This window comes from Micromonospora sp. NPDC049497, from assembly GCF_044465805.1.
Lineage (GTDB): Bacteria > Actinomycetota > Actinomycetes > Mycobacteriales > Micromonosporaceae > Micromonospora.
The window spans coordinates 326,108-688,197 of record NZ_JBITMC010000001.1 but is presented as its reverse complement, the minus strand read 5'-3'; the positions used below and the strand labels follow the sequence as shown (position 1 = coordinate 688,197).

Below are 362,090 nucleotides of genomic sequence, written 5' to 3'. Positions count from 1 at the left end.
CTGGGCCATGATCCACGTCATGGCCACCCGCCTAGCCCGACACACGAATCCGGCCCAGGCAACCAACACCTGAGCCGAATTCTCAAACACTCACTTAACGCATTCTGCATAGGAGAGGTCCCCTCTTAACTCTGACGGTCGAGAGTCCGGCGGTGCCGGCCGGCGGTCAGGGTCGGCGCCACCGGGCGGCCCGGCGTGGCGCTCGGCCGCTCCGGCCCCTTCTTCGCGCCCGGCGGAGTGAGCCGGAAGGCGGCCGGTACGCGGGCCACGCCGACCACGATCGGCGGGGCGAGCAGGTCCGCCATGTCCGCGGGGAGGTCGGGGCGCACCGCCGGCCAGCGGGAGTCGTCGACCGACCAGTACGCGGCGTCGGGGCTGTCCGTCACCCCCTCCTCGCGGATCGGGTCGTCGCCGGACACACGGTGCTTGGCCATCGGGAATGCCTCCACGAAGCTGCGGGGTACGGCCCTGCGGGGTCGCTGCGGCGGACATGGAGGCCAACGAATCCCCCCGCCACCCGGTGACGGGGGCGGCGCGCGGTGGGGCGGTTGTTAAGAAGGGCCCCCTCTACAACGCCAGGCGTTAAGAGGGGGCCCTTCCTTACACCTCAGTCGAAGATGGGGCCGAGCTCGCGGGAGCGCTTCAGCTCGTAGAAGCCGGGCGTGCCGGCCACGAGCAGCACGCCGTCCCACAGCCGACCCGCCGCCTCGCCCTTGGGAGCGGGGGTGATGACCGGGCCGAAGAACGCCACCGGGGTGCCGTCCGGACCCGGAGCGTGGATGACCGGCGTGCCGACGTCGGTGCCGACCGGGCGCATGCCGGCCTCGTGGCTGGCGCGCAGCGCCTCGTCGTAACCGGCGCCCTCGGCCGCGTCGGCCAGCGCCGGGTCCAGCCCCACGTCGGTCAGCGCGGCGGCGAACAGCTCCGGTGACAGCTTCTCCTGCCCGAGGTGGATACGGGTGCCGAGCGCGGTGTAGAGCTTCCGGACCGCGTCCGAGCCGTACCGCTGCTCGACGGCGATGCAGACGCGGACCGGTCCCCACCCGGTGCGCATCAGTTCCTGGTACTGCTCGGGGAGGTCCCGGCCCTCGTTGAGCACCGACAGGCTCATCACGTGGAAACGGATCTCCACGTCCCGGACCTGTTCGACCTCCAGCAGCCAGCGAGAGGTGATCCACGCCCAGGGGCAGATCGGGTCGAACCACATGTCCACGGCGACACGCTCGCTCACGGTGGGGTCCCTTCACGACGGGTGGCGCCGGCTCTTCGGCGCCTGCACCGATCTTCACCCCGCCGGCGGCCGAGGGGTACCGGAATGAGAGCGTGACCTGGCCCACCGCGGTACCCCGGTGCATGGAAGACTCGGATCGCACCGGTCGTCACGAGCGGTCGGGGACGGCGCCGCGGCGGCGTACGGCGAGAATGGGATGGAGACGAACAGTGCCGGGAGTGCGCAACCTGACACAGGTCGAGGCGACCGAACGGGCCCGCCTCCTCGATGTGACCGGATACGACATCAGTCTGGACCTGTCCAGCGCCGTCCAGGCGGCCACGGGTCGCACCTTCCGGTCGACCACCGAGGTCCGCTTCCGGTGCACCGAGCCCGGCGCCACCACCTTCATCGAGGTGGCGGCCGACTCGGTGCGGTCGGCGACGCTCAACGGCACCGCGCTGGACCTCAGCGACTGGTCGGCGGCGAAGGGCCTCGTCCTGCCCGGCCTGGCCGGCGAGAACACGCTGGTGGTGGACGCGGACTTCGCGTACTCGAACAGCGGGCAGGGCCTGCACCGCACGGTGGACCCGGTCGACGGCGAGACGTACCTCTACAGCCAGTTCGAGACGGCCGACGCGCAGCGGGTGTTCGCCGCCTTCGACCAGCCCGACCTCAAGAGCGTCTACACCTGGCACGCCACCGTGCCGGCGCACTGGACGGTCGTCTCCAACATGCCGGCGGAGCGCGAGGAAGCGGCGGGCGAGGACCTCAAGACCGTCCACTTCGCCGAGTCCGCCCGGATGAGCACCTACATCACCGCGCTCTGCGCCGGGCCGTACCACCAGGTGCGGGACAGCCACGACGGCATCGACCTGGGCGTGTTCTGCCGGGCCTCGATGGCGCAGCACCTGGACTCCGACGACCTGTTCCTGATCACCAAGCAGGGCTTCGACTTCTTCCACGAGAAGTTCGGCGTGCGCTACCCGCTGCCGAAGTACGACCAGCTCTGGGTGCCCGACTTCAACGCCGGCGCGATGGAGAACTTCGGCTGCGTCACGCACGCCGAGTCGCACTACATCTTCCGCTCCCAGGTCACCGACTTCGAGTACGAGCAGCGGGCCAACACGATCCTGCACGAGCTGGCGCACATGTGGTTCGGTGACCTGGTCACCATGCGCTGGTGGAACGACCTGTGGCTGAACGAGTCGTTCGCCGAGTGGGCCAGCCACTGGTGCAACACCCACGCCACCCGGTTCGGCGACGCGTGGACGACCTTCCTGTCGATCCGGAAGAACTGGGGCTACCGGCAGGACCAGCTCTCCTCCACCCACCCGGTGTACTGCGAGATGCCGGACCTGGAGGCGGTCGAGGTCAACTTCGACGGCATCACCTACGCCAAGGGCGCGAGCGTGCTCAAGCAGCTCGTCGCGTACGTGGGCGAGGAGCCGTTCCTGGCCGGGCTGCGGGCGTACTTCGGCAAGCACGCCTGGGGCAACGCCACCTTCGACGACCTGCTCTCCGAGCTGGAGGCCGCCTCCGGCCGGGAGCTGCGCAAGTTCGCCGCCCAGTGGCTGGAGACCGCGCAGGTCAACACGCTGCGCCCGGAGGTGACGATCGGCGCGGACGGCACCTACGAGCACGTGGTGGTCCGGCAGGACGCGTCGGCCGGGCACCCGACGCTGCGGACGCACCGCATCGGCGTGGGCCTGTACGACCTGACCGACGGCCGGCTGGTCCGCCGGGAGCGGCACGAGGTCGACGTGGCCGGCGAGCGGACCGAGCTGGCCGAGCTGACCGGGGTAAGGGCGGCCGACGTGCTGCTGCTCAACGACGACGACCTCACGTACGCCAAGCTGCGCCTGGACGAGCGGTCGATGGCCACGGTGGTGCAGCACATCGCCGGTCTCGAGTCGTCGCTCGCCCGGGCGCTGTGCTGGACCGCCGCCTGGGACATGATCCGCGACGCCGAGCTGGCCGCGCGGGACTACGTGGCGCTGGTGCTGGCCGGGCTGCCCGCCGAGACCGACATCAACCTGGTCACCGCCACCCTGCGGCAGGCGACCAGCACGCTCGTCTTCTACGCCGACCCGGCCTGGGCGCCGACCGGCTGGGCGGAGCTGGCCCGCACCGCGAAGACCGCGCTGGCCGCCGCCGAGCCGGGCAGCGGCTTCCAGATCGCCTGGGCCCGCGCGTACGCCTCGGCGGCCCGCTCGCCGGAGGACCTGGCGGTCCTGCGCGGTTGGCTGAGCGGCGGCGAGGTGCCGGCGGGGCTGACCGTCGACACCGAACTGCGCTGGACGGTCCTCCAGTCGCTGGTCGCCAACGGTGCGGCCGGTCCGGCCGACATCGAGGCGGAGCTGGCCGGTGACCGTACGGCCAGCGGCGAGCGGGAGGCCGCGTACGCCCACGCGCTGGTGCCGACGCCGGAGAACAAGGCCGCGGTCTGGGCCGAGCTGACCGGGCCGGACGCGCTGCCGAACTGGCGGCACCGGGCGCTGCTCCAGGGCTTCGCCCACCCGGCCCAGGTCGCGCTGGTCGCCCCCTACCGGGACCGGTACTTCGCCACCGTCGCCCAGGTCTGGGCCAGCCGGGACAGCGAGCCGGCGCAGGAGTTCACCCAGCTGGCGTACCCGGCGTACCTGGTGGACGACGAGACGGTGGCGGCGACCGACGCGTGGCTGGCCGGCGAGGGCCACCCGGCGCCGCTGCGCCGGCTGGTCGCCGAGGGCCGCGACGGCGTCGTCCGCGCCCTCGCCGCCCGCGCGAAGGACACGCAGAGCGCCTGAGCAGAAGTACGCGGCCGGGGCCGGTGTGGGCACGTCCCACATCCGGCCCCGGGCGAGATCGGGGTCCGAGTGCCGGCCGGCAAGCTCTTCCCGGACGTCACGGTCCGCAAGCCAGGTGCTCCCCGGGGCCGGATGTGGGCGACTCCGCCGGACGTCGCGCTGGTCGTCGAGGTGGACCCGAGCGCCTGGCCCCGCTGAGAGCAGACCACGGACGTACCGAAGCCCGGCCCGCGATCACGCGGGCCGGGCTTCGTCGTAGGTAGGGCGCGCTCAGCCCTTACCGGCGTGGCTGGCGAGCTGGTCGAGGCCGTTGATGATGCCCCCGGCCAGGTCGCCACCGCCGAAGGCCGCCACCATGGAGAGCGCGGCGAGCCGGGCGTACGTGTCGGGAATGCGCTTGCGCGCGTGCCGGCCGGTGACGATCTCCAGCTGACGCTGGTTGGGCGACACGGCGATCAGGACGGACTTGTCGGGCTCGGCGAGCTGGCGGTGCAGCCGCTCGGCGTGCTCCCGGACCGGCTCGTCGAGGCCGCCGACGAAGACCGAGAAGACCAGCCCGGTGCCCTGGTCGGCCTGACGCAGAGCTTCGTCGATGCGCAGCAGCTGGCGGGTCGAGAACGGCCCGTCCAGCACGTCGGGCGGGGTGTCCGTCCCCGACTGGGGCCGCATCTCACCAACGGTCACTTGCGCCTCCGGTTCCACCGGCCGGCGCCTGGACGCCGGCCTGCTCCTGCTTGCGGCTGGTCAGCGCCGGCGCCTGCGCGCCCGCGGCCAGCGCGGTGCCGGCCGAGTCGGCCAGCTGCTCCGGCCGGCCCAGGAACCAGACCGGAGTGAAGTCGAAGGGCCGGCCCGGGCGGTAGCGCTTGGCGCCGCCACCACCACCGCCGCGGCTACCGGCGTACGCCAGGCCGGCGATCACCAGCACCGCGGCCGCCGGGATGCCGACGAAGACCAGCAACGTCTCGGTTACAGACAATCCCAACGCCCCCAGGCGGAAGAAGAGATTTTCGGCGAGCGGGCCGGGTGGACGCTCATCGCTCCGACCTCCCGACTCCGCTGCCATTCACGTTAGCGGAGCCGACGGCCCGCCAGATTGCGGGGTGGCGATCCCATCCGCCACTGGCGTACTCCAGTTGCGCAGCGGTGGCGACCAACCTCGCGTCGTCGCCGTACCGGCCGCTGAGCAACACTCCCACGGGCAGACCCTCGGCGGTGACACCGACCGGCAGGGAAACGGACGGATCGCCCGTCACGTTGAAGATGGCACAGTACGGAGAGAAGCGCCGCTGCCGGTCGAAATCCTCCGCCGGGTCGCCACCGGAGGTGAACCAGCCGACGGGTGCCTGCGGCGCGGCCAGGGTGGGGCAGAGCAGCAGGTCGCAGTCGGCGGTACGGCGGGCGCCGAGGCGTACCTGCGCCTGGAGTTCGCCCAGGGTGGCGGTGAGGGTGCCGGCGGAGATCTCCGCACCCCGGGCCCGCAGGTACCGCGTCAGCGGCAGCAGGTCGCTTTCCCGCTCCAGCGGCACGGGGGCGAGCGCCAGCACGTACCAGACGAGCTCGAACAGCGGCCACGACGCCGGCCCGAGCGGCGACGCCACCTCGACCACCTCGTGGCCGGCGGCGGTGAGCAGCGCCGCGGCCCGGTCCACGGCGGCGACGCAGTCGGGGTGCACCGGCTCGTCGGCGAGCATCGGCGTGGTGAAGCGGCCGACGCGCAGCCGGCCCGGCTCGGCGGCCCGGGCGACACCGAGCCAACCCCCGGCGGGTTGGGCCGGCGGCAGGTACGGCTCCCCCGCCACCGGGTGGGACAGCACGTCGAGCAGCGCCGCCACGTCGGCGACGGTTCGCCCGATCGGCCCGTTGGTCGGCAGCCCGTACGCGCCGAAGCCGAGCGGTCCGCCGGAGACCAGCCCCCGGCTGGGCTTGTAGCCGACCAGCCCGCACATCGACGCGGGGATGCGCAGCGAGCCACCGCCGTCGGAGCCCTGCGCGACGGGCACCAGCCCGGCCGCCACGGCCGCCGCCGCGCCGCCGCTGGAGCCCCCGGCGGTGTACGCGAGGTCCCACGGGTTGCGGGCCGGCGGGGCGACCAGCCCCTCGGAGTAGAGCGAGCAGCCCAGCTCCGAGGTGGTGGTCTTGCCGAGGCTGATCAGGCCGGCGGCCTTCATGAAGCGGACCACGTCGGCGTCGACCGGCGGCACGAAGTCGGCGAAGGCGGCGGAGCCGAAGGTGGTGCGGACCCCGGCGGTGAGGGTGAGGTCCTTGACCGCCGTCGGTACGCCGTGCAGCGGGCCACGGTCCACGGGCGGAACGGTGTCGGCGGCGTCGGCCGCGGCGAGGGCCGCCTGGGCGGTGACGGTGACGAACGCACCCACCGTGTCGCCGAGCGCGGCGACCCGCTCCAGGTGGTGCGCAACCAGTTCGCGGCTGGACAGCTCGCCGCGCCTGATCGCGGCGGCCTGCTCCAGCGCCGTCAGGTCGTGCGGCTCGGCCATCCCCTCATCCTGCCCGGTGGGACGCCGACGGCGGGGGCGACACGACCGACCGCCGGGCGGCGAGGACGCCGGATGCCGCATATCGCGGTGACAGGGGCCGCCCGGGATTGGCGGCCGGCGACACGGCGACGGACGATGACGTATCGATGAACATGCATCGATCGGTTCCCGACCGCCCACCACCATCGGCACCGGAACCGGACCCTCCGCACCCCACAGGGAGCGACCACATGCCATCCGCAGCCCCCACCGTCCCCCGGCACGGTCCCCGTCCCGGACCGGCCCCCCGCTGGGCCACCGCCACCGTCCGGGCGGTGCTGACCCTGCTCCTGGTCGGCGCCGGCCTGACCGCCGCCCCGCCCGCCCAGGCCGCCGCGAGCCCCTACCAGCGCGGCCCCGATCCCAGCGTGGCGAGCATCGAGGCGAGCCGCGGCCCGTTCGCCATCGCCCAGACCACCATCGCCGCCTCCAGCGTCAGCGGCTTCCGCGGCGGCACCGTCTACTACCCCACCAGCACCGCCGAGGGCACCTTCGGCGCGGTGGCGATCTCCCCCGGCTACACCGCGACCCAGTCCAGCGTGGCCTGGCTCGGCCCCCGGCTGGCCTCGCAGGGCTTCGTCGTCGTCACCATCGACACCCTGTCCCGCTACGACCAGCCGGCCAGCCGTGGAACCCAACTGCTCGCCGCCCTCGACCACCTCACCAACACCAGTACGGTGCGGACCCGGATCGACCGGAACCGGCTCGCCGTGATGGGCCACTCGATGGGCGGCGGCGGCAGCCTGTCCGCGGCGAACGCCCGGCCGGCGTTGCAGGCCGCGATCCCGCTGACCGGCTGGCACACCGTCAAGAACTGGTCCGGGGTACGCGTCCCGACGCTGGTCGTGGGTGCGGAGAACGACTCCATCGCCTCGGTGACCTCGCACTCGGAGCCGTTCTACACCAGCCTGCCGTCCACCCTGGACAAGGCGTACCTCGAACTCAACGCCGCCAGCCACTCGGCGCCCACGTCACCGAACGTGACCATCGCCAAGTACAGCATCTCCTGGCTGAAGCGGTTCGTGGACGACGACACCCGCTATGAACAGTTCCTCTGCCCGGCGCCACGCGGCACGGCGATCCAGGAGTACCGGGACACCTGCCCCCACTCCTGACCCCTGCTGCCAGCGGTGGACGCGCCACTTCCCGGGAAGCGCAGCGCGTCCACCGAGGCGCCCGGGACCCCGGATCGCACGGTCGATCAGGCGACCTGCCGGTCCATGCCGAGAAAGCGCAGGGCGTTGCCGCCGAGGATCCGGGCGCGCTGCGCGTCGGTGAGGAAGTCCGACCGGTGCACCACCGCGCCGACCGGGCGCTCCCCCAGCGGGTACGGGTAGTCGCTGCCGAGCAGCACCCGCTCGGCGCCCATCGTGTCGACCAGCAGCCGCAGGGCGGCCGGCTCGAAGACCACGGAGTCCACGCTGAACCGGTCGACGTAACGGCTCGGCGGCATCGTGGAGGCGCCGCGTACCAGGTCGTTGCGGCGGTGCCAGGCGTTGTCGGCGCGGCCCAGCCAGAACGGGAAGCTGCCGCCGCCGTGCGCGAAGCAGATCCGCAGCGTCCCGGGCACCCGGTCGAAGACGCCGCCGAGGATCAGCGCCAGCACCGACAGGTGCGTCTCGGCGGGCATGCCGGTGAGCCAGCGGGCCATCCAGCGATCCAGTCGGGGACCACCGGGCATGTCCCAGGGATGCACGAAGACCGGCGCGCCGACCTCGGCACAGTGGGTCAGGAACTGCACGATCCCCGCGTCGTCCAGGTCGCGGTCGCCGACGTGGTTGCCGATCTCCACACCCACGTGGCCCGACGCCAGGCAGCGGTCCAGCTCCGCGCAGGCCGCGTCCGGGTCCTGCAGCGGCACCTGGCAGAACGGCACGAGCCGGTCGCCCCCGGCCGCGGTGACCTCCAGGGTCAGGTCGTTGAAGATCCGGGCGACCTTGACGGCCTGGTCCGCCGGGCGGTCGTAGGAGAAGAACACCGGGGTCGGCGAGACGACATGCACGTCCACGCCGTCGGCGTCCATGTCGGCCAGCCGGGTCGGCGCGTCCCAGCACGCCGCGCCGACCGGCCGGAACTCCGTCCCGCCCACCATGATCATGGCGGCGCGCTCGGAGTCGATCCGCAGCCAGGGCCAGCCGGACCCGCCGCACGCCGCGGCGAGGTCCGGCCACCCCTTCGGTACGAGGTGCGTGTGGACGTCGACGACAGGTGGCCGCATCAGCCCTTGCCCGGGTGCAGCGTGCCGCAGTTGTCGCAGGTGCGGGCCTTCTCGTCGGTGTAGAACGCCTGGAACACCGGGGGCAGGTCGGCGGCGATGTCGCGGACCTGCAACTCCACCTCGTGCACCTTGTGCCCGCACTCCGGGCAGTACCACTGGAACCTCTCCAGCGTGCCCTCCTCACGGACGCGTTCGACCACCACACCGATCGAGCCGGCCTCCGGCCGCTGCGGCGAGTGCGGGGTGTCGCGCGGCAGCATCCACATCTGCCCCTCGCGCACGTGCACCGTACGCGGCCCCTCCGGGAGCATCAGGTTGATGTGCATGTTGCCCTTGACCTGGTAGAAGAACTCCTCGTACGGGTCGACGTGGAAGTCCGTGCGCTGGTTGGGGCCGCCCACCACCATGACGATGAAGTCGTCCCCGCCCGGGAACATCTCCCTGTTGCCCACCGGCGGCTTCAGCAGGTGCTGGTTCTCGGCGATCCAACCGGGGAAGCTGAACGGCTCCGCGATCTCACTCACGACGACTGACCTCCTTGTGTGGGGAGCAGGGCGACGGCCTGCATCTCGATCAGCAGGTGCGGATGGGGTAGCTGGTGGACCGCGACGGTCGTCCGGGTGGGGCCGGTGGCGTCGAAGAACTCCGCCCACACCTCGTTGTAGCCGCCGAAGTCGTTCATGTTCACCAGGTAGCTGGTGACCTGGACGAGGTCGCCGAGGTCGGCACCGACCGAGCGCAGCAGGTCGCGGATGTTGCCGATCACGGCCCGGGTCTGCTCCCGGACGTCCAGGTTCGTCGTGCCGAACTCGTCCACCTCGACACCGGCGAAGCTGTTGTCCGGCCGCCGGGACGACGTACCGGAGACGAAGACGAAGCCGCCCGCGACCTTGACGTGCGGAAACGCGCCCCGCGGGACGGCCTTGCCGGCCACCACCCGGGCCGTCATGCCGACGCCCGCAACGACGCCGTGCCCAACTTCTCCACCACGGCCCGGACGTGGGTGCCGGGGCGCAGCGGCACGGCGGCCGTCGCGGCGCCGGCCAGGAAGACCCAACCCTCCTCCAGGCGTACGCCGTGCCGGCCGGCCAACCGGACACCCTCGTCGAGGGCCCGGCGCGGGTCACCGAGGATCGCCGCCGTCGAGCCGACCTGGGCGACCCGCCCGTCAATCTCCAGCAGCACACCGAGGTTGTCCAGCCCGTCCGGCACCGGGCTCCACGGTCCGACCACGAAGGCGGCGGCCGAGGTGTTGTCCGCGACGACGTCGGGCAGCGAGAAGGTGAAGTTGGCGTAGCGGGAGTCGATCAGCTCGATCGCCGGTGCCACCGCGCGCACCGCGTCGGTGAAGGAGCCCAGCGGCTCGCCCGGCTCGGGCAGGCGGTCCAGCAGGAACGCGACCTCCGGCTCGACCCGGGGGTGGATGAAGGCACCGTGGTCGACCGTGCCGCCGTCGGGGACCCGCATCGCGTCGGTGAGCCGCCCCCAGATGACCTCGTCGACGTTGACCTGCGCCATCTTGGCCCTGCTGGTCAGGCCCATCTTCAGGCCCACCAGCCGCTCGCCCCGCTCGATGCGACGCTGGACCAGCGCGGTCTGCACCGCGTACGCGGCGTCGACGTCCAGGCCGGTGTCGGCGGCCAACTGGGCGATGGCGGTGGCGTTGTCCGCGGCGCCGCCCAACTTCTCGGCGATCCCCGCGATGTCCGGCCCGATCATGCGGTCTCCTCCTGCTCGCGGCGGCCGGCGAGGTCCAGCGCCACGTCCACGATCATGTCCTCCTGGCCGCCGACCATCCGGCGCCGGCCCAGTTCGACGAGGATCGAACGGACGTCCACGCCGTACTTCTCCGAGGCACGTTCGGCGTGCCGGAGGAAGCTGGAGTAGACGCCCGCGTACCCGAGGGAGAGCGTCTCCCGGTCCACCTGGACCGGTCGGTCCTGCAACGGGCGGACGACGTCGTCGGCGGCGTCCATCAGCGCGAACACGTCGCAGCCGTGCTTCCAGCCGTGCAGCTCGGCGACCGCGACGAACACCTCCAGCGGTGCGTTGCCGGCGCCCGCGCCCATCCCGGCCAGCGACGCGTCCACCCGGACGGTCCGGCCGTGCGCGGCGTCCGCACCGGCCGGGGTGGCGCCGAGGATCCGCCCGTGCTCGACCGCGACCACACTGTTGGCCACGCCCAGGGAGAGGTTGTGGTGGGCGTGGATGCCGATCTGCGTCTCCGGCTCCAGCACCTGCCGGTACGCGTCGACCCGCTGGGCCACGTCCGACATCAGCAGCCGCCCGCCGGAGTCGGTGACGTAGACGCAGTGCGCACCGTACGACTCCATCAGCTTCGCCTGCGCGGCCAGCGCGGCCGGGTCGGCCATGTGCGACATCATCAGGAACCCGGAGACGTCCATGCCGTTCTCCCGGGCCCACGAGATGTGCTGGGCGGAGATGTCGGCCTCGGTGCAGTGGGTGGCGATCCGGACGCTGGCCACGCCGAGCGCCTTGGCCGCCCGCAGGTCGGCGATGGTGCCGATGCCGGGCAGGAGCAGGGTGGTCAGCTTCGCGGTGGTCAGCACCTCGGCGGCGGCGGAGATCCAGTCGGCGTCGCTTGCCGCGCCGTGCCCGTAGTTGACGCTGGACCCGGCCAGCCCGTCGCCGTGCGCGACCTCGATGGCGGCCACCCCGGCCACGTCCAGCGCCGCCGCGATGGTCCGCACCTGGTCCACGGTGTACCGGTGGGCGATGGCGTGCATGCCGTCGCGCAGGGTCACGTCCTGGATGTACAGGTCCGTCATGCGGTCACCGTCCTGCGAAGGGCGACCAGGCGCTCCGCGGTGCGCAGCGCGGCCGAGGTCATGATGTCCAGGTTTCCGGCGTACGCGGGCAGGTAGTGACCCGCGCCGGAGACCTCCAGGAAGACCGACACCTGGAGCCCGGTGAGGTGCCGCCCGAGCGACGGCACGTAGCTGTCGACCCGGTCGAACTGCACGTCCTGCTTCAGCCGGTAGCCCGGGACGTACTCCTGCACGGTCGCCACCATGTCCGCCACCGAGGCGGCGATCGCCGACCGGTCGGCGTCGGCGTCCGGGCAGAGACAGTAGACGGTGTCCCGCATGAGCAGCGGCGGCTCGGCCGGGTTCAGCACGATGATCGCCTTGCCGCGCTCGGCGCCGCCGACCACCTCGATCGCCCGCGCGGTGGTCTCGGTGAACTCGTCGATGTTGGCCCGGGTGCCCGGCCCCGCCGACCGCGAGGCGATCGAGGCGACGATCTCGCCGTACGCGACCGGGGTGACCCGGCCGACGGCGGCGACGATCGGCACGGTCGCCTGACCGCCGCAGGTCACCATGTTGACGTTCGTCTCGTGCAGGTGCTCGTCGAGGTTGACCGGCGGCACCACGTACGGGCCGACGGCCGCCGGGGTCAGGTCGACGACCGTCCGGCCGTGCGCGCGCAGCACCGCGTCGTTGTGCCGGTGCGCCCCGGCCGAGGTGGCGTCGAAGACCAGTTCGACGTCGGCGAACCCGGGCAGCGCGACGAGCCCGTCCACGCCCCCGGCGGTGGTCGCGACGCCCAGCCGCCGGGCCCGGGCCAGGCCGTCGGAGTCCGGGTCGATGCCGGCCATCGCCACCATGCGCAGGCTGTCACTGAGCCGCAGCACCTTGATCATCAGGTCGGTCCCGATGTTGCCGGACCCGATCACCGCCACACCCGTGCTCACTGGTCACCGCCCTTCGAGAAACACGTCCGGACCGAACCGAGGCCGGAGATCCGGGCCTCGTACGCCGCGCCGGGGGTCACCGGCACCATCGGGCCGAGCGCTCCGGAGAGCACCACGTCGCCGGCCCGCAGCGGGTCGCCGGAGCGGGCCATCGTGCCGGCCAGCCACTCCAACGCGTGCAGCGGGTTGCCGAGGCAGGCCGCGCCGGCACCGACCGAGACCGGCTCCCCGGCGTGCTCCAGGACCATCCCGCACAGCCGCAGGTCCACGTCGGCGAGCCGGCGCGGGGTGGTACCGAGGACGAACAGGCCGCTGGAGGCGTTGTCGGCGACGGTGTCCACGATGGAGATGTCCCAGCCGGCGATCCGCGAGTCGACGATCTCGATGGCCGGCAGCACGTGGTCCACGGCGCGCAGCAGGTCGGCGGTGGTGATCCGCCCGTCGGGCAGGTCGGCGCCGAGGACGAAGGCGACCTCGGCCTCGACGCGGGGCTGGAGCAGGCGGTCGATGCCCACCTCGGCGCCGTCCGGCACGGCCATGGCGTCGGTCAGGACGCCGAAGTCGGGCTGGTAGACGCCGAAGCTCTCCTGCACGACGGGGTTGGTCAGCCCGATCTTCGCGCCGACCCGCCGGTGGCCGTGCCGCAGCCACTCGCGGACCTGCACCTGCTGGACGAGGTACGCCGACGCGACGTCCCCCTCGCTCAGCAGCCGGCCGCGCAGCGGCGGGCAGGGCTTGCCGCTCTCCCGGGCCTCGGCCAGTTCCCGGGCGGCGGCTTCCAGATCAGAGGTCATGTGAGGTCCACGCAGACGTTGGTGAGTTCGGAGTAGAAGTCCAGCGAGTGCACGCCACCCTCGCGGCCGATGCCGGACGCCTTCACCCCGCCGAACGGGGTGCGCAGGTCGCGCAGGAACCAGGTGTTGACCCAGACGATGCCGGCGTCCAGCCGCGCCCCGGCCCGGTGCGCCCGGCCCACGTCCCGCGTCCAGACCGTCGCCGCCAGGCCGTACCGGGTGCCGTTGGCCAGGGCGTACGCCTCGTCCTCGTCGTCGAAGGGCGCGACGTGCACGACCGGGCCGAAGATCTCCTCGGTGTTGGTCCGGGCGTCCGGGCCCAGCCCGGTGAGCACCGTCGGCTGCACGTACGCCCCGCCGTCGCGGGCGTCGCCGAAGCGCGGCGTCCCGCCCCCGGTGAGCACGTCGGCGCCCTCGGCGCGGGCCAGGTCGTAGTGGCCGAGCACCTTCTCCCGGTGCTGGTGCGAGATCAGCGGCATGTTCGCGGTCGCCTCGTCGGCCGGCCACCCGTACGCCAGGTCGGCGGCCCGCTTCGCCAGGCGCGCGGTGAACTCCTCGTAGACCGGGCGCTGCACGTAGATCCGTTCGGTGCACAGGCAGACCTGCCCACCGTTGGTGAAGCTGGACCGCACCGACCCGGCGACCGCCGCGTCCAGGTCCGCGTCGGCGAAGACCAGCCCGGCGTTCTTGCCGCCCAGCTCGAAGCTCACCGCCTTCACCCCGTCGGCCGCCGCGCGCATGATCGCCCCGCCGGTGGACGACTCGCCGGTGAAGGTGATCGCGTCGACGTCCGGGTGCCGGGTGAGGAACTCCCCGGCCGAGTCCGGCCCGAAGCCGTGCACCAGGTTGAACACCCCGGCCGGCACGCCGGCCGCCGCCATCACCTCGGCGAGCAGCGTCGCCGAGGCGGGCGTCTCCTCGCTCGGCTTCACCACCACCGCGTTGCCGCAGGCCAGCGCGGGAGCGACCTTCCAGGTGAGCAGGAGCAGCGGCAGGTTCCAGGGCACGATGACGGCGACCACGCCGACCGGCTTGCGGACCGCGTAGTTGAGCGCCCGGCCACCGGTCGGGGTGACCGTGGTGAACGACTCGGTGGGCGCGGTCGCCACGATCTCGGCGAAGGCCCGGAAGTTCGCCGCGCCGCGCGGAACGTCGAGCGTACGGGCCTGGGAGATGGCCTTGCCGGTGTCGGCGACCTCGGCGGTGACCAGGTCGTCGAAGCGGCGTTCCAGCTCGTCGGCGACCCGGCGCAGCACCTCCGCCCGCTCCCGCTCCCCCATCCGGCCCCACGGGCCGCGCAGCGCCGCACGCGCCGCCGCGACCGCGTCGTCCACGGTGGAGCCGCTCGCCTCGGCGACCTCGAAGACCGGCTCGCCGGTCACCGGGCTGCGCTTGGTGAACCGGCGTCCCGCCTCGACGAACTCGCCGCCCACGAAGTTGCGCAGCAGGCCCGGCCCGTCGGGCGACCGACCGGCCGTCAACCGGGGATCCCAGACGGTCATCGACGCCTCCCTCGTTGCGTGCCGGCGGCCGGGCCACCGGACGTCCGACCGACCAGGGCCCCGACCGCACCGGCCACCAGCAGCGCCGCTCCGGCGGCGACGGCACCGAGCACGCGGTGCTGCCGGCGGACCCGGCGGCGCACCTCGTCGTACGGGGTGGTCGAGAAGGACACCAGCTCGTACTGCGAAACGTACCGGCCGGGAAGGGCCCGTTCCAGCGCGTGTTCCACCCGGCGGCCCAGCCGGAACAGCGGCGAGGCGACCTTGTCCCGCATCTCCACGAAGTTGGTCAACGCCATCCGCGCGATGGCCTCGGCGTTGACCTGCCGGCGGTGCTGGAACAGCGGCAGCGCCGCCGACCAGTCGTCGGCGCACTCGTCCAGGCACCGGTCCAGCTCGACGACGTCCTCGAACGCGGCGTTGGCGCCCTGGCCGTAGAACGGCACGATGGCGTGGGCCGCGTCGCCCAGCAGAGCGACCCTCCCGTCGACCTGCCACGGGTCGCAGCGGACGGTGCCGAGCACGCCCACCGGGTTGTGCTGGTAGTCGTCCACCAGGTTCGGGGCCAGCGGCGGCAGGTCCGGGTAGTGCGTGGCGAAGTGCCGCTCGATCGCCGCCGGGCTGCCGAGCGAGGCGAAACTCGCGGTGCCGTGGGTGGGCCAGAACAGCGTGCAGGTGAACGAGCGGTCCGGGTTGGGCAGCGCGATCATCATCGAGGTGCCGCGCGGCCAGATGTGCAGGGCCTCCGGGTCCAGGGCGAAGTCGCCGTCGACCGGCGGGATCGTCAGCTCCTTGTAGCCGTAGTCGAGGAAGTCCAGGCTCTCGGTCAGCAGCCCGTACCGCAGCAGTTGTCCCCGCACGGCGGAGCCGGCACCGTCGGTGCCCAGGACGACCGACGCGCTGGCCGCGACCGTGCCCTGCGGAGTCTCGAAGGTCATGTCGCCGCTGGCGGGGTCGAGCCCGACCAGCCGGTGGTCGAAGGCGACCCGCACGCCGGGCAGCGCGGTGGCGGCGTCCAGCAGCGCGTTGTTGAGCGCGCCCCGGCTGATCGAGTTGATCGCCCGGTCACCGGAGACGCTGTACGACTGGAAGTGCGACTCTCCCGAGACCGGATGGATCATCCGGCCGCGCATCGGCAGGGCGTCCGCCATCACCTGCTTGTCCAGTTCGATCCGGCGCAGCGCGTCGAGACCCCGCTCGGACAGCGCCAGGTTGATCGAGCGTCCCCGCTCGACCGTGCCGGTGCGGGGGTCCGGCCGCCGCTCGTAGATCGCCACCGGGTAGCCCCGGCGGGCCAGGAAGCAGGCCAGCAGGCAACCCGCCAGCCCGGCACCGACCACCGCGATCTCGTCCCGCCGGGTCATGACCGTCCCTCCACCGTCGCGGCCAGCGCCTCGGCGACGCGCCAGCAGTCGTGGTACGTCGAGTAGAGCGGCACCGGGGCGAACCGGATGATGTCCGGCTCCCGGGCGTCGGCGATCACGCCGTGCTCGTACCGCAGCCGCTTGGCCAGCCCGGCGGCGCTGCCGGCGCCGATCCGCACGGAGAGTTGGCAGCCCCGGCGCGCAGGGTCGCGCGGGGTGACCACGGTCAGCGGCCGGTCGGCGGTCACCTCGTCGAGCAGCCGTTCCAGCCAGCCGGTGAGCCGCAGGCTGCGCTCCCGCAGCGCCGGCATGCCGACGGAGTCGAAGATCTCCAGCGAGGTGCGGACCGGGCCCATCGCCAGGATGGGCGGGTTGGAGATCTGCCAGGCCTCCACGGTGGCCGGCGGCCGGGACACCGGGGTCATCTCGAAGCGGGTGGCCGACTCGGTGCTCCACCAGCCCTCGAAGCGGGGCAGGTCGGGATCGCCCAGGTGCCGCTCGTGGACGAAGACGCCGGCCAGCGCACCGGGCCCGGAGTTCAGGTACTTGTAGGAGCACCAGGCGGCGAAGTCGACGTCCCAGTCGTGCAGGGCCAGCGGGACGTTCCCGGCCGCGTGCGCCAGGTCCCAGCCGACGACGGCACCGGCGGCGCGGCCGGCCGCGGTGACCGCCGGGATGTCGAGCAGCTCGCCGGTCAGGTAGTTGACCCCGCCCAGCAGCACCAGCGCGACCGTGTCGCCCTCGGCGGCGAGGAAGTCGCAGACGTCGGAGGTGCGCAGGGTGTCCTCACCGGCCCGCGGCGTCAGCCGGACCACCGCGGTGTCCGGGTCCAGGCCGTGGAACCGGGCCTGGCTGCGGACGGCGTAGCTGTCCGAGGGAAAGGCGGTGTCCTCGATGACGATCCGGGTGCGACGGCCCGCCGGCCGGTAGAAGCTGACCATCAGCAGGTGCAGGTCGACGGTGAGGGAGTTCATCACCACGACCTCCGCCGGGCGGGCGCCGACCAGTCGCGCGGCGGGCCCGGTGAGCAGCTCGTGGTACGGCAGCCACGGCCGGTTCGCCTCCAGGTGCCCCTCGACGCCCAGCCGCGCCCAGGCGTCCAGGTCGGCGAGGAGGTCGTCCCGGGTCGCCCGGGGTTGCAGGCCGAGCGAGTTGCCGGCCAGGTACGCGGTCTCGGGGTAGCGGCCCCCGTCGGCCGGCGGCACGTGGAACAGGTGCCGGTGGCCTCGGTCGGCCGCGTCGAGGCGATGGGCCTCGTGTTCCAGGGTGTGCATCTCGTGTTCTCCGGTCACATCGCGGTTCGGGCCGACCACAGCTCCGGGAAGACCACCCGGGCCATGCTGCGCTGCAACCACGCCAGGCCGGCCGAACCACCGCTGCCGACCTTGGCGCCCATCGTGCGTTGCACCGCCTTGACGTGGTTCCACCGCCAGTCGCCGAACTGCTCGGCCACCTCGGCCAGGGCCTCGCCGAGCAGGCGCAGGTGGTTGTCCGCTCCCTCGTCGTCGTAGATCCGCACCCAGGCCGCCTCGACGGCCGCGTGCGGCTCGTGCTCCCCGGCGACGTCCCGCTCCAGCAGCTCGGCCGGGAGGTCGTGGCCGTGCCGGGCGAGCAGCGCGACGACCTCGTCCCACACGCTGGGGGCGGCGAGGGTGGCCGTCAGGTCCGCGTACACGTCGGTCTGGCGGCGGAACGGCCGGATCAGCGCCGGGTCCCGGAGCCCGAGCAGGAACTCCAGGTGGCGGTACATCGCGGACTGGAAGCCGGATCCCTCGCCGAGCAGGTTGCGGAACCGGTTGAAGTCGGCCGGGGTCATCCAGCGCAGCCCCTTCCAGGCCGCGTTGAGCCCCTCCAGGTGCAGGGCGGCGCGACGCAGCGGGGCCAGGGCGTCCCAGACCCGGTCCTCCCGCAGCAGGCGGGACGTCTCGCGCAGCTCGTGGCAGGTCAGCCCGAAGTACAGCTCCATGATCTGGCTGACCATCAGGAACGACATCTCGCCCGGGTCGTCGCTCAACGGCGTCTGCAACCGGTGCAGCGTGCTGGCCTGCACGTACGCGTCGTACGGCACGCGCTCGGTGAACTCCAGGGTGGGCTCGCCGCCGTTGCGGGCCGCCCGGGCGGCACGTTGACGCGGGGTGACCGGCCGCACCGCCGCCCGGTTGGCCGCTCTCGGGTCCGTCCGTTCCACGTTCCGCTCCCTCCGCTCGCACCGTTCCACCGGCGACACACCGGTGAACGTCATGATCTCGCGGTGGGAACCGCCGACGGAATGCCGAAGCAACGGCGCTGGTCAGGTGGGACCTCTGAGATGAAAGGCGATAGGCGGCATCGGGTTGGAGAACGTAAGGTCGGAGCGTGGACGAGATGGACTGGGCGCTGCTGCGCGAGCTTCAAGCCGACGCACGGCTGTCCTTCAGTGAGCTGTCGCGCCGTGTGCACCTCTCCCCGCCGGCCGTCGCCGAGCGGGTGCGGCGGCTGGAGGAGTCGGGCGTGATCACCGGCTACCACGCGCACGTCGACCTGGCCCGCGCCGGTCGCACCGTGGTCGCGCTGATCCGGATGTCCTGCTACGGGTCGCGCTGCATCCTCAACGACCCGGAGGTGGCGGGCTGGCCGGAGATCATGGAGATCCACCGGATCACCGGCGACGCGTGCAGCGTGCTCAAGGTCGCCGCCGGCTCGATCGGCGAGTTCGAGGGGGTCATCGACCGGCTCGCCCCGTACGGCCAACCGTCCAGCACCATGGTCCTCTCCACCCCGCTGGAGTGGCACCCGGTCGCTCCGCTGGGCGGAAAGGAAGGGCCCCCCGTTAACGCCTCCGGTAGAGGAAGGGCCCCCGCTTAACACGCCGTCCCTCCGTGTGCCTGGCCGACCAGCGGGAAAGCACCGCGCGTCGCCCCAGCAGGACCGGTGCACCGGTGCCGGGAGGGAGGATCATGCGGGGTCTGCGACCGTACCCGAGTGTGTTCAAGGCCTCGGGAGTCATCGTCCGACTGCTCGGGGCGCTCGTCCTGATCGGGGCGTTCGCCCTGGTCGGAGCCGCGCCGGCCCGGGCGGAGGAGAACACCTTCGTGGAGGTGACGCCCAACCCCGCCCAGGCGGGCACACGGGTGAGCATCCGCGCCAGCTGCGACAACGCCAACAACGAGCAGGCCACCGTGCACTCGGACGCGTTCGACCGGGTCGTGCTGCGACCGGACAACGGGTTCCTCACCGGACAGGTCACCGTGCCGGGCAGCAAGGAACCCGGTGACTACCCGGTCGACCTGCGCTGCGACAACGGCAGGACCGCGACGTCCACGTTCACCGTGCTGGACATGGCGCAGCCCACCAAGGGACCGGCGACCGGGGGCGGCGGCACGGCCGGCGACACCGGTCCGGGTTCCCTGCTGCTGATCGGGGGCTTCGCCGCGGTGGCGCTCGCGGTGGGGTTCGGCTTCTTCGGGGGCCGCCGTCGTACCACCGGGGCCGGTTCCTGACCCGCCGTCGCCATGGCCGGCTCACACAGGCGTAGCAGAGAACCGGGGCGCGTCGGCGCCGCCACCCGGCGGGCGCTGCGCGCGTCCGGCCGGGTGGCCGCCGTGACCGCACGACGGTTGCGCCGGGTGGCCGGGGAGGCCGGCGTGGCGAGCGTCCCGACCACGGACCCGGCAGCCGGGCCGCTGCCCGTGCGTCAGCGACAGCGCCGGGTGGCCGCCGGGCGGCGGTGGCTGGCACCCGGACGGCACCCGGGGTTCCCGATCCTCGTGATCGGTACGCTGATGGCGCTGATCGTGACGATGCTCGGGGTGGAGCGCATCACCGGCTACCGCGTCCTGCCGGACCGGTTCATCGCCGGACTGCGGCCACCGCCGAAGAAGTTCCCCGTCCTGCCGGCGAGCCCGCCGGTCGGCCTCGAGATCGACACGCTCGACCTCGAGGCGCCCGTGCACAGCGTCGGGCTCGCCTCCGACGGCGCCATCGCCGCACCGGACTCCACCCGCGCGCAGGAGGCCGGCTGGTACGACCAGGGCCCGACCCCGGGTCAGTACGGGCCGGCGGTGATCGTCGGGCACGTCGACACCAACTCCGGACCGGCCGTCTTCCACGAGTTGCGGCAGCTCGGCGAGGGCGACCGCATCGAGGTGACCCGCACCGACCGCACGGTGGCGGTCTTCGAGGTGAACGAGGTGGAGCGGTTCGACAAGGAGCGCTTCCCCACCGACGAGGTCTTCGGCGACTTCAGCCGCCCCAATCTGCGGCTGGTCACGTGCGGCGGCCGGTGGGTGGGCGGCGGGACCGGCTACGCCGACAACGTGGTGGTGTTCGCGTCCCTCGTCCAGGCCCGCGAGAACTGACGGGCCGGCGGCTCAGGCGGCCTCGGGCTCGCGGAGGTCCAGCCAGTCGGCCCAGCGCGGATCCGGAGCCCGGTGCCCGAGCACCCGCCAGGCGGTGCCCTTCGGTGCCGCCGGCAACGCGTGCAGCCGCCATCCGAGCTCGGCCGGGGTCTTGTCGCCCTTGGTGTGGTTGCAGCGGGCGCAGGCCGCGACCACGTTCTCCCAGGCGTGCCGGCCGCCCCGGCTGCGGGGGAAGACGTGGTCGATGGTCTCGGCCGGCCCCCGGCAGTACGCGCAGCGCCAACCGTCCCGGGCGAAGATCGCCCGGCGGGAGAGCCCGACGTGGGTGCGGTACGGCACCCGGACGAAACGGGTCAGACGGACGACCGACGGCACCGGGAGAGCGTTGCGGGCGCTGTGCAGCACCCCTTCGCCGTCGGCGACGCAGACCGCCTTGGCGGACAGCACGAGAATGGCAGCACGACGCACCGACACGACACACAGCGGCTCGTAGGTGGCGTTGAGAACCAGCGCGCCGGAGCCCACCGTGGGTCGTATGTCAGGCATCGCGCTCACCCTCCCGGTTCAGCGGCCCCATGCGTGCCACCGCCGACCGGGGAATTGGGCGCAGCGACCCACCACGGCCGACGCCGGCCGGATCACCGACGTCCGTGCGCCAATAGTCCCTGATAAGACCCCGGATTGCACGTACTAATCCGGGGTCCCCCACCGAAGCGTTCCCCGACCCGCGTCGCCGGTGACCGGTTCGCCCCCGTACGACCGGCCGTCACCATCCGGAGGGTCGGTGCGGCGGGGCGCCGGCGGGTGCGGTACGAAAACACGGTGACCTCTGTCAGCCTGCCGCCGCTCACCCTGCCCGCCGTCGAGGCGCCGGCACCGGACCCGTCGCCCACCTGCCTGAACGACTCCCTCTGCAAGGGCGTCTACGACCTGACCGGCTCGGTCTGGTTCGCCGAGGGCAGCTACTGGATCCTGCTCAAGCCGGTCCGCATCGGCCTGATCCTGCTGCTGGCGGTGGTCGCGCGCTGGCTGGTGCACCGCATGATCAGCCGGCTCGTGCGGACCACCACCGACGCGGGTGTCCCGACCATGCTGCGGCCGCTGCGCGAGCGGATCCCCAGCGCGGCCACCGAGCCGGGTGAGTTCGTGCCCGAGCGGCGGCGCCAGCGGGCCGAGGCGATCGGGTCGGTGCTGCGCAGCCTCACCACCGCCTTCATCATGGGCATCGCCCTGCTGATGGTGCTCAAGGAGTTCAGCTTCGACCTGGCGCCACTGCTGGCCAGCGCCGGGATCGCCGGCGTGGCCCTCGGCTTCGGCGCGCAGAGCCTGGTGAAGGACCTGATCGCGGGCCTATTCATGCTGATCGAGGACCAGTACGGCGTCGGGGACACCGTGGACCTGGGTGAGGCCACCGGCGTGGTGGAGTCGGTGGGGCTGCGCGTCACCACGGTCCGGGACGGCCGGGGTGTGCTCTGGTACATCCGCAACGGCGAGATCGTCCGGGTGGGCAACAAGAGCCAGGGCTGGGCGCTGGTCGTGGTCGACCTGCCGATCGGTTTCGCCGGCACGGAGGAGGCCAACGCGGTGCTGCGTACCGCGGCGGCCTCCGTCGCCCTGGACCCCGAACTGGCGCCGGAGATCGTGGAGCCGCCCGAGGTGCTGGGCGTGGAGCAGATGACCGTCGACGGGGCGGTGATCCGTACGGTCGTGAAGACGACCGCCGACGGGCAGTTCGCGGTCGGCCGGGAACTGCGCCGGCGACTGGCCGAGGCGCTGGAGAACTCGGGCATCACCGCGAAGATCGCGGCGGCCCGGCTCTACCCGGGCATGCCGGGAGCGGCGTCCGGCGTACCGGGGTTCCCGGGGGGCACCGCACCGGGTGCGCCACCGGCGCCGGGGGCCACCACCCCGGGTGGAACCGTGTGACCGTACGAAGACGGTGATGCCCGGACAGCGGGGGTCGCGAGCCGGGGAGCCCCTCGGGTATCGTCCGTTCGTTCAGTCGGTGATGCGACGTTCAACCCGTTCACCCTAGCCAGTTGTCGGACGATCGGGCAGAATCCGGGACACGCGCTTCCGCCGGAGCGTGGTCACGTCCTCGCTGATCCGTAGATCTGACGACGGTTCCCGGGCCCACCATCACGAGTGACCGGCCCATCGGAACGATGGAGGCGACGGTGCCCGACGAGCGACCTTCCCCGGAAGGCCCGGCCACCTTCCGCGAGGTCTTCGCCCAGCGTGAGTACCGGTTCGTCCTCACGGCGAGCACTCTGTCGTGGGTCGGCGACTACATCGCCAAGGCGGCCGTGACGCTCCTGGTCTACCAGGAGACGGAGTCGGTGGCGCTCTCCGCCACCGCGTTCGCGGTCAGCTACCTTCCCTGGCTGGTCGGCGGGCCGTTCCTCGCCACGCTCGCCGAGCGGTACCGCTACCGGAACGTCATGGTCGCCTGCGACCTCATCCGGATGGCCCTGATGGTGCTCATCGCCATCCCCGAGGCGCCGGTCGGGCTCACCCTGGCCCTGCTCTTCGCCACCACCCTGGCCAATCCGCCGAGCCAGGCCGCCCGGTCCGCGCTGATGCCGCTGATGCTGACCGGCGACCGCCTGGTGCTGGGGCTGTCCATCAGCGGCAGCGTCGGGCAGGCCGCGCAGGTGGGCGGCTACCTGGCGGGTGCCGCCATCGCCGCGTTCAGCCCGACGGTTGCGCTGCTGGCCAACGCGGTGACCTTCGCCCTGTCCGCCGCGCTGGTGCACTTCGGGGTCGCCGACCGACCGTCCGCGATGACCGCCGCGCACCGCAGCCACCTCCTGCGGGAGACCGGTGACGGCTTCCGGATCGTCTTCGGCACCCCGGTCCTGCGGGCCATCGCCGTGCTGGTGTTCAGCGCCATGCTCTTCTCGATCGTGCCGGAGGGGCTGGCAGCGGCCTGGGCCTCCGAGCACTCGGGCGGCATGAACGCCGGCGCCGCGCAGGCCGTCATCATGGCCGCGAACCCGATCGGCTTCATCCTGGGCGGGCTGCTCATCGGGCGGGCGGTCGCGCCGGCCCGGCGCCTGGCCCTGATGCGTCCCCTGGCGGTGCTTGCCCCGCTGGTGCTCGTACCCTCCCTGCTCGACCCGCCGCCGGTCGTGGTGGCACTGCTCGCGGCGGCCTGCGGGTTCGCCGTCGCCGGCCTGCTGCCGGTGGCCAACGGCCTGTTCGTCCAGGCACTGCCGAACGGGTTCCGGGCTCGCGCGTTCGGCGTGATGGCCACCGGGGTGCAGGTGATCCAGGGGATGGCGGTGCTGGTCACCGGCCTGCTGGCCGAGCGGTTCTCGATCCCGCTGGTGGTGGGGTTGTGGAGCGCGGCGGGCGTGGTGCTGATGACGGTCACCGCACTGTCCTGGCCGAGCCGGGCGACGATCGACGCCACCGTCGACGCGGCGCGGTTCGAGCGCCGGGACGACGCGCCGGACGCGGCCGGAACGGCGACGGTGGGCACCTCGTCCGCACGTACGGGCAGCGAATGCCTCCGCCCCACCGCCGACGACCCGGTGGGGCGGCCGGGTGAGCCGGGCCGTCACCGGCACGCGGTGACCTGACGCACAACGGGCACCCCGGACGCTCCCGCAGCCACCTGGCAGGATGGAGCGGTGACTGCCGCAGGTGCATCGGACCGTCCGGGCGCGTCGACGACCCTCTTCGAGGCGATCGGCGGCGAACCCACCTTCCGCAAGCTGGTCGACGAGTTCTACGCCGGTGTCGCCATGGATCCCCTGCTCCGCCCGATGTACCCCGAGGAGGACCTGGGCCCGGCGGCCGACCGGCTGACCCTCTTCCTCATCCAGTACTGGGGCGGCCCGAACACCTACTCCTCCCAGCGCGGTCATCCCCGCCTGCGGATGCGGCACGCGCCCTTCCGGATCGGCGCCGCCGAGCGGGACGCGTGGCTGCTGCACATGCGCCGGGCCGTCGACCGGCTCGACCTGCCGCCGCAGCTGGCCACCGCCCTCTGGGACTATCTGGAGCGGGCCGCGTACTTCATGGTCAACGTGATGGAGGACCCGGCCGGACCGGCCTGACGGCCCCGCGCCGGGCGGAGGCCGCCGTGGGCCGGCCGCCGCGACGGGCGCACCGGCCGGCGGTCAGAGGAGCGCGCCCTCGTCGTGCAGCCAGTCGACGAAGCTGGTGGCCACCGCCGCGCCGCAGTCGAGCATCTCGACCAGGAGCGCGTCGTGCGCCCCCGCGCCGAACGGCACCTGGAGCTCCGCGTAGATGGGCAGTTGCCCGCGCTCGGTCGGGTCGCCGATGTAGGCCTTGCAGAAGCGGCGGGTGTGGTTCCACTCGTTGACCACGCGGTACGCGCGGTCCTCCCAGTCCGGCGGCACCGTCGCGTGCGGGCGGGCCCGCATGACCAGGATTTCGTCCTCCGGGCCTTCGAGGGCCACCAGGACCGCGTGCCGTTCCCACATGGCCAGCAGGTTCCCGTCACCGTCGGCCAGGTAACGCACGTCCAGCAGGTCGAGCGCGTCGCACACCCGGCTCAGCGTCACCGGCTCGACGGTGGCCGGCATCGAGGCGATCGCCGGCCGGTCGACACCCGGGCAGTTGTCGCCCGGCTGCCGGGGGGCCGGTGGTCCGACCCGGACGGTGCCTTCCACTGTGATCCCGCTCCGACCTTCCGGCTCACCGCCGCCGTTGGCGGGACCGGGGCGCCATGACCACCACGGCATCGCTCGCGCACCTCACTCCCCAGCGGATCCAGCCGCCTACGGTGCGTTGGATCCGAGGATGGACGGTACCCGGACAGCCGGGTTGAAGCATCCCCCCAACGGCAGCCCCGGGCCAGAAGAATGAACCTGGGTCATCCGAAGGTATGAGTTGTGACGACTCGGACAGCAAGATCTGTAGCCTTTTGCGACCATGCCGCTCCGTACGGCCCCACAAGACCGACCCATCGGGCGGCCACCCGCACCTGAACGTCGCCGCCGTCCGGCGTCGTCCCGACGGTGCCGAGGAAGCCCATCCGGACCAGTCCCTGCACCAGCCGCTGGGGCACCTCCACCGGATCACCCGGCGCGTCGTCCGGAGTGACCACCACCGGCACGTGGTCGAGCAGGGCGTCGCGTACCGCCCGCTGTCCGACCGCCCGGCCGGCCACCCCGTGCGCCGTGGCGTCGCGCAGCGCGCCCGCCGCCGCGTCCGCGATCCGGCGCAGCTGCGCGACCGGCAGGCTCTCCACCGGACGACTCGCAGCCGGGGGCAGTGGCCAGCGCCACTGCGCGTCGTGGCGCGGAGGCAGCCCCGGACCACCGGCCGCCAGTTCGGCGAGCAGGTCACCCGCCGCCACCGTCGCGTCGCCCGGACCTTCGCCGGCCACCGTCCGGACCACCAGCACGCCCCACGGCAGTCGGGCCCAGAGGGCCGTACGCCCCGGTGTGGCGCCCGGCCGGAGCCGCACCACGGCGGCCCGGTCCAGCCGGACCAGGCGGGCCAGGAAGGCGCCGGCGTCGGCGACGCCCACGAGCCCGTGGCCCGCCGGCGCCGCCACCGGTCCGGCCGGTTCCGGCCCCGCGGCCGGGTGCGACCCGGTCACGCCCCCGCTCCGCCCGGCGCGTACGAGAGCAGGAACTCCCGCTCCTCCGGGGAGATCCGCCGGGGCGCCTGCCGGGTCAGGTCGAACGGCACCAGCACCGACCGGGCCCGACTGGCCAGCACGTCGCCGTCGAACAGCTCGTACGCGACGGTGAACGAGGCGGCCCGGATCTCCTCCACCCACAGCTCGATCCGCACCGTCGGGGCGGCCTCCGCCGTGGCCCGACCGAGCGCGTAGTCGACCGGACGCAGGTAGTCGACCTCGTGCCGGCGGATGACCACCCCGTCGGCGAACGAGCCCACCCCCCACGCCCGGCCACCGGCGAACATCAACGCCACCCGCGCCTCCTCGTACAGGGTGAGGAAGCGCGAGTTGTTGACGTGGCCGTACGCGTCCAGGTCGGACCAGCGCAGGGTGCAGTGATAGACGAACCGGTCAGACAAGGGTCAGCACCCGTCAGTCACGGGTGAGCTTGCGGTAGGTCACCCGGTGCGGTCGGGCCGCCTCCGCGCCCAGCCGATCGATCTTGTTCTTCTCGTACGCCTCGAAGTTGCCCTCGAACCAGAACCACTTCGCCGGGTCCTGGTCGTCGCCCTCCCAGGCCAGGATGTGCGTGGCGACCCGGTCGAGGAACATCCGGTCGTGGGAGATGACCACGGCGCAGCCGGGGAACTCCAGCAGCGCGTTCTCGAGGCTGGAGAGCGTCTCCACGTCCAGGTCGTTCGTCGGCTCGTCGAGCAGGATCACGTTGCCGCCGATCTTCAGCGTCAGCGCGAGGTTCAGCCGGTTGCGCTCGCCGCCGGAGAGGACCTTCGTCGGCTTCTGCTGGTCCGGTCCCTTGAAGCCGAACGCCGCGATGTACGCCCGGGACGGCATCTCGACCTTGCCCACCATCAGGTAGTCGAGGCCGTCGGACACGACCTCCCAGACCGTCTTGTCGCCGTCCAGGCCCTGCCGGTTCTGGTCGACGTACGACAGGGAGACCGTCTCGCCGACCCGGACCTGGCCGGCGGTGGGCTGCTCCAGCCCGACGATGGTCTTGAACAGGGTGGTCTTGCCGACGCCGTTCGGGCCGATGATGCCGACGATGCCGTTGCGCGGCAGCGAGAACGACAGGTTGTCGATCAGGAGCCGGTCGCCGAAGCCCTTGCTCAGGTCCTGCGCCTCGATGACCGTGCTGCCCAGGCGCGGGCCCGGCGGGATCTGGATCTCCTCGAAGTCCAGCTTCCGGGTCTTCTCCGCCTCGGTGGCCATCTCGTCGTACCGGTCGAGCCGGGCCTTGGACTTGGTCTGGCGGGCCTTGGCGTTGGAGCGGACCCACTCCAGCTCCTCGGTGAGCCGCTTCTTCATCTTGGCGTCGCGGCGGCCCTCGACGGCCAGGCGGGCGGCCTTCTTCTCCAGGTAGGTGGAGTAGTTGCCCTCGTACGGGTACGTCCGGCCACGGTCCAGCTCGAGGATCCAGTTGGCCACGTTGTCGAGGAAGTACCGGTCGTGGGTGATCGCCATGACGGTGCCGGCGTACTTGGCCAGGTGCTGCTCCAGCCACTGCACGCTCTCCGCGTCCAGGTGGTTGGTGGGCTCGTCGAGCAGCAGCAGGTCGGGCGCCTCCAGCAGCAGCTTGCACAGCGCGACGCGCCGGCGCTCACCACCGGAGAGCTGGGTGACGTCGGCGTCCGGCGGCGGGCAGCGCAGGGCGTCCATCGCCAGTTCGAGCTTGGAGTCGACGTCCCAGGCGTCGAGGTGGTCGAGCTCCTCCTGGAGCTTGCCCATCTCCTCCATCAGCTCGTCGGAGTAGTCCGTCGCCATCTGCTCGGCGATCTTGTTGAACCGCTCCAGCTTGGCCTTGGTCTCGGCCACCGCCTCCTCGACGTTGCCGAGGACGGTCTTGGCGTCGTTGAGCGGGGGCTCCTGGGCGAGCATGCCGACGGTGTAGCCGGGCATGAGCCGGGCCTCGCCGTTGCTCGGCCGGTCCCAGCCTGCCATGATCTTGAGGAGGCTGGACTTACCGGCGCCGTTCGGACCGACCACACCGATCTTGGCCCCCGGCAGGAAGTTCAGCGTCACGTTGTCGAGCACGACCTTGTCGCCGTGCGCCTTGCGCGCCTTTTCCAGGACGTAGATGAACTGGGCCACGGTGCGGGCTACCTCCGTAGATTGCGACTGGGGCCGGCGGGCACGGGCACGGGCTGCGAGGTCCGCCCGCCGCCGCCGGCCGGGAGCCGGCCGCGCGCACGCCGTCGACAATCCTGACAGGTACGCGGCGCCGCGCCCACATCACCCCGCCCGAGCTGTACGGGACGGCACGTTGTCGACAAGATCACGTCCAAGATTCGGCGGACGTGGGAAGGGTAGGTAACTCCGTCACGGGGCCCCAGACGCCGCAGCTACGCTCAGTACGCTCATTCGCGGTTGACCCGTCAGCACCCGGAGGTGGCCGAACGTGACCGTCCGCAGCTCCTTTGTCGTAGTGGCGAACCGACTGCCTGTCGACGAGGTGAGCGCACCCGAGGGACGGCAGTGGCGACGCAGCCCTGGCGGGCTGGTCACCGCGCTGCACCCCGTCCTCGCCGAGCACCAGGGCACCTGGGTCGGCTGGGCCGGCGGCACGGGCGCCGCTCCCGAGCCGTTCGACCTGGAGGGCATCCGGCTGCACCCGGTGCCGTTGAGCGCCGAGGAGTTGGAGCGCTACTACGAGGGCCAGTCCAACGCGACGATCTGGCCGCTCTACCACGACGCGGTGGAGACCCCGGCCTACAAACGCCGCTGGCGTGAGGCGTACCGACTGGTGAACGCCCGCTTCGCGGAGGCCGCGGCGGAGGTCGCGGCCGAGGGCGCGACGGTCTGGGTCCAGGACTACCAGCTCCAGCTCGTGCCGGCGATGCTGCGTGAGCTACGGCCGGACCTGCGGATCGGCTTCTTCCTGCACATCCCGTTCCCGCCGATCGAGCTGTTCATGCAGATGCCGTTCCGCACCGAGATCCTGCGCGGTCTGCTCGGCGCCGACCTGGTCGGGTTCCAGCAGCGGCTGGCCGCGCAGAACTTCGTCCGGCTGGCCCGGCACCTGCTCGGGCTCCGCTACGAGGGGCAGATGATCCAGGTCGACGGGCGGCAGGTGAAGGCGGGGGCCTTCCCGATCTCCATCGACACGCAGGAGATGGAGCGGCTGGCCGCGGACCCCGGGATCCAGGCTCGCGCGAAGGAGATCCGCGAGGAGCTGGGCAACCCGAAGACGATCATCCTGGGCGTCGACCGGCTCGACTACACCAAGGGCATCGAGTTGCGCCTCAAGGCCTTCCGCGAGCTCCTGGCTGACGGAAAGTTGACAGTTCCGGACGCGGTTATGGTGCAGGTGGCGACGCCCAGCCGGGAGCGGGTGGAGCACTACCAGGCGCTTCGCGTCAAGGTGGAGCGCGAAGTTGGTCGGATTAATGGCGAATTCGGCAGGGTCGGCGTGCCGGCGGTGCATTATCTGCATCAGTCGTACAGTCGCACTGAGCTTGCCGCGATGTACGCCGCTGCCGACGTGATGATGGTGACGCCGCTCCGGGACGGAATGAATCTCGTGGCCAAGGAGTACGTCGCATCACGCGCCGACCAGGGCGGCGCGCTCGTGCTCAGCGAGTTCGCCGGCGCCGCAACCGAGCTGCGCCAGGCGTTCCTATGCAACCCGCACGACCCCGACGCGGTGAAGGACGCCCTGCTGCGGGCCGTGCACGTGGAGAAGCCGGAGGCCCGCCGCCGCATGCGGACAATGCAACGCCATCTACGCACCCACGATGTGGGGCACTGGGCGAAGTCCTTCCTCACCGAGCTCGGTGTACGCGACTCGGAGGACGCGTGAACGCCCCCACCAACGACATCGTCGTTCCCGCCGCCGGCTCGATGGACCGGGAACTGCTCTCCGCCATCGGCCGCATCGCCCGGGTGCCCCAGCTCCTGATCGCGTGCGACTACGACGGCACCCTGGCGCCGATCGTCGAGGACCCGAGCAAGGCCGTACCGCTGCCGGAGTCGGTGGCGGCGGTCCGCGCACTGGCCGCGCTGCCACAGACCACCGTGGCGGTGGTCTCCGGCCGGGCACTGCGCGACCTGGCCGCGCTCTCCCGGCTGCCCAGCGAGGTCCACCTCGTCGGCAGCCACGGCTCCGAGTTCGACATCGGCTTCGTCGAGCGGCTCACCCCCGAGCTGATCGCCGTGCGTACCCGGCTGCGCGACGCGCTGCGGGAGATCGCCGCCGCGCACCCCGGCGTCCGGCTGGAGCGCAAGCCGGCCAGCGTCGCGGTGCACACCCGCGGAGTCGATCCGCAGGTCGCCGCCGCCGCCATCGACGCGGTGCGCAGCGGCCCCGCCACCTGGGAGGACGTCACCGTCACCCAGGGCAAGGAGGTCATCGAGCTGTCCGTGGTGGCCACCCACAAGGGCACCGCGGTCGACCAGCTCCGCACCCAGCTGTCCGCCAGCGCGGTGCTGTTCATCGGTGACGACGTCACCGACGAGAACGCCTTCGGCAACCTGCACGGGCCGGACGTCGGCATCAAGATCGGGCCGGGTGACACGAAAGCCGGCTACCGGGTGGCCGAACCGATCGAGGCCGCCCGCGCCCTCGGCCTGCTGCTGGAGACACGCCGGCACTGGCTCTTCGGCGAGCGTGCGGTCCCGATCGAGCGACACTCGATGCTGTCCAACGGCCGCACCATGGCGCTGCTCACGCCCGAGGCCAAGGTGACCTGGCTCTGCCACCCCAAGCCGGACTCGGCGGCGATCTTCGCCGACCTCGTCGGCGGCAGCCCCGCGGGCCACTTCAGCGTCTCTCCCCAGCGGGGCGGCATCCCGCTCGGCCAGCGCTACCGCTCCGGCACCATGACCGTGGAGACCCGCTGGTCCGGGCTCACCGTGACCGACTGGCTGGACAAGCCGGCCAAGGAGACCACGCCGGACGGCCCCGCCGTCATCACCGGGGACTCGACCCTGATCCGGGTGATCACCGGCTCCGTCCGGGCCCGCCTGGAGTTCGCGCCCCGGCCGGAGTTCGGTCAGGTCGCGGTGCAGCTCCAGCCGCTCGGCGACGGTCTGCTGGTGCTCGGCTCGAACGAGCCCGTCGCGCTCTACTCCCCCGGCGTCGTGTGGGAGGTCGTCAGCGACGGCGTGAACGAGACCGCGAAGGCCGTCGTGGACCTCGCCGCCGCCGGTGGCCAGATCCTGCTGGAGCTGCGTTTCGGTACGCACAGCCTGGAGCACCACCGGCTGCCGATCCACGAACGGCAGGCCGCGGCCGAGCAGCCGTGGAAGGACTGGGTCGCCTCGCTCCGGCTGCCCAGCACCGCGCGGGACCTGGTCGCCCGCAGCGCGCTGACCCTGCGCGGGCTCTGCCACGAGGCCACCGGCTCGATCCTGGCCGCCGCCACCACCTCGCTGCCGGAGGAGCTGGGCGGCGTCCGCAACTGGGACTACCGCTACTGCTGGCTGCGGGACGCGGCGATGACCGCCCGGGCGCTGGTCGACCTCGGCTCGACCGAGGAGGCCGAGGGGCTGCTGCGCTGGATCGACGGCGTCGTGGAACGCACCGGTGGCCACCCGGAGCGCCTGCACCCGCTCTACACGGTGGACGGCTTCGAGCTGGGCGCCGAGGCGGTCATCGACACGCTGCCGGGCTACGCCGGCTCCCGTCCGGTGCGGGTCGGCAACCTCGCCAACCACCAGCTCCAGCTGGACGTCTTCGGCCCGGTCGCGGACCTGATCGCCGCCGTGGCCGACGCCCGCGGCTCGGTACGCGACGACGAGTGGCGCGTGCTGGAGAACATGGTCGAGGCGGTCCGCCGCCGCTGGCACGAGCCCGACCACGGCATCTGGGAGGCACGGCTCCCACCCCGGCACCACGTCTTCTCCAAGGTCATGTTGTGGATGACCGTGGACCGCGCGCTGCACGTCGTGCGCCAGCACGGCGGCGAGGACCGGCCCGACTGGGTGGAACTGCGCGACCGGATCGCCGCCAACGTGCTGGAGTACGGCTGGCACGAGCACGCCGAGGCGTACAGCGTGGCGTACGGGCACGAGGACATGGACGCCTCCTCGCTCTGGATCGGCCTGTCCGGGCTGCTCCCGGGCGACGACCCGCGCTTCCTCTCCACCGTGCTCAAGATCGAGGCGGATCTGCGCAGCGGCCCGGTCGTCTACCGCTACCACTGGGACGACGGTCTGCCGGGGCGCGAGGGCGGCTTCCACATCTGCACGGCGTGGCTGATCGAGGCGTACCTGCGCACCGGCCGCCGCACCGACGCCGAGGAGCTGTTCGCGCAGATGATCCTCACCGCGGGGCCGACCGGCCTGCTCCCCGAGCAGTACGACCCGCTCGCCGAGCGCGGGCTGGGCAACCACCCGCAGGCCTACAGCCACCTCGGCCTGATCCGCTGTGCCCTGCTGCTGGACAACATGCTCAAGCAGTGACCTGACCAGCGCCGACGGCGGCCCCGGGACCCACGGTCCCGGGGCCGCCGCGTGCCGATACCCGGCACCCCGCACCCGGCACCCGGCGCGGCGGCCGGCGGGCGGGGCCGCAGCGGCAGCGGCACATGGTCGTTCGGCTCCTGTCGAGCTGATGTCGTAGATGAATCACGGCCCACCGATCCACGACCTCACGGCGCAGCGGCTCCACGGCCCACCGCCCACGGCCCACGGCCCACCGCCCACGGCCCACGGCCCACGGCCCACCGCCCACCGCCCACGGCCCTCGCGCACGGCTCACCGACCCCCACGGCCTTACGGCGATGAGTCATCTGTGACATCAGCTCGACAGCGCAGGACCGGGGGAAGGCGGCCGCGCTGGACGTGTGGTCCCGAGGCCGCCCGCCCCGCCGGGGCCGAGGGAGGAAGGCGGCCGCGTTGAACGTGTGGTCCCGAGGGCGACCCGAGCCTCCGCCGGGGCCGAGGACCAGGACTGTGACGGCCGCAGACAGAGGAGCCCGAGTCAGCGACAGCAGGTGGGCGGCATGCAGGCCGGACAGCGCGCTCGGCACCTGACACCCGGCGGGTCGGACCGCACCCGCGCCGAGGGTCAGGTGCGGAGGGCGTCGACCACGTCGCCGACCACCACCACGGCCGGGGGACGCAGCTCCGCCTCGACCACATCGGCGGCCACCGCGCCGAGCGTGGACCGGAGCACCCGCTGCGCGCCGGTCGTCGCCTCCTGCACGACCGCGGCAGGCGTGTCCGCCGGCCGGCCGTGCGCGACCAGTGTCGCCGTGATGGCGGCGAGGTTCTTCAGGCCCATCAGGATCACCAGGGTGCCGCGCAGCCCGGCCAGCGCCTCCCAGCGCACCAGCGAAGCCGGCGAGTCCGGCGCGACGTGCCCGGAGACCACCGTGAACTCGTGCGCCACCGCCCGGTGGGTGACCGGGATGCCGGCCACCGCCGGAGCCGCGATCGAGCTGGTCACGCCCGGCACCACGGTCACCGGCACGCCGGCCTCCGCGCAGGCGAGCAGTTCCTCGCCGCCCCGGCCGAAGACGTACGGGTCGCCGCCCTTGAGCCGGACCACCACCTTCCCGGCCAGCGCCCGGTCGACGAGGATCCGGTTGATCTCCTCCTGCGTCTTCGACGGCCCGTAGGGGATCTTCGAGGCGTCGACCAGCTCGACGTCGGGACGCAACTCGTCCAGGAGCAGGCCGGGCACCAGGCGGTCGGCGACCACCACGTCCGCCTCGGTGAGCAGCCGCCACCCCTTGACGGTGATCAGCTCCGGGTCGCCCGGCCCGGCGCCGACCAGAGCGACCCGGCCGCCCGAGGTGTTAACAGGGGACCCTTGCTCTACCTGAGGCGTTAAGAGGGGGCCCTTCCTTGCACCCAGGAGGTCGCGGATCGCGTCGCGGACGGTCATCGCCCGGCGGGGGTCGCCACCGCCGAGCACCGCCACGGTGACCGGACCGTGGCGGGTCACCGCGGGGGTCCAGGCGGTCGCGGCGGCGCGGTCGTCGGCGCGTACGCAGAAGACGCGGCGCTCGGCGGCGGCCGCGCTGACCGAGGCGGCGGCCACCGGATCGTCGACGGCGACCTGGACCAACCAGGCGCCGTCCAGGTCGTCGGGGGCGAACCGGCGCGGCGCCCAGTGCAGGCGACCGGCGTCGACGTGCGCCTGGAGCGCCGGCGTCAGCTCGGGCGCGACCAGGAAGACGTTCGCGCCGGCGTCGAGCAGGGCCGGTACCCGCCGGGTCGCGACCGCTCCCCCGCCCACCACGACCACGCGTCGACCGGCGAGGCGCAGACCGAGAGGGTACGGGTTTCCGCTCACTTCTCGGCCACTCCGGCCGAGTCGAACGTGGCGACCTCGTGCAGCACCCGGACCGCGCCGGTGACGACCGGCAGGGCGAGCAGCGCGCCGGTGCCCTCGCCGAGGCGCAGGCCGAGGTCGACCAGCGGCTCCAGACCCAGGTGGCGCAACGCCACCGTCGCACCGGGCTCGGCCGAGCGGTGGCCGGCGACCATCGTACCGGTGGCGTCCGGCGCGAATGCGGCGGCGGCCAGCGCGGCGGAGACCGCGATCACCCCGTCCAGCAGCACCGGCACGCGGCGGGCGGCGGCTCCCAGGATCAGCCCGGCCAGGGCGGCGTGCTCCAGGCCGCCGACAGCGGCCAGCACGCCCAGCGGATCGGCCGGGTCGGGCTGGTGCCGGCGCAGGGCGTCGCGCACCACGGCCACCTTGCGGGCGTACGTGGGGTCGTCCACCCCGGTGCCGCGCCCGGTCGTCTCCGCCGGGTCGGTGCCGGTGAACGCGGCCACGAGAGCGGCGGCCGGCGTGGTGTTGCCGATGCCCATGTCCCCGGTGAGCAGGATGCCCGCGCCGCCGTCGATCAGGTCGTGCGCGATCCGGATGCCGGTCTCCACCGCCGTACGGGCCTCGTCCCGGGTCAGCGCGGCGGTGACCGCGAGGTCCCGGGTGCCGGCGCGGACGTTCGCGGCGACCAGCCGGGGGGCTCCGGCGGTCGCCGGGGCGCTCGCGGTCGCCGCGTCCGGTACCGGCGGCAGGGGCGTGGCGACGCCGACGTCGACCACGGTGACCGAGGCACCGGCCTGCCGGGCGAACGCGTTGACGACCGCACCGCCGGCCAGGAAGTTGGCGATCATCTGGGCGGTGACCTCCTGCGGCCAGGGTGTCACGCCCTGGGCGTGCACACCGTGGTCACCGGCGAAGATCGCCACTGCGGCCGGCTCGGGCAGCGGTGGCGGGCAGGACCCGGCCAGGCCGGCGAGGCGTACCGAGAGGTCCTCCAGGGCGCCGAGGGATCCGGCGGGCTTGGTGAGCCGGCCCTGGAGGTCCCGGGCGGCGGCCATCGCCGAGAAGTCGAGCGGCCCGATCGCCGCGATGGTGCGCTCCAGCATCATGCCTCCAGGATCTTCGCCAGTACCTCGATGAACGCGTCGGTGGTCGCCGGGTCGCGGACCGCGATCCGGAGCCAGTCCGGCCCGAGCCCGGGGAAGGTGTCGCCCCGGCGCACCGCCCAGCCACGCTCCCGCAGGGCCTCGCGTACGCCGGCCGCACCGGGCAGGTGGATGAGGACGAAGGCGCTCGCGGGCGGGCCGGCGACGCGTACGCCCGGCAGGGCCGCGAGTCGCGCGACCAGGTGGTCGCGGTCGGCGGCGAGACCGGCGGCGATGGCGCGCTCGGCCTCGACCGCCTCGGGGCCGGCGCAGGCCGCGGCGGCCGCCAGGGCCGGGGTGGAGACGGCCCAGAGCGGCTGTGCGGCGGCCAGCCGCTTCAGCAGCGCGGGCTCGCCGAGGAGGTAGCCGACGCGCAGGCCGGCCAGCCCCCAGGTCTTGGTGAGGCTGCGGACGACCAGCAGGCCGGGCAGGTCCCGCCGGGCGGCGAGGGACTCCGGCTCGCCGGGCACACCGGGGGCGGTGGTGGTGTCGGCGAACGCCTCGTCGACCACGAGCACCCGGCCCGGCCGGGCCAGCGCGGCCAGGGTGTCGGCGGGATGCAGCACGGACGTCGGGTTGGTCGGGTTGCCGACCATGACGAGGTCCGCGTCGTCGGGCACCCGGGCCGGGTCGAGCCGGAATCCGTCGGCCGGGTCGAGCAGCACCCGCTCGACCGCGTGGCCGGCGGCACGCAGCGCCGCCTCCGGCTCGGTGAACTGCGGGTGGACGACGACGGGACGGCGTACGCCGCGCAGCGCCTGGGCGATGAGGACGAAGCCCTCGGCGGCGCCGGCGGTCAGCAGCACCTCGGCCGGCGGGCGGCCGTGCCGGGCGGCGACGGCGGCGCGGGCCGGGCCGGGGTCGGGGTACGCGGCGAGGTCGCCGAGCGCGGCCGTGACCGGGTCGGCCAACCAGTCGGGCATAGGGGCACGCCGGACGTTCACCGCAAGGTCGACCAGTCCGTCACCCACCTCGGCGTCACCGTGATGGGTGAGGTCCGGCTCGGAGGAGCCGCTGGCGCCCGGGGGCACCGCGATCGTCTGACCACGCATGTCCGCGATCCTGCCGGGAAGGCGGCGTACGGGACAGCGGATCGCGGCGTGGGCCACGTCACCACTCTCGGTGTTCATGAATATTTCTCAAGTAAGAATCGGAAATGTCATAACTTGGGCGTGTGAGCAATCGACCCCTTGCCTCCGCCGGTCGTCTCGTTCCCCTCCTCCGCGCCGGCCTGATCGCCGGCATCGTGGTCGCCGCCGTGGCGTACCCCGTCGCCGCCGCCACCGGCATCGGCGCGAAGGTCACCGCCCACGCGCTGGAGCACAAGACCAAGATCCTCACGACCGCTCTGCCCGCCGAGACGTCGTACCTGTACGCGCCGGACGGGAAGACGGTGCTGACGATGTTCTACGAGGAGTACCGGCAGTACACCAAGATCGCGGACATCTCGCCGAACATGCAGCAGGCGATCGTGGCCGCCGAGGACAACCGCTTCTACCAGCACCGGGGTGTCGACCCGAAGGGCGTCGCCCGCGCCTTCGTCGCCAACGCGCAGGCCAGTGGCGTCTCGCAGGGCGCGTCCACCCTGACCATGCAGTACGTGCGGATGGCCCTGCGGGACAGCGCCACGACGCCGAAGGAGGTGCAGGAGGCCACCCAGCAGACCAGCCTGCGCAAGGTCCGGGAGATGCGGATGGCACTCGACCTGGAGAAGGAGCTGAGCAAGGAGCAGATCCTGGAGCGCTACCTCAACTCCGCGTACTTCGGGCACCGCGCGTACGGCATCTACGCGGCCAGTGAGATCTTCTTCTCCAAGACGCCCAAGGACCTCAACCCCGTCGAGGCGGCCACCCTCGCCGGCCTGGTCAAGTCCCCGTCGGAGTACGACCCGGCAACCTCCGACCAGAAGGACGCCACCGGCCGACGCAACTACGTCCTGGACCGGATGGCCCAGCTCGGCTATCTCTCCCCGGACGCGGTGGCGCAGGCGAAGAGCGAGCGGATCAAACTCACCCTCAGCTATCCGTCCAACGACTGCGCCGCCGTGCCCGACAAGTGGAACAGCTGGGGCTTCGCCTGCGACTACGTGAAGAACTGGTGGAGCGCCCAGCCCGCCTTCGGCGAGAACCGGCTGGAACGGATGGACAAGCTGCGCCGCGGCGGCTACCGGATCGTGCTGAGCCTGGACCCGAAGATCCAGGCGGCGGCCGAGAAGAACGTCGGCACCAAGGAGAACACCGGCAGCCCGTTCGCCAACGGCATCGTGGTCTCCGAGCCGGGCACCGGCCGGGTGAAGGCGATGGCGGTGAACCGCACGTACTCCCTGGACCTCAGCGAGAACGGGCAGAGCTCCAACCCCGAGGCCGGACCGAACGTGAAGGCCAACTACCCGAACACGGTGGCGCCCCTGCTCGGCGGCGGCAGCCTCCCCGGCTACCAGGCCGGGTCGACGTTCAAGATGTTCCCGATGCTCGCCGCACTCAACGCCGGCAAGCCCCTGTCAACCTCGTTCAACGCGCCCTACCGCTACCGGTCCGAGGTCTACAACGGCTGGGCGCCGACGAACGCCAGCGGCGCGATGAGCGGCCAGCAGACCATGTGGTCCGCCTTCGGTAAGTCGGTCAACACCTACTGGGTCTGGCTGGAGGAGCAGATCGGCGCGGACAAGGGCGTCCGGCTCGCCGAACAGCTCGGTCTGCGCTGGCGTACCGATGTCGACCGGGAACATGCGGCACCAGGCCGGGCGAGCACGTGGGGCGCGTTCACCCTGGGCGTCTCCGACGCCACCCCGCTGGAGATGGCCAACGCGTACGCCGCCATCGCCGCCGACGGCCGGTACTGCGAGGCGATCCCGGTGCAGGCGATCTACAACCGGGACGGCACGCCGACCATGTTCCGGACCGCCTCCGGCATCGAACGGGAGGTCGCCAAGCCGCGCTGCCGGCAGGTGGTCAACGCCGACGCCGCCCGGGCGGCCACCGACGCCGCCCGCTGCCCGACCGGCGACACCCCGGCCCGGGGAAGCTGCGGCGGCTGGTCGACGGCGGACAGCGTCCGGGGCACGGTGGGCCGGCCGGTCGCCGGCAAGACCGGTACCACGGACAGCACCCGGTCGGCCTGGTTCGTCGGCTACACCCCGGAACTGGCGGCGGCCAGCTTCATCTCCGACCCGGACAACCCGTTCAACGCGGTCGGCGACGGGCAGTCCCAGATCCCGATCAAGGCGGTCTCGGAGACCCTCCGCGACGCCCTCAAGGGCACACCGCCACGCCAGTTCACCCCACCGTCGGACACCATGGTGGGCTGAGCGGACCCGCACCGACGCGCCGTCTCCGGATGGGGACGGCGCGTCAGTGCAGGTCGGCGGAGACCAGGGACCAGAGTTCGAGGTCGACGCGGGCACCACGCACGTAGCCCGCGTTGCGCAACAGGCCCTCGTAGGTGAAGCCGGCCTTCTCCGCCACCCGTCGGGAGGCGACGTTGCCGGGGGCGACCCGCAGCTCGACACGCTGGAACCCGTGCTCCAGGAGCAGCGCGATGGCGAGCGCGTCCACCGCCTCGGCGGCCAGGCCGAACCCCCGGGCGTGCGGGGCCATCGCGTACGAGACCTCCGTGCACAGCGCACCCCAGTCGGTGCGCCGGGCCCACAGGCAGCCGACCACCCGGTCGTCCTCCCGCCGCAGCACCGCGTAGTGGTCGCCGTCGCCACTGTCCCGGCGCTGCCGGGCCAGGTCGGTGCACCACGCGTACCCGTCGATCTGCCCGGACTCGTCGGCCAGCGGCAGCCAGCGCTGCGTCTGCCGGTCGGCGAAGACCTCGTCGGCGGCCTTGGCGTCGGCCGCCCCCAGCGGCCGGACCTCCGTACGCGGGGTCGAGACGGTCAGCGCCGGGAACCGGCGGACCGCCACCTGACCGATCACGCCGGGACCCCGCCGGGATCCGCGACCGCCGCCGGGTCGACCACCGACCGCGCCGCCGCCTCGACCAGACGGACGGCCATCCCGGGGTACGCGGCCCAGTGCGGCACCAACTGCGAGGCGTGCACGCCCCGCCACACGAAGCCCTCCGGCGCGCCGCCGTCCCAGCTCCACGCCGCCCGTTGCCCGGCCCGCGGGGACAGCACCGCCCGATGGTCCTTGTGCCCGGTCACCACCGTGCCGGTCGCGGCGACCACGCTGTCGGTCAGCGCGGTCGCGGTGCGGTAGCCGACGACAAGGCCCTCCCGGCTGCTGCCCACCGCGTCCAGCACCCCGCACATCGGCAGGCCGTCGACCTCCCGGGCCAGCCACAGCAGGCCGGCGCCCTCGGCGACCACCGGCCGGCCGGTACGGGCCAGCTCGGCGACCGCGATGCAGAGCCGCCGGTTGGCGGAGAGCTGCGCCGTGTACGACTCCGGCAGGCCGCCACCGACCACCAGCGCCCGCACCCCGGCGGGCAGCGCCTCGTCGTGCAGCGGGTCGACCGTCACCACCTCGGCACCGGCCGCCCGCAGCAGCTCGGTGGTCTCCACGTGGCCGTAGGTGCCGCCCGCGCCACCGGCCACCGCCACCAGCGGCCGTTCACCGGTCGACGGGCCACCGGCGGCAGCGACCTCGGCCTCGGGCGACCAGGCCGGCGCGGGCAGCGCCGGGGCGGAGCGGGCCAGCCCGAGCAGGCGCTCCAGGTCGACGGTCGCGGCGACCGCCTCGCCGAGCCGCCGGACCGCTCGGGTCGCCTCGCCGCTGCCGGTGAGCACCGGCACCACGCCGTGCCGGCGGGCCGGCAGCACCGGCGGCAGGTCCTGCCGGCGCAGCGCGCCGTAGACCGGCACCCCGACGTCGTCGAGCGCCTCACGCAGCAACGCCTCGTGCCGCGTGGACGCCACCCGGTTGAGGATCACGCCGCCGAGCCAGAGTTGCTCGTCGTACGCCCGGAAGCCGTGCACGAGGGCGGCCACCGACTGGCCCATCGCGCCGACGTCGACCACCATGACGACGGGGCTGCGCAGCGCGGTGGCGATGGCGGCCGTCGACTCCGTCTCCGGGCGGCCGGCGAGGGAGTCGTACAGGCCCATGCTGCCCTGCACCACCGCGAGCCCGGCGCCCTCGGCGCCGTGGGCGAAGAGCGGGACGACCCGGTCGGCCCCGGTCAGCCGCGGGTCGATGGTGCGCCCGGGGCGGCCGGCGGCGAGCCCGAGGTAGCCGGCGTCGATCTGGTCCGGGCCGACCTTGAAACCGGCGACGTCGAGCCCCCGGTCGGCGAGAGCCGCGAGCAGCCCGATCGCCAGCGCGTTCGTGCCGTGCCCGGAGGACGGCGCGCTGAGCACCAGGCGCGGCACGACGGTCATCATCGACTCCTCGCGGACGGTGGCGGCGCGGCGGGCCGCCCGGCGCGGTCCGCCCGCGTGACGATAGCGGACCGGGCCGACGGCGGAAGCCACCGGACAGGAAGATCGTCGATGAGGTGGTGTGTCCGCGTCGGCGCCGGGCGCGCGGACCGGGGTCGTCCCGGCGGGTGGCCCGGGCCACAGGGGTAACCTCGTCGTCGTGTACCGGTTCCTGCTGACCCCGCGCTGGCTGGGCATTCTCGCGCTGACCCTGGTCGCCGCGGTGGCGATGGTGCTGCTGGGCAACTGGCAGCTGGACCGCTACCACGGCCGGACCGAGATCAACGAGCGGATCGACGCGGGCCAGCGGATGGACCCGGTGCCGCTGCGCGACGCGCTGGCCGCGCCGGCCGGCGGCCCCGGCACCCTCGGGCCCGCCCCGACCGAGGAGAAGACCTGGACCAAGGTCAGCGCCACCGGCCGCTACGACGCCACGAACGTAGTCCTGGTCCGGAGCCGCTCGGTGGAGCAGAGGGTCGGGTTCGAGGTGCTGACCCCGCTGGTGCTCGCCGACGGCACCGCCGTGCTGGTGAACCAGGGCTGGATCCCGCCGGTGCCAGGTGCCGCCGCCACCGCCCAACCGACGGTGCCCCCGGTCCCCGCCGGCGAGGTGACCGTGGCCGGCCGGGTACGCACCGGCGAGCCGGGCAAGGGCGCCGTCACCCGGCGCGACGGCCGGCTGGAGACGCGACGCATCGACCTGCCCCGGCTGGCCCGTGAGCTGCCCTACCCGGTGCACGGCGGGTACCTGCTGCTGGACGAGCAGAGCCCGGCGGCCGACCCGACGTTCGTCGCCGTCCCTGTGGGGCACGCCAACAACTGGCAGAACCTCGGCTATGTCGTGCAGTGGTGGATCTTCGCGGTGATGGCGCTGCTCGGCTACGGCTGGGTCGCCCGCCGGGAGGCCCACCGTCGGGCCGGCCTCCTGAATGAGCGGTCCGCCGCCCCTGTCGACCGCGCCGCCGAACCCGTCCAGCCGATCAGCCCGTGACGCGGCCGGCGTGGATGGCCCGGACGGCATCGATGGTGTCGGCCTCGGCGGCGCTCTTGTCGTCGCGGTAGCGCACCACCCGGGCGAAGCGCAGCGCCATCCCACCCGGGTAGCGGGAACTCGTCTGCACCCCGTCGAACGCGATCTCGACGACCTGCTCCGGGCGCACCCGGACCACCCAGTCGCCGCGCTCCACGGCGAGGCCGAGGAACCGCGCAGTCTGCCAGCGCAGCACCTCGTCGGTGAGCCCCTTGAACGTCTTGCCGAGCATCACGAAGTCGCCGGTGCGCGGATCACGGGCACCCAGGTGCAGGTTGGAGAGCCAGCCCTGCCGCCGGCCGCTGCCCCATTCCACGGCGAGCACCACCAGGTCCAGGGTGTGGCGGGGCTTCACCTTCACCCACGCGGCACCGCGCCGGCCCGCGTCGTACGGCGCGTCGGGCGCCTTGACGACCACGCCCTCCTGCCCGGCGTCGACCGCCGCCGCGAAGGCCGCGCCGGCCCGCTCCGGGCCGTCGACCTCCATCCGGCCGACCAGCATCGACGGGTCGACCGCACCGGCCAGCGCCGCCCAGCGCTCCCGGCCCGGCCGGTCGATGAGGTCCTCGCCGTCGAGGTGCAGCAGGTCGAAGAAGTACGGGGTCAGGACCGGCTCGCCGGTGGTCTCGGCGGCGGCGAGCACCGCCGGGGCGACCGGCGTGCCACCGGTGGTGCTGGGCGTGGTGCGGCGGGCCGCCCGGCTCGACGTCTGTTGGAACGGCAGCGGCCGACCGGTCGCGTCCAGGCCGATCGCCTCGCCGTCGAGCACCAGCTCCCGGGCCGGCAGCGACCGCACGGCGGCGACCACCTCGGGCACGCGGGTGGTGATCTCGTCCAGACTCCGGGTGAAGACGGCGATGTCCCGGCCGGAGCGGTGCACCTGGATCCGGATGCCGTCGAGCTTCACGTCGACCACGGCCGGCGTGCCGGTGGCCGCCAGCGCCTCGTCCACCGACGGTGCGCTCTGCGCGAGCATCGGCGCCAACGGCCGGCCGACCTGGAGACCGAAGGCGGCCAGCGCCGCCGCGCCGCCGTCGAGCGCGGCCACCGCGACCGCCCGCAGGTCACCGGCGAGCAGGAGCGCCCGGCGTACGGCCGCGACCGGAACCTCGGCCGCCCGCGCCACCGCGTCGGCGAGCAGGCCCGCCTGGGCACCCTGGCGCAACTCCCCGCTGAACAGCCCGGTCAACAGCCGCTGCTCGTCGGCGGTCGCCGCACTGTAGAGCGCGTGCAGCAGCGCACGCCGACGGGCCTGCGAGCCGGCACCGCTCACCGCCGCGATCTCGTCGATCGCCGCGTCCACGGCGGCCACCGTCAGCGTGGGAACGTCGGCCGGCGGGGGAAGGCCACGAAGGCCGGCCCAGCCCACCCCGGTCTGCCGCTGTCGCAGCTCGCCCGCGAGATAGCCGGAACCCGCCGCGACCTCGTCCGGCGCGAGCCGGCGCAACGCGTCGGCGAGCAGCTCCACCTTCGCGCGCCGGCCGCTGGTCGCGCCGACGGCGGCGGAGGTGGCTGCCAGATCCAGGAACCGCACGGGCACCATCCTGCCAGCCACCCCCGACACCACCCGGGCATTGCCGTGCCCGGGTAGCCCAAGACCACGCGGACCGGCCCCGGCGAGGCCGGGGCCGGTCAGGCGGAGACGGGCTCCTCGATGCGCAGGCCGCGGGCGCGAACCTCGTCGGCGACCCGGGACAGCAGCGTGTCCAGCGCGACCAGGGCGGCGGAGAGCTCACCGAGCTGTTCCTTCAGCGTGTCCTCGGACCACGCGGAGACGTCGACGTCTCCCAGAGCGCTGACCGCGGCTTCCAGCCGGGACATGACCTCGTTCGTACTCATGTTCGAAAGGCTATAACAGCCCTGCGCCCGACACACCGCAAACTCCCAGATGGACCGGGAAGTTACGGTTCCGACACCTGGCCGCCTGGCGCGCCTGGCACCGCCCGGCGTGGCCACTACTTCGGGGAAATAGTGGCCTCGCGCCGGCAAATGACCACTATTTCCCCGAAGTTGCGCGGGCCTGCGGGCGCGCGGGCGCGCGGGCGCGCGGGTGCGCGGGCGTGCGGGCGTGCGGGCGTGCCCGCGGCGCGCGGGCGGCGACGCGCAGCGCGGCCCTAGCCTCCGTTCGTGCCCGCCCGGGCCACGTTCGCCAGCAGCAGCGCCTCGGCCAGGCAGACCCGGGCGAACTCGCCGAGGTGCAGGCTCTCGTTCGGCCCGTGCGCCCGCGCGTGCGGGTCCTCCACGCCGGTCACCAGGATCGCGGCCCGCGGGAACATCTCCTGGAAGGTGGCGATGAACGGGATCGAGCCGCCGATGCCGATGTCCACCGGGGCGGTGCCGTCCCAGGCGCTTCGGAAGGCCGAGCGGGCCGCGTCGAACATCGGGCCGGACGCGTCGATGACGCACGGGTCGCCGTCGTGCTCCAGGGTCACGGTCACCTGCGCGCCCCACGGCGCGTGCTTCTCCAGGTGGGCGCGCACGGTCGCGTACGCGCGCTTCGGGTCGTCACCCGGCGCGAGCCGTACGCTCAGCTTCGCCTTCGCGGCCGGGACCAGGGCGTTCGGTGCCTCGCCGGTGGCCGGCGCGTCGATGCCGAGCACCGCGACCGCCGGCTTCGTCCAGATCCGGTCGGTGATCCGGCCGGTGCCGATGAACTGCACCCCCTCGGCCAGCCCGGCCTCGACCCGGATCCGGTCCTCGGGGTAGTCGACGCTCGCGCCCTCCCGGGCGACCAGGCCGTCCACCGCCACGTCACCCGCGTCGTCGTGCAGGGTGGCGAGCAGCCGCACCAGCGCGGTGAGGGCGTCCGGCACCGCACCGCCGAACATGCCGCTGTGCACGGCGTGGTCGAGCGTACGGACCTCGACGAAGCAGTTGATGATGCCGCGCAGCGAGGTGGTCAACGCCGGTACGCCGATGTCCCAGTTGCCGGAGTCGGCGATCACGATGACGTCCGAGGCGATCTCGTCACGGTGCTCGTCGAGCAGCCGCTCCAGCGAGTCGGAGCCGTACTCCTCCTCGCCCTCGATGAAGAGCACCACGCCGACCGGGAGCGCGTCGCCGAACGCCCGCAGCGCCGCGACGTGCGCCATGATGCCGGCCTTGTCGTCGGCGGCGCCCCGGGCGTAGAGGCGGCCGTCCCGCTCGACCGGCTCGAACGGGTCGGACTCCCACAGCGACCGGTCACCGACCGGCTGGACGTCGTGGTGGGCGTAGAGCAGCACCGTCGGCGCGCCGGGCGGGGCCGCCTTCTTCCCGATGACGGCCGGCTGGCCGCCGGAGCGCACGATCCGCACGTCGAGGTCGCAGCCGCGCAGCAGCTCCGCCACCGCCTCGGCGGAGCGCTCCACGTGCGAGTGGTCGAAGCCGTCGAACGCGATGCCCGGGATGCGGACGAGGCGTTCCAGGTCGGCGCGGACGCCGGGCATCTCCCGCTCGACGGCGGCCCGCAGGTCGGACTCGGACATGATCGGTGTGGTCATGACCGGCATCGTATGCCGGCCTTACCGGGTCACACCGACCGAGCCGTCCCGAGCCGGCCGGGCCCGCGCGGTCACCGGCGGCGGACGTAGTACCGGGTGGGGTCGTGCGGCAGGGTGGGCGCACCGTCGACCACCAGGTCCGCCCGCGCCTCGGTGCCGTCCGCCGCGAAGTGCGCCCGCTCGCCGGTGTGCCAGCGCCGCAACTCCGGCAGGATCCCGGGGCCGTCGCGCTCCACCGCCCGGGTGAGCCGCAGCGGCGCCGGCGCGGTGACGAAGACCGCGAGGGACAGGTCCGGACCCGCCGCCGCCCGCGCCGTGCTCACCCCCTCCACGATCAGCACCGGCGCGACCGGCACCGGCACCGGCCGGGGCAGGAAGCGGCGCCGCACCCAGCTGTACCGCCGGTAGGACCCCGGCCGGCCCGCGCGCAGCGGCGCGAGCACCCACTCCTCCAGGCGGGGCCAGAAGGTGAGCTGGTCGTCCCAGCCGTCGAGCAGGTCGTCGGTGTGCACCACCGGCGGTCGCGCGCCGCCACTCACCGCCGGCAGGGCGTCCGCGAGCCGCGACGCGAACACGCTCTTCCCCGCGCCGCTCGGCCCGTCGACGGCCACCAGCCGGGTACGCCCCAACCGCGCCGGCCCGGCCCACACCCGGCGGGCGAGTTGCGCGTACGCCTCCATCACCGCGACCGTCACTCCGCCGACGGTAACCGGCGGCCCGGACCACGACGGCGCGGCGTCGCCCGTTCGGGCGGTCGTGGGCGGGACCCGGCCGTTGGGCGGGCGAACCGGCCGGCGGGGCGGCAGGATCGGTTCGTGTCCCACAGCGTGATGAGTCCGGGCGTCGACGCCCTGTTGGAGCAGGCCCGCGCCGGGGTACGCCGGCTGACCCCGGAGCAGACCGTCGAGGCGGTCCGTGCCGGGGCGTTGCTGATCGACACCCGCACCGATTCCCAGCGGCAGGAGCAGGGCGACCTGCCCGGCGCCATCGTCGTGGACCGGACGGTGCTGGAGTGGCGGCTGGACCCGGCGAGCGCCTGGCGGATCCCCGAGGCGACCGGGTACGACCTGGAGATCGTGGTGGCGTGCCGGCAGGGCTACAGCTCCAGCCTGGCGGTGGCCAGCCTGCGGGCCCTGGGCCTGCACCGGGCCACGGACATCATCGGGGGCGTGGAGGCGTGGCAGTCGGCGGGGCTGCCGATGTCCGACCGCCCGGCCGACGTGCGCCTCTGAGGTCTAGCCCACCGGTGTCGGTGCGCCGGGTGGGATGAACGGCAGGCCGGCGGGCGGACCGGCCTCGACGAGGCGCCACAGCGCGTCGGTGTCCAGGTGCTCCTCGACGAGGTCACCGAGCAGGTCCAGGGACCGCTCGCGGGCGGCGGCGAAGGACGTGTCCGGTGCCACCCGGAACCCGGTGCGGCCGGCCAGCCGGGCCGCCTCGGTGAGGAAGCGACGGCGGAACTCGTCGGACTCGAAGGCGCCGTGCCAGTGCGTGCCGCGCACCGCGCCGGCCACCGCCCCCTCGCCCGTCCCGTCGGCGCAGGTCAGCTGCGGGGTCAGGGTCGGGTCGGCGGACGAGACGTAGCCGTGGTGGATCTCGTAGCCGCGCACCGGGACGTCACCGTCGACCGTGCCGACCGACTGCCGGACGGTCTTGCGCGGGTCGAAGGTGATCTCGATCGGCAACAACCCCAGCCCGGGCACGCTCCCCCGCCGGCTCTCCACCGGGTCGTGGATCGCGCGGGCCAGCATCTGGAACCCTCCGCAGATGCCGAGCAGGGGCTTGCCGGCGGCGGCGTGCGCCACCACGGCGTCGGCCAGGCCGGTCTCCCGCAGCCAGGCCAGGTCGGCCACGGTCGACTTCGAGCCGGGAAGGACGACCAGGTCGGCGGCGGCCAGTTCGGCCGGCTCGACGGTGAGCCGCACACGGACACCGGGCTCGGTGGCGAGCGCCTCCACGTCGGTGGCGTTGCTGATCCGGGGCAGCCGGACCACCGCGACGTCCAGCCAGTCGGTGCCGCGCGGGGCCGCCGGCCGGCCCAGCACCCGCCCGTACGCCAGCGAGTCCTCCGCGTCCAGCCACAGGTCGAGCGACCAGGGCAGCACCCCGTACGTGGGGCGGCCGGTCACCTGGCGCAGCATGTCCAGGCCCGGCTGGAGCAGCCCGAGATCACCCCGGAACTTGTTGATCACGAAGCCGGCGACGAGGGCCTGGTCGGCCGGGTCCAGCAGCGCGACGGTGCCGAACATGGAGGCGAACACACCACCCCGGTCGATGTCACCGACCACGATGGTGGGCAGCCCGGCGTGCCGGGCGAGCCCCATGTTCACGTAGTCCCCGGCGCGCAGGTTGATCTCCGCCGGGCTGCCCGCCCCCTCGCAGATCACCACGTCGTACGCGGCCCGCAGCTCGGCCAGCGCCGCGTACGCGGTCTCCGCCAGCCGGGGCCGCAACGCCCGGAAGGTGCCGGCGGTGATCGTGTCGACGGCCTCGCCGAGCAGCACCACCTGGCTGGCCAGGTCGCTGCCCGGCTTGAGCAGCACCGGGTTGAATCGCAGGTCGGGGGCGATCCCGCAGGCGGCGGCCTGCATCGCCTGGGCCCGGCCGATCTCCCCGCCACGCCCGTCCGGCCCGACCACGACCGCCGAGTTGTTGGACATGTTCTGCGCCTTGAACGGCGCCACCTTCACGCCCCGCCGGTGCAGCCAGCGGCAGATGCCGGCGGTGAGCACGCTCTTGCCGGCGTCGGAGGTGGTGCCGGCGACCAGCAGCCCCCCGCTCACCGTCCGGTCCCCCGGCTCGCGCCGCGCACGCGGCGACCGGCGGCGCCGACCAGCCGGCCGACCGTCAGCGGGTACGCGGCGGCCAGCCCGAGGGCGGCCAACCCCACCGCGCCGGAGATCGTGGCGGCCCGCTTCAGGTGCCGCGCCTCGGGGCGGGGGCCGTCGCCCAGGTACGGGCGCACCTCCGACCGCCCGAAGTACACGTTGCGCCCCCCGAGACGTACGCCCAGCGCCCCGGCCATCGCCGCCTCGCACTGGCCGGCGTTGGGGCTCGGGTGGTCGTTGCGGTCCCGGCGCCACACCCGCCAGGCCCGCTCGCGGTCCCCGTTCGCGACCGGCGCGACCGCGATCGTGAGCAGGCCGGTCACCCGGGCGGGTACCAGGTTGAGCAGGTCGTCGAGGCGGGCCGCCGGGGTGCCGAACCGGGCGTACCGCGCCGACCGGTGTCCGACCATCGCGTCGAGGGTGTTCGCGGCGCGGTACCCGAGCAGGCCGGGCAGCCCGGCGACCGCCCCCCAGAGCAGGGGGGCCACGACCGCGTCGGAGGTGTTCTCGGCGACCGACTCGACGGTGGCACGGGCCAGCTCGGGCTCGTCCAGGGCGGACGGGTCCCGGCCGCAGAGGTGACCGAGCCGCTGCCGCGCGGCGGGCAGGTCGCCGCCGCGCAGTGCCCGCCCCATCACGGTGGCCTCGTGCCGCAGGGTGCGCCCGCCGAGGACCGTCCAGGTGGCGGCGGCGACCAGCACCGCCCGGGCCACCGGCCGGTGTCGCGTGGCGGCCGTGGCCGCCGCGCCGAGCAGCACCGGCACCCCGATCGCCGCGGCGGTGTACGCGGCACCGGCCGCGCGGTCCGGCCGGTAGAGACGTCGTTCCAGGGCGGAGGCGGCCCGACCGAACCCGGCCACGGGGTGCCCGCGACGCGGGTCGCCGAGCAGCGCGTCCAGGGCGTACCCCGCGACGAGCCCCACCGTGGTCGCCACCGGCGTCGCGTGCCGCACCGGCCATCACCTCCGGCCGGCCAGCCTAGCCGAGCACCACGGTCGGTCCCCTGCCCGACCGACACCGGCGATCCCCCGCCCGGCCACCCCCGCGGTTACCGCGTCGCCGGACGGGAACAAGCGTCCACATTCCGGGACCTTCGTGGGGCCGCTCCCGGCTTCACTGAAGGCGCGGTGTCCCCCCTTCCGGATGCCCCGCCTTCACTGACGTCGTGTCGATCTTGTCGAAGCTCGGACGGACCCGGCCGGGCCAGACTCCGGCGGAACCCGGCACGGGGTGGCGGCGGCTCGTACCGCCGCCACCCCGCCCCCGTTCCCCGCGCCCACCGGGCGGCCTCATCAAACCGGCCGCGCCGGATCACCCCGCCGGACCGGCCCACCGGGCCGGCGGGGTCAGGCCAGCCCGTCGCACCGGCCCGGTCAGGCCGGCTGCGGCACGCGTCCCCGGCTCCGTCGACCCCGCCCGGTCGACGAGCTGGCGGCACCGCTGTCCGGCACCGGCTCCAGGTCGTCGCCGGGCCCGTCGGACCCGCCGGCACCCCCCGAACCGTCGCCCTCGACCGGACCGTCGCCCTCGACCGGACCGTCGCCCTCGACCGACCCATCGCCCTCGACCGGACCGTCAGGTCGGCCAGGGGCTCCCGAGGCGTCCGTGCCGTCCCACAGCAGTTCGGCTGCACCGGACCCGTGGTCCAGCCCGTCCGCGTCCTCGTCGAACGGATCGGTGGTGTCGGCGAAGGGGGACACCGCACGCCGGCCCCGCACCGGGAACCCGGACAGCTCGAAGTCCTCGTCCAGCGGCCCGTCGTCGAGCACGGCCGGGGCGTCGCCGTCCGGCACCGGCTCGGTCGGTTCGCCGTGCACCCGCTGCTCGGCCTCGGCGTCCTGCACCGTGCTGGTGGACATGGTCGGCCGGTTGCGCAGGAAGCGACCCCGCCCACGGGACAGGTCGTGCCCCACCGCGACCGCCTCCAGCTCGTAGAGGGTGCGGTGGTTCCCCGCGTCGTCGGTCCAGTCGCGCGTGTAGAGCCGACCGCAGACGACCACCGGGTCGCCCACCATGATCGAAGCGGCCACACCCTCGGCGAGCTTGCGCCAGCAGTTCACGCGGACGCGAAGACTGTTGCCGTCGACCCACCGGCCGCTGTCGCGGTCGAGCCGGCGGGCGGTGGAGGCGACCTTGAAGTTGGCCACCAGCGTGTTGCTCTGGGTGGTGCGGCGCCACTCCGGGGCCGTGAGCACGTTGCCCACGACCGTGACGTAGGTGTCGAACATCGTCCCTCCAGGGGGAGATCGGGCTTGCCATCGCGAGTCGACTCGACGCCGAGCCTGCGTCGGGAAGGCGGCCGACGCGAGCACCGACGGCCCTCCTGTGGACAACCGGAGCGGCTGTGGACAACGACCTGATCAAGGTCCCGGTGTGCTACGGCCGATCGGCCCTGGAGCGCCCGGTGCGGGCCGCTGCATGATCGGTCACGTTCCGGACCGCGGTCGGCTGGGTATGGATTTGATCAACCGCACCGCGGACAGCACCACGAACGAAAGGTCAGCGATCATGAAGATGACCACCATCGGCACCGGCCGGGTGCAGCGATGAGCGCCGTCACCAACCCGGCGACCGTGGCGGAGTGCCTGCGGGTCGGCGCCGGGTTCTCGCAGGGCGACCGGAACTGGATCGCCGAGCAGTTCGGCACGCTGGACGCCCGGCTCGCCGGTTTCCACGCCGACGCCACCGAGCTTGAGGTGACGGTGAAGGATCGCGAGGCCAAGGGCCAGAAGGTCACCCTGGAGTGCTGGATCGCCGGCCGGCAGAAGATCGTCACCACCTCCTCGGAGGAGGACCTGCACGCCGCGCTGAACGACGTCCGGGACGACCTGCGGCGCAAGCTCAACGACGCGAAGACGCGGCAGGAGCCCCGGCACAACAAGCACCTGCGCGACGTTTCCGCGCAGGCGGGTGCCCCGGCCGAGGAGGACACCGAGCCGGTCCGCGCCGACGCCGAGACCGCCTGAGGCGTACGCCCGAAGCCCCCGCCCGCCGGTGCGGCCGGGCGGGGGCGGGTACGCCCGGGGGCTACCGCCCGGTAGCAAGCGGGCGTACCGTCGCGTTCGTGGAACCGGACGTGCTGGGCCCGCCCTACGAGCGGCAGACGATCGACCTGGGCACCGACGACGAGGGACCGGTGGTCGCCACCCTGGTCCGCCGTCGGGCCGACCGACCCACCGGGCGGGCCGTGCTCTACGTGCACGGCTTCGTCGACTACTTCTTCCAGACCCACCTCGCCGACTTCTTCGCCGAGCGGGGCTGGGACTTCTACGCGCTCGACCTGCGCAAGTACGGCCGTAGCCTGCTGCCGCACCAGACCCCGAACTTCTGCACGGACCTGGCCGAGTACTTCCCCGAGCTGGACGCCGCCGCGAAGATCATCCGTGAGGACGACGGCCACGACATCCTGCTCGGGATGGGCCACTCCACCGGTGGCCTGATCGTCTCCCTCTGGGCGCACGCCCGCCGCGAGGCCGGCGTCGTCGACGGGCTGTTCCTCAACAGCCCGTTCTTCGACCTCAACCTCCCCTGGGTGCTGCGCCGGCCCGGCGCGGCCGCCGTCGCGCGCCTGGCCCGCAGCGCGCCGAAGCGCGTCATCCGCCCCGGCCTCGGCACGGTGTACGGCCAGAGCATCCACGCCCAGCACCGCGGCGAGTGGACCTTCGACCTGGAGTGGAAGCCGCTCGCCGGGTTCCCCGTCCGGGCCGGCTGGCTGGCCGCGGTCCGGCAGGGCCAGCAGCAGCTCCGGGCCGGCCTGGACATCCGCGTGCCGGTCCTGCTGGCCTGCTCGACCCGCAGTTTCAAGGGCATGAAGTGGCACGAGTCGGCGACGCTCGCCGACGCGGTGCTCGACGTCGAGCACATGGTCCGCTGGGCACCCCGCCTCGGCCGGCACGTCACCCTCGCCCGCTTCGACGGCGGGATGCACGACCTCACGCTCTCCGGCCCGGACGTACGCCAGAAGGTGTTCGACGAGGTCGGCCGCTGGGCCGACGCCTTCCTCGGCGCCGGGCCCACGGCCCCCGCCGGCCAGCCCGTGCCTCCGGCAAGCCGGCAACCGGCCGAAGCGGCGGACGCAACCGGCGTCTGACGCCCGCCCGCCGCGCCCGCCCGCCGCGCCCACCGGGCCGCTGCCCGCCCGCCGATCTTGGAAGATTTCGGCCCCTCCGGGGGCCGTTCCTTCCAAGATCTCCCGTGGTCCCCTCGGCGTCCGCGTCAGGTAACTGTGGGGAGGTCTGCGAGGGCGGCGCGGATGCGGTCGAACGTGGCGATCGGGTGCCCGCCGTCGAGCACGGGCAGCACCAGCCCCAGGCACCGCAGTCCGATCTCGCCGTCGTCGTCCTGCACGCCGAAGACCGGCGCGCCCAGATAGCCGTCCGGCAGCTCCGCGTCGACACGGACGGTGGCGCCGTGACGGGCGACGCGTTCGATCGCCACCTCCAGCGGCCGCGAGCCGTCCGCGCCGACCCCGAGCGCGAGGACTATCGCCGAGCCGGGCTCCGCGCCGATCCGGGCGATCGCGTCCGCGTCGGCCGCGAGGGCGTCCGGCACCGCCTGCGTACGCCAGTGCCAGCCCTGCCCCGCCGCCTCCTCGTGCAGGCCGGCGCTGGGGAGGACGGCCACCCCCACGCCGGCCGGTCTGACCCATGCCCCGCCGTTCGCCTCGACGGAGTCGCCCGCGACACCGGCCGGCTCGGTGACGCTGGGCCGCAGACCCAACGCCACCCGGGGTACGCCGGTCAGAGTGGCGGCGGTGAGCAGGTACTCGTCGCGCCCCGGCCCGGCGCAGAAGAACGCGGTGCCGAAGTGGTCCTCCCCCGCGTCGCTCGCGCGGACCGGCAGGATGGCGCGGCCGAGGAGCTGACACAACTCGGACGCGACGTCACTCTCGGTCTCCTGATCAAGCAGCACCAGCCGAGGGTACGGCGTGCCGGACCCCGGGCCGACGGGACCGCGGAACCCGGGTGACCTCGGCCGCCGGTCCGTGCGACCCTGATGGACGACGTGGGCGCGTCCACCCGTTCACCCACCGGATCAGCGGGCGGCGGTACCCTCTTGGCGCGACACCCACGGCACGCGCCCGTAGCTCAGCGGATAGAGCAGGGGACTTCTAATCCCAAGGCCGCAGGTTCGAATCCTGCCGGGCGCGCCCTTCCTAGCAGCAGAAAGTTGACCGAGGCTGACCTTCGGTCGGCACCGGACGCACCTCGTCCCCACGCATCACCCGTGCTCAGCAGTACGCCGACCAGGCGTCGACCGGCGCTGCGGGGTGGCCGGCACCCCCAGCGGGGCGGCGATCTTGGTGCACGTTCGGGACGACAGCCGGCCGCGTCGGCCTGCGGAGCCTGGGCGCAGGGGCGGCACGCTGCACCCGCACTCCGGCCCGCTGCACGTACACCTCTCGCTTGTCGACGGCCAGGCCCTTGTCGTTCAGCACGTAGCCAGTCAGCCAGACCCACCCGTGGTACGTCGAACGTGGGTCCACGCTCACCAGCCGCAGGCGTAGCGCCCGGTCACCGGCGAATTGGACCGAACACGCCTCGCCGATCAGCAGCACGTCTCCCGGCTTGAAGGCGCTCATGCAGGCCAGTGCCCACGGTTGATCGGGATGCGGTGGTGGGTGTGGCAGCGCAGCTCCGCGCCGCAGCGGCACACCCTCCGCCAGTGCGTCCAGCTCCAGACCGGCCGATGTCGGCGGGCCAGTGTCAGCGCGGCGGCTAGCAGGTAGTCGTCATAGCGGATCCGGTCCATCGTCGCTCCCGGCGGTCAGGCCACAGTGGTGCCGTCAGGGCGACGGGATCCGCGCCGCCCTGACGGGGCTGGCCTTCGTTTGCCGAACCAAGGGCAGCCACAGAGCAACCTACGTCACTATCTGACGTAGGTAAAGCCACGGCGCGTGATTGTCTTGCGTCACTTGCTGACGATGGTTGGCGCGTGTTCAGATGGCAGGGCCGAACCAAGGGAATCGAAGCCATGCCCTCTGCACCTGCTGAATATCGACGTATTGCCGACGAACTGACGACGAAGATTAAGAATGGCGAACTTGCGCCAGGGACGAAGTTGCCCAGCACGAGCGAGCTTGCCGACCAGTTCGCCGTCAGCGTGGCCACCGCGTACCGTGCCGTCTCGCTCCTGCATGACCGGGACCTGGTCGTGGGGCAGCCTGGGCGCGGGGTCTACGTCGCAGGGGAGAAGTAGGCTCGCGCCCATGCGCCCTGCTGCTGCCATCGAGGAATTGACGAAGCTCAAGGCGGAGGCCGAAGCCGCTGACCTCTTCCGCCAGTCGTCCGAACTGGAGTCGTGGAGGCCCCGGGTTCGGATGATCTTCGTTCGGGCCCTCGGCGCAGACAACCACGTCGTGGCTAGCTTCGACAAGATCACGTACTCGCCCAGCGTGATGTGGGGCGGTATGCCTGACTCGGCCTTTGAGAACGCCCGTCGGAGTGGCGTTCGCAAGGTGGTCGGGCTTATCGATGCGGCCATCTACGAGCTAGGTCTGGTGGGCGGAGATGAGCCGGTGGACGAGCACGCGTACGACCCGGACCTTTGGGCGCACGTTAAGGGGCTGGTCGAAGACGAGCAGTGGGGCATGGTGGCCAGCCAGACGGCGATCTTTGTAGAAAGCCATGTCCGGGGCTGGACAGGCAACCCTCAAGATCGCAGCGGCAACAACCTCGTCGGGAAGAGCCTCTACACGGAAGTGCTCGGCGATGCCAGCGACTACCGGCTCGGCCGGCAGGCCAGCGAGCGCGAGGGGTGGAGGGCGCTCGGCGTGGGCTTCGCCCAGGCGCTGAGCAACGTTGACCGGCATCGGATCCAGACGCGGGACGACGCCAAGCGGTACGCCCTCGGCGTGCTCGGCCTGGGGAGCCTGCTGCTGACGCAGCTTCGGTACGAGCACGGGGATATCCTCAAGGCAGCGGAGTAGCCGGCCAGCACTCGGGGTCGTCCACCCACGGGTGACGGCCCCGTACCGCCGCCGGCTGCGGCGTCGAGGGGACCGGGACATCCGCCTTCAGTCCGATCGAGCCTCACGCCGGGCACGGCGGACCCGTTCGACCTGAGCTCCGGCGAGGAACCCGAGTCCCAGACCGAAGTCGAGCCAGAGCTTCCAGGCCGGCGCGAACACGCGGGCGTCCCTGGTCCAGTTCCGCTCCTCGACGTGGACGACCTCGATCGTCGTGCCGGGTGCCGGAGTTCCTGTCCACGCCCAGAGATTCGTCTCCCGTCCCGATGCGAGCCGGACGCGTACGAAGGCGGTGCGCCCGCCCGTCGACGCCACCACCTCGGCCCGACCGGTGACTCCGTGGGCGTCGATATAGGTCGCCTTGCCGAGGGTGAACAGGCCAAGACCCACGAGCAGGGCACCGGCCAGCGCGAAAAGCCACACACGCCAACTCCCAGGGGCGGCGGGTGGCGCCATGAGCGGCTCGTAACGGGAGTGCGACGGGGTCATGTGACAACCATCGTCGAGTCACGCAAGTCGCCGGCACGGCACGGGTCGAGGTCGGTCCGGCGCTCGTGGATGATGGCGTGATGGCGACCCGGCTGATCTTCGTACGCCACGGCGAATCGGTACACCACGTCGACGGCACCGTGGGCGGCCCACGGGGCTGCCGAGGGCTGACCGACACCGGGCACCGGCAGGTGCAACGCCTTGCTGACGCACTCGGTGACGACCTCGCCGGCACCGGCCCCGTCGCGGTCTACTCCTCGACGCTGCGCCGCGCCGTGGAGACCGCGCACCTCATCGCCGCGACGCTGGGCGTCCAACCGGTGGAGCACTGCGGACTGTGTGCCTGGCACGTCCCGCCGGACGCCGACGGGCTGCCCACGAGCCGGTTCCAGCGCGACCAGGCGGTGCACGGCGGTGGGGTGTTCCGGCCGTTCGAGGAGGGCAACGAGAGCTGGTCGGAGCTGGTGGTCCGCACCGGTCGCGCGATCATGGACATCGCGCACCGGCACCGGGGCGGCACGGTGGTGCTGGTCGGGCACAGCGAGACGGTCGAGAGCTCGTTCCACGCCCTGGCCGCGCAGCCGCTGTTCCGGGCGTTCGACCTGGCAGTCGCACCCGCCTCGGTCACCGAGTGGACCACCGAGGGCGATCCGACCGGGTGGCCGCCGCCGCGCTGGACACTGCGACGTTTCGGTGAGGTCGGCTGACCACGCGACGGCAGGCGATCGCACGTCGGCGGCACCCGCAACCGGAAGGGGCGAGCCCTACCGAGCGGTGGTGAGGGCCAGCCGAACGCCCAGGCCGATGAGGACGGTCCCGGTCAGCGCGTCGACGGCACGTCGTAGGGCTGGTCGGGCCAGCACCCGCCGGAACGCCGCCACCAGGTTCGCCACGGCGACGAACCAGGCGGCGGTGACGACAACCGCCACGGCCGACAGGGCGAGGCTGTCGGTCAGACCGGCGTCGGCCGGGAAGAACTGCGGGAGCAGTGCGACGAAGAAGACCGCCACCTTGGGGTTCAGCACGTTGCACAGCAGGCCCTCACGGAAGGGGACCCACAGCCGGTCGGCACGGCCGGCACCCGGGAGTGGCAGGGCCTCCGGACCACCCGGACGTCGGGCCGCGCGCAACGCGCCCACGCCGAGGAAGACCAGATAGCCGGCGCCGACCACCTTGACCACGGTGAACGCTACGGGAGCCACCTCGAACAGGGCCGCGACGCCGAGGGCCGCCGCGAGCGCCCAGGCGGACACTCCGGCGGCGATCCCGGCCGCCGCGGCCATCCCGTGCGTACGGCCCGAGATCGCGGAGCGCCGGACCACCATCGCGAAGTCCGGTCCCGGCGACATCGCGCCGAGCAGGATGAGGCCGGCGAAGGCCAGCAGGTGGGACACCGAGGTCATGACGCCGAGGCTAGCCGCGCACCGAGGAGGATGACAGACCGGAAGTGAGAGAGTACTTTCGAAAGATGTCTCTCACTAATCCGTACGGGGACTTCGAGATCACCGATCCCCAGGCCCTCCGGGCCCTCGCCCATCCGGTGCGACTGGCGATCCTGGAGCACCTCCAACGGCACGGTCCGGCCACCGCGACCCAGCTCTCCCCGCACGTGGGTGCCACGCCGTCGGTGCTGAGCTGGCACCTGCGGCACCTGGCGTCGTTCGGCCTGGTCAAGGACTGGGACGGAGCGACCAGCAAGCGGGAGCGCTGGTGGCAGGCGGCGGCGCGCGGTTTCCGCTTCAACCTGCCGGACGACCCCGAGGGGCAGAGCGCGGCCCGGCAGTTGGGCGGGGAGATGCTCGCCCGATACGCCGAGCTGCCCCAGCGGTGGCTGATGGACGACGAGCCCCGCCTGGACACCGGGTGGCGACGGCTCGCCCGGACGACGAACACCCGCGTCAGGGTGTCCGCCGACGAGCTGCGGGAGATCGAGGACGCGGTCGAGAAGATCCTCGCCCCGTACGTCCGACGGACGGAACGGGACGCGCCGGCGGACGCCCGTGGCGTACGGATCCTCCGCTACGTCCTGCCCGAGGCGGACGGGACCGACGGGACCGACAAGCCGGCAGAGGCATGAGCGCCACCACCGCCACGACCGCCACCGTCGCGGCGCCGGCCGAGGGGCTCCGGGGCAACCGGCGCTTCCGGACGTTCTGGATCGCCGAGTCGATCTCGCAGGTCGGCGACCGCGTCACCGAGCTGGCCCTGCCGCTGATCGCGGTCACCGTGCTGGCGGCGACGCCCCGGCAGGTGAGCGTGCTGACCGCGCTGATCTGGGCGCCGTACCTGCTCGGGATGGTCGTCGGCGCGTGGGTGGACCGCCGTACCCACAAGCGCCGCCTGCTCGTCGTCGCCGACCTGGTCCGGGCCGGCGTGCTGCTCAGCCTGCCGGTGGCGTACCTGCTCGACGCCGTCACCCTGACCCACCTCTGGGTCGTCGCGCTCCTCACCGGGGCCGGTGCGGTGCTGGCCGGCCTGGCGCACCCGTCGTTCTTCGTGGCCCTCGTGCCGCCGTCGGCCTACCTGGCCGCGACGAGCCGGTTGAGCCTGAGCCGGGCCGGCTCGTCCGTCGCCGGTCCCGCCGTCGGCGGCGCGCTCGTGCAGGCGCTGACCGCCCCGGTGGCGGTCCTCGTCGACGCGGTGTCGTTCCTGGTGTCCGCGCTGCTCGTAGGGCGGATCCGGGTCACCGAGGTCGCGCCGCCGCCGACCCGGTCGTCCACTCTGGCCCTGGTGCGCGACGGATTCCGGCTCGTCCTGCGGCACCCGGTGCTGCGTGCGGCGCTCGGCTGCACCACCACCGTCAACTTCTTCACGATGATGGCCAGCGCGCTGTCGGTCCTGTACGCGAGCCGCGAGCTGCGCCTGTCCGCCGGCACCATCGGTTTCGTCCTCGGCATCGGTGCGGCCGGGGCGCTGGCGGGCGCGGCGCTGGCGCCCCGGGTCTCCCGCGCGATCGGTGTGGGCCGTACCGCGATCGTCGGAGCGGCCCTGTTCCCCGCGCCAATGGCGCTGACGGCCCTGGCCGCGGGCCCGACCTGGGCGAAGGTGACGCTGCTGGCGGGCGCGGGGCTGCTCTCGGGCATCGGTGTGATGCTCATGGACGTCAACCTCAACGCCCTCCTCGCCCGGGTCACCCCGGACGACGCCCGGGGCCGGCGGGCCGGCGCGTACGCCGCGATCAACTACGGCGTACGCCCGGTGGGCGCGCTGGTCGGCGGCGCGCTCGGCACGGTCCTCGGGCTGCGGCCCACCCTGGTCGTGGCCGGCGTGGGCGGGATGCTGGCCGCGCTGTGGCTGGTCGCCTCCCCGGTGCGGCACGTCGCCACGATCGACGACGCGGCACCCGATCAGCCCCCGGCCGAGCGGAGCAGCGCGCGCAGACCGTGACCGTCCTCGACGACCACGTCGGGTGCCAGCGCGGGGTGGGCCGGCTCCCGGTCGGTGCGGGGCGACCGCATGAGGACCACCACGGCGGCACCGGCCCGGCGGGCGCAGGCGACGTCACGGTGCACGCTGTCGCCGACGAACCAGCACTCACCGACCGGCACGCCGACTGCCTCGGCGGCGCGGAGCGCCAGCTCCGGGTTCGGCTTCCGGACGCCGGCCTCGTCGCTGTAGAACTGGGCGGCGAACAGGTCGCCGAGGCCGGCGCCGGCGAGGAAGTCGCGGTGGGCGGCGCCGCACAGCGTGTTGCTGACCACCGCCATCGGCAGGCCTGCGTCGGCGGCGGACCGCAACGCCTCCGGGATGCCGGGTCGCACGGCCCACTCCTCGCGCCACGTCCACGCGTACGCCAGCGGGGTCGCCTCCCGCTCGACGGCGGCCCGCGCGGCCGGCGGCCAGGCCCCGGTCACGAAGTCCGCCCACACCTGGCCGTGGCGCAGCTCGACCGGGTCGCCGGTCCTCCCGACGTCGTCCCGCCACAGGGCGTACGCCCGCGCGCCCTCAGTGAGGTCCCGGGCGATCCGCTCGGGAGGCACCGCGCCCTCGACCAGCCGGGACAGGCGGTCGACCAGCTCAGGCGGTGCGGGCGGCTGCGCGGGCGCGTCCGCCAGGACACCGCCGAAGTCCAGCAGGAGGGCACGGGGTGGGGTCAGCATGCCCCCATCGTCGCTCAACCGTCGGCCAGCAACCGCTCGCCGACGATCTGGCCGTCGCTGTCGCCCCGGCGGGCCAGGAGGGTGGCGGACTGGTGCCGCTGCCCCGGATCGGGCTCCTCGAACCTACCGCAGCCGTCTAGGGGTTCCGGACCGACCTTGATCCACTCGGCTTCACTGAAGTCGGGTTGTCGGAGCGCTCGGGATACCCCGACTTCAATGAAACCGAGCCGACCTTGGCCGCCGCGACCGCCCTCACGTCCGCGACCTCTGCATCGTCCAACGGGGCGGGCGGCACCAGGTACCCGCCAGGACGGGCACAATGGCCGGGTGGCACATCTGGGACTGGTCGCACTGGTGGTGCGCGACTACGACGAGGCGATCTCCTTCTACGTCGACCGGGTCGGCTTCGACCTGATGGAGGACACGCCCCGACCGGACGGTTCGCGCTGGGTGGTGGTCCGGCCCGCCGGTGCTAGGGAGACGGCGTTGCTGCTCGCCCGCGCGTCCACCCCGGAGCAGCACGAACGTGTCGGCGACCAGACCGGTGGCCGGGTCGGCCTGTTCCTGAACACCGACGACTTCGCCCGTGACCACGCACGGATGAGCGCGGCCGGGGTGCGGTTCGTCGAGGAGCCACGCCACGAGGCGTACGGGTCGGTAGCGGTCTTCGAGGACCTGTACGGCAACCGGTGGGACCTGATCCAGCCCCGGGGCTGACCGACGGCGTGGCACCTGACGGATCGGCGACAACGCACGCACCGTACGTGATCATCCTGCACTGCTCGTGTTATTCTCCGGCGTCGATTTGCCGCGTGGACCCCCGAGCGGGTCGTTTCGCCTAAGGACGTCCCCTTCGATGCCGGCCGTTTCCGCCTCCATCCCGGCGCACGCCACGTTGGACACCCCGGCGGGCGGTGCCTTCACCCTCATCTTCACCACGCTGCCGGCGCTGCTCCGGCTCTCCTGCGGGCTGGTCGGTGCGGTGGTGGCCCTGTCGGTGTGGACGCCACCGGTCGCGCCGGCGGTGCTGGTGCCGGCCGTCACGGCGTTGACCGTCTGGTCGGTCTGGTACGCGGCCCGCGCCCTCCGGCACGGCATCTCCGGTCCGCTGGCAGCCGGTGACGTCGTCCTCACCACCGTCACGTGCCTGGCGATCCCGGTGCTGGTGGCGCCCGAGGTGCTGCCCGGCGAGGGGAGCTGGGTCGCCGTCCTGGCCAGCACCACGGTGATCAACGCGCAGGCCACCACGCCCGTACGCTGGTCGGTGCCGGCGGGCCTGCTGGTCACCGGCGCGTACGCCGTCGGTGCGGGGGCCGCCGGCGCCCGGGGCGAGGCGACCGCGCACGCCGCGACGCTGCTGGTGCAGGTGGTCTGCACGGCGGTGATGACCGGGGTGATGCGTCGTCGGATCGCCCGCGCCGACCGCGCCTTCGCCGCCCACCAGCGGCTCACCCGCGAGACGCTGGTCGCCCGCACCGCGCGCGAGGCCGAACGGCAGCAGAACCGGGACCTGCACGACACCGTCCTGGCCACCCTCACCATGGTCGGGTTGGGCGCGGTGAGCGGCCCGTCGGCGGCGCTGCGGGAGCGGTGCGCCGCGGACCTGCGCGCTCTGGGCACGCTGGCGGACGCCCGGTCGACTCCGGAGGGGCCGACGTCGCTGGACGAGCGGATGCGGGCGGTGCTCGCGCGCCTGCCCGAGCTACCGGTCACCGCCGAGCTGGCCCCCTGCGCGGTGCCGGCACCGGTGGCCGACGCCATCGCCGAGAGCGCCCACGCCGCCCTGTCCAACGTGGTCCGGCACGCGCCGGGCGCGACGGCCGCACTGCGTCTGGGCCGGGTCGCCGACACCGTCGTGGTCGAGGTCGCCGACGACGGTCCCGGCTTCGACCCGGCCACCGTCCCGGCCCACCGGTACGGACTGCGCGAGTCGGTACGCGGCCGGATGGCGAGTGTCGGGGGCCGGGCCGACGTCGAGTCCCGACCCGGCGCCGGGACCCGGATCCGGCTGGAGTGGTCCGATGTCGACTGAGACCGACCCGACGACGGCGGGGACCAGGGTCCTGGGCGACGCCGCACCCGTCTCGTACTCCGAGGGCGCGACGGCGGCGCTGGCGGCGCGTACACCCGGGGAGGGCGCGGCCGGGGCGGACGTCGGGGCGGCCGTGGCGAGCGCGTCCGACCGGGGCGCGCGGGTCGTCGCGGTGGTCATCGCCCTGGCCTGGCACACGGCGATCGGCCTGCCGGCGGTGCTGGCCGCCCGCGCGGACCTGGCCGGGCCGACGCTGGTGCTCGCCTGCTGGACTCTGGTGGCGGTGACCGGCGCGATCGCCGGGCTCCGGCTGCTGCGCGGCGAACCGCTGCCCGCGTGGCCGCTGGCCGTACTGCTGCTGGTGGTCGACGCGCTGGTGTTCGCGGCGGCCGGCGACGGTCAGCTGTTCACCGCCGCGAACTGGGTGTGGGGCACACTCGGCTGGTTCTTCGTGCTGGTGCTGTGGGGGCGCCGGGTGACCGGCCTGCTGGTGCTGCTCGCCGCGCACTCGGTGATCGCGCTGGTGGCGGTGCTCGTCCACGGCGCGACCGCGCCCGCCGACCTGGTGCGCTACACGATGTACGTCTACGGCACCTCGTCGCTGCCGGTCGCGGTCTTCGCCGGCAGCGCCGCGATCGCCGCGCTGGCCCGCAACCGGGCCGGCGCGGCCGCGGCGGCGTACGCGCTGGTCGCCGAGCGGGACGCGGCCGAACAGGCCCGGCAGGAGCGTCGGGAACGGCTCGCGCTGGTCAGCGGCACCGCCGAGGAGGTGCTGGCGGAACTGGCCGACGGACGGGCCGACCCGACCGACCCGGCGGTCCGGCGGCGCTGCGTGCTGGCCGCCGCCCGGCTGCGCCGCCTGATCGCCGAGTCCGACGACGTACCGGACCCGCTGCTGCACGAGCTGCGGGCGGCCGCCGACCTGGCCGAGCGCAAGGGCGTCCCGATCGACCTGGTGACGATCGGCACGCCCCCGCCCCTGCCGGTGGAGGTACGCCGCGCGCTGGCCGAACCGCTCACCGCGACGCTGGCCGACGCCCGGGACCGGGCCCGGCTGACCGTCGTCGCCGACGCGGACGAGGTGGTGGTCAGCCTCGTCGTCCCGGACTCCGACGACGACCCGACCGCCGGGCCGGGCACCGACGGGGACCCACGGGTGGAGCACCTCCAGGAGCGGGACGGGGAGATCCGATGGACGCAGACGCGGTGGCGGCGGTGACCGGGGGGCGGTCCATCGGCGTGGCGATCGTGGACGACCACCCGGTGGTCGTCGAGGGCGTCCGCGCCTGGCTGGCCACCGAGCCGCAGCTGACCGTGCTGGCCACCGGCGACGACCCGGACGAGGTGCTGCGGGCCGCTCCGCACGCCGACGTGGTCCTGCTCGACCTGCGCCTGCACGGGCGGATGGTGCTGGACAAGCTCGCCGAGCTGAGTGCCGCGGGGCGCCGGGTGGTGGTCTACTCCGAACACACCGACCCGGCGACGATGCTCGCCGCGCTGGACGCCGGCGCGGTGGCCTTCCTCGCCAAGCACGAGGGACGCGAGCACTGCGTGGCGACCGTGCTGGCCGCCGCCAGCGACCGCCCGTACGTGCCGCCGGCCCTGGCCGGTGCCATCGTCGGTGATCCCCGGCCGGACCGGCCCGCCCTGTCCGACAAGGAGCGGGAGGCGCTGCTGCTGTGGTTCCAGTCCATGTCGAAGGCGTCGGTGGCCCGACGGATGCGGATCAGCGAGCACACCGTCAAGCAGTACGTCGACCGGGCGCGGATCAAGTACACCCGGGCGGGGCGACCGGCTGCCACGAAGGCGGCGCTGCTCGCCCGGGCGATCGAGGACGGCCTAGTCCGGCCGGAGGAGATCGGCACCTACCGGTCGCAGGCGTGGTACGACCGGCCGACCCCCTAACGGCCGTCATGACAGCCAGGCCGGGGTGGGCGAGGCTCGACGGGTAAGGGGCTGAGGGGTGCCCGGGGCCGAGTCCCGGCGCGGGACGTGGTTCCGCCGGCCTCCGCAGAGGTGTCCACACCGGAGGTCGTGACGATGCACGATGACGCGTCCCCCTTCTTCATCGCACCGCACCGCTTCGACGCGCCGGACGACGACGTCGGTCCCGTCCTCGACCGGCGCCACGAGCTGGCCCTGGCGTCGGGCGAGCGGACGATCGGTCGGTACCGGCTGCACGCCGAGGGTCACCTGCTCGACCCCACCGAGGGGTGGCGGTGCTGGAGCCTGCCCGAGCCGGTGGCGGTGAGCGTCACCGACCGGCGGATCGGGTACGCCGGCACCGGCTCGCAGCTGTCCGTGGTCGGCGCGGCCTCCGATCCCCGGCACCGCCGCGCCGTCCGGCTTCCCGGGCTGGTCAGCGGCCAGGTCCGCTGGCAGTGGCCGTCCCGGTTGGAGCTGTCGATGCCCACACCCGACGGCACCGCGCGGCTGCTGGTCGTCTGCGACGCGCTGCGTACCATCCGGCAGCCGGCGCTCGCCCTGACCGGCCCGGCGGACGCGGTCACCGAGCTGGCCCGCCAGGTACGCCGGGCGGTGGCCACCTTCCGGCTCGCCCACCCCGAGCTGGTGGACCTCTCCCCGCCGGAGCGGGACGTCCTGGCGCTGCGTGCCCGGCCGGCGCTCCCCGAGGGTGCCGGCCGGGTCACCCTGCCGGGGTCGCTACCGGTGGAGTTCCGCTCGCGGGACGACTACTACCGGCGGGACCGGATCGAGCGGGCGTGGCCCGGGCCCGAAGCCGGCGCAGCATCCGGGCATCGGTGAACCCGACGGTGCGGGCGGCGGACTCGACCGTCGTCCCGTGCCCGATCAGGTGCTCGGCCCTCTCCACCCGCAACAGCTGCTGGTAGCCGAGCGGCGTCAGGCCGGTGGCCTGGCGGAACAGGCGCGTCAGCGTCCGCTCGGCGACTCCGCCGGCGGCGGCCAGCTCGGCCAGCGGCAGCGGCTCGGCGTACCGGCCGTCGATGAGGTCCTGCACCCGGTGCACCACGTCGGACAGGTGCGAGCGGTGCCGCATCATCGCGCTGGTCTGCTGCTCGTGGCCGTTGCGGCGGGCGTACACCACCAGGGTGCGGGCGATCCGCGCGGCCGTTCCCGGGCCGTGCCGGGTCGCCACCAGGTGCAGCGCCACGTCGATGCCGCTGGCGATGCCCGCCGAGGTGACCACCCGGTCGTCGACCACGTACAGCACGTCCCGGACCACCCGCGCCGCCGGGTGCCGGCGGGCCAGGTCGTCCTGCACGTCGTGGTGCGTCGTGCAGCGCCGGCCGTCGAGCAGTCCGGCCCCGCCGAGGGCGTACGCCCCGGCGCACACGCTCGCGACGGTTCCGCCGGCCGCGTGGTGGGCGGCCAGCCGCCGCAGGTCCTCGGGGCCGACCGGCCCCTGCGGCCCGTGCGCCCGAGGTCGCCATCCGGGTACGACGAGGAGGTCGTCGGGGCTCAGCTCGGGCCACCGGAGGTCGGCCACCACCGGCACGCCCTGCACGGTCGGCACCACCGCACGGTCGGCGACGTAGTGCAGCCGGTAGTCGTACCCGAGGTCGGCGGCGGTGGAGAAGACCTGGGCCGGGCCGGCGAGGTCCAGCAGGTGCAACTGCGGGACCAGCAGGAAGACGACCCGGGCCACGGTCGTCAGACTCCGGCCGGTACCGCGCCGGTCACCTCGGCGACCGTGCGGACGGTGGCGAAGCGGCCGGCGAGGGCGTACTCGGTGCGGGCGATCATGTCCTCCGCCGACAGGGTGCGGGGGTCGGCGAGCATCTCGGCCAGCGTGGCGGTCTCCGGCATGCTCCGGTGCGGCGTCGGGAAGGTCACCGTCGCGTCGGTCACGAACGTCATCTCGTAGCCGAGGTCGCAGCCGACCCGGGTGGTGGTCTCGACGCACTGCTCGGTCCGGATGCCGCAGACTGTCACCTCGCGGATGCCGGCCAGGGTGAGCACCTGCTGGAGGTTGGTGGTGGTGAAGGCGTTGTGCGACGTCTTCACCAGCGTCGGTTCCCCGTCGGCCGGGGCGAGTCCGTCGATGAGGCGCACGTGCCCACCAGCCGGGTCGAAGACGCCTCCGGTGCCCGGCTCGGCGTGCAGGACCCAGACGACCAGGTCACCACGCCCCCGGGCGTACGCCACCAGCCGGTTCACCTGCCCGACGATGTCCGGATGCGAGGCGTGGGCCCAGATCGGGCGCTGCCGGAAGGACTCCTGGACGTCGATCACGACGAGTGCTGCTCTGCTCATGACCGAAATCCTGACCGGACGGCGACCGCCGGACCAGGCACCATCCTGCCGGGATGCGGAACGATCCGGTCACCGGCCGGGTCAGGCCCAGGGGTCCTTGGCGGCGGCACGGCGGCGGACCTCCAACTCGGCGGCCTCCTCCAGGGTGGGCGCGGTGCCGCCGAGGTGGCGCGGCTGCCACCACGCGTCGTCCGGGCCGGCCGGCGAGTCCGGGTACTCCCGCTGGGCCCGGTCGACCAGGGCGGTCAGCCGGGTCTTCAGGTCCGCGGTCATCACGTTCGGGTCCTCGTACGCCGTCGGGTCCATCGGCTCACCGATGATGATGGTGATCGGCACGTGCCGGCGGGTGAGGGTGCGGGGGCGGCCCTTCGTCCACAGCCGCTGCCCACCCCAGAGCGCCACCGGCAGCACCGGCACACCGGCCTGGCTCGCCATCCGGGTCGCGCCGCTCTTCAACTCCTTGACCTGGAACGACCGGCTGATCGTCGCCTCCGGGAAGACACCGACCACCTCGCCGCTCCGCAGCGCGCTGACCGCGGAGGCGAACGACCCCGCGCCGGCCCGCCGGTCCACCGGGATGTGTCGCATGCCCCGCATCAGCGGGCCGGACACCTTGTGCGTGAACACCGACTGCTTCGCCATGAAGCGCACCAGCCGCTTCGACTCCTGCGCGCCCAGCCCGCAGAAGATGAAGTCCAGGTAGCTGACGTGGTTGCTGGCCATGACGGCCCCGCCGGTACGCGGGACGTGGTGGGCGCCCTCGACGGTGATCTTCAGGTCGAGGACCCGGAACATCGCCTTGGCGGCGGCGACGACGGGCGGGTACACGAGTTCCGGCATCCGGCAACTTTACCCCGGGTAAGTTACGGGACCGTAGGGCGAGGCCCTGCCTCGGCGTCACCGACCGCCGGCCGCCCTGGACGGGGACGGCCGGCGGTCGTCGGGCTCAGCCGGCGTGGTTGTGCAGGTTGAGCCGGCCGCGGGCGAACGCGTCCACCCGGCCCCACCGGCCCGGGATGTCCAGGACCTCGATGCGGCCCATGCCGACGGGCAGGCAGGGCGCCACCGCGAGGTGTCCCTCGTGCGGCTCCAGGCCGAGCATCGTCCGCAGCAGCAGCAGCGGGGTGCCGGTGGACCAGGCCTGCGGACTGCACGCCGTCGGGTACTCCACCGGGAACTTGGTCAGCTCCCGCTGGTAGCCGCCGAACGCCTCCGGCAGCCGCCCGTTGAAGAACGTGGCGGCGTCCAGGATGCCGTTAGCGAGGGTGGCGGCCTCCTCACCGAAGCCGTACCGGCGCAGGCCCCAGGCGATGAACGAGTTCTCGAACGGCCAGATCGTGCCGTTGTGGTAGCCGACCGGGTTGTAGCGCACCTCCCCCTCGGCCAGCGTCCGCACGCCCCAACCGGAGAAGAGCCGCGGCCCCACCAGGTGCTGCGCGATCTTCTCGGCGCGATCGTGGTCGACGATGCCGCTCCAGAGCAGGTGCCCGACGTTGGAACTGAGCACGTCGCACTGCCGGCCGTCCGGGTCCAGCGCGAGGGCGTAGTACCCGCCGTCGTCGACCCACCAGTCCCGATTGAACCGCTCCTTGAGCTCCGCCGCCTCCCGCTCCAACTGGTCGGCCAGGGCCGGATCGCCCCAGCACTCCCGAGCCAGCCGGGCCGCACGGACCTTCGCGTCGTATGCGTACCCCTGCACCTCGCAGGTGGCCCGGGGAAACGGCGGCAGCGTGCCGTCCCGGTACGAGATGGAGTCCCAGGAGTCCTTCCAGCACTGGTTCTCCAGGCCGGTGTCGCTGTTGCGCCGCTCGTACCAGATGTAGCCGGTGCCGCCCACCAGGTCGGCGTAGTCGTCGATCCACTTGAGGGCTCGGCGGCACTCCGGCTCCAACTCCTTGGCCAGGGCGATGTCCCCGGTCCACTGCTCGTACTCGTCGAGCAGCACCAGGAACAGCGGCGTGGCGTCCACCGACCCGTAGTACGGCGAGTGCGGCTGCTCCTCGAAGGCGGCCGACTCGCCGTAGCGCATCTCGTGCAGGATCCGGCCCGGGTCCTCGTCCCGGAAGTCGTCGAACCGGGTGCCCTGCAACGCGGCCAGGATCCGCAGCGTCGTCTTCGACAACTCCGGGGTGAACGGCAGCGTCTGGAGGCAGGTGAAGATGCTGTCCCGGCCGAACATGGTCATGAACCAGGGCAGTCCGGCCGCCGGCAGGGTCGCGCCGCCGAGCGAGAGCGGCGAGAAACGCAGCGCCGCCAGGTCGACGAGGCTGCGGCGGTACGTCCTGGCCAACTCCTCGTGCTCGGTGTTGACCTTGGGCGCGGCGGCGAGCCACTCCTCCAGATCCTGCTGGAGGGCGAGTCGTTCGGTGCCGTGCGCGCGCACCCCCATCCGCAGGTCCCGGCCGCCCGGGCCCAGGGCGAAGGTCTGCACGTCGATCTGGGCGTCCCACCGTTCGTTCGGCTCGAGGTGGACGGTGTACGCGAGACCGCGATTGTCGTACCGGGCCGGCTCCTGGGAGGAGATGACGGTCTCCCGCTTGAAGTTGCCCCGGCGGTAGCCCAGACGAAGCCGGTCCGGCTCGACCTCGGTGTAGGTCTCGCCCTTCTTGTTGAGGATCTCGTCCTTCACCTCGAACAGGTCGGCGAAGTCCGCGGCCGCCTCCATCCGGATCTCCAGGTCGACGGGCTTCTCGTCGTGGTTGAGGATGGTCAGCTGCTCGCGGAAGCTTCCCCCCACCGCCCGTTCCCGGATGATCGACACCTTGGCGTCGACGTAGTGGGTCGCCATCCCCGGTACCAGGAAGAAGCGTGCCTCGTAGTACTGCAGGTCGTCGTAGGAGAGCGGAGTGAGGCGCTCCCCGTTGACCGTGAGCACCCAGGTCGAGAGGAAGCGCGTGTCGAGCGAGAAGAGCCCGCTCGGTTCGATCGGCGTCGCCTCGATGTCCCCGGTCTCCTCGGAGACCACGAACGTGCTGCCGTCCAGGATCCGGACGTTGTTCTTCCCGGCCATCAGCCGTCCTCCCTGTCGCCGAATCGCCGGCGGGGGCCTCGGGCCTCCGGGTGACCGGGGAACAGCCGCTCCACCTGTATCAGCAACTGCGCGTCGCCGGAGATCGTCATGTCGCCGCGCAGGATGGCCGCGAGTCCGTGCTCCCGGCCGGCGGCGAGGTCCTCGAACAGGACGGGGCTGGTCCCGACCACCGTGTCCGCCTCCCGGTCCTCCTGGCTCACCTGGAGCCGGCCACGGTCGACGTTCAGCAGCCAGTGCACCGTGCGCGCCCCCTCGTGCAGGTCGAAGCGCAACGTTCCCGAGGACTTCGCCAGCAGAGGCTCAAAGCCCCGCCGGTCCAGGTCCTCGAAGAACCGCATGGTCGCGTCCACCATCGGGTCCCCTCCTCCCGTCGGTCCCGTCCCACCCACCGGTCGTCGTCACACCGCGTGTCGACGTCCGAGCACGGGTCCCCGTCCGGTGCCGGGTCAACCTCGCCCGGATCGGGTGAGTCGCCTCCGCGGAGGTGTCGGTGCAGGGCGGTAGCGTCCGTGAGGAACGTCGACGGTGGGGGTGAGGATGGCCGGGAACGTGCCGGAGGCGGGCCGCACGGGGGTGCTCGCCTACCGGGCTGCCGCACAGGAGTTGCACCGACCGCCCGTGCGCCGGCCCGGTGACCTCGCGGTGCTGGCGCTGGGCGTGCAGGACACGCCGTACGGCTCGGCCCGGCTGGCGCTCGCCGCCCGGGGGGTCACCGACGACGACCGGCTGGAGCTGGTCTGGTCCATGCGCGGCGCCCCGCACCTGCACCGTCGCGCCGGGCTGCCGGCACTCGCCGCCGCCCTGTGGCCGTTCGACGACGCCGACGCCGCGCGTCGCATCAGCGGCCAGATCGGCACCGGGGCCGCACTGGGGCTGGGCGCGTTCGAGGCGGCGGCGCGGGCGTTCGCGCAGGTAGTCACCGGCCCCATGGCCAAGGGCGAGGTGAGCCGCGCGGTCAGCGACCGGGTGCCCGCCGCGCTGACCTACGACTGCGGCCCGTGTCAGGCACGGCACATCTCCGGGTCACTGTTCCAGCAGGCCGGGCTCGCCGGCGGCGTACGCCTGGAGGTGTCCGGCCGCACCACGACGCTCGCGCCGCTGGCCGGCTGGCCGGGGCCGCCCGAAGCGGCGACGGGCACGACGGCGCTCGCGCGGACGGTGCTGCGGCTGCTCGGGCCGGCCACACCGGGCGACGTCGCCGCCTTCCTCGGCACCTCCCCCACCGCGCTCCGGCCGGTCTGGCCGGAGGACCTGGCGGAGGTGCGTGTCGACGGCCGGCGCGCGTGGCTCCCGGCCGAGCAACTGCCGGCGTTGCGGGCCGCCGAGGCACCGGCCGGGGTCCGGCTGCTGCCGCCCGGCGACCCGTTCCTCCAGGCGCGGGACCGGGAGGTGCTGGTGCCGGAGAAGGCTCGACGGTCACAGCTGTGGCGGATGATCGGCAGTCCCGGCGCGGTGCTGGTGGACGGTGACGTCGCCGGCACCTGGCGAGCGAAGCAGGCCGGCCGGGGCGTCCTCGACCTGACGGTCAGCCCGTTCGGCCGGCTACCGGCCCGGGCCCGCCGCCACCTCGACGAGGAGGCCGCGGTGGTGGCGGCAGCGCGCGGCGCCACCGAGACGCGCGTCCACGTCGACGGCCCGTGACCGACGGAAGCCGGCCCTCCGCGTCGGAGAGCCGGCCCCGTCCGCGTCGGACGGTCAGTTGTTCGGCTCGTTGGCGCTGATGTCGGCGAGCACCGACTGCGGTTCGCGCTCGACCGCCAGGTCACCCATGGAGACCAGACCCACCAGGCGCCCGTCGTCGATGACCGGCAACCGGCGTACGGCGTAGGTCCGCATCAGGTCCGCGGCGGCGACCGCGTCGTCGTACTGACTGACCGTGATCACGTCCTTGCTCGTGATCTCGTTCAGCATGGTGGAGTTCGGGTCCATGTTCTCTGCCACGCCCCGGACCGTGATGTCCCGGTCCGTCACGATCCCGACCACGTTGTCGCCGTCGGTCACCACCACGTCGCCGATGGCACTGTCGCGCATCTCCTGGGCCGCGGCGGTCAGCGTGTCGTTGCCGTCCATCGTCACCAACCGGGTCGTCATGAACTCTCCGACCGTTGTCATGGTGCTCCCCTCTCGGTGTCGGCACCGCGGTCTACCCGTCGCCCCGCCGCAGGTAACGCCGACTTCCGGAGCCCGGCGAGGTCAGCCGCGCGGGGCCACGCCGTAGATCCGCTCGACGTGCAGGCGCAGCACCAGGCGCCGCTCGGCGACCATGGCGGCCCGGAACTCGTCCCAGTTCGGGTGCTCCCCCTGGACCGCCCGGTAGAGCCCGACAAGTTCGCCCACGGTCGGGTCGTCCGGCCGCTCGGCCACCGGGGTCAACTCGGCACGGGCCTCCGCCACCGCGTACGCCCAGCCGTCGTCGCTACTGACCTGGAAGCTGGCGCGGGGGTCCCGGCGCAGGTTCGCGGTCTTGGCCCGGCCGTCGGTGACCGACACCCGAATCAGTCCCTCCTCCCGGTCGAAGGTGTAGACCACGTTGGACAGCTGGGGACGGCCGTCCCGCTTGATGGTGACCAGCACGCCCAGCCACCGACCGGCGATGAGGTCGGTCAGGGCCTGCTGGGTCTTCTCGTCCGCCATCACGTCCTCCGCGTCGAATGCCCGGGTCAGCGGCGCTCGGCCGCGACCAGTTCGGCGAGCTGCACCGCGTTGAGCGCGGCGCCCTTGCGCAGGTTGTCGTTCGAGCAGAAAAGGGCCAGACCGTGCTCGACGGTCTCGTCGGCGCGGATCCGGCCCACGTAGGTCGGGTCCTGACCGGCGGCCTGGAGCGGGGTCGGCACGTCGCTCAGCGCCACGCCGGGCGCGCCGTCGAGCAGCTCGCGGGCCCGCTGGGGGGTGATCGGCCGGGCGAACCGGGCGTTGATCTGGAGCGAGTGACCGGTGAAGACGGGCACCCGGACGCAGGTGCCGGAGACCTTCAGCCCGGGGATCTCCAGGATCTTGCGGCTCTCGTTGCGGAGCTTCTGCTCCTCGTCGGTCTCGGCGGAGCCGTCGTCGACGATCGAGCCGGCCAGCGGCAGCACGTTGAACGCGATCGGCCGGGCGAACGAGCGGGGCGTGGGGAACTCCACCGCCGCGCCGTCGAAGGCGAGCCCGGTGGCGTGCTCGGCGACCTTGCGGACCTGCTCGTCCAACTCCGCCACGCCGGCCAGGCCGGCACCGGAGACCGCCTGGTACGTCGACACGACCAGGCTGACCAGTTCCGCCTCGTCGTGCAGCGGGCGCAGCACCGGCATCGCGGCCATCGTGGTGCAGTTCGGGTTGGCGATGATGCCCTTCGGGCGGTTCGCCACCGCGTGCGGGTTGACCTCGGCGACGACCAGCGGCACCTCCGGGTCCATCCGGAAGGCCGACGAGTTGTCGATCACGACCGCGCCGGCCTCGGCGACCCGGGACGCCAGCTCCTTCGCGGTGCCCTTGCCCGCCGAGAAGAGCACGATGTCGAGCCCGGAGTAGTCGGCCGTGGCCGCGTCCTCCACGGTGACCTCGCCGTCCCGCCAGGGCAGGGTGCGCCCGGCCGACCGCGCCGAGGCGAACAACCGCACCTGCTCCGCCGGGAACTCCCGCTCCGCCAGCACCTGCCGCATCACGCCACCGACCTGGCCGGTGGCCCCCACAATGCCGATCCTCATGACCGCGAGGCTACCCAGCCGGGCGGCACAACCGGGAACGCTTTCCCACCGCCCGGACCACCGTCACACCGCCGGCGGCGACCCCGCTGGCCGCCCGGCTGGGCCGGCGAACCGCAACGACACCGCCGATCAGCCCCGCGGACCGGAAGATCCCGAGCAGGCGGTCCAACCGACCGCAGCATCCGCCGGCCACGCCACCTCGCCACGCCACCTCGCCACGCCCCGTCTCCAACCCTCTCCGACCGCCGCCACGCGACCCACGTCACACCCCCCACCCCACCCCACCCCGCCGGTTACCGGCACTTTCACGGAAAGAGTGGCCTCCGGGCGCGGAATGAGCACTGTTACCGTGAAAGTGGGCGGATCTTGGGCGCGCGGGGCGCGCGGGGGGCGCGGCGCGCGCGGCTCAGCCCGTCTGGTCGACGATGTCGCCGAGGCCGGTCGCGGCCAGTTCGTCCCGGATCAGGGTCGCGTCGCCCTCCACCACCAGGGTGAGCGATCCCGGCCTCAGGTGCGTGGCGGCCGCCGCGGACACCTGCTCCACCTCGGCGGCGAGCAGGGACTCCCGCAGCCGGGCGTGGTAGTCGTCCGGCAGGTCGTGGACGACGAGCGTGGTCAGCGCCGCGGCGATCGCCCGGGGGCTCTGCAACTCCACCGAGAGCTGACCCGCCCGCCAGGACCGCGCCACCGCCAGCTCGTCCTCCGTCACCCCGGTCTCCTGCGTACGGGTGATCTCGCCGACCGCCTCCACCAGCGCGGGGGCGGTGACGGCGGTCTGCACGCCGGAGCTGACGGCGAACCGCCCGAACCGGCGGGACGTGCCGAAGTCACCCCGGATGCCGTACGTGTAGCCACGAACCTCGCGGATCAGGTGGTTCAGTCGCGAGGTGAACGCGCCGCCGAGCACGGTGCCGGCGAGCGTCATCGGCACGTGGTCCGGGTGCGCCCGGTGCGGTGCCGGGTGCCCCAGCCGCAGCGTGGACTGCACCGAGCCGGGCCGGTCCACGAGGATGATCCGCCGTCGGTCGCGCGGCGTCACCGCGATCGGGCCGCCCCGCTCGACGGGCCCGCCGCCGGTGCCGGCGAAGGCCACCGCGCCGAGCGCGTCCAGGTCGATCCGGTCCAGGTCGCCGGCGACGACGAGGGTGCCGGGCCGGATGAACCACTCGGAGTGGAAGACCGTGACGTCCTCGACGTCCAGGGCGGCCACCGAGTCCGGGTCCCCGTACATCGGGCGGCCCCACCGGTTCTCCGCGCCGAACAGGTCGGCGCGCAGCGCCGCGTCGGCCCGGGGACCCGGGTTGGCCCAGTCCATCCGCAGCGCGGTCGCCTCGTCGTCGCGGACCCGCCGGACGTCCTCCGGGTCCAGCTTCGGCGTACGCACGGCCTCGGCCAGCAGCTCCACGGCCGCGGCCAGCCGGTCCACCGGCACCTGCACACTGACCTGGAACGAGTCCCAGTCCAGGCCGGTGACCAGCTCGGTGCCGAGCGCCTCGATCGCGAGCGCGTACGCCGTCGCGTCCCGCTGCGCGGTCCCCTCCTCCAGGGCCTTGGCCAGCACCGCGCCCAGGCCCTCCTTGCCGGTCGGCTCCCGTTCCGCGCCCGCGTCGAGCAGCAGCAGGGCGACGGCGAGGTTCTGCCCGGGCAGGTGCGCGGCGACGACCTGCCCGCCGGCCACCGTCCGGCGCACGACCTGCGGGAACCGGTACGGGCGGGACGTGCCCGGGCCGGGACGGTCGACGATCAGGGTCATGAGGTCTCCTCGGGCAGGTAGGTCAGGGTCACCCGGTCGGCGGCGGCCAGCACCTCGGCGGCCACCTCGGCGATCTGCTCCGCGGTCACCGCGAGCCAGGCCGGCAGCCGTTCGGCCGCCTTCGCCGGGTCGCCGAACTGGGTGGCGTACCGGCCCAGCGTGTCGGCGCGTCCGTCCACCGTGGACATCTGGCGCCACCACGCGGTGCTCAGCAGCGCCTTCGCCCGGTCCAGCTCGGCGGCGGTGACCGGCACGGTGGCCAGCTCGTCCACGACCTCGGCCAGCCCGGTGGACAGGCGCTCGGCGGTCACCCCGGGACGGGCCGTGGCGGTGACGATCAGCGGCGCGGGGGCGTGCGCGAGGTCCACCCCGTACGCCCCCACCAGGTCCGGCTGCGCGAGCCGTTCGCCGTCGGCGAGCCGCTGGTAGAGGCGGCTGCCCCGGCCGCTGCCCAGGACGGTCGCGAGCACGGTGACCACGTCGTACCCGCCGCTGCCGAAGGCGTGCGTGCGGTGGGCGATGTAGACGCGGGGCGCGGGGACGTCCGCGGTGACCGTCTCCACGGCGGGCTGCCCGCCGGCCGGGACGACCGAGCCGTCCGGCGCGGAGGGGATCTCCGGGCGGGCGGGGATGGCGCCGAAGTACTTGTCGGCGAGCGCGAAGACCTCGGCGGCCGAGGCGTCCCCGACCACGGTCAGCACCGCGTTGTTCGGCGCGTAGTGGGTGGTGTGGAAGGCCTGGAAGGTGGCCAGGTCGGCGGCGTTCAGGTCCTCCATCGACCCGATCGTGGCGTGGTGGTACGGGTGCCCCGGCGGGTAGAGCAGCGGCAGCAGCCGCAGCCACGCGTCGCCGTAGGGGACGTTCTCGTACCGCTGGCGGCGCTCGTTCTTCACCACGTCGCGCTGGTTGTCCAGCGTCTCCTGGGTCAGCGCGGGCACCAGGCCGCCCATCCGGTCGGCCTCCAGCCAGAGCGCCAGCTCCAGATGCTCGGCCGGGACCGTCTCGAAGTAGTTCGTCCGGTCCGGGTTGGTGGTGGCGTTGAGCGAGCCACCGGCGCCCTGCACCAGCTTCATGTGCTCGGTCTTGGCCACGTTGAGCGAGCCCTCGAACATGAGGTGCTCGAACAGGTGGGCGAAGCCGGTCTGGCCCTGCGGCTCGTGCCGGGAACCGACGTCGTACCAGAGGTTCACGGCGACGGCCGGGGCCGTGCGGTCCTCGCTCACCACCACGCGCAGGCCGTTGTCCAGTCGGGTCGTCTCGATGGGCCAGGGGTAACCGCTGTCGGGCATGGCACGACGCTATCCGATCATCGGACGGAAAGGGGACACGCCGGACGCGCCGCGTGCCGCACCGGCAGGCTTCGACACCCGGCACCCGGGTACCGGGAGGGCATGCCGATCGCCGCCGGAACCCGTACGACCACCGACCGGGCGGCCACCGCCGTCGAACGCGCGACCGCCGCCCTGACCCGCTTGCGTCATGGGCGGCTGCTGCACCCGGCCGGCCGCTCCTTCACCGGGGAGGTCGTCGTGTGGGGCCGGTCCGGGCCGCCGACCGGGGTCCTGCTGATCGACCGACCGGGGCGGTACGCGGCGACGGTCCGGCTGTCCAAGGGGGTGCCCACGCCGGGGAGCTGGCCCGACGTGCTGGGGCTCGCGGTCCGGCTGCACCGGGATCCGGAGCGCCCGTACGACCTGCTGGTCAGCTCCAGCGCCGCCGCACCGGTGCTGCGTCACCTGCCGCTGCCCCGGCGTCGGTTCGCCGGGACGTACAGCTCGATCATGTCCTTCCGGGCGGGGCGGCGGCGCCTGTTCCTGGCGGCGCTGGCCGACCCGGACTCGGCCGACCCGGACTCGGCCGACCCGGACTCGGCCGACCCGGGCCGGAACCTCGACGAGGTGACCGCCTCGGCCCGCGCGGACGGCCCGAGCCTGATCCTCGCCGTGGCGTCCGCCGTGGGGCCGTGGCGGCCGTTCGGGCAGGTCCGCGTCGGTACCCCGCTCGACGCCCGCGCGGACGCCGCGTTGGCCTTCGACCCGATCGGCAACCTGCCGCCCGGGTTGCGGGCGGCAGGACCGATCGCCTGGCTGCGGGAGCACACCTACCGCGCCTCCCGCCGTGCGCGGGGGGCGGAGGTTCAGTCGGGGGGTTCGGAGGCGGTCACCGTCTGATCGGAGGTACGCCGTTCCAGAACGGTGTCCGGTGCGACGTTCTGGTCCGCCTCCCGGATGTCCGACTCGGCGAGGATGGCCTCCGCCTGGGTCTCCGGGTCGTCGCTGCCGACCGACGCCTCCTCGGGCAGCAGGTGCGCGCGGGACTCGACCCGTTCCTGGTCGCTCTGCTCGTGACTCATGTCCGCCCCATACCCCGCGCCCGCCCGCCGCACGCGTGAAAGGAAGGGCCCCCCGTTAACGCCTCGCGTTGTACAGGGGACCCCTCTTAACACCGACACCCGGTCAGGAGCGGAACGGGCCGCGTACCTCGTAGGTGATGCCGCCGGAGGACGAGCCGGACGTGCCCCGCTGCGAGGAGAAGTAGAACCGGGTGCCGTCGGGCGAGAACGCCGGCCCGCAGATCTCCGACGAGGACTGCCCCGTGATCCTGAGGAAAGGCGCGACAACGGCGTCCGGAGTGATCAGAACGATCTCCATGTTGCCGCCGTCCTCGGCGACGAACAGGTCGCCGGAGCGGGCGCCGGTGATGTTGTCCACCCCGGTCAGCGGGGCCGTCCCGGAGACCAGCGAGTCGTCGTACGCGAGGTCGATCCGCTGGTTGACCGCGTCGTACGCCCAGACCCGGTTGTCGCCCTTGGTGGTGAACCAGCAGGTGCCGTCGGCGTACCAGCAGCCCTCCCCGCCGTTGAACTTCTTCGCACCCGAGACCTGGCTGCGGGTGGCGGTGGGGTAGCCGTCCGGGTCGCCGACCCGCGTCCAGGTGACCGGGCCGCTGGTGGCCGTGCCGGCGACCAGTACCTCCAGGGTGCCGGAGGAGAGGTCGCCCCAGGTGGTCGGCCGGAACCGGTAGAAGCAGCCGCTCGACTCGTCCTCGGTCAGGTAGATCACCTTGCGGTCCGGATCGCAGGCCGCCGCCTCGTGGGTGAACCGTCCCATCGCCGCCCGCCGGACGCCGGCCTTGCCGCCCTGCGGGTACGTCTCGTAGACGTACCCGCGACTGACCTCCTCGCCGGAGAGCCAGGTCCCCCACGGCGTCGCGCCGCCCGCACAGTTACGGTTGGTGTTCGACAGGATCCGGTACGCCGAGGCGATGCTCCCGTCGGCGTTGAACCGCACCGCCGACACCCCGCCGGAGCCGGAGATCTCGGAGTTCGAGACGTAGATCCAGCCGGTGCCGGCGACGAAGCAGGCGCCGCCGTCGGGCGCGTCGTGCCAGGTGTACGAGGTGCCGGCCACCGTCTGCCGGGACCGGGCGATGATCCGGCTGGTGAACCCGGCGGGGAGTTGGATGCCCCGCGCGTCGGCCGGCTGGAGCGGCCCGTAGGGGCTGCTGCCGGGCTGGGCGGGGGCGGCGAGGGCGGCGCCGGCCCAGAGACTGCCGGAGAAGGCGGCGGCGCCACCGGCGACGGTGGCGCGCAGGACGGTACGACGGTCCATCGGGAAACCTCCGGGATACAGCGTTCGGTGGCGCTGAAACTACCCGCGGTCGCATCGACGGAGGTGAACGTGAGGCGAGGCTTTGCGGACGACCCGGTGATGCCTACGCCTCGAATCGGGTACGCTGGCCGACGTGACGCGCTCGTATCGATGGTTTAGGCAGCCGGCTCGCCCGGTGACTTCACCATGATCTGACGTCACCGCACGACGAGCCGGCCGGGCAGGAGCTTTCGTTCCTGCCCTTTTGCGTACGAGCAGCCGGCTCGTACCCGGGCGCCGGCCCCGGGCACGGTCGGCGGAAGGAACCCCGCCGTGACGACCCCGGAGACCGACCGGGTCAGCGATCAGCGCATCGACCGCGTCGTGCCGCTGACCACCCCGGCCCTGCTCCACCACGACCTGCCCCTGGGCGACTCGCTCGCCTCGGCCGTCCTCGCCGACCGGCGTGCCGTCGGCCGGGTCCTGGACCGCGTCGACGACCGTCTCCTGGTGGTGGTGGGCCCGTGCTCCGTGCACGACCCGGCCGCCGCGCTCGAGTACGCGCACCTGCTGCGGGAGGCCGCCGACCGGCACGCCGACGACCTGCTGGTGGTGATGCGGGTCTACTTCGAGAAGCCGCGTTCCACGGTGGGCTGGAAGGGTCTGATCAACGACCCGGGGCTGGACGGCTCCGGTGACGTCAACACCGGCCTGCGCACGGCACGGGCGCTCCTGATCGACGTGCTGCGCCTGGGGCTCCCGGTGGGTTGCGAGTTCCTCGACCCGATCACCCCGCAGTACATCGCCGACACGGTCGGGTGGGGCGCGATCGGCGCCCGTACGGTCGAGAGCCAGGTGCACCGCCAGCTGGCCTCCGGTCTGTCCATGCCGATCGGCATGAAGAACCGCCCCGACGGCAGCATCGCCACGGCGGTGGACGCGATCCGGGCGGCCGGCGTCCCGCACGTCTTCCCGGGCATCGATTTCTCCGGAACCCCGGCGATCATGCACACCCGGGGCAACACGGACGGGCACCTGGTGCTGCGCGGCGGCAACGACGGCCCGAACTACGACGCGGAGTCCGTGGCCGGCGCGCTGGACCTGCTGCGGGCGGCCGGGCTGCCGGAGCGGCTGGTCGTCGACGCCAGCCACGCCAACAGCGGCAAGGACCACCGCAACCAACCGGCGGTGGCGGCGGACGTGGCGGCGCAGCTCGCCGCCGGCCAGCGCGGCATCGTCGGCATCATGCTGGAGAGCTTCCTGCTTCCCGGCCGCCAGGACCTCGACCCCACCCGCGAGCTGACCTACGGCCAGTCGGTGACCGACGCCTGCATCGGCTGGGACACCACGGCCGAGGTCCTCAACCACCTCGCCCAGTCAGTCCGAACCCGCCGAGCCACCCTCCCCACCCCCGCCTAACCCCCACCCCCACCACCCCCCCCACCCCCCCCCCCCCCCCCCCTCCCCCCCTCACCCGGCGGGTTGATCAAGGGGTTTGCGTCACGAACACCCGGCCCGTTGACGCAAACCCCTTGATCAACCCGGGAAGGGGTGGGGCGGGGGGGGCGGAGCGGGGCGGGGGGCGGGGGGTGCGGAGTTTGGGGGGAATCGGGGCGGGTAGCTGGATCGGGTGACCGACGACGCGCCCGTGACCGAGCGACCCGTGACCGACGTGCCCCTGACCGACGAGTCGGACGTACGGCGCCTCGACGACCTGCTCGAGGACCTGTACCACGGTCAGGAGCGGATCAGCCAGGGGGACATCTACCGCCGTGCCGTCGCGGCCGAACTTCCGGCCGAGCTGCTCACCCGGATCGCCGCCCTGCCCGAGGGCCAGTACGCGGTGGACGAGGCGGCCGACCTGCTCGGCGGGTCGGTCACCTGACGGGGCGACGACAAGGAGAAGAGATGTCCCACCACCAGGAGCACCACGAGAAGATCGCCGCCCTGGGCCAGCCGCCCGAGGGCACGGACACGTTGCCCGAGCCGGACTTCGCCAACGAGCACGACCGTACGGCGGTGGACCGGGACATCGTCACCGGCGCCGACGCTGACGAGCGCGAGGAGGAGTCTCCGCGCGGCTGGTCCGGCGAGGAGAGCTGACGGTACGACCCGACGCGACGAAAGGGGCCGGCGAACCGCCGGCCCCTTTCGCTCGTGTCCCGGGGATCAGTCCCCGTCGTCGTCGCCCTCGGCGGCCTGCTGCGCCACCGCGTACGCCATCTGGAGGAAGTCCGACGCGGCGACCGCGGTCATCGCGGTGGCCACGAGGCGGGTCAGCCGCGGTGCCAGCACGAGGCCGCCGGTGAGGCCGGTGGCCACCCAGACCGCGAGGCAGAACGGGCAGCTCAGCAGCTCGCCGATCGCGTGCCGGGCGGAGCTGCCGGAGTCGCGGACCTCCTCCATCACCTCGCCGCTGCCGATCGGCTTCTCGTAGCGGGTGAAGGGGGCTCGCAGCGGGCTGGTCACCGCGTCCTTGGTGAGCAGCCGGCTCAGTTTGTGCGTGGCGATGGAGAGCAGCACCACGTCGGCCGGCGCGGGACGCTCGGGCACCGGCCGTCCGGTGGCCCTGACCACACCGGCGATGGTGGCGGTCACGCCGGCGTAGGTGCCCATCGCCACCAGGTAGCTGCCGATCGGGCGGTGCTCGTGCGGTGCGTAGGCCCGGCGCAGGCGCGCCACCTTCTCCTTGACGTCGGTCACCGGTCTCCTCGTTCTCGTTGATCAGCGCACCGGCTCAGCCGGCCTGGAGGTTGTCGGCCACCTCGCGGGCGAGGTTGTCCAGCGCCTCGCCGGCGAGGTGGTCGGCGTCGGGGCCGCCGGTCAGATCGAGCCGGACCCGGGCGCCGCCCGCGTCGGCCTGGTCGATCCGGATCTCGGCGCTCCAGTCCCCGGCAGCGCGCCAGCGGGCCTCCAGCTCCTCCGCGCTGACGTGCTCGGCCGGGGTACCGTCGGCCCGCAGCGGTTCGGGCAGCCACGCCGACGCGCGGGCCGGGTCGGTGGCCGTGTTGAAGACCACCTCCGGCGGCGCCGACAGGCCGCGCTCGGCCGACGCCATCAGGCGTCCCGGAGCCGGCTCGGGTCCACCTCGCGCCCCGGGTGCCGAGCCAGGTACTCGGTTTCCAGCTCGGCCGTCCGGCGCAGGTGGTTGGCGAGCGCGGAGTCCGCGGCGTGCCGCAGCGTGTCCAGCCGGGTGCGGTGCAGGCTGTGCATCTCGCGGATCAGGTCGTCGTCGCCCAGCTCGGCGGGGTCGACGCCGAGCAGTTCGCCGTCGAGGTCCGCGCCGCCCGAGGGCGTGTCGTGCACCTGGTCACCGCCCCATTCGGGCACGCGCTGCTCCGGGCTTGAGAAATCGTCCTGCCGTAGGGATCCGGTCATCATGCCCCCCTGGTCTGTTTTGGGCTGGCGTCTAGACGGATGCCCACACCCGGCGGCACCAAACCATCCGGCGTACTACGACACCGTGTCGGAGGTCGCGGCGGCCCCCGGTACCCTCGTGGGCATGAAGCGGCTGTGGACCCCGGGGTGGATCGTGCGCCACGTGGCCATGGTCGTGCTGGTGGGGGCGTTCCTGGCGCTCGGCTGGTGGCAGGTCAGCCGGGCCGCGGCCGGCAACGCGATCAGCTGGGGCTACGCGATCGAGTGGCCGGTCTTCGCCGGCTTCGTGGTCTTCGTCTGGTGGCGCGAGGTGCGGCACGCGCTGCGCGCGTCGTCGACCGACGAGCCGCCGGCCGCCGCGGGGCCACGGCCGGCCGCGTCCGACGCGGGCGCCGCGACGCGTCCGGAGGTACGCCGACCCGTGCGCGTCCCCCGCGTACCGGCGGCGACGGCCGGCCCGGACGACCCGGACCTGGACGAGTACAACCGCTACCTGCGATGGCTCAACGACAATCCGGGCGCCCGGCCCGGCGACTATCCCGGCTGACGAATGGGCCGGGTGCGGAAGGACGGACGACGGTGGGCGCAGCCCTGACCCGGTACCGCGTGATCGCCTGGATCGTCGGCGTCGCGCTGATCCTGCTCGTGGTGATCGGCATGCCGCTGAAGTACGGGTTCGACAACCCGGTCGTGGTGGAGACCGTGGGCCAGGTGCACGGCTTCCTCTACATGCTCTACCTGGTGGCAGCCTTCGACCTGGCCCGTCGCGCGGGGTGGCCGCTGAAGCGGATGATCCTGGTGATGCTGGCCGGCACGGTGCCGTTCGTCTCGTTCTACGCCGAGCGCCGCGTCAGCGCCTGGGTCACCGCCCGGCCCGAGCGGGCCCCCGAGCCGGTCGCCGGCTGACGTCCACCGTCGGGACACCGACCGCCGGCCGGCCCGATCAGCGGGTCGGCCGCCACGGGTCCACGAGGGTGGGCGAGTCCTCCCAGCCGCCGTACCGGTGCATTTCCCGGGCTCGGCGCAGCGCCCGGGTGACCTGCCCGAACTGCCGCTCGTCGTCGCTGCTGAACAGCAGGACGTCCTCGGATCGGCGGCGGCCCCACAGCTCGTACGCCGGCGGCCGCCAGCGGTCCCCGGCCAGCGCGAGCAGCACGGGCACCAGGAACACCCCGCCCAGGATCAGGTACGCGCCGGCGGTGAGCCGGTGCAGGCCGCCGGTGAACCCGAGCAGGAGCCCGACTCCCCCGACCATCGTGGCGGTCACGACGACGGCGCGGACCGCGACCCGGTCGTGGGGTCCACGCCCGGTCCGCAGGTGGGTCAGCTCGGCCACCCGCCAGCTGGTGCGGCCGACGGTGAACCGCTCGACGGTGACGATGATCCCCGGCCGGGCGTAGAGCAGCGTGTCGGTGGTTCCGCCCGGCCCACGCGGGGCGCGGTGCGGTCGTGTCGTGGCGCCCCGAGATGTCATGGCTCTCCTCCCGCAGCTGTGGTGCGGGGTCGGCTGCCCACCGGCACCTGCGCGGCGGTGGGACTCCCGGCTCCGGGACCCATTGTGTTGGCCGCCCGCCAGCCGGAGTGCCGCTTTACCGGTGTGACGGGCGCCGGCCACGCCTCCCCACTGCCAGGAAAAGACATCCATGTCGGTCTTATCGGTTATAGCCCGCACCGAACCGGCGGCATACGCCGGGAACGACGAATCGGGCCCACCACCCGTACTGCTACAAGTGGTACGCGTGCCCGCTCCTGGCGACCACGCCGAGACCACGCACCGTCACCCGCCTCTGCCGCAATTTCCGCCACTTCGCCAACATTCGCCCCTGCTTTCTCTGCGGGTCACTCGGGCACCGGGTTACCGTGTCCGGGCCGGCCCGGTCGACCGCCGTCCATCCGGACAGCACCGGCCCGGTGCCGTCGAGGAGCCCCAGCAGCCCCGGCGGCCGGTGGGAGAGGAGCACCAACGCTCTTGTCGTCCCTCAGGAAGACGCTGCGCGCCCTCGCGGTCGCCGTGGTGTCGGCCGCGCTGGTCGCACCGGCGGTGCCCGCCCGGGCCGAACCGTCACCCGCCGAGTTGACCCGGCGGATCGAGAAGTCCTCGGCGGAGCTGGAGCGCGTGGTCGAGGCGTACAACGAGCTCCGCGAGAAGATCAAGGCCAACAAGGCCGACGCGGACCGATTACAGGCCCGGCTGGGTCCGCTGGAGCAACAGGCGGAACAGAGTCGTGCGGATGTCAGCGAGCTGGCCGTCACCGCGTACAAGACCGGGAACCTGAGCACCGCCGCGGCGCTGCTGCGCGCCGAGGACTCGACCGCACTGCTCGACCGGATCAGCACCATCGACCAGTTGACCCGCCAGCGGCAGGAACGGATCGCCACGTTCACCGGCGACCAGCGTCGCCTGCTGGCGGAGAAGACCCGCCTGGACGTCACCCTGGAGCGGCAGGCGGCCCAGGCGCGGCAGTTGACCACCGCGAAGACGCGCATCGAACGGGACCTGGCGAAGCTCTACGAGCTGCGCCGCCAGGCGTACGGCCGGGCCACCGAACAGCCCGCGTCCCGCTCGGACAGCGCCAGGGACGCGCCCTCCGTCGCCGGCTCGGCCGGAGTGGCGGTGCGGTACGCGTACGGCGCGCTCGGCAAGCCGTACGTGTGGGGAGCGGACGGGCCGAACGGCTACGACTGCTCCGGGCTGACCTCCGCCGCGTGGCGGGCGGCCGGCAAGTCCCTGCCGCACAACACCCGCATGCAGTGGGGCGTGGTGGCCCACATCAGCCGCAGCGAACTGCGTCCGGGTGATCTCGTCTTCTACAGCAACCTCGGGCACATGGCCATCTACGTGGGCTCGGGCCAGGTGATCCACGCGCCCACCTTCGGCCGGAACGTGGAGAAGCGGAGCATCGACCTGCTGACCCCGTACGGCTACGGCCGGGTCCGCTGACCGGAGGCCGACACGGGAAACGGCCGGCGTCCCCCTATCGGACGCCGGCCGTTCTCCGTCATTACTACCAGCTCAGGCCGCCTGCAGCCCCTCGGCGCGGGCCAGCTCACGGAGCCGGCCGAGGGCCTGGATCTCCAGCTGGCGGATCCGCTCACGGGACAGCGAGAACCGCGAGGCGACCTCGGTGAGCGAGTGCTCCCGGCCGTCCTCCAGCCCGTAGCGGGCCCGCATGATGCCGGCCGAGCGGTCGTCGAGGTGGTTGAGCAGGCCCTCGATCCGCTGCCGCTCCAGGCCGGTCAGGACGATCTCCTCCGGCGAGGGGGCGTCGCTGTCGGCGACCAGGTCACCGAGTTTGGTGTCACCGTCGTCGCCGACCGGGGTGTCCAGCGACACGGTGTCCTGCGACCAGCGGACCAGCTCGTTGACCCGCTCGACGGTGACGCCGAGCGACGCCGCGATCTGCTCCGGCTCCGGGTCGCCGCCCAGCTCACGGGTGAGCTGACGCGCGACGTTGCGCATCCGGTTGACGTCCTCGACCAGGTGCACGGGCAGCCGCACCGTACGCTCCTGCTGCGCGATCGCCCGGCTGATCGCCTGACGGATCCACCAGGTGGCGTAGGTGGAGAACTTGTAGCCCCGCTCGTAGTCGAACTTCTCGACCGCCCGCACCAGGCCGGTGTTGCCCTCCTGGATCAGGTCGAGCATGGGCATGCCCGAGCGGACGTACCGCCGCGCGATCGACACGACCAGGCGCAGGTTGGCCCGGATGAACAGGTCCTTGGCCCGCTCGCCCTCGACGACCAGGCGCTCCAGGTCCTCCCGGTCGACACCCTCGGGAACGCGCTCGGAGCCGAGCAGGTGCTCGGCGTAGAGGCCGGCCTCGATCGCCTTGGAGAGGTCGACCTCCTTGGCGGCGTCCAGCAGTGGCGTCCGGGAGATCTCGTGAAGGTAGACGCCGACCAGGTCACGCTCCTCGGCGACCTCGTCGGTCCGCATGCCGATGTTCTTGTCCACGTTGCTCACGGTCCCCTCGCTCGCGCCGGTTGCCCGGTTCCTTGCCATCCCCACGTCCGTCAGCTCCCTCCCCGTAACTTCCGCTGTGCCCACCGGTGCTGACACCTACACAACAGATGAGACGTGTCGGGGATTCCATGTCGTGAGTCGAAAGTGTCACGAATGCCTGATAATCAGCTGAGAGCACGGTCCATGTTTGCTGTCAGCACCCCATGTGGCCGCGCCCTGTCGGGCACCACGTACGGGCTGGTCGATCGACGGATCCCTGTCCGCCCCGACCATGGCAACACCGCCGGACCGGGTGGCACAGCGACCCGGGTCACCAGCGAGCTGCGATCCTGGTCACTGGCAGATACGCACCGCCGGACCGGTCGGTTCATCCACGCCCGTGGTAATACCCCACCCCCCGGTGAACAATCCGGAGCGCGATTCCATGCCCGTGCCCGCGGAAGGGGTGGTGCGAGCGCCGGTCCGGCACCGGATGTCCGAATCGCGAGGGCGGGGCGAGGGTCAGGAGGCGAGGAGGGCGATTGCGCCGCGCACCTGGTGGGAGGAGCGGGCGAGGGCGGCGCGCGCGGCGGGAACCCCGGCACCGGAGACGAGCGACACCAGGGCGGTCTTGAGGTCGCCGTCGGCCTCGTGCAGGGCGCGTCGGCAGATCTCCTCGCTGCAGCCGGTGGCCTCCATCAGGATCGAGATCATCCGTCCGCGGAGCTTCGCGTTGGTGGCCACCATGTCGATCATCAGGTTCGAGTAGACCCGTCCCAGGCGCACCATCACGGCGGTGGAGAACGTGTTGAGCACCAGCTTCTGCGCGGTGCCCGCCTTCATCCGGGTCGACCCGGTCACCACCTCGGGGCCGGTGTCCACCCCGATGAAGACGTCCACCGACCCGGCGGCCTCCGCCTCCGGGTTCGCGCAGAGCAGCACCGTCGCGGCGCCCCTGGCCCGGGACGCGGCAAGCGCACCCAGGACGTACGGCGTACGCCCGCTGGCGGCGAGACCGACCACGACGTCCCCCGTGCGCACGCATTCGGCGGCCTCGGCCGCGCCGGCCCGGGCGTCGTCCTCGGCGTTCTCGACCGCGCGCCACATGGCGTCCGCTCCGCCGGCCAGGTGGGCGCAGAACCAGTCCCGCGGGGAGTTGAAGGTGGGGGCCAGCTCGGCCACGTCGAGGACGCCGAGGCGGCCGGACGTGCCGGCGCCGAAGTAGTGCACGCGGCGGCCCCCGCGCAGGGCGGTCACCGCCAGGTCGACCGTGGTGGCGATCTGGTCGAGGACGGCGGCGACGGCCGCGGGGACCCGCCGGTCGGCGTCGTTGATCACCGAGAGCACGTCCCGGGTGGACATCAGGTCGAGGTCGACGCTGAGCGGATTACGCCGCTCCGTCGGTGCGCCGACCCGGATCACCGGGCGGCCGGCCACCTCCTGCGGCTCGACCTTGCCGGTCGTCATGCCCGCCTCCGTCCGGGACCCACGCGGCGCGACCGGACCGCCTCGGCGGTCGCCTCGAGCGCCTTGCGGGCCCGGGCCCGGTTGCGCGCCGCCACCCCGACGAAGAGGCAGTCGACGACGGTGAGCTGCGCCAGGCGACTGGCCATCGCCCCGGAGCGGTAGGTGGTCTCCCGGGCGGCCGTGGTGAGGACGAAGTCGGCCACCTCGGTGATCGGCGACCGGGGGAAGTTGGTCAGCGCGACGGTCGCCGCCCCCCGGGACCGTGCCTGCTCCAGCACCTCGATGACGTCCGAGGTGGTGCCGGTGTGGGAGATGCCGATCGCGACGTCGCCCTTGCCGAGCAGGGCGGCCGAGGTGAGCGCGGTGTGCACGTCCGGGAAGTAGAACGCGGTGCGGCCGATCCGGTGCAGCTTCTGCTGGAAGTCCGAGGCGACGAAGCCGCTGGCACCGGCGCCGTACACGTCGATGCGGCCGGCGCCGACGATGGCCTCGACCACCTGCTCGCAGACGGCCGGGTCGAGCTGCTCGGCCGTCTCCTCGACGGCCCGGGCGTCGTTGAAGGCGATCGTGGCGATGATCTGTGCGAGGTCGGCGCCGGGAGGGATGTCGCCACCGACGACCCGCGCGTCCGGCGGCTCGACCCGGCGGGCGGCCTCGGCGGCGAGCCGGATCCGCAGCTGGGGGTAACCGTCCATGCCGACCGAGCGGCAGAACCGGATCACCGTCGCCTCGGAGGTCTCGGCTGCGGTGGCGAGATCCGTGATCGTCCGGCGCGCGGCGTCGGCCGGGTCGGCCACCACCAGTCGCGCGACCCGTTGTTCGGCCGGCGACAGCGACGGGAGGAGACCGCTGATGTGGACGATCAGCCCACCGGACTCGTGACTCGCAGAAACCTTCGGACTCTTCGCCACGGATGAAACTTACTTTCATGAAGCGTGAGCGTCAACCATCACCGTACGTGTTGGGGAAAGTACCGCAATCCGGGAGCCACCGCTCCCGCTCAGCGTGCCATCACGGGCCGGACACCGCCTCCCCCGGGCGGGCGGCTCCGGCGGCCGGACGGTCGCCGGGGCACGTGACGCCGACGGTCTCCCCCGTCGGTGACCGCGCCGCACCGCGCACTAGCGTGGAGCCATGGCGGATCGCAGTGTGCTGGTCACCGGAGGCACGGGCGGGCTGGGCGGCGCGGTCACCGCGGCCTTCGTCGAGGCGGGCTGGCGGGTGGTCGTACCGGAGCGACCAGGCCGTGGCGCGGCGGACCCGGCGGCCGGCGGACCGGTCCGGCCCGTCGCGGACCTGACCGTGCCGGCCGACGTGGAGCGGGTCGTCGCGACCGCCGCCGGTGAGCCGGCGGCGCCGTTGCGGGCGGTGGTGAACCTGGTCGGCGGATACGCGAGCGGCGGTCTGGTGCACGAGACGCCGATCGACGAACTCGACCGGATGCTGGCGATGAACCTGCGCCCGACCTGGCTGGTGACCCGTGCGGCGCTCCCGCACCTGGTGGCCGCCGGCGGCGGCGCCGTGGTCTGCGTGTCCGCGCGGGCCGCCGTCGCGCCCTTCCCCCGCGCGGCGGCCTACGCGACGTCGAAGGCGGCGGTGCTGGCCTTCGCGAACGCGGTGGCGGTGGAGTACCGGCCGGCCGGTGTGCGCTGCAACACGGTGCTCCCCAGCGTCATCGACACCCCCACCAACCGGGCGGCGATGCCCGACGCCGACCACTCGCGCTGGGTCGCCCCGGCCGAGATCGCCCCGGTGATCCGCTTCCTCGCCTCGGACGAGTCGGCACCGACCAGCGGCGCCACCGTCCCGGTCTACGGGCGGGCCTGACCGCCCCGGCGGCGGACACCGCGGCACCCACCTGTCAGAGGTGCACCTCGACCGGTACCGGGTCCACCTCCGGCCGGGCGCCCCGGACGGGAGCGGACCGGGGCGACGGGTCGGACGCGGCCAGCCAGGCAGCCAGGTGGTCCTGGATCTGCCGCGCCACCTCGTCCGGCGGGCGATCGGCGTCGACGAGCACGAAGGTCGGGTACTCCGGCAGCGTCCGGTAGGCGGTGGCCGTCGCGGTCAGGTAGCCCATGGACTCGTGGTCGGTCCCGCGCTGTTCGATCCGCCGGTACGCCTCGGCCGGATCGACCGCGAGCAGGAACGTCACCTGCGGCGGCGGGAAGATCCGGTAGCCGAGGCGGGCGAGGCGTTCCCAGCGCCTGCTGCCGCCGTGGGAACGGATGCTGGCGTACTGGCAGACGGAGTAGCGGTCCATCACCGCGATCCGTCCGGTCAGCAGGCGGCTGAGCAGAGCGGCGGCGATAGCGAGCCACCGCAGCACGGACTCCACCGCCAGCATCCCGTTGCGTCCCACGAGGCGCTGGGCGTCCGGACGGCCGAGCCGGTGCGCGACGCGGCCGAGCCAGCGCCGTCCGCCGGCGTTGCGGTGGTAGGTGGCGGGGTGTCCCGCCAGGGTGAGCGCCTCGGCGAGCCGGTGCGCCTGGGTCGTCTTGCCCGAGCCGTCGATGCCGATCAGGGCGACGGCGCGCAATCGGGCCCTGCCGCGCCGCGCCCGCGATGATCTGGACACCTTCCCGAGACTACGCGACGGGCGCTCGCACCCTGGGTGTTTGATCCTCTTCCGTCCTGGTTGCCACCTACCCGCGCCCATGCCAGGTGTGGGCCACGGGGATGCCGGGTACCCGACTTGAACACCATCCCCCTGACCACCACGACGGGAGATCCACATGGCCGAGCGCGGGGACGAGAGCCTGGTCCACACCCTGAAGAAGGTCGCCGCCGTGCTCAAGCAGGAAGAGATCCCGTTCGCGCTGGGCGGCAGCTTCGCCGTGTACGCGCACGGCGGGCACTCCAGCGAACACGACGTCGACTTCCTGATCCGGGAGACCGACGTCGAACGTGCCCTGGAGGCCCTGGTGGCGGCCGGCTTCATCGCCGAGCGCCCGCCGGAGGACTGGCTGGTCAAGGTCTTCGACGACGGGCGGATGGTCGACCTGATCCACCGGCCCATCGAGACCCCGGTCACCGAGGAGACCTTCGCCGACACCGTGGTCCGACCGGTCGACGCCATCCACATGCCGGTGCTCTCGGCGACCCAGCTGATGGTGCACAAGCTGCTCAGCTTCTCCCAGCACTACTGCGACTTCGCCCGGGGCCTGCCGCTGGCCCGATCACTGCGCGAGCAGATCGACTGGGAACGGGTACGCAAGGAGACGCAGCACTCGCCGTACGCGGAGGCGTTCCTGGTGCTGCTGGACCGGCTGGACGTGGTGCCGTACGCCGACACCACGGGAGGAAAGGGGACACCGTGACCGAGCACCGCGACGTCGCCACGGGACCGCCGGACGAGTACGTCGAGGCGGAGGTCCACCGGCTGCTGACCGAGGACCCGGCCGTGGCCGAACAGGGCATCACCGTTGCCCGCAGGGAGCGCGGCCTCGTGCTGCAGGGCGAGGTGGAGAGCGCGCACCGGCGCGAGGAGATCCTGCGCCGGGTGGCCGAGCGCTTCCCGGACGTGCCGGTCACCAGCGACATCGGCGTGATCCGTACGTCCGCGCCCACGGAGATCGAGCAACTGCCCTGAGGGAGGGTTCATGGTGATCCGCATCGCCGCCGTGGGCGACGTGCATCTGGACGAGGACGTGGTCGGCCGCTTCCGGCCGGCCCTGGAGGAACTGCCCGACTGCGCCGACGTGCTGCTGCTCGCCGGTGACCTGACCCGGCACGGCACCGAGGCCGAGGCGCGCTGCGTGGCGGAGGAGTTCGGTGGGTTGGGCGTGCCGGTGGTGACCGTCCTCGGCAACCACGACCACCAGTGCGACCAGGTTCCGCAGGTGGTGAAGGTGCTGGAGGGCGCCGGGATCACCGTGCTGGAGGGCAACAGTGTGGTGCTGGACTGCGCCGGCGGCCGGCTCGGCATCGCCGGGGTGAAGGGGTTCGGCGGCGGTTTCGCCGGGCGCTGCGCCAGCGACTTCGGCGAGCCGGAGATGAAGGCGTTCGTCCGGACGACGACCGACAGCGCGGACGCCCTGGGGGCGGCGCTGCGCGGGCTGGACTGCGACGTGCGGGTGGCGCTCACCCACTACTCGCCGGTGCCGGACACACTCGCCGGTGAGCCGCTGGAGATCTACCCGTTCCTCGGGTCGTACCAGCTCGGTCAGGCCATCGACTCGGCGCCGACCGCGCTGGCCCTGCACGGGCACGCGCACGCGGGCACGGAGAAGGGCACGACGCCGGGCGGCGTACGGGTGCGGAACGTGGCCCACCCGGTGATCCGGCAGGCGTACAGCATCTACCACCTGGGAGATCATCTCGACTCGGGCGAGGTTTCCCGCACGGTCAGTTCGGGTATCCAGCGAACATGGAGCTGATTCTCTGGATTCTCGCAGTCGTACTGGTGGTCGCCGGCATCCTCGCGCTGTTCCGTCGGCAGATCCTGTGGGGCGTCGTCCTCATCGTGGTCGGTCTTCTGGTCGGCCCGGGTGGTGTCAGCATCTTCAATTGACGAGGCGGCCAGCGGCCGCCGCACCGGACCCGCCGGGGTCGTCGTGACCGGAACTCCGTCCTCCCGACAGGAGCGACCGGCCAGGACGACCCCGGCGTCGTGCTGTCCCGGGACGGGACAGCGAGGTTTGCCGACCTGACGGCGGGGAGATATCTCGACCATGGAGATAACCGGGAGCGTCGGACGTACCGACGGCACGCGACGGTGGTGGGCCCTGCTCGGCTTCGGCGCGGCGGTGTTCGTCGCGGCAGCCGTCGGCGGGCTCGGCGTCCAGGGCACCTCGGCGGAGTACGCGAGCCTCGAACAACCCTCCTGGGCGCCACCGTCCTGGCTCTTCGGACCGGTCTGGACCGTGCTCTACGCGATGATCGCGGTGGCCGGCTGGCTGGTCTGGCGACGGGTCGGCTTCGGTCCCGCCGTATGGGCCTGGGTCACGCAACTGGTCCTCAACGCGATCTGGACGCCGCTCTTCTTCGGTGCCGGCCGCTACGGCCTGGCGTTCGCCGAGATCCTGCTGATGTGGCTGGCGATCGCCGTGACGGTGGTCCTGTTCCGGCGGATCTCCCGCCCGGCGGCGCTGCTGATGCTCCCCTACTGGGCCTGGGTCACCTTCGCCAGCGCGCTCAACTTCGCCATCTGGCAGCTCAACAGCTGACCGGCCGGCCCCGCCGCGGGTTCCGCGGCGGGGCCGACGCATGCCCGCTCAGCAGCGGGGCACGTTCGGGATGTATCCGTCGTGCCCGGTGTACACGTAGGCGTCGGCGATGTAGCGGCCGGTGCCGATCCGGTCCCAGATCGAGCTGGTGCCGTAGGTGCCGGTGACGCTGGTGCCGCTGGTCTGGCAGTAGATCGTGACGCGGGTGCCGTCGGCCACCGTGCCGACCGCGTCGTAGCCGGTTCCGGGGCCGGACCGCACGGTCAGCGCGGTGCCGCTGGTGTTCACCGTGCCGCTGCCGGTGCTCGAGGAGCAGCCGTTGCCGCTGGTGTAGGACTTCGTGCCCCAGTAGAGGGCCAGCGAGCCGTTGAACCGCACCTGGATGTCGTTGCCGTTCAGGCGCTGCTCGTAGTGCAGGTGGGGACCGGTCGAGCCGCCGGTGCTACCGACCCACCCGATGACCTTGCCGTACCCGACGCTCTGCCCGACGGAGACGTTGAACCCGTTGAGGTGGGCGTAGTAGGTCGTGTAGCCGCCACCGTGGTCGATGCGCACGTACTTGCCGTAACTGGTGCCACCGAGGTCGGTGACCCGGTCGACGGTGCCCGGCGCGCTCGCCACCACCGGGTCGCCGAGGTCGTTGGTGCGGTTGAAGTCGACCGCGTACGCGGGGCTGTGGTCGGTCCGGGTCTGGCCGGACCAGGTCTGGCCGCACGGGAACGGGACCTTGAACGTCGGGGCGGCCGCCGCCGGCGACGCCGGGAGCAGAACGCTCGCGACCAGCAGAGCGACCGTGAGCAGGCTGTACCACCGCTTGGCCATCCAGCACCTCCGATGTTGAAATCCTTCGATCTACTTTATTCAGAGTGACAGATATTGCCGTCGATCGAAAGAGTCCGGCATCTGGGCCGGGAGCGGTCCCACGAGTCGGTGCACGGTTTCCGGATTGTTACTCGCTCGTGTCCGGCAAGGGGTGGACCCGGTCGGATGCAAGCGCTTACATGTGAGCACGACCATCGGACCGGCGCCCGGTCATCGAGCACGACCCGCGCCGGCAAGGAAGGAGGACGGCATGGCGGTCTTCACCAGACCACGCCAGGCCTTCGTGATCGCCGGCGCACTCGGGCTGGCGCTCAGCGCCACCGCCTGCGGCACCGGCGGCAACGACGACACCAATGACAACGCGGGCTCCGCCGAGTGCTCCGCGTACGAGAAGTACGAGGGTCACGACGGCAAGAAGGTCTCGATCTACTCGTCCATTCGCGAGATCGAGGCCGACCGGCTGGAGCAGTCGTGGGAGCAGTTCTCCAAGTGCACCGGCATCGAGATCGACCACGAGGGCAGCGGTGAGTTCGAGGCGCAGCTCGGGGTCCGGGTCGACGGCGGCAACGCCCCCGACATCGCCTTCATCCCGCAGCCCGGCCTGCTCAAGCGCTTCGCCGACGGCGGCAAGCTGAAGGCCGCCAGCGCCGACACCAAGGCGATGGCCGAGGCCAACTACCCGGCCGACTGGCTGAAGTACAGCACCGTCAACGGCACCTTCTACGGCGCCCCGCTCGGCTCGAACGTCAAGTCCTTCGTCTGGTACTCCCCGAAGACGTTCAAGGAGAAGGGCTGGACCGTCCCGCAGTCCTGGGACGACCTGATCAAGCTCAGCGACACCATCGCGGCCAGCGGCACCAAGCCGTGGTGCGCCGGCATCGAGTCCGGTGACGCCACCGGCTGGCCGGCCACCGACTGGATCGAAGACCTGATGCTGCGGACGCAGACCCCCGAGGTCTACGACCAGTGGACCAGCCACGGCATCCCGTTCAACGACCCGAAGGTCGCCGAGGCCCTCGACCGGGCCGGCACCATCCTCAAGAACGAGAAGTACGTCAACGGCGGCTTCGGCGGCGTGAAGAGCATCGCCACCACCTCCTTCCAGGAGGCCGGCGTGCCGATCACCACCGGCAAGTGCGCACTGCACCGGCAGGCGTCGTTCTACGCCAACCAGTGGCCCGAGGGCACCAAGGTGGCCGAGGACGGCGACGTGTTCGCGTTCTACTTCCCGGCCATCGACCCGGCCAAGGGCAAGCCGGTGCTGGGCGGCGGCGAGTTCGTCGCGGCCTTCGCCGACCGGCCCGAGGTGCAGGCGGTGCAGACCTACCTCGCCTCCGGCGAGCACGCCAACAGCCGCGCCAAGATCGGCGACTGGGTGTCGGCGAACAACAAGCTCGACCTGGCCAACGTGGCGAACCCGATCGACAAGCTCTCCGTCCAGATCCTCCAGGACAAGAGCTCGGTCTTCCGCTTCGACGGTTCCGACCTGATGCCGGCCGCGGTCGGCGCCGGAACCTTCTGGAAGGGCATGGTCGACTGGGTCAACGGCAAGGACACGGCGACGGTGCTCCAGGGCATCGAGAGCAGCTGGCCGAAGTGATCTCCTGACGACGGGCCGGTCCGCACCGCGGACCGGCCCGTCGTCCGACCTGAGCCCCCGAGGGAGGGTTGATGAACTTCGACTTCGCTGACGAACAGCCGAAGCTCCTCATGCTGATGTACGGGCTGGTCGCGTTCGTCGCGGTGGTGGGGGGCCTGCTCCTCCTGCTCGACGTCGTACCCGCCTGGTTCGCCCGGCGCCGGGAGGCGCAGCTGGTGGCGGCGTCGGTGGGCGGCGGACCGCTCCCCCGGCGGCCGAAGCAGCGGGAGGGGCTCTTCGCGCTCTTCTTCCTGCTGCCCACCGTCCTGCTGCTCCTGGTCGGGCTGGTGGTGCCGGCCATCCGGACCGTGCTGCTGTCCTTCATGGACCGCACCAGCACCGACTGGGTCGGCCTGCGCAACTACGGGTGGATGTTCAGCGAGGACGCGATCGTCCGGGTGCTGACCAACACCCTCCTCTGGGTCATCCTGGTGCCGCTGGTGGCCACCGCGTTCGGCCTGCTCTACGCGATCATGGTGGACCGGGCCCGGTTCGAGGCGGTCGCCAAGTCGCTGATCTTCCTGCCGATGGCGATCTCGATGGTCGGCGCCACGATCATCTGGCGCTTCATCTACGCCTACCGGGGCGAGGGCGAGCAACAGATCGGCCTGCTGAACCAGATCGTGGTGAGCGTGGGCGGCACGCCACAGTCGTGGCTGCAGGAGTCACCGCTCAACACGTTCCTGCTGATCATCATCATGATCTGGATCCAGGCCGGCTTCGCCATGGTGGTGCTGTCCGCCGCGATCAAGGCGATCCCGGCCGACATCGTCGAGGCCGCCCGCCTGGACGGGGTCACCCCCTGGCAGATGTTCTGGCAGATCACCATGCCGAGCATCCGCCCGGCGCTCATCGTCGTGGTGGTGACGCTGTCGATCGCCACGCTCAAGGTCTTCGACATCGTGCGCACCGCGACCAACGGCAACTACGAGACCAGCGTGATCGCCAACGAGATGTACAACCAGGCGTTCCGGTACGGCGAGAACGGCCAGGGCTCGGCGCTGGCGGTCTTCCTGTTCGTCCTGGTCGTGCCCATCGTGCTGTACCAGATCCGTAACCTGCGCCAGCAGCGGGAGGGCTGAGATGACCACCGCCACGCCCACCGTCGCCGTCGGCACCCAGAAGGTCGACCCCACCCCGGGTCGGGCCGCCCGGGTGCGCAAGCGGCTGAACACCCGTACCGCGACGCTGATCTCGGTCGTCATCGCGGTGCTCTGGACGATCCCGACCTTCGGCCTGCTGATCTCCTCGGTCAGGCCGGAGGACGAGATCAAGTCCACCGGCTGGTGGAGGTTCTTCACCAACCCGCAGTTCACCCTGGAGAACTACCAGGAGGTGCTGTTCGGCCGGTCGTCGTCGTCCGGGCAGCTCGCCAGCTACTTCATCAACTCGCTGGCCATCACCATCCCCTCGGTGCTGTTCCCGCTCGCCTTCGCGGCGCTGGCCGCGTACGCGCTGGCCTGGATCAACTTCCGCGGGCGGGACTGGATGTACATCGCGATCTTCGCGTTGCAGATCGTGCCCCTGCAGATGGCGCTGGTGCCCCTGCTCAAGTTCTTCTCCACCGGTGTCACCCTGGCCGGCGTCACCCTGCTGCCGGCCTGGGACCTCGACGGCTCGCAGAAGTTCGCGCAGGTGTGGTTCGCGCACACCTGCTTTGCGCTCCCGTTCGCCGTCTTCCTGCTGCACAACTTCATCTCGCAACTGCCCAAGGATCTGATGGAGGCGGCCCGCGTCGACGGCGCCACCCACCCGAAGATCTTCCGCACCATCGTCCTGCCCCTGATCGTCCCCGCGCTCGCCGCGTTCGGCATCTTTCAGTTCCTCTGGGTCTGGAACGACCTGCTGGTCGCGTTGATCTTCGCGGGGGGCAGTGACGAGACCGCCCCGCTCACCGTCCGGCTCGCCGAGATGGCCGGTACGCGGGGCAACGAGTGGCAGCGGCTGACCGCCGGCGCGTTCGTGTCGATGGTCGTACCGCTGATCGTGTTCCTGTCCCTCCAGCGCTACTTCGTACGCGGCCTGCTCGCCGGCAGCGTCAAGGGCTGACCCGAACTCCGCCGCCGCCGGATCCGGCGGCGGCGGAGTTCGGCGCGGAGCGGGGGTGCCGTGACAAAGATCGACGACGTCGCGCGGTTGGCCGGCGTCTCCACCGCCACCGTCTCGCGGGCGCTGCGTGGCCTGCCGACGGTGTCCGCGTCCACCCGCCGCCGCGTGCTCGCAGCCGCCGAGCAGCTCGACTACCGCGTCTCGCCGAGCGCGTCGCGGCTGGCCGGCGGCCGGACCGGCACGATCGCCGTGGTGGTCCCGCGGATCACCCGCTGGTTCTTCGGGACGGTGGTGGAAGCGGTCGAGGAGTTCCTCTACCAGAGCGGCTACGACCTGCTGCTCTACAACCTCGGTGGGCGGGAACAGATCCGGCAGCGGGTGCTGAGCACCGCCAACCTGCACAAGCGGGTGGACGGCATCATGCTGGTCGCCACCCCGCTGCACCGCACCGACCTGCCCGCCCTCACCGCTTTGGACCTGCCGGGGGTGACGGTCAGCTCCGGTACGGCGGTGCCGGGCTGGCCCTGCGTACGCGTCGACGACGTGGCGGCCGCGCGGGCCGCCACCCGGCACCTGCTCGACCTCGGTCACCGGCGGATCGCGCACATCTCCGGCGACCCCGACGACGAACTGGCCTTCACCACCCACCTGGACCGCCGACGCGGCTACCTGGCGGCGCTGCGGGCCGCCGGCATCACCCCGGACCCCAGCCTGGACGTCGAGTCGCAGTTCACCATCGACGGCGGTACCCGGGCCGCCGAGGAGCTGCTGCGCCGGGGGGACCCACCCACGGCGATCTTCGCCGCCTGCGACGAGATGGCGATGGGGGCGATGACCGCGCTGCGCGACGCCGGGCTGCGGGTGCCGCAGGACGTCAGCGTCATCGGCATCGACGACCACGACCTCGCCGGCGTGCTGGGGCTGAGCACGATCGCCCAGCCGGCCGCCGCGCAGGGCCTGCTGGCCGCCCGGATCCTGCTGGACCCGCTGGTCGGCCACAGCCTGGACCCGCCCGCCGACCCGCCCGGGTCGCCGGTGATCCTGCCCACTCGGCTGGTGGTCCGTGAATCGACCGCCCCTCCCCGGGCAGACTGAACGACAGCCATCCGTGGGCACGCCCCTCGACATCGCACGGCTCGACACACGGGAGAAGGCCCTGAACAGCAACCCGACGCACCAGGACACGTCCGCCGACGCGGCCACCGGCTGGTGGACCGAGGCCGTCATCTACCAGATCTACCCGCGCTCGTTCGCCGACTCCGACGGCGACGGGATCGGCGACCTGCCGGGGATCACCGCGCGCCTCGACCACCTCGCCGAGCTGGGCGTGGACGCGGTCTGGCTCTCGCCGTTCTACCCGTCACCGCAGGCCGACGCCGGGTACGACGTGGCCGACTACCGGGACGTCGACCCGCTCTTCGGCACCCTCGCCGACGCGGACAAGATGATCGCCGAGGCCCGCGCACGTGGCCTGAAGGTCATCGTCGACCTGGTGCCCAACCACACCTCGTCGGCGCACCGGTGGTTCCGGGCGGCGCTGCCGGCCGCACCGGGCAGCCCCGAGCGCGACCGGTACGTCTTCCGCGACGGCAAGGGTCCGGACGGCGCGCAGCCGCCGAACGACTGGCAGAGCGTCTTCGGCGGCCCCGCCTGGACCCGGGTCACCGAGGCCGACGGGCGGCCCGGCCAGTGGTACCTGCACCTGTTCGACACCGGACAGCCCGACCTCAACTGGGACAACCCGGAGGTACGGGCGGAGTTCCTGGACGTGCTCCGGTTCTGGCTGGACCGGGGCGTCGACGGCTTCCGTGTGGACGTGGCCCACGGCCTGATCAAGCAGGCCGACCTGGCCGACTGGGAGGAGCCGCAGGAGATCCTCTCCGGGCAGGAGGTCGACAAGCCCCGCCCGCCGATGTGGGACCAGGACGGCGTGCACGACATCTACCGGGAGTGGCGGGCCCTGCTGGACAGCTACCCGGGCGAGCGCGTTCTGGTCGCCGAGGCGTGGGTCGAGCCGGCCGAGCGGCTGGTCCGGTACGTGCGGCCGGACGAGATGCACCAGGCGTTCAACTTCGAGTACCTGCTCGCCTCCTGGACGGCGCCGGCCCAGTACGCGGTGGTGACCCGCTCGCTGGAGGCCACCGACGCCGTCGGCGCCCCGACCACCTGGGTGCTCTCCAACCACGACGTGGTGCGGCACGCCTCCCGGCTGGGCCTGGACACCAGCGGCGGCCGGCCGAACGGCATCGGCATCGGCGACCCGCAGCCGGACGCCGCGCTCGGGCTGCGCCGGGCCCGGGCGGCCTCGCTGCTGATGCTCGCCCTGCCCGGCTCGGCGTACCTCTACCAGGGCGAGGAGCTGGGGCTTCCCGAGCACACCACGATGCCCGACGAGGCCCGGCAGGACCCGACCTGGCTGCGCAGCGGGCACACCCAGCGCGGCCGGGACGGCTGCCGGGTGCCGATCCCGTGGGAGGCCGACGCGCCGTCGTACGGGTTCGGACCGACCGACGCGAGCTGGCTGCCGCAGCCGCCGATGTGGGCGGAGTACGCGCTGGACCGGCAGCGTGACGTCCCCGGCTCGACGTACGAGCTGTACCGGACCGCGCTGCGGCTGCGCCGCGAGCACGGGCTCGGCCGGGGCACCCTGCGGTGGCGCGAGTCCGGCGACGAGGTGCTGGCGTTCGACAACGCCGGCCTGACCGTGCTGACCAACTTCGGCGCCGCCGCCGTACCGCCGCCGGCGGGCGAGCTGGTGGCCGCGAGCGGCCCGCTGGACGCCGACGGCCGGGTCCCGACCGACGTGACGGTCTGGGTGCGGTCCGCCTGACGGATCAGGGGGAGGGCAGCCCCGCGGGCGGTCCTCCCCCAGGGCGCGTTTCATAAGGGCGGTCGAGCCGAGGCGGAGTCCAGGCGGCGGTCCGGCCAGTTCTTATGAAACGCCTCCTAAAGCTTCTCGGCGCGGGCCTGGAGCACCTCGTGGACGGCGGCGATGTCGTCGGGCGAACTGCGCGACGCCAGCCAGTACATGATCCCGGTGGGGATGAAGAAGAGCTGAAAGGCGGCCAGGCCGACCGCGTAGTTCAACGGCGGCGGGAAGGCCGCCCGCAGGCCGTGGAAGGCCACGCCGACCAGACCGTTGCCGGCCGCCCGGCCGACACCGTTGACCAGGTTGCCGAGGCTGTAGACGGTGCCCCGGTGCTCCGGCGGGTTGACGTCGGCGATGAGCGCGAACCAGTTCGGCGAGTTGGCCGAGGTCAGCGCCAGCGCCACCACGGCGGTCAGCAGGCTCAGCCCGACCGTCGGCTCGCTGACCACGCTGGCCAGCACCGCCGCGACCACCGCCCCGGAGCCGCCGCCGTCGGGCACGTCGATGCGGATCGGCACGAAGAACAACACCAGGTAGAACGGCAACGCCGCGAGGACCCCGACCGCCGCGACCCGGGCCCGGCCCGAGGGCGTACGCCGTTGCAGCGCGTCCCCGGCCAACCCGCCGAAGATCGAGAAGACCCCGCCCAGCTGGAACAGGGTGGCGAAGACGCTCCCCACCACCACGGCTGTGGCCGGCGAGTACCCCTGGTCCTTCGCCCGCTCCGCGAACAGGACCGGCAACCACACCAGCGAGCCGAAGGCGGCCTGCGCGGTGAGGCCCTGGAGGATCAGCCACCGGTTCGTCCGCCGGCCGAGGATCCGCGGCAGGTCGGCCCGGGTGATCCGGTAGTCGTACTCGGCGCCGCCGGCCAGCACGTCGGCCAGCTCCGGTTCGCTCTCGCCCCGCCGGATGTCGAAGGTGAACAGGTACGCGACGGTGGCGGCCAGCCCGACGACGGTCAGCAGCAGGAAGGGCCGCCGCCAGTCGGCGGCGCCGAGCAGCCCGCCGACCAGCGTCCCGGCCAGCGTGCCGACGCCCTGGGACAGGCCCCAGAAGCTCATGACGAGGCCCCGGCGGCGGGGCGAGATCAGGTCGGTCACCACGGAGAACCCGACCGAGCCGACCGCGCCGAGCCCGACCGCCGCTACCAGTTGGGCGGCGAGGAACGCCGGATAGGCGGTCGCTACCGCGCTCCCCCCGGTGCCGACCGCCCAGATCACCGTGCCGACCATCAGCAGCGGCTTGCGGTTCGTCCGGTCGCCGACGTACGCCCAGCCGACCGCGGCGACCGCGCTGACCAGGAAGCTGACGGCGGTGACCAGGCCGAGCAGGCGCTGCGGGACGTCGAACGTGTCGGCGATCGGCCCGTAGAGGGGTGGCACCAGGCCGATCGCCACGTTGTCCAGCGAAGCGAGCAGCACGAAGACCACCACGCTGTAGAGCCGGTGCCCCGCGCCGCCACCCCACGACCGCGACGTCGCGCCCCTCACCAAGGTCATGTCACCCAGCCAATCAGGAACAGATCACGACGGGGTGACCATGTCCGCTGATCAGCCGTCGGTGCGGAGTGCCGCGACCGGCTCCACCCGGGACGCCCGCCAGGCCGGATAGATGCCGGCCAGCACCCCGACCAGAGCGCCCAGCAGCGCGCCGCCCGGTGCCAGCCACGGTTCCATCACCGGCGTCCACTGCCGGAGGTAGCCGACTCCCACCACGATGAGTACGCCGGCGGACGCCCCGAGGACTCCGCCGAAGAGCCCCACGAGCACCGACTCAAGCATGAAGAGCACGGCGACCGACGCTCGGGTGGCCCCGAGGCTGCGCCGCAGGCCGATCTCCCCGACCCGCTGCAACACCGAGACCAGCATGGTGTTCGCGATACCGACCGCGCCGATGGCGAGGGTGACCAGTGCCAGCGTCAGCAGGAGCGCCTGCGTGTCGGCGGCGATCTTCGCTCTGGTCGCCACAGGTTCCGCCGGTCGCTGCACCGTCAGTGCATCGGGTTGCTGCGGCGCCAGCGCGAGCGGCGCCTGGGACGCGACGAGCTCGGCCGCGCCGACTCGGGTCTGCACCATCAGGGACAGCGGCGCGGTGAGCCCGAAGCGGCCGCGGGCCACGCCGTCCGGCATGATCACCGCCTCCAGGAGGCTCGGTGAGCCCACTGCGGTGCCGAGCACGCCGATGACCGTGAAGGCCCGACCATCGACGAACACGGCCGGCGCCTGACTCACGTCCGCCAGGTGCAGGCGTGACGCCAGCCGGCCACCGAGCACGACGACCGCGTCTCGCCGGTCGTCGTGCCCCTGGTCGTACCAGCGGCCCGAGGTCAACGATCCGCGGACAGCCTCAAGGAGCCCCGGGGAGGCGGCGACAAGGGGCGGCCGCGCGTCGTCGTTCGAGAGCGGATCCACCACGGCGGTCGCCCGAACCGGCGTGCCGGGCAGGTCGAGCGTACTCATCGTGCCGGCGGCGACCACACCGTTGAGCCGGCCCACGCGCTGCGCCGCGTCCCACGGGAGGGCGCTGTCGGACCGCTGTGGACCGCCGCCCTGGGCCGGGAGGACGGTCACCGAGGTGGCGGCGAGCTCGTCGAAGTGCGACACGATCCGGGCGCCAGCGGTGGCGGCGAGGCCCAGGGTGGCGACCAGGGCCGCGATACCGACCACGACGCCCAGCGCGGTGAGCATCGTGCGCTGCACCCGCGCGGTGATACCGGCCAGTGCCTCGGCAACGAGGTCACGCACGGTGGGTCACCTCGCTGACCACTCCGTCCACGATGTCCAGGCGGCGACCCGCCCGAGCTGCCACGTCCCGGTCGTGCGTCACCATCAACACCGTCTGCCCTTCGCCGTTGAGCCGGGCGAAGAGCGACAGCACCTCCTCCGCGGTCTGCGAGTCGAGGTTCCCGGTCGGCTCGTCCGCGAGCAGCAGACCCGGCCGGATGGAGAGTGCGCGGGCGACCGCGACCCGCTGCCGCTCGCCGCCGGACATCGTGGTGGGCAGTGCGAGCGCCCGGTCGGCCAGGCCCACCCGCTCCAACGCCTCGGCTGCGCGCTCCGGCCGGGTCCGCCTGGGACAGCCGTGGTACAGCAGAGCGACCATGACGTTCTCCAGGGCGGAACGGTGGGCCATCAGGTGGAAGCTCTGAAACACGAAGCCGATCCGGGAGGCACGCAGCCTCGTGCGGTCCCGATCGGACAGGTCCGCGACGTCGTCACCGTCCAGCAGATACGAACCCGATGTCGGACGATCGAGCAGGCCGAGGATCTGCAGCAGCGTCGACTTGCCAGACCCGGACCGACCGGTGATCGCCAGCCAGTCGCCGGGCCGGACGACGAGGTCCGTCGGGCGCAACGCGGTCACCGGCCGCACGGCGGGGTAGACACGGCTTATCCCCCGCAGCTCGACCAGCGGCGTCACGACCGCTCGCCGACAACGACCAGATCTCCCTCGGCAAGCGCGGCCTCCGCGGCACGCACCTCGGCGAAGCCCCCCGACGACAGCCCCACGACCACCGGCACGTCCCGTCCACCACCGGCATCCACGACACGTACCCGCGCGGCACCGGAGGCGTCGGTGATCAGCGCGGCGAGCGGCACGGCGAGCACCGCGCCCTCGGTGCTGGAGATGGGAATCCGGATGCGGAGGTCACGCCCGTGCAACTCGGCCGGCACCGTACCGAGGGGTTGCAGGCGTACCTCGTACTGGCCCTCGACGGCACCGCCCGTCCCGGGCTTGTCGGCAACGTGGGAGACCTCGCCGGAGACGGTGGTCACCCCGTCGCCCTCGTCCAGCTGGGCCCGCTGCCCCACCTTGAGCAGCCCGTGCTCCTCCGCCGACACCGAGGTGGTCACCTCCAGCGCCGCTGCGGTCAGGCTCAGCACCTTGCCGTTCACCTCCCGCCCGAGCGCTGTGTCCACCCGGTCCACTCGGCGCGGCAACGCTGAAACGAACGCCACTTCGCCCCGCGGGAGCCGAACCCCGACCGCGTCGCGGAGGCGACCCAGGGCGACACGAGCCTCCGTGAGTCGCTTGGCGGCCACGGTGACGGCCGCCTCTGCGGCCCGGACGTCCGCACCGGCGGTCAGCTCCGCCAGGTCGGCGCGGGCCACCTCCACAGCGACCAGCGCCGCCTCCACCTCGGCGGTCAGGCGGCTGATCGTCGCGGCCGGAGCTCCCGCGGCGATCGCGGCGTCCCGTTCCTGCACGGCGGCGTCGTGGGCGGCCCCGGCGCTGCGCACCTGTGCCCGCGCCACCGAGAGCTGCTCGTCAGAAGGGCCCCTGCGCACGGCGGCCAACGCGGCACGGGCCCGGTCAAGGTCCGTGCCGGCCGCGCTGACCCGCTCCCGGCCCGCGGAGAGCTGCTGCTCCTGCTCCACGGACGGCCCGACGGGCGCGTAGCCCACCGCCCGGTAGAGTCGTTCCACCGCCGCCGACGTCCGTGAGTCGTACGTGTCGTCCGGAACCCCGCTGAAGTGGCCGAGACGCACCAGGGCACCCTCCAACTGGCGTACGTCAGGACCGGTGCTGCCCGGACTCAGGGCACGGTACATCGGGATGACGCCGTTCAACACGATCACCGGACGCCCCGACACCTGCAACGCGACGTCGCCCTCGTCCAGCATGGCCCCGGGCCTGGGGACTCTCCCGGTCACCACCAGCTTGCCGACCTCGCCGTCCCCCAGGTCGGCATCGACGGTCAGGGCCTGTGGCTCCGCGAAGCCCATCGCGCCGCGGACGACCACGGCCGTAGCGATCTCCCGCCGTTCGACCGGCACGGTGACCGCGCCGGCCGCCGGAGCGGCGGCGTGCCGGGCCGCCTCCGCCGGGGACTGGATGGAGCGGCCGGCCCACCAACCCACCGCGGCCGCCAGTACGGCGACGGCGACCAGGGTCGTCAGCGGGCCGGGACGTCGGGAGACGACTCTCCCGGGCCGCGGCAGACGCCAGCCCCGTCGCCGCCACCTGATGTGCGGCCCGGTCACAGCTCACCGGCCAGCGCCTTGTCGAGGTACTCCTTGTAGATCTGCTTGTACAGGTCGTCGTACGGCCACTGGCAGGGCTCCGTCTGCCGAGCCTCCGCGACCTCCCGCTGCTGCAGCCGCTCCAGCTCAGTCAACTCGGCTGCGGTGAACACGTCGGCGAGCCGGAGCGCGGAGCTGTCCCGCCCCTCCTTGTCGGCCTCGTCGACGGCGCGTTCGAAGTCCTCCCGGAAACGATCGGCCGCCTTGGAGAGCACCAGCGACCCACTGTCCCGGCTGTCGAAGCCCTTGTTCTCCAGACAGCTGCGGCGGGCGGCGAGGGCGTTCACCATCCGTGGATCGGCATCCACCGCCGAGTAGATCTTGTCACTACGCCCGGACTCCTCCGGCGACAGCGTCAGGTTCGCGACGTTGGGAGCCGGTCCGAACCGCTTGTCGGCGTCCTTTCGGCAGCTCGCGAGTCGCCGGTGCCACCCGCGAGCCCGATCCGGCGGCATCGACCGAAGCGTCTCCAGGTTCGGGTCGGTACGACGGGTGCCCGGTGGGACGTAGTCGATCAGCGTCGTCAGCCCGTAGCCGTACCGTTGGACGAACTGCTCCCGGCTCAGGCCGAGTGATGTCCGGCGATCCACCGCGGACTGGTCCACATAGGCGACGTAGTCGTAGCCCTCGGCCTTCATGCAACCGGTGAGGGACTCGTTCACCTGGCTCCAGTAGGCGAGCACCTCGTCCCGGCCGGCGTCTCCCCGCTCAAGCACCTGAGCCATCATCTCCTCCACGCGGGGGGACGGAGACGGGTCACCGGAGCCGTCGTTCGAGCACCCGGCCAACAGGACGGCAGCCAGGGAGATGGCTGCCCACTTCGTCACCCGCATGTCGATCCTCGTCTACTCGTGCGCCTGGGGCCGGGCCACATGGGGCCGGCCCGACCACAGGCGGAAGCGGTCAGTAGGCTCCGAATCCCTGCTTGTTGCTGACCGTCCCGAACGCCGTCAACCGGCCCCGGAACCAGGCTTCGGTGTCGCCGGTCTGGTCCCAGAAGGTGAAGTTGTAGCCGGCGGAGTCGCAGCTCGTGCCCTGCGTACCCACGAAGACGGTCTCGGGGTCGAAGAACTGGATCGACAGGCACGAGCCGTCCGTGTAGGTGTCCGCGATCTTGCCGTAGTAGACGCCGTTGCGGTTGCAGGTCTCCGTCGACCGGGTGCTCTCCACCCCGCGCCTGACTCCACCGATGTAGATGTTGACGTTCATGTCATATCCCGTCTCGAAGCAGGCCGCCTGAGCCGGCGCCGAGACGGCACCGACCACGACGAGCGATCCGACGAGCATGACGAGGGACGCAAGAGCGGCCCGCAGCTTGGTTACGGCCTGACGCTTCACATCGACCCCTTCCGTTGGGTGCCCAGACGGTATTGGATCGACAGTCACGCCACCGCCCCGTTCTGCCGTCCTGTGTGGACAGCACCAACGGGTGGCTACGGCAAGTGATCGAGCACTCGATCCGGCCACGGCAGGTCCGGCCGGTCGACGCACCCGAGCTGCACGGAACGCCAGGGCGGAGCCCGGAAGGCCGTGACGGAGGCGACCGTAAGTAGTTGTTGCGAAAAGGTAACGAAGGTTTATCGATCAATAATGTGGTTACGGGCGCTCGCGTACCGCTCGCGGATGGCGCGGACGGGCTCCGCCCCGTACGTCTCGGTGCCGGCGAGGGGCCAGTGCGGTGGCGCCGCGCCGCCCAGGGCGACCCAGGCGGCCTGGCGGGCGGCGCCGTCGGCGACGTACTCGCCGGGTGGCGGGACGACCACCGGGCAGCCGAAGACCTGCGGAGCGATCCGGCGCACCGCCGCGGAGCGGGCGCCGCCGCCGACCAGGATCACCCGCCGCACCGTCGCGCCCTGGGCGGTGAGCGCGTCGAGGCCGTCGGCCAGCGCGCAGAGCATCCCCTCCACGGCGGCCCGGGCCAGGTGCGCGGGGGTCGAGGTGCGCAGCGTCAGCCCGTGCACCGCGCCGGTGGCGTCCGGCCGGTTCGGGGTCCGCTCCCCTTCCAGGTACGGCACCAGGACCAGGCCGTCCGCGCCGGGCGGTGCGGCGAGCGCCAGGTCGGCAAGCTCGTCGAGGCTGACGCCGAGCAGCCTCGCGGCGGCGTCGAGCACCCGAGCGGCATTGAGCGTGCAGACCAGCGGCAGGAAGCGGCCGGTGAGGTCGGCGAAGCCGGCCACGATGCCCTCCGGGTCCGCCGCCGGGGCGTCCGCGACGCTGAACACGGTGCCGGAGGTGCCGATGGAGACGACCACGTCGCCGGGGCCCGCGCCGACACCGAAGGCGGCGGCGGCGTTGTCGCCCGCCCCCGGGCCGAGCCGGGCCACTGCGGCGGGACCGCCGAGCGCGGACGGGTCGAGCTGGCCGGCGACCTCGGCCGGACCGAGCACCCGGGGCACGGTCACGACCCGGCCGAGCGCCCGTTCCAGCAGGTCAAGCCGGTACTCGCCGGTTGCCGGGGACCAGTAGCCGGTGCCGCTGGCGTCGCTGCGGTCGGTACGCAGCGCGTCCAGGCCGGTAGCGCCCGCCAGCCGCCAGGTCAGCCAGTCGTGCGGCAGACAGACGGCCGCCACCCGGGCGGCGTTCGCCGGCTCCTGCCGGGCCAACCAGCGGAGCTTGGTGACGGTGAAGCTGGCCACCGGCACGGAGCCCACCGCGTCCGCCCAGAAGCGCCGGCCGGTCTCGTCACCGCCCGCCTCCGCGATCAGGTCCGCGGCGGCACCCGCCGACCGCGTGTCGTTCCACAGCAGCGCCGGGCGGACCACCGCGCCGGTCCCGTCCAGACAGACCATGCCGTGCTGCTGCCCGGCCACGGAGACGGCGGCCACGTCGGCCAGGCCGCCCGCGGCGTCCACGGCGGCCCGCAGGGCGGCCCACCAGGCCTCCGGAGCGACCTCGGTGCCGTCCGGGTGCGGTGCCCGGCCCTCCCGGACCAGGGCACCGGTCTCCGCGTCGCGGACGACGACCTTGCAGGACTGCGTCGACGAGTCGACCCCGGCGACGAGCGGCACGGCCGGCCCCTCAGCGGGCGCCGAGCAGGTGCTCGACGGCGAGCTGGTTGAGCCGGACGAAGCCGAATCCCTTCGCCGCGGCCGCGTCGACGTCGAACCGCTCGAACGCGGAGGTGTCCGCGAGCAGCTCGGCGTAGCCCTCCCCGGGGGCGAGGGTCGCCGTGGCCAGCTCGGCGACGCGGCTCGCGGCGAGGGCCCCGGTCACCTCCGGGTCCGCCCGGAAGGCCGCGGCCCGCTCCTTGAGCAGCAGGTACGTGCGCATGTTCGCCTCGGCCGACGCCCAGACGCCGGTCATGTCCTCGGTGCGGGAGGGCTTGTAGTCGAAGTGGCGTGGCCCCTCGTACGCGGGACCGCCGGCCGGGCCGCCGTGCTCCAGCAGGTCGACCAGGGCGAACGCGTTGAGCAGGTCACCGTGGCCGAAGACCAGGTCCTGGTCGTACTTGATGCCGCGCTGGCCGTTGAGGTCGATGTGGAACAGCTTGCCCTGCCAGAGCGCCTGGGCGATGCCGTGGGCGAAGTTGAGCCCGGCCATCTGCTCGTGGCCGACCTCCGGGTTGAGGCCGACCAGCTCCGGGTGGGCCAGGGTGGAGATGAACGCCAGCGCGTGCCCGACGGTCGGCAGCAGGATGTCGCCGCGCGGCTCGTTCGGCTTGGGCTCCAGGGCGAAGCGCAGGTCGTAGCCGCGGTCGACGACGTACTGGCAGAGCAGGTCGACGCCCTCCCGGTAGCGGTCCAGCGCCGCCTGCACGTCCTTGGCGACGTCGTACTCGGAGCCCTCCCGGCCGCCCCACATGACGAAGGTGCGGGCACCCAGCTCGGCGGCGAGGTCGACGTTGCGCAGCACCTTGCGCAGCGCGTACCGCCGTACGTCGCGGTCGTTGCTGGTGAAGCCGCCGTCCTTGAAGACCGGGTGGGTGAAGAGGTTGGTGGTGACCATCGGCACCACCAGGCCGGTCTCGTCGAGGGCCTTGCGGAACCGGGCGATGTGCTGGTCACGGGTGGCGGCGTCGGCACCGAACGGGATCAGGTCGTCGTCGTGGAACGTGATCCCGTACGCGCCGAGCTCGGCGAGCCGGTGCACCGCCTCGACCGCGTCCAGCTCCGGCCGGGTGGCGTCGCCGAAGGGATCGCGGGCCTGCCAGCCCACCGTCCAGAGACCGAAGGAGAACTTGTCGGCGGGGGTGGGACGGGGTGCCATGGCAGACCTCCGGGGTGTCGTCCGCTATTTGTTCAGTGGTTGAATTATTTGACCGGCGTGTGACAGTGTCAAGGGGTGAGCCGACCCGACTCCCCCGCCGGCGCGGTGCGGCAGGCCAGCCTGCGCGAACTCAACCTCGCCCTGGTGCTCGGCCGGATCGCCGCCGCCGACCGGCCGCCGTCCCGCGCCGACCTGGCCGCCGAGACCGGCCTGACCCGGGCCACCGTCTCCGCCGTCGTGGAGGACCTGCTCGCCGGCCGGCTGGTGAGCGAGGCGGACCCGACGCCCCGCAACGGAGCCGGCCGACCCGCCCGGGGCCTGGTGCCGGCCGGCGACGGCCCGGCCGGCCTGGGCCTGGAGGCGAACGTCGACTACCTCGCCGCCTGCGTCGTGGACCTCGCCGGCCGGGTCCGGCACCACACGGTGCACCGCGCCGACCTGCGCCCCCTCTCCCCCGCCGGCGCCCTCGCCCGACTGGCCGAACTGGCCGCCGCGGCCCGCGCCGACGCCGCCGAGCAGGGCCTCACCCTGGCCGGGGCGGCGCTGGCGGTGCCCGGCCTGGTGGACGACGCCGGGCTGGTCCGCCTCGCCCCGAACCTCGGCTGGCGGGACGTGGACGTGCCGGCCCTGCTCGCCGGGCACCCGCCGCTGACCGACCGGGTCGAGGGCGTACCGCCGCTGGTGGTCGACAACGAGGCCAACCTGGCCGCCCTCGGTGAGCTGCACGCCGGTCCGGCCGGGCCGACCAGCTTCCTGCACATCTCCGGCGAGGTCGGCATCGGCGCCGGCATCATGCTCGACGGCACACTCTTCCGTGGCGCCCGCGGCTGGAGCGGCGAGATCGGTCACATCCCGGTCGACCCCGAGGGCCACCCCTGCCGGTGCGGCGGGCGGGGCTGCCTGGAGCGGTACGCCGGGCAGGAGGCCGTCCTCGCCGCCGCCGGGCTGGCCGGCGCGGACCTGCCGGCGGACACCGCCTCGGCCCGGCTCACCGAGCTGGCCGGGGCCGGCGACCCGGCCACGCTGCACGCGCTGGCCGAGGCCGGCACGGCCCTCGGGGTGGCCGTCGCCGGCGTGGTGAACCTGCTGGACCTCGACACCGTGGTCCTCGGCGGCGGATACGCCCGACTGACCCCCTGGCTCCGGCCACCGGTGCTCGCGGAGATCTCCCGCCGCGTCCTCACCGCCGCCTGGTCACCGGTCACCGTCCGGCCGGCCGTGCTCGGCTCCGAGGCCGCGGTGGTCGGCGCTGCCGGCTCGGTGGTCCGCCGGATCCTCGCCCGACCCGCCGGCTGGCTGGCCCACCCCCGCTGAGCAGCCTCTTCCGCTGAGCCGCCTCTTCCTCGTGGGCGACCGGCCGGGTGTCTCGGTACCCTTGCTCGGAGGCAATCACCACCGACCCGAGGAGTGCACGACCAGCATGCGCAGAGGTCGACAGGCCGACGCGCCCGGCGACCGGCGGTGACCACCACCCCACGCGACGGTGTCACCGGGCCGGTCAGCGGCGGCGGGCGGGCCGTCCGGTCCAGTTCCCGGCGAACGCCTGCCACCCCGCTGCCGGCGGACTCCCGGCTCGTCCGCGAACTGCTGGACGGCCTCGCCGAGGCCGTGGTGACGACCGACGCCGGCGGGACGGTGACCCTGGTCAACGCGATGGCGAGCGCGCTCCTGCCGGAGGTCGTCCCGGGCACCGCCCTGGTCGGCTGCACACTCCCCGCACTCGCCGACGCGGTTCGCGACGGCGCGGAGGGCTTCGAGACCGACCACTGCGGCCGGCGGCTGCGCGGGGTCCGGCGTGACCTCGCCGACGGCCGGTACGCCTGGTACCTGCGGGACGTCACCGAGGAGCGCGCCCGCACCGACTCCCTGCTTGCCGAGCGTGCCCGCACCGCGTTCCTCGCTGAGGCCGGCAGCCGCCTCGGGATGTCCCTGCACCGCGAGCAGACCCTGCGTACGACGGCCACGCTCGGTGTCCCCTACCTCGCCGACCTGGCCGTGGTGGTGCACCGCGCGCCCTCGCCGGCCGAGGACCCGCCGCACTGGGTGCGGTACGCCCAGGGTGACCCGGCACCGGTCACCGGAGTCGCCCCGGCGACCCTCACCGATACGGTGCCGGGGCTGGCCGAGGCGCTCGACGGCGACGTCACGGACCCCAGCCCCTGGCTGGACGCGCAGCTCGCCGACCTGGCAGCGCTGCTCCCCGAGGGCTTCGGGCGCCCCGGCACGGTGCTGGTCAGCCCGATGCTCAGCGCGGGACGCCCGGCCGGCGCCCTGGTGCTGGTCCGCACCGCCGGACGTGCCGGTTTCGACGAGCGCGACACCGAGCTGGCCCGGGAGTTCGCCGCCCGCGCCGGGGCCGCCCTCGGCACCGCCGAGCTGTACGGCGAACAGGCACACCTCGCCCGCGTACTGCAGAACAGCCTGCTCCCGCCCGAACTGCCCGCCGTGACGGGCGTGGCCCTGGCCGGGGGCTACCGCGCCGCCGGGGACAGCCTGCGCATCGGTGGGGACTTCTACGACGTCTTCCCGACCGCGAGGGGCGCGATGTTCGCCCTCGGCGACGTCTGCGGCAAGGGCGTCGGCGCGGCCGTGCTCACCGGCCGGGTCCGCCAGTCCCTCCAGACGTTGCGGCTGGTCGAGCAACGGCCGCTGGAACTGGTGCGGCTGCTCAACCGCGCGCTCTTCGACACCCCGGACGCGGTGCGCCGCAGCCAGTTCACCACCCTCCTGCTGGGCAGCCTGGAACGCGAGGCCGACGGCGCCGTACGGGCCCGGATCGCCGGCGGCGGGCACCCGTCCCCGTTGGTCGTCCGCCACGACGGCACGGTCAGCCCGGTCGCGGTGGGTGGGATGCCGGTCGGTGCGCTGACCTCCGCCCGATTCGCCCAGGCCGACGTCCGGCTCGCACCGGGCGAGCTGCTGCTCGCGTACACCGACGGGGTGACCGAGGCCCGGGGTGGGCCGCGCGAGATGGAGATGTTCGGCGAGCGGCGGCTGCACCGGGCGCTGGCCTCGGCCGCCGGGCTGCCCCCGGCGGCGCTGGTCGACCGGCTCCTGCAACTCGTCGACGAGTGGCTGGACGGGCAGGGCCACGACGACATCGCGATGCTCGCCATCTGCCCGACGGGGCCGGCGTGACCGGAGCCCGGACCGACGGCGCGGACGCGCGTCACGGGGTTCCACCGGCGCGGACGGGGCCGGACTCAGGCCGTCCTGACCGCCGGCGGCTCGTCGGCCCGCCACTCCGGGCCCGCGATCGTCCGCTCCGGGCCGCCGGCGCCGTCGGCCGTCCACGGCTCGACGTACGTCAGCGCGGCGTCCTGGCGGCGCGCCGCGTCGTCGAACTCGCACAGACCCGTCAGCAGCGCCTGGACGCCCTCCGGCGACATGTCCGCGAGGATCGCGGCGAGCTGCTGTCTGCGGTGGTGCCGCAACTCGGCGAGGAGCTGGCGGGACTCCCCGGTGAGGTGCAGCGAGATCTCCCGGCGGTCGAGCCGGCCGGGCTCACGCTCCAGCATGCCGGCGGCCACCAGGCGGTCGCAGAGCCGGCTGGCGGAGGAGAGGAGCATGCCCAGCCGGTTGGCGAGCCGGCGCAGGTTGATCCCGTCGTGCTGCTCCACGACCATGATCACCCGTAGTTGGGCGCCGGAGACGCGGCTGGTCGTGCTCTCGCGCGCCGCCTCCCAGACGGCCACGAGGGCACCCGCCGCGGCGTCGAGCTCAGCAGCCATACTCGTCTGGGGTCCCGGTGGACCGTGTACTTCCGCCATGGTGTGCCCGAGAGTACTCCGAATTCAGCGAACGCTGGGCTTGTGATCAAGGAGCAGGTATGAGTGAACCGGTCAACTGGGCACGACGAGTGCTCAACGAGGCGCCGGCCGACCTCCTGCTCGATCGGATCTCCTCGATCCTGACGACGTCGTACCGGGCCGAGCGGGTGGAACTGCTCCAGGTCGACTACCGGTTGTCGGTGCTGCTGCCGCTGGGTGAGGGCGACCCGGTCAGCGGCCCGGGGCACCCGGCGTGGCGGTGTTTCGACCACCAGACGCCGATCGTCGCCGACGCGGACGTGTACCTCCCGGTGTCGGTGCGCGGGGAACGGCGCGGCGTGCTCCGCGTCGGGCCGGTGCCGGACGACGAGGCGGTGATCGGTGAGCTGGCGGAGATCGCCACCGCCCTGGCACACGAGATCGAGGCGGCCACCGCCGGCACCGACGTCTACCGGGCCGCCCGGCGTACCCGCCGGCTGACCCTCGCCGCCGAGATGCAGTGGGAGATGCTCCCCGGGCGCAGCCGGGTCCGCCCGTCGTTCAGCCTGGCGGGCCAGCTGGAGCCGGCGTACGCGGTGCGCGGCGACAGCTTCGACTGGTCCGACGACGGCGACCGGGTGTGGCTGGCGACGATCAACGGCATGGGCGAGGGAGTGGCCGCCTCCATGCTCACCGCGCTGGCCACGCACGCCCTGCGCAACGCCCGGCGCGCGGGTCTCAGCCTCGCCGACCAGGCGGCGCTGGCCGATCAGGCGGTCTACGACCTGCACCGGGGCGGCCAGCACATCTCGGCGCTGCTGCTGGAGCTGGACCTGCGCAGCGGGATGATGACCGCGGTGGACGCCGGGTCCCCCCGACTGATGATGCTGCGCGACGGTGACGTCCGGGAGTTGCCGCTGGAGGCGCAGTTCCCGCTCGGCATGTTCGAGGCGACCGACTACCGGGAGCAGCAGTTCGCGCTGCACCGGAACGACCGGCTCTTCGTGGTCAGCGACGGGGTCATCGACGCGACGGGCCAGGACGTCCGGTACGGCGAGACGGCGCTGGAGCGTTTCCTGCGCCGCACCGGCCCGATGGAGCCGTTGGAGGCGGTGCGCTCACTCCTCGGCGACCTGCGCGCCTTCGTCGCCGGTGACCTGGTCGACGACGCGGTGGTGGTCTGCCTGGACTGGACCGGTCCGCAGCCCTGACCGGCCGCCTCCCCCACCCCGGCACGGGCCACTCCCGCTGTGGTCAGTACGCCCCGCGGCTGTTGAGCACCGCGCCGAAGGTCTTCCAGAGGATGGTGAGGTCGGCGGCGAGGGACCAGTTCTCCACGTAGTAGAGGTCCAGCCGGATGCCGTCCTCCCAGCTCAGGTCCGACCGGCCGCTGACCTGCCAGAGGCCGGTCATGCCGGGCTTGACCAGCAGTCGGCGGGCGACGTCGCCGTCGTAGCGGGCGACCTCGGACGGCAGCGGCGGTCGCGGGCCCACCAGGCTCATCTGCCCGCACACGACGTTGACCAGCTGCGGCAGCTCGTCCAGCGACCACTTGCGCAGCAGCCGGCCCACCCGCGTCACCCGAGGGTCGTCGCGCATCTTGAACATGAGGCCGTCGGTCTCGTTGCGGGCGGACAGCTCGGCCAGCAGCGCGTCGGCGTTGACGACCATCGTGCGGAACTTCCAGACGCCGAACTCCCGGCCGCCCTGCCCGACGCGGGTCTGCCGGAACAGCACCGGCCCCCGGCTGTCGACCTTGATGGCCAGCGCGATCACCATCAGCAGCGGCGCCAGCAGGGCCAGCGCCAGCGAGGAGGCGGCCCGGTCGACGAAACCCTTGACCAGCTTGCGGGCACCACGGAACTCCGGTGCCTCCACGTGGATCAGGGGCAGGCCGGCGACCGGACGGGTGTGGATGCGCGGGCCCGCCACGTCGGTCAGCGCCGGGGCCACCACGAGGTCCACCCCGGTGCCCTCCAGCTGCCAGCCGAGCCGGCGCAGCCGGGTGGCGGTCAGCTCACCGGAGGCGGTGACCGCCACCGTGTCCGCCCCGATCGCCGTGGCGGCCTCCGGGATCCCCCGGAACGAACCGACCACCGGCACGTCACCCAGCCGCTGCGGCACCGGCGCGAGCAGCGCGTCCGGGATGCATGCACCGACCACCTGGTAGCCGGCGTACGGCTCGCGGCGCAGCGTGTGCACCAGCTCCAGCACGTGCGCGGTGTCGCCGACCACCAGCACCTTGCGCGACCAGCCGGCGCCCCGGGAGCGGGCCCGGTGCAGCCGCTTGCGCGCCGCGAACCGTGCCACCTCCAGGCCGACCGTGCCGACGGCGAAGGAGATGGCCAGGAAGCCCCGGGAGACACCCATGTCGAAGATGTAGCCGGCGATCGCGACGCCGCCGGCGAGACGCAGGCCGGCCGAGTAGACCCGCCGGTACTCGTCGGCGCCGTAGCCGAGCACCTGGTCGTCGTAGCAGCCCAGCGCCTTGAGCGAGATCAGCCACACCAGCACCAGGCCGGGGGCCACGATGACGTACGGGATGTCGGAGCCGGTCGGATCGTCGGTACGGCCGAAGCGGGCGAGGTAACCGACGAGCACGGCGAGGACCAGCACGGCGGTGTCCAGCACCACCAGGGACCGGACGTAGGTCCGCTCGTCCGAGCGGGACAGCCGACCGGCCGGCGGGTCGCCGGGACCCGACGTCCTGGTGGGGGTCAACAGCGTCGACGACGTCACCGGACCTCCCCACATCGATCGCGGACCGCCCCGGTCCACCGGCCCGGCTCACAGGTGAGCGGCCGTGCCGGAGCAGTACCACATCCTGCATCGACAACTATGCGTACCGATTGCTTCCGACGTATTGCCGTCAGTTTGCCAAATCCGAGCGTTGCTCGGATCGAGCCCGTCGTGGGATCCGCACCCACGACGGGCTCGCCACTCCGTTCCCGGTCTCAGGTACCGGACTTCCGCAGCGCGATCGCCTTCAGGAAGATCGAGCCGATGCTGTTCGGGTCCTCGGTGACGAAGGGCCCGCCGCCGGTGATGTCGGTGATCGCCTTCAGCTCGGCCATGTTGACCTCGCTGCCGATGCCGATGAGGACGACCTGCACCGGACGCTGCGGGTCCCTGATCGCCTTCAGCTGGGCCAGCAGGTCCGCCTGGCTGATGCCGTTGTCGTCGTCGTTCTTGCCGTCGGTGAAGAGCACGATCGAGTTGACCTGCGCCGGGTCCCAGTTGTCCTGGACCGCCTTGTACGCCGCGAGCACCGTGTCGTAGAGCCCGGTGTCACCCTTCGAGGACTTGACGCCCGCCAGCGCCTGCTCCAGCTGGCCCCGCTGCCTCGACAGCGGCCCGATGCCGACCAGCTCCTGGTAGTCCTTGTCGCCGTCGAGCTTCGTGGAGAACGTCCAGAGGCCGATCTGCCAGGAGTCGTCGAACAGGTTCAGGCCACGCTGGGCCGCCGCCACGGTGACCTGCTGCCGGGTGGCGTTGTTGGCGGTCGGCACCTTCGCCGTCATGGAGCCGGAGACATCGATGATGCAGAGCAGCCGGCCGGACTGGGTGGCGATGGACCAGCTCGAGACGGCCCGTTCGATCGCGCCCGGGTCCAGGGCACCGGCCGCCCCGCCGCCGTTCGACGGGGGGTTCGCCGTACCACCGGCCGGACTCGGCGCGCCGGGCGGCGCGGTGAAGCCATCGCCCCAGTTGCCGTCCGGCCCGCGCAGCGACTGCGCGGCCAGCCGGTTACGGAAGGACGGGTGGGTCAGCACCTCGAACAGCACCCGGGCGGCGGACGCCTTCGCCGGCTCGATGCCGGGCAGCACCGCGTACGGGTAGTCCAGCGGAATGGATGCCGGCTCCAGGTAGAGCGCCGCCAGCGGCACCGGCGGCTTCTTGCTGTTGTACTCGATCACGTCCTCTTCGGAGAGGGCCGCCGCACCGAGGGAACGGGCGATCGTGGTCGGGTCCTCGGCGGTCGGGAACTTCGCCACCAGGTCCTGCCGGATGTTGGAACGACCGGTGGCCAGCGCCCGCAGCGCCCCGACCGTGTCCTTCTGGGGGTCCTTGCCGGCGCTGGCGGCGGCCGTGGTCAGCGAGAGCAACCCGGAGAGGCCGGCCGCGTCCCGGGTGGGGTCGACGATGCCGGTCTTCAGCGGCTTGCTGCTGTTGACCCGCTGGACCAGGCTCACCCAGCTCAGCTTCTTCTCCGGCCAGCCCAACTGGGAGGCGATCGGCTGCGGCATCGCCACGACCACCGGGCTGCGCGCGATGGACGATCCGTTGCCCGGGTCGAAGGCGGTCGCGCCGCCGGTCTTCAGCCGCAGCAGCCAGGTGGAGGAATCCGGTACCCATACGTCCGGGCTGACCGCCGTGCCGCTGGCCTGCCCCACACCGGCGAGGGTCGCGCCGTGCTTCGCGGCGACGGTGGCCGCCACCTCGACCGGTTCGGAGGCGGAGATCGTCACGTCGATGCACGTTCCACCGACCGCGGCTCCGTCCTGCTCCCACTGTGTGGCGGCAGCGTCGACGGCCGGGGCGAGCTCGGTCGCCACAGCGACGGCGAGGTCGATCTTCCCGGAGCAGTCGGACTGCGCCAGCTGCTGGTAGCCGAAGTAGCCGCCGGCGGTGACGGCGAGTACGCCGACCGCTGCGGCAGCTCCGGCGGCGTGGATATTGGAACGCATGCGATGGCGGCCTGCTGACACGCTGACCATCTTGCGGACCCATTGCGACAACTACCACAACCGTTCGGACGAAAGTTACGCAGGAGAAACAGTTGATCGCCGTTTCGTGACTGCGGGTAACCAGCCGGCCGCAAGACGTTGCGAAATGCGCAAAGGATTCACGGGAGCACGCAGGTCGGGCTCGGCACCGGCACCGGCTCCCCGACGGCGGTCGGCACACCGCTCGCCGGATCGACCCGGAACACCCGGACCATGTCGGCCCGCTCGTCCGCGACGTACAGGTGGGATCCGGTCAGCGCGAAGTGCCGCGGCCACTCCCCGTCCGTCTCCACCTCGGCCACCAGCTCTGGCAGGGAACCGTCGAGTGCGAAGACCGCCACCGTGCCGATGCCCCGGTTCGCCACGTACAGGAAACGACCGTCCGGCCCGACCGCGATCTCGGACGGCTGGACGTGACCGGCCCGGCCGCTCGCCTCCACACGCCCACGCTCGTGCAGCGCGCCGTCGTCGGTCAGCTCGTACGCCCCCACCGACCCGTCCAGCTCCCCCACCAGCCAGCAGCGACGACCGTCGGGGTGCCGGGCGAGGTGCCGGGGGCCCGTCCCGGCCGCCGTCCGCACCCGCGGCCCCCGGGGCACCAGCCGGCCGGAGCCGGCGTCGAGGTCGTACCGGTAGAGCGAGTCGGTGCCCAGGTCCACCGCGAGCAGCGGCCCGCGCCCGGGCGCCGGGCTCACCATGTGGGCGTGGGCGTGCTCCTGGCGTTCGGGGTCGGGACCGTGCCCCTCGTGCCGCACCCGGTCGCTGCGCTCACCCGGCGCCCCCCGCTCGTCGAGCGGGAGCACCGTCACGCTGCCGTCGCCGTAGTTCGCCACGAACAGGTGCCCACCGTCCGGCGCGACCGCCAGGTGACAGGGCGCGGCGCCGCCGGTCAGCCGGACGCCGAGCAGGTCGAGGTCGCCGTCCGCACCCACCCGGAACGCACTGACCTCACCGGTGGGCAGCTCGTTGACCGCGTACAGCACGGGCAGGCGGGGATGCCGGACGAGGAACGACGGTGACGGGGTGGCCGCGACGGTGCCCAGGGGCGTCAGCGCACCGGACTCCGGATCCCGGCGCGCCGCGACGATGCCCGTGCCCCGCCCGCCGCCCTCTGCCGTGTAGCAGCCGATGTGGACGATCGCACCCTGACCTGTCACCGGACCCGCCCTCCGCCGAACTCCTCCGTCGATCCAACCAGAGGCTTCCCGGTCCGCCGGTCCCCCACACGGAAATCCGCGGCATTTCCGGGCACGGACCGGCCCGCGGGGTCAGATCGCCGACACGGGCTCGCCGCGCTGTCGTGCCACGTGCTCCACCAGCGCGATCAGCACCTCCTTGCCGGACTGCCGGTGCCGGGCGTCGCAGAGGACCAGCGGCACGTCGGGGTCGAGGTCCAGGGCCTGGCGTACGGTCTCCAGGCTGAACCGGCGAGAACCGTCGAAGCAGTTCACGCCGACCACGAACGGGATCCCCCGCTCCTCGAAGTAGTCGATCGACGGGAAGCAGTCGGCCAGTCGCCGGGTGTCCGCCAGCACCACCGCGCCGAGCGCCCCGAAGGCCAACTCGTCCCAGAGGAACCAGAAGCGGTCCTGGCCGGGCGTGCCGAAGAGATAGACCTGCAGGTCCTCGTTGATCGTGATCCGCCCGAAATCCATCGCCACCGTGGTGGTCGACTTCGTCTCCACACCGGAGGTGTCGTCGGTGCCGATACCGGCTCCGGTCAGCACCTCCTCGGTCTGCAGCGGCCGGACCTCGCTCAACGCGCTGACCAGAGTCGTCTTCCCGGCGCCGAAGCCACCGGCGACCAGGATCTTCAGCGCGAGCGGGATCCGCCTGTCGGGCCCGTCAGAGCGCACGGAGTCCATCGACCACCGCCTTGAGGATGTCGTTGTCGGGCAGGTTCGCGGCCGGCGGCTGGTGCACCGTGATCAGGCCCCGGGCCAGCAGGTCGCCCAGGAGCACCCGGACCACACCCACCGCGAGGTCGAGGTCCGATGCCAGCTCGGCCACCGGGACGGGCCGGGAGGCCAGCGCCACCAGCCGCCGGTGCTCCGGCTGGAGGTCCGGGTGACCGGCCGGGTCGGCGCCGGGCTCGGCGAGCACGTACGCGACCAGGTCGAAGCGGTGCGAGGACCGGACCCGGCCGCCGGTGAGCGTGTAGGGACGCACGACCGGGCCGGCGTCGTCGTCCAGCCACTGGTGCTGCGTCCCGGGCGACTCAGCCCGCATCGGCGGCCTCCGCCGTCGACCGGGCCGGTGCGCTCAGGTTCTCCCCCACCCGGGTCACCAGCATGGCCATCTCGTACGCCACCAGGCCGATGTCCGCGTCGGCCTCGCTCACCACCGCCAGGCAGGCGCCCTGGCCGGCGGCGGTGACGAAGAGGTACGCCGACTCCATCTCCACCACGGTCTGGCGCACCGGTCCGCCCGCGACGTGCCGGCTGGCGCCGCGGGCCAGGCTCGCGAAACCGGAGGCCAGGGCGCACAGGTGCTCCGCGTCGGACCGGTCCTGGCCGGCGGACGCGCCGAGCAGCAGCCCGTCCGCGGACAGCACGACCGCCTGCCGCGCGGGCGGCACCCGTTCCACCAGCTCGTCGAGCAACCAGTCCAGGTCGGCGCTCTGCTTCGTCGGATGCCGCATCAGGCGTCCCTCTCAGTCGTGGTGGGGGCTTCGGTCTGGGTCCCGGACCCGGCGGCGGAGGGAGCGCCACCGGCGGCCAGCCGACCGCGCGCGGTGCCGGCCTGGAGCGCGGCCATGAAGCGCCGCGCCTCGTCCGGGGAACGTGGCGTGGCCGTCCCGACAGCCGGCTGCCGTACCGTCGGCCCGTCGACCCCGGACGCCGGCGCCGGAGTGCGGTCGGCCGCCGGGCGCCCGCCCGGCGCCGTGACCCCCGGGGAGGCGGCACGGCGTACCCGTCGGGGCAGGCCGTCGATCTCGCCGACCACCTCGGCCGGCGCCGGGACGGCGGGGGTCGCGCCCGGTGCGGCGGCGGCCGGGGCCGGCGGCGCCGTCACCGGGGGCCGAGCGGCACGCGGCCGCGGCACCGTCTTCCTCCGGACCGGGGTGACGGCGGTGCCCGCGTCCTGGTCGACGGGGAGCGCCGGCTCCTCGGTGACCAGGTCCGGGGGGATGAGCACCACCGCGGTCAGCCCGGAGGTGTCCGACGGGCGCAGCCGCACCCGGACCCCGTGCCGGGCGGCGAGCCTCGCCACCACGAACAGACCGAGCCGGGCCGTCTCGGTCGGGTCGAACTCCGGGGACCGGGCCAGCCGCCGGTTGGCGTCCTCCAACGCGGCCGGGGACATGCCGAGACCGCGGTCGCTGACCTCCACCGCGTACCCGTTGGCGACGTGGTGCCCGGAGACCTCCACCCGGGTGTCCGGTGGGGAGAAGGCGGTGGCGTTCTCGATCAGCTCGGCGAGCAGGTGCATCACGTCGCCGACGGCCCGCCCCGACGTCCCGGCGGGCGCCACCGTGGCGATGTCCACCCGGTCGTACGACTCGACCTCGCTGATCGCGCCGCGGATCAGGTCGACCACCGCGACCGGCTGCCGCCACCCGCGGCCCGGCGCGGAGCCGGCCAGGATCACCAGGCCCTCGGCGTGCCGCCGCAGCCGGGTGGCGAGATGGTCGACGCGGAACAGCTCGGCCAGCTCGTCCGGATCCTCGGTGCGCCGCTCCATCCGGTCCAGCAGGGCGAGCTGCCGGTGCACCAGCCCCTGACTGCGTCGGGCGATGTTGAGGAAGACCTCGTTGAGCCCGCGCCGCAGGGTGACCTCGTCGACCGCCGCCTGCACCGCCGTCCGCTGCACCTCGGTGAAGGCGCGTCCCACCTGGCCGATCTCGTCCGCGCCGTACTCCAGCGGGGGTGCCTCGCGGGCGACGTCGACCTGCTCACCGCGGCGCAGGCGGGCCACCACGTCGGGCAGCCGGCGGTCGGCCGTCTCCAGCGCGGCCGTGCGTACCTCGGTGAGCCGGTGCGCGAGGGACCGGCCGACCCGCAACGCCACGACGACCGCGACCACGACGGCGACGAGGCCCAGCAGCCCGGCGGCGGCGAGCCGCACGAGGATGCGGACCGCGGTCGGCACCGAGCGGTCGGCCAACCCGTCGGCCTGGTTCAGCTCGTACTCCCGCATCGCCTGCTGGACACGGTCGTAGCTGGCCACCCAGGTCTCGGGGGCGACCGTCGGCCGGGACCGCCCGGACGCGGCGACGGCCGTGTCCAGCAGGGTACGCAGCCGGCCGAACGCCTCCTGCTCGGTCAGCCGCTGGTACGCCGCCCGCTCCGCCGGGGGCAGGTCGGCGACCGCCGACTCCACGAGGTAGCGGTGGTTCGCGACGGCCTGGACGAACTGGCCGTGCTCGCCCTCGGCGAACCGGCCCGAGACGAAGGCGCCGGCCAGCAGGGCGTCGGCCTGCCCGAGCAACTCGCGGGAGCGACCGAGGGCGGTCACCGCCAGCGCCTGCCGGTTGAGTTCCGGGTCGGGCAGGGCCGCCATCGCCGCGAACGCCTGGAAGGCGCTGGTGATCATTCCGCTGTAGAGGCCGACCGCGCCGGCCCGGTCGACCTGCCGCCGGTCGATGAAACCCCGGCCCGCGGGCAACGCGTCCAGGGCCACCACGAGCTGGTCGAGCCGGGTGTCGAGGAGGTCGCCGGCGGCGTCCCGCAGGTCGTCGCCGGCGATCCGGCGCAACAGCTCGGCCACTGCCCGGTCGGTCCGCTGCCGCTGCTCGGCGAGGCCGGGCAGCTCCGCCGTGCCGGACAGCTGGATGGCCGACAGCCGTCGTTCCCGTTGCAGCTCGGCGACCACCGTCTCGCCGGGACGGCCGAGGTCGTACAGCAGGGTGCGGGCGGCGAGCAGGTCGAGGGCCGGGCCGAAGGTGAGCGTCGTGGCGAAGATCCACAGCGCGAGGAGCGCGGTCACCGGGACGACGACCAGCGCGGTCAGCTTGGAGCGGATCGGCCAGTCGCGTGTGTTCAATCAGACCTCGCCCGGAAGGTGTGGCTGCGGGGGCGCCGGCACCGGCCGGGCTGCGTCCGGTCGGACCGCGTCCGGCATGTCAGCCGGACGCCACCGGCGGACGCCTTGGGCAGGATACGTAATCGCTGCCCGATTGCACTACCGTCCGTCGCGTCACGATGCCCGGGCGGAGCCACCCGACGAGGAACGCCCGCCCTGGCTCGCTTCCTGGAACCGTTCAAGTCAAGGGCGCCTGCTCTGGCCATCCGAGCCACTCCGGGACCACGAGGTTTACCCGTCGGACAGGAAAGTGCCCCGGATCGGGATTGGCGATCAGTCGACGGAGGGAATACCGGGGGGCGAAGGAGGAGCCATGTCGCCCACACAGGTAATCGTCATAGTTCTCGTCGTACTGGTGATCGCGGCGCTCGTCGTGGCGGGCCGGGCGTACGCGCGCCGCCGGGCGCTGCGGTCCCGGTTCGGCCCGGAGTACGACCACGTCGTCGCCGAACAGGACAACCGTTCCGCCGCCGAGCGGGAGCTGCGGGACCGGGAACGCCGGCACGCCGAGCTCACGCTCACCCCGCTCAGCCCCGAGGGCCGGGCCCGGTACGCCGCCGCCTGGGAGGAACTCCAGGTCCGATTCATCGACTCGCCGGCCGACACCGTGGGTGACGCGGACGAACTGGTCACCCGGCTCATCGCCGAACGCGGCTACCCGACCGGTGACTTCTCCGACCAGATCGCCCACCTCTCCGTGGATCACGCCCGGACGCTGACCCACTACCGGGACGCCCACGAGATCCACCTGCGTAACTCCCGGGGAGAGGCGAGCACCGAGGAACTGCGCCAGGCGGTCGTGCACTACCGCGCCCTCTTCGCCGACCTGCTCGGCGAGGAGCCGGTGGGCAACCGGCCGCCCGAGCAGCGCCACCCGGACACGTCCCACGATGCCACAAGCCGCTGAGGAGCCCGCGATGCGCCAGGACGAGCAGGTCACCAACGAGCACCCCGAAGCCGTACGCTCCGCGCCGGTCGCGGTGCCGCCGCCCGGCGACCGGGCCGCCCGCACCGAGGTCCCCGAGGACGCGCTCGACGACCGGGGCACCTTCGACGACCCGGCGGTCGCCGGCGAACGGGACGGACGGGACGACACGGACCCGGACCGCACCCGTGCCCACGACGTACGGGCCGATGACGGCGAGCGTCCCGAGTTCCACGAGCCGGGTCCGGTGCCGACGGCGTTCGGTGCCACCACGGTCGGCGGCGCGGTGGCCGCGTCCGCGCTGGCCGGGCCCCGCCCGCAGGACGAGCCGGACCCGCGGCTGGAGGCGACCGCCCGCCCCGGCGACGGCGCCGTGGACGGCGAGCGGGAGGGGCGGCGGGCCGACCCGACCGCCGAGTTCCACCACCGGACCCAGGACGCCGACCGCGGCGGTTACGTCGACGACGCCGACCGGGACGACCGCCGGGACCGGCGGGACGACACCTCCGACGCGGTCGCGCTGCCGGCGGACGCCACGGACGGGCGTCCCGAGCGACGCGGCGACCTGACCTCGTGGGCCGGTGACCCGGACGCCGTCCGGTCGGGCGCGGCCGGCTACGGCAGCGCCACTCCCGCCATGGTCGACCCGGACTCGACGTCCCCGGACGCCGATCCGGCGCTGGCCGGCGCGGCCGGCGCGGCCGGCGCCCAGGCGCTCGCGTCCGCCGGCACCGCCCGGCCCGCCGGTTCCGCCGTCGCGGCCGAGCCGGCGACGCTGTTCGACCCGCAGACCGCCCAGGGCTTCCGGGACCGGTGGCGGGACGTCCAGTTGCGGTTCGTGGACGACCCGCGGGCGGCGGCCGGTGAGGCCCAGTCGCTGGTCGACGAGGCCATCCAGGCGCTCGCCTCGGCCCTGTCCGCGCAGAAGTCCAAGCTGGGCACGTGGCAGGACGCCGGCTCGGCCGACACCGAGCAGCTGCGGATGGCGGTACGCCAGTACCGCGACTTCCTGGACCGGGTCCTCGGCCGCTGAGCCGTACGCACGGGTGCCCCGGCGGGCGTGCCCGCCGGGGCACCGTCATGTTCCGGTGGGCGGCGCATGGCGGTGTCCGCAGGGGGTACGTGAGAAGGAAGCGAACCCGGTGCGGACAGGAGGGCGGCGCCATGACGGATCGTGACCGGAACCGACCGCTGGAGGAGAGCCCCGAGGTGGCCGCGGCGGTGGAGGACGACACGGGCGTACCCCAGCTGATGACCGGGGGCGGCGCCGACCGGGACAACCCGTCGTTCACCGAGCCCGGCGGCCGACCGGACCGGGACGCGGCGACCGAGGACATCCTCGGTGACCCGTACGCCGCCGGTACCGGCGCGACCGGCACCGGCACCGGAGCCGGCGGGGACAACATCCGTACCGGGGCGGAGCAGCCCTGGGAGGCGGAGGACCTGGTGAAGGCCCGCGGCCAGGACATGACGCCGGAGAACCTGGAGCGCGCCCGCCGCGACCTGGCCGAGATGGGCCAGGCGGCCATCGAGCGCACCGTGCCCTGATCGGCAGGGGGCCCCTGGCCCGACCACCGGAGCGGTCGGACCAGGGGCCCGGGGAACCTGCCGCTGGAAGCGCCTCACCTACTGCCAGCGGCGGGTAGGCGTGCCGGTTCTCAGAGCGCCGGGTAGGCGTTCTTCATCAGCTCGGCGAACTGGGCCGGGAACCACGCGCCGGAGATCGGCGCGTTCGGCAGTGCGCCGCTCATGCTGTTGCCGTTGCGCGCGTTGCCGGTGTACGTCGGGTCGCACATCCGGTCGAAGCCCTTGCCCTCGTTGTTCGGGATGGCGGTGCTGGAGCCGTCCGACTCACCCGGGGGCTTCACCCAGACGTACGCGTCGATGCCCGGCTCCGGCGCGGCCTTCGGGCGCTCGCCCAGACCGGCTCCGGCCTGGTTGCACCAGTTCCCGAGGTGGATCCGGCGGTCGACGCGACCACCGTTGACGTACGTGTCCACGCTGGTCGTCGCACCCGGGCCGGTGGGCCGGGCGGTGCCGCCCCAGCCGTTGCGGGAGGTGTCGATCAGCATGCCGATGTTGCTGTTGAAGCCCTTGGAGACCAGCTCCTGCCGGAACGCCTGGGCGAAGGAGAGCTCGTCGACGTAGAAGTTCCAGTCGATCCACTTGGACTGGCGGACCGTCTGACCGTTCACCGTGTCAGTGATCTTGATGTACGGCTCCTTCAGAGCCGAGTAGTTGGCCGTGTTGACGATGAAGCCGTGCACGTTGTTGACCGTGCTGCCGGAGGCGACCGAAGCGTCCTTCAGGATCTGCGCGGTCGGGCCGAAGTTGCTGTCCCAGCCGATCCAGCCGTGGTGCGCGGCGTCGATGTAGTTGTAGACGTTGCCGATCGCGCCCAGCTTCGCCAGGGCGTAGCCGACACCGTTGACGTACGCGCCGTTGGCCTTCACCGTGTCGCACATGACCGTGCCACCCGGGTTGCCGGAGGTGTTGGTCACCAGGTTCGGCAGCGAGTCGATCTCGATGATGTTGATGATCCGCAGGCTCGCGTACTTCGGGTCGGCCTGGATCGCCGCGATCGGGTCGATGTACTCGGCCTTGTACCGGGGCAGCTCGTCCGGACCCAGCTCACCGTTGGAGGCGAGCGCGGCGCAGTCCCGGCCGGGCAGGTTGTAGATCACGAACTGGATGTAGCCGGCACCCTGCCGCAGCGCCTCGTCCAGGTGGTTGCGCACGCCGAACGCGCCGTTCGAACTGCTGTCCGGGGTGCCGTTGATGGCGGCGATCCGGTCCAGCCACACGGCGGTCGGGTTGTTCGACACCCGGCTGCCGCCGGCGACCGACTCGGCCTTGGCCTTCCACTCCGGATTCACGTAACCCTTGGCGCCCACGTAGGGGTTGTCGACCTTCGGGCCGTTGGTCGGCGGAGGCGTGGTGGGGGGCGGGGTCGTCGGCGGAGGTGTCGTGGGCGGCGGGGTCGTCGGCGGCGGCGTCGTGGGCGGCGGGGTCGTCGGCGTGGTGCCACCGTTGCAGGTCACCCCGTTGAGGGTGAACGAGGTCGGCTTCGGGTTGCTGCCGCTCCAGGCGCCGTTGAACCCGATGCTGACGGTCGCGCCACTGGCGACCGACCCGTTGTAGGACTCGTTCTGCGCGGTGACGGTCCGTCCGGACTGCGACCAGCGGGCCGACCAGCCCTGCTGCACCCTCTGGTTGGCGTCGGGGAAGGTGAAGCCCAGCGTCCACCCGTTCAGGGCGTCGCCGATGTTCTTGATGTTCACGGTGGCGGTGAACCCGCCTGGCCAGTCGTTGGTCGTGTACGACACGTCGCACTGTGTCGCCGCGTGCGCGACGGTGACCGGGAGGGTCACCAGTCCGCCCGCGACCAGGGCACCCGCGCCGGTCAACGCGAGGGCCCGGCGGGGGCCGGACAGCCTTCTCCACACATTCATGCCACTGATCTCCTTGGGCGAGTCCGGGCGCGGGTACGGCCCGGCGGAACGGCCCGATGGGCGTCCTGTGCGGACGACCGCCGGCGCCGACGGGAATGTCTTCCGGTTTGCCCGACCCGGACGGGCGGTGGTGGTGGTGCCGACCGGCTCGCGAAAGGACCGGTCGTCGGCGGGAGGCCGTCCGGTGTGACCGGTGCCCTCGACTTCCCTGCCCTGCGCGGTGTGGCTCCTGCAACCGCGTGCGCCGATTCTTGCATGGGAGCGCTTCCATGGCAATGCCTCGATGTCGTGCCGATGATGCCCGACCGGACCGCTCCGGCGCGCGACGGCGGCAAGGGTGCGCGGCGACACGAGCGGACGAGACATGCCGTGAAAGGGGATGTAGCACCTCTAAGCCGCTTACCTCCAATGCAGGTCAAAACGCGAATCTTTCCCTTCATAAGTCGTGAAACGGTCTAACGTCGGTCGTAGCTCGGTTGTCGCCGAGCTCAGGACAACAGGGATGGAGTGACGCAGGTCATGGCAAACAAGATGCTCGGGAAGGTCGTTGCGGGCGCTGCCCTCGGTGGCGCTTCCCTGCTCGTGTTCACGCCGGGGATCGCGTTCGCGGACGGTCACCACCACGACGAAGAGGGCAAGGTCTACGCCAAGCCGCACGTGGTCAAGGCCGGCGACGAGGTCAAGCTCCTGGAAATCTGCGAGGAGCCGCAGGAGCACGCGTACGTCTGGTCGAAGGTCACCGGCAAGGTCAAGCTCAAGCCAGCCCACGACCGGGAGGAGCGCGGCGGCGACCGTGGCGACCGCGATCACGGCAAGGACGACTGGAAGGGCCGCGACGACCACAAGGACAAGGGCCGGGACGACAAGGGCCACGACGGCAAGGACAAGCCGAAGCCGCAGCCGACCGGCACCGCCACCACCAAGCCGGGCACGCCGCCCGCGCAGCCGCCGGCGAACGGCCAGGGCGGGGGCGCCGACGCCGCCGGGGCCGAGGAGTCGCGCGACTACAACGGCTACGAGCACGGTCAGGACGCCGAGGGCCGCGACAAGGGCCACGACTACGACCGCGAGGGCGGCGAGGGTCGCGACTGGAACGGCCACGAGGAGTACGACCGCGGGGGCCGCGACGACAAGGGCCACGAGTACGACCGCGAGGGCGGCGAGAGCCGCGACAGCAAGGGCCACGGCGAGTACGGCTCGGACAAGGGCGGCGAGAGCCGCGACTGGAAGGGCCACGAGGAGTACGGGTCGGACGAGGAGTCCGAGGGCTACGGCAAGGACAAGGACCGCTGGGAGCACAAGCGGGACTACGTCTACTACGGCGAGGCCACGGTCTCCGCGGACGCCGAGCCGGGCCGCTACAAGCTCAAGGGTTCGTGCGGCGAGGGCGAGCTGGTCGTGCTGCCGAACGGTGGGGTCGACGGTGGTGACGGCGGCGTCGGCGCCGGCACCGACCGGGGCCTGGCCGCCGGTGGGGCGAGCCTGATCGGCGCGGCAGCCCTGGGCGGCATCGTGCTGATGCGCCGGCGTCGGACCGATGAGTCCTTCGTCTGAGTTGGCGACGACACGGGCCGGCGGCCGTCACGGGAAACCGTGGCGCGCCGCCGGCGCGGCCGTCGTCGTCCTGCTCGCCATGGTGGGCGCCGGCCTGGTCGGTGCCTCGTTGAAGACCGCGCCCGCTCCCCGACCTCCGCAACCGCTCGCCCAGGCCGAACCGGACGTGACCGGCCCGGCGGTGGCCGACACGGACCCGGACACCGCCGGCGACCCCGCGCCGGCCAGGACCGGCCTCCCCCCGTCCGTCCCCACGAAGATCACCATCCCCAGGATCGGAGTGGACGCCTCGGTCATGTCACTCGGCACGAACCCGGACGGCACCGTCGAGGTTCCCCCGCTGGACCAGGCGCAGCTCGCCGGCTGGTACTCGAAGGGTGTCAGCCCTGGCGAGGTCGGCAACGCGGTGATCGTCGGCCACGTCGACTCCGCCAAGTTGGGCCCGGCGGTCTTCTTCTCGCTCGGCGCGACGCAGCCGGGTGACGCCGTCACCGTCACCCGCACCGACGGCCGGCAGGTCACCTTCACCATCGACGCGGTGAAGTCGTACCCGAAGGACGCCTTCCCCACCGAGTTGGTCTACGGCCCGAACGAGCGTCCCGGGCTGCGGGTCGTCACCTGCGGCGGGGTCTTCGACTCCGCCGCCGGCAGCTACCCGGACAACGTGGTCGTCTTCGCCACCCTGACGGAGTGAGGCCGGAGCGCCCCGGGACGACGCGGAGCGGCCCGGCCGGTCGGAAGATCCGACGGGCCGGGCCGCGTCACACGTGCGGTCAGGCGGCCGCGGAGGTCCGCACCAGGGTACGGATCTGTCGCAGCAGCACGGACAGGGCGGCGAGGTCCGCCCGCGACTCGTCGAACTCCCCCATCGCCCGGTGGGCGCGGTGGATCGAGGTGGCGTTCGACTGCTCCCACTGCTGCACCCGCTCGTGCGGCGGCAGGCTGTCCGGAGTGGAGTCGAGCACCTCGGCGGTGAGCGCGGCCAGCGCGGCGTACAGGTCGTATCGCAGCGCCATCCGGGCCAGTGTCTGCCAGCGGTCCTCGCGCGGCAGCAGGGAGATCTTCGACAGCAGGGAGTCGACCCGGAACCGGTCGGAGAGCACGAAGTAGACCGAGGCCACCTCGCTGACGTTCCGGCCGCTACCGGTGGCGGTCTCCACCACGTCGAGCAGGCCGAAGCTGTACATCAGCCGGACCGCCTGCTCGGCCAGCTCCCGCGGCAGCCCCTTGGCCGCCATCGACTCCATGTGCGCCGCGATGGCCTCCCGCTCGCTGCCGTAGAACAGCGTCTCCAGCCCCGGCAGGAGCTGGGCCACGCCGTCCCGCAGCCGCCGGATCTCCGCCGGCACGTCGATCGGCGAACGACGGTTGGTCACCAGCCACCGCACGGCCCGGTCGAGCAGCCGACGGGTGTCCAGGTAGACGTTGGTCTGGAGCTCCGGGGCGACCTTGTTGTCCAGGGCCTCCACGGCGTCCCACAACTCGCGCAGCCCGAACACCTCACGGACCACCACGTACGCGCGGATCACGTCCGCGGCCGAGGCGGCCGTCTCCTCCACCACCCGGAAGATGAACGAGATGCCGCCCCGGTTGACGGCCTCGTTCACCAGGACCGTCGTCACGATCTCCCGGCGCAGGCGGTGCCGCGACATCCGGTCGGCGAACCGCTCCCGCATCGGGGTCGGGAAGTAGTTCACCAGGACCTCGTTGGTCCACTCCTCGTCGGCCAGCCCCTCGGCGAGGATGTCCCGCTCCAGGACGATCTTGACGTACGCGAGCAGCACGGCGAACTCCGGCGCGGTCAGTCCCGACTCGGTCCGGACCGCCAGCTCCTCGTCCGGCGGCAGCGCCTCCAGCGCCCGGTCCAGCGCGCCGGAGCGCTCCAGGTCGGTGATCATCCGCCGGTGCACCGGCAGCAGCGAGGCGGCCTGCGCCTGGGCGTTGTTGACCGCCCGCGCCTGGTCGTAGTTGTCCCGCAGCACCAGGTCGGCGACCTCGTCGGTCATCTGCGCGAGCAGCTCGTCCCGTGCGGGGACGGTCAGCTCACCGTCGGCGACCGCCGTGTTCAGCAGGATCTTGATGTTGACCTCGTGGTCGGAGCAGTCCACCCCGGCGGCGTTGTCGATGAAGTCGGTGTAGATCCGGCCACCGGTCAGGGCGTACTCGATCCGGCCGAGCTGGGTCCAGCCCAGGTTGCCGCCCTCGCCGACCACCCGGCAGCGCATGCTCTTGCCGTCCACCCGGATGGCGTCGTTGGACTTGTCGCCCACCTCCGAGTTGGTCTGGCTGGACGCCTTCACGTAGGTGCCGATGCCGCCGTTCCAGAACAGGTCGACCGGCGCGGTCAGGATCGCCTTCATCAGCTCCTGCGGCGAGAGCTGGGTGACGTCGTCGTCGAGGCCGAGCACCGAGCGGACCTCCGGCGTGATCGGCACCGACTTGGCGGTACGCGGGTACACCCCGCCACCGGCCGAGATCAGCTCCGCGTTGTAGTCCTCCCAGGACGACCGGGGCAGGTCGAACAGCCGCTTCCGCTCCGCGTACGAGGTGGCGGCGTCCGGGTCCGGGTCGAGGAAGATGTGCCGGTGGTCGAACGCGGCCACCAGCCGGATGTGCTCCGACAGCAGCATGCCGTTGCCGAACACGTCACCGGACATGTCACCGACACCGGTCACCGTGAAGTCCTGGCTCTGGGTGTCGTGGCCCAGCTCCCGGAAGTGCCGCTTGACCGACTCCCACGCCCCACGGGCGGTGATGCCCATCTTCTTGTGGTCGTAGCCGGCCGAACCGCCCGAGGCGAACGCGTCACCGAGCCAGAAGTTGTGCGCGATGGAGATCTCGTTGGCGATGTCGGAGAAGGTCGCGGTGCCCTTGTCCGCGGCGACCACCATGTACGGGTCGTCGCCGTCGTGCCGGACCACGTCCTCCGGCGGCACGATCTCGCCGCTGACGATGTTGTCCGTGACGTCGAGCAGCGCCGAGACGAACTCCTTGTAACAGGCGACCGCCTCGTCCCGGTCGCCCGGCTTCTGCTTGAGCACGAAGCCGCCCTTGGCGCCGACCGGCACGATCACGGCGTTCTTCACCATCTGCGCCTTGACCAGGCCGAGCACCTCGGTGCGGAAGTCCTCCCGCCGGTCGGACCAGCGCAACCCGCCCCGGGCCACCGGCCCGAACCGCAGGTGCACGCCCTCGAACCGGGGCGAGTACACGAAGACCTCGAACTTCGGCCGGGGTGCCGGCAGGTCGGGGATCGCCTGCGGGTCCAGCTTGAACGCGACGTACGACTTGGGTCGCCCGTCGGCGCGCTTCTGGTAGAAGCTCGTCCGCAGGGTGGCCTGCATCAGCGTCAGGTACGACCGCAGGATCCGGTCCTGGTCCAGGCTGGCCACGTCGTCGAGCGCGGCCCGGATCTCGGTCACCAGGTCGGCGCTGCGCCGCTGCCGCTCCTCGGCGTCGAACGCGCCGGGTGCGAACCGCACCTCGAAGAGGTCCACCAGCAGCGCCGCGATCCGCGGGTACGCGATGAACGTCGCCTCCATGTACTCCTGGGAGAAGACCGTGCCGGCCTGCCGCAGGTACTTCGCGTACGCCCGCAGGACGACGACCTGCCGCCAGGTGAGACCACCGCGGAGCACCAGTTCGTTGAAGCCGTCCACCTCGGCCTCGCTCCGCCACGCCGCCGCGAAGGCGTTCTCCACGTGCGGGCGCACCTCGGCCAGCTCCTGGTGCCCCTCCGGCAGGCGCAGGCCGAAGTCGTACAGGTAGATCCGGCCGTCGATGCGGTCCACCTCGTACGGGTGCTCGTCGACCACCCGGACGCCGAGCGAGTGCAGCACCGGCAGCACGGCGGAGAGCATCATCGGCTCCCCGTAGCGGTAGACCTTGAACCGCACGTCCATCGACTCGTCGACGTCGAGGGTCCGGCCGCTGCCGCCGGAGCGCGGCGCGAGCTGCTTGCGGAACAGGTGCATCTCCAGCTGACCGGCCTCCTCCAGCAGCTCGAGCTTGGCCAGGTCCTTCATCGCCTCGTACGGGGTGTGCCCGTCCTTGTACCCCTCGGGGAACGCGTCGGCGTACCGGCTGAACAGGTGCTTGGCCTGCTCGTCGCCGAGCTTGCGCTCCAGCACCAGCCGGTAGTCGTCGTCCCAGAGCCGGGTGGCGTCGGCCAGCTCCTCGGCGAGCAGGTCCGCGTCGATGTCGCCCGGCGGCCTGGTCGGGTCGGTCCGGACGATGAAGTGCACCCGGGCGAGCATCGACTCGGTGACCCGGGTGGTGTAGTCGACCCCGACCCCGTTCAGCTCCCGGAGCAGGATGTCCTGCATACGGAGCCGGTTCTGGGTGGTGAACCGGTCCCGGGGCAGGTAGATGAGGCACGAGATGAACCGCCCGTACGCGTCCCGGCGCAGGAAGACCCGCAGCTGGCGGCGGCCGGCCATGCGCAGCACGCCGATCACCGCGTGGTAGAGGTCCTCGGTCTTGATCTGGAACAGCTCGTCGCGCGGGTAGGTCTCCAGGATCTGGAGCAGGTCCTTGCCGGAGTGGCTGCGCAGGCTCAGGCCGGAGCGGTCCAGCACCTCGGCGACCTTCCGCCGGACGACCGGCAGTTCCTGCACGCTGGTCCGGTACGCGGCGGTGGAGAACAGGCCCAGGAAGCGCCGCTCGCCGACCACCTCGCCGGCCTCGTTGAAGATCTTGAAGCCGATGTAGTCCAGGTACGCCGAGCGGTGCACCGTGGCCCGCGAGTTGGCCTTGGTGATGATCAGCAGGCGCTTCTCGGTGACCTTCTCGTGCGCCTCCGACGTCATCGTCGACAGGGCACGGGCGTCCGTGGAGTCCGAACGCAGGATGCCGAGCCCGGTGCCGAGCACCGCCTCCAGTGCCTTGCCGCCACCCTCGCCGTCCTCGGCGGGCGCGTCGACCAGCTTGTACTCCCGGTAGCCGAGGAAGGTGAAGTGGTCGTGGGCGAGCCAGCGCAGCAGCTCGACCGAGTCGGTGATGTCCTTCTCCGGAACCGGCGGGCGGTTGTCGCTGGTCCGGGCGGTGGCCAGCTCGTCGGCGAGGGCGAGCGCGCGCTGGCGCATTTTCGGCCAGTCCTCGACCGCCTCCCGGACGTCGGTGAGCACCCGCTGGAGCTCCCGCCGCAGCCGGTCCCGCTCCGCCGGGTCCCGGACCGGGTCGATCTCGACCCGCATCCAGCTCTCGACCAGGTCACCGGCGATCGCGTCGTCCGGCTCCACGTCCGCGGCCACCTCGACCAGCCGACCCAGCGGCTCCCGCCGCACCACGACCAGCGGGTGCACCAAAAGGTGCACGTCGAGGTGGTGCGAGTTGAGCAGGGCGGTCACCGAGTCGACCAGGAAGGGCATGTCGTCGGTGACGATCTCGATGACCGTGTGGTGCTGGTCGGCATCAGGTTCGTGGATGCGCAGCTTCAGCTCGCCCGGTACCCGCTGCTGGGCCAGGTCCCGGTGGGCACGGGCCGCGTCGAGCATCTCCTCGGCGGTGAAGCCGATCAGCTCCTCGTCCGGCGCGAATCGCCAGAAGCGGCCGACCAGGGTCGCCACGTCGTGGTCGTCGCCGGCGAGCGCGACCGCCTGGGCCACCAGGCGCTCCGCGTTGGGTACCGGTTCGTCGAGTTCCGAGTCCTCCACGTCGTCGGCCAGCGCCTCTGCTGGCAGACCCAGGTCGTAGATGGTGTCGATACTCGAACCGGTCATCCCGGTCACTCCTGTGTCGAGACGGTCGTAACCGTCTCCATCGGTTGCCGAATCGAAGCTGTCGTCCCGGCCGGTGTCAACCTGCCGGAGGTCGGGTCCCGGTTTGATAGCCGGACGCCGGTCCATCGGTGCCACTCCCCTCGACCCACCGCGTTGTGGGTCACTCTGCCGCCAGCCTAGGCCCTGCCGATGTGCCCCTTCGTCGGCGGACCACAGTGCGGACGTCCGGATCCGGACTCTGTCCTTTCACCTGTTGTGGGTACGAGGTTGGCCGGTCCAGGAGTACCCCGCATGGTGTTGTTCATCACCCCGGCTCGCCCTGCGTCTTGCCCCGTCGCCGCAGGTCGCACACGCGGGGCACCGCCTCGGGCGGCCGGGTACTACGGTGCAGGAAGTCCGATCTCGGAGGGACCGCTCCATGCACCTGTCGTACCCCGGCCGGCGCCGGCTCCACCCGGCGCTGGCGCTGCTCACCGCGACCGCTCTCGCCGCCGGCGCACTCACCGGTTGCTCGTCCGACGACGGACCGAAGGACATGGTCGACGCCTTCCTGACCGGCTGGCGCTCCGGCGACCTCCAGAAGGTCGGGTTCGTCGACCCGACCGGCGCGAAGGTGCCGGCGGCGGACGTCGCACGCGAGATCCGGGAACTGTCCGGCGAGTTGGCCGCCACCCCACCCGCGCTGCGCCGGACGGGCGACCCGACGGTCACGAAGGGCACGGCCACCGCCACCGTCGCCGTGGAATGGACGCTGCCGGGCGACACCCGGTGGGCGTACGAGCGGCCGGTGCGCCTCACCCGGGGCCGCGACGACCGGTGGCAGGTCATCTGGGAGCCAGCGGTGGTGCAGGAGCAGCTCACCCGGGGCGACCGACTCGGCCTGCGCCGGGACACCGGCAAGCGCGCGGCCGTGCTCGACGCCGCCGGTCAGCCCGTCGTGGCGCCCCGGCCGGTGGTCCGGGTCGGGGTGCAGCCGAACGAGGTGACCGACATCCGGCGGCTGAGCCGGCAACTGGACAGCGCCTTCCGGGCCATCCGCCCGGCTCTCGTCCCGGCGGTCGACCTGTCCGACCTGCCCAAGCGCGTCGCCGAGGCCGAGCCGGGCGCGTTCGTCGAGGTGGTGACCCTCCGGAGGGACGCGTACCTGCAGATCAAACCGCGCATCTACCCGCTGTCCGGCACGAAGTTCCGTGACGACACCCTCGACCTGGCGCCCACCCGCGAGTTCGCGCGTGCGGTGCTCGGCACCGTCGACCCGGCCCAGGCCGACGACCTGGCGAAGTTCCCCGACCGGTACGTGGCCGGCGACCTGGTCGGCCACGGCGGTCTCCAGGGCCGGCACGACGAGCGGCTACGGGGCGTGCCGGGACTGGCCGTGATCGTCCAGCGCCCCGGCGAGGACGGGAAGCTGGTCCCCACCGGCGACGAGGTGTTCCGCCGGGAGCCGCAGCCGGGCCAGCCGGTGAAGACCACGCTCGACGTGGCCGTCCAGAACGCGGCCGACTCGGCACTGCGTCCCGAGAAGCGGCGCTCCGCCCTGGTGGCCGTACGCGTCAGCGACGGCGCCGTGCTCGCCGCGGCCAACGGCCCCGGACCGGCCGGGGAGAACCTCGCCTTCACCGCCCAGGTGCCGCCCGGCTCGACCTTCAAGATGGTCAGCGCGCTCGGCCTGCTGGACAGGGGCGCGGTCACTCCCGACGCGCCGGTGGACTGCCCGAAGCTCCTCCCGGTGGAGGGCCGGTCCTTCAAGAACTCCGACGACTTCGCGCTCGGCCGGGTGCCGTTCCGCACCGACTTCGCCAAGTCCTGCAACACCGCCTTCGCGGCACTGGCGCCCCAACTGGGAGCCGACGGGCTCGCCGTCACCGGCCGGGCGCTGGGCCTGGAAGGCCAGTGGGACGTCGGCTTGGACGCGTTCACCGGCAAGGTCTCCGCGAACGGCGGCGGCACCGAGCAGGCCGCCGCCGCGATCGGTCAGGGCACCACCGTGGTCAGCCCGGTGGCGATGGCGGGTGCCACCGCGGCGGTCGCCCGGGGGCGCTTCGTGCAGCCGAAGCTGGTGCTCGACCCGGCCCCCGCCAAGCCGGCCGCCTCCGGGCCGGAACTGAAGGCCGAGTCCGTCACCGCGCTGCGCGCGATGATGCGCGAGGTGGTCACCGCCGGCACGGCCACCGCCCTGGCCGACGTGCCCGGCGATCCGGTGAACGGCAAGACCGGCACGGCCGAGTACGACAACAACCCGAAGAACACCCACGCGTGGTTCGTCGGCTGGCAGGGCGACGTGGCGTTCGCCGTCTTCGTCGAGAAGGGCGGCGCCAGCACCGACACCGCGGTACCGATCGTCGAGCGCTTCCTGCGCGCCCTGCCCCGCTGACCCGGCGCCGGCCCGCACCGCCTCGCGTGCGCGGGCCGCACCGCCCCGCGCACGCGGGCGCGCAGCAGCGGCAGCAGAGCAGCAGCGACGGCAGCGGCGGCCGGACGGGCAGGCCGACGGACGGAGTCAGGCGATGCCGGCGGCGGAGTGGGAGCTGTCGTCCTCCGGCCCGACCATTTCCGCGTCCGGGCCGGGCGACGGGGACCGGCGTAGCAGCCCGGGGCCGGCCGCGGCGGGCGGCCCGACCGGCTCCAGGGCGACCGGGGCGTCGTCGGGCACCTCGCGCGGGGTCTCGACGGCGGAGGAGCGGCCCTCACTCCGGCGACCGTCGGCGTCCAGGGCGACCGGCCGGACGTCGCCCCGGCGTGGGGCGGGCGGCGGGCCGGGCAGCAGCCGGGGCGGCACCGCCTCGGGGGCGGAGACCGGCCGCAGACCGGCCACCACCGTGTTGACGATCTCGGCCGCGTACGACCCGTCCGCGTCGTAGTCGGGGTCGAACACGGTCAGCTCGACGCCGAGGCAGTGCGGGGTGTCGACCAGGCCGGCGAGCAGGATCTCCAACTCGGCGAACGCGATCCCACCGGGGTCGGGCGCGTCGACGGCCGGCATGACCGCCGGGTCCAGCACGTCCACGTCGACGTGCACCCAGTAGCCCGCGCAGTCGGCCAGTTGCTCGTGGGCCCACTGCGCGGTCCGCGCCGCACCCTCGGCGCGCAGCGCCGGCACCGGCCGGGTGGTGATGCCGGCGGCCTGGAGGTCCAGGCGGTACTCGTCCTGCGCCCGGATGCCGAGCACCACCACGTCGATGTCCCGGAAGTACGGTCGGCGCCCCTCGATGGCCGCCAGGTCGGCCTGTCCCCGCCCGGTGACCAGGGCGAGGTCCTCTCCCGCGGCCGCGCCCACGTACGAGGCGTTGCCCGGGTGCCGGAAGTCGGAGTGGCCGTCGACGAAGACGAGCCCGATCCGGCCGCCGACCGCCTCGCCGAGCCGGTGCATGGCCAGGGCGGAACCCAGCAGGATCGAGCAGTCTCCGCCGAGCACCAGGGGGAACTCCCCCCGGTCGATGATCGCGCCGATCCGCTCGGCGAGCGCCACCGAGTAGTCCGCGATCTCCGGGGCGTGGCAGACCCCGTCCCCGGGCCGCCAGTCCCCCGGGTCGTACCGGGGCGGGGTGAGGCAGCCGGCGTCCCGGGCCCGCAGCCGGGAGAGCAGGTCGTGGTCGCGCAGCGCGCCGGGTGCCTTGACGCAGCCGGGTACCGACGTGACGGTGGGTGGCCGCAGGCCGAGGTTGCTGGGCGCGTCGAGGACGGCGATCCGGCGCATCATGGGCTCCCGTCCTCGAAGGTCGAGCGGGCCGGCCGGAACGCCGGCCCGCGCTGGCGTGTCAGATGCTCAGAACAGGGCGCTGGCCAGGGCCCGCCGCGCCGAGGCCACGGCCGGGTCGTCCGGGCCGGCGACGGTGAAGAGGCCGACCAGGTGCTGGCGTACCTTCTCCCGGTCGTCACCGAAGGTGCGGCGGACCAGGCCGACCAGACGCTGGTAGGCCTGCTCGGCCATCCCGCTCAGCACCTCGATGTCGGCGGCCAGGAGCTGCGCCTCGACGTCGTCGGGGGCGGCCTCCGCGGCGGCGAGCGCGGCCCGGGGGTCGGCTCCGGCGACCCGGCGGGCCAGCCCGACCTGGGCGAGGCCCGCCTCCGCCGCGGCGTCCCCGGGGGTCTCGGCCAGGATCTTCCGGTACGCGCGCTCGGCCTCGTCCAGGTCGCCGCTCATCAGGGCGTCGTCGGCCTCGTCGAGGCGCGGGTCGACCGCCTCGGCGACGGACACACCGCCGGCCTTGAGCACCGCGGAGATCCACTGCCGTAGCTGAGCCTCGGGGACGACCCCGGAGAAGGCGTCGATCGGCTGGCCGCCGACGACGGCGTAGACCATCGGGATGCCCTGCACCCGGAACATCTGGGCGATCCGCGGCTGCTGCTGAACGTCGACCCGGGCCAGGACCCAGGCACCGTCCCCCTCGACCGCCAACTGCTCCAGCAACGGCGCGAACTGGTCGCTCTCCGGATAGCCCGCGGCACCGAAGAAGACCAGGACGGGCTTATCCAGGGACCGTTCGAGCACCTCGGACTGGAGGGTCGCCTCGGTCACGTCGATGGCGGTGACGCCGCCGCCGGCGGCACCCGGGAAACCGGCCGACGAGTCGGCGGACGGGCCGGGCTGCGCGGGGGCGGCGGGGCGGGAGGGGGCCGGTGCGGGGGTGCGCAGCGCGCTGAGGTCGACCGCGCCGCGGGTGAAGATCGACGAGGTGATCCGTGGGTCGCTCATGGTTATCTAGTCTCGCACGCGTCGCGCGGATCTCCGATCAACCGCGACGGCGACAGTTGCGGTTCTCACCCCTGCTCACCCACCCTGCCCACGCCCCACCCCACCACTCCCGCGATCATGCACTTCGGGTCGCCGACACGCACGGAATGCGGCATTCGCCGGGGCAGAAAATGCAAGATCGCGGGGGCGGGGTGGGGTGAGGGCCCGGGGGGGGTTAGAAGCGGGCGGGCTCGCGGTAGATGCCCCATTCGGTGCGGAGGGCGTCGCAGATCTCGCCGAGGGTGGCCTCGGCGCGGACCGCGTCCAGCATGGCCGGGATCATGTTGCCGTCGGTGCGGCTCACCTCGACCATCCGCGCGACGGCGGCCTGGACCGCCGCCTCGTCGCGGGCGGTCTTGCGCTCGGCGAGCACCCGGCGCTGCTCCAGCTCGACCTCGTGCGAGATGCGCAGGATCTCGAGGTCCTTGGCGACCGTGCCGGTGTGGCAGTTGACACCGACGATCTTCTTGTCGCCCTTCTCCAGCGCCTGCTGGTAGACGAAGGCCGACTCGGCGATGTGGCCGGTGAACCAGCCGTCCTCGATGCCGCGCAGGATGCCGGAGGTCATCGGGCCGATCTGGTGCGGGCCCTCGCCGCCGAGCTGGCGGATCCGGGCGAAGATCTCCTCCGCCTCGGCCTCGATCTTGTCGGTCAGCGCCTCGACGTACCAGGAGCCGCCCAGCGGGTCGGCCACGTTGACCACGCCGGTCTCCTCCATCAGCACCTGCTGCGTACGCAGGGCGATCTCGGCGGACTCGTCGGTGGGCAGGGCCAGGGTCTCGTCCAGGGCGTTGGTGTGCAGCGAGTTCGTCCCGCCGAGCACCGCCGCGAGGGCCTCCACCGCCGTCCGCACCACGTTGTTGACCGGCTGCTGAGCGGTCAGCGAGACGCCGGCGGTCTGCGTGTGGAACCGCAGCCAGAGCGCCTTCTCGCTGGTGGCGCCGTAGACGTCGCGCAGCCAGCGGGCCCAGATCCGGCGGGCCGCACGGAACTTCGCGATCTCCTCGAAGAAGTCGACGTGCGAGTCGAAGAAGAAGCTCAGGCCCGGGGCGAACACGTTGACGTCCAGCCCGCGCGAGAGCCCCAGCTCGACGTACCCGAAGCCGTCGGCCAGGGTGTACGCCAACTCCTGCGCGGCGGTCGAGCCGGCCTCCCGGATGTGGTAGCCGGAGACGGAGAGCGGCTTGTAGCGCGGGATCTCCCGGGCGCAGTACTCCATCAGGTCGCCGATGAGGCGCAGGTGCGGCTCCGGGTCGAAGAGCCACTCCTTCTGCGCGATGTACTCCTTGAAGATGTCGGTCTGCAGCGTGCCGTCCAGCTTGGACAGATCGGCGCCCTGTCGCTCGGCGGCGACCAGGTACATGCAGAAGACCGGCACGGCCGGGCCGGAGATGGTCATCGAGGTGGTGACGCCGGCCAGGTCGATGCCGTCGAAGAGCGCCTCCATGTCGGTGGCGGTGTCGATGGCGACGCCACAGTGGCCGACCTCGCCGAGCGCCTGCGGGTCGTCGGAGTCGCGGCCCATCAGGGTGGGCATGTCGAACGCGACCGAGAGCCCGCCACCACCGGCGCCGAGGATCATCTTGTAGCGCTCGTTGGTCTGCCGGGCGTTGCCGAAGCCGGCGAACTGCCGGATCGTCCAGGTCCGCCCGCGGTACCCGGTCGGGTGCAGACCCCGGGTGTACGGGTACTCGCCCGGCCACCCGATTCGCTCGAAGCCCGGGTAGGCCGTCCCCTCGGGCGGGCCGTAGACCGGGTCGACGCTCATCCCGGACAGGGTGGTGAAGTCGGCGTCCCGCTTGCGTGCGGCGTCGTACCGGGCCTGCCAGCGCGCCCGTCCGGCGGCGATCTCGTCGGCGTTCATCCGCGGGGCTCCTCCTCGAGTCCTCGACTGCACCCCGAGTGTAGAGCCCCGACCTGAACGATCGCTAAGGATGTTCGTACCGGTCGGTAACGTCACCGACCGGTACGCGCCTCGAGCGGCTACTGGGGCGAACCCGGGCCCTGCAGTCGCCGGAACTCCTCCACCGGCAGGCCGCCCCGTCCCCAGTTCTCGGTGTCGACCTCGTCGATCACCACGAAGGTGGAGGACAGCGGCTTGTTCAGGACATCGAGCAGCAGCTGGCTCACCCCCTTGATGAGGGCCGCCTTCTCCTCGGCGGTCGCCGCGGAGGCACCGGGCGTGTTGCCCTCGCGGGTGATCTGGATGGTGACGATCGGCATCGTGGTGCTCCTTCTACGGCTTGCGGAGGGGTCAGTGACCGGCGTTCTGGCCGCCGTCGACGTGCAGGATCTCGCCGGTGACGAAGGGTGCGGACTCGAGGTAGACGACGGCGTCGACGATGTCGCTGGTCTCACCCATCCGACCGACCGGGTGCAGGCCGGCGAGGGTCTCGTGGGCCTCGACCGGGTGCATCGGGGTCTTGATGACGCCCGGCGCGACGGCGTTGACCCGGACGCCCCGGCTCGCGTACTCGATGGCCAGGGACTTGGTTGCGGAGTTGAGGCCGCCCTTGGTCAGCGACGCGAGCACGGACGGGACGTTGGAGTTGGGCTGGTCCACGAGGGCGGTCGTGATGGTGACGATGTGTCCTGCGCCGGTGGCCAGCAGGTGCGGCAGGGCGCGCCGGGTGAGCTGGAAGAAGCCGCTGAGGTTGACCCCGGTGGCCAGGGCGTAGTCCTCGTCGGTGTAGTCGGTGAACGGCTTGGCGAGGAAGACGCCCGCGTTGTTGACCACCGTGTCGATACGGCCGAAGCGCTCAAGGGCAGCGCCCATCACCCGCTCCGCGGTGTCGGCGTCGGCGATGTCGCCCTGGACGGTGACGATCTCCGGATCGTTGGCGGCGCCGATCGAGCGCGAGGTCGCCACGACCCCGTACCCGAGCTTGCGGTACGCGTCCACGAGGCCGGCGCCGATGCCCTGAGAAGCACCGGTGATCACTGCGACCTTCTGTCCCTGACTGCTCATGATTCCTCTTCCTGACTGGCCGGAGCTCTTGTTGGCGCCGACCCGGATGGCCAGTAGACGACTGGTCGACAAAAAGCTAGCCGACCGGTCGTGTATCGTCAAAGCCATGGGACGGACAAGTGACGCGCGGAACAAGATCCTCGGCGCGGCCGCGATGCTGCTGGAGCAGCGCGGCTATTCCGCGCTGGGCGTGGCGGAGATCTGCACCACGGCGGGCGTGCCGAAGGGCAGCTTCTACTACTTCTTCGACTCCAAACAGGCTCTCGCGCTCACCGTGATCGACGACCACTGGGCGAGCCAGCGGCGGAGGTGGGTCGAGCTGCTCAGCAGCGACCGCGACCCGCTGCGGCGCCTGCGGGACCTGTTCGAGGCCACCGAGGAGGTGCAGCGTGCCGGGCAGCGCAAGGGCGGCCTGGTCGTCGGCTGCCTGTTCGGCAACCTCGCGCTGGAGCTGAGCAACCAGGCCGAGGAGATCCGTGGCCGGCTACAGGAGATCTTCGAGGCCCAGATCGACCTCATCGAGCGGGTGGTGGTCGAGGCGAAGGACCAGGGCCAGGCCGGCCCGGCGGTCGACGCCCACGAAGCCGCGCGGTCGATGGTCGCCCAGATCGAGGGGCGCGCGCTGCTGGCCAAGTTGCTCAACGACCCGGCCCAGCTCGAGACGCTGTGGCGCAACAGCCTGGACCTGCTCCAGGTGCCGCCGCAGATCCGGGCCTCGCTGGGCTGAGCGGCGCCCGTTCGCGCGGACCGGCCGGTGGACCCGGGCGGTCCGGACCGGCCGCCGCGGGCAGCCTCAGGCCGATGGCAGCGGCGGATCGCCCAGCGCCACGTCGTCCACCCGGATATTGATCTCGGTGGCCCGCAGCCCGTACGACTCGACCGCCGCCGTCACCGCGGCCCGCACCCCATCGGTCACCTGCGGCACCGGGTGACCGGCCTCGATCACCAGCACCAGGTTGACCACCGCCGCACCGTTGGTGACGTTCGCCGAGCAGCCGCGCCGGGCGTCGCCGACCTGGTCCAGGCCGACCCGGTCCAGCACGGCGTTGAAGAACCGGGCGACGTCACCGCCCAGCTCGGCGACCCCGGGCACCGACCTTGCGGCGGCCACCGCGATCTTCTCGACCACCTCGTCGGAGACCTGGGTAGTCCCGCCCGCCACCGCGTCCGGTGTCACCGACAGCTCCCGCGTCGCCTCGTCGCCCATGTCTCCCCACACCGTCGTCGCGCCCCACGGGTCCGTGGGCGAGGCGAGCGTACTAGCCGGACAGGGTCCCCAGTGGACGGGTCGGTGCGGTCAGGACGCGATCTGGGACAGCAGCTCGTCGGCGGCGGCGTACGGGTCGAGGGAGCCCTCGGCCACCTTCGCGGCGAGCGCCGGCAGCTCCGTACCGTCGCGGAGCGAACCGATCCGGGCGCGGAGCGCGCCCAGCGCGATCGCCTCGACCTCCGCGGCGGCCCGCGCCTCCTGCCGGCGGCGCAGCTCGCCGTGCTCGACCAGCCAGCCGCGGTGCTTGTCGATGGCGGCGGCGATGTCGTCGATGCCCTCGCCGCGCGCGGCGATCGCACGCACGACCTGCGGCCGCCACTGCCCGGGGCCGCGCTCACCCAGGGCGATCATGCCCTGGATGTCGCGCACGGTGGCGTCGGCGCCGTCCCGGTCGGCCTTGTTGACCACGAAGACGTCGGCGATCTCCAGGATGCCGGCCTTCACCGCCTGGATCGCGTCGCCCATCCCGGGCGCGAGCAGCACCAGCGTGGTGTCGGCCAGCGAGGCCACCTCGACCTCGGCCTGCCCCACGCCGACGGTCTCCACCAGCACCACGTCGCAGCCGGCGCCCTCCAGCACCCGCACCGCCTGGGGCGTCGCGGCGGAGAGCCCGCCGAGGTGGCCCCGGCTGGACATCGAGCGGATGTAGACGCCGGGATCCGTCGCGTGGTCCTGCATCCGCACCCGGTCGCCGAGGATCGCCCCACCGGTGAACGGGCTGGACGGGTCGATCGCCAGCACGCCCACCCGGTGCCCGCGCGCCCGCAGCGCCCGTACCAGCTCGTTCGTGGTGGTCGACTTGCCCACGCCCGGCGAGCCGGTCAGACCGACCACCTGGGCCTGACCGGCGTACGGCGCGAGCGCCGCGGCGATCCGCGGCAGCGTCTCGTCGCCGGACTCCACCAGGGTGATCAGCCGGGCCACCGCGCGGGGGTCACCCGCGCGGGCCCGCTCGACCAGCAGGGGTACGTCCCGGCTGCGGCGCACCGGAATGGTGGCCGCAGCCGGCACGCTCTCGACGGTGTCGCCCACGGTCAGCTCTCGCCGCCCGCCGGCACGTGGATGATGAGCGCGTCGCCCTGGCCACCGCCGCCGCAGAGGGCCGCCGCGCCGGTGCCGCCGCCGCGCCGCTTCAGCTCCAGTGCCAGGGTCAGCACCAGCCGCGCGCCGGACATGCCGATGGGGTGACCCAGCGCGATCGCGCCACCGTTGACGTTCACCTTGTCGGGGCTGATGCCGAGGTCGCGGGTGGACTGGATGCCGACCTGGGCGAACGCCTCGTTGATCTCGATCAGGTCGAGGTCGGAGACGCTCAGCCCGCCCTTCTTCAGCGCGTGCTGGATGGCGTTGGACGGCTGCGAGTGCAGCGAGTTGTCCGGGCCGGCGACGTTGCCGTGCGCGCCGATCTCCGCCAGCCAGGTCAGCCCCAGCTCCCGGGCCTTCGCCTTGCTCATGACGACCACGGCGGCGGCGCCGTCGGAGATCGGCGAGGAGCTGCCGGCGGTGATCGTGCCGTCCTTGGCGAACGCCGGGCGCAGCTTCCCGAGCGACTCGGCGGTGGTGTCCGGACGGATGCCCTCGTCCTCGCTGATCACCAGCGGGTCACCCTTGCGCTGCGGGATGATCACCGGGGCGATCTCGTCGGCGAAGTGGCCGTTCTTCTGGGCGGCGGCGGCGCGCTGGTGGCTGGCCGCGGCGAAGGCGTCCTGCTCCTCGCGGCTGATGCCCTTGGTGGTGCCGTGGCGCTCGGTCGACTCGCCCATCGAGCAGCAGTCCCAGGCGTCGGAGAGGCCGTCCAGCGCCATGTGGTCCTTGACCACCACGTCGCCGTACTTGTAGCCGGAGCGCTGGCCCATGAGCAGGTGCGGGGCGTTGGTCATCGACTCCATGCCGCCGGCGACGACGATGTCGAACTCGCCGGCGCGGATGAGCTGGTCCGCCAGGGCGATCGCGTCCAGCCCGGAGAGGCAGACCTTGTTGATGGTCAGCGCCGGCACGGACATCGGGACGCCCGCCTCGACGGCCGCCTGGCGGGCCGGGATCTGTCCCGCGCCGGCCTGGAGAACCTGACCCATGATCACGTACTGCACCTGATCGGGGGCGATCCCGGCGCGCTCCAGCGCCGCCTTGATCGCCACGCCACCGAGCTTGGTCGCGGGGAGGTCCTTGAGGTTGCCCAGCAGCCGCCCCATCGGGGTCCGCGCGCCGCTGACGATCACCGAAGCCATGCCTGCCTCCGAGGGGGGGTGCCGACCTGTACGCCTTAACGATTGTTCGGTCAGACTAGCGCCATGGCTGAGAACTCCCCCGTCGAGCCCGCTGCGGACTACGTCACAGACATCGGGCTGCGGCGCATCGACCACGTCGGGGTCGCCGTCGCCGACCTCGACGCCGCGATCGACTTCTACCAGCGGACGTTCGGCATGCGCTGCGTCCACGAGGAGACCAACACCGAACAGGGCGTACGCGAGGCGATGCTGGCCGTCGGCCCGACCGCCGAGGGCGGCTGCGTGCAGCTGCTGGCCCCGCTCACGCCCGAGTCGACGATCGCGAAGTTCCTGGATCGCAACGGCCCGGGCGTGCAGCAGGTGGCGTACACCGTGGTCGACATCGACGCGGCCTGCGCGGCGCTGCGCGAGCGCGGCGTCCGGCTGCTCTACGAGACTCCGAAGCGCGGCACGGCGAACTCCCGGATCAACTTCGTGCACCCGAAGGACGCCGGCGGCGTCCTCGTCGAACTGGTCGAACCGGCCGCCGACCACTAGGTGCGGGAAGGGCCCCCCGCTTCACCGCCTCCGGCGGAGGCAGGGGGCCCTTCGCAACCGGCCGGCGAGCACGCCCCTGCGCGGTACGCCGTCCAGCCGGTCAGCTTCACGCATCAGTCGATGCAGTTTTTCACAGAGGGCTTCCGGCCCTAGCTACCGTTCAGTAACGTCCGGCCCCACAGCAGCGCGGCCGGTGCCCGATGTGTCGGACGCCGACATGGTGAGCGGCCGCACCGGCGCCGACGATGGCAGGAGCCATGCCCGCGACGCGCGGGTGCGGACGAACGGGAGGTCGACGTGCAGGACATCCTCGAAGCGATCATGGCGGCGGAGGGCTCCGACCGGCCGGAGCGGGAACTGGCCGGTCTCGCCTCGCTTCCGGTACCGGAGTCCTACCGCGGCGTGGTGGTGCGCGCGGAGGAGACGCGCATGTTCGACGGCATGGCCACCCGTGACAAGGACCCCCGCAAGGCGCTGCACGTGCAGGAGGTGCCGACCCCCGAGCTCGCTCCCGGTGAGGCCCTCGTCGCGGTGATGGCCAGCGCCGTCAACTACAACACCGTCTGGACCAGCATCTTCGAGCCGGTGTCCACCTTCAAGTTCCTCCAGCGCTACGGCCGGCTCTCCGAGCTGACCCGCCGGCACGATCTGCCGTACCACGTGGTCGGCTCGGACGCGGCCGGCGTGGTGCTGCGGACCGGCCCGGGGGTGACGAAGTGGAAGGCCGGCGACGAGGTGGTCGCGCACTGCCTGTCGGTGGAACTGGAGGACGCCGCCGGGCACGACGACACGATGCTCGACCCGCAGCAGCGGATCTGGGGCTTCGAGACCAACTTCGGCGGGCTCGCCGAGCTGTGCGTGGTCAAGGCCAACCAGCTGATGCCGAAGCCGGCCCACCTGAGCTGGGAGGAGGCGGCGAGCCCCGGCCTGGTGAACTCCACCGCGTACCGGCAGCTCGTCTCGCACCACGGGGCCAACATGAAGCAGGGCGACGTGGTCCTCATCTGGGGCGCCTCCGGCGGCCTGGGCGGCTACGCCACCCAGATGGCCCTGAACGGCGGCGCGATCCCGGTCTGCGTGGTCTCCTCGCCGGAGAAGGCCGAGCTGTGCCGGAAGATGGGCGCCGAGCTGGTCATCGACCGCACCGCCGAGGGCTTCCGGTTCTGGAAGGACGAGCAGACCCAGGACCAGGACGAGTGGCGGCGCTTCGGCGAGCGGATCCGGCAGCTGACCGGTGGCGAGGACCCGGACATCGTCTTCGAGCACCCGGGCCGGGAGACCTTCGGCGCCAGCGTCTACGTCGCCAAGAAGGGCGGCACCATCGTCACCTGCGCCTCCACCAGCGGCTACCTGCACCAGTACGACAACCGCTACCTCTGGATGCACCTCAAGCGGATCATCGGCAGCCACTTCGCCAACTACCGTGAGGCGTGGGAGGCCAACCGCCTGGTGGCGCTCGGCAAGATCCACCCGACGGTGTCGAAGACGTACGCGCTGGAGCAGACCGGCCAGGCCGCGTACGAGGTGCACCGCAACGCCCACCAGGGCAAGGTCGGCGTCCGCTGCCTCGCCCCGACCGACGGGCTCGGGGTACGCGACGCGGAGCTGCGCGCGCGGCACGAGACGGCGATCAACCGGTTCCGGGGACACTGACCCGACGGCTGATGCGTCGATGCCCATTGCGGTGAACGGCGATTGCCTTTCCACTCGGAGTGCGCGACGCGCATTCCAGTGATAACGGCCAGGGCGGAACAAAGGGTCGCGGGTACTCCCCGCGGCCCTTTTCCGTGTCACGCTGCGTGGCCTCCCCGGCGTCCGGGACCTGCCAAGATCGCCGTTTGGTCCGGTGCACGGGACGGCGCCCAGTTGACCATGTAAAGAGGACGGGAAAGCTCCGGGACGCTCTTGCGGAGCACCCTGGGGCGTCTGCCAGTATGTTCCAATGCCCCAGCAGCAGTCCTCCCCTCTTGCGTTCTTCGATAACGCGAACTCGCAGCCCGATTTCACCGTTGGCCTGCGCGGATACAACGTCGGTCAGGTCGATGACTTCATCGGTCGCCTCAACGGCGCGCTCGCCCAGGCGACCAAGGACCGCGCCGACGCCGAGCAGCGGATGAACGACGCCCAGCGCCGGCTCCGCCAGGCCGAGCAGCGGATGAGTGCCCTGGAGCAGAAGCTCACGGACACCAACAAGCAGCTCGAGGAGAACAGCCGGCCCACCCTCTCGGGCCTCGGCACCCGCGTCGAGCAGATCCTCCGGCTCGCCGAGGAGCAGGCCAACGACCACCGCAACGAGGCCAAGCGCGAGTCGGAGGGCATCCTGTCCGCCGCGCGCCTGGAGGCGCGCGAGATCACCGACAAGGCGCGGGCCGAGGCGGCGGCCATGAAGGCCACCGCCGAGCGGGAGGCGGGCAGCCTCCGCACCGCCGCCGAGCGGGAGGCGGCCGAGGTCCGGGTCCAGGCCCGGCGCGAGGCCGACACCCTGCGCGCGGACGCGGACCGGGAGACCAAGCAGCTGCGTACGGTCACCGCGCACGAGGTGGCCGAGCTGAAGTCCACTGTCGAGCGGGAGGTCGCCACCCTGCGCGCCACCGCCGAGCGTGAGATCACCCAGCAGCGGGCGAAGGCCGCCCGCGAGGCCGAGGAGAAGCGCGCCGAGGCCACCAAGCTGCTCACCGACGCGCGGGACAAGCGTGACAAGGACCTCCAGGCCCTGGAGCTGCAGCTCGCCGAGCGTCGCGAGAAGGCCGAGCGCGAGGAGTCGGAGCGGCACGCCGCGCAGGTCGCCCAGACCCAGAAGCTGGTCGGCGAGGCCGAGCAGCGGGCCCGGGCCGCGCAGGAGCGGGCCAAGGAGATCGAGCAGCGCGCCGAGGCCCGCCGGGTCGAGTCCGAGCGCACCGCCAACGAGACGGTGGACAAGGCCAAGGCCCTGTCGGAGAAGACCCTCAACGAGGCGAAGGCGGAGGCGAAGCGCCTGCTCACCGAGGCGCGCACCGAGGCCGAGCTGACCACCCAGGCGGCCCGCCGCGAGGTCGACGACCTCACCCGCCAGAAGGACGCCGTCACCTCCCAGCTCGGCCAGATGCTGTCCGGCCTGGCCGGCATCGTGCCGGGTGTGCCGGCGGCCCCCGCTGCGGCCAAGACCGAGGCCAAGAAGGACGACGCCGACGCGCGGGCGACCGCGGAGACCGCCAGCTGACCGGCTCGGCCGGGGCATGAACGCCACGGCGCGGGGTGACGCCGGGTAACCGGTGGCACCCCGCGCCGTACCCGTTTCCCGACAGGTGAAATGCCCGCGGTACGCAACAGTGAAGTAGGTCCCATCCGGGCCGTCCGTATCGCCCCAGGAGGGCCGGATGCGTGTGAGGATGGGGGCATGTCGCACGGCGAGGAACTGTTCGCTCTCGGCGGGGACGTGACCACGGAGCCCAGCTTCGAGTCCGCTCTGAAGGGGTACGCGAAACGACAGGTCGACCGGTACGTCGCTCGCGCGGAGCACGAGATCGCCACCCTGGCCGCCGAACGGGAACAGGCCTACACGCAGATCCACAAGCTGGCCGGTCAGGTCGAGGTGCTCCAGCGCGACCTGGCCCAGGTGCGCAAACAGGTCGGCGTCGTCGACCGCGCGTCGTTCCGCCACCTCGGGCCCCGGGTGGAACAGATCCTGGCGATGGCCGAGGAGCAGGCCGAGGACATTCTCGGCTCCGCCAACGAGGAGATCGCGGCCCGCCGGGCCGCCGCCGAGCACATCATCGAGGAGGCGCGGGAGCAGGCCGCGAAGGCCCTCAAGGACTTCGAGATCGCGCTGGCCGCCCGCCGTGCCGAGGAGGAGCGGCACACCACGGCGCGCAAGGCCGAGGCGGACGCCGCCGTGAAGGCCGCCAAGGAGGAGTCCGAACGGCTTCGCCGGGCCGCCCAGGAGGCGCTGGCCAAGGCCCAGCAGGAGGCCACCCACCTGCGGGACACCGCGAAGGAGATCCACAACCGGGCCCAGCAGGAGGCGACCCGGCTCCGCGAGGCGGCCAAGGAGGCGCACGCCAAGGCGCAGCAGGAGGCGACGCAGCTCCGCGAGGCCGCCAAGGAGGTCCACGCGAAGGCCCAGCAGGACGCCAAGGTCCTGGTGGACCAGGCCACCGAGGCCGGCCGGGCCACCCATGCCAAGGTGCAGCGTGAGGCCAAGCAGATCATCGACGACGCCACCGAGGCCGGCCGGTCGACCCGCAACAAGGCGCGCCAGGAGGCCGAGCTGGTCACCACGAAGGCCACCGAGGCCGCCAAGCGCAACCGTGCGGAGACCGAGGCGTACGTCCAGCGGATGCGCAGCGAGACCGAGGCGTACGTGCAGCACGCCCGCGCCCAGACGCAGCAGGAGCTGGGCGCCTGGCGTGCGGGCGTGGAGAAGGAGGTCAACAGCCGGCGCGAGGCCGCCGACCGTGACCTGGCCCAGCGCCGCAAGACCGCCGAGCAGGAGTTCGCCGCGCGCCGCGACGACCTCGAAAAGCAGTACAAGTCGCGGTCCGTCGAGCTGGAGCAGCAGCACAAGGCCCGGCAGCAGGAGCTGGAGTCGGGCTTCGAGACCCGCCGCGCCGAGCTGGAGTCCGAGTTCGAGACCCGCCGCGAGACGCTGGAATCCGAGTACGCCGCCCGGAAGAACGAGATCGAGCAGGGCGCCGACGCGATCCGCCAGGCCGCGGAGCAGGACGCGCTGACCATGCGCCGTCGCGTCGAGGAGGAGGCTGCCGCTCTGCTGTCCGGGGCCGAGACCGAGGCCGCCGAGAAGCGCCGCAAGGCCGACGAGCACGTCGCCACCTCGCGCCGGCAGTTCGAGGAGTACGCGGCCACCACGCAGCAGCACCTCGCGACCACCCAGCAGCACCTCGCCGCGACGCAGCAGGAGGCGGCCTCCGGCCGGCAGCAGCTCGCCCAGGTGATGCTCGAGATCGCCCAGGCCCAGCAGGAGCTCGCCGACCTGCGTCAGGAGACCTGGAAGTCGCGCCAGGAGTCCGACGAGCTCCAGCGGCAGGTGGCGGAGCTGCGGCTGGAACTGACCGGCGACGGGAGGCGCTCCTCGGGCACGGACGGCACGGGGGTCCTCCCCGGTGTACCGGTGACAACGGCGAAGGTGGGCGCGTCCGCGGCGGACGGCAACGGCGGGAAGACCGGGTCCAGGGACACGGGGAAGTCCGGGTCCGCGAAGGCCGGGTCCGGGGACACCGGGAAGGCAGGGTCAGCGGAGGTCCAGCCGGCCGACGAGGGTCAGCAGAAAGCGACGATCACGACGGTGACCACCCTCGACGGTGGCGGCGCCGGCACCGGGGAGAACGGCAACCGGCCCGCCAAGCCCACCACCGACGAGCGCGGCGCCAAGCCCAGCAAGGTCGCGGTGGACAAGGACTGACCGGGCTCAACCCGGAGCGTGACCCGTGGGGAGGGACCGGTGGCGCACGGCGGACCGGCATCGCCCGACCCCGAGGACGAGCCCGCCCGGGTCGCCGGCGGCCGGGACCGCGACGGTCCGGACGACCCGCACCCACGGCGGCAGGCCGACCCGACCGACGAGGTCGGTACCGGGGAGCCGGCCGCGGGTGGCGCCACCGGACGGTTCGGTGTGCCGGGGCGTCCCCTGCGGCGCAGCAGTTTCCTGGTCGGGTTCACCGGCGGGCTGGGCGTGCTGCTCGCGTACGCCGTCTTCCTGGGTCTCCGCAACGCCGCCGGCATTCTGATCCTGGTGGTCATCGCGCTGTTCCTGGCGGTGGGCCTGTACCCGGCGGTGGTGCGCCTGCGGGTGCTGGGCCTCTCCCACGGCCTCGCGGTCGCGGTCGTCGCGCTGACCGTGGTGCTGTTGCTCTGCGGCGGTCTGGTCGCCCTGGTGCCGCCGGTCGTCACCCAGACCGGGGAGTTCGTCGACCAGTTGCCCAGCTACGTCGAGTCCCTGCGCCGCAACGACACGGTCAACGACCTCGTCGAGAGGTACGGCCTGGTGGAGCGGGTGCGGAACGCGGCGAACGCGGACAACCTCGGACGGACGCTGGGCGGTGTGCTCGGTGGCGCCCAGCTCGTCTTCGGCACGGTCTTCCGGGCGCTGACCGTCCTCGTGCTCACCATCTACTTCCTGGTGTACTTCGACCGGCTGCGGGACCTGGGGTACGCGCTGGTGCCCGCCTCCCGTCGGGAGCGCGTCCGGCTCATCGGGGACGCGATCCTCGCCAAGGTCGGCGCGTACATGGTCGGCGCGCTCACCATCGCCCTGCTGGCCGGGACGACCACCTTCGTGTTCGCGCTGGTCGTCGGTCTGCCGTACCCGTTCGCCCTGGCCGTGGTCGTCGCCGTGACCGATCTGATCCCGCAGATCGGAGCCACCCTCGGCGCGGTGATCGTGAGCCTGGTCGGCTTCGCCACGGACCTGCCGGTCGGCATCGCCTGCGCGGTGTTCTTCCTGATCTACCAGCAGGTGGAGAACTACCTGATCTACCCGAAGGTCATGCGCCGGTCGGTCGAGGTGAACGAGGTGGCCGCCCTGGTCGCCGCGCTGCTGGGCGCGTCGCTGATCGGCGTCGTCGGCGCGCTGATCGCCATCCCGACGGTCGCCGCCATCCAGCTCGTCCTGCGCGAGGTGGTCCTGCCCCGGCAGGACACCCGGTGAGCGAGGGCCGGTCGCACCGGCCCGCGGGAGGTCAGCCGCCGGCGGGCGGGCCCGGCACCGGGCGGTCGGCGAAGGAGGCGACCGTGCGGTCCGCGTACGCGCTGACGTCGCCGGTCTCCATCGGGCCGTCCCAGGTGGTCGGCAGCGGCACGGAGGCGGCCGGGTTGACGCGACGGACCACCTCGTCCAGCACGGTCTCGGCGTCACCGACCCAGAGGTGCTTCGCCCCCGGCACCCCGACCACCTCGGCCTGCGGCACCGCCGCGAAGCGCTCCCGGGCCTCGTCCGGGCGCAGGTAGTCGTCGAACTCCGGGACCAGCGCGGTCACCGGCCGGCCGGCCTCCGCCCACTGCGCGAGGTCCTCCGGCGTGGAGTAGCGCAGCGGCGGGGAGAGCAGGATGGCCCCGGTCACCGCCGGGTCGCCCCCGTACTTCAGGATCAGGTCGGTGCCGAACGACCAGCCGAGCAGCCAGATGTTCGGCAGCTCGTGGAACTCCGCGTACTCGATGGCGGCGGCGACGTCGAACCGCTCCCCCACCGCGTTGTCGAAGGCACCCTCGCTGGTGCCGCGCATGCTGCTGGTCCCCCGGGTGTTGAACCGGAGGACGGCCAGGTCCGCCAGCGCCGGCAGCCGCCAGGCCGCCTTGCGGAACACGTGGCTGTCCATCATCCCGCCGTGGGTGGGCAGCGGGTGCAGGCACACCAGCGTGGCCACCGGCTCACGGTCGACGGGCCGGGCCAGCTCGCCGACCAGCTTCAGACCGTCGGCGGTGTGCAGCTCGATGTCCTCCCGCCGCCCGGGCAGGATGGAGGAGGCGCGGATGGGGGTGCTCACCGGACCAGTCTCCCGCGCGCCGGCCCGCCCCGCCCAGCGGGGCGGAAACACGGTGATCCAGATCGCTCGCGGGGCGGCGGCCCGCTCAGCCGTACCGGGGTGCGCTGCGGCCGCGCTGGACGATCGGGCTGCGCCGCTCCCGGGCCCGCCAGCAGCCGCTGTGCCAGTGCCGCCGATCGGTCAGGTCGCCCGTGCCGTCGGCCGGCCACGCCACCAGGTGCGCCACCCCGGGGCGGATCTCCTGGTCACACCCCGGGCAGCGGTACGTCTTGGTGGACGCCCCGCCGCCGATGCCGCGTACCTGCCACTCGCCGTCGCGCCACTGCTGCACCGAGGCGACACCCTGGCGCGCCCGGTCGGAGTCCAGGTGTGCGGTGTCCTCGCGGCGGGGGCGGTTGCGACGGGGGCTCACGCTTTCCAGCGTACGGCCGAGCGAGCGGGACCGGCCCGCCGGCCGGTGGGGCCGGCGGGCGGTGCGCTCAGCGGCGGGTGTGGTCCCGGAAGCCCCGGCCGCTCTTGCGGCCGAGGTAGCCGGCGGTGACGAGGTGCTCCAGCAGCGGCGCGGGCGCGAAGCCCGGCTCGCGCAGCTCCAGGTACAGCTCCCGCTGGATGGCCAGCGACACGTCCAGGCCGACGACGTCGAGCAGCTCGAACGGACCCATCGGGTACCCGCAGCCGAGCTTCATCGCGTAGTCGATGTCGTCGGCGGTGGAGTAGCTGGCCTCCAGCATCTTCACCGCGTCGTTCAGGTACGGGAAGAGCAGCGCGTTGACGATGAAACCCGACCGGTCGCCGCAGATCACGCCGGTCTTGCCCAGCGCCGCGCAGACCGCCTTCGCGGTGGCGGTGGTCTCCGCCGAGGTGCGGATGGTCTGCACGACCTCCACCAGGGGCATGATCGGCGCCGGGTTGAAGAAGTGCAGCCCGACCACGTCGGCCGGCCGCTGGGTGGCCATCGCCACGTCGATCACCGGCAGCGACGAGGTGGTGGTCGCCAGCACGACGCCCGGCTTGCAGATCTCGTCCAGGCTGGCGAAGAGCGCCTTCTTGACGCTCAACTCCTCGACCACCGCCTCGACCACCAGGTCGACGTCGGCCAGGTGCTCCAGCGTGGCGGACCAGTTGATGCGGCCCAGCGCGGCGTCCCGGTCGACCTCGCTCAGCTTGCCCCGGACCACGCCCTTGTTGAGCGAGGTCTTGACCGCCTCGAAGACCTTGGCGGACTTCTCCGCGCCCCGGGTCACCGAGACGACCTCGTACCCGGCCTTGGCGAACACCTCGATGATGCCCGTGGCCATCGTCCCGGAGCCGACCACGCCGACCTTCGCGATGCCGCGCGCGCCGTCGGCGAGCGCCGACTGCGACGTCACCGGCGTCTGGTCGTCCGGTACGACGACCGGGGAGCCCGGCCGCTCGTAGGTGTAGAAGCCGCGGCCGGACTTCCGGCCGAGCAGGCCCGCCGTCACCATCTGCTTGATCAGCGGCACCGGGGCGTGCCGGCGGTCCCGGCCGCCGCGCCGGTACATGGTGTCCAGGATCTCGTACGCGGTGTCCAGACCGATGAGGTCCATCAGCGCGAGGGGGCCCATCGGCAGGCCGCAGCCGAGCTTCATCGCGGCGTCGATGTCCTCGCGGGTCGCGTACCGGGCCTCGACCATGCTCACCGCGTGGTTGAGGTACCCGAAGAGCAGCGCGTTGGCGATGAACCCGGCCCGGTCGCTGATGGTGACGTCGACCTTGCCGAGCCGCTCGCAGAGCGCCTCCACGTCGGCGACGACGTCGGGCGAGGTGACCACCGTGCGGACGACCTCGACCAGCTTCATCACCGGGGCGGGGTTGAAGAAGTGGATGCCGATCACCTGGTTCGGCCGGGTGGTGGCGACGGAGATCTCGGTGACGCTCAGCGACGAGGTGTTGGTGGCCAGGATCGTCTCGGGCTTGCAGACCTTGTCCAGCTCGGCGAAGATCCGCTGCTTCAGGTCCAGGTGCTCCGGGACCGCCTCGACCACCAGGTCCACCGAGTGCAGCGCGTCCAGCCCGACCTGGAAGTCCACCCGGGCGAGCAGGGCGTCGCGGTCGGCCTCGGCGAGCTTGCCCTTGGCCACCGCCCGGTCGGTCGAGCCGGTCATCGTGACCCGGCCGCGCTCCAGGGCCGCCTCGGAGATCTCCACCGCCACGACGTCGATGCCGTTGCGGGCGAAGACCTCCACGATGCCGGCACCCATGGTGCCCAGACCCACCACACCCACTCTGGTGAACTCGCGCGCCACGACCGGCCTCCCCTTGGTTCGACTCCGCCGCTGCCGACATGAACGGCCGCTAAGGTTATGCGCCGGAGTCTGCCACGTGACGCTGGGTTGTCGAGACGCCGTGGGATATTTCACGCACCCCGCCCTCAGGCGGTCGTGGGCACCCCCGTCAGCGCCAGCAGCTCGGCGACGAACTCGGCCGGGCGCTCCAGGTGCGGGCTGTGTCCGCAGCCGGGCAGCACCACCTCCCGGTACGTCCCGCCGGCCGCCGCGTACCGGTCCAGCACCGCCCGCGTCTGGCCGACCATCGGCTGCGGCGGGCACGCCTCCTCCCCCGGCCAGCCCGGCACCACACCGAGCGATCCCAGGTACGCCAGGTCGAACAGGGAGGTGTCGGAGACGATCACGTCGGCGTCGCCGCGTACCCAGGTGACCGGCGGCTTGACCGGTACGGCCACCAGCTCGTCGGCGATCCGGAAGTGCGCCGGGGCGAGGGCGTTCAGCACTCCCCGCCCACCCGGCGCGGTGCCCGGCCAGTTCGCCGAGGGCTCCGCGGTGCCGGGGTAGTTGTCCACGCCCGTGCGGGTGGAGAGCACGCTGTCCAGCAGCAGGTCCTCGTCGTCGCCCAGCGACGCCGGGTCCGCCACGTACGCGGTCCGCAGCACCGTCCGGGGGCTCGTCGGCGCGTCCTCGCTCCGATCGCCGGCAGCCAGCCGCCGGACGAAGTCGGCGCTGGCCGTGCCACCGCCCGTGCCGGCGAAGTCGGGCGTCGTCGGCGTGCCGTCCAGGTCCCGTGTCCCGCCGAACCCGTACGGCGACGCCGGCGCGGAGAGCAGCAGCGCGGCCACCCGCTCGGGGTGGTCGACGAGCAGCCGCATGGCCACGCCCCCGCCGAGGGAGTGCCCCACCACGACCGGCCGCGCCCGGGCCGGGAACAGGGAGTCGTCGTCGAGCAGGGCGGCGACGTCGTCGGCGAAGTCGGCCAGCCCGCGCGTCGCGTCCACCGGGGCGGTCTCGGTGTCCCCGTAGCCGCGCAGGTCGGGCGCGACCACCCGCAGTGTGGCCGGCAGCCGCCGGACCAGCGGCTCCCAGAACGCCGACGACGAGCAGTTGCCGTGGACCAGCAGCACCGGCGTGCCCTCCGGCGGCCCCGCCACCCGTACCGCCTGGCTGATCCCGTTGGCCGACACGACCCGCTGCGCGCTCTCCATCCGCGCGATGCTGCCACGCGGCGGCGGGCCGGTCCATGGGCCCGCCCACCACGCCCGCCGCCGCGACACTGTGCCGCACCGCCGTTGGCCGTCGGCCGACGGGACCGTCGTCGTCCGGCCGTCAGGTCCCGAGGATCGCCGCCGGAACCGGCTCCGTCGCGCCGGTACGGTCCGGCGCGACCGGCAGCGGCAGGGTCGGCCGGTAGTCCCGGCGCGGTGTGCCGAAACTCAGGCCCACCGGATCGGTACGCGCCAGACCCGGATCGAAGAACCGGAGCTCGGTGCGCCCCACCCGGATCACGTCACCGTCGGCGAGCCGTTCCACCACGGTGATCCGCCGGTCGTTGAGCCAGGTCCCGTTGGTCGACCCGAGGTCGGCCAGGCACGCACCCTCCGGGTCCAGCCACACCTCGGCGTGCCGCCGGCTCAGGTGCGGGTCCTGGACGACGAGGTCCACCGCCGCCCCCCGCCCGATCACCAGACGCGTCGGCGCGAGCCGGAAGCTCAGCCCCCGCATCGGCCCACCGGACACCGTCAGCAACGGCAGCAGTTCCGGATGTTCCTCCATGGACAGTCCGCCCCTCCACCCCACGCGGTCACCCCGTGCGCCAGCCTGCCACCACACGGTAGTTGGCTCCACCACCGAGTGGTCATCTCCGGTGCCCCGGCCGGACACCTTCCCGTCATTGGATCGGCGTCCGCGAAACAGGGTGTCACGGACGTCCCACCGGGGCCGTCGGGGGCGCGCTCCGGCCCGCGCGGGCCTACCGGCGGGTAATCCTCGGGTCTAGACTTCCGCCATGACGGCTGTGCATGTCCCGGGCACCCCGGTCATCGAGGACGGTCGACTGGTGTCGACCAGCCCCGCGACCGGCGCCGAGGCCGGACGACTCCCCGCCGCGACCGCGGCCGACGTCGAACGCGCGGTCGCCCGCGCCCGCGAGGCCGCCGGCTGGTGGGCCGGGCTCGGCTTCGCCGCCCGCCGCGAACGCCTGCTGCGCTGGCGCGGCCTGCTGGCCCGCCGCATCGAGGAGCTCGCCGAGCTGGTGCACCTCGAGGGCGGCAAGCCGGTGGCCGACGCCATCGTCGAGATCGTCACCGCCGTCGAGCACGTCGACTGGGCCGCCCGCAACGCCCGCCGGGTGCTGGGGCCGCGCCGGGTCCGCTCCCGGCTGGTCCTCGCCGAGTTCTCCGCCCACCTCGAATACCAGCCGTACGGGGTGGTCGGCGTGATCGGCCCGTGGAACTATCCCGTCTTCACGCCGATCGGCTCCGCCGCGTACGCGCTGGCCGCCGGCAACACGGTCGTGCTGAAGCCCAGCGAGTACACGCCGGCGGTCGGGCAGTGGCTGGTCGACACGTTCGCCGAGGTGGTGCCGGAGCAGCCGGTGTTCACCGCGGTGCACGGGCTCGGCGACGTCGGCGCCGCCCTGTGCCGCTCCGGCGTGGACAAGGTCGCCTTCACCGGTTCCACCGCCACCGCCAAGAAGGTGATGGCGGCCTGCGCCGAGTCGCTCACCCCGGTGCTGCTGGAGGCGGGCGGCAAGGACGCGATGATCGTCGACTCCGACGCCGACCTGGACGCCGCCGCGGACGCGTGCGTCTGGGGCGCGCTCACCAACGCCGGCCAGACCTGCATCGGCATCGAACGCGTCTACGCCGTCGCACCCGTCTTCGACACGTTCGTGGACAAGGTGGTCGAGCGGGCCGGCCGCCTCACCGTCGGCGCGGAGGGCGCCGACATCGGGCCGATCACCATGCCCAGCCAGCTCGACGTGATCCGCCGCCACATCGACGACGCGCTGGCCCGGGGCGGGCGCGCGGTGCTCGGCGGGGCCGACTCCGTACAGCCCCCGTACGTGCGGCCGACCGTGCTGGTGGACGTCCCGGAGGACGCCGCCGCCGTCCGCGAGGAGACCTTCGGCCCGACGCTGACCATCAACCGCGTACGCGACGCCGACGAGGCGGTCGCCCGCACCAACGCCGTCCCGTACGGCCTGGGGGCCTCGGTCTTCGGCCGGCGGCGGGCCGTGACGATCGCACGGCGGATGCGCTCGGGGATGGCCTCGGTCAACTCGGCCCTGACCTTCGCCGGGATGTCCACGCTGCCGTTCGGCGGCGTGGGCGACTCCGGTTTCGGGCGCATCCACGGCGAGGACGGGCTGCGCGAGTTCGGGCGACCCAAGGCCATCACCCGGCGGCGGGCCCGCTCGCTGCTGCCCGCGATGACCTTCGACCGCACGCCGGCCGACATCGACCGCCTGGTCAAGGCCATCAAGGTGATGTACGGCCGCTGACGGCGCCGGCCCGGGTCGCTCCGGGCCCGCACCGGTCAGAACAGGGTCAGCTCGTCCCGCTCGATGCCGCGCAGCTTGTCGTAGTCGACGACCACGCAGCGGATCCCCCGGTCGGTGGCGAGGACCCGCGCCTGCGGCTTGATCTCCTGCGCGGCGAACACGCCGGTGACCGGGGCCAGCAGCGGATCGCGGTTCATCAGTTCCAGGTAGCGGGTGAGCTGCTCCACCCCGTCGATCTCCCCGCGCCGCTTCACCTCGACGGCGACCGCGCCGGCGTTGGCGTCCCGGCAGAGCAGGTCGACCGGGCCGATCGCGGTCATGTACTCGCGTCGAACCAACGTGAAGCCCTCGCCCAGCGTCTGCGGGTTGGCGGCCAGCAGCTCCTGCAGGTGCGCCTCCACACCGTCCTTGCGCAGGCCCGGGTCGACGCCCAGCTCGTACGACGTGTCCTGGAAGATCTCCTCCAGGGTGATCCGCAGCTCCTCGCCGGCCTTGTTGACCACGCGCCAGACGCCCGGCGCCTCCTCCAGCCGACACGGCGGACTCATCCAGTTCAGTGGCTTGTACGCCCGGTCGTCGGCGTGGATCGACACCGACCCGTCCGCCTTCACCATGAGCAACCGGGTGGCCAACGGCAGGTGGGCCGAGAGCCGTCCGACGTAGTCCACCGAGCACTTCGCAATGACCAACCGCACCCGAGGAGCCTAGCGGAGTCCCGGACGATCGCCACCGAGCGCCACTGGTGTGCCGGTGCGATGCTGAGACGGTGTTCGAAGTACTCACCGGTACCGGTCTCGCCGCCTCGGCGGGGCTGAACGCCTACATACCCCTGCTCACCATGGGCCTGCTGGCTCGCTACACCGACGTGATCGACCTGCCCTCCGGCTGGCAGTGGCTCGGCAACGGCTGGGTCATCGGCATCCTCGCGGTACTGCTCGCCATCGAGGTGGTGGCCGACAAGGTCCCGGTGGTCGACCATGTCAACGACGTGGTGCAGACGGTGGTCCGCCCGACGGCCGGCGGTCTGGCCTTCGGCGCGGGCTCCTCCTCGGAGACCGTCACCGTGAGCGACCCGGGCAGCTTCTTCTCCTCGCACCAGTGGGTGCCGGTGGTGACCGGAGTGCTCATCGCCTTCGGCGTGCACCTGCTCAAGTCCGCCGCCCGCCCGGTCATCAACGCGACCACGGCCGGGGTCGGTGCACCGGTCGCCAGCACGGCGGAGGACGCCACCAGCGTCGTCGTGTCCGTGGTCGCGATCCTGCTGCCGGTGCTGGTCCTGGTGTTCCTGGTCGGCCTGGCGTTCTTCGTCTACTGGTTCCTGCGCCGCCGGTCCGAACGACGCCGGCAACGCGACGCGGCGCGAGCCGCCGGCTTCCAGGTCTGACCGGAGTACGCCGCTGGCCGGCACCCGTGTTCGGGTGCCGGCCAGCGGTGTGGTTCCGGGGTCAGCTGTTGCAGTGGTCAGCTGTTCCAGTGCTTGGCGACGAGGTCGGCGGCCTGCTGTTCCCACTGGGCGTAGTGGTCGGGGTAGGCCGAGACCTGGACGGTCTGGGCGGCCTTGGTCAGCGGCATGTCCTTCCAGCCGTCGACCTGCTTGAGGCCCTTCAGGAACGCCATCGTCGAGTACTCGGGGTCGGTGATCTGCTCGACGGTGCCCCAACCCGAGGACGGGCGCTGCTGGAACAGGCCCTGCGAGTCGTGGTCGTTGCGCTCACCCAGGTGACCCAGGTTCTCCAGCTTCGACTCCTGCAACGCGGTCGCGATCGACACCACGGCGGCACGCTCGTCCATGTCGGCCTTCTTCGTCGCCGCGATGATCGCCTTGACGTTGCCGACCTGCTCGTCGGTGAGGTCGATGCGGGACTGCTTGCCCTGCACACCGTGCGGGATCAGCTTGCTCGTGTCGGTCTTGTCGGCCTGCACCGCGGTGACCGCGACGGGCTTGGCGTCGACCGCCGGGGCGGCGGTGGCGGTGGCGGGGCCGGCGAAGATGCCGCCGGCGAAGGCGATACCAGCGATACCGAGAACGCTCTTACGCATGATCGTGTTCATGGGGAAGCTCCTTCGGGGGTCAGCACCCTGGGCCGAGGGGGATCGGCCTGTGCGGGGTGCGAGGCACCATCCGCCGCTCTAAGGAAGTTCGGGGGATCGGCACACGCTCGGAGCAGGGGGGTTGCTCGTCCGCGGTGCCAGGGGGATGTAACGACCGGCTACCCGCCATCATTCCGGGGCCACGAACCCGCGCCGGGGGGCTGCGCGTCCTACTCGATCGTCCGCCATGTGTAACGACCCCCGGCCGGCCACGATTCCGCCGCCGGGATGCCCCCGGTCACACCCCGAAACCGGACAGCCAACCCGATACCGGATGCCGCGACCAAGGGGCCGGGCGGAGATCCACCCGACATCACTGAAACCGGGGCATCGACCCCAACTGGACACCCCAACTTCACAGAACCCGAGTCGATCTACAACCACCTCCCGTGACCACCGCTCCGGTGCCCGGTCGAACCCCCACCCGCAACGCCACAAAAGCCTAAAATCAGGGCAACACCCTAGAGGAGGTTGGCATGACCGCAGCGATGGAGATGCCCCGCGTCCAGGAATGCGTGGTCGCGGCCTGCGCGTACAACCACACCGGCGACTGCCACGCCTTCGCCATCACGATCGGCAGCATGGACCACGCCCACTGCCACACGTTCATCGAGATGCCGGCCGTGCGGGCCGGCATGGACGGCCAGATCGCACAGGTCGGTGCGTGCCAACGGGCGGACTGCCGGCACAACGAGCAGTTGGAGTGCCACGCCCCGGCGATCAAGGTGGGTCCGGACAACGACATGGCCGACTGCATGACCTACGCCGGCCGCTGACCCGCGAAACCACCCGCCGCCGACGGCCGCAAGCAGCCGCAGCCGCCGCCGCCGCCCAAGGCCGGCACCGGCAGCAGACAGCGTTAAAAGGGGCCCCCTGTACAACGCCAGGCGTTAACGGGGGGCCCTTCCTTACACCGGCAGGCCGTTGGACTCGCGGACGACCGTGACGAGTTCGTCGATGATGCCGGTGAGTGCGAAGTCCTTCGGCGTGAACACCCGGGCCACCCCGGCGGCGCGCAGCGTCTCGGCGTCGCGGGCGGGGATGATGCCGCCGACCACCACCGGCAGGTCACCCCGGCCGGCGGCGCGGAGCCCGTCCAGCACCGCGGGTACCGCCGCGAGGTGCGAGCCGGAGAGCACCGAGAGCCCCACCAGGTCGACGTCCTCCTCGACGGCGGCGGCGACGATCTGCCCGGCGGTCAGCCGGATGCCCTGGTAGACGACCTCGAAGCCGGCGTCGCGGGCGCGTACCGCGATCTGCTCGGCGCCGTTGGAGTGCCCGTCCAGACCGGGCTTCCCGACGAGCAGCCGCAGCCGGCCGCTGCCCAGCTCACGCGCGGTCGCGGCGGCCCGCTCCCGCACCCCGGCGAGCGTCGCGTCCCCGCCGGCTCCGGCCGCGCCCGCAAGGCCGGTCGGTGCCCGGTACTCGCCGAAGACCTGCCGCAGCGCGCCCGCCCACTCGCCGGTGGTCACCCCGGCCCGCACGCACTGAAGCGTCGCGTCCATCAGGTTCGCCGTGGTCGCGGCGTCCGCGCGCAGTCGCGCCAGTGCCGCGTCCGCCGCCGCCGCGTCCCGGCCGGCCCGCCACTCGCGTACGGAGGTCGTGGCGGCCTCCTCGACGGCGGGGTCGACCTGCTCGACGGCCTCGGCCCCGGCCGCGGTCAGCGGCGACGGCTCGGTCTCGGTGTACCGGTTGACGCCCACGACCACGTCGGCGCCGGACTCCATGCGGCGCCGCCGTTCGGCCAGCGAGGCGACGAGCGCGCTCTTGAGGTAGCCGGTCTCCACGGCGGCCACCACGCCGCCCATCTCCAGCACCTTGTCCAGCTCGACGCGGGCGCCGGTGACGATGTCGTCGACCAGGGCGGTCATCACGTGCGAGCCGGCGAAGAGGTCGGGGTACTCCAGCAGGTCCGACTCGTACGCGAGCACCTGCTGCATGCGCAGCGACCACTGCTGGTCCCAGGGCCGGGGCAACCCGAGGGCCTCGTTCCAGGCGGGCAGTTGCACCGCGCGGGCGCGCGCGTCACGGGAGAGGGTGACGCCGAGCATCTCCAGCACGATGCGTTGGATGTTGTTCTCGGGCTGCGCCTCGGTGAGACCGAGGGAGTTGACCTGTACGCCGTAGCGGAACCGGCGCTGCTTCGGGTTCTCGACGCCGTACCGCTCGCGGGTGATCTCGTCCCAGAGCGCGCCGAAGGCCCGCATCTTGGCGATCTCCTCCACGAAGCGCACCCCGGCGTTGACGAAGAAGGAGATCCGCTGGACGACGTCGCCCATCCGCTCGGCCGGCACCTGGCCGGAGTCGCGGACCGCGTCGAGCACGGCGACGGCCGTGGAGAGGGCGAAGCCGACCTCCTGCACCGGGGTCGCACCGGCCTCCTGGAGGTGGTACGAGCAGATGTTGACCGGGTTCCACTTCGGCATCTCGCGCAGCGTGTACGCGATGACGTCGGCGGTCAGCCGCAGCGACGCCGCCGGGGGGAAGATGTACGTGCCCCGGGACAGGTACTCCTTGATGATGTCGTTCTGCGTGGTGCCGGCGCAGCGGTGAAGCTCGGCGCCCTGCTCGGCGGCGACCGTGCCGTAGAGCCCGAGCAGCCACATCGCCGGCGCGTTGATCGTCATCGAGGTGTTCATGTCGGCGATCGGAATGCCGTCGAAGAGGGCCCGCATGTCGCCCAGGTGCGCCACCGGCACGCCGACCCGGCCGACCTCGCCGGAGGCCAGCTCGTGGTCCGGGTCGTACCCGGTCTGGGTCGGAAGGTCGAAGGCGACCGACAGGCCGGTCTGCCCCTTCGCCAGGTTGCGGCGGAAGAGCGCGTTGGTCGCGGCGGCCGAGCTGTGCCCGGCGTAGGTGCGCATCACCCACGGGCGGTCGCGTTCCGGCAGCCGACCCGGGAGAGCCTTCTCATCCATGGCCGGAGTCTAAGTTACCGTTCAGTCACCTGTGCTGTGGAAAACCACACAGGTCCATGTGGCGCGCATCCGGGTGCAGAGCACGCGGGCTGGGCGGGACCGCCACACCCCGGACGCCGCGCGGCGGGCCTGAGGTCGCACACTTGACGGCATGGATGACGAGCTGGCGATCTCCGTCCGGGGGCTGCGCAAGGCGTACGGGGACACCGTCGCCGTGGCCGGCGTGGACCTCGACGTCCACCGGGGCGAGGTGTTCGCCCTGCTCGGTCCGAACGGCGCCGGGAAGACCACCACCGTGGAGATCCTGGAGGGCTACCGCCGGCGCGACGCCGGTGAGGTGTCGGTGCTCGGCAGCGACCCGGCCGCCCCGGCGCGCGACTGGCGGTCCCGGGTCGGCATCGTGCTCCAGGGCACCGGTGAGTTCGACGAGCTGACCGTCGCCGAGGTCGTCCGGCACTTCTCCGGCTTCTACGCCGAGGCCGACGACCCGGACAAGGTGATCGAGCGGGTGGGGCTGGGCGCCAAGGCGAGGGCCCGTACGCACACCCTCTCCGGCGGCCAGAAGCGCCGCCTGGACGTGGCACTGGGCATCATCGGGCGCCCGGAGCTGCTCTTCCTCGACGAGCCGACCACCGGCTTCGACCCGGAGGCCCGCCGCGAGTTCTGGGAGCTGATCCGCGACCTCGCCGCCGCCGGCACCACCATCGTGCTCACCACGCACTACCTGGACGAGGCCGAGGCACTCGCCGACCGGGTCGGCGTGATCGCGCACGGCCGGCTGGTCGAGGTCGCCCCGCCGAACCGGCTCGGCAACCGGCAGGAGGCCCTGGCGACGGTCTCCTGGCGTACGCCGGAGGGGTCTGTCGAGTCGGCGGAGAGCGCGTCGCCGACGGCGCTGGTGGCGGAGCTGGCCGCGCGTTTCGGCGGCGAGGTCCCGGGCCTCACGGTGACGCGGCCGACCCTGGAGGACATCTACCTGCGGATGATCGGACACTGATGACGACCACGACGAAGCCGGCGACACCGGTCGCCGCCGCGCCGGCCCGGCGGATCGGGCCGGGCGCCCTCGCCCTGCGCCAGGGACGCCTGGAGATCACCCAGTTCCTGCGCAGCCGGGAGTCCGTCGTCTTCACGATGGGCTTCCCGGTCATCATGATCCTGATCTTCGCGGCGATCTTCAACGACGAGATCGCCCCCGGGGTCAGCTACACGCAGTACTTCATCACCGGCATGATCGCGACCGGCCTCATGACGGTCAGCTTTCAGAACCTCGGCATCTGGATCCCGATCGAACGGGACCGGGGGGTGCTCAAGCGGTACCGGGGCACGCCGATGCCGAAGTGGGTCTGGTTCGCCGGCAAGGTCCTCATGGTGGTGGCGATCGGGATCGCGGAGACCGCCGTGCTGCTGGCCGTGTCGGTCGCGCTGTTCGACCTCGATCTGCCCGGCACGGCGGCCACGTGGCTGACGTTCGGCTGGGTGTCGGTGCTCGGCGTCACCGCCTGCACCCTGTGCGGCATCGCCATCTCGTCGCTGGCCCGTACGGCCCGCAGCGGCTCGGCCGTGGTCACCCCGGTCGCCCTGGTCCTCCAGTTCATCTCCGGGGTCTTCTTCGTCTTCACCGAGCTGCCGAGCTGGATGCAGCAGGTCGCGGCCCTGTTCCCGCTCAAGTGGATGTGCCAGGGCCTGCGCTCGGTGTTCCTGCCCGAGTCGTTCGGCGGACGGGAGCCGGGCGGGTCGTTCGAGCTGGACCGGGTCGCCCTGGTTCTGGCGGCGTGGTGCGTCATCGGCCTGGTGCTCTGCCTGACCACCTTCCGCTGGACCACCAAACGCGACGGCTGAGGTGCAAGGAAGGGCCCCTTCTTAACGCCTCCGGTAGAGGAAGGGCCCCCCGTTAACAGCCGGCCCGCCCGTACGGGTGCGAGACTCGCCGGTATGGCTCACGCACTGACCCGGCGTCGGCTGCTGCTGGCCGGCGCCGGCACGGCCGGTGCCACCGTGGTCGGCGGGCTCGCCGTCGGGCACCTGTCCCGCTCCCGACGGGGGCCGGGGCCGGCGCCCGCCCAGCCCGACGCCCCGGCCGGCGACGAGCGGCTGGTCCGCGTCCACTCCGCCGCCCGAGGCCGCGAGGTCGATTTCTGGACGGCTGTGCCCGAGGGGTACGGCGACGGCAGCGGCCTGCCCGTCTGCCTGGTGCTGCACGGCGCCTCAGCCACCGCCCGGGACTTCCCCCGTTTCGGCTTCGCCCGCTTCCTCACCGACGCGGTACGACGCGGCGCACCGCCCTTCGCGCTCGCCGGGGCCACCGGCGACCGGCTCTCCTGGCGCCGCTCCGGCGAGGACGACCCCCAGCGGATGATCCGGGAGGAGGTACCCGCCTGGTGCGCCCGGCGCGGTTTCGACACCGGGCGGGTGGCGGTGTGGGGTTGGTCGATGGGGGGCTTCGGGGCGCTGCTGCTCGCCGAGACCTACCCGGGGTGGCTGCGCGCGGTGGCCGCCTTCTCCCCCGCCGTACGCCCCGGCGACGCGGTGTTCGCCGGCGCGGAGCAGCTGCGCGGCACTCCCGTCGGCCTGTGGTGCGGCCGGCAGGACAGCTTCCTCGGGGACGTCCGCGCCCTGGCCGAGGCGCTGCCCGAGCCTCCGGTCCGCGCGGATTGGGCCGACGGCCGGCACAACTTCGCCTACTGGGGCACCGTCATCCCGGACGCGTTCGCCCTGCTCGGTGCCGCGCTGACCGCACCCGGGGAAGCGTGACGCCCCCGACCGGCGGCCGGGGGCGTTAAGAGGGGGCCCTTCCTTACACGCTCAGTAGCTGTAGAAGCCCTTGCCGGTCTTGCGGCCGAGGTCACCGGCGGTGACCATGCGCTGGAGCAGCTCCGGCGGGAAGAACTTCTCGTCCGCCGTGTCGGTGTAGATGTTCTTCGAGGCGTGCAGCAGCACGTCCACGCCGGTCAGGTCGGTGGTGGCCAGCGGGCCCATGGCGTGGCCGAAGCCCAGCCGGCACGCGGTGTCCAGGTCCTCGGCGGAGACGACGCCGGACTCGACGAGCTTCACCGCCTCCACGACGAGGGCGGCGATCAGCCGGGTGGTGACGAAGCCGGCGATGTCCCGGTTGACCACCACGACGGTCTTGCCGATCTCCTCGGCGAACGCCTTGACGGTCGCCAGGGTCTCGTCGCTGGTCTTGTAGCCCCGGACCAGCTCGCAGAGCTTCATCATGGGCACCGGGGAGAAGAAGTGGGTGCCGACGACCGCCTCGGGGCGCTCGGTGACCGCGGCGATCTGGGTCACCGGGATGGCCGAGGTGTTGGTGGCGAGCACCGCATCCGCCTTGCAGATCTTGTCGAGCGCGCGGAACACCTCGTGCTTGATCTCCAGCCGTTCGAAGACCGCCTCGACCACGACGTCGGCGTCGGCGGCCGCCTCCAGGTCGGTGGTCGTCGTGATCCGGCCCAGGGTCGCCTCGACCTCGGACGCGTCGATCCTGCCCTTCTCCGCGAACTTCTCGAGCGACTTCCGGATGCCGGCCAGGCCGCGGCCGGTGGCCGCGTCGTCCAGGTCCCGCAGCGTCACCTGCCAGCCCGCCTGCGCCGCCACCTGGGCGATACCCGAGCCCATGAGCCCGGCCCCGACGACCGCGAGTCGACCCGCCATCTGCTTCTCCCTCGCCTGTAAGAGTGTCTGCCAGCACCCTAGTCGGCGAGACTGAACGACTGCTAAGGCCCCGACGCCGCGCTGGTGGGAGGCCCGGGTCAGATGGAAAGGTCGGGGTCCTCCGGGCCGGTGCCGCGTTCGACCTGCACACCGAGCGCCCGCAGGTCCGCCACGAAGTCCGGGTAGCCCCGGTCCACGTGGTGCACGTGGGACACCTCGGTGACCCCGTCGGCGCAGAGCCCGGCGATGATCAGCCCGGCGCCGGCGCGGATGTCCGTGGCGCGTACCGGGGCGCCGGAGAGGCGGTCCCGTCCCCGGACGACGGCGTGGTGCCCGTCGGTCTTGATGTCCGCGCCGAGGCGCATCATCTCGTTGGCGAACATGAAGCGGCCGTCGAAGATGTTCTCGGTGATCAGCGACGCGCCGTCGCTGACGGCGGCCAGCCCGATCGCCATCGGTAGCAGGTCGGTGGCGAAGCCCGGGTACGGCAGCGTGACCACGTCCACCGCCTTCGGCCGGTCCTCCATCCGGATCCGGAACGCGTCCGCCCGGGTCTCCACCAGCCCTCCGGCGGACACCAGCTTGTCGAGGGCGATCTCCAGGAACGCCGGGTCCAACCCGGTCACGGTGACGTCGCCGCGGGTCATGGCAGCGCCGAAGGCCCAGGTGCCGGCGACGATCCGGTCCCCCACCGTGGCATGGCGCACGGGTCGCAGGGTGGGCACCCCGACGATGGTCAGCGTGGAGGTGCCGGCCCCGTCGATGAGCGCGCCCATCTGGTTGAGCATCGTGCAGATGTCGACGATCTCCGGCTCCCGCGCCGCGTTGTCGATCACGGTGGTGCCGTTGGCGAGGACGGCGGCCATCACCAGGTTCTCGGTCGCGCCCACGCTGGGGAAGTCGAGCACGATTTCGGCGCCGTGCAGGCCGTTCGGCGCCTCGGCGATCACGAAGCCGTGCTCGCCGGAGATGTCGGCACCCATCCGGGTCAGACCGGAGATGTGCATGTCCAGCCCCCGGGAACCGATCGCGTCGCCGCCGGGGTGCGCCACCCGCACGTACCCGCGCCGGGCCAGCAGCGGGCCGAGCACGCAGATCGAGGCGCGCAGGCGGCGTACGAGGTCGTAGTCGGCCTCGGCGCCGGGCTCGTCGGGCACGTCGATGGTGACCGACCGGGAGCGGGCCACCCCGCCGTGCGCGACCATCGGGTCGACCGGGTCGTCCGCGTCGAACCGTACGCCGCAGCCGAGGCGGCGCAGCACCTCGCCCATGATCGCGATGTCGGTGATCCGCGGCACGTTGGTGATCACGCTGCGGCCCGGGGCGAGCAGGGCGACGGCCATCAGTTTCAAGGCCGAGTTCTTCGCCCCGACGACGTGCACGCTGCCGGCCAGCCGGGCGTCTCCGCGTACCCGGATGACGTCGACGTCGTTGACCGCCGGGGCGCCCGCGTCACCGCGCCCCAGCCGGGGAGGCCAGGCGGCGGCCGCATCCGGCCGCTCGGGGATCGTCAGTTCCGGTATCCGTAGGCTGTGCGTCATGGCCGTCCACCTCACGCGCATCTACACCAAGGCCGGCGACGCCGGCATGACCAGGCTGAGCAACAACGAACAGGTGCCGAAGACCGATCCGCGGATCGCCGCGTACGCGGACGTCGACGAGTGCAACGCCGCGATCGGTGTCGCGCTCGCCCTCGGCCAGCTCGACGACGATCTGCGGGCCGTGCTCGGGTCGATCCAGAACGACATGTTCGACGTGGGCGCCGACCTGGCCACCCCGGTCGAGCCGGACCCGAAGTACCCGCCGCTGCGGGTCACCGAGGAGTACGTGGAGCGCCTCGAGGGCTGGTGCGACGAGTACAACGCACGCCTGAGCAAGCTCGACTCCTTCATCCTCCCCGGCGGCACCGCGGGCGCGGCGCTGCTGCACGTGGCGCGGACTGTCGCCCGGCGCGCCGAGCGTGCGGCGTGGGCCCTGGTCGCGCACGACCCTGATCGGACCAGCTCTCTCCCGGCAAAGTATCTCAACCGTCTTTCCGATCTGCTCTTTATCCTGTCAAGAACGGCAAATCCGAACGGAGATGTGCTATGGGTGCCGGGCGGTAAGCGCTGACCATCGGCGGGCTGCACCACGTCGAGGTCTGGGTACCCGACCTCGACGTGGCCAGCCGCAGCTGGGGGTGGCTCCTCGGCGAGCTGGGCTGGGTGCCGTACCAGGAGTGGCCGGGCGGCCGCTCCTGGCGGCTCGGCCCGACGTACCTGGTCATGGAGGAATCCCCGGCGCTGTCCGGGCGGGTGCACGACCGGCTGGCCCCGGGCCTCAACCACCTGGCCTTCCACGCGGGTCCACCCACCGCCGTGGACCGGCTGGTGGGGGCCGCGCCCGCGCACGGTTGGTCGCTGCTCTTCCCGGATCGGCATCCGCACGCCGGGGGCCCCGGGACGTACGCCGCCTACCTCACCGACAACCAGGGGTACGAGGTCGAGCTGGTCGCCGCACCGGATCGGTGACCGGACCGGGGGCGGGTCAGGCGGCGGGCCAGTCCTGGGAGGCCAGACGCGGCGAGACCGCCCCCGGAGGGGCGGCCTCGAGCCAGGAGAGGAACCCGGTGACGGTGGATCGGGCCATCGCGATCTCCACCGGGGCGTGGTGGCTGGTACAGCGCAGGATCACCCAGTCGGCGGGCATGGAGAAACGCTCCTGCCCCTCCGGGAGACGTCGCCGCTCCACCGCCAGCCCCTTGCGCGAGAGCACCTGGCGGGGACGCAGGGCGAAGCTGAACATCCGGTACCAGCGGAGTTCGTCACCGACGAAACGGCCGAAGCCGGGAGCCCAGCCTCGGCCGTCGAGCATCGTGGAGGTCCGGACGCTGAGCCGGATGATGCCTCCGCTGCGGGTGACCAGCGCCCGCCGGACGAAGAGGATCAGGATCGCGCCGAGGATCACGGCGACGCCGATCGCGATCCCTTCGACGATCTCCATCGGCGGGTCGGCTCAGCGACTCTGCGCGGCGGAGACCGGGGTGGCGCTCTCGGCCAGCACGGTGACGCCCTCGGAACTCACCGAGAGGAAGCCACCGGCGACCTCGTAGGAAACCTGCTCGCCACCGGGAAGCTTGATCCGGACCTGACCGGGCTCGGCGAGTTGGCCGAGCAGGGGCGCGTGCCCCGGCAGCACACCCAGCTCACCCTCGGTCGTCCGGGCGACGACCATCTCGGCCTCGCCGGACCAGACCTTCTCCTCGACGGCTACGAGCTCGACGTGAAGCTGCTGTGCCACGCTGTCTCCTTGCTGCGGCGGCGGATTGTCGAAAGTCTAGTCCCGCCGCCGGAGAGCCCGAAACGCGGGTGGCGAGAGCTTCGCCACGCCTACTTGGTCTTGTTCTGGAATTCCGGGTGTTCGAGGAGGAACGCGTCGAGCTGGCCGTTCTTCAGCGCGGCGAAGAAGTCGTCCACCTCGGGCGCGAACTTCTCGCCCTTGTAGTTGCCGCCCTCGATGACTGAGCCGCCGGGCAGCTTCATCATCTGGATCGAGTCCGGCCGGATCCCCTTCAGGGCCAGGCCGAAGTCGACCACGCTGTGCCCGCGTCCGCTGAAGATCAGCGACTGGCCGGCGGCGCGCAGGACCTTGTCCAGCTTGATCGGGTTGGTGACGACGTCCGCGCTGAAGGCCTGGCTCACCATCGCCTTGACGAACTGCTGCTGGTGGCGCTGGCGACCGTAGTCGCCGTCCGGCACGCCGTTCTTCGGGTAGCGCTGCCGGACGTAGTCCAGCGCCTGCCAGCCCTTGAGGTGCTGGGTGCCCTTCTGGTAGACGGCCTGCGGCCCGAGGTAGCCCCCGCCGCCCGGCCGCTCCTTCCGGTGGGTGCCGTCCGGCTCGCGGTGCTCCGAGCGCACCTCGCGCTCGATGTTCATCGTCACGCCGCCCATCCCGTCGACGATCTTGATGAAGCCGCTGAAGTTGATGATCGCACCCGCGTCGAACCGCGGGATCCCGGTGACCTGCTGCACCGTGTTGGCCAACAACTCGAAGCCCTGCGCGGCGTCCGGGTTCTGCCCGGCCTTGCGGCTGCCGTACGACATCGCCGCGTTGAGCTTGTCCTGGCCGCCGTTGAAGTCGGCCTTGCCAAACTGCGGGATCTGCACGTAGAGGTCACGCGGCAGGGAGAACAGGTACGCCCGGTCCAGCCCGGCGGGCACGTGCAGCACCATGACCGAGTCGGCCAGCGGCGGGGTCTCCGGCTTGCGGGGGTCGATGCCGACCAGCAGGATGTTGAGCGGGCCCTTGATGTCGCTCTTGCGCTCCTTGGCCCCGGCCGCCTGGTCGCCGAAGAGGTCGGCCTTGCCCACGGCGCCCTCGTAGCGGGCCATGAGCACCTCGGCGCCGACCAGGACCGCGCCGCTGAGCACCATCAGGACCGTGCCGAAGACCGTGCAGATCCGGGCCCACCTCGGCACACCAGACCATATGGACGGCTTCCCGCCGCCCTTGCCGGCCTTAACCACGAGCATCTCCGTTCGTCACGCCCACGAAGAGGAGACGGGCGCACGCAGCCGAATGGTTGCATTGCAGGATCCAGCGCTCGGGGGAGCGCGGGATAGACGCTACCTCGCGTCCCGCATGATCGCCGACCGCGGAACCGGGCATCGGAGAGCATAGGTCCTGAAGATGAACAAAAGGCCGCCCCGGTGTTAACCGGGGCGGCCTTCGTGTCAGGGCCGGAGGATCAGCCCTCCGACATCAGTTCCTTCGCCTTGCGCTCCAGGTCCTCGAGACCGCCGCACATGAAGAACGCCTGCTCGGGGAAGTGGTCGTACTCGCCCTCGCTGATCTTCTTGAACGCCTCGATGGTCTCCTGGATCGAGACCGTCGAGCCCGGCACGCCGGTGAACTGCTCGGCGGCGTAGGTGTTCTGCGACAGGAAGCGCTCGATCCGCCGGGCCCGGGCCACGGTGATCTTGTCTTCCTCCGAGAGCTCCTCGATGCCGAGGATGGCGATGATGTCCTGCAGGTCCTTGTAGCGCTGCAGGATCCGCTTCACCTCGGTGGCGACCTGGAAGTGCTCCTCGCCGACGAACTCCGGGGCGAGGATCCGGGACGAGGACGCCAGCGGGTCCACGGCCGGGTAGATGCCCTTGTCGGAGATCGACCGCTCCAGGTTGGTGGTCGCGTCGAGGTGGGCGAACGTGGTGGCCGGGGCGGGGTCGGTGTAGTCGTCCGCCGGCACGTAGATCGCCTGCATCGAGGTGATGGCCTGACCCCGGACGGAGGTGATCCGCTCCTGGAGCTCGCCCATCTCGTCGGCCAGGGTCGGCTGGTAACCCACCGCGCTCGGCATGCGGCCGAGCAGGGTGGAGACCTCGGAGCCGGCCTGGGTGAAGCGGAAGATGTTGTCGATGAAGAGCAGCACCTCCTGCTTCTTCACGTCGCGGAAGTACTCCGCCATCGTCAGCGCGGACAGCGCGACGCGCAGCCGGGTGCCCGGCGGCTCGTCCATCTGGCCGTAGACCAGCGCGGTCTTGTCGATGACGCCGGACTCGGTCATCTCGGCGATGAGGTCGTTGCCCTCACGGGTGCGCTCACCCACGCCGGCGAAGACCGAGGTACCACCGAAGTTCCGGGCCACACGGGTGATCATCTCCTGGATGAGCACCGTCTTGCCCACGCCGGCACCGCCGAACAGGCCGATCTTGCCGCCCTTGACGTACGGGGCGAGCAGGTCGATGACCTTGATGCCGGTCTCCAGCATCTCGGTCTTCGGCTCCAGGTCCGCGAAGGCCGGAGCCTTGCGGTGGATGCCCCAGTGGTCGTCCGGGTCGAGGGTCTCGCCCTCGGTCAGGTTGAGGCACTCGCCGATCGCGTTGAACACGTGGCCCTTGACCGTGTCACCCACCGGCACGCGGATCGGGCCGTTGGTGTCGCGCACCTCGGCGCCGCGCACCAGGCCGTCGGTCGGCTGCATCGAGATGGCGCGGACCAGGTTGTCGCCCAGGTGCTGGGCGACCTCCAGGGTCAGCGTCTTCTCACCGCCGGACAGGTTCACGTCCACCTTGAGGGCGTTGAACAGGGCCGGCATGGCGTCGCGCGGGAACTCGGCGTCGACGACCGGGCCGATGACCCGGACCACGCGACCCGTGGCCGTCTTGGTCTGTACTGGGGCAGTCATCACACTTCACTTCCCGACGCGGCAAGCGCGTTCGCGCCGCCGACGATCTCGCTGATCTCCTGGGTGATCCCGGCCTGACGTGCCGAGTTCATCTCGCGCGTGTACTTCTCGATCATCTCTTCGGCGTTGTCGGTGGCGCTCTTCATCGCCCGCCGCCGGGCCGCCGACTCACTCGCCGCCGACTCCAGCAACGCCGCGTAGATCCGCGTGTTGATGTACTTCGGCAGCAGCGCGTCGAGCAGCGCCTCCGCCTCCGGCTCGAACTCGTACGCCGGGAGCAGGCCCTCGGACCGCGGACGGTCCTCGACCTGCATCGGGCCGATGATCTTCGTGACCGGGTTCTGGGTCATCAGGCTGTGGAACTCGGTGTAGACGATGTGCAACTCGTCGACACCGAGCACGCCGTCCGCCCCGGCGGTGCCGTCCACGTCGTCCGCGCCGGCGGTGAACGCCTTGATCAGCGTCTCACCCACCTCACGGGCGTCGGAGAAGGCCGGCTGCTCCGAGAAGCCCGTCCAGCTCGCCGCGATCTGCCGGTTACGGAACCGGTAGAACGTCACGCCCTTGCGGCCGATCACGTAGAGCACCGGGTCCTTGCCGTCGGCCTTCAACCGGGCGACCAACGACTCGGCGGTCCGGATCGCGTTGGAGCTGTAACCGCCGGCCAGACCGCGGTCGGCGGTGATCAGCAGGACGCCCGCCCGCTGCACCCGCTCGCGCGGGGTCAGTAGCGGGTGGTCGATCCGCGCGTTGGACGCCAGCGCGGTGAGCACGCCGGTGATGGCCTTGGCGTACGGCAGCGAAGCCTCCACCCGGGCCTGGGCCTTGGCGATCCGGCTCGTCGCCACGAGCTCCATCGCCTTGGTGATCTTCTTCATCCCCTTCGCCGAGCGGATCCGCTGGCGAAGAACGCGAACCTGGGCTGCCATGGATCAGCTCTCGGCCGGGCGGTCGGTGGTGCCGTCGCGGAAGCGGGTCACCGTCTCGCGGTTCTCCTCGCCCTCGAGCGGCACGGCCGGGGCCTCGTTGATCCGACGCTCGTCCTCCTTGCCCAGGAAGAGCTGCTTGAACTCGCTGACGGCCGAGTCCAGCGAGCCGGCGATGTCGTCGCCCCACTTGCCGTCGGCGATCGACGCCAGGACACCCTCGTGCTTGTGCCGCAGGTACTGGAGGAACTCCGACTCGAAGCGGCGGACCTCGCCGACCGGGATGTCGTCCAGCTTGCCCTCGGTGCCGGCCCAGACCGAGACGACCTGCTCCTGCACCGGGTACGGCGCGTAGTTCGGCTGCTTGAGCAACTCGACCAGGCGGGCGCCGCGGGCCAGCTGGTTCTGCGAGGCCCGGTCCAGGTCGGAGGCGAAGGCGGCGAACGCCTCCAGCTCACGGAACTGGGCCAGGTTCAGCCGCAGCGAACCGGAGACCTTCTTCATCGGCTTGACCTGTGCGGCGCCACCGACCCGGGACACCGAGGTGCCGACGTTGATGGCCGGCCGGACGCCCTGGTTGAACAGGTCCGTCTCGAGGAAGATCTGGCCGTCGGTGATCGAGATGACGTTGGTCGGGATGAAGGCCGAGATGTCGTTGGCCTTCGTCTCGATGATCGGCAGACCGGTCATCGAGCCGCCACCCAGCTCGTCGGAAAGCTTCGCGCAGCGCTCCAGCAGGCGGGAGTGCAGGTAGAAGACGTCACCCGGGTACGCCTCACGGCCCGGCGGGCGACGCAGCAGCAGCGACACGGCACGGTACGCCTCGGCCTGCTTGCTCAGGTCGTCGAAGACGATCAGGACGTGCTTGCCGCCGTACATCCAGTGCTGCCCGATGGACGAGCCGGTGTAGGGGGCGAGGTACTTGAAGCCGGCCGGGTCGGACGCCGGGGAGGCCACGATGGTGGTGTACTCCATCGCGCCCGCCTCCTCCAGGATGCCCTTGATCGAGGCGATCGTGGAGGCCTTCTGGCCGATGGCGACGTAGATGCAGCGGACCTGCTTCTTCGGGTCGCCGGAGCGCCAGTTGTCCCGCTGGTTGAGGATGGTGTCCAGCGCGACGGTGGTCTTGCCGGTCTTGCGGTCACCGATGATCAGCTGCCGCTGGCCCCGACCGATCGGGGTCATGGCGTCGATCGCCTTGATGCCGGTCTGCAGCGGCTCGTCGACGGACTGGCGGGACATCACGTTCGGCGCCTGGAGCTCCAGCTCGCGGAAGCCCTCGTTGGCGATGTCACCGAGGCCGTCGATCGGCTGGGCGAGCGCGTTGACCACGCGGCCGAGGAAGGCGTCGCCGACCGGCACGGAGAGAACCCGCTCGGTGCGCTTGACGCGCTGCCCCTCCTCCAGCTTGGCGGAGTCACCGAGAACGACGACACCGATCTCCCGGACGTCGAGGTTCAGCGCCACGCCGAGCGTGCCGTCCTCGAACTCCAGGAGCTCGTTGGTCATGGTCGAGGGAAGACCCTCGACGTGGGCGATGCCGTCGCCGGTGTCGGAGACGGTGCCGACCTCCTCGCGGGAGACGTCGGCCGAGTAGGAGGAGACGTAGCGCTCCAGGGCGCCGCGGATCTCCTCCGTCGAGATGGTCAGCTCGGCCATCCTCTGCTTCCTTAAGTATCAGGGGCCCGGGATACCTAGTACCGACCGGTCCGAATGGCGTCGATCAAAGGGCTGCGAGGACGCTGGTCAGCGCTTCGCGAGCGCGTTACGGGTCTCGTTGAGGCGGCGCAGGACGGTGCCGTCGTACAGGTCGGAACCGACCCGCACGCTCACCCCACCGAGCACCTCGGGGTCGACCGTCTGCCTGACGGAAACCTCTCGACCGTACATCGCGGAGAGGCGGGCACCGAGGCGTCGCTCCTCGGAGTCACTCAGCGGGGCGGCCACGGTCACGTACGCGACCTGACGGTCCCGCCGGTCGGCGGCCAGCTCGACCAGCCGGGTGAGCGCCCCGGCGAACCGGCGGCCCCCGAATCCGGCGAGCGCGACCCCGACGAGGTAGCCGGTGACCGGCCGAGCCTTGCCGGCGAGCAGCTGGTCGGCCAGGGCCGCCCGCCGCTCGGCCGGCACCGTCGTGTCGGACAGCGCGTTGGCCAGCTCCGGCGAACCGGCGACGACCTGGCCGAAGCGGAACAGCTCGTCCTCGACCTCGCCCAGCTCACCGGCGGAGTCGGCGCTCGCCAGGAGCGCCTCGATGCCCAGTCGCTCGGCACCGTCGAGCAGCTCCGAGGGAGCCGACCAGCGGCCGGAGACCAGCGAGGCGAGCAGGTCCAGCGCCTCGGCGCTGATCTTGCCCCGCAGCATCTCGCCGAGCAGACCGGAACGGTCCGCGCCGCTTCGGGCGGGGTCGGAGAGCGCGCGGCGCAGCCGCGTCTCACGCCGCAGCAGCGCGGCGACGGAGAGGATGTCGTCGGCGGTGGAGGCCACCGCCGACGGCTCCGCGCCGCGGACGTACGCGTCGAGGCGCTCGGCCGCGACCTTGTACGACTCCCGGCTGGCGGCCTGCATCAGCGGGCCCCCGTGCTCTCGAGGTTGCTCAGGAACCGGTCGACGGTGCCCTTGCGACGCGCCTCGTCGGCGAGCGACTCACCAACGATCTTGCTGGCCAGGTCCACCGCGATCGTGCCGACCTCGGTGCGCAGCTCGCGCACGATGGTGGCCCGCTCGGCGGCGAGTTGCTCCTTGCCGGCCGCGATGATCCGGTCGGACTCCTCCCGCGCCTTGGCGAGGACGTCCTGCCGGATGCCCTCGGCGTCGGCCCGGGCGTCGTCCCGGATCTTCGCGGCGTCGGTACGCGCCTCGGCGAGCTGCGCCCGGTACTGCTCGAGGAGCTGGTTCGCCTCGGCCTGGGCGGCCTCGGCACGCTTGATGCCACCCTCGATCGCGTCAACCCGCGCCTGGAACGTCTGCTCCATCCGGGGGAACACGAACTTCATCAGCACGAAGCAGAGGACAGCGAAGGCGATGGAGCCGACCACAATCTCCTGCCAGATCGGCAGGATCGGGTTGTGGGTCGACTCACCACCCTCGGCGGCGAGCAGGAACATGGGAAACCTCCCGGTCGAGGGGGTCGGCTCAGCCGAAGACGAAACCGAAGGCGATGCCCAGCAGCGCGAGCGCCTCGATGACGGCGAAGCCGATCCAGACGTACGGCAGGGTCATCCGGGACGACTCCGGCTGGCGGGCCGTCGACTGGATGTAGGCGGCGAAGACCAGGCCGACGCCGATACCCGGGCCGATGGCGGCAAGGCCGTAGCCGATGGCGGCGGTGCTGCCCTCTACCGCGGCGAGAACGTCCATTGGTTGGTTCCTCCTGGTTATCACGCGTGACGGTCACGCGGGACGACAACGGTTGGTGCGAGGTGGACCAGTGCTCGCTCCCGAGCACCTGCCCGGTGGATCAGTGTTCGTCGGCGAGCGCGCCCTGGACGTAGCTCGCGGTCAGGACCGTGAACACGTAGGCCTGGAGGACGATCACCAGGAACTCGAGGAAGGTCAGCGCGATGGTCATCAGCCAGGAGAGCAGCGAGACCGGCGCGAGCCACGGGGTGGCGTTCAGCATCGCGAAGCCGCCGAGGGTGAACACCAGCAGGAGCATGTGCCCGGCGAACATGTTGGCGAAGAGACGGACGGCCAGCGAGAACGGCCGGACGAGGAAGGTCGAGAAGAACTCGATCGGGATCAGCAGCGGCAGGATGTACCAGGGCGCCGGCGGGATGAGCGAGTTCTTGACGAACTTGCCGAAGCCGTGGTGCCGGATGCCGACCCAGATGAACATCACGTAGCTGATCACCGCGAGCAGGGCCGGGAAGGCGATGTGCGAGTTCGGCGAGATCTGCAGGAACGGCGTGATGGCGAAGAAGTTGGTCAGCACGATGAAGCTGAACAGGGCGGTGAAGTACGGTGCGAACCGCACACCCTGGTGCCCGAGCATGTCGACCGCGATGTTGTTGCGGACGAAGCCGTACAGGGACTCGGCGATCCACTGCTTCTTCGTGGGGACCAGCTGCGGGTTCCGGTACGTCGCCAGGAAGAAGATGATCAGCAGACCGACGGCCAGCCAGACCATCGCCGTGATCTTCGTGAACCAGTACGAGTTCTCCGCACCCCAGGGCAGGATGCTGGGCAGGTAGAAGTCCTCCACGCTGGGTGGGAATGCCGCCTGGCCCGCTGCCAGGACGTTCGCCTGTCCGAACACCGCGTCCCTTCCTAAGTAGGCGTGCCGAGCTTGCGGATGACCAGGATGACGCCCCCGGCCATGCCGAGCACGATCCCGATCCCGGTGGCGACGCCGCCGAGGTCGAGCCACTGGTCGACCAGCCAGCCGATGACACCCCACACGAGCATGCCCGCGATCAGGTAGCTGAGCGCGGTCCAACCCTGGCCGGCGCCGGGCGGAATGTCGTCCGGGCCGCCGGTGGGTCGGGGGTTCTGGTCACCAGCCATGACGGGGCGAACGATATCAGTCGGGAAGACGAGGCTGTGCCTCACCCCCCGCACAACCGTGGTTGTGTGGGCCTCTGCGGGCAGCGTCGTCTGTGGGCACGCTACTCCCCTGCGGCCAGCAAAAAAATGACCGTTGCCCGACACATTTCCGCGCCGTCCACACTGTGGACGGGCACCGTTCAGCGGAGCCGGCGGGCGTGCACGGTGGTCAGCCACCAGATGTGGACGCCGGTCCAGACCACCACGCCGGCGGCGATGCCGAGGCAGAGCGGGACCAGACCCGCCCAACCGGTCGACGCCACGCCCACCATCACGACGCCGAGGAGGGTGAACTTGGCCGCGTACAGGCCGAGGCCGAACGGCAGCACCAACTGCGGGTTGACGCTGTCGGCCCAGGCCAGCACCAGGGTGGTCACCGTGTAGCTGGCGACGGTGATCCCGACGCCGAGCGCCGCGCCGAGCGCCGCGTCGGCCCCGCCGACCAGGGCGCCCACCAGCGCCGCCACGGCCGCCAGCCCGCCGGTGGCCGCGAGCAGGACCGGCAGGTGCCGCAGCCGCCAGCGCCGGTCGCCCGCCGTGGGCGCCGCCGGCTCCCGCACCCCGGACTCAGCCACGGGGGTACGCCGGGAACGCGGCGACCAGTTCGGCCACCTCGGACGCGACCCGGGCCAGGTCGTCGGAGCCCCCGGGCGCGGTCGGGTCGGTGCGGACCGCCCGGGCGATCAGCCCGGCGACCCGGGCCATCTCCGGCTCACCCATGCCCTGGGTGGTGACGCTGGGGGTGCCGACCCGGATGCCGGAGGCGACCATCGGCTTCTGCGGGTCGTACGGGATGGCGTTCTTGTTCAGGGTGATCGTGGCGGCGTCGCAGCGCGCCTCCGCGTCGGCGCCGGTGACGCCGACCTCCCGCAGGTCGATCAGCGCGAGGTGGGTGTCCGTGCCACCGGACACCGGGCGCATGCCCTCGGCGGCCAGCCCGGCGGCGAGCGCCCGCGCGTTGCGGACGACCTGCGTGGCGTACGCCCGGAAGTCCGGCTGCGCGGCCTCGCGCAGCGCGACGGCCTTGGCCGCGACGGCGTGCATCAACGGGCCGCCCTGGGTGAACGGGAAGACCGCCTTGTCGATCCGCTGGGCCAGGCCCTCCCGACAGAGGATCATGCCGCCGCGCGGGCCGCGCAGCACCTTGTGGGTGGTGAAGCAGACGACGTCGGCGTGCGGCACCGGCGACGGGACGGCGCCACCGGCGACGAGACCGATGAAGTGGGCGGCGTCCACCATGAGGTACGCGTCGACCTCGTCGGCGATCTCGCGGAACCGGGCGAAGTCGATCAGCCGGGGGTACGCGGTCGCGCCACAGATGATCATCTTCGGGCGGTGCGCGAGGGCCAGATCGCGGACCTCGTCGTAGTCGATCAGCTCGGTGTCCCGCCGGACGGTGTAGCCGACCGTGTGGAACCACTTGCCGGAGAAGTTCACCCGGCTGCCGTGTGTGAGATGGCCGCCGTGCGGCAGGTCCATCGCGAGGACCGTGTCCCCCGGCTGGACCAGGGCGGCGTACGCGGCCAGGTTCGCGCTCGCACCGGAGTGCGGCTGGAGGTTGGCGTGCTCGGCGCCGAACAGCTCCTTCGCCCGGGCGATGCCGATCTCCTCGGCCCGGTCCACCTCGGCGCACCCGCCGTAGTACCGCCGGCCCGGGTAGCCCTCGGCGTACTTGTTGGTCAGCGTCGAGCCGAGCGCGGCGAGCACCGCCGGGGAGGTGAGGTTCTCGCTGGCGATCAGCTGGAGACCGCCGCGCAGCCGCTCCAACTCGCCGAGGACCACCCCGGCGATCTCCGGGTCGGTCGCCCTGAGCTGGTCGAAGTCCGGTCCCCAGAAGATCGGAATGTCGGTGTCCACAGCGCCAGAGTCTATGGGGCCGCACACTGGAATCGTGCGATGCCTGGTGACCGGAGCGACGGGATACATCGGCGGACGGCTCACGCCCCGCCTGCTGGCCGAGGGGCACACGGTGCGCTGCCTGGCCCGGAAGGCGGGTCGGCTGCGCGACGTGCCGTGGGCGGCGCGGGTCGAGATCACCGAGGGGGACCTCCGTAAGGCGGAGACGCTGCCGGCCGCGTTCGAGGGCGTGGACGTGGCGTACTACCTGGTGCACTCGCTGGGGCAGGCCGGCTTCGAGGCCGCCGACCGGGAGGCCGCCACCACCTTCGCCGCCGCCGCCCGGGCCGCCGGCGTACGCCGCATCGTCTACCTGGGCGGGCCGGAGGCGAAGGCGGACGGCGAGATCCCCTCCCCGCATCTGCGCTCCCGGGCCGAGGTGGGCCGGATCCTGCTGGCCAGCGGCGTGCCGACGGCGGTACTGCGGGCCGCGGTCATCATCGGCTCCGGCTCGGCCTCGTTCGAGATGCTGCGCTACCTGACCGAGCGCCTGCCGGCCATGGTCACCCCACGCTGGGTGCGCAACCGGATCCAGCCGATCGCGGTCCGCGACGTGCTGCGCTACCTGGCCGGGTGCGCGCACCTGCCGCCCGAGGTCAACCGCGCGTTCGACATCGGCGGGCCGGACGTGCTCACCTTCGGCGACATGATGCAGCGCTACGCCCGGGTGGCCGGACTGCGCCGGCGGATCATCGTGCCGGTCCGGCCGCTGACCCCCTCCCTGTCCTCGCACTGGGTCGGGCTGATCACCCCGGTGCCGAACGCCATCGCCCGGCCGCTGGTGGAGAGCCTGGTCCACGAGGCGGTGGCACACGAACACGACATCGCCACGTACCTCCCCGACCCGCCGGACGGGCTGACCGGGTTCGACCAGGCGGTCGCCCTGGCCCTGGCCAAGGTCCGCGACGCCCAGGTGGAGACCCGCTGGTCGACCGCGAGCGGCCCGGACGCCCCGGCCGAGCCGCTGCCCACCGACCCGAAGTGGTCCGGCGGCACCGCCTACACCGATGTCCGGGAGCGGGCCGTGGCCGCGCCGCCGGACGCTCTCTGGCGGGTGATCGAGGGCGTCGGCGGGGAGCACGGCTGGTACTCCTTCCCACTCGCCTGGTCCGTGCGCGGATGGCTGGACCGGCTCGTCGGCGGCGTGGGACTGCGCCGGGGTCGGCGCGACCCGCACCGCCTCCAGGTGGGCGAGGCGCTGGACTTCTGGCGCGTGGAGGAGATCGTGCCCGGTGAGCTGCTCCGGCTGCGCGCCGAGATGCGGCTGCCCGGCCAGGCCTGGCTGGAGATGCGGGCCATCCCCACCGAGGACGGGCGCAGCCGCTACCAGCAGCGGGCGGTGTTCCTGCCGCGCGGGCTGGCCGGGCACGCGTACTGGGGGGCGGTGGCGCCCTTCCACGCCGTGGTCTTCGGCGGCATGGCCCGCAACATCGCCCGGGGCGCCGAGCAGGCCGCCGACCGGCTCGACGCCACCCCCGGAGGCCGCTGAGCCCTCGCTAGTCGCCCGTGCGGGGGCCGGTGGGCTGGAAGGCGGTCACCTCACTGGGCGGCACGAAGTCCCGGACCGGCTCGTCGCGCAGCGTGAAGGCGAGCACCTCCCCCACCGCGGTGACCAAGCGGCTCTGCGTCGCCCGGCCCACCGCGTCCCGCGGGTCGTCCGGATTGGTGGCCATGGTGGCCACCGCCAGTTGCGGGGTGAAGGCGACCACGGTCTCCGTCGCGTACCGCTCGGAGCTGCCGGTCTTGCCGGCCACCGGCCGGCCCACCTTCTCGTGCAGGTCGGTCGCGGTGCCGCCCGCGCACTGCCGGTACATGGACTGGTCGCCGACCGGGCAGCGCGCCGCGTCCGCCGCCGCCCGCGCCACGTCCGGGTCGACGACCTGGCGGCAGTCCGGCTGCGCGGCGGCCACCGGCCGCCCGGCGGCGTCGGTGACCGAGACGACCGGCAGCGGCGCGCACCACGTGCCCTCCGCCGCCACGGTGGCGTACGCGTTGGCCACGTCGAGCGGGGTGGTGGCCGAGACGCCGAGGGTGAACGGCCCCCAGGTGCGGGCACCGTGCCGGGCCAGCCCCGCGTCGTCGGCGGACCGGAACACGATGCCCAGCCGCTCGGCCATCTCCACCACCCGGTCCGCGCCGACCCGCTCGGCCAGCCACGCGAAGTACGTGTTCACCGACAGCCCGAAGGCGGTCCACATGGTGTGCCGCCCGTCGACGGACGAGTTGGCGTTGCGGGGGCACCAGTACCCGTCGCAGCTCGTCGGACCGGTCACCGGGTAGCCGGTGACGATCCGGTCGGGGGCGTCGAACTCGGTCCGCAGCGGCAGCCCGGACTCCAGCGCGGCCAGCATGGTGAAGAGCTTGAACGTCGAGCCGGCCTGGTAACCCTCGATCGCACCGCCCCCGGCGACGAGCTGGTTGACGGTGTTCGGGCGGTTCTTCTGCCCGGCCGGGTTGGCCTGCACGCCGTAGTTCCGGTTCACCGCCATCGCCAGCACCCGGCCGGTGCCGGGCTGGACCACCGCGGTCGGTGCCGCGTACCGGTCGTTCGGCCCGTAGAGGCGCCGCACCTGCTCGGTCGTGGCCCGCTGCACCGCCGGGTCCAAGGAGGACACGATCGAGTACCCGCCGCGGCGCAGGCTGAGCTGCCGCTCGTCGACGGTCGCGCCGAACGCCGGCTGGGCGTTCCACCAGCGGGTGAACCAGTCGCAGAAGAAGCCCCAGTCGTTGTGCGCCTCCGGCACCGCCGTGCAGTCGTTCGGCGTCTCGCTGGGCCGCAGGTTGATCGGCTCGGCCTTCGCGCGGGCCGCCTCGTCGGCCACGAGCTGCCCCAGTTCCACCAGCCGGTCCAGCACGTACGCCCGGCGGCGTAGGGCGGCGTCCGCGTCCCCGTTGATCGGGTCGTCGGTGTCCGGCGACTGCACCAGCCCGGCCAGCAGCGCCGACTCGGCCAGCGTCAGGTCGGCCGGGGACTTGGAGAAGTACCTCTTGCTCGCCGCCGCCACCCCGTACGCGCCGGCACCGAAGTAGGCGATGTTGAGGTAGCGGGCCAGGATCTCGTCCTTGCTCAGCTCCCGCTCCAGCGCGAGCGCGTACCGCATCTCCTGGAGCTTGCGCGCGGTGGTGATCTCGGTGGCCGCGCGGCGCTGCCGCTCGGTGAGCCGGGGATCGCTGCCGAGGACGTTGCGGACGTACTGCATGGTCAGCGTGGAGGCGCCCTGCCGGGTCGCGCCGTCGCGCTGGTTGACGGTGAAGGCGCGGACGACGCCGCGCACGTCGACGCCGCTGTGCTCGTGGAACCGGGCGTCCTCGGCGGCGATGATCGCCTGGCGCATCACCGGCGCCACCTCGGCCAGCGGCACGTCCACCCGGTCCTCCTGGTAGAAGGAGGTGATCAGGGTGGTGCCGTCGTTGGCGTACAGGTTCGACCGCTGGGCGGTCGGCGGCGTGCGCAGCGAGTTCGGCAGCTCGGAGTAGGGCGCGGCGAGCGCCGAGAACCCGATTCCGAACACCAGCGCGGCCGGGAGGGCCGCCGCCGCGAGCACCAGTCCGGCGAGTGCGCCGGCCATGAGTACGGTCATCAGTTTGTGAAGGTGTGCCCGGGTCATCAGCTCTCCCCGCCGGAGCCGTCAGGACCCGTTCAGAATGGCCCGAATGGCCTTCTTCACCACCTTTTTCCCCCAAACCCGCAGAAGATTCGCACCTACGGGGTGAACGGGAAGGATTAGGGCAGCAGAGCGGTGGCGAGGGGGTGGATGGACTCCTCGATCTCGTCGGCCACCCGGCTGAAGCACTGGTCGCCCCGGCCCCACGGGTCGTCGAGATCGTCCGTCGGCAGCGCCGCGGCGCCCTGGCGCGCCGCGTGGGCCGCCTTCACCAGAGCGACGCCGCGGGCGTACACGGCATCTCCGGTGGCCTCGGCCGGCGGCAGCCCGGCGGCGTCGACGCCGGCCAGCAGCCGGCCGAACTCCCCCAGCACGAAGGTGCGCGACGCGGCGTCCGGGCGCAGCGCCACCACGTACTCCTGCTGGTCGGCGGTGGCGGTGAGCACCAGGTCGGCGGCGTCGATCAGGTCCGACCGCAGCTTGCGCGCGGCGAAGCCCTCCACGCTGCCGCCGCGCGTGGCGACCTGGCGGGCGGCCGGCGGGTTCATCTCCTCGCCGGCGTGCCAGCCCCCGGTGCCGGCGCTGTGGCTGTGCACCAGCTCGTCGGCGCGGCCGGGGTCCACGCCGCCCCGCCGGGCCAGCCGCTCCCGGACGGCCAGGGCCAGCAGCCGCTCGGCCATCGGCGACCGGCAGATGTTGCCCATGCACACGTGCAGCACCGTGAACGGGGGCACTCAGGCCACCCGGCTCTCGACGACGAGGTCCGGCACGACGTCCCGCAGCTTCTCGATCGGGATCGCACCCGGACGCAGCAGCCGCGGCACCTCACCGGTCAGGTCCACGATCGTGCTCGGCACCGGATCGGCGGCCGGACCGGCCTCCAGGTAGGCCCGCACCGAGTAGGCGAGCTGGTCCCGAGCCTCCTCGGCGGTCACCGCCGCCGGCTGGCCGACCTTGTTGGCTGACGCGACCGCCATCGGCCCGGTCTCCCGCAGCACCTCGAGCGCCACCGGGTGCAGCGGCATGCGCACCGCCACCGTGCCGTTGGTGTCGCCCAGGTCCCAGCGCAGGCTCGGCGAGTGCTCGACGATGATCGTCAGCGCGCCCGGCCAGAACGCCTCGACCAGGTCACGCGCCGAGCGCGGCAGCGAGAACACCAGGCCGTCGAGCGTGTGCCGGGAACCGATCAGCACCGGCGGCGGAGCCGCCTGGCCCCCCTTGGCGTCGAGCAGCGCCTTGACCGCGTACGGCGTGAACGCGTCCGCGCCGATCCCGTAGACCGTGTCCGTCGGCAGGACCACCAGCTCGCCGTTCTTGACCGCCTCGATGGCCGCGGCGATGCCGCGGTCCCGGTCGGCGGGCGACCGGCAGTCGTAGAGCATCACGAGGAGCCAGTCTGCCACGCCGGGCCGGGGTCGGCGTGCCGGCGGTCGCCACGACGGGACGCGGTGGCGAACCGGGGCCGCCCGGTCAGGTCCTCGTGGCCGGTGACCCCGGCGTACCGGCCGTCGGCGGCGAGCAGCGCCGGCACCACGGTGCCGTGCGTGTCGTCGTGCTCGACGCCCAGCACCCCGCCCGGACGCAGGAGCTCCGCCGCCCGCGCCACCACCGGGCGGATCACCGCGAGGCCGTCCGCCCCGCCGAAGACCGCGCTCGCCGGATCGTGCCGTTCCACCTCGGGCGGTACGGCCACCTCGTCCGGCACGTACGGCGGGTTGCACAGCAGCACGTCCACCCGGCCGACCAGGTCGGCGAGCAGGTCCGGCACGGTCACGTCCGCCTCCACCACCTCGATCGGCCGGTCCCCCGCCGCCGCCCGGTCCGCCGCGTTGCGCCGCAGCCACCGCAGCGCGGCGGCCGACCGCTCCACCGCGACCACCCGGGCGCCCGGCAGCTCGTGCGCCACGGACAGGGCGATCGCCCCGGAACCGCTGCACAGGTCCACCACCAGCGGCTCGGCCGTCCGCGCGGCCTCGGCGATCCCCCAGCCGGCGAGCAGCTCGGTCTCCGGGCGCGGGACGAAGACACCCGGCCCGACCGCCAGCTCCAGGTGCCGGAAACCGGCGCTACCGGTGAGGTGCTGCAACGGCTCGCGCCGCGCCCGCCGGGCGACCAGCGCGTCGAACCGCTCGCGCTGCCCGTCGGTGAACCCGTCGGCGATGGCCAAGTGCCCCCGCGAAACCCCCAGGACGTACGCGGCCAGCATCTCGGCCTCCACCCGCGGCGCCTCGACCCCCGCGTCGGCGAGCACCCGGATCGCCCGGGACACCGGAACGGAGGGCCGTTCGCGTCTCGTCCCTTCGGACGGCTGTTGCGGCACCGTGGTCACGACATAATCATGCAAGCGTCGCCAGCGCCGGCACGAGCGGGTGCGGTCAGGCGCACACCGAGGAGGAGGTGACGGGTGGGTTGGCTCGACCGGGTCACCGACCAGGTTGACGCCCTCATCCGGGCACGCGACCTCCAGGAGTCCAGCCGGTCCGCCGAGGCGTCCGCGGTCCTGGACACCGTCCTGCGCACCAGCACCGACCCGTACGCGCGGGCCGACGCGCTGGTGCAGCGGCTCTGCACGGTGCTGAACCTGGGCCGCACGGCCGAGTACACCCGGGCGATCGAGGAGGCCTCCGCGGCGGTCCGCGACCTCGCCGAGCCCTACCTGCACGGGCATCTCAACGCGCTCGCCGCGCTGGCCGCGCACCACCAGGGCGCCCTGGACCGCTGCGTCACCCACCTGGTGCGGGCCGCCCGCGCGCTGGGCGCGGTGGACGACCCCGACCGGGACACCGCGTGGGGCTGGCACGACCTCGCGATGGCCTACTCCTACCTCGGCTTCCACGGCTACGCCCTCAGCGCGATCGAACGGGCCCGGCAGCTCGGGACGGCCGCCGGCATCCCCGAGGAGACCTTCGCCGCCCCCGGCATCCGGCTGCGCAACGCGGTCGCGCTGGACCACACCGGCGACACCGACGGCTGCCTGCGGGTGCTGCGGGACGTCGCCGCCGACCTCGACCGTTTCCTGAGCTCCGGTCGGTCCAGCCGGCTGCGGCCCAGCAGCCTCGCCGCGTACGGCTACGCCGCCGCCCGGCGGGCGGCCCTGGGCGACCGGCTGGACGTCGGCACCGACGCCGCGCCCGCCCGGTTGCTCTCGCACGGCGGCGACAGCGCCCGGGCCCGGGACATGCGCCAGCTCGGCCAGGTCTGCGTGGCGATCGCCGAGGGGCGGCCGATCGAGGCGGTCACCCGGCTGGACACCGTCCAGGTCTCCAACGAGACGCTCGGCGCGGCCGAGCCGGCCCGACTGCGCAGCGTCGCCCTCGCCCGGGCCGGCGACCATGCGGGGTCGCACCGGGTCGACCGGCTGGCGTTCCGGCTGGCCGCGCAGCGCAACGACCGGCTCCGGGACGTCTACATCGACGGCATCGCCGCCCGGATCGACCACGAGGAGATGCGGCGCGAGGCGGTCCGGTCCGAGGGCGAGGCGCTGACCGACCCGCTCACCGGCCTGCCGAACCGGCGCCGGCTGGAGCGCTACGTCGCCGCCGTGGTGGCCCGGGGCGAACGGGTGGTGATCGGCGTCTGCGACCTGGAGGGCTTCACGGCGGTGAACACGCGGCACGGGCACCACTCCGGCGACCTGGTCCTGCAACGCGTCGCCGGGGTGATCAACCGGGTGATGCGGCGGGGCGACTTCGTGGCCCGCTACGGCGGCGACGAGTTCGTGGTGGTGCTCTCCGACGCCGGCATGACCGAGGCGGCGGAGGTGAAGCGGCGCATCGACGCGGCGATGCGGACGGAGGACTGGGAGTCCCTGGTGCCCGGCACCCCGGTCGGCGTGAGCATCGGCTTCGCGGAGGTCGGCGGCGGCGGCCCGGACCTGCGCGCCGCCCTCGTCGTCGCCTTCGAGGCCGCCGACCGCAAGACGCTCCGCGCGAAGGACCACCCGCGCGCCTCCTGACCGCTCGCACCCGGGCGCCCCTCGGCCCGGCAACGTCCGGAAAAGAGTGGCCATCCGCCCTCGGATGGCCACTCTTTTCGTGAGAGTGCGGGGAAGGTGCCGCGTCAGCGGCGGGTGAGCTCCGGGTCGCCGGCGAGGCGGGCGGCGCGGTCGGCCTCCCCGAGGGCGTCCAGCACGCCGTCCAGGTCACCGCCGAGAGCAAGATCCAGGTTGTACGCGGTGTAGCCGATCCGGTGGTCGGTGATCCGGTTCTGCGGGAAGTTGTAGGTGCGGATCCGCTCCGAGCGATCGACCGTACGCACCTGCGCCTTGCGGGCGTCCGAGGCGGCCGCGTCGGCCTCCTCCTGGGCCGCCGCCAGCAGCCGGGCCCGTAGGATCCGCATCGCCTGCTCCCGGTTCTGGAGCTGCGACTTCTCGTTCTGGCAGGAGACCACGATGCCGGTCGGTACGTGGGTGATCCGCACCGCCGAGTCGGTGGTGTTCACCGACTGCCCACCGGGGCCGGACGAGCGGAACACGTCGATCCGCAGCTCGTTCGGGTCGATGGTGACGTCGACGTCCTCGGCCTCGGGCAGCACCAGCACACCGGCGGCGCTGGTGTGGATGCGTCCCTGCGACTCGGTGACCGGGACCCGCTGCACCCGGTGCACGCCGCCCTCCCACTTGAGGCGGGACCACACGCCGTTGCCGCCCTCCGGGACACCCTTGGTCTTGATCGCCAGCGACACGTCCTTGACCCCGCCGAGGTCCGAGTCCTGCGCGTCGATCACCTCGGTGAGCCAGCCACGCCGCTCGGCGTACCGCGTGTACATGCGCAGCAGGTCGCCCGCGAACAGCGCGGACTCCTCACCGCCCTCGCCGGCCTTGATCTCGACGATGACGTCCTTGGCGTCGTGCGGGTCGCGGGGGATCAGCAGCTCGGCCAGGCGCTCCTCCAGCGCCGGCAGGGACGCCGCGATCGACTCCGCCTCGCCGGCGAAGGACGGGTCCTCCGCGGCCAACTCCCGCGCGGCCACCAGGTCGGCCCGGGCCTGCTCCAGCTCACCGGCGGCCTTGTGCAGGGGCACCAGCTCGGCGTACCGGCGGCCCACCCGGCGGGCGGTGTTCTGGTCGGCGTGGATGGCCGGGTCGGCCAGCCGCTTCTCCAGCTCGGCGTACTCGTCGAGAAGGGCGGCCAGACGCTCGCTGCTCATGCTGCGGGTGCTCCTTCGACGGCGCCGGGGCGGGACGGGGGCGGAATACGGACGACGCCCGCGTCCGGCGGGAAACCGGACGCGGGCGTCGAACGAGGAGTTACTTGGCCTTCTTGGCCTGAACCTTGGCGTACTTCTGCTGGAACTTCGCGACCCGGCCCGCGGTGTCCAGGACGCGCTGCTTGCCGGTGTAGAACGGGTGGCAGGCGCTGCAGGTCTCGACGTGGATCGAACCGCCCTTGGCGGTGCTGCGGGTCGTGAAGGTGTTGCCGCAGGAGCAGGTGACGTCGGTCGTCGTGTACTCCGGGTGGATCTTGGGCTTCATGTCGCCTCGGTCCTTTCGTGGGTGGTCGCCGGGTCGCCCCCGTCGTGGCGTACGCGACGGATTTCGGGCGTGAACCGGAACCGGTGGCCGATTGACCAGTGTGCCATGGGCCCACGCCGGCTCGACACTCGGGCCGCACAGCAGGTCCGGCTTCGACAACGTACGCCGCCCGTCACGCATTCCCGTCTCCCGGCCGGGCATTCACGCAGGCGTGACCGCCGGGGTTCGTACCCCTGTCGGGGCACGTGGCCGACGACCACACGGAGGGACCTGATGACCCGCCTGATCGCCACCCGGGGACTGCCCGCCTCCGGGAAGACGACCTTCGCCCGGACGCTGCAACCCTCCGTGGTCCGCGTCAACCGCGACGACCTGCGCCGGATGCTGCACGGCGAGCGGCTCTTCACCCAGCGGGCCGAGTGGCACGTGACGCTCGTGCAGCGGGCGCAGGTGGAGACGCTGCTGCGGGCCGGGGCGGACGTCTGCGTCGACGACACCAACCTGCGCTCCCGGACCCTGCGGGACTGGGCCGACCTGGCCGCCCAGCACGGGGCCGAGTTCGAGGTGCACGACTTCACCGACGTACCGCTCGAGGAGTGCCTGCGCCGTGACGCGGCCCGGGCGGAGGCCGACCGGGTCGGCGAGGCGGCGATCCGCCGCCTGCACGAACGCTACCTGGAGGGCCGTGCCCTGCCGCTGCCGGTGCCGACGGCACGGACGGGACGCCCGGCCCGGGTGCACCCCCCGTCCGACGAGCCGCCGGAGATCGTCCTGGTGGACATCGACGGCACCGTCGCGCTGAACGTCTCCCGCAGCCCGTACGACATGACCCGGGTCGGTGAGGACGAGCCGAACCCCGCGGTGATCGCGGCGGTGCGGGCCATGCACGCGGCCGGGTACGGGGTGGTCTTCTGCTCCGGCCGGGACGCCTCGGCCCGGGCCGCCACCGAGGCGTGGCTGGACCGGCACGTGAAGGTCCCCTACCTGGCGCTGCACCTGCGGGCGGTGGGTGACTCGCGCAAGGACTCGGTCGTCAAGCGGGAGATCTACGAGCGCGAGGTCGCCGACCGGTACCGGGTGGTCGGCGTCTTCGACGACCGGATGCAGGTGGTCCGGATGTGGCGCGAGCTGGGCCTGACCGTCTTCCAGGTCGCCGACGGCGACTTCTGAGCCGCGGTAAGGAGGGGCCCCTTCTTAACGCCTCCGGTAGAGAAAGGGCCCCCGCTTAACACCTGAGGCCCGCACCGGTACCGGTGCGGGCCTCGGCTCCTTGCACCTCAGCCGGTGGTGAGGGTGATCGTCGCCTCGGCATGCACCCCGTTGACGTCGACGGCGAGCGTCACCGACGCGCCCGGCCGCAGGGCGGTGAGGTGACCGGTGACCGGGTCGAAGCGCGCCACGTGCCAGGGCTTCAGGCCGGCGACCGAGCCGATGTGCAGGTTCGGCGAGGCGGACCAGTCGGCGCTCACCGGTGCCGCCACCGGCACCGTACGCCCGCCCGGCTGGGTCACCGTCGCGGTGACCGGTACTCCGGCGCCGACCGCGACCGTCGCCGGTGCGGCCAGGGCGAGGGCGTCGACGTGCGGGTGGAACTCGGCGGCCACCCAGCGCGGGCCCTCGGCGAGCGGGTTCCGGCGGGCCCGGTCCGCCTCGGCGGGGGTCACCGGGTCCACCCCGAACTCGGTCCAGCCGGTGAAACCGCCCTGGTCGGCGGGGCTCGACGGGCCCTTGCCCGAGTTGCCGTTGACGACGTACGGAACACCGTCGACCCGATCGGCGTGGAACTGGCCGACGTGCCCGCCGACGAACAACGCGCCCTTGCCGGTGCGGTGCTGGAAGTCGGCCAGCCACTGCTCCAGCAACGCCGCCTCCTTCCGGTCGCCGAGCTGGCTCGCCTTGGCCGCGCCCGGGTCGCGGGGCGGGTGGTGGTGCACGACGACCACCGAGCCGACCGCGTCGTCCCCGGCGGCGGAGTCGAGCGCCGACCGGAGCATCCGGATCTGGTCGAAGCCGCCACCGCGCAGTGAGCCGGTGGACGAGTTGAGGGTGACGAAGCGGGTTCCCTCGTGGTCGAAGACCCGCTCGGTGTCGCCGAAGACGGCCCGGAAGTTGCTGATCGGCGCGCCCATGATCTCGTGGTTGCCGGGCACGTAGTGGTACGGGATCTCTCCACCCAGCTCCTCGTCGAGGATCCGCTTCGCCAGCGCGAAGTCCGCCGGGTAGGCGGTGTCCACCAGGTCACCGTTGATCACCAGGAAGTCCGGCCTCGCCGCCCTGACCTCGCGGAGCGTACGGCGGGCCTGGGCGACCAGGTCGCTGTCCGGTGCCGCCGCGACGAACTGGGCGTCGGACATCACCGCGTAGCGCCACGGCGCATCGTCCACGGTGCCGTCACGCAGCACCACCCGGTCGGTACGCGGCGCCTCGGCCGGCACGTCGACCGTCGGCGGCACCTTGGCCACCAGGTCGTCGATGACCACCTCGCTGGTGTACTTCGCGGCGGCGTTGGTCTCCGCCACGTAGAACCGGCGGACCCGCACCGGGTACTGCACGCCGGACGGCACGGTGAACTCGACGTACCGCCAGCCCTTCCAGTCGATGAACGGGCCGCGCAGCACGTGCTGGGTGTCCTGGGCGTCGTGCAGGTGCAGGCTCGGCCACTCGCCGGTGCCGTTGCCGTGGATCCACAGGCCGAAGGCCTGCGGCTGACCGGGGACCGGGATCCACGCGGGCGGGTTGGCGTACGCGGCCCGGGTGCCGGTCGACTGGCTGAAGTCGTACGTCATCCGCAGCCCGGTGCCGGTGCGGCCCGGCGCCGGGGCGACCGCGCCGCTGGCCCGGGCCTGGCTGAACGTCCACGACGCCGCGTCATCGAACCCGGCGACCGGCACGTCGGTCAGCCCGACCGTCACCGGTACGACGGTGGTGCTGCGTCCGACGCGGACGGTGACCAGGGTGGAGCCGCTGGCGCGCAGGGCGGTGGCGGACAGGTTGCCGTCGGCGGTGGGGGTGACGCGCAGCAGCTCGCGGTCGTACTCCAGCGTCAGGTCGGCGGGCTCGACCGGGGCGGTGTTGCCCTCGGCGTCGTACCCCACGACACCGAACAGCGCCGTCCCGCCGACGGTGGAGAGGCCGACGCGGTCCACCGTGGAGTCGATCCGGGCCAGCGGTCCGAGCACCGTGAGGTCGATGGTGCCGTAAGCCTCGTCCCGCCAGGCGGTGACCGTGGTGGTACCGGGCGCACCGGCGCGGAACACCCCGTCGTCGTCCACCGTGCCGTGCACCGCCGGGTTGGCCCGCCACGCCGGTGCGCCGGCCGCCGGGCCGTACGTCTCGTCGTGGCCGGCGGCGGTGAGCCGGCGGGTCAGGCCGGGGAAGACCCGGTCCGGCCGGCCGCCCCGCACCGGGGAGACGCCCGGCGCGGTGGTCGGGTCGCTGGCGGTCTCCAGCCAGAACCCGGTGAGCCGTCCGCTGCCCTTCGGGGCGTACAGGGCCAGACCGTTCGGCACGGCCCGCTCGGTGCCGTCCGACGGGCTGTTCTCCACCTGCACCGCCGCCGCGCCCGGCTCCCGGGCGAGCAGCGTGGACGAGCCGCCACCGTCGAGGTTGAGCGCGTGGTGGGCACCGAGTTCGGCCATCATCCGGCCCATCTCGGTCTGGGTGACGCCCCTGCTGTCGACCTGCCGACCGTCCACCGTCAGCATGATCATGCGTCGGCCGTCGGCGGAGAAGCCCACCGACGTACGCGGCGCCAGGGTGGCGTCGGCGATGCTCTGCACCACACCGTCGCGGACCAGCACGTTGCCACCGCCGACCGCCGCGTGCAGGGTGCTGCCGTCGGCGGCCCTCGGGCGGTACGTGACGTCGACCGGGTCGCCGGGCTTCAGCCCCGCGAGGCCGTCCGCGCCGGCGTCGCGGCCCAGCAGGATGGTGGTGCCGGCCGGGATCGGCCCGCTGCCGGCCGTCGTGGCGACGCCGGCCACGCGACCGCCGACCACGGCGACCTCGGTGACGCGGGTGGCGCCGGCGACCGGACGCTCCCGGGTGTACGCGCCCCAGAGCGACGTGAACACCCCGGTGCCGTTCGCCTGGACCATGTTGTTGAACTGGGTCAACGGCACCGGCCCGGTGGGCAGGGTGGCGGTGCCCTCGAAGTTCACCTCGATCACCTGGCCGAGCCCCTCGCCGGTGATCGCCGCCGCGTTGGGGTGTCCGCTGATCGCGGACTGAACCAGCTCGCCGTCGCGGATGCCGACGCCCTGGGCCGCGCCCGAGTTGTTGATGTCGAAGAAGTCGCCGTTGACGGCGGCGACGGCCCGGGAGGCGTCCACCGCGCCCCGAAGGGGCTCGGCCCGGCTGACCGCGCCCGAGTTGACGTAGTCGACGGTGACGCCGCCGCCCAGGTCCGCGGTGAGCGCGTCCGCGCGCAGCCAGCCCTGGGCGTCGTACCGGTCGAAGGAGGTGAGGTCGAGGCCCGGCGCGACCGGACGCGTGGTCTTCGTGGTCTCCAGGCCGCCGGCCGGCTCGACGCCGGTGGCGGTCGCGGTGGTGGCGGCGCTCGCCGCCGGGTCCCCGGCCAGGGTGACCGAGCCGGCGGCGTACGAGGAGGCGCGGGGCGCGTCCTCGGCGGCGGTCGGGGAGAGGGCGGACGCCGGCGGTGCCGCCGCACCGGCCGTCACGGGAACGGTGCCGGCCAGGGTGAGCAGCGGCGTCAACAGCAGGACGCCGGCGAGCCGGGCGGATCGTCTGCGGGTACGCATGGACGACAGTCAACCGGATGATGAATAGAAGTTTCAACAGTCGGCTGCTGAACCGAAGGAAAATTCCATGACTAGGCCGTCGCAGGCATGTCACGTGGCGTGACGGCAGGCCGACCCGCACGGGTGCCTCGCAGCCCCCTTTGCTCTGCACCCCGATGTGCGCCGCGCACGATCCGTTGCCGGTGCGTATCCGGGTGCAGAGCAAAGGGGGCAGGGTCGTTGTGGCCTGGCGCGGGGAGGCCGAGGTATCTCCCCTGCTCAGGCGCTTGCTCACCATCGCCGGGCAGAGCACCGCCCTGACCTCCCTCTCAACAGGTCACGCCCGGTGATGATGGATCCGGCAAACGGCGACGTGACACGGGGTGACGGCGCGGGGTGACGGCGCAGAAAGGCGGTGCGAGCGTCCGCCGCCGCCGGCCGCCGCTTCGAACCCCGGAAACGCGAAGGGCACGGCCGCTGTGGCCGTGCCCTTCGTGCGGTCTCAGACCGGGGAGGTCACTCCCCCGGCGTCGACTTGGCGATCTGCATCAGGAACTCGATGTTGGTGCGGGACTGCTTGAGCCGGTCCAGCAGCAGGTCCAGAGCTGCCTGGGAGTCCAGCGAGTGCAGGACCTTACGCAGCTTGTGGATGATGGCGAGTTCCTCCGGCGCGAGCAGGACCTCTTCCTTACGCGTGCCGGACGGGTTGATGTCGATGGCCGGGAAGGTCCGCTTGTCAGCGATCTTCCGGTCCAGCTTCAACTCCGCGTTACCGGTGCCCTTGAACTCCTCGAAGATGACCGTGTCCGCCATCGAACCGGTCTCCACCAGCGCGGTGGCGAGGATGGTCAGCGAGCCGCCGTTCTCGATGTTGCGGGCCGCACCCAGGAACCGCTTCGGCGGGTACAGCGCGGTGGAGTCGATACCACCCGACATGATCCGGCCGCTGGCCGGCGCCGCCAGGTTGTACGACCGACCGAGCCGGGTCACCGAGTCGAGCAGCACGACCACGTCGTGGCCCAGCTCGACCAGGCGCTTGGCCCGTTCGATCGCCAGCTCGGCGACCGTCGTGTGGTCCTGCGGCGGCCGGTCGAACGTGGCCGCGATGACCTCGCCCTTCACGGACCGCTGCATGTCGGTGACCTCTTCGGGTCGCTCGTCCACCAGCACCACCATCAGGTGGCACTCCGGGTTGTTGCGGGTGATCGCGTTGGCGATCGCCTGCAGCACCATGGTCTTACCGGCCTTGGGCGGGGACACGATCAGCGCCCGCTGCCCCTTGCCGATCGGCATGACCAGGTCGATGACCCGGGTGGTGAGGATGTGCGGCTCGGTCTCCAGCCGCAGTCGCTCCTGCGGGTAGAGCGGCGTCAGCTTGTAGAACTCGGGCCGGCGCCGGGCCTCGTCCGGCTCCATGCCGTTGATGGTGTCCAGCCGGACCAGCGGGTTGTACTTGTCCCGCCGCTGGTCACCGCCGTCGCGGGCCGCGCGGACCGCACCGGTGATCGCGTCACCGCGGCGCAGGCCGTACTTCTTGATCTGCGACATGGACACGTAGACGTCGTTCGGGCCGGCCAGGTAGCCGGTGGTCCGTACGAAGGCGTAGTTGTCCAGGACGTCGATGATGCCGGCCACGGGGACGAGCACGTCGTCGTCGGCGACCTGGGGCTCGCGCTCGCGCCCACCGGTGTCGCCGCCCTCGACCCGCTCACCGCGACCACGCCGGCGGTCCCGGAACCGGCTGCGCCGGCCACGCCGGCCGCCGCCCTCGTCGTCCTCGTCGCCGTTGTCGCGCTCGACGCGCTGACCCCGGTCGCCCCGCTCGTTGCGGTCGCCCCGGTCGTTGCGGTCGCCCCGGTCGGCCCGCTCGTTACGGTCGCCCCGGTCACCGCGCTCGGCCCGCTCACCGCGGTCACCGCGGTCACCGCGGTCACCGCGGTCACCGCGCTCGTTGCGGTCGGTGCGCTCGCCGCGCTCGGCCCGCTCACCGCGGTCGCCACGCTCTGCGCGGTCACCACGGTCACCGCGGTCGCCACGCTCGGCACGGTCACCACGATCGGCACGGTCGCCACGCTCGGCACGGTCGCCACGATCGGCCCGCTCACCGCGCTCGGCCCGCTCACGGCCACCACGGCCCTCGCCGCGGTCGGCCCGCTCAGCGGTCTCAGCCTCGTCGGCCCGAGGCTCCGCGGCCCGGGTCTCGACAGCCCGAGGCTCGACGGCCCGGGTCTCGACAGCCCGGGTCTCGACAGCCTGCGGCTCGGCGGCCCGTGCCTCGCCGGCACCAGCCTCGCCACCGCGCGCCTCAGCCGCGGCGGCCCGGCCACGCCGGGTACGGGTCCGGGTGCCGGTCTCCCCGGCGGGTGCCTGCTCCGTGGTGCGCCGCTCGGCCTCCGGCCGCTCGGCGGTCTCGCGGACCTCGGCGTGAACCTCGTCCCGGGCAGGTGCGGCGGCGGCCGCGACCTCGGCCCGCGGTCGAGGGGTCCCGGCGGCGGCGCCGCCCTGCCGCTCGGAGATCGCGCTGATCAGCTCGCCCTTACGCATGCGAGCCGTGCCCGAGATGCCGAGCGACGCGGCCAGGCTCTGCAGCTCCGGCAGCAGCATCGCCGACAGACCGGTGCCGCTGCGCCGACGACGGGCGGGGGCGGCAGTGGTGGCATCGCCAGCGACGTTGGAAACATCCGACGTCACGTCGGTGGTGTCGCTCAATGGATTCCTTCCCTCGATAGGCCGGGACTGCCCGGGGTCGACGAACAAGGTGGCCGGGCGGCCTCGGTGCACCCGCCTCGCAAGGACGCGTCGCGGGAGTCTGTGACACAGCAGCCGGTCGGTCTTCCGACTCACCGACATCGGTGAACGGATCTCGCCGTCTGCGGCGACCTGTGAAGACTGCGGTGCGGCGTGGGCCTAGGCAGGGGTGACGGGCTACCGCCGAGAGCTTCGGGGGTGCGCCGACCCGCAGGGAGATCGCATGCTTCGCGGCTGTGCTAAGTCTAGAGCGTAATCAACTCTTCCGACCTGCGGCAACAGGGTCCCGCTCCGCGTGTCCCAGTCTACCCCGGGAGACCCGGGCGCCGTGCATGTCTGTACCCAACTGCAGGACGAGCCAACCTGTTCCCGGGTCGAAAGCCTCCGGCGGCTCGCTCAGTGCCAGCACCGTCGGCCCCGCCCCACTGACCACAGCCGCCACATCCGCCGCACGCAACGCGCTGACCAGGGCAGACGTGGCCGGCATCCCCTCGGCACGGTAGTCCTGGTGCAGCCGGTCGACGGTGGCGGGCAGCAGCAGCGCCGGCTCGGCGGTCAGGGCGTGGACGAGCAACGCGGCCCGTCCGGCGTTCGACGCGGCGTCGCCGTGCGGGACGGTCGACGGCAACGCGGCCCGGGCGACCGACGTGAGACCGCGCTCGGCGGGCACGAAGACCGTCGGCCGGACACCGTCGGCGACCGGGAGTGACACCGCCCGTGCGCCCGACGGCTCCGTCCACGCCACCGTGAAGCCCCCGAGCAGGCAGGGGGCCACATTGTCCGGATGGCCCTCGATCTGCGCGGCGAGCCGCAGCACGGCCCCGTCGTCGAGCAGCCTCTCGCCGTCGGCCACGAGCGCCCGGGCGAGCAGCACACCGGCGACGATCGCGGCGGACGACGAGCCCAGCCCGCGGGCCTGCGGGATGCGGTTGACGCACTCCACCGCCAGCCCCGCCGGCTGGCCGCCGAGCGCGTCGAAGGCGGCCCGCATGGCGCTCACCACCAGGTGCCGCTCGTCGGCCGGCAGCTCCCCCGCGCCCTCCCCGGCCACCGTCACGGTCACACCGCCGGGCGTCACCTCGGCGGCGACGTCGTCGTGCAGCGTGAGGGCGAGCCCGAGCGCGTCGAAGCCCGGCCCCAGGTTGGCGCTGGTGGCGGGGACCCGGACCCGAACCGGACCGGAGGCGAATGTCATCGGCACGGGCCCATGCTAGGGCCCCGCACCGACACCCCGAGCCGCCGTCCGGCCGCTGGGATGGACGCCGGTCACCGGACCACCGACGGGTCCGGCTCGGTGACCGGGTCGGTGAGGGAGAGCCCGCGGGTGGCGACCCGCCAGCCGATCGCGTACACCAGCGTGACCAGGCCGCAGCCGGCCAGCACCACCCGCTCGTCGACGATGTCCACCACCGACGCCACGACCAGCTGGCTGACCGAGATGGCCAGCGTCGCCAGCATCATGTCGGTGGCGAACACGCGACCGCGCAGGCGGTCCGGCACCTCGCCCTGCAGGGCGAAGTTCGACATCACCCAGTTGCTGCCGCCGGCGAAGTGCGCGACGAAGACCAGCGCCAGCACCAGTGGGAACCAGCCGGCGACCGACGTGCCCAGGTAGGCCAGGCCGTACAGCGACATCGACAGCGCGAGCCCGGGCAGCAGCCAGGCACGGTTGCCCAGGACCCGCCGCATCAGGATCGGACCCACCAGCGCACCCGCCCCGCGTACGGCGAACAGCAGGCCGGCGCCGATCGCGCCGACCCCGTACAGACCGGCGAGCAGCGGGAACACGGTCAGCACGCCGTTGCCCAACCCGACCGCCGACTTCACCGTCACCAGCGCCAGCACCCGCGGGCGGTGGGCGATGTAGCCGAGCGCCTCGCGGACCGCCGCCCACGTCTGCTGCGCAGGACGTCCGGCGTCACGGGGTGCCTGCAACGGCCGGCGGATCCGCGCGGCGAGCACCGCGGCGAGGACCAGGCCGACCGCCGCCACCCAGAAGCAGGCGTACGGCCCGACGGCGGCGCTGAGCACGCCGCCGAGCGAGGCGCCGACCACCGTCATCGTGCCCCAGGCCGAACCGGCGACCGCGTTGCCGGCGGCCAGCTCGTCGGAGTCCAGCACGTTCGGCAGGGCGGCCTGCGCGGCCGGGGAGTAGAACGCCTTGGCGACCGCGACCACGCCGATCCCGACCATCGCCAGCCACGCCGTGCCCGAGCTGCGCACCCCGAGCAGCAGGAGCACACCGACCAGCGCGGCGACGTTCGCCCCGATCATGATCTTCCGACGGTCGACCCGGTCGGCGATCGTCCCGGTGTACGGCAGCAGCAGCGCCACGATGCCCGTGTCGACGGCGAGCACCAGAGCGCCCCACACGCCGCTTCCGGTCAGCTTCGGCAGCAGCACCAGCAGCGGCACCATGACGAACCAGTCGGCACCGAAGACCACCAACTCGGCGAGGAAGAGATTGCGGAAGTTCCGGTTGCGGCGCAGGACCGAGAGGGCGGACGGCACGGACGGGACCCTACCCGGCCGGTGCAGGAGCGTCCGCCGCCGTGCGGACACCCGACACCGGCCGGCCCGTGAGGGCGTGGGCTCGGGGCGGGACGCGGAACGCCCCCGACCGGTGGACGGTCGGGGGCGTTCGTGGCGGTGCCGCTACTCGGTGGGGGGCAGCGGCGAGGTACGGCTTCTGGGCAGCCGCAGCACCTCGAACTGGTCGGTGCCGTCGAGCAGGGCGCCCGAGGGCGCCGGTCGGGGCCCCGGAGCGTCAACCCGTGGCTCGCCGGCCGGGGCATCGGCGGTGGTGCCTCCGACACCGACCGCGACCAGGGTCCGGTCGCCGTCGTTCGGGGTGGGACCGTCCTCCGTCGTGGTGGCGACACCGGAGCGGTGGACCCGCCAGGTGCGGAACGCCTCCTTGGTGTTCTCCACCATCGTGTACAGCGTCGGCACCAGAATCAGGGTCAGCAGCGTCGAGCTGAGCAGACCGCCGATCACCACGATCGCCAGCGGCTTGGAGATGAAGCCGCCCTCGCCGGTCAGGCCGAGCGCCATCGGCAGCAGCGCGAAGATGGTCGCGACCGCCGTCATCAGGATCGGCCGCAGCCGGCGCCGGCCGCCCTCGACCACCGCGTCCCGCACGCTCATGCCCTGCGCCCGGTACTGGTTGATCAGGTCGAGCAGCACGATCGCGTTGGTCACGACGATGCCGACCAGCATGAGCACACCGATCAGCGCCGGCACGCCCAGCGGGGTGCCGGTAGCCAGGAGCAGACCGATCGCGCCGGTCGCCGCGAACGGGATGGAGATGAGCAGGATCAGCGCCTGGGTCAGGCTGCGGAACGTGGCCACCATGATCAGGAAGACGATCGCGATGGCGGCCAGCACCGCCAGGCCGAGGTCCGCGAAGGCCTCCTCCTGGTCCGCGCTGACACCGCCGATGGCGAAGCTCGCCCCCGGTACGTCGATGGCGTCCAGCTTCTTCTGCAGCTCCTGGCTGATGGCGCCCAGGTTCGAGCCGGTGGCCGTACCGGTGACGGACACGCTGCGCTCGCCGTCGACGCGGGTGACCTGCTGCGGGCCCGGTGCCGTCGTGACGTCGGCGATGGCACCCAGCGTCACCGGCCCGACCGGAAGTGCTTTGAGCTGATCGACGGTGAGCGGCGGCTGGGCGCTGCCGCGCAGGATCACGTCCTGCTGCCCGCCGTCCAGGGTGACCTGACCCAGCGGCGCACCCCGGTACGCCTGCGCCACCAGCTGCCCGACGGCCGCCTCGCTGAGCCCGTACCGGGCGGCGTCGAGCCGGCGGACGGTGACCTGGACCCGCTCCACGGAGTCGGCGAGGCTGGTGGTGACGTCCTCGACACCGTCCAGGCCCGTCATCGCCGCCTCGACGTCCTGGACCGCCCGCGCCAGCACCTCCGGCTCGGCGGCCTGGACGACGACCTCCAGCTGGTTGGCGGACGCGCCGCCCTGCCCGGCGCCGAAGGTGAACTCGCCGACGCCGCCGCCGAGCGCGTCGAACCTGCCGCGCAGGACCTCGCGCATCTCCTTGGCGTCGGTCTCGTCGCCGAGCGCGACCGACCAGGTGGCGACGTTGTTGCCGCCGACACCGGCCCACGGGGTGTCGCCCGAGCCGGCGGTGACCTGGTACGTCTCGACGCCCTCGGTCCCCGCGAGCACCGCCTCGACCTGCTTGGCCGCCGCGTCGGTGCCGGCGAGGCCGGTGCCCGCCGGCAGCTCCTGGGTGATGTTCAGGGTGTCCTGGCCGGAGTCGTCCAGGAAGTTCGTCTCCAGCTGGCGGGACAGGCCGAACGTGCCGAACAGCACCAGCACGCCGAGCCCCAGCGTGATCCAGCGCGTCGCGCGCCGGCGGGTCGCGAACCCGATCACCGGCAGGTACGCCCGCTGCAACGGGCTGCGCAGCTCCTTCTCCTCCGCCGCCCGGCGTACGGCCTCGTCGTCCGGAGTGGAGCCGGCGGGCTTGAGGAACCAGTACGCGAGCACCGGGATGATGGTCAGCGACACCAGCAGCGAGGCGAGCAGGGCCACGGTCACCGTGATCGCGAACGGCGCGAAGAGCTGCCCGACGAACCCGCCCACCAGGGCGATCGGCGCGAACACGGCGACGGTCGTCAGCGTGGACGCGGTGACCGCGCCGGCCACCTCACGGACGGCGGTGAGGATCGCCGCGCGCTTCTCCTCGCCGTACTCCAGATGGCGTTTGATGTTCTCCAGCACGACGATCGAGTCGTCGACCACCCGCCCGACCGCGATGGTCAGCGCGCCGAGGGTGAGCAGGTTGAGCGAGTAGTCACCGATCCACAGGGCGATCAGCGCCACCAGCACCGACAGCGGGATGGAGACCGCGGTGACGACGGTGGAGCGTACCGAGAGCAGGAAGACCAGGATGACCACGACGGCCATGACCAGACCCAGCAGGCCCTCCGTGGTCAGGCTCTCGATCGACTTCTCGACGAACGGTGCCTGGTCGAAGACCACGGTCAGCTCCGCGCCGGAAGCGGTCCGCAGGTCGGCGAGCCGGTCGCGGATCTCGTGGGAGATCTCCACCGCGTTGCCGTCGGGCGCCGCCGTGACCGCGATGCCGAGGCTGTCCTTGCCGTTCGTACGGGTGATCGCGGTCGCCGGGGCGAGCTGCTGCTCGACGGTGGCCACGTCGCCGAGCCGCACCGGCGCGGCCGGCGGGGCGGGGGTGAGGACGATGCCGCGCAGGTCGTCGATGCCGGCGAGCGGGGTGCCCACCTGCACCGGAAGGCCCCGGGTGCCGTCGACCACCACACCGGCGGGAACCGCCACGCCGTTGGTCCGCAGCGCGGCGCCGATCGCGGTCGGCTGAAGGCGCGCGGCGGCCAGCTTGGCCGGGTCCGGGGTGACCACGACGATCTCGTCGCGGGCGCCGGTCACCTCGACGCTGCGGACCCCCTCGATCGCCTCCAGCTCGGGCACGACGGTGTCGCGCAGCTTCTCGCCCAGGACGCGCTGGTCGTCCCCGCCGGCGGCGGCGATCACCACGGCCGGGAGGTCGTCGGTGCTACCGACGATCACCTGCGGGTCGACACCCTCCGGCAGCTGCGCCTCGATCCGGTTGAGGGCGGTCTGCATCTTGTTGGAGATGTCGTCCAGGTCGGTGCCGAACGCGTACTGCACCTGGACCGTCGTCGAGCCCTCGCGGGAGGTCGAGGTGACCTTCTCCAGGCCGGTGATGCCCTGGAGGCTGTTCTCGATCGGCTCGGTGACCTGCGACTCGACGATCTCCGGTCCGGCGCCCGGGTACGCGGCGACGATGAACGCGGCCGGGAACTCCAGCGACGGCAGGAGTTGCTGCTTCAGCGACGGGACGGCGAACGCACCGAACGCCGTGATCACCACCGCGATGAGGGCTACCAGCCCTCGGTTGGCGAGGCTGAATCTGGCGAGCAGCGACATCGGCGTGGCTCACTCCTGAGGAAGAAACGGTTGCGGGGCAACGAGAGTGTCCCCCACCCGATCTCCACCACCGTCGCCGGGCTCCAGCCCGTCCCGCCCACGGGACCTGCCCGTTCGCCCCGCGCGACAACGCCGGGCGGACGGATCAGGCGAGGTCGAGGGAGCGGGCGGCGGCCAGAGGATCGTTGGCGATGGTGACCGGGGCGGGTGCCGTCGTGATCGCCCACTCCGGGTCCTTCAGGCCGTGGCCGGTGACGGTGCAGACCACCGTCGAACCGGCCGGGACGCGTCCCTCGGCGGCCTGCTGGAGCAGGCCGGCCACGCTGGCGGCGCTGCCCAGCTCGACGAAGACACCCACCTCGCGGGCCAGCAGCCGGTACGCGGCCAGGATCTCCCGGTCCGTCACGGCGGCGATCAGGCCACCGGAGGAGTCCCGCGCGTCGAGGGCCTTCGTCCAGCTGGCCGGGTTGCCGATGCGGATGGCGGTGGCGATCGTGGAGGGCTCGCGGACCACCTGACCCGTGACGATCGGGGCCGCACCGGAGGCCTGGAAGCCGTACATCTTCGGTGTCTTCGTGGTGTTTCCGGCGGCCAGGTCCTCGGAGTAGCCCAGCCAGTACGCGGACACGTTGCCCGCGTTGCCGACCGGCAGGCAGTGGATGTCCGGTGCGTCGCCGAGCGCCTCGACGATCTCGAACGCGGCCGTCTTCTGGCCGTGCAGCCGGTCGATGTTGACCGAGTTGACCAGGGCCACCGGGTAGTCCTGGGCGAGCTTGGCGGCGAGCGACAGGCAGTCGTCGAAGTTGCCGGCGACCTGGAGGAGCTTGGCGCCGTGCACCAGCGCCTGGGCGAGCTTGCCGAGCGCGATCTTGCCCTGCGGCACGAGCACCGCGCAGGTCAGGCCGGCGCGGGCCGCGTACGCGGCGGCGGAGGCGCTGGTGTTGCCGGTGGAGGCGCAGATGATGGCCTTGTTGCCGGCCTCGACGGCCTTGGACACCGCCAGGGTCATGCCCCGGTCCTTGAACGAGCCGGTGGGGTTGGCCCCCTCGACCTTCAGCCAGACGTCACACCCCAGCCGGGCGGAGAGCACCGGCGCGGGCAGCAGCGGGGTGTTGCCCTCGTGCAGGGTGACGACAGGCGTGGCCTCGGTGACCGGCAGCCGGTCCCGGTACGCGTCGATCAGACCCCGCCACATGTCGCTCTCCTCGCTCCCGAAGCCCCGCACCGGGGCCCACGTCAAGCCTGGACCAGCCTGCCGGACCGGCCCCCGCCGCACCCACCCCTAACCATCAGGCGGGACACGGCCTACAGGCCACCCTCCACCCGGAGCACGCTGGCCACCGAGCGGACGATGTCGAGCCCGCGCAGCTCGCCGACGGTCGCGGCGAGCGCGGCGTCCGGTGCCACGTGGGTGACGATCACCAGGTCCGCGTCGTCGCCGCGGCCGGCCGGACCGCCGCCCGCCGGGCCCTGCCGCACGGTGGCGATGGAGACGTCGTGCCGGGCGAAGACACCGGCCACCGCCTCCAGCACACCCGGACGGTCGGCCACGTCGAGGCTGATGTGGTAGCGGGTGAGCGCCTCCCCCATCGGCCGTACCGCCAGGTCCGCGTACGCGGACTCGCTGGCCGCGCGGACCCCGGCGAGCCGGTTGCGGGAGACCGCGACCACGTCGCCGAGCACGGCGCTGGCGGTCGGTGCGCCACCGGCACCCCGGCCGTAGAACATGAGCTGCCCGGCCGCCTCGGCCTCGACGAAGACCGCGTTGAACGCGTCGCCGACGCTCGCGAGGGGGTGGGTCAGCGGGATCATCGCCGGGTGTACGCGGACGCTGACCGTCTCCCGACCCGCGGCGTCGGCGCCCCGGGCGGCGATGCACAGCAGCTTGATGGTGCAACCCATCGACTTGGCGCTGGCCACGTCGGCGGCGGTGACCTCGGTGATGCCCTCGCGGTGCACGTCGGCCGCCGCCACGCGGGTGTGGAAGGCCAGCGAGGCGAGGATGGCCGCCTTGGCGGCGGCGTCGAAGCCCTCCACGTCGGCGGTGGGGTCGGCCTCCGCGTACCCCAGCTCGGTGGCCTCCTCGAGCGCCTCGGCGAAGCCGGCGCCGGTGGCGTCCATCGCGGAGAGGATGAAGTTGGTGGTGCCGTTGACGATGCCGGTGACCCGGGTGATGCGGTCGCCGTGCAGCGACTCGCGCAGCGGGCGCAGCAGCGGGATGGCTCCGGCCACAGACGCCTCGTAGTAGAGGTCCCCGCCGCCCTCCGCCGCCGCGTCGTGCAGCGCCGCGCCGTCCTCGGCGAGCAGCGCCTTGTTGGCGGTGACCACGCTCTTGCCGGCGCGCAGCGCCTCCACCAGCCAGGTCCGGGCCGGCTCGATGCCGCCGACCACCTCGACCACCACGTCGACGTCGTCGCGCTTGATCAGGCCGAGCGGGTCGGTGGTGAACAGCGCCGGGTCGACGGGCAGGTCACCCCGGTCCCGGCCGATCCGGCGCACGGCGATGCCGGCGATCTCCAGCGGCGCGCCGATCCGCGCGGCCAGGTCGGCCGACTGCTCGTGCAGCAGCCGAACCACCTCGCCTCCGACCGTGCCGCAGCCGAGCAGCGCCAAACGCACAGGTGACGTCATCCCACATCCAAAGCGAGCAGGTCCTCTTCGGTCTCCCGCCGGACGATCAGACGCGCCCGACCGTCCCGCACCGCGACCACCGGGGGCCGGGGCACGTGGTTGTAGTTGCTGGCCATGCTCCGGCAGTACGCACCGGTGCCGGGGACCGCGACAAGATCTCCGGGCTGCACGTCGGCGGGCAGGAATTCATCCTTCACCACGATGTCCCCGGACTCACAGTGCTTTCCCACCACGCGGGCGAGCATCGGCTCCGCCGCCGAGGCGCGGGAGGCCATCGTCGCCGAGTACGACGCGTCGTACAGGGCGGTGCGGATGTTGTCGCTCATCCCGCCGTCGACGCTGACATAACAACGACGTCCGCCGGCTGCGTCGCCGCCAGTGCCTACCAGCACGGACTTGACCGTGCCCACCTCGTAGAGCGTGAAGACCGCCGGCCCGACGATGGCCCGGCCCGGCTCGATGGACAGGTGTGGCACGGCCAGCCGCTCCGCCGCGCACTCCGAGTCGACGATCTTGCGCAACCGCTTGGCGAGGTCCTGCGGCGTCGCCGGGTCGTCCTGGGTGGTGTACGCGATGCCGAAGCCGCCGCCCAGGTCCAGCTCGGGCAGCTCCACGCCCCGGGCGTCGCGGATCTGCGCCTGGAGGGCGAGCACCCGGCGGGCGGAGACCTCGAAGCCGTTGGCGTCGAAGATCTGCGACCCGATGTGCGAGTGCAGGCCCCGCAGCTCCAGCACGTCCTCGTCGAGGATCTTGAAAGCGGCGGCCGCGGCCGCCCCGCCCGCGAGGGAGAAGCCGAACTTCTGGTCCTCGTGGGCGGTGGCGATGAACTCGTGGGTGTGCGCCTCGACGCCGACGGTCACCCGGACCAGCACCCTCGGTCGTACGCCCCGCTCGCGGGCCAGCGCGGTGAGCCGGTCGATCTCGGTGAACGAGTCGACGATGATCCGGCCCACTCCGGCGTCCAGCGCCCGGGTCAGCTCGGCAACCGACTTGTTGTTGCCGTGGAAGCCGATCCGCTCCGCCGGCATCCCGGCCGACAGGGCGGTGGCCAGCTCGCCGCCGGTGCAGACGTCGAGGTGCAGCCCCTCCTCGGCGATCATCCGGACGACCGCCCGGCAGAGGAAGGCCTTGCCGGCGTAGTAGACGTCCTCGGTCGGGAAGGCGGCGCGGAAGTCCCGGCAGCGCGAACGCAGGTCGTCCTCGTCCAGGACGTACACCGGGGTGCCGAACTCGGCCGCGATGTCGCGGACGCCGAGGCCGGCGACGGCGAGGGCGCCGTCCGCCGCCCGGGCGACGTTGCGCGGCCAGAGCTCCGGCACCAGGGCGTTGACGTCGCCCGGGGGACGCAGCCACGGCGGCCTGCTGCCGATGTCGCCGTGCAGGGCACCGGCCTCGTGAGCCCGCATCTCACATCCTCTCGGGCGCGGAGACGCCGAGCAGCCGCAGGCCGTTGGCGATCACCGTGCGGGTGGCGTCGTTCAGCCAGAGCCGGGCGCGGTGCAGGTCGGTGACCTCCTCCTCGCCGCGCGGCAGGATCCGGCAGTTGTCGTAGAACCGGTGGTACGCCCCGGCCAGCTCCTCCAGGTAGCGGGCCACCCGGTGCGGCTCCCGCAGCTCGGCGGCGGCGGCCACCACGGCGGGGAACTCGGCGAGCGCCTTGAGCAGCTCGTTCTCCTTCTCGTGGTCGAGCAGCTCGGGGCGGAACGCCTCCGCGTCGCCCCGGGTCAGGCCGACCTCGGCGGCGTTGCGGCCGACGCTGGCCGTCCGGGCCGCCACGTACTGCACGTAGTAGACCGGGTTGTCGCGGGTCGCCCGGGTCCACAGCTCCACGTCGATGTCGATCGGGGAGTCGCTGGAGTAGCGGGCCAGGGCGTAGCGGGCCGCGTCCACGCCGATCGCGTCGACCAGGTCCTCCAGCGTGACCACCGTGCCGGCCCGCTTGCTCATCCGCACCGGCGCGCCCTCGCGCACCAGGTTGACCAGCTGGCCGATGAGGATCTCCAGGTTGCGCTCCGGGTCGTCGCCGAAGCAGGCGGCCATCGCCTTCATCCGCCCGATGTAGCCGTGGTGGTCGGCGCCCAGCATGATCACGACCCGCTCGAAGCCGCGCTCCCGCTTGTCGAGGTAGTACGCGCAGTCGGCGGCGAAGTACGTCCACTCGCCGTTGGACTTGCGCAGCACGCGGTCCTTGTCGTCGCCGAAGTCGGTGGTGCGCAGCCAGGTGGCACCGTCGGCCTCGAACGTGTGGCCCTGCTGGCGCAGCCGGTCGAGGGCGTGGTCCAGCTCACCCCGGTCGTGCAGGTCCTTCTCGTTGAAGTAGGTGTCGAACTCCACCCCGAAGTCGCGCAGCGACGACTTGATCTCGGCGAACATCAGCTGGACGCCCTCGACCCGGAAGACCTCCTGGGCGGCGGCGTCGTCCAGCTCCAGCACGTCCGGGCGGGTCCGCTGGACGGCCTCGGCGATCTCGGCGAGGTACGCCCCGGCGTACCCGTCCTCGGGGGCCGGCTCGCCCTTGGCGGCGGCCAGCAGCGACCGGGCGAACCGGTCGATCTGGGAGCCGGCGTCGTTGAAGTAGTACTCCGTGCCGACCTCGGCGCCGGTGGCACGCAGCAGTCGGCTGAGCGCGTCGCCGACCGCCGCCCACCGGACGCCGCCGATGTGCACCGGGCCGGTCGGGTTGGCCGAGACGAACTCCAGGTTGATCTTCTGACCGGCCAGCCGGTCGCTGCGCCCGTACTCCTCGCCGGCCTCGACGATCGCGCGGGCGAGCTGGCCGGCGGCGGCGGCGTCGAGCCGGATGTTGAGGAAGCCGGGACCGGCGATCTCCACCGACTTGACCCCCGGCGCCCGCCCGAGCTGCTCGGCGAGGGCGGCGGCCAGCTCGCGCGGCGGCACGCCCACCTTCTTGCTGAGCTGGAGCGCCAGCGTCGACGCGTAGTCCCCGTGCTCGGGGTTTCGGGGTCGCTCCACCGCCGTCCGCTCCGGCAGGGCGGAGCGGTCCAGGCCCCGCTCGGTGAAGACGGCGTGGGCTGCGGAGAGGACGACCTCGGCGAGTTCTGCGGGAGTCACCGAACCATGTTATCGGGGGTAGACTCGGCACCCGCGGCGGCGACCCAGCATGTGAACCCGGCCCGCCGGATCCCCTGACCGACCGACCTGACGAGGGACGATGAGCATCAGCACCCCGGGCGGCCCCGAACGCCGCCCGACCGTGGTCAGCACCGGCAAGAAGCCGGCCGCGGGCCGGCCGTCCGCCGGCGCCAAGGCCGGATCCGGCAAGCCGGCGGGCAACGCTCGCACGGGCGGCAAGGGCCCCCGCAAGCCGATCGCCCCCGTGAAGGTCAGCCAGGGCCGCAGCTGGGGCCCGATCGCGCTGTTCACCGCCGTCGGCCTGCTGGCCGTCGCGATCATCGGGTACGGCGCGTGGGCGACCTTCCAGGGCTCCAAGCCGTGGGAGGATCGGGCCGACGCGATCGACGGCATCGTCAACTTCCGCGAGTCGGACAAGTCGCTGGTCGAGGGCGGTAAGCACCAGCAGGGTTCGATCACCTACGCCCAGCAGCCCCCGGTCGCCGGCCCGCACAACAACTCCTGGCAGAACTGCATGGGCGACGTCTACGACGCCCCGATCGCCAGCGAGCACGCGGTGCACAGCCTGGAGCACGGCGCCGTCTGGGTCACGTACCGCCCGGACCTGCCCGCCGACCAGGTCGAGAAGCTCGCCGCCAAGGTCCGCGGCAACGAGAAGCTGATGATGAGCCCCTTCGAGGGCCTGGACAAGGCGATCTCGCTGCAGGCCTGGGGCTACCAGCTCAAGGTCGACAACGCCGACGACGGCCGGATCGACGATTTCATCAAGACGCTGAAGGTGAATGCCTCCATCGAGGGCCCGACCGCGTTGTGCAACCAGGGCGTGACCGCCACCGGCACCACCCCCCGGGAACTCCAGCCGCAGCAGCAGTAAGGACGAGCCGTGACCGCACCCTCGAGCCTGGACGACACGTTGGACGGAACCCCGGACGAGACCCCGGTCACCGAAGACGGTGACCGCGGGTCAGCCCGCCGGTTCGGCACCCTCGTGGTGGCGGCCGCCGTCGTGGTCGGCCTCCTGCTCGGGTACGCGGGGGGAATGCTGACCCCGCGCCTGACCCGCCCCGGGGACGCCTCCGTCGAGGCCGGGTTCGCTCGGGACATGACCAGTCACCACTCCCAGGCGGTGGAGATGGGGCTGATCGCGTTCCAGCGGGGTACGGACCCGGAGGTCCGCAGCATCGGCGGCGACATCGCCCTCGCCCAGCAGGGTGACATCGGCACGATGCAGACGTGGCTGCGGTCGTGGGAGCTGGATCCGACCGGCTCGCAGCCCCGGATGGCGTGGATGCCGGAGGGCATCAGGATGGTCAGGAACGGACTGATGCCGGGTATGGCCACCACCGAGCAGATGACGCGGTTGCGGGAGGCGCAGGGCAGGGAGTTGGACGTCCTCTTCCTCGACCTGATGATCCAGCACCACATCGGCGGCATCCACATGGTCGACGCCCTGCTCGACGCGAGCGACGAGCCGGACGTGGTGCGCGCCGCCCAGACCATGAAGAACACCCAGCAGACCGAGCTGGTCAACCTGCAGAGCGCCCTCAAGCGCATCCGGGGCTGACCGCTCCCGCGTCGGCTTCACCATCCCAAGAGGTCCGTACCGCCACCGGCGGTGCGGGCCTCTCGGCATGCGGGGCACCGTCACCGTCGCTCCCCACCGGCGGCTCGGATCGTCCCCGCTCCCACAGATCGGCGGGAACCGATGACGGTCGCGTCGCTGTCGAGGTGATGTCGTGGATGACTCAGACTCGCACGCCGGCGTCCGGCACGGGAGCGGCCGGAGACGGGCCACGACGGCCACGGCCCACGCCCGCACGCCCCGGGCCCACCAGCACTGAGCCGAGAAGCAGGGTGATGTCGTCAATGGCTCAGCTCGACAGCGTTCCCACTGCCCATCGCCTGTCGAGATACCGCCGACGGGCCGACCGGACGCGCCATTCTTGCACCTTTAGCACGCTTTGGTAGGTCTGAGAGGTCCGACCGATTGCGGCTCTAAGAGAGTTTTCTCCACACATATCGTGACCAGTTGCGATTCGGACTCGTTGCGCAAGACGTGGGGGTTGCACTGAGAGACGCGCGGCGTTCGGTCACCAGCTGGTGCCGGCGCCACACCATCGGCGGTGACGGGGCGGTGGCGGCCGTCCGTCGCGGACAGCGGCAGGGCGAACCGGGAATGCTCAGCCGCGAACAGGAACTCGATCTCATCGACACCCTCCGGGGTGTCCACCCCGACGCGTTCGGCCTGGACGAGGAGCTGTGGACGCGGCAGAGCCTGCACACCCTCATCCAGCGGCGCTTCGAGCTGCCGCTGGACGCGGGTGCGGTCGGGGCGTACCTGCGGGCCTGGGGGCTGGGTCCGCGGGAACCGCGCGAGCGGGCCTGCGGGCTCTGCGTCGGCGCGGTGGAGCGCTGGGTGCGGTCGGAGTACCCGGCGATCACCCGGGCCGCCCAGGAACACCTGGCGGAGGTCTACTGGCTCGGGCGGATCCGACTGCGCGGCACGATGCCGACGGCGGACGTGATCTCCGCCGTCTCGTCCCGGGGCCGGGTGCGCTTCATGATCACGACTCCGTCGGTCGACCCGCCGCTCCCCCGCGACTTCGTGCTGCGGCTCAGCGGCGAGGAGCAGCGCACGGTGCACCTCATCGTGGACGGCTCCTGGCCCCGCAACGAGTGGCCGCGTCGGCTCCCCCGGCGGATCGTGCTGCACCCGCTGCCCAGCTGCGGTCGTGCGGTCGCCGCCGCCTGACCGCCACGAGGGGCCCGGCGACACACGACCGACCACCGGATACCGATTCGGCGTTCAGCGGCCGGGTTTGCTAGTCTTCTCCAGTCGCTGAGCCCCCGTAGCTCAGGGGATAGAGCACCGCCCTCCGGAGGCGGGGGCGCAGGTTCGAATCCTGCCGGGGGCACCAGAGATACACCGGAAAGCCCGGGCCAGGCGGTCCGGGCTTCTTCGCGTCCGGGCACCCCTGGTGCGGCGCGTACGTCAGCCGGCGGCGCGGCGGGCGCGGGCCCGGCGCTTGCCCTCGTGCATCGCCTGCACGCGGGCGACGGGGATGGTGTGCCCCTCGGCGACAAGGTCGGCGGGGAGCGGCTGCGGCGCGGGCATCGACGCGGCCCACGGGTCCCGCTCGGCGACCAGGGCCGGGGCGGTCCGGATGGTGAAGTCGGCCGCGGTCACCGACTCCAGGTCGGCCCAGTCGACCGGGAACGACACCGGCACCCCCGGCCGCAGTCGCGGGCTGTACGCGGCCACGACGGTCGCCCCGCCAGCCCGCGTCGAGTCGACGAAGACCTTGCCGGCCCGGTCCTCGCGGATGAAGGCGGTGGTGGCCAGCGCCGGGTCGAGCCGCTCGGCGCGGACGGCCAGGGCCCGGGTGGCGGCGGCCATGTCCTCGGCGGTGGCGCCCGCCGCGAGCGGCACGAAGACGTGCACGCCCTTCGCGCCGCTGGTCTTCACCGCACCGGCCAGCCCCGCGTCGGCGAGTGCCTGCCGGACCAGCAGCGCGGCGGCGACGGCGACGCCGAACGCCGCGCCCTCGGGCGGGTCCAGGTCCAGCACGAGGTGGGTGGGGCGGTGCGGGGCGTCGGCCGTGGCCAGGGTGGGGTGGTACTCCACCGCCCGCTGGTTGGCGAACCAGAGCAGGGTGCGCCGGTCGTCGCAGAGGGCGTACGAGATCTCTCGGTGCGACGCCTCCGCCCACACGGTGGTGCGGCGCACCCAGTCCGGGGTGTACGTCGGGAGGTTCTTCTGCATGAACGGCGGCTGGCCGGGGCGCACGCGGATCACCGAGAGCGGGCGGCCGGCGAGCTGCGGCAGGATCCGGTCCGCGACGGCGTCGAGGTAGTCCACCAGGTCCCGCTTCGTCGCGCCCGACCCGTCGAACAGCGCCTGGTCCAGATTGGTCAGCGCCACACCGTGCCGGTTCTCGCCCGCCCCGCCCATCCGCCCACCTTCCCGGCCCGGCCCCCGCCGGTCAACCGGACACTACGCAACGGGTGCGACAGCATGGCGCATCGTCGAGTTCTCCTCGCCGGCCTCGGCCGGGCCGGCCGGCCGAGGCCGTCGGCGCAGGGTGCCGACGGCGAGCAGCAGGGCGGCCGTGACCAGCACCGCTGCCACGGCGAACGCGGCGCGGTAGCCGGCGGCGAGCGCCGTCACCTCGGACCAGCCGGCGCCGAGCCGGGCGTCGGTCCGGGTCGCGGCGAGGGTGGCGAGCCCGGCCAGCCCGAGCGCACCGCCGATCTGCTGGGTGGTGTTGACCAGGCCGGACGCCAGGCCGGCGTCGGTGGGTGCGGCGCCGGCCATCGCCAGCGTGGTGACGGCCGGCAGCGACAACCCACCCGCGATCCCGAACACCAGTACCGCCGGGAGCACGTCGGCGAGGTAGCGGCCGTCGGCGGGCAGCCGGACCAGCAGCAGGAAGGCGACCACGGCGAGCCCGAGCCCGGCGAGCAGCACCGCCCGCGCGCCGAAGCGGGCGATCAGCCGTCCGGCGAGGCCGAGCGACACCGCCGCGATGATCACCGGGGTGGGCAGGAAGGCCAGCCCGGTGGCCGCCGCGTCCAGGCCGAGCACCGTCTGGAGCTCCAGCGCCAGGAGGAACTGGAACCCGAAGAAGGCCGCGATCATGAGGAACTGCACGGCGTTGGCGGCGACCAGGTCGGGCGTACGCAGCACGCGCGGCGGGAGCAGCGGGGTGGTGGCGGCCCGCTGCCGTACGGCGAAGCCGACGAGCAGGACGGCGGCGAGCAGGGCGGAGCCGAGCGTGCGGGTGGAGAGCCAACCGTGCTCCCCGGTCCCCACGATCGCCAGGACGGCTGCCATCAGGCCGGCGGTGGCCAGCGCCGCCCCGAGCACGTCCAGCCCGGCGCGTAGGCCGAGGCCATGCCCGGCCGGCGTCCAGCGGACCGCGCCGAGCAGGATCGCCAGCCCGATCGGCAGGTTGACGAGGAAGATCGCCGGCCATCCGGCCAGGCTGGTGAGCACGCCGCCGGCCAGCATGCCGAGCGACGCGCCGGCGGCGCCGGTGAAGCTGTAGACGGCGATCGCCCGGGCCCGCTCGGCCGGCTCGGGGAACAGCGCGACGATCATGCCGAGGCTCACCGCCAGGCTGAGCGCGCCGCCGGCACCCTGGAGGAAGCGGGCGGTGACGAGTTGCGCCGGCCCGGTGGCGACCGCGCAGGCCAGCGAGGCGAGGGTGAACAGCGCGATGCCGGCGAGGAACACCCGTCGGCGACCCAGCAGGTCCCCGAGGCGCCCGGCCAGGAGCAGCAGTCCACCGAAGGCGACCAGGTACGCGTTGACGACCCAGGCCAGCCCGGTGGCGCTGAAGCCGAGGTCGTCGCGGATCGTCGGCAGCGCGATCGCGACGACGCTGCCGTCCAGGATGATCATGAGACTGCCGGCGCAGAGCACCAGCAGGGCGGGCCAGCGGGACGCTTCGGTACGGGTCGACACGACCACAACCTCCTAGGTGCATGGTTTGTTACCGAAGCCATCCTCTGTGACCATTGGCGAGAGCGTAAGGAGGCACTTTCATGTCCCAGGGGAACACCGATGTGTCCGTGGGCGACGGCGCCGGGGCCGGTTGTGTGGCCGGCGAGGCCCCCTTCACGCCGGGGCAGGCGCGGGCGTGCACGGTCCGCGAGGTGCTGGACCGGGTGGGCGGCAAGTGGAGCATCGGCATCCTGGTCGCCGCCTCCGAGGGCCCGGTGCGCTTCACCGAGCTGGAGCGGTGCGTGGAGGGGATCAGCCGGCGGATGCTCACCCTGACCCTGCGCAACCTGGAGCGCGACGGCCTGCTCCGCCGGACGGTGTACCCGACCGTCCCGCCGAAGGTCGAGTACACCGCCACGCCGATGGCCCTGGAGCTGTACGAGTCACTGGTCGCCCTGACCAGCTGGGCGGAGCGGCACCGGGCCGGGATCGCCGCGGCCCGGGCCGCGTACGACCGGGAGCACGCCTAGGCGGTGACCCTGGCGTCCCAGTCGATGTGGTGGTCGAAGAGCCAGGCGAACGACTTCCCGTCGTCCTTCGCCGCCCAGCGCGCGAAGAGCGGCATGGTGACGTTCCGGAGCACGCGGCCGACCGGACCGGCCACCTTCACGTTGCTGGTCCGCTTCCCCTGGGCCACCACCCGCTCCACCCGGTCCCGCCGCAGCCGCTCGTACGCGCCGAACGCCTCGGCGGGGTCGGGCAGGTCACGCAGGCAGCGGGCCAGCTGTACGGCGTCCTCGAAGGCCATCGCGGCGCCCTGCCCGGAGGAGGGGGCGGCGGTGTGCGCCGCGTCGCCGATGACCACCATCCGGTCCCGGTGCCAGCGCGGGACGGACGGCAGGTCGTACGTCGGCCAGCCGTACTCGATCCGGTCGGTGGCGTCGAGGATCCGCAGAGCCGGGCCGCCGTCCCCGGCGACCAGGGTGCGCAGCCGGGCGCGCCACTCGTCGGCGCCGATCGCGGCGATCTGGTCGGGCGTCAGCTCGGTGCGCTGGGGCAGGTTGGCGAACCACCACACCTCGTCGCCCCCGAGCGGGATCCAGCAGAAGAAGCAGCGAGTCCCAAAGATCATGTGCATCAGGCCGGGCGTCCCGTCCAGCCCCGGCACCCGCGTGAAGCCACCGGCGTTGAGCAGCGGCACGTAGCGGGGCGCGGGGGCCGCCGGGTCGATCACCTGCCGGGTTCGGGACCGCAGCCCGTCGGCACCCACCAGGAGGTCACCCTCGGCGGTGCGGCCGTCGGCGAACCGGGCACGGACCCCGGTCGGGGTCGGCTCGGCGTCCACCATCCGGGTTCCGTGCACGATCGGCACACCCCGGCGGGTCGCCTCCGCACGCAGCGCCCGGTAGAGGTCGGAGCGCCGGATGGTGGTGCTGCCGGAACCGCGGGTGCGGGTGCCGCTGGTCCCGAACTCGGCCAGCGGCCGCCCCCGGTGGTCGTGCAGGGCCATCCGGGGGGTCGGGTGCCCGAGCCCGGCGACGAGACCGTCCAGCCCGATCGCGCGCAGGGCGTCCACCCCGTTGACGGAGAGCGTGAGGAACGCACCGACGCCGACGGCGTCCCGGGCGTACGCCTCGTGGACGACCGCCTCGATGCCGGCCCGTTGGAGCGCCATGGCGGCGACCGGGCCGGCGATGCCACCACCGATGATGAGAGCCTTAGTCATAATGTGACTATACATAGAATGACTATATTGAACCATCCCGTCGCCTAGGGTGAGGGCATGACCGCACGGGCTCAGCGCCGCTCGCCGCTGGCGATGATGGTGCTCGCCCTGCTGGTCGAGGAGCCGATGCACGCGTACCGGATGCAGCAGCTGATCCGGGAGCGCGACAAGCTGGACGTGGTCAACGTCGCGCAGCGCAACAGCATCTACCAGACCGTCGAGCGACTGCGGCGCGAGGAACTGGTCCGGGTCAGCCACACGGCACGGGACGAGCGCCGCCCGGAACGCACCGTGTACGAGTTGACGCCGGCCGGCCGCCGTACGCTCGACGCCTGGCTCGCCGACGCGCTGGCCGCGCCCGCGCGGGAGTTCCCGGAGTTCCCCGCCGCGCTCTCCTTCCTGCCGATCCTGCCGCCGGCCGAGGCCGCCCGGCAGCTCGACCGGCGGGCCGAGTTGCTGGCCGCCCGGCTGCGCGAGCGGGAGGCGGTGCTGGCGGCGGTCGACCTGCCGCGGCTCTTCCTCGTGGAGGACGAGTACCGGCTCACGGTGATGCGCGCCGAGCTGGAGTGGGTGCGCGCGCTGGTGGCCGACCTGCGGGCCGGCACCCTGACCTGGGACGGCCCCTGGCTCGCCGACTGGACCGGCACCACCGACTGACCGGGTTCTCCCCGGGTGAACCCGCGCGACCTGTGGGCAAGACCACGCGATCCGTCTGACCGATCGGTCAGCTGCTGACCGATCGGTCAGGCATGCTGGTCGGTGGAGGTGGACCGGTGATGGCGCGGGCGGTACCCGAGACGCATGACGAGATCCTGACGGCGGCGGCGCGACGGTTCGCGGCGACCGGCTACCGGGGTACGTCCCTGCAGGACATCGCCCGCGAGGTCGGCTGTTCCAAGGCGGCGGTGCTGTACCACTTCGCCAACAAGGAGGCCATCCTCACCGAGCTGATGGCCCCCGCCATCGCGGTGTCCCAGGACCTCGGCGACCGGATCGCGCGGGCCACCGACCCGGCGGAGGCGCAGCGGGTCGCCGCCGAGGGCTTCGTCGACCTCGCCGTCCGGTTCCGGCGGGAGATCGCCGTGCTCCGCGGCGAACTGCCGGAGCTGCTCGAACATCCCGCCTTCGCGCACCTCCAGCGCATCTCCGAGCGGCTGATCGACGCGCTCGCCGGACACCCGGAGCGCCCGTCGGCCCGGATCGCCGCCCTCGTCCTGCTTGCCGGCATCTCCGAGGCGTGCGGGGAATTCCTCGACATCGCCGACGAGGTGCTCCGCCCGGCGCTGCTGGCCCTCGTCACGCGCGGTCTGGAACCGGCCGGCTGACCCGGCACCCCCGACCACCCCATCCACGACGCCCGTCCCACCCACCCACACGGAGGACAAGGAACTCATGGCGACCCTGCTCTACCGGCTCGGCCGGGGCTCGCTGCGCCGACGGCGACTCGTGGCGGTGATCTGGCTCGTCGTACTCGTCGGGCTCGGTCTGGCCGCCGCGACGCTGCGCGGCCCCACGGCGAGCAACTTCACGATGCCCGGCACCGAGTCGCAGCGCGCCCAGGACCTGCTCGCCGAGCAGTTCCCGGCGGCGAGCGGCGCGACCGGCACCATCGCGGTCAAGGCGCCGGAGGCCGGCCAGCTCGGCGCACCGGCCGGCCAGGCGGTGGTGCGGGAACTGACCCAGGAGGCGGCGACGCTGCCCGGCGTGGTCGGCGCCGTCGACCCGTTCCAGGTGGGCGCGGTCTCACCCGACGGCCGGTACGCGCTGGTGCAGGTCCAGTTCGCCGCGGGAGCCGACGAGGTGACCGACGAGCAGCGCGCCGCGTACGAGAAGGTCGGCGCGCGGGCCGAGGCGCAGGGCTGGCAGGTCGCCCCGGGCGGCGAGGTGCTCAACACCGAGCCGGAGGTCGGCTCGACCGAGGCTCTCGGCGTCGCGGTGGCCCTGGTCGTCCTGGTGGTCACGTTCGGCTCGCTGGTGGCGGCCGGGATGACCATGCTCAACGCGCTGATCGGCGTCGGCGTCGGCATGGCCGGCCTGTTCGCGCTCAGCGACGTGGTGGAGCTGACCAGCACCGCGCCGATCCTCGCGCTGATGCTCGGCCTGGCGGTCGGCATCGACTACTCGCTCTTCATCACCTCGCGCTACCGACAGAACCTGCTCGACGGCCTGCCGGCGGACGAGGCGGTCGGCCGCGCGGTCGGCACCGCCGGCTCGGCCGTGGTCTTCGCCGGCGCCACCGTGGTCATCGCGCTGGCCGGTCTCGCCGTGGTCGACATCCCGTTCCTCACGGTGATGGGTCTGGCCGCCGCCGGCACGGTCACCGTGGCGGTTCTGGTCGCGGTCACCCTCCTGCCGGCGCTGCTCGGCTTCATCGGTGCCCGGGCGCTGCCGCGCAAGCTGCGGCGCACGGTGACCGACCGCGCCGCCACGGTGGACGCGCCGGTCGCCGGGGCCGCCCCGGCCGAGGACCGCTCCGGCTTCGGTTTCCGCTGGGCGCGCGCGGTCACCCGCTTCCGGCTCCCGGTCATCCTGGTCGGGCTGCTCGGGCTGGGCCTGCTCGCGCTACCCACCCCGGACATGCGGCTGGCCCTGCCGGACGCGGGCACCGCGCCGGTCGGCTCACCCGCCCGGGAGTCCAACGACCTGATCAGTGAGGGCTTCGGGCCCGGCTTCACCGGCCGGCTCGCGGTGGTGGTCGCGGGTGACACGCCGCAGGCGACCGCCAGTGCCGTCCCGCAGGTGACCGCGCTGGTGCAGCGCACCGAGAACGTCCTCGCGGTGGCGCCGCCCCAGCTCAGCCCGGACGGGAAGACCGCGCTGCTCGGCGTGGTGCCGAAGACCGGCCCGACCGCCGAGGCCACCGAAACGCTGGTCAACGACGTCCGGGAGGCCGTCGGCGGCATCCAGGGCGCCGACGTGCTGCTCACCGGTGTCACCGCGATCGGCATCGACGTGTCGGAGAAGCTCTCCGACGCGCTCCCGGTCTACCTGCTGCTGGTGGTGGGCCTGTCGGTGCTGCTGCTGATGCTGGTGTTCCGGTCGCTGCTGGTGCCGGTCAAGGCCGCGCTGGGCTTCCTGCTCACCGTCGCGGCCACCTTCGGCATCACCGTGGCCGTGTTCCAGCAGGGCAACCTGGCCGACCTGGTCGGGCTGGACACCCCCGGGCCGCTGATCAGCTTCCTGCCGATCCTGCTGATCGGCATCCTGTTCGGTCTCGCCATGGACTACGAGGTCTTCCTCGTCTCCCGGATGCGGGAGGACTTCGTGCACGGCGACACCGCGCAGCAGGCCACCATCAACGGGATGGGGCACGGTGCCCGGGTGGTCACCGCCGCCGCGCTGATCATGATCTCGGTCTTCGGTGGCTTCGTCTTCCTGGACGACCCGGTGATCAAGTCGATGGGCTTCGCGCTCGCGGTGGGTGTCGCCATCGACGCCTTCGTGGTCCGGATGACCATCGTGCCGGCGGTGATGTCCCTGCTCGGCAAGCGGGCGTGGTGGCTGCCGCGCTGGCTGGACCGGGCGCTGCCCAACGTCGACATCGAGGGTGAGAGCCTGCGCGCCCACCTCGACGAGAAGTCACCCACCCACGTCTGAGGTGTAAGGAAGGGCCCCTTGTTAACGCCTCGCGTATAGCAGGGGGCCCTTCTTAACGCGCCGAGATCCGGCGCGGCACGTCCACGCCGGCCCGTGTCACACGCCGGCCGGGTACGTCTCCATCTCCCCCGGCGCCGCCAGCGCGGGCAGGGGGTGCACGGCGGTCGCCTCGTCACACCAGATGAACGCGTCGTACCGCTCGCCCAGACGGGTCGGCACGTAGTTGCCCCACGACTCGAAGGACGGGTCGTACACCACCCCGACCGCGCGGTGGTCCAGGCTGTCGGTGGCCCAGCCCGGCTGGTCGGTGCCGCCGAACACCAGGACGGCCCGCTCCGGCATCAGCTCGTGCAGCCGGTGCTCCACCGATCCCTCCTTGGCGGGTGGCACCGTCATCACCTCGGCGGGCGAGCCCCAGCGTCGCGCCGCGATAACCGTGCCCCGATGACTGCCGAAGCCGACCAGGACGACCCGGTCGGCGCCGTGCCGCTCGCGGGCCAACTGCCCGATGTTGAGCATGCCGTCGGCGGCCATGTCGGTGGCCCGGGCGTCCCCCACGTGCGTGTTGTGCGCCCAGACGATTCCCCGGGCGTCCGGGCCGTAGCGCTCCAGCAGCCGGTCCAGGGTGTCGGCCATGTGGATGTCCCGGATGTTCCACGACTCCGGGCCGCCGCCGATCATCGCGCGGTAGTAGCGCTCCGCGCCGGCCACCACCTCCGCGTTCTGCCAGGCCGAGAAGGCGTCCGGGCCGTCCGCCACCGCGTGTTCACGGGTACGCGCCAGCAGCCGCACCACCTCCTCCTCGCAGCGGGACGAGACGAACCGGCTCGCCATGCCGTACTCCTCCACCCGCTTGCCGTACGGCTCGAAGCAGCGGTACGCGTCCTGCGCGGCCTCCAGCGACGCCGGGTCCTCCTCGCCGAGGTAGTCGAAGATGGCCTGCATCGACTCCCACAGGCTGTAGACGTCCAGGCCGTGGAAGCCGGCGCGGGCCGACTCGGGCCGGTCGAGGTTCCATGCCCGCAGCCAGCGGCAGAAGCGGGCCACCTCGGCGTTCGCCCACATCCAGGTCGGCCAGCGTTCGAAGCGCTCCAGGGCGGTCTGCGGCTCGGTGGCGCCACCGGGCGCGGCGACGACCGAGCGGTGCAGCCGGTCGCAGTCCGGCCAGTCCCCCTCCACGGCGACGAACGAGAAGCCGCACTCGGCGATCAGCCGGCGGGTGAGCTGCTCGCGCAGCCGGTAGTAGTCGTGGCTGCCGTGTGACGCCTCGCCGATCATCACGATCCGGGCGTCCCGGACACGCTCCAGCAACGGGTCGAAGTCGCTCGGCGCGCCGAGCCGCTGAACCTGCATGGCGGGCGGCTACCCGGCGTGTCGCACGGCAAACCGGGCTCGGCGGCGGCATGCCGGCCGGCGCAGCGGGTAGCCGACCGGCATGACCGTCACGGGGGTGCAGTTGCAGGAGTACCTGGCCGGGCTCGACTACCCGGTCTCGCGGGAGGACCTGGTGCGGTGGGGCCAGGAGAACGGGGCCAGCACGGAGATGTTGCAGATGCTGAAGGCGCTACCGGCCGAGGAGTTCGACTCGTCGGGCGAGCTGAACGAGGCGCTGAACACCCTCGCCTGAGCGTCAGCGGGCGTGCAGCAGCCGGAACAGCACCAGCCACTGCTCCGGCCAGACGTGGCCGACCGGCGTGGCCGCGTCGAGCCGGGCCGCGCGCAGGGCCGCGGCCACCCGGGCCCGCGGGTACCGCCGGCCCAACGACGCCGCGAGCGACCCGCCGGCGCCGTCGAAGCCCAGCTCCACCATCCTCCGGTACGCGGGCAGCGTCGACGGGGACAGCAGGGCCTCCGGCCGCCGCTCGACGCGCAGGATGCCGGCGTCCACGCGGGGCGCCGGGCGGAACGCGGTCCGGGGCACCCGCCCGGCCAGCCGCCAGCCGAACTCCGGCCAGGTGGACACGGTCAGCCGGGTCCACCGGCCGTAGTCGCCGCTGCGCCGTCGCGCGTACTCGGCCTGGGTGAGCAGGGTCGCCGCGCGCAGCCCCGGCGCCGCCAGGCACCAGCGCACCACGGCGGACGTGAGCGACCACGGGATGTTGCCCACCACGTCGAACGGCTCCGCCGGCGGTACGGCCGTCAGGAAGTCCGCCTGCCGGTGCGACGCGTTCGGCACCGTCGCGCAGACCCGGGCCAGCTCTGCCGCGGCGGCCGGGTCCACCTCGTACGCGACCAGGTGCCGGCACCGGGCGGCCAGTGCCCGGGTGAGCTGGCCCCGGCCGGCGCCGACCTCCAGCAGGAGCGTGTCCGGATCGGGACGGGCCGCCCGGACCAGCCGTGCGATCGCGGCCGGGTCGGCGAGGAAGTTCTGGGACAGCACGCGACGGGACCGGTCGCGTTCGGTACGGGTACGGCGGGTTGCCACGGGGCGTCGTCCTGTCTGTCGCCGTACGGCGACGGAACGGACAGGCGGCTCCGGCGTGCGCCCGGCAGGGCGGTTCAGCGCGCACGGGCACGGTGGAGTCGGGCCTGTCCGGATGATCGGGGACTCGGACGGCCCTGGGCGGTGAGGCGGTGACGGATCGGTGGCGCGCGGGCAGCGCCCCGACCCCGGGTGGTCACCCGGGGTGGCGGTTGCCACGACACCCGGTCAGGGATGCCGCGCGCGGACGAGGATCAGTCGCGGGTCACGCCGGCCAGGGCCGGACGCCGGACTCGCGGACGGGCCTGCAGCAGCGGCCCGAGACAGGCCGGCGTGCCGACCGCCTCGATCAGTGCGTACGCGAACATGCCGCGACCCTAACTCCCCCGCCCACCCCGGTCGACCGGGTTTCAGGCGGCGGGGACGTCGATGGTGCGGGACGCGACGCGGGACTGTTCGGCGGCGGCGAGAACGGCGACCACCTCGCGGCCGAAGCGCACGTCGCAGCGGTGGTCCCGGGTGCCCGACGTGATCTCCCCCAGCAACTGGTCGATCGCGACCCGGAAGGCGTCGGCCGCCGCCCCCTCCCCGGCCGGTACGGTCTCGATCCCGTTCTCCCCGTAGAACGTGAAGTCCCGGGTGACCGCCTCGACCGGGGCGTCCAGGGTCAGCGAGGCGCTGCTGGTGGCGCCCCCGTCGTGGGTGAGCAGCAGGTGGACGATTCCGCTCGGGCCGTCCATCGCGGCGACCCGGGTCACCCGGCCCAGCACCGGCAGGATCATCGAGAGCGCGTGGGGGCCGATGTCCCACAGGGCGCCGTGCTCCCGGCGCCACGCCGAACCGCCGTACGGGTTGCCCGCCTGGTAGATCGAGGCGAAGAATGTCGCGCGGGCGTGCTGCCACCCGCCGGCCGCGGCGGTGGCCGCGAGGAAGGCGGTCACGTTGGCGTGGAAGCGCTGGGTGAAGAAGACCACCGAGGCGACCCCGGCGCCGCCCGCCGCGGCGACCACGCGGTCGGCGTCAGCGACGGTCAGGGCCAGGGGCTTGTCCAGCAGCAGGTGCCGCCCGGCGGTGGCCGCTCGTGCCGCGATGTCGGCCTGCACGTCCGGCGGGAGGGCCACCGCGACGGCGTCGCACGCGTCGATCAGGGCGTCGACCTCGTCGTACGCCGGCACGCCGTACCGGTCCGCCAGCACCTCCGCCTTCGCCCGGTCCCGCCCCCAGACGCCGACCAGCTCGGCCCCGGGATGCGCGTCCAGCCCCGCGCCGTGCGTCTCCATCGCCCAGTGCCCGGTACCGAACAGCCCGAACCGCACCACGTGGAACCCCCACCCGTCGTCGCGTCACGGGACCGGTCCGCGGCCCCTCGGATCACGCTATCCGGCCCTCCGCCCGCCCGCCCGCGACACCACCGGTCCTGGCCGGCTCCGGACCGGACCGGAGCCGGGCGGCGCGCGGGACCGGCGGTGGCGGGGTTTACTACGCGGGTTAGTAGAGTGTGCCGGTGACCGAAGCGAGCGCCGGACGGCGTCGATGACCAGCGCGGCAGCGGCCGGCTCCCCGGTGGACGGGCTCCTGGCGACCCTCTCGATCGTGCTGTCGCTCCTCGTCGCGGCGTGGGCGCTGGTGGCGACGCTGCGGCACCGCGCGCCCGACCGGGTGCAGTTCGCCGGGCTGCTGGCGCTGGAGCTGGCCCTGCTCGGCCTCGCGGTGCTGGCCCTGGTCGCCCTCGGCGGCGGGGAGCGACCCGGCGAGCCGGGGGCGTTCTTCGGGTACCTGGTGACGCTGGTCTGCCTCCCGCCGCTGGCCTGGGTGCTGGCCCGGATGGAACCCACCCGCTGGGGTTCCGCGATCGTCTGCGCGGTCTGCCTGGTGACACCGGTGGTCGTGGTACGCCTTCAGCAGACCTGGGAGGTGCTCGGTGGCTGAGCAGGTACGCGCACCCGAGCGGAAGCGCACCAACGCCGGCCCGGGGCGGCTGCTGATCGCGGTCTACATCCTGTTCGCCATCGCCGCGACCTCCCGCGCCGGCCTCCAGATCGCGACGAGGTTCGACGAGGCGCCCGTCGCGTACACCCTCTCGGCGCTGGCGGCGCTGATCTACGTCGTGGCGGCGGTGGGCCTGGCCCGCGCGGGCGCCGCCGGTCGGCGCGTCGCGCTGGCCTGCTGCACCGTGGAGCTGGTCGGCGTGGTCGGCGTCGGACTCCTCAGCCTGCTCGACCCGGACCTCTTCCCCGACGAGACGGTGTGGTCCGGCTTCGGCAGCGGGTACGGCTACATCCCGCTCGTCCTGCCCATCCTCGGACTCCTCTGGCTCCGCCGCACTCGCAGCGCCCCCGCCTGAACGCAGAGCTGCCTCCCCCCTCTTTCCCGAAAGAGTGGCCTCGGGACGCGGAATGGCCACTCTTTCCGGGAAAGAGTGGCCACCCGCAGAGCGCGGCGCGGGGCGCGGTCAGTCCTTCGGGCCGCCCGCTACGTAGATGACCTGACCGGAGACGAAGGACGCGCCCTCGCTGGTGAGGAACGAGATGGTATGGGCGACGTCCTCGGGACGGCCGGGCCGCCGGACCGGGATCTCGGCGGCGGCGTGCTGCTGGAGCGCCTCGAAGTCCACCTTCATCCGGGCGGCGGTGGCGGCGGTCATGTCGGTGACGATGAAGCCCGGTGCGACCGCGTTGACGGTCACCCCGAACGGGCCCAGCTCGATGGCGAGGGTCTTGGTGAAGCCCTGCAGGCCGGCCTTCGCGGCGGAGTAGTTGGCCTGGCCCCGGTTGCCCAGCGCCGAGGTGCTGGAGAGGTTGACGATCCGGCCCCACTTCCGCTCGACCATGTGCTTCTGGGCGGCCTGGCTGAACAGGAACGCGCCGCGCAGGTGCACGCCCATGACCGTGTCCCAGTCGCCGTCGGTCATCTTGAACAGCAGGTTGTCCCGGAGGACCCCGGCGTTGTTGACCAGTACGGTCGGGCCGCCCAGCTCGGCCGCGACCCGCTCCACGGCGGCCTCCACCTGGGTCCGGTCGGACACGTCGGCGCCCACGCCGAGCGCCCGGCCGCCGGCGGCGGCGATCGCGTCCACGGTCTCCTTCGTCGCCGACTCCTCGATGTCGACCACGGCCACGGCCAGGCCGTCGGCGGCCAGCCGTCGGGCGGTCGCCGCCCCGATGCCCCGCGCGGCCCCGGTGACGATGGCGACCCGCTGCTCCTCCGACATGCCTACCTCCCGGTAACTTGGGCTGGATCGCCACACCCTAACCCACGCACCGGCCGCCATCGATCGTCAGCAGGCGGGACCCCGGCAGAGGCGGATCCAGCGGTAGCCGTACCCGGACACCCTGACCCGGTCGAACTTGCCGATGTCGTCGTAGTTCCGGTCGCCGAGCACGTCGATCGGGAAGTCCGCCTCGGACTCCAGGCTGCTCAGGTCCACCTCGACGTCGTCGGTGCCGAGGTTGTGCACGAAGACCATCGTCCCGGTCGGCCCGTCGGCACGGTGCGCCAGCACGCCCGGGGGCATCGGCACGTCGATGTGCGTGGTGGAGCCGGAGCCCACCTCCGGGGCCTCGCGGAGCGTACGGATCATGCGCTCGAACCAGGCGAGCAGCGACTTCGGGTCGCGCCGCTGGGCGGTGACGTTGACCTTCTCGTAGCTGAAGTCACCCTTGTCGATCACCGGGCGCACCAGCTTCTCCGGGTCGGCCGTGGAGAAGCCGGCGTTCGGCTGGAACGACCACTGCATCGGGGTACGGATCGCCTCCCGGCCGGGCAGCGACAGGTCCTCCCCCATCCCGATCTCCTCGCCGTAGCGCAGCACCGGGGTGCCGCGCAGCGAGAACTGGAGGGCGTACGCCAGCTCGATGCGCCGCCGATCGTTGCCGAGCATCGGGGCGAGCCGGCGCCGGATGCCCCGGTCGTAGATGCGCATGTCCTCGTCGGGGCCGAACTGCGCGTACACCTGGTTGCGCTGCTCGGCGGTGAGCCGGGACAGGTCGATCTCGTCGTGGTTGCGCAGGAAGGTGGCCCACTGCCCGCCCTCGGGCAGGGCCGGGGTGTCCCGCAGCGCCTCGATGACCGGCTCCGGGTCCTGCCGGGCCAGGGCCAGCATCAGCCGCCCGTTGAGCATGAAGTCGAAGAGCATGTGCACCCGGTTGGCGGAGCCGCCGCTGTCGCCGAAGAAGGTCGGCAGTTGGTCCGGCTCGACGTTCGCCTCGGCGAGCAGGACGGCGTCGCCCCGGCGCCACTGCACGTGCTGGCGCATCTCGGTGAGGAACTCGAAGTCCTTCGGCGAGTTGGGGTTGCCCGGCTCGGTCTGCTCGATGATGAACGGCACCGCGTCCATCCGGAAACCGGAGACGCCGAGCTGGAGCCAGAACGACATGATCTTCTTGACCTCGGCGCGGACCGCCGGGTTGGCCATGTTCAGGTCCGGCTGGAACGTGTAGAACCGGTGGTAGAACCACGACTTGGCGGTGCGGTCGTAGGTCCACGTCTCGTGCTGCTCCCCTGGGAAGACCATGCCCTGGTAGCGGTCGTCCGGCTCGTGGTCGGACCAGACGTACCAGTCCCGGTACTCCGAGTCGGGCGACGAGCGGGCGGACTGGAACCACGGGTGCTGGTCGGACGTGTGGTTCACGACCAGGTCGATGATCACCCGGATGCCCCGGTTCTGGGCCTGGTGCAGCAGTTCGGCGAAGTCCCCCAGCGTGCCGAAGCGCGGGTCGACGTTGTAGAAGTCCGTCGCGTCGTACCCGTCGTCCCTGTTCGGCGACGGGTGGATCGGATGCAGCCAGAGGCACGTCACCCCCAGCCGGGCCAGGTAGTCCAGCCGGCCGATGAGGCCACGGATGTCACCGACCCCGTCGCCGTCGGAGTCCGCGAACGTGTCGATGTCGAGGCAGTACACGACGGCCTCGGAATACCACCTGTCACCCATGCCTGTCTGATGTCTCCAATCGCCGCGTCCGGCAAACGCGAGCGGCGGTACGGTCGCCGGCATGGAATTGCGGCGGGTCGACTGGGCAGAGGGCGAGTGGTGGAACCGGCCGGTGCGCGTGGAGAGCGTGCCCGACGGCGGGCTGGTGGTGGAGCCGGGCGAGAACACCGACCTGTGGCGGCACACCTCGTACGGTTTCGTGCACGACGACGCCCCGGCGCTGCTCGCGCCGCTGCCCGCCGGCGCGGCGGTGGAGGTCAGCTTCCTGCTCGACTACGGCGCGCAGTTCGACCAGGCCGGTGTCCTCGTCCGGGTGGACTCCGACACCTGGGTCAAGGCCGGTGTGGAGGTGAGTGACGGCCAGCCGCAGGTCGGCGCGGTGGTCACCCGGGGGTTGTCGGACTGGTCGGTCGCCGCGGTGCCGGAGTGGGCCGGGCGGGAGGTCACCGTCCGCGTGAGCCGGGCCGGTGACGCGCTGACCGTCCGGGCCCGGGTCGGGAGCGGGTCGTGGCGACTGGTCCGGCTCGCGCCACTCGCCCCGGAGGCGGTGGCGGCGGCCGGCCCGTACTGCTGCTCGCCGACCGGTGCGGGACTGCGGGTGACCTTCACCGGCTGGCACCACGGCCCGGCCGACACCCTGCTGCACCCGGAGGGCTGAGCGCGCCGTGCGGTTCCCGCGTGGCCGTCACCACCCGGCGGTGTAAGTGGCGGGGGCCCGGGTACCACTGTCCGATCCCCCGGCCGCCGGCGGAAGGACAACCATGGCAGTCGCGCAGGACGTGGACCCCTCCCAGTTCACCGGGCTGACCGGGTGGGTGGCCGACGTCATCGACGCGATGGGTGCGCTCGGCGTGGCGTTGCTGGTCGCACTGGAGAACGTCGTTCCGCCCATTCCCAGCGAGATCGTGCTGGCGATGGCGGGCTACCTGTCCTCCGCGGGCCGGTTCAACGTGGTGCTGATCGTGCTCGCCGCGACGGCCGGATCGCTGGGCGGAGCACTGCTGCTCTACTGGCTCGGCGCGGCCCTGGGCGAGGAGCGGTTGAAGCGCTGGCTGGACCACATCCCGCTGGTGGACTCCGACGACCTGGAGAAGGCTGACCGCTGGTTCGAGCGGCACGGCCGGTGGGCGGTGCTCTTCGGCCGGCTGGTGCCGGTGGTCCGCAGCCTGGTCTCCGTCCCGGCCGGAGCGAACCGGATGCCGATTGCCGAGTTCATCCTCTTCACCACATTGGGCAGCGGCGTGTGGAACACGCTGATCGTCGCTCTGGGCTACGCGCTCGGCTCCCGCTGGAAGGACGTGGACCGGTACAGCAGTTGGTTCAACTACGCCATCTTCGCCGTCTTCGCCGTCATGGTCGTCAGCTGGGCGATGAAGAAGATCCGCAAGCGGCGGGCACGGCGCGACCGGCAGTCGGTGACCGCCGGTCGCTGACCGCGACGCCCTTCGCTCAGTACTTCGCGGTGATCGAGGTGAACTCCCAGGTGTTCTGGGCGATGCCGGAGCAGTGGGCCACCACGCCGCCGCCCGGGCAGGGACGGTCCCGGTTGACCGACCAGAAGGTGAACCGGGACAGGCTGCGGGCCTTCGCCCAGTCGCGGATCTGCGTCCAGGTGGCCGGCGAGGTCAACTCCTGCTGGTCGGAGAGGCCGTTCATGCCGGAGATGCCCATGTGCGCGTACGCGGTGGCGTCCGACCAGCCGAAGGCGGTCTTCAGCGTGTTCTTCAGCCCCTCGGCCGCGTTGACCGTGCTCTGGTACATGTTCGCGCCGCCACCGAAGTCGAACGGCATGATGGTGAAGGTGTCGATGTTCGCGCCGAGCGCGTTGGCCCGGTTGATCAGCCGGGTGCCCCAGTAGTTCGGCCCGGTGGTCGAGGTGCCGAAGGTGATGATGGTCTTGATCCCCGGGTTGTTCTGCTTGACGATCTTCAGCGCGCCGAGGATCCGGTCCTGCACCACCTCGTTCTCGAACTCGTCGCTGTTCTCGATGTCGATGTCGATCGCCTTCAGCCCGAACGCGTTGATCACCTGCTGGTACGCCCCGGCCAGCGCGGCCGCGGAGGAGCAGTTCGGGCCGAGCTTGTTGCCGCTCCACCCGCCGATGGACGGGATCACGTCACCGCCGGCGGCCCGGATCGCGGCGATGGTGCTGGCGTGCACGCCCCCGGTGAGCGGGCCGGTGCCGTCCCAGGCCGGGGTGCAGCCGCCGCCGGAGAGCACGAACGCGATGGTGAACCACTTGACCCCGGTCGCCCCCATCACCGTCGACGGCGCGGGCGGGTCGCCCCAGCCCGGGTAGAGGTAGGGCGCGACGGCCATTCCGGCGGTGCCCCCGGTGCAGCCGGTGGTGGTGGCGGAGACCGGCGCGGACTTCGCCGACTCACCGGAGGCGTTGTACGCCGCCACGGTGTAGCTGTGCGCGGAGCAGGCGGCGAGCCCGGTGACCGTTGTGGAGGTGCCGGTGAGGGTGGCCCGGACGGTCGATCCCTCGTACACCCGGTAGCCGGTGGCCGTGCCGCCGACGGCGTTCCAGGCCAGCGCCACCGAGGAGGCGGTGGTGCCGGTGACCCGCAGGCCGCCGGGAGTGGCCGGGGCGGAGGGGTTGCCCCCGCCTCCGCCGGTGCAGGCGCCGCCGTTGACCGTGCAGTTGACCGGGTCGCCGGTGCCGCTGACCACGAAGCCGAACGAGGTGCTGGCGCCGGGGGCGAGCGTGCCGTTCCAGGACTGGTTGACCGCGGTGACGTGCTGCCCGGAGGTGGTCAGCCGGGCGTCCCAGAAGGTGCCGAGCGAGCTGCCGGCGGGCAGGTCGAACTGCACGTTCCAGGAGCTGATGCTCGCCGAGGTGTCGTTGGTGACAGTGAACTTGGCCTCGTACCCGCTGCCCCAGCTGGAGGTGCGGACGAAGGCGGCGGTGGCGGCGGACGCGGCCGGTGGGGCCACGACGGCAGCCGCGACCAGGGCTGCGACGAGCGCGACGGCGAACGTCGCCGCGCGTGGGGAGCGGAGTCTCACGATGGCCTCCAGGGACCGGTGGTGGGGGGTCCGCCCGGGGATGGGCGGGATCGCCGGCCGACGCGGGGCGGGCCGGTGGCGCGGGAGGGTCGTGCCCGGTCGGTGCGGTGGAGCGGGACCGGTGGTGCGGCGGGGCCGGCCCGCCGGGCGACGGGCCGGCCGCGCGGGTCAGGGCAGGGTGTCCAGGTGCGGGGCGACGGTACGCGCGAACCCGTTGCCGTTGCTGACGTCCCAGTTCACCGACCAGGTCATCGCGCCACGGAGGCCGGGGTAGGTGCGCGGCGGCCGGAAGCTGCCGCAGTTGGTGCCCCGGGTCAGGCAGTCCAGGGCGGCGTTGACCACGCTGGGCGCGACGATGCCGCCGCCGGCCGCCCCGGGTCCGGCCGGCAGGCCGAGCCCGACCTGGTCGGGGCGCAGCCCCGCCTCCAACTGGATGCAGGCCAGCGCGACGATGAAGTTCACCGTCCCCTGGGCGTACGCGGCGTTCTGGTCGCAGCCGAGCATCGCACCGGAGTTGTAGAACTGGGTGTTGACGACGGTGAGGATGTCCCGGATGTCGAGGGCCAGCTTGAAGTAGCTGCCGGCCGGGTTCTGCATGTCGATGGTCTGCGGGGCCATGGCGATGATCAGTTTGGAGCCGACGTTCGTCCGCAGCGCGCGCAGGGCCTGCGCCATGTACGTCGGGTTCAGGCCGTTCTCCAGGTCGATGTCGACGCCGTCGAACCCGTAGCGCTGGATCAGCGCGTACACCGAGTCGCTGAAGGCCCGCGCGGACGCCGCGTCGTTGACGGCGACCCGGCCGGTCTCCCCGCCGACCGAAATGATGACCTTCTTGCCCCGGCTCTGGATAGTGCGGACGTCGGCGGAGAAGTCCGCGTCGGAGTAGCCGCCGAGGGCGGTGGACAGCCCGGGGTCGACGGCGAAGGTGACCGCGCCCGGGGTGGCGGTGGCCTCGGCGAACGCCACGGCGACCACGTCGTACTCGGCCGGGGTGTCCCGCAGCCGCAGTTCGACGGCGGGGTTGTCGAAGTTGTGCCAGTAGCCGGTGAGGATGTGCTTCGGCAGGCCGGTGGGCGGCGGGGTGGTGGGCGGCGGGGTGGTGGGCGGAGGCGGGGTGGGGGGTGGGGTCGTCGGCGGTGCCGTGGTGGGCGGCGCTGTGGTGGGCGGCGCTGTGGTGGGGGTGATGCCGCCACCGCAGGCCGCCCCGTTGAGCTGACAGTTCATCGGGGAGCCGGGTCCACTCGCGATGAAGCCGAAGGAGACCGAGGCGCCCGGCGCGACGGAGCCGTTCCACGACCGGTTGGTGAACGTGTACCGCTGGCCGGACGAGGTCAGCATCGCGTCCCAGTACGTCCCAACCGACGTGCCGGCGGGCAGGTCGAACGCGAGGCTCCAGCCGTTGATCGTGCTGCTGCCGCCGTTGGTGATGGTGTACTTCCCCTCCCACCCGCTGCCCCAGTCGGAGGTCTTGACAAAGGTCGCGCTCGGGCCGGCCGCGTACGCCGGCATCGCCACCCAGGCCGCCCCGAGGGCGGCGATCACCACGGTGACCAGGGACAGGACAAGGGATCTGGAACGCTTCATACGACCCTCCACACCGGGACTTCATCCACGGACGTCTACGTTCCGCTTATTATTAAGACTGTTAACTGTTGTGTCCAGCACTGCGCGCGGGTGTTAAGAAGGGCCCCTTCTACAACGCGAGGCGTTAAGAGGGGGCCCTTCCTTGCACCTCAGCGGCGGAAGCTGAACCAGTTGACGTTGACGAAGTCGTTCGGCTGGCCACTGGAGAAGGTCAGGTAGACCGTTCGGCGGCCGGTGGGACCCGCGACGTTGCCGGGCACCGAACGCCAGCTCTGCCAGCCACCGGTGTTGGCGATGGCGAAGCTGCCGATCGGCGGGCTGGTGGGGCTGTCCAGCCGCACCTCCACCAGGCCGCTCACGCCGGCGGCCGCACCCGAGGCCACCCGGGCGACGAAGTCCCGCGGCGGCGTCGCGCCGAACTCGACGTTGTCGAAGCGAACCCAGTCCCCGTTGCGCAACGCGCCGATGTTCTGCCCACCCTCGGCGCACGCCTCGACCAGCACCCCGTTCTGGGCGTTGAACGACTCGGCCTGGATCGTCGCGTACGCGTCCCGCACGCCGCCCGGCGGCGGGGTCGTCGGCGGCGGGGTCGTGCCGCCGCCCCGGTTGTAGACGGCGACGTAGTCGACGAGCATCGACCGACCCGGCACGGTCGCCGCCGTGGGCGTGGCGCCGCCGGCCACCCCGTTCGGGAACGCCCCGCCCATGGCCACGTTGAGCAGGAGGAAGTAACCGGCGTGGTTGGTCATCTGCGACCAGTACGGCTCACCGACCCGGGACTGGCTCACCGAGTGGTAGAGCTGCCCGTCGACGTACCACCGCAGTTGCTGGGGGCTGACCGAGGCGTCCCACTCGAAGCGGTAGGTGTGGAACGCCGACTGGCAGGTGCTGCCGGGGCAGGCCCGGGACGCGCCGATGCCGTTGAACTCGTCGCACGGACCGCCGGGGGCGACGCCGCAGTGCAGCACCCCCCAGACCGAGTTGATCCCGTTGACGTTCTCCATCACGTCGAACTCGCCGATGCCCGGCCAGTTCTGGTAGTTGCCCCGGTACGGCGAGCCCAGCGCCCAGAAGGCCGGCCAGTAGCCGGACGCCTGGGCGCCGGTGACGTCGGGCATCCGGATCCGGCCCTCGATCGCCAGCACACCGCCGGCCGTCGGCTTGAAGTTGCTGCGGACGGTCTCGATCCGGGCGGACGTCCACCGGCCCGAGCCGTCGCGCAGCGGCGTGATCCGCAGGTTGCCGCCACCGTCGTGGCTGACGTTGGCCGTGCTGGCGGTGTACGTCTGGATCTCACCCGTGCCCCAGTTGGGCGGGCCACCCGGGTAGCTGGTGCCGGTGTCGATGATCCAGTTGGCCGCGGACGGCAGCGTGCCGGCCGCGCCGGTGAAGTCGTCGCTCCACACGAGACTCCAGCCGGGTGCCGGCGCCGGTACGGCGGCGTCGGCGGTCGCGGTGACCCCGGCCAGGGCGGTGGTGGTGACGGTGAGCAGGGCGAGCGCCAGCGGAAGCCGGCGTCGGGCGGGCGGGGCGGCCGATGCCGCCGGTGCAGGTCGCATGGACGTGCCTCTCTGCGGGGACGGGTCGAGAGAGCGCTCTCTCACGAGTTGTACGTGTCGTCCACGCAGTTGTCAACGTCGATGTGACGCGGCATCGCCGGGAGTCACCAGCGGGCGGCGCAGCACCACCTGCTCCAGCGCCGACCAGGCCGTGGTGGTGACCAGGTAGATCACCGCCGCCAGCGGCAGCACCAGCGCGACCAGCACGGTCACGTACGGCAGCAGGGGCAGCACCCGGCCGAGGGTGGCCGCACCCGGCCCCTCGATCGGCGTACCGGCCACCGTCCCGGTCGCGGACGCCGCCCGCCGCATCCGCCGCGACGTCCACCAGGCCAGGGCCAGCAGCACCGACAGCAGCACTCCGAACAACGCCACCACCGGGACGCTCAGCCCGTCGGCGAGGTGATGACCCAGGGCCACCCCGGCCAGTCGCTCGTCGAGCAGCCCCGTGCCGCCGTCCGCGGTGCTGAAGAGCCGGTACAACACCAGCAGGACCGGCGCCTGCACCAGCAGTGGAAGACAGCCGGCCACCGGGTTCGCACCGGCGGAGCGGTAGAGGGCGAACAGTTCGGACTGGAAGCGGGCAGGGTCGTCCGCGTACCGCCGCCGGAGCTCGGTGACCCGGGGGGCGAGAGCCGCGCGGCGCCGCTCCCCACGGGCCTGCGCGACGGTGAGCGGCGCGATGAGCAACCGCACGGCCACGGTGAGGACGACGATCGACGCGGCGGTGGCCGTGCCACCGGCCACCGGTTCCAACAGGGCGGTGAGCCAGGAGAGCGCGGCGCCCGCGGCGCCGACGGCGTCGTGCAGTGGTGAAAAGGCGAGCATGGTGAACCCCTCGGTCCGATTCCGGAGGCGCCTCGGCGACGACACTCGTCGCGGGCGCGGACGACGGCGGAATCGGCCGCGCGCGGTGCTACGCGGCCGAGGGGTGCGCCCCGGGCGCTCGAGGGCGGGGCCGGCCGGCCGCGTCCGGGTCGACCTGGCGGGGCACCCGGCGACGCCGGACCCACGCCCGCAGCCTGCTCGCGCGTCGCCCCGCACGGGGAGCGACGGCGGCGGCGGCCAGGTGGACCGTGAGCAGAGCGGCGACCAGCGCCAGCGCCGCACCGGCCAGGAACTCCGCCGGGCGGTCCGCGAAGACGACCAGCTGGGTGAGCGTCCCCGCCCACAACCCCAGCAGCAACCCCGGCACTCCCGGCACGGGTCCAGGCTAGGCCGCGCTGTCACGTCACACGGCGTGATCCCGACACGCCGACGCCGCGTTTCCCCGCGCCGCCACGGTGGGTAACCACCCGGACGCCCGAAGCGGACGGACCGCGACCGGCGAGGAAACGGACGGTGATGGCGATGACCGGCCAGGTGGCGGAGGCGCCCCGTGCGGGAGACCGGCGAGCCGACCTGCTGACCGTGGGTGTCGAGGAGGAGTTCCTGCTCGTCGACCCGCACACCGGCACCGCGGTGCCCGCCGTCGACCTCGTCATGGAGCAGGTGCCGGCCGAGCTGCGCGGTCAGGTGGAACGCGAGTTCCAGACCAGCCAGATCGAGATCGGCAGCCCACCGGGGCTGGAGCTCAGCTCGATCCGGCACTCCCTCGGGGTGCTGCGCGCCGCCCTGGCCGACGCCGCCGAGCGGGCCGGCGTACGCCTGCTCGCCATCGGCACCGGCCCGGTGGAGGGCCCGGTGCCGCCGGTCGTCGACAAGCCCCGCTTCGACCGGATGATCGAACGGTTCCGGCTGCTGGTGCCCGGCCCCGGCAACAACGGCATGCACGTGCACGTCGGGGTGCCCGACCCGGAGACCGGCGTGCAGGTGCTCAACCACGTCCGGCCGTGGCTGCCGGTGCTGCACGCGGTGACCACCAACTCCCCCTTCGCCGCCGGGGTGGACACCGGCTACGCGAGTTGGCGGTCGGTGGAGTGGGAACGCTGGCCGTCGGTGGCGCCGACCCCGTTCCTCGAGTCGCACGAACACTACGAGCGGCTGATCCGGCAGCTCATCGCCAGCGGGGTGATGCTCGACGAGGGGATGCTCTACTGGTACGCCCGGCTGTCGGCGAAGTACCCGACGGTGGAGATCCGGATCGGCGACGTCTGCCCGTCGGTGGACGACGCCGTGCTGGTGGCCGCACTGGTCCGCGGCATGGTGGCCACCGCGAGGGACGACATCGCCGCCGGCCGACCGGCCGTCCGCACCGACCACCACCTGCTGGTGGCGGCCCACTGGCGGGCGGCGCACGACGGGCTGGAGGGCGACGGCGTCGACCTCACCGACGGGGAACTGCGGCCGGCGTGGGACCTGCTCGACCAACTCGTCGAGCGGCTCTCCCCCGCGCTGGAGCGGCACGGCGACCTCGCCGAGGTGACCGACCTGCTCGCCGGGCTGCGCCGCCACGGCAGCGGGGCCGCGCGGCAGCGAGCCGTCTTCGCGCGTACCAACCGGCTGGTCGACGTCGTCGCCGACGTGGCGCGACAGACCCGGAGCTGAGCTCGCCGTGACAGGATGGCGCGTGTGGCGCAACGACTGATCGTCATCGGCGGCGACGCCGCCGGCATGGCGGCGGCGTCCCAGGCCCGACGCCGCCGCGACAAGCGGGACCTGGAGATCGTCGCCTTCGAGCGGGGGCACTTCACGTCCTACTCGGCGTGCGGCATCCCGTACTGGGTCAGCGGCCTGGTGTCCGACCGCGACCAGCTCGTCGCCCGGGACCCGGAGACCTTCCGGACCGACTTCGACATCGACGTACGCCTGCGGCACGAGGTCACCGCCATCGACCTCGACCGGCGCGAGGTCGTCGCCTCGGACCTGGAGCGCGGCGGCGAGGTCCGCGAGCGGTTCGACACCCTGATGTACGCCACCGGCGCCGTCCCGATCAAGCCGGACTGGGCCCACACCGACGTCGACGGCGTCTTCGGCATGCAGACCCTCGACGACGGGGCGGCGCTGATCGACTGGCTGGAGGCCGATCCGAAGCCCCGGCGGGCGGTGGTGGTCGGCGGTGGCTACATCGGCGTGGAGATGGCGGAGGCGCTCATCCAGCACGGGCTCACCGTCACGCTGGTCGAGCAGGCCGAGCAGCCGATGTCCACCGTGGACCCGGACATGGCCGAGCTGGTCGTCGACGCGATGCGCGGCATCGGCATCGCCGTCCGCGCCGGCCTCACGGTGACCGGCCTGGAGGAGCGGGACGGCCGGGTGTCCGCCGTGGTCACCGCCGAGGGACCCATCCCCGCCGACGTGGTCGTCCTCGGCCTGGGCGTACGCCCCAACGTCGCGCTCGCCCAGGCCGCCGGCCTGCCGATCGGCCCCAGCGGCGCGGTCCGGGTCGACCGGCGGATGCGGGTGCCCGGCGTCGAGGACGTCTGGGCGGCCGGCGACTGCGTGGAGTCCCTGCACCGGGTCAGCGGCATGCCGATCCACATCCCCCTGGGCACGCACGCCAACAAGCAGGGCCGTGTCGCCGGCATCAACATCGGCGGCGGCTACGCCACCTTCGCCGGGGTGATCGGGACCGCCGTGACCAAGGTGTGCGAGCTGGAAGTCGGTCGCACGGGCCTGCGCGAGCGGGACGCCCGAGCCGCCGGGTTCGACTTCGTCTCGGTGATCACCCAGTCGACCAACCGGGCCGGCTACTACCCCGGAGCGCGCTTCATGTCCGTCAAGCTGATCGCCGAGAAGCCCAGCGGCCGGCTGCTCGGAGCGCAGATCGTCGGCTGGTCGGAGGCGGCGAAGCGGATCGACACCCTGGCCGTGGCGCTCTGGAACGGCATGACGGTGGACGACATGACCGCCCTCGACCTCGGCTACGCCCCGCCGTACGCCCCGGTCTGGGACCCGGTGCTCATCGCCGCCCGCAAGGCGGTCGAGGCCCTCGGCACCACCGGCCGCTGACCCGCCGCCCCTGCCGTTCCGCCATCATCGACGCATGGAGATGCCGGAGGGGCTGGGGTGGCTGCGGGGCACCGAGGCGGGGCGGGAATGGCTGGCCGCCCTGCCCGACCTGCTCGCGGAGTGTGCCGCACGGTGGTCGCTGCGCGTCGGACCACCCTTCCCGTACGCGCTCGCGTCGCTGGCCCTCCCGGCCGAGCTGCCCGACGGGACCCCGGCCGTGCTCAAGCTCCAGTATCCCGACCCGGACAGCGTCCACGAGGCGACCGCCCTGGACCACTGGGCCGGTGACGGGGCCGTCCGGCTGCTCCGGCACGACCCGGCCCGGCGGGCCCTGCTGGTCGAGCGGTGCACACCCGGCTCACCCCTGCACGAGCTACCGGCCGACGCGGCGCTGGACGTGGTCGTGGGGCTGCTGCCCCGGCTGTGGAAACCGGCGGGACCGCCGTTCACCCCGCTCGCGGAGGAGGCCGCGGGCTGGCGGGAGCGGATGCCGGTGAAGTGGGACCGCGCCGACCGCCCGTACGAGCGGCGGCTGCTGGACACCGCGCTCGGGCTGATCGCCGACCTGGCCCCCGACCAGGGCGAGCAGGTGCTCGTCAACCAGGACCTGCACGCCGGCAACGTGCTCCGGGCCGCCCGCGGGCCGTGGCTGGTCATCGACCCGAAGCCGCTGACCGGCGAGCGGGAGTTCAGTGTCGTGCCGATGGTCCGGGGTCGGGAGCTGGGCCACTCCCCCGCCGCCGTACGCCGTCGGCTGGACCGGCTCACCGGGGACCTGGGCCTGGACCGCGACCGGGTGCGGGGCTGGACGATCGCGCAGACGCTGGCGTGGAGCATCGACGCGGACATCGTCTTCGCGCACCACGTCGAGATCGTCCGCTGGCTGGTGGACGAGGTGTGATCAGTCCCGCTGGCAGGTGGGACACCAGTACAGGTTGCGGCCGGCCAGCGACCCGCGGCTGACCTCCGTGCCGCAGAGGTGGCAGGGCGCGCCCGAGCGGCGGTAGACGTACACCTCCCCACCGTGCCGGTCGACCCGCGCGGCCCGGCCCGTCGCCTCCGGTGAGTGGACGTCCCGGACGGTGTCGATCCGGCCACGTTCGACCCCGACGCGCATGAGCGCCACCAGGTCGGCCCAGAGCTCCTCCCAGCCGGCCCGGCTGAGCCCGCGGCCGGGCAGGGTGGGTGGCAGGCCCGCCCGGAACAACGCCTCCGTGACGAAGATCAACCCCGTGCCGGCCACCACCGACTGGTCGAGCAGGAGCGCCGCGAGCGGGGTCGGGCTGCGGGAGATCCGCGCGTACGCCCGCTCCGGATCCGCGTCGGCGTGAAGCGGGTCCGGGCCGAGCCGCGACCGCAGCGCCGCCACCTCGGGCGGGGTGAGCAGCTCGCACGCGGTGGGCCCGCGCAGGTCCAGCCAGTGCCGGTCGCTGGTGAGCCGGAGACGCACCTGCCCGACCGGCTCCGGCGGCTCCCCCGCGCCGTCGGCGAACTTCCCGTACAGCCCGAGGTGCACGTGCAGGGTGAGCTCGCCCGCGTAGTGGTGCAGCAGGTGCTTCCCGTACGCCTCGGTGGCGTCGAGGACGCTGCCGGTCAGCCGGGCGGCACCCTCGGCGAAGCGGCCCTGCGGGCTGGCGGCGTGCACCTTGTCCCCGGCGAACAGTTCGGCGTGACGGGCCGCCAGGCGGTGGATGGTGTGTCCCTCTGGCACGACGGCAACGGTAGCCCGGCGTGGGTGCCGCTGCCTCCGCCATCGTCGACCGTCGGCGCGTGGGGCGTGTCGCGGAGGTCGCAACGGGGTACCTCGGAGATGTCACGCGTGGGCGCCACCCACTGGACGGCCGCCAACGCATTTACCAGGAGGTGTGTTGTGGTCAGGATTCCTTCCCTCTCGCGCCGCACGGAGCCGGCGTCGAACGACGGTGTGGACGGCCGGACCCGCGCCGACACGACCGGCCGGGTCGACCCGCCGGAGGTGGCGGACCGGAACGACGAGCAGACGACGTACCGCAGCAACGCGGCCCCCGCCACTGCCACGGACGGCCACGATGCCGACGCCGTGCGGCGGGCCGAGCAGCGTGCCGCGGTGGCCCCGGCCTCGACGGCTGGCCCGGACGAGGAGACCCAGCGTCAGCCGCGGGTCACCGGCACGGAGGCCCCGACGCTGGAGCGGACGCTCGAAGGCCGCACCGTCGACCTCGACCGGGACGCCGCCGCGGCCCGCGCCGCCGGCCCGACGTCGGTCACCGACCGGGACAGCACCGCGACCTCGCTGACGGATCGGCACCGCACGGTCGTACCCGCCACCGGCCGGGCGCCGGAGCCGGCCGTCGACCGGGACCACGACGGTGTCGACGACCGGGTCGAGCGGCCCGCCGCCGTCGGTCCGCGGCCCCGGGCCAGCATGCTCGCCACGCTCGGCCTGATCACCGGCGTCGCGGCCGTGCTCTTCGTGCTCACGGGAACCCTCGCCGGGTACGGCATCGCGCTCGGCGCCCTCGGCGCGGTGCTGGCGGTGTTCGGGCTGCTCGCCACCCGGCGGCGGCACGTCGCGGGCAAGACCGACGCGCTGCTCGGCATCACCGCCGGCCTGGGCGCCGTGGTCCTCGGCGTGCTCGCCATGACCGGCCAGTTCGACTGGCCCACCACCGACGGCGACTGGGTCGCCCGCTTCCGGGAGTGGCTCGACTCACAGTTTGTGGACCGCTTCTAGCGGGCACTGTCCGGCTCGCCGGTGGTGCGCCGGCGAGCGCCGGTGGTTCACCGGCGACCCAGCCCGACCAGCCTGGTGGTTCACCAGCCGGGCGAACACCCTGATTCGGGGGCAGCGATGCGCCGCCCCCGAAGTGTTTCCGCGCCCCGCGCCCCGCGCCCCGCGCCCCGCGCCCCGCGCCCCGCGCCCCGCGCCCCGCGCCCCGCGCCCCGCGCCCCGCGCCCCGCGCCCCGCGCCAAGATCATCACGATGTCATTGATGTCGGGGTGTCCCCGACACTCCGACACCCCGACATCAATGACATCGAGTGGATCAAGGCGGATTCCCCGGTGGCGGTGGGGCCGATCATTCAGGAGCGCGTGATGTCTGACAGACATCACCCCTTCGCGGGCCGTTCCCGCCCAGCCGAGCTGTGAGCAGAAGGCGGGGCGGAGCTGGGCACACAAAACAGGGCCGCACGGAACAGGGCCGCACGGAACAGGCCGCTGGGAACAGGGCCGGGCGCCACAGGGCCGGGCGGAGTGAGGCGGGCGCGCGGGAACGGGCAGGCCGGGGCGGGCCGGGGCAGAGCGGGGCGGGGGGCCGCTCAGACCGGTCCGCGACGGGCCCTCCGATGCCGCCCCGACGCGCCCGGCGGCCGTGACGCAACGAAACGCCGCCGCGGATTCGTCAGACGCAACGATCGGCTGGCCTCCGCAAGGTCCAACGGTGGATCCCTCCATCGGCGGCGCATAACGTTGAGCAACGGCGCCAGCCCGTGGGCCGAAGGTGGCCGGGCGCGCCCGACCCCTGGGAGCAGGACAATGACGATGGACGCCACCAGCCAGCGCTTTCTGATGTGCCGGCCGACGTACTTCGCCGTCGACTACGCCATCAACCCGTGGATGGATCCGACCGCCCCGGTCGACGCCGACCTGGCGATCCGGCAGTGGGAGAAGCTGCGCGAGGTCTACCGGGAGCTGGGCCACACCGTCGAGGAGATCACTCCGGTGCCGGGCCTGCCCGACATGGTCTTCGCCGCGAACGGCGGGACCGTGATCGACGACAAGGCGATGGCCGTGCAGTTCCGGGACCCGCAGCGCGCCGACGAGGCGCCCGCGTACCGGGCCTGGTTCGAGGCCGCCGGCTTCGAGATGTACGACCCGAAGCACGTCAACGAGGGCGAGGGCGACGTCCTGCTGGTCGGCGACTACCTGCTGGCCGGCACCGGTTTCCGCACCGCGCACGCCTCGCACGCACAGCTGCAGGAGGTCTTCGGCTACCCGGTGATCACCATGCAGCTGGTGGACCCGCGTTTCTACCACCTGGACACCGCGCTCACGGTGCTCGACGAGCGGACCGTGGCGTACCTGCCGGAGGCGTTCTCGCCGGGCAGCCAGGCGGTGCTTCGCCGGCTCTTCCCGGACGCCGTCCACGCGACCATGGCCGACGCTGAGGTGCTGGGCCTGAACGCGGTCAGCGACGGCCGGCACGTCGTGCTGCCGGCGCAGGCCACCGACCTGGCCGCCAAGCTGCGCGACCGGGGCTACGAGACCATCGGTGTCGACCTGTCCGAGCTGCGTAAGGCCGGCGGTGGCCCGAAGTGCTGCACGTTGCGACTCCGTCAGGGAAAGGCGAGCAAGTGATCGAGGACATGCTGCGGACGCCCGGTGCGGTCCGGGACGCTGAGCGGTGGACCGCGCACAACTACCACCCGCTGCCCGTGGTGGTCGCCTCCGCCGAGGGCGCCTGGGTGACCGACGTGGACGGCCGTCGGTACCTCGACTGCCTCGCCGGGTACTCGGCGCTGAACTTCGGCCACCGGCACCCGACGCTCATCCAGGCCGCCCACGAGCAGCTGGACAAGCTGACGCTGACCAGCCGGGCGTTCATCCACGACCAGTTCGCCGACTTCTGCCGGGAGCTGGCCGCGCTCTGCGGCAAGGACCTGGTGCTGCCGATGAACACGGGCGCCGAGGCGGTGGAGACCGGCATCAAGGTGGCCCGCAAGTGGGGCTACCAGGTCAAGGGTGTCGCGCCGGGCCAGGCGAACATCGTGGTCGCCGAGGGCAACTTCCACGGCCGTACGACCACCATCGTCAGCTTCTCCACCGACGAGGACGCGCGGGCCGACTTCGGGCCGTACACGCCGGGCTTCACCGTGGTCCCCTACGGTGACCTCGCGGCGCTGGAGGCGGCGATCGACGAGAACACCGTCGCGGTGCTGCTGGAGCCGATCCAGGGCGAGCAGGGCGTGGTGGTGCCGCCGGAGGGCTACCTGCCGGGCGTACGCCGGGTCTGCACCGAGCGCAACGTGCTCTTCGTGGCCGACGAGATCCAGTCCGGCCTGGGCCGGACCGGCGAGACCTTCGCCTGCGACCACGAGGGCGTCGTGCCGGACATGTACCTGCTGGGCAAGGCGCTGGGCGGCGGCATCGTGCCGGTGTCGGCGGTGGCCGCCAACGCCGACGTGCTCGGCGTCCTCAAGCCCGGCCAGCACGGCTCCACCTTCGGTGGTAACCCGCTGGCCTGCGCGGTGGCGACCGAGGTGGTCCGTATGCTGGCCACCGGCGAGTTCCAGCGCCGCTCGGCCGAGCTGGGCGAGCGGCTGAACGCCGGTCTCCAGGCGCTGGTCGGCAAGGGCCTGGTCGGCGTGCGGGTGCGCGGCCTCTGGGCGGGTGTGGACATCGACCCGGCGCTGATGAGCGGCCGGGAGGCCTGCGAGCGGCTCATGCAGCGCGGGGTGCTCGCGAAGGACACCCACGGCTCCACCATCCGTCTCGCCCCGCCGCTGGTGATCACCGCCGACGAGATCGACCACGCCGTGGCACAGCTCGCGGCCGTGCTGGCCGGCTGAGCGTACGTACGACGGAAGGGCGCCGGGACCGACGGGTCCCGGCGCCCTTCCGCGTTCCCTACGCGCTCAGCGGGGCAGGCGCATGGCCATGGTGGGTGCCTCGGCCATGACCGATGCAGGGGTGTACGGCGCGCCGGCGGGAAGTTCGCCGGGGCGGCCGATCTGCACGCCCGGGTACAGCTCGACCATGTCGCCCTCACCGAGCACCCGGGACTGCTGCGGTGCCAGCGGGATCCGGTCGGCCTCCGCCATCGAGCCGGCCGGGCGGATGCCGGAGCCGTTGGTGCTCACGTCGGTCACGACGACCTCACCTACGCGCAGCTCGCACCGGACGTGGCTGCGGCTGATCCAGCGGCGGGCCTCGTCGTTGAGCCACTGCCCGAGGACGACGCCACCGGACTGCTCGGGGGCGCGGCCGATCATCACCGACTGCTCCTCGGTGAGGACGAAGCGACGCCGGATCAGCCCGCCGATGCGGACGGCGAGGACCTCGGCGCGGGGCCGGGGACCGGCGTCGCCGAGGCGGACGCCGTGCCGGGGACACGTCGGTACGCCGCCACGCAGGGTCGGCGGCGGCTGCGCGGCCGGGCTGCGTTCGACGACGCGGGCCAGGTCGGCGAAGGCGCCACCGCCTCCGCCACCGCCGAAGAGCGCGCACCCGGACTCGGGGCACCGCCAGTGGCGGCTGAGGAGCTTGGCGCCGGCCGGCGAGCGCTCACCCTCGACCGGGGTGTGCCCACCGCCGACGTGGGCGATGAAGACCGGCCCACCGGCGCCCGGCACCGGGGCGACGACCCGGCCGGGCTGGTCCACCAGCCACGGGTAGCGCCCGCGCAGGCCGTCGGAGCGGACCCGGGTGACCACCGGCAGACCGAGCAGGTCGGCCACCTCCAGCATCCGGTCGCCGGGGTTGTCGAGCACCTCGACCAGGCCGTCGTCGGCCCAGCGGCGCACCACCATGCGCTCGTTGGAGGTCAGGTCGGCATCGGAGAGCAGGGCCCGGTGCACCACCGCGTAGACCGGGACGCTGTCCTCCTCCAGCTCGCGGGCCAGCGCGTCGATCACCATGCCGAGCCGCAGCAGGCTCGCCGGCCGTCCGCCGTCGATGTCCTGGTAGCGGATCACCTCGGCCAGGTCGAGGACCGCCCGGGCCAGCGACGGGTCGGTGCAGACCCGGCCCTCGATGGCGTCCAGCACCTTGCTGATCTCAAATCTCATCGGACGCTCCCACGATCTGGTCGATCCGGCGCGCCAGGTCCAGGTCACGGCGGGTGACCCCGCCAATCGAGTGGGTGACGCAGCGGAAGGTCACGGTCCGCCAGCGGATGTCGATGTCGGGGTGGTGGTCGATCTCCTCGGCCACCACGGCCACCCGGTCCACCACCGCGATGGCGTCCGGGAAGCTGGCCAGCTCCACGCTACGGGTGATCCCGGCGGGGTCTCCCGACCAGCCCACCAGCCCGTTCAGCTCGTCTCGCACCGCCTCCGCGGTGAGCACGTCTGCCATGCGCTGACCCTACCGGTGGGTTCGAACCGTCGCCGACCAGCAGCGGCGTGGCGTCCGGCACCGCGACCGGGCCACGGACGCCGACCCGGTCGCCGCTCACCTCCCGCGCAGCGGGCGCCCCACCTCGTGCAGGTGCGCCAACGCCTGCCGGTACGAGTCGACCAGCCCGGTCTCGGCGTACGGGACGCCCACCTCGGCGCAGTACGCGCGCACGATCGGCCGGGCCCGCCGCAGGTTCGCCCGCGGCATGTTCGGGAAGAGGTGGTGCTCGATCTGGAGGTTGAGCCCGCCGAGCGCGGCGTCGACGAACGGCCCGCCCCGCACGTTCCGTGCCGTCAGCACCTGCTTGCGCAGGTAGTCCAACTCGTCGTCGCCGTCCGGCATCGGCATGCCCTTGTGGTTCGGCGCGAACGAGCAGCCCATGTAGAGCCCCCACAGCCCCTGGTGGATCGCGGCGAAGACCAGCGCCTTGACCGGCGACATGGTCAGCAGCAGCACGCCCGCGTACGCGCCGGTGTGCAGCGCCAGCAGCAGCGCCTCGACGGCGCGGTGGCGCATCGGCGTACGGAAGCCCCCGCCGGGCTCCCGCCCGACGATCGCGCGGATGCTCGCCACGTGCAGGTTGAGGCCCTCCAGCAGCAGCATCGGGAAGAAGAGCCACGCCTGCCGGCGGGCCATCCAGCGGGCGACGCCGCGGGTGTCGGCGGCCTGCTCGTACGTCCAGGCCAGCGCGCCCGCCCCCACGTCCGGGTCCTCGTCGGCGTGGTTCGGGTTGGCGTGGTGCCGGTTGTGCTTGTCGACCCACCAGCCGTAGCTGAGCCCGATGGCCAGGTTGCCGGTGAGCAGCCCGACGAGTTCGCTGGGTCCGCGCCGCCGGAACATCTGCCGGTGGCCGGCGTCGTGTCCGAGGAACGCCACCTGGGTGGTGGCCACGGCCAGCACCACGGCGAGGACCGGCTGCGCCCACGAGTCACCGGTTCCGACGACGGCCGCCCAGACCGCGACGTAGACGCCGAGGGTCAGGACGATCCGGGTCAGGTAGCGGCCCGGGCGCCGGGTCAGCAGCCCGGCCGCCCGCACACGCCGGGACAGTTCGGCGTAGTCGCTCCCCCGCCGTGCCGACGGATCCACCGCCGTTGCACGTCCCATGCCCTGCCCCCTCGCCCTCGGTCGGCGTACCTCGTGCATGCCTGTTACCGAGCCTCCCCCACGCGGTAGCGCTGAATAATCCCGTACACCCCCGAACCGCCGGTAGGGCCCGCCCTACCTCAGTCCATCCTGCCGATGGCCGTACGCAGGCGGGCCAGATCCCGCCGACGTCGCTCGTACGTGGCCGCCAGCCCGATGAGCGCCAGCCCGCCGAGGGCCAGGAAGATCCACCGGGGCAGCAGGTCCCAGCTCCGGGCCAGCTCGTGCAGTGCGAGCGGGGTGAGCGTCACGGTGCCGAGCACCACCGGCGCCTGCCAGCGGCGGGTGGCCCCGGCGAGCACGGTGGCGACCGCGGCGACGCCGAGCAGGAGCCGCCGCCACGGCTGCGGGTCGGGCGACCCGAGCACCAGCGCGAGACTGGGCAGCAGCGCCGCCGCGAGGCCCGGCCCGAGCGCCGGCCAGCTCGTCAGCCCGGGTCGGGTCCGTAGCGCCACCAGGCCCGCGGCGAGGGCGAGGGCCGCCGCCGGCAGGGTGTACGCCTCGACCAGCGTGACGCCACCGACGACCAGCAGCAGCCAGGCGCCCAGCAGCTCGCTGCCACCGGCGATCCCGACGAATGCCCACCGCCGTTCGACCGGCTCGCCCGGGCGCAGCACCCGCAGCGCGACGGCGGCGCCCCACAGCACGCAGACCGTGGCCGCGTGCCGGGGCGAGCCGGTGGTGAGCAGCAGCGCCACCAGGGCCACCGCCTGCGCGGCGCCGTCCAGCGCCACCGCGGTCCGCGGACCGAGCCGCGTGGCGGCGAGCGCCGCCACGGCCATCGTGAGCGCGGCGACGGCCAGCACACCGAACGCCGCCGTCCGCGGCGGCAGCCCGGCGGCCCGCGCCGCGGCGAGCGCGAACCCGGTCGCGGCGGTGACCGCGACGAGGCACCCCGCGAGCCGCACCCCGGCCGACCGGCCGGCCGTCCCGGCCGCCGTCGCCGCCACCAGCGCGACGCCGAGCGCGGCGAGGGTGCCGGCGCGGGTCGCCGACGCACCGAGCAGCCCCGACGCGGCGAGGACCAGCCCGACGGTCGACGCGACGGGGCCGAGCGGAGGTCGGGGTGCGGCGAACGCGGCGAGCAGCACGGCGGCGACCCCCATGAGCAGGGCGGCGGCCGGCACCAGCGGCCAGGGCGCGCCGGCCGCCACCAGCAGCACCGGTACGGCGAGCGCCCCGGACGCCCCGGCCGCCGCGACCGCTCGCAGGCCGACGGCGCGGGCGGCCACGGTCGCGGCGAGCGCCACCAGCACCAGCGCCAGCCCCACCGGCCAGGCCCCCGGCGCGGACACCGGCGACGGCGCACCGGACCAGGGCGCCGGCAGGTGGCCGTACGGGGTGACGAGCGCCGACACCGTCACCGGCACGGCGGCGGCGAGCGCGACGACGAGCAGCACGGTCCCGCTCACCCGCAGCGGGGCGGCCCGGCCGACGGCCAGATCACCGAGGACGGCCACCAGCACCGTCACGGCGGCGTAGAGCACCACGGGTTCGTCGGCCGGTACGGCCACCGGCACCACGCCGACGACCGGGAGGGCCAGGGCGAGCGCGGTCGAGGCGTACCCGGTCAGGTCGGGCCAGTGGCGGCGGACCGCCCACAGGCCCAGGGCCAGCAGCACGACGGCGGCCAGCGCGGCCCGGACCTGCCACCAGGGCGGCGCCGCCACGGCGAACGTGGCGACGGCGGCACCCGCCGGCACCGCGAGCAGCGCGGCGGCGAGCGCCGTACCGGCCACCGTGCGCTGCGGCGCGCTCCCCCGCCGACCGACGGCGGCGACGGTCAGCCCGGCGACGAGCACCACCGCCAGGACCACCCCTTCACCGACCGGGTCGGCCAGCCCCACCAGCAGGCCGTGCCCGATCAGAACCGCCCCGGCGACCGCCGCGGTCCGCACCAGCCACCCACCGGCCGGCCGGACGACCGCCACCCCCAGCAGCGCCACCCCCGCCACCAGGTCGACGGCGACCACCGCCGGCCACGGTGCGGCACCCACCGCGGGCAGGGCGAACGCGGTCAGCGCCCCGCCGGCCACGGCCACCGCCGGGCGGGCCGACCGGGGCAGCAGCAGGGCCGACGCCGTGATCGACAGGGCCACCGCGACGGGCAGCTGCCAACCCCACGCGGTCGCCGGGCCGGCGGCGGCACCCTGCCAGGATGGCAGCGAACGGCCGACCGCCGTGATGGCCAGCCCGATCCCGGTCAGGGCGGTGAGCTGCGCCAACGCTCCCGCGACCACCAGTGCTCCGGTCCGTGGGCCGGTCCGCCACCGGACGGGGACTACCCGCACGGCACCGGCCAGCGCCACCGCGACCAGTGCCGCGGCCAGCAGCACCAGCGACGACCGCAGCTCGGCGACCGGGCGGACCACCGCCGCGCCCAGCACCGGCACCAGCAGACCGGCGGCCACGTGCCGCAGCGGTTCCGGGCCGACGAGCACGGCCGCCCCGAACAGGGCCGCCGCGACCAGCAGCAGCGGGGCACCGGCCAGCAGCGGCGTGCCGGCGGCCCGGCCCAGCGCCAGCGGCACCAGCGCGCAGCCCGCCGCCAGGACGAGCGCGAGGGCGAACCCGCCCCAGGCCACCACGCGGCCGGCCACGACCGCCGGCGTGCCGCCCCGGCGGCGCAGCGCGGTCAGCACCGCCAGGTCCAGCAGCGCCAGCCCGACGAGAACCGCCGCCCAGCCGTCCGCCCCCGGCCGCGCCTCGATGACGAGCAGCAGCGGTACCGGCTGCACCAGGAGCAGCCCGGCGAACCACGGCCCGGTCAGCCCGCTGAGCCGGGCGTACCCGACGGCGACCGCCGCGCTGGCCCCCCCGACCAGCGCGGCGTACCTCGTGCCGGACCAACCGGCCACCCCGGCCAGGTCCACCGTCCAGGCGGCGTACCCGTCGAGGAGCACCAGGAGCAGACCCACCGCCGCGATGGTCTCCGCGGTGCCCCGCAGGCCCCGCCGCGCCAGCGGCAGCGGGACCGCCAGGGCGAGGGCGGTGAGGGCCGCCAGGATCAGCGCCCGTCCGGCGATCCCGACACTGGCCCACGCGACCGCGGTGAAGACCACCGCGGCGGTGCCGAGCAGCAGTCCACCGAGGACGAACAGCACGCCCTGCACCGTCCGGGTCGACGTCTCCGCGTCGCCGGGCCGCGCCGGAAGGATCGCCGGCGCCGGAAGCACCGGCGGCCGTCCCACCGCCGGGGCCGGACGGACCGGCGCCGGGAACTCCGCCCGGATCGCGGCCGCCACCTCCGCACGCCGCCGCCGGGCCGTCCCGAGCCGCTCGGTGACCTCGTGGTACGCCTGACGCGCCCGCTCGGCCTCCGCGCCGAGTGTGACGATCTCCCGGTCGAGCCGGAACACCTCGGCCGCTGGCGGGTACGGCGGGCGGCCGCAGCCGGAGCAGCCGGTGCCGAGATCGGCCGGTGCGCCGCAGGCGGGGCAGGGGTAGGCGGAGTTCTCCACGCGGCCATCCTCGACCTCCGGAGATCACCTGACCAGAGTGCGCGTACCTAGCCGGGCCCGGCCGGTCAGGGACGGGTGTGGTCGTGCACCCATGCGGTGTAGTCGGGATTGCCGCTCTCCACCCGGGTCACCAGGATCTCCGGCACCTCGTACGGGTGGCTGGCCCGGATCTGCTCCATCAGGGCGGTGACCCGGTCCGGTGCGGTCTTGAAGCGCACCTCCCACTCGCTGCTGGTCTCCACGTTCGACCGCCACCAGTAGGTGCTGTCCACCGTGCCGCCCACCTGGGCGCAGGCGGCAAGCCGGCCGGCGACCGCCGCGGCCGCCAGGACGTCGGCCACCGACCGCGCGTCCACCACCGTCGTCACGACGCAGATCTGATCCACCTTCGCACCCTACGCGGCGCCGTCGCGATTGGCCGCGATCCACTCGTCGATCCGGCTCCACCAGTCGAAGAGCCAGTCGATGCGTTCCTGCCGGCCGGTCGGGACGTTCTCCGGAGGTACGGACCAGAACCGCATGATGATCCGCTTGTCCATCGGCAGTTCGCGCCACACGTCGGCCACCGTGAGCAGCCGGTCCAGCCCGGTGTGGGCCACGAAGACGACACCGGCGTCCGGTGCCGCGTCCAGGGCCGCGAGCAGCCCGCCGGGCTGCGGGGCGAGCACGTGCTGCATCCGTTCCGCGCGCAGAGCCATGCGTTCCAGGCCGAGGGAGCGCAGCCGGGCGATGGCCCGCAGGCGGCGCTTCGGGGTGAAGTTGCCGCCCTCCGGGAAGATCACGAACGCGTCGTCGTCGTCCAGACCGGTGGCGAGGTGTCCGATCTGCTCGGTCGCCGAGCCCCGACCGTCCGGGCCCGGCGCGAGGAAGCGGGTCGGCAGCCGGTTGAGCAGCACGTCGATCGCCGGGTCCCACTGGAGGCTGTCCTTGAGGACGATCCTGGGCTCCCGCCGGAACCAGTTGACCAGCGCGTGGATCAGGATGAAGGAGTCACCCGGCCCCGCGTGCCGGCAGAGCACGAGCTCCGGCCGGCCGGGCAGGGCGGTGTCCGGGTCGGTGCCGACCACGTCGATGCTCAGCCGCAGCGTCCACCGGGCCTGCCAGAACAGCACCCGCAGGAACCAGCCGGCCAGCACGTAGTGGGCGCGCTGGAAGGCCGGTGCCCGCACCCGCCAGCCGAAGCCGGAGCCGACCCAGAGGGCGAAGAGCGCGAGCAGCGCCGCCGCGTCCCAGATCAGGTAGACGGCACCCACCCACACCACGCGCAGGGGCCGCAGGCGGCCAGGCACGAACGGTGAGGCGGCCAACGCCAGCAGCGCCCACACCGGGACCGTGGTCACCACCGTCACCGCGAGCAGCACCATGCCGGGCGCGAGCAACAGCCGGCGCAGCCACCGTGGGGGCAGCGGCATCAGCGTTCCAGCTGCGCCAGGTAGCGCCGGGAGGCCGTGTAGGCGCGGCTGATCCGCCGCCCCACCGCGGCCATGTCCCGGTACGCCCAGGGCGTGTCGTCGCGCGGCTCCAGCCCGCCGGTCGGCAGCACGTGCACCTCCACGCCGTCGGGCAGCGCCGCCATCTCGCGCGCGAACCGGTGCCGGCGGGCGATCTCGAACGCGACCTGGGCGATCTCCCAGGGCCGCTTGGGCGGGCTCAGCGCCCGCTCGATCCGACCCACCTGGAGGACGAAGATGCGCCCGGCGCCCACGGCGACCGCCTCCCCGATGGGGATGGAGTTGACGATGCCGCCGTCGATGTAGTGATTGTCGCCGATCCGGGCCGGCGGCAGCAGCCCCGGCACGGAGGCGCTGGCCAGCACGGCCGGCACCACCGGCCCGGTGTCGAACCAGTGCTCGGCGGCCCGCTCGATGTTCGCCGCACAGCAGCGGAACGGCACCCGCAGGTCGGCGAAGGTGGTCTCCGCGCCCAGCTCGCCCTCCAGCAGCTTGCGCAGGGGGCGGGGCGAGTGCAGATGGGTACGGGCGGCGAACCGGCGCACCTGCCGGGCGACCGAGTCGCCGTACACCTCGCTCGCCTCCGGTGAGGCCCAGAGCCGCACCAGCCGGTCCGTGACCGCCTCGGACGGGTCGGCGGCGACCAGCGCGCCGTTGACCGCGCCGATGGACGTGCCGATCACCAGGTCGGGCTGGATCCCGGCGCGGAACAGGGCACGCAGCATGCCCACCTCGACCGCCCCGAGGACACCTCCACCCCCGAGCACGAACGCCACCGGTCCCCGCGACATGGCGTCAATCCTGGCACGCCCGCGCTGCCCGGCCGCCGCAGGTGGGGGGCGGGGCCGTTGACACGACGGAAACGGTCCCGCAACCTGATAGCGCTCCCACCCCCCGAGGCAGGTGCGAAACGTGAAGCCAGCGCTGCGTCCCGGCCGGTTGCTGGCCGACCGATACCGGCTCGTCGACCAGATCGGCGCGGGCGGAATGTCGGTGATCTGGCGTGCCCGTGACGAGGTGCTGGACCGTAGCGTCGCGGTGAAGGTGCTCGCGCCGTCGCTCGCGGCGGACGCCCGGTTCCGGGACATGGTCCGCGCCGAGGCCCGGTCGGCCGCCAAGCTGGTCCATCCACATGTGACGTCGGTACACGACTACGGCGAGACGGTCGCCCCGGACGGCACCATCATGTCGTTCGTCGTGATGGAACTGCTGGCCGGCGAGGAGCTGGAGCTGCGACTCACCGAGGGTCCACTGCCCTGGCCGGAGGCGGTACGGATCGGCGCGCAGGTGGCCGACGCGCTGGCCGCCGCGCACCGGCTCGGCATCGTGCACCGGGACATCACCCCGTCCAACGTGATGATGACGCCGGCCGGCGCGAAGGTGCTCGACTTCGGCATCGCCACCCGGATCGGCGCGCCGGACGAGGACGAGGACGGCGAGACCTTCGGCACCCCGGCGTACGTGGCACCGGAACGGCTCGACGGTGCGCCGGCGCAGCCCGCCACCGACGTCTACTCGCTGGGCGTGCTGCTGCACGAGGCGCTCACCGGGCGGGTGTCGTACCCGGCGGACACCTGGGAGCAGCTCAGCGCCGCGCTGGCCGACGGCGGCCCACCGACGCGGGTCGAGGTGCCGGGCCTGCCGCCGGAGGTCGCCGACGTCTGCCTGCGCTGCCTGTCCCGGAATCCGGCCGAACGCCCCACCGCCCGCCAGGTCGCCGCCGCGCTGGCCCCGACCCCGACGGCGGTGGCCGGAGACGGAACGCCGGCCGGGATCGGGTCCACGGCCGGGACCGGATCCACGGTCGCAGACGTGACACCGGCCGGGGCGCCCGGTCCCCCGACGCACCGACGCTTCCGTCCGCCCCGGCCGGTCCTGGTCGTGCCGGTGGTGCTGGTGGTCGGCGCGGCGCTGCTGGCACCCGTCGTGTGGCGGGACGAGCCGCGCCCGGGCGACGCCCTCCCCCCGACCGGGCCCGCGACGGGGGCGTCCGCGTCGCCGAGCGTGTCCACCGACGCTCCACCGCCGGGCACGCCGGAACCGGCGGCGACCTCGGTCCAGCCCCCCGTGCCGCCTTCGGCACCCTCCACCGGGGACACCCTGGTGGCGGCGGCGAACCGACTCGACGCGCTGATCGGCGCCGGCCTGGACGACGGCGGTATCCGCTCGGACGTGGGCCTGGACCTGCGCAACGAGCTGCGGAACCTGACCGAGGCGGCCCGCGCCGCGCGTGGTGACGTGGCGCAACGGGTGGCCCGGCTGCGCGAGAAGGTGGCGGTCCGCCTGGGCGAGGGCGCGATCAGCGAGGCGTACGCCCGCCGCCTGGACGACGCGGTCGCGGACCTGGGCGAGGCCCGGCTCTGACCCGGCGCCCGGTCAGCGGAGGGCCACGCGGACCGGCTCGCGTGCGCGGGCGGGGTGGGCGGCGTCGGCGGTGAACCGCCGGTACACGGCCTCGTAGCCGGCCGCGGTCCGCTCGGTGGAGAAGTTCTCCGCGACGTGCGCGACGCAGGCCGCCGGGTCGAGGCGGCCGGCCGCGCGCAGCGCCGACGGCAGTTCGTCGGGTGTGGAGCAGATGAGGCCGGTCACGCCGGGACGGACCAGTTCCGGGACCGCCCCCCGGCCGAGCGCGACGACCGGAGTACCGGTCGCCATCGCCTCCAGCATCACCATGCCGAACGGCTCCTCCCACTGGATCGGCATGATCAGGCAGCGGGCCTCGACCAGCAGGCGCAGGGCGGCCTCCCGGTCGGCGTCGAGCACGACGGTGACGTCCTCGTCGAGCATCGGCCGGATCACCTGCTCGTAGTAGCGCCGCTCGGCCGGCTCGTTGCACTTTCCGGCGAGCACCATCGGCAGGCCGGCGGCCCGACAGGCGCGGATGGCGATGTCCGGGCCCTTGTCCGGGCTGAAGCGGGCCAGCCACAGCACGGGACCCCGGCTCGGGCGGTTCTTGTGCGGGATGCCCGCGGTGTCCATCGCGTTGTGGACGGTGCCGACCCAGGGCAGCCGCGGGTTCAGCCGGCGCTGGGCGTGCGAGATCGCGACCAGCCCGACCCCGCGGTCGGTGTCGCTGAGCACGGCGCCGTACTCGCCCACCGGGTTGCCGTGCACCGTCGCCACCGTCGGCACCGCCCGGCGGCCGGCCACCAGCGGCCCGGCCGTGGTGTGGTCGTGGACCACGTCGAAGTCGGCCGGGGCGATCAGGTGGTTGACCCGGGCCACGTGGGCCAGCTCGGGCAGTACCTCGCCGAGTCGGCCGTACTGCAGGTCGGGCACGGTCGACACGAAGTCGCCGGCGGTGCCGTGGTCCTGCCCGGCACCGAAGAGGGTGACCGCGTGGCCCCGCGCGACCAGGGCGTCCACCAGGCCGGCCACCACGGTCTCCAGCCCGCCGTAGCCGGGCGGGGGCACGGACAGCCAGGGTGGGACCACCATCGCGATCCGCAACGGCCGTTCCGCCGAGCGGGCGTCCGGAAGGTGCACGGCCACAGGTCTTCCCTTCGTTCACGGTCGTCGGCAGCGGGTTCCCGGTGGCGGCTGCGCTACACGCGACCGGACCGGGGCTCAGCCGCCCACGAGGAGCTCGTTCCGGACCGCCCGCACCCCCTCGCCGGACCAGGCGACGCGTTCCGCCTGGTCGCGTTCCCACCACGAGCGCACGACGCCGCGCAGGACGACCGTGTCGCCGTCCACCTCGACGGTCACCCGCTCGGTGCCGATCCCGCGCAGGAGCGCGCGTTGCACGTCCCGGCGGGTCTGCTCGCCGTCCACCGGGGCGGCGGGTCGGACCTCCACCAGGTTCGTCACCCCGCGTACGCCGCCCAGCCGGCGCAGTTCGTTCTCGGCGGTCCGGCGCTGCCAGCCGAACTCGACCTCCCCCCGGAGCATGACCCACCCGTTGGCGACCGTGACGTCCAACCGCTCGGCGGGCACGAAGCTGTCCCAGTCCAGCGCCCGGCTGGCCGCGATCGCGATGTCCGAGTCGGTGCGCCCGGTCTCGCCGGGCAGGCGTACCTCGATGTCGTCGGCGACCGCCCGCACGCCGCGTACGCGCTGCGCGCACCCCAGGGCCGCCCACCTGCGGGCGTATCCGTCGACCCAGCCGGTGAGCGTCACCACGCCGTGGACGACGGACACACCGATCTCGTCCGGCCGCACCCGGGGGTCCCAGGCCAGCTCGTCCAGCACGTCCCGCTGGATCCGCGTGTCGGTTTCCACGGCGGTGGTCATCGCACCCCTCCCGTCGGTCGCTGTGCCGAGGGTGCCGCCGGTACGGGTGACGGCGGTTCACCCGAAGAGGGTGAACCGCCGTCGTGGGGAGATGAGCGGCGGGTGATGGAGCCAACCCCCTTGGCTCCACCACCCGCCGCCGGAGGGAGGAGGAAAGTTCAGGTACCGGGTCAGGACGCTTCGGCGAGCGTCACGGTTGCCGTGGATTCCTTCCCGTTCCGCTTGTAGGTCACCTCGACCCGGTCACCCACCTCACCGGCCTGCACGGCGCCGACGAGGTCGTCCGAGTCGTTGACCACCTTGTCGCCGAACCGGATGATCACGTCGCCGCGCTGGAGGCCCGCCTTCTCGGCCGCGCTGCCCGGTGCGACCGCGGCGACCAGCGCACCGCCGCCCTCGGCCGCGTTGACGCTGACGCCGAGCGACGGGTGGCTGACCTTCTCGCCGCGCTGCAACTTGCCGGACACGTCCTTGGCCTTGTTGCTCGGGATGGCGAAGCCGACGCCGATGTTGCCGCTGCTGCCCTGCCCGGCGGTGGCGATCGCGGTGTTGATGCCGATGACCTCCCCCCGGGTGTTGACCAGTGCGCCGCCGGAGTTGCCGGGGTTGATCGGCGCGTCGGTCTGGAGCAGCCCGGCGATCGAGGTGGCACCCTGTCGCGGGTCCTGCTGCTGGCCGCTGCCGGCCTGGATGGTGCGGTCCCGGGCGCTGAGGATGCCCGCGGTTACCGACCCCTGCAGGCCGAGCGGGCTGCCCAGAGCGAGCACCTGGTCGCCGACCTGCATGGCGTCGCTGTCGCCGAACGTGGCGGGCTTGAGGTCGCTCACGCCGGACGCCTTCACGACGGCAAGATCGGTCTTCGGGTCGGTGCCGACGATCCGCGCCTCGGCGGTCTTGCCGTCGGCGAAGATCACCCGGACGCTGTCGCCGCCGGCCGACGCGATGACGTGGTTGTTCGTGAGCACATAGCCGTCGGCGCTCAGGATCACGCCGGAGCCCTCACCGTTGTCGGTGGCGATCGAGACCACGCTGGGCTGCACCGACGCGGCGATGCCCGGCAGGTCCTCGCTGTTGATGACCGGTGCGGCGGAGTAGGTGCGGGTGATGCCCGAGTCACCGTCCACGGCGAGCGCGAGCGCACCGCCGGCGACGCCCGAGCCGAACATCAGGGCGAGCACGGCGACACCGGCGCCGGCGAACTTGGCGATCCGGCCCGGCCGCGGGTCGTGCGGGCGCGCCTGGTGGGCCCACGGGGGCAACGACTGGCCGGGGTGGTGCTGGCCCGGGTGCTGCGGCTGGCCGTACCCCGGCTGGCCCCCGCCACTCCAGCCGGGCTGGGGGCCCGGGTACCAGGGGCCGGCCGGCCACCGGCCGGCCTGCGGGTGGCCCGGGTGGCCGTGCTGGCCGAACGGGTGCGGCTGGCCCGGGTGCGGCTGCCCGGAGGCCGGGTAGGGCGGTGCGGAGGGGACCGCGGCGGGCCCACCCGGGCCGTCGCTGGCACGGGGCGCGTCGGGGGTGACGGCGCCGGCGGTGGCCGGGCCGGCCTCGGGCGTACGGGAGCGGTCGTCGCCGACGGCCTGGACCTCGACGGTCGGGGCCGGGTCGGTGGTCCCGCCGTCGGCGGCCGGGTTGGCGCCGGGGGCGGCGGGACCGGAGTCGGACTGCGCGCGCTCGACGCGAGGCAGCTCGGCGGTGGGGTGCGACGGCTCGGCGTCGGAGGGGGCCGGCCGGCGCTGCGGGTCGGACTCGTACTCGGTCATGGGACCACCCTCTCTCCTGCCACTGCGATGCGCCTGGAACCTGCCTGGACGTTTTCTGAAAGTCACTCGCCGTCGTCGAGGGCGGGGTCGGGCGCCAACGGCAGGCGGACGCGGAACGTCGCTCCCCCGCCCGGCGTCGAGGTCACCTCGACGGTGCCATGGTGGGCGGCGACCAGCGCGGCGACGATCGCCAGACCCAGCCCGGTGCCGGTGACGCCGCCGGCCCGGCGGGTACGCGCGGCGTCCGCCCGGTAGAAGCGCTCGAAGACCCGTTCGGCCTGTTCCGGGGAGAGGCCCGGCCCGGTGTCGGCGACCTCCACCACGCCCAGGTTCCCCGGCTCGCTGCGCAGCCGCAGGGTCACCGCGGCGTCCGGCGGGGTGTGGGTGAGCGCGTTGGTCATCAGGTTGCCGATCACCTGACGCAGGCGGGCGTCGTCGCCGTGCACGACGAGCGGGCCGGAGCCCGGCTCGATGTCCAGCTCGATCCGGCGCTCGGGAGCCACCACCCGCGCGGCCTCGACCGCGTCGCCGGCGAGCACCGGCAGCTCCACCGGGGCGAGCGTGACCGGTCGTTCCCGGTCCAGCCGGGCCAGCAGGAGCAGGTCCTCCACCAGCAGGCCCATCCGGGCCGCCTCGTCCTCGATGCGGCGCAGCAGGTCGGCGGTCTGTTCGGGGGCGCGGGCCGCGCCCTGCCGGTACAGCTCGGCGAAGCCGCGGATGGTGGTCAGCGGGGTCCGCAGCTCGTGGGAGGCGTCCGCGACGAACTGCCGCATGCGCTCCTCGGACCGTCGTGCCCGCGCCTCGGAGGCCCGGGCGGAGCCGGCGGCGTCGCGGGCGGCGACCTCGGCGGACCGGGCGGCGGCCTCGGAGGCGGCGCGGGCGGTGAAGGCCGCCTCGATCTGGGTCAGCATGGCGTTCAACGCCCGGGACAGCCGGCCCAGCTCGGAGGTGGCGCACTCCTTACCCTCCTCCGGGTCGGGCACCCGCCGGCTGAGGTCACCGCCGGCGATGGCCGCCGCGGTCCGCTCGATCTCCACCAGCGGCTTGAGGCTGGTCCGGACGATCGCCGCGCCGACGGACGCGAGCAGGACCAGCACCGCGCCGCCGACCAGCAGGTCGATCCAGACCAGACGCTTGACGGCGAGATCGACGTCGGTCAGGTTCTGGCCCATCGCGGCAAGCTGACCGCCGGGAAGTTCGATGTACAGCATGCGCCAGCGGGTGTCGCCGTTGCGCGACCGGACGGTGAAGGGGGCGTCCCCCACCAGCTCCCGGAAACCGGCCTCGGTGTCCGGCCACGGCGGCAGGTCCTGCGTGTCGAACTCGGGGTTGGAGTAGCCGCCGCCCACCTCGCCGTTGCGCACCGTGAGCAGCACGTAGTCGCTGGGCAGGCCGAACTTGACGATCTGTCCCGGACGCAACTCGGTGACCAGGCTGCTCACCGTGCTGCTGGCGGTGGTCAGCTCGTCGTCCACCTGGCCGACCAGGTAGTTGCGCAGGAAGACGGCGGTGAGCGAACTGATCACCAGCAGGGCGGCGGCGACCAGGGTGAGGACCGAGGCGACCAGCTTGACCCGGAGCGGTACCCCGCGCAGCCGGACCTTCCCCTGCTGGATCGTGCTCACGCCGCCGGCTTGCGCAGGACGTAGCCGACCCCGCGCAGGGTGTGGATCAGCCGGGGCTGCGTGTTGTCGACCTTGCGCCGCAGATAGGAGATGTACGACTCGACGATGTTGTCGTCGCCCCGGAAGTCGTAGTTCCACACGTGGTCGAGGATCTGCGCCTTGGAGAGCACCCGGTTGGCGTTCAGCATGAGGTAGCGCAGCAGCTTGAACTCGGTCGGCGAGAGCTGCACCCGCTGGCCGGCCCGGTGCACCTCGTGGGTCTCCTCGTCCAGCTCCAGATCGGCGAAGGTGAGCCGGGAGGGCGCCGTCTCGCCACTGCTGGTGCGCCGCAGCACCGCCCGGATGCGGGCGGTCAGCTCCTCCAGGCTGAACGGCTTGGTGACGTAGTCGTCGCCGCCGAGGGTCAGCCCGCGGATCTTGTCGTCGGTCGCGTCGCGGGCGGTCAGGAACACCACCGGCGTACGGGTGCCGCCCTCGCGGAGCATCCGGATGACCTCGAAGCCGTCCAGGTCGGGCAGCATCACGTCGAGCACCACCAGGTCGGGCCGGTGGTCCTTGGCCGCGTTGAGCGCGGCGCTGCCGCTGGTCGCGGTGGCCACGTCGAACCCGGCGAACCGGAGGCTCGCGGAGAGGAGTTCCAGGATGTTGGGGTCGTCCTCGACGACGAGCAGTCGCGCCTCGGTCTGGGTAGCGGCCATGGGCCCATCATCCGCGCTCTGGCTGCGCCCGCGCTGGGCGGATGCTGGAAAGAACCTGTGAGCCGGCCGCGCGGCGGCTGTCAGCGCAGCAGCCGGCGCAGCCCGTCGAGCGCCCCGTCGAGCACCCTGATCGCGGTCCGCAGCTGCGAGTCGGTGAGCCGGCGGGCCCGTACCAACGCGCCGACCTCGGTGCCGAACGCGGCCAGCCGCCGGTCGAACTCGGCCAGCAGCCGCTCGTCGTCGGACGCGGCCGGCCCGGGCGCGGGTGCCGGATCGGACGTGGGCGGCGCCCAGCGCGTACGCCGGGTCTGCCGGGTCGCCTCCCGCAGCTCCCGCTTGAGGTCGCGGACGGAGCCCCGCACCTCGCTGCGGATCTCGCCGGCCAGGGCGGAGAGGTCCTGCACCGAGGCGGTGATGTCCGACTCCAGCGTGGCCAGCTCGTCGGCCCGCTGGCGCAGCTCCGCCCGGCCGGCGTCGGTGATCTCGTAGACCTTCCGGCCCCCCGCGGCGGTGTGGGTCACCAGCCCGTCGCCCTCCAGCCGTTGCAGGCGGGGATAGATGGTGCCGGCGCTGGGCGCGTACAGGCCGAGGAAGCGCTCCTCCAGCAGGCGGATCAGCTCGTAGCCGTGCCGGGGCCCGTCGGCCAGGAGCTTGAGCAGGTAGAGGCGGAGCCGCCCGTGACCGAACACGGCCGTCACGGCAACTCCCCCTCCTCGTCGACGTCCACCGGGCGGGCGAGCAGCGCGATGCTGCCCGAGGTGGCGGAGGCCCAGAGCCTACCCGCACCGGTGCCGAGCACCCCCTCGCTGTTCCGCAGCACGGGGAGGCCGCCCTCCGCGCGCAGTTGCGGGAAGCCGCTGGTGACCCGACCGGAGGTGGTGTGCAGCCGGACGGTGAGGTCGCTGTCCGCACGGACCCGGACGGTGATGCCGCCGGAGATGGTGGTGAGCTGGATGTCGCTGCCACGAGGATTGTCCAGGTCGCAGGTGATCGCGCCCGAGACGGTCTGCGCGCGGACGTGCCCGGCGGTGCTGTCGGCGAGGGTCACCTCGCCGGAGACGGTCCGCAGGTCGAGCTCACCGGCCACGCCGAGCGCCTCGACCGCACCGGCGGTGATCTTCGCGGTGGTCCGCCCGCGCAACCCCATCAGGGTGATCCGGCCGGCCGTCACCTCGACCCGGGCCGCGCCGCACAGCCCCGACGCGACCAGGGAGCCGTCGACCAGGACCAGGTCGGCGGCGGCGTCGGCGGGGACCGCGACGGAGACGTCGACCCGGGGCCACCGGGCGAGCGGGCCCATCCACCGCAGGAACCCCGCCCAGCCCCGGAGGTGCTCCTGCCGGACCATGAGGCGGCCGTCCCGGTGCTCGACGTGCACCGGCCGTCGGCCGACGCGGGTCACGTCGACCCGGGCGGGACCGTCGGTGGCCACCACGTTGAGCCGGCCGCTGAGCAGGCGCACGTCGACCCGGTCCACCGGCCCGTCCAGGGTCAGCCGCTGCGGGTTGTCGACGGTCCGGTGCGTCACGGGTCCTCCCCTCGGCGACGCGCTCAGGGGAGCGCGTCCGACGGGCCGACACTAACGCGATACATCGCGATATGGCAAGGGTGTCGCGTCAGGCGGCCAGATCGAGCTCCCGGGCCGGCTCGGTGCTCGCGGTGGCACCGGTGGGCGGAGACCACGCGGCTGCCGGCGTCGACACCGGGAGGGCGACCGGGACCGGGTGCGGGGCCCGGTGCGTCCGGGCGGACACCACGCCGGTCGGCGACGGCACGAGGTGGACGGCGGACTCGGCGGCACGGGCGAGCACCCGCCGGTCGGCGTCGCGGGCGGGGTGCAGGGCGGCGGCGACGGTCACCTCGACCACCAGACGCCGAGCGGCCAGGACACGCCGCACCGACCGCCACAGGTTCTCCTCGCCGACGAAGGCCGCCGCGGTCGTCCCCGCGCCGGTGGCGACGCAGCGGTACGCGATCCGCAACGGCACGACCGGAGCGCCGGCGTCGATGGCCGCCTGGAACACGGCCGGTCGGAAGCCGCCGCCGGGCCGGCACCCGCCGCCGTCCCCGCACCACGTCGTCCCCTCCGGGAAGACCGCCACCGACCGGCCGGAGCCGAGCGCCTCGGCCACCCGCCCGACCATGACCGGCAGGTCCCGGGGCCGACCCCGGTCCACGAAGACCGTGCCGGCGGCGCCCGCGAGCTGACCGATCAGCGGCCAGGCCCGGACCTCGCTCTTGGCGATCATCCGGGCCGGCGCGGCGGCGAGCACGGCGAGGACGTCCAGCCAGGACTCGTGGTTCGCGACCAGCAGCGCACGCCGCCGGGGCAGCCGGCCCCGGACGACCACCCGCACGCCGAAGGCCCGGGCGGTCAGCCGCGCCCAGCCGCGTACGGCCGCGTGCCGCTCCCGGGACGGCAGCAGCGGCAGCAGCAGCGCCAGGCCGGTGCCGGCGACCAGCATGCCGAGCACCGCCGCCAGCCGGCCGGCCCGCACGGCGGTCGGCACGCCGGGCACCGCGCCGGGGGCGGGCAGGCAGTCCGCGCCGCATCCGGAGGCGGGCCGCCAGAGGTCGTACGCGACGGCGGTCACCGCTCGGCCCCACCCAGGAAGTGCCGCAGGTAGCGGGGGTTCATCCGGTCCAGCGAGAACAACACGTAGAAGTCGGCCGTGCCGAAGTCCGGGTCGTACGCGGGCTCGCCGCAGACCCAGGCACCGAGGCGCAGGTAGCCACGCAGCAGCGGCGGCACCAGCGCGCGGCCCTCCGCGCCGCCGACGGCGGTCTCCGCGGCGGGCACCTCCGGCTCGGCGAACCACGGCCGCAGCGGACGGAGCCGCAGCGGCGGCGGCGCGAGGTGCTGCTCCCGCGCCAGAGCCCACACCTCGGCCGCCGCCCGGCCGCCGTCGGCGACCGGTACCGAGGCGCAGCCGCCGAGCCAGCGCGACCCGCGCAGGTGCAGGTACCGGATGATGCCGGCCCACATCAGGTTGATGACGGCGCCGGAGCGGTGGTCCGGGTGCACGCAGGACCGGCCCGCCTCGACCAGGTCGTCGCGTAGCGGGTCGAGCGGCGCCAGGTCGAACTCGTCCGCCGAGTACCGCCGGTCGGTGCGGCCCGGCGGCAGCAGCCGGTACGTGCCGACGACGTCCCCGGTGCTCTCGTGGCGCACGATCAGGTGGTCGCAGTACGGGTCGACGTGGTCGGTGTCCAGGCCGGGGGCGGCCGGGCGCAGGGTGGCGCCGAGCTCGGTGGCGAACACCTCGTGACGCAGGCGTTGCGCGGCCGCGACCTGGGTCGGGTCGTCGGCGATCAGCAGGGTGTATCCGCTGGTCGTCAGGGATGTGCCAGCGGCGTGCAGAACGGCCATGGGATCTGTGTAGGGGGCGTGGGTTGCCGGAGGTTGGGGTGCGGAGTGTCGACCGGGTGAACGCCGGCCGGCGGCTGGCCGCCACCCGTACGCGCCGGCTGTCCGTGCGGCGTGCGAGGCTGCCTGCGGCACACCGGCGACCGGGCCGGGCGCGGCCGCGGAGGTTTGGATGATCATCGAGTCCCGCCACAACGGGCCCTCGGGCTCGGGCAACGGCGGCTGGAGCGCGGGCGTCTTCGCCACGGCGGCCGACGGTCCGGGGCCGGTCGAGGTGACGCTGCGCCGGCCGCCACCGCTGGAGACCCCACTGACCCTGTCCGGTGGAGAGGTCCACGACCCGGACGGCGCCCTCGTCGCGCAGGTGCGGCCGGTGCCGGAGTTCCGGTCGGTGGTGCCGCCGGTGGACCTCGCCACCGCCCGGGCCGCCGCCGCGGCGTACCCCGGGTTGGTGGACCACCCGTTCCCCGGCTGCTACGTCTGCGGCCCCGACCGCGCCGACGGGTTGCGGGTCTTCCCCGGGCGGCTGCCCGACGGGCGTACCGCCGCGCCGTTCACGGTGCCCGCGCCGGTGACCGGCCCGTTGGTGTGGGCGGCGCTGGACTGTCCCGGCGGCTGGGCGGTGATCGCGCCCGGCCGGCCGTACGTCCTGGGTCGGATCGCCGCCGTCGTCGCGGACCTGCCGGCCGCGGGCGACGAGTGCGTCGTGACCGCCGCGATGGTCGGTGGCGAGGGCCGCAAGGCCGACGTGCACACCAGCCTGTACGCGCCGGACGGTGCCCTCCTGGCCTGGGCCCGCGCCACCTGGATCGCGGTGTGACCGCTCCGGTCGTCGAGCCGGATTGACCCGGTTGCGCGGGCCGGCAAGGCTGGGCGGCGGCGTACCCCGACGCCACCCGAGAAGAGGAGAACGATGTCTGACGGGCAGCGAAGCCCCACCGGCGACGGCCAGATCGTGGTGTCCGGCCTGACGAAGCAGTACCGCACCGTCCGGGCGGTCGACGACCTGTCCTTCACCGTCGAGCCCGGCCGGGTCACCGGCTTCCTCGGCCCGAACGGTGCCGGCAAGACGACCACCCTGCGCATGCTGCTGAACCTGGTCACCCCGACGGCGGGCGCGGCGACGATCGGCGGGCACCGGTACGCGGACCTCACCGACCCGCTGCGGCACGTCGGCGCGGTGCTGGAGGCGTCCAGCGCGCACAAGGGCCGCACCGGGATCAACCACCTGCGGGTGATCTGCGCGGCGGCCGGCCTGCCGAAGGCCCGGGCCGACGAGGCGCTGGCCCTGGTCGGGCTGACCCCGGCGGCGAAGCGCAGGTTCAAGGGCTACTCGCTCGGCATGAAGCAGCGGCTCGGCATCGCCGCGGCCATGCTCGGTGACCCCCGGGTGCTGATCCTGGACGAGCCGGCCAACGGCCTCGACCCCGAGGGCATCCGGTGGATGCGCGGGTTCCTCAAGGGCCTCGCCCACGAGGGGCGGACGGTGCTGGTCTCCAGCCACCTGCTGTCGGAGATGCAGCTCCTCGCCGACGACGTGGTGATCATCGCCGGCGGGAAGCTGGTCCGGCAGGGCACCGTCGAGGAGGTGATCGGGTCGATGGCACAGGGCGTCCGGGTGCGGGTCCGCACCCCGCAGGCCGACAAGTTGACCAGCGCACTGCGCGACACCTCGGCCACGGTCGACGTCGACGAGCACGGTGTCCTGCTGGTCGGCGGCGTGGACGCGCCGACCGTCGGCCGGGCCGCCCTGGCCGCCGGCGTGGAACTGCACGAACTCACCACGGAACGGCCCGACCTCGAAGGGGTCTTCCTGGAGCTGACGGCCGGAAAGGCGGGCATCCGATGAACCTGGTCCGATCCGAGCTGCTCAAGATCCGCACCACCAGCACCTGGTGGATCCTGGCGCTGATCTACCTGCCGCTCTGGGGCATCACGCTGTTCTTCAACTACGTGCAGTCCGATCAGCTGGTCAACGGGGACCTGAGCCAGGTACCGGCGGACCAGACCGACGCCATCGAGGCGGTCTCGCAACCGGACAGCCTGACCGCGAACCTCTTCACCAACGGCCAGTTCATGGGCCTGATGATGGTGATGCTGCTCGGCATCATCGTGGTGACCAGCGAGTTCTTCCACCAGACCGTCACCACCACGTTCCTCACCGCCCCGCATCGCAGCGCGGTGATGCTGGCCAAGCTGGTCGCCGCTGCCGGCCTCGGGCTGCTCTTCTGGCTGGTGACGACGGCCGCGAACCTGCTCGCCGGATCGGCGGTGCTCGGGGGGATCGGCGTCGAGACCAGTTACGGCAGCGCCGTCTGGGAGGCGGTCGGCCTCAACGGGCTGGCCTACCTGTTGTGGGCGATCCTGGGTGTCGGCCTCGGTGTGCTGATCCGCAGCCAGATCGGCGCGACCGTCACCGGGATCCTGCTCTACCTGGGCGGCTCGATCGGTGCGGTGATCATCATCTCGACGCTCGCGGCGCGGTTCGGCGACTGGATCAACAACCTCCAGCTCGCGGTGCCGTCGCTGGCGTCGTCGCTGATGGTGGCCGGGACGGACATCCCGGGCAATCCGCCCCGATGGGCGGGTGCGGCGGTGCTGATCGGGTATGCCGTGGTGGCGGGCGTGGTCGGCACGCTCATGGTGCGGCGGCGCGACATCTCCTGATCCGGTCCGGCGACGGGGGCGGGGCCGCGGGCACCGCCCCCGTCCGGTTCTCCGGGTCGTACGTGGTCAACCGCCACGTCGGTTCCCGGCGAAGTGGACGCCGGGAACACGTCGGGCCTTAGCAGCAGTCGACAGAACACGCAGCGTTAACCGAACTTCTGGCATCTTCTGTGAAACCGACCACGCAACGGAGGCGGAAATGCCTGCGGCATCCGTACGGCGTAGCCTGGGAGCCGTCCCGTGCGCACCGGCAGGTGCGGTGTCGCCGGGCCCCGCGTGACACACAAACCCGCGTGAAAGAGGCGATTACCGGCCGTGTCGACCCAGCAGACTTCGCAGGAGAACCCACTGGCGGGTTTCGGCCCGAACGAGTGGATCGTCGAGGAGATGTACCAGCGCTACCTCGCCGACCCCGCCAGCGTCGACCCGGCCTGGCACGACTTCTTCGCCGACTACCGGCCGGCGCCGGGCGCCGCCACCCCGCGTGGCGCCGAGAAGACCGCCGCCACGCCGGCCAAGCCGCAGCCCGACGGCCAGCCGGAGCCGGCCGCCGGCGTCGCCCAGCCCGCCCCGAAGGCCCCGGAGAAGAAGCCCGAGCCGAAGCCGGCGGAGCCCGCCGCCAAGCCGGCCGCAGCCGCGCCCGCGAAGGCCAAGGCCGCGCCCGCGAAGGCCGCACCGGCCCGGCCTGCCGCGAAGCAGACCGCCCCGACCGCCGCCGGGCCGCAGACCACGCCGCTGCGCGGGATCGCCGCGAAGATCGTCCAGAACATGGACGCCTCGCTGAGCGTGCCCACCGCCACCAGCGTGCGCGCCGTCCCGGCCAAGCTGCTGGTCGACAACCGCATCGTCGTCAACAACCACCTCGCGCGAGGCCGCGGCGGCAAGGTCAGCTTCACCCACCTGATCGGGTACGCGCTGGTCCGGGCCCTGGTCGCCCATCCGGAGATGAACAACTCCTACGCGGAGGTCGACGGCAAGCCGGCGATGATCCGCCCGGAGCACGTCAACCTGGGCATCGCCATCGACCTCACCAAGCCGGACGGCACCCGTAACCTGGTGGTTCCGTCCATCAAGGCCTGCGAGCAGATGGACTTCCGGCAGTTCTGGCAGGCGTACGAGGACGTGGTCCGGCGCGCCCGCCGCAACGAGCTGACCATGGAGGACTACTCCGGCACCACGATCTCGCTGACCAACCCCGGCGGTATCGGCACGGTGCACTCGATGCCCCGCCTGATGCAGGGGCAGAGCGCGATCATCGGCGTCGGCGCCATGGAGTACCCGGCCCCCTACCAGGGCATGTCCGAGGCCACCCTCGCCGACCTGGCGGTCAGCAAGGTCATCACGCTGACCAGCACGTACGACCACCGGATCATCCAGGGCGCGCAGTCCGGCGAGTTCCTCAAGGTCATGCACGAGCTGCTGCTGGGCGAGCACGGCTTCTACGACCAGATCTTCACGTCGCTGCGCATCCCGTACGAGCCGGTGCGCTGGATGCGGGACGTGGCGATCAACAACGAGGGCCAGATCAACAAGACGGCCCGGGTGCACGAGCTGATCCACGCGTACCGGGTGCGCGGCCACCTGATGGCCGACACCGATCCGCTGGAGTTCAAGATCCGCAAGCACCCGGACCTGGACGTCCTCCAGCACGGGCTGACCCTGTGGGACCTGGACCGCGAGTTCCCCGTGAACGGCTTCGCCGGCAAGCAGCGGATGAAGCTGCGCGAGATCCTCGGCGTGCTGCGCGACTCGTACTGCCGCCGGGTCGGCATCGAGTACATGCACATCCAGGACCCGGAGGAGCGGCGCTGGATCCAGGAGCGGATCGAGCGCAAGTACGAGAAGCCGTCGGCCGACGAGCAGAAGCACGTCCTCAACCGGCTCAACGCCGCCGAGGCGTTCGAGACCTTCCTGCAGACCAAGTACGTCGGGCAGAAGCGCTTCTCGCTGGAGGGCGGGGAGTCGCTGATCCCGCTGCTCGGCGAGGTGCTGGAGGCCTCCGCCGAGGGCGGGCTGGACGAGGTCGTCATCGGCATGGCCCACCGGGGCCGGCTCAACGTGCTGGCGAACATCGTCGGCAAGCCGTACGAGAAGATCTTCTCGGAGTTCGAGGGGCACCTGGACCCGCGCTCGACGCAGGGCTCCGGCGACGTGAAGTACCACCTCGGCCAGAACGGCAAGTTCACCACCCCGGACGGGGAGCACGCGGTCAAGGTCTCCCTGGTGGCGAACCCGTCGCACCTGGAGGCCGTCGACCCGGTGCTGGAGGGCATCGTCCGGGCCAAGCAGGACCGGATCGACCTCAAGCTGGAGGGCTACACCGTGCTGCCGCTGGCGGTGCACGGTGACGCGGCGTTCGCCGGCCAGGGCGTGGTCGCCGAGACGCTGAACCTGTCCCAGCTGCGCGGCTACCGCACCGGCGGCACCGTGCACGTGGTGGTCAACAACCAGGTCGGCTTCACCACCGCCCCGGAGTACAGCCGGTCCAGCCTCTACAGCACCGACGTCGCCCGGATGATCCAGGCGCCGATCTTCCACGTCAACGGCGACGACCCCGAGGCCGTGGTCCGGGTCGCCCGGCTGGCCTTCGAGTACCGGCAGGCGTTCAACAAGGACGTCGTGATCGACATGGTCTGCTACCGGCGGCGCGGGCACAACGAGGGCGACGACCCGTCGATGTCCAACCCGCAGATGTACAAGATCATTGACTCGAAGCGCTCGGTGCGGAAGCTCTACACCGAGGAGCTGATCGGTCGCGGCGACATCACCGTGGAGGACGCGGAGGAGCTGCTGCGCGACTACCAGGCGCAGCTGGAGCGGGTCTTCAAGGCCACCCGGGACGCGGCCACCACGCCGCGCCAGCTCAGCCGCCCCAAGCGGGAGGACGAGCCGGAGCCGCAGGTCGACACCGCGATCGACGCCTCGGTCGTCCGGGCCGTCGGCGAGGCGCACGTCAACCTGCCGGAGGGCTTCACCCCGCACAAGCGGATCCAGCAGCTGCTCGACCGCCGGGCCAAGATGTCCGTCGAGGGCAACATCGACTGGGGCTTCGGCGAGATCATCGCGCTCGGCTCGCTGCTGCACGACGGGGTCACCGTCCGGCTCGCCGGTCAGGACTCCCGCCGTGGCACGTTCGTGCAGCGGCACGCCTCGGTGGTCGACGCGAAGACCGGCGACGACCACCTGCCGCTGAGTTCGCTCACCGGCGACGGCGAGCGGTCCCGGTTCTTCGTGCACGACTCACTGCTGTCCGAGTACGCGGCCATGGGCTTCGAGTACGGCTACTCGGTGGAGAACGTCAACGCGCTGGTCTGCTGGGAGGCCCAGTTCGGCGACTTCGTCAACGGCGCGCAGTCGGTCATCGACGAGTTCATCTCCTCCGGCGAGGTCAAGTGGGGCCAGCGCTCCGCCGTCACCCTGCTGCTGCCGCACGGCCACGAGGGCCAGGGCCCGGACCACACGTCCGGCCGCCCGGAGCGGTTCCTCCAGATGTGCGCCGAGGACAACATGCGCGTGGCCATCCCGACCACCCCGGCGAACTACTTCCACCTGCTGCGCCGCCAGGCGCTGTCGCCGAAGCGCAAGCCGCTGGTCGTGTTCACGCCGAAGTCGCTGCTGCGGCACAAGCTCTGCGTCTCCTCGGTCGAGGACTTCACCACCGGCACCTTCGCCCCGGTGCTGCCGGACTCGGCCGCCCCGGCGCCGGAGCAGGTGAAGCGGGTGCTGCTCTGCTCGGGCAAGGTCTACTACGACCTGCTCCAGGCCCGGGCCGACCGCGGCATCACGGACACCGCGATCATCCGGATGGAGCAGCTCTACCCGATGCCGGTGGAGGAGATCCGGGCCGCGCTGGCCGAGTACCCGAACGCCGAGGACTACGCCTGGGTGCAGGAGGAGCCGGCCAACCAGGGTGCCTGGTCGTTCGTCGCGCTCAACCTGCTGGAGCACCTGGACGAGGTCCGGCTGCGCCGCATCTCCCGGCCGGCCGCGGCCGCCCCGGCGGTCGGCTCGGCCAAGATGCACGAGGTGGAGCAGGCCGCGCTGATCGAGGCGGCCCTCCCCCGCCCGTAATCTGAGCAGGGCCCGGGAGTCGGGGCAGGGACCGCACGCCGGTCCCTGCCCCGACTTCGTGCCGGGCCGGCAACCGAGAGGACGTACGCGTGTACTTCACCGACCGTGGCATCGAGGAACTGGTCGAGCGCCGGGGCGAGGAGCAGGTCAGCATCGAGTGGCTGGCCGAGCGCCTGCGCGACTTCGTCGACCTGAACCCCGAGTTCGAGACCCCGATCGAACGCCTGGCCACCTACCTAGCCCGCCTAGACGACGAAGACGACGACTAACCCCCCGGGCCCGCCCCGTTGATCAAGGGGTTTGCGTCAGGCCGAAGATCGAACCTGACGCAAACCCCTTGATCAACCGGGCGAGGGGCAGGGGGGAGGGGGCGGAGGACCCGGGCGGAGGGCTTCGCGATCTTCTAGGGTGGGTGCGTGGCCCGGAGCGTGTATCTGACCAGTGTGGGGTCCGGCGGGGGCAAGTCGACGGTCGCCCTCGGCCTGGCGGAGCTGCTGTCCCGGCAGGTCGAGCGGATCGGGGTGTTCCGGCCGCTGGTCGGCGGGCACGGACCCGATCCCATCCTCGCCCTGCTCAGCAACCGCTACCGGATCGACCTGCCGCCGGCCGACCTGTCCGGCACGACGTACGCCGAGGCGACCGCCCTGGTCGCGGACGGCCGCCGGGAGGAGCTGATCTCCGGCATCGTCGCCCGCTACCGCGAGATCGAGCGGCGCTGCCCGGCCGTGGTCGTGGTGGGCAGCGACTTCGCCGACGGCGGGGACGGCGCCGGCCCCCGTGAACTGGCCTTCAACGCCCGACTGGCCACCGAGTTCGGCAGCGTGGTGGTGCCGGTGATCGACGGCCTCGGGCAGGAGCCGGCGGCCATCGCGGCGGCGGCGCGCGGGGCGTACCACGACCTGGAGGACCTGGGGGCGACCGTGCTGGCGGTGATCGCCAACCGCGTACCCGAGCCGATGACGCTGCCCGACCTGCCGGTGCCCGCGTACGCCATCCCGGAGGTCCCGACCGTGTCGGCGCCGACGGTGGCCGAGGTGGCGGCGGCGCTCGGCGCCACCCTGCTGGCCGGCGACGACGCCGCGCTCAGCCGGGACGTGCTCGACTACGTGGTGGGCGCGGCACACGTGCCGACCCTGCTGGACCACCTCACCGAGGGGGCCCTGGTGATCACGCCCGGCGACCGGGCGGACCTGCTGGTCGCGGCGAGCGCCGCGCACGTCGCCGGGCAGGTGTCGGTGGCGGGGCTGGTGCTCACCCTCGGCGAGCAGCCCGACCCACGGGCGATGCGGCTGGTGGAGGGGTTGAACACCGGGCTGGCGGTGCTCTCCGTGACGAGCGACAGCTACGACACGGTGGCTGCGTCCAGCCGGATCGAGGGCCGCCCGAGTGCGGGCAACCCCCGCAAGGTGGAGGCCGCGCTGGGCGTCTTCGAGCGGTGCGTCGACACCGACGACCTGGCCCGTCGGCTGCGCGTGAGCCGCTCGGAGCGGGTCACGCCGCTGATGTTCGAGTACGACCTGCTCGACCGCGCGCGGGCGCAGCGCCGGCACCTGGTGCTGCCGGAGGGCGGCGAGGAGCGGATCCTGCGGGCCACGGAGATCCTGCTGCGCCGGGGCGTGGCCGACCTGACGCTGCTCGGCCGACCGGACGACATCGCCCGGCGTACCCGCGAGCTGGGCATCGACATCGGCGGGGCGCGGGTGGTCGACCCGGTCACCAGCGAGTGGCGGGACGAGTTCGCCGCCGCGTACGCGCGGCTGCGCGCCCACCGGGGCGTCACCGCCGAGCTGGCCCACGACATCGTGGCGCAGCCCAACTACTTCGGCACGATGATGGTGCACAGCGGGTACGCCGACGGGATGGTCTCCGGGGCGACCCACACCACCGCCGCCACCATCCGGCCCGCCTTCGAGATCATCCGGACGCTGCCGGACGTCTCCATCGCCTCCAGCGTCTTCTTCATGCTGCTCGCCGACCGGGTGCTGGTGTACGGGGACTGCGCGGTCAACCCCGACCCGGACGCCGCCCAGCTCGCCGACATCGCGATCTCCTCGGCGGACACCGCCGCCCGCTTCGGCATCGAACCGCGGATCGCCATGCTGTCGTACTCGACCGGCAGCTCCGGTGCGGGCGCGGACGTGGAGAAGGTCGCCGCGGCGACCCTGCTGGTGCGGGAGCGCCGGCCGGAGCTGCTGGTGGAGGGGCCGATCCAGTACGACGCGGCGATCGATCCGGCGGTGGCGGCGACGAAGCTGCCCGGGAGTGAGGTCGCCGGCCGGGCGACGGTCTTCATCTTCCCGGACCTGAACACCGGCAACAACACGTACAAGGCGGTGCAGCGCTCCGCCGGGGCGATGGCCGTCGGGCCGGTGATCCAGGGCCTGCGCCGGCCGGTGAACGACCTGTCCCGGGGCGCCACCGTCCCGGACATCGTGAACACGGTGGCGATCACCGCCATCCAGGCCGCGGCGTCGTCGGAGGGATCCGCGTGACCGACCGGGTGCTGGTGCTGAACTGCGGGTCGTCGTCGGTGAAGTGGCGGCTCTACGACGGTGACGAGGTGGTCGACAAGGGCACCGTCGAGCGGGTCGGTGGGCCCGGTGGCGGGCCGGCCGACCACTCCGCCGCCATCCGAGAGGTGCTGGCCGGACTGGACCTGACCGGGCTCACCGCGGTCGGCCACCGGGTGGTGCACGGCGGGATGCTGTTCGGGGAGCCGGTCCTGATCGACGACGCGGTGCTCGCCGCGATCCGTGACCTGGTGCCGCTCGCGCCGCTGCACAACCCGGCCAACCTGGCCGGCATCGAGGTCGCCCGGGCGGCGCTGCCGGACGTCGCGCAGGTCGCCGTCTTCGACACCGCGTTCCACACCACCCTGCCGGAGGCCGCCGCCACGTACGCGATCGACCGGGACACCGCGCAGCGGTACGGCATCCGCCGGTACGGCTTCCACGGCACCTCGCACGCGTACGTCTCCCGGCGCACCGCCGAACTGCTCGGCCGGCCGTACGACGAGGTCAACACCATCACCCTGCACCTCGGCAACGGGGCCAGCGCGTGCGCGGTCGCCGGTGGCCGCAGCGTGGCCACGTCGATGGGCATGTCCCCGCTGGAGGGCCTGGTGATGGGCACCCGCAGCGGCGACCTGGACCCGACGGTGATCTTCCACCTGCGCCGGGAGGGCGGGCTCGGCGTCGACGACATCGACGACCTGCTCAACCACCGCAGCGGCCTGCTCGGGCTGACCGGCGCCAACGACATGCGCGAGGTGCTGGCGCGACGGACCGACGGCGATCCGGCGGCGTCGCTGGCGTTCGACGTCTACTGCCGGCGGATCACCGGCTACGTGGGGGCGTACTACGCACTGCTGGGCCGGGTGGACGCGGTCACCTTCACGGCCGGTGTCGGAGAGCACGCCGCGCCGGTGCGGGCGGCCGCTCTGGCCGGGCTGGAGCGGCTCGGCATCGCCGTCGACCCGGAGCGCAACGCCGGCAGCGGCGACCGCGTCATCTCACCGGACGGCGCGGAGGTCACCGTCTGCGTGGTCGGCACCGACGAGGAGCGCGAGATCGCCCGCTCCGCCCGGGCCGTGGCCGCCGCCTGACCCGTCACCGGGCCGTGCCGCCGCCGCGCCCGACGGTGTCCCTGCGGCCGCTCACCCGGGCCTGGACCGGGACGCCCTCCACGCGCAGCCGTTCGGCCTTGATGTGCAGGTGCCACTTGTAGGAGCCGGTGGCAACCGCGTACGTCAAACCGGCGACCAGCAGCAGCAGGCCGACGACCGCGCTGCCCCGGTGCACGGCCCGCAGCCGGGCGAGGAGGCCCGGTGGGCGCCCCAGCCCGGTCTCGCTCAGCTCAGGGCCAGCCAGGCGACAACGGCGACCAGGACGACCGCGACCACGGCCACGCCGACGAGCAGCGGCGTCCGGGACGCGGCGGCCGGGGCCTCCGGCTCGGCGGGGTTCGCGAAGGCGCGGAACGCCGCGGTGTTACCGCTCGGGTCGGTGAAGTTCTCAGACATGCCGGTGACCATAGCGAAGCCCGTCGAGTCCGTCCGACCCGTCCACGGCGTGGCGCGAGGTCCGGCCGGGCGGTCGGTCGGATCCGGCCGGGTGGCGCGTGGAGCCGGTCCGGACGGCGGGGCCACGCCTGCCCGGTGGACCCCTACCGTGGACCCGTGGGGGTGGGGGGCTTTCGCACCGGCGGTCAGCCCGCGCCGGCAGGGAAACGGCTGGTCGCCGTGCTGCTGACGGCGCTGCTGGCGGGCTGCGGCCCGGCCACCGCCGCGACCGGTGGACCGGCGCCGGCACGGGTGGCACCGACCGGGACGTACGCGGTCGGCGTGCGGACCTTCACCGTCGACGCGCGTTCGGTGCGCCCCCTGCCGGTCACCGTCTGGTATCCGACCCGGGCCGGTGCGGTGGCGGACGGGCGGTTCCCCCTGGTCGTCTACAGCCACGGGCTGCACAGCCTGCCGAAGCTGCACGCCGGCCTGACCACCCGCTGGGCCGCCGCCGGGTTCGTGGTCGTCGCGCCCACCTACCCGCACACCCGGCGCGGGGCGCCCCGGTTCGACCGCGCCGACGTACGCCATCAGCCCGCCGACGCGTGGCGGGTGGTCCGGCACCTGCTCCGGCTGGACGCGCGGGGCGGGGATCCGCTCGTCGGGCACCTGGATCTCACCCGCATCGCCGCCGCCGGGCACTCGGCGGGCGGCTTCACCACCGCCGGCATGTTCACCGCCGGCCACTCGGCCCGGCTGCGTGCCGGCATCGTGCTCGCCGGGGGCGGGATGGCCGGCAGCTTCGCCGGGCAGACCGCCCCGGTGCTGTTCGTGCACGGCACCGACGACCGGATCGTGCCGGTGACCGTCGGCCGGGCCGCGTACGACCGCACGCCCGGCCCGGCCGCCTTCCTGAGCGTCCTCGGGCAGGGCCACGGCGAGTACCTGATCCCCGGCCGTCCCGGCTTCGACCCGGTGCTCACCACCACCACCGACTTCCTCCGCTGGACGCTCTACGACGACCCGGCCGCCCGGCGCCGGCTCCCCGCCGACGCCAACTTGCCCGGCGTCACCGCCTACGCGGACCGCCTCGCCCCCTGACCACCGCCTCGCCCCTGACAACCGGCGAGCCCGCCGCCACGGTGCGTCGATCCCGGCCGGGCGGCCCCCGCGGGCGAGGCACAATCGGATTCATGTCGCCTCGCGTCACCGCCGCCCTGCTCGCCGTCCTGGTCACCGCCGGCCTGGTCGGCTGCTCCACCGATGCCGCCCCGACCGCCCGCCCGGCGGCACCGGCCGCGCCGCCGCAGGTCGCCACGCCCTCGCCGCGCGTCCCGGCCGGGTCCGCGCCGGAACGGGCCTTCGCGGTGGGCGTACGCGAGCTGAAGCTGAACCGCGACGGCGACCGCCCCCTGCCGGTGACCGTCTGGTACCCGGCGGCCGGTAAGGCCGGTGGCGAGCCGGAACGGTCCGCGGACGCGGCGAAGGGGACGTTTCCCGTCGTCATGTTCAGCCACGGCCTGGGCGGCCGCCCGGCCGACTACGAGACGCTGCTGACCCGCTGGGCGGCGGCCGGGTTCGTGGTGGCGGCCCCGACCTTCCCGCGCACCTCGCGGGGCGGTGACGGCAACGTCCTCGACGTGCTGAACCAGCCCGCCGACGTGTCGTACGCCCTCACCCAGGTCCTCGCCCTGGACGGCCGGGCCGGCGACCCGCTGCGGGGCCGGTTGGCCACCGACCGGGTGGCGGCGGCCGGGCACTCGGCCGGCGGGGTGACCACGATCGGGCTGTTCACCACGGGCCGGGACGAGCGGCTCGACGCCGGGGTGGTGTTCGCCGGCACCGCGCTCGGGGTGGGCACCGCGTTCGCCGGTGCCGCCGCCCCGCAGTTGTTCGTGCACGGCCAGGCGGACGAGGTGGTCGACTACGCCGCCGGCCGCGCCGCGTACGACAAGGTGCCGTGGCCGAAGGCGATGCTGAGCCTGCCGAAGGGCGACCACGGCCGGGCGCTGCTCGGCGACGGGCCGGCGCTCCGGGTGGTCTCGGACACCACGGTCGAGTTCCTGCGCTGGTCCCTGTACGGCGACGAGGCCGCCAAGCGCCGCATCCCCACCGACGCCGCCCGCGACGACATCGCCATTCTCGACAACCGCCTCTGACGCCCGCGCCGCCTGCCCGCACCCCGCGCAAATTCACGGAAATAGTGGCCATCTCACGCCGCGAGGCCACTATTTCCGTGAAACAGGGCCTCGCCGGCGCGCGCGGCGGCGGCGCGGCGCGCGGCGCGTCGCGGCGCGCGCGCCGCGCGGCGGTGGGTCAGGCGGTGTGGTCGACGACGACCTTGCCGAAGACGTCGCCGGAGTGCAGGCGGGTGAAGGCCTCCTCGACCCGGCTGAACGGCACCACGCTGTCGACCACCGGGCGCACGCCCCGCTCGGCGCAGAACGCGAGCAGCGCGGTCAGCTCGTCCGGGGTGCCCATCGAGGTGCCCAGGATCTCCAACTGCATGGCGAAGACCCGGCGCAGGTTGACCTTCGGCTCGTGTCCGGCGGTGGCGCCGGAGACCACGATCCGGGCCATCGGCGCGGCGGACTTGAGCGAGTGGTCGAAGGTGGCGGCGCCGACCGTCTCGATCACCACGTCGACCCGCTCCGGCAGCCGGGCGCCCGGCTCCACGGCGGTCGCGCCCAGCTCGGCGATCCGCTCGCGCTTGGCCGCGTCGCGGCTGGTCGCGTACACCCTCTTGCCCATGGCGGCGGCGAGCGCGACGGCCGCGGTGGCGACGCCGCCCCCGGCGCCCTGGACCAGCACGGCCTCGGCGTCGTCGACGCGGCCCTTGGTGGTCAGCATCCGCCAGGCGGTGAGCCAGGCCGTCGGCAGGCAGGCGGCGTCCGTCGCGGCCAGGCCCGCCGGCAGCGGAACCAGGTTCGACCGGGGTACGGCCACCCGCTCGGCCAGCGTGCCGGGGAAGTACTCGGAGAGGATGGAGACCCCGCGCGGGTCGCCCGGAGTGACGACCACCGGGTAGACGACCACCTCGTTGCCGTCCGGGTCGATCCCGGCGGCGTCGCACCCGAGGATCATGGGCAGCTGGTCCTCGCGCAGCCCCACCCCGCGCAGCGACCAGAGGTCGTGGTGGTTGAGCGAGCTGGCGGTGACCTGCACGGTGACCCAGTCGTCGTCCGGGTGCGCCGGCTCGGGCCGGTCACCGACGGTGAGCGCGGCGATCGGATCGGCGTCGTCGAAGCGGGAGGCGAAGGCAGCACGCATGATCGGCACGGTAACAAGCTGAGCGGCCGTTAAGAAGGGCCCCTTCCTATGCACCAGGCGATAAGAAGGGGCCCTTGCTTCCTCGTCAGCGGGTGACGCCGTCGCGGCGGGCGGCCTCGGCAACCGCCGCGGCCACCGCCGGTGCGACCCGCGGGTCCAGCGGTGACGGCACGATCGCCTCGGCGGTGAGCGACTCGGCCACCACCCCGGCGATCGCGTCGGCGGCGGCCACCTTCATGCCCTCGGTGATGCGGGTCGCGCGGGCGTCCAGCGCGCCCCGGAACACGCCCGGGAAGGCCAGCACGTTGTTGATCTGGTTGGGGTAGTCGCTGCGCCCGGTGGCGACCACCGCGACGTGCCGCGCGGCCACCTCGGGGTGCACCTCCGGGGTCGGGTTGGCCAGTGCGAAGACGATCCCGCCGGACGCCATGCCGGCCACCGCCGTCTCCGGGATCTGCCCACCGGAGACGCCGATCAGCACGTCCGCGCCGCGCAGCGCCTCGGTGATGTCGCCCTGCCGGCCGTCGGCGTTGGTCAGCTCCGCCAGCTCGGCCTTGGTGCCGGTCAGGCCGTCGCGGTGCCGGCCAATGATCCCCTTGGAGTCGCAGACCACGACCTGGTCGGGGTTGACTCCACCGGCGACGAGCATCTTCGTCACGGCGACCCCGGCGGCGCCCGCGCCGCTCACCGCGACCCGCAGGTCGCCGAGCTTCCGGTTGAGCAGGGTGGCCGCGTTGCGCAGCGCGGCGAGCACGACGATCGCGGTGCCGTGCTGGTCGTCGTGGAAGACCGGGATGTCCAGCGCCTCGTCGAGACGGCGTTCCACCTCGAAGCAGCGCGGGGCGCTGATGTCCTCCAGGTTGATGCCGCCGAACGACGGCGCGAGGGCCTTCACCACCGCCACGATCTCGTCCACGTCCTGGGTGTCCAGACAGACCGGTACCGCGTCCACGCCGCCGAACTGCTTGAACAGCACGGCCTTGCCCTCCATCACCGGCAGCGCGGCGCGGGCGCCGATGTTGCCGAGCCCGAGTACGGCCGAGCCGTCGGTGACGACGGCGACGGTGTGCCCGGCCCAGGTGTAGTCGTCGGCGAGCCTCGGGTCGGCGGCGATCGCCTCACAGACCCGGGCCACACCCGGGGTGTACGCGAGGGAGAGGTCCTCCCGGCTGGTCAGCGGGACGGTCGAGGCGACGGCCATCTTGCCGCCCCGGTGCAGCCGGAAGACGGGATCAGCGGGGTCCACGGTGGACGGTGACATGGTGACTCCAGGATCTGTCGAACAGACGGAGCGGCCGGTCGGAACGCGAGGTGAGGCGACGAGCGGCGGCACATGGTGCGGGGGGTCACCCGGACACCTGCCGAGCATAGTGTCGAGCGCCGCCATGGTATGTGAGTAGGGTCATACTTGGCGCCGCCCGAAGAGGCGGGGCCTGGGCCAGTAGCGGGCCACCACCCGCCCGCGCACGTCGGCCACCCCGTACGCCCGGGAGTCGTCGGTCACGAGGCCGTTGTCGCCGCGCAGCCACCAGCCGCCGTCGGAGGTGCGGACCGCGCGCTTGACCACCAGCAGCTCGGGCCGGCTGCGGAAGACGGCGACCACCAGGTCCCCGGGCCGGACGGCGCGACCGCCGCGCCGCACCAGCACCGCGTCGCCGTGCCGCAGCGTCGGGGACATGGACGGACCCGTCACCAGTACGGCGGTGAGCGGCCACCGCAGCCCGGGGGCGGATCCCGGCCGTCGCGCGGTCATCGGTTTCACCTCCAGCCGCCTCGGGAAGCGGCTCCAGGAGTAATGTCGTCTTGGATCATCGCAAACTTCCCATGGAGGATCCCGATGCGACTTCCGCGCATCCTTACGCCCCGCGTGACCGCGAGTGCCCACTGCGACCTGCCGTGCGGCGTCTACGACCCGGCGCAGGCCCGCATCGAGGCCGAGTCGGTCAAAATGATCTGCGAGAAGTACCAGGCGAACACCGACCCGGAGTTCCGCACCCGCGCCATCCTGATCAAGGAGCAGCGCGCCGACCTGGTGAAGCACCACCTGTGGGTGCTCTGGACCGACTACTTCAAGCCGGCCCACTTCGAGAAGTACCCGCACCTGCACCAGCTCTTCAACGAGGCCACCAAGGCCGCCGGCGCCGCCGGCGCCAAGGGTGCGACCGACCCGGCCAAGGCCGACGAGCTGCTGCAGAAGATCGACGAGATCTCCAAGATCTTCTGGGAGACCAAGAAGGCGTGACCTTCGCTTCTCCGGCACCGACGATCCGGCCGGCACGTCCCGAGGACGTGCCGGCCGTCGTCGCCATGGTGCACGAGCTGGCGGACTTCGAGCGCGCCCCCGAGCAGTGCCACCTCACCGCGGAGCAGCTCGCCACCGGGCTCTTCGGCCCCACCCCCGCGGTGTACGCGCACGTGGCCGTCGACGGCGACGACCGGCCGGTCGGCTTCGCGCTGTGGTTCCTCACGTTCTCCACGTGGGAGGGCGTGCACGGCATCCACCTGGAGGACCTGTACGTCCGCCCCGAGGTACGGGGCACCGGCGCCGGCCGGCTGCTGCTGGCCACCCTCGCCGCGATCTGCGTGGAGCGGGGCTACCGCCGGCTGGAGTGGTCGATGCTCGACTGGAACCCGGCCGCCGGCTTCTACGCCGCGATCGGCGCCGAACCGCTGGACGGCTGGATCCCGTACCGGCTCGCCGGCGACGCCCTGGCCGGTCTCGCCACCGAGGCACGTGGCCGTGCCCACACGTCCGCCCGGCCGAGCGGGTAGAGTCCCCGACCGGGGGGATGAGCCGTGACTCAACTGACCGGGCAGCCGACGACCGACGACGACATCGTGCACCTCACCGTGCCCGCGGACGGCGGTTACCTGGGTGTGCTCCGCACCGCCACCGCCGGTCTCGCCGCGCGGTTGCAGTTCGCGCTCGACGAGATCGAGGACCTGCGGATCGCCGTCGACGAGGCGTGCGCGATGCTGCTCGCCATCGCCACCCGCGACGCCGAGCTGGACTGCCGGTTCGCGGTCACCGACGACGCGCTCACCGTCGAGGTCACCGTCCCGACCGTGCGCGGCGCGAAGCTGCCCGCCGAGTCGTCCTTCGCCTGGAAGGTGCTGACCGCGCTGACCACGTCCGCGTCGGCGCAGGCCGCCGGTGGTCGCGCGACCATCTCCCTGCTGACCCGGCGCGGCTCCGGCTACTGACCGATCCCCCGTGACCGGGGCCCGCCCGGCCGGCGGGTGGTCACTCGAAGCCGAGGGCGCGGTTGGTGGGTGTGCTCACGAGCAGTGCGGTCACGCCGAGCCCGAGGACGATCAGCGGCACGCCCAGCCAGCCCAGTCCGCCCTGGATCATGAACCAGCCGATCGGCAGCAGCATGAGCTGGAGCACGATCGCCGGGGCCCGGGCGCCGGCCCGGCGGCGGGCCAACGCACCACCGAGCGCCCAGAGCGCCGCCGCCGCACCGACCGCGAACGCCGTGACCAGGAGCGCCGACGGCAGGTCGGTGGTCTCGGCGGTGAGATCGGCCCAGACCAGCCAGGCCGCGACGAGGCCGACGGCGACCGCCTCGGCCCGCAGGATCCGTACGGCCCAGCGGAGCGTGACGGGAATCGGGGCGGAGTCGATGGTCACGGGCGTCACGATACCGGTGCCCCCGCGCGGTACAGTGCCGCCCATGCGGGCCGTCCTGGTCGTCAACCCCAAGGCCACCACCACCAGTGAGCGCAGCCGGGACGTGCTGGTCCGGGCGTTGCGCAGCGAGGTGGACCTCTCCGTGCGCTACACCCGGCGGCGGGGCCACGCCACCGTGCTGGCGCGTGAGGCGGCCGAGGAGGGTGTCGACGTCGTCGTCACCCTGGGTGGCGACGGCACGGTCAACGAGGTGGTCAACGGCCTCATGACCGCGGTGCCCCCGACCATGCATCCGGGAGCCACGCCGGCCGAACGCCTTCCCGCGCTGGCCACCGTGCCCGGTGGTTCCACGAACGTCTTCGCCCGCGCCCTCGGCCTGCCCCGGGAGTGGCCGGAGGGCACCAGCATGATCCTGGAGGGCATGCGGCTGGGCCGGCACCGGACCATCGGGCTGGGCCGGGCCGACGACCGCTACTTCACCTTCTGCGCCGGGTTCGGCCTGGACGCCGCGGTGATCCACCGGGTGGAACAGGCTCGCCGCCGGGGCCGGGTCTCCACGCCCTCGCTCTACTTCCGGTCCTTCGTCCGGCAGTACTTCCTCGCCTCCGACCGCCGGCATCCGGCCGTCACGCTGGAGCGCCCCGGTGAGGCGGCCGAGGAGGAGCTGGGCACGGTGATCATCCAGAACACGGCGCCCTGGACGTACATCGGCGACCGCGAGGTCAATCCCAATCCGGAGGCGTCGTTCGACCTGGGGCTGGACGTCCTCGCCCTGCGTCAGCTCCGCGTCGCCAGCACGACACGTACGGTGACCCAGTTCTTCTCGCGGCAACCGGATCCGCACGGGCGCCAGGTGCTCCGGCTGCACGACGTGGCCGAGTTCACCCTGCTCTCCAACCGTCCGCAGGCCTTCCAGTTGGACGGCGACTATCTCGGCGACCGGGAGAAAGTCAGATTCACATCCGTTCCCGCCGCACTGAGAGTAATCTGCTAGGTCTCGGGTACTGCCCCAGGTTGACGCGCTCGCAGCCGCAACGCGTACGCAGCCGCCACGCCGAGGGGACAGGTGCCGGAAATGTCAGCAATGTCACGAGCACTATACTATATTGATCCTCGACTGTGGTACGCCGGGTAACCAAACGCCCGGCAAATCTGGACAAATGGGTTGTGGGCTTGCTCACCGCCCGGAGTTTTTCCCTGCGCCACCCTTGACATCGCGATTGTTCGTGAAAGTATTCACAAGCGAACTTGAGTTACCGGGACATTGCCTGGATATGCTCGGCAGGTTGAGCTGTTCCAGCAGGTCCCCGGCTCCAACAGCCTGCTCACGCACCGCCGAATAGTCGGACGCGAACCGTCACGGTCGGCGTGCGGATGCATATAGGAAAAGCACCACTGCAATATCTGCCACCCATCCAGAATGAGGAGTGTTGCCGCCATGGACTGGCGCCACGATGCCGTCTGCCGCGACGAGGACCCGGAGCTGTTCTTCCCGATCGGGACGTCCGGTCCGGCCCTCCTGCAGGTGGAGCAGGCGAAGGCCGTCTGCCGGCGCTGCCCTGTGACCGACCAGTGCCTCCAGTGGGCGCTGGAGTCCGGTCAGGACGCCGGTGTCTGGGGCGGGATGAGCGAGGAGGAGCGCCGCGCCGTCAAGCGTCGCGGTGGCATCCGAGTGCTGCGCGCTCACTCCGCCTGATCCAACGCAGAGCCGGAAAGCCCCGGTCGGGTCCGCCCGATCGGGGCTTTCCGCTGTCCGGGCCCGGACCGGGGAAGGCCCGCTCAGCCAGCCGTCTCGTCGACCCTCCGGCGGACCAGGTCGGCCAGTTCCGGAGCGTCGGTCAGCGGGGCGGAGACCGCCACCGCGCCGGCCGCCCGCGCCCGCGCCGTCACCGCGTCGTGGAAGAGGCCCGGCGCCAGGAAGTACGCCGACACCGCCACCCGGCGAGCTCCCCGCGACCGTAGGTGGGCCACCGCGGCGTCCACTGCCGGCGGGGCGGCAGAGGCGTACGAGACCCGGGTCGGCACGCACAGCACGTCGCTCAGGGCCGCCGCGACCCGACCCACCGAGGCGCGTGCACGGGCGTCCCGGGTGCCCGCGGCGGCCAGCACGAGCCCGTCGAAGCCCTCCGCCCCGGCCTCGCCGAGCCGTCGCCGCAGCCCGGTCAGCAACCCCTCGTCGACGGTCCCGCCGGAGGGTCCGAGCACGTCGGTGACCCGTACCGCGATGGTCGCCCCCGACTCGCGGGCGGCGTCGACCGCCGCCGGGATGTCCACCCGACGGTGGTACGCGGCGGTGAGCAGCAGCGGCACCAGCACCGCCCGGGCGTGCCCGGCCTTCGCCAGGTCCCGCAGCACGGCCGTGGGCCCGGGCTCGGTGTGGTCCAGCCAACTGGCCACGACCGGCACACCGGGGCGGACGACCGACACGGCCCGAGCCAGCGCGCGGGTCGCCTCGGCCGCCCGCGGGTCCCGGCTCCCGTGGGCGACCAGCACCACGGGATCCACGGTCGGAGTCAGACGTGCAGGCCGCACTCGGTCTTCTCGAACATGGCCCAACGGCCGGCCCGGGGGTCTTCCCCCGCCTTGGTGCGACGCGTGCAGGGCCAGCAGCCGATCGAGCCGTAGCCCTGCTTGAACAGCTCGTTCACCGGCACCTTCCAGCGCGCGACGTACGCGTCCACGTCGGCCTGCTTCCAGGCCGCGATCGGGTTGACCTTGACCCTGCCCCGCCGCGCGTCGAAGGTCACCACCGGCGTGTTCGCGCGGGTCGGCGACTCGTCCCGGCGCAGGCCGGCGGCCCAGGCGTCGTACCCGGCGAGGGCCCGCTCCAGCGGCTCGACCTTGCGCAGCTGGCAGCAGTCGTCGGGGGACCTGTTGAACAGCCGGGGCCCGTACTCGCCGTCCTGCTGACCCACGGTGAGCCGGGGCCGGATCGAGCGCACGGTGACCGGCAGGGTGCGGGCCACCTCGTCGCGGACCCGCAGCGTCTCCGGGAAGTGCAGGCCGGTGTCGAGGAACACCACGTGCACCCCCGGCGCGACCCGGGAAACCAGGTGGGCCAGCACCCCGTCGGCCATCGAGCTGGTGACGCAGAACCGGTCGCCGAAGGTCTCGACCGCCCAGCGGGCGATCTCCAGGGCGGGGGCGCCCTCCAGGTCCCGGCCGGCCGCCTCGGCCAGCGCGCGCAGCTCCTCCGGGCTCCGCCGGGCGGGGTCGGCCGGCGTCGGGCCACCGAGCCCGACCAGACCCAGGTCGGCGACGGACCGCAGGCCGCTCATCGGGTAACCCCCCGGCCCAGCAGACCACTGAACTTGACGCTGAAGACCCGGGCACAGGCGTGGCACTCCCACGCGCCGTGGCCGGTCTCGTTCGGCCGCAGGTCCTCCTCGCCGCAGTACGGGCAGTACAGCGGCACGGAACGGGTTTCACTCACCTGAGTTCCTCCTCGTCGACCCTGATCACCCAGTTGGCGAACGTCTCGCCCTCGGTCCGGCCGGCCAGGTAGCGGCGGGCCAGTCGTTCGACGTACTCGGGAAGCTCGTCGGCGGTGGTCTTCAGGCCGCGCAGCTTGCGGCCGAACCCGGCGGTCTGCCCCTGCGCCATGCCGAGGCCGCCACCGAGGTGCACCTGGAAGCCCTCGACCTGCTGGCCCTCCGGGCCGACCACCAGCTGACCCTTGAGGCCGATGTCGGCGACCTGCGTGCGGGCGCAGGCGTTCGGGCAGCCGTTGATGTGGATGGAGATGTCCGCGTCGAACTCGCGCAGCCGCTCCTCCAGCCGGGCCACCAGTTCCTCGCCGCGTGCCTTCGTCTCGACGATGGCGAGCTTGCAGTACTCGATGCCGGTGCAGGCCATCGTCCCGCGCCGCCACGCCGACGGGCGGGCCTCCAGGCCGATCCCCCGCAGCGCCGCCACCAGGGAGTCCGTCCGCTCCGGCGCCACGTCCAGGACCAGCAGCTTCTGGTACGGCGTGAGCCGCACCCGGCCGCTGCCGTGCGCCTCGACGATGTCGGCCAGCTCGGTGAGCTGCCCGCCGGACACCCGCCCCACCACCGGGGCGGCGCCGACGTAGTTGCGGCCGTCGCGCTGCCGGTGCACGCCGATGTGGTCGATCGGCTTCTCCGGCAGCTGCGGGGCCGGACCGTCCAGCAGGGTGCGGCCCAGGTACTCCTTCTCCAGCACCTCGCGGAACTTCTCCACGCCCCAGTCGGCCACCAGGAACTTCAGCCGGGCCCGGTTGCGCAGGCGCCGGTAGCCGTAGTCGCGGAAGATCCCCACCACGCCGGCCCAGACGTCCGGCACCTCGTGCAGGGGCACCCAGGTGCCGAGCCGCTTGGCCAGCATCGGGTTGGTGGAGAGGCCGCCGCCGACCCACACGTCGAAGCCGGGGCCGTGCTCCGGGTGCTCCACGCCGAGGAAGGCGATGTCGTTCGCCTCGTGCGGGGTGTCCGGCAGCCAGGAGATCGTGGTCTTGAACTTGCGCGGCAGGTTCGAGTACGCCTTGTCGCCGACGTACCGGCTGACGATCTCGTCGATGGCCGGCGTCGGGTCGAGCAGCTCGTCCTCGGCCACCCCGGCGACCGGGCTGCCCAGCACGATGCGGGGGCAGTCACCGCACGCCTCGGTGGTCTGGAGACCGACCGACTCCAGCCGGCGCCAGATCTCCGGCATGTCCTCGACCCGGATCCAGTGGTACTGGATGTTCTGCCGGTCGGTGATGTCGGCGGTGTCCCGGGCGAACTCCCGCGAGATGTCGGCGACCACGCGGAGCTGCGCCAGACTGAGCTGACCGCCGTCGATGCGCACCCGGAGCATGAAGAACTCGTCCTCGAGCTCGTGCGGCTCCAGCACCGCGGTGCGCCCGCCGTCGATGCCGGCCTTGCGCTGGGTGTAGAGCCCCCACCAGCGGAACCGGCCGCGCAGGTCCTGCGGGTCGATGGACGCGAAGCCCCGGTGGGCGTAGATGTTCTCGATCCGGGCGCGGACGTTGAGTGGATCGTCGTCCTTCTTGATCCGCTCGTTGGGGTTGAGCGGCTCACGGTGACCGAGTGCCCACTGACCCTCCCCGCGCGGGCGGCGGGGGGCCCGGACGGGACGCGCCGTCGGGTCCTCGGGCCGGGCCGTGCTGCTGCTGACCGCCATCGCGGCGTCCTCCGTTGTCTGCGGGTGCCTCGGGTTACGCGGAGCGCGGCGGCCGGCCCGTCACAGCGGGCGGGAGACAACGGTGTCGGAACAGCCGGCGCGGAGCGCGCCCGAGACAGAGTGATCGGGCGTCGTCAGTAGGCCGGACAGATCGCGCTGCGCACGCGGCCGTAGTCGACGTGGCGACGGGCCACGAAGCGGCGGACGACAGCGGCGGTCATGCACGCCATGCTGCCACACGCTCACAGGGCCAGCCAATGAGCGCGTGCGGGATCCCACATCACGGGCGCTGGGGCGGCAGCCCGTGTGGGACGCTCGGAACGTGGGCGGTTTGTCCAGGATGCGGATGCGGGCGTGGCCCGTGTGGGTCGCACCGGCCCTGCTGACCCTGACGGTCACCCTCACCGGGATCGGCCGGGCGCAGCTCTGGCGCGACGAGTTGGCCACCTGGAGCGCCGCCACCCGCTCGGTCGGCGCCCTGGTCCGGCTCGCCGGGACCATCGACGCCGCGAGCGGCCCCTACTACCTGGTCATGCACGGCTGGGTGGCGCTGGCCGGCGACTCGGTGACCGCGCTGCGGCTGCCGTCCGCGCTCGCGATGACCGTGGCGGCCGGACTGACCGCGGTCCTCGGCGCACGCCTCGCCGGCTCCCGGGCCGGACTGCTCGCCGGCCTGCTGTTCGCGGTGCTCCCCGGCACCTCGCGGTACGGCCAGGAAGCCCGCCCGTACGCCCTGGCCACCCTGTTCGCGGTGGCGGCGACCCTGCTGCTGGTCGCGGCGCCGCGCCGGCCGGGGCTGGGACGCTGGACCGCGTACGCCCTTCTCGTCGCGGCCCTCGGCCTGGTCCACCTGGTGGCGCTCACCCTGCTCGCCGCCCACGCGGTGGGGGTGCTCGCGCAGGGGCCGGGCGGGGCGGCGGAGCGGGCGCGGCGGCTGGGTCGGTGGGTTCTCGCGGTGCTGCCTGCGGCCCTGGTCGTCACCCCGTTGGTCCTGCTCGCCGGGACCCAGCGCGGGCGACAGCTCGACTGGGTCGACGCCGCCCGTCCCGACGACCTGGCCGCGCTGGCCGGCGGGGTCGCGCAGAGCGGAGTGGTGGGTGGGCTCCTGGTCGGGCTGGCCGCGCTCGGCGCGGCGCGGCTGGGCCGGCCCGCGCTGCTGCCCGGCTGTGCGGTGCTGCTGCCCGTGGCGGTGCTGTTCGCCGCCGGCTCGATCGTGCCGCTGTGGGTTCCCCGGTACCTGGTCTTCGTGGTGCCGTTCGCCTGCGTCCTCGCCGGTGCGGCGTTGGCCGCCGTGGCCCTGCCGGCCGCGCTGCCGGTGGTGGTCCTGGCCGGCCTCCTCGGCCTGCCCGACCAGTTCGCGCTGCGCCGGACGCACGAGTGGCCGCGCGGCGCAACCGTCGACTACCGGGGCGCGGCGCGGATCGTCGGGGAGCAACGGCAGCCCGGCGACGCCGTCGTCTACTCGCCCCGGGACAGCTGGCTCTTCCTCGATCTGGGTCTCGCGTACCACCTGGACGACCGTCTCCCCCGCGACGTGCTGGTGACCGAGGACCAGGCGAGGCGGGGTGACCTGTGGGCCGCGGAGTGCGACCGCCCGGCCCCGTGCCTCGCCGGCGTGGACCGGGTCTGGCTGGTCGTGGCCGGTCGCCGCCCGGATCCGCTGGCCGCCGTGCCCGGCGCGAAGGGGGACGCGCTGCGGACGGGGTTCCGGGTGGAGATGGTCCGGCAGCGCCCCGGCCTCACGGTCGCCCTGCTCAGGCGGCGTTGACCCGCCTCAGGGGCCGGAACGGCCGTCGGCGGAGGTACGGGTCAGCGGGACGACCAGCACGGCCTCGGTGCCGCCGTGGGCGCCGGCCCGCAGCTCGATGGTGCCGCGCAACTCACCGGTGACCAGGGCGCGGACGATCTGCAGGCCGAGGTTGCCGCCCCGCTCGGCGTCGAAGTCCGGTGGCAGTCCCTGCCCGTTGTCCGCCACGGAGACGTGCAGCATCTTGCGGAAGCGGTGCGCCGACACCACCACCTCCGGCACCGGAGCGCCGGCTTCCGGCACGGGCACCACCGGCACCACCGACCCCTCCGGACCGGGCGCGCCGGACGGCCCGGCGGCCGTCGGAGACACCTCGGGTGCCGGCGGGAATCCGTGCTCGACGGCGTTGAGCAGCAACTCGTTCAGGACCATCACCAGGGAGGTGGCGACCTCGGCGGGCAGGACCCCGAAGCTGCCCTTGCGGCGCATGCCCACCGTCGACTCGGTCGCCGAGACCTCGGTCGCCGCGCTGGCCACCCGGTCCACGATCCCGTCGAACTCGACCGCCTCGTCGCTGGACATGGAGAGCGTCTCGTGGACCAGGGCGATGGAGGCCACCCGACGGACGGACTCCTCCAGGGCGACCCGTGCCTCCGGCATGGAGACCCGGCGCGCCTGGAGACGCAGCAGCGCGGCGACCGTCTGGAGGTTGTTCTTCACCCGGTGGTGGATCTCCCGGATGGTGGCGTCCTTGGTGATCAGGGCGCGGTCGCGTCGGCGTACCTCGGTGATGTCGCGGACCAGGACCAGCGCGCCGATCGGCACCCCGGCGGGCATCAGCGGCAGCGCCCGGGTGAGCATGGTCGCCCCGCGCGCGTCGATCTCGCGCCGCGGCGGCGCCTCGCCGCGCAGCGCGGCGAGGATGCCGTTGGCGGCGTCGGTGCCCTCCAGCGGGTCGGCGGCCAGCCGGCGGTGCAGCACCGCGAGATCCTCGCCCACCAGGTGGGAGGCGTGGCCCAGACGTCGGTACGCGGACTGCGCGTTCGGGCTCGCGTAGGTGACCTTGCCGCCGGCGTCGAGCCGGACCAGCCCGTCGCCCACCCGGGGGGCCGACGTGGTCTCCCCCGGATGCCGGGGCGGCGGGAAGGTGCCGTCGGCGATCATCTGGGCCAGGTCGTCCGCGGTGGTCAGGTAGTTCAGCTCCAGCTGGCTCGGGGTGCGCGCGGTGGAGAGGTTGGTGTCCCGCCCCACCACCGCGATCACCTCGCCGGCCTCACCGGCGGCGGTCCGCAGCCGGACCGGGATGGCCTCGTGCCGGGCGGGCACGTCCCCGTACCAGACCGGGTCGCCCTCCCGCCAGATGCGGCCCTGCCCGTGGGCCACCTCCAGGTGCGCCACCTCGGGCCCGCCGACGATCCGGCCCACCTGGTCGTCCTGGTACGCCGTGGGCGCGGTCGTCGGTCTCACCTGGGCGACGCAGAGGAAGGTCCCGTCGGCGTCCACCGGCACCCAGAGCAGCAGGTCGGCGAACGAGAGGTCGGAGAGCAACTGCCAGTCGCCGGCGATCCGGTGCAGGTGGTCGATGTCGGCCGGACGGAGCTGGGTGTGCTCCTCGGCGAGGTCGCGCAGCGTGGACACGCAGACCAGCGTGCCACGCCGCGCGGCGTCCGTCGCGTCCGGCGGGCGTCACATCGTCGCGGTGACCTTCTTCAGGCCCCGCGGCGCGTCCGGGTCCTCGCCCCGGGCCAGCGCCAGCGCCATCGCCAACCGCTGCAGGGGAAGGATGTCCAGCAGGGGGGCGTACCGCTCGTCGACGTCGGGCACGACCATCCGGGTGGCGCCCTCCACGTCGGCGGAGCCGACCACGACGACGTCTGCGCGCCGCTCGCCGAGGCGGGGCAGCACCTCGCCCATCGACCGGCCGCCCGGGCCGGAGCCCACCACGGCGAGGACCGGCACGTCGGGGTCGGTCATCGCGAGCGGGCCGTGCAGCAGGTCGGCGCCGGAGAAGGCCAGCGCCGGCAGGTACGAGGTCTCCATCAGCTTGAGCGCGGCCTCGCGCGCGGTCGGGTACGCGTACCCCCGGCCGGTGGTGACCAACTGTGCGGCGAACCGGTAGCGCGGGGCGAGCTGGGCCGGGGTGGGGTCGTCCAGGGTGCGGGCGGCCAGCTCGGGCAGGGTGGCGAGCGCGCGGCGCTCGGAGTCCGGCAGCTCACCGTCGCCGGCCCGGACACCCTCGACGAGCATCAGCAGGGCGAGCAGTTCGGCGGTGTACGTCTTGGTGGCGGCGACCGCCCGCTCGTGGCCGGCGGCGATGTCGACGCTCAACTCCGCCACGTCGGCCAGCGGCGAGTCGGGGGCGTTGGTGACGGCCAGGGTGAGCGCGCCGGAGGCGCGGGCGCTGCGGAGCACCTCGGCGAGGTCGGGCGAGCCACCGCTCTGGCTGACGCCGACGACCAGCGCGTCGGAGAGGTCGGGACGGGCCCCGTAGAGCGTGACCACGCTCGGCGAGGCGAGCCCGGCGGGCAGGCCGAGGCGGATCTCGGTCAGGTACGCCCCGTAGAGCGCCGCGTGGTCGGAGGTGCCCCGGGCGGTGAAGACCACGTGCCGGGGTCGACGCTCGGCGATCACGGCGGCCACCCGGGCGATCTCCCCGGCGTGTCCGGCGGAGAGCAGCCGCTCGTAACCGGCGGGCTGCTCGTCGATGTCGGCCGCCATGCCGGCCCCTGGACGCGTCACAGAAACTCCTCCCGATGCGCGTTAGCCGCGCGTTTCGTGCTCAGTCTTGCACCTTTGATCTGGGCAGAGCAATCGAACGATCAAGAATGCGCACCTGATCACTACCGCGGTCCAACATCACCTAGGCTGGCCCGACCTCACCGAGCAGTTGACGAGCGAGAGGACGACGTGGCCGAGGACGACCGGGCGCTGCCCGCGGCGGAAGAGCTGGCCCTGGCCCGACGGGCGCTCGACGCCGGTGACCTGGAGCACGCCGCCGGCCACGTCGCCGCCGCGCTGGCGCAGGCCCCGACGCTGCCCGAGGTGCACGAGACCCTGGCCCGACTCGTCGCCGCCGGTGGGGACCGCACCGTCGACCTCTTCCCGCTGCACCACCACGCCTTCGTCGGCACGGTGGTCGCCCGGGCCCACCTGCTCGCCGCCGCCGGCCGGCCCGCCGAGGGGCTGGACCTGCTCGTCGCGGCGACCAACCACGCCCCCGGAACGGACTGGGCCGGCGTGCCCTGGGTGACCACGCCCGACCTCGCCGAACGCCTCGACCCGGACCGGACCGCCCGGGTCCTCATGCAGGTCTGCGCCGCCGCACCCGATCCGGTGCCCCGGGCCGGCCGGGCGGCGCTGAGGGCGTACCTGACGTTGGCCCGTAACGCGGTCACCGTCCACCCCGAGCACGGCCTGCTGCTGGGCGCGGCGTCCGCGCTGGCCCGGCGGCTCGGCGAGGTCCCGCTCGCGGTCCGCTGGGCCACCCGGGGCGTACGCGTCGCGCCGTCCAAGATCGGCGAGGTCTGGCTCGGGTACGCGTACCGCAGCGCCGGCCGTACCCGCGACGCCCTGGCCGCGCTGGGACGCGCCGTCGAGCACGACCCGGACGACCTGGCCGTGTACGCCGACATCGCCGGCACCCTCGCCGACGACGGCCGGCTCGACGAGGCGTTGGGCTGGATCGACCGGGCCCTGGCCCGGGACCCCTCCTTCGACTGCGCGGTGCACACCGCGCACCGGCTGCGGCACCAGCGCGACGGGGACGTCGCCCACCTGGTCGCCCTCGCCGACTTCGTCCGGGACCACCCGGACGACAGCCACGAGCACGGCGACCTCGCCGAGAGCTGCCGGGGCCGGCCGTGGCTGGGGCAGGTCACCCCGGCCGACGGGCCGGCGGCCGACGCGCTGCGCCATGTCGTCGCGGACGACCACCGTGGCCTGGGCGCCGCCGTACGGCTGGACGTGCCGGCGCCGCCGAGCGCCCTGCGTACCCTCGTGTTTACCGCACCCGGCCTGCGCGTCGAGATGGCCGACGGGGTCGACCCGGACCCGCGCGAACCCCGCAGGCCGACCGCCCGACGGCTCTGGCGCTACACGGGGACGACCGCCGAACCGGCGGTGCCGGCACCCTCACCCGAGGCGTGCGAGCGGGTACGGCAACTCGCCCACCCGGCCTGGCCGCATCCCCCGGCCGCGTACGACGGGGCGGTCGGCCTGGCCACACTGGACCTGTCGGACCTGCTCGGTCTCCTGGTCCACCCGCCGGAGGCGCCGTCGACCGCGCTGGGCCGGGTGCTCGGCGGGCAGGACCCCGCGCTGTGGGTACGCAGCGTGCAGGTCTGGGCGTGCCTGGGCCTGCTGCACCACCGCACCGACGAACCGTGGGACGACTCGACCCGCCGCCGCGTGCTGCTCGACCTGGTGTGGGGCGTGGAGGACTGGGTGACCGAGGCGGCCCTGTTCGCTCTGGTCACCGCCGCCTGGGTGCACCCCGCCGTACGCGCCGACGTGGCCGGCGTGGTGGCGGACCGTCTCGACGACGTGGCCCGGGTGGCGCGGCTCCGCCCGGTACCGATCGCGGTCTCGATGGCCCACCTGGCGCTGGCCACCCCCGACCTGGCCCCCGAGACACGGGCGCTGGCCACCGCGCTGGCCGGCATCCGACCGCCGACTGCCGCCCCGCACGGCCTCCGCGCCCTCCTGCACCGGGTCCGGCGCTTCCTGACCGCCCTCGTCCGCCGCCCCTGACCCGGGGCTCGAACGGCAACGCCGCGCCGGCCCCGGACGGGGACGGCGCGGCGCAGCGGGTGGGACGGGATCAGGGCGTGGGCGCCTTGGCGAGCGCGATCTCGGCCTGCTCCTCGCCGGCCGCCTGGGGCGGGGTGTCGTTGGTGGTGCGCAGCGGGACCTCCCGGATGAACCAGGCGAGCACCGGCACGGCGACGGTGAAGACCACGGCCCAGAAGAAGACGTGCGAGATCGAGTCGGCCAGGCCGCCGAGGATCAGCTCCCGGGCCTGTCCCGGGAGCTCCCGCAGCCGCTCCAGGTCCATCGCCGCGCCCGCCTCGCCACCGCCACCGCCGAACGAGGCGCCCGCCGGCGACTCGGCCAGCCGGTTGGCGAAGATCGCCCCGAACAGCGAGATGCCGAACGAGCCGCCGATCGACCGGAAGAAGGTGGCGGCGCCACTGGCCGCGCCCAGGTCCCGCTGCTCCACGCTGTTCTGCGCGATGAGCATGGTGGTCTGCATGAGGAAGCCCATGCCGACGCCGAGCACGACCATGTAGAGCGAGGACTCGACCTTGCCGGTGTTGACGTCCAGCCGGGTCAGCAGGGCCATGCCGAGGGCCATGACCACGCCACCGATGATCGGGTAGGCCCGGTAGCGCCCGGTCTTGGTGATCGCACGGCCCACCACGAGCGAGACGACGAGCATGCCGAACATCAGGGGCAGCAGCAGCAGGCCGGAGTTGGTGGCGGACGCCCCCTGCACGGTCTGCTGGTAGAGCGGGAGGAAGTTCATCGCCCCGAACATCGCGAAGCCGAGCAGGAAGCCGATCAGCGAGATCAGCGCGAAGTTGCGGTTGGCGAACAGCCCCAGCGGCAGGATCGGCTCGGCGGCCCGCCGCTCGACGAGGACGAAGGCCACCAACGCGGCCACGGCCAGCACGACGAGGCCGCCGATCTGCGGCGAGGTCCAGTCGTAGGAGTTACCGCCCCAGGTGGTGATCAGCACGATCGCGGTGATGCCCACCGAGAGCAGCGCGGCGCCCAGCCAGTCGATCCGGTGCTCGGTGCGGTGCCGGGGCAGGTTGAGGGTGGCGATCAGCAGCACCAGGGCCACGCCGCCGAGCGGCAGGTTGACGTAGAAGGCCCAGCGCCAGGACAGATTGTCGGTGATGAAGCCGCCGACCAGCGGGCCGGCCACCATCGCGATCGCCATGATGCCGGCGATCATGCCCTGGTAGCGACCCCGCTCCCGCGGAGGCACCAGGTCACCGATGATCGCCATCACGCCGACCATCAGGCCGCCGGCCCCGAGGCCCTGGACGGCGCGGAAGGCGATCAGCTCGACCATGCCGTCGTTCGGGCCGCCGAGCAGGTCGGAGCCGGCCATGCCGCAGAGCGCCGAGCCGACGAGGAAGACGACCACGGAGGTCAGGAAGACCGACTTGCGGCCGTAGAGATCGCCGAGCTTGCCCCAGATCGGGGTCGAGACGGTCGTGCCGAGCACGTACGCGGTGACCACCCAGGTGAAGTGGTCCAGCCCGCCGAACTCACCGACGATCCGCGGCAGCGCCGTGCTGACGATCATGTTGTCGAGCATCGCCAGCATCATGGCGATCATCAGGCCGAAGAGGACGAGCCGGACGTTGGGTCTCGCCTCGGTCTGTGTTGGCTGTGTCATCGGTAAGCTCCCCGCGAGAAGTGCCGCACTTACTTGCCGCCCGGCTAGTCACCTTACTAGCCGCACGGTAAGTTGGCACCGGAGACCGGTCAAGCGAATTGGGTGGGGCACGTGAGGGAGAGCACAGGCGGCACGCGCGACCGCATCAAGGCCGTCGCGCTGGAGCTCTTCACCGAGCAGGGGTACGAGGCGACCTCGTTGCGGGAGATCGCGGAGCGGCTGAACGTGACGAAGGCCGCGCTCTACTACCACTTCAAGAGCAAGGACGAAATCGTCACCAGCTTCGTCGAGGACCGGCTGGACCGCATGGACGCGCTCATCACCTGGGCCCGGTCGCAGCCGGCCACCCTGGACACCCGGCGCGAGGTCATCGGCCGGTACGCGGACAGCATGTTCGACAGCGAGCAGCCGTCGGTGATGCGCTTCTTCGAGCAGAACCAGACCGCGCTGAAGAGCCTCGCCGCCGGCCGGGTGATGCGCGACCGGATGCTCCAGCTCGCCGACGTGCTGTCCCGGGGCGACGAATCACCCGCCGCCCAGCTGCGCGCCGCCCTGGCGATCTTCGCCGTGCACAGCAGCTGGTTCGCGGTGCGTACGCCCGGCATCACCGACCCGGAACGTCGGCGCATCGCGCTGGAGGTGGCCGACGAGCTTCTCGCCGCCATCGGCGCGACGGCGACCGGCGACACCGCGCCGCCGGACTGAACCGGCCGGGGGCGACCCTCAGGCCCGGGCGAGGTCCAGCCGCAGCCCGAGCAGGTCGACGCCGGGCAGCGGGGACCAGTCCTTCTCCGGCAGCCGGACGAAGCCGCGCCGCTCGTACAGCCGCTGGGCGGCCACCGCGTACCCGCTGCGGACGCAGATCACCACCGCCGTGCAGCCCAGGCCGGTGGCGCGCGCGACGCACGCGTCGACCAGCGCGGCCCCGACGCCACGCCCCTGCGCGGCCGGGTCGACGGCGAGCATCCGGAACTCCGCCTCACCGGGGCCGGACAGCTCGGCGTACCGGGTGCCGGGCAGCACGAACGTCACCGAGCCGAGGATCTGACCGGTGGACCCGTCGACGGCGACCAGCACCTCGCCGTGCTCCGCGCGGGTCGTGACGTCGGCGAGCACGACCGCGTACCCGTTCTCGCCCTTGAGCTGCCCGTCCGCCTCGTACGCGGCGACCGTCAGACGGGCCACCGCCGGAAAGTCGGCCGGGCCGGCGGGCCGGACCACGACGTCGGCGGGCCCCACGGGCCGGATCGAGGGGCCGGTCAATCGATCACCGCGATCAGGTCACCGTCCTGCACGACGTCGCCCTCGTTGACCGCGAGCTGCTTGACGACACCGTCGGACTCGGCGATGACCGGGATTTCCATCTTCATCGACTCCAGGATCACCAGGGTGTCCCCCTCGGACACGGTGTCCCCGGCCGACGCGACGACCTTCCAGACGTTCGCCACCATCTCGGCGCGGATCTCCTCGGCCATGTCCCGGCCCTCCCTCTCGCGACTACCTGCCGACGTATCCAATCATGCGGCCGGCCCCCGCGGGTGCGGAGCGCCCACCGGACGTGGATCACGGGTCACCGACCGGCCGGCAGCCAGGCCATGCGGTCGCGTCCGGTCGGCGTGTCGTGCGGCGCGGCGTACGCCCGGACCGCCCCGGCGCACGGCGGCGGGTGCCGGCCGCACTACCATCAGCGGGTCGGACCCGGGCGCCGGGAGGACCGGCGCGTCCCCGGTGCAGGGTTCTTGCGCAGCGGATCCGACCATCACGAGGAGGTCACCATGGCGAAGAAGGCCCGCAAGAAGAAGGCCCGGAAGAAGAGCTCCGCCAACCACGGCAAGCGCCCCAACTCCTGAGCGGCGGTGCCGGCCGCGGCTGGCCGAGCGACGGACACGACGGTGGCCCGGGTCGGAATCGACCCGGGCCACCCGTGTGTGTCCGGTACGCCGACGCTCAGTCGGCCAGTTCGCGGGAGTCGCTGCTCTCGAAGACCACCAGCTCGGTCAGCCGGATCCGCAGCCGCTCGCGCAGCTGGTCCGGCGCCGTCTCGTTGCCGCAGCAACGGGCGACCAGAGCCTTGACCTCCTGCTCGATGCCGTACTCGCGAAGGCACGGCCCGCACTCGTCGAGGTGGTGCCGGATCAGCAGGCGCCGCTCCTCGGCGCACTCCAGGTCCAGGTAGAGGTAGACCTCCGCGAGCACCTCACGGCAGTCGGTCTCGTGCGGGTTCCCACAGCTCACGTCACACCTCCCGGCCGGCAGCGGCGGTGGAGCCCTTCGGCGACGACGCGCCGGAGAAGCCGCGCTCGGCGGCGTAGCCCTCAAGCAGCTTGCGCAGATTACGACGGCCCCGGTGCAGTCGCGACATCACCGTGCCGATCGGCGTACCCATGATGTCGGCGACCTCCTTGTAGGAGAAGCCCTCGACGTCGGTGAGGTACACGGCCAGGCGGAACTCCTCCGGCAACTGCTGGAGGGCTTCCTTCACGTCGCTGTCCGGCAGCCGGTCCAGCGCCTCCGTCTCGGCCGAGCGCAGACCGCTGGAGGTGTGCGACTCCGCCGCGGCGAGCTGCCAGTCGGTGATCTCCTCGGTCGGCGCCTGGATCGGCTGCCGCTGCCGCTTCCGGTAGGAGTTGATGTAGGTGTTGGTCAGGATCCGGTACAGCCAGGCCTTCAGGTTCGTGCCCTGCTCGAACTGGTGGAAGGCCGAGTACGCCTTCAGGTACGTCTCCTGGACCAGATCCTCGGCATCCGCCGGGTTGCGCGTCATGCGCAGGCCGGCGGCGTAGAGCTGATCGACGAAGGGCATCGCGTCCCGCTCGAAGCGGGCCCTGCGCTCGTCCGTCTTCTCGGTGGTCAACCGCACATCCCCTCGCGTCGGATGCTTTCCCGCCGAGGATACGCGTACCGGACCGCCCGCAGATCCACTTCCGCCGGGTGTGCCCGTGCTCACCACGGGTGTGCCGGTCTCGACGGCCACCCCGACCGGCGACACCGCCGCGGGCCAGTCCGGACCATCCAGCAGCTGCCGTAGCTGCCGCGCGCCCCGCTCGTCCCGTTCCCGGGCCTGAGTCTCGGTCGGCACCGGTCACCCCCCTCGCCAGAAATGTCGTCCGGGGGCTGTAACGCGAAGAGGAGTGCCGGACATTCCGCCGGCCCTCGTCCCGGCCCTGGCGCCCGGCCCTCTTCCTGGTCCCGGGGCGACCTCGGCGGAGACCGCCGCTGGGACCAGGAAGGGCCTGGGAGGACCGGCGCCGCCGCCCGAAGCGGGCGGGCGGCACCATCCGATGCAACGACCCTGCGCCGCCCCCGGACACGGCCCGCCGCCTCGTCAGGCCCGGGTCCAGCCCCGATCGCGCAGCCAGTCCCGCACCACCGCGGCCGTGCCGGACGGTTCCCCGCGGAGGTCGTGCCGCTCCCCGGGCCGGGTCACCACCCGCACGTCCGGCCCGCCCTCCGGCACACCGAACGGGTCGCGGTCACCGTTGACCACCAGCGTCGGCACGCCGGTCCCCAGCTCCGCCGCGCGCGACCGCTCCGGGCGCCCCGGCGGATGCAGCGGGAACGCGAGCGCCACCACGCCGGCGGCACCGACCGCCGTCGCGGTCCGGCAGGCCACCCGGGCACCGCTGGACCGACCGCCCACCACCAGCGGCAGGCCGGCGTGCCGGTTCCGCAGCACGCCGAGCACCACGCTCCACGCCTCGTCGAGGTGGCCCGCCGGAGCCGGGGCGCGCCGGCCCGCGACCCGGTACGGCTGGGTGACCCGGACCACGACGAGGCCGGCCGCGACGGCGGCGTCCCGCAGCGCGAGCAGGTCCGGGGCGTCCACCCCGCCGCCCGCGCCGTGCCCGAGCGCCAGCAGGGCGACGGGCGCCCCGGCCGGCACGTCGGTGTCGACGCGGGCCGGGCCGCGCGGAGTGAGGATCTCGTCGGTCACGGACACCGGCCCATTGTGCGACCTGGACCCACACCTCCCGGCCCACCCCGGCTGTTGCCGCGCCGCCACCGCACCCCGACACCTCGGCGGGGTCCATCAGCTCAACTCGGGCCGCCCTGATGGACCCCGAACCCGACCACTGGTGAAGATCAACTCGATGTCATTGAAGTCGGGGTGAAATCCAGCCCGGATGCCCCGATGTCAATGATGTCGAGTTGACCGGTCGGATCGCGTCACCGACTCACCGGCATCAGCGTGAGCAGGCGGTCACGAACCGGTGGACCCGCCTCGTCGACGGCGTCCGGATCGGGTTGCACCTCGCTGCGCCAGGCGACGAGCATCGCCCGCCGTTCCCGGGGTGTGGTCCCACCCCACACACCGTGGCAGTCGCCGACCTCCAGTGCCCAGGCGAGGCAGGAGCCCTGCACATCGCAACTGTGGCAGAGCGCGACGGCCGCGTCGGCCGGTTCGTTCGGCGCCGGAAAGAACGTTTCCGGGTCGACACTCTGACAGGTTCCTCTGGTCCGCCATCCGTCGTCGTGTTGACGCTCACGCAGGGCCCGCAGCAGTCGCGGATCTCGTCGTGCGGCGGCCACCTCGTGCGGACGGGGCATACGTGCCCGTGTCATCCACCCACCTCCCCCGTGGGACCGGCAAGATCGGTGGACGTCGTTCGCCCCGTGCGAATCGTGCCCACTGCCGGCGCTGTGTTCTATCGCACTTACCGAGGCGGGGACAAGACTCTGCGAGGAATACAACGGAGAGCGCGGGCGACGTTTCGCCCGCAACTCTGGCAAATCACACTCGACAATGCCCGTCCGTCAGAAGAGCGTCATCTCCTCCGGCACGGCCGACCGGGCCACCGGTACGCGCGCGGTCAGGTGCGGGCCGTCGTTGCGGACGTCGCCCACCGCGGGACCCACCGGCCGGATCTCCAGACCGGCCAGCCAGTCCGGCGGGGGCGGGTCGAGCAGAGCCTCCGGTCGGTCGGTCGGCGCCAGCCAGGAGGACCAGCGATCCCGGGGCAGTAGCAGCGGCATCCGCTCGTGCACCTCGGCCAACTCGCCGAGCGCGGCGGTGGTCAGCACGCTGACGGTGGTCAGCGGGCCGGTCGGGCCGTCCCAGACCGACCAGATGCCGGCGAAGGCGAGCACCGAGCCGTCGAGCGGGGTCATGTAGTAGGCCTGCTTGCCACCGGCCGCCGGGCGGACCCACTCGTACCAGCCGTCGGCCGGCACCAGACAGCGGCGCCGGGCGAACGAGGGCGCGTACGCGCGACTGGTGGCGACCGTCTCGGCGCGGGCGTTGATCATGCGGGCGGCGCCGGCGGCGGACCGGGACCAGGGCGGCAGCAGACCCCAGCGGCCGAGCGAGAGCGTGCGGTGCCCCTCGGCGGAGACGCGGACCAGCGGCACCGGATCGGTGGGCGCCACGTTGTGGTCGGCGGTGAGCCGGCCCTCCGTGTCGTCGGACGACTCGAAGAGCGCGGTCAGGTCACCGGCGCTCCGGGTCGTCGCGTACCTCCCGCACATGTGCACACGCTAACGCGCCGGACGCCGCCCGGCTGTCCCGCTCAACGGGAGTTGGGGCGACGGCCGGCGTCCCCTGTCGGTCGGCACGGCAGAATGTAACCGTGGGGAACCTGACAGCGACCCGGCCGCCGCAGCCGTGGACCGCTCCGACCGCGTCCGACCCGATCGGCGCCACGCTGCGCCTGCCGGGCTCCAAGTCGCTGACCGCGCGCGCCCTGGTGCTCAGCGCGCTGGCCAGCGGCCCGTCGACGCTCGCCGGGCCACTGCGCGCCCGCGACACCGAGCTGATGGCCGCCGGGCTGCGGGCGATGGGCGCGCACATGTCGATCAGCGACGACGAGCGCTGGTTGGTCCGTCCGTACCCGCTGGCCGGCCCGGCGCACGTCGACGTCGGGCTGGCCGGCACGATCATGCGGTTCGTCCCTCCGGTGGCCGGCCTCGCCGACGGGCGGATCACCTTCGACGGCGACCCGCAGGCCCGCGTCCGTCCCCTGGGCCCGCTGATCGGGGCGCTGCGCTCCCTGGGCGTCCGGGTGGACACCCCCGGCCCCGGGAGCCTGCCGCTGACCGTGCTCGGCGCGGGCCGGGTGACCGGCGGTGAGGTGGTGATCGACGCGTCCGCCTCCAGTCAGCTCGTCTCCGGGCTGCTGCTGGCCGCGCCGCGCTTCGACCGGGGCGTGGTGGTCCGGCACGTCGGCCCGCCGGTCCCCTCGGCGCCGCACCTGCGGATGACGGTGCAGATGCTCCGGGCCGCCGGCGCGGCCGTGGACGACACCACCCCCGACGTGTGGACGGTCGAGCCGGGGCCGGTGACCGGGCGGGGCTGGGAGATCGAGCCGGACCTGTCCGGTGCGGTGCCGTTCTTCGCCGCCGCCCTGGTCACCGGTGGTGAGGTGACGTTGCAGGGTTGGCCGCGCAGCAGCATGCAGCCGGTCGAGCAGCTACGCACGCTGCTGACCCGGATGGGTGGCGACGTGAGCCTCTCCACCGCCGGGCTGACCGTGCGCGGCACCGGCACGGTGCACGGCCTGGACGCCGACCTGTCCGACGTCAGCGAGCTGACCCCGGCGCTCACCGCGCTCGCCATGCTCGCCGACTCGCCGTCGGTGTTCACCGGCGTGGCGCACATCCGGGGGCACGAGACCGACCGGATCGCCGCGCTGGCCCGGGAGTTCACCGCGCTGGGCGCCGACCTCACCGAGTCCCGCGACGGGCTGGAGATCCGGCCCCGCCCGCTGCGCGGCGGGACCTTCCGGACGTACGCCGACCACCGGATGGCACACGCCGCCGCGGTGGCCGGCCTGGCCGTGCCGGGCATCGAGCTGGACGACGTGACCTGCACCTCGAAGACCATGCCGGAGTTCCCGGCGCTATGGTCGGCGATGGTGACCGGCAAGAGCTGACGCGACGGGGGGCGGTCCTGGCGACCAGGCGACGCGAGTACGACGAGGACGACGTCCGGGTCCGGCCGGGAAAGTCGTCGCGTCCGCGTACGCGGACCCGGCCCCGGCACGCCGACGCGGTGGACGGGTTCGTGATCGCGGTGGACCGGGGCCGGTACACCTGCGTCCTGCCCGACGCCGGTCCCGACGCACCCCTGGTGACCGCGATGCGCGCCCGCGAGCTGGGCCGCAAGTCGGTGGTGGTGGGCGACCGGGTCGGCCTGGTCGGTGACACGTCGGGCGCGGACGGGGCGCTGGCCCGGATCGTCCGGATCGCCGAGCGGCGCTCGGTGCTGCGGCGCACCGCCGACGACGACGAGACCACCGCCGAGGGGCGGCTGGAACGGGTGGTCGTGGCCAACGCCGACCAGCTCGTGATCGTCAGCGCGCTGGCCGACCCACCGCCCCGGACCGGGTTCGTCGACCGGTGCCTGGTGGCCGCGTACGACGCCGGGATCGAGCCGCTGCTCTGCCTCACCAAGGCCGACCTGGCCGGCCCGGAGGCGGTCCTCGGGTACTACGCGGAGCTGGAGCTTCCGTACGTGCTGATCCGTCCCGACTCCGACCTGGACGCGTTGCGCAGCCTGCTCGCCGGGCGGATCTCGGTCATGGTCGGGCACTCCGGGGTGGGCAAGTCGACGCTGGTCAACCGCCTGGTCCCGGACGCGGCACGCGCGGTGGGCGTGGTCAGCGCGATCGGTCGGGGCCGCCACACCTCCACCAGCGCGGTGGCGCTGCGGCTGCCGGCGCCCGACCGCGGGGACGATCCGCGGCAACGCCAACCCGGCGCCGAGGGCTGGATCATCGACACCCCCGGCGTGCGCAGTTTCGGGCTGGCGCACGTCTCCGCCGACAGCCTGCTGCACGGCTTCCCGGACCTGGTCGAGGGGACGGTCGACTGTCCGGCGAACTGTCCGCACACCGCCGACGAGGCGCAGTGCGCACTGGACGCGTGGGTGGCCGCGGGCAAGGCCGACCAGCGGCGGCTGGCCTCGTACCGTCGCCTGCTGGCCTCCCGGTCCGGTGACGGCGACGGTCGCGGCGAGGCCGAGCACCGCGGGCCCGGCGAGTCCTGGGCCGGTGAGGGCGACCCGCCCGCCGCCGGGTGACGCCGCGCCCACCGCTACCGTTTTCCCCCATGACCGGGTACGCCGACGACCTCGCCCTCGCCCACCTGCTCGCGGACGCCGCGGACGCCGTCTCGACGGCCCGGTTCCGCGCGCTCGACCTGCGGGTCGAGGCCAAGCCCGACCTCACCCCCGTCTCCGACGCGGACACCGCCGTCGAGCGGCGGATCCGCGCGCTGCTGGCGACGCACCGGCCGGGCGACGGGCTCCTCGGCGAGGAGTACGGCGAGCAGCCCTCGACCGGCCCGGACGGCCGGCGCTGGGTCGTCGACCCGATCGACGGGACCAAGAACTTCGTCCGCGGCGTACCGGTCTGGGCCACCCTGATCGCACTGCTGGAGGGCGACCGGCCGGTCGCCGGGCTGGTGTCCGCGCCGGCCCTGGGCCGCCGCTGGTGGGCGGCGCTCGGCGAGGGGGCGTACGCGGGCACGGACGCCGCCAGCGGCACCCCGATCCGGGTCTCCGGCGTACGGGACCTGGCCGACGCGAGCTTCTGCTACTCCTCCCTGACCGGGTGGGAGGAGGCCGGCCGGCTCGACGCGGTCCTCGACATCATGCGCGCCTGCTGGCGTAGCCGCGCGTACGGCGACTTCTACGGTTACATGCTGCTGGCCGAGGGCGCACTGGACGTGATGGTGGAGCCCGAGTTGTCACTGTGGGACGTGGCGGCGCTGGTGCCGATCGTCACCGAGGCGGGCGGCACGTTCACGACGATGGACGGTCGTCCCGCCCCTGGTGGCAGCGATTCCGGGGACATCAGCGCCGTCGCCACGAACGGCGCGCTGCACTCCGACATCCTGGCCCGGCTGGGTCGGGCAACCGCGCGCTGACCCCCGGCAGCCTCTATCCTCGCCAGGTGGTCTCCTCCGGCTGGTGCTTCCTCGCGGCGATGATCGTCGCGTACGGCGTCGCCAACCTGCTCCAGTCGGTCGCCGCGGCCCGCACCACCGTGCACCACACGTTCGATCCGGGGCTGCTGCTGCGGCTGGCCGGGCACCGGACGTACCTGATCGGGCTGGGCTGCCAGGTCGCCGGCTTCGTGCTGGCCTTCCTGGCCCGCCGGGACCTGCCGCTGTTCCTGGTCCAGGCCAGCGTGGCCGCCGGCCTGGGCGTCACCGCGGTCCTCGGTGTCGTGGTGCTGAAGTGGCGGCTGCCGGCCGCCGAGGTGGCCCTGCTGGTGCTCCTGTTCGCCGGGATCAGCGGCCTGGTGCTGTCCGCCCGACCCGCGCCGTCGAAACAGCTCGGCACGGCCGGGCTGGTGGCGCTGGTGGTGGCGCTCGGCGTGATCGGAGTCCTGGGCTTCTTCGCCGTCCGCCTGCACGGCGCGCCCGGCTCGGTGGCGCTGGGCTCGCTGGCCGGCATGGCCTTCTCGGCCGCCGCGGTCGCCGCCCGCCCGCTGGCGTCCGCGCCGTCGATGGAGGCGTTCGCCGGCGACCCGCTGCTCTACCTGCTGATCGCGCACTCGATCGTGGGGCAGTTGCTGCTCGGCCTGGCCATGCAGCGCGGCTCGACCACGGCGGCGGTGGCCGCGATGGACGCCGCCGGCGCGGTGCCCGCGGCGATCGTCGGCCTGCTGCTGCTCAACGACAAGATCTGGCCCGGCCGCGAGTGGCTCGCCGCCACCGGGTTCCTGGTCACGCTCGCCGCGGTCATCGGCCTGACCCGGTACGCCGAGCCGCAGCACCACCACGCCGTCGCCGGGGAGCCGGACCGCGCGATGGTGGGCGTCGGCTCACCGGCCCGGCCGGGCTGACGGTCCGACCGCTCGGCCGGTCCACCCGGGACCGGCACCCGTCTGCGCTCAGGCGGCCTCGACCGAACCCGGTACGACCGTCTCGGGCACCACCGGGGTCTCCTCCACCGCGACCTCGACCGGTCGGCGGCGTCGGACGACCCGCTCGTAGAGCCGCTCCAGCGCGCCGGCCGTCCGCTCCCACGTGTAGCTGCACCGCACCCGGTCCACCGCCGCGTGCCCGTACGCGAACCGGCTGGCGTTGTCGGCGAGGAGCCGGCGCAGCGTCACGCCGAGGGTCCGGACGTCGCCCGGCGGCACCAACCGCCCGGTGACCTCGTCCACGACGGAGTCGGCGATGCCGCCCAGGGCGTACCCGACGACCGGCACGCCGCAGGCCATCGCCTCCAGCGAGACCCGGCCGGCGGAGGAGTAGTGCGGGGTGCACGCGACCACGTCCGCCGAGCGGTACCAGGTGGCCATCTGCTCGTGCGGTACGGCGCCGACCAGCTTCACCTGCTCGGCCACCCCGTTGCGCTCGGCGACCTCCCGCAGGTGCCGCGCCTCGGCGTGGTCGGCGAGCTGCTCGGCCGGCGGACCGCCCGCGATGACGAGTTCGGCGTCCCCCACCAGGCGCATGGCCCGGATGAGGTCCTCCACGCCGTGGCCGGGCGTGAGCCCGCCGACGGAGAGGATCCGGGGGCGCTGGTCACGGGGGGCCGCCTCCCCGTCGGGGTGGAAACGCTCGGTGTCGACGCCGGGCGGCACCATCGCCACGGACGTGCGTTGCAGGCCCATCCGGGTCAGCTCGTCGACCTCGTCGTTGCTCTGGGCCACGGCGATGTCGACCGCGCGGGTCAGCGCCCGTTCCAGGGGGATCCGCTCCCCCGGCCCGTCGTAGCGGCCACCGAGGTGGCGTAGCTGCTCGACGCCGAGGCTGTGGAAGGTCTGCACCACCGGGATGTCGGTCTCACGAACCGCGTGCGCGGCGGCCAGACCACCGATCCAGTAGTGCCCGTGCACCACCTCCGGCGCCCACTCGCCGGACCAGCGGTCGGCCAGCCAGCGGCCGTACTCGGTCACGTACGGCACGAGTTCCGCCGTCGGGACCGAGGCCGCCGGCCCGACCGGCACGCGCTCCACGCGGTACCCGTCGAGGGTGGCGGTCTCGGGCAGGTGCGGGTCGTCGCGGCGTTCGTAGACCCGGACGTCATGGCCTCGTGCGGCCAGTTCGGCGGCGACCTTCGCGATGTGCTGGTAAGTGCCGACGGCGGATCCGTCGACACGCCTGGTGGGGTCGGCGTGCGCGCAGACGAGGCCGACGCGCATGGTGCACCTCCATGCGATCTTCTCAGCGGTGGTCCTGCCGGTCAGAGCGTCCCATTAACCGGGGGCCCGGGAGCCGAAACCTGGCAGATCGGAAAGAGGCTGACGGGTGCCGCAGAAAGTTGCGGCTCGACAAGCACCGATCGGGCAGCCGGACACGTTCCGCGACGATTCGCCAGCACTCGGCTCGCATGACCACTGCAGACGGGGGTACCGGCGAAGAATGCCTCTGACCCGCAGCCTCACCGACGCCGTCGTGGTGATCACCGGTGCCTCCAGCGGGATCGGCACTGCCACCGCGTACGCCCTCGCCGAGCGGGGCACCGCCGTGGTGCTCGCGGCACGCAGTGAGCCGGCCCTCGACGAGGTGGCCCAGCGCTGCCGCGACCTGGGCGGGCGCGCGCTCGTGGTACCGACCGACGTGACCGATCCCGTCGAGGTGGAGCGCCTGGCCGACCGGGCGGTGACCGAGTTCGGCCGCCTCGACGGCTGGGTCAACAACGCCGCGGTCAGTGCGGTCGGGCTCTTCGACGAGATCCCCATCGAGGAGTTCCGCCGCGTGCTGGAGGTCAACCTCCTCGGCACCGTGTACGGCATCCGGGCCGCCCTGCCCCACCTCGGCGCGGCCGGGGGCGGAGTACTGGTCAACAACGCGTCGGTGCTCGCCGAGGTGGCGATGCCGTACCAGTCCGCGTACAACGCCACCAAGCACGGCATCCGGGGACTGGCCGACACGGTCCGCCAGGAACTGCGGGTGACCGGCCGGGGTGCCATCTCGATCTGCACCGTCCTGCCGGCGACCATCGACACACCGTTCTTCCGGCACGCGGCCAACCACAGCGGCCGCGAACTCGTCCCCCCGCCGCCGGTCTACCCGCCCGAGGTGGTGGCGCGCACCATCGTCCGCCTGCTTCGTCGGCCGCGCCGCGAGGCGTACGCCGGTGGGGCCGCCCGGCTGATCGGCCTCCAGTGGCGGCTCGCCCCGGCGGTGGCCGAGCGGGTGCTCGGCTGGTACGTGCACCGCACCCAGTTCGGGCCCACCGCCCGGCTGGACAGCACCGGCAATGTCTTCCATCCCGACGCACAGGCCCGGCATGACGGCGGCTGGCACGGGCGGCGCCGGCAGATCGTCCGGGTGACCGCCGCCTTCGGACTGGCGGCGGCCGGAACCGCGGTCGGGACGATGGCGGCGATGACCCGACGAGCCCGGGCGGGCCGCTGATGAACAGGGCTGACCGGCCGGATGCACGGTCCGCGCCGGCGTTGCACAATGGGACGATCATGCCGACCGACGTGCGTTGCCTGGTGGAGACGGACGAGTCGTCCGGCGTCGTCCGGTTGACCGGGGTGCTCGACTCCTCCGGTGTCGGTGCGGTCCACGACGCACTGCTCACCCGCCTCACCGACCGGCCGGGCCCGGTGGTCGTCGACCTGAGCGGCCTGCGCGTGACCGAGCCGGTCGCCCGGGACGTCTTCGCCGAGGTGCGCCGCGAGGTGATCGACTGGCCGGCGGCGGAGCTGATGGTCTGCGACCCCACCGGCACCATCGGCGGCGTACCCACCTGGCCGACCCTCGACCGGGTGCTGGCCGCCCTGGCCGAGACCCCGATGGCCGCCGTGCTCACCGCCGACCTCGCCCCGGAGGTGGGCGCCGCGCGGCAGGCCCGGGCGCTGGTCACCGACGGCTGCGTCCGGTGGGGCGTCGCCGCGTTGGCCGAGCCGGCCTCCATCGCGGTCACCGAGATGGTCAACAACGTGGTGGCGCACGCGCGGACGCCGATGACGGTCCGGCTGGCCCCCCGCGACAGCACCCTGCACCTGGCCGTCCGCGACCACTCCGCCCGCCGGCCGGCCTTCCGAGGGCTGGCCCCGCTCGACTCGACCGGCGGACGCGGCCTGCTCCTCATCGACACCCTCGCCCGCCGCTGGGGCAGCACGCCGCTGCCGGACGGCAAGGTGGTGTGGTGCGTGCTGCACGCCGAGGACGAGGTCGCCCACCGCAGCTGACCCGGTTCTCGCAGCCCGAAACGTGGTTGGATGCTCCTCTCATCCCGCTTACGCCCCAATGGCCACCGCCGGTACCGGTTACGCCGGGAGGGCAGTGGGTAGTGATCCGACATGCGCGACGACGAGTACCCGACCCCCGTGTCCGACCCCGAGGCGGAGGGCCTGCCCGACACCGCCGACGACGACTCGACCGCCAACGACGACGTCCTGACCGGGCGCGAGGCGGACGGCCCGGAGCCGGCGCAGCTGCCCGGCGACCGGACGCCGGTCGCGGTGGACCGGTTCGGGACCACCGCCGAGGAACAGCTCGACGGCGAGTCGCTCGACTACAAGCTCGATCGTGAACAGTACGAACGCCCTGCCGACGACCCGCTGGCCGGCCCGGTCGACCCGGACATCGCCGCCGAGGCCGACAGCGAGGAGCAGGCGGCCCAGGCGCAGCTCGACGCGGACGTGATCGAGCCGGGGCCCACCTCCGACCCGCAGTCCCCGGTGTCCCTGTACGACCACGGGCAGCTCGGCAGCGTCGCCGACGCGCAGGTCGGGCGTCTGGTGGAACCGGACGAGGGGGCGCACACCGACCAGGAGACCGACTCGGTCGCGTACGACGCCGGTTCGGCCGGCGGCGGCGCGACCGCGGAGGAGCTGGCCATCCACGAGACGCGGCCGCCGCACTCCGTGTGACGCCTCGGTGTGGACGCCGCCGGCGGGCCCGACCTGCCGGCGGCCGTCCTCACCCGTCCAGGCCCTGCTCGATCGCGTACCGGGTCAGCTCCACCCGGTTGTGCAGCTGCAACTTGCCCAGCGTGTTCTGCACGTGGTTCTGCACCGTGCGGTGGGAGAGACCGAGCCGCTCCGCGATCTGCTTGTAGGACATCCCCTTCGCCACCAGGCGCAGCACCTCGGTCTCCCGGTCGGTCAGCCGGGGCGCGGCGCCACCGGCGGACCCCGACGCGCCGGCCCCGCCCGAGGAATCGGCCGCCAGCCGGCGGTACTCGCCGAGCACCAGTCCGGCCAGGCCGGGCGTGAAGACCGGCTCCCCCGCCGCCGTCCGCCGCACCGCGTCCAGGAACTCCGCGGGGGCGGCGGACTTCAGCAGGTAACCGGTGGCCCCGGCCTTCACCGCGTCCAGCACGTCCTGGTGCTCGCCGCTGGCGGAGAGCATCAGGATCCGCACCTCCGGCAGCGTGGCCCGCAGCCCGTGGATCACCTCCACCCCGGAGACGTCCGGCAGTTGCAGGTCGAGCACCACCAGGTCCGGTCGGGCGGCGGCGGCCACCCGCACCGCCTGACGCCCCTCCCCGCTGGTGGCCACCACCAGGTGGCCGGCCTCGGTGAGGTCGCGCGCGACCCCCTCCCGCCACATCGGGTGGTCGTCGACCACCATCACCCGCGCCACGGGCACTCCCCCGTCCCTCCGGTGCCGGCGGCCCCGTCGACCGCCGGACGACCGGCGGTCACGTCGACCGCCGGGGCACGACCAGTTCCAGCTCCGTACCGGCACCGGGGGCGGAGGTGATCCGTGCGGTGCCGCCCAGATCGGCGAGGCGGCCCTGGATGGAGCGGGACACACCCATCCGTCCCTGCGCCGCCGCCTCGGCCAGCCGACCGTCTCCGATGCCGGGTCCCTCGTCGCGGACCGACACGGTCACCGTGTGCCCCTCGTCCTCGACCAGCACCCACGCCCGGCCGCCGGCGTGCCGGGCCACGTTGTCCAGGGCCGCGCCGGTGGCGGCGGCGAGCTCCCGTGCGACGGCTCCGGGCAGCGGCACCGGGCCGGCCGGTGCCGACACGGAGACCAGCGTGGAGGCGTACCGGCCGAGCAGCGCCCGCAGGTCCACCTCCTCCGCTCCGCCGTCGGTGACCGGTGCCGGCACGCCGCTGATCAGCGCCCGCAGGGCCGCCTCCTGCTCCCCCGCGAGCCGCGCCAGTTCCCCGGCCTCGCCGTCCAGGTCCGCACCACGTCGCTGCACCAGCGCGAGCACCTGCAGGACCGAGTCGTGGATCCCCCGGGCGAGCCGGTCGCGCTCGCGGGTCGCGGCCTCCAGCTCGACCGCCCGTTGCAGCCGCTCCTGGGCGGTGACCGCCAGCCGGGCCACATGCCCCACCACCACCCCGGCGAGCAGCATGAGGATCGCGCCGTTGAACGCCGACGGCGTCACCGTCCCCCGGGTGCCGAGGTCCGCGGCGGCCAGCACGAGGGCCGCGACCGTGCCCCGCCGCCGCCCGCCGGAGACGGCCCAGGCGAGCACCGGGCCCGCCAGCCAGGCCACCGCCAGGGTGGGCGATCCGGCCGCCAGCGCCGCGTGTCCCACCACCCAGGGGGTGACCAGCACGATGCCGAGGACGACGCCGAGGTCCGCCAGCAGCAGCGGCCACCGCCGCCAGGCCGGGCGGGCGTAGCCGGCCACGGTGACGGCGGTCCAGGCCGCCATCACCAGCACCAGGGCACCGGCGGCGAGCGGATGCGCGTACCGGTCGGCGTCCCGCAGGGCCAGCACGACGACGTACGCGAGGGAGGCGACCCGGTAGACGGCGAGCGCCCGCCAGAGCGGGACCTCGAACCCACCGGGCGACGTCGGCACGGCTGTCACGATGCCACAGCCCCGCAGACGCGCAGAGGCCGGCAGGTGCGGCACGGGAAACCCTGACGTACCGTGGAAATGCCGCGAAAGAGCGGAGGATCCGCTGTCGGGGACGGGGCCATGACGAACGCAGAGCCGGACGCACCGCGTACGGTTGTGCCCATCGAACCTTCCCCCCTGATCGCCGAGGCCTTCGACCAGGCTCAGGTGACCGAGCTCCGACACTCGGTCACCTCCTGCGCGCACGCCGCCGGGCTCGGCGGCCAGCGCCTGGACGACTTCGTGCTGGCGGTCAACGAGCTGATCACCAACGCGGTCCGGCATGGCGGCGGCCGGGGCTGGCTGCGCCTGTGGCGGCAGTCGGGGCGGCTGGTCTGCGAGGTCTCCGACCACGGGCACGGCATCAGCGCCCACCGACTGAACGACCGCAGCCGCCCCGCACCCGACACCGCCGGCGGCTGGGGTCTCTGGCTGGCTCGGGAACTCAGCGACACGATGGAGGTCGAGACCGGCACGGCCGGGACGCTGGTGCGGATCAGCGCCGCCGTCGCCACCCGCGACCGCACCGGCCCCCACCACCACGACTGACCCCGTCGCGGGCACGTCGGTCAGGCGAAGAGGGTACTGACGGACTCGCCGTTGTGGATGCGGCGCATCGCCTCGGCCAGGGCCGGTGCCACCGAGAGCACCTTCAGCTTGGGCACCCGCTTGTCCGTCGGGATCGGCACGGTGTTGGTGCACACGATCTCCAGTACGCCCTCCTGCTCGCTGAGCCGGGTCAGGGCGCCGGCGGAGAAGAGACCGTGCGTACAGGCCAGGCGGATCGAGCGGACGTTCCGCTCCCGCAGGTGCTCCATCAACTCGATCACCGTGCTGCCCTTGGCGATCTCGTCGTCCAGCACTATCACGTCGCGGTCGGCCACGTCGCCGATCACCGCGCTGATCGTGACCCGGTCGTCGCTGAACCGCTGCTTCGCGCCGGCCGCCACCGGGGTGCCGAGCCGGCGGGCGAACGCGGCGGCCTCCTTGGCGTTGCCCAGGTCGGGCGAGACGACCACCGTGTCGGACAGGTCGTACCCGGCGAAGTGGGCGGCCAATTCGCGCAGCGCGTGCAGATGATCGACGGGGACGCTGAAGAAGCCGTGCACCTGCGGGGAGTGCAGGGTCATCGCCAGCACCCGGTCGGCGCCGGCCGAGGTGAGCAGGTCGGCCACCAGCCGCCCGCCGATCGAGATGCGCGGGGCGTCCTTCTTGTCCGAGCGGGCATACGCGTAGTGCGGCAGCACCACCGTGATCCGGCCGGCGGACGCCCCCCGCGCGGCGTCGATCATGAGCAGCAGCTCGACCAGGTTCTCCTGCACCGGCGGCACCAGCGGCTGGATCAGGAAGACGTCCCGCTCCCGGCAGTTGGCCTGCAACTGCACTTCCAGACAGTCGTTGGCGAACCGGGACACCCGCACCGGGTACAGCGGCACCCCGAGGTGGGCGCAGATCTCCGCCGCGAGGTCGGGATGGGCGGTTCCACTGAAGACGGCGATGTCGCGCACGTTCGCACATCGTACGGATCAGCGGAGGCGTCCAGGCCCCGACGGGCCGGCAGCGGTCAGTCCCAGCGGTTTCCGGTGAGCTTCTCGTACACGTCGACGTAGCGGGCGCGGGTCGCCTCGACCACCTCGGCCGGCACCTCCGGAGCGGGGGCCTGCTTGTTCCAGCCGCTCTCGGTGGCCCAGTCCCGCACGTACTGCTTGTCGTAGGAGAACTGCGCGCGCCCCGGCTGGTACGACTCGGCCGGCCAGAACCGGGACGAGTCGGAGGTGAGCAGCTCGTCGCCGATCGTCAGGGTGCCGTCCGGCGCCCACCCCAGTTCGATCTTCGTGTCGGCGACCAGGATCCCCCGGTCGGCGGCCAGTTCGGCGCCGCGTCGGTAGACGTCGAGGGTGATCCGGCGCAGCCGCTCGGCTGTCTCCGCACCGACCTTGTCGATCACGTCGTCGAAGGTGATGGGCTCGTCGTGCTCCCCCACTGGCGCCTTGGTCGACGGGGTGAAGATCGGCTCGGGCAGGATGGACGCCTCGACCAGGCCGCGCGGCAGCGCGACACCGGAAACGGCACCGGTGGCCTGGTACTCCTTCAGGCCACCGCCGGTCAGGAAGCCCCGGGCCACGCACTCCACCGGCACCATCTCCAGCCGCCGGCAGCGGATCGCCCGCCCGGCGAACTCCTCGGGTACGTCGGTGGCCGAGACCACGTGGTTCGGTGCCAGGTCGGCGAGCTGCTCGAACCACCACAGCGAGAGCGCGGTGAGCAGCTTGCCCTTGTCCGGGATCGGCGTCGGCAGCACCACGTCGTAGATCGAGATGCGGTCGGAGGCGACCAGGATCAGGTCGTCGCCGTCGGCGTAGACGTCCCGGACCTTGCCCGAGTGCAGAAGTTCCACGCGCCCTAGTACACCACGTGGCCTGCGTACGGCCGTCGCCGGTGGCGCGGGCGTCGATGCGTACGCCGGCCAGGGGTGGCGCCGGCCCGGACGGACGTTGACACCTTCCCGCGTCACCTGCGTGAATTATCCGGCCGCACCACCGCGCCACCCGCCAGGAGACCCGCGTGCCCGCTCCCCGACCGCTCCTTCCCCGCCCCGGCGCGGACCCGGGTCGACGTCGGGTCCTGGCCGCGCTGCTCGGCGGGCCACTGCTCGGCGCGGGCGGGCTCACCGGGTGCAGCGACGATCCCACCGGCCCGGTGGCGGCCGGGCCGGTCGAACTGTCGGTCTTCTGGTACGGGGACCGCAAGCGGGCCGATCTCACCGAGAAGGCGCTGCGGCTCTACTCGGAGCGGAACCCCGAGGTCAGCTTCCGGATCACCTGGCAGGGCGCCGACGGCTACCACGACCGGCTGGCCACCCAGGCGGCGGGCGGCAACGTGCCGGACCTGATGCAGCTCGACGACGGCGTGCTGACCGAGTACGGGCTCCGCGAGATCACGCTGGACCTCAGCCCCTACACCGCCGACAACCGGCTGGACCTGCGCGCGCTGCCCGACGGCCTGGTGCGCTACGGCCAGGTCGGCGGACGGACCATGGGCGTCGCCGCAGGGCAGACCGCAGCGGCGGTGGTCTTCAACCGCACCCTCCTGCGCCGGCTGGACCTACCGGAGCCCCGCACCGGGATGTCGTGGCCCGACTACGTCGACTGGGCGCAGCGGGTCACCAGGGCCAGTGGCGGCCGGGTCGCCGGGACGATGGACCCCTCCGGCGACTACCGGGCGTTCTGGATGTGGCTGCGGGCCCAGGGCGCGGAGTTCTACCGCGGACGCGATCTGGCGTTCGACAGGGAGCACCTGCTCCAGTGGTTCCGTCTGTGGCAGGACGCCCGACGTGACCGGGCCACCCCCAGCGCCGCTCTGATCGAGCAGGCGGACAGCGGGGACCTGATCCGCCAACTGGTGATCACCGGGGCGGCCGCGGCGTCCTTCGCGTGGGCCCACCAGCTTCCGGCACTCCAGAGCCTCACCGAGGACGAACTCGGCGTGGCGAGCGTCCCCGGGCCGGCGGCCGCGCAGTGGGCCCGGGCGTCCATGTACTGGACGGTCTTCCGGGGCAGCCGGCATCCGGCCGTGGCCGTGGACGTGATCAACTTCCTCACCTCGAACGGCGAGGCCGGTGTCATCCTCGGCCACGAGCGGGGCCTCAACCCGAGCCTCGCGGTACGCCGCTACACCGAGGGGAGCATCAACGACCCCGCCCAGCAGCGCGCCGCCGCTCTCGGGGCGGAGCTGTCCGACAAGCTCGGCCCGGCCCCCAGCCCGCCGCCGAAGGGCCATCCCCAGGTACGCAACCTGCTCCTGGCCGCCGCCGAGAGCGTCCGCTCCGGCACGGTGAGCACCCGGCAGGCCGTGGACCGCTTCCTCCTCCGGGCCGACGCCGCGCTGGCCACCTGATCCCCGCCCCGACGTGGCACCCGGCACCGTCGGGCGCCACGGCCGGGACGACGCGCTCAGCGCGGAGGACCGCCCCGACGGTTGCGCATCATGCGCAGGATGAAGAAGACGATCAGCGCGACCACGGCCAGGCAGCACAGCAGGCCCAGGAAGCCGAAGCCGCCGCCGCCGCGGCGTCGGCGCGCGGCCTCCATCACCAGCTCGCCTGGGCCGGTGGACGCCCAGGCCGCCACAGGCACGAACACCGACAGCACGACCGCACCGAGGACCGCGCTCAGCCGGCCCCACCACTTCCCGAAAGATGACATGCCCCCCATCCTCGCTGAGAAGTGCAAGCTCGGCAGGGCGGTCGACCGGGAGAACCTCCCGTGTTCCTCCCGCGGGCCTGCCTCCGGGGCCGGCCGGAACCTCTCGCAGACGCCTCCGACCTGCGGGAAACCGGTCGCGGCCGACGGCGGGCCCGGGCTGCGGACGCGACCGGGGCCGGACATGACGAAGGGCCCCGGGATCTCTCCCGGGGCCCTTCGTGTCAGTAGCGGGGACAGGATTTGAACCTGCGACCTCTGGGTTATGAGCCCAGCGAGCTACCGAGCTGCTCCACCCCGCGTCGGCTTCATTACTCTATCGCATCCCGCTCGGTCATGATCGGCGACCCCGTATTCCGGCCCCGCGTGGGGTACGGCCGTCCACCGGACCCGGCCCGAACGCGCTCTCCCCCTGCGGCCCGCCCGGGTCACCGCCCAGGCGCAAGGGAGCGGACACGAGATGCGAAAAGGCCCCGAGGGAATCCCTCGGGGCCTTTCCGACGTGGTAGCGGGGACAGGATTTGAACCTGCGACCTCTGGGTTATGAGCCCAGCGAGCTACCGAGCTGCTCCACCCCGCGTCGGTTTCTCCACACTATCGCACCCATGGTCGGCACCGCAAAACGACCCCGCCCGAGCCGGGCGACCCGCCCCTCACCTGCGACGACGCGGAGGCGCGGGACCAGGGGGCGGGGCCGGCGACGCGGCCCCGCCCCCGCCCGGTCAGCCCAGCCAGGCCTCGACGGCCCGCCCGGCCCGGCGGCTGTAGTCGTCGAACTGGTCGCGGTCGGTGCTGCCGCTGCTCTCCCAGCCCCGCTCCCACAGCACGGTCACCACGTCACCGACCCGGATCGCGCGGACAAGTTGGACGCGCTCCCCGCTGGCCGGCTCGCCCGAATCGGTACGCGCCGGTGACCGCATCTCGAACAGCACCGCCTCCTCGCCGTAGCCGCCGCCGTCCAGCAGGCGTTGGCGGGAGACCAGCCCGGGTGCGATCTCCTGGCTGGGGCAGTCCCGCACCGCCCGGCGCAGGTCGGCCATCCAGTCTTTCGCCGTGCCCGCGCGGTGGATCGTGATCGTGTGGTAGTAGCTGCCGTACGGGGTCCAGTCCTCGGGCTGGTTGGGCTTCAGGTTGTACAGGATCAGCCGGATCCTGCGCTGGACGACCTGGTCGGTGAGATCGGCACCGCACAGGTCCGGCACGGGGTCGCCGTCGGTGAAGGTCGGCTCACCCTTGAGGTAGGCCGCGGGCGGGGCGAAGAACGCCCGGTCGGGGATCGACGTGGGAGTACGCGGCGGCGCGGAGGTGGCGGTGGTCGACGGGGTGGACGGCGCACCCGTGGGTGACGTCGCCGGCCGGGAGGGAGTCGGGCTCGGCGCCGGGGTCGGACCGGTCACCGCCGGGGTCGGCGTGGTGGCGGGCGGCGCGAGGCCGTTCCGCTGACCGGGCAGCCCCACCTGCACGCCGGCCACCACTCCGCCGACGAGCAGGGCCACGGCGAGCACCCCACCGGCGGCACGGACCCGGGCGCGCCGGTCCGCGTACCGGCGGACCGACTCCGGAACCGCCAGGCCTCCTTCGTCGGCGTCGGCCGCGAGCGACTGGTACAGGTCGGACAGATCACGCGACATCGGTGGCCTCCAGTCGCTGCGTGTCGAGGTCGGGCAGAAGGGCCGCGAGCCGTGCGCGGCCCCGGGAAAGCCAGGACTTGACGGTGCCCGTCGCGACGTCGGTCTCGCGGGCGATGTCCTCCACGGACATGTCGAAGAGGTAGTGCAGGGCGAGCGCCTGCCGCTGGTTGGCCGGCAGTTGGCGGAGCGCGGCGACCAGCAGGACCGAATCCTCGTTGGGCGCCGGCACCACCTGAGCTGGGCCGGTACGACTGAGCGCGGTCCGCCACCCGGCCAGACGGCGCCACCGGTCGGTGGCCAGCCGGGCGATCACGAGCCGCAACCACGCCTCCGGGGCGGGGTGGGTGGTCAGCCGCCCCCACTGCCGCCAGGCCCGCGCGTACGCCTCCTGCACCAGGTCCTGCGCCTCGGTGTAGTCCCCGGCGACCGCGTAGCCGTACCGGAGCATCCGTCGAGCGGTGCTCCGGTAGAACTCGTCGAAACTCGTCGCGTCCCTCATGTCCCCACCGTGTGTCCCCGTCCCTCGATGCTGTCGCAGGAAGGACGGGGCAACGGGCCAGCGGGTTGCACCTCGTCCGTCGGCAAAGTGACAGTGCCCCCGCGTCCTGGCGGATGCGGGGGCACTGGCGGCGTTCCGGGGCGGATCAGCCGCCCGGTGTCGGTGCGGCGCTGCCGCTCACCGCCGGGGAGGCGGGCGGGCTGGCACTGCCCGAGGGGGCCGGCGTCGGCCGGGCGCCCTGCGCGGTCTGGAAGGCGGCCATCGCCTCGTCCAGGGCCTTGAGCGCGCGGCCGTACCGCTCGAAGTCGCCGGAGGCCTGCGCGGCCCGGACCTCCGCGATGGCGGCCTGGACCCGGTTGGCGGCCTCGGCCAGCTCACCGGTGACGGCGGGCGGCGGCGTGTCCCCGGGCGGTGGCGGCGGGTCGACGCCGCCCGGCGGCGGGGTGGCCGGGGCGCCGGCCCGTTTGCCCTGCTCGACGAGCTGCTTGATGCCGTCGGTGAGGTTGTTGGCGAGCACCACGTAGGAGCCGCCGTCGCCGTAGGACAGGAGCACCTTCTGCAGCAGCGGGTACGCGTCCTGCTGGTTGCTCTTCACGTAGACGGGCTCGACGTAGAGCATGCCGTTGCCGAACGGCAGCGACAGCAGGTTGCCGTACTGGACCTGCGCCTGGTTGGAGGAGAGCAGGTTCAGCTCGGTACGGATGGTCGCGTTGTTGGTCATCTGCTGGTGCACCTGCACGGGGCCGGAGATCCGGGTCTGGTCCGGCAGCTCCAGGACCTTCAACTCCGGCTTCCCGTCGACGTACGACCCGGAGATCAACGCGGCCAGGTTCTGCCGCCCGTTCGGGGTGACCGCCGAGGTCAACTGGAAGCGCGGCTCGTTCTGACCGGGGAACTGGGTGAACAGGTAGTACGGCGGCTGCTTCTGGCCGGTGTCCGGGGCGTCCGGCACGTTCGGGACCTCCCAGAAGTCCTGGCCGGAGTAGAAGTCGCCGGGGTTGGTGACGTGGAAGCGGGTGAGCAGGTTGCGCTGCACCTTGAACAGGTCGGCCGGGTAGCGGAGGTGCTGGGCCAGCTCGGCGGGGATGTCACCCTTCGGCTTGACCAGGTCACCACCGAAGGCCTTGTTCCACGCCTTGAGCACCGGGTCGTTCTCGTCGAACTCGTAGAGCGTCACCGTGCCGTCGTACGCGTCGACGGTGGCTTTCACCGAGTTGCGGATGTAGCTGACGTTCTCCCGGGCCAGCTGGAAGGTGCCCCGGCCGGTCAGCTCGTCGGTCGTCTCCTGCTGGAGGTTGACCCGCTCGGCGTACGGGTAGGTGGCCGCCGTGGTGTAGCCGTCGATGATCCACTGCACCCGGCCGCCGACCACCGCCGGGTACGGGTCGCCGTCGACGGTCAGGAACGGGGCGACCTTCTCCACCCGCTCGCGGGGGTTGCGGACGTACAGCAGCTTCGAGTTCTCGTTGATCGCGCCCGAGAGCAGGAAGTTCGACTCCTGCTGCTGGATGGCGTAGAGCAGCCGGCGGGGGAACGAGCCGATTTCGACGCCACCGGCACCGGTGTAGGTGTAGTAGGACTCGGCGCCGTCGTCGCCCTCGCCGACCGGGCGGTCGAACTCCGACGGGCTGGCGTCCGGGTTGGCCTTGCCGACGATCGCGTAGTCGTCGGCCTCCATCCGCTCGCCGTAGTAGATGCGGGGCTGGCTGGCCGGGATCTGCTCGGTCTGCGAGCCGCAGGCCTCCGCCGACTTCTCCCCACCGAGGAAGCCGGAGACGAAGAACGGCTGCCCACCGCAGACCACCTGGTTGGCCGGAGCGGCCACCAGCCCGTAGCCGTGGGTGTAGACGGTGTGCCGGTTGATCCAGTTGCTCTGCTGGGCGGTCAGCTCACCGTAGTTGATCTCCCGGACGCCGACCACGTAGTCCTGCGTCTTGTTGGCCACCGTGTAGCGGTCGATGTCCAGCTTGGGGCCGAAGTCGTAGAAGCCCCGGACCTGCTGGAGCTGGGTGTACGTCTCGGAGACCAACTGCGGGTCGAGCAGCCGGGCGTTCGGTACCACGCTGGTGTCGGTGGCCAGGGTCGCCGGTGGGATCAGGTTGTTGGCCGAGTACGGCGCTGTGTCGGCGATTGTCAGCCCGAACGCGTCGCGGGTCGCGTCGATGCTGCGCTGGATGTACGGCGCCTCCTTCTCCCGGGCGCTGGGCTTGACCTCGAAGTTCTGCACCGCCCACGGGTAGATGCCGCCGATCGCGACCGCCGAGACGCCGAGCAGGGCCAGCGAGATGCCCGGCCAGACAAGGTTCCGCATCCAGGCGTTGGAGAAGACGATGATCGCGATCGCCACCACGATCGAGATGTACGCGAGGATCTCCTTCGCCGGCAGCAGGGCGTTGACCTGGGCGTAACCGGCGCCGTAGGTGTTCGCGGTGTCGTTGTACTCCAGCAGCATCGCCCGCCGGTCCAGCACGTACGCGATGGCCTTGAGCAGGACGAAGACGGCGACGAGCGTGCTGAGGTGCGCGCGGGCGGCGTTGGTCATGCGGTCCCCGACGCCCTGGAGGCGGACGCCGCCGAAGATGTAGTGCACGGCGAGCGCGCCGATGACCGCGAGGACGACGGCGGTGAACCCGACCCCGAGCAGGTAGCGCCAGAACGGCAACTGGAAGACGTAGAACCCGACGTCGACCCCGAACTCGGGATCCTTGACGCCGAAGTCGCCGCCGTTGCGGAAGAGCAGCCACTGGCTCCAGCGGCCCTGCGCGGAGAGCCCCGCGAAGAGGCCGATCACGCCGGCGGTCAGGGCGATCCAGAGGCCGAGCCGAGGGCTCAGCAACATCCGGTAGCGCTCCAGGGTGACCTGCTCGGGCGAGTGCGGCCGCATCCTCGGACGCAGCCGGTGGGCCAGCCACAGGTTGCCGCCGATGATCACCGCCATGCCGAGGCCGACGGCGAGGAACAGCAGCAGCCGGGTGGCGAGCACACCGGTGAACACGTCGGTGTAGCGGACCTCCTCGAACCACAGCCAGTCCGTCCACGCCTGCACACCCCACCCGAGCAGGGTGAGAAGCACGAACACCCCGACCAGGACACCGATCGTGACGCGTCCGCGTCGGCTCATCCTCGGCAGGGGGCTGCTGCTACGCATGACCACTGTTGGCTCCGCATGCTCGATATGATCGGCTCCGATCAGGCACCCAGAGTACGGGGTGTTCCTGAACGCGGCGGTCCACGGTCACCCCGACGCGACGCGTCCACGGTCCGTCCCTGCCCACCGGCCCGCCGGCCATGATCAGGAACGGTCAGCAGCGGGTCGGTTCCGCCCCGGCCCGCAGCTTCTCCAGCGCGGTCAGCGCGTCGTCCAACGTGGCCACCCGGATCAGCGGGAGGCCGGGCTGCGGGTTGCGGACCGCCTCGGCGCAGTTGTCCGCCGGCACGAGGAACGCGGTCGCGCCGGCGTCCTTCGCGCCGACCAGCTTCTGGGCGATGCCGCCGATCGGCCCGACGCGGCCCGAGTCGTCGATGGTGCCCGTGCCGGCGATGACCTTGCCGCCGGTCAGGTCGGCCGGGGTGAGCTTGTCCACGATGCCGAGCGCGAACATCAGGCCGGCGCTGGGACCGCCGATGTCGTCCAGGTCGATGCTCAGGGTGAACGGGTGCGGCTGCTGCTGGTCGATCTCGACACCGATCCGCGGCCGGCCGTCCTGCTCTCGGCTGGCGATGCGGACGGTGGAGGCCGCGCCGTCGCGGGTGTAGCCGACGGTGAAGGTGGTCCCGGCGGGCTTGCCCCGGATCACCTCGGTGAGGCGGCTGGCCGCCGGCAGCGGCTGCCCGTCGACGGAGGTGACCACGTCGCCGGGCCGAAGCCGGCCGGACGCCGGCCCGTCGGCGGCCACGGTCTTGACCACCACCTGCACCGGGAAGCCCAGCTCGGCGAGCGCCGCGGTCTCCGCGCTGGTCTGCGAGACCTCGAAGTCCTGGGCGTTGCGCTCCTCGACCTGCTCCCGGCTCTCCCCCGGCGGGTACACCAGCTCCCGTGGCACGACCGCCTCGTCGTCGGAGAACCACGCCTGGAGCGCCGACCGGAGCTTCACCTCCGGCTGCACCCCCACGGTCGTCAGCCGCAACTGCCCCGCCGAGGTGGAGGTCTCCCGGCCGGACACCTGGATGACCTCCTTGCCGTCGGAGGTGCCCAACGTGTTGACGGTCGGCCCGGGGCCGAGCACCACGTAGGGGATGGGTGCCGCGAGCACGCCGATGCTGAGCAGGGTGGTGAGCAGGGCACCCAGAAGGACGGTCACGCCGCGACGTCTCATGCGCCAGAGCGTACCGATCAGGGTGGTGGCGTCCGGCGGACGAACCGGTGACTTCGCCCTGAGCGCAACGCGGGCGGCGGCTACCTGGGGCGCGGCGCGCGTACCGTAGACGTCGTGCCTGATATTCCGTTCGGTTTCGCGCTCCCGGGTGGGCAACCACCAGACCCCAACGATCCCGCGCAGATGCAGCAGTTCATGTCGCAGTTGCAGCACCTGCTCTCGGCGCCGGGCAGCGGGCCGGTCAACTGGGACCTGGCCCGCCAGGTGGCCGCCAGCCAGCTCGCCGCCTCGGGCGACCCGGCGGTCTCGCCGTTCGAGCGCAACGCGGTGGAGGAGGCGTTGCGGCTCGCCGACCTCTGGCTGGAGCCGGCCTCCGCCCTGCCCTCCGGCATCCAGACCTCGCTGGCCTGGAACCGGAACGAGTGGATCTACCGGACCCTGGACGTGTGGCGCAAGCTGTGCGATCCGGTGGCCAGTCGCATGGTCGGCGCGATGGGCGACCTGGTGCCGCCGGAGGCGCGCGCCCAGCTCGGCCCGATGCAGTCGATGGTCGCCACCCTGGGCGGCGCCCTCTTCGGCGGTCAGCTCGGCCAGGCCCTCGGCTCGCTCGCCGCGGAGGTGCTCTCCGCCGGCGACATCGGGCTGCCGCTCGGCCCGGCCGGCACGGCCGCGCTGATCCCGGCCAACATCCGGGAGTACGGCGCCGGCCTGGAGCTGCCCGAGGACGAGGTCCGCCTCTACGTGGCCCTGCGCGAGGCGGCGCACCAGCGCCTCTTCCAGCACGTGCCGTGGCTGCGCGGGCACGTCCTCAGCGCCGTGGAGATGTACGCCTCGGGCATCCGCGTCAACCGGGAGGCGATCGAGGAGGCCATGGGCCGGGTCGATCCGACCGACCCGGAGTCGATGCAGGCCATCGCCCTGGAGGGCATCTTCACGCCGGAGGACACCCCGGCCCAGAAGGCGTCGCTGGCTCGTCTGGAGACCGCCCTGGCCCTGGTCGAGGGGTGGGTCTGCCACGTGGTGGACAGCGCCGCCGGTGGCCGGCTGCCCAACGTCGTACGCCTCGGCGAGGCGTTCCGCCGCCGTCGGGCGGCGGGTGGGCCCGCCGAGCAGACCTTCGCGGCGCTGGTCGGCCTGGAGCTGCGCCCCCGCCGGCTGCGCGAGGCCGCCGCTCTCTGGGCGGCGCTCTCCGAGCACCGGGGGATCGCCGGCCGGGACGCCCTGTGGGGCCACCCCGACCTGCTGCCCTCCGACGACGACTTCGCCGACCCGGTGGCGTTCGCCCGGTCGGAGGTCGACCTCGGCGAGCTGGAGACCTTCGACTTCACCGCGCCCGGCGGTCCCGAGGAGAAGGCGCCCGGCACGCCGGACGACGACGAGGGCGACGACAGGCGCTCCTGACCGCACCGCCTCTCCCGGGCGGGCCGGCCTCATCCCGGGCGGCCCGCCCGGAGACGCGGGTGCGGCCGATCACGAGATCCGACGTCGGCGTGGGCCGTCCCTTGCGGCTCCCGCCGCTCAGCCGGGGCGGCCGGCGCCGGAGAGCAACGCGCGGGTCGCCTCCCAGCCCTCCACGGCCGGGTCGAGACCGGCGAGGTCGGCCGGTCCGCGCAGGCGCCGCCACGCCGGGGTGACCGCGAGGTCGCCGGGCTGCGGCGCCGCCGTGCGCACGGCCGTGGGCAGCGCGGTGTCCAGGTCCAGCCGCGGCAGCCACGCCGGTACGGGCAGCCGCACGGCCACGCCGAGCAGCCCCGGACCGCTGCCCTCGACCGGCGCGACCGCCACCGGTCGGGTGGTGAGCGGGCGGAGCAGCTTGCCGATCGTCAGCCCCGGCACGTCGGGGGCGTCCCCCGCGATGACGGCCACCTGGTCGTACGCCGTCGGGACGCCGACCCCCGGATCCGACCGGGCAGGGTCGCCCGGCGCGGCGGTCGGTGGCACGCCGGCTGCAGGTGGGGCGGCGAGCGCGGCGAAGACGGCGGTCGGGGTCGGTTCGGGAACCTCGTGGACGGCGGTGCCCGGCCAGACCACCGCGTCGGCCAGCCACCGGTCCGCCGGGGTGACCGCCACGGCGGTCTCGACCTCCTGGAGGGTGGCGAGAAGGTCGACCACGTCCTCGGCCAGCGCGGTGCGCCAGTCGACCGGGTCGACGCCCGGGGGCGACCAGGACACCGGCGCGAGCAGCGCCACCACCAGACGTCGGGCCATCCCCCGACCCTAACCGGTGAAGGAAGGGCCCCTTCTTAACGCCTGGCGTTGTAGAAGGGCCCCCTCTTAACACCTGAGGAGCCGGGTGGACCGGCCCAGGAGTGTCAGTCGGAGAAGGACGTGCCGGAGGCGGCGGCCACGCCCTCCAGGTAGCCGCGGGCGCGCTCGGACTTCGGGTACCGCGCGACGAGCGCCCAGAACCGCGCGTTGTGGCTCGGCACGATGAGGTGCGCCAACTCGTGCAGGAGGACGTAGTCGATCACCCAGTCCGGCATGTCCTGCAGGCGGTGGGAGATGCGGATGGTCCGGTCCGCCGGAGTGCACGAACCCCACCGGCCGTTCTGGTTGTTCACCCACCGGACGCTTGTCGGGACGGCTGCGGCGCCGTGTTCGGCGAGGTACTGCTTGATCAGCCGACCGGCGCGGTCGAGCAGCTCGGCGTCGGAGCGGGCCAGGCGTCCCTCACGGGCGGCGAGCCGGGCGAGCATCCGGTCGACCCACTCGCTCTCCTCGGTCTGGGAGAACTGGTCGGGTATGAGGACGACAACCCGCTCGCCGTCGCGATAGGCGGACACCGTCCGTCGCCGGCGCTGGCTGCGCCGCACCTCGACGACAGGCTTGCGCGCCGCGGCCATCAGCGGACCGCGCAGCCTCGGGAAGCTGTCACGAGGGAAAGCTAATGCGTACTGACCAGGGGTCCGCAAGAGTCAACACGATGACACGCGCCCGGAAAATGCTGATTGGTCGCCAGGAGTCCCGAAAATTCTTTGACTGATCATGGAGCAGCGTCGTCGTCACACCCCGTGGCGACGGTCGAGGCCCACCCCGCTCTCCGCCCTCACCGTAGGTGATCATCCCGGCTTTCGTCACCTCCGGGGGCCCCGATCGGCCCCTCCACCGGCATTTGGTCGGCGTGTCCCTGCCAAACTCACTTATCCGACCTAATTCGCGATGCACACTCTCGACGTCGACTTGCTCACAGTGGCGATGCACAGCTGACATGGAACTGCCCGTAGCTGGGTAGGGTCCGCGGACCAGCGGTCACGAAGGTGGCCGCGACGGAAGACCGAGCGCCGGCGCCCGCCGTGGCCCGCCGCCGGGAGAACCGCCGGTACGCGTTCGCCGGCGGACGAGACGAGGAGGGCACCGTGGCCGACCAGGCCCAGACCTACAACGGTTACTGCGTCAAGTGCAAGGAGAAGCGGGACTTCGAGGGGCATGTCGAGGTTTCGAAGACCGGTATGAACATGGCCAAGGGCAAGTGTCCGGTGTGCGGCACAACAGTGAACCGCATCCTGGGCAAGGCGAAGGTCTGACCCGTACGGGTCGCGCGGAAGGGGTGGCCGGCGGCCACCCCTTCCGCCGTTTCCGGCCCGGACCGCACTGTCCGCTGACCGACACGGTTACCGAGCGGTTGTGGATATCCCCGGATTTCCTGTGGACAACGCAGGGTAGGGGACCGACCACCTGTGGACAACGATCCACGGACAGCACGGAAGCGGTCACTATTCGTTGTCATGACGTCCCCGCTCCCCCGCCCCACCCTGCTACCCGGGCTCAGCCGGCTCTGGCGGGACCGCCACACCCTCCAGCTCGGCATCGAGCCGGGTCGCGCCGTCCTGCTGGAGGTCGCCAACCCCCGTGCGGCGCGGCTGCTCGACCTGCTCGACGGCACCCGCAGCGAACGCCACGTCCTCGATCACGCGACCCACGTCGACGTCCGACCGGACGAGGCCCGTGACCTGCTGGCGGCGCTGCGCGGAGCGGGTCTGGTCGTACCGGCGCACACCCTGCTGCCGCGCGACCTGGCCGAACCGGCGCGGACCCGGCTCGCCGCGGAGGCCGGCGCCCTCGCCCTCACCGCAGCGCGGCTGCCCGGCACGCCCGCCCAGGTGCTACGCCGGCGGCGCGCCGCCCGGGTCGTGGTGACCGGCACCGGTCACCTGGGAGCGGCGGTCGCACTCGCGCTGGCCCAGGCCGGCGTCGGTCATCTTCATCCGGACCTGACCGGCCCGGTCCGGCCGGCCGACCTGGTGGGCACCGGGATCCCGGCCGCCGAGCTGGGGCGACCACTCGGGCCGGCGGTCCGCGACGCGGTCAGCCGGGCCGCACCGGGCACCGGCACCGGCCCGCTGCGCCGCGGCCGCGCCGACCTGGTGGTCCAACTCGGTACGGCACGACCGGCCGCCCTGGTCGCGGCCGGTCACGCCCAGCGGCGCCAGCCACACCTGCTCATCACCCTCCGCGAGGGCGTCCCGGTGGTCGGGCCGCTTGTCCGCCCGCCCCTGGGCCCCTGCCTGCACTGCCTGGACCTGCACCGCACCGACCGTGACCCGGACTGGCCGGCGCTCGCCGCCCAGCTCGCCACCGACACCGCCGACGGGGCGTGTACCGCCGCGACGCTCCTGGCGGCCGGCGCGTACGGGACCGCCGAGGCGCTGACCCACCTGGACGGGGGCACCCCGGAGACTCTCGGCTGCACCGTCGAGGTCGGCGGCGTGGGACGCGTACGCCGCCGGATCTGGCCGCCGCACCCGTCCTGCGCCTGCTCACGGGCCCGCCGGTGACCCACGCGGGGCCGTGCCCGGCGCTTGGCGGGGCGGGCGGTGACGCCCAGCAACGCCGCACGGCAGCAACGGACCCGTCGAGTCGGTAACAATGGCCGGGTGACCGACATCCCGCGCCGGGCCGTGTCCCGGACCGCCAAGCTCGCCGCACTGCCGCTCGGCTTCGCCGGTCGGACCGTCCTCGGCATGGGTAAGCGCGTCACCGGGCTCGCGTCCGACGTGATCTCCGCGGAGATCCAGCAGCGCACCGCCGAGCAGCTCTTCAGCGTGTTGGGGCAGCTCAAGGGCGGTGCAATGAAATTCGGGCAGGCGCTGTCGGTCTTCGAGGCCGCGCTGCCGGAGGAGATCGCCGCTCCGTACCGGCAGGCACTGACCAAGCTCCAGGAGGCCGCACCGCCGCTGCCGGCGGCCAGCGTGCACAAGGTGCTCGCCGAGCAGCTCGGCCCCAACTGGCGGGACCGGTTCGTCGAGTTCGACGACACCCCGGCCGCCGCGGCCAGCATCGGTCAGGTGCACCGGGCCCTCTGGCGGGACGAGGGCTACGGCCCGTCGGGCGCGCCGAACACCCGGGACGTCGCTGTCAAGATCCAGTACCCGGGCGCGGGCGAAGCCCTTCTCTCCGACCTCAAGCAGCTCTCCCGGCTCGGCGGGATGTTCCGCGCGATCCAGCCGGGGCTGGACGTCAAGCCGCTGCTCGTGGAGCTGCGCGAGCGGATCACCGAGGAGCTGGACTACGAGCTGGAGGCCGAGTCGCAGCGGGCCTTCGCCACCGCGTACGCGGACGACCCGGAGATCTTCATCCCGGCGGTGGTCTCCGCGTCGCCCCGGGTCCTGGTCACCGAGTGGGTCGAGGGCATCCCGCTGGCGGAGATCATCCGGGAGGGCACCGAGGAGCAGCGCGACGAGGCCGGGCGGCTGATGGCGGAGCTGCACCTGTCCGCGCCGATGCGCGCCGGGTTGCTGCACGCCGACCCGCACCCGGGCAACTTCCGGCTGCTCCCGGACGGCCGGCTCGGCGTGATCGACTTCGGCGCGGTGGCCCGCATGCCGGAGGGCACGCCGGAGCCGATCGGCCGGCTGGCCGGGCTCGCCCTGCGCGGCGAGGCCGACGAGGTGGTGGCCGGCCTGCGCGAGGAGGGCTTCCTCAGCTCGACCGAGCCGATCGACGGCCAGGCGCTGCTGGACTACCTCCAGCCGATGCTGGCCCCCGTCGCCGAGGACGAGTTCCGGTTCACCCGGGCCTGGCTGCGCGCCGAGGCGACACGTCTGGCCAGCCCCAAGTCACCGGCGTTCCAGCTGAGCCGGCAGCTCAACCTGCCGCCGTCGTACCTGCTCATCCACCGGGTGACGCTGGGTTCGATCGGGGTGCTCTGCCAACTGGAGGCGAAGGCGCCCTACCGGGCCATCCTGGAGCGCTGGCTGCCCGGCTTCGCCCCGGTCGCCTGACCCGCGCGCACCGAGCGTCCGCTGCCCATCGGGTGTTAAAAGGGGCCCCTTCCTCTACGCCAGGCGTTAAGAAGGGGCCCTTCCTTGCACGCGCCAGGGGCGGGCGACCGGATCGGTCGCCCGCCCCTGGATCTCAGGTGGGACTACAGCGCGCCCAGTTCCCGGGCGGACCGGTTACGACCGGCCATGGCGACGGAACGGGCGGGACGGGTTGCCTCAGTGCTCGTGGTGCGTGCGGCCTGAGGCCGGAGCATTCGGGCCCGGGACAACGCTTCGTGGAGTAGTTGCAGGTTGGTGCCGTTGGGCAGGTGCAGCATGGTCATCAGCTTTCTCGTAGCCGGTCGGGACCGGCGGGGGGTTGGTGGAACGGATCGGGTAGGTCAGGCTGCCAGCCGGACCGCAGCGCGCGTGGACAGCCCACTGGCTGCCAGGCGCACCTCGGCCTCGACCCGGAGTGCGGCGTCACGGGCGATGTCCTCCTTGCGCGGACGGCCACGGGGCCGCTTGCGCGGGACGACCGCGCCACGCTCGAAGATCTCGCCGCCCCAGACGCCCCAGGGCTCGGCCCGCTCGACCGCGCCGGCCAGGCACTCGACGCGCAGCGGGCAGTCCCCGCAGAGCGACTTGGCCAGTTCCAGTTCGGTGGGCGAGTCGGAGAACCACAGGTCGGGGTCGAACTTCCGGCAGGGCAGGTTCGCCTCCACCTCGACGCTCACGTCGAGCGGGGCCAACGCCAGACTCATCTCCCGGTCACCTCTCTCTCACTTCGATCTTGTGGATCGCTGTTCCGACGTACTACGGCGGGCAAAAAACTGAGGCCGCGGATCCCGGTATGCGGGTTCCGCGGCCTCGAGGTGAGCCGGTGGTCTGGTATCAGACCGGTCTACCTCGAGGTGGAACTCCGCGGACGTCCATGCGCCGCTTGGCGACATTGACGCCCTTGCCCGTGAAGCCACTGATCCCCTGGGTCCACTGCGGTGCCGGCGCGAGAATCAGCTCGGCCTGAAGCTCGGCCTGGTGCACCTGCGGAACCGACGGTCGCGCAGCGGCGACGGCCACCCGGACAGCCGTCAGCGGAGCGCAGGCAGCAGTCAGCGGCGCCGCCGGGCGCTCATACATGTTGAAGATCTCCACCGGAACCACCTCCTCTGCGTGCCCTCGTGCCGACATGTCCGAACCCCTGTGAGCAGCCGGAATGGCGCCGCTCCCAAGGTGTGTCCTGAGGCTATTCCTCGTCCGGGGGCGAGGGCAAACGAATTTACGACGAGATTTCGAAAGTTTTCTCCGAGCAGACATCGTCGACCGCCGCGCCCGCCACCAGGGCGAGCACCGCCTCCCCGTACAGGCCCAGTTTCCGGGGCCCGATGCCGGCGATCGCGATGAGGTCCTCCGACCGTCCGGGACGACGCTCGGCCAGCGCCACCAGCGTCGCGTCGGTGAACACGACGTACGCCGGAACCTTCTGCGCGCCCGCCACCCGCGCCCGCCAGTCCCGCAGCCGCTCGTGCAGCTCCTCGTCGATGTCGGACGGACACGTGGGGCAGCGGCCGATCTTGCGGTCCGGCCCGGCGAGCAGCGTCGCGCCGCAGATCCGGCAGGAGACGATCTGGGTGCGGCGCCGCTCGGGCCGTCGACCCGGGCCGGCGGTGCCGCCGGCCCGCTCCGTCCCACCCGACCGGTCGAGTTGCGGCAGGAACCGCGAGGGCCGCCGGGCCCGTCCGCCCGGCGAGCGCGCCACGGCGTACGACAGCCAGAGCCACTCCCGGGCCCGGGTGACACCGACGTAGAGCAGCCGGCGCTCCTCCTCCACCTGCTCGACGGTCTTCGCGTACGTGGTCGGGAGGGTCCCCTCGGAGAGGCCGACCAGGAAGACCGCGTCCCACTCCAGGCCCTTCGACGAGTGCAGGGAGGCCAGGGTCACCCCGTCCACGGTCGGTACGTGCTGGGCGGCGGCCCGCCGGGCCAGTTCCTCGTTGAAGTCGGCCAGTGTGACCGCGCGTTCCACGGAGGCGGCCGGCCCGATCGGCAGCACCTCGGGGGTGGCCGCGTACTCCTCGGCGAGCTGGACCAGCGCGGCGAGCGCCTCCCAGCGCTCGCGCGCGGCGCCGCCGGCCGGTGCGGCGCCGGGCGCCCAGCCGACCGCGGTGAGCGCCTCCGTCACGGCGGTCGGCAGCGGGGTCTCCCCCGGGATCGAGCGCGTGGCGGCCCGCAGCGCGACCATCGCCTGCCGCACCTCGACCCGCTCGAAGAACCGCTCCGCGCCCTGCACCACGTACGGCACCTGCGCCTCGGTCAACGCCTTCTCGTACGCCTCGGACTGGGCGTTGGTCCGGAACAGCACGGCGATCTCCCGGGCCGGGGTGCCGGCGTCGATCAGCGCGCGGCAGCGCGCGGCGACGGCGTTGGCCTCGGCCGGCTCGTCGGTGAAGATGCGCAGCTCCGGTTCGGGGCCGGGTGGGCGCTGGCCGACCAGTTCCAGCCGCAGCCGCGCCTCGGCGCCCCGGGCCTGCGAGATGACCGCGTTGGCCAGCCCGACGACCTGCGGGGTGGACCGGTAGTCGCGGACCAGCCGGACCACCGTGGCGCCCCGGTAGCGGCGGGGGAAGTCCACCAGGTACGACGAGGTGGCGCCGGTGAACGAGTAGATGGTCTGGCTGGCGTCGCCGACCACGGTCAGGTCGTCCCGGCCGCCCAGCCACGCCTCCAGCAGGCGTTGCTGGAGCGGGTTGACGTCCTGGTACTCGTCGACGACGAGGTGCCGGTACTGGGCGCGGACCTGCTCGGCGACGTCCCGGTGCTCCTCGATGCCCCAGACCGCGGCGCGGAGCATGTCCTCGAAGTCGATCACGCCGCCGGAGCGCTTGAGCTTCTCGTACGCGGCGAAGACCTCGGCGACCCGCCCCGCCTCGTGCGGGGTGTCGCGCAGCGCCTTGGCCGCCGCGACCACGTACTCCGAGGGCTCGACCAGGGACGACTTGGCCCACTCGATCTCACCGGCGAGGTCCCGGGCGGCCGCCCGGTCGGTCCGCAGGCCGACCTTGGCGGCGGCGAGGGTGACCAGGCGGACCTTGCTGTCCAGCAGCTCCGGCATGGCCCGGCCCTCGAGCAGCCGGGGCGCGAAGTAGCGCACCTGGCGCAGCGCCGCGGCGTGGAAGGTGCGTGCCTGGACGCCCGGCACCCCGAGCGTGGCGAGCCGGCTCCGCATCTCCGCGGCGGCCCGGGCGGTGAAGGTGACGGCGAGCACGTGCCGGGGGGAGATGTCGCCGGTCAGCGCCCGGTGGGCGATCCGGGAGGTGACTGCCCGGGTCTTACCGGTCCCGGCACCGGCGAGGATGCAGACCGGGCCGGCCGGGGCGGTCACCGCCGACCGCTGCTCCGGATCCAGGCCGGCGAGCACGCGTTCGGACGTCGAGTGAGCCACCACAGCGAGGAATTGTCTCAGCTCCACCGGGCGTTGCACCTGGGGCATGCGGCCCGAGTGTCGGAAAGCATGCCGCATAACCTGGGCTTGATCGGCAAGCCGCGTGACCGGACCGTTGGAGGATCTGACCATGCTGACGATGTATTCCACTTCCTGGTGCGGCTACTGCCACCGGCTGAGGTCGCAGCTCGACCGGGAGGGCATCGGGTACGAGGTGGTCGACATCGAGCGGGACCCGAAGTCCGCGGAGTTCGTGATGAGCGTCAACGGCGGCAACCAGACCGTCCCGACGCTGCGGTTCGCCGACGGCAGCGCCCTGACGAACCCCTCGATCACGCAGGTCAAGCAGCACCTGGCCAAGCTGGCCGCCTGACCCCCGCAGCACCGCCGACGAGCGGCCGTCCCCTCCCGGGGCCGGCCGCTCGTCGCATCCCGGCCCCTCCCCCTCCCCCCGCACCCACCCCCTTGATCATGAAGTCATTGCCCGCGACGTCCCGGGCGTGTCGAGGCGACAACTTCATGATCAACGAGCCTGGTGGCCGGGCAGCGGGGGGACGGGACGTGGGTGGGGCTGGAGGGTGGGGGTCGGGGTGGACTGAGGGTGCGGCCGTGCCAGAGGTAGGCGCCGGCGAGGAGGGCGGCCACGCCCACCGCCACGAGGAGCAGGCGGTAGTCGAGGACCCCCACCAGCAGCGCGCCGGCTCCGATGGAGAACGCCTGCGGGCCGCTCACCACGGCCTCGCCGGCCGCGGCCACCCGGCCGATCAGGCCCGGGGGCGTACGCCGCTGGATCAGCGTGTGCAGCCCGACCATGGTCAGCGGCAGGGACACCCCGGCCAGCAGCACCCCGGTGAAACCGAGCCACAGGGTCGGGTACGTCAGCGCGAGCGCGGCCGGCCCGAAGCACGCCACACCGGCGGCGAGCGTGCCCACCTCACCCGCCCGCCGGACCACGGCCGGCGAGACGAGCCCACCGACCAGGCCACCTATCCCCTGCACGGCCACGAGCACCCCGACGAACGCCGCGTCCCGGCGCAGTCCCTGGTCGACGTACGCGAAGATGAGCGACTCGCTGAAGCCCATCACCAGGGAGCCGAGGCCGTAGCCGACCAGCGCCCGGCGCAGGGCCGGCTCCCGGGACAGGTGCCGGATGCCGGCGCCCAGTTCGGCGGGCCAGCGCAGCTCCCGCCCGGACGGCGGCGTCTCGGTCACGCGCAGGGCGCCGACCACGGCGGCCGCGGCGAGGAAGCCCGCCATCCCCACCACCGCGAGCATCCACCCGCCCACGGCGGCGTACAGGCCGGCACCGGCCAGCGGCCCGACCAGCCGCAGGCCCTGCCGGACGGTCTGCAGCACGCCGTTGGCCTCGGCCAGCAGGTCGACGGGCACGAGCTGCCGGATGAGGCCGTTGAGCACCGCGCTGAGGGTGATGTACGACAGGCCGTACAGCGCCCCCACGGCGTAGATGATCCACACCTCGGACCGGTCGGAGACCAGGAACAGCGGCGTGAGCAGAACCGCGGTGACGATGTTGGCCGCCACGAAGAACGGGCGGCGGGGGTACCGGTCGACGAACCAGCCGACCAGCGGTGCCAGCGTCATCGGCGCGATGATCGCGAAGATGGTGGCGCCGGCCATCCCGTCCGATCCGGTCAGCTCCTTGACCCAGATGGCGAGGGCGAGCAGCAGGATCGACTCCGCGGTCATGCTCGCCACCAGTCCGCCGAAGAGCAGACGGAAGTCGGGGCGGCGCAGGACGGTGCGCATGGGTCCCTCCGTCGGGGGTGGTCGGCGCCGTCGCGGGCGCGGTGGGGGGAGGAGGCGCGGTCGGTACTGGTCACCGCCCCTTCCGCCTCCGCTTTTCTGCGAGACACGCCCTGCGCGGGAACCTCCTGCACGGGTCGCGCCGTCCATACTGACGGTGGGGGCCGAATTTCATACAGTTACCGTCGCGTCTGCGGCGGTCGACGGGAAAGAGGACATCGTGCCTCCTGCCTCACCGAGCCCGATCCTGCGGCGGCGCAGGCTCGGCGTCGAGTTGCGCCGGTTGCGCGAGGCGGCCGGCCTCACCGGGGACCAGGTCATCGAGCGGATCGGCTGGGCGTCCGCGTCCAAGCTGTCCCGCCTGGAGAACGGCCGCAGCCGTCCGGACCCGCAGGACGTCCGTGACCTGCTCGACCTCTACCGGGCCGACGGCACGCTGCGCGACGAGCTGCTGGGCATCACCCAGGAGGCCGGCGACATGCGCGGCTGGCTGAAGAACTTCCCGGTGATGACCCAGCAGCAGCGCGGCTTCGCCGAGCTGGAGGCGGGGTGCGCGGTGATCTCCGAGTACAACCCGGTTCTGGTGCCGGGCCTGCTCCAGACGGCCGAGTACGCGCGGATCCGGATCGCCTCGGTCCACGAGTTCGACGAGGGGACCGGCGACCCCGAGGCGGCCGGGGACATCGACACGGAGGTGCAGGCACGGCTGGCTCGCCAGACGCTGCTGAGCCGCGAGCCGCACGCGCCCCGCTACACCGCGGTGCTGGAGGAGGCTGCCCTGGGCGGCCGGACGGCGCCGCCGGAGGTGCTCCGCGAGCAGCTGGTGCAGCTCTGCGAGCTGGCGATGCTGCCGAACGTCACGCTCCACGTGCTGCCCCAGGACACCCGGATAGGCAGCTGGTACCTGCCGCCGACCGCGTTCTCGCTCTACCGGTTCGCCGATCCCCAGGATCCGGAGACGGTGGCGATCGAAGGTGGGTTCACCGACGTCATGTCGACGGAGGCAAACGCACTAAATGGCTATAAAGTGGTGTTCGAGTGGCTATGCACAGCGGCGCTCTCCGAATCGGACACCCTCTCCTGGCTGATCGAGGCCACGGGGCGGCTGCCCGACACGGCGGGCCCGTCCACAGTGGCGTACGGGGCGGCAACGGCGCCACCCCAACGCCGCCGGCACTCCGGACGGCTGACGGAACGGTGATCCACGGGGGACCCGTCGTCGGGTCGTGCCTCGTCACTCGTTCCATCGGTCCGTTCACATCTCAGGAGTGACACGATGAAGGACATCCGCAACACGCCGTCCGTTCTCGCGCAGTTGGCGGGCGCCCCGTGGCGTACCAGCACGCGCAGCCAGACCTCCAACTGCGTCGAGGTCGCCCCGCTCCGCGACAGCCCCGTGGCGGTGGCCATCCGGGACAGCAAGGACCGGGGCGGCCCGGTGCTGCTCTTCGACCGCGCCGGTTGGCTCGGCTTCCTCACCGGCACCAGGAACGGTGAGTTCGACCTCGACTGAACCGGGACACGGGCGGGGCCGTCGGCAGGTGCCGGCGGCCCCGTGGCATGTCCGCCACCGCCCTCCGGAGTGGGCGGTAGCGACACGCGCCGATGGCCGCTCCACCATGCCGACCAGGGGTCGCCTGATCGGTCGAGGCTCCGAACCGATAGTCGCGTTTCACTTGCTGGGATCGCTACTGGGCGTAACATGACGACAGAGTGACGTGGAACTTCCACCCGTTCCCGATCGTCGCGACACATCCGGAGACCCCCATGCGGTTCCTGATCGTTCGCACCGACGTCCGCGCCGCAGCCGACGTGGACATCGCCGCCGCCTGGGCCGGCGGCTGTCACCTCCGGGACGAGACCACCGCCCCCGAGCCGCGCCGCCAGGTCGTCCACGCCGAGGACCGGGACGCGGCACTGCACCTGGCCCGGGCCCTCGCCTCGGTCGGGGCGGTGCGCTCCGGCCGGCAACGGGTGAAGGTCCTCCCGCTCGACGCACCCCGCCACCGTTGGCGCGGCCTGACGGACGACCGCGGCAGCTGACCCGAGACGTCCGTCGTGGTCGGACCGGCTCCCCCGCCGCGTTCCTTGCCCCATCCGACCACGGCGGCCCGTGTTCCCGGTCCGTGACCGTCGCGGCAACGGCGGTCACGGACCGGGACGCACACCGCCTAGCCGTCGAGCCAGCGGTGGACGAGGAAGAGCGCGATCGAGGACGGTGGCGGCAGGATCAGCCGGTCGCCGCCGCCCACGGGCACCGTCCGCCCGGCCAGCGCCGCACCGATCTCGGTCCGGGAGAACCAGCGGGCGTACGCGATCTCGGCGGGATCGACGTGCACCGGGTGCTCCGGGTCGGCCGTGGCGAGGAAGCCCAGCATCAGCGAGCCGGGGAACGGCCACGCCTGGCTGCCCGCGTACGCGATGTCGGCGACCGGGACGCCGACCTCCTCGCGGACCTCGCGCAGGACGGCGGCCTCGGCCGACTCCCCCGGCTCGATGTACCCGGCGAGGCACGAGAAGCGCCGCTCCCCCGGCGTGCGCGGCCAGGTGGCGTTGTTGCCCAGCAGGCACCGCCCGTCCGGACCCCGGACGCCGTCGTGCACCAGCACGATCATGGCCGGGTCGGTACGCGGCCAGATCCGGTCCCCCTCCGGATCGACCCGGGACCAGCCGGCCTCGTCGACCTCCGTGCGCCGACCGGTGACCGAGGAGTAGACGTGCCGCCGATGCCAGTTCAGCAGCGCCAGGGCGGTGGTGAAGAGGCCGGCGTCCCGGTCGGCGAACAGGTGGCCGACCTCGCGCAGGTGCACCGCCCGGGTGCCCGGCAGCGCGGGCAGCGGGGCGTCCACCAAAAAGACCGGTACGCCGTCCGGCTCGACGCCGAGGAACATCGCCCCCGCGACGGCCGGCGCCGGCACGTCCTCCGGCTCCACCAGCACCAGCGTCGGCGGAGTGGTGTCGATGCGGGCCAGCGCCCGCCCGTCGTTGCCGGTGTCGACGACCAGTACCCGCGCCCTGCTCCATGCCTGCGCCAACCAGGCCGGATCGGTACGCCGGTGCGCCGCCCGGTCCAACGTCGTGCGGGCCAGCGGCGGCATGTCCTCCCCGCCGGTCACGCCGGCCGCCCGGGCGGGCACGCGTCGACCCCGTCGCCGGCGGTGCGCGCACCTGCCCGACGGTTCACGCCGACACCGGCTCGGTGACGACCGGGGTCAGCGCGGCGAGCTGCGGGCCGATCCGATCGGCGTCGCCCAGCACGACGGTGACCGCCCGGGCCGGCGCCAGGTAGCGGGCCCCCGCCTCTGCGACGTCCGCGGCGGTCGCCCTGGCCAGCCGTGCGGCGTGTTCGGCGAGGAAGTCCAGACGCAGGCCGTTGCCGGCGTACGCGCTGGTCAGCGAGGCGAGGCCGGCCTGGGTGGACATGCCGAGCTGGAGGGTGCCGAGGGCGTACTGGCGGGCCTGCTCCAGCTCGTCCTCCCTGGGCGGGAGCGAGGCCAGCCGGCCCAGCTCGTACGTGGTCTCCAGCAGCGCCGGGCCGGTGACCTCGGTGGCCACCTCGGCGGCGGCGACCAGCACCGAGCCCGCCACCGAGTGCTCGACCAGGGAGTGCGGCCCGTACGTGTAGCCCTTGTCCTCGCGGATGTTCTCCACCCAGCGGGAGGAGAAGTAGCCGCCGAAGATCAGGTTGGCCAGTTGCAGGGCGGCGTGGTCCGGGTGCGTACGCGGCACCGCGGGCAGCGCCACCCGCAGCGACGACTGGACCGACCCGGGCCGGTCCACCAGCAGCAGCGGGCCCGGCTCCAGCGGCGGCGCGGGCGGCAGGTCGGCGGTGTGCCCGGCGCCGTTCCAGCCGGACAGTGCCTTCTCGGCCGCGTCCAGCGCCCGTTCCGGCTGCACGTCACCCACCAGCACCAGCACCGCGTCGGCGGGGTGCACCCGCTGGGCGTGCAGCGTGCGCAGCACGCCCGGCCGGACCGCCCGGATCGCCTCGGGCTCCGGGGTCTGCACCGCGTACGGGTGCCTGCCGTAGATCCGCTTGAGCAGCGCGGTGCGGGCCAGGTGCGCCGGCTGGCTCCGCGCCACCTGGATGCGGTCGACCAGCCGGTCCCGCTCGGTGGCCACGTCGTCGGCCGGGTACGTCGCGCCGGTCAGCACCTCGCCGAGGATCTCCAGCATCCGGTCCAGCCCGGTGACCAGACCGGCGCCGGAGAGCATCAGCCGGTCCGGGTCGATGCCGGCGGACAGCCCGCCGCCGACCTTCTGCAACTCGGCCGCGATCTGCACGGCGGTCATCGACTCCGTGCCGGAGAGCAGGGTTTGTGCGAGCATCGCGCCCCGGGCCAGCGGGGCACGACCGAACGGCATCCACAGCCGCAGCTCGACCAGGGGTACCGCCGGCCGGCGTACGGCGATCACGGTGAGGCCGTTGCCGAGCGTGCGCTCGGCCTGCTTCGGCAGCTTGAGCCTGCGGGTGGGACCGAGCGGCGGCAGCGTGCGCGGCGCGGTCGGGACGGTTGCCGTCATCGAGCCCCCTTTCGTTCGCGACTTCCCGCTCACCGGCCACCTCCGGGGATGACCTCGATGGACGCGCGGCGCTCCGGCCGCAGGGTGGCGGCGGCGGCGCGTACCTGCTCGTCGGTGACCTCACCGACGAGCCGGGGCAGCTCGTTGAGCAGGCCCGGCTCGCCGCGCTGCTGCTCCAGGACGGCCATCCGCAGGGCCCGGCCGAGCACCGCGTCGGTGTCCCGCAGCAGGTGGGTCGCCATCCGGGCCTGGGTGCGGGCGAGTTCGCCCTCGGTGGGGCCGTCGGTGGCGAGCCGGTCCAACTCCTCGTCCATCGTGCGCAGCACCTTGTCGACGTCGCCGCCCGGGGGCAGGTGCGCCTGGAGCAGCAGGGCCGTGGGGTCCCGCACGTCGAACGGGTCGCCCATGAAGCCCAGGTACCCGCCCAGGCTGGTCACCGACCGGTCCCGCTGGACCAGCCGCTCGACCAACCGGGACGCGTCCCCGTCGGTCAGCACCTCGGCGAGCACCACGTACGGCAGGTAGCCGGCGAAGTCGGTGACCGGGTCGGGCACCCGCCAGGCCGAGGCGATCGCCGGCAGCGGGGCCAGCCGGTCGGTGTACGACGTGCGCCGTTCGGCGGCCAGGTCCGGCTCGGCGAAGCTCGGCCGCTCCGGGGCGGGGCGGGCCGGCACGTCGCCGAAGTGCCGTTCGACCAGCGCGGTCGCCTCGGCGACGTCGACGTCCCCGCTCACCGCGAGGACGGCGTTGCCGCTGGCGTAGTAGCGCCGGAAGAAGTCGGCGGCGTCGGCGACGGTGGCCGACTCCAGATCGTCGAACGAGCCGTATCCGTCGTGCGCGTTGGGGAACGTGTCGAACATGACCGGCGGAAGGGTCAGCCACGGGAACCCGCCGTACGGCCGGTTCAGCACGTTGACCCGGATCTCCTCCTTGACCACGTCGACCTGGTTGCGCAGGTTCTCCTCGGTCAGTCGGGGCCCGCGCATGCGGTCCGCCTCGAGGAACAGTGCGCGCTCCAGGGCGTTGCTCGGCAGGGTCTCGAAGTAGTCGGTGTAGTCGAGGTGGGTGGACCCGTTGAAGGTGCCCCCGGCGCCCTGTACGTGCCGGAAGTGGGCCAGCTTCTCCAGGTTCTCCGAGCCCTGGAACATGAGGTGCTCGAAGAGGTGGGCGAACCCGGTGCGTCCCTCCGGCTCGGAGCGGATGCCGACGTCGTAGACGACCGCCACCCCGATGACCGGGGCACTCCGGTCGGGCGTGAGGACCACCCGCAGGCCGTTGTCGAGGGTGAACCGCTCGACCGGATACTTCGTGGCTGGGATCTTGGCTCTCCGCGTCGGCACGGGATCGACCCTAGCGCGTCGGCACCTCCCGTACCCCCGACCTCCCGCCACCCGTCGCGGGCCCCCGCCCGAGGGTCGGGGCACGCCAACGCTGGGATCGATTGTCCCGCCATGCGGACGGGTCTTGACCGCGGCCGGACCCTGACCCAGTCTTCCTACCAACTAAGTAGGAATACTGCGGATTGGATGGACGATGAGACGCTCCCCCCTGCGTCGGCTGGTCTCCCTGGCCGCCGTCGCCGTCGTCGGCGTGGCGACCCTGGGCACCGCCGCCGCCTGCGGCGACGACAGCGAGAGCGCGGGCGGCGGGTCCGGCCCGGTCACCCTGCGCCTCGGTTACTTCCCCAACATCACGCACGCCCCCGCCGTGGTCGGCGTCGAGAGGGGCATCTTCGCCGAGAAGCTGGGCGTCGACGTCAAGCTGGAGACGACCACCTTCAACGCCGGCCCCTCGGCGATCGAGGCCGTCTTCTCCGGCGCGCTCGACGCGACGTACATCGGTCCCAACCCGACCATCAACGCGCACTCCAAGTCGAAGGGCCAGGCCGTCCGGGTCGTCTCCGGCGCCGCGTCCGGCGGCGTCGCCCTGGTGGTCAAGCCCGAGATCACCTCGTGGGAGCAGCTGCGCGGCAAGAAGATCGCCACGCCGCAGCTCGGCAACACCCAGGACGTGGCCATCCGCTACTGGCTCAAGGAGAAGGGCCTCAAGACCACCAAGGAGGGCGGCGGCGACGTCCAGATCGTCCCGCAGGAGAACTCCCAGACGGTGGAGACCTTCACCACCGGCGCCATCGACGGCGCCTGGGTGCCGGAGCCGTTCGTCTCCCGGCTGGTCAACGCCGGCGGCAAGGTGCTCGTCGACGAGCGGGACCTCTGGCCGGACAGGAAGTTCGTCATCACCAACCTGATCGTGAGCACGACGTTCCTGAAGGAGCACCCGGACGCCGTGCAGAAGCTGGTCGAGGGCCAGGTCGCGGCGAACGAGTTCGTCAACACCAAGCCGGACGAGGCGCACCAGGCCATCGCCGACCACATCGGGAAGATCACCGGCAAGCCGCTGGACCTCACGCTGATCAAGCAGGCGTGGCCGACGCTGGAGTTCACCAACGACCCGATCGCCTCCTCGCTCAAGGCCGGCCTCGACCACGCCGTGGCCGTCGAGCTGACCCAGCCGGTGGACCTGGGCGGCCTCTACGACCTGAGCCACCTCAACAAGGCCCTGAAGAACCAGGGCAAGCCCGAGGCCGTCCAACCATGACGTCGACCACGACTACGCCGCGCAGCGCGACCGCTCCGGTCGCGCTGCACGGCGTGACCAAGGTGTACGGGCACGGGGCGAACGCCGTCCTCGCCCTGGACGGGGTCTCCCTCGACGTCGCGCCGGGCGAGTTCGTCTGCCTCGTCGGCGCGTCCGGCTGCGGCAAGAGCACCCTGCTGAACCTCGTCGCCGGGCTGGACCGGCCGAGCGGCGGACGGATCGACCTGCCCGACGGCGTCAACCCGGGGCTGATGTTCCAGGAGCCGGCACTATTCCCGTGGCAGACCGTCGAGGGCAACGTCGAGGTGCCGCTGAAGCTGCGCGGCCTGCCCCGGGCGGCACGGCGGGAGCGGGTCGCCGAGCTGCTGCATACGGTGCACCTCGCCGACTTCGGCCGCAAGCGCCCGCACGAGCTGTCCGGCGGTATGCGGCAGCGCGTCGCGCTCGCCCGGACCCTCGCGCTGGACACCCCGGTGCTGCTGATGGACGAGCCGTTCGGCGCCCTCGACGCGATGACGCGCGACATCCTGCACGACGAGTTGGAACGGATCTGGACCGAGCGGAAGCTCACCGTGCTCTTCGTGACGCACAACGTCCGGGAGGCCGCCCGGCTGGCCGACCGGATCATCCTGCTCTCCAGCCGGCCCGGCCGGATCATCTACTCCACCCGGGTCGACGTGCCCCGGCCGCGCCGCATCGACTCCCCGGAGGTCTCCGCGATCGCCGCCGAGGTCACCGACCGGCTCCGTACGGAGGTGGGCCGCCATGGCCAGTGACACCCTCACGACCGCCCAGCGCAGCGACGCCGAAATCTCGGGGCTGGACGCGCTGGAGATCGCCGGACGGGACAAGGAGACCTCCCGTGCGGCACGGCTCTGGGCCGCCACCTGGCCGAAGGTCGCCGCGCTCGCGCTGGCCGTCGGCATCTGGCAGGTGGTGGCGTGGACCGGCTGGAAGGAACCCTGGGTCCTCCCGCCGCCGGGTCCGGTCCTCGCCGACCTCGGCGAGTACGTGCTGAGCCCGGCACTGTGGGACGGACTGGCCACCACCGGCCGGCGGGCGGCCCTCGGGTTCGCCGCCGCCCTGGTGATCGGGCTGGCCCTCGGCCTCGCGGTGGCCCGGGTACGGGTGCTGCGCGCGGCCCTCGGCTCCATGATCACCGCGTTGCAGACGATGCCGTCGATCGCGTGGTTCCCGCTGGCGATCCTGCTCTTCGGGCTCACCGAGCAGGCCATCTTCTTCGTGGTGGTGCTGGGGGCGGCACCGTCGATCGCCAACGGCGTCATCCACGGCGTGGACTACGTTCCGCCGCTGCTGCTGCGGGCCGGCCGCAACCTGGGCGCCCGCCGGTTGAACCTCTACCGGTACGTGATCGCGCCCGCCGCGCTGCCGGCGATCGTCGCCGGGCTCAAGCAGGGCTGGGCGTTCGCCTGGCGCAGCCTCATGGCGGGTGAGCTGCTGGTCGTCATCGCCACCCGCACGTCGATCGGTGCCCAGCTCACGTACGCGCGGGACTTCTCCGACGCGGAGCGGCTGATCGCCATCATGCTCGTGATCCTGGTGGTCGGTCTCGTGGTGGACGCCGCCTTCGGTGCCGCGGACCGGGCCATCCGGCGGCGCTGGGGCGTGCTGGACCCGGCCGGTCAGTGACGTGTACGTCTCCGCGCGCAGCGACTACGCGCTCCGGGCCATGCTCGCCGTCGCCGCCGGCGGCGGCGAGCTGGTCAAGGCCGCGTCCCTGGCCGACGTCCAGGACATACCGCTGAGCTTCCTCCAGGGCATCCTGGTGGACCTGCGTCGGGCCGGCCTGCTGCTCAGTCACCGCGGCACCGAGGGCGGGTACGCACTGGCCCGCCCCGCCGACGAGATCACCGTCGGGGACGTGCTCCGCGCCGTCGGCGGTTCGTTGACGACGGTACGGGGGCTGCCCGCCGAACGGGCCGGCTACCAGGGGGTGGCCACCGGGCTGCAGGACGTCTGGCTCGCGGTGCACGGGGCCATCGCCCTCGTGGTGGACCGGACCACGCTCGCCGACCTGCTGCGGGTGCCGCATCTCCCGCCGGTGGACGACCCGCTCCCGAGCTGACCGGGTCAGCCCGCGGTGCTGTCCGTCGGCCCGGCCGGGCTGTGCAGTTCGACCGGGCCGGCCGGCGCGGCCCCGTCCGGTGCCGCGTGCCACGGCGTGAAGACCGCGACCAGCGCGAGCAGTACGCCCGCTGCCGCCAACGCCACCACCAGCAACAGTTCCCGCACCGCCCCCGAGCCGGTGTCAGCCGTCATGGCCACTCCTCCCGCGCCGAGCGGGTCCGCCCGGCTCGTCCCCCAGAGGAGCCTGGACGACGTGATGGACGGGCACTGTCACGGATCGGACCGACGCCCGCTGATTCCCGACTCAGCGGCGTCCCGCAGGCGACGTGTCTCGCGACGAACCGAGCCGGTGGCAGCGTGCCAGGACGACGTGGCAGCGGAATGCGGGATACGAAACGCACGAGCGTGATGTCTGTCAGACATTTCTATGTCTGACAGACATCACGCTCTTCGAACATGCCGTGACCCGCCGGGCGACCGGACCCGGCGCGGCGACGGCTTTCAGCGGCTGACGGTGCTCAGCGGGCCTGGGGACGGCGGGGTCGGCGCGAACGCCCCGACGACGAGCGTCCCGACGGCCGGTGGGCGGCCCGGTTGCCGGCGGCGGGCGCTGCCGGCGGGGGCGGGGCGATCGTCACCGGCACGCCCGAGGGCTCCTGTGCCCCGGTCACCAGGGTCAGCGCCTCGTCGCCGGGGCGTACCTGGGTGGCCCGGGCCCGGATGCCGGCCGCGGCCATCAGCCGGGAGACGTCCCGGCGCTGCTCCGGCAGGACCAGGGTGACCACCGTGCCGGACTCGCCGGCCCGGGCGGTGCGTCCACCCCGGTGCAGGTAGTCCTTCGCCTCGGTCGGCGGGTCCACGTTGACCACCATGTCGAGCCCGTCGACGTGGATGCCCCGGGCCGCCACGTCGGTGGCGACCAGCGCGGTCACCTGCCCGTTGCGGAACTGCTCCAGGATCCGCGTCCGCTGCGGCTGCGACTTGCCGCCGTGCAGCGCGGCGGCGCGTACGCCCTTGGCGAGCAACTGGCGGGCGAGCCGGTCGGCGCGGTGCTTGGTGCCCATGAACATGATCGTGCGGCCCTCACGGGCGGCGATCCAGGTGAGCGCGGCCGGCTTGTCCGCCGCGTCGACGTGCAGCACGTGGTGGGTCATCGCGGTGACCGTGGCGGTGCCCGGGTCCACCGAGTGGGTCACCGGGTTGGTCAGGAAGCGACGGACCAGCTTGTCCACGCCGCCGTCCAGGGTGGCCGAGAACAGCATGCGCTGACCGTCCGGTGCGACCTGCTCCAGCAGCTTGGTGACCTGCGGGAGGAAGCCCATGTCGGCCATCTGGTCGGCCTCGTCGAGCACGGTGATCGACACCTGGTCGAGGCGTGCGGCGCCACGGTTGATCAGGTCGTGCAGCCGCCCCGGGGTGGCTACGACCACCTCGGCGCCGGCGCGCAGCTCGTCGGCCTGCCGGTTGAGCGAGAGACCGCCGACCACGGTCGCGCAGCGCACGCCGACCGCCCGTGCGTACGGGGCGAGGGCCGTGGTGACCTGCTGGGCCAGCTCGCGGGTCGGCACCAGCACGAGGGCCAGCGGCCGACCGGGCCGGGCACGCCGGCCGGCGATGCGGGACAGGGTGGGGAGGCCGAACGCCAGGGTCTTGCCGGAGCCGGTACGGCCACGGCCGAGCACGTCCCGGCCGGCGAGCGAGTCCGGCAGCGTGGCCGACTGGATCGGGAACGGCTCGATGATGCCCTGCACCGTCAGCTCGGCGAGAAGCGCCGGAGCCAGGCCGGTGTGGGCGAAGGACGGGGTGACGGTGGTCATGCAAAAGCCTTCCTCGACGCGGCACGTGTCGAGGGAGGGCGCCAGGTGCGGCGCTGTCGACCGGCGGACTCGTCCACCGGGACTCACAAGCACGAACCGAAGGTGGTACGGGCCGGCCCGCCACCGCGTCGCCGCCTGAAGATCAGGTCGACGGCGGGGCGGGCCGGGCCGTCACTGCGCCCGGGAGGGCGCGGTGGGTGTTACGGGTGATCCGAAGATCAGAGCGGGCGGATGTTCTCCGCCTGCGGGCCCTTCTGGCCCTGGGTGATCTCGAACTCGACCCGCTGGTTCTCGTCCAGGCTCCGGTAGCCGGAGGACTGGATCGCCGAGAAGTGGGCGAAGACGTCGGCGCCGCCGCCGTCCGGGGTGATGAAGCCGAAGCCCTTGTCAGCGTTGAACCACTTGACGGTGCCAATAGCCATGTGTTTCGTCTCCTTGACGGAACGTCGAGCCCGCACGTGTTGCGGGCTCGAAGAGGAGCGCCCCGCGCGGAACTGCGCGGCTCGCCTGTCGCTTCTGGTCGCCCCGCCCGGAGAACTCCGGACACAACAAAGAGCGCCTGGGGCCATAATCCACCAGGCGCACACAGAGTCTCTGGGAACCATAACTGCAACGCGCCTAATCTATCACGGATCTCGTCGCTGTGAACCCCTCTGCCGGGATTTCCGGTACCGACGTGATCAAGGCGGTCAGGCCCGCGACGTCCAGCAGGTCCGCCGGGCGCACGCTCACACCGTCCCGGACGTAGTGGAAAGCGGCCCCCACCTGCGCGACCGGCACACCGGCGAGCTCCGCCCAGGCCAGCCGGTAGACCGCCAACTGCACGGCGGCGGCCTCGGCGGCGACGCCGGTGGGCTGGCGACCGGTCTTCCAGTCAACAACGTCGAAGCGGCCCCCGGCACGGGCGAAGACGGCGTCCATCCGGCCGCGTACCACCACCCCGGCGAGCACCGTGGCGAACGGGACCTCCACCTCCACCGGCACCCGGTCGGCCCACTCGCTGGCCAGGAAGCGCTCCTGCAACTCGACGAGCGCCTCGTCCGGGGCGGCGTCCGCATCCGCCGCGCCGGGCAGCTCGTCCAGGTCGAGCAGCCGGTCCGCCCCGAACCGCTGCTCCAGCCAGGCGTGGAAGGCGGTCCCCCGGCGGGCGTACGGGTTGGGCTCGGTGGGCAGCGGTCGACGCAGCGTACGGGCGAGAGCGGTGGGATCGCGGCGCAGCGCGACGAGCTGGGTCACCGACAGCTGGCCGGGGAGGACGACCTCGACCCCACCGGCCTGCCGGGTCAGCTCGGCCCGCTCGGCGAGCAGCAGGTCGGCCTCCCGGCGCCACCGCGCCACGTCCGGGTCGTCGACGGGGGCGGTCCGGTCGTCGGCCGGTGCGTCGCCGAGGAAGCGGCGGACCAGCCCCGCCGCCTCGGCCAGGGCCGGCCGGCGCGCGCCCAGCGGGTCGGCTGGCCACTCCGCCCGCAGCACCACCTCGGTGGTCGGGTTGACCGCGTCCGGCGTCGGCTCCGGCGCCCACTGGTCGACCAGGTGCCCGGCACCGCCGTCCAGGCAGGCGTCGTGCACCTCCCGCAGCAGCGTCGACGGGCCGCGCGGCCGCTTGGTCCCCTCCCCCCACCAGTACCCGGAGCACAGCAGCAGGCGGCGCGGGCGGGTGACGGCGACGTACGCCAGCCGCCGCTCCTCCCGCTCGTCGTGCGCCCGCCAGGCATCGGTGAAGTCCTCCAGGGCCCGGGCCACCCCGCGCTGGTCCTCGGCCGCGTCCAGGCCCAGCTCGGGCAGCCCGTCGGCGTCACCGCGCAGCGAAAACGGCAGCACGCCCAGCCCACCGAGCCAGTGGTCGGAGTTGCGGACCGGCCCCGGCCACACGCCCCGGCTCAGCCCGGCCACCGCGACCACGTCCCACTCCAGGCCCTTGGCGGCGTGCGCGGTGAGGATCTGCACCGCCCCCTCCACCACGTCGACCTCGCCCGGTGTGAGGCCGCGCTCCTCGTCCTCGGCGGCGGCCAGGTAGGAGAGGAACCCCGACAGGGTCGCGCCCGGGGTCTCCCCGCTGAACCGGGCGGCGACGTCGCCGAGCGCGTCCAGGTGACCCCGGGCCAGGCCGGCGTCGCCGGCACCGTCCCGGCCGGCCCGCACGGCCACCTCCACGTCCAGGCCGATGGTCCGCTCGATGTCCGCGATCAGCTCGGGCAGCGGCTGGTCCAGCCGGTAGCGCAGCAGGCCGAGTTCCTGGGCGTACGCGCGCAGCCGGGCGTAGCCCTCGGCGGAGTACGCCTGCGCCGGCCCGAGGTCCGCCAGGGCCTCCACCAGGGTGGCCTCGTCGAGCAGGTCCGGGCTGATCTCCGGCTCGTCGTCGGCGCGCTGCCGGCGGGCGGACGCGATGGCCCGGGCCCGGCGGTGCAGGGCCACCAGGTCGCGGGGGCCGATCCGCCAGCGCGCACCGGTGAGCAGTCGCAGCAGCGCGGCGCCGTCGGTCGGGTCGGCCAGCACCCGCAGCGTGCAGACCACGTCCCGCACCTCGGGGGTGTCCAGCAGGCCGCCCAGCCCGACGACCTCGACCGGCAGGCCGCGCTCCCGCAGCGCCGACTCGATCGCCGGGATCTGGCTGCGCAGGCGTACCAGCACCGCCGTGGTGGGGCGGGCCGCCACCGGGATGTGCTCGGGCAACGCCCGCGGCGTACCGGCCGCGCCGCGCCAGGCGGCGAGGACGCTCTCGGCGATCCAGTCGGCCTCGTCGGCGTACGTCGGAAGGAGCGCGCAGTGCACGGTGCCGGCGGCCGTGCCCCGGGGGCTGCGGTGCGGTATCGGGTCGCGGACGCTCAGTGCGGCACGCAGCTCCGGCACCCGGGCCCCGGCGGCGCGCAGCGGGGTGGCCAGGGCGTTCGCGACGCCGAGGATCTCCGGGCGGTTGCGCCAGCTGGTGGTGAGGCCGAGCACGTCGGCCGGTGTGCCGTCGGCGCGGAGGAACTCCGTCGGGAACCGGTCCAGGGTGCCCGCGCTGGCGCCCCGCCAGCCGTAGATCGACTGGCAGGGATCCCCGACGGCGGTCACCGGATGCGCACCGCCGAACAGCGCGTTGAGCAGCACCACCTGGGCGTGGCTGGTGTCCTGGTACTCGTCGAGCAGCACCACCCGGTAGCGATCCCGCTCGATCTCGCCCACCCCTGGGTGGTCCCGGGCCACCCGGGCCGCCCGGGCGAGCTGGTCGGCGAAGTCCATCGCCTCGAAGTCCTCCTTGCGCCGGGCGTACGCGCGCACCAGCGGCAGCAGCTTCAGCCGGGTCTGCTGGAGTGCGAGCGCCTTGCGCACGTCGGCGTACACCCGGCCGGGGCGGGTCTGCACCTCTGCGAAGAAGCGGCCGGTCCACGCGGCGAGGGCGTCCGGATCGACCAGGTGCTCGTCCAGCTCACCGGCGAGCGCCAGCACCGCGTCGGTGACGGTGCTCGGCATCCGGTCCACCTCGGACATGTCGCCGTCGTAGGTGCGCACCAGCAGGTCCACCAACTGCCAGCGGGACGCCTCGGTGAGCAGCCGGGTGGAGGGCTCGTAGCCGGCGCGCAGCCCGTGCTCGGTGACGATGCGGCCCGCGTACGAGTGGTAGGTGGACACGGTCGGCTCGCCCGAGAGGGGGTCGTCCAGCGGGTCGCGCCCCCGTCGACCGAGCCGGCGGATGAGCTGGTCGAGACGCGTACGCACGCGGTGCGCCAGCTCGCCGGCGGCCTTGCGGGTGAAGGTGAGGCCGAGCACCTGCTCGGGCCGGACGTACGAGTTGGCCACCAGCCAGACCACCCGGGCGGCCATCGTCTCGGTCTTGCCGGACCCGGCGCCGGCGACCACGAGCAGCGGCTCCACCGGCGCGGCGATGATGGCGGCCTGTTCACGGGTGGGCGCGGGGAGCCGCAGCAGCCGCGCCAGCTCGACCGGCGTGTACCGGGGGCCGGCGTCGGCCGTCCGGGGCGCCGGCGTCGCCGAACTGAACAGGGTCGGCTGGGTCACTCTGCCTTCTTCGTTCGCGACTGCGGGGCTCGCAAGCTCACTCCTCGCGCTCATGATTCTCCGGGGAGCGCGCAGCGGGCGGCTCAACGACCTGGCGCCCCTGCCCGGAGACCGGGCAGCTCGTCCGCACCGGGCAGACCCGGCACTTCGAGTTGGCTACGGCGGCGAACGTGGCGGCGGCCATCGTATCGGCGGTGCGCCGGACCAGGGCGGTCGCCCAGCCGGCCTCCGGGCCTTCCCCGGCCGGCGGCTGGCTCTGCTCCCGGGCGTCCTTCGCGCCGGTGCCCAGCTGCACGAGGGCGGCTCCCCCGGACTCCTCCCCGAAGTCGGCGAACGCGCCCGCCTCCACCGCCGCCTGGTACGCGCCCAGCTGCGGGTGCTCGGCCAGGTCGGCGGCGGTCACCGCGGTGGACTTGCCGGTCTTGAGGTCGACGACGACCAGCCGGCCGTCCGCGTCGACCTCCAGCCGGTCCACCCGGCCGACCAGCTCGACCGGCCGCTGCGGGTCGTCCAGCCGGACCGCGAACTCGTGCTCGATGGCGAGCAGCCGCCGCGGGTTGGCGGCCAGCCACCGCAGCAGCTTGTCCACCATCGCCTCGGCCCGGGCCCGCTCCGGCCCGACCATCCACCGGGCGGCCAGCTCGATGGCGTCGAACCGGGCGGCCACGTAGTCCAGCAGCGCGCCCCGGTCGGCGCTGGCGTCCTCGGCGAGCATCGCCGCGGCGTGCACCAGGTTGCCGACGCCCTGCGCGGTGCTCGTCGGTGCGCTGCCACCGTGCCGTTCCAGCAGCCAGCGCAGGCTGCACCGCAGCGCGCTCTCCATCGCCGACGGGGTGACCCGCACCGGCTCGCCGTCGGCGACCAGCGGCCGGTCGTCGGAGAGCTGCCGCAGCCCCCACCACTCGTCGGGGTGCGCGCCGGCCACGCCGGCGGTGGCGAGGCGGGCCAGCTCGGCCGCCGCCGCGCGTCGCCGGGCCTGCGGTGCGTCCGGGTCGGTGACGGCGGTACGCAGCTCGGCCACCAGCGCCGCCAGGGTCAGTGCCCGGGGTGGCCGGCTCACCGGCAGCGTTCGCGGCCCGTGCGGCTCGGCGCCGCCCGCTCCGGTCCCGTCCGCGTCCCCGCCCGACGTGGTCCCGTCGCCGTCGGCACGCGGAGCGGCGGGATCGTCGGGTCCGGTCGGGCCGGCGGGATCGTCGGGTCCGGTCGGGCCGTCGGGTCCGGCCGGGCCGTCGGGTCCGGCCGGCCCCGCGGGCTCGCCCCCGGCCGGCGGGTCGGTGGGGCCCAGCTCGTAGAGGAAGCGGCTGGGCTGCTCCTCGTGGTCGTCGCCGCCCACCGCCGCCGAGGCGACCGCACTGACCAGCAGCCGGCGGCGGGCCCGGGTCACCGCGACGTGGAACAGGCGCCGCTCCTCGTCCAGCAACGCCGACGTCTGCCCGACCACGGTGGCCACCCGACCCGCGCCCACCGCGCGACCGGCGAGCACGTCCACCAACCGCTCGGACCCGAGCAGGCTGCCGCGCAACCGCAGGTCGGGCCAGACACCCTCCTGCACCCCGGCGACGGCCACCAGGTCCCACTCCAGGCCCTTCGCGGCGTGCGCGGTGAGCAGCCGGACCGCCGACCCGCGGTCGGCCGTGGGCGCCAGCGTGTCGGCCGGCAGGTCCTGCCCGAGCACGTGGTCGAGGAAGACCTCGGTACGCGCACCGGGCAGCCGGTCGGTGAACCGGGCGGCGGCGTCGAAGAGCACCATCACCGCGTCCAGGTCGCGGTCGGCGGCCTCGGCGCGCCGGCGTCGGGCGACGTCCCCCTCCCCGGCGGCGGCCGGGCCCCGGGTGAGGGCCGAGGACCACAGCTCGGCGAGACCGCTGGCCCGCCAGACCGCCCAGAGGACGTCCTCGGCGGTGGCCCCCGCGCGGGCGGCCGTCTCGCGGGCGACCGCGAGCAGGCCGGCGACGGTCTGCGCGGGTTCCGCCCAACGCCGGTCGATGCCGGCGAGCTCGGCCGGATCGCGCAGCGCATCCACGATCAGCTCGCCGGACGGCCGGCGGTCGCCCCCGGCCAGCGCGAGAGCACGTAACCCCTGCCGCAGCCGCCGCTCGGCCAGCGGGTCGGCCCCGCCCAACGGGGAGTGCAGCAGCGCGACGGCGGCCTCCTCGTCGAGCCGCTCCGGCTCCAGCGCGCAGCGCAGCAGGAGCAGCAGGGGCGCGACCGCCGGTTGGAGGTGCAGCGGCAGGTCCTCGCCGTGCACGACGGTCGGCACCCCGGCCGCGTGCAGCGCGCGCTGCAGGGAGGGCAGCTGCCGGGCGGTGGAACGCACCACCACGGCCATCTCCGACCAGGGCACGCCGCCGAGCAGGTGCGCCTCGCGCAGCGCGTGCGCCAGCCACGCCGCCTCGCTGGTCGCCGAACGGAAGGTGTGGACCTCCACCGCACCGGGCGGTGCGTCGGGCAGCGGGCGCAGCCGCCGGTGCGCCGCCGGACCACGCAGCCGCCGGGCCAGCCGGCCGCTCGCCGCCAGCAACCGGGACCCGGCCCGGTACGAGGTGGTCAGCACCACCTGGGCGGCCGGCGCCCCGGAGGCGGTGCGGAAGCGGTGCGGGAAGCCGGTCACGACGGCCGGGTCGGCGCCACGGAACGCGTACGTGGACGAGTCCGGATCGGCGAACGCGACCAGGGTCCGGCCACCGCCGGCCACGGTGGCGAGCAGGTCCTGCTGGGCGGGGTCGGTGTCGGCCAGTTCGTCGACGTAGACGTACGCCAGCCGGCGCCGCTCGGCCGCGAGCAGCTCCGGGTCGTCGAGCAGCATCCCGGTGGCGGCCCGGACCAGCTCCGCCGGGTCGTACGCGATCGAGCCCCGGTTGGCGACGTCGCGCAGCGCGAGCACAGCCACGTACTCCCGGAGGAACCGCGCGGCGGCCGGCCAGTCCGCGCGGCCCAGCTTCTCGCCCAGCCGGGCCAGCTCAAGCGGGCCGACGCCGCGCTCGGCCGCGCGCATGAGCAGGTCGCGAAGCTGGGCGGCGAACGCCCGGGTGCGCAGCGCCGGACGCAGGTCCTCCGGCCAGCCGACCGGGTCGTCGCCGGGTTCCTCCCCGACCACGTCGAGCAGCTCACGGATGATCAGGTCCTGCTCGGGACCGGTGAGCAGCCGGGGCGACGGTTCGCCGCGCTCGGCGGCGGCGCGGCGGAGCAGCCCGAAGGCGTACGCCGGGAAGGTGCGCACCAGGGGCTCCCGCAGCACCCGGTGCCCGTCGGAGGCGATGCGGGCCTCGATGCGCTGCCGCAGCGCGGTGGCCTGCCGGCGGCCGAAGGTGAGCACCAGGATCCGCTCCGGGTCGACCCCCTCGGTCACCCGGGCGGCGACCGCCTCGACGAGGGTGCCCGTCTTGCCGGTGCCCGGGCCACCGAGCACCAGCATCGGCCCGTCGGTGTGCGCGACCACCTCGGCCTGGTGCGGATCCACGCGCCGCGTGCCCTCGCCGGCCCGCGTGCCCTCGCCGGTGTACGCGCCATCGCCCGCCGTCGGACCGGAGCGCGGGTCGTCCCCGTGCGCACCGCCGGACGGCCGGTCCCCCAGCGCCGACCCGTCCACCGGGCGGTCCCCCCGAACCGCCCCGACAGGCCGACGCACCAGCCGGTACGCCTGCATGCCCCCATCCCACCAGACCCGTACGACACCGCCCCACACCCACCCACCGCGCGTCCCGACCGCGCTTTGGTGATCATGATGTTGACGGGTGACTTGATCTCCGATCCACCCGCCAACCTCATGATCACCGGGGCGGGGCGGAGGGGGGTGGGGGTTAGGTGAGGTGGGATTCCAGGGTGTCCAGGGCGATGGGGACCGTGTCGGACACGAGGAGGAGGTCCAGGCCCGCGGGTTTGAGGAACCGCTGGTCGGCGAGGGTGTGCAGCCAGTCGAGCAGGGGACGGTAGAAACCGTCGGTGTCCAGGAGCACCATCGGCTTGGCGTGCAGGGCGAGGGTCGCGGTGGTCCAGACCTCGAAGAGCTCGTCGAGGGTGCCGAGGCCGCCGGGGAGCGTGAGGAACGCGTCCGACTTGTCGATCATGAGCGTCTTCCGGCTGGCCATGGAGTCCGTGACCAGCAGCTCGTCGGAGGCGAGGTCGGCGACTTCCAGGTCGACCAGTGCCTGCGGGATCACGCCGAGTGTGCGACCGCCCGCGGTCCGGGCGCCGTCCGCCACCGCACCCATCATGCCGACGCACCCGCCGCCGCTGACCAGCGTGTGGCCGCGTCGGGCGATCTCCGCGCCGACCTCGGCCGCGAGGTCCAGGAAGCGCTGGTCGAGCGTGCGGGAGGAGGCGCAGAAGACGCAGATCGCGGCCACGTCAGTCCTTTCCGCCCTCGTCGGCGGCGGCCCGCTGCTCGGCGGCGGCCACGGCGACCGCCTCCTCCTGGACCGCCTCCTGCTCGGCGGAGAGGGCGGCCTCCGCCTCCACGATGTGCCGGACCGCGGCGTCGACGTCGTTGGTGAGGCAGATCAGCTCCAGGTCGACCGCGCCGATCTTGCCGCCGGCCGCCATCGTGTCGCGGAGCCAGTCCAGCAGGCCCTGCCAGTACTCGGTGCCCATCAGCACCACCGGAAAGCGGGTGACCTTGCCGGTCTGCACGAGGGTGAGCGCCTCGAACAGCTCGTCCATGGTCCCGAAGCCGCCGGGCAGCACGACGAACGCCTGGGCGTACTTGACGAACATCGTCTTGCGGGCGAAGAAGTAGCGGAAGTCGATGGCGAGGTCGACCCAGTCGTTGAGGCCCTGCTCGAAGGGGAGTTCGATGCCGAGCCCGACGGACAGCCCACCCGCGTCGCTGGCACCCCGGTTGGCGGCCTCCATCACGCCGGGACCACCGCCGGTGATGACCGCGTACCCGGCCCGGGCCAGAGCAGCGCCCAGCGCCTCGGCCATGCGGCACTCCGGGCTGTCCGGGCGGCTGCGGGCGGAACCGAACACGCTGACGGCCGGCGGAAGGTCGGCCAGGGTGTCGAACCCCTCGACGAACTCGGACAGGATCCGCAGCGCCCGCCAGGCGTCCCTGGTCTTCCAGTCGCCGCGCCCGCGCGAGTCCAGCAGGCGCTGGTCCGCGGTGCTCTCGGTGGCCGCCCGCCGCCGCAGCGTGACGGCACCCCGGTGCCGTTCGGTTCCCGGTGCGCGCCCGCTCTCCCGCCCGTTGCTCTGGCTCATGGGAGCAACCGTAGTGGAGCGGCACCGACCGGGTGCGCTGGGCGACGAGCCCGGAAATTAGTTGGCCGCGACGGGCAACTAATTCGGTCGCCCGTACGTCTTATCATTCACATACCCGGTATGCGCCGGGCACGCGCCTTCGGGGGAGGGAGCCAGCGTGATCAGTAACAGCGAGATGATCCGGATCCGGCGTCAGATGCAGCGCCGCATCCGGGACGTGGTGGCCGAGCGTCGCCGCGCCCGCCTGATGGAGCCGTCCACCACCGCCACCCCGTCCGTCGACCACACCGACGCCCTGGCCGGCGCCAGCGCGTCCCACCCCACCATCTCCTGAGCCGGCTCCGGCCGCACGACGTCGAGGGGTCCGCCCGGTGCGGACCCCTCGACGAGGCGGTACGGGCTCAGTCGGCGGCGAGCCAGCGGTGCAACGTGGCGGCACCGTCGCGGATCTTGCCGATCTCGACGTGCTCGTCCCGGTGGTGCGCCAGGTTGGGGTCCCCCGGGCCGAAGTTCAGCGCCGGGACGCCCATCGCCGCGAAGCGCGCCACGTCCGTCCAGCCGAGCTTGCCGACCGGCTCCGCGCCGACGGCGGTGAGGAACTCCCGCGCCGCCGGGTTGTCCAGCCCCGGCAGGGCACCGGGAGCCATGTCGGTCACCGTCAGGTCGAAGCCCGCGAAGACCTCACGTACGTGGGCCTCGGCTCCCGCCGCGTCACGGTCGGGCGCGAACCGGAAGTTGACCTCGATCTCGCACCGGTCCGGGATCACGTTGCCGGACACCCCGCCGACGATCCGGACCGCGTTCAGCCCCTCGCGGTACTCGCAGCCGTCGATGGTGACGCGCCGGGCCTCGTACGCCTGGAGCCGGCGCAGCACCTCCCCCGCGCCGTGGATGGCGTTCACGCCCCGCCAGGACCGCGCGGAGTGGGCCCGCTCGCCGTGGGTGGTCACGATCGCCCGCATGGTGCCCTGACAGCCCGCCTCGACCACGCCGTACGTCGGCTCCAGCAGCACCGCGAAGTCGGCCCGCAGCCACTCCGGGTACGCCTCGGAGACCAGGAAGAGTCCGTTGTACTTCGACTCGATCTCCTCCGCCTCGTAGAAGAAGTACGTGACGTCGTACCTCGGGTCCGGCAGGGTGACCGCCAGGTGCAGCGCGTACGCCACCCCGGACTTCATGTCGGAGGTGCCGCAGCCGTACAGGAGGTCGCCGCGCAACGTGGAGGGGAAGTTGTCGTTGTGCGGGACGGTGTCCAGGTGCCCGGCCAGCACCACCCGCTGGGCCCGCCCCAGGTCGGTACGTGCCATCACGGTGTTGCCGTGGCGGAAGGTGGTGAGGTGCGGCACGCCGCGCAGCACCTGCTCGACGTGGTCGGCGATGGCCTGCTCGTTGAGGGAGACGGACTCTATGTCGACCAGTGCGCGGGTCAACGCCACCGGATCGGCGAGGACCTCGGGGGTCAGCGGGTTCTCCATGGATCGCACGGTACCGTCACACTCGTGACGACTGCAGAATCCGCCTGGGGCATCGGTCTGGCCACCGTGACCGCCGACGACCAGGTGCTCGACACCTGGTACCCGACCGGCAAGCTGGGCCTCGGCAACCTGCCGCTGGTCGCCGGTGAGGACGAGGCGGACGTCCTCGACCTGCCGCCGGGAGCGGTCGGCGACCGGGCGCTGCCGGGTCTGCGTACGGTCCAGGTGGTGACCGTGATCGGCGCGCTGGACGACCCGATCAAGGACGCCCCCGACGCGTACCTCCGGCTGCACCTGCTCTCCCACCGCCTGGCGCGGCCGAACGAGGTCAACCTCGACGGCATCTTCGGCAAGCTGGCCAACGTGGCCTGGACCTCGGCCGGCCCGTGCCCGCCCGAGCGGGTCGACGAGCTGCGGGTCATCGAGCGGGCCGCCGGGCGCCACCTGGCGGTGTACGGGGTGGACAAGTTCCCCCGGATGACCGACTACGTGGTCCCGTCCGGCGTGCGGATCGCCGACGCGGACCGGGTCCGGCTGGGCGCCCACCTGGCCGCCGGCACGACCGTCATGCACGAGGGCTTCGTGAACTTCAACGCCGGCACGCTGGGCACCTCGATGGTCGAGGGGCGGATCGTGCAGGGCGTCCTGGTCGATGACGGCTCGGACATCGGTGGCGGCGCCTCGATCATGGGCACGCTCTCCGGCGGCGGCACCGACAGGATCAGCATCGGGCAGCGGAGCCTGGTGGGCGCGAACGCCGGGGTGGGGATCTCGCTGGGCGACGACTGCGTGGTCGAGGCCGGCTGCTACATCACCGCCGCGTCGAAGATCACCCTGCCGGACGGCCGGGTGGTCAAGGGCCGTGAGCTGTCCGGCGTGGACGGGCTGCTCTTCTGGCGCAACTCGGTGACCGGCGCCCTGGAGGCGAAGCCGCGCACCGGCCGGGGCATCGAGCTGAACGCCGCCCTGCACGCCAACGACTGACGCCAAGGAGCAGGTGCGCGCCGGCCGGTTCCGGCATCATCGAGCGGTGACCTCGATGAAGGATCGGATGCTGGCCGGCGAGCCGTACATCGCCGACGAGCCCGAGATCATCGCCGACCTCGATCGCGCCGCCCGGCTCATGCACCGCTTCAACACCAGCCCACCGGACGATCCGCAGGGCCGGCTGGCCGCGCTGCGGGAGCTGCTCGGTGAGCTGGGCGAGGACACCTGGATCCGGCCGCCGTTCCACTGCGACTACGGCGGCAACATCCGTATCGGGCCGCGGAGCTTCGTCAACTACCAGGCGGTCTTCCTCGACGTCGCCGCCATCACCATCGGCGCCGACGTCCAGATCGGCCCGAACGTGCAGCTGCTCACCCCGACGCATCCGGTGGAGCCGGAACCCCGCCGCGCCAAGTGGGAGTCGGCGCGGCCCATCACCCTCGCCGACAACGTGTGGCTCGGCGGAGGCGTGGTCGTCCTGGCCGGCGTCACGGTCGGCGAGAACACGGTGGTGGGCGCGGGCGCCGTCGTGACGAGGGACCTGCCCCCGAACGTCGTCGCGGTCGGTAACCCGGCCCGGCCGGTGCGCCGGCTCGACTGACTCGGATCAGGCCCTTCACCTGCACAAACATCCCTTCGGGGACTGTTGCCGGGGCAGGCCGGCCGGCACGCTGAGTGGTGATGTGGTCACCAGGAGGTGAACATGGCCGGTCCGGTGCTCGAACTCCGCGTCCACGGGGTGTCCAACACGCCCCCCGACCAGATCCTGGGCCTGCAACCCGGGCCGGGGCCGGACCAGCCCCAACCGTGGCTGGTCGCCGGCGACGCGACCACGGGTTTCTACCGCTCCACCGCCGCCGCGCCCGAGGACCCGGTGGTGGTCGAGGCGTACAGCTGGGGGCAGTTGACCTCCGGCGCGCGGACCGCGCGCGACGTCGAGCGGGCCCTGTGGACGGTGCTGCTGCCGTTCACCCTGGCCAACATCGCGCTGCACGCCCGGCCGGGCATCCCGCCCGACCCGGACACCGAGCGCTGGGGCAGCCGCTCGGGCATCGCCGCGTGGCTGATCCGGCTGTTCTGCCTGAGCCTGACCGGCACGCTGGTCCTGACCTTCGCCGGGGTGGGCGTCGACCTCATCGGGTGGCAGTGCGTCGACGCGGCCTGCCTGGGACGGGTCCCGGGTCCCTGGGAGTTCCTCGGTCGGGGCTGGTGGAGCGAGGGTGCCCGCGCGCTCGCGGTCGGCCTGCTCGTGCCCGTGGCGCTCCTGGGCGTCCTCGGCCTGGCCACCTGGCGGACCTACCAGTACGAGGCGGAGATGCCGGCCAACCCGGTCGTCCCGTGGACGGCCGGATCGGGAGCGCGGGAGACGGAACCGGCCGGGTACGGGACCGGCCTCCCCCCGCAACCGATGGGCGAGCCGGAACCGCCCGAGCCACCACCGGACGACCTCGCGAACCCGTTGCAGGACCCGACGTTCTGGTGCGGCGAGGGGCAGTTGCGGCGTGCCGCCGTGCTGCACCTCGGCACCGGCGCGGTGATCGCTGCCGCCGTGGCCCTGGGCCCGGTCCTGGCGATGGATCCCCCGGGGGGAATGCGGGCGGTCCTGGCGACGGCGACGGCGGTCGCGATGGTGGCCGTGGTGCTGATCGCGGTGGTGGCACTCGCCCGTCCGTGGCTGACCCGGCGCGCGGGCTCCACCCCACTGGGCCGGTGGAGCGCCGCGGTCGCCGTGCTCGCCGTTCTCGCACTGGTCGGCACCGCGCTCCTCCTGCTCCTGCCGGACGGGCCGGCGGGAACCCCGCTCTCCGACCTGCGGCCCCCGCCCGGCTGCGACCGGCACCCCGGCGACGCCCGCTGCCTCACCGACCGCTCGCTGCCCGGCTACGACTGGATCATCTCCTGGTACGGCACCGGTCAGCTGCTGCTGCTCATCGCCATCGGGGCGGTCTCCCGGTCCGGCCGCCGGGCCCTGGCCGCACCGGTCACCGCCGCCCTGCTCCTCCCCCTGGGGGTGCTGTGGATCGCCGGCTGGCTGCCCGGGGCGCCGGCCGCACCCGCCGCCCTGGACATCTGGATGGTGGCCCTCGGCGCGGTCGCCGTCGCCGGCGCCGGCCTGCTCCTGCCCCGTACGCGGTCGGCCGCCGGAGGCCAACCCCTGGAGGCGCACACCGACCTGGCCTGGGCCGGGCGCGGGCCGGCGGTGCTGGCCGGCTTCGGCTGGGTGCTCTGCGTCGCCAACAGCGCCGGCCTCTTCCACTGGGTCACCGACCGGCTCAACAACGGCGCGACCCCCAGTGGGCGCTCGCCGATCACCATGCCCACCCCGGTGCTGTGGGCGGGCCTCGCCTTCAGCATCGCCCTGATCGGGCTTCTCGGGGTCGCGCTGCGGGCGGTCGTGCTCCTCGCCCGGCTCCGCCGCGAGGAGTACGCCGCGCTGACGTCCCAACGCCACGCCCTGTCCGCCCACGAGCTGCGGCGCTGCCGGGACGTGGGTTTCTACCACGCCCTGCACCGCCTGGTCGGCGAGCACGCGCTGCGGCTCACCGGCTGCTACGCCGCCGCGTCGGCCGTTCTGGTCGCGCTCGGCTGCGCCGCCGTGCTGTCCCTGACCCGTCCCCACCCCACCCACGCCACCGGCGGAGCGGCGGTGCTGAAGGCCGTCGCCGACATCGGCGACTCGCTGCTGAGCTGGCTGCCCGTGCTCGTCGCCGCCCTCGGCATGCTCGTCTTCCGCAACGAGGGGGTCCGTCGCACCGTCGGCGTCGTGTGGGACGTGGGGACGTTCTGGCCCCGGGCCGCGCACCCGCTGGCCCCGCCCAGCTACGCCGAGCGTGCCGTGCCGGAGCTGCAGACCCGCACCGCCGGGCTGCTCGCCGCCGCCGACCACGACCCTCGGGGCCTGAACGGGATCATCCTCTCCGGGCACAGCCAGGGCGCGGTGATCTGCGCCGCGGTGGTCCTGCAACTGCCCGCACGGTGGCGGTCGCGGATCTGGTTCTTCTCCTACGGCTGCCAGCTCACCCGCCTCTACGGCCGGGTCTTCCCGGCGTACTTCGGGCCGGACCGGCTGCCGGTGCTGGCCGGGGCGCTGACCCGGAGGGGAACGCCGGGCTGGACCAACTTCTGGCGGGACACCGACCCGCTCGGCTGGCCGGTCAACGCCGGGGAGCGGGACGTGTCCGTCCGGGACCCGGAGGCGCTGCACCCGAGCGACGGGGAGGTCGCCGACCCCCCGATCCGCAACCACAGCGGCTATCCGGACGCGCCCGAGTTCCACCGGGAACGCTCGCGGGTGGCCTGGCTCCTCCGGCGGGGGGTGCCGGCACCCCGACGAGGGTCCGGCTGACCGGGCGGCACCGGCAGCGCGGGCGTGTGCACCGCGGGCCGCCGCCGCGTCCGGGGTCAGGCCGGCGGCTCCGTCAGGCGTACGACGAGGTCGGCGCGCTCCGCCGTCGCGGTGACCAGGGCGGCGTTGGCCTCGTCGGTGCCCCGCGCCCACTGTCGCGCGTCCTCCGGCGAGCGGCCGTACGCCTCGTGGCGGGCGGTCAGCCGACGCAGCCGCAGCTCGACGTCCAGGTCGAGGAACCACGCCTCGTGCAGCAGCGGGCGGATCTCCTCCCACGGGAAGTCGGGCACCAGCAGGTAGTTGCCCTCGGTCACCACCAGCCGAACCTCCGGCGGCACCTCGATCGCCCCGGCCACCGGCTCCTCCAGGTCCCGGCGGAACGCCGGCGCCCACACCGAGGTCGGCTCCAGCCGGCGCAGACGGCGCAGCAGGGAGACGTACCCGTTGGCGTCGAAGGTGTCCACCGCACCCTTGCGACCCGCCCGGCCCAGCCGTTCCAGTTCGGCCTGGGCGAGGTGGAAGCCGTCCATCGGCACCAGCCGGGCGGTGGGACCGACGGCCGCCACGACCTGCCCGGCGAGGGTCGACTTGCCGGCGCCGGGCGCACCGGCGATGCCGAGGATCTGCCGGGGACCGGCCCCGGCGAGCGCGCGGGCCCGCGCGACCAGGTCGTCGACGGCGACGACGCGGGCGGTGGGCATCAGTGCAGGACCGGTTCGCTGATCGCGAACCGCGCGTGCACCGCCGCGCGCACCTCCTGCGGGCGGGGGTCGAGTTCCAGTTCGGGTGCCCCGCCCGACTCCGTACCGCCCGCGTACGCCATCCGGGCGAACATCGGGCGGTCCATGTCGCCGGTGTCGGACAGCTCGATCAGCGCGGTGACGCGGGCGCCGAGGGCCTCGGCGTACTCGCGGGCGCGGGACAGCGCGTCGTCGATGGCGGCCCGCCGGGCCTCGCGGTGGGCGGGGCTGTCCGGTCGCAGCGACCACCACGGCCCGGCCACCTCGACCTGGTCCTGGTCGGCCAGGCGCAGCATCAGCTCGCCGAGGGCGGTGAAGTCGGTGACCGTCACGGTGGTGGACACGCTGCCGTGGTACGCGACGACGCGCTCGCCGGAGCGCCGGGTCTCCGGCCGGACCCGCAGCTCGCCGGTCTCCCGCCGGTCGACCGCCGGGGCGTGGGAGTCGAGGAGCACCCGGACGGCGGCTGCCCGCTCGGCCAGCCGGGTCAGGGTGGTCTCCCGGTCCCGGTCCCGGGCCAGGGCGGTCACGGTGAACCGGGCGATCTCGGGATCGACCTCCCGGTACGACTCCCCGCGCACCGACACCACCGGCCCGTCCACCATGCCCTCACCCTAGCGGCGTGCCCTCCCGTCCGCCGGTCGTGCCGGCGACCCCGGGCGCTCAGGTGGCGGGCGGGACCGGGCGGTGGGCCGTGTAGGAGACCGTGTCGGCGCCGACCGCGCAGCCGCTCAGGTGCCCGCCGGCGGCGCCCAGCCCGCACAGCCACGCCACCTCGTCGGCGTGCTCGCCGCCGGCCGGGAACCCGCGGGTCTCGACCGCGTACGACCGGCCGGGCAGCGCCGCCCGGACGGCCCCCGCCTCGGCGTGCAGCGCGGTGAGCGCGTCCGCGTCGCCGGCCCGCAGCGCGTCGGCCAGTTCACCCAGGTACGCGGTCACCCCGGCCAGCTCGGTCAGCACCCGCTCCCGGTTGCCGAGCAGCATGCTGGCGGTGCGCCGGGCCGGGGTGCCGGCGACCCGTGTCCCGTCGGAGAAGCTGCCGGCGGCCAGCGCGAGCACCGCGTCGCGCAGCCGCGCCCGGCGTACCGCCCCGGCCAGCGCACCGGCGAGCAGGTGCGGCACGTGCGAGGCCAGGGCGGCGGCATCGTCGTGGTCGGCGGCGTTCATCGGCACCACCCGGGCCCGGAACAGGGCCACGAGCAGCCCGGCGAGCCACCGGAAGGCGACCGTCCCCCTTCCGGGCGACGGGCAGAGCACCCACGCCGCGGAGTCGAGGAGCGTCGGCGCGGCGGCGGTCAGCCCGGCGGACTCGGCGCCGGCCATCGGGTGCCCCGGCACGAACCTGTCGAGCAGTCCGTGCCGCGCGGCGAACCCGCTCAGCTCGCCCTTGGTGCTGCCCACGTCGGTGAGGACGCAGCCGGGCGGCGTCGCACCGGCCACCCGCAGCAGGGTCTCCGGCAGGCTGGGCAGCGGCCCGCAGAGGAAGACCACGTCCCGCCCGCGCAGCGCCTCGTCCAGCGTGTCCGGTGCGGTGACGCCGCGCGCCCGCGCGTCCGACCGGGTCGCCGGGTCCGGGTCCCACCCGGTCGTGTCGAGGCCGGCGTCACGCAGCCGGAGCAGGACCGAACCGCCGATCAGGCCGGTGCCGACGACGGCGGCGCGCAGGTCCGCGTACTCATTCGGAGAGCCGGTCTCGTCGCTCATGGCCGCGCCCCGCCGGGCCTCAGGCGGTCAGCCGGCCGGCGACCGCCGCGACGTTCTCGTCGGACTCGGTCAGCGCCACCCGGACGTGCTGCCCGCCGCCCGGGCCGTAGAAGGCACCGGCGGCGGCCAGGATGCCGCGCCGGGCCAACCAGTCGACGGTCGCCCAGCAGTCCTCGCCGCGGGTCATCCACAGGTAGAGCCCGGCCTCGGAGTGCTCGACGGTGAAGCCGGCGGCGGTGAACGCGGCGTACAGCGCCTCGCGCCGGGCCCGGTAGCGCTCCCGCTGCTCGTCGGCGTGCCGCTCGTCGGCGAGGGCGGCCACCATGGCCGCCTGCACCGGCGCCGGCACGATCATCCCGGCGTGCTTGCGCACCTTCAGCAACTCGGCGACCAGGGCCGGGTCACCGGCCACGAACCCGGCCCGGTAGCCGGCCAGGTTGGAGCGCTTGGACAGGGAGTGCACGGCGAGCACGCCCTCGTACGACCCGCCGCACACCTCCGGCGAGAGCACCGAGACCGTCTCGGCGGACCAGCCCAGCGGCAGGTAGCACTCGTCGCTGGCGACCACCGCGCCCCGCTCGCGGGCCCAGTCGACCACCTTGCGCAGGTGGGCGGGGGGTAGCACCCGGCCGGTCGGGTTGCCCGGCGAGTTGACCCAGACCAGCCGGACCCGGGACGTGGGGCCGACCGCGGTCAGCGAGTCGGCACGGGCCACGGTGGCGCCCGCGAGGAGCGCGCCGTCCGCGTACGTCGGGTAGGCGATCGACGGCACCACGACCACGTCGTCCGGCCCCACCCCGAGCAGGGTGGGCAGCCAGGCGACGAGTTCCTTCGAACCGATCGTGGGCAGCACGCCGAGACCGTCGACGCCGGCTCCGCAGGCCCGCGACACCCAGGCGGCGATCGCGTCCCGCAGCGCCGGCGTGCCGGCGGTCAGCGGGTACCCCGGCGCGTCCGACGCGTCGGCCAGCGCCGCCCGGATCACCGGGGGGACCGGGTCGACCGGCGTGCCCATCGAGAGGTTGATGAGGCCCTCCGGGTGCGCCGCGGCCAGGGCGGCCGCGGCGTCCAGGGAGTCCCAGGTGAACTCGGGCAGCCGAGCCGAGACCGGCGCGGGCCGGTTCAGTGGCCCTCTCCGCGCGGCGGCTGGGCGGCGACGAAGGTCGCGTCCTTCTCCACCTTGCCGACCTTCGAGGCGCCACCGGGCGAGCCGAGGTCCTCGAAGAACTCGTAGTTGGCGCCGGTGTAGTCCTTCCACTGCTCCGGGACGTCGTCCTCGTAGAAGATCGCCTCGACGGGGCAGACGGGCTCACAGGCACCACAGTCGACGCACTCGTCGGGGTGGATGTAGAGCATCCGGTTGCCCTCGTAAATGCAGTCGACCGGGCACTCCTCGATGCATGCCTTGTCGAGCACATCCACGCACGGCTCGGCGATGATGTAGGTCACCGGTCTTCTCCTCCGCAGACACGTCGCGATCACCCGCGACGGTTAGAGCCTAGTATCTCGCCGGGGAGGGGGTCGATCGTGCTCCGACAGCAGGATGTGGGACACCGGATCGTGGTTCGCCGGATTGTGGGGATTCGCGAAGGCCGACCGCTCTTCTCCGACGCCCTCGGCGAGCTGGTCGAGCTGAGCGAGACCCATGTCACGTTGGCCACCGCGCAGGGCCGCCTCCGGGTGCCGCGGGACGAGGTGCACCGCGCCAAGCGGGTGCCGCCGACCCGCCGGCCGACGGCCGCCGCGGTGGTCGCGCTGGAGCTGGCCGCCGACGAGGCGTGGCCCGCCGCCGTACGGGGCCGGCTCGGTGACTGGCTGCTGCGCTCCGCGGCCGGCTGGACCGGCCGGGCCAACTCCGCGCTCCCCGTCGGCGATCCGGACCGACCGCTGCCCGCCGCCGTGGACGCGATCGAGTCCTGGTACGCCGGGCTGGGTCAGCCGGCGATGGTGAACACCCCACTCCCGCTCGCCTCGCCGGTCGGCGCCGAACTGGACACGCGGGGCTGGGGCGCCCGACCGCCGGTGCTGGTGCAGACCGTCCCACTGTCCGGGATCTCCCCGGCCACCGGACCGCCCACGGCCGGCGCCGGGTCGCCGCCGGTCGAGCTGGCGACGGCACCGTCCGAGGACTGGCTCGTCATCGCCGCCGGCCGCAAGGGCGGCCTGCCGGACGCCGCGCGGCACGTGCTCACCGCGGTGGAGCGGGTCCGCTTCGCCCAGGTGTACGCCGACGGCACGCTCGTCGCGATAGGTCGGGGAACCGTCACCGGCGCGGGACGCTGGCTCGGGCTGAGCCTGATCGAGGTGGCGCCGGAGGCACGACGGCAGGGCCTCGCCGGGCGGGTCGTCCGCGGCCTGGCGCAGTGGGGCGCAGCGGAGGGTGCCACCCACGCCTTCCTTCAGGTCGAGCAGCGCAACACACCGGCGGTGACCCTGTACCGGGCTCTGGGCTTCACCACCCACCACACCTACCTGACCCGGGTGGCCCCGACGGCCTGACCGCATCGGGAGGGTTCTCGCAGGTCCTGTGGGGTACGGGAGTGGTGGACGCGGCGCGGGACGCGCCGTGACCACCCCCGCAACCCCGGCTCAGGAAGGACCACTCGATGGCCACGCGAAGCGCATCGGGGCGCGCCAGCGGTTCGACGGCGACGAAGGACGTCCCCGGCAACCAGACGCCGAACACCCCGGACATCAACGAGAGCGAGATCGCCCGCC

338 protein-coding genes, 4 tRNA genes and 1 pseudogene are annotated in these 362,090 nt (G+C 73.1%); 136 read left to right on the top strand and 207 right to left on the bottom strand.

Annotated elements, in window-relative coordinates:
• Positions 1–125: 125 nt before the first annotated feature.
• Both ACIBR0_RS03245 and ACIBR0_RS03240 read right to left on the bottom strand, forming a co-directional pair.
• Positions 126–434, bottom strand: coding sequence for a hypothetical protein (locus tag ACIBR0_RS03245; RefSeq protein ID WP_396712427.1), 309 nt, complete (start codon positions 432–434; stop codon positions 126–128).
• A 173-nt stretch (positions 435–607) separates the two neighbouring features.
• Positions 608–1,231 carry a DsbA family protein gene (locus tag ACIBR0_RS03240; protein WP_396712426.1) on the bottom strand — a complete coding sequence of 208 codons (624 nt, stop codon included), beginning with the start codon at positions 1,229–1,231 and terminating at the stop codon, positions 608–610.
• Positions 1,232–1,449: 218 nt separating this feature from the next.
• Between ACIBR0_RS03240 and pepN the strand changes: the two genes are divergently transcribed.
• Positions 1,450–3,999, top strand: coding sequence for an aminopeptidase N (gene pepN, locus ACIBR0_RS03235; RefSeq protein WP_396712425.1), 2,550 nt, complete (start codon positions 1,450–1,452; stop codon positions 3,997–3,999).
• A gap of 69 nt (positions 4,000–4,068) precedes the next feature.
• Positions 4,069–4,197 carry a hypothetical protein gene (locus tag ACIBR0_RS03230; protein ID WP_396712424.1) on the top strand — a complete coding sequence of 43 codons (129 nt, stop codon included), beginning with the start codon at positions 4,069–4,071 and terminating at the stop codon, positions 4,195–4,197.
• 72 nt (positions 4,198–4,269) lie between these two features.
• Here ACIBR0_RS03230 and ACIBR0_RS03225 read toward each other — a convergent pair whose 3' ends face one another.
• The 3 genes from ACIBR0_RS03225 to ACIBR0_RS03215 form a co-directional block, all read right to left on the bottom strand.
• Complete coding sequence (locus ACIBR0_RS03225) at positions 4,270–4,683, bottom strand: DUF5130 family protein (RefSeq protein WP_357037281.1); 414 nt, start codon at positions 4,681–4,683, stop codon at positions 4,270–4,272.
• A complete protein-coding gene (locus ACIBR0_RS03220; RefSeq protein WP_357037286.1) occupies positions 4,670–4,957 on the bottom strand; it encodes a hypothetical protein in 288 nt (95 codons plus the stop codon). The genes ACIBR0_RS03225 and ACIBR0_RS03220 overlap by 14 nt, the downstream gene beginning before the upstream one ends.
• Before the next feature lie 73 nt (positions 4,958–5,030).
• A complete protein-coding gene (locus ACIBR0_RS03215; protein WP_396712423.1) occupies positions 5,031–6,494 on the bottom strand; it encodes an amidase in 1,464 nt (487 codons plus the stop codon).
• Positions 6,495–6,724: 230 nt separating this feature from the next.
• Between ACIBR0_RS03215 and ACIBR0_RS03210 the strand changes: the two genes are divergently transcribed.
• Complete coding sequence (locus ACIBR0_RS03210; RefSeq protein WP_396712422.1) at positions 6,725–7,648, top strand: alpha/beta hydrolase; 924 nt, start codon at positions 6,725–6,727, stop codon at positions 7,646–7,648.
• A gap of 86 nt (positions 7,649–7,734) precedes the next feature.
• On the opposite strand, the gene ACIBR0_RS03205 is transcribed toward ACIBR0_RS03210, so the two are convergent.
• From ACIBR0_RS03205 to ACIBR0_RS03155, 11 genes are read right to left on the bottom strand one after another with little or no spacing between them, the layout of a single operon-like run.
• Positions 7,735–8,751: an amidohydrolase family protein gene (locus ACIBR0_RS03205; protein WP_396712420.1), complete on the bottom strand. Its 1,017-nt coding sequence runs from the start codon at positions 8,749–8,751 to the stop codon at positions 7,735–7,737.
• On the bottom strand, positions 8,751–9,275 hold the full coding sequence (locus ACIBR0_RS03200; RefSeq protein WP_396712419.1) for a 3-hydroxyanthranilate 3,4-dioxygenase: 525 nt from the start codon (positions 9,273–9,275) through the stop codon (positions 8,751–8,753). The genes ACIBR0_RS03205 and ACIBR0_RS03200 overlap by 1 nt, the downstream gene beginning before the upstream one ends.
• Positions 9,272–9,700, bottom strand: coding sequence for a RidA family protein (locus ACIBR0_RS03195; protein ID WP_396712418.1), 429 nt, complete (start codon positions 9,698–9,700; stop codon positions 9,272–9,274). The genes ACIBR0_RS03200 and ACIBR0_RS03195 overlap by 4 nt, the downstream gene beginning before the upstream one ends.
• The gene (locus tag ACIBR0_RS03190) at positions 9,697–10,470 is read right to left on the bottom strand and encodes a 2-keto-4-pentenoate hydratase (RefSeq protein WP_396712417.1); all 774 of its coding nucleotides are present in this window, start codon (positions 10,468–10,470) and stop codon (positions 9,697–9,699) included. Before ACIBR0_RS03190 ends, ACIBR0_RS03195 begins: the two co-directional genes overlap by 4 nt.
• A complete protein-coding gene (gene dmpG / locus ACIBR0_RS03185) occupies positions 10,467–11,540 on the bottom strand; it encodes a 4-hydroxy-2-oxovalerate aldolase (protein WP_396712416.1) in 1,074 nt (357 codons plus the stop codon). The genes ACIBR0_RS03190 and dmpG overlap by 4 nt, the downstream gene beginning before the upstream one ends.
• Positions 11,537–12,466 (bottom strand): acetaldehyde dehydrogenase (acetylating), encoded by a 930-nt coding sequence (locus ACIBR0_RS03180; protein ID WP_357032948.1) that lies wholly within the window; start codon positions 12,464–12,466, stop codon positions 11,537–11,539. The genes dmpG and ACIBR0_RS03180 overlap by 4 nt, the downstream gene beginning before the upstream one ends.
• Complete coding sequence (locus tag ACIBR0_RS03175) at positions 12,463–13,260, bottom strand: 2-keto-4-pentenoate hydratase (RefSeq protein WP_396712415.1); 798 nt, start codon at positions 13,258–13,260, stop codon at positions 12,463–12,465. The genes ACIBR0_RS03180 and ACIBR0_RS03175 overlap by 4 nt, the downstream gene beginning before the upstream one ends.
• Positions 13,257–14,762, bottom strand: a complete 1,506-nt coding sequence (locus tag ACIBR0_RS03170; RefSeq protein ID WP_396712414.1) for a 2-hydroxymuconic semialdehyde dehydrogenase — start codon at positions 14,760–14,762, stop codon at positions 13,257–13,259. The genes ACIBR0_RS03175 and ACIBR0_RS03170 overlap by 4 nt, the downstream gene beginning before the upstream one ends.
• Positions 14,759–16,126, bottom strand: a complete 1,368-nt coding sequence (locus ACIBR0_RS03165) for an FAD-dependent oxidoreductase (RefSeq protein WP_396712413.1) — start codon at positions 16,124–16,126, stop codon at positions 14,759–14,761. The genes ACIBR0_RS03170 and ACIBR0_RS03165 overlap by 4 nt, the downstream gene beginning before the upstream one ends.
• Entirely contained in the window at positions 16,123–17,400 is a 1,278-nt protein-coding gene (gene kynU, locus ACIBR0_RS03160) for a kynureninase (RefSeq protein WP_396712412.1), read from the bottom strand. The genes ACIBR0_RS03165 and kynU overlap by 4 nt, the downstream gene beginning before the upstream one ends.
• Positions 17,401–17,414: 14 nt before the next feature.
• Entirely contained in the window at positions 17,415–18,314 is a 900-nt protein-coding gene (locus ACIBR0_RS03155) for a tryptophan 2,3-dioxygenase (protein WP_396712411.1), read from the bottom strand.
• A 167-nt stretch (positions 18,315–18,481) separates the two neighbouring features.
• Here ACIBR0_RS03155 and ACIBR0_RS03150 point away from each other — a divergent pair, with 167 nt between their 5' ends.
• The 3 genes from ACIBR0_RS03150 to ACIBR0_RS03140 all read left to right on the top strand — a co-directional run bounded on the left by ACIBR0_RS03150 (position 18,482) and on the right by ACIBR0_RS03140 (position 20,463).
• A complete protein-coding gene (locus ACIBR0_RS03150) occupies positions 18,482–18,970 on the top strand; it encodes an Lrp/AsnC family transcriptional regulator (protein WP_396712410.1) in 489 nt (162 codons plus the stop codon).
• Between the two features lie 92 nt (positions 18,971–19,062).
• A complete protein-coding gene (locus tag ACIBR0_RS03145) occupies positions 19,063–19,605 on the top strand; it encodes a hypothetical protein (protein WP_396712409.1) in 543 nt (180 codons plus the stop codon).
• Between the two features lie 12 nt (positions 19,606–19,617).
• Positions 19,618–20,463: a class F sortase gene (locus tag ACIBR0_RS03140; protein WP_396712408.1), complete on the top strand. Its 846-nt coding sequence runs from the start codon at positions 19,618–19,620 to the stop codon at positions 20,461–20,463.
• A 12-nt stretch (positions 20,464–20,475) separates the two neighbouring features.
• Here the strand turns inward: ACIBR0_RS03140 and ACIBR0_RS03135 are convergent, their stop codons facing one another.
• The gene (locus ACIBR0_RS03135) at positions 20,476–21,009 is read right to left on the bottom strand and encodes an HNH endonuclease (RefSeq protein ID WP_357037730.1); all 534 of its coding nucleotides are present in this window, start codon (positions 21,007–21,009) and stop codon (positions 20,476–20,478) included.
• Between the two features lie 276 nt (positions 21,010–21,285).
• On the opposite strand from ACIBR0_RS03135, the gene ACIBR0_RS03130 reads away from it, so the two are divergent.
• The 3 genes from ACIBR0_RS03130 (at position 21,286) to ACIBR0_RS03120 (ending at position 24,527) form a co-directional block, all read left to right on the top strand.
• Complete coding sequence (locus tag ACIBR0_RS03130; RefSeq protein WP_396712407.1) at positions 21,286–22,389, top strand: mechanosensitive ion channel family protein; 1,104 nt, start codon at positions 21,286–21,288, stop codon at positions 22,387–22,389.
• 239 nt (positions 22,390–22,628) lie between these two features.
• Positions 22,629–24,047: an MFS transporter gene (locus ACIBR0_RS03125; RefSeq protein ID WP_396712406.1), complete on the top strand. Its 1,419-nt coding sequence runs from the start codon at positions 22,629–22,631 to the stop codon at positions 24,045–24,047.
• 51 nt (positions 24,048–24,098) lie between these two features.
• Positions 24,099–24,527 carry a globin gene (locus ACIBR0_RS03120; RefSeq protein ID WP_357037721.1) on the top strand — a complete coding sequence of 143 codons (429 nt, stop codon included), beginning with the start codon at positions 24,099–24,101 and terminating at the stop codon, positions 24,525–24,527.
• A gap of 63 nt (positions 24,528–24,590) precedes the next feature.
• Here ACIBR0_RS03120 and ACIBR0_RS03115 read toward each other — a convergent pair whose 3' ends face one another.
• From ACIBR0_RS03115 to ettA, 4 genes are all read right to left on the bottom strand, one after another.
• Positions 24,591–25,178, bottom strand: a complete 588-nt coding sequence (locus tag ACIBR0_RS03115; RefSeq protein WP_396712405.1) for a YbjN domain-containing protein — start codon at positions 25,176–25,178, stop codon at positions 24,591–24,593.
• 131 nt (positions 25,179–25,309) lie between these two features.
• On the bottom strand, positions 25,310–26,041 hold the full coding sequence (locus tag ACIBR0_RS03110) for a hypothetical protein (RefSeq protein WP_396712404.1): 732 nt from the start codon (positions 26,039–26,041) through the stop codon (positions 25,310–25,312).
• Positions 26,038–26,484: a thioesterase family protein gene (locus ACIBR0_RS03105; RefSeq protein ID WP_357036919.1), complete on the bottom strand. Its 447-nt coding sequence runs from the start codon at positions 26,482–26,484 to the stop codon at positions 26,038–26,040. Before ACIBR0_RS03105 ends, ACIBR0_RS03110 begins: the two co-directional genes overlap by 4 nt.
• A 13-nt stretch (positions 26,485–26,497) precedes the next feature.
• Positions 26,498–28,174 (bottom strand): energy-dependent translational throttle protein EttA, encoded by a 1,677-nt coding sequence (gene ettA / locus ACIBR0_RS03100; protein WP_396712403.1) that lies wholly within the window; start codon positions 28,172–28,174, stop codon positions 26,498–26,500.
• 307 nt (positions 28,175–28,481) lie between these two features.
• Here ettA and ACIBR0_RS03095 point away from each other — a divergent pair, with 307 nt between their 5' ends.
• Together ACIBR0_RS03095 and otsB are read left to right on the top strand one after the other, a co-directional pair.
• Positions 28,482–29,882, top strand: a complete 1,401-nt coding sequence (locus ACIBR0_RS03095; protein WP_357036913.1) for a trehalose-6-phosphate synthase — start codon at positions 28,482–28,484, stop codon at positions 29,880–29,882.
• 41 nt (positions 29,883–29,923) lie between these two features.
• A complete protein-coding gene (otsB, locus tag ACIBR0_RS03090) occupies positions 29,924–32,485 on the top strand; it encodes a trehalose-phosphatase (RefSeq protein ID WP_396712460.1) in 2,562 nt (853 codons plus the stop codon).
• 607 nt (positions 32,486–33,092) lie between these two features.
• Here otsB and cobA read toward each other — a convergent pair.
• The 3 genes from cobA to cobC are packed head-to-tail and all read right to left on the bottom strand — an operon-like array spanning position 33,093 to position 36,504.
• On the bottom strand, positions 33,093–34,325 hold the full coding sequence (gene cobA / locus ACIBR0_RS03085; RefSeq protein WP_396712402.1) for a uroporphyrinogen-III C-methyltransferase: 1,233 nt from the start codon (positions 34,323–34,325) through the stop codon (positions 33,093–33,095).
• The gene (cobT, locus tag ACIBR0_RS03080; protein WP_396712459.1) at positions 34,322–35,413 is read right to left on the bottom strand and encodes a nicotinate-nucleotide--dimethylbenzimidazole phosphoribosyltransferase; all 1,092 of its coding nucleotides are present in this window, start codon (positions 35,411–35,413) and stop codon (positions 34,322–34,324) included. The genes cobA and cobT overlap by 4 nt, the downstream gene beginning before the upstream one ends.
• Positions 35,413–36,504 (bottom strand): Rv2231c family pyridoxal phosphate-dependent protein CobC, encoded by a 1,092-nt coding sequence (gene cobC / locus ACIBR0_RS03075; RefSeq protein WP_396712458.1) that lies wholly within the window; start codon positions 36,502–36,504, stop codon positions 35,413–35,415. Before cobC ends, cobT begins: the two co-directional genes overlap by 1 nt.
• 122 nt (positions 36,505–36,626) lie before the next feature.
• On the opposite strand from cobC, the gene ACIBR0_RS03070 reads away from it, so the two are divergent.
• Positions 36,627–38,759: a transglycosylase domain-containing protein gene (locus ACIBR0_RS03070; RefSeq protein WP_396712401.1), complete on the top strand. Its 2,133-nt coding sequence runs from the start codon at positions 36,627–36,629 to the stop codon at positions 38,757–38,759.
• Between the two features lie 43 nt (positions 38,760–38,802).
• On the opposite strand, the gene ACIBR0_RS03065 is transcribed toward ACIBR0_RS03070, so the two are convergent.
• Both ACIBR0_RS03065 and ACIBR0_RS03060 read right to left on the bottom strand, forming a co-directional pair.
• Positions 38,803–39,372 (bottom strand): GNAT family N-acetyltransferase, encoded by a 570-nt coding sequence (locus ACIBR0_RS03065; protein ID WP_396712400.1) that lies wholly within the window; start codon positions 39,370–39,372, stop codon positions 38,803–38,805.
• Positions 39,369–40,778: a cobyrinate a,c-diamide synthase gene (locus tag ACIBR0_RS03060; RefSeq protein ID WP_396712399.1), complete on the bottom strand. Its 1,410-nt coding sequence runs from the start codon at positions 40,776–40,778 to the stop codon at positions 39,369–39,371. Before ACIBR0_RS03060 ends, ACIBR0_RS03065 begins: the two co-directional genes overlap by 4 nt.
• 199 nt (positions 40,779–40,977) lie before the next feature.
• Between ACIBR0_RS03060 and ACIBR0_RS03055 the strand changes: the two genes are divergently transcribed.
• Complete coding sequence (locus ACIBR0_RS03055; RefSeq protein WP_396712398.1) at positions 40,978–41,808, top strand: SURF1 family protein; 831 nt, start codon at positions 40,978–40,980, stop codon at positions 41,806–41,808.
• Here the strand turns inward: ACIBR0_RS03055 and ACIBR0_RS03050 are convergent.
• The 4 genes and pseudogenes from ACIBR0_RS03050 to ACIBR0_RS03035 all read right to left on the bottom strand — a co-directional run.
• Positions 41,798–43,381 carry an ATP-dependent DNA ligase gene (locus ACIBR0_RS03050; RefSeq protein WP_396712397.1) on the bottom strand — a complete coding sequence of 528 codons (1,584 nt, stop codon included), beginning with the start codon at positions 43,379–43,381 and terminating at the stop codon, positions 41,798–41,800. The genes ACIBR0_RS03055 and ACIBR0_RS03050 overlap by 11 nt on opposite strands.
• Before the next feature lie 98 nt (positions 43,382–43,479).
• A complete protein-coding gene (locus ACIBR0_RS03045) occupies positions 43,480–43,686 on the bottom strand; it encodes a hypothetical protein (protein ID WP_357035183.1) in 207 nt (68 codons plus the stop codon).
• Positions 43,687–43,961: 275 nt separating this feature from the next.
• On the bottom strand, positions 43,962–45,314 hold the full coding sequence (locus ACIBR0_RS03040; RefSeq protein ID WP_396712457.1) for a dipeptidase: 1,353 nt from the start codon (positions 45,312–45,314) through the stop codon (positions 43,962–43,964).
• Positions 45,304–46,024 (bottom strand): annotated as a pseudogene (locus ACIBR0_RS03035) (uridine kinase); the annotation flags it as partial. The pseudogene ACIBR0_RS03035 and the gene ACIBR0_RS03040, both read right to left, overlap by 11 nt.
• A gap of 135 nt (positions 46,025–46,159) precedes the next feature.
• Between ACIBR0_RS03035 and ACIBR0_RS03030 the strand changes: the two are divergent.
• On the top strand, positions 46,160–46,561 hold the full coding sequence (locus ACIBR0_RS03030; protein ID WP_396712456.1) for a rhodanese-like domain-containing protein: 402 nt from the start codon (positions 46,160–46,162) through the stop codon (positions 46,559–46,561).
• Positions 46,562–46,564: 3 nt separating this feature from the next.
• Here the strand turns inward: ACIBR0_RS03030 and ACIBR0_RS03025 are convergent, their stop codons facing one another.
• The 3 genes from ACIBR0_RS03025 to ACIBR0_RS03015 all read right to left on the bottom strand — a co-directional run bounded on the left by ACIBR0_RS03025 (position 46,565) and on the right by ACIBR0_RS03015 (position 50,385).
• Entirely contained in the window at positions 46,565–48,112 is a 1,548-nt protein-coding gene (locus ACIBR0_RS03025) for a cobyric acid synthase (protein ID WP_396712396.1), read from the bottom strand.
• On the bottom strand, positions 48,109–49,110 hold the full coding sequence (locus tag ACIBR0_RS03020) for a cobalamin biosynthesis protein (protein ID WP_396712395.1): 1,002 nt from the start codon (positions 49,108–49,110) through the stop codon (positions 48,109–48,111). Before ACIBR0_RS03020 ends, ACIBR0_RS03025 begins: the two co-directional genes overlap by 4 nt.
• Positions 49,111–49,530: 420 nt before the next feature.
• Positions 49,531–50,385 carry a single-stranded DNA-binding protein gene (locus tag ACIBR0_RS03015; RefSeq protein ID WP_396712394.1) on the bottom strand — a complete coding sequence of 285 codons (855 nt, stop codon included), beginning with the start codon at positions 50,383–50,385 and terminating at the stop codon, positions 49,531–49,533.
• A 318-nt stretch (positions 50,386–50,703) separates the two neighbouring features.
• On the opposite strand from ACIBR0_RS03015, the gene ACIBR0_RS03010 reads away from it, so the two are divergent.
• Together ACIBR0_RS03010 and ACIBR0_RS03005 are read left to right on the top strand one after the other, a co-directional pair.
• Positions 50,704–51,123 (top strand): HPF/RaiA family ribosome-associated protein, encoded by a 420-nt coding sequence (locus ACIBR0_RS03010; protein ID WP_396712393.1) that lies wholly within the window; start codon positions 50,704–50,706, stop codon positions 51,121–51,123.
• Positions 51,124–51,221: 98 nt separating this feature from the next.
• Entirely contained in the window at positions 51,222–52,247 is a 1,026-nt protein-coding gene (locus ACIBR0_RS03005; RefSeq protein ID WP_396712392.1) for an alpha/beta hydrolase, read from the top strand.
• A gap of 125 nt (positions 52,248–52,372) precedes the next feature.
• Here ACIBR0_RS03005 and ACIBR0_RS03000 read toward each other — a convergent pair whose 3' ends face one another.
• Positions 52,373–53,068 (bottom strand): hypothetical protein, encoded by a 696-nt coding sequence (locus ACIBR0_RS03000; RefSeq protein WP_396712391.1) that lies wholly within the window; start codon positions 53,066–53,068, stop codon positions 52,373–52,375.
• A gap of 165 nt (positions 53,069–53,233) precedes the next feature.
• On the opposite strand from ACIBR0_RS03000, the gene ACIBR0_RS02995 reads away from it, so the two are divergent.
• Positions 53,234–53,306 (top strand) — tRNA-Arg (locus ACIBR0_RS02995).
• Positions 53,307–53,387: 81 nt separating this feature from the next.
• On the opposite strand, the gene ACIBR0_RS02990 is transcribed toward ACIBR0_RS02995, so the two are convergent.
• Positions 53,388–53,738 carry a hypothetical protein gene (locus tag ACIBR0_RS02990; protein ID WP_396712390.1) on the bottom strand — a complete coding sequence of 117 codons (351 nt, stop codon included), beginning with the start codon at positions 53,736–53,738 and terminating at the stop codon, positions 53,388–53,390.
• 392 nt (positions 53,739–54,130) lie between these two features.
• Between ACIBR0_RS02990 and ACIBR0_RS02985 the strand changes: the two genes are divergently transcribed.
• Together ACIBR0_RS02985 and ACIBR0_RS02980 are read left to right on the top strand one after the other, a co-directional pair.
• Positions 54,131–54,355: a GntR family transcriptional regulator gene (locus ACIBR0_RS02985; RefSeq protein WP_396712455.1), complete on the top strand. Its 225-nt coding sequence runs from the start codon at positions 54,131–54,133 to the stop codon at positions 54,353–54,355.
• 10 nt (positions 54,356–54,365) lie between these two features.
• Positions 54,366–55,085 (top strand): TIGR02391 family protein, encoded by a 720-nt coding sequence (locus ACIBR0_RS02980; protein ID WP_396712389.1) that lies wholly within the window; start codon positions 54,366–54,368, stop codon positions 55,083–55,085.
• An 87-nt stretch (positions 55,086–55,172) separates the two neighbouring features.
• On the opposite strand, the gene ACIBR0_RS02975 is transcribed toward ACIBR0_RS02980, so the two are convergent.
• The gene (locus ACIBR0_RS02975; RefSeq protein WP_396712388.1) at positions 55,173–55,547 is read right to left on the bottom strand and encodes a hypothetical protein; all 375 of its coding nucleotides are present in this window, start codon (positions 55,545–55,547) and stop codon (positions 55,173–55,175) included.
• Between the two features lie 146 nt (positions 55,548–55,693).
• Here ACIBR0_RS02975 and ACIBR0_RS02970 point away from each other — a divergent pair, with 146 nt between their 5' ends.
• On the top strand, positions 55,694–56,320 hold the full coding sequence (locus ACIBR0_RS02970) for a histidine phosphatase family protein (protein WP_396712387.1): 627 nt from the start codon (positions 55,694–55,696) through the stop codon (positions 56,318–56,320).
• A gap of 57 nt (positions 56,321–56,377) precedes the next feature.
• Here the strand turns inward: ACIBR0_RS02970 and ACIBR0_RS02965 are convergent, their stop codons facing one another.
• Complete coding sequence (locus tag ACIBR0_RS02965; protein ID WP_396712386.1) at positions 56,378–57,016, bottom strand: LysE family translocator; 639 nt, start codon at positions 57,014–57,016, stop codon at positions 56,378–56,380.
• Between the two features lie 65 nt (positions 57,017–57,081).
• Between ACIBR0_RS02965 and ACIBR0_RS02960 the strand changes: the two genes are divergently transcribed.
• The gene (locus ACIBR0_RS02960) at positions 57,082–57,690 is read left to right on the top strand and encodes a helix-turn-helix domain-containing protein (RefSeq protein ID WP_357035469.1); all 609 of its coding nucleotides are present in this window, start codon (positions 57,082–57,084) and stop codon (positions 57,688–57,690) included.
• The gene (locus ACIBR0_RS02955; RefSeq protein ID WP_396712385.1) at positions 57,687–59,000 is read left to right on the top strand and encodes an MFS transporter; all 1,314 of its coding nucleotides are present in this window, start codon (positions 57,687–57,689) and stop codon (positions 58,998–59,000) included. Before ACIBR0_RS02960 ends, ACIBR0_RS02955 begins: the two co-directional genes overlap by 4 nt.
• On the opposite strand, the gene ACIBR0_RS02950 is transcribed toward ACIBR0_RS02955, so the two are convergent.
• Positions 58,961–59,713 carry an HAD family hydrolase gene (locus tag ACIBR0_RS02950; RefSeq protein ID WP_396712384.1) on the bottom strand — a complete coding sequence of 251 codons (753 nt, stop codon included), beginning with the start codon at positions 59,711–59,713 and terminating at the stop codon, positions 58,961–58,963. The genes ACIBR0_RS02955 and ACIBR0_RS02950 overlap by 40 nt on opposite strands.
• Before the next feature lie 327 nt (positions 59,714–60,040).
• On the opposite strand from ACIBR0_RS02950, the gene ACIBR0_RS02945 reads away from it, so the two are divergent.
• The 5 genes from ACIBR0_RS02945 (at position 60,041) to ACIBR0_RS02925 (ending at position 64,511) form a co-directional block, all read left to right on the top strand.
• Positions 60,041–60,430, top strand: a complete 390-nt coding sequence (locus ACIBR0_RS02945; RefSeq protein ID WP_396712383.1) for a VOC family protein — start codon at positions 60,041–60,043, stop codon at positions 60,428–60,430.
• Between the two features lie 139 nt (positions 60,431–60,569).
• Positions 60,570–61,745, top strand: coding sequence for a sensor histidine kinase (locus ACIBR0_RS02940; RefSeq protein ID WP_396712382.1), 1,176 nt, complete (start codon positions 60,570–60,572; stop codon positions 61,743–61,745).
• Positions 61,735–62,964, top strand: coding sequence for a hypothetical protein (locus tag ACIBR0_RS02935; RefSeq protein WP_396712381.1), 1,230 nt, complete (start codon positions 61,735–61,737; stop codon positions 62,962–62,964). The genes ACIBR0_RS02940 and ACIBR0_RS02935 overlap by 11 nt, the downstream gene beginning before the upstream one ends.
• On the top strand, positions 62,937–63,650 hold the full coding sequence (locus ACIBR0_RS02930) for a response regulator (protein WP_396712380.1): 714 nt from the start codon (positions 62,937–62,939) through the stop codon (positions 63,648–63,650). Before ACIBR0_RS02935 ends, ACIBR0_RS02930 begins: the two co-directional genes overlap by 28 nt.
• A gap of 135 nt (positions 63,651–63,785) precedes the next feature.
• Positions 63,786–64,511, top strand: coding sequence for a hypothetical protein (locus ACIBR0_RS02925; RefSeq protein ID WP_396712454.1), 726 nt, complete (start codon positions 63,786–63,788; stop codon positions 64,509–64,511).
• Here ACIBR0_RS02925 and ACIBR0_RS02920 read toward each other — a convergent pair.
• From ACIBR0_RS02920 to ACIBR0_RS02900, 5 genes are all read right to left on the bottom strand, one after another.
• Entirely contained in the window at positions 64,393–65,373 is a 981-nt protein-coding gene (locus ACIBR0_RS02920) for a DJ-1/PfpI family protein (RefSeq protein WP_357036416.1), read from the bottom strand. The two genes, ACIBR0_RS02925 and ACIBR0_RS02920, sit on opposite strands and share 119 nt — an antisense overlap.
• 5 nt (positions 65,374–65,378) lie before the next feature.
• The gene (locus ACIBR0_RS02915; RefSeq protein ID WP_396712379.1) at positions 65,379–65,981 is read right to left on the bottom strand and encodes a cysteine hydrolase family protein; all 603 of its coding nucleotides are present in this window, start codon (positions 65,979–65,981) and stop codon (positions 65,379–65,381) included.
• 81 nt (positions 65,982–66,062) lie between these two features.
• Entirely contained in the window at positions 66,063–66,821 is a 759-nt protein-coding gene (locus ACIBR0_RS02910) for a lysophospholipid acyltransferase family protein (RefSeq protein ID WP_396712378.1), read from the bottom strand.
• A 106-nt stretch (positions 66,822–66,927) separates the two neighbouring features.
• Positions 66,928–68,991, bottom strand: a complete 2,064-nt coding sequence (locus ACIBR0_RS02905; protein ID WP_396712377.1) for a glycogen debranching N-terminal domain-containing protein — start codon at positions 68,989–68,991, stop codon at positions 66,928–66,930.
• Positions 68,991–69,365 (bottom strand): SCP2 sterol-binding domain-containing protein, encoded by a 375-nt coding sequence (locus ACIBR0_RS02900; RefSeq protein WP_396712376.1) that lies wholly within the window; start codon positions 69,363–69,365, stop codon positions 68,991–68,993. The genes ACIBR0_RS02905 and ACIBR0_RS02900 overlap by 1 nt, the downstream gene beginning before the upstream one ends.
• A gap of 184 nt (positions 69,366–69,549) precedes the next feature.
• Here ACIBR0_RS02900 and ACIBR0_RS02895 point away from each other — a divergent pair, with 184 nt between their 5' ends.
• Positions 69,550–70,653, top strand: a complete 1,104-nt coding sequence (locus tag ACIBR0_RS02895; protein WP_396712375.1) for a DNA glycosylase AlkZ-like family protein — start codon at positions 69,550–69,552, stop codon at positions 70,651–70,653.
• A 54-nt stretch (positions 70,654–70,707) separates the two neighbouring features.
• On the opposite strand, the gene ACIBR0_RS02890 is transcribed toward ACIBR0_RS02895, so the two are convergent.
• The 5 genes from ACIBR0_RS02890 to ACIBR0_RS02870 all read right to left on the bottom strand — a co-directional run bounded on the left by ACIBR0_RS02890 (position 70,708) and on the right by ACIBR0_RS02870 (position 75,740).
• Entirely contained in the window at positions 70,708–71,124 is a 417-nt protein-coding gene (locus tag ACIBR0_RS02890) for a CBS domain-containing protein (RefSeq protein ID WP_357034849.1), read from the bottom strand.
• 81 nt (positions 71,125–71,205) lie between these two features.
• On the bottom strand, positions 71,206–71,646 hold the full coding sequence (locus ACIBR0_RS02885; protein ID WP_396712374.1) for a PPOX class F420-dependent oxidoreductase: 441 nt from the start codon (positions 71,644–71,646) through the stop codon (positions 71,206–71,208).
• 26 nt (positions 71,647–71,672) lie between these two features.
• Positions 71,673–72,698 carry an aspartate-semialdehyde dehydrogenase gene (locus tag ACIBR0_RS02880; protein WP_396712373.1) on the bottom strand — a complete coding sequence of 342 codons (1,026 nt, stop codon included), beginning with the start codon at positions 72,696–72,698 and terminating at the stop codon, positions 71,673–71,675.
• Between the two features lie 406 nt (positions 72,699–73,104).
• Positions 73,105–74,451, bottom strand: coding sequence for a M16 family metallopeptidase (locus ACIBR0_RS02875; RefSeq protein WP_396712372.1), 1,347 nt, complete (start codon positions 74,449–74,451; stop codon positions 73,105–73,107).
• On the bottom strand, positions 74,448–75,740 hold the full coding sequence (locus ACIBR0_RS02870) for a M16 family metallopeptidase (protein WP_396712371.1): 1,293 nt from the start codon (positions 75,738–75,740) through the stop codon (positions 74,448–74,450). The genes ACIBR0_RS02875 and ACIBR0_RS02870 overlap by 4 nt, the downstream gene beginning before the upstream one ends.
• Positions 75,741–75,842: 102 nt before the next feature.
• On the opposite strand from ACIBR0_RS02870, the gene ACIBR0_RS02865 reads away from it, so the two are divergent.
• Positions 75,843–76,622 (top strand): phosphodiesterase, encoded by a 780-nt coding sequence (locus ACIBR0_RS02865; protein ID WP_396712370.1) that lies wholly within the window; start codon positions 75,843–75,845, stop codon positions 76,620–76,622.
• On the opposite strand, the gene ACIBR0_RS02860 is transcribed toward ACIBR0_RS02865, so the two are convergent.
• A complete protein-coding gene (locus tag ACIBR0_RS02860; protein ID WP_396712369.1) occupies positions 76,589–76,804 on the bottom strand; it encodes a hypothetical protein in 216 nt (71 codons plus the stop codon). The two genes, ACIBR0_RS02865 and ACIBR0_RS02860, sit on opposite strands and share 34 nt — an antisense overlap.
• Positions 76,805–76,907: 103 nt before the next feature.
• Positions 76,908–78,062 (bottom strand): alkaline phosphatase PhoX, encoded by a 1,155-nt coding sequence (locus tag ACIBR0_RS02855; RefSeq protein WP_396712368.1) that lies wholly within the window; start codon positions 78,060–78,062, stop codon positions 76,908–76,910.
• 312 nt (positions 78,063–78,374) lie between these two features.
• On the opposite strand from ACIBR0_RS02855, the gene ACIBR0_RS02850 reads away from it, so the two are divergent.
• The 3 genes from ACIBR0_RS02850 (at position 78,375) to ACIBR0_RS02840 (ending at position 80,144) form a co-directional block, all read left to right on the top strand.
• The gene (locus ACIBR0_RS02850; RefSeq protein WP_396712367.1) at positions 78,375–79,460 is read left to right on the top strand and encodes a 3-deoxy-7-phosphoheptulonate synthase; all 1,086 of its coding nucleotides are present in this window, start codon (positions 78,375–78,377) and stop codon (positions 79,458–79,460) included.
• A 211-nt stretch (positions 79,461–79,671) separates the two neighbouring features.
• Entirely contained in the window at positions 79,672–79,926 is a 255-nt protein-coding gene (locus tag ACIBR0_RS02845; protein WP_396712366.1) for a hypothetical protein, read from the top strand.
• A 23-nt stretch (positions 79,927–79,949) separates the two neighbouring features.
• On the top strand, positions 79,950–80,144 hold the full coding sequence (locus tag ACIBR0_RS02840) for a hypothetical protein (RefSeq protein WP_357041618.1): 195 nt from the start codon (positions 79,950–79,952) through the stop codon (positions 80,142–80,144).
• Between the two features lie 66 nt (positions 80,145–80,210).
• Here the strand turns inward: ACIBR0_RS02840 and ACIBR0_RS02835 are convergent, their stop codons facing one another.
• Genes ACIBR0_RS02835 through ACIBR0_RS02825 form a run of 3 tightly spaced genes read right to left on the bottom strand, consistent with a single transcriptional unit; the run spans position 80,211 to position 81,422 of the window.
• Positions 80,211–80,744, bottom strand: coding sequence for a DUF1360 domain-containing protein (locus tag ACIBR0_RS02835; RefSeq protein ID WP_396712365.1), 534 nt, complete (start codon positions 80,742–80,744; stop codon positions 80,211–80,213).
• 34 nt (positions 80,745–80,778) lie between these two features.
• Positions 80,779–81,099: a hypothetical protein gene (locus tag ACIBR0_RS02830; RefSeq protein WP_396712364.1), complete on the bottom strand. Its 321-nt coding sequence runs from the start codon at positions 81,097–81,099 to the stop codon at positions 80,779–80,781.
• Positions 81,099–81,422, bottom strand: coding sequence for a DUF6158 family protein (locus ACIBR0_RS02825; protein WP_357041627.1), 324 nt, complete (start codon positions 81,420–81,422; stop codon positions 81,099–81,101). The genes ACIBR0_RS02830 and ACIBR0_RS02825 overlap by 1 nt, the downstream gene beginning before the upstream one ends.
• Before the next feature lie 121 nt (positions 81,423–81,543).
• Between ACIBR0_RS02825 and ACIBR0_RS02820 the strand changes: the two genes are divergently transcribed.
• The gene (locus ACIBR0_RS02820) at positions 81,544–81,966 is read left to right on the top strand and encodes a hypothetical protein (RefSeq protein WP_396712363.1); all 423 of its coding nucleotides are present in this window, start codon (positions 81,544–81,546) and stop codon (positions 81,964–81,966) included.
• A gap of 32 nt (positions 81,967–81,998) precedes the next feature.
• On the top strand, positions 81,999–82,325 hold the full coding sequence (locus ACIBR0_RS02815) for a DUF3817 domain-containing protein (protein WP_396712362.1): 327 nt from the start codon (positions 81,999–82,001) through the stop codon (positions 82,323–82,325).
• A 37-nt stretch (positions 82,326–82,362) separates the two neighbouring features.
• On the opposite strand, the gene ACIBR0_RS02810 is transcribed toward ACIBR0_RS02815, so the two are convergent.
• Entirely contained in the window at positions 82,363–82,893 is a 531-nt protein-coding gene (locus ACIBR0_RS02810; RefSeq protein ID WP_396712361.1) for a DUF6232 family protein, read from the bottom strand.
• Between the two features lie 495 nt (positions 82,894–83,388).
• Here ACIBR0_RS02810 and ACIBR0_RS02805 point away from each other — a divergent pair, with 495 nt between their 5' ends.
• The gene (locus tag ACIBR0_RS02805) at positions 83,389–84,360 is read left to right on the top strand and encodes an NlpC/P60 family protein (protein ID WP_396712360.1); all 972 of its coding nucleotides are present in this window, start codon (positions 83,389–83,391) and stop codon (positions 84,358–84,360) included.
• Positions 84,361–84,432: 72 nt separating this feature from the next.
• Here the strand turns inward: ACIBR0_RS02805 and ACIBR0_RS02800 are convergent, their stop codons facing one another.
• The 3 genes from ACIBR0_RS02800 to ACIBR0_RS02790 all read right to left on the bottom strand — a co-directional run bounded on the left by ACIBR0_RS02800 (position 84,433) and on the right by ACIBR0_RS02790 (position 87,740).
• Entirely contained in the window at positions 84,433–85,422 is a 990-nt protein-coding gene (locus ACIBR0_RS02800) for a sigma-70 family RNA polymerase sigma factor (protein WP_357030103.1), read from the bottom strand.
• Positions 85,423–85,884: 462 nt separating this feature from the next.
• The gene (gene murQ / locus ACIBR0_RS02795) at positions 85,885–86,829 is read right to left on the bottom strand and encodes an N-acetylmuramic acid 6-phosphate etherase (RefSeq protein ID WP_396712359.1); all 945 of its coding nucleotides are present in this window, start codon (positions 86,827–86,829) and stop codon (positions 85,885–85,887) included.
• Positions 86,826–87,740, bottom strand: a complete 915-nt coding sequence (locus tag ACIBR0_RS02790) for a MurR/RpiR family transcriptional regulator (protein ID WP_396712358.1) — start codon at positions 87,738–87,740, stop codon at positions 86,826–86,828. Before ACIBR0_RS02790 ends, murQ begins: the two co-directional genes overlap by 4 nt.
• Positions 87,741–87,963: 223 nt before the next feature.
• Between ACIBR0_RS02790 and ACIBR0_RS02785 the strand changes: the two genes are divergently transcribed.
• On the top strand, positions 87,964–88,656 hold the full coding sequence (locus ACIBR0_RS02785; protein ID WP_396712357.1) for an SDR family NAD(P)-dependent oxidoreductase: 693 nt from the start codon (positions 87,964–87,966) through the stop codon (positions 88,654–88,656).
• A 34-nt stretch (positions 88,657–88,690) separates the two neighbouring features.
• On the opposite strand, the gene ACIBR0_RS02780 is transcribed toward ACIBR0_RS02785, so the two are convergent.
• Positions 88,691–89,407 carry a dTMP kinase gene (locus ACIBR0_RS02780; protein WP_396712356.1) on the bottom strand — a complete coding sequence of 239 codons (717 nt, stop codon included), beginning with the start codon at positions 89,405–89,407 and terminating at the stop codon, positions 88,691–88,693.
• A gap of 157 nt (positions 89,408–89,564) precedes the next feature.
• On the opposite strand from ACIBR0_RS02780, the gene ACIBR0_RS02775 reads away from it, so the two are divergent.
• From ACIBR0_RS02775 to ACIBR0_RS02755, 5 genes are all read left to right on the top strand, one after another.
• Positions 89,565–90,149: a nucleotidyltransferase gene (locus ACIBR0_RS02775; protein WP_357030114.1), complete on the top strand. Its 585-nt coding sequence runs from the start codon at positions 89,565–89,567 to the stop codon at positions 90,147–90,149.
• Positions 90,146–90,421 carry a hypothetical protein gene (locus ACIBR0_RS02770; protein ID WP_396712355.1) on the top strand — a complete coding sequence of 92 codons (276 nt, stop codon included), beginning with the start codon at positions 90,146–90,148 and terminating at the stop codon, positions 90,419–90,421. The genes ACIBR0_RS02775 and ACIBR0_RS02770 overlap by 4 nt, the downstream gene beginning before the upstream one ends.
• A 10-nt stretch (positions 90,422–90,431) precedes the next feature.
• Positions 90,432–91,208, top strand: coding sequence for a metallophosphoesterase (locus ACIBR0_RS02765; RefSeq protein ID WP_396712354.1), 777 nt, complete (start codon positions 90,432–90,434; stop codon positions 91,206–91,208).
• Positions 91,199–91,342, top strand: a complete 144-nt coding sequence (locus ACIBR0_RS02760; RefSeq protein ID WP_165947907.1) for a GPGG-motif small membrane protein — start codon at positions 91,199–91,201, stop codon at positions 91,340–91,342. The genes ACIBR0_RS02765 and ACIBR0_RS02760 overlap by 10 nt, the downstream gene beginning before the upstream one ends.
• 160 nt (positions 91,343–91,502) lie before the next feature.
• Positions 91,503–91,997 carry a TspO/MBR family protein gene (locus tag ACIBR0_RS02755; protein WP_396712353.1) on the top strand — a complete coding sequence of 165 codons (495 nt, stop codon included), beginning with the start codon at positions 91,503–91,505 and terminating at the stop codon, positions 91,995–91,997.
• A gap of 48 nt (positions 91,998–92,045) precedes the next feature.
• Here the strand turns inward: ACIBR0_RS02755 and ACIBR0_RS02750 are convergent, their stop codons facing one another.
• Complete coding sequence (locus ACIBR0_RS02750) at positions 92,046–92,819, bottom strand: peptidoglycan DD-metalloendopeptidase family protein (protein WP_396712352.1); 774 nt, start codon at positions 92,817–92,819, stop codon at positions 92,046–92,048.
• A 250-nt stretch (positions 92,820–93,069) separates the two neighbouring features.
• Here ACIBR0_RS02750 and ACIBR0_RS02745 point away from each other — a divergent pair, with 250 nt between their 5' ends.
• From ACIBR0_RS02745 to ACIBR0_RS02725, 5 genes are all read left to right on the top strand, one after another.
• Positions 93,070–94,419, top strand: coding sequence for an ABC transporter substrate-binding protein (locus tag ACIBR0_RS02745; RefSeq protein WP_396712351.1), 1,350 nt, complete (start codon positions 93,070–93,072; stop codon positions 94,417–94,419).
• Between the two features lie 71 nt (positions 94,420–94,490).
• Positions 94,491–95,540 carry a sugar ABC transporter permease gene (locus ACIBR0_RS02740; RefSeq protein ID WP_357030126.1) on the top strand — a complete coding sequence of 350 codons (1,050 nt, stop codon included), beginning with the start codon at positions 94,491–94,493 and terminating at the stop codon, positions 95,538–95,540.
• Position 95,541: 1 nt separating this feature from the next.
• The gene (locus tag ACIBR0_RS02735; protein WP_396712350.1) at positions 95,542–96,507 is read left to right on the top strand and encodes a carbohydrate ABC transporter permease; all 966 of its coding nucleotides are present in this window, start codon (positions 95,542–95,544) and stop codon (positions 96,505–96,507) included.
• Between the two features lie 60 nt (positions 96,508–96,567).
• Positions 96,568–97,602, top strand: coding sequence for a LacI family DNA-binding transcriptional regulator (locus ACIBR0_RS02730; RefSeq protein ID WP_357030130.1), 1,035 nt, complete (start codon positions 96,568–96,570; stop codon positions 97,600–97,602).
• 61 nt (positions 97,603–97,663) lie between these two features.
• Positions 97,664–99,337: an alpha-amylase family glycosyl hydrolase gene (locus tag ACIBR0_RS02725; RefSeq protein ID WP_357030140.1), complete on the top strand. Its 1,674-nt coding sequence runs from the start codon at positions 97,664–97,666 to the stop codon at positions 99,335–99,337.
• A gap of 116 nt (positions 99,338–99,453) precedes the next feature.
• Here the strand turns inward: ACIBR0_RS02725 and ACIBR0_RS02720 are convergent, their stop codons facing one another.
• From ACIBR0_RS02720 to xylA, 8 genes are all read right to left on the bottom strand, one after another.
• Positions 99,454–100,878: an MFS transporter gene (locus ACIBR0_RS02720; protein ID WP_396712349.1), complete on the bottom strand. Its 1,425-nt coding sequence runs from the start codon at positions 100,876–100,878 to the stop codon at positions 99,454–99,456.
• Between the two features lie 51 nt (positions 100,879–100,929).
• On the bottom strand, positions 100,930–102,123 hold the full coding sequence (locus tag ACIBR0_RS02715) for an ABC transporter permease (RefSeq protein WP_396712348.1): 1,194 nt from the start codon (positions 102,121–102,123) through the stop codon (positions 100,930–100,932).
• Positions 102,116–102,799 (bottom strand): ABC transporter ATP-binding protein, encoded by a 684-nt coding sequence (locus ACIBR0_RS02710; RefSeq protein ID WP_396712347.1) that lies wholly within the window; start codon positions 102,797–102,799, stop codon positions 102,116–102,118. The genes ACIBR0_RS02715 and ACIBR0_RS02710 overlap by 8 nt, the downstream gene beginning before the upstream one ends.
• The gene (locus tag ACIBR0_RS02705; RefSeq protein WP_396712346.1) at positions 102,796–104,364 is read right to left on the bottom strand and encodes a peptidoglycan-binding protein; all 1,569 of its coding nucleotides are present in this window, start codon (positions 104,362–104,364) and stop codon (positions 102,796–102,798) included. The genes ACIBR0_RS02710 and ACIBR0_RS02705 overlap by 4 nt, the downstream gene beginning before the upstream one ends.
• Positions 104,361–105,128 (bottom strand): hypothetical protein, encoded by a 768-nt coding sequence (locus ACIBR0_RS02700; protein ID WP_396712345.1) that lies wholly within the window; start codon positions 105,126–105,128, stop codon positions 104,361–104,363. Before ACIBR0_RS02700 ends, ACIBR0_RS02705 begins: the two co-directional genes overlap by 4 nt.
• Positions 105,129–105,306: 178 nt before the next feature.
• Positions 105,307–105,690: a hypothetical protein gene (locus ACIBR0_RS02695; protein WP_396712344.1), complete on the bottom strand. Its 384-nt coding sequence runs from the start codon at positions 105,688–105,690 to the stop codon at positions 105,307–105,309.
• 290 nt (positions 105,691–105,980) lie between these two features.
• The gene (gene xylB / locus ACIBR0_RS02690; protein ID WP_396712343.1) at positions 105,981–107,411 is read right to left on the bottom strand and encodes a xylulokinase; all 1,431 of its coding nucleotides are present in this window, start codon (positions 107,409–107,411) and stop codon (positions 105,981–105,983) included.
• A 10-nt stretch (positions 107,412–107,421) separates the two neighbouring features.
• Positions 107,422–108,609, bottom strand: a complete 1,188-nt coding sequence (gene xylA / locus ACIBR0_RS02685; RefSeq protein ID WP_396712342.1) for a xylose isomerase — start codon at positions 108,607–108,609, stop codon at positions 107,422–107,424.
• A 75-nt stretch (positions 108,610–108,684) separates the two neighbouring features.
• Here xylA and ACIBR0_RS02680 point away from each other — a divergent pair, with 75 nt between their 5' ends.
• The gene (locus ACIBR0_RS02680) at positions 108,685–109,923 is read left to right on the top strand and encodes an ROK family protein (RefSeq protein ID WP_396712341.1); all 1,239 of its coding nucleotides are present in this window, start codon (positions 108,685–108,687) and stop codon (positions 109,921–109,923) included.
• Positions 109,924–110,070: 147 nt separating this feature from the next.
• Positions 110,071–111,747 (top strand): SpoIIE family protein phosphatase, encoded by a 1,677-nt coding sequence (locus tag ACIBR0_RS02675; RefSeq protein ID WP_396712340.1) that lies wholly within the window; start codon positions 110,071–110,073, stop codon positions 111,745–111,747.
• Positions 111,748–111,812: 65 nt separating this feature from the next.
• On the opposite strand, the gene ACIBR0_RS02670 is transcribed toward ACIBR0_RS02675, so the two are convergent.
• Positions 111,813–112,340: a MarR family winged helix-turn-helix transcriptional regulator gene (locus ACIBR0_RS02670; protein ID WP_396712339.1), complete on the bottom strand. Its 528-nt coding sequence runs from the start codon at positions 112,338–112,340 to the stop codon at positions 111,813–111,815.
• Between the two features lie 98 nt (positions 112,341–112,438).
• Between ACIBR0_RS02670 and ACIBR0_RS02665 the strand changes: the two genes are divergently transcribed.
• Entirely contained in the window at positions 112,439–113,569 is a 1,131-nt protein-coding gene (locus ACIBR0_RS02665; protein ID WP_396712338.1) for a PP2C family protein-serine/threonine phosphatase, read from the top strand.
• A gap of 43 nt (positions 113,570–113,612) precedes the next feature.
• Here the strand turns inward: ACIBR0_RS02665 and ACIBR0_RS02660 are convergent, their stop codons facing one another.
• The 7 genes from ACIBR0_RS02660 to ACIBR0_RS02630 form a co-directional block, all read right to left on the bottom strand.
• Positions 113,613–115,097 carry a sugar transferase gene (locus tag ACIBR0_RS02660; RefSeq protein WP_396712337.1) on the bottom strand — a complete coding sequence of 495 codons (1,485 nt, stop codon included), beginning with the start codon at positions 115,095–115,097 and terminating at the stop codon, positions 113,613–113,615.
• A gap of 215 nt (positions 115,098–115,312) precedes the next feature.
• Entirely contained in the window at positions 115,313–117,067 is a 1,755-nt protein-coding gene (locus tag ACIBR0_RS02655) for a substrate-binding domain-containing protein (RefSeq protein ID WP_396712336.1), read from the bottom strand.
• A gap of 137 nt (positions 117,068–117,204) precedes the next feature.
• Positions 117,205–118,242, bottom strand: a complete 1,038-nt coding sequence (locus ACIBR0_RS02650; protein WP_396712335.1) for a lactonase family protein — start codon at positions 118,240–118,242, stop codon at positions 117,205–117,207.
• 111 nt (positions 118,243–118,353) lie between these two features.
• Complete coding sequence (locus ACIBR0_RS02645; protein WP_357033844.1) at positions 118,354–118,950, bottom strand: ATP/GTP-binding protein; 597 nt, start codon at positions 118,948–118,950, stop codon at positions 118,354–118,356.
• Complete coding sequence (locus tag ACIBR0_RS02640) at positions 118,931–119,314, bottom strand: DUF742 domain-containing protein (RefSeq protein WP_357033842.1); 384 nt, start codon at positions 119,312–119,314, stop codon at positions 118,931–118,933. Before ACIBR0_RS02640 ends, ACIBR0_RS02645 begins: the two co-directional genes overlap by 20 nt.
• Complete coding sequence (locus tag ACIBR0_RS02635; RefSeq protein WP_396712334.1) at positions 119,304–119,726, bottom strand: roadblock/LC7 domain-containing protein; 423 nt, start codon at positions 119,724–119,726, stop codon at positions 119,304–119,306. Before ACIBR0_RS02635 ends, ACIBR0_RS02640 begins: the two co-directional genes overlap by 11 nt.
• The gene (locus ACIBR0_RS02630; protein WP_396712333.1) at positions 119,726–122,071 is read right to left on the bottom strand and encodes a nitrate- and nitrite sensing domain-containing protein; all 2,346 of its coding nucleotides are present in this window, start codon (positions 122,069–122,071) and stop codon (positions 119,726–119,728) included. Before ACIBR0_RS02630 ends, ACIBR0_RS02635 begins: the two co-directional genes overlap by 1 nt.
• 352 nt (positions 122,072–122,423) lie before the next feature.
• Between ACIBR0_RS02630 and ACIBR0_RS02625 the strand changes: the two genes are divergently transcribed.
• The 3 genes from ACIBR0_RS02625 to ACIBR0_RS02615 all read left to right on the top strand — a co-directional run bounded on the left by ACIBR0_RS02625 (position 122,424) and on the right by ACIBR0_RS02615 (position 124,583).
• Positions 122,424–123,017 (top strand): hypothetical protein, encoded by a 594-nt coding sequence (locus tag ACIBR0_RS02625; protein ID WP_396712332.1) that lies wholly within the window; start codon positions 122,424–122,426, stop codon positions 123,015–123,017.
• 10 nt (positions 123,018–123,027) lie between these two features.
• A complete protein-coding gene (locus ACIBR0_RS02620; RefSeq protein WP_396712331.1) occupies positions 123,028–124,068 on the top strand; it encodes a hypothetical protein in 1,041 nt (346 codons plus the stop codon).
• Between the two features lie 131 nt (positions 124,069–124,199).
• Positions 124,200–124,583, top strand: a complete 384-nt coding sequence (locus ACIBR0_RS02615; protein ID WP_396712330.1) for a hypothetical protein — start codon at positions 124,200–124,202, stop codon at positions 124,581–124,583.
• A 110-nt stretch (positions 124,584–124,693) separates the two neighbouring features.
• Here the strand turns inward: ACIBR0_RS02615 and ACIBR0_RS02610 are convergent, their stop codons facing one another.
• Complete coding sequence (locus ACIBR0_RS02610; protein WP_396712329.1) at positions 124,694–126,487, bottom strand: glycoside hydrolase family 6 protein; 1,794 nt, start codon at positions 126,485–126,487, stop codon at positions 124,694–124,696.
• A gap of 519 nt (positions 126,488–127,006) precedes the next feature.
• Between ACIBR0_RS02610 and ACIBR0_RS02605 the strand changes: the two genes are divergently transcribed.
• Together ACIBR0_RS02605 and ACIBR0_RS02600 are read left to right on the top strand one after the other, a co-directional pair.
• Positions 127,007–128,041 carry a hypothetical protein gene (locus tag ACIBR0_RS02605; protein ID WP_396712328.1) on the top strand — a complete coding sequence of 345 codons (1,035 nt, stop codon included), beginning with the start codon at positions 127,007–127,009 and terminating at the stop codon, positions 128,039–128,041.
• Between the two features lies 1 nt (position 128,042).
• Positions 128,043–128,735 (top strand): class F sortase, encoded by a 693-nt coding sequence (locus ACIBR0_RS02600; RefSeq protein ID WP_396712453.1) that lies wholly within the window; start codon positions 128,043–128,045, stop codon positions 128,733–128,735.
• Between the two features lie 79 nt (positions 128,736–128,814).
• On the opposite strand, the gene ACIBR0_RS02595 is transcribed toward ACIBR0_RS02600, so the two are convergent.
• On the bottom strand, positions 128,815–133,887 hold the full coding sequence (locus tag ACIBR0_RS02595) for an NAD-glutamate dehydrogenase (RefSeq protein ID WP_396712327.1): 5,073 nt from the start codon (positions 133,885–133,887) through the stop codon (positions 128,815–128,817).
• Positions 133,888–134,179: 292 nt separating this feature from the next.
• Between ACIBR0_RS02595 and ACIBR0_RS02590 the strand changes: the two genes are divergently transcribed.
• Positions 134,180–136,135 (top strand): penicillin-binding transpeptidase domain-containing protein, encoded by a 1,956-nt coding sequence (locus tag ACIBR0_RS02590; protein ID WP_396712326.1) that lies wholly within the window; start codon positions 134,180–134,182, stop codon positions 136,133–136,135.
• A 126-nt stretch (positions 136,136–136,261) separates the two neighbouring features.
• Here the strand turns inward: ACIBR0_RS02590 and ACIBR0_RS02585 are convergent, their stop codons facing one another.
• From ACIBR0_RS02585 to ACIBR0_RS02565, 5 genes are all read right to left on the bottom strand, one after another.
• Entirely contained in the window at positions 136,262–137,461 is a 1,200-nt protein-coding gene (locus ACIBR0_RS02585) for an arginase family protein (RefSeq protein WP_396712325.1), read from the bottom strand.
• Positions 137,462–137,527: 66 nt separating this feature from the next.
• Positions 137,528–138,457: a tetratricopeptide repeat protein gene (locus tag ACIBR0_RS02580; protein WP_396712324.1), complete on the bottom strand. Its 930-nt coding sequence runs from the start codon at positions 138,455–138,457 to the stop codon at positions 137,528–137,530.
• Between the two features lie 214 nt (positions 138,458–138,671).
• Positions 138,672–140,360: a methylmalonyl-CoA mutase family protein gene (locus ACIBR0_RS02575; protein ID WP_357029192.1), complete on the bottom strand. Its 1,689-nt coding sequence runs from the start codon at positions 140,358–140,360 to the stop codon at positions 138,672–138,674.
• Positions 140,361–140,479: 119 nt separating this feature from the next.
• Complete coding sequence (locus ACIBR0_RS02570) at positions 140,480–140,719, bottom strand: 4-oxalocrotonate tautomerase family protein (RefSeq protein WP_396712323.1); 240 nt, start codon at positions 140,717–140,719, stop codon at positions 140,480–140,482.
• Positions 140,720–140,750: 31 nt separating this feature from the next.
• Positions 140,751–141,464, bottom strand: a complete 714-nt coding sequence (locus ACIBR0_RS02565) for an SDR family NAD(P)-dependent oxidoreductase (protein ID WP_396712322.1) — start codon at positions 141,462–141,464, stop codon at positions 140,751–140,753.
• 106 nt (positions 141,465–141,570) lie between these two features.
• Between ACIBR0_RS02565 and ACIBR0_RS02560 the strand changes: the two genes are divergently transcribed.
• Positions 141,571–142,191 (top strand): TetR family transcriptional regulator C-terminal domain-containing protein, encoded by a 621-nt coding sequence (locus tag ACIBR0_RS02560; RefSeq protein WP_357029183.1) that lies wholly within the window; start codon positions 141,571–141,573, stop codon positions 142,189–142,191.
• 66 nt (positions 142,192–142,257) lie between these two features.
• Here ACIBR0_RS02560 and ACIBR0_RS02555 read toward each other — a convergent pair whose 3' ends face one another.
• The 3 genes from ACIBR0_RS02555 to ACIBR0_RS02545 all read right to left on the bottom strand — a co-directional run bounded on the left by ACIBR0_RS02555 (position 142,258) and on the right by ACIBR0_RS02545 (position 144,962).
• Positions 142,258–142,671 (bottom strand): Asp23/Gls24 family envelope stress response protein, encoded by a 414-nt coding sequence (locus ACIBR0_RS02555; RefSeq protein WP_396712321.1) that lies wholly within the window; start codon positions 142,669–142,671, stop codon positions 142,258–142,260.
• A gap of 90 nt (positions 142,672–142,761) precedes the next feature.
• Positions 142,762–143,766 (bottom strand): methylmalonyl Co-A mutase-associated GTPase MeaB, encoded by a 1,005-nt coding sequence (meaB, locus tag ACIBR0_RS02550; RefSeq protein WP_396712320.1) that lies wholly within the window; start codon positions 143,764–143,766, stop codon positions 142,762–142,764.
• 2 nt (positions 143,767–143,768) lie between these two features.
• Positions 143,769–144,962, bottom strand: coding sequence for an acetyl-CoA C-acetyltransferase (locus tag ACIBR0_RS02545; RefSeq protein WP_396712319.1), 1,194 nt, complete (start codon positions 144,960–144,962; stop codon positions 143,769–143,771).
• 63 nt (positions 144,963–145,025) lie between these two features.
• Here ACIBR0_RS02545 and mce point away from each other — a divergent pair, with 63 nt between their 5' ends.
• The 5 genes from mce to ACIBR0_RS02520 all read left to right on the top strand — a co-directional run bounded on the left by mce (position 145,026) and on the right by ACIBR0_RS02520 (position 152,142).
• Positions 145,026–145,499, top strand: a complete 474-nt coding sequence (gene mce, locus ACIBR0_RS02540) for a methylmalonyl-CoA epimerase (RefSeq protein WP_396712318.1) — start codon at positions 145,026–145,028, stop codon at positions 145,497–145,499.
• A gap of 297 nt (positions 145,500–145,796) precedes the next feature.
• Positions 145,797–147,152: a crotonyl-CoA carboxylase/reductase gene (gene ccrA / locus ACIBR0_RS02535; protein WP_357029168.1), complete on the top strand. Its 1,356-nt coding sequence runs from the start codon at positions 145,797–145,799 to the stop codon at positions 147,150–147,152.
• A 289-nt stretch (positions 147,153–147,441) separates the two neighbouring features.
• Positions 147,442–148,698: a cell division protein DivIVA gene (locus tag ACIBR0_RS02530; RefSeq protein ID WP_396712316.1), complete on the top strand. Its 1,257-nt coding sequence runs from the start codon at positions 147,442–147,444 to the stop codon at positions 148,696–148,698.
• Positions 148,699–148,875: 177 nt separating this feature from the next.
• Complete coding sequence (locus ACIBR0_RS02525; RefSeq protein WP_396712314.1) at positions 148,876–150,897, top strand: hypothetical protein; 2,022 nt, start codon at positions 148,876–148,878, stop codon at positions 150,895–150,897.
• Between the two features lie 210 nt (positions 150,898–151,107).
• Positions 151,108–152,142 carry an AI-2E family transporter gene (locus tag ACIBR0_RS02520; RefSeq protein ID WP_396712452.1) on the top strand — a complete coding sequence of 345 codons (1,035 nt, stop codon included), beginning with the start codon at positions 151,108–151,110 and terminating at the stop codon, positions 152,140–152,142.
• A 31-nt stretch (positions 152,143–152,173) separates the two neighbouring features.
• Here ACIBR0_RS02520 and ACIBR0_RS02515 read toward each other — a convergent pair whose 3' ends face one another.
• The 5 genes from ACIBR0_RS02515 to ACIBR0_RS02495 form a co-directional block, all read right to left on the bottom strand.
• Positions 152,174–152,977, bottom strand: coding sequence for an alpha/beta hydrolase (locus tag ACIBR0_RS02515; protein ID WP_357034703.1), 804 nt, complete (start codon positions 152,975–152,977; stop codon positions 152,174–152,176).
• Positions 152,978–153,062: 85 nt separating this feature from the next.
• Positions 153,063–153,389, bottom strand: coding sequence for a hypothetical protein (locus ACIBR0_RS02510; RefSeq protein WP_396712312.1), 327 nt, complete (start codon positions 153,387–153,389; stop codon positions 153,063–153,065).
• 67 nt (positions 153,390–153,456) lie between these two features.
• On the bottom strand, positions 153,457–155,247 hold the full coding sequence (locus ACIBR0_RS02505; protein ID WP_396712311.1) for a 3-hydroxyacyl-CoA dehydrogenase family protein: 1,791 nt from the start codon (positions 155,245–155,247) through the stop codon (positions 153,457–153,459).
• 125 nt (positions 155,248–155,372) lie between these two features.
• Complete coding sequence (locus tag ACIBR0_RS02500; protein WP_396712310.1) at positions 155,373–156,437, bottom strand: alpha/beta fold hydrolase; 1,065 nt, start codon at positions 156,435–156,437, stop codon at positions 155,373–155,375.
• A gap of 121 nt (positions 156,438–156,558) precedes the next feature.
• A complete protein-coding gene (locus tag ACIBR0_RS02495; protein ID WP_396712309.1) occupies positions 156,559–157,005 on the bottom strand; it encodes an FHA domain-containing protein in 447 nt (148 codons plus the stop codon).
• A gap of 232 nt (positions 157,006–157,237) precedes the next feature.
• Between ACIBR0_RS02495 and ACIBR0_RS02490 the strand changes: the two genes are divergently transcribed.
• Positions 157,238–158,734: an aldehyde dehydrogenase family protein gene (locus ACIBR0_RS02490; protein WP_396712308.1), complete on the top strand. Its 1,497-nt coding sequence runs from the start codon at positions 157,238–157,240 to the stop codon at positions 158,732–158,734.
• Positions 158,735–158,769: 35 nt separating this feature from the next.
• Here ACIBR0_RS02490 and nucS read toward each other — a convergent pair whose 3' ends face one another.
• Positions 158,770–159,429, bottom strand: coding sequence for an endonuclease NucS (gene nucS / locus ACIBR0_RS02485; protein WP_357034692.1), 660 nt, complete (start codon positions 159,427–159,429; stop codon positions 158,770–158,772).
• A 71-nt stretch (positions 159,430–159,500) separates the two neighbouring features.
• On the opposite strand from nucS, the gene ACIBR0_RS02480 reads away from it, so the two are divergent.
• Complete coding sequence (locus ACIBR0_RS02480) at positions 159,501–160,118, top strand: DUF4126 domain-containing protein (protein ID WP_396712307.1); 618 nt, start codon at positions 159,501–159,503, stop codon at positions 160,116–160,118.
• Between the two features lie 77 nt (positions 160,119–160,195).
• Here ACIBR0_RS02480 and ACIBR0_RS02475 read toward each other — a convergent pair whose 3' ends face one another.
• The gene (locus ACIBR0_RS02475) at positions 160,196–160,786 is read right to left on the bottom strand and encodes a hypothetical protein (protein ID WP_396712306.1); all 591 of its coding nucleotides are present in this window, start codon (positions 160,784–160,786) and stop codon (positions 160,196–160,198) included.
• A 515-nt stretch (positions 160,787–161,301) separates the two neighbouring features.
• On the opposite strand from ACIBR0_RS02475, the gene ACIBR0_RS02470 reads away from it, so the two are divergent.
• A complete protein-coding gene (locus ACIBR0_RS02470; protein ID WP_357034686.1) occupies positions 161,302–161,601 on the top strand; it encodes a DUF1540 domain-containing protein in 300 nt (99 codons plus the stop codon).
• Between the two features lie 132 nt (positions 161,602–161,733).
• Here ACIBR0_RS02470 and ACIBR0_RS02465 read toward each other — a convergent pair whose 3' ends face one another.
• Positions 161,734–163,743 carry a protein meaA gene (locus ACIBR0_RS02465; protein ID WP_396712305.1) on the bottom strand — a complete coding sequence of 670 codons (2,010 nt, stop codon included), beginning with the start codon at positions 163,741–163,743 and terminating at the stop codon, positions 161,734–161,736.
• A 151-nt stretch (positions 163,744–163,894) separates the two neighbouring features.
• Between ACIBR0_RS02465 and ACIBR0_RS02460 the strand changes: the two genes are divergently transcribed.
• The 3 genes from ACIBR0_RS02460 to ACIBR0_RS02450 all read left to right on the top strand — a co-directional run bounded on the left by ACIBR0_RS02460 (position 163,895) and on the right by ACIBR0_RS02450 (position 166,497).
• Positions 163,895–164,740, top strand: a complete 846-nt coding sequence (locus tag ACIBR0_RS02460; RefSeq protein WP_396712304.1) for an ABC transporter ATP-binding protein — start codon at positions 163,895–163,897, stop codon at positions 164,738–164,740.
• Positions 164,740–165,585: an ABC transporter permease gene (locus ACIBR0_RS02455; RefSeq protein ID WP_396712303.1), complete on the top strand. Its 846-nt coding sequence runs from the start codon at positions 164,740–164,742 to the stop codon at positions 165,583–165,585. The genes ACIBR0_RS02460 and ACIBR0_RS02455 overlap by 1 nt, the downstream gene beginning before the upstream one ends.
• Before the next feature lie 93 nt (positions 165,586–165,678).
• Positions 165,679–166,497, top strand: coding sequence for an alpha/beta hydrolase (locus ACIBR0_RS02450; protein WP_396712302.1), 819 nt, complete (start codon positions 165,679–165,681; stop codon positions 166,495–166,497).
• 51 nt (positions 166,498–166,548) lie between these two features.
• Here ACIBR0_RS02450 and ACIBR0_RS02445 read toward each other — a convergent pair whose 3' ends face one another.
• Together ACIBR0_RS02445 and murA are read right to left on the bottom strand one after the other, a co-directional pair.
• On the bottom strand, positions 166,549–167,397 hold the full coding sequence (locus ACIBR0_RS02445) for a 3-hydroxyacyl-CoA dehydrogenase family protein (RefSeq protein ID WP_396712301.1): 849 nt from the start codon (positions 167,395–167,397) through the stop codon (positions 166,549–166,551).
• Between the two features lie 98 nt (positions 167,398–167,495).
• Positions 167,496–168,938, bottom strand: coding sequence for a UDP-N-acetylglucosamine 1-carboxyvinyltransferase (murA, locus tag ACIBR0_RS02440; protein ID WP_396712300.1), 1,443 nt, complete (start codon positions 168,936–168,938; stop codon positions 167,496–167,498).
• Between murA and ACIBR0_RS02435 the strand changes: the two genes are divergently transcribed.
• Both ACIBR0_RS02435 and ACIBR0_RS02430 read left to right on the top strand, forming a co-directional pair.
• Complete coding sequence (locus ACIBR0_RS02435) at positions 168,937–169,509, top strand: cob(I)yrinic acid a,c-diamide adenosyltransferase (RefSeq protein WP_396712299.1); 573 nt, start codon at positions 168,937–168,939, stop codon at positions 169,507–169,509. The two genes, murA and ACIBR0_RS02435, sit on opposite strands and share 2 nt — an antisense overlap.
• Entirely contained in the window at positions 169,506–169,907 is a 402-nt protein-coding gene (locus ACIBR0_RS02430; RefSeq protein WP_396712451.1) for a VOC family protein, read from the top strand. The genes ACIBR0_RS02435 and ACIBR0_RS02430 overlap by 4 nt, the downstream gene beginning before the upstream one ends.
• 16 nt (positions 169,908–169,923) lie before the next feature.
• Here the strand turns inward: ACIBR0_RS02430 and ACIBR0_RS02425 are convergent, their stop codons facing one another.
• The 13 genes from ACIBR0_RS02425 to glyA all read right to left on the bottom strand — a co-directional run bounded on the left by ACIBR0_RS02425 (position 169,924) and on the right by glyA (position 180,879).
• A complete protein-coding gene (locus ACIBR0_RS02425; RefSeq protein WP_357031881.1) occupies positions 169,924–170,379 on the bottom strand; it encodes a DUF2550 domain-containing protein in 456 nt (151 codons plus the stop codon).
• A gap of 12 nt (positions 170,380–170,391) precedes the next feature.
• On the bottom strand, positions 170,392–170,676 hold the full coding sequence (locus ACIBR0_RS02420; RefSeq protein WP_117665593.1) for a F0F1 ATP synthase subunit epsilon: 285 nt from the start codon (positions 170,674–170,676) through the stop codon (positions 170,392–170,394).
• Between the two features lie 89 nt (positions 170,677–170,765).
• Positions 170,766–171,908 (bottom strand): LCP family protein, encoded by a 1,143-nt coding sequence (locus ACIBR0_RS02415; RefSeq protein ID WP_396712298.1) that lies wholly within the window; start codon positions 171,906–171,908, stop codon positions 170,766–170,768.
• A 215-nt stretch (positions 171,909–172,123) separates the two neighbouring features.
• The gene (gene atpD / locus ACIBR0_RS02410; protein ID WP_357031874.1) at positions 172,124–173,563 is read right to left on the bottom strand and encodes a F0F1 ATP synthase subunit beta; all 1,440 of its coding nucleotides are present in this window, start codon (positions 173,561–173,563) and stop codon (positions 172,124–172,126) included.
• Positions 173,563–174,492, bottom strand: coding sequence for a F0F1 ATP synthase subunit gamma (locus ACIBR0_RS02405; RefSeq protein WP_357031871.1), 930 nt, complete (start codon positions 174,490–174,492; stop codon positions 173,563–173,565). The genes atpD and ACIBR0_RS02405 overlap by 1 nt, the downstream gene beginning before the upstream one ends.
• 3 nt (positions 174,493–174,495) lie before the next feature.
• Positions 174,496–176,148: a F0F1 ATP synthase subunit alpha gene (gene atpA, locus ACIBR0_RS02400; RefSeq protein WP_357031867.1), complete on the bottom strand. Its 1,653-nt coding sequence runs from the start codon at positions 176,146–176,148 to the stop codon at positions 174,496–174,498.
• Between the two features lie 87 nt (positions 176,149–176,235).
• Complete coding sequence (locus tag ACIBR0_RS02395) at positions 176,236–177,057, bottom strand: F0F1 ATP synthase subunit delta (protein WP_357031864.1); 822 nt, start codon at positions 177,055–177,057, stop codon at positions 176,236–176,238.
• Positions 177,057–177,596 carry a F0F1 ATP synthase subunit B gene (locus ACIBR0_RS02390; protein WP_357031861.1) on the bottom strand — a complete coding sequence of 180 codons (540 nt, stop codon included), beginning with the start codon at positions 177,594–177,596 and terminating at the stop codon, positions 177,057–177,059. The genes ACIBR0_RS02395 and ACIBR0_RS02390 overlap by 1 nt, the downstream gene beginning before the upstream one ends.
• Before the next feature lie 28 nt (positions 177,597–177,624).
• On the bottom strand, positions 177,625–177,849 hold the full coding sequence (locus ACIBR0_RS02385; RefSeq protein ID WP_357031858.1) for a F0F1 ATP synthase subunit C: 225 nt from the start codon (positions 177,847–177,849) through the stop codon (positions 177,625–177,627).
• Positions 177,850–177,949: 100 nt separating this feature from the next.
• Entirely contained in the window at positions 177,950–178,747 is a 798-nt protein-coding gene (gene atpB, locus ACIBR0_RS02380) for a F0F1 ATP synthase subunit A (protein ID WP_396712297.1), read from the bottom strand.
• 11 nt (positions 178,748–178,758) lie between these two features.
• Positions 178,759–178,995, bottom strand: a complete 237-nt coding sequence (locus ACIBR0_RS02375; RefSeq protein WP_357031909.1) for a hypothetical protein — start codon at positions 178,993–178,995, stop codon at positions 178,759–178,761.
• 179 nt (positions 178,996–179,174) lie between these two features.
• Entirely contained in the window at positions 179,175–179,609 is a 435-nt protein-coding gene (locus ACIBR0_RS02370; RefSeq protein ID WP_396712296.1) for a hypothetical protein, read from the bottom strand.
• The gene (gene glyA / locus ACIBR0_RS02365; RefSeq protein WP_396712450.1) at positions 179,602–180,879 is read right to left on the bottom strand and encodes a serine hydroxymethyltransferase; all 1,278 of its coding nucleotides are present in this window, start codon (positions 180,877–180,879) and stop codon (positions 179,602–179,604) included. The genes ACIBR0_RS02370 and glyA overlap by 8 nt, the downstream gene beginning before the upstream one ends.
• A 46-nt stretch (positions 180,880–180,925) precedes the next feature.
• Here glyA and ACIBR0_RS02360 point away from each other — a divergent pair, with 46 nt between their 5' ends.
• A complete protein-coding gene (locus ACIBR0_RS02360; protein WP_396712295.1) occupies positions 180,926–182,419 on the top strand; it encodes an SDR family oxidoreductase in 1,494 nt (497 codons plus the stop codon).
• A gap of 7 nt (positions 182,420–182,426) precedes the next feature.
• On the opposite strand, the gene ACIBR0_RS02355 is transcribed toward ACIBR0_RS02360, so the two are convergent.
• The 4 genes from ACIBR0_RS02355 to prmC form a co-directional block, all read right to left on the bottom strand.
• A complete protein-coding gene (locus tag ACIBR0_RS02355; RefSeq protein WP_396712294.1) occupies positions 182,427–184,538 on the bottom strand; it encodes a transglycosylase domain-containing protein in 2,112 nt (703 codons plus the stop codon).
• Between the two features lie 116 nt (positions 184,539–184,654).
• Positions 184,655–185,269, bottom strand: a complete 615-nt coding sequence (locus ACIBR0_RS02350; protein WP_396712293.1) for a phosphotyrosine protein phosphatase — start codon at positions 185,267–185,269, stop codon at positions 184,655–184,657.
• Complete coding sequence (locus ACIBR0_RS02345; RefSeq protein WP_357034122.1) at positions 185,270–185,917, bottom strand: L-threonylcarbamoyladenylate synthase; 648 nt, start codon at positions 185,915–185,917, stop codon at positions 185,270–185,272.
• Positions 185,917–186,864: a peptide chain release factor N(5)-glutamine methyltransferase gene (prmC, locus tag ACIBR0_RS02340; RefSeq protein ID WP_396712292.1), complete on the bottom strand. Its 948-nt coding sequence runs from the start codon at positions 186,862–186,864 to the stop codon at positions 185,917–185,919. The genes ACIBR0_RS02345 and prmC overlap by 1 nt, the downstream gene beginning before the upstream one ends.
• A gap of 75 nt (positions 186,865–186,939) precedes the next feature.
• On the opposite strand from prmC, the gene ACIBR0_RS02335 reads away from it, so the two are divergent.
• Positions 186,940–188,490 carry a diguanylate cyclase domain-containing protein gene (locus ACIBR0_RS02335; protein ID WP_396712291.1) on the top strand — a complete coding sequence of 517 codons (1,551 nt, stop codon included), beginning with the start codon at positions 186,940–186,942 and terminating at the stop codon, positions 188,488–188,490.
• 104 nt (positions 188,491–188,594) lie between these two features.
• Here ACIBR0_RS02335 and prfA read toward each other — a convergent pair whose 3' ends face one another.
• Positions 188,595–189,683: a peptide chain release factor 1 gene (gene prfA, locus ACIBR0_RS02330; RefSeq protein WP_396712290.1), complete on the bottom strand. Its 1,089-nt coding sequence runs from the start codon at positions 189,681–189,683 to the stop codon at positions 188,595–188,597.
• A gap of 100 nt (positions 189,684–189,783) precedes the next feature.
• Positions 189,784–190,008, bottom strand: a complete 225-nt coding sequence (gene rpmE, locus ACIBR0_RS02325; protein WP_396712289.1) for a 50S ribosomal protein L31 — start codon at positions 190,006–190,008, stop codon at positions 189,784–189,786.
• A gap of 273 nt (positions 190,009–190,281) precedes the next feature.
• Between rpmE and ACIBR0_RS02320 the strand changes: the two genes are divergently transcribed.
• On the top strand, positions 190,282–191,178 hold the full coding sequence (locus ACIBR0_RS02320; protein WP_396712288.1) for an AAA family ATPase: 897 nt from the start codon (positions 190,282–190,284) through the stop codon (positions 191,176–191,178).
• Between the two features lie 107 nt (positions 191,179–191,285).
• Here the strand turns inward: ACIBR0_RS02320 and ACIBR0_RS02315 are convergent, their stop codons facing one another.
• The 9 genes from ACIBR0_RS02315 to argS all read right to left on the bottom strand — a co-directional run bounded on the left by ACIBR0_RS02315 (position 191,286) and on the right by argS (position 209,144).
• Positions 191,286–194,768: a phosphodiester glycosidase family protein gene (locus tag ACIBR0_RS02315; RefSeq protein WP_396712287.1), complete on the bottom strand. Its 3,483-nt coding sequence runs from the start codon at positions 194,766–194,768 to the stop codon at positions 191,286–191,288.
• A gap of 495 nt (positions 194,769–195,263) precedes the next feature.
• The gene (gene rho, locus ACIBR0_RS02310; protein WP_396712286.1) at positions 195,264–197,456 is read right to left on the bottom strand and encodes a transcription termination factor Rho; all 2,193 of its coding nucleotides are present in this window, start codon (positions 197,454–197,456) and stop codon (positions 195,264–195,266) included.
• 295 nt (positions 197,457–197,751) lie between these two features.
• Entirely contained in the window at positions 197,752–198,690 is a 939-nt protein-coding gene (thrB, locus tag ACIBR0_RS02305; RefSeq protein WP_396712449.1) for a homoserine kinase, read from the bottom strand.
• Between the two features lie 71 nt (positions 198,691–198,761).
• A complete protein-coding gene (locus ACIBR0_RS02300) occupies positions 198,762–200,006 on the bottom strand; it encodes an MFS transporter (RefSeq protein WP_396712285.1) in 1,245 nt (414 codons plus the stop codon).
• Between the two features lie 144 nt (positions 200,007–200,150).
• On the bottom strand, positions 200,151–203,441 hold the full coding sequence (locus ACIBR0_RS02295; protein WP_396712284.1) for an efflux RND transporter permease subunit: 3,291 nt from the start codon (positions 203,439–203,441) through the stop codon (positions 200,151–200,153).
• Between the two features lie 145 nt (positions 203,442–203,586).
• Positions 203,587–204,636, bottom strand: coding sequence for a threonine synthase (gene thrC / locus ACIBR0_RS02290; protein WP_396712283.1), 1,050 nt, complete (start codon positions 204,634–204,636; stop codon positions 203,587–203,589).
• A 110-nt stretch (positions 204,637–204,746) separates the two neighbouring features.
• Positions 204,747–206,060: a homoserine dehydrogenase gene (locus ACIBR0_RS02285; RefSeq protein WP_357033031.1), complete on the bottom strand. Its 1,314-nt coding sequence runs from the start codon at positions 206,058–206,060 to the stop codon at positions 204,747–204,749.
• Between the two features lie 8 nt (positions 206,061–206,068).
• On the bottom strand, positions 206,069–207,478 hold the full coding sequence (lysA, locus tag ACIBR0_RS02280; RefSeq protein WP_396712282.1) for a diaminopimelate decarboxylase: 1,410 nt from the start codon (positions 207,476–207,478) through the stop codon (positions 206,069–206,071).
• Position 207,479: 1 nt separating this feature from the next.
• Complete coding sequence (gene argS, locus ACIBR0_RS02275) at positions 207,480–209,144, bottom strand: arginine--tRNA ligase (RefSeq protein WP_396712281.1); 1,665 nt, start codon at positions 209,142–209,144, stop codon at positions 207,480–207,482.
• Positions 209,145–209,244: 100 nt separating this feature from the next.
• Between argS and ACIBR0_RS02270 the strand changes: the two genes are divergently transcribed.
• The 4 genes from ACIBR0_RS02270 (at position 209,245) to ACIBR0_RS02255 (ending at position 212,083) form a co-directional block, all read left to right on the top strand.
• A complete protein-coding gene (locus tag ACIBR0_RS02270) occupies positions 209,245–210,039 on the top strand; it encodes a DUF3105 domain-containing protein (RefSeq protein WP_396712279.1) in 795 nt (264 codons plus the stop codon).
• 9 nt (positions 210,040–210,048) lie between these two features.
• Entirely contained in the window at positions 210,049–210,729 is a 681-nt protein-coding gene (locus tag ACIBR0_RS02265) for a DUF305 domain-containing protein (protein WP_396712278.1), read from the top strand.
• A gap of 492 nt (positions 210,730–211,221) precedes the next feature.
• Positions 211,222–211,917 carry a winged helix-turn-helix domain-containing protein gene (locus ACIBR0_RS02260; protein ID WP_396712277.1) on the top strand — a complete coding sequence of 232 codons (696 nt, stop codon included), beginning with the start codon at positions 211,222–211,224 and terminating at the stop codon, positions 211,915–211,917.
• A gap of 91 nt (positions 211,918–212,008) precedes the next feature.
• Positions 212,009–212,083: transfer RNA gene (locus ACIBR0_RS02255), tRNA-Arg, on the top strand.
• A gap of 74 nt (positions 212,084–212,157) precedes the next feature.
• Here the strand turns inward: ACIBR0_RS02255 and ligD are convergent.
• Positions 212,158–213,117, bottom strand: a complete 960-nt coding sequence (gene ligD / locus ACIBR0_RS02250; RefSeq protein WP_396712276.1) for a non-homologous end-joining DNA ligase — start codon at positions 213,115–213,117, stop codon at positions 212,158–212,160.
• Positions 213,118–213,159: 42 nt separating this feature from the next.
• On the bottom strand, positions 213,160–214,632 hold the full coding sequence (locus ACIBR0_RS02245) for an MFS transporter (RefSeq protein WP_396712275.1): 1,473 nt from the start codon (positions 214,630–214,632) through the stop codon (positions 213,160–213,162).
• Between the two features lie 80 nt (positions 214,633–214,712).
• On the opposite strand from ACIBR0_RS02245, the gene ACIBR0_RS02240 reads away from it, so the two are divergent.
• Positions 214,713–215,141 carry a winged helix-turn-helix transcriptional regulator gene (locus ACIBR0_RS02240; protein WP_396712274.1) on the top strand — a complete coding sequence of 143 codons (429 nt, stop codon included), beginning with the start codon at positions 214,713–214,715 and terminating at the stop codon, positions 215,139–215,141.
• Here ACIBR0_RS02240 and ACIBR0_RS02235 read toward each other — a convergent pair.
• Positions 215,138–216,337 carry an FAD-dependent oxidoreductase gene (locus tag ACIBR0_RS02235; protein ID WP_396712273.1) on the bottom strand — a complete coding sequence of 400 codons (1,200 nt, stop codon included), beginning with the start codon at positions 216,335–216,337 and terminating at the stop codon, positions 215,138–215,140. The two genes, ACIBR0_RS02240 and ACIBR0_RS02235, sit on opposite strands and share 4 nt — an antisense overlap.
• A gap of 57 nt (positions 216,338–216,394) precedes the next feature.
• Here ACIBR0_RS02235 and ACIBR0_RS02230 point away from each other — a divergent pair, with 57 nt between their 5' ends.
• The 3 genes from ACIBR0_RS02230 (at position 216,395) to ACIBR0_RS02220 (ending at position 219,934) form a co-directional block, all read left to right on the top strand.
• Positions 216,395–216,994 carry a PadR family transcriptional regulator gene (locus ACIBR0_RS02230; protein ID WP_396712272.1) on the top strand — a complete coding sequence of 200 codons (600 nt, stop codon included), beginning with the start codon at positions 216,395–216,397 and terminating at the stop codon, positions 216,992–216,994.
• Between the two features lie 119 nt (positions 216,995–217,113).
• A complete protein-coding gene (locus tag ACIBR0_RS02225) occupies positions 217,114–217,662 on the top strand; it encodes a TetR/AcrR family transcriptional regulator (protein WP_396712270.1) in 549 nt (182 codons plus the stop codon).
• A gap of 67 nt (positions 217,663–217,729) precedes the next feature.
• Positions 217,730–219,934: an MMPL family transporter gene (locus tag ACIBR0_RS02220; RefSeq protein ID WP_396712268.1), complete on the top strand. Its 2,205-nt coding sequence runs from the start codon at positions 217,730–217,732 to the stop codon at positions 219,932–219,934.
• A gap of 96 nt (positions 219,935–220,030) precedes the next feature.
• Here ACIBR0_RS02220 and ACIBR0_RS02215 read toward each other — a convergent pair whose 3' ends face one another.
• Positions 220,031–221,287, bottom strand: a complete 1,257-nt coding sequence (locus ACIBR0_RS02215) for an erythromycin esterase family protein (RefSeq protein ID WP_396712266.1) — start codon at positions 221,285–221,287, stop codon at positions 220,031–220,033.
• A gap of 82 nt (positions 221,288–221,369) precedes the next feature.
• Between ACIBR0_RS02215 and ACIBR0_RS02210 the strand changes: the two genes are divergently transcribed.
• Positions 221,370–221,561 carry a DUF2795 domain-containing protein gene (locus ACIBR0_RS02210; RefSeq protein ID WP_357031422.1) on the top strand — a complete coding sequence of 64 codons (192 nt, stop codon included), beginning with the start codon at positions 221,370–221,372 and terminating at the stop codon, positions 221,559–221,561.
• A 3-nt stretch (positions 221,562–221,564) separates the two neighbouring features.
• On the opposite strand, the gene erm is transcribed toward ACIBR0_RS02210, so the two are convergent.
• Both erm and ACIBR0_RS02200 read right to left on the bottom strand, forming a co-directional pair.
• A complete protein-coding gene (gene erm, locus ACIBR0_RS02205; RefSeq protein ID WP_396712262.1) occupies positions 221,565–222,359 on the bottom strand; it encodes an ErmE/ErmH/ErmO/ErmR family 23S rRNA (adenine(2058)-N(6))-methyltransferase in 795 nt (264 codons plus the stop codon).
• 407 nt (positions 222,360–222,766) lie between these two features.
• The gene (locus ACIBR0_RS02200) at positions 222,767–223,675 is read right to left on the bottom strand and encodes a Gfo/Idh/MocA family protein (protein WP_396712260.1); all 909 of its coding nucleotides are present in this window, start codon (positions 223,673–223,675) and stop codon (positions 222,767–222,769) included.
• A 214-nt stretch (positions 223,676–223,889) separates the two neighbouring features.
• Here ACIBR0_RS02200 and ACIBR0_RS02195 point away from each other — a divergent pair, with 214 nt between their 5' ends.
• Together ACIBR0_RS02195 and ACIBR0_RS02190 are read left to right on the top strand one after the other, a co-directional pair.
• Complete coding sequence (locus ACIBR0_RS02195) at positions 223,890–224,285, top strand: hypothetical protein (protein ID WP_396712258.1); 396 nt, start codon at positions 223,890–223,892, stop codon at positions 224,283–224,285.
• Positions 224,278–224,700 carry a hypothetical protein gene (locus ACIBR0_RS02190; RefSeq protein ID WP_396712256.1) on the top strand — a complete coding sequence of 141 codons (423 nt, stop codon included), beginning with the start codon at positions 224,278–224,280 and terminating at the stop codon, positions 224,698–224,700. The genes ACIBR0_RS02195 and ACIBR0_RS02190 overlap by 8 nt, the downstream gene beginning before the upstream one ends.
• Before the next feature lie 108 nt (positions 224,701–224,808).
• Here the strand turns inward: ACIBR0_RS02190 and fabG are convergent, their stop codons facing one another.
• Entirely contained in the window at positions 224,809–225,567 is a 759-nt protein-coding gene (fabG, locus tag ACIBR0_RS02185; protein ID WP_357031436.1) for a 3-oxoacyl-ACP reductase FabG, read from the bottom strand.
• Positions 225,568–225,633: 66 nt separating this feature from the next.
• Positions 225,634–227,286, bottom strand: coding sequence for an alpha-amylase family protein (locus ACIBR0_RS02180; protein ID WP_396712254.1), 1,653 nt, complete (start codon positions 227,284–227,286; stop codon positions 225,634–225,636).
• A 61-nt stretch (positions 227,287–227,347) separates the two neighbouring features.
• Between ACIBR0_RS02180 and ACIBR0_RS02175 the strand changes: the two genes are divergently transcribed.
• Entirely contained in the window at positions 227,348–227,944 is a 597-nt protein-coding gene (locus ACIBR0_RS02175) for a DUF1349 domain-containing protein (RefSeq protein ID WP_396712252.1), read from the top strand.
• 103 nt (positions 227,945–228,047) lie between these two features.
• A complete protein-coding gene (locus ACIBR0_RS02170; protein ID WP_396712250.1) occupies positions 228,048–228,719 on the top strand; it encodes a DedA family protein in 672 nt (223 codons plus the stop codon).
• Between the two features lie 16 nt (positions 228,720–228,735).
• Here ACIBR0_RS02170 and ACIBR0_RS02165 read toward each other — a convergent pair whose 3' ends face one another.
• From ACIBR0_RS02165 to ACIBR0_RS02145, 5 genes are all read right to left on the bottom strand, one after another.
• The gene (locus tag ACIBR0_RS02165; protein WP_396712248.1) at positions 228,736–230,298 is read right to left on the bottom strand and encodes a cellulose binding domain-containing protein; all 1,563 of its coding nucleotides are present in this window, start codon (positions 230,296–230,298) and stop codon (positions 228,736–228,738) included.
• A 168-nt stretch (positions 230,299–230,466) separates the two neighbouring features.
• The gene (locus tag ACIBR0_RS02160; RefSeq protein ID WP_396712246.1) at positions 230,467–231,882 is read right to left on the bottom strand and encodes a chitinase; all 1,416 of its coding nucleotides are present in this window, start codon (positions 231,880–231,882) and stop codon (positions 230,467–230,469) included.
• A 149-nt stretch (positions 231,883–232,031) separates the two neighbouring features.
• Complete coding sequence (locus ACIBR0_RS02155) at positions 232,032–233,441, bottom strand: carbohydrate-binding protein (RefSeq protein ID WP_396712244.1); 1,410 nt, start codon at positions 233,439–233,441, stop codon at positions 232,032–232,034.
• Positions 233,442–233,513: 72 nt separating this feature from the next.
• The gene (locus ACIBR0_RS02150; RefSeq protein WP_396712242.1) at positions 233,514–234,269 is read right to left on the bottom strand and encodes a YidC/Oxa1 family membrane protein insertase; all 756 of its coding nucleotides are present in this window, start codon (positions 234,267–234,269) and stop codon (positions 233,514–233,516) included.
• A gap of 88 nt (positions 234,270–234,357) precedes the next feature.
• Positions 234,358–234,645: a DUF6412 domain-containing protein gene (locus ACIBR0_RS02145; protein ID WP_396712240.1), complete on the bottom strand. Its 288-nt coding sequence runs from the start codon at positions 234,643–234,645 to the stop codon at positions 234,358–234,360.
• 146 nt (positions 234,646–234,791) lie between these two features.
• Here ACIBR0_RS02145 and ACIBR0_RS02140 point away from each other — a divergent pair, with 146 nt between their 5' ends.
• The 3 genes from ACIBR0_RS02140 to ACIBR0_RS02130 are packed head-to-tail and all read left to right on the top strand — an operon-like array spanning position 234,792 to position 238,233.
• On the top strand, positions 234,792–235,928 hold the full coding sequence (locus tag ACIBR0_RS02140; RefSeq protein WP_396712238.1) for a glutamate--cysteine ligase: 1,137 nt from the start codon (positions 234,792–234,794) through the stop codon (positions 235,926–235,928).
• A gap of 24 nt (positions 235,929–235,952) precedes the next feature.
• On the top strand, positions 235,953–237,332 hold the full coding sequence (locus tag ACIBR0_RS02135; protein ID WP_396712237.1) for an FAD-dependent oxidoreductase: 1,380 nt from the start codon (positions 235,953–235,955) through the stop codon (positions 237,330–237,332).
• Positions 237,333–237,366: 34 nt separating this feature from the next.
• Positions 237,367–238,233, top strand: coding sequence for an aminoglycoside phosphotransferase family protein (locus tag ACIBR0_RS02130; RefSeq protein ID WP_396712236.1), 867 nt, complete (start codon positions 237,367–237,369; stop codon positions 238,231–238,233).
• On the opposite strand, the gene ACIBR0_RS02125 is transcribed toward ACIBR0_RS02130, so the two are convergent.
• Positions 238,234–239,043: an Fpg/Nei family DNA glycosylase gene (locus tag ACIBR0_RS02125; protein ID WP_396712235.1), complete on the bottom strand. Its 810-nt coding sequence runs from the start codon at positions 239,041–239,043 to the stop codon at positions 238,234–238,236.
• Positions 239,044–239,202: 159 nt separating this feature from the next.
• On the opposite strand from ACIBR0_RS02125, the gene ACIBR0_RS02120 reads away from it, so the two are divergent.
• The 3 genes from ACIBR0_RS02120 to rocD all read left to right on the top strand — a co-directional run bounded on the left by ACIBR0_RS02120 (position 239,203) and on the right by rocD (position 242,881).
• Positions 239,203–240,045: a thrombospondin gene (locus tag ACIBR0_RS02120; RefSeq protein ID WP_396712233.1), complete on the top strand. Its 843-nt coding sequence runs from the start codon at positions 239,203–239,205 to the stop codon at positions 240,043–240,045.
• A gap of 809 nt (positions 240,046–240,854) precedes the next feature.
• Positions 240,855–241,670, top strand: a complete 816-nt coding sequence (gene ddaH / locus ACIBR0_RS02115) for a dimethylargininase (protein ID WP_357040790.1) — start codon at positions 240,855–240,857, stop codon at positions 241,668–241,670.
• Positions 241,667–242,881 (top strand): ornithine--oxo-acid transaminase, encoded by a 1,215-nt coding sequence (gene rocD / locus ACIBR0_RS02110; RefSeq protein WP_396712231.1) that lies wholly within the window; start codon positions 241,667–241,669, stop codon positions 242,879–242,881. Before ddaH ends, rocD begins: the two co-directional genes overlap by 4 nt.
• Before the next feature lie 66 nt (positions 242,882–242,947).
• Here rocD and ACIBR0_RS02105 read toward each other — a convergent pair whose 3' ends face one another.
• The 7 genes from ACIBR0_RS02105 to ACIBR0_RS02075 form a co-directional block, all read right to left on the bottom strand.
• Entirely contained in the window at positions 242,948–244,099 is a 1,152-nt protein-coding gene (locus ACIBR0_RS02105) for an FHA domain-containing protein (RefSeq protein WP_396712229.1), read from the bottom strand.
• Complete coding sequence (locus ACIBR0_RS02100) at positions 244,089–244,388, bottom strand: 4a-hydroxytetrahydrobiopterin dehydratase (protein ID WP_357040781.1); 300 nt, start codon at positions 244,386–244,388, stop codon at positions 244,089–244,091. The genes ACIBR0_RS02105 and ACIBR0_RS02100 overlap by 11 nt, the downstream gene beginning before the upstream one ends.
• 96 nt (positions 244,389–244,484) lie before the next feature.
• Positions 244,485–245,537 carry a fatty acid desaturase family protein gene (locus tag ACIBR0_RS02095; protein WP_396712227.1) on the bottom strand — a complete coding sequence of 351 codons (1,053 nt, stop codon included), beginning with the start codon at positions 245,535–245,537 and terminating at the stop codon, positions 244,485–244,487.
• A gap of 119 nt (positions 245,538–245,656) precedes the next feature.
• A complete protein-coding gene (locus ACIBR0_RS02090; protein ID WP_396712225.1) occupies positions 245,657–249,037 on the bottom strand; it encodes an SCO7613 C-terminal domain-containing membrane protein in 3,381 nt (1,126 codons plus the stop codon).
• Positions 249,038–249,102: 65 nt separating this feature from the next.
• Complete coding sequence (gene cutA / locus ACIBR0_RS02085; protein WP_357039269.1) at positions 249,103–249,423, bottom strand: divalent-cation tolerance protein CutA; 321 nt, start codon at positions 249,421–249,423, stop codon at positions 249,103–249,105.
• Between the two features lie 9 nt (positions 249,424–249,432).
• Complete coding sequence (locus ACIBR0_RS02080) at positions 249,433–250,449, bottom strand: 1-acyl-sn-glycerol-3-phosphate acyltransferase (protein ID WP_396712222.1); 1,017 nt, start codon at positions 250,447–250,449, stop codon at positions 249,433–249,435.
• On the bottom strand, positions 250,449–251,279 hold the full coding sequence (locus tag ACIBR0_RS02075) for a patatin-like phospholipase family protein (RefSeq protein WP_357039263.1): 831 nt from the start codon (positions 251,277–251,279) through the stop codon (positions 250,449–250,451). The genes ACIBR0_RS02080 and ACIBR0_RS02075 overlap by 1 nt, the downstream gene beginning before the upstream one ends.
• 121 nt (positions 251,280–251,400) lie before the next feature.
• Here ACIBR0_RS02075 and ACIBR0_RS02070 point away from each other — a divergent pair, with 121 nt between their 5' ends.
• Positions 251,401–252,852 carry a protein kinase gene (locus ACIBR0_RS02070; RefSeq protein ID WP_396712220.1) on the top strand — a complete coding sequence of 484 codons (1,452 nt, stop codon included), beginning with the start codon at positions 251,401–251,403 and terminating at the stop codon, positions 252,850–252,852.
• Between the two features lie 12 nt (positions 252,853–252,864).
• Here the strand turns inward: ACIBR0_RS02070 and ACIBR0_RS02065 are convergent, their stop codons facing one another.
• The 9 genes from ACIBR0_RS02065 to ACIBR0_RS02025 all read right to left on the bottom strand — a co-directional run bounded on the left by ACIBR0_RS02065 (position 252,865) and on the right by ACIBR0_RS02025 (position 262,174).
• A complete protein-coding gene (locus ACIBR0_RS02065) occupies positions 252,865–253,926 on the bottom strand; it encodes a glycosyltransferase family 4 protein (protein WP_396712448.1) in 1,062 nt (353 codons plus the stop codon).
• 129 nt (positions 253,927–254,055) lie between these two features.
• Positions 254,056–254,721: a BON domain-containing protein gene (locus ACIBR0_RS02060; RefSeq protein ID WP_396712218.1), complete on the bottom strand. Its 666-nt coding sequence runs from the start codon at positions 254,719–254,721 to the stop codon at positions 254,056–254,058.
• A 170-nt stretch (positions 254,722–254,891) separates the two neighbouring features.
• A complete protein-coding gene (locus tag ACIBR0_RS02055) occupies positions 254,892–256,481 on the bottom strand; it encodes a trypsin-like peptidase domain-containing protein (RefSeq protein ID WP_396712216.1) in 1,590 nt (529 codons plus the stop codon).
• 62 nt (positions 256,482–256,543) lie between these two features.
• Positions 256,544–258,106, bottom strand: coding sequence for an ATP-binding protein (locus tag ACIBR0_RS02050; RefSeq protein WP_396712214.1), 1,563 nt, complete (start codon positions 258,104–258,106; stop codon positions 256,544–256,546).
• A complete protein-coding gene (locus tag ACIBR0_RS02045) occupies positions 258,103–258,804 on the bottom strand; it encodes a response regulator transcription factor (protein WP_396712212.1) in 702 nt (233 codons plus the stop codon). The genes ACIBR0_RS02050 and ACIBR0_RS02045 overlap by 4 nt, the downstream gene beginning before the upstream one ends.
• An 80-nt stretch (positions 258,805–258,884) precedes the next feature.
• Positions 258,885–259,502 carry a PadR family transcriptional regulator gene (locus tag ACIBR0_RS02040; protein WP_396712210.1) on the bottom strand — a complete coding sequence of 206 codons (618 nt, stop codon included), beginning with the start codon at positions 259,500–259,502 and terminating at the stop codon, positions 258,885–258,887.
• Positions 259,499–260,332 (bottom strand): DUF4097 family beta strand repeat-containing protein, encoded by an 834-nt coding sequence (locus tag ACIBR0_RS02035; RefSeq protein WP_396712208.1) that lies wholly within the window; start codon positions 260,330–260,332, stop codon positions 259,499–259,501. The genes ACIBR0_RS02040 and ACIBR0_RS02035 overlap by 4 nt, the downstream gene beginning before the upstream one ends.
• 88 nt (positions 260,333–260,420) lie before the next feature.
• A complete protein-coding gene (locus tag ACIBR0_RS02030; protein ID WP_396712206.1) occupies positions 260,421–261,398 on the bottom strand; it encodes a lysophospholipid acyltransferase family protein in 978 nt (325 codons plus the stop codon).
• Positions 261,395–262,174, bottom strand: a complete 780-nt coding sequence (locus ACIBR0_RS02025) for a GNAT family N-acetyltransferase (protein ID WP_396712204.1) — start codon at positions 262,172–262,174, stop codon at positions 261,395–261,397. The genes ACIBR0_RS02030 and ACIBR0_RS02025 overlap by 4 nt, the downstream gene beginning before the upstream one ends.
• Before the next feature lie 169 nt (positions 262,175–262,343).
• Here ACIBR0_RS02025 and ACIBR0_RS02020 point away from each other — a divergent pair, with 169 nt between their 5' ends.
• The 7 genes from ACIBR0_RS02020 to ACIBR0_RS01990 all read left to right on the top strand — a co-directional run bounded on the left by ACIBR0_RS02020 (position 262,344) and on the right by ACIBR0_RS01990 (position 272,513).
• Positions 262,344–262,991: a hypothetical protein gene (locus ACIBR0_RS02020; RefSeq protein WP_396712202.1), complete on the top strand. Its 648-nt coding sequence runs from the start codon at positions 262,344–262,346 to the stop codon at positions 262,989–262,991.
• A 93-nt stretch (positions 262,992–263,084) separates the two neighbouring features.
• Positions 263,085–264,020, top strand: coding sequence for an ABC transporter ATP-binding protein (locus tag ACIBR0_RS02015; protein ID WP_396712200.1), 936 nt, complete (start codon positions 263,085–263,087; stop codon positions 264,018–264,020).
• Positions 264,017–264,838: an ABC transporter permease gene (locus tag ACIBR0_RS02010; RefSeq protein ID WP_396712198.1), complete on the top strand. Its 822-nt coding sequence runs from the start codon at positions 264,017–264,019 to the stop codon at positions 264,836–264,838. Before ACIBR0_RS02015 ends, ACIBR0_RS02010 begins: the two co-directional genes overlap by 4 nt.
• Before the next feature lie 315 nt (positions 264,839–265,153).
• Positions 265,154–268,909 (top strand): multifunctional oxoglutarate decarboxylase/oxoglutarate dehydrogenase thiamine pyrophosphate-binding subunit/dihydrolipoyllysine-residue succinyltransferase subunit, encoded by a 3,756-nt coding sequence (locus ACIBR0_RS02005; protein WP_396712196.1) that lies wholly within the window; start codon positions 265,154–265,156, stop codon positions 268,907–268,909.
• A gap of 89 nt (positions 268,910–268,998) precedes the next feature.
• Positions 268,999–269,178 carry a DUF6104 family protein gene (locus ACIBR0_RS02000; protein WP_396712194.1) on the top strand — a complete coding sequence of 60 codons (180 nt, stop codon included), beginning with the start codon at positions 268,999–269,001 and terminating at the stop codon, positions 269,176–269,178.
• Positions 269,179–269,325: 147 nt separating this feature from the next.
• Positions 269,326–271,401, top strand: a complete 2,076-nt coding sequence (gene pta / locus ACIBR0_RS01995; protein WP_396712192.1) for a phosphate acetyltransferase — start codon at positions 269,326–269,328, stop codon at positions 271,399–271,401.
• On the top strand, positions 271,398–272,513 hold the full coding sequence (locus ACIBR0_RS01990; RefSeq protein ID WP_396712190.1) for an acetate/propionate family kinase: 1,116 nt from the start codon (positions 271,398–271,400) through the stop codon (positions 272,511–272,513). Before pta ends, ACIBR0_RS01990 begins: the two co-directional genes overlap by 4 nt.
• Before the next feature lie 4 nt (positions 272,514–272,517).
• Here the strand turns inward: ACIBR0_RS01990 and ACIBR0_RS01985 are convergent, their stop codons facing one another.
• Positions 272,518–272,709 (bottom strand): hypothetical protein, encoded by a 192-nt coding sequence (locus ACIBR0_RS01985; protein ID WP_396712188.1) that lies wholly within the window; start codon positions 272,707–272,709, stop codon positions 272,518–272,520.
• Positions 272,710–272,759: 50 nt separating this feature from the next.
• A complete protein-coding gene (locus ACIBR0_RS01980) occupies positions 272,760–272,930 on the bottom strand; it encodes a hypothetical protein (protein WP_357037976.1) in 171 nt (56 codons plus the stop codon).
• 162 nt (positions 272,931–273,092) lie between these two features.
• On the opposite strand from ACIBR0_RS01980, the gene ACIBR0_RS01975 reads away from it, so the two are divergent.
• Both ACIBR0_RS01975 and ACIBR0_RS01970 read left to right on the top strand, forming a co-directional pair.
• Positions 273,093–274,013: an alpha/beta hydrolase family protein gene (locus ACIBR0_RS01975; RefSeq protein ID WP_396712447.1), complete on the top strand. Its 921-nt coding sequence runs from the start codon at positions 273,093–273,095 to the stop codon at positions 274,011–274,013.
• A 92-nt stretch (positions 274,014–274,105) separates the two neighbouring features.
• The gene (locus ACIBR0_RS01970; protein ID WP_396712186.1) at positions 274,106–275,071 is read left to right on the top strand and encodes an alpha/beta hydrolase family protein; all 966 of its coding nucleotides are present in this window, start codon (positions 274,106–274,108) and stop codon (positions 275,069–275,071) included.
• Between the two features lie 157 nt (positions 275,072–275,228).
• Here ACIBR0_RS01970 and ACIBR0_RS01965 read toward each other — a convergent pair whose 3' ends face one another.
• From ACIBR0_RS01965 to ACIBR0_RS01955, 3 genes are all read right to left on the bottom strand, one after another.
• On the bottom strand, positions 275,229–276,191 hold the full coding sequence (locus ACIBR0_RS01965; protein WP_396712184.1) for a zinc-binding dehydrogenase: 963 nt from the start codon (positions 276,189–276,191) through the stop codon (positions 275,229–275,231).
• A gap of 76 nt (positions 276,192–276,267) precedes the next feature.
• A complete protein-coding gene (locus tag ACIBR0_RS01960; protein WP_396712182.1) occupies positions 276,268–277,443 on the bottom strand; it encodes an NADP-dependent malic enzyme in 1,176 nt (391 codons plus the stop codon).
• Between the two features lie 141 nt (positions 277,444–277,584).
• Positions 277,585–277,935, bottom strand: coding sequence for a S24/S26 family peptidase (locus ACIBR0_RS01955; protein ID WP_396712180.1), 351 nt, complete (start codon positions 277,933–277,935; stop codon positions 277,585–277,587).
• Between the two features lie 84 nt (positions 277,936–278,019).
• On the opposite strand from ACIBR0_RS01955, the gene sodN reads away from it, so the two are divergent.
• The 3 genes from sodN to ACIBR0_RS01940 all read left to right on the top strand — a co-directional run bounded on the left by sodN (position 278,020) and on the right by ACIBR0_RS01940 (position 279,386).
• Positions 278,020–278,424, top strand: a complete 405-nt coding sequence (sodN, locus tag ACIBR0_RS01950) for a superoxide dismutase, Ni (protein WP_222955761.1) — start codon at positions 278,020–278,022, stop codon at positions 278,422–278,424.
• 65 nt (positions 278,425–278,489) lie between these two features.
• On the top strand, positions 278,490–278,954 hold the full coding sequence (locus tag ACIBR0_RS01945) for a GNAT family N-acetyltransferase (RefSeq protein ID WP_396712446.1): 465 nt from the start codon (positions 278,490–278,492) through the stop codon (positions 278,952–278,954).
• A 24-nt stretch (positions 278,955–278,978) separates the two neighbouring features.
• Positions 278,979–279,386: an ATP-binding protein gene (locus ACIBR0_RS01940; protein ID WP_357028221.1), complete on the top strand. Its 408-nt coding sequence runs from the start codon at positions 278,979–278,981 to the stop codon at positions 279,384–279,386.
• A 40-nt stretch (positions 279,387–279,426) separates the two neighbouring features.
• On the opposite strand, the gene ACIBR0_RS01935 is transcribed toward ACIBR0_RS01940, so the two are convergent.
• Positions 279,427–279,816, bottom strand: a complete 390-nt coding sequence (locus ACIBR0_RS01935; protein ID WP_396712177.1) for a hypothetical protein — start codon at positions 279,814–279,816, stop codon at positions 279,427–279,429.
• Between the two features lie 43 nt (positions 279,817–279,859).
• Here ACIBR0_RS01935 and ACIBR0_RS01930 point away from each other — a divergent pair, with 43 nt between their 5' ends.
• The gene (locus ACIBR0_RS01930; protein ID WP_396712175.1) at positions 279,860–280,810 is read left to right on the top strand and encodes a diacylglycerol/lipid kinase family protein; all 951 of its coding nucleotides are present in this window, start codon (positions 279,860–279,862) and stop codon (positions 280,808–280,810) included.
• Positions 280,811–281,254: 444 nt separating this feature from the next.
• Positions 281,255–281,512, top strand: a complete 258-nt coding sequence (locus ACIBR0_RS01925; protein ID WP_120731728.1) for a WhiB family transcriptional regulator — start codon at positions 281,255–281,257, stop codon at positions 281,510–281,512.
• An 83-nt stretch (positions 281,513–281,595) separates the two neighbouring features.
• Here the strand turns inward: ACIBR0_RS01925 and ACIBR0_RS01920 are convergent, their stop codons facing one another.
• From ACIBR0_RS01920 to ACIBR0_RS01905, 4 genes are read right to left on the bottom strand one after another with little or no spacing between them, the layout of a single operon-like run.
• The gene (locus ACIBR0_RS01920; RefSeq protein ID WP_396712173.1) at positions 281,596–282,348 is read right to left on the bottom strand and encodes a sirohydrochlorin chelatase; all 753 of its coding nucleotides are present in this window, start codon (positions 282,346–282,348) and stop codon (positions 281,596–281,598) included.
• Positions 282,330–283,094 (bottom strand): phosphoadenylyl-sulfate reductase, encoded by a 765-nt coding sequence (locus tag ACIBR0_RS01915; protein WP_396712171.1) that lies wholly within the window; start codon positions 283,092–283,094, stop codon positions 282,330–282,332. Before ACIBR0_RS01915 ends, ACIBR0_RS01920 begins: the two co-directional genes overlap by 19 nt.
• The gene (locus ACIBR0_RS01910) at positions 283,091–283,249 is read right to left on the bottom strand and encodes a hypothetical protein (protein ID WP_396712170.1); all 159 of its coding nucleotides are present in this window, start codon (positions 283,247–283,249) and stop codon (positions 283,091–283,093) included. Before ACIBR0_RS01910 ends, ACIBR0_RS01915 begins: the two co-directional genes overlap by 4 nt.
• Entirely contained in the window at positions 283,246–284,958 is a 1,713-nt protein-coding gene (locus tag ACIBR0_RS01905) for a nitrite/sulfite reductase (protein ID WP_396712168.1), read from the bottom strand. The genes ACIBR0_RS01910 and ACIBR0_RS01905 overlap by 4 nt, the downstream gene beginning before the upstream one ends.
• Positions 284,959–285,298: 340 nt before the next feature.
• Between ACIBR0_RS01905 and ACIBR0_RS01900 the strand changes: the two genes are divergently transcribed.
• Positions 285,299–286,726, top strand: coding sequence for a glycosyltransferase family 39 protein (locus tag ACIBR0_RS01900; protein WP_396712445.1), 1,428 nt, complete (start codon positions 285,299–285,301; stop codon positions 286,724–286,726).
• 6 nt (positions 286,727–286,732) lie between these two features.
• On the opposite strand, the gene ACIBR0_RS01895 is transcribed toward ACIBR0_RS01900, so the two are convergent.
• Positions 286,733–288,343, bottom strand: coding sequence for a histidine kinase N-terminal domain-containing protein (locus ACIBR0_RS01895; RefSeq protein ID WP_396712166.1), 1,611 nt, complete (start codon positions 288,341–288,343; stop codon positions 286,733–286,735).
• A 48-nt stretch (positions 288,344–288,391) separates the two neighbouring features.
• Complete coding sequence (locus ACIBR0_RS01890; protein WP_357028334.1) at positions 288,392–289,423, bottom strand: SIS domain-containing protein; 1,032 nt, start codon at positions 289,421–289,423, stop codon at positions 288,392–288,394.
• A 189-nt stretch (positions 289,424–289,612) separates the two neighbouring features.
• Here ACIBR0_RS01890 and ACIBR0_RS01885 point away from each other — a divergent pair, with 189 nt between their 5' ends.
• Positions 289,613–291,454: a tetratricopeptide repeat protein gene (locus ACIBR0_RS01885; RefSeq protein ID WP_396712165.1), complete on the top strand. Its 1,842-nt coding sequence runs from the start codon at positions 289,613–289,615 to the stop codon at positions 291,452–291,454.
• A gap of 70 nt (positions 291,455–291,524) precedes the next feature.
• On the opposite strand, the gene ACIBR0_RS01880 is transcribed toward ACIBR0_RS01885, so the two are convergent.
• A complete protein-coding gene (locus ACIBR0_RS01880; RefSeq protein ID WP_396712163.1) occupies positions 291,525–293,114 on the bottom strand; it encodes an MDR family MFS transporter in 1,590 nt (529 codons plus the stop codon).
• Between the two features lie 111 nt (positions 293,115–293,225).
• On the opposite strand from ACIBR0_RS01880, the gene ACIBR0_RS01875 reads away from it, so the two are divergent.
• Positions 293,226–293,819, top strand: coding sequence for a TetR/AcrR family transcriptional regulator (locus ACIBR0_RS01875; protein ID WP_396712161.1), 594 nt, complete (start codon positions 293,226–293,228; stop codon positions 293,817–293,819).
• Between the two features lie 18 nt (positions 293,820–293,837).
• On the opposite strand, the gene ACIBR0_RS01870 is transcribed toward ACIBR0_RS01875, so the two are convergent.
• Both ACIBR0_RS01870 and ACIBR0_RS01865 read right to left on the bottom strand, forming a co-directional pair.
• Entirely contained in the window at positions 293,838–294,353 is a 516-nt protein-coding gene (locus tag ACIBR0_RS01870; RefSeq protein ID WP_396712159.1) for a GNAT family N-acetyltransferase, read from the bottom strand.
• Positions 294,354–294,373: 20 nt separating this feature from the next.
• Entirely contained in the window at positions 294,374–294,589 is a 216-nt protein-coding gene (locus ACIBR0_RS01865) for a biotin/lipoyl-binding carrier protein (protein ID WP_091628250.1), read from the bottom strand.
• 300 nt (positions 294,590–294,889) lie between these two features.
• Between ACIBR0_RS01865 and ACIBR0_RS01860 the strand changes: the two genes are divergently transcribed.
• Positions 294,890–294,964: a 50S ribosomal protein bL37 gene (locus tag ACIBR0_RS01860; RefSeq protein ID WP_369752275.1), complete on the top strand. Its 75-nt coding sequence runs from the start codon at positions 294,890–294,892 to the stop codon at positions 294,962–294,964.
• Positions 294,965–295,061: 97 nt separating this feature from the next.
• Here the strand turns inward: ACIBR0_RS01860 and rsrA are convergent, their stop codons facing one another.
• The 5 genes from rsrA to ACIBR0_RS01835 all read right to left on the bottom strand — a co-directional run bounded on the left by rsrA (position 295,062) and on the right by ACIBR0_RS01835 (position 298,580).
• A complete protein-coding gene (rsrA, locus tag ACIBR0_RS01855; protein WP_357028261.1) occupies positions 295,062–295,349 on the bottom strand; it encodes a mycothiol system anti-sigma-R factor in 288 nt (95 codons plus the stop codon).
• Position 295,350: 1 nt separating this feature from the next.
• The gene (locus ACIBR0_RS01850; RefSeq protein WP_396712157.1) at positions 295,351–296,193 is read right to left on the bottom strand and encodes a sigma-70 family RNA polymerase sigma factor; all 843 of its coding nucleotides are present in this window, start codon (positions 296,191–296,193) and stop codon (positions 295,351–295,353) included.
• Positions 296,194–296,439: 246 nt separating this feature from the next.
• Entirely contained in the window at positions 296,440–297,054 is a 615-nt protein-coding gene (locus tag ACIBR0_RS01845; RefSeq protein WP_396712155.1) for an alpha/beta family hydrolase, read from the bottom strand.
• 227 nt (positions 297,055–297,281) lie between these two features.
• The gene (locus ACIBR0_RS01840) at positions 297,282–297,677 is read right to left on the bottom strand and encodes a WhiB family transcriptional regulator (protein WP_357028270.1); all 396 of its coding nucleotides are present in this window, start codon (positions 297,675–297,677) and stop codon (positions 297,282–297,284) included.
• Between the two features lie 192 nt (positions 297,678–297,869).
• Positions 297,870–298,580, bottom strand: a complete 711-nt coding sequence (locus tag ACIBR0_RS01835) for an SOS response-associated peptidase (protein WP_396712152.1) — start codon at positions 298,578–298,580, stop codon at positions 297,870–297,872.
• Between the two features lie 101 nt (positions 298,581–298,681).
• Between ACIBR0_RS01835 and aroA the strand changes: the two genes are divergently transcribed.
• From aroA to ACIBR0_RS01815, 4 genes are read left to right on the top strand one after another with little or no spacing between them, the layout of a single operon-like run.
• Complete coding sequence (gene aroA, locus ACIBR0_RS01830) at positions 298,682–299,983, top strand: 3-phosphoshikimate 1-carboxyvinyltransferase (protein ID WP_357028276.1); 1,302 nt, start codon at positions 298,682–298,684, stop codon at positions 299,981–299,983.
• Positions 299,953–301,131, top strand: a complete 1,179-nt coding sequence (gene rsgA, locus ACIBR0_RS01825) for a ribosome small subunit-dependent GTPase A (protein WP_396712150.1) — start codon at positions 299,953–299,955, stop codon at positions 301,129–301,131. Before aroA ends, rsgA begins: the two co-directional genes overlap by 31 nt.
• 29 nt (positions 301,132–301,160) lie before the next feature.
• Positions 301,161–301,979: a histidinol-phosphatase gene (hisN, locus tag ACIBR0_RS01820; RefSeq protein ID WP_396712148.1), complete on the top strand. Its 819-nt coding sequence runs from the start codon at positions 301,161–301,163 to the stop codon at positions 301,977–301,979.
• Between the two features lie 59 nt (positions 301,980–302,038).
• Positions 302,039–302,902 carry a hypothetical protein gene (locus ACIBR0_RS01815; RefSeq protein ID WP_396712444.1) on the top strand — a complete coding sequence of 288 codons (864 nt, stop codon included), beginning with the start codon at positions 302,039–302,041 and terminating at the stop codon, positions 302,900–302,902.
• A 48-nt stretch (positions 302,903–302,950) separates the two neighbouring features.
• On the opposite strand, the gene ACIBR0_RS01810 is transcribed toward ACIBR0_RS01815, so the two are convergent.
• Complete coding sequence (locus ACIBR0_RS01810; RefSeq protein ID WP_396712147.1) at positions 302,951–304,210, bottom strand: glycosyltransferase; 1,260 nt, start codon at positions 304,208–304,210, stop codon at positions 302,951–302,953.
• Between the two features lie 220 nt (positions 304,211–304,430).
• On the opposite strand from ACIBR0_RS01810, the gene ACIBR0_RS01805 reads away from it, so the two are divergent.
• From ACIBR0_RS01805 to ACIBR0_RS01795, 3 genes are all read left to right on the top strand, one after another.
• Positions 304,431–305,429, top strand: a complete 999-nt coding sequence (locus tag ACIBR0_RS01805; RefSeq protein ID WP_396712145.1) for an SDR family oxidoreductase — start codon at positions 304,431–304,433, stop codon at positions 305,427–305,429.
• Between the two features lie 59 nt (positions 305,430–305,488).
• The gene (locus ACIBR0_RS01800; RefSeq protein WP_357028294.1) at positions 305,489–306,214 is read left to right on the top strand and encodes an ATP-binding protein; all 726 of its coding nucleotides are present in this window, start codon (positions 305,489–305,491) and stop codon (positions 306,212–306,214) included.
• 111 nt (positions 306,215–306,325) lie between these two features.
• The gene (locus tag ACIBR0_RS01795) at positions 306,326–306,898 is read left to right on the top strand and encodes a DUF5709 domain-containing protein (protein WP_396712143.1); all 573 of its coding nucleotides are present in this window, start codon (positions 306,326–306,328) and stop codon (positions 306,896–306,898) included.
• Positions 306,899–306,947: 49 nt separating this feature from the next.
• Here ACIBR0_RS01795 and ACIBR0_RS01790 read toward each other — a convergent pair whose 3' ends face one another.
• Both ACIBR0_RS01790 and macS read right to left on the bottom strand, forming a co-directional pair.
• Positions 306,948–307,601 (bottom strand): response regulator, encoded by a 654-nt coding sequence (locus ACIBR0_RS01790; RefSeq protein ID WP_396712443.1) that lies wholly within the window; start codon positions 307,599–307,601, stop codon positions 306,948–306,950.
• Between the two features lie 70 nt (positions 307,602–307,671).
• Entirely contained in the window at positions 307,672–308,799 is a 1,128-nt protein-coding gene (macS, locus tag ACIBR0_RS01785; protein WP_396712142.1) for a MacS family sensor histidine kinase, read from the bottom strand.
• Positions 308,800–308,919: 120 nt separating this feature from the next.
• On the opposite strand from macS, the gene ACIBR0_RS01780 reads away from it, so the two are divergent.
• The gene (locus tag ACIBR0_RS01780; protein WP_357028303.1) at positions 308,920–309,387 is read left to right on the top strand and encodes an ATP-binding protein; all 468 of its coding nucleotides are present in this window, start codon (positions 308,920–308,922) and stop codon (positions 309,385–309,387) included.
• 20 nt (positions 309,388–309,407) lie between these two features.
• Here ACIBR0_RS01780 and ACIBR0_RS01775 read toward each other — a convergent pair whose 3' ends face one another.
• Together ACIBR0_RS01775 and ACIBR0_RS01770 are read right to left on the bottom strand one after the other, a co-directional pair.
• Complete coding sequence (locus ACIBR0_RS01775) at positions 309,408–310,346, bottom strand: ribose-phosphate pyrophosphokinase (protein ID WP_357028307.1); 939 nt, start codon at positions 310,344–310,346, stop codon at positions 309,408–309,410.
• 56 nt (positions 310,347–310,402) lie between these two features.
• Positions 310,403–311,236 carry a phosphoribosylaminoimidazolesuccinocarboxamide synthase gene (locus tag ACIBR0_RS01770; RefSeq protein ID WP_357028311.1) on the bottom strand — a complete coding sequence of 278 codons (834 nt, stop codon included), beginning with the start codon at positions 311,234–311,236 and terminating at the stop codon, positions 310,403–310,405.
• A gap of 167 nt (positions 311,237–311,403) precedes the next feature.
• On the opposite strand from ACIBR0_RS01770, the gene ACIBR0_RS01765 reads away from it, so the two are divergent.
• Positions 311,404–312,735, top strand: coding sequence for an ABC transporter substrate-binding protein (locus tag ACIBR0_RS01765; RefSeq protein WP_396712139.1), 1,332 nt, complete (start codon positions 311,404–311,406; stop codon positions 312,733–312,735).
• Positions 312,736–312,791: 56 nt separating this feature from the next.
• On the opposite strand, the gene ACIBR0_RS01760 is transcribed toward ACIBR0_RS01765, so the two are convergent.
• The 7 genes from ACIBR0_RS01760 to ACIBR0_RS01730 all read right to left on the bottom strand — a co-directional run bounded on the left by ACIBR0_RS01760 (position 312,792) and on the right by ACIBR0_RS01730 (position 319,486).
• Positions 312,792–313,043 (bottom strand): hypothetical protein, encoded by a 252-nt coding sequence (locus ACIBR0_RS01760; protein ID WP_357028317.1) that lies wholly within the window; start codon positions 313,041–313,043, stop codon positions 312,792–312,794.
• A gap of 225 nt (positions 313,044–313,268) precedes the next feature.
• Positions 313,269–313,342, bottom strand: a tRNA-Met gene (locus ACIBR0_RS01755).
• A gap of 201 nt (positions 313,343–313,543) precedes the next feature.
• A tRNA-Met gene (locus ACIBR0_RS01750) sits at positions 313,544–313,620 on the bottom strand.
• A gap of 142 nt (positions 313,621–313,762) precedes the next feature.
• Positions 313,763–314,671 (bottom strand): hypothetical protein, encoded by a 909-nt coding sequence (locus ACIBR0_RS01745; protein WP_396712136.1) that lies wholly within the window; start codon positions 314,669–314,671, stop codon positions 313,763–313,765.
• Positions 314,661–315,170 (bottom strand): SigE family RNA polymerase sigma factor, encoded by a 510-nt coding sequence (locus ACIBR0_RS01740; protein ID WP_357028323.1) that lies wholly within the window; start codon positions 315,168–315,170, stop codon positions 314,661–314,663. Before ACIBR0_RS01740 ends, ACIBR0_RS01745 begins: the two co-directional genes overlap by 11 nt.
• Positions 315,171–315,315: 145 nt before the next feature.
• Positions 315,316–318,318 (bottom strand): UPF0182 family protein, encoded by a 3,003-nt coding sequence (locus ACIBR0_RS01735; RefSeq protein WP_396712132.1) that lies wholly within the window; start codon positions 318,316–318,318, stop codon positions 315,316–315,318.
• A gap of 154 nt (positions 318,319–318,472) precedes the next feature.
• Complete coding sequence (locus ACIBR0_RS01730) at positions 318,473–319,486, bottom strand: PDZ domain-containing protein (RefSeq protein WP_396712131.1); 1,014 nt, start codon at positions 319,484–319,486, stop codon at positions 318,473–318,475.
• A gap of 183 nt (positions 319,487–319,669) precedes the next feature.
• Here ACIBR0_RS01730 and ACIBR0_RS01725 point away from each other — a divergent pair, with 183 nt between their 5' ends.
• Positions 319,670–320,887 carry a zinc-dependent metalloprotease gene (locus ACIBR0_RS01725; RefSeq protein WP_396712442.1) on the top strand — a complete coding sequence of 406 codons (1,218 nt, stop codon included), beginning with the start codon at positions 319,670–319,672 and terminating at the stop codon, positions 320,885–320,887.
• A gap of 117 nt (positions 320,888–321,004) precedes the next feature.
• Here the strand turns inward: ACIBR0_RS01725 and ACIBR0_RS01720 are convergent, their stop codons facing one another.
• Together ACIBR0_RS01720 and ACIBR0_RS01715 are read right to left on the bottom strand one after the other, a co-directional pair.
• Positions 321,005–321,694, bottom strand: a complete 690-nt coding sequence (locus ACIBR0_RS01720; RefSeq protein ID WP_396712129.1) for a hypothetical protein — start codon at positions 321,692–321,694, stop codon at positions 321,005–321,007.
• 104 nt (positions 321,695–321,798) lie between these two features.
• The gene (locus ACIBR0_RS01715) at positions 321,799–322,329 is read right to left on the bottom strand and encodes a M48 family metallopeptidase (RefSeq protein ID WP_357033504.1); all 531 of its coding nucleotides are present in this window, start codon (positions 322,327–322,329) and stop codon (positions 321,799–321,801) included.
• Positions 322,330–322,842: 513 nt separating this feature from the next.
• Between ACIBR0_RS01715 and ACIBR0_RS01710 the strand changes: the two genes are divergently transcribed.
• The 3 genes from ACIBR0_RS01710 (at position 322,843) to ACIBR0_RS01700 (ending at position 325,707) form a co-directional block, all read left to right on the top strand.
• A complete protein-coding gene (locus ACIBR0_RS01710; protein ID WP_007464795.1) occupies positions 322,843–323,010 on the top strand; it encodes a DUF5679 domain-containing protein in 168 nt (55 codons plus the stop codon).
• A gap of 201 nt (positions 323,011–323,211) precedes the next feature.
• Positions 323,212–324,261, top strand: coding sequence for a hypothetical protein (locus ACIBR0_RS01705; protein ID WP_396712127.1), 1,050 nt, complete (start codon positions 323,212–323,214; stop codon positions 324,259–324,261).
• A gap of 99 nt (positions 324,262–324,360) precedes the next feature.
• Entirely contained in the window at positions 324,361–325,707 is a 1,347-nt protein-coding gene (locus ACIBR0_RS01700) for an AarF/ABC1/UbiB kinase family protein (protein WP_357033498.1), read from the top strand.
• 380 nt (positions 325,708–326,087) lie between these two features.
• Here the strand turns inward: ACIBR0_RS01700 and ACIBR0_RS01695 are convergent, their stop codons facing one another.
• The 3 genes from ACIBR0_RS01695 to ACIBR0_RS01685 form a co-directional block, all read right to left on the bottom strand.
• Positions 326,088–326,450 (bottom strand): WhiB family transcriptional regulator, encoded by a 363-nt coding sequence (locus ACIBR0_RS01695; protein WP_357033495.1) that lies wholly within the window; start codon positions 326,448–326,450, stop codon positions 326,088–326,090.
• Positions 326,451–326,580: 130 nt separating this feature from the next.
• Positions 326,581–326,826 (bottom strand): hypothetical protein, encoded by a 246-nt coding sequence (locus ACIBR0_RS01690; RefSeq protein WP_396712441.1) that lies wholly within the window; start codon positions 326,824–326,826, stop codon positions 326,581–326,583.
• Between the two features lie 139 nt (positions 326,827–326,965).
• Positions 326,966–329,131 (bottom strand): ATP-dependent DNA helicase UvrD2, encoded by a 2,166-nt coding sequence (locus tag ACIBR0_RS01685; RefSeq protein ID WP_396712440.1) that lies wholly within the window; start codon positions 329,129–329,131, stop codon positions 326,966–326,968.
• A gap of 127 nt (positions 329,132–329,258) precedes the next feature.
• Between ACIBR0_RS01685 and ACIBR0_RS01680 the strand changes: the two genes are divergently transcribed.
• Positions 329,259–329,501, top strand: a complete 243-nt coding sequence (locus ACIBR0_RS01680; RefSeq protein WP_357033490.1) for a mycoredoxin — start codon at positions 329,259–329,261, stop codon at positions 329,499–329,501.
• Positions 329,502–329,605: 104 nt separating this feature from the next.
• Here the strand turns inward: ACIBR0_RS01680 and ACIBR0_RS01675 are convergent, their stop codons facing one another.
• Positions 329,606–331,042: an MFS transporter gene (locus tag ACIBR0_RS01675; RefSeq protein ID WP_396712125.1), complete on the bottom strand. Its 1,437-nt coding sequence runs from the start codon at positions 331,040–331,042 to the stop codon at positions 329,606–329,608.
• Positions 331,043–331,112: 70 nt separating this feature from the next.
• Here ACIBR0_RS01675 and ACIBR0_RS01670 point away from each other — a divergent pair, with 70 nt between their 5' ends.
• The 3 genes from ACIBR0_RS01670 to ACIBR0_RS01660 all read left to right on the top strand — a co-directional run bounded on the left by ACIBR0_RS01670 (position 331,113) and on the right by ACIBR0_RS01660 (position 332,935).
• Complete coding sequence (locus tag ACIBR0_RS01670; RefSeq protein WP_396712124.1) at positions 331,113–332,093, top strand: helix-turn-helix domain-containing protein; 981 nt, start codon at positions 331,113–331,115, stop codon at positions 332,091–332,093.
• A gap of 75 nt (positions 332,094–332,168) precedes the next feature.
• On the top strand, positions 332,169–332,405 hold the full coding sequence (locus tag ACIBR0_RS01665; protein ID WP_396712122.1) for a DUF397 domain-containing protein: 237 nt from the start codon (positions 332,169–332,171) through the stop codon (positions 332,403–332,405).
• Between the two features lie 254 nt (positions 332,406–332,659).
• Positions 332,660–332,935, top strand: a complete 276-nt coding sequence (locus ACIBR0_RS01660) for a hypothetical protein (RefSeq protein ID WP_396712121.1) — start codon at positions 332,660–332,662, stop codon at positions 332,933–332,935.
• A gap of 128 nt (positions 332,936–333,063) precedes the next feature.
• Here the strand turns inward: ACIBR0_RS01660 and nudC are convergent, their stop codons facing one another.
• From nudC to ACIBR0_RS01645, 3 genes are all read right to left on the bottom strand, one after another.
• Positions 333,064–333,990: an NAD(+) diphosphatase gene (gene nudC, locus ACIBR0_RS01655; protein WP_396712439.1), complete on the bottom strand. Its 927-nt coding sequence runs from the start codon at positions 333,988–333,990 to the stop codon at positions 333,064–333,066.
• An 82-nt stretch (positions 333,991–334,072) separates the two neighbouring features.
• Entirely contained in the window at positions 334,073–335,416 is a 1,344-nt protein-coding gene (locus ACIBR0_RS01650; RefSeq protein WP_396712119.1) for a M16 family metallopeptidase, read from the bottom strand.
• Between the two features lie 29 nt (positions 335,417–335,445).
• Entirely contained in the window at positions 335,446–336,756 is a 1,311-nt protein-coding gene (locus ACIBR0_RS01645) for a M16 family metallopeptidase (RefSeq protein WP_396712117.1), read from the bottom strand.
• A gap of 193 nt (positions 336,757–336,949) precedes the next feature.
• Between ACIBR0_RS01645 and ACIBR0_RS01640 the strand changes: the two genes are divergently transcribed.
• From ACIBR0_RS01640 to ACIBR0_RS01625, 4 genes are read left to right on the top strand one after another with little or no spacing between them, the layout of a single operon-like run.
• Entirely contained in the window at positions 336,950–338,014 is a 1,065-nt protein-coding gene (locus ACIBR0_RS01640) for an ABC transporter substrate-binding protein (RefSeq protein WP_396712116.1), read from the top strand.
• Positions 338,011–338,790 carry an ABC transporter ATP-binding protein gene (locus tag ACIBR0_RS01635; protein ID WP_396712114.1) on the top strand — a complete coding sequence of 260 codons (780 nt, stop codon included), beginning with the start codon at positions 338,011–338,013 and terminating at the stop codon, positions 338,788–338,790. Before ACIBR0_RS01640 ends, ACIBR0_RS01635 begins: the two co-directional genes overlap by 4 nt.
• Positions 338,780–339,664, top strand: coding sequence for an ABC transporter permease (locus ACIBR0_RS01630; protein WP_396712112.1), 885 nt, complete (start codon positions 338,780–338,782; stop codon positions 339,662–339,664). The genes ACIBR0_RS01635 and ACIBR0_RS01630 overlap by 11 nt, the downstream gene beginning before the upstream one ends.
• A 1-nt stretch (position 339,665) precedes the next feature.
• Positions 339,666–340,100, top strand: coding sequence for an RrF2 family transcriptional regulator (locus ACIBR0_RS01625; RefSeq protein WP_396712110.1), 435 nt, complete (start codon positions 339,666–339,668; stop codon positions 340,098–340,100).
• 5 nt (positions 340,101–340,105) lie between these two features.
• On the opposite strand, the gene ACIBR0_RS01620 is transcribed toward ACIBR0_RS01625, so the two are convergent.
• From ACIBR0_RS01620 to ACIBR0_RS01590, 7 genes are all read right to left on the bottom strand, one after another.
• Positions 340,106–340,294: a hypothetical protein gene (locus ACIBR0_RS01620; RefSeq protein ID WP_396712108.1), complete on the bottom strand. Its 189-nt coding sequence runs from the start codon at positions 340,292–340,294 to the stop codon at positions 340,106–340,108.
• 326 nt (positions 340,295–340,620) lie between these two features.
• On the bottom strand, positions 340,621–341,919 hold the full coding sequence (locus ACIBR0_RS01615; RefSeq protein WP_396712106.1) for a DEAD/DEAH box helicase: 1,299 nt from the start codon (positions 341,917–341,919) through the stop codon (positions 340,621–340,623).
• A 218-nt stretch (positions 341,920–342,137) separates the two neighbouring features.
• On the bottom strand, positions 342,138–342,341 hold the full coding sequence (locus ACIBR0_RS01610; RefSeq protein ID WP_007072850.1) for a cold-shock protein: 204 nt from the start codon (positions 342,339–342,341) through the stop codon (positions 342,138–342,140).
• A 196-nt stretch (positions 342,342–342,537) separates the two neighbouring features.
• Positions 342,538–345,921: an ATP-dependent helicase gene (locus ACIBR0_RS01605; protein ID WP_396712104.1), complete on the bottom strand. Its 3,384-nt coding sequence runs from the start codon at positions 345,919–345,921 to the stop codon at positions 342,538–342,540.
• A 37-nt stretch (positions 345,922–345,958) separates the two neighbouring features.
• Positions 345,959–349,567 carry an ATP-dependent helicase gene (locus tag ACIBR0_RS01600; protein ID WP_396712103.1) on the bottom strand — a complete coding sequence of 1,203 codons (3,609 nt, stop codon included), beginning with the start codon at positions 349,565–349,567 and terminating at the stop codon, positions 345,959–345,961.
• A 154-nt stretch (positions 349,568–349,721) separates the two neighbouring features.
• Positions 349,722–350,267: a TIGR00730 family Rossman fold protein gene (locus ACIBR0_RS01595; RefSeq protein ID WP_396712102.1), complete on the bottom strand. Its 546-nt coding sequence runs from the start codon at positions 350,265–350,267 to the stop codon at positions 349,722–349,724.
• Between the two features lies 1 nt (position 350,268).
• The gene (locus ACIBR0_RS01590; RefSeq protein WP_357035432.1) at positions 350,269–351,120 is read right to left on the bottom strand and encodes a TIGR00730 family Rossman fold protein; all 852 of its coding nucleotides are present in this window, start codon (positions 351,118–351,120) and stop codon (positions 350,269–350,271) included.
• Positions 351,121–351,277: 157 nt separating this feature from the next.
• Here ACIBR0_RS01590 and ACIBR0_RS01585 point away from each other — a divergent pair, with 157 nt between their 5' ends.
• A complete protein-coding gene (locus ACIBR0_RS01585) occupies positions 351,278–351,454 on the top strand; it encodes a hypothetical protein (RefSeq protein ID WP_357035428.1) in 177 nt (58 codons plus the stop codon).
• A 67-nt stretch (positions 351,455–351,521) separates the two neighbouring features.
• Here ACIBR0_RS01585 and dapE read toward each other — a convergent pair whose 3' ends face one another.
• Positions 351,522–352,595: a succinyl-diaminopimelate desuccinylase gene (gene dapE, locus ACIBR0_RS01580; protein WP_357035425.1), complete on the bottom strand. Its 1,074-nt coding sequence runs from the start codon at positions 352,593–352,595 to the stop codon at positions 351,522–351,524.
• Positions 352,596–352,619: 24 nt separating this feature from the next.
• On the opposite strand from dapE, the gene dapD reads away from it, so the two are divergent.
• From dapD to ACIBR0_RS01565, 3 genes are all read left to right on the top strand, one after another.
• The gene (gene dapD / locus ACIBR0_RS01575; protein ID WP_396712099.1) at positions 352,620–353,579 is read left to right on the top strand and encodes a 2,3,4,5-tetrahydropyridine-2,6-dicarboxylate N-succinyltransferase; all 960 of its coding nucleotides are present in this window, start codon (positions 352,620–352,622) and stop codon (positions 353,577–353,579) included.
• A 46-nt stretch (positions 353,580–353,625) separates the two neighbouring features.
• Complete coding sequence (locus tag ACIBR0_RS01570; RefSeq protein ID WP_396712097.1) at positions 353,626–354,183, top strand: sugar O-acetyltransferase; 558 nt, start codon at positions 353,626–353,628, stop codon at positions 354,181–354,183.
• A gap of 102 nt (positions 354,184–354,285) precedes the next feature.
• Positions 354,286–356,928 carry a hypothetical protein gene (locus tag ACIBR0_RS01565; RefSeq protein ID WP_396712096.1) on the top strand — a complete coding sequence of 881 codons (2,643 nt, stop codon included), beginning with the start codon at positions 354,286–354,288 and terminating at the stop codon, positions 356,926–356,928.
• Positions 356,929–356,984: 56 nt separating this feature from the next.
• Here ACIBR0_RS01565 and ACIBR0_RS01560 read toward each other — a convergent pair whose 3' ends face one another.
• Genes ACIBR0_RS01560 through fdxA form a run of 5 tightly spaced genes read right to left on the bottom strand, consistent with a single transcriptional unit; the run spans position 356,985 to position 360,821 of the window.
• Positions 356,985–357,629 carry a nucleoside/nucleotide kinase family protein gene (locus tag ACIBR0_RS01560; protein WP_396712094.1) on the bottom strand — a complete coding sequence of 215 codons (645 nt, stop codon included), beginning with the start codon at positions 357,627–357,629 and terminating at the stop codon, positions 356,985–356,987.
• A complete protein-coding gene (locus tag ACIBR0_RS01555; protein ID WP_396712093.1) occupies positions 357,629–358,273 on the bottom strand; it encodes an SIMPL domain-containing protein in 645 nt (214 codons plus the stop codon). The genes ACIBR0_RS01560 and ACIBR0_RS01555 overlap by 1 nt, the downstream gene beginning before the upstream one ends.
• 58 nt (positions 358,274–358,331) lie before the next feature.
• A complete protein-coding gene (locus ACIBR0_RS01550; protein ID WP_396712091.1) occupies positions 358,332–359,372 on the bottom strand; it encodes a prephenate dehydrogenase in 1,041 nt (346 codons plus the stop codon).
• Between the two features lie 19 nt (positions 359,373–359,391).
• Positions 359,392–360,498, bottom strand: a complete 1,107-nt coding sequence (dapC, locus tag ACIBR0_RS01545; RefSeq protein ID WP_396712438.1) for a succinyldiaminopimelate transaminase — start codon at positions 360,496–360,498, stop codon at positions 359,392–359,394.
• On the bottom strand, positions 360,495–360,821 hold the full coding sequence (fdxA, locus tag ACIBR0_RS01540) for a ferredoxin (protein ID WP_030490464.1): 327 nt from the start codon (positions 360,819–360,821) through the stop codon (positions 360,495–360,497). Before fdxA ends, dapC begins: the two co-directional genes overlap by 4 nt.
• Before the next feature lie 78 nt (positions 360,822–360,899).
• Between fdxA and ACIBR0_RS01535 the strand changes: the two genes are divergently transcribed.
• Positions 360,900–361,871, top strand: a complete 972-nt coding sequence (locus ACIBR0_RS01535) for a GNAT family N-acetyltransferase (protein ID WP_396712088.1) — start codon at positions 360,900–360,902, stop codon at positions 361,869–361,871.
• The last annotated feature ends 219 nt before the right edge of the window (positions 361,872–362,090 follow it).

Excerpts from the sequence above, each read along its gene's own strand:
- ACIBR0_RS03245 (WP_396712427.1), bottom strand. The coding sequence starts at position 434 with ATGGCCAAGCACCGTGTGTCCGGCGACGACCCGATCCGCGAGGAGGGG.
- ACIBR0_RS03215 (WP_396712423.1), bottom strand. The coding sequence starts at position 6,494 with ATGGCCGAGCCGCACGACCTGACGGCGCTGGAGCAGGCCGCCGCGATC.
- ACIBR0_RS03210 (WP_396712422.1), top strand. The coding sequence starts at position 6,725 with ATGCCATCCGCAGCCCCCACCGTCCCCCGGCACGGTCCCCGTCCCGGA.
- ACIBR0_RS03205 (WP_396712420.1), bottom strand. The coding sequence starts at position 8,751 with ATGCGGCCACCTGTCGTCGACGTCCACACGCACCTCGTACCGAAGGGG.
- ACIBR0_RS03195 (WP_396712418.1), bottom strand. The coding sequence starts at position 9,700 with ATGACGGCCCGGGTGGTGGCCGGCAAGGCCGTCCCGCGGGGCGCGTTT.
- ACIBR0_RS03190 (WP_396712417.1), bottom strand. The coding sequence starts at position 10,470 with ATGATCGGGCCGGACATCGCGGGGATCGCCGAGAAGTTGGGCGGCGCC.
- dmpG (WP_396712416.1), bottom strand. The coding sequence starts at position 11,540 with ATGACGGACCTGTACATCCAGGACGTGACCCTGCGCGACGGCATGCAC.
- ACIBR0_RS03175 (WP_396712415.1), bottom strand. The coding sequence starts at position 13,260 with ATGACCTCTGATCTGGAAGCCGCCGCCCGGGAACTGGCCGAGGCCCGG.
- ACIBR0_RS03170 (WP_396712414.1), bottom strand. The coding sequence starts at position 14,762 with ATGACCGTCTGGGATCCCCGGTTGACGGCCGGTCGGTCGCCCGACGGG.
- ACIBR0_RS03165 (WP_396712413.1), bottom strand. The coding sequence starts at position 16,126 with ATGACCCGGCGGGACGAGATCGCGGTGGTCGGTGCCGGGCTGGCGGGT.
- kynU (WP_396712412.1), bottom strand. The coding sequence starts at position 17,400 with ATGCACACCCTGGAACACGAGGCCCATCGCCTCGACGCGGCCGACCGA.
- ACIBR0_RS03145 (WP_396712409.1), top strand. The coding sequence starts at position 19,063 with ATGCGGGGTCTGCGACCGTACCCGAGTGTGTTCAAGGCCTCGGGAGTC.
- ACIBR0_RS03140 (WP_396712408.1), top strand. The coding sequence starts at position 19,618 with ATGGCCGGCTCACACAGGCGTAGCAGAGAACCGGGGCGCGTCGGCGCC.
- ACIBR0_RS03135 (WP_357037730.1), bottom strand. The coding sequence starts at position 21,009 with ATGCCTGACATACGACCCACGGTGGGCTCCGGCGCGCTGGTTCTCAAC.
- ACIBR0_RS03125 (WP_396712406.1), top strand. The coding sequence starts at position 22,629 with ATGGAGGCGACGGTGCCCGACGAGCGACCTTCCCCGGAAGGCCCGGCC.
- ACIBR0_RS03115 (WP_396712405.1), bottom strand. The coding sequence starts at position 25,178 with ATGCCGTGGTGGTCATGGCGCCCCGGTCCCGCCAACGGCGGCGGTGAG.
- otsB (WP_396712460.1), top strand. The coding sequence starts at position 29,924 with ATGGACCGGGAACTGCTCTCCGCCATCGGCCGCATCGCCCGGGTGCCC.
- cobT (WP_396712459.1), bottom strand. The coding sequence starts at position 35,413 with ATGCTGGAGCGCACCATCGCGGCGATCGGGCCGCTCGACTTCTCGGCG.
- cobC (WP_396712458.1), bottom strand. The coding sequence starts at position 36,504 with ATGCGTGGTCAGACGATCGCGGTGCCCCCGGGCGCCAGCGGCTCCTCC.
- ACIBR0_RS03060 (WP_396712399.1), bottom strand. The coding sequence starts at position 40,778 with ATGACCGTCGTGCCGCGCCTGGTGCTCAGCGCGCCGTCCTCCGGGCAC.
- ACIBR0_RS03045 (WP_357035183.1), bottom strand. The coding sequence starts at position 43,686 with ATGAGTACGAACGAGGTCATGTCCCGGCTGGAAGCCGCGGTCAGCGCT.
- ACIBR0_RS03040 (WP_396712457.1), bottom strand. The coding sequence starts at position 45,314 with ATGTCCGAGTCCGACCTGCGGGCCGCCGTCGAGCGGGAGATGCCCGGC.
- ACIBR0_RS03030 (WP_396712456.1), top strand. The coding sequence starts at position 46,160 with ATGAGTCCGGGCGTCGACGCCCTGTTGGAGCAGGCCCGCGCCGGGGTA.
- ACIBR0_RS03015 (WP_396712394.1), bottom strand. The coding sequence starts at position 50,385 with ATGTTCGACACCTACGTCACGGTCGTGGGCAACGTGCTCACGGCCCCG.
- ACIBR0_RS03010 (WP_396712393.1), top strand. The coding sequence starts at position 50,704 with ATGAGCGCCGTCACCAACCCGGCGACCGTGGCGGAGTGCCTGCGGGTC.
- ACIBR0_RS02990 (WP_396712390.1), bottom strand. The coding sequence starts at position 53,738 with ATGAGCGCCTTCAAGCCGGGAGACGTGCTGCTGATCGGCGAGGCGTGT.
- ACIBR0_RS02985 (WP_396712455.1), top strand. The coding sequence starts at position 54,131 with ATGCCCTCTGCACCTGCTGAATATCGACGTATTGCCGACGAACTGACG.
- ACIBR0_RS02980 (WP_396712389.1), top strand. The coding sequence starts at position 54,366 with ATGCGCCCTGCTGCTGCCATCGAGGAATTGACGAAGCTCAAGGCGGAG.
- ACIBR0_RS02970 (WP_396712387.1), top strand. The coding sequence starts at position 55,694 with ATGGCGACCCGGCTGATCTTCGTACGCCACGGCGAATCGGTACACCAC.
- ACIBR0_RS02965 (WP_396712386.1), bottom strand. The coding sequence starts at position 57,016 with ATGACCTCGGTGTCCCACCTGCTGGCCTTCGCCGGCCTCATCCTGCTC.
- ACIBR0_RS02960 (WP_357035469.1), top strand. The coding sequence starts at position 57,082 with ATGTCTCTCACTAATCCGTACGGGGACTTCGAGATCACCGATCCCCAG.
- ACIBR0_RS02955 (WP_396712385.1), top strand. The coding sequence starts at position 57,687 with ATGAGCGCCACCACCGCCACGACCGCCACCGTCGCGGCGCCGGCCGAG.
- ACIBR0_RS02950 (WP_396712384.1), bottom strand. The coding sequence starts at position 59,713 with ATGCTGACCCCACCCCGTGCCCTCCTGCTGGACTTCGGCGGTGTCCTG.
- ACIBR0_RS02940 (WP_396712382.1), top strand. The coding sequence starts at position 60,570 with ATGCCGGCCGTTTCCGCCTCCATCCCGGCGCACGCCACGTTGGACACC.
- ACIBR0_RS02935 (WP_396712381.1), top strand. The coding sequence starts at position 61,735 with ATGTCGACTGAGACCGACCCGACGACGGCGGGGACCAGGGTCCTGGGC.
- ACIBR0_RS02930 (WP_396712380.1), top strand. The coding sequence starts at position 62,937 with ATGGACGCAGACGCGGTGGCGGCGGTGACCGGGGGGCGGTCCATCGGC.
- ACIBR0_RS02925 (WP_396712454.1), top strand. The coding sequence starts at position 63,786 with ATGCACGATGACGCGTCCCCCTTCTTCATCGCACCGCACCGCTTCGAC.
- ACIBR0_RS02915 (WP_396712379.1), bottom strand. The coding sequence starts at position 65,981 with ATGAGCAGAGCAGCACTCGTCGTGATCGACGTCCAGGAGTCCTTCCGG.
- ACIBR0_RS02910 (WP_396712378.1), bottom strand. The coding sequence starts at position 66,821 with ATGCCGGAACTCGTGTACCCGCCCGTCGTCGCCGCCGCCAAGGCGATG.
- ACIBR0_RS02905 (WP_396712377.1), bottom strand. The coding sequence starts at position 68,991 with ATGGCCGGGAAGAACAACGTCCGGATCCTGGACGGCAGCACGTTCGTG.
- ACIBR0_RS02900 (WP_396712376.1), bottom strand. The coding sequence starts at position 69,365 with ATGGTGGACGCGACCATGCGGTTCTTCGAGGACCTGGACCGGCGGGGC.
- ACIBR0_RS02895 (WP_396712375.1), top strand. The coding sequence starts at position 69,550 with ATGGCCGGGAACGTGCCGGAGGCGGGCCGCACGGGGGTGCTCGCCTAC.
- ACIBR0_RS02890 (WP_357034849.1), bottom strand. The coding sequence starts at position 71,124 with ATGACAACGGTCGGAGAGTTCATGACGACCCGGTTGGTGACGATGGAC.
- ACIBR0_RS02885 (WP_396712374.1), bottom strand. The coding sequence starts at position 71,646 with ATGGCGGACGAGAAGACCCAGCAGGCCCTGACCGACCTCATCGCCGGT.
- ACIBR0_RS02880 (WP_396712373.1), bottom strand. The coding sequence starts at position 72,698 with ATGAGGATCGGCATTGTGGGGGCCACCGGCCAGGTCGGTGGCGTGATG.
- ACIBR0_RS02875 (WP_396712372.1), bottom strand. The coding sequence starts at position 74,451 with ATGACCCTGATCGTCGACCGTCCCGGCCCGGGCACGTCCCGCCCGTAC.
- ACIBR0_RS02870 (WP_396712371.1), bottom strand. The coding sequence starts at position 75,740 with ATGCCCGACAGCGGTTACCCCTGGCCCATCGAGACGACCCGACTGGAC.
- ACIBR0_RS02865 (WP_396712370.1), top strand. The coding sequence starts at position 75,843 with ATGCCGATCGCCGCCGGAACCCGTACGACCACCGACCGGGCGGCCACC.
- ACIBR0_RS02860 (WP_396712369.1), bottom strand. The coding sequence starts at position 76,804 with ATGAGTCACGAGCAGAGCGACCAGGAACGGGTCGAGTCCCGCGCGCAC.
- ACIBR0_RS02855 (WP_396712368.1), bottom strand. The coding sequence starts at position 78,062 with ATGGACCGTCGTACCGTCCTGCGCGCCACCGTCGCCGGTGGCGCCGCC.
- ACIBR0_RS02840 (WP_357041618.1), top strand. The coding sequence starts at position 79,950 with ATGTCCCACCACCAGGAGCACCACGAGAAGATCGCCGCCCTGGGCCAG.
- ACIBR0_RS02830 (WP_396712364.1), bottom strand. The coding sequence starts at position 81,099 with ATGGCGTCGGCCGAGCGCGGCCTGTCGGCGCCGCCGGAGGTGGTCTTC.
- ACIBR0_RS02825 (WP_357041627.1), bottom strand. The coding sequence starts at position 81,422 with ATGATGACCGGATCCCTACGGCAGGACGATTTCTCAAGCCCGGAGCAG.
- ACIBR0_RS02820 (WP_396712363.1), top strand. The coding sequence starts at position 81,544 with ATGAAGCGGCTGTGGACCCCGGGGTGGATCGTGCGCCACGTGGCCATG.
- ACIBR0_RS02810 (WP_396712361.1), bottom strand. The coding sequence starts at position 82,893 with ATGACATCTCGGGGCGCCACGACACGACCGCACCGCGCCCCGCGTGGG.
- ACIBR0_RS02800 (WP_357030103.1), bottom strand. The coding sequence starts at position 85,422 with ATGGCAAGGAACCGGGCAACCGGCGCGAGCGAGGGGACCGTGAGCAAC.
- murQ (WP_396712359.1), bottom strand. The coding sequence starts at position 86,829 with ATGACGACCGGCAAGGTCGAGCCGCAGGAGGTGGCCGGCCGCCCGGTG.
- ACIBR0_RS02785 (WP_396712357.1), top strand. The coding sequence starts at position 87,964 with ATGGCGGATCGCAGTGTGCTGGTCACCGGAGGCACGGGCGGGCTGGGC.
- ACIBR0_RS02775 (WP_357030114.1), top strand. The coding sequence starts at position 89,565 with ATGGCCGAGCGCGGGGACGAGAGCCTGGTCCACACCCTGAAGAAGGTC.
- ACIBR0_RS02765 (WP_396712354.1), top strand. The coding sequence starts at position 90,432 with ATGGTGATCCGCATCGCCGCCGTGGGCGACGTGCATCTGGACGAGGAC.
- ACIBR0_RS02760 (WP_165947907.1), top strand. The coding sequence starts at position 91,199 with ATGGAGCTGATTCTCTGGATTCTCGCAGTCGTACTGGTGGTCGCCGGC.
- ACIBR0_RS02755 (WP_396712353.1), top strand. The coding sequence starts at position 91,503 with ATGGAGATAACCGGGAGCGTCGGACGTACCGACGGCACGCGACGGTGG.
- ACIBR0_RS02750 (WP_396712352.1), bottom strand. The coding sequence starts at position 92,819 with ATGGCCAAGCGGTGGTACAGCCTGCTCACGGTCGCTCTGCTGGTCGCG.
- ACIBR0_RS02745 (WP_396712351.1), top strand. The coding sequence starts at position 93,070 with ATGGCGGTCTTCACCAGACCACGCCAGGCCTTCGTGATCGCCGGCGCA.
- ACIBR0_RS02740 (WP_357030126.1), top strand. The coding sequence starts at position 94,491 with ATGAACTTCGACTTCGCTGACGAACAGCCGAAGCTCCTCATGCTGATG.
- ACIBR0_RS02735 (WP_396712350.1), top strand. The coding sequence starts at position 95,542 with ATGACCACCGCCACGCCCACCGTCGCCGTCGGCACCCAGAAGGTCGAC.
- ACIBR0_RS02720 (WP_396712349.1), bottom strand. The coding sequence starts at position 100,878 with ATGACCTTGGTGAGGGGCGCGACGTCGCGGTCGTGGGGTGGCGGCGCG.
- ACIBR0_RS02700 (WP_396712345.1), bottom strand. The coding sequence starts at position 105,128 with ATGGCTCAGGTGCTTGAGCGGGGAGACGCCGGCCGGGACGAGGTGCTC.
- ACIBR0_RS02695 (WP_396712344.1), bottom strand. The coding sequence starts at position 105,690 with ATGCTCGTCGGATCGCTCGTCGTGGTCGGTGCCGTCTCGGCGCCGGCT.
- xylA (WP_396712342.1), bottom strand. The coding sequence starts at position 108,609 with ATGGCACCCCGTCCCACCCCCGCCGACAAGTTCTCCTTCGGTCTCTGG.
- ACIBR0_RS02670 (WP_396712339.1), bottom strand. The coding sequence starts at position 112,340 with ATGGCTGCTGAGCTCGACGCCGCGGCGGGTGCCCTCGTGGCCGTCTGG.
- ACIBR0_RS02665 (WP_396712338.1), top strand. The coding sequence starts at position 112,439 with ATGAGTGAACCGGTCAACTGGGCACGACGAGTGCTCAACGAGGCGCCG.
- ACIBR0_RS02645 (WP_357033844.1), bottom strand. The coding sequence starts at position 118,950 with ATGGACTCCGTGCGCTCTGACGGGCCCGACAGGCGGATCCCGCTCGCG.
- ACIBR0_RS02640 (WP_357033842.1), bottom strand. The coding sequence starts at position 119,314 with ATGCGGGCTGAGTCGCCCGGGACGCAGCACCAGTGGCTGGACGACGAC.
- ACIBR0_RS02635 (WP_396712334.1), bottom strand. The coding sequence starts at position 119,726 with ATGCGGCATCCGACGAAGCAGAGCGCCGACCTGGACTGGTTGCTCGAC.
- ACIBR0_RS02625 (WP_396712332.1), top strand. The coding sequence starts at position 122,424 with ATGTCGCCCACACAGGTAATCGTCATAGTTCTCGTCGTACTGGTGATC.
- ACIBR0_RS02620 (WP_396712331.1), top strand. The coding sequence starts at position 123,028 with ATGCGCCAGGACGAGCAGGTCACCAACGAGCACCCCGAAGCCGTACGC.
- ACIBR0_RS02615 (WP_396712330.1), top strand. The coding sequence starts at position 124,200 with ATGACGGATCGTGACCGGAACCGACCGCTGGAGGAGAGCCCCGAGGTG.
- ACIBR0_RS02610 (WP_396712329.1), bottom strand. The coding sequence starts at position 126,487 with ATGAATGTGTGGAGAAGGCTGTCCGGCCCCCGCCGGGCCCTCGCGTTG.
- ACIBR0_RS02605 (WP_396712328.1), top strand. The coding sequence starts at position 127,007 with ATGGCAAACAAGATGCTCGGGAAGGTCGTTGCGGGCGCTGCCCTCGGT.
- ACIBR0_RS02595 (WP_396712327.1), bottom strand. The coding sequence starts at position 133,887 with ATGGACCGGCGTCCGGCTATCAAACCGGGACCCGACCTCCGGCAGGTT.
- ACIBR0_RS02590 (WP_396712326.1), top strand. The coding sequence starts at position 134,180 with ATGCACCTGTCGTACCCCGGCCGGCGCCGGCTCCACCCGGCGCTGGCG.
- ACIBR0_RS02585 (WP_396712325.1), bottom strand. The coding sequence starts at position 137,461 with ATGATGCGCCGGATCGCCGTCCTCGACGCGCCCAGCAACCTCGGCCTG.
- ACIBR0_RS02580 (WP_396712324.1), bottom strand. The coding sequence starts at position 138,457 with ATGAGCGACCCACGGATCACCTCGTCGATCTTCACCCGCGGCGCGGTC.
- ACIBR0_RS02575 (WP_357029192.1), bottom strand. The coding sequence starts at position 140,360 with ATGAACGCCGACGAGATCGCCGCCGGACGGGCGCGCTGGCAGGCCCGG.
- ACIBR0_RS02570 (WP_396712323.1), bottom strand. The coding sequence starts at position 140,719 with ATGCCGATCGTCACCATCCAGATCACCCGCGAGGGCAACACGCCCGGT.
- ACIBR0_RS02565 (WP_396712322.1), bottom strand. The coding sequence starts at position 141,464 with ATGAGCAGTCAGGGACAGAAGGTCGCAGTGATCACCGGTGCTTCTCAG.
- ACIBR0_RS02560 (WP_357029183.1), top strand. The coding sequence starts at position 141,571 with ATGGGACGGACAAGTGACGCGCGGAACAAGATCCTCGGCGCGGCCGCG.
- ACIBR0_RS02555 (WP_396712321.1), bottom strand. The coding sequence starts at position 142,671 with ATGGGCGACGAGGCGACGCGGGAGCTGTCGGTGACACCGGACGCGGTG.
- ACIBR0_RS02545 (WP_396712319.1), bottom strand. The coding sequence starts at position 144,962 with ATGGCTTCGGTGATCGTCAGCGGCGCGCGGACCCCGATGGGGCGGCTG.
- mce (WP_396712318.1), top strand. The coding sequence starts at position 145,026 with ATGGCTGAGAACTCCCCCGTCGAGCCCGCTGCGGACTACGTCACAGAC.
- ACIBR0_RS02530 (WP_396712316.1), top strand. The coding sequence starts at position 147,442 with ATGCCCCAGCAGCAGTCCTCCCCTCTTGCGTTCTTCGATAACGCGAAC.
- ACIBR0_RS02525 (WP_396712314.1), top strand. The coding sequence starts at position 148,876 with ATGTCGCACGGCGAGGAACTGTTCGCTCTCGGCGGGGACGTGACCACG.
- ACIBR0_RS02500 (WP_396712310.1), bottom strand. The coding sequence starts at position 156,437 with ATGGAGAGCGCGCAGCGGGTCGTGTCGGCCAACGGGATCAGCCAGGCG.
- ACIBR0_RS02495 (WP_396712309.1), bottom strand. The coding sequence starts at position 157,005 with ATGGAGGAACATCCGGAACTGCTGCCGTTGCTGACGGTGTCCGGTGGG.
- ACIBR0_RS02490 (WP_396712308.1), top strand. The coding sequence starts at position 157,238 with ATGACGGCTGTGCATGTCCCGGGCACCCCGGTCATCGAGGACGGTCGA.
- ACIBR0_RS02475 (WP_396712306.1), bottom strand. The coding sequence starts at position 160,786 with ATGAACACGATCATGCGTAAGAGCGTTCTCGGTATCGCTGGTATCGCC.
- ACIBR0_RS02470 (WP_357034686.1), top strand. The coding sequence starts at position 161,302 with ATGACCGCAGCGATGGAGATGCCCCGCGTCCAGGAATGCGTGGTCGCG.
- ACIBR0_RS02465 (WP_396712305.1), bottom strand. The coding sequence starts at position 163,743 with ATGGATGAGAAGGCTCTCCCGGGTCGGCTGCCGGAACGCGACCGCCCG.
- ACIBR0_RS02460 (WP_396712304.1), top strand. The coding sequence starts at position 163,895 with ATGGATGACGAGCTGGCGATCTCCGTCCGGGGGCTGCGCAAGGCGTAC.
- ACIBR0_RS02455 (WP_396712303.1), top strand. The coding sequence starts at position 164,740 with ATGACGACCACGACGAAGCCGGCGACACCGGTCGCCGCCGCGCCGGCC.
- ACIBR0_RS02450 (WP_396712302.1), top strand. The coding sequence starts at position 165,679 with ATGGCTCACGCACTGACCCGGCGTCGGCTGCTGCTGGCCGGCGCCGGC.
- ACIBR0_RS02445 (WP_396712301.1), bottom strand. The coding sequence starts at position 167,397 with ATGGCGGGTCGACTCGCGGTCGTCGGGGCCGGGCTCATGGGCTCGGGT.
- ACIBR0_RS02435 (WP_396712299.1), top strand. The coding sequence starts at position 168,937 with ATGGCCGTCCACCTCACGCGCATCTACACCAAGGCCGGCGACGCCGGC.
- murA (WP_396712300.1), bottom strand. The coding sequence starts at position 168,938 with ATGACGCACAGCCTACGGATACCGGAACTGACGATCCCCGAGCGGCCG.
- ACIBR0_RS02425 (WP_357031881.1), bottom strand. The coding sequence starts at position 170,379 with ATGGAGATCGTCGAAGGGATCGCGATCGGCGTCGCCGTGATCCTCGGC.
- ACIBR0_RS02415 (WP_396712298.1), bottom strand. The coding sequence starts at position 171,908 with ATGCTCGTGGTTAAGGCCGGCAAGGGCGGCGGGAAGCCGTCCATATGG.
- atpD (WP_357031874.1), bottom strand. The coding sequence starts at position 173,563 with ATGACTGCCCCAGTACAGACCAAGACGGCCACGGGTCGCGTGGTCCGG.
- ACIBR0_RS02405 (WP_357031871.1), bottom strand. The coding sequence starts at position 174,492 with ATGGCAGCCCAGGTTCGCGTTCTTCGCCAGCGGATCCGCTCGGCGAAG.
- atpA (WP_357031867.1), bottom strand. The coding sequence starts at position 176,148 with ATGGCCGAGCTGACCATCTCGACGGAGGAGATCCGCGGCGCCCTGGAG.
- ACIBR0_RS02395 (WP_357031864.1), bottom strand. The coding sequence starts at position 177,057 with ATGCAGGCCGCCAGCCGGGAGTCGTACAAGGTCGCGGCCGAGCGCCTC.
- ACIBR0_RS02390 (WP_357031861.1), bottom strand. The coding sequence starts at position 177,596 with ATGTTCCTGCTCGCCGCCGAGGGTGGTGAGTCGACCCACAACCCGATC.
- ACIBR0_RS02385 (WP_357031858.1), bottom strand. The coding sequence starts at position 177,849 with ATGGACGTTCTCGCCGCGGTAGAGGGCAGCACCGCCGCCATCGGCTAC.
- ACIBR0_RS02375 (WP_357031909.1), bottom strand. The coding sequence starts at position 178,995 with ATGGCTGGTGACCAGAACCCCCGACCCACCGGCGGCCCGGACGACATT.
- ACIBR0_RS02355 (WP_396712294.1), bottom strand. The coding sequence starts at position 184,538 with ATGACCCGGGCACACCTTCACAAACTGATGACCGTACTCATGGCCGGC.
- ACIBR0_RS02345 (WP_357034122.1), bottom strand. The coding sequence starts at position 185,917 with ATGCTCTACGACTGCCGGTCGCCCGCCGACCGGGACCGCGGCATCGCC.
- prfA (WP_396712290.1), bottom strand. The coding sequence starts at position 189,683 with ATGAGCAGCGAGCGTCTGGCCGCCCTTCTCGACGAGTACGCCGAGCTG.
- rpmE (WP_396712289.1), bottom strand. The coding sequence starts at position 190,008 with ATGAAGCCCAAGATCCACCCGGAGTACACGACGACCGACGTCACCTGC.
- ACIBR0_RS02320 (WP_396712288.1), top strand. The coding sequence starts at position 190,282 with ATGACCCGCCTGATCGCCACCCGGGGACTGCCCGCCTCCGGGAAGACG.
- ACIBR0_RS02315 (WP_396712287.1), bottom strand. The coding sequence starts at position 194,768 with ATGCGTACCCGCAGACGATCCGCCCGGCTCGCCGGCGTCCTGCTGTTG.
- thrB (WP_396712449.1), bottom strand. The coding sequence starts at position 198,690 with ATGACATTCGCCTCCGGTCCGGTTCGGGTCCGGGTCCCCGCCACCAGC.
- ACIBR0_RS02295 (WP_396712284.1), bottom strand. The coding sequence starts at position 203,441 with ATGTCGCTGCTCGCCAGATTCAGCCTCGCCAACCGAGGGCTGGTAGCC.
- thrC (WP_396712283.1), bottom strand. The coding sequence starts at position 204,636 with ATGTGGCGGGGTCTGATCGACGCGTACCGGGACCGGCTGCCGGTCACC.
- lysA (WP_396712282.1), bottom strand. The coding sequence starts at position 207,478 with ATGCGGGCTCACGAGGCCGGTGCCCTGCACGGCGACATCGGCAGCAGG.
- ACIBR0_RS02270 (WP_396712279.1), top strand. The coding sequence starts at position 209,245 with ATGAGCATCAGCACCCCGGGCGGCCCCGAACGCCGCCCGACCGTGGTC.
- ligD (WP_396712276.1), bottom strand. The coding sequence starts at position 213,117 with ATGGGCGGGGCGGGCGAGAACCGGCACGGTGTGGCGCTGACCAATCTG.
- ACIBR0_RS02240 (WP_396712274.1), top strand. The coding sequence starts at position 214,713 with ATGTCCCAGGGGAACACCGATGTGTCCGTGGGCGACGGCGCCGGGGCC.
- ACIBR0_RS02235 (WP_396712273.1), bottom strand. The coding sequence starts at position 216,337 with ATGACTAAGGCTCTCATCATCGGTGGTGGCATCGCCGGCCCGGTCGCC.
- ACIBR0_RS02230 (WP_396712272.1), top strand. The coding sequence starts at position 216,395 with ATGACCGCACGGGCTCAGCGCCGCTCGCCGCTGGCGATGATGGTGCTC.
- ACIBR0_RS02225 (WP_396712270.1), top strand. The coding sequence starts at position 217,114 with ATGGCGCGGGCGGTACCCGAGACGCATGACGAGATCCTGACGGCGGCG.
- ACIBR0_RS02220 (WP_396712268.1), top strand. The coding sequence starts at position 217,730 with ATGGCGACCCTGCTCTACCGGCTCGGCCGGGGCTCGCTGCGCCGACGG.
- ACIBR0_RS02215 (WP_396712266.1), bottom strand. The coding sequence starts at position 221,287 with ATGCAGGTTCAGCGGCTCGGCGCGCCGAGCGACTTCGACCCGTTGCTG.
- ACIBR0_RS02210 (WP_357031422.1), top strand. The coding sequence starts at position 221,370 with ATGACCGTCACGGGGGTGCAGTTGCAGGAGTACCTGGCCGGGCTCGAC.
- ACIBR0_RS02195 (WP_396712258.1), top strand. The coding sequence starts at position 223,890 with ATGACCAGCGCGGCAGCGGCCGGCTCCCCGGTGGACGGGCTCCTGGCG.
- fabG (WP_357031436.1), bottom strand. The coding sequence starts at position 225,567 with ATGTCGGAGGAGCAGCGGGTCGCCATCGTCACCGGGGCCGCGCGGGGC.
- ACIBR0_RS02180 (WP_396712254.1), bottom strand. The coding sequence starts at position 227,286 with ATGGGTGACAGGTGGTATTCCGAGGCCGTCGTGTACTGCCTCGACATC.
- ACIBR0_RS02175 (WP_396712252.1), top strand. The coding sequence starts at position 227,348 with ATGGAATTGCGGCGGGTCGACTGGGCAGAGGGCGAGTGGTGGAACCGG.
- ACIBR0_RS02170 (WP_396712250.1), top strand. The coding sequence starts at position 228,048 with ATGGCAGTCGCGCAGGACGTGGACCCCTCCCAGTTCACCGGGCTGACC.
- ACIBR0_RS02160 (WP_396712246.1), bottom strand. The coding sequence starts at position 231,882 with ATGAAGCGTTCCAGATCCCTTGTCCTGTCCCTGGTCACCGTGGTGATC.
- ACIBR0_RS02155 (WP_396712244.1), bottom strand. The coding sequence starts at position 233,441 with ATGCGACCTGCACCGGCGGCATCGGCCGCCCCGCCCGCCCGACGCCGG.
- ACIBR0_RS02150 (WP_396712242.1), bottom strand. The coding sequence starts at position 234,269 with ATGCTCGCCTTTTCACCACTGCACGACGCCGTCGGCGCCGCGGGCGCC.
- ACIBR0_RS02140 (WP_396712238.1), top strand. The coding sequence starts at position 234,792 with ATGACCGGCCAGGTGGCGGAGGCGCCCCGTGCGGGAGACCGGCGAGCC.
- ACIBR0_RS02130 (WP_396712236.1), top strand. The coding sequence starts at position 237,367 with ATGGAGATGCCGGAGGGGCTGGGGTGGCTGCGGGGCACCGAGGCGGGG.
- ddaH (WP_357040790.1), top strand. The coding sequence starts at position 240,855 with ATGGACGCCACCAGCCAGCGCTTTCTGATGTGCCGGCCGACGTACTTC.
- ACIBR0_RS02105 (WP_396712229.1), bottom strand. The coding sequence starts at position 244,099 with ATGAGATTTGAGATCAGCAAGGTGCTGGACGCCATCGAGGGCCGGGTC.
- ACIBR0_RS02100 (WP_357040781.1), bottom strand. The coding sequence starts at position 244,388 with ATGGCAGACGTGCTCACCGCGGAGGCGGTGCGAGACGAGCTGAACGGG.
- ACIBR0_RS02095 (WP_396712227.1), bottom strand. The coding sequence starts at position 245,537 with ATGGGACGTGCAACGGCGGTGGATCCGTCGGCACGGCGGGGGAGCGAC.
- ACIBR0_RS02080 (WP_396712222.1), bottom strand. The coding sequence starts at position 250,449 with ATGCCGCTGCCCCCACGGTGGCTGCGCCGGCTGTTGCTCGCGCCCGGC.
- ACIBR0_RS02075 (WP_357039263.1), bottom strand. The coding sequence starts at position 251,279 with ATGTCGCGGGGACCGGTGGCGTTCGTGCTCGGGGGTGGAGGTGTCCTC.
- ACIBR0_RS02065 (WP_396712448.1), bottom strand. The coding sequence starts at position 253,926 with ATGGTGGTCCCACCCTGGCTGTCCGTGCCCCCGCCCGGCTACGGCGGG.
- ACIBR0_RS02060 (WP_396712218.1), bottom strand. The coding sequence starts at position 254,721 with ATGACCACCGCCGTGGAAACCGACACGCGGATCCAGCGGGACGTGCTG.
- ACIBR0_RS02055 (WP_396712216.1), bottom strand. The coding sequence starts at position 256,481 with ATGACCGAGTACGAGTCCGACCCGCAGCGCCGGCCGGCCCCCTCCGAC.
- ACIBR0_RS02045 (WP_396712212.1), bottom strand. The coding sequence starts at position 258,804 with ATGGCCGCTACCCAGACCGAGGCGCGACTGCTCGTCGTCGAGGACGAC.
- ACIBR0_RS02025 (WP_396712204.1), bottom strand. The coding sequence starts at position 262,174 with ATGGCCGTTCTGCACGCCGCTGGCACATCCCTGACGACCAGCGGATAC.
- ACIBR0_RS02020 (WP_396712202.1), top strand. The coding sequence starts at position 262,344 with ATGATCATCGAGTCCCGCCACAACGGGCCCTCGGGCTCGGGCAACGGC.
- ACIBR0_RS02015 (WP_396712200.1), top strand. The coding sequence starts at position 263,085 with ATGTCTGACGGGCAGCGAAGCCCCACCGGCGACGGCCAGATCGTGGTG.
- ACIBR0_RS02010 (WP_396712198.1), top strand. The coding sequence starts at position 264,017 with ATGAACCTGGTCCGATCCGAGCTGCTCAAGATCCGCACCACCAGCACC.
- ACIBR0_RS01980 (WP_357037976.1), bottom strand. The coding sequence starts at position 272,930 with ATGTCTGAGAACTTCACCGACCCGAGCGGTAACACCGCGGCGTTCCGC.
- ACIBR0_RS01970 (WP_396712186.1), top strand. The coding sequence starts at position 274,106 with ATGTCGCCTCGCGTCACCGCCGCCCTGCTCGCCGTCCTGGTCACCGCC.
- ACIBR0_RS01960 (WP_396712182.1), bottom strand. The coding sequence starts at position 277,443 with ATGTCACCGTCCACCGTGGACCCCGCTGATCCCGTCTTCCGGCTGCAC.
- ACIBR0_RS01955 (WP_396712180.1), bottom strand. The coding sequence starts at position 277,935 with ATGACCGCGCGACGGCCGGGATCCGCCCCCGGGCTGCGGTGGCCGCTC.
- sodN (WP_222955761.1), top strand. The coding sequence starts at position 278,020 with ATGCGACTTCCGCGCATCCTTACGCCCCGCGTGACCGCGAGTGCCCAC.
- ACIBR0_RS01945 (WP_396712446.1), top strand. The coding sequence starts at position 278,490 with ATGGTGCACGAGCTGGCGGACTTCGAGCGCGCCCCCGAGCAGTGCCAC.
- ACIBR0_RS01930 (WP_396712175.1), top strand. The coding sequence starts at position 279,860 with ATGCGGGCCGTCCTGGTCGTCAACCCCAAGGCCACCACCACCAGTGAG.
- ACIBR0_RS01925 (WP_120731728.1), top strand. The coding sequence starts at position 281,255 with ATGGACTGGCGCCACGATGCCGTCTGCCGCGACGAGGACCCGGAGCTG.
- ACIBR0_RS01915 (WP_396712171.1), bottom strand. The coding sequence starts at position 283,094 with ATGAGCGGCCTGCGGTCCGTCGCCGACCTGGGTCTGGTCGGGCTCGGT.
- ACIBR0_RS01905 (WP_396712168.1), bottom strand. The coding sequence starts at position 284,958 with ATGGCGGTCAGCAGCAGCACGGCCCGGCCCGAGGACCCGACGGCGCGT.
- ACIBR0_RS01900 (WP_396712445.1), top strand. The coding sequence starts at position 285,299 with ATGCGGATGCGGGCGTGGCCCGTGTGGGTCGCACCGGCCCTGCTGACC.
- ACIBR0_RS01890 (WP_357028334.1), bottom strand. The coding sequence starts at position 289,423 with ATGGCGGCCGACATCGACGAGCAGCCCGCCGGTTACGAGCGGCTGCTC.
- ACIBR0_RS01880 (WP_396712163.1), bottom strand. The coding sequence starts at position 293,114 with ATGACACAGCCAACACAGACCGAGGCGAGACCCAACGTCCGGCTCGTC.
- ACIBR0_RS01865 (WP_091628250.1), bottom strand. The coding sequence starts at position 294,589 with ATGGCCGAGGAGATCCGCGCCGAGATGGTGGCGAACGTCTGGAAGGTC.
- ACIBR0_RS01840 (WP_357028270.1), bottom strand. The coding sequence starts at position 297,677 with ATGACACGGGCACGTATGCCCCGTCCGCACGAGGTGGCCGCCGCACGA.
- ACIBR0_RS01835 (WP_396712152.1), bottom strand. The coding sequence starts at position 298,580 with ATGTGCGGGAGGTACGCGACGACCCGGAGCGCCGGTGACCTGACCGCG.
- rsgA (WP_396712150.1), top strand. The coding sequence starts at position 299,953 with ATGGTCGGCGATGGTGACCGGCAAGAGCTGACGCGACGGGGGGCGGTC.
- hisN (WP_396712148.1), top strand. The coding sequence starts at position 301,161 with ATGACCGGGTACGCCGACGACCTCGCCCTCGCCCACCTGCTCGCGGAC.
- ACIBR0_RS01815 (WP_396712444.1), top strand. The coding sequence starts at position 302,039 with ATGATCGTCGCGTACGGCGTCGCCAACCTGCTCCAGTCGGTCGCCGCG.
- ACIBR0_RS01810 (WP_396712147.1), bottom strand. The coding sequence starts at position 304,210 with ATGCGCGTCGGCCTCGTCTGCGCGCACGCCGACCCCACCAGGCGTGTC.
- ACIBR0_RS01805 (WP_396712145.1), top strand. The coding sequence starts at position 304,431 with ATGCCTCTGACCCGCAGCCTCACCGACGCCGTCGTGGTGATCACCGGT.
- ACIBR0_RS01800 (WP_357028294.1), top strand. The coding sequence starts at position 305,489 with ATGCCGACCGACGTGCGTTGCCTGGTGGAGACGGACGAGTCGTCCGGC.
- ACIBR0_RS01795 (WP_396712143.1), top strand. The coding sequence starts at position 306,326 with ATGCGCGACGACGAGTACCCGACCCCCGTGTCCGACCCCGAGGCGGAG.
- ACIBR0_RS01790 (WP_396712443.1), bottom strand. The coding sequence starts at position 307,601 with ATGGTGGTCGACGACCACCCGATGTGGCGGGAGGGGGTCGCGCGCGAC.
- ACIBR0_RS01780 (WP_357028303.1), top strand. The coding sequence starts at position 308,920 with ATGACGAACGCAGAGCCGGACGCACCGCGTACGGTTGTGCCCATCGAA.
- ACIBR0_RS01760 (WP_357028317.1), bottom strand. The coding sequence starts at position 313,043 with ATGTCATCTTTCGGGAAGTGGTGGGGCCGGCTGAGCGCGGTCCTCGGT.
- ACIBR0_RS01745 (WP_396712136.1), bottom strand. The coding sequence starts at position 314,671 with ATGTCGCGTGATCTGTCCGACCTGTACCAGTCGCTCGCGGCCGACGCC.
- ACIBR0_RS01740 (WP_357028323.1), bottom strand. The coding sequence starts at position 315,170 with ATGAGGGACGCGACGAGTTTCGACGAGTTCTACCGGAGCACCGCTCGA.
- ACIBR0_RS01735 (WP_396712132.1), bottom strand. The coding sequence starts at position 318,318 with ATGCGTAGCAGCAGCCCCCTGCCGAGGATGAGCCGACGCGGACGCGTC.
- ACIBR0_RS01730 (WP_396712131.1), bottom strand. The coding sequence starts at position 319,486 with ATGAGACGTCGCGGCGTGACCGTCCTTCTGGGTGCCCTGCTCACCACC.
- ACIBR0_RS01725 (WP_396712442.1), top strand. The coding sequence starts at position 319,670 with ATGCAGCAGTTCATGTCGCAGTTGCAGCACCTGCTCTCGGCGCCGGGC.
- ACIBR0_RS01720 (WP_396712129.1), bottom strand. The coding sequence starts at position 321,694 with ATGGCCCGACGTCTGGTGGTGGCGCTGCTCGCGCCGGTGTCCTGGTCG.
- ACIBR0_RS01715 (WP_357033504.1), bottom strand. The coding sequence starts at position 322,329 with ATGGCCGCGGCGCGCAAGCCTGTCGTCGAGGTGCGGCGCAGCCAGCGC.
- ACIBR0_RS01705 (WP_396712127.1), top strand. The coding sequence starts at position 323,212 with ATGACGTCCCCGCTCCCCCGCCCCACCCTGCTACCCGGGCTCAGCCGG.
- ACIBR0_RS01695 (WP_357033495.1), bottom strand. The coding sequence starts at position 326,450 with ATGAGTCTGGCGTTGGCCCCGCTCGACGTGAGCGTCGAGGTGGAGGCG.
- ACIBR0_RS01690 (WP_396712441.1), bottom strand. The coding sequence starts at position 326,826 with ATGTATGAGCGCCCGGCGGCGCCGCTGACTGCTGCCTGCGCTCCGCTG.
- ACIBR0_RS01680 (WP_357033490.1), top strand. The coding sequence starts at position 329,259 with ATGCTGACGATGTATTCCACTTCCTGGTGCGGCTACTGCCACCGGCTG.
- ACIBR0_RS01675 (WP_396712125.1), bottom strand. The coding sequence starts at position 331,042 with ATGGACGGCGCGACCCGTGCAGGAGGTTCCCGCGCAGGGCGTGTCTCG.
- ACIBR0_RS01665 (WP_396712122.1), top strand. The coding sequence starts at position 332,169 with ATGAAGGACATCCGCAACACGCCGTCCGTTCTCGCGCAGTTGGCGGGC.
- ACIBR0_RS01660 (WP_396712121.1), top strand. The coding sequence starts at position 332,660 with ATGCGGTTCCTGATCGTTCGCACCGACGTCCGCGCCGCAGCCGACGTG.
- nudC (WP_396712439.1), bottom strand. The coding sequence starts at position 333,990 with ATGCCGCCGCTGGCCCGCACGACGTTGGACCGGGCGGCGCACCGGCGT.
- ACIBR0_RS01650 (WP_396712119.1), bottom strand. The coding sequence starts at position 335,416 with ATGACGGCAACCGTCCCGACCGCGCCGCGCACGCTGCCGCCGCTCGGT.
- ACIBR0_RS01640 (WP_396712116.1), top strand. The coding sequence starts at position 336,950 with ATGAGACGCTCCCCCCTGCGTCGGCTGGTCTCCCTGGCCGCCGTCGCC.
- ACIBR0_RS01635 (WP_396712114.1), top strand. The coding sequence starts at position 338,011 with ATGACGTCGACCACGACTACGCCGCGCAGCGCGACCGCTCCGGTCGCG.
- ACIBR0_RS01630 (WP_396712112.1), top strand. The coding sequence starts at position 338,780 with ATGGCCAGTGACACCCTCACGACCGCCCAGCGCAGCGACGCCGAAATC.
- ACIBR0_RS01620 (WP_396712108.1), bottom strand. The coding sequence starts at position 340,294 with ATGACGGCTGACACCGGCTCGGGGGCGGTGCGGGAACTGTTGCTGGTG.
- ACIBR0_RS01615 (WP_396712106.1), bottom strand. The coding sequence starts at position 341,919 with ATGACCACCGTCACCCCGTCCTTCGCCCACACCGGCCTGGCTCCGGCG.
- ACIBR0_RS01610 (WP_007072850.1), bottom strand. The coding sequence starts at position 342,341 with ATGGCTATTGGCACCGTCAAGTGGTTCAACGCTGACAAGGGCTTCGGC.
- ACIBR0_RS01600 (WP_396712103.1), bottom strand. The coding sequence starts at position 349,567 with ATGCAGGCGTACCGGCTGGTGCGTCGGCCTGTCGGGGCGGTTCGGGGG.
- ACIBR0_RS01590 (WP_357035432.1), bottom strand. The coding sequence starts at position 351,120 with ATGAGCCAGAGCAACGGGCGGGAGAGCGGGCGCGCACCGGGAACCGAA.
- dapE (WP_357035425.1), bottom strand. The coding sequence starts at position 352,595 with ATGGAGAACCCGCTGACCCCCGAGGTCCTCGCCGATCCGGTGGCGTTG.
- ACIBR0_RS01565 (WP_396712096.1), top strand. The coding sequence starts at position 354,286 with ATGGCCGGTCCGGTGCTCGAACTCCGCGTCCACGGGGTGTCCAACACG.
- ACIBR0_RS01560 (WP_396712094.1), bottom strand. The coding sequence starts at position 357,629 with ATGCCCACCGCCCGCGTCGTCGCCGTCGACGACCTGGTCGCGCGGGCC.
- ACIBR0_RS01555 (WP_396712093.1), bottom strand. The coding sequence starts at position 358,273 with ATGGTGGACGGGCCGGTGGTGTCGGTGCGCGGGGAGTCGTACCGGGAG.
- ACIBR0_RS01550 (WP_396712091.1), bottom strand. The coding sequence starts at position 359,372 with ATGAGCGACGAGACCGGCTCTCCGAATGAGTACGCGGACCTGCGCGCC.